Raw genomic sequence first — 456389 nt, 5'->3', positions numbered from 1 at the left:
CTGCTGCTCGACGAACCGACCAACCACCTGGACATCGGGGCCATCGCCTGGCTGGAAGAAGCCCTCAAGGATTTCCAGGGCGCCGTGCTGTTCATCACGCACGACCGTTCCTTCCTGCAGAACCTGGCCACGCGCATCCTTGAACTGGACCGCGGCGGCCTGATCGACTGGAACGGCGACTACGCCAGCTTCCTGGTACACAAGGAAGCCGCGCTGGCCGCCGAAGAAACCGCCAACGCGCTGTTCGACAAGAAACTGGCCCAGGAAGAAGTCTGGATCCGCCAGGGCATCAAGGCCCGCCGCACCCGTAACGAAGGCCGCGTACGTGCGCTGAAAGCCTTGCGCGTTGAGCGCAGCGAACGTCGCGAGCGCACCGGCAAGGCCAATATCCAGCTGGATACCGCCGACAAGTCGGGCAAGCAGGTGATGGTGCTGGAGAACGTCAGCTTCCACCACCCGGACGGCCCGTTCCTGATCAAGGACTTCTCCATGGTCCTGCAGCGCGGCGACCGTATCGGCCTGTTGGGCGCCAACGGTACCGGCAAGACCACCTTGCTCAAGTTGATGCTCAGTGGCTTGCAACCGACCAGCGGCACCGTGGAGGAAGGTACGCGCATCGACGTGGCCTACTTCGACCAGTTGCGTCATCAACTGGACCTGGAAAAAACCGTGATCGATAACGTGGCCGAGGGTCGCGACTTCATCGATATCGACGGCCAGAGCCGCCACGTGTTGAGTTACCTGGGCGACTTCCTGTTCAGCCCGCAGCGTGCACGTACGCCGGTCAAGGCCTTGTCCGGTGGCGAGCGTGCGCGTTTGCTGCTGGCCAAGCTGTTCAGCAAACCGGCAAACCTGCTGGTGCTCGACGAACCGACCAACGACCTCGATGTGGAAACCCTCGAACTGCTGGAAGAAGTGCTGTTGACCTTCAACGGTACCGTGCTGATGGTCAGTCACGACCGGGCATTCCTCGATAACGTGGTTACCAGCACGCTGGTCTTCGAAGGTGAAGGCAAGGTGCGCGAGTACGTCGGTGGTTACCAGGACTGGCTGCGCCAGGGTGGTTCGCCGCGTTTGCTGGGCGTGACTGAAAGTAAGTCGGGCAAAGCCGACCTGACGTCGGCCGTGGTCGCCCCTGTGGCAGCTGCGCCGGTTCCGGAGGCAGCGCCGACGGCCAATAAGAAGAAGCTCAGCTATAAGCTGCAGCGCGAACTGGAAGCCTTGCCGGGCGATATCGACGCCAAGGAACAGCAGATCGCCGCCGTAGAAGCAGAAATGGCTGACGCGGGTTTCTACCAGCGCCCTGCGGCGGAAACCGCCAAGGTCATCGCTTCCCTGGAGACGCTGAACCAGGAGCTGGAAGTGTTGGTGGAGCGTTGGGCTGAGTTGGATGGCTGAGTGATGGCGGTCTGATAAAAAGCCCGGCGCTCGTTTGATTGAGCGTCGGGCTTTTTTATATGAAATGCAGTTCAAATGTGGGAGGAAGCCCCCTCCCACGTTGGATCTTCATCGGTCTTACTTGTCTTTGACCAGTTTGACGGCCAACACATCGCACGGCGCGCCGTGCAGTACATCATTGGCAGTAGAACCCAGCAACAACGCCAAACCGTGACGACCATGGCTACCCACCACGATCAAGTCGCAAGCCTTTTCCTTGGCCAAGTGATGGATTTCCTGGCGCGGTTGGCCGTATGTCAGGTGGCAGTCTTCCTTTTTCAGGTGCGGGTATTTGAGAATCAAACGGTCCAGGCGCTCCTTGGCCTGGTCGAATTGTTGTTGCTGCAACTGGGAAAGGTCCATCGGCACGTCACCGCCAAAGGCCATGGCCATGGGCTCGACGATATGCACCAGCGACAGTATGGCGCCATTGGCCAATGCAGATTCCTGTGCGCGCTTGATCACTGGATCGCACTCTTCGGTCAGGTCGACAGCGACCAGAATATGTTCGTAGGGCATGAGGCGTTCCTCCAGGGGGACTGCAATAAATTCAGTATGGCTGCTTTCAAGCGGATCGGCTTGCGTCAGGTCAAATCCGCTCATCAGAAAAATCGGGAGTACACATATGACGGTCTGGATAGTGGTGTCAATCCTTGTCGTGGTTTTGAGCCCTCTGGCATGGCTGCGCCCTTCGCGCCATCAGAGCGGGCGCATGGCCTTGCGCATGGAGGCGCGCCGCATTGGCCTGGCCATGCAACTGGCGCCTCAGGAGTGGCCCCACTGGCTCAAGCATGAGCCGCCAAGCCCGTGCGCGCAGTACTGCCGGCCACGGCGCGGCGGTACGCCGGCGATCTGGAGTTATTGGCAGTTGGAGCCAGGTGTGTGGGTCAATCAGTGGCGCGAAGTGTGTGTGGATGAAAGGTTGTTGCCGCATTTTGCGACGTTGCCGGCCAACGTCTACAAAGTCGACGCCGACAAACAAATGATCGCCCTGTATTGGGGCGAGAAGGGTCAGGCAAGTGACTTGCTGGTCATCGATGCACTGCTCAAGGCATTGGCTTGATAGCACTTGGTTAAAATAAGCAGGCAATAAAAAGCCCGACATCATCATCGGGCTGGAGTTGGCCAGGCAGGCCGGTAAATCAGGGTTTGGCGCGTCGGATGTTGATCCGCGCGCGGTACGGTTGCCGCAAGCCTAGCGGCATATCGCGTTCTGTACAGTCTTTCGTAAAATTTTTGAATTATTGATTTCGTGAATAGTTAGATATTGGCGAGGCGCACGCCTGGGGCGAGGTTCTGAAAATGACTGGAAAGTCGCCTTTTTCCTAGCCTTTCGGGCGATTGACAATTGCCCTGAATTGGATGAAGGTGGCGTACCCAAATCAAACGGGCGTATGAATTGAGCGTTTGTCTGTCAGACCGTTCATACAGAATCCCGACTATCGCATTGGCGGGTGTGCCTGGCGGATTGGCGTGAGCATTGATGCAACTGTCAGTGTCAAACCAGAGGCCAGCGTCCAATGTGTACTGTTCAGCTTCCATATCGTGGAGATCAGTTGATGATTTACGAAGGTAAAGCCATCACGGTTAAGGCTCTTGAAAGTGGCATCGTCGAATTGAAATTCGACCTCAAGGGTGAGTCCGTCAACAAATTCAATCGTCTAACCCTGAACGAACTGCGTCAGGCCGTAGACGCCATCAAAGCAGATGCTTCGGTCAAGGGTGTGATCGTTTCCAGCGGCAAGGACGTGTTCATCGTCGGCGCTGACATCACCGAATTCGTCGACAACTTCAAGCTGCCCGATGCCGAGCTGGTGGCTGGCAACCTCGAAGCCAACAAGATTTTCAGCGATTTCGAAGACCTCAATGTGCCGACCGTTGCCGCCATCAATGGCATCGCACTGGGCGGCGGCCTCGAAATGTGCCTGGCGGCGGATTTTCGCGTCATGGCGGCCACTGCCAAAATCGGCCTGCCTGAAGTCAAGCTGGGCATCTACCCAGGTTTTGGCGGCACCGTGCGCCTGCCACGCCTGATTGGCGCGGACAACGCGATCGAGTGGATTGCCGCCGGCAAGGAAAACAAAGCGGAAGACGCGCTGAAAGTCGGTGCCGTCGACGCTGTGGTTGCCCCGGACAAACTGGCCGAAGCCGCGCTTAACCTGATCAAGGGCGCCATCAGCGGCGAATTTGACTATAAGGCCAAGCGTCAGCCGAAGCTGGAAAAACTCAAGCTCAACGCCATCGAACAAATGATGTCGTTCGAGACCGCCAAAGGTTTCGTGGCTGGCCAGGCCGGCCCGAACTACCCGGCGCCGGTTGAAGCGATCAAGACCATCCAGAAAGCCGCGAACTTCGGTCGCGACAAAGCCCTGGAAGTAGAAGCGGCAGGCTTCGTCAAACTGGCGAAAACCTCGGCTGCCCAAAGCCTGATCGGCCTGTTCCTGAACGATCAGGAACTGAAGAAAAAAGCCAAGGCCTACGACGAAATCGCCAAAGACGTGAAACAGGCCGCCGTGCTCGGCGCCGGGATCATGGGCGGCGGTATCGCCTATCAGTCGGCGTCCAAAGGCACGCCGATCCTGATGAAGGACATCAACGAGCACGGCATCGAGCAGGGCCTGGCGGAAGCCGCCAAACTGCTGGTGGGCCGCGTTGATAAAGGTCGCATGACTGCTGCGAAAATGGCCGAAGTGCTTAACGGTATTCGTCCTACGCTGTCCTACGGCGATTTCGGTCATGTCGACCTGGTGGTCGAAGCGGTTGTCGAGAACCCGAAGGTCAAGCAGGCCGTGCTGGCTGAAGTGGAAGCCCAGGTCAAAGACGACACCATCCTGGCCTCCAACACCTCGACCATTTCCATCTCGCTGCTGGCCAAGGCTCTCAAGCGTCCGGAAAACTTCGTCGGCATGCACTTCTTCAACCCGGTGCACATGATGCCGCTGGTGGAAGTGATCCGTGGCGAGAAGTCCAGCGAGCTGGCCGTTGCCACTACCGTTGCCTACGCCAAGAAAATGGGCAAGAACCCGATCGTGGTCAACGACTGCCCGGGCTTTCTGGTCAACCGCGTACTGTTCCCGTACTTCGGCGGTTTCGCCAAGCTGGTCAGTGCCGGCGTGGACTTTGTGCGTATCGACAAGGTCATGGAAAAATTCGGCTGGCCAATGGGCCCGGCGTACCTGATGGACGTGGTCGGCATCGACACCGGTCATCACGGTCGTGACGTGATGGCTGAAGGTTTCCCGGGCCGCATGAAGGACGACCGTCGCTCGGCTGTCGACGCACTTTACGACGCCAAGCGCCTGGGCCAGAAGAACGGCAAGGGGTTCTACGCCTACGAGGCCGACAAGAAGGGCAAGCAGAAGAAAGTTGCTGACCCGTCGGTGCACGAAGTACTGGCGCCGGTTATCTATGAGCAGCGTGAGGTGTCCGACGAGGACATCATCAACTGGATGATGATCGCGCTGTGCCTGGAAACCGTGCGTTGCCTGGAAGACGGTATCGTCGAGACCGCCGCCGAAGCCGATATGGGCCTGGTGTACGGTATTGGTTTCCCTCCATTCCGTGGCGGTGCGCTGCGTTACATCGACTCGATCGGTGTGGCTGAATTCGTTGCCCTGGCTGATCAATACGCTGATTTGGGCCCGCTGTACCACCCGACCGCGAAGCTGCGTGAAATGGCCAAGAACGGCCAGAGCTTCTTCGGTTAAGCGCCCAAACGACTAGAGCGAGAATATTTATGAGCTTGAATCCAAGAGACGTGGTGATTGTCGACTTCGGTCGCACACCGATGGGCCGCTCCAAGGGCGGCATGCACCGCAACACCCGTGCCGAAGACATGTCGGCGCACTTGATCAGCAAACTGCTGGAACGCAACGTCAAGGTCGACCCGAATGAAGTCGAGGACGTGATCTGGGGTTGCGTCAACCAGACCCTGGAGCAGGGCTGGAACATTGCGCGCATGGCTTCCTTGATGACTCAGATCCCGCACACTGCGGCGGGTCAGACCGTGAGCCGCCTGTGCGGTTCGTCGATGAGCGCGTTGCACACTGCCGCCCAGGCGATCATGACCGGCAATGGTGATGTGTTCGTGGTCGGCGGCGTGGAGCACATGGGCCACGTCAGCATGATGCACGGCGTCGACCCTAACCCGCACATGTCGCTGTACGCGGCAAAAGCCTCGGGCATGATGGGCCTGACCGCGGAAATGCTCGGCAAAATGCATGGCATTACCCGCGAAGCCCAGGACGCGTTCGGCGTGCGCTCTCACCAGCTCGCCCACAAGGCCACCGTGGAAGGCAAGTTCAAGGATGAAATCATCCCGATGAACGGCTACGACGAAAACGGTTTCCTGAAACTGTTTGACTATGACGAAACCATTCGTCCGGACACCACCCTGGAAAGCCTGGCGGCACTTAAACCTGCCTTCAATCCAAAGGGCGGCACCGTGACTGCCGGTACTTCGTCGCAAATCACCGACGGCGCTTCGTGCATGATCGTGATGTCGGCGCAGCGTGCCCAGGACCTGGGTATACAGCCGCTGGCGGTGATCCGCTCGATGGCGGTGGCGGGGGTGGACCCTGCGATCATGGGTTATGGTCCTGTACCGGCCACGCAAAAAGCCTTGAAGCGTGCGGGCCTTTCCATCTCCGATATCGACTTCTTCGAGCTCAACGAAGCTTTCGCCGCACAGGCCCTGCCGGTGCTGAAAGATTTGAAAGTACTCGACAAGATGAACGAGAAGGTTAACCTGCACGGCGGTGCGATCGCCCTGGGCCACCCATTCGGTTGCTCTGGTGCGCGGATTTCTGGCACTTTGCTCAATGTGATGAAGCAGAATGGCGGCAACCTCGGGGTAGCTACCATGTGCATTGGCCTCGGCCAAGGCATTTCCACCGTCTTCGAACGCGTCTGAGCGTTGGGTTGACGGAAGCCGGGGCCCAGTGCCCCGGTTTTTGTTTTTGGGCAGTTTTGTATTTTTTTTTAAACAAATTTTGTAAGAGGGCCGGAGCATGAAAGTCGAACCAGGGCTCTACCAACATTATAAGGGGCCGCAGTACCGTGTTTTCAGTGTGGCGCGGCACTCCGAAACCGAAGAGGAAGTGGTGTTCTACCAAGCTCTGTATGGTGATTACGGCTTTTGGGTGCGCCCCTTGAGCATGTTCCTGGAGTCCGTCGAAGTTGACGGCGAGCAGGTCCCGCGCTTTGCTTTGGTCCAGGCCGAACCCAGTGTTTTTTCAGGGCAATAACGGCAGGTCGCGCAGAATGCTGCGCTTGACCTCACCCGGTTGCCACTATATATAGCGTTGCCGCGTCAGGCGCCAACTGCCTTTCACTTCTCGAATTCAGGAATTTTCCGATCCATGGGCAAATCGCTGGTCATTGTGGAATCCCCGGCTAAGGCCAAGACCATCAACAAGTACTTGGGCAACGAGTACGTGGTGAAGTCGAGTATCGGCCATATCCGAGACCTGCCCACCAGCGGTTCGGCTAGCGCCAGCAAGGAGCCTGCCGCCAAGCGCGGCAAGGCGGCTGCGGGTGAAGGCCCGGTACTCACGCCAAAAGAGAAAGCGCGCAAGCAACTGGTCTCGCGCATGGGTGTGGACCCGGATCATGGCTGGAAGGCCAAGTACGAAATCCTTCCGGGCAAGGAAAAGGTCATCGAAGAGCTGCGCCGGCTCGCCAAAGATGCCGACACCATCTATCTCGCAACGGACTTGGACCGCGAAGGGGAAGCCATTGCCTGGCACCTGCGCGAAGCCATCGGCGGGGATGACAGCCGCTATAAACGCGTGGTGTTTAACGAAATCACCAAAAAAGCCATCCAGGAAGCCTTCTCCAAGCCGGGCGAGTTGGATATCGACCGCGTCAACGCCCAGCAGGCGCGACGTTTTCTCGACCGCGTCGTGGGCTACATGGTCTCGCCGCTGCTGTGGGCCAAGATCGCTCGTGGCCTGTCCGCCGGTCGTGTGCAATCGGTAGCAGTCAAGCTGGTGGTGGAGCGCGAACGTGAGATTCGTGCGTTCAACCCCGAAGAGTACTGGGAAGTCCACGCTGACCTCGGCACCGCCAAGGGCGCCAACGTGCGCTTTGAAGTGGCCCGCGAGAAAGGCGAGGCCTTCAAGCCGCTGAACGAAGCCCAGGCCATGGCCGCGCTGGAAAAGCTCAAGGCATCCAGTTACAGCATCGTCAAGCGTGAAGACAAACCGACCAGCAGCAAGCCGTCGGCGCCGTTCATCACCTCCACCCTGCAACAGGCCGCGAGTAACCGCCTGGGCTTCGGTGTGAAGAAAACCATGATGATGGCCCAGCGTCTGTACGAAGCCGGCTACATCACGTACATGCGTACCGACTCCACCAACCTGTCGCAAGACGCGGTGGCGATGGCGCGCACCTATATTGAAAGCGAATTCGGCAAGAAGTACCTGCCGGAGAAGCCAAACGTCTACAGCAGCAAGGAAGGCGCCCAGGAGGCTCACGAAGCGATTCGTCCTTCCGACGCCAACACCACGCCGGCCAAGCTGAGCGGCATGGAGCGTGATGCTGAGCGCCTCTATGAGCTGATCTGGCGCCAGTTCCTGGCTTGCCAGATGCTGCCGGCGCAATACCTGTCCACCACCGTGAGCGTGGGCGCCGGCGACTTCGAGCTGCGTGCCAAGGGCCGTATCCTCAAGTTCGACGGCTATACCCGTGTGATGCCGCAAATCGCCAAACCGGGCGATGACGATGTGCTACCGGACATGGCCCAGGGCGACACGTTGAAGCTGATCAAGCTCGATCCGTCGCAGCACTTCACCAAGCCGCCGGCGCGTTACTCGGAAGCCAGCCTGGTCAAGGAAATGGAAAAACGCGGTATCGGTCGTCCTTCGACCTACGCGGCCATCATTTCCACCATCCAGGACCGTGGCTACGTGGCGCTGCACAACCGTCGGTTCTATTCGGAAAAGATGGGTGACATCGTCACCGAGCGTCTGTCCGAGAGTTTCTCCAACCTGATGGACTACGGCTTCACCGCCGGCATGGAAGAGAACCTCGATGACGTGGCCCAGGGCGAGCGTGACTGGAAAAACGTGCTGGACGAGTTCTACGGCGACTTCAAAAAGAAACTCGAAGTGGCCGAAAGCCCTGACAGCGGCATGCGTGCCAACCAGCCGGTGATGACCGACATCCCGTGCCAGACCTGCGGCCGCCCGATGCAGATTCGTACCGCATCCACCGGTGTGTTCCTCGGTTGCTCGGGCTACAGCCTGCCGCCAAAAGAGCGCTGCAAGGCCACGGTCAACCTGGTGCCGGGTGATGAAATCGCTGCCGATGACGAAGGTGAATCCGAGTCGCTGGTATTGCGTGGCAAGCACCGTTGCCCAATCTGCAGCACGGCGATGGATGCCTACCTGCTCGACGAGAAGCACAAGTTGCATATCTGCGGTAACAACCCGGATTGCAACGGCTACGAGATTGAAGAGGGCACTTATCGCATCAAGGGCTACGAAGGTCCGAGCCTGGAATGCGACAAGTGCGGCAGCGAGATGCAGCTCAAGACCGGTCGTTTCGGCAAGTTCTTCGGCTGCACCAACCCGACCTGCAAGAACACCCGCAAACTGCTCAAAAGCGGTGACGCAGCGCCGCCGAAGATGGACCCGGTGAAGATGCCTGAACTCAAGTGCGAGAAGGTCAACGACACCTACATCCTGCGTGACGGTGCCTCGGGGTTGTTCCTGGCTGCCAGCCAGTTCCCGAAAAACCGCGAGACCCGTGCACCGCTGGTGTTGGAGATCGTGCCGCACAAGGATGAGATCGATCCGAAGTACCACTTCCTGTGTGAAGCGCCGAAGAAGGATCCGGATGGTCGTCCAGCCGTGATCCGCTACAGCCGTAAAACCAAGGAGCAGTACGTGCAGACCGAAGTGGACGGTAAGCCTACCGGCTGGAAAGCGTTCTACGACGGTGGCAAGTGGAAAGTCGAGGACAAGCGCCAGGGCGCTTGATCCGCCGGAGACGCCGACGCTTGAGTGTGGGGGCTTGCTCCCGATAGCGGTGCATCAGTCTATATACACGTCGACTGGTATACCGCTATCGGGAGCAAGCCCCTTTTGCATCTGCGTGGTTCTGTAAGTGAAGTTTCTTCTCACGTAAGCGGCCGTTCATGGCACTTGCAGTGGGCTCGGCTGATCCGTGACACTGTTCAGCCAGCATCCTGCCTCATTCGTTGTGGAGATTGCCGTATGGCCAACGAACTCTATACCCGTACCAATCAGAAAATTTACTTCGCGGGTTTGTCTCTGGAGGCCCTTGGCCGTGCGGAGGAAGGCAAGGAGATGAATGCTATCGCGCTGGTCCAGGCAGGGCGCGAGGCGGCGTTGTTCCACTTGTACGGCGCCTTGCTCGGGCTGTGCCATGAGATCGCAGGGTTCTACCGTTTGCCCCAGGCCGGTTCGCCTCGTGCGGAAATGATCATGAACCATGAAGTGCTGGAGTCCATGGCCATCCCCGAATTGGCCGAGCTGGTAGAGATGGCTCAGAGCCCCGACAGCTGGGTGGCGCGTTTGCTCAAGGCCCATGCTGATATGTTCCAGCCGCCGCGTGTTCCCCATGTGCCTAAGGGTGACGTCACTCAACCGCTGATCGTAGCGGTAGCCTTGGACGAGGAGGAGCCCCAGCCACTGAGTCGGGCGGAGCTGGAAGGTTGGCGGCAAGAGCTGAAGAAGATGGCACTGCGCTTTCGTGAAGGTCTTAACGAGTGCTAATAGCGGCTCGGACTCAAAAAGCACCGTTCATCAAGCTGTAAAGAAACCTGTTCAGATCCTCAGCGAGGCTGGGTGTATGACTGATATAATCCCGGCCTTTCGTGGAGAACAGACTTTTATGCCGACGTCCTTTCTGGAAATTGTTGAACTGCCTGACGGTCGAATCGAACTGCGCCGGGCCGAGGACGAAGGTTCTCTGGTTACTCTGGATTTTTCCGAAGACGCCAAAGTGTTTCTGCAAGGCCAGCACGTGGAAGTGGCAAAAGCCATGTTGAGCGTGGGTGTGCAGATGGCCGGTCGGTTGGCGGAAGGCGAACCGGAAAAAGACGACGGACCGCGGATTCTTCACTGAGTCTCGTGGTGAACGGGCTTTAGTGGCGAGCCCGATCACTACAGGCCAAGCCTGTGATTTTATCCCAATCGAATATTCAAACTCTGCGCATCCCCTGTGCGCGCAGCACTGATCAACTGCTGTTTGGCCGTCGCGTTCAACGGGTTCAACCAGCTCACCACCGTGTGGCTACGCCCCAGGCGCAGCGCTTCACAAGTCAACTGCTGGGCGCTTTGCGTACCGCGTGGTTGCAGTAGCAGGATGCGCTCGCGGTTCAGGCCGGCATCCCGCAGCCAGGCCTGGGTGAGGCTGGCGGGCGGGGCGATCAACGTTAGCCAGCGGGCATCCTGCTCTTCGCTCAACTCACGCAGTATCGGTGCCAGCAGGCTCAGGCAGCTTCCGGCAGCGCCGCGCAACGACAGTTCACTGAACGCCTCAGGTTCGGCGCTCCAGGGCGCCTCGACTGTTTCCTTGAGAGTAGGCACAAGGGGTTGGGCCATAAAGGCTTCGAACAGCGACAGTTGCGTGTGTTGTGGGGTGTGCACGAGCTGCATGATGCCTCCTTTAGCGGCGAATAACGCCGACGCTCAGGCCTTCGATCACCAGGTCCTGGTCTTTCAGATTCACTTCAATCGGGGCGAATTCAGGGTTCTCGGCCAGCAGCCAGACCTTGCTGCCTTCACGCTTGAAGCGTTTGACCGTGACTTCATCACCGATACGCGCGACGACGATCTGGCCATTGCGGGCCTCGCGGGTGGTGTGAACGGCCAGCAGGTCGCCATCGAAGATACCCACGTCCTTCATGCTCATGCCATGTACCCGCAACAGATAGTCGGCGCGCGGGTGGAAGAAGGTCGGGTTGATGTTGCAGGATTCCTCGACGTGCTGCTGCGCCAGGATCGGCGCACCGGCGGCGACGCGGCCAATGATCGGCAGTGTCGATTCGTCGGCCTTGGCTTCGAAACCAGGGATGCGAATACCTCGCGAGGCACCGGGGGTCATTTCGATCGCACCTTTGCGAGCGAGGGCCTTGAGGTGTTCTTCGGCGGCATTGGGGGACTTGAACCCCAGTTCCAGCGCAATCTCGGCTCGTGTCGGCGGATAACCGTTGTCATCGAGGCAGCGCTTGATAAAAGCCAGAATCTCAGCTTGGCGTGGCGTCAGTTTTAGCATGTTGATCGCTCTGTCTTTTTATACAGTGACTGGGATTATATACAGTGAACTGCGCTTGGCAATCATCCTTTTACATGACTCCGCTGGACGGTCATTGGTCCGCCGTCCTACGCCGTTGAGATAGCGCTGCCTACAGACCTGAAAGGATGTGATTAAATAGCGCTCAAATAGATGACTGCCCGGCCGCAAAACGAACCTGCAGGCTTGACAAGACACACCCTGAAACGTATGTTTCAAACAAGTGTTTGTCAGGCGGAGTAGCCATGGCCCAGTCGGAAACCGTTGAACGCATTCTCGATGCTGCCGAGCAATTGTTCGCGGAAAAAGGATTTGCCGAAACTTCATTGCGGCTTATCACCAGCAAGGCCGGGGTCAACCTTGCCGCAGTGAACTACCATTTCGGCTCGAAAAAGGCCCTGATCCAGGCGGTGTTCTCGCGCTTTTTGGGCCCGTTCTGCGCCAGTCTCGACCGCGAACTGGAGCGTCGCCAAGCCAAGGCCGACAACAAGCCCAGCCTGGAAGAACTGCTGGAAATCCTCGTCGAGCAGGCCTTGGTGGTTCAGCCTCGCAGCGGCAATGACCTGTCGATCTTCATGCGTTTGTTGGGCTTGGCGTTCAGCCAGAGCCAGGGTCACTTGCGTCGTTATTTGGAAGACATGTACGGCAAGGTGTTCCGTCGCTATATGCTGCTGGTCAACGACGCCGCGCCGCGTATTCCGCCGATCGAATTGTTCTGGCGCGTGCACTTCATGCTCGGTGCGGCCGCGTTCAGCATGTCCGGGATCAAGGCGTTGCGCGCGATTGCCGAGACCGATTTTGGCGTCAACACGTCCATCGAGCAGGTGATGCGCCTGATGGTGCCGTTCCTCGCCGCCGGCATGCGCGCCGAAACCGGTGTGACCGACCCGACCATGGCCGCCGCACAGTTGCGCCCACGCAGCAAAACCGTGCCGGTTCCCGCCAAGGTTTGACCGCTCCGGGTGTGCGCGGCCGCTTGCATCCGCTAAGCTAGCCGCCATGCCGATTTCAGCTATTTACTCGCAACCCGTTGTACCTCGCTGTGCTTATTGCGCCGCTTGAGGGCAACGGGTTGTGCGCGTTATTTAAGGAAGGTTTATGACTGCTGCCCTGCAAGGTTCTTTGATGGTCGACGTTGCCGGTACCTGGCTGACGGCCGAGGATCGCCACCTGTTGCGCCAGCCGGAAGTGGGTGGCGTGATCATTTTTGCGCGCAATATCGAACACCCGCGCCAAGTGCGGGAGCTGAGTGCGGCGGTTCGCGCGGTGCGCCCGGACCTGCTGCTGGCTGTCGACCAAGAGGGCGGTCGGGTACAGCGCCTGCGCCAGGGCTTTGTGCGTCTGCCGGCCATGCGCGCGTTGGCGGACAACCCCAACGCTGAGTACCTGGCCGAACAGTGCGGCTGGGTCATGGCCACCGAAGTGCTGGCCGTCGGCCTGGACCTGAGCTTCGCCCCGGTGCTGGACCTGGACTACCAGCGCAGCGCCGTGGTGGGCACGCGTTCTTTCGAGGGCGATCCCGAGCGCGCCGCCGTGCTTGCCGGGGCGTTTATTCGTGGCATGAACAGCGCGGGTATGGCCGCTACCGGCAAGCATTTCCCTGGCCACGGTTGGGCTGAGGCCGATTCCCACGTCGCCATTCCCAATGACGAACGCAGCCTGGAACAGATTCGCGCGAATGACCTGATACCTTTCGCACGTTTGAGCAAGCAACTGGCGGCGGTGATGCCGGCGCATGTGATCTACCCGCAGGTCGACGCCCAGCCCGCCGGCTTTTCGCGCCGCTGGCTGCAGGAGATTCTGCGTGGCGAGCTGCAATTTGACGGGGTGATTTTCAGCGATGATCTGTCCATGGCCGGTGCCCATGTGGTTGGTGACGCAGCCAGTCGCATAGAAGCGGCGCTGACCGCCGGTTGCGACATGGGGTTGGTGTGCAATGATCGCGCGGCTGCCGAGCTGGCACTCACCGCAGCGCAGCGCATGAATGTCAAGCCGTCGGCACGGATCGCGCGCATGCGCGGCCAGGGGATCGCTTCACCGGACTACAAGCAGGATCCGCGTTGGTTGGCGGCGCTGACTGCTCTGAGGGCCGCCCAACTCATCGAATGATTGGGCATCCGGCGCACTCTAACCGCGCTTCTCTTGTTTAGTGGGCAACGGCGCAAACAGCGCTTCGATATCTTCGTTGCCCAACTGCCAGTCCCCGGTGGTACGTCCATCCAGCACGCCCGCTGCCAAGTCGGATTTTTCTTTCTGCAGGTGCTGGATTTTCTCCTCCACCGTGCCGCGGGCAATCATCTTGTAGACGAATACCGGCTTCTCTTGCCCGATGCGATACGCACGGTCGGTGGCCTGGTTTTCCGTGGCCGGGTTCCACCAAGGGTCGTAGTGGATCACGGTATCGGCTTCGGTCAGGTTCAGGCCGACACCGCCTGCCTTCAGGCTGATCAGAAAAATCTGCAGCTTGCCGCTTTGGAAATCCTTCACCGGCGTGCGTCGATCACGGGTCTGGCCGGTCAGCAGGGCGTAGGCAATCCCGCGTTTTTTCAGTTCTGCTTCGATCAGGCTCAGCATCGAGGTGAACTGGGAAAACAACAGGATGCGCCGGCCTTCGGCAAACAGCTCCTCAAGCATTTCCAGCAGGCTGTCGAGTTTGCCCGAGGTGCTGCCACGGGCGGGCAGGGTAGCGTCGTTGATCAGGCGCAAATCGCAACACACCTGGCGCAGCTTGAGCAGCGCCTCAAGAATGATGATCTGGCTGCGCGCCACGCCCTTGCGGGTGATCTCGTCGCGGACTTTTTTGTCCATGGCCAGGCGCATGGTTTCGTACACGTCGCGCTGCGCTTCGTTGAGGTCCACCCAGTGGATGATCTCGGTCTTGGGCGGCAATTCCGTGGCCACCTGTTCCTTGGTACGCCGCAGCAGGAACGGCTTGATCCGACCATTGAGGTGCTGCAATCGCACCTCGCTGCCGCGTTTTTCGATGGGCACGCGGTAATCGCGGTTGAAGCTTTTTACGTCGCCCAGCCAGCCCGGCAACAGGAAGTGGAACAGCGACCACAGCTCACCCAAGTGGTTTTCCAGTGGCGTGCCACTCAGGCACAGGCGTTGCCGCGCGTTCAGCTCGCTTGCGGCCTGGGCGGCCTTGCTGGAGGGGTTCTTGATGTACTGGGCTTCATCGAGAATCAGCACATGCAAGGGCAGGGCGGCCAGCCGTTCGATGTCCTTGGGCAGCAGCGCATAGGTGGTCAGCAGCAGGTCGTAATCCTGCAGGTTGTCGAAATGCTTCTTGCGCCCGGCACCGTACAGCGCCAGCACTTTCAATTGTGGAGTGAAGTGCGCCGCCTCATCGAGCCAATTGGGGATCAGGCTCGTGGGCATGACCACCATGCACGGCCGATCCAGGCGCCCGGCGATCTTTTCGCTCAGCATATGTGCCAAGGTCTGCAGGGTTTTGCCCAGGCCCATGTCATCCGCGAGAATGCCACCGACGTCGAGCTGGCGCAGCGACTGCATCCAGCTCAAGCCTTCCAGCTGATAGGGGCGCAGCGTCGCATTCAAGCCTTCGGGCGCCACACACGTGAAGTCCTTGATATCCCGCAGGCGCTGGGCGAAGTGGCGGATCTTCTCGCCACCCTCCCACTGCAGGGGCAGGTCTTGCAGAGGGTTCAAGCGAATCGCATCGGCCTTGGCCAGGCGCAGGGTGGTGGTGCCGGGCTCTTGCAGGTAGAACTCGCCCAATGTGGCCAGCACCGGTTTCAGGCGGCCGTAGGGCAGTGCCACTTGCAGGGGGCCGTGGCCGCCGTTGGGCAAGCCGGGAATGTTCACCAGGATCAGTTCGTCATCGCGGCGGCGCGCGACTTTTTCCGGGTTGAGGATCTCGATGTGGGAGCGCATCAGGTTCAGCAGGATCGGTAGCAGGCTCAGGCGTTCACCGTTGACGATGATCCCCAGCTCCAGGTCGAACCAGTCACGCTCGGGCCCTTCATCGACGGTGGCGTACCAGTCATCGACCGGGCTCAGGTCGAAGCCGAAATCCTCATCGATCTGCAACTCCCACCCCGCGCTGCGCAAGGTGGGCGATGCATTGAGGGTGAAGTTCAGCCAGGCGCTGTCATTGACCATCTCGAACAGCTCGCCGGCGCTTTCAGGCAAGGCCTTGCTTTGGCGCGTGGCGATTTTGAAGCCCAGCAGGCGCAGTTGCTCGCGATAGCGCTGCTCCAGCTCGGGATGCCGCTTGATGCGCAGGCTCTGGGTTTCCTGGCGCACAATAATGTCGGCGTTCTTCTGCCCGCTGACATAGTTGCCCAAATAGTTGAACGACAGCGCCGCGCGGTGCTGGATATAGCGCTGCATCTTGCCGTTGCGCGGCTCAAACGCACTGAATTCGACACTGGCCAGCCACAGGCGCGGGATCGGTAGCACATCGTCCATCACCACTTGCGGCAGCACCACGCGGTTATCCAGCACGGCCTGGAGTTTTTGCAACAACTCGGCATCCTGGGCCGCTGCCGGGTAGGCCAGGGTTTCCTGGACTTTGAGCAGCACGGCCGCGATGTGTTTGCAGTTGGTGTGCACCGGGCAGGTACAGCGGCTGTCCACCAGGATCAACGTGCCCTTGGCTGACTCGCGCAGTGAAATGGTCTGCCGATAAACGTTGCCGCCCGAGCCTTCGCAATTGGCGATGATGGTGCTGTCGCCGGATTCGACGATGCGCACGCGGTTCTCCAAGGCATACCGCCGCCCGCGCTCCAGGCTTTGCTCTTTGAAGCGATTGGCCCACGAAGGGGCCAGGGGCTTGGTCAACGACGACGTCAGGGGCATGGCGCTGGATCAGTCCTGGATGTCGGGCGGTGGTGCGCTGGGTGGCTTGGCGGTCAGCGAGGTAATCTTGATCAGCAGCGCCAGGTGGCCGCCATCCAGGTAATTGAGCTGATTGTTCTTGGTGCGCACGTCGGTCTGGCTCAGGTGTTCGCTGGCGATCACGCTGGCGTTGCTGTCGAACTGGTTGACCCAGAACTGCGCATCGATATCGGTGAAGCGGCCCAGTTGCAGGCTCAATGTGCCCTCAATGGGAAACTGGCCGAACTGCTCCTGACCGTCGGTGATCGCGATTTTCACCGGCTGCTCGCCCAGGTTCTGCTCCCAGGTTTTATGCGCCAGCACGGTGTAGCTGCTATCGGCATTGAGCTTGTCGACGATGTTGTTCAGGCGCGGCGGGCTCATTTTATCGCCCAGGCGCACGGCCCCGGCATCCCAGTTTTCCGGCGCGGCGCGGCTGTTGATCACGGGCTCCGCGTTCTGGCGTACCAAAATCATTTCTACCAGGTACGGGCTGTCGGCGAAGGCCGAAGGCGCCACGACTACCAACAACAAGCTCAGCATGCGGAACAAGCGCATTGGGGCGTCCTTCAAACAGATTTCGGAATGAGGCGCTCAAACAACGCCTCCAGGGTATTGAAGCGTTCTTCGGCACGTTCCATCGGCACCATGAATTTGAACAGCGTAGCCCCTTCGAACTTGTAGCGGTTGGGCTGGCCCTGGATCAACTTGATCAGCACCAAGGGATCTACCGGCGTCTGCGCTTCGAACTCGATACGCCCGCCCTGAGGCCCGGCGTCGACTTTCTTTATTCCCAACTGCTCGGCCTGCAGTTTGAGCAGCGTCAGGCGCACAAGGTTCTTGGTCGGTTCCGGCAGCAGGCCGAAGCGGTCGATCATCTCGACCTGCAAATCCTTGAGGCCTTCTTCGTCGGTGGCCGAGGCGATGCGCTTGTACAGGATCAGCCGCGCGTGCACGTCGGGCAGGTAGTCTTCGGGAATCAAGGCCGGTAGGCGCAGGTTGATTTCCGGGCCACCGCCCAGGGGTTGGTCGAGGTTCGGTTGTTCACCCTTGCGGATGGCTTTCACGGCGCGCTCGAGCATTTCCATATAAAGGGTGAAACCCACCGCCTGGATCTGCCCGCTCTGGCCGTCGCCCAGCAGTTCGCCGGCGCCACGGATTTCGAGGTCGTTGGTGGCCAGCACAAACCCTGCGCCCAGGTCCTGGGTGTTGGCGATAGCTTCCAGGCGCTTTTCTGCGTCGGAGGTGATCTGTTGGCGCGGCGGCGTCAGCAGGTAGGCATAAGCCTGGTGGTGACTGCGCCCAACGCGGCCGCGCAGCTGATGCAGTTGCGCCAGGCCGAACTTGTCGGCGCGCTCGATGATGATGGTATTGGCGCTCGGCACGTCGATGCCGGTCTCGATGATGGTCGAGGCGATCAGCACGTTGAAGCGCTTGTGGTAGAAGTCGCTCATCACCTGTTCGAGTTCGCGCTCGCGCATCTGCCCGTGGCCGATGGCGATGCGTGCTTCGGGCACCAGTTCGGCGAGGTCGGCGGCGCATTTCTCGATGGTCTTCACGTCGTTGTGCAGGTAGTACACCTGGCCGCCGCGCAGCAGTTCGCGCAGCAGGGCTTCTTTGACCGTGCTTTTGTTCTGTTCCATGACGAAGGTGCGCACCGACAGGCGTCGCGCCGGCGGCGTGGCGATGATCGACAGGTCGCGCATGCCCGACACGGCCATGTTCAGGGTGCGTGGGATTGGCGTTGCAGTGAGCGTAAGAATGTCGACTTCACTGCGCAGGGCCTTGAGCTGTTCTTTTTGCCGTACGCCAAAGCGGTGTTCTTCGTCGATGATCACTAGGCCCAGGTTCTTGATCTTCACATCGTCCGACAGCAGCTTGTGGGTGCCGATCACGATGTCGATCTTGCCTTCGGCCAAATCGGCGACGGCCGCGTTCACTTCCTTGGCCGACTTGAAGCGGCTCATCACTTCGACGGTTACCGGCCAGTCGGCAAAGCGATCGCGGAAGCTGTTGTAGTGCTGCTGGGCGAGCAGGGTGGTCGGTACCAGGATCGCCACTTGGCGGCCGCCGTGCACGGCAATAAAGGCGGCGCGCATGGCCACTTCGGTTTTGCCGAAGCCTACGTCGCCGCAGACAAGGCGGTCCATCGGCTTGGGCGCGAGCATGTCGGCGCGCACCGCTTCGATGGTGGTTTGCTGGTCTGGGGTTTCTTCGAAGGCGAAGCCGGCGCTGAAGGTGGCGTAGTCGGCTTTCGGGTCGGCGAACGCATACCCTTCGCGGGCCGCGCGGCGCGCATAAATGTCGAGCAGTTCGGCGGCCACGTCGCGCACCTGTTCGGCGGCCTTGCGCTTGGCTTTCTGCCAAGTCTCGGAGCCCAGGCGGTGCAGCGGTGCCAGGGCGTCGTCGCTGCCGGTGTAGCGGGCGATCAGGTGCAGGTTGGCCACTGGCACGTAGAGTTTGGCGCCCTCGGCGTATTCCATGGTGAGGAATTCGGCTGCCTGGTTATCGATCTCCAGGGTCTGCAAACCGAGGTAGCGACCGACGCCGTGGTCGATATGCACCACCGGCGCGCCTTCGCGCAACTCTGTGAGGTTCTTGATCACCGCGTCGTTGTTGGCGTCGGCGCGTTTTTCACGGCGACGACGCTGCATCACGCGCTGGCCGAACAGTGGGCTCTCGGCGATCAGGGCCAGGGCCGGGTCGTCCAGCAACAAGCCTTCATCCAGGGGGGCGATGGTGATCGCCAGGCGCTCTTTGCTGCTGATGAAGTCCGGCCAGCTGTCGACGGTTTTCGGCCGCAGCTTCAGGCGCTCCAGCAGCTCCAGCAGCACTTCACGGCGCCCGGCGGATTCGGCGGTAAACAGCACGCGGCCGGGGAAGCCACCCAGGAAGTTCGACAGCGCTTCCAGCGGCTGGTTGGCCTTGGCTTCAATCGCCAGGTTTGGCAACGCTTGCGCCGGGAAACGTTCGCGGCCACCGCCTGCGTCCACGTCCTGTTGGCTGGCGACCACGCGCGGCCAGTTTTTGAGGCGTGCGAAGCAGTCTTCCACCGGCAGGAACAGTTCGGCGGGCGGCAGTAAAGGCCGGGAGGGGTCGACGCGGCGTTCTTCGTAGCGGTTGCGCACGTCGTTCCAGAAGTTCTCGGCCGCTTGCTCAATGCCTGGCAGCGAGAACACTTGGGTGTCCTGGGGCAGGTAATCGAACAGGGTCGAGGTTTCGTCGAAGAACAACGGCAGGTAGTACTCGATACCGGCCGGCGTAATCCCGCTGCTCAAGTCCTGGAAGATCGGGCAGCGGCGGAAGTCCACGTCGAAGCGCTCGCGAAAGCGCGCCTTGAAACGGGTGACCGCATCTTTTTGCAGTGGAAATTCCCGCGCCGGCAACAGCTTGACCGATTCCACCTTGTCGATGGAACGCTGGTTTTCCGGATCGAAGGTGCGCAGGGTCTCGATTTCGTCATCGAACAGGTCGATGCGGTACGGTAACTTGCTGCCCATCGGGAACAGGTCGATCAGGGCGCCGCGCACCGCGAACTCGCCGTGCTCGTACACCGTGTCGACGCAACGGTAACCGCTGGCTTCCAGGCGTGTGCGCATCTGTTCCACATCGAGCTTCTGGCCGATATCCAGCACCAGGCTGCTGCCCAGCAGGAACTTGGTCGGCGCCAGGCGATGCAGCGCCGTGGTGATCGGCACCACCAGCACGCCGTGGGCCAGTTCCGGCAAGCGGTACAGGCTGGCGATGCGCTGGGAGATGATGTCCTGGTGCGGCGAGAACAGGTCGTAGGGCAGGGTTTCCCAGTCGGGAAAATGCAGCACCGGCAAATCGGGGGCGAAGAAGCTCAGCTCCTGCTCCAACCGTTCGGCACTTTGGCTGTCGGCGGTGAGCAGCAGGGTAAAGCGCTTGGCTGCGCTGGCAGCCTCGGCGATGGCCAGGCTCAGGGCGGCACCGGGCAGGTTGCCCCAATGCTGTTTACCTGCCGCGGCAGGGAGTAGCGGTAGACGCAGAACGGGCACGGAAGGTTGAGCTCCAAGCGTTGCGACAAAGTCGGTAATTGTAGCGGCCCGAGGTGCCGCCTGTCAGTTGCTGACTGTGTGTAATGCGGTTTGTAGGAAATGTAGTGGTTAAGACAAACAATGCAGCCTTTTGACTCAATATGTAGTGCCAAACGGCGCGGATATTTCGGAGGGTTACGGACAAGTCGGCAGGCTTGTGCCAATGGTGGCCTTCTGAAACCCGCGTATTTCCTGGCCTGTAGCGGGGTGGTATTTTTTTGCAAGGGCTTTTTGTTGCCCGTCGCGCATTGCTCAACGCGCAGTCGGGCGACATAATGTAGCCCCTTTTTTCAGCCCCTACATGTGGAAGGTTCCCGTGACTCAGAAGCCCGACCAGTGTCTTGGTGAATGGATCGACCGTGAAGCACTCGCAGAAGCGATGATCCCGCTTATCGGTCAGCTGTACCGCAATAACAATGTGGTGAGCTCGATCTATGGCCGCAGCCTGATCAACCAGTCTGTCATCGCGATTCTCAAGGCGCACCGCTTTGCGCGCCATCGCTCCGCCGACGACAGCGAACTCTCCGTCCACGAAACATTCCCACTGCTCAAGGCCATGAGTGAGCTCAAGCTCGGCGCGGCCTCGGTAGACCTGGGCAAGTTGGCGTACAAATTCCGCAACGAAGGCAATGGCCGCAGCGCCGAGCAGTTCGTGCGTGAAGAAATGGCCGATGTGGTTGGCCAGCAAAACGCGGCGGCCCGCAAAGGCACCGACGTTGTGCTGTACGGCTTCGGTCGTATCGGCCGCCTGCTGGCGCGCATCCTGATCGAAAAAACCGGCGGCGGCGACGGCCTGCGCCTGCGTGCGATCGTGGTGCGCAAAGGCGCCGAAAACGACCTGACCAAACGCGCCAGCCTGTTGCGTCGCGATTCGGTACACGGCTCGTTCAACGGCACCATCACCATTGACGAAGAAAACAACACCATCACCGCCAACGGTAACCTGATCCAGGTGATCTACGCGAAAAACCCGACTGAGGTGGATTACACCCAGTACGGCATCCAGAACGCCCTGCTGGTGGACAACACCGGCGTATGGCGTGATGCCGAGGGCCTGGGCCAGCACCTCGCATGCCCGGGTGTTGACCGTGTTGTGCTGACCGCGCCTGGCAAGGGCAAGCTCAAGAACATCGTGCACGGTATCAACCACGCCGAAATCACCGCTGACGACAAGATCGTGTCCGCCGCTTCCTGCACCACCAACGCCATCGTGCCGGTGCTCAAGGCAGTGAACGACAAGTTCGGCATCGTTAACGGTCACGTTGAAACCGTTCACTCGTACACCAACGACCAGAACCTGATCGACAACTTCCACAAAGGCGATCGCCGTGGTCGCAGCGCCGCGTTGAACATGGTGATCACCGAGACCGGTGCCGCCACCGCTGCTGCCAAGGCCCTGCCTGAGCTGGCCGGCAAGCTGACCGGTAACGCGATCCGCGTGCCGACGCCGAACGTGTCGATGGCCATTCTCAACCTGAACCTTGAGAAAGCCGCCACCCGTGAAGAGATGAACGAGTACCTGCGCTACATGGCGCTGCACTCCGACCTGCACAAGCAGATCGACTTCGTCAACTCGCAGGAAGTGGTGTCCACCGACTTCGTGGGCTCGCGCCACGCCGGTGTGGTGGACGCGGAAGCGACCATCACCCAGGACAACCGCGTTGTGCTGTACGTGTGGTACGACAACGAGTTCGGCTACAGCTGCCAGGTGGTTCGCGTGATGGAAGACATGGCCGGGGTCAACCCGCCTGCGTTTCCGCGCTAAGCCTGAGTGCTGAATGAAAAAGCCCCGACTGGTTCGGGGCTTTTTTATGGCTGGTGGTTTGTGGTGTGGGTATGGGCCTCATCGGGAGCAAGCCCCCTCTCACAGTTTGATTTGTGAATATATTCAAATGTGGGAAGAGGCTTGGTAGCTCAGCCGACGCATCAATTGAGCAACTGCCCACGCAAACTGTCCGACAACCCCTTCGGTGCCAGCCAGATACCCATATAGGCTTTCGCCAATTCAGTATCCCGACTGCTGAACACCACCTGGCCATTGATCTCCAGGTTCAAACCGCGCCCCGACCGAAAATCCAGGGCGTAACGATCCCCGCTGCGGATATTGCGAAAGCGCGCATGCAGTTGATCCAGCTCAGGCTTCAAACGAGCACTGGCTTGCTGGCGCTCCAACGTCGCGGTGGCGGCTTTGATCACATCCTTTCGGTCGATGTCGCGAAAGTAATACAACACAAGGCGCAGGTCCTGTTGTTGGGCCCAGGCCTGTCTGGCGCTCACATCCGCAGAGGCATACAACGCGGCTGCGTATACATCGGCCCACAGATACGTGAGCACCGCCTGGTTTTTGCGGGCCAGGCCCTCGAACTGTGCGGGGAAATCAGCATGCTTGAGTCGATTCGCATCGTTGGCGTGAGCCGTGATCGACATCATCAGCATCAAACAGATAAAGAGTTGTCGCATAATGGCTCATCCTGAAATTGGCGCTGATTTGCGTCATGTAGTATGGCAATACTGGCCTACGACGCGACCAAGGGTTAATGTGCGCGGCGTTGAGCCTTATATAGACTGTGCCCCGGTTCACACACTTGAGCCAAATTGTCCTTCATGCCCGCTGGCCGCGGCATGATTTAGCCCGGCGTCCAACCGTACGCCTGGCCTGTTCTGAGGAGTACGCATGGCTGTCTACAACTACGACGTGGTGGTACTGGGTTCCGGCCCGGCTGGAGAAGGTGCGGCGATGAATGCCGCCAAAGCTGGGCGCAAGGTCGCGATGGTCGATAGCCGTCGCCAGGTCGGCGGTAACTGCACCCACCTGGGCACCATCCCGTCCAAGGCCTTGCGTCACTCGGTCCGCCAGATCATGCAGTTCAACACCAACCCGATGTTCCGGGCCATTGGTGAGCCGCGCTGGTTCTCGTTCCCGGACGTATTGAAAAGCGCCGAAAAAGTCATTTCCAAGCAAGTCGCTTCGCGCACCGGCTACTACGCCCGTAACCGTGTCGACCTGTTCTTCGGCACCGGCAGCTTCGCCGACGAGCAAACCATTGAAGTGGTGTGCTCCAACGGCGTGGTCGAGAAACTGGTGGCCAAGCACATCATCATCGCCACCGGTTCGCGCCCGTATCGCCCGGCGGACATCGATTTCCACCACCCGCGCATCTACGATAGCGACACCATCCTGAGCCTGGGCCACACCCCGCGCAAACTGATTATCTACGGCGCCGGCGTGATCGGCTGTGAATATGCCTCGATCTTCAGCGGCCTGGGTGTGCTGGTGGAGCTGGTGGACAACCGCGACCAGTTGCTGAGCTTCCTCGACTCGGAAATTTCCCAGGCGTTGAGCTACCACTTCAGCAACAACAACATCACCGTGCGCCACAACGAAGAGTACGAGCGCGTCGAAGGCCTGGACAACGGTGTGATCCTGCACCTCAAGTCCGGCAAGAAGATCAAGGCCGACGCCTTGCTGTGGTGCAACGGCCGTACCGGCAACACCGACAAGCTGGGCATGGAAAACATCGGGGTCAAGGTCAACAGCCGTGGCCAAATCGAGGTGGATGAGAACTATCGCACCTGCGTGCCGAACATCTACGGCGCCGGTGATGTGATCGGTTGGCCGAGCCTGGCCAGTGCGGCGCATGACCAGGGCCGTTCGGCGGCCGGCAGCATTGTCGATAATGGCAGCTGGCGTTACGTCAACGATGTGCCGACCGGGATCTACACGATTCCCGAGATCAGCTCGATCGGCAAGAACGAGCACGAGTTGACCAAGGCCAAGGTGCCTTACGAAGTAGGCAAGGCGTTCTTCAAGAGCATGGCGCGTGCGCAGATCGCCGGCGAGCCGCAAGGCATGCTGAAGATCCTGTTCCACCGCGAGACCCTGGAAGTGCTCGGCGTGCATTGCTTTGGCTATCAGGCTTCAGAAATCGTGCACATCGGCCAGGCGATCATGAACCAGCCGGGTGAGCAAAATACCCTCAAGTATTTTGTGAACACCACGTTCAACTACCCGACCATGGCCGAAGCCTATCGGGTCGCCGCCTACGACGGCCTCAACCGGCTTTTTTGAGCGGCTCCGGCCGGTGGCCTGAGCCGGCCGGGGAGACCGATTTCAGTAATTCCCGAGGGTGGCAGTGGCCAAACCGGGAAAGTCTGTAATCAGGCTATCTACGCCGAAGTCCGCGAGCCTGCGCATCAGTGCAGGTTCGTTGACCGTCCACACGGACACGTGCAAACCCTGGCGCTGGGCTTTTTCCAGGCGCTCAGGGGTGCACAGCGTCCAGTTCAACGCCAGGTACTCACACCCATAGTTCTGCGCGACCTTTAACGGGTCGAGCCAGGCGTATTCGGCCACCAGGCCGCGCGACAGGTCCGGTGTGAGTTCAACCGCCGCCTTGAGTACTTCCCGCGAGCTCGAGGTCACGGTGACCTTATCCATCAGGCCGAAACGTACCGCCATTTCACGGATCGCCAGCACGGTGGTCGCGGCGCGGGTGCGCGAAGCGCTTTTGACTTCCAGTTGCCAGTGATCGAAATCGCACTGTTCGAACAGTTCTTCCAAGCGTGGAATCGGGCACGGCGTGACCCAGCCCGGGCCGCCTTTACGGGCGTCCATCTTTACCAGGTCGGCCGCCGAGTATTCGACGACCTTGCCACGCCGGTCGGTCGTGCGCTTGAGGGTCGGGTCGTGGATGACCATCAACTCGCCGTCCATGGACAGGTGCAAATCCAGTTCGCAACGGCGTACACCGTGCTTGAGGCATTCCTGAAAGCTGCTCAGGGTGTTTTCCGGTGCTTCGCCTTTGGCACCGCGATGGCCGTAAATCAGGGTCACAGTTGCTCCTCAATGCCAGGTCTTCTGGCCAGGTCAATACGAAATCAGGTGTCTTGGGCGTCGCTCTTTTCCCGCGCCAGTCGGCGTTGCTGGGCTTGTTTCTGCAGAATGTAGCGCGCCAGCAGTTGGCGTTGGGCATCGGTCATGGCTTCGAATTCAGTGCCGACATCAAACCCGTCGCCCTTGGGATCGCAGTGGGTCACCTTTGCGCGCAGCAGCAGGCCGAGTGCCTGGGGCATCAGCACCAGCTTGACGGCCAGGTGGGTGTCGGTGGCGAGTGGGGCAGGGTGTTGAAAGTCGATACCGCCTTCGGAAATGATCACCGGCTGCGGGGCCCCGACCTCGTCCAGCAGGCCGCGGGCCATGATCTGGCTGAGCAAATCCAGGCGTTTGTTCTGTACGCGCAGGAAGGCCGCGAGGGTGCGATCCTTCTCGCTGAGCTGGCGCAACAGGTGTTGGGCTTCGAATTCACTGAGGTGCAGCTCGCTGAGCAGGTTGAACAGCGGCGAATCATCCAGCAACACTTCCTTGCTCGCCGCTTCGGGGGCAGACAGGCTTTTGATTTGGAGTGCGATCATGTCATCGATACGGTAGTATTCGCGGCGCTCTTCTTCATCTAATGTCGACATGGCGAACCCCAGGTAACGGTAATGGTCTGAGTGTAAAGCTGCTTATCAGACCCCGCCACCGGGACGTCTTCTTTTCCTCCGAACAAGCCCCGACATGTTCAGACCTCTCTTCGTATTTATTGGCACGCGTTATACCCGTGCAAAGCGTCGCAATCATTTTGTGTCGTTCATTTCCTTGACCTCGATGATCGGTCTCGCCCTGGGCGTGGTCGTGATGATCGTGGTGCTGTCGGTGATGAATGGCTTCGATCATGAGATGCGCACCCGCGTGCTGGGCATGGTGCCCCACGCAACCATCGAGGGCGATGCGCCCATCAGCGACTGGCAAAGCCTGGCCGCCAAGGTCAAGCAGAACCCCAAGGTGGTGGCCGTCGCGCCGTTCACCCAGATGCAGGGGCTGCTGACCAACGACGGCAAGGTGCAGAAGATCCTGCTCAATGCCATCGACCCGGCCCAGGAGCGCAACGTCTCGATCATCGACAAGTTCATGCTGCAGGGCAAACTCGATGACCTGGCGCCCGGCAGTTTCGGCATCGTGATTGGCGACAAGGCCGCGGCCAAGCTCGGCGTGGGCCTGGGCGACAAGTTGACGTTCGTCGCGCCGGAAGTCACCGTGACCCCGGCCGGCATGTTCCCGCGCATGAAGCGCTTTACCGTGGTCGGTACCTTCCACGTTGGCGCCGGCGAAATCGATGGCTACCTGGGCCTGACCAACCTCACCGACCTGGCGCGCCTGCATCGCTGGCAGCCGGACCAGGTGCAGGGCCTGCGCTTGAAGTTCTCCGACCTGTTCGACGCCCCGCGCGGTGCCTGGGAAATCGCCCAGCACCTGGGTGAAAGCCAATATTACGCTCGCGACTGGACCCGTACCCACGGCAACCTGTACCAGGCCATCCGTATGGAAAAAGCCATGATCGGCCTGCTGTTGCTGCTGATCGTCGCGGTTGCTGCCTTCAACATCATTTCCACGCTGGTGATGGTGGTGAACGACAAGAAGGGTGACATCGCCATCCTGCGCACCTTGGGCGCAACGCCGGGGCAGATCATGGCGATCTTCATGGTGCAAGGCACCGTGATTGGCGTGGTCGGAACGCTGATCGGCACGGCGGTCGGTATTCTGGCGGCGCTGAACGTCAGCGCCGCCATCGCCTTGCTGGAAAAAGTGATCGGCCACAAGTTTCTCAACGCCGATGTCTACTTCATCGACTATTTGCCGTCCCAGGTTCAGGCCCAGGACGTGTTGATGGTGGGCGGCGCCGCGTTGGTCTTGAGTTTCCTTGCCACCCTGTATCCAGCCTGGCGCGCGGCACGTACCCAGCCAGCACAGGCCTTACGTTATGAGTGAATCGGGCATGAGTGAAAAAGCAATCCTGAGCTGCCGCAACCTGGGCAAATCCTATGAGGAAGGTCCGGAGTCGGTGGTGGTGCTGTCCAATCTGCAGTTGGAGCTGCATCCGGGCGAGCGCGTGGCGATCGTCGGCAGTTCCGGTTCCGGCAAAAGTACCTTGCTGAACCTGCTGGGTGGCCTCGATACGCCGTCCCAGGGCAGCGTCTGGCTGGCCGGTGAAGAGCTGTCGGCCCTGGGCGAAAAGGCGCGTGGCCAATTGCGTAACCGCTCGTTGGGCTTTGTGTACCAGTTTCACCACCTGTTGCCGGAGTTCACCGCCCTGGAAAACGTGTGCATGCCGTTGTTGATCGGCAAGACCGCAATCCCCGAAGCGCGCCAGCGTGCCAAGGCCCTGCTGGAACGCGTCGGCCTGGGCCATCGCTTGGAGCATAAGCCGGCCGAGTTGTCCGGCGGTGAGCGTCAGCGTGTGGCGATTGCCCGTGCCCTGGTGAACAACCCAGGCTTGGTGATGCTCGACGAGCCGACCGGCAACCTCGACTCCCACACCGCTCAGGGCATCAAGGATTTGATGCTGGAACTGAGCACCCAGATGCGCACCGCGTTCCTGGTGGTGACCCATGACATGAGCATGGCCCGTCAGATGGACCGTGTGCTGCACCTGCAGGAAGGTCATCTGGTCGCCATCTGACCTGTTTCAAGCCCGGCGTTCGACGCCGGGTTTTCTATTTTTTCAACGGTGCCCGCGAATGTTCAGACCGTTATCGATTTTTATCGGCACGCGCTATACCCGCGCCAAGCGCCGCAACCGTTTTGTTTCGTTTATTTCGATGACCTCGATGATCGGCCTCGCCCTGGGCGTGCTGGCGATGATCGTGGTGCTGTCGGTGATGAACGGTTTCCAGCGCGAAATGAGCTCGCGCATCCTCGGCATGGTGCCGCACGCCACCATCGTCGGCGTGAACCCGATCGATGATTGGCAGCCGGTGGCCGCCGCCGCGATGAAGAACCCGCAAGTGACCGCCGCTGTTCCGTTCACACAAATGGACGGCATGTTCTCCTACAAAGGCGCGATGCAGCCCATCGAGATCAGCGGTATCGACCCGGCCCAGGAAGGCAAGGTGTCTATCGTGGCGCAGCACATCGTGCGGGGCAAACTGGATGACCTGAAGCCCGGCGAGTTCGGCGTGGTGGTGGGCGAAATCACGGCGCGGCGTTTTCGCCTGAACGTGGGTGACAAGCTCACGTTGATCGTGCCCGAAATCAGCAGCGCACCAGGGGGGATCACCCCGCGTATGCAGCGGTTGAACGTGGTCGGGATCTTCAAGGTCGGCGCCGAGCTGGATGGTTCCATGGCGTTGATTCATATGGCCGACGCGGCGCAAATCCAACATTGGCAGCCCAACCAGGTGCAGAGCGTGCGCCTGGCGGTGAAAGACCTGTATGCGGCGCCAAGCGTCTCGGCGGCTATCGCTACCGGCCTGGGCGCGGCTTACAAGGCCGATGACTGGACCCACACTCAGGGCAGCCTGTTCAGCGCGATGAAAATGGAAAAGACCATGATCGGCCTGTTGCTGCTGATGATCGTCGCCGTGGCCGCGTTCAACATCATCGCCACCTTGATCATGGTGGTGAACGACAAGGGCGCGGACATCGCGATTTTGCGCACCATCGGCGCCACGCCACGGCAGATCATGGCGATCTTCATGGTGCAGGGCACCGTGATCGGTATCGTCGGCACCCTGATAGGTGGGGTGCTGGGGGTGATTGCGGCGCTCAACGTCAGTGAGCTGGTGGGTTGGGTCGAGCGGGTGAGTGGGCAGCATATCTTCAGTTCGGACGTGTATTTCGTCAGCAACCTGCCTTCGGAGCTGCAAGGCGCGGATGTGCTGCTGATCTGCACGGCCGGGTTTGTGTTGAGCTTCCTGGCGACGCTGTACCCGGCGTATCGGGCGGCGAAGATTGAGCCGGCGCATGCGCTGAGGTATTCGTAAGCCTTTAGATTGCAATCGGGGGCAAGCCCCCTCCCACATTTGACGGTGTTAACGAATTAAGTGTGGAAGGGGCTTGCCCCCGATTGGGCCGGTACAGCTTGCCTCAATCTCCAGCCGGCAACTCAATCACAAACCGCGTCAACCCCGCCTCAGACTCACAAAAAATCCGCCCTCCGTGCGCCCGCACAATCGACTGGGTAATCGCCAGGCCCAGCCCCGCATGCTCGCTGCTACCTTCATAGCGCGCCGGATCGGCCCGGTAGAACCGATTGAACAGTTTGGGTAACAGCTGCGCCGGAATCCCGTCGCCGGTGTTCGCCACCGTCAGCGTTACGCCCTTTGCGTGTTCGCTCAGGCTCACGCGAACTTCGCCGCCCGCCGGGGTAAACCTGAGCGCGTTATCCAGTAGGTTCGACAGCGCCCGGCGCAGCATGCCGCGATCCCCAGCCGTATGGGCGCTACCTTCGCGTACCAGCGAAACCTGTGCGTCTTCCGCCAGCAATGCAAAAAATTCCAGCAGCGCCTCTGCCTCATCCGCCAGTGCCAAGGGTTCACGCTTGGGCATCAACAAGCCGTGGTCGGCCTTGGCCAGGTACAGCATGTCGTTGACCAGTTGGGCCATCCATTGCAGCTCTTCGAGGTTGCTGTGCAGCGCTTCACGGTAATCCTCCAGCGGGCGCGGCTGGGTAAGGATGACCTGGGTCTGGGTCAGCAGGTTCGACAACGGGGTGCGCAGTTCATGCGCGATATCGGCGGAGAACGCCGAAAGGCGCTGGAACGCATCGTCCAGGCGGCCAAGCATGGCGTTGAAGGCCTGGGCCAGTTCCGCCAGCTCCATCGGCATGTGCTGTTGAGGCAGGCGCTGGGTCAGGGAATGGGCGGACACACCGGCGGCCACTTCACCCATGCGCCGCAACGGGCGCAACCCGCTGCGTGCGGCCCAGGCACCCAACAGCGCGGTGGCCAGGGCGGACAGCCCGACGGTGAGCCAGATCAAATGCTGCATGCGCTGCAGGAAATGCTGGTGGTGGGTGATGTCGAGCATCAAGCTCAGTTGCGGCGAGCCGGGCTGGCCTGGCGTCAACGGCGCGTTGTATACACGGTAATCGGTGTCGGCCGTTTGCAGGCTGTACAGGCCGGGCGCCGTCGGCAGGTTGACGCTCGGCGCATCGTCCAGCCAGCGTCGACCGTCAGCGCTGATACGCAGCCTCAGGTCGGGCTGGCGCGTGAGTTCGGCGCGCAATTGCGCTTCACGTTGAGCGAAGGTTTCCAGTGAGTCGACGCCTTGCAAGGTGCTGCGCAGCGCCATGAGTTTGCTGTCGAGCTGTTGCTGGTCCAGCTCGATAAAATGCGCCTCGCTGGCATGGTTGAACAACACGCCGGCGACCAGCGAGACCATGGCTGTGCAAGCGGCAAACAGCAGCGCCAGGCGGCTGGCGAGGGACAGGCGCTTGATCACGGCAAGCGCTCCTCAAGCACGTACCCCATGCCGCGCACGGTGTGGATCAGCTTGTTGGGGAAGTTGTCGTCCACTTTCAGACGCAGGCGGCGGATCGCCACTTCGATGATGTTGGTATCGCTGTCGAAATTCATGTCCCACACCTGGGATGCGATCAAGGTCTTGGGCAGCACTTCGCCCTGGCGCCGCAGCAGCAGCTCCAGCAGGGAGAATTCCTTGGCGGTAAGGTCGATGCGTTGGCCGTCACGCTCAACGCGGCGGCGGATCAGGTCCAGGCGCAGGTCAGCCAGTTGCAGGGTAGTTTCCTGGGGTGTACTGCCGCCGCGGCGCAACAGGCTGCGCACGCGCGCGAGCAGTTCGGAAAAGGCAAAGGGCTTGACCAGGTAGTCATCGGCACCCAGCTCCAGACCGTGCACGCGGTCTTCCACGGCATCGCGCGCGGTGAGAAACAGCACCGGAATGTCCAGGCCGGCGCTGCGTACCGCTTGCAGGATTTGCCAGCCGTCGCGGCCGGGCAGCATCACATCGAGGATCAGCAAGTCATAGTCACCGGTCAGCGCCAGATGCTGGCCGTTGGTGCCGTCGGCCACCAGTTCGGTGGTAAAACCCGCCTCGGCCAGGCCCTGGCGCAGGTAGTGGCCGGTTTTTGGTTGGTCTTCGACGATCAGCAGTTTCATGGGCGGCTCTTGGCAACGGGTGACGAAGGGCTTTATACCGTGGGTGCCAGGCGAAGGGCGCAACCTGACAAAGTTGTAATCTAGCAGTCAGCTGGCTGGCAGCGGCGTCATCTTAGAGTGCAGCCCAAGATGCTTATAGATTTTTGGAGAAGAGCCATGACGTTGCGTACCCCCTTGCTGTTGGCTGGTTGCCTGTTGGCGTTGAGTGTCAACGCAATGGCCGATACGGCCCACGCCTACGCGTTTGGCCAGCCGGCAAAGGCGGATAAAGCCACGCGGACCGTGGAAGTCACGCTGCAGGATATTTCCTTTTCGCCTAAGTCCCTGGCTGTAAAAGCCGGTGAGACGGTGCGCTTTGTACTGGTCAATAAGGGCCGATTGCTGCATGAATTCAACCTTGGTGACGCGGCGATGCATGCCGAGCACCAGAAGGAAATGATGCAGATGCAGGCCAGTGGCATGCTTACGTCCACCGGGATGGGCAAGATGGACCACGGCGCGATGGGCCATGGTGATATGGGCGGCATGAAACATGATGACCCTAACAGCGTGCTGGTCGAGCCCGGTAAAACCGCTGAGCTGACCTGGACCTTCACCCAGGCGACTGGCCTTGAGTTCGCCTGCAACCTGCCCGGGCATTACCAGGCGGGTATGGTCGGCAAGTTGACCGTTGAGTGAGGCGCAGCTTAAGAGCGGGGGCAAAGGCTGGTAGACTGGCGCGGTTAATTTAGCCAGGTTTCCGCCATGCATCCCGCAGCCGAACATTCGCCGCTGGGCAAGTCCAGTGAATACATCTCCACTTACACCCCTTCGTTGCTGTTCCCGATCCCTCGTGCCGCCAAGTGGGCCGAGCTGGGCCTGAGTGCCGAGACCCTGCCTTACAAAGGTGTGGATTTCTGGAACTGCTTCGAATTGTCCTGGTTGCTGCCGTCGGGCAAGCCGGTGGTGGCGATCGGTGAGTTCAGCATTCCCGCCGACTCGCCGAATATCATCGAGTCCAAGTCGTTCAAGCTGTACCTCAATTCGTTGAACCAGACGGCGTTTACCGACACTAGCAGCCTGGAGGCGACCCTGCGCACTGACCTCAGTGCCGCCGCCGGCAAGCCGGTGAGCGTGCGTATCCGCAGCCTGGTCGAGGTCGAGGCCGAAGGTGTGATGGCGTTGCCGGGTGTGTGTATCGACGACCTGGACATCAACGTCAGCAGCTACGAACACCCCCGTCCGGAGTTGCTGCGCTGCGATGCCTCGCGTGTGGTGGAGGAGAGCGTGCACAGCCACCTGCTCAAATCCAACTGCCCGGTCACCAGCCAGCCTGATTGGGGCAGTGTGGTGGTGGAGTACCGTGGCCGCGCGCTGGATCACGCCAGCTTGCTGGAATACGTGGTGAGCTTTCGTCAGCACTCGGATTTTCATGAGCAGTGCGTGGAGCGCATCTTCCTCGACTTGCAGCGCCTGCTGAAACCGGAAAAATTGACGGTGTATGCGCGGTATGTGCGCCGCGGTGGGTTGGATATCAACCCGTATCGCAGTACCGAGGATGTGGCGTTCCAGAACGTGCGTCTGGCACGGCAATAAGCCTTCACGCAACACCTAATGTGGGAGGGGGCTTGTTCCCGATGGCGGGGTGTCAGTCACGGTATTTGTGCCTGACCCACTGCTATCGGGAGCAAGCCCCCTCCCACATTTTGCATCTGCGCTTGGCTGGCGGGCGGGTTAGATGCCCATGTTGCCCAGGCTGATCATGATATTGCGCAATGTCCCGGAAATGACTGGGTGCTCAGCGTCAAACTCTATAGCCGCTTGACTCACGTCGTCGGAAATACTGGGCGACTGGGTGGCCGGTTCCAGTTCAAGTTGCACTTCAAACTTGGCAATCAAGGCTTCCAGTGCTTCACGTTTTTCTTCCGGCAGTGGCGGGTCCTGTTCCAATTGCCCGCGCAGGATCTCGACCTGTTCTTCCAGTTTTTTGCGATCAGGCATGACGTTCTTTCCTTTTATCGATAGGCACTGGCATAGACCGCGGCACGCCGTGAAAGGTCTACGGGCTGACGTGTAGATTAATCCACCGGCGCCGACTGTGCATGATCTCGATCAGGGCTTCTCGCCTTTGAGCCGGCGCAGGCTGATGTCCGCCAGGCAGGTGCCCAGCTCGCCGAGGTGATCGATCACCGAGTGCACCCCCAGCCCATACAGCGCCACGGTAGCCTTGCCGCGCTTGTGTTCGCGTTCTTTGTCGCTCAGCGCTTGCCACTGCTCGGGCGCCAGGCCGCACAGTGAACCGCAGGAGGCCAGGCCGATAGTCCACAACCCTGCGTTCAGGCCCGATTGCAACAGGCGCGGCTCGCCGCTGACCAATACGCAGCCTTCCAGGCGTTCGATGTTCAATTCCATCAAGGCTTGCCAACAAGCATGGGGCGCAGGCCAGCGGATGGAGGAGGGCGAGGCGGCCTTGAGCCAGTCGGGTAGCGCGGCGGCCAGTGGGGTCGTTATCGACGGGGGTAGCTCATCCAGCCAGGCGCAGGGTATGCCTTGTTCCTTGAGGTGGCGCAGGACTTTCAGGGCACCAGGTGTGGCTTGGGAACTCAGGGTGGGAGAGTCGGTGCGCGCCTGGGAACCAAAGTCCACCAGGCAGCCACTCAGGCCAAACAACACAGCAGTCAAGGCGGGGGCGCTGGCGATGGCTATCTCGGCGTGAGGCATGTCGACATCCCTGAAATAGCTGTGACGCTATCGGGGCAGGATGACAGGCCGATGACAGTCCGGCTAATTGTAGGAATTTTGTCCATTTTAGTTAAGACGTTTCCTAGCGACTGCCTAAATGGGCGCTTCCGTCATATACTGACAGCCTTATTCAGGGCATAGCGCCCATGACAGACCATTCAAGGAGCTAAAGCTATGCGCTGGAGCCACTATTTCGCTCAGCTGTCGGTGTGTGCCACTGTCTTGCTGGCCCCGCTCGCCGTCCAGGCTGCGGAAGATGACCCATGGGAAAGCATCAACCGCCCGATCTTCACCTTCAACGACACTGTTGACACCTATGCCCTCAAGCCCCTGGCCCAAGGTTATCAGTGGGTCACCCCGCAATTTGTCGAAGACGGTATCCACAACTTCTTCCGCAACATCGGCGATGTCGGCAACCTGGCCAACAACGTGCTGCAGCTCAAGCCTCATAACGCTGGCGTCGACACCGCCCGTTTGCTGGTCAATACCACCTTTGGCGTGCTGGGCTTCATTGATGTAGGCACCAAAATGGGGCTGCAGCGCAGCGACGAAGACTTCGGCCAGACCCTGGGTTACTGGGGGGTCGGCAGCGGTCCGTACGTGATGCTTCCGTTGCTGGGCCCGAGCACATTGCGTGATGCGCCGTCCAAATACGTGGACAGCTACACCCAGCCGTACCGCTATATGGATGATGTGTCCGTGCGCAACAGCGTCATGGGCCTGAACATTGTCGACACTCGCGCCAGCCTGCTCGACAGCGAGCGGCTGATCACTGGTGACAAGTACACCTTCATCCGTAACGCTTACCTGCAGAACCGCGAGTTCAAGGTCAAGGATGGCAAGGTTGTCGACGACTTTTAAGCTGTGACGTTTTGAAACGAAAAAAGGCGATCCTGGGTGATCGCCTTTTTTATGCGCGCATTTCAGCGCATTTTCAGGATCTTGAGGCCGAGCTGCTGCTCATCACCCACCGTTTTAGCCCACACCACTTCAGTGTCCGCCTCCAGCCCCTTGAGCGCGGGGTGCTCCGATTCGATACGCACCGTCAGTGGGTCACCCACGTTGAACTGACGAGGCGCCTGCACCTGCATGCCCGAGCTTGAAAGGTCCACACAGACGCCTGCAATCTCCTGACCTGCGTGGATCAGCGCCACATCGGCATCCACTTTCATGCGGATGAAATCGCGTTTTTCAGCGTAGTCGCGCTCGTGTTCGCTCATGGGTTCCATCCTTACATTGTGTTGTGGTTGTGGCTGTTCTTATAACTCCCGGTGATTTGCGGTGTAAAGACGCCCGGCGACCATCGGCGTGAGCTTGAAACGCCTGTCGGATGGGAGTACCGTCTGCGCCTTAGAAGGGCACCTCTGCTTTACAGTTGTGCGTGGGCAAAACGCCTATGCTTTGTAGGACAGAGAGGCTAGAAAGCGAATCCAGTAGTGTGAGCCCGGCCATTGCCGAGCCGCCTACGCCAACCTAATTCTGGCGCCGTTTGCCCACATGCAAAAAACCAGTGCCACGCTGCTGATAATCGATGACGACGAAGTAGTGCGTGCGAGCCTCGCGGCCTATTTGGAAGACAGCGGCTTCAGCGTATTGCAGGCCAGCAATGGTCAACAGGGTCTCCAGGTATTCGAGCGCGACCAGCCCGACCTCGTGATCTGCGACCTGCGCATGCCCCAGATGGGCGGCCTCGAGCTGATCCGCCAGGTGACCGAGCTTGCCCCGCAGACGCCGGTAATTGTCGTGTCCGGTGCCGGGGTCATGAGCGATGCTGTCGAGGCTTTGCGCCTGGGTGCCGCCGACTATCTGATCAAACCCCTGGAAGACCTGGCGGTGCTGGAGCATTCGGTGCGCCGCGCCCTGGATCGTGCGCGTTTGCTATTGGAGAACCAGCGCTACCGCGAAAAGCTCGAGACCGCCAACCGCGAGCTCGAAGCCAGCCTGAACCTGCTTCAGGAAGACCAGAACGCCGGTCGCCAGGTGCAGATGAACATGCTGCCGGTGAGCCCTTGGACCATTGATGAGTTCCAGTTCGCACACCAGATCATCCCCTCGTTGTACCTCTCAGGGGACTTTGTCGACTATTTTCGCGTGGATGAGCGGCGCGTCGCGTTCTACCTGGCTGATGTGTCCGGCCACGGTGCGTCTTCTGCCTTTGTAACCGTGTTGTTGAAGTTCATGACCACACGGCTGTTGTTCGAATCCAAGCGCAATGGCACCTTGCCGGAGTTCACCCCTTCGCAAGTGCTGGGCCACATCAACCGAGGCCTGATCAGCTGCAAGCTGGGTAAGCACGTGACGATGGTCGGCGGCGTTATTGATGAAGAAACGGGTCTTTTGACCTACAGCATTGGCGGTCACCTGCCGATGCCTGTTTTATACACTCCCGACAGTGTGCGCTACCTGGAAGGGCGTGGTCTGCCCGTAGGCTTGTTCAATGAGGCTACGTACGAAGACCACATCCTGGAGCTGCCGCCGACCTTCAGCCTAACGCTGATGTCCGACGGTATCCTGGACCTTTTGCCAGAGCCTACACTCAAAGAGAAAGAAGCCGCCTTGCCCCAACGGGTCAAGTCGGCGGGCGGCAGCCTGGATGGCCTGCGGCAGGTTTTTGGATTGGCCACGCTAGGGGAGATGCCGGATGATATCGCCCTATTGGTGTTGAGCAGGAATCTTTGATGAGTACCGGAAGAATCCAATTCGCCGAGCAAGATGGGACTTTTGTCCTGAAGTTTGTCGGTGAAGTGCGCCTGACCTTGTGTTCGGCACTGGATGCGACGATTGAGCGGATCTTCACTGCGCTGAATTTCTCGGCGATCGTGATCGATCTGACCGAAACCCGTAGCATTGATAGCACCACGCTGGGCTTGTTGGCCAAGTTGTCCATTCTGTCGCGGCAGAAGGTCGGCTTGCTGCCGACCGTCGTCACTACCCACGAAGACATCACCCGGCTGCTGCAGTCCATGGGTTTCGACCAAGTGTTCAACATTGTTGACCGCCCGATCCCCTGCCCGGAATGCCTGACCGACCTGCCGTCGCAGGACCAGTCCGAAGAAGTGGTGCGGGTCAAAGTGCTGGAAGCGCACAAGATCCTGATGGGTCTCAACGAGTCCAATCGCGAAGCCTTCCACGACCTCGTCAACGCCCTCGAGCGTCACTGACGTCCTTCCTGAAACACGTCCCACAGTTGGAGTCTGCTCGGCTTGAGACCGGCGAAGACACAAAAAAGGGCGGCACCCTCACAGGTGCCGCCCTTTTTGCTGCTATCTGCCCTTACAGCTTGGCAGACAACAACGCCTCCAGCTTCTCCTGATCCCGAGCAAACTGACGAATACCCTCCGCCAGTTTCTCAGTCGCCATCGCATCCTCGTTGGACTCCCAACGGAACTGCGCTTCAGTCATATGCACTCGCGCTTCACCCGCGTGCCCTGGCGACAATTTGCGTTCCAGCTTGCCTTCATCCGCCGCCAGTTTTTCCAGCAGGTCCGGGCTGATGGTCAGGCGGTCACACCCGGCCAACTCCTCGATCTGGCTCAGGTTGCGGAAGCTCGCACCCATCACCACGGTCTTGTAGCCATTGGCCTTGTAGTAGTTGTAGATACGCGTCACCGACTGCACGCCCGGATCATCGGAACCGGTGTAGTCGTTGCCGTTGGCCTTCTTGTACCAGTCATAGATACGGCCCACGAACGGCGAAATCAGGAACACGCCGGCCTCTGCGCACGCAACCGCCTGGGCGAAGGAGAACAGCAGTGTCAGGTTGGTCTGGATGCCTTCTTTTTCCAGCTTCTCCGCCGCACGAATACCTTCCCAGGTGGAGGCGATCTTGATCAGCACGCGGTCACGGCCAACCCCGGCTTTTTCGTACAGGTCGATCAGACGGTGCGCACGCTTGAGAATAGCGCCCTCGTCGAACGACAAGCGCGCATCCACCTCGGTGGATATACGGCCCGGCACTACTTTGAGGATCTCTTGACCCACCGCCACCGCGAAACGGTCGCTGGCCAGGCCCACATCGCCATTGCAATCCTGCACGCACTCATCCAGCAGCTTGGCATAGCCCGGAATCGACGCAGCCTTGAGCAACAGCGAAGGGTTGGTGGTCGCATCCTGCGGCTTGAGCTTGGCGAGGGTAGAAAAATCGCCGGTATCGGCTACGACAGTCGTGAATTGCTTGAGTTGTTCCAGCTTGGAAGTCATGGGCGTGCTCTGTCCTATGGGTCTGGTGACATTACCCGAGCGCTGGCAGGCGCTCAAGGCGCAAATGCGTTCGATCGTTTGCGCGGGCAACAACCTGAAAACAGCCGTTTGAAAGCCCGGCCGTACTGCTCAATAGGAGGGCAAAATGCAGGGCAGGTTCAACCCAATGCCCGATGACACGTGGATAAAACTGTGCAGACCGGCTTGCCTGCCCCCGCACAAAATGTGCGAGGGGGCGTGCTCCCGATAGCAGTGTGTCAGTCAATCCACAACTAACTGACCCCCCTGCAAGCAATCGGGTTAACGCCCTTCCAGCAAAGCCCCAGCCTGATCCAGCAATGCCAACGGATCCGCCGCCTTATGAATATCCACCGACAACAACTGCCTGAACCTGCGCGCCCCTGGGAAACCGGTGCCCAGCCCCAGGACATGCCGAGTGATGTGATGCATCACGCCACCACTCGCCAGATGCTCAGCAATATAAGGCCGCAACTGCGCCAGTACCTGCGCCCGACCCACCACCGGCGCCTCACTCCCGAACAACCGCTGATCCACCTCCGCCAGCAGATACGGGTTGTGATAAGCCTCGCGCCCCAGCATCACGCCATCAAACGTCTGCAAATGCTCCTGGCACTGTTCCAGCGTCTTGATCCCGCCGTTAAGCACAATCTCTAACTCAGGAAAATCCCGCTTCAACTGCGCCGCCACGTCATAGCGCAACGGCGGAATGTCGCGATTCTCCTTGGGCGACAGCCCCTCCAGAATCGCAATCCGCGCATGCACGGTGAAACTCGTGCAACCGGCGTCCTTCACCTGCCCGACGAAATCACACAGCTCGGCATAACTGTCCCGGCCATTGATGCCGATGCGATGCTTCACCGTCACCGGAATCGACACCGCATCGCGCATCGCCTTCACGCAATCGGCCACTAACGCAGGATGCGCCATCAGGATCGCGCCGATCATATTGTTCTGCACCCGATCGCTGGGGCAGCCGACGTTCAGGTTCACTTCGTCATAGCCGGCGGCTTCAGCCATGCGCGCACACGCGGCCAGGTCGGCGGGCACACTGCCGCCCAACTGGAGCGCCAGAGGATGCTCGGCTTCGTTGTGGCGCAGGAAGCGGTCATGGTCGCCATGGAGAATCGCGCCGGTGGTGACCATCTCGGTGTAGAGCAAGGCGTGTTTGGAGAGCAGGCGCAGGAAGAACCGGCAGTGGCGGTCGGTCCAATCCATCATGGGTGCAACGGAGAAGCGGCGGGAGAGGGGAGCGGTTTGTAGGGGCATTGGAGATATAAGTCAGCGGGGCGAATGGGGAGCAGTTTATCAGGGATGGGTCTTGGATGTCGGGGAGGTGTGTGTTCCGCGCCTCACGCCACTTCGCACGTAATGATGCTTCGTGTGGAAATGCCCAGGGTTTGAAGGCGGCCATTGCGTCAGAATATCGTGGTCTAACCCCAACATCTTCAGAGTCAAGCTAGAGCGAACTCAATTGGCAGCTTTTACGTTTCCGTCTGACTCATATTTCCTTCTGAATCTGATTATTCCAATTTCCCTCTATATTTAGTGCGTAGGCTGGCGCTATGATGGCACTTCGAGGGCGCAGCGGGCTCTCCCCATCAGGGATGCATAAGCGTATGGATAACGTAACAATCAAAAGTATCGAGCTTGAAGGTATTCATCAGCGATATGATTTGAATATAAATTTTTTTGATAGTTTGAATGTTTTACATGGGCAAAATGGTACAGGGAAATCTACGTTAGTTCATATTTTGGCTAACTTGGCAAATTGCGATTTTTTACGGTTTATATATCTGGATTTTAAAAGCATTATTGTGGGTTACTCTAGTGGGTTGCGGTTGGGGATTTTCAAGTCTGAGGGTGAGAATACCTATAGAATCAGGAATCTAAACTCTTTATTTGATCCCGGATTTATCTTTTTTACCGAAGAAGCTTTAAAGTCTTTAGCTATGACTGAAGAAGATAAAGCTCCTTCTCGCGAATATGTTTCAGAGTTGACAGCGCGATTAGGAGTATTTGTTGAGAAAAATGGAATACCCCGGATAAAAACATCTTATTTTCCTGCGTTTAGAACTATGCTGGAAGCTTGGTCAAGTCAGTTTGAGGAGGATTTTAGGCGTTTCGGAAGAACATCTTCTTATTCGATTCCAACTCAAAAGGTTACGGCTTTCGCACGGAATTTATTTGGGAAGTTTCTTCCGGTGATTAACTATCCGTCGCCATTAAGTATTGAACATAATTTGCGGGAGGAGATTAGAGATGCTCACCTTAAAATAGCAAGATATGAAAGCTCGGTGTTTTCCGAGTCTTTTGTCAAGGTTTTTTCAGCGATTTTGAGTGATGAGGAAGGTACGGCTCAGGAAGCCGAAAGACTGCTGGAAGAAATCTCGGAACTGACTACCGAGACGGCATTGAACAAGTTGGCGAATTTGGAGGGGCCTTCGCACACCTATGGGCAATTGCAAAATTTGGTTGGAAAAAGTAGGGAGTCGAAAGAGCTCGCAAGTTCCGCGACAGGGGCGTTAAAAGTTTATCGTGACGCACTTAAGGAGCGACGAGATTTTCAAGCTAGTATCTTTGCGAAAATTGATAAGTATTTTGATGCAGTAAATGCTTTTCTTGAGCAAAAAGAGCTTCACTATGTACCCGACTCAAGTAGACGGGTGCCGAAAGTCGGGCTTAAGTTTAAGGATGGTGCGTGGAGCAGCATTAGGGTGATGTCCTCTGGTGAGCGGCAGTTGCTCACAATGTTATATGCTGTGACCAAAATGAGTTCTGATTCATTGGTTTTAATTGATGAGCCTGAATTATCCTTGCACATAGATTGGCAAGAAGAGCTCCTTTCGAAAATGATGGGGCAACTTGGTGGTCGACAAATAATTGTATGCACTCACTCCCCTTCCATAGCATCAGACTATAGGGAGTTTATGATAGAAGTCGTTCCGGTTTTGTCGAACTCTGCTAGCTCTCGCCTCGAGATTGCTGATGATGAGGAGGAGGTGAACTAATGGAGTTGAAATACGATATCTCTGAATACATAGCTATGGCGAGAATGAGTTCTAAAATTCGCGTTTTGGTTGAGGGCAAGGATGATAGGGGGCATGTTTTAAACTTGCTGAAAATACTTGCGCCAAGACTAAGGATTAAAGTTGATATTGCTGTTGATATTTTAGGGGAGTGTAATGCTACCAGGTCTAATAATCGCGCAAAGATTGAAGGTATTCATTTGCAGTGTAAGGCGGCAAGCACCCATCGTAAATTGTTTTTCTTATGTGATAGAGAGTTTCGAAATTTTACTATTGAGAATGAAATAAAGGATCTTAGTGTGGTGCATGAGGTAGATGGGAATTTATCATGGACTTTAGGTCACTCTATTGAGAATTATTTTTTAAGTCCTTACATGTTAAGTGAAGGATTTAGATTTTTAAGTGGTTCGGGGAGTAAGGATGCGGCTCTTCGTCTCTTTAATGATTGTTTTGATGATTCGATAAGGAAAATTGCTGCAGTAACATTAGCGGCGAAAGTGTTAAATTGTGCGAATTATCCGGCAAGTATTGTTAAGTGGCATAATGTTGCTTTTGAAGGTGGTGTAATAGATCTAGGGTTTCGAAATGAACCTGTGCAGGACGAGTTTATGGAAAAATTTGTCAATATTTATGAGGGTTTTTTGGTCGTGGTAGATAATACTGATATCGACATTTGTACTCGTTTATGTCGTGGGCACACTGCTGTCTTATTGCTCCAGCGATTGTATGCTGCTAGCTTGTACTTTGCAGGTAAAGAGGAAGACGATGATGCTGCTAGATATGATGCAAATCTATTTAGCAATGTCCCTGAGTCAAGCTTATCTGCTGCGCTGTCGGAAGCCTGGATCAGAAAGGTTTCTGAGGGTGGTAAGTTCTATCCCCTCCCTCTTGTCGACTCAGTTATTTCCGTAGCTTAGCTTTTTTGTAGGGCTGTTAGGGTTTAGTGAAGAGATCTTTATAATGTATAAAATTAGAGCTTTAGTAGTGACAGTGGTTTTGGGTGTGATTGGCAGTCTTATTGCTGCATATATTTTAGATGGGACTGTGTGGGGTTTCATTAAGTCTACATTTGGGTTCTTGTTTTTTTCCGTAACAGTACCGTTGTCTGTGTGGTTTTGTTCGCTGATGGTTACTGCTATCTTGTTCTTTTTGTTAGGTCGTAAAAGATCCATAAATTCTGCTGGTGTGGATTTCGTTGGGCAGAAGAGATCTGGCGATATATCGCATGGAGCCCCTGCTAAAGGTTTAGGTTTGGAGTCAGAAAGTGAAAAGAAGAATGATGATTACAAACTTGCTAAATTGATTATGGCTAAGATTTCCAGTGGGGCTTTTTTGCGTGATGATGATATTGTTCGTAAGTGTGAGGGGGTTCCTGCTTCGGAGGTCCTACAAGTTATTGCACATCTAGTTCATATTGAAGCTGTTCACTATGAGCGCGGTTATTTGCGCAAGTCATTAAAAGGCGATGAGCTTTTGAAGTCTGACTTTTTTGAGTCAATAAAAAATTAAGCTGATTCAATTGTTTATAAGAAATTTCCCACACTTTTCTCAGCTTGCCCCTCAGACTCCTGCTAGCTAACCTCCCCCAGCCGCTGCCAACCCAGCGGCCGGATGTGGAAGTCCGACCAAGCTGAAGGCGCTCAATCGCCCATAAACACCTACCGGCGTTTTTTTACGTCTGTATGATTGCTTATGGCGGCTGTGCGCGGGGCACTTCGGTGCGCCGGGTCCTTTAGCCCTGGTCTTCCACACCTGCGTACAGCTGCCACCTCTCATGTGGAAGTGAGATAGGCAGTTCCTTAAACGCTAAAGGAGCTTCGCCATGTACAAAGCCACACCTAACCCGCCTTATGCTTCAAGCGCCACATCCTCTGATCTCAATCTTCAAGCCGCAGCCCAGCGAGCAATCGAGCATCACTTGCCGCCATCTGACGACGGTACCGTTAGCGAACGCCCAAGCGGCACCCTCTTTCTGGTCAATCCAACCATCGACCCCGAAACCCTCCTAGCCAACGCCGCCGAAAACCTCGCATCCGCCAACCAAATGGCCGCAACCCTGGCTTTTGACCTCGAAGACCCGCACCGCGCCATCATCCTGGGCATCCACCAACTCATCGACCTAAGCGCTCTACTCATCGCCCGCGCCCAAGAGCAAGTCGCGCCTGCTGCCAACCCCGCCGCCTTACCCCAAGGCGGCAACCTGAACCCCTGCTGTCACCGCGCAAAGTTTCATAATTCCCTGCGTATTTGGGGACTACGCTACTGTTCAAGAGAGGCCCCCCGTACCTCCAGCCCATAGGGAACTGAAAACATGATCTCGAACCTGGTTAAAGTCGTGCTGATTGCTGGCACGTTGCTGTTGGGTGCTTGTTCGACGGGAACGTCGGGCGGGAGTGGTGACCCTTGTTTTACTGGCGGATGCCAGGCGTTTGGGGACCATAGCCCGAGCAAGGCGGCCAAGATGAATTTTGGCGGGAGTGGGCTGGGGAGCAGTTATGGGGAGTATGGGTCGGGGTTGTTGCATGATGATTGATGAATGGTGGGTCAGTCATTGGGGTAGTGACTGACCTATTGCTATCGGGGGCAAGCCCCCTACCACATTGGATCTATAATCGGCGCAAAACTAGCGTCGTTAGTGGCCGCCTTTCATGCGCCGGGCAATCAGGTAGAGGCCCAGGCCGATCAGCGCCGTCACTGCGCCGATGTACCCAGTGCTGGTCCAGCCCAACCCCGCCGTAATCGCCATCCCGCCAAACCACGGCCCCAGTGCATTCGCCAGGTTGAACGCCGCGTGGTTGGACGCGGCCGCCAGGCTCGGTGCCTCGTGCGCAATGTCCATCAGGCGGATCTGCAACGGCGCAGCCAAGGCCACCATGGTGCCGACCAGGCCCATGCTCAATAGCACGCCCCACAGTGACGACGCCGCAAAGGGGAAGAACAGCAACACCGCAATCGACCACACCAATATCAAACCCACCGCGCGAAATTGCAGGCGGTCAAACAGCTTGCCGCCAGCGATGTTGCCGATGATCCCACCCACGCCAAACGCGGCGAGGCCGAAGGGGATCCACTGCGGCGAGACTTTGGTCACTTCCAGCATGGTCGGCGCCAGGTAGCTGAATACGCAGAACATCCCGGCAAAACCAATCGCACCAATGGACAACGCCATCCACACCTGCGGTTTGGTGAAGGCGCGCATTTCCTTGCGTGGGTCACTGCGTTCTTCATCGTGGCGGTGCGGCACGAACTGCCAGACGAGGGCGATGGTGCACAGGGCAATCACGCTCACCAGCCCGAACGCCGAGCGCCAGCCCAGGTGTTGGCCGAGGAAGGTGGCGATGGGGTTGCCCAGCAGCATGGCCAGGGTCAGGCCCATCATTACCCGGGCCACGGCGCCGGCGCGTTTGTCGGTGGGCACCATGCTGGAGGCGACGACGGCGGCGATGCCGAAGTAGGCACCGTGGGGCAGGCCGCTGATAAAGCGGAAGGCCACCAATGAGCTGAAGCTCGGAGTAAACGCCGTGGCGAAGTTGCCCAGGGCATACAGGCCCATCAACAACAGCAGCATATGTTTGCGCAGTAGCTTGGCGCCGAGGATGGCCAGCAGCGGGGCACCGACCATGACGCCCAGCGCGTAGGCGCTGATGGCGTGGCCCACCTGGGGTTCGCTCAAGCCCAGGTTCTGGGCGATGTCGGGCATCAAACCCATGATGGCGAATTCGCCGGTACCGATTGCGAAAGCGCCCACGGCCATGGCCGCTTCCATTTTGGCGGCACTGCGCGCAGGCAGCACGTGCCCGAGTGTTTGGTGGGTAGACATGGATTGCTCTGTTGGATAGGGGCACGAAAGTCAGTCGCCGATGCTACGCACGCGACGGTGAAGGTGTCTAGAACCGCCGCACGCGCGAGAGTTCCGGGCCTGTGACGCCACGTCGCGCTCGATGCACTTGACACTGGCGCGGCGAAACCCGCGATTCAGAGCTGTCAATTGGCCAAACGGCGCATAAACGCTGTTTGCCGTGATATTCTGCGCGCCGTCTTGGGCTAGTCTTTCCTGGTGCGTACACCCGTATACGTCCCGGCGATTGGCTGTCGTCCAGGTAGCTGAAGCCAATAATGATAAGAAGTCAGCGCAGAAGGGACATAAAAGTGAGGTCGATACGTCGGCCTTGTGTGCCCACCCTACGGCCTGAAGAGTCAGGGGCGGTAGGGCGGATGGCGTTTTATCATAGGTGCTACTGATGTTTAAAAAAGTAAACACTGCCTTGCTGGGGCTGGCGTTGTCGATGGGGATCTCGACCGTCCACGCGCAAGAGGCAAAGAAAGTCGATGTGCTGCTGATCGGCGGCGGCATCATGAGTGCGACCCTGGGTGTCTGGCTCAACGAGCTGGAACCGGACTGGTCGATGGAAATGGTCGAACGCCTCGATGGCGTGGCCGAAGAAAGCTCCAACGGCTGGAACAACGCCGGTACCGGTCACTCGGCCCTGGCTGAGTTGAACTACACCCCGGAAGACAAGAACGGCAACGTTGAGATCCCCAAAGCGGTCGAGATCAACGAAGCGTTCCAGATCTCCCGTCAGTTCTGGTCCTGGCAGGTCCAGCAGGGCGTGCTGAAGAACCCGCGCTCGTTCATCAACTCCACACCGCACATGAGCTTTGTGTGGGGCGATGACAACATCAAGTTCCTCAAGAAGCGTTACGAAGCGCTGCAGGCCAGCCCGCTGTTCGCCGGCATGCAGTACTCCGAAGACCCGGCGCAGATCGCCAAGTGGGTGCCGCTGATGATGGAAGGGCGTGACCCGAACCAGAAAATCGCGGCCACCTGGAGCCCGCTGGGTACCGACATGAACTTCGGCGAGATCACCCGCCAGTTCGTTGCCCACCTGCAGACCACGCCCAAGTTCGACCTGAAACTGTCGAGCGAAGTGCAGGACATCACCAAGAACGATGACGGTTCGTGGCGTGTCAGCTACAAAAACCTGAAAGACGGCACCAAGACTGAAACCGACGCCAAGTTCGTGTTCATCGGCGCCGGCGGCGGTGCCCTGCACCTGCTGCAAAAGTCGGGCATTCCTGAAGCCAAGGAATACGCCGGCTTCCCGGTGGGTGGTTCGTTCCTGGTGACCGATAACCCAACCGTGGCCGAGCAACACCTGGCCAAGGCCTACGGTAAAGCTTCGGTCGGTTCGCCGCCGATGTCGGTTCCGCACCTGGACACCCGCGTGCTGGATGGCAAGCGCGTGATCCTGTTTGGCCCATTCGCAACCTTCTCCACCAAGTTCCTCAAAGAAGGCTCGTACCTGGACCTGCTGACCAGCACCACCACCCACAACATCTGGCCAATGACCAAAGTCGGTATTCGTGAATACCCACTGGTCGAGTACCTTGCCGGCCAACTGATGCTGTCGGACGACGACCGCTTCAAGGCGCTGCAAGAGTACTTCCCGAATGCCAAGAAAGAAGACTGGCGCCTGTGGCAAGCCGGTCAGCGCGTGCAGATCATCAAGCGTGACGAAGAGCAGGGCGGCGTCCTGAAACTCGGTACCGAAGTGGTCAGCTCCGCCGACAACACCATCGCGGGCCTGTTGGGTGCATCGCCAGGCGCGTCGACCGCGGCTCCGATCATGCTGACCGTGCTGCAGAAGGTGTTCAAGGACAAGGTCGCGACCCCTGAGTGGCAGGCAAAACTGCACCAGATCGTACCGAGCTACGGCACCAAGCTGAACGACAGCCCTGAAGCGGTTGCCAAGGAATGGGCCTACACCGCTGGCGTTCTGCAACTGCCAACACCGCCTGTGATTCCGGCCAGGACCGCTCCGGCGGCGACCGAGGCGGCCAAGCCTGCGGCCCAGCCGAGCAAGCCGGCGTCTGATCTGGCGCTGTAAACAAAGCTGTGCAAAAGCCCGCTGAACCGGTGACGGTCAGCGGGCTTTTTCATGGCGTGGTGTTTAGGGGCGAGGGCGCGAGCGCTCGACGGGAGGCAGTTCAACCGTGCGTTCAGCCGCCGTCAGCGCCGCCTTCAAGCCGGCTTGGTCCAGCGGCACGCAATACGCAGGCTTGGCCCGCTCAAACCGCCAGCTGTCATCCAGCCCACCCGCATCCACGGCATCAAAACCGAGTTCGTCGAGCAACTGGATCACGTGTGCCTTCGCGGCGGCGTCGTCCGCGGCCACCGGCAGGGCACGGCGGTCGGGCGCGCCGTGGGGGCGGGCATCCTGTGTCAGCTCGGGCGCGAAGATCGCATTGAATACCTTCACTACGTGCGAGTGGGGAAGGTGGTCAGCCAGCAGTCGGCTGGTGGTGGTTTCAAAGCGATCCAGCACCGGGATATGCCCGTCGCGGTCAGGGTAGTAGTTATTGGCGTCCATCACTGTTTTGCCTTCCAGCCATTGAGCCGGGACGCTGCGGTAATGCTCCAGGGGAATCGCCACGAGGGCGATATCGCCGAATCGAGCGGCGTCTTCGGCGCTGCCCACTTGCACGCCGAGTATCCCGCTTACCACGCTGCTCATGGTGTGGGGGCCGCGTGAGTTGCTCAACATCACCTCATGCCCGGCCGCCAGTGCCAGTTGAGCCACGGCGCGCCCGATAAAGCCTGCTCCAATAACGCCAATCTTCATGATTGTGCTCCTGTGAATGGGGGGAGCCGTTATGATGATTGGCAACCAATGGGTGATAAATCGTCATTCTGGTGTGGATGTTGTTACTGGGAGTGGGGAATGATGGATCGCCTATCAAGTATGAATGCGTTCGTGACGGCGGCTGAGCTGGGCTCCTACGCGCGTGCCGCTGAGCGCCTGGGCATGTCGCCGCAGATGGTGGCCAAACATGTCGCCGCGCTGGAATTGCGCCTGGGTGCACGGTTGCTCAACCGCACCACGCGCCGGCAAAGCCTGACGGAGTTGGGGAGCGCGTACTACGAACGCTGCAAACACATCCTCACAGAGGCCGAGGCCGCCGATTCCCTGGCGCAGATCATGAACGACACCCCGCGCGGCAAGTTGAAAATCACCGCGCCGGTCACGTTTGGCTCCCACAGCTTGATGCCGCTGATTACCGGGTTCCTGCGTGACCACCCGGATGTGGAAATCGACCTGCACCTGACGGATCGGTTTGTCGACCTGGTGGAGGAGGGGTACGAAGCGGCCTTTCGTATCGGGCCCCTGGCAACCACCGGCCTCACGGCCAGGCCGCTGGCGCCTTATCGCCTGGTGGTCTGCGCGGCGCCGGCCTACCTGGCGGCCCGCGGTACACCGGCGGTGCCGGCAGACCTTGAGCATCACGAATGCCTGGGATATGCCTTCTGGTCGCGCCCGGCCGATCGCGAGTGGGTGTTTTTCCAGGGGGCGACCGCGCACAGGGTGCAGGTTGCCAGCCGTTTGCAGATCAATGAAAGCCGGGCCCTGATGTCGGCCGCGCTGGATGGTTTCGGCATTGTCCTTGGCCCGGAGGATTTTCTGCGCGGGGCCCTGGCCAGGGGCGAGTTGGTGCGGGTACTGCCGGACTTTGACGCGCCGAGCCGGTCGATGCATTTGGTCTACACCGCCAACCGGCAGCGCACGGCCAAGCTGCGGCGATTTGTCGAGGCAGTGGTTCAGCGCTTCGGTCCCGCGTGATGCCCTTTGCTTGAGCGGCGACCGGCGGTTTCCCGCCGATCAGCGCCAACGACCGACTGTCGCTTGCACTTCTTGATGCCCTCGGGTTCAGCAATCTGACAGACACCGCCTGTTAAAAAAGTACCCAGGCCAAGCAGGAGCGCGGCTGAAACACAGGGGGATTTTTTACTGGTGCACGTGTTGGGCGTCAGCGCCCGAGGGGTTTTTATGTTGTTACGTTATGCGGCATTGGCGGCGGTCGTCGTCGCGGCATCCGGGTGTGTGCAAGAGCGCGTTGTGCATGAGCGTCGGCCGGTGCAACGTGAATATGTCGAGGTGGTGGCGCCGCAACCGCCGCCGGTGCAGGTGATTGAGGTCGAGCCACCGGTACGTGAAGGCTACTTGTGGTCACGCGGCTATTGGCGCTGGGAAGGCGGGCGCTATGTGGCGGTGCACGGCCATTGGGAGCCGGTGCGCGAAGGCTATCGCTATGTGCATCCGCACTGGGTGCAACGCAGCGATGGGTATCACTGGCAGGTAGGGGGCTGGGTTCGCTGAACCTACGCTGGTGGCAGAGCGGCCGCTCACGAAGCAGGTTGTTGGCAGGTCGGGCCAGGCAATGTGGCCAGGGCAGCAAGAAGAAGCGTGCGCACGTGGGCTTTCTCTCCATCGGAAGGTGAAGGCGATTTCTACCAAAGCCTGCCAATCGTCGCAACGCCTGCCAGATGACTTCGGCATGTTCGACGGTCAACTCACGGGTGCGCAAGAGCGTTTCCAGCACGGTGACGACTTCGCTCTTGGTCGATGGGCAGCTTTATAAAACCCACACCAGTTCCACCACGCACACCAGGCTGACAAAGCCTGGCGAAAGGGTGGCGAGGGATTCGATCAGGGCGGATGCCTTGGGGGACTGGACAGGATCATCCTGGGTGACATAGCGCACGAGTACGTTGGTATCCAGCCCGATCATCCAGCGTTAGCTCACTGCACCACGCGGTAGCACGGTACATACGCCGCGCCGCCCGGCAACTTCATGCGGTGCTGGGCGACGAATGCCTGAAGCAGTTCGTCCAGCGGCTGCATGATGGCCGGGTCGCCGTGGATCTCGTAAGGACCGTTCTGTTCGATCAGGCGGATACCCTTGTCTTTCACGTTCCCCGCCACGATCCCCGAGAACGCCCGGCGCAGGTTGGCCGCCAGCTCATGGGGCGGCAATGCATGGTTGAGTTGCAGGCCGGCCATGTTTTCGTGGGTGGGGTCGAACGGGCGCTGGAAGCCTTCATCGATCTTCAGCAGCCAGTTGAAGTGGAAGGCGTCGTTGCGCTCGCGGCGGAACTGTTTCACCGCCTTGAGACCTGCGGTCATCTGGCGCGCCACTTCGGCCGGGTCGTCGATGATGATCTGGTAGTGCGCCTGCGCCGCTTCACCGAGGGTGGCGCCGACGAACGCATGCAATTGTTGCAGGTACGGCGCGGCCTGTTTCGGCCCGGTGAGGACGACCGGGAACGGTACGTCGCGGTTGTCCGGGTGCATCAGGATGCCCAGCAGGTACAGGAACTCTTCCGCCGTACCGGCGCCGCCCGGGAAGATGATGATGCCGTGGCCGACCCGCACGAAGGCTTCCAGGCGCTTCTCGATGTCGGGCAGGATCACCAGTTCATTGACGATGGGGTTCGGGGCTTCGGCGGCGATGATGCCCGGCTCGGTCAGGCCCAGGTAGCGCCCGCTGGTAATACGTTGTTTGGCGTGGGAAATGGTCGCGCCCTTCATCGGGCCTTTCATTACGCCAGGGCCGCAACCGGTGCACACATCGAGACTGCGCAGGCCCAGTTCGTGGCCGACCTTCTTGGTGTATTTGTATTCTTCGGTATTGATCGAATGCCCGCCCCAGCACACCACGATCTTCGGCTCGACACCCGGGCGCAACGTACGGGCGTTGCGCAGCAGGTGAAACACATAGTCGGTGATGCCCTGGGAGTTGCTCAGGTCGATGCGCTGGCTGTCCAGTTCGTTCTCGGTGTAGACGATATCGCGCAGGGCGCTGAACAACATCTCACGGGTGCTGGCGATCATTTCGCCGTCGACAAAAGCGTCGGCCGGAGCATTCAGCAGCTCCAGGCGCACGCCACGGTCCTGCTGGTGGATGCGCACTTCAAAGTCTTTGTAGGCGTCGAGGATGGTCTTGGCGTTATCGATATGTGCGCCGGTGTTGAGGATTGCCAGGGCGCACTGGCGGAACAGGGTGTAGATGCTGCCGGTACCGGCTTCGCTCAGTTGCTGGACTTCGCGTTGGGAAAGGGTTTCGAGGCTGCCCTTGGGGCTGACGGAGGCGTTGATGACTTGACGTTGGGGCATTCTGATTCCTTGAAAGCACAGCCACCGCACCCGGTGAGGCGCGATGGCTTGAGAATGGTGGGCGCGGTTGAAGCGCACGAGCCGACTATTTACCTCAGGCACAAGGCCGAGCGCAAATACCGTCCAACACCATCATGCCGCAGAACTTACTGAATCAGCTTCCAGTTTTTGTAGAAAACCCGACGCAGGGTAAAGACCATCCCGGCAAACCCGGCAATCACAGCGTTAAGCACCGTCGGCACTGGAGTGGGCCGCACGATATCGATAAACAGGCAGTAGCGCTTGGCATCGTTCTTGTTGAAGGACGCGTGCATCAGCGTGTCATCAAAGATGAACAACGGGTCGTCATGCCAGTAATGCTTATGCTTGCCCACTTGGATGTACACGCCGTCGTGATGGGGCGCCGGCGCCATGTTGTAAAGCACGCGGAACATCATGCGCAGGGGGCCGAAGTGAAACGAGGTCGAGCGGTTTTCATTGAACACCGACACGCCGATGGTCTTCACGAACGGCAGTTTTTTGCGCAGTTCGGGAATATCCAGCGTGGTTTCAATTGACCGCCCGTACCATTGGAAAAACAACATGCCGCGCTTTTTCTCGGCCATGCGTTCATCCAGGTAACCGATGATTTCATCTTTATGGGCCATGGCGTCGTCGAGGACCTGTTGCAGGTCTTCACGCCAGGCGGGTGGCAGGTCGCTCATCGTGTAAACATGGCGGTTGCGCGAGCTCAACAGGTCGAACAAGGTGTTGAACGGCGCCAGTAGCCAGGTGTTGCGGCCGCTGCCGATAAAATACTTCTTGAACGTAGGGGCGTCATACAAACCGTTACGCAGGAAGTCGTAAATACCGCACACCAGCACCAGGCAGAGGAATACCAGGGTGGTTTCTGGGAACACATCAATGATCAACAGGACGGCGAGTACCCAGGCAACCGATACCATTTTTTTACGCAAGGCCAGCGTGTTCATGCAACTTCGCTCCAGCAGGACGCCATTCGACAGTTCCGGATCCGTGGCCGCGAGTGGTTGGGTTTTGAAACATATTGAAACAACTGCGTCATAATAAGCCGTTCCGCGCCGCAAAGGCGTTTTTTAATAGTGCGAAATTGTGAAAACCCTGCACATTTTTAAGCGCTGCTGGCCGTGTTTGGATTGGATTTTGTAAACAGAAGATTTGCGACTATCGTGACGCTTCGGTTTTTCGGGCGTCATAGACCGGTACGATTGAAGTTGAATGGCCACCACTGGCCTTCGGCACCTTGGAAGAGGCAGAAATTTTATGATCATCAAACCGCGGGTTCGTGGCTTTATCTGTGTGACCGCTCACCCTGTTGGCTGTGAGGCGAACGTCAAGGAACAGATCGACTACGTAACCAAACACGGCGCAATCAAAGGTGGCCCGAAGAAGGTGCTGGTTCTTGGCGCTTCCACCGGCTACGGCCTGGCCGCGCGCATCAGTGCTGCGTTTGGCTGCGGCGCCGACACCCTGGGCGTGTTTTTTGAGAAAGAAGGCGAAGAAGGCAAGCTGAGCACCGCCGGCTGGTACAACAGCGCCGCGTTCGAGAAGTTTGCCGTTGAAAAAGGCCTGTATGCCAAAAGCATCAACGGCGACGCCTTCTCCGACGAGATCAAGCGCCTGACCATCGAGACCATCAAAAAAGATCTGGGCAAGATCGACCTGGTGGTCTATAGCCTGGCCGCGCCACGCCGTACCGACCCGCAAGGCGTGGTGCACACCTCCACCCTCAAGCCGATCGGCAAGGCCGTGACCCTGCGCGGTATCAACACCGACAAGGGCGTTGTGGTCGACACCACCCTGGAGCCGGCCACCCAGGAAGAAATCGACGGCACCGTGAAGGTCATGGGCGGCGAAGACTGGCAGCTGTGGATCGACGCCCTGCGTGACGCCGACGTATTGGCCGAAGGCGCCAAGACCACCGCGTTCACCTACCTCGGCGAGAAGCTGACCCAGGACATCTACTGGAACGGCTCCATCGGCGAAGCCAAGAAAGACCTGGACAAGAAAGTCCTGACCCTGCGTGACAACCTCGCCGCGCTCAAGGGCGATGCCCGCGTGTCGGTACTCAAGGCCGTGGTCACCCAGGCCAGCTCGGCGATCCCGATCATGCCGCTGTACCTGTCGCTGCTGTTCAAGGTGATGAAAGAGCAGGGCACTCATGAAGGCTGCATCGAGCAGGTCTACGGCCTGTTCAAGGACAGCCTGTACGGCAGCCAGCCGAAACTCGACGCCGACGGCCGCCTGCGTGCCGACCTGGCCGAGCTGGAGCCGAAAGTCCAGGACGCCGTGGCAGCGCTGTGGAACCAGGTCACCGACGAGAACGTCAACGAGATCAGCGATTTTGCCGGCTACAAGGCAGAGTTCATGCGGTTGTTCGGCTTTGAAGTCAAGGGTGTGGACTACGATGCTGATGTGAACCCGACCGTCAAAATCAACGGTCTGGTCCAAGCCTAAACGCGGTTGAACATGTGAGAGGGGGCTTGCTCCCGATAGCGAGGGGTCAGCTAGCGATAAGCTGTCTGGCCCGACGCAATCGGGAGCAAGCCCCCTCCCACGTTTGGTTGTGTACGTTTCAGAAAATTCTTACGCTTCGGCGCGCAGTTCCCGCTTTTCAGATCTGCCAGACTCCTTCGGCTATCAAGCCGCGCCAACGGAGGATCTGATGACGATTCGTGCAGTAGTTTTTGATTTCGGCGGTGTTCTGTTCGACTGGAGCCCGCACCATCTGTACCGCAAGCTGATTGCCGACGACCACGAACGGCAATGGTTTCTCGACACCATTTGTACCCAGGCCTGGAACACCGAGCAGGACGCCGGGCGCACGCTCGCCGACGCAACGCGCACCCTCATCGACCAATACCCGTGCCATGAAACCTTGATCCAGGCTTATTACGAGCGTTGGCACGAGATGCTGCGCGGCCCGTTGCCGGAAGGGGTGGCGATTCTCAATGCGCTGCATGCTGCCCATATGCCCCTGTTCGGGCTCACCAACTGGTCTGCCGAAACCTTTCCCTATGCGCGGGCCCATTACCCATTCCTGCAGTGTTTTCGCAACATTGTGGTGTCCGGCGAATTGAAACTCATCAAGCCCGATCCGGCGATCTACCACGCCAGCCTGGCTCAGGTGCGTGCCTGCCTGCCGGATATCCGCCCCGCAGAAGTGGTGTTTATCGATGACGTGGCCGGCAATATCGACGCCGCCGTCGCGTTGGGTTGGCAGGGCATTCACCATGTGTCGGCCGAGCATACCGCCGCACGATTGCGTGAGCTGGGCGTGAGCTTTTAGCGCGCCCACTTTTCCATGACGAAATCGACAAACGCCCGCAGTTTCGGCAGGCGGTAACGGTCCTGGCCGTAGAGCAAATGCATGGGCCGGCTGGGCAGTTGATAGTCGGTCAGCAAGGCCACGAGCTTGCCGCTCTGCAGGTCGGGCTGCACCAGGGCATCGGGCAGCATGACGATGCCCATGCCTTGCACCGCCACTTGGCGCAGGGCCTGGGAGCTGTTGATGGTCAATGAGCCGGACACCGGAATCTCCACTTCGCCTTGCTCCCCGGTCATGCGCCATAGCTTGTCGGCATTGCGCCAATCGTCGGTGGAGGGGTAGGCGAACGCCAGGCAGTCGTGCTGTTGCAGGTCTTCAGGGCGAGCAGGCGTGCCGCGCTGCGCCAGGTAGTCCGGGGACGCGCAGAGGGTGATGGTGTAATCCTGCAGGGGCCGGGCGATCAGGCTTGAAGGTTCCAGTTCACCCAGGCGGATCGCTACGTCGAAGCCGCTGTCGACCAGGTCCATGCGTTCATTGCTGAGTACGACATAGAGCTTGAGCAGCGGGTAGCGCTGGGAGAACTCGCTCAAGGCCGGCGCCAGGCGCTCGGTGCCGAACGCCGGAGGGGCGGTGATGCGCAAGGTGCCTTTGGGCACGTCACTGTGCGCTTGTTCCGCCAATTGCTCGGAGTCGGCCACCAGCCCCAGTACTTCAAGGCAGCGCTGGTAATACTGGCCGCCGAATTCCGTGAGGCTTTGTTTGCGCGTGGTGCGCTTGAGCAGGCTGACACCCAGGCGTTGCTCCAAGGCGCGCAAGTGATTGCCGACCATCGTGGTCGACATCCCGCAGGCATGGGCGGCGGCGGTCATGCTGCCGGCCTCGACCACTTTTACGTACACCGACATCGCCTGGAACAGATCCATTATCAATCCCTGATTTAAAGTCATTGCAGAAAGGCGCAGTTTATCCAGTTGGGGTGGTTAACGATACTTCAGCTACCCCTACGATGCACTGGAGCTTGCCACCATGACCGCCACCTGCCTGATGACGACCTACCAACCCTTGGCCTTGAGCTTTACTCGCGGCCTGGGCACGCGCCTGTGGGATCAGCAGGGGCGCGAATACCTGGATGCGGTGGCAGGCGTGGCGGTGACCAATGTCGGGCACTCTCACCCGAAACTGGTGACGGCCATCAGCGAACAGGCCGGCTTGTTATTGCACACATCCAACCTCTACAGCATCGACTGGCAGCAACGCCTGGCCCGGCGCCTCACTCAGCTGTCGGGCCTGGACCGCGCCTTCTTCAACAACTCCGGCGCCGAAGCCAACGAGGCCGCACTGAAGCTGGCGCGGTTGCATGGCTGGAAAAAAGGCATCGAAGAGCCGCTGGTGGTGGTGATGGAAAACGCCTTCCATGGCCGCACCCTCGGCACCATGGCGGCCAGCGATGGGCCGTCGGTACGCCTTGGGTTTCAACGTTTGCCCGGCGATTTTCTCAAGGTCCGGTTCGGTGATCTGGCGGCCATTGAAGCGATCACCCAAACGTTTGGCTCGCGGATCGCGGCGGTCTTGCTGGAGCCGATCCAGGGCGAAAGCGGCGTCATGCCGGCGCCCGCGGGTTACCTGCGCGCCCTGCGCGATCACTGCACCCGGCATGGCTGGCTGATGATGCTCGATGAAATCCAGACCGGTATCGGCCGTACCGGTACCTGGTTTGCATTCCAGCACGAAGGTATCGTGCCGGACGTGATGACCCTGGCCAAAGGCCTGGGCAACGGGGTACCCATCGGCGCCTGCCTGGCTCGCACGGCGGTGGCCCAGTTGTTCACGCCGGGCAGTCACGGCAGCACGTTCGGTGGCAACCCGCTGGCCTGCCGAGTAGGCTGCACCGTGCTCGACATTATCGAAGAGCAAGGCCTGTTGCAGAACGCGGCGCAACAGGGGGAACGCTTGCTGGCGCGGTTGCGGGTGGAATTGGATGAACATCCGCAGGTACTGGCGATTCGGGGGCGGGGCCTGATGATCGGCATCGAACTGGCCAGCCCCAGTCGCGACCTGACGCAGCGCGCCGCCCACGAGCATGGGCTGTTGATCAATGTGACGCGGGGCAAAGTCATTCGCCTGTTGCCGCCCCTGACCCTGGAGGCCAAGGAGGTCGAGATGATCGTACGGGCCATCACCCGGCTATTGGATTGAAGTGCGCTGAAACTGCGGGCTTATAGGTCATGCCCATTCAGCCATTCCTGATTCATCGTCTCGGTGTCTCCCAGATACGCCAGCAACCACGCCATGGCCGGGGACAGCTTGTCCTGTGCCCAGGCCACGCACGACGGGCTGGCGGGGAAGGGCCGGGTCAGTTGCAGCGCCACCAGTTCGCCGCGTTCGATCCACGGCAATACCTGATGCGCCGGTGCCATGCCGACGCACAGGCCATCGCGCAGGCAATCGATGGCCGACGCCCAGTTCGGTACGACCAGGCGACGTTGGTTATCCAGGGTCCAGGTGTCGCGCTTGGGCAGGTTGCGCGACGTGTCGGTCATGCACAGCGAGGCGAACGGGCGCAGTTGGTCATCGCTGAGCAACCCTTCAATGTTGGCCAAGGGATGCGTTGCACTGACGACACACAGCCAGTTCAACAACCCCATGTCGCGAAAGCTAAAGCGGCTGGCCACCGGCACTGCGCTGGTGGCGCCGATCACAATGTCGGTACGCTCGTCGGCCAAGGCATCCCACACGCCGTTGTACACCTCGTACTCCAGCAGCAACTCCACCTCGGGGAACCGCCGATAGAAATCCAGCACCAACTGCCGGCAGCGCTGAGGTTTGACGATAGAGTCCACCGCCACCTTCAACTGGCCACTCCAGCCGTTGGCCACCTGCTGGCACAAACGCCGGGTGCCGAGCATTTTTTTCATCACGCCACGGGCTTCGTCGATAAACAGGCGGCCGGCGGGGGTCAGTTCGACGTCGCGATGGCGCCGCACAAACAATGGCACTGCCAGCCACTCCTCAATCTGACGTACCGTATAGCTGATGGCCGACGGCACGCGATGCAATTCCTGGGCGGCGGCGCTGAAACTGCCATGGCGCGCTACCGCGTCGACTACCTCCAGGGAGTATTCAGACCACATACGGGCTGCCTTCAAATTTTTTGATGATAGTGTCCAATTATTATCGCTTCACACAAAATATGTCAGCTTCATAATGGCTGCCAGTCAGCAAATGGTTTGATGGCAGATTCAACAAGGTTTCGATGAAAAATTCTTTTGGGTTCACTTGGTACCTGGCGGGGCTGAGCATGCTTGGTTATCTCGCCATGGACATGTACTTGCCGGCGTTCGGCGCCATGGGCGAGCAATTGCAGATCGGCGCTGGCGCGGTGGGCGCCAGCTTGAGCATCTTCCTCGCCGGCTTTGCGTTGGGGCAGTTGTTGTGGGGGCCGTTGTCCGACCGACTGGGGCGCAAGCCGATTCTGCTGGTGGGGTTGAGTCTGTTCGTACTGGGCTGCGCGGGTATGTTCTGGGTCGAGACGGCGCCGCAGCTCCTGGCCTTGCGCTTTCTGCAGGCGATTGGTGTGTGCTCGGCTGCCGTGAGCTGGCAAGCGTTGGTGATTGATCGTTACCCGGCCGACAAGGCGCACCGGGTGTTCGCCAGCATCATGCCGTTGATGTCACTGTCGCCCGCCCTGGCGCCGCTGTTGGGCGCGATGGTGCTGAATCACTTGGGGTGGCAGGCGATTTTCGGGGTGTTGCTGGGGGTGTCGCTGCTGTTGCTGCTGCCGACGGTGTGCCTGCGCCGTACGCCAAAAAATGTGACGCATACGCCGTCGCGCCTCGGTTATGCGCAGTTGTTCAGGTCTCGGGTGTTCAGCGGCAACGTGATGATCTTCGCCGCCTGCTCCGCCAGTTTCTTCGCCTGGCTGACGGCTTCGCCGTTCATCCTTGGCGACATGGGCTACAGCCCCAATGACATCGGCCTGAGCTATGTGCCGCCAACCCTGGCGTTTCTGGTAGGCGGCTACAGTTGTCGCAGTGCCTTGCAGCGTTTCCAGGGCAAGACATTACTGCCCTGGCTGCTGGTGGCTTACTGCATCAGCATGGTGGCGTTGTACATGGTCGCCACCTGGACTGTGCCGACCCTCACCACCTTACTGATTCCGTTCTGCCTGATGGCGCTGGTCAACGGCGCCAGTTACCCGATCGTGGTAGCGAATGCGCTGATGCCCTTTTCGGAAAATTCCGGCAAGGCCGCAGCACTGCAAAACACCTTGCAGTTGGGGCTGTGCTTCCTCAGCAGCCTGCTGGTGTCATCGATGATCGAACAACCGTTGTTGATCACGGTGATGGTGATGCTGGCGACTGCGCCGTTGGCGGTGTTGGGCTATTGGCTGGCGCGGCCGAAGGCGGACCCCGCCGAACTGGCCAATGCCTGAACTGAGAATGCGTAAAAATGTGGGAGGGGGTTGCTCCCTCCCACATGTGGATTGAGTGAATGAAGTGCATCGCTAGAACGTCACTTCCATGTTCAGCGTCGGCGTGGAGGTGCGGCTCCCCCGGCCACCGTCCACACCGAACTTGTTGTGCCAGTATTCATAACCTACCCCAAGGTACAGGTTCGGCTTCACGCTTTTGCCTGGCCGCACCGCCACCATCAGCGCCGTGCGCATCAGCGCTTCCGGCGCCGTGTCACGGCCATGATAGTCCTCGCCTTTTTCCCCGACGTAATTGATAAACCCCTGGAATTTAGCCGCGTGGTTGGCGATCTCGAACGGGCGCATCCAGGTCAGGTTGAGCAGGTAGGTGTCATCAAACGTGTGGTTCGATTCTTGCGCGCCGGAGATGCCGGTGTGGTTCTTTTCCTTGTAGTACATCAGGCTCAAATCCAGCACACCGACGCTGTTGAATTTCAGCGTGGGGCCAAACACCAGCGCGCGTTTTCTGGCCGAGGCGAAGTTGTTGTTGCGGTTGGCATCAAAACCCAGGGTCAACGCGTAATCCTTGATCAGCCCGGTGCCCGGCGGCATGTCGAAGACGCGTGAGGCATACAGCTGGTGCCGATACACCGCGTACACCTCGCTGCCGCCATGGTCGGTGCCCTTGCGCGGGTCGCGGCTGTCGGACAGGAACACATCCAGGTTGAGGAAATTGCTGCCGTAGCGGTAGCCGCTGGCGTGGGTGAAGCTGTAGATGCGCTTGCTGAAGTCGTCGGGGTTATTGGGATTGGTGAAATGCTGGCCGTAGCGAAAGCCGACGCTGTTGTTCATCCATTCCATGGCAACGGCCTCGCCGCCGCCGAGGAGGGTCAGTGCAACGGTGGCGCCCTGTAATGCCTTTTTCATTGTTCTAGGTCCTTTGGCGTTCTGGCTCATCGCGGCCGAGTGGTTTTTGTAACGCCGATGGAGGGTATCTTGTTCGGTTGATTGTATACAACTCTATGGACATCTAGTCCTCACATTGCATACAGTGGCCGCACAACAAAAACAGAGAACCCCTCACCATGACTATCCCGAAGGCGTCACCGCAGCGGCCGGAAGATGAGAATCTTGGCGTCGCCGCCAACATGGCTTACGGCCTGCAGCATGTGCTCACCATGTACGGCGGCATCGTCGCGGTACCCCTGATCGTTGGCCAGGCGGCTGGGTTATCCCCAGCGGATATTGGCTTGTTGATCGCCGCGTCGTTGTTTGCCGGTGGCCTGGCCACCCTGTTGCAAACCCTTGGCCTGCCGTTCTTTGGGTGTCAGTTGCCGCTGGTGCAGGGCGTGTCGTTTGCCGGTGTGGCCACCATGGTCGCGATTGTCGGCAGCGACGGTGCTGGCGGGGTGCCTGCGATTCTCGGGGCGGTGATGGCTGCGTCGTTCATCGGGCTGCTGATCACGCCGGTGTTCTCCAGGATCACCAAGTTCTTCCCACCCTTGGTCACGGGTATCGTGATCACCACCATCGGCCTGACCCTGATGCCCGTTGCGGCGCGCTGGGCCATGGGCGGCAACAGCCGCGCGGCGGATTTCGGCAGCATGCCCAATATCGGCCTGGCCGCCTTGACGCTGGTGTTGGTGCTGCTGCTAAGCAAGATCGGCAGCGCGACCATCTCACGCTTGTCCATCCTGTTGGCGATGGTGATCGGCACCCTGATTGCGGTGTTGCTCGGCATGGCAGACTTCTCCGGTGTGACCCAGGGGCCGATGTTCGGTTTTCCCACACCCTTCCATTTCGGCATGCCGACCTTCCACCTCGCCGCGATCATTTCCATGTGCATCGTGGTGATGGTGACTCTGGTGGAAACTTCTGCCGACATCCTGGCCGTGGGCGAAATCATCGACACCAAGGTCGACTCCAAACGCCTGGGTAACGGCCTTCGCGCCGATATGCTGTCGAGTATGTTTGCGCCGATCTTCGGTTCGTTCACCCAGAGCGCGTTCGCCCAGAACGTCGGCCTGGTGGCGGTGACCGGGGTGAAGAGTCGCTTTGTGGTCGCCACCGGTGGTCTGTTTCTGGTCATCCTCGGCCTGCTGCCGTTCATGGGCCGGGTGATCGCGGCAGTGCCGACGTCGGTGCTGGGCGGCGCCGGGATTGTGCTGTTCGGCACCGTGGCGGCCAGCGGTATTCGCACCTTGTCCAAGGTGGATTACCGCAACAACATGAATTTGATTATCGTCGCCACGTCCATTGGTTTCGGCATGATTCCTATCGCCGCGCCAAGTTTCTATGATCAGTTCCCCAGCTGGTTCGCGACCATTTTCCATTCGGGCATCAGTTCGTCGGCGATCATGGCGATAGCGTTGAACCTGGCGTTCAACCATTTCACGGCGGGCAACTCGGACCAGCAGTCGGTGTTTGTGGCGGGGACCGAGCGCAGCTTGTGCTTCCACGATGTGGCGGCGCTGCGTGATGGGGACTATTTCAGGGGCGGCAAGTTGTTCGATGCCGAGGGCAAGGAGATTCCGTTGATGGAGCAAGCCTCAAGGCACGCATCGAAACCTGAGACCTCCGAGGTCTGAATGTGTGGGAGGGGCACGCCCCTCCCACACATTGAACTCAGCCGGCCTTGCGCTCTGCGTGCGGCACCGGACACGCCTCATCCAGAAACTTCACCACTGTGCCCATGCACGCCTGGCGTTCTTCCACATGGGGCATGTGGCTGGAGTCTTCAAACAGCGCCCAGCGCACATCCGCAATTTCATCCAGGAACGGCTTGACCACCAGCGGTGTAGCCTCGTCATGCCGACCGGAAATCACCAGGGTTGGTACCTTGATCGCCGACAGGCGGCCAATGGATTTCCAATCCTTCAAACTGCCGATCACATGGAACTCGGTCGGGCCGCTCATCGCGTGGTACACCGTGGGGTCCGAGTCGACCTGGGCGAAAGTGCGCGCCACCTCTTCCGGCCACGGATTGACGCGGCACACATGCTGGTCATAGAACACTCGCGAGGCGGCGAGGTATTCCGGGTCCTGGTAGGTGCCGGCGGCTTCATGCTTGAGCAGGGTTTCATGCACGCCTTCTGGCAACAATTTGCGCAGGCGGTTGGCTTCGCTGACCCAGGTGCGCATACAGGTCGGTGAGTTGGCCGGGATAAACGCGCGCAGCCCCTTAGGTTGCAGAATCGCGTGTTCACTGCCGAGCATGCCGCCCCAGGACTGGCCGAGGATCGCGTAGTTGTCGCTGATTTGCAGATGATCCAGCAAGTTGTCCAGTTCTTTGAGGAACAGGTCGACGGTCCAGAAAGACGCGGCTTCATCGGGTAGGTGCGTGGAGCGGCCATTGCCCAGTTGGTCGTAGTGGATCACGGCGTGGCCGCTGGCGGCGACATCCTTGAAGGCGTCGACGTAATCATGGGTGCAACCGGGGCCGCCGTGGATGATGACCAACGGCGTGCGGCCGCTGGCCAGGTCGCCGGTGACGCGGTACCAGGTCTGGTAGGCGCCGAACGTTGCATACCCTTCGTGGATCTTTTCGATGAACTCCATTTCGTACCCTGCTCTGAAGAAAACGATCAGGGGCACGATAATCCGCCGGCAACATTTAAGTAACTAGCAAAACAGCTAGGTTTTGCCGAGGAGTCAGTCGTCGAGCAGGCGGTAATGGGTGGCGCGAACCACAGCCTGTACGCGGTTTTTGGCGCCCAGTTTGTGCATCGCCGAGGCCAGGTGCAGGGTGACCACGGCCAGTGACCGGCTCAACTGCGTGGCGATTTCAGCGGCGGTGAGGCCTTCGGCCGCCCATTTCAGGCATTCGCGTTCTCGTTTGGTCAGGTGGATATGTGGGTAGGTGCGCAGTTCCTTGCTGAATAACGGGTAGGCCGCTTCCTGCAAGGCGTGGGAAATCAGGCTGAAATCCGACAACGTGTGCTGCGCCTCTTGCAGCACGGTCTGGGCCTTGCCGGTGCGCAGGCCGGTCAACGAGGCAAAACCGCCGCGGGGCAGGTGGATGGGCACACTCACGCCGCAGGTCAGTTGCTGGTCGTGCAGGTAGGTTGAAACTGGCGCGTGGCAGGGGTCGATGATCTTCTGCAGCGGGGTATCGGCCTTGGCTTCGTAGGACCACACAAACGGTGACACCGTGCTCAGGGCCAGATGCTGCACCGGGTCTATCTGGTAAAAACCTTCGCTGCACCACAAGGTGTGCCAGCCTGGCGGTGTATTGCGCAGTTCCAGCACCGAGGGGGTGATCAATGCACCATCCTGATCGATCGGCACCGGGGTGTAGTCATACACCAAGGCATCGAAACCCAACTGCTGGGCGAGGATAAAAGCGTTGTCCATCTGCTCGTCCAGGCTCCTGCCCGGCATCAGACGATTATTGACGGCAGTTAGCTTGGCCAGCATCCGTTCTGCTCCCGAATTCATTTGAATCTCGACTTCCTGCAAGTAGAATGCCACGCCCCGGCGAAGGACAGCCAGGCCAAACCTATAAGAAATACTAGGTTATGGACGCACGGCATCCTCGGTAGTGTTGGCGTGGTAAACGGCCACTACCCACCAGGCCGATAACACAAGGAATGTATGCATGTGGCGTGAAATTGCCCCCGACCAGCGGTACACCGTGCAAGTCGACGGCCACAACCTCGCGGTCTACAGCTTTGGCGAAGGCGATGAGGTGCTCTTGTGCCTCAACGGCGGGCCGGGCTTGCCGTGTGACTACTTGCGCGACGCCCATGGCTGGCTCAAGGACCATAACCTACGAGTGGTTGCATTCGATCAGCTTGGCACGGGCGCATCAGCCAGACCGACCGATGTTTCCCTGTGGGAAATCCGCCGTTATGTCGAAGAAGTCGAAACCGTGCGCCAGGCCCTCGGTCTGGGCCGCGTGCATTTGCTTGGGCATTCATGGGGTGGCTGGTTGGGCATCGAATACGCCATTTATTACCCCGCCGCACTCAAAAGCCTGATCCTCGAGAACACCGTCGGCGACATTCCGCACCTGTCCCAGGAGCTCGAACGCCTGCGCGGCGCGCTGGGCAGCGAAACCGTGGCCATGATGCAACGCCACGAAGCCATGGGTACCCTCGACCACCCGCAGTACCAGGCCGCAATCACCTTGCTCAACTACCGCCACGTGTGCCGCCTGGATGAGTGGCCCGAGCCGGTCAAACGCTCCCTCGGCGACTGGAACATGGGGCCGTACGAAACCATGCAGGGCCCCAACGAGTTTCTCTACGTCGGCAACCTCAAGGACTGGAACCGCCTCAAGGAGATGGCCGATTTCACCATGCCCATACTGATCACCACCGGCCAGCACGACGAACTCACCCCCGCCTGCGCCATGCGCATGAAAATGGCCGCCAGACACGCCCAATTGCACGTCTTTCCCAACAGCAGCCATATGCCGTTTTATGAAGAACCCCAGGCGTATTTCCCGGTGCTGCTCGACTTTCTCGCTCGTCATCGAGGCTGACCGATGAACCTGGCGCGCTACCGTTTTGTGCTGTCCCGGCCGCTGCAATTGCTGCCGGTGCTGTTTGGCATCAGCCTGATCACCTTTGTGCTGGTGCGCTCGATCCCCGGCGATCCGGCGCGCGCCTTGCTCGGTTCACGCAGCACGCCGGATGCCTTGCTGAAAATCCGCGCCCAGTACGGCCTTGATCAGCCGTTGTGGCTGCAATATTTCTACTTCCTGAAGAACCTGCTCAAGGGCGACCTCGGGCAATCGCTGCTGTACAAGGTCGACGCCTTGAAACTGATCGTCACCCGCATCGAACCGACCTTGGTGCTGGTGCTCGGCAGTGTCCTGCTGGCACTGCTGATTGCGCTGCCATTGGCGACGTTGGCCGCGCGCAACCAAGGCCGCTGGGCGGATAACCTGATCCGCGTGTTCACCACCGTTGGCCTGGGTATGCCGGCCTTTTGGCTGGGCTTGATGCTGATTTTGCTGCTCAGTGTCCAATGGGGGCTGTTCCCTGTGTCGGGCTACGGGCGCACCTGGCTGGACAAGGCGCACCACATGGTGTTGCCGTGCCTGACTATCGCGCTGGCGCTGTCGGCGGTGCTGGTACGCAACCTGCGGGCGGGCATGTTGATGGAGTTGCAGGCCGATCACGTCACTGCGGCCAGGGCGCGCGGGTTGTCGGAGGCAGCGGTGTTTCGCCGGCATGTGTTGCCCAACTCCCTGGTGCCGGCGGTCAACCTGCTGGCGGTGAATATCGGCTGGCTGATCAGCGGCACGGTGGTGATTGAAAGCCTGTTTGCCATTCCCGGTATTGGCCAGCTATTGGTCCGCGGCATCTTTACCCGCGATTACATGGTGGTGCAGGGCGTGGCCATGGTGCTGGCCTGCGCGACGGTGGTGGTCAACTTCCTCGCGGACGTGGCGACCGTGGCCCTCGACCCGCGGGTGAATATGCGATGAGCAGCCGCCCACTGATTGCCCCTTGGCGCTTGCGTCTGCGTTTTGGTTTTCGCAATGGTCGGCTGACGGCGGCGTGGGGGCTGTCGATCCTGCTGGCGTGGTTTGGCCTCGCGCTGTTTGCGCCGTGGATCGCGCCGTATGACCCGATTGCGCAGAACACCGATATCAGTTTGCTCGGCCCTCACCTGGCCCATCCATTCGGCACCGATAACTACGGCCGAGACATTCTGTCGCGGGTGATCTGGGGCGCGCGCATCGACCTGCAACTGGCGATTATCGGGGTGATCTTCCCGTTCATGATCGGCACCTTTATCGGCGCGGTGTCGGGCTATATCGGCGGGCGTTTCGACAGCCTCTGCATGCGTGTGATCGATGTGGTCCTGGCGTTCCCGTTCCTGGTGCTGATGCTGGCGATCATGGCCATCCTCGGCCCGGGCTTGAAGAGTTTCTATATCGCCATGGCGCTGGTGGGATGGGTCTCGTATGCACGGCTGATCCGTTCGCAGATCCTGGTGCTCAAGGAAAGCGACTTCGCCCTGGCCGCCAAGAGCCTGGGTTTTGGCCATGGGCGCATCCTGTTCCGGCACTTGCTGCCCAATGCCCTGTTTGGCTCGATTGTGTTTTCCATGTCGGATGCGGTGTTGGTGCTGCTGAATGGCGCGGCCGTGAGTTATCTGGGCCTCGGCGTGCAGCCGCCCACCGCCGAGTGGGGCACCATGGTCGCCGAAGGGCAGGCGTTTATTACCACTGCGTGGTGGATCTGCACTTTTCCGGGGCTGGCCATCGTGACCCTGGCCATGGGCTTCAGCCTGCTGGCCGATGGCGTGGCGCAAGTGTTGGGGGAGCGCTCATGAGCCTGTTACAGGTGCGCGACCTGAGTGTGATCGCCAACAATGCCGGGCGCGATGTGACCCTGGTCGACCGCGTGTCGTTTGACCTGGCCGAAGGCGAAATCCTTGGTTTGGTGGGCGAGAGCGGCTCGGGCAAGACCATGGCCTGTCGTGGCCTGATGCGCCTGCTGCCGTCGCCCGGTTTGCGGGTACAAGGCGCGGCGGTGCGCCTGGCCGGCCAGGACCTTCTGCAATTGGACGAGGCCGGCATGCGCGCGGTGCGTGGCGGGCAACTGGGCATGATTTTCCAGAACCCCAGCAGCCACCTGGACCCGCTGATGCGCATCGGCGAACAAATCGCCGAAGGTATTCGCCTGCATCAAGGCGCGTCGAAAAAAGACGCACGCCTGGCGGCCATCGACGTGCTGCGCCAAGTGGGCATTCCCGACCCCCAGGCGCGGGTCGACAACTACCCTCACGAGTTTTCCGGCGGCATGCGCCAACGCGCAATGATCGCAGTGGCCCTGGGCTGCAAGCCGAAGGTATTGATCGCCGACGAGCCGACCACGGCGCTTGATGTGACCGTGCAGGCGCAAATCCTGCGGTTGTTGCTGGCGCTGCGTGACCGGCACGGGTTGTCGATCATCATGATCACCCACGACCTCGGCGTGGTGGCGCAAACCTGTGATTCCATCGCGGTGATGTACGCCGGGCGCCTGTGCGAGCACGGCAACAAGTACGACGTACTGGCGCATCCGCAACATCCCTACACCGCTGGCCTGATCGACTGCCAGCCGGCCCACAGCAGCGGCCACGCCCTGTTGCGCACCATCGCCGGCCAACCGCCCTTGCTCGATGCATTACCCGCCGGCTGCCGCTTCAACCCGCGCTGCCCGCAGGTCGGCGCCTTGTGTACCGAACGCTTGCCTGAAGGCGTGCGGGTGGCTTGTCACTATCCGTTGGGAGCGCGCCCATGAGCCTGTTGCAGATCAAGGACCTGGAGGTACGTTTTGCCGCGTCCGGCACTGGCCTGTTGGGCCTGAACAAACAGTGGGTGAGGGCGGTGAACGGGGTTTCGCTGAACCTCGCCGCAGGCCAAACCCTCGGCTTGGTGGGCGAGTCCGGCAGCGGCAAAAGCACCCTCGGCCGCGCGATTTTGCACCTCAACCCGATCAGCGCCGGGCAGGTGCTGTTCGACGGGGTCGACATGGCCCATGGCAGCGCGATCGACATCACGCGCCTGCGCCAGGAAACGGCAATGATCTTCCAGGACCCCTACGCCGCGCTGAACCCGCGCCATACCATTGGCGAAACCATCGCCGAAGTTTTGCGCGTGCAGCGCAAAGTGACCGCAGAGCACATTCCCGCCCGCGTCAATGAACTGCTGGAGTTGGTGGGGCTGCGCCCTGAGTTGGCCGGCCGCAAACCCGGCTCCCTCAGCGGCGGGCAATGCCAGCGCGTCGGTATCGCCCGGGCCCTGGCGGTAGAACCCCGCCTGATCATCGCCGATGAGTGCGTGGCGGCGCTGGATGTGTCGATCCAGGGCCAGATCATCAACCTGCTGTTGGAACTGCAACAGCGTATGAACCTGGCGATCCTGTTCATCGCCCATGACCTGGCCATTGTGCGGCGCCTGTGCGACCGCGTGGCGGTGATGTACCTGGGCAAGATCGTCGAGGAAGGCCCGGTGGAGGCGGTGTTCACCACACCGCGTCATCCGTACACGGCGGCGTTGATCCAGGCGATTCCGCAGATCGATCCGCATCGGCCATTGCCTGCCGAGCCCTTGCCGGGCGAGCCGCCCAGCCCACTGAACTTACCCACCGGTTGTGCCTTTCACCCGCGTTGCGGCTATGCGCGCGCCATGTGTTCCGTGGTGTTGCCGCCGACCCATTTTCTGCACGAGCATCGGTACAGTTGCGTGCTTGAAGAGCCATTGACCCTTTCTGCCGTCCATAAACAAGGAGTTATGACATGCAATCGCGCCACTTGAAGTTGCTCGCCGCCGCCACGCTGACCGCTTGGTCCCTCACTGCCGGCCTGGCCCAGGCCGCTGGCGTTTTGACCATCGGCTGCCGTGAAGACAGCACCACGTTTGACCCGATCAAAAGCGCGCAGAACCGCGATACCTGGGTGTTCGCCAACGTCTACGACACCCTGGTCCGCGTGGATAACCTGGGCACCAAGATGGTGCCGGGCCTGGCGCAAAGCTGGGAGATTTCCAAGGACGGCCTGACCTACACCTTCAAACTGCGCGACGCGAAGTTCTCCGACGGCACCTCGATCACTGCTGATGACGCGGCATTCAGCCTGTTGCGCATCCGCGATAACAAAGCCTCGCTGTGGGCAGACCCTTTCAACCTGATCGATACGGCCAAGGCCGCAGACGCGAAAACCCTGGTGGTGACCCTCAAGACCCCGGCGGTCGCCTTTCTCTCGCAATTGGCGTCGCCGACCGTGTCGATCCTGTCGGAAAAAGCCATGACCAAAATGGGCGAAGACGCCTACTCGGAAAACCCGGTGACCTCCGGGGCGTTTACCGTGGATGAGTGGCGCAAGGGCGATCGGGTAATCCTCAAGAAAAACCCGAACTTCTGGCAGGCCACGAACGTCAGCCTCGACGGCGTGGAATGGGTCTCGGTGACCGATGACAACACGCGCATGCGCATGGTGCAGAACAACGAACTCGACACGGCGATCTTCGTACCGTTCTCGCGGGTTGACGAATTGAAGAAAGACAAGAACGTGGTGATCCATGCCGACCCGTCCACCCGTGAAGATCACCTGCTGATCAACCACGCCCACGGCCTGCTGGCCAAACCCGAAGTGCGTCAGGCGCTGGACATGGCCATCGACAAACAATCGCTGGTCAAGACCGCCACTTATGGTCAAGGCACCGTGGCCTATTCCTACATTCCCAAAGGCTCGCTGTACCACTACGCCAACAACCTGCAACGCCCATACGACCCGGCCGAGGCCAAGAAATTGCTGGCCGCTGCCGGCGCCGAGGGTTTGAAGCTGAACTACGTGGTCAACGCCGGCAACGAAGCCGACGAGCAGATTGCGGTGATCATCAAGGATCAGCTGGCCAAGGTCGGCGTCACCGCCAACCTGCAAAAGGTCGACCCAACCCAAAGCTGGCAGATGCTGGTGGACGGTGAATACGATATTTCGGTGATGTACTGGACCAACGACATCCTCGACCCGGACCAGAAAACCACCTTCGTGCTGGGCCACGACACCAACCAGAACTACATGACCCGCTACAAGAACGACAAGGTCAAGGACCTGGTCGCGGCAGCGCGCATCGAGGCCGACCCGGTCAAGCGCGAGCAGATGTATGTGGAGTTGCAGAAACTGGCCAAACAGGATGTGAACTGGATCGATCTGTACTACAGCCCGTACATCAATATCTCACGCAAGAATGTGAGTCACTTCCTGCAGAACCCGCTCGGCCGTTTCACGCTTGAAGAAGTGGTAAAAAACTAGGAAGCACCGCTGTAAAAAAATGTGAGAGGGGGCTTGCTCCCGATAGCAGGGTGTCAGTCACCGCATCTGTGACTGGCTCACCGCTATCGAGAGCAAGCCCCCTCCCACCTGTTGTTCCGGTGGTGTCAGGGTTTACTGCGCATCAAACGCCTGCCCATTGATGCCGCTACTGTCCGGCCCCATCAGGTAAAGGTATACCGGCATGATCTCTTGCGGTGCCGGCCTTTCCATCGGGTTTTCTCCCGGATACGCCTGGGCCCGCATGCTGGTGCGCGTACCGCCTGGGTTGATGCTGTTGGCGCGCACCGCCGCCACGTCCTCAAGCTCGTCGGCCAGGGTTTGCATCAAGCCTTCAGTGGCGAACTTCGATACGCCGTAAGCCCCCCAATACGCCCGACCCTTACGCCCGACGCTGCTGGAAGTGAATACCACCGACGCATCCTGTGACAGCTTGAGTAGCGGCAGCAGGGTGCTGGTGAGCATGAACATCGCGTTGACGTTGATGTGCATCACACGCATGAAGTTCTCGCCGGACAGCTGCTCGATGGGCGTGCGTGGGCCGATGATCGAGGCGTTGTGCAGCAGGCCGTCGAGGTGGCCGAACGCCTTTTCGATCATCGCCGCCAACTCATCGTATTGATGGGGCAGGGCGGTCTCCAGGTTGAACGGAATCACCACTGGTTGCGGGTGGCCGGCTGCTTCGATCTCGTCATACACCTGGGCCAGGTTGGCTTCGGTCTTGCCCAGCAACAGCACGGTGGCGCCATGGGCGGCATAGGTTTTCGCCGCCGCCGCGCCAATCCCGCGACCGGCGCCGGTCACCAGGATGACCCGGCCTTTGAGCAGTTCTGGGGGGGCAGAATAATCAAACATAAATAGCCTCGAATTTGAAAACACTGAAGATCCCCTGTGGGAGGAGGCAAGCCCCTTCCCACATTTTTTAATCTTCATCGGTCATTAGCGTGTGGGCGCTATCAGCAACTGCACAGCGCGTTGTCCAGCACCTTGCGCAGTTCCAGCGGGTGGTCCACCACCACATCCGCGCCCCAATGACGCGGATTGTCGTCCGGGTGGATATAGCCGTAGGTGACCGCCGCCGTGCGGGTGCCGGCGTCACGGCCGGATTCGATATCGCGCAGGTCATCGCCCACGAACAGCACGCTGGCCGGGTCGAGGCCGAGCATTTTGCACGCGAGAATCATCGGCTCCGGGTCCGGCTTGCTGTTTTTAACGTGGTCCGGACAGATCAGCACGGCCGAACGCTCGGCCAGGCCCAATTGCTGCATGATCGGTTCGGCGAAGCGCACGGGTTTGTTGGTGACCACGCCCCAGATCAGGTGGGCCTTTTCGATGTCTTCCAGCAGCTCGGCCATGCCGTCGAACAAGCGGCTGTGAACCGCGCAGCCCTTCAGGTAGCGCTCCAGAAATTCCAGGCGCAGTTCCTCGAAACCTGGCGACTCCGGGTCCATCGAGAAGGTCACGGCGACCATCGCACGGGCGCCACCGGAAATTTCATCGCGGATGTGTTCGGGGTTGATCGGCGCCAGGCCACGGTCGGCGCGCATGGCCTGGCAGATGGCGATAAAGTCCGGCGCGGTGTCCAGCAGCGTACCGTCCATGTCGAAGAGAACCGCTCGCAACTTCACTGGCTTACTCCTCGCGCAGGGTCTGGATCATGTAGTTGACGTCGACGTCGCTGGCCAGCTTGTAGTGCTTGGTCAGCGGGTTGTAGGTCAGGCCGATGATGTCCTTGACGGTCAGGCCGGCCTGGCGGCTCCAGGCGCCGAGTTCGGACGGGCGGATAAATTTCTTGAAGTCATGGGTGCCGCGCGGCAGCAGCTTCATGATGTATTCGGCGCCGATGATCGCGAACAGGTAGGCCTTGGGGTTGCGGTTGATGGTGGAGAAGAACACCTGGCCGCCGGGCTTGACCATACGGAAGCAGGCGCGGATCACCGAAGACGGGTCCGGTACATGTTCGAGCATCTCGAGGCACGTCACCACGTCGAACTGCTCGGGCATTTCCTCGGCCAGGGCTTCGGCGGTGATCTGGCGATATTCCACGCTCACGCCGGATTCCAGTTGGTGCAGTTGGGCCACGGCCAGAGGCGCTTCGCCCATGTCGATGCCCATCACCGTGGCACCGCGCTGGGCCATGGCTTCGCTCAGGATGCCGCCGCCGCACCCGACATCCAGGACCTTCTTGCCGGCCAGGTTGACGCGCTCGTCGATCCAGTTGACCCGCAGTGGGTTGATGTCGTGCAGGGGCTTGAATTCGCTTTCACGGTCCCACCAGCGGTGAGCCAGGGCTTCGAATTTGGCGATTTCGGCGTGGTCGACGTTGCTCATGGTGGTTCCTCTGAAGCTGATAATCGGTTTGTCGGCGTTGAACGCGGGTTCAACGCCGACGTTATTCGCGGTGGCCGCTGATGCGTTGGCCCCAGGCAATGGCCGTGGCGGTCAACTGTTGTTCATCCATGCGGGTCAGTTGCCGGTCGTCGAGCAACTGCTTGCCGGCGACCCAAAGGTGTTTCACGCAATCGCGTCCGGTGGCGTAGATAAGCTGTGAGACCGGATCGTAGATCGGTTGTTGCGCCAGCCCCGACAGGTCGAACGCGACAATGTCCGCGGCCTTGCCGATTTCCAGCGAGCCAATCTGGCTTTCCAGGCCCATGGCGCGGGCACCGTTGAGCGTTGCCATGCGCAGGGCGCGGTGGGCGTCCAGGGCGGTGGCCGACCCGGCGACGGCCTTGGCCAGCATCGCCGCGGTGCGGGTTTCGCCCAGCAGGTCCAGGTCATTATTGCTGGCGGCGCCGTCGGTGCCGATGGCCACATTGACCCCAGCCTGCCACAGACGCTCCACCGGGCAGAAGCCGCTGGCCAGTTTGAGGTTCGATTCCGGGCAATGGATGACGCTGGTGTTGCTTTCTACCAGTAAAGCCAGGTCGTCTTCGCTGATTTGGGTCATGTGAACGGCCTGGAAACGTGGGCCCAACAGGCCGAGGCGGCTCAGGCGCGCCAGTGGCCGCTCGCCGGTGCTCTCGATCGCTTGCTGCACTTCAACGGCGGTTTCATGCACATGCATGTGGATTGCGGCGTCGAGTTCTTCGGCGATGACCCGGATCTTTTCCAGGTTGTCGTCGCACACGGTGTAGGGCGCGTGTGGGCCGAAGGTAATCTTGATGCGGGGATGATGCTTGAGGTCGCTGAACAGCTCGATGCCCTGGCGAATCGCCTCATCGGCACTGCTGGCGCCGGGAATCGGGAAATCGAGGATCGGAATGGCAATTTGCGCGCGCATGCCGCTGTTGTGCACGCAGTCACTGGCGACCTTGGGGTAGAAGTACATGTCGCTGAAGCAGGTGATGCCGCCCTTGAGTTGCTCGGCAATGGCCAGATCGGTGCCGTCACGCACGAAGGCTTCATCGACCCATTTGGCTTCGGCGGGCCAGATGTGTTTTTCCAGCCAGGTCATCAGTGGCAGGTCGTCGGCCAGCCCGCGAAACAGGCTCATTGCCGCATGCCCGTGAGCGTTGATCAGGCCGGGGCTGAGCAGCATGCCCGGTAGCTCGCGCACCTCGGTGGCCGCCAGTTTCAGCGCCGCCGCGCGTGGCCCGATGAATGCAATGCGCCCATCTCGAATGCCCAGGCCATGCTCCTTGAGCACCACGCCGGCGGGTTCGACCGGTACCAGCCAGGTTGGCAGCAACAGCAAGTCGAGCGGGGCGGCAGTGGCGGTCATCGCAGGCTTCTTCCTGGGCAGCTATATAAAGAAGGGCGAAGTATACCCGAGCGTCCTGGCTGGCGGATCGCTATAATCGGCGGCTTTTGTTCATGAGTGCGGAGTAAGGGATGCGCGATCGACTGTTGGCTGCGGAGAAAGTGAAGGCCATCGATTGGCGCGACGGCACGCTGTACCTGCTCGATCAGCGCGCCTTGCCGTCCCGGGAAAGCTGGGTGGCCTGCTCCACGGCTGACGAAGTGGCTGCAGCCATTCGTTCGATGGTCGTGCGTGGTGCGCCGGCCATTGGGATCAGCGCGGCTTATGGCCTGGTGCTTGCCGCCCGTGAACGCATCGCAGAGGGCGGTGACTGGCAGGCTGCGTGGGAAGAAGACTACGCACTCCTGGCCGATAGCCGTCCGACGGCATCCAACCTGTTCTGGGCCCTCAAGCGCATGCGCGACCGCCTGGACCGCATCACAAAACACGCCGACCCGCTGGCGCTGCTCGAAGCCGAAGCGATTGCGATCCACCAAACCGACCGCGAAGCCAACCTGACCATGGCTCAACTTGGCGTTGAGCTGATCCGCAAGCACCAGGGCAATGCCCAGGCGATCCTCACTCACGGCAATGCCGGCGCCTTGGCCTGCGGTGGCGTGGGCACGGCTCTGGGGGTGATCCGCGCCGCGTTCCTGGAAGGCATGGTCGAGCAGGTTTACGCCAACGAAACCCGGCCGTGGTTGCAAGGTTCACGGCTGACCGCCTGGGAGCTGGTGGGAGAGGGTATCCCAGTCATGATCAATGCCGACTCGGCCGGTGCGCATATTCTCAAGTCCAAGGGCGTGACCTGGGTGATCGTCGGCGCGGATTGCATCGCGGCCAATGGCGACGTCATCAGCAAGATCGGCACGTATCAACTGGCCGTGTGTGCGATGCACCACGGTGTGCGCTTTATGGTGGTGGCCGCGAGTTCGACCCTCGACTTGATGATGGCGACCGGCGATGACGTTGCCCTTGAAGAGCGTGATGCGGGCGAGCTGCTGGAAGTGGCCGGCCAGCGTTTCGCTGCCGATGTGAGCGCCTACAACCCGGTGTTTGACGTGACCCCCGCCGACCTCATTGACGTGATCGTGACCGAAAAAGGCATCGTTGAACGGCCCGACACTGCCAAGCTGGCCCAACTGATGTGCCGTAAACGCCTGCATTGAGGGCCGTGGTGTCTGTGAAATGACTATCGGGAGCAAGCTCCCTCCCACATTTTGACTGTGTTCACCCTTCAAGTGTGGGAGGGGCTTGCCCCCGATTGGCCCTTAAAGTCAATAAAACTCCCGGATCCACCCTCAAAAAACAGCACCACCCCACCTCTGAGCCTCTCTCGTCCCCCTCAAGCCTGTCATCCGTCAACTTACTATGCTCCATGCGCATCAGGGGGATAGGTGCGTGGCGGCGATTGTGATAACATCCGGCGGTTTCCAGGGCTGCCCCAAGGGGTGGCCTATAACGCGCAGATCCGTGTCATAACTCGTTGATTTGTCGTAAGTCGTTGCCAGGCACTCTGTCGGCAGCGGCGAGCTTCGTTCGTCCCATATGGATGTGACGAGGTTTCACCCGAAAAAGGAATCAGGCTTCTCATGGGCGAACTGGCCAAAGAAATCCTCCCGGTCAATATCGAAGACGAGCTGAAACAGTCCTACCTCGACTACGCGATGAGCGTAATTGTCGGTCGGGCACTGCCTGATGCGCGCGATGGCTTGAAGCCCGTGCACCGGCGTGTGCTGTTCGCGATGAGCGAGCTGGGTAACGACTGGAACAAGCCGTACAAGAAATCTGCCCGTGTTGTCGGTGACGTGATCGGTAAGTATCACCCTCACGGCGACACTGCGGTGTACGACACCATCGTTCGGATGGCCCAGCCGTTTTCCCTGCGCTACCTGCTGGTAGACGGCCAGGGTAACTTCGGTTCGGTCGACGGCGACAACGCCGCGGCCATGCGATACACCGAAGTGCGCATGACCAAGCTGGCGCACGAGCTGCTGGCCGACCTGCATAAAGAAACCGTGGACTGGGTGCCGAACTACGACGGCACCGAAATGATCCCGGCTGTAATGCCCACCAAGATCCCCAACCTGCTGGTCAACGGTTCCAGCGGTATCGCCGTGGGCATGGCCACCAACATCCCGCCGCACAACCTCGGTGAAGTCATCGACGGTTGCCTGGCCCTCATCGACAACCCCGAGCTGACCGTCGATGAGCTGATGCAGTACATCCCTGGCCCGGACTTCCCGACCGCCGCGATCATCAACGGTCGCGCCGGCATCATCGAAGCCTACCGCACCGGCCGTGGCCGCATTTACATGCGCGCCCGCTCGATCATCGAAGACATCGACAAGGTCGGTGGTCGCCAGCAGATCGTCATCACCGAACTGCCGTACCAGTTGAACAAGGCGCGCCTGATCGAGAAGATCGCCGAGCTGGTTAAAGAGAAGAAGCTCGAAGGCATCACCGAGCTGCGCGACGAGTCCGACAAAGACGGTATGCGCGTGGTGATCGAGCTGCGTCGTGGCGAAGTGCCGGAGGTGATCCTCAACAACCTCTACGCCCAGACCCAGCTGCAAAGCGTGTTTGGTATCAACGTCGTCGCGCTGATCGACGGTCGCCCGCGCATCCTGAACCTCAAGGATCTGCTGGAAGCCTTCGTGCGTCACCGTCGCGAAGTGGTCACCCGCCGTACCGTGTTCGAACTGCGCAAGGCTCGCGAACGCGGCCACATCCTGGAAGGCCAGGCGGTTGCGCTGTCGAACATCGACCCGGTGATCGCCCTGATCAAAGCTTCGCCGACGCCGTCGGAAGCCAAGGAAGCGCTGATCAAGATGCCATGGGAATCCAGCGCCGTAGTGGCGATGGTTGAACGTGCCGGCGCCGATTCCTGCCGTCCGGAGACCCTGGATCCGCAATACGGCCTGCGTGACGGCAAGTACTTCCTGTCGCCGGAACAGGCCCAGGCCATCCTGGAACTGCGTCTGCACCGCTTGACCGGCCTGGAACACGAGAAACTGCTGGCCGAGTACCAGGAGATTCTCAACCAGATCGGCGAGCTGATCCGCATCCTCAACAGCGCCGTGCGCCTGATGGAAGTGATCCGCGAAGAACTGGAAGTGATCCGCGCCGAATACGGCGACGTGCGCCGCACCGAAATCCTCGATGCGCGCCTCGACCTGACCCTGGGTGACATGATCCCGGAAGAAGAGCGCGTGGTGACCATCTCCCACGGTGGCTACGCCAAGACCCAGCCGCTGGCCGCGTACCAGGCTCAGCGTCGTGGTGGTAAGGGTAAATCGGCTACTGGCGTGAAGGATGAGGACTACATCGCTCACCTGCTGGTCGCCAACAGCCACACCACGCTGCTGCTGTTCTCCAGCAAGGGCAAGGTGTACTGGCTCAAGACCTACGAAATCCCGGAGGCCTCCCGTGCCGCCCGTGGTCGTCCGTTGGTCAACCTGCTGCCGCTGGACAGCGATGAATACATCACCACCATGCTGCCGGTCGAGGAGTACACCGAAGGTCACTTCATCTTCATGGCGACCGCCAAAGGCACCGTGAAGAAGACCCCGCTGGAGTCCTTCAGCCGCCAGCGCAGCGTGGGCTTGATCGCCCTGGAGCTGGATGAAGGCGACGTGCTGATCTCCGCAGCCATCACTGACGGCGAGCGCGAAGTCATGCTGTTCTCCGACGGCGGCAAAGTCACGCGCTTCAAGGAATCCGACGTTCGCGCCATGGGCCGTACTGCCCGCGGTGTGCGTGGCATGCGCCTGCCGGAAGGGCAGAAGCTGATTTCGATGCTGATTCCGGAAGAAGGCAGCCAGATCCTCACCGCTTCGGCGCGCGGTTATGGCAAGCGCACCGCTATCAGCGAGTTCCCGGAGTACAAGCGTGGCGGCCAGGGCGTTATCGCCATGGTCAGCAACGACCGCAACGGTCGTCTGGTCGGCGCGGTGCAGGTGCTCGATGGCGAGGAGATCATGCTGATTTCCGACCAGGGCACCCTCGTACGTACTCGTGTGGCCGAAGTGTCGAGCCTGGGCCGTAACACCCAGGGCGTGACGCTGATCAAGCTGGCTAGCGACGAAACACTGGTAGGCCTGGAGCGCGTCCAGGAACCATCGGAAGTCGAAGGCGAAGAGCTGGAAGGGGACGCGTTTGAAGGCGAGGTGATCGCAGCAGGCGATGACAACGTCGACGAGCCGACCCTCGACGCTGCCGCAGACGAAGAAGAACCGCAGGAATAAGCGGGCACACAGGGGGGCGGATGAAGATTCGCCCCCTTGTTGTTTGTCCCTTATGAAAGTATTGAATACCCGTTTATTGCACCACCCCACCAGATCAGAGTGAGATTGGATGTGAGCAAGAGAGCCTATAACTTCTGTGCCGGTCCCGCGGCGCTTCCTGAAGCAGTCCTGCAGCGTGCGCAGGGTGAACTCCTCGACTGGCATGGAAAAGGCCTCTCCGTGATGGAAATGAGCCATCGCAGCGATGAGTTCGTGTCCATTGCCACCAAGGCCGAGCAGGATCTGCGCGACTTGCTGGACATCCCATCGAACTACAAAGTGCTGTTCCTGCAAGGCGGCGCCAGCCAGCAGTTCGCGCAAATCCCGCTGAATCTGTTGCCGGAAGGCGGCACCGCCGACTATATCGACACCGGTATCTGGGGCCAGAAGGCCATCGAAGAAGCTTCGCGCTACGGGCATGTCAACGTGGCAGGCACCGCCAAGCCCTACGACTACTTCGCCATTCCCGGTCAGAACGAGTGGAAGCTATCGAAGGACGCGGCCTACGTGCACTACGTTGCGAACGAAACCATCGGTGGCCTGGAGTTCGACTGGGTGCCGCAAGTGGGGGACGTGCCGCTGGTGTGCGACATGTCCTCGGACATCCTTTCGCGCCCGATCGACGTCTCCAAGTACGGCATGATCTATGCCGGCGCGCAGAAGAACATCGGCCCTAGCGGCATCCTGGTCAATATCATCCGCGAAGACCTGCTGGGCCGCGCGCGCTCGCTGTGCCCGACCATGCTCAACTACAAGGTCGCGGCCGATAACGGCTCGATGTACAACACGCCGCCGGCGTTCGCCTGGTACCTGTCGGGCCTGGTGTTCGAATGGCTCAAGGAGCAGGGCGGCGTGGCGGCCATGGGCAAGCTCAACGAAGAGAAAAAGCGCGTCCTGTACGACTTTATCGACGCCAGCGGCCTGTACAGCAACCCGATCAACCTCACCGACCGCTCATGGATGAACGTACCGTTCCGCCTGGCGGACGACCGCCTGGACAAGCCGTTCCTGGCCGGCGCCGACGAGCGCGGCCTGCTGAACCTCAAGGGCCACCGCTCGGTGGGCGGCATGCGTGCCTCCATCTATAACGCCGTCGACATTCACGCGATCAACGCGCTGGTTGCCTACATGGCAGAGTTCGAAAAGGAACACGGCTAATGTCTGAACAAGAGCTCAAGGCCCTGCGCGTGCGCATTGACAGCCTGGACGAGAAAGTCCTGGAACTGATCAGTGAGCGCGCGCGCTGCGCCCAGGAAGTGGCGCGGGTGAAGATGGCGTCCCTGGCGGAAGGTGAGGTGCCGGTGTTCTACCGTCCCGAGCGTGAAGCCCAGGTACTCAAGCGGGTGATGGAGCGCAACAAGGGGCCGTTGGGCAACGAAGAAATGGCGCGGTTGTTCCGTGAAATCATGTCTTCGTGCCTGGCCCTGGAACAGCCGCTCAAGGTCGCCTACCTCGGGCCCGAGGGCACATTCACCCAGGCGGCGGCCATGAAGCACTTCGGCCACGCGGTGATCAGCAAGCCGATGGCAGCCATCGACGAAGTGTTCCGTGAAGTGGCGGCCGGCGCGGTGAATTTTGGCGTAGTGCCGGTGGAAAACTCCACCGAAGGCGCGGTCAACCACACGCTGGACAGCCTCCTCGAGCACGACATGGTGATCTGTGGCGAAGTCGAGTTGCGTATCCACCATCACTTGTTGGTGGGGGAGAACACCAAGACCGACAGCATCAGTCGTATCTATTCCCATGCCCAATCCCTGGCTCAGTGCCGCAAGTGGCTGGACGCCCATTATCCGAATGTCGAGCGGGTGGCGGTGTCCAGCAATGCCGAAGCGGCCAAGCGGGTCAAGGGTGAGTGGAATTCGGCGGCGATCGCCGGTGATATGGCGGCGGGCCTTTACGGGCTGACGCGCCTGGCCGAGAAAATCGAGGACCGCCCGGACAACTCCACGCGTTTCCTGATGATCGGCAGCCAGGAAGTGCCGCCGACCGGCGATGACAAGACGTCGATCATTGTCTCCATGAGCAACAAGCCCGGCGCGTTGCATGAGTTGCTGGTGCCATTCCACGACAACGGGATTGACCTGACACGCATCGAGACGCGGCCTTCGCGCAGCGGTAAATGGACCTACGTGTTCTTTATTGATTTCATCGGCCATCACCGCGACCCGCTGGTCAAGGGCGTGCTGGAGAAAATAAGTCAGGAAGCCGTGGCGCTCAAGGTGCTCGGTTCTTACCCGAAAGCGGTTTTGTGAGGCGTTAACATGAGTGGCAACTTCCTCGCCCTGGCTCAGCCGGGCGTGCAACAACTGTCGCCTTACGTACCGGGCAAGCCTGTGGACGAGCTGGCGCGTGAGTTGAACCTGGATCCTTCAAAGATCGTCAAGCTAGCCAGCAATGAGAACCCGCTCGGCCCGAGCCCCAAGGTGTTGGTGGCGATTCGTGAAGAGCTGGCCGAGCTGACCCGCTACCCGGACGGCAATGGTTTTGCTCTTAAATCGCTGCTGGCGCAAAAGTGTCGTGTCGAGCTGAACCAGGTGACCCTGGGTAACGGCTCCAACGACATCCTCGAGCTGGTCGGCCGTGCCTACCTGGCGCCGGGCCTGAATGCGGTGTTCAGCGAGCACGCGTTTGCGGTTTATCCGATCGTCACCCAGGCCGTTGGCGCTCAAGCCCGCGTGATTCCTGCCAAAGACTGGGGCCACGATCTGCCCGCGATGCTGGCGGCCATCGATGCCCAGACGCGCGTAGTGTTTATCGCCAACCCGAACAACCCGACCGGTACCTGGTTTGATGCAGCGGCGCTGAATGAATTCCTGCAAGACGTGCCGGAGCATGTGCTGGTGGTGCTGGATGAGGCCTACATCGAGTACGCCGAAGGCAGCGACCTGCCGGATGGGCTGGACTTCCTGGCGGCCTACCCGAACCTGCTGGTGTCGCGCACCTTCTCCAAGGCCTATGGCCTGGCGTCGTTGCGCGTTGGTTATGGTTTGTCCACGGCGGTGGTGGCTGATGTGCTGAACCGCGTGCGCCAACCGTTCAACGTCAACAGCCTGGCCCTGACGGCGGCGTGTGCGGCGTTGAAAGATGCCGAGTACCTGGCAGAAGGTCGACGCATTAATGAAAGCGGCATGTTGCAGTTGCAGGATGGCTTCCGTGATTTGGGCCTGGGCTGGATTCCGTCCAAGGGCAACTTCATTTGCGTCGACCTCGGCCAGGTGGCGGCCCCGGTGTTCCAGGGGCTGTTGCGTGAAGGCGTGATCGTGCGTCCGGTGGCCAACTACGGTATGCCGAACCACCTGCGCATCACCATCGGTTTGCCGGCTGAAAACAGCCGCTTCCTGGAGGCGCTGGCCAAGGTTCTGGCTCGTGGTTGATGTCACTGCATTGCAACCTGTTGTGCCTATGATCGGTCGCCTGGTGGTGGTCGGCCTGGGGTTGATCGGCGGCTCCTTCGCCAAAGGCCTACGCGAAAGCGGGCTATGCGGCGAAGTGGTCGGTGTGGACCTGGACCCGCAATCGCGCAAGCTGGCCGTTGAGTTGGGGGTGGTGGATCGGTGTGAGGCTGACCTGGCGTTCGCATGCCAGGGCGCCGACGTGATCCAGCTCGCCGTGCCGATCCTGGCCATGGAAAAACTGTTGGCGTTGCTGGCCGGCATGGAGTTGGGCGGCGCGATTCTCACGGATGTCGGCAGTGCCAAGGGCAATGTGGTGCGCGCCGCGCAACTGGCCTTTGGCGGCATGCCTGCGCGCTTTGTGCCGGGCCATCCGATTGCAGGCTCCGAGCAGAGCGGGGTGGAGGCGTCCAATGCGCAGTTGTTCCGTCGGCATAAAGTGATCCTCACGCCGTTGGCGCAAACCGATCCGGCCGCGTTGGCGGTGGTAGATCGTCTCTGGCGTGAGCTGGGAGCGGATGTCGAGCATATGCAGGTCGAGCGTCATGACGAGGTCTTGGCTGCGACCAGCCATCTGCCGCATTTGCTGGCGTTCGGCCTGGTGGATTCTTTGGCCAAGCGCAACGAGAACCTGGATATTTTCCGTTACGCCGCCGGTGGCTTTCGCGACTTTACGCGGATTGCCGGCAGTGATCCGGTGATGTGGCACGACATCTTCCTCGCCAATCGCGAAGCGGTGTTGCGCACTCTGGACACTTTTCGCAGTGACCTCGACGCTTTGCGCGACGCGGTCGATGCGGGGGACGGCCATCAATTATTGGGCGTGTTTACGCGTGCACGAGTGGCGCGAGAGCACTTCAGCAAGATCCTGGCGCGCCGGGCCTATATGGAAACAGCTGTGAATGCCGATGAGCTGATCTTCATCGCCAACCCGGGCGGTCGCTTGAGCGGGCGTATCCGCGTGCCGGGCGACAAGTCGATCTCCCATCGGTCGATCATGCTGGGTTCGTTGGCTGAAGGCGTGACCGAAGTCGAAGGTTTCCTTGAAGGTGAAGATGCCTTGGCCACCTTGCAGGCGTTTCGCGACATGGGGGTGGTCATCGAGGGCCCGCACCATGGGCGCGTGACCATTCATGGCGTGGGTTTGCATGGTTTGAAGGCTGCACCGGGGCCGATTTATCTGGGGAACTCCGGTACGTCCATGCGCTTGTTGGCCGGGTTGCTGGCGGCGCAAAGTTTCGACAGCGTGTTGACGGGCGACGCGTCGCTGTCCAAGCGCCCGATGAATCGCGTGGCCAAGCCCTTGCGGGAAATGGGGGCGCTGATCGAGACAGGCCCGCAAGGATGTCCGCCGCTGACCATCCGTGGTGGGCAATCGTTGAAAGGCATGAATTATGCGCTGCCGATGGCCAGTGCTCAGGTCAAGTCCTGTCTGTTGCTTGCCGGGTTGTACGCCAAAGGCGTCACCGCGGTGACGGAGCCTGCGCCGACCCGCGACCATACTGAGCGCATGTTGCGCGGGTTTGGTTATCCGGTGGCAGTGCAGGGCGCTACCGTATCGCTGGAATCGGGCCATGTACTGACAGCGACCCACATTGAAGTGCCGGGGGATATTTCTTCAGCGGCGTTCTTCCTGGTGGCCGCTTCGATTGCCGAAGGCTCCGAGTTGTTGCTGGAGCACGTGGGAATCAATCCGACCCGAACCGGTGTGATCGATATTCTGCGGTTGATGGGCGCCGATATCACCTTGGAAAACCCACGCGAAGTGGGTGGCGAGCCGGTTGCTGACCTGCGTGTACGTGCGGCTGCGCTGAAGGGTATCGAGATTCCTCAAGCGCTGGTGCCGTTGGCTATCGATGAGTTTCCAGTGCTGTTTGTGGCGGCGGCCTGCGCTGAGGGCCGGACCGTTTTGTGTGGCGCTGAAGAGTTGCGCGTGAAGGAGTCCGACCGAATCCAGGTGATGGCCGACGGTCTGCTGGCGCTGGGGGTGAAGTGTGAACCGACCCCTGATGGGATTATCATTGACGGCGGCCCGATAGGCGGCGGTGATGTACATGCCCACGGCGATCACCGCATTGCCATGGCGTTCAGCGTCGCTTCCCTGCGGGCAACGGCGCCGATTCGTATCCATGACTGCGCCAATGTTGCTACGTCTTTTCCGAACTTTCTTACACTGTGTGCCCATGTCGGCATGCGTGTTGCCCAAGAGGCTCAATTGTGAATATCAAAGCTCCGGTGATTACCATCGACGGGCCAAGCGGCTCGGGCAAAGGCACGATCGCCGGCATCCTGGCCAAGCGCCTGGGCTGGTGCCTGCTGGATTCCGGCGCGCTCTATCGCCTGCTGGCATTTGCCGCACGCAACCATGGCGTCGACCTGACCAACGAAGAGTCTCTGAAGCTACTGGCGGCGCACCTTGATGTGCAGTTCGTCGGGGCGACGGAAGGCCATCCCCAGCGCATCATCCTCGAAGGTGATGATGTGACCGATGATCTGCGCAACGAGCAGGTCGGCTCCTGGGCGTCCCAGGTTGCCGCGCTGCCGGCGGTGCGTGATGCGCTGCTGCAGCGTCAGCGGGCTTTTCAGGAACCTCCGGGCCTGGTGGCCGACGGTCGCGACATGGGCACGGTGGTATTTCCCGAGGCGCCGCTGAAGATTTTCCTGACAGCCAGCGCCGAGGAACGGGCTCGCCGCCGCTACTTGCAGTTGAAGGGCAAAGTCGATGGTGTTAGTCTGTCGAGTCTGCTAGATGAGATCCGTGCACGCGATGAGCGTGATACCCAGCGCGCAGTAGCCCCGCTAAAGCCGGCGGCTGATGCCATCCAGCTGGATTCCACGGAGCTGTCCATCGAGCAGGTACTGGAACGCATCTTGAGCGAAATCGCCATTCGCGATATCGCCGGGTGATCAAGAAGGCCGCAGGGGACCAGTCATAGTCCTGCGGTGGCTTCTTTTAACTGAAACTGACCCACACCGTCTGGGGTGTGGAGATGGGCGTATTCTTCGCCCTTATCAACAGGAATTAAAATGAGCGAAAGCTTTGCGGAACTCTTTGAAGAAAGCCTAAAAACCCTGAACCTTCAGGCAGGCTCCATCATCACCGGTGTTATCGTTGATATCGATTACCAAGCTCGCTGGGTAACCGTTCACGCTGGTCTGAAGTCTGAAGCTCTGATCCCGCTGGAACAGTTCTACAACGATGCTGGCGATCTGACAATCAATGTCGGTGACGAAGTTCACGTTGCTCTGGACTCGGTTGAAGACGGTTTCGGTGAAACCAAGCTGTCCCGTGAAAAAGCCAAGCGCGCTGAATGCTGGATTGTTCTCGAAGCAGCCTTCGCAGCTGAAGAAGTGGTCAAGGGCGTTATCAACGGTAAGGTTAAAGGCGGCTTCACTGTCGACGTTAACGGCATCCGTGCGTTCCTGCCAGGTTCTTTGGTCGATGTTCGTCCAGTGCGCGACACCACGCACCTGGAAGGCAAGGAACTCGAATTCAAGGTCATCAAACTCGACCAGAAGCGCAACAACGTTGTCGTTTCCCGTCGCAGCGTCCTGGAAGCAGAAAACTCCGCCGAGCGTGAAGCTCTGCTGGAATCCCTGCAGGAAGGCCAACAAGTCAAAGGTATCGTCAAGAACCTCACCGATTACGGCGCATTCGTCGATCTGGGTGGCGTCGATGGCCTGCTGCACATTACCGACATGGCTTGGAAGCGGATCAAGCATCCTTCCGAAATCGTCAACGTTGGCGACGAGATCGATGTCAAGGTTCTGAAATACGATCGCGAACGCAACCGTGTTTCCCTGGGCCTGAAGCAACTGGGTGAAGATCCATGGGTTGCTATCAAAGCCCGTTATCCAGAAAGCACTCGCGTTACCGCGCGTGTAACCAACCTGACCGACTACGGCTGCTTCGCTGAGCTGGAAGAAGGCGTGGAAGGCCTGGTACACGTTTCCGAAATGGACTGGACCAACAAGAACATCCACCCTTCGAAAGTCGTACAAGTCGGCGACGAAGTGGAAGTTATGGTTCTGGACATCGACGAAGAGCGTCGTCGTATCTCCCTGGGCATCAAGCAGTGCAAATCTAACCCATGGGAAGATTTCTCTGGCCAGTTCAACAAGGGCGATAAAATCTCCGGCACCATCAAGTCGATCACCGATTTCGGTATCTTCATTGGTCTGGACGGCGGCATCGACGGCCTGGTTCACCTGTCCGACATCTCCTGGAACGAAGTTGGCGAAGAAGCTGTTCGTCGTTTCAAGAAGGGCGACGAGCTGGACACCGTTATCCTGTCGGTTGACCCAGAGCGCGAGCGCATCTCCCTGGGCATCAAGCAACTGGAAAGCGATCCGTTCTCCGAGTACGTTCAAGAGAACGACAAGGGCGCCATCGTTAAAGGCACTGTGAAAGAAGTTGACGCTAAAGGCGCCATCATCGTTCTGGCCGACGATATCGAAGCGACTCTGAAAGCCTCCGAAATCAGCCGTGATCGCGTTGAAGACGCGCGCAACGTTCTGAAAGAAGGTCAGGAAGTAGAAGCCAAGATCATCAGCGTTGACCGCAAGAGCCGTGTAATCCAGCTCTCCATCAAGTCCAAAGACGAAGTGGAAGAGAAAGAAGCAATCCAGAGCCTGAAATCGGCTCCGGAAGCTGCACAAGGCGAGACCACTATGGCCTCCCTGCTGCGCGAAGCTATGGCTAAGCAGAACTAAGTTCTGTAAGGCTGTAAAAAGGGCGACTTCGGTCGCCCTTTTTTGTGCCTGCAATTTGTTGAATCAACAAGCGAGAACCAAGGCATTTAGCTCGGGGTCAGAACTGACTATAGTCTTGGTAAAAGCGTTACCCGTTTTGTTGTTGTTTTAATAAGGATTTCAATGAACAAGCTTATCGTAATATTCGCAGTGGTAATGCTTGCAGGCTGCTCAGTCACCAGCGCCAAAACTCACGCCAGGCGCGGCGTCAGCGGCATAGAGGTCGACTGCTCCGGTCTTGGCAACGGCTGGGATAAGTGCGAGAGGCGCGCCGCTCGTGAATGCAAGATGCAGGGCTATAAGGTCATCACTCGATCCAGCGACGCCAAGGATGAGGAGGGCGACTACCTGTTCGGCTGGAACCCCGCCGGCGCGGTTACTCGCAAGATGCTCGTCATATGCAATTGAGAGGTTTTGTGTTCTATTCAGGTGTTTATTTAACCAGCAGATAAGTTTATGCATGGGCTGTTCAAATTCATCAAGTCATGCTAAAACCTTCGAAGCGCTTTTCCTAGCTGCTTGAAAAAGAAGGGAAAAATATGACGAAGTCGGAGTTGATCGAACGAATTGTCACCCATCAAGGGCTGCTCTCATCCAAGGATGTGGAGTTGGCTATTAAGACCATGCTTGAGCAAATGTCCCAGTGCCTGGCTACCGGGGATCGGATTGAGATCCGTGGATTTGGGAGTTTTTCGCTGCACTATCGTGCGCCACGGGTAGGGCGCAATCCTAAGACTGGGCAGTCGGTAAGTCTGGATGGGAAATTTGTGCCTCATTTCAAGCCGGGGAAGGAACTGCGGGATCGGGTGAATGAAGATGAGGAAGAAGGCGTCTGAGTGGCGTTAGGGTGGGAGTAAGTCATGCGTGGGATTAAACGTGTTTTTCTGATGTTGGTAGTGCTAGCTGTTGCACTGATGGTTGCAGCTTTTGTGTTGGAGAACCAACAAGGCGTCTCTCTTTCGTTCCTGGGGTGGGCCACCATGCAACTGCCAGTGGCCGTTTATGTCGTCGCTGCGCTAATCGTCGGGTTGTTGATAGGTCCCTTTTTTTGCGTATTGGCAGCCAGTGTCCGCCGTAATAAGCGAGCGTCGGCTGCGCGCGGATAAAGTTCCTCCTCGCGACCGCTTCTCCCTATGGGTTGTGTAGGGGGCTATTTTCCTTCCGGGTAATCGTCAAGTGAGGCCCGCATTATTTGGAGGGGCTCTACTGAAAGCGCGCCCTTCCTCTTGCTCAGTCGAGTTAATCGATACCTTGAACTTAGGATTTTCTTCATAAAAATCAGTCAGTTGCGGATAGATTGCCTAGGGTTGGCGTTATAAAAGCGCCACGTCAAGGTTCAAAGCGCACCGGTTATCGGGTAAAATGCAGCCCATCAACGATAGCTGGCGTCTTGCGTTTTCAGTGCTAGTAGTTAGGCGGGATTCGGCCGGCGATCTGCTACTGTGAATACCCTCATATCTGTGTGAAAACTCCTCCAGTTTTGTGTTCGAACAAATGCCGAGGCAGCAATTAATCGGCTCGCGATCAATTCTATTTGCGGGTCTTGTCTTTAAGCAATATTTGGCTTAAGCCCAGTAAGCAAAAGAATTTTACGGTGAGCGCGATGCAGATTCCATTTAATAAACCACCCTATACGGGTAACGAAGATCAATATGTAATACGTGCCATGCGCAGTGCCAAGATGTCTGGTGACGGTGAGTTTACCATTGGTTGTCAGCGTTGGTTTGAGAAAACATTCTCTTGTGAAAAAGCGTTATTGACACCTTCGTGCACTCAAGCGCTCGAAATGGCTGCTATCTTGATAGATATACAGCCGGGTGACGAAGTCATCATGCCAAGCTATACCTTTGTAAGTACTGCTAACGCATTTGTACTTCGAGGCGCGAAGATTGTTTTTGTAGATATTCGGCCAGACACAATGAATATTGATGAAACGCTTATCGAAGCGGCGATCACTACAAAAACTAAGGCGATTGTGCCCGTTCATTATGCCGGTGTTGCCTGTGACATGGATGTGATCATGGATATTGCGCAGCGACATGACTTGTTTGTCGTGGAAGATGCTGCTCAGGGCATGATGTCGACTTATAAAGGGCGTTGGCTAGGGACCATCGGGCATTTGGCTGCTTATAGTTTTCATGAAACAAAAAACTACACCAGTGGCGGTGAAGGTGGTTTGTTGTTAATCAATGATAAGCGCTTTATTGGTCGCGCCGAAATCATTAGGGAAAAGGGTACTAATCGCAGCCAGTTCTTTAGAGGTATGATTGATAAATATACATGGGTTGATATTGGTAGTAGTTATTTGCCGGGGGAATTGCAGGCCGCTTATTTATTTGGGCAATTAGAATACGCGACGCTCATTAATGATTCTAGACTCAGTATTTGGCAGCACTACCGTACGGCCTTCGCAGAGTTGGCGGCGACGGAACTGATTGAAGTTCCGACCATTCCAAATGGCTGTGTGGCCAATGCGCATATGTTTTATATCAAAGTAAAAGATATCGCTGCACGCGGGGCAGTTCTCAGCCATTTGAAGGATGCCAGCGTGGGGGCGGTTTTTCATTATGTTCCACTTCACAGCGCGCCTGCAGGTGTTTTGCTCGGTCGATTCAACGGTGAAGACCGTTTTACTACCAGGGAAAGCGAGCGTCTTATTCGTTTGCCTGTCTGGCATGGTATGACAGAGGCTGAGATCCAGCATGTTATCAATTCCGTGATAGGTGCAGTTAATGCCCTCGGCCGGTAAGTTGGATGGCTCAAACCGAGGTATGCTGATCGGCGCTTTTTTTACAAGCGCTGCTCAAGCGTCAAAGATATTGGTTGGCTTCTGTTTACTAAAATTAATCGCCGTGTACATGGGGGCGGATGGCCTCGGCAAGCTGGGTCATTTCATGAGCTTGGTATCTATCGCTGTGTTGCTGGCAGGGGGCGGTATAAGCCACGGCGTAATCAAGTACGTCGCGGAGTTTAAAGAAAGTCATTTTAAAATGTACAAATTGTTCTCGACGTCAATATTCTACGCCTTGGGTTTTTGCCTTGTGGCGTTTGTTTTTCTGCTTGTTTTTTCAGAAAAAATTTCGACGCTAATATTCGGGCGGCGTGAAGACTTCTGGATTGTTATAGTGCTGGCCTTTGCTCAATTTGTATTTGCGTTCAATATTTTGTTCTCCGGTTTTTTTAACGGTCTAGGGAAACTGAAGGTAAACGCCAGCGTTCAGGTTATTTCCAATATTCTTGTGCTCCCCATAATCTGGTGGTTAATTTCCGCATGGGGTGTGTCTGGTGCAGCGATGGCAATGGTGTCATTGTTTACCATGCCCGCGCTCATTTCTTTGTTTTTTCTGAGGAGGATGTCGATTTTCAGAATGGTCAAGTGGCAGAAGTTTGATATAACACTTGGCAGGAATTTTTCCCGATTCGGATTGATGCTGCTTGTCAGCGCCTTAATGTTTCCAGTGGTCGAAATAATCATCAGGGAATCGCTAATAACGCAGGTGGGCTATGCCCAGGCGGGAATTTGGCAAGGGAGTATCAAGCTCTCGAGCGCGTATATTGGTTTTTTCAGCGTTTTTTTAGCATCATATTACATGCCGCTGGTGTCATCGACTCAAGATAAAGCAGCGGTTAAAGCCCAGGTAGTGAAATTTCTTCTATTGGTAATGGCGGCTTTCTTAGCTGGCGGTAGTGTTCTTTATTTTGGGCGTAGTTTTTTTATCCCAGCATTATTATCTTCCGAATTTCATGAATTGGAAGGCTATATAATTTATCAGTTGATTGGCGATTTTTTTAAAGTCTCTGCTTATGTTGTTGGTTTCGTCGCGGTGGCGAAGGCGGCAACGAAACTATATATCTTGGCTGAAGTGCTGCAGGCGCTACTTTTTATCGGCTTGACATTTACTGTAGGGCGCGAAGTGGGTGGGGTGCACGGTGTCATGTATGCTTACATGCTAGCATATATCATATACTTTATGATTTCGATGGCCGGTTTTATTTATTGGGCACGTAACTGATGGGCATGCAGTTTTTTCTCCCGCTGTATCTCGTATTCGGATTTCTGGTCATCGTCGCCGCGTGGGACATACTGGGTGAACAGAAACTGCCGCAAGCGGTTGTTTCTGCTCTGATGGGGGTGCCGCTTTTCCTATTGGCAACCTTCAGGGTGGCCGGTGTGGGCAATGACGATCTTGCTTACCTGACAATGCTGCATGAAATTCCTTCAATTTTGGAATGCAGCAATATTTATTGTGATTACAGCTATACAACATTTAATATCGAATTCGGTTTCTTTATGCTTCTCTCAACGCTCGCGGCGTTAGCGAGAAACTCTTATATGTTATTTGGGGTCAGTTCACTGGCGGCGATAAGTTTCAATGTTAGGAGTATTCGGTATTTCTCTCCTTACTTTGCCTTGGGTATGCTGATTTACTTTACGCATTTTTATCTTGCGAAGGACTTGAACGCGATACGTCTGGGGATAGCCTCTGGCATAGTATTTTTAGCCGCGACGTATCTTCATAAAAAACAATATATGCTGTTGGCGTTTTATCTTGCGCTGGCGATGACTGTACACGTGTCGTCGGCTTTTTTTATAGTTCCTGTCGTGTTGTATATGCTCAGGCCAACACGCGTGATGTATCTGTTGCTCACGGTAGTTCTTGTTTTGATGACATCCTTTGTTGACTCGAAATGGTTGTTGCGGCAAATGGCGTTCATCAGTTTTATCAGTGAAAAAATTGACTCATATCTAACCACTGAAAAGTACGGCTACGCATTGCCACTTTTTGATATGGTCAATATTAAGAATTTACTTCTGATTATAGCTGGGTGGGTGTGGTGGAAAAAGCTGGAGGTAAGCTATCCCACTTTCAATCTCGTTTTCTGCGTTTTTTATTGCGCGACGTTCTTGCGAATTGTCTTGGGCGACTTTGCAATTCTTGCAGGTCGCGGGTACGCGAGTATATCAATGTTTGAATATATACTGTTGCCTATGATTGCAGTGCATCTTTTTGGCAAGAGAAATGGCTTTTTGATTGTCGCTGTCTACGCCCTCGGTGCACTTTATTTGAATCTGAGCAGCAATTTAAGGTGGACGGGCGGTTCTGAAATTTTTTTTGATTTTTTATAATTTTTCTCGGTGAGTGTATGAAGAATATTTTGCTTGTATTGGGTGGCTTGGCCATTGGTGGCGTTGAGACCTATGTTGTCAGGTTGTCTAAATACCTCAGTCAGTCCGGGTGTAATGTAACAGTTACATTACTTTCGAATAAGTATGACGCAGGCCTGTTCAATGAGTTGTCTAATTACGCTACAGTCAATATCGTAGAACATCTGCCATTTTTTCCTGCGTCCAGTTGGATAAATGCGCTGTTGCCCGTGCCAAAGGATCCGGTTATATACGATGTCGTTCATGTGGTGGACGTGTTAACGTTGGCTTATGTTTTTTTGAATAAGGCGCGGTTGAAGTTCACTTTCCTTAGTATTGGTATCTATCACTCTATGGAAATCAGTTGGTGGCGGGGTCGAAATATATATTTCAGAAAGAAAATGCTCGAATTGTATGATAAAAACGTCCACTTGACGCTGTTTCCTAATGAGCGAACCGCGGAGATGGCAGCGGCGCTTTCTAATGTCGATGTGGCGACGCTGGATGTATTGCCGCTGGGGGTATCCTTTGAAAGCTATAGTACTCGTCAACCACTTCAATCGTCTCTGCGCATCGTTTCCATAGGCCGTTTAGTCGATTTTAAAGTTTATAATAAGCATGTCATCGCACAGCTGTCAGAGCTTCGTAAACGTGCAAATTTTGAGTATTTTATCTACGGCGCCGGTCCAGAGCACGCTGCGCTTATCTCGCTGGCTGAGACATGCGGTGTCAGTGATTATGTGCACTTTATGGGCGAAGTGGAGTATGCCGAGCTCCCCAGCATTTTCGACGGCGCGTTTTGTTTCGTGGGCTCTGGTACGACGATCATTGAAGCATCTGCAGCCGGTATTCCTTCGGTGGTGGGCATTGAATCCATAGAGTTACCGCTGACGTGTGGTCTATTTTCGGATGTCTCAGGGTATTCCTACAACGAAGTGTCAGCGACTACAGTGAGAGTAGGGATTCGGGAAACAATCGAGATGTTACATAGTATGAGTCCTGAGGGATACAGCGAAGTTTCTGATAAACATCGGCAAAAAGCCAAATCGTTTGATATCGTTGAAACATCAAAGCGGTTTGTTGAGCTGTCTAATCGGACCCCTGTATTTGATATTTCAATTAATCGCTGGGTTGCCATGTTGTCATTTGTCAAGTCAGTTATTCTTCAGGGGCCTAAAGCGCTTAAGTCCCGATTTTATAGTGTGGGATGATATGTCTTTGAATATAGCGATTGTCACTCAGTATTTTTATCCTGAGAGCTTCATTATCAATGATGTTGCCGAGGAGTTGGCGTGCTTCGGGCACACTGTTGAAGTCTTTACAGGACAACCTAATTATCCCGAAGGCGATACCTACAAAGGTTATGACTCCACTGCTTGTAGTGAGCAGATCTACAAGGACAGAGTAAAAGTTCATAGGGTTCCGTTGAGGCCCAGAAAGTCAGGTGGCGCTAAAAACTTGCTTCTCAACTACCTTTCCTTTGTGGCAAATGGCGTTAGGTACTTCCCGAAACAAAACGCTGGTAAGCAATTTGACGCAATCATCGTTTTTGCGGTTTCGCCGATTACAGCAGCTATTCCTGCCATCGTGTTAAAACGTTCCAGCAAGGCTCACTTGATGGTTTGGGTGCAGGATTTGTGGCCGGAAACGCTCAAGGCAACAGGGTTTATCAAAAATCCAATGCTGTTGAAGGCAATAGGTGTCTTGGTGCGTTTTATCTACGCACGGGCGGACACGGTCTTGGTTCAATCTGAAGCGTTCATTTCCTCTGCGTCCAAGTACGTGGCGAAAGACAAGCTCGTCTACTACCCCAACTCTTACCGCGTTGCAGCCACGCAAGCGAATGCTGTTGATGGCGTGCCGCTTGAGGTCCGCCAGTTATTGCTGTCGAATTTTTGCGTGGTCTTTGCCGGGAACCTTGGGTTTGCACAGTCCTTGGAGACTATTGTCGATGCCGCCAAGGCTCTGGTGCACCTGGATTGCAAGATTGTCGTGGTGGGCAGTGGTAGCCGTTTGGATTGGATGCAGGAACAAAAACGCCAGCACCATCTGCACAATCTGGAACTCGTAGGCCGTTTGCCCTCCTCAGCTATGCCCGAATTGTTCGCAAAAAGTGGGGCGTTACTGGTGACACTCAAGCGAGAAGAGATATTCGCATTGACCATACCCAGTAAGATCCAAGCCTATATGGCAGCAGGCAAGCCTATTCTGGCTGCTCTGGATGGCGAAGGGGCCAGGATTTTGGCCCAGGCGGGGGCTGGCTTATGTTCGCAAGCAGAGGATGCCGCAGCGCTGGCCAAGAACATTGAGGCGCTCTACGAGGCTACGCCGGAAAAAAGAGCCGCCTACGGAGCGGCGGCATTCAGGTTTTTCTGTGACAATTACGAAATGAAGACGCAATGCCATCGATTGGTACAAATTATTGAAAACCGTATTGCCAACTCTTAGAGATCAATCATGAAAATATTAGTGCTGGGCGTGACGGGAATGCTTGGAAGTACCGTGTTCAAGTACATTTCCAATCACACTTCACATAGCGTTTTCGGTACTATGCGTGGCAAAGGCGGGGCCAATTACTTCGAAGAGAAGCATGCGTGCTGCTTTTATTCGGATGTTGATGTTTTGGATTACGAGTCTTTGGTAGCGGTGTTTGAAAAAAACCGTCCTGACGTGGTGATCAACTGTGTCGGCCTGATCAAGCAATTAGCCCAAGCCAAAGATCCCCTGTCGACGCTGCCGCTCAATTCAATGCTGCCGCATCGCCTGTCCAAGTTATGCCAATTGATTAACGCACGGCTGATTCATATCAGTACCGACTGCGTATTTACTGGAACGAAGGGCATGTACCTCGAATCCGATACGTCGGATGCAGTGGACCTTTACGGTAAATCCAAATTCATTGGTGAGGTGAATGATCAGCCTCATGCGATAACGTTGCGCACTTCGATTATTGGCCATGAGTTAGCAAGTAGTGCATCTCTGGTCGACTGGTTTCTGTCCCAGGAAGGTTCGGTAAAGGGCTTCACGAAAGCTATTTTTTCCGGTGTGCCTACCGTAGAGCTGGCTCGTATCATCGCTGAGTTTGTACTGCCAAAACCAGAGTTATCCGGTCTTTATCACGTCTCTGCCAAACCAATTGATAAATTTACGCTGCTGACCGAAATCGCTAAGGTCTACCAGAAAAATATCGATATTATTCCCGATAACCAATTAGCGATCGATCGTTCCCTTGACTCGACGCGCTTTCGGGAGGCCGTGGGTTATAATCCGCCGTCATGGCCGGAGCTGATTCAGTTTATGCGCGCACAGCGATAAATTAGGAGGTTTTATGTTTGATAACAAAATTTTGATGATTACCGGTGGCACTGGTTCTTTCGGTAATACCGTTTTAAAGCGCTTTCTCGACACCCAAGTAAAAGAAATTCGGGTATTCAGTCGCGACGAGAAAAAACAGGAAGATATGCGCATTGCGTTGGGCAATGACAAAGTCAAGTTCTATATTGGTGATGTGCGTGACTACGCGAGCATTTCCCAAGCCATGGTGGGCGTCAATTATATCTTTCACGCGGCGGCACTCAAGCAGGTTCCGTCCTGTGAGTTTTACCCAATGGAGGCTGTCAAAACCAACGTTCTGGGTACAGAGAACGTGCTCAACGCGGCCATTGCGAACAATGTAGAACGTGTCGTGGTGTTGAGCACTGACAAAGCGGTGTACCCGATCAACGCCATGGGTATTTCCAAGGCTATGGCGGAAAAGCTGGTGGTTGCCAAGTCCAGAATGATCCCACAAGGCGGCCCGGTTATTTGCTCCACGCGTTACGGCAATGTCATGGCCTCGCGGGGTTCGGTCATCCCGTTGTTCGTCAATCAGCTGAAACAAGGCGGCGAATTGACGGTTACCGATCCCAATATGACCCGCTTCTTGATGTCGCTGGAAGACTCCGTGGACTTGGTGTTGCATGCTTTCGAGTTTGCCGAGCAAGGCGATATTTTCGTGCAAAAGGCTCCGGCCTCTACGGTAGAGGATTTGGCGCAAGCGCTGAAAGAACTGTTCAAGCGTTTAAATGCGATTAAAGTTATTGGCACTCGACACGGTGAGAAACTTTATGAGTCGCTGATTTCGCGGGAGGAAATGGCCAAGGCCGAGGACATGGGGCGCTACTATCGGATTCCGGCGGATAATCGCGACTTGAATTATGAGAAGTACTTTGTCGAAGGCGAAACGCATATTTCCGAGTTGGATGATTACACCTCCCATAATACAGAACGTTTGGACGTCGAAGGTGTTAAAACGCTGTTGTTGAAGTTGGAGTTTATTCAGGAGCAGCTCAATGCTTAAGGTCATGACGCTAGTCGGTACTCGCCCGGAACTTATTAAGATGAGTCGGGTGATCGCAGAACTCGATAAACAGACTCAGCATATTTTGGTTCACTCGGGCCAGAATTATGACTATGAGCTTAATCAAGTGTTTTTTGACGAGCTGGACATTCGCAAGCCCGACCACTTTTTAGGCGCCGTTGGCGAAACTGCGGCTCAGACAATTGCAGAGGTGATCGCCAAATCAGACGCGCTTTTTGAGTTGGAAAAACCCGACGCCCTGTTGCTCTACGGGGATACGAATACGTGTCTGGCGGTTATATCCGCCAAACGTCGAAAAATCCCGGTATTCCACATGGAGGCGGGGAATCGCTGTTTCGACCAGCGTGTACCCGAGGAACTCAACCGCAAAGTGCTGGACCATTTGAGTGATATCAATATGGTACTCACCGAGCATGCACGTCGTTATTTACTGGATGAAGGTGTGCGTCCCGAGACCATTATCAAGACCGGGTCGCATATGGCGGAAGTCTTGCAGCATTACATGCCCAAAATTGAAGCATCGGATGTTCTGGTTCGAGAAGGGCTGGTCGCGGGGCAATATTTTATTGTCAGCGCGCACCGTGAGGAAAACGTTGATACCCCAGACAATTTGAAGGATTTGCTCGGTTCACTGAAGGCACTGGCAGACGAATACCACTATCAGGTCATCGTCTCTACTCACCCTCGCACCCGCAAGCGCCTTGAGGCACTGGGCGAGTCTCTGGATCATCCACTGATTCGCTTCGTAAAGCCGTTTGGCCTGCTCGACTACATCAAATTGCAGATGGAGGCGTTTTGCGTGGTGTCCGACAGCGGTACTATCACCGAAGAAGCCTCGTTGCTGAACTTGCCGGCAGTCACCATCCGCAATGCTCATGAGCGACCAGAGGGCATGGATGCAGGCACGCTGATAATGTGTGGGTTGAGAGCCGAGCGCGTTCTTGATTCGGTGCGTATCGTCACCACGCAACATGTTCGTGGCGAGCGGGCGCTTGCGGTGGTCGATGATTATCTTGGCGGTGCTGTATCCAAGAAAGTCGTGCGTATTGTGCACAGTTATACTGATTATATTAATCGCACTGTTTGGTCTAAGTCGTAGGCAAGGAGCTTTACGTGCACATTTTCGTCACTGGAGCTTCGGGATTTGTCGGCAGCCGGTTGGTTCAAGTGTTAGCCGCTCGTGCTGACACTCGTGTCACTGTTGCCGCAAGGGGCCGTCATCTTACCTGCGCAACGGCCGAGCGGGTGGTTCGATTCGAGGACCTTGCAACGGCGAGTTTCTCGGCGGAACTGTCTGGGGTGGACGCAGTGGTCCATTGCGCCGCTCGTGTTCACGTCATGAACGACTTGGAAGCTAACCCCCTTCACGCATTCCGCGTGGTCAATGTCGAAGGCACGCTTAACGTGGCGCGTCAGGCTGCGGAGGCTGGGGTACGTCGCTTTGTGTTTCTCAGCTCGATCAAGGTCAACGGCGAAGGCACCGAGCCCGGTGTGCCGTTTACTGCTGATCAGCCAGGCAACCCGGTAGACCCTTACGGGGTTTCAAAGATGGAAGCCGAGCAGCGCCTTCGGGAGTTGGCCCTAACGACGGGTATGGAGGTGGTGATCATTCGCCCCGTACTGGTTTATGGGCCAGGTGTGAAAGCTAATTTTCTGAGCATGATGCGTTGGCTGCATAAGGGGTTACCTTTGCCTTTTGGCGCCATTCATAACGCTCGCAGCCTTGTAGCGTTGGATAACCTGGTTGATCTGACCGTTCTGTGTCTGAGTCATCCGGCGGCTGCCAACCAGACCTTTATGGTCAGCGATGGCGAAGATTTGTCCACCACCGCCCTGTTACGCAAGATGGCATCAGCGTTGGAAAGGCCGGCGCGTCTGCTTCCCGTCCCTGCCGTTTTACTGAATGCCGCTGCCCGCATGCTAGGCAAGCGCAGCTTGTCTCAACGGTTGTGTGGTTCATTGCAGGTTGATATCGCCAAAACGCGTGCCGTTCTGGGGTGGACGCCGCCATTGTCAGTGGAACAGGCGTTGAGGCTCACTGCCTCGGATTACATGGAAAATGAAAAGAAATGAGTGAAGGGTGGATTGTTCTTGTTGTTGCATTAACCTCATTTTTGATGACTGCTGTACTTAGGCGTTATGCGCTTTCGCGAAGCATTATGGATATCCCGAATGCGCGCAGTTCGCATTCGATTCCCACGCCACGCGGTGGTGGTGTTGCAATCGTGCTGGCGTTTCTGGCGGTGACTCCTGTTTTGGGGTGGCTGGATTTGGTTTCGGCCCATACGTTGATCGCAATGGGAGGAGCCGGCGCGCTGGTAGCCGTACTGGGTTTTATGGATGATCATGGCCATATCGCTGCCCGCTGGCGCCTGACTGGCCATTTCGCATCAGCGATCTGGGCGTTGTTCTGGATGGACGGACTTGGCCCGCTGACGGTGTTCGGCTGGGAACTGCATCTGGGGCTGATCGGGAATATTCTGGCCGCTGTGTTTCTGGTCTGGATGCTCAACCTCTATAATTTTATGGATGGTATAGATGGGATTGCCAGTGTTGAAGCCATCTGCGCGTGCCTTGGTGGCTGTTTGCTCTTTGCGTTGAGTGGTCATCAGGACATGATTTGGTTACCGCTGCTCTTAGCTGCTGCGGTGAGCGCGTTCCTGGTTTGGAATTTCCCACCTGCCAAAATTTTCATGGGGGATGCCGGAAGCGGATTTCTGGGCATTATCTTGGGTTGTTTTGCGATTCAGGCCGGTTGGGTTCAATCATCGTTTTTCTGGGCCTGGTTGATTTTGTTGGGTGTGTTTGTGGTTGATGCAACGTTCACTCTGGTGCGCCGCCTGCTACGGGGCGATAAGGTCTACGAAGCGCATCGCAGTCATGCCTATCAGTTTGCTTCACGCAAGTTCGGTAGACACCTGCCAGTGACGTTGGCGGTGGCGGCCATTAATATCGTTTGGTTGTTGCCCATTGCACTCGGTGTTGTTCTATATGGATGGGATGGAACGTGGGCTCTGGTTGTCGCTTATCTACCGCTGATCTTCCTGGCGATCAAGTTTCATGCTGGAGAACTTGAGCGATCAGACGTTATTGACTGAGCCGCACGTGCAGCCGGGCAGAACGCCTCGAAGGGCTCATGGATGGCTTTACCAAGGCAAAGCATTAGGATGTTAAGAGGTGTTTGAAAACGCTATGGATAAGTTAAGGGCCTACTTGGTCGCTTTGCCTAGACGAAAAAAACGACTGATTCAGGTCGGCACGGATGTGTTTGTCGTTTGGGCTGCCTTATGGCTTGCTTTCGTTGTACGCCTGGGCATCGATGAATTGGCCAACCCGGTTCGTCTTCACCTCTGGTTGTTCATTGCCGCTCCAGTGATTTCAATTCCGCTGTTCATTCGCTTTGGTATGTACCGTGCTGTGATGCGCTACTTCGGCAACGACGCATTGATCGCGATTATCAAGGCGGTCAGCTTGTCTTCGCTCATTCTTGGCGTGGTGGTTTACTGGTACAGCAACCATCAAAATGTGGTTCCGCGCTCCATTATTTTCAACTACTGGTGGCTCAGTCTGATCATGGTAGGCGGCGTGCGACTTGGCATGCGCCAATACTTCTTGGGTGATTGGTTTTCCGCTGCGCAACATGTGCCGTTTACTAATCGTGAGGATGGGCTGCCGCGCGTCGCCATCTACGGCGCAGGCGCTGCCGGCAATCAATTGGTAGCCGCCTTGCGAATGGGGCGTGTTATGCGGCCGGTGGCTTTTATTGATGATGATTCTAGTATTTCCGAGCGCGTTATTTCCGGGCTGCAAGTGTATAAGCCCAAGCACATTCAACGCATGATCGATGCCACGGGGGCGCAGGAAATACTGCTGGCTATTCCATCCTCCAACCGCGGTCGCCGCCGTGAAATCCTCGGGTTTCTTGAAGGTTTCCCTCTGCATGTGCGCAGTGTTCCCGGCTTCATGGACTTGGCCAGTGGCAGGGTGAAGGTCGACGATATCCAGGAAGTCGATATTGCAGACCTTTTGGGTCGGGACACGGTGCCAGCCCAGCACGAATTGCTCGAACGCTGTATCAAAGGGCAGAACGTGATGGTAACGGGGGCGGGTGGGTCAATTGGTTCAGAACTGTGCCGGCAGATTCTTCCACTGCGCCCTAAATCGCTGCTGCTGTTCGAACACAGTGAGTTCAATTTATACAGCATCCTTTGCGAACTCGAAGAGCGTATTAACCGCGAGTCGCTACCGGTCAAAATTTTACCCATCCTGGGTTCGGTGCGTAACCAATCCAAGTTGCTCGATGTCATGAAAGCCTGGCACATCAGCACTGTTTATCACGCTGCCGCGTACAAACATGTGCCGATGGTGGAGCACAACATCGCCGAAGGCGTGTTGAATAATGTCATGGGCACACTGAATACGGCGCAAGCCGCATTGCAGACGGGCGTCGCCAATTTCGTGCTGATCTCTACCGATAAGGCGGTCCGCCCGACCAATGTGATGGGCAGTACGAAGCGCCTCGCCGAACTGACGCTGCAAGCCCTTAGTCGAGAGGTAGCCCCCGTATTGTTTGGCGACAATTCAAACGTCTCGCGCGTTAACAAGACCCGATTCACCATGGTGCGTTTCGGCAATGTCCTTGGCTCCTCTGGCTCGGTGATTCCGCTGTTCCACAGGCAAATCAAGTCGGGTGGCCCGGTGACCGTCACTCACCCGAAAATCACCCGCTACTTCATGACTATTCCGGAAGCTGCGCAGTTGGTAATTCAGGCCGGTTCCATGGGCTTGGGCGGCGACGTATTCGTGCTAGACATGGGCGAGCCGGTGAAGATTGTCGAGCTCGCTGAGAAGATGATTCATTTGTCGGGCCTCAGTGTGCGCTCTGATAAAAACCCTCATGGCGATATCGCCATCGAGTTTTCAGGACTGCGCCCCGGTGAAAAGCTTTACGAAGAATTACTTATCGGCGACAACGTAGTTGCAACTCAGCACCCGATGATCATGAGCGCCAATGAAGATCATCTGGCTTGGGATCTTCTCAAAGGTAAGTTGAACGAACTGTTGGGGGCCTTGGATCAGGACGATTACTCCCGTGTTCGACAGCTGCTGCGCGACACGGTAAGTGGCTATTCGCCGGATGGTGAAATCGTCGATCTTATTTTTCAACAGCGCCGTTTGGAGCCTTAAGCTCACACTCTGTAACGCCTGGGTTTTTGACTCCTTCCAGACATCGCCTAAGTTTGAAAAGCAGCTTCGGAAAGCTGCTTCTCTTCTACCGATGTCATGGAGCGTCACCAATGCAAAATACCTACATCTCTTCCCTGATCTTTGCCGTCGTCACCGCGTTTTCGGTTGCGACCACCGCAGCCCCTTCCATCAAACCCGAAGCCCCAGCCCCTGTCTCGGCGCAGATGAGCCAGGCCGAGCAATCCGCCAAAGTCAATCTCAACGCCGCTGATGCCGAAACCCTGCGTCGCGACCTGTTCGGTATTGGTGCCGCCAAAGCCAAGGCAATCATCGCTTACCGCGAAAGTAACGGCCCGTTTACGGCGGTGGACGAGTTACTGGAAGTAAAAGGCATCGGTAAAGCGTTGCTGGAAAAGAACCGCGAAAGGCTTGTTGTCAATTAAGTAAAGGGGGCCGGTCGTTGGCCGGCCTTTTTGCCATTTCGAAACCTGTGCCTTAGCTCTTCCCCGCAGCCTGTTCATGACGCGGTTCGCCAATTTTGCGTTTTCCACTTCTCGCCAACCCCAATGCGACCATCAGGGTCGACATTGTCGCCAAGCGCTTTTGCTCACATCCATTCCCTGATGCCGTTTTACATAGCCGTTAGAAAAAAACATAGCGCAGCCTCGGTTACAGACTCGCAAGTTAACCACTCTGTATTTCCCCTCGTGCGCCGGCCTTGGCATGAAAAGTGATTACATCTACCCGAAAGATTGTTCAACAATCCCGAGGTAGCCATGACGCTCAGTTTGTCTTTAGCCGACCAGATAGCTCTGGAGTTGCGCGCCGATATCATCGGTGGGCGGCTGTTGCCGGGTATGGCGTTGGTGGAGGTGGAATTGGTCAAGGCCTATAACGCGTCGCGCAATACCATCCGGGAAGCCTTGCATCGCCTGGGGCAGGAAGGGCTGACCCGCTATGTGCGCAATAAGGGGGTGGTGGTCCGACGATTGGAGCGCGCAGAGGTGCGGGATTTATTCGTCGTCCGTCGCACCCTTGAATTGCAGGCCATAGCCCTGAGCGGTGCGCTCACCCTGCAGCAATCGGAGTGCATGCAAAACGCGATTGACGCCACCACCCTGGCTCGCGAACGTGAAGATTGGCGAGCCGTGGCGACTCACAGTTTGCTGTTCCATCAGCAGATTGTGGGGTTGATGCGCAGCCCGTTGTTCGATGAGTTTTTCGCCCAAGTCATCGCGCAACTGCGCCTGGTGTTTTGCGCGGCGCCTGATGAGCAGCGTTTTCAATCGCCCTGGCTGGAGCGTGACCGTGAGATTTATCAATTATTGGTCCAGCAAGACAAGCCGGCGGCAGGGGAGGCGATGAGCTTGTACCTGGATGATTCGGAACGCCTGTCATTGGCCCTGTTTTCCTATCCCTGATCGAGGACTTGCACCATGTACAAAGACTATCCGGCCGCTTATCAGGTCAGTAAGGGTTCAGCGCTGCAGGTCGACACTGCGTTTTATGAGCGTATTCGTGATCGGGCGGATAAACGTACGTTGATCGAGCAGTTCGAGGTACCGATTCGAACGGGCAAAGCGTGGAAGGTGCCGGCAGGGCATGTGTTTCGTGTGACCACGCCGGTGGGGCCGCAGGTGGGGGATTTTAACGTGTGGAATGCCCATGATCCGCGCGAGCGTCTGTGGGCGGCGCGTACTCGCCAGTTGCAGGGGGCGCATGTCAGCACCCATGATCGGCTGTGGTCGAACCTGCCATTTTTGCGGCCTCTGGTAACCATCACCGATGACAGCCTGGCCAGTTACGGCATCGATGAACACGGCGGGCGCCTGCACGATTTGCTGGGCACGCGTTGCGATCCCTATGTGAACCGCATGTTGACCGGTGAGGACTTCCATCACCATTGCCATTCGAACCTGACCCGTGCGGTATTACCCCACGGTCTGACAGAGTTTGATGTGCATGACGTGCTGAATATCTTCCAATGTACGGGCCTGAATCACGACGACATGTATTTCATGAAGGCGTGCCCGGCGCAGAAGGGCGATTACCTGGAGTTTTTTGCCGAGATAGATGTGTTGTGCGCGCTGTCGACGTGCCCGGGTGGGGATTTGTCGCTGCCCATGTGGGGGCCGGATGCACAGGACCCGCTGACGGTCTGCCGTCCGCTTGGGGTTGAGATCTATAAGCTGGAGGATGAACTATTGAGCGGCTGGAGCCAGCCGGAGCGTGCTGCCTATAAGGGGCAGCACGGGTTGCATATCGCCAAGGCGGACTGGGAGTAAGCAGCCCTAGCGATCCTGCGCATCCTTGGCATCCGCCTGGGCGTTGCGCTCGGCTACGCGTTTGCGTTGTTCGTCGGTGAGCTCCACCTTGTTGGCGCTGTCACGCAGCATCATCAGCCCACCGACGATCGACCCGATCGCAACCACCATAATCAACCACGCATACCACGGCATAAGGCTCTCCTTGAGGCAGCTTGCCGTGGGAGAATTTTCCCACGGCAATAGCTGCTTTGAGTAACGGGCTTTCTGAGTAGTTCAGTGTAGTCCCGTTCTGCCTCGAAACCTTAGAGCCCGGTCAACATTGCGTCCACCGGTGCATCGGCACGGTCCTGCGCGGTCAGTTGGAAATAGATAAAACCCACCGCCATAAAGCCCAGGAAGATCAGGCCGATCAGCGTGTTGAACCAGGCCATCGCCACCAGGCACACCACCGCCAGTACCAGCGCAATGCCGGGCACGATTGGATAACCCGGTGCGCGGAAGGTGCGTTCCAGCAGCGGTTCGGTCTTACGCAGTTTGAACAGGCTGAGCATGCTCATGATGTACATCACGATGGCGCCGAAGACGGCCATGGTGATCATCGCCGCGGTCAGGGTCATGCCGCCCAGGTTGATCAGGCCGTCGCTGTAGATGGCGGCAATACCGACGACACCACCGGCGATGATGGCGCGATGGGGCGTCTGAAAACGCGACAGTTTGGCGAGGAAAGACGGTAGATAACCGGCGCGAGCCAGGGCAAAGAACTGGCGCGAGTAGCCAAGGATAATCCCGTGGAAGCTGGCCACCAGGCCAAACAGGCCGATCCACACCAGCATGTGCAACCAGCCGGAGCTGTCGCCCACCACGGTTTTCATCGCCTGTGGCAGCGGGTCGTTGATGTTCGACAGGGTGCGCCAGTCACCCACGCCGCCGGCGAAGAACATCACGCCCATGGCCAGGATCACCAGGGTGAGGATGCCGCTGATGTAGGCCTTTGGAATGGTGCGCTTCGGATCTTTCGCTTCCTCGGCGGCCATGGCCGCGCCTTCGATGGCGAGGAAGAACCAGATGGCAAACGGAATTGCCGCAAACATCCCGGCAATCGCCGGGGCGCCAAACGTGTCGGAACCGGCCCAGCCGTTCAGTGCGAAATTGCTGAAGCTGAAGGCTGGCGCGACTACACCCATGAACACCAACAGCTCGGCCACGGCGAGCACGCACACCACCAGTTCGAAGGTGGCGGCGAGTTTCACGCCGAGGATGTTCAGGCCCATGAACACGATGTAGGCGCCGACGGCCGCGTGTTTCGGGTCCAGCGCCGGAAACTGCACGTTCAGATAAGCGCCGATGGCCAACGCGATAGCGGGTGGGGCGAAGACGAATTCGATTAAAGTGGCGAGCCCCGCAATCAAGCCGCCTTTCTCACCAAAGGCGCGGCGGCTGTAGGCAAACGGGCCGCCTGCATGGGGAATTGCGGTGGTCAGCTCGGTGAAACTGAAGATAAAGCAGGTGTACATCGCGGCGACCATCAACGAGGTCACCAGAAAGCCCAAGGTCCCGGCCACGCCCCAGCCGTAGCTCCAGCCGAAATACTCCCCGGAAATCACCAGCCCGACGGCAATGCCCCATAAGTGCAGGGTGCCCAAGGTGGGTTTGAGTTGTGTGTTCATTGTGCTGCGCTCCCGGAACGGTTTGGAATGATTCAAGGTGTTGCAGCGGCCATGCCAGCCTGAGAATCATTGTCGTAAAGCGACGCAACTGTCGCCTGGGGGACGGTTTGGCGTTTGAAATTTCTCGGCGTTGCACCAGAGGGGTGCGGCGGTGACTGTGCCGGCGCTATCGGGAGCAAGCTCCCTCCCACATGTTGACCGGATACATCCTTGGAATACGGTTCAATGTGGGAAGGGGCTTGCTCCCGATAACGCCCGCCCAAACGCCGAATACCCCGGCGTAAACCCCGCATAAACCCACTCTTTACGCCATCTTTACGCCCCGCCTACCCTCATGCTCTCGTTCCTTTACGCCACTCCTGCGGACAATTGCCCCACACGCGGCACTCGCCGCTAAACGGAGAGACTTCCATGAGCGTTCTGGACGGGGTGTCACTGCTATTGGCCGTGGCGCTGTTCATTTATCTGCTGGTTGCGCTGTTACGCGCGGATCGGAACTAGGAGCGGGCTATGCACAGTTATGACTATTGGCTGATCATCGCCTTCTTTGCCGTGGTGCTGGTGCCGGCGCCGTTCCTGGGGCGGTTCTATTACAAGGTGATGGAAGGCCAGCGCACGTGGCTCAGCCCGCTGCTGGGGCCTGTCGAGCGGGCCTGTTATCGCCTGGCCGGCGTGGACGCGCAGCAGGAACAAAGCTGGCGCAAATACATGTTGGCGTTGCTCGCGTTCAACCTTGCGGGCTTTTTGCTGCTGTTCGCGATTTTGCTGTTCCAGGGATCTCTCCCACTGAACCCGCAGAAATTGCCGGGCCAGGAATGGACGCTGGCCTTCAACACCGCAGTCAGTTTCATGACCAACACTAACTGGCAGAACTACAGCGGCGAAGCGTCCCTGAGTTACCTCAGCCAGATGGCCGGCCTGACCGTGCAGAACTTCGTCAGTGCAGCCACTGGTCTGGCAGTCCTGGTCGCGTTATGCCGTGGGATTGGTCGCAAATCTTCTCAGACTCTCGGTAACTTCTGGGTCGATATGACCCGCGCCACCCTCTACGGGCTGTTGCCGTTGTGCCTGGTGCTGGCACTGTTCCTGGTGTGGCAGGGCGTACCGCAGACCTTCGCCCATTACGTCGATGCCGTGACGATGCAAGGCGTGGATCAGGTGATCCCGCTGGGCCCGGCGGCCAGTCAGATCGCGATCAAGCAACTGGGTACCAACGGTGGTGGCTTCTTCGGCGTCAACTCGGCGCACCCGTTTGAAGACCCTACCGCCTGGGCCAATCTGTTTGAAGTGGCGTCGATCATCCTGATCCCGGTGGCATTGGTGTTCACCTTCGGCCACTACGTCAAAGACTTGCGCCAGAGCCGCGCCATTCTGGGCTGCATGCTCGCGCTGTTCCTGATCGGCGGCGCGACGTCACTGTGGGCTGAGTACCAGCCCAACCCGAGCCTGAACAACCCGGCCGTGGAGCAAACCGCGCCGCTGGAAGGCAAGGAAGCGCGCTTCGGCACCACCGGCACGGTGCTCTGGTCGGTGACCACCACGGCGGCGTCCAACGGTTCGGTCAACGGCATGCAAGACAGCCTCAGCCCTCTGAGTGGGATGGTGGCGCTGGTCAACATGATGGTCGGCGAAGTGATCTTCGGCGGCGTCGGCGCGGGTATGTACGGCATGTTGCTCAACGTGTTGATTGCGGTGTTCCTGGCCGGCCTGATGATCGGTCGAACCCCGGAATACCTCGGCAAAAAACTCCAGGCCAAAGAAGTGCAGTTACTCGTCGTGACGCTGTTGGTGATGCCGGTGGGCGTGCTTGTGCTCGGTGCTATTGCCGCCAGCCTGCCAGGCCCGGCCAGTGCCATCAGCAACCCTGGCCCCCATGGTTTCAGCCAGTTGCTGTACGCCTACACCTCGGCCAGCGCCAACAACGGGTCGGCGTTCGCGGGCTTCAGCGCCAATACGCCGTTTCACAACCTGATGCTTGGCCTGGGCATGTTGATCGGGCGCTTCGGCTACATCCTCCCGGTACTGGCCCTGGCCGGCAGCCTGGCGATGAAAAAGAGCGCACCGATTGGCCAGAACAGCTTCCCCACCCACGGACCGCTGTTCGTGACCCTGTTGACCGTGACCATTTTGCTGGTGGGCGGCCTGACTTTCCTGCCGACGCTGGCGTTGGGCCCTATTGCTGAACACCTGAGCATGGGCTTCTAAAAGGGGATATGAAGATGAATATGCCTGCAAAAAACGCGGCCCCGACCAATACTCAGGCGCCTGCCAAAACCGCCATTTCCGCGCTGTGGCGCCCGGCGCTGATCCAGGCGTTCGTCAAACTGGACCCGCGCCAGTTGCAACGCTCACCGGTGATGCTGGTGGTTGAGCTGACCGCGATCCTCACGACCGTGCTGTGCTTTGTGCCTGATACCGCCGTGCCCACGTTTGTCGCCGTACAAATCGCCGTGTGGCTGTGGTTCACCGTGCTGTTCGCCAACTTCGCCGAAGCCTTGGCCGAAGGCCGCGGCAAGGCCCGCGCCGACAGCCTCAAGGCCGGCAGCGAGGGCCTCAGTGCACGGCGCAAGGAGGCCGACGGCAGTTTCAAGGTGGTGCCGGCCACCAGCCTGCGCAAAGGCGATGTGGTGCGTGTTGCCGCTGGGGAGATGATCCCCGGTGACGGCGAGGTCATCGAAGGCATCGCGGCGGTCAACGAAGCGGCGATCACCGGCGAGTCCGCCCCGGTAATCCGCGAGTCCGGCGGTGACCGTTCGGCCGTCACCGGCAATACACGCCTGGTCTCGGACTGGCTGCTGATCCGCATCACCGCCAACCCGGGCGAGTCGACCCTGGACCGCATGATCGCGTTGGTGGAAGGCGCCAAACGCCAGAAAACCCCCAACGAAGTTGCGCTGGATATTCTGCTGATCGGTCTGACGCTGATCTTTTTGTTGGTGGTCGTCACCCTGCAGCCGTTCGCCCACTTCGCCAATGGCAGCTTGCCGCTGGTGTTCCTGGTCGCACTGCTGGTGACGCTGATTCCGACGACCATTGGCGGCTTGTTGTCGGCCATCGGCATCGCCGGTATGGACCGCCTGGTGCGCCTCAATGTGATCGCCAAATCCGGCCGCGCCGTGGAAGCTGCCGGCGACGTGCATGTGTTGCTGCTGGACAAAACCGGCACCATCACCTTTGGTAACCGGCGTTGCGCGGCGGTGGTCGCGGCGCCTGGCGTCAGCGGGCGTGAGGTGGCCGAAGGCGCGCTGTTCGCCTCCCTGGCGGACGACACGGCGGAAGGCAAATCCATTGTCGAGTACTTGCGCGCCCTGCATCCCCAGGCCGAGCCGTCCCTGGATGAGTTGACCGCCGTGCCGTTCAGTGCCGAAACCCGTTTGTCCGGTGTCGACTACCAGGGCCGCATATTCCGCAAAGGCGCGGTGGACTCGCTGCTCGCATTCATCGGCCAGCCACGCGGTGATTTGCCACCGGCGTTGTCGCGGGAAATCGACAAAATCGCCCAAAGCGGGGGCACGCCGTTGCTGGTCTGCGTCGATGGCAAACTGCTCGGTGCGATCCACCTGAAGGACGTGGTCAAGCCCGGCATCCGCGAACGTTTCGCCGAGTTGCGCAAACTGGGCATCCGCACCGTGATGGTGACCGGCGACAACCCCTTGACCGCCGCCGCGATTGCCGCAGAAGCAGGCGTGGATGACGTACTGGCCGAAGCCACCCCAGAGAAAAAACTCGCGCGTATTCGCCATGAGCAGAACGACGGTCGCCTGGTCGCCATGTGCGGTGACGGCGCCAACGACGCGCCGGCGCTGGCCCAGGCCGACGTGGGCATGGCGATGAACGATGGCACCCAGGCCGCCCGCGAAGCCGCCAACATGGTCGACCTCGACAGCGATCCCACCAAGCTCTTGGATGTGGTGCAGATCGGCAAGGAGTTGCTGGTGACCCGTGGCGCGCTGACCACGTTTTCCATCGCTAACGACGTGGCCAAATACTTCGCGATCCTGCCGGCGCTGTTTGCCGCGATCTACCCGCAGTTGGGCGTGCTCAACGTGATGCATCTGCAGAGCCCGCAAAGCGCGATCCTTTCGGCCATCGTGTTCAACGCGCTGATCATCGTGGTGCTGATTCCCCTGGCGCTGCGTGGCGTGCGGGTGCAGGCGGCGAGTGCGGCGGCGTTGCTGCGGCGCAACCTGCTGATCTACGGCCTGGGCGGGCTGCTGGTGCCGTTCGTGGGCATCAAGGCCATCGACATGCTGTTGACCGCGTTGCACCTGGTGTAACCCGAACGGTGCTTATGTGGCGAGGGAGCACACTCGCTCGCCACAGGGTTTCTCGACTCAATTGAGGATTTGAATATGTCCAACATCATCCGTCCGGCCCTGAGCCTGCTGGTGCTCATGACCCTGGTCACCGGCGTCGCCTACCCTCTGGTGGTGACCGGCGTCGCTCAGGTCGCTTTTCCCGACCAGGCCAATGGCAGCCTAGTGCGCGATGCCAGTGGCAAAGTGCGCGGCTCCAGCCTGATCGCCCAGGACTTTAGCGGTGACAGCTGGTTCCACCCGCGTCCTTCGGCCGGCGCCTTTGCGACGGTTTCCAGCAGCGCCAGTAACCTCGGCCCGAGCAACCCGGCGCTGGCCACCCGCGTGTTCGACGACGCCAACAAACAGCAGGTGCCCGGCCAGGGCCCGGTGCCTTTAGCCTCGCTGACTACCTCCGGCAGCGGTCTTGATCCACACTTGCCACCCGAGGCGATTGCCTATCAACTGGCGCGGGTGGCGGCGGCGCGGAATCTGCCGGTGTCGACCTTGCAACGGCTGTTGGATGAGCACACCGAAAGCCCGTTGGTGGGCCCGCCGGTGGTGAATGTACTGGCACTGAACATGGCCCTGGAAAAACTCTGAACCCTTGTGGGAGGGGCGGTGCGACGATTCGACTTGCTCCCACATTTTGATCGTGATTGAACTGACGATATCAACACCTGAAGGAACCCCACGCATGAGCGACTCCGGCCGCGCCGACGCCCTGTTAGCCGACTTACCCCGCAACGGCCGTGGCCGGCTCAAGGTCTTCCTCGGCGCCGCGCCCGGCGTGGGCAAGACCTACGCCATGCTTCAGGCCGCCCACACTCAACTGCGCCAGGGCGTGAAGCTGATCGCCGGCGTCGTCGAAACCCACGGCCGCGCCGAGACCGAGGCCCTGCTCAGCGGTCTGCCGCAACAACCGTTGCTGCGCAGCGAGTACCGTGGCGTGATGCTCGAAGAAATGGATCTCGACGGCCTGCTCGCCGCCAAGCCCAAGCTGGTACTGGTGGATGAACTGGCCCACAGCAATGCTCCCGGCAGCCGCCATGAAAAGCGCTGGCAAGACATTCAGGAACTGCTCGCCGCCGGTATCAACGTGTTCACCACGGTCAACGTCCAGCATCTGGAAAGCCTCAACGACCAGGTGCGCGGCATCACTGGCGTGCAAGTGCGTGAAACCTTGCCCGACTGGGTGCTGCAAGAGGCCGATGAACTGCTGCTGATCGACCTGCCTTCGCGCGAGCTGCTGGAGCGCCTGCGTGATGGCAAGGTGTATGTGCCGGAACAGGCGCGTGCCGCCATCGACGCGTTTTTCACCCAGACCAACCTGATGGCCTTGCGCGAGCTGGCGATGCAGACCGCCGCGGCCCATGTCGACGACGACTTGGCCCAGGGTTATCGCCAACTTGGCCAGGCCGCCCCGGCTGTGCGCGGCCGTTTACTGGTGGGCGTGGATGGCGACGCGCAGGCCGAACGCCTGGTGCGGCATGCCAGTCGTGTGGCGCAGCGTCGGCACCTGCCGTGGAGCCTGGTGCATATCGATAACGGCCGTGCGCGGGATGAGCAGTCGCGCCTGCGCTTGCAAAACGCTCAGCAACTGGCCGAGCGCCTGGGTGGGGAGGTGGTGTTGCTACGGGCGGGGGAGGTGGCCAAGACGCTTATCCAGCACGCCCTCGAACGTCGCGCCAGTCTGTTGTTGGTGGGGCAGTCGCGAATGCGTTGGCATCGTCGCCTGTTTGGTGGCGGCCTGGCGTCGCGCCTGCTGCGCAATGCCCGAAGCCTGGAAATCAACGTGCTCGACAGCGACGACACGCCGGCACCGCCACGCTTGCCGGAGGTGCGTGGACTGGTGTGGTTCGATTACGCCCTGGCGGTGGTTGCCACCGTCGTGGCCGCCGCGATGGCGTGGGCGGTGTCCAGTGTGTTGCCGCTGCCGAATATCTCGCTGGTGTTTCTCGCCGCCGTGCTGCTGGTCGCGGTGCGTAGCAGCCTGGGACCGTCCCTGGTGTGTGCGGCGTTGTCATTTCTCACATACGACTTTCTGTTTATCCCGCCGAATTTTTCCTTCGCCATCCAGCGCGAAGAAGACGTGCTGACCCTGCTGTTTTTCCTGCTGATGGCCGCGCTCACCGGCAACCTCGCCGCCCGCCAGCGCCGACAACTGCAAGCCTTGCGAGACACACAGGAAGAAACCAGCGAACTGCTCGACCTGTCGCGCAAACTCACCGCCGCCACCGATCGTCAGGCGGTGGTCAGCGCTGCGGCCCATCACCTGGAGGGCTGGAGCGACCTGGACCTGTGCCTGCTCAATCGCGATGGTCAGGGTGGCTGGAAAATTGAGACGGGCGGCCCGCTGACCCTCAGCGAATCTGAACGCGCTGCCGCCGACTGGGCCTGGCAGCATGATCAACCCGCCGGTATGGGCACTGGCACCTTGCCGTTTGGGCGCTGGTGGTGGTGGCCGTTGTCAGGTGAAGAAGGCCCGTTGGGCTTGCTCGGTGTCAGCGCCAAACCAGGGCTGGAACTGAGCGGCCAACGTCGGCGTTTGCTCACGGCTTTGAGCCAGCCGCTGGCTCAGGCGCTGGCCCGGGCTCAATTGGCGCAGGAACTGGAGTCAGCGCGCTTGCACGGCGAAACCGAGCAACTGCGCAGCGCCTTGCTCGCCTCTGTGTCCCATGATTTGCGCACGCCGTTGACCTCTATGCGCGGCAGCATCGACAGCCTGCTGGCGCTGGGAGAGGCCATCCCCTTGGAGGATCGCCGCGAGTTGCTCGAAGGCACCCGCGACGAGGCCGAGCGCCTCGACCGCTATATCCAGAACCTGCTGGACATGACCCGCCTGGGGCACGGCGCGCTGAAGCTGGCGCGCGATTGGGTGTCGCCCGGCGATATCGTCGGCAGCGCCCTCGGCCGCTTGCGCGCGGTGCTGGCGCCGTTGCAGGTAAGCACCGACGTGCCGCCCGAGTTGCCGTTGTTGTACGTGCATGCGGCGCTGATCGAGCAGGCCCTGGTGAATGTGCTGGAAAACGCCGCTCGTTTTTCGCCGCCCCAGGGCCGTTTGCAATTGAGCGCGGGGGTGTTGGATAACCAGCTGTTTTTCGCCGTGGCCGATGAGGGGCCTGGGATTCCCGAGGACGAGCGCGTGAAGATTTTCGATATGTTCTACACCGCTGCGCGTGGCGATCGAGGCGGGCAGGGCACGGGCCTGGGCCTGGCGATTTGCCAGGGCATGGTCGGCGCGCACGGTGGGCACATCAGCGTGGCCGATGGCATCGAAGGGCGCGGTACCTGCATCACGCTGTTCCTGCCGTTGCCGACACAGCCTGGCCTGGAGCGCGACTCGTGAGCTACCCTCTTTGCTCCTCGTATTTTGATTGGACACCATGAGCCAGACCGCGACGATTTTGGTCATTGATGACGAACCGCAGATCCGCAAATTCTTGCGCATCAGCCTGGCCTCCCAGGGCTACAAAGTGATCGAGGCCGGTACCGGTAACGAAGGCCTGGCCCAGGCAGCATTGAACAAACCGGACCTGCTGGTGCTCGACCTCGGGCTGCCGGACATGGACGGCCAGCAGGTGCTACGTGAGTTTCGCGAATGGTCGACGGTGCCGGTGCTGGTATTGTCGGTGCGCGCCAGCGAAGGGCAGAAAGTCGAAGCCCTCGACGGTGGCGCCAACGATTACGTGACCAAACCGTTTGGCATCCAGGAGTTCCTCGCTCGGGTGCGCGCATTGCTGCGCCAGGCGCCAGCGGGGGAGGCGCAGGAAGCGGCGTTGAATTTTGGCCCGTTGACGGTGGACCTGGCCTATCGCCGCGTGTTGCTGGACGGTGCCGAAGTGGCGCTGACCCGCAAGGAATATGCAGTGCTGGCGCAGCTGGCGCGGCATGCGGGACGGGTGATTACGCAGCAGCAACTGCTCAAGGATATCTGGGGCCCTACCCATACCGAAGACAGCCACTACTTGCGTATCGTGGTGGGCCATCTACGCCAGAAGCTGGCGGATGACCCCACTCAGCCACGGTTTATCGTGACCGAGGCGGGGGTGGGGTATCGGTTGCTCAGTGCTTGAGCCTGATGCATTTCGTTGTCTGAACCGCCGCTATCGCGTTCAAGGCTGCTCACTCTCATATCGATCCAATGTGTCACTGGCAATCTCCCGCCCCAGGGCGATCAATTCCGGCGCCTTGTAGAACTCGAAGAACCGGCACACCCGCTTCGGCACGTTGATCAACACATCGGGCGGGTAGCCCGCGATCTTGTACTGGGCCAGCGACGTTTGCATCACTTCGAAACTCTGGTTGATCAGGTCCAGCAGCGACGCCGGCCCCACGTTGTCGATGATGAACGACCCGGTGGCCGACTTCGGCGCGCCGGGTTTTTCCGGCGCGGCGGCGGGTTGCTGGGATTCGGGTTCGGCCGATTCCAGCCACGGGTTGATCTCGGCGGCCTGGGCGTGCAGGGCTTCCTGCTCGAGTTTCATCAACTGCTCGGCTTGCTTGCGACGAAACGGCAGGTGCGAACCCAATGACTTGGCCAGGCTGTTAAAGCGACTCTTGAACGCGGGCGGGCGTTGGATCACCGGCAACTGGTAGTGCTTCTGGTTAGTGGCGTTGAGGTTGACCGCAATGATCAAGTCGCAGTGGCTCGACACCACCGGCACGATCGGCAACGGGTTGAGCAGGCCGCCGTCCACCAGCATGCGGTTGCCCTGCATTACCGGGGTGAACAGGCTGGGGATCGCCGCCGAAGCGCGCATGGCCTGATGCAGGCAGCCTTCCTGGAACCAGATCTCCTGCTGGTTGGTGAGGTCGGTGGCCACGGCAGTGTAGGGAATGCGCAGCTCTTCGATATTGATATCGCCGACGATCTTGCGGATCTGCCCGAAGACTTTCTCGCCGCGAATTGCGCCCAGGCGAAAACTCACATCCACCAGGCGCAGTACGTCCAGGTAATCGAGGCTTTCAATCCAGCGGCGGTATTCATCCAGCTTGCCGGCGGCGTAAATCCCGCCTACCACGGCGCCCATGGAACAACCGGCGATACAGGCGATGTCGTAGCCACGCCGTTCGATCTCTTCGATCACTCCGATATGGGCGTAGCCCCGGGCGCCGCCGGAGCCCAGCACCAAGGCAACACGTTTCTTCATGGTCCATGTCCTTTATCGGCAGGTGCCCACAATGCACCTATTGAGGGGGCGGCTTCAATCTTCGCTGAGCTGCGCAATATTTTTCCAGAAAAACCACTAGGCTCGGGTATGCTCTGGCAATAGGTACTACCGATTTCAGGCTATGGACAAGGCACTTTTTGTCGTAGGTAACGTCTACACGCTACGACTGTTTTTCTATTTTTGAGGTGTCATCGATGAAAGCCTGGATGTGTGTGCCTGTGATCATGCTGGCCCTGGCCGGTTGTGCCGGGAAGACTGCCTACCGCGACAGCTGCGGCTCGCAATTGGACGCCGCCTGGAAAGAGCTCGACCTGGCCAAGGCAGAAGGGTTTGCCGGCACCGTCAGTTACTCCAAGGCTTTATCCCTGTTGACGGGCGCCAAGACCCAGCAACAGTTTGAAGCGTTTGAAGGTTGCTCCAACAAGGCTGAGAAGGCGCGGTTCTATATCCGTGAGTCGCGCGCCGGGCGTTGAGGTATAGCAAGTAGGATTTTTCATCGGAAAGTGAGGGCAGGATGTCAGCGTTGGTCGATCAGTTAGTCGCTCAGGTCATTGGCCTGGAAGTAGGGTTACTGAGCTGCCAGGCTCGCCTTGCTGCCGTCACCGACGATGAAGCCTTGCATGATTTGCGCACCACCGTGCGGCGCCTGCGCAGCCTGTTGCGCCCCTTGCGTGGGTTGCCAGGCGTCGAACAGCTTGAAATGGCCGCCGCCGCGGTCGGCCAATTGACCACGCCGCTGCGTGACCGTGAAGTGTTGGCGGCCTATCTGCATCAGCATGGTCATCACGCAGCGGCGGATCGGCGCTTGCGCCTGCAACCCGATGCGTATCGCCAGGTGGCGCAAAGTGCTCAACTTGCGCATTTGCTGCTGATCCTGGATGCCTTCCCGCGTTTTATTCGCGCCTCAGAACATCAGAAACTCCTCAAGGGCTTGCGTTCGCGCGTCGAGAAACGTCTGGCCAAGCAATGGCAGGCACTCGACGAGGCCCTGAAGGATCCCGACCATGATCGCCACCGCCTGCGCTTGTTGATCAAGCGTGTGCGCTACGCCGCCGAGGCCTATCCCGAACTGGACAGATTGCCTGCCAACGCCATGTCGCGCCTGAAGAAAGCCCAGGCAGCCCTGGGCGATTGGCACGACTGCTGGCAGTGGCTGGCCCAGGCCGAACAGCAAGCCGACCTGCAACCCTGCGTGGCGATATGGCATAAAACCATGGTCAAGGCCGAAGGGAAGGCGGATCGTGTGCTGGACAAACTCAGCGCCGAATGTTTCTGAATCGGTCCGGCTTTTGGCCGGAATGAGCGCTGTACCTCGCCGGCCCGATGGTTAAGATCCCCCATCTGTTCTTTTGACGTGAGGTCGCCATGCGCTTCAGTGATTTGCTCGACGCCGCCCGTAGCAACCCGTTGGATGTGACCATCCCCGCCGAATGGGCCCAGGGGCGCGCGACCTTTGGTGGCCTGGTCGCCGCTTTGCAATATGAAGCATTGCGCGCCCAGGTGCCTGCCGATCGTCCATTGCGCTCGCTGGCGGTGACCTTCGTCGGCCCGGTGGCGCCTGACGTGCCCGCCAGTTACCACGTCGAGGTGTTGCGCGAGGGCAAAGCGGTCAGCCAACTGCTCGGGCGCGTGGTGCAGAACGGTGAAACGGCGACGCTGGTGCAGGCCAGCTTCGGTGCGTCCCGTGAGTCAGAAATTGATGTGGCAAGTGAAGCGCCGCCAGTGTTCAAACATTGGGACGAGTGCCAGGAACTGCCCTATATCAAGGGCGTAACCCCTGAATTCATGCGGCATATGGCAATGCGTTGGAGTGTCGGCGGGCTGCCATTTACCGGCAATAAATCCCGCGATATGGGCGGCTGGGTACGCTTGCGTGGTGACGTAAAAGAAGAACCCCTGACCGAAGCGCATATCCTCGCCCTGGTCGATGCCTGGCCCCCGGCCTTGCTCCCGCACCTGAAAAAACCGGCGCCGGGCAGCACCCTGACCTGGACCATCGAGTTCATCCAGCCCTTACAAAACTTGACGACCCTCGATTGGTGCCAATACCACGTCAATATCGAACACGCCCGCGACGGCTACGGCCATGCCGCCGCCGCGCTGTGGAGCCCAACCGGCGAGTTGATCGCCCTCAGCCGCCAGACCGTGGTGGTCTTCGCCTGAACCTCAATGCCGATGGCGTTGCCGCCAGGCGCGCCACCAACCACCGCTCAACACAAACCGCGGGAACGTCACAAACTGCTCGACCACCAGGCGCTGCACCGCATCTTTACGATCACTGAACGGCTCACTCGCCTCGGCTTCCAGGCTATGGCCGTGACGCTGCAGCGCCAGGCCCGCGAGGAGACCGACGATGCCTACCGCGAAACTGGCCAGGCTCAGGCTGAACACACCCGACACGATCAACAGAAAACCAATGATGAACAGCGGCACGGCAATCATATGCAGCGCCAGATTGGTCGGGTGCTGGTGGTTCCGGGGGTAGTTACGCCATTGCCAGGCGGGGAGATTGGGATGACGTTTGCCCATGATGGTGAATCCTCTGTCCGTTGAAATGGCTTGGATGGAGTCTAGGTGGGAGAGGGCGGGGCGGCGAATTGGGGTTGGCTATGGGAGGCATAGAAAAAGCAAAGTCCGTAAGCTATAAAAGCTAATAACCAGCGGAATCTGGATCGCAGATATAAACGGAAGGTCCGCACAGAGAAACGTATTTGGCTTTTAATTCGATTGTAGATGTACCGGATTTAGCGTGGATTGCATAATGATCTTCAAGCTTGGTTATTTTCATTCTCAGAGGTTCGCGAGTAGGGATATTTTCGATTTTTACATCGCTTACCCCTCCGAAATCCAAGCCTATCCTGCAAGTGTTATATCCTTCTTTAATCCATTTTTCTGGTGGGGCGTCCGGTAACTCTTTGATGTCAAAACCCATTCCGATATTGGGTCTGTCATTATCGATGGTTAGTGAGTAGAGGGTGATTTCTCCAATTTCCACGGGGAAAGTAAATACTTTATTGAAAAAGATCGTGTCGTTTAACTCGTTCCAGTGCTTCATTTTTTATCCTTGAAGTAGTAATGGGTTTTGGCTTCATCTAGTTTGCCAGTTCGAGGTCTTTCTTTCGGTCGAAGATTGAAATGCGCGGTTTGATTTCCTTTACCGTCGGGATCTGAGTATTTGTGTCCGGCTCCGTGATCTTGAATCAAGACTGGAAAGCGGTCACCACGAGTGAATAGGTATTCCCGAGTCATTATCGGTTTGCCGTGTTCGTCCAAAACTTCATTTTTTTGTCTGTCTCTCATCGTGACCATTGAGTATTGCCTGGTTTTCCCCAATCTAGGATCAAACACCGGCTCCGGATGTTGTGTTCTCGGTATTCCGGCATCGGACTTTGCTTGCTTAAACGCCCCGTTCCTAGAAACTTCCGGTGCAGTTAGTTCCGCTTGTTTTTCACATTCGGCGCTTTTTCTGCCTGTTGCTGGACAATTTGCATTTAGCCCTAGCGGGTCAATCCATCCAGTCGGGTTGGGCACGTACTGGTAGGCGTTGATCCCACCCGCCAGCTTCACCGGATCCGGCGTCAGGTAACGACCAACATCCGGATTGTAGTAGCGATGGCGGTTGTAGTGCAGCCCGCTTTCTGGGTCGAAGTATTGGCCTTGGAAGCGCAGCGGGTTGTCGATTTTTCCGATGTCGAGTCGGCTGATTTGGCCGTAGGCGCGGTAGTGGGCGGACCAGACGATTTCTCCGTCTGGAGCGGTGAGTTCCTGGGGCGTGCCGAGGTGGTCGAGTTGGTAGTGGTAGGGCTTGGTTTCTTTGGGACCAAACCCTTCCAGTAAGGCCAACGGACGGAAGCTGTCCGGTTCGTAGAGGTAGCTGCGATGCCGATCCGCATGGTGCTCGGCGATCAGCTTTTCGCCTTGCCAGAAAAACTCGGTCGTTATGCCATCAACGGTTTTGCTGATGCGCCGCCCAAACGGGTCGTAGCGGTAACTCGCGGTCTGGCCGTTGGGTTGTGTAATACCGATCAAGCGATGCTGGCAGTCGTAGCGGTACTCGGTAACGAGTTGATGGCCTTTGCCACGCCGTTCACGGATCAGGTTGCCGAAGGCGTCGTAGTCATAGTGCCGGTCGCCCTGGATCATCAACCGATTGCCGGCGACGATGTCCGGGCCGGGGCGGTCGTGCATCAGTAGATTGCCCGCTGGGGTGTGGCCGAAGCGTTCGTGCAGGTCTTGCGAATGGTCGGCGCGGGTGAGGCGGGCTAGCGGGTCGTAGCGGTAGTGGTGTTCGCCCTTGCGGGTGTCGTTCAGGCGGGTGAGGTTGCCGGATTTGTCGTAATCGTAGTGGCGTTGGTAGAGGTGGTTTTCCTGTTGGGTGATGGTGTGGGCGTGCAGGCGGTGTTGGTCGTCGTAGTGGTAGTGGCTGAGCAGTTGACCTTGTTGGCGTTGGTGCTCTTGGCCGGCTTTGAAAAGGTGGGAAGTCAGCAGTGTGCCGTTCAACTCAACGGTGGCGAGATGGCCGCCTTTGGCATGGTTGAAGGTCAGTCGATTGTTGTCCGGCAAGCGCAGGTGTTGCAGTTGACCGCAGGCGTCGTAGCCATAACGCAAGGTGCCCCAGCCTTGATGCTCGGCGGTCAGGCGGTTTTGTGTGTCGTACTCGTAGGCCAGCGCCCAGTGGCCGTCGTCGACGCTGAGGAGGTTGCCTTGGCGGTCGTAGGCGTAATCAACGGTATTGCCGTCGGGCAGGGTTTTTCGTACGAGTCGGCCGGCGTGGTCGCGCTGGTAAAGGGTAACTAGCTGACGGCCATCGTCGCCGTGTTCGGTTTTTTCCTGCAGGTTGCCGTTGAGGTCGTAGACGTAGGCGGTGCGTTGGCCGTCGAAGCCGATTTCCTGCTGGATCAGGCCGTTGGGGTGGTAGTTGAGCCGGTAGGTTTCGCCGACCTCGTTTTCGATTTCGGTGAGCAACAGCCGAGCGTTGTCGTAGCGGTAGTTGACCTGGCTGCCATCGGCGTTGAGGCGGCGGCTGATCAGGTGCAGGCCGTCGGCGTATTCGTAGCGGGTGACGTGGCCGAGTTCGTCGCGTTCGGTAGTGATTTTGCCATAGGGGTTGTAGCTGTATTCGCGGGTTGCACCGCCCGGCAACACGATGCGAATCAACCGGCCAACGCTGTCCCACTGATACCCGGTCAGCCCGCCTTGTTCATCCTCGCGGGCAATCTGGCGGCCCAGATCGTCGTAGCGATAGCGCTTGGCGCCGCCATTGGGCAGTTGCTCTTCAATGAGCTGGCCGCGTTCATTCCATACCAGCCGATGACAGCTGTGATCGGGATACCAAACCCCCGTCAGTTGCCCGTATTTGTTGTAGCTGTAGTCCGTCACCTCACCATCGGGATCGGTCCTACGCGTCAGGTCGCCCTGGTCGTTACGCTCGTACTTCCAGACCGCTTCACCACGCCGCACAACCCGTACGAAGCCGTTGTCATGCTCGTAGGACGTCGGTTCATCATCTCCCGGAAACAACGCCACCAAGCGTCCGGCATCGTCGTACTGATACGCCGTCACCGCCCCGAGCGGATCCTGCTCGACCGTCAGTCGACCCTTGTCATCGTAGGATTTGAAGTGCTGAGCGCCGTCCGGGTCGATACGCTGCACCAACCGCGCCCGGTCATCGTGGACATACTCTTCCTGACTGCCATCGGCGTTATGCACGACAACACGGCCGTCCTCACCCCAGGCATACCGCGTGTCCATCTGCGAAAAACTGGCCCAATGCCGGACACACCGTGCCGCCTTGCCAGCTCTTTCCCATTCCCAGAAGAAACTCGCCCCGCCGGCCAAGCCCCGCTCCAGAATGACGTGCTGCTCGTCGTACCGATAAACCTCGCTTTCGCCGACGGCGTTGGTTGCCGAAAGCAGTCGTCCCGCGTCGTCATAGGCGTAGGAAACAACGTTCTGTTCCGTGATCCATTCGTAAGGCTCATACCCCTTGGCCCGCTGAACCTGGTAATCCACCGCCACCATGCGGCCCAGTTCATAGCGCAAACACAGCGAGCGACCCACGCCGTTATCCAACCGTGCAATACGCCCCAACACATCCCGCGAAATCCGCAGGCGGTTGTCATACGCATCGCTGATCGAGACCAGCACACCGTCGCGAAAGTGATAAAAGCGCGACGCCTGGGCCAGCACCAGTTCGTCCGGCAAAGCACCTAAATAGATCGCCGCTTCGGCCAGGCTATTGGTGATCGCCGGCCGAGCAGAAGTCGGCAGTGGAAACGAAACAGCGCGGTTTTCATGGTCGGTCCACACCACCGAATCGCCCGAAACAGAAAGCCGCTGCGCCAGCGAATGACTCCAGCCAAACCCCAGCCCAACATCCACTTCCACCGCGCTGGTGCGGTACAAACGGGTCCACTCAAACGGCAATATCCCGTCCAAAACACCATCGGTGAGGGTGAGCAATTCCTCCCCAGTGACCATCGACACCGGGCAGCCATTGGTCGCTGTTTTGTCCGCCGAAGTCGCCGCGTCACCCTTGGGATTCGTAGCCACGACCGGCACATCATCGACATGCTCCTGCCGAACCAACACCGTCTGCTGGGACTTGTTACGAACCAACGGAACAGGGTTCGAGACCACCTGATCCCCAGCCTTCAACGGCGCAACCGGAATCGTCTTGATCGGCGTTGGCGCACTGCCCAGCAGCAATGGTTTAGCCGTCTCGACATGCAGTTCCAATCTCGGCCCCACAAGGTGCTTGGCGAGCAACTCCAACAACCCTCGCACCCGTACGGACTTGATGGAACTCAGCGTTTGGGCGCCCAAGCGCAGTGCCACGCCGGTGCCCGCCGTCGCCCAAATCAGCAGCAGATTGATCAACACCTCACCGGTGATTTCTCCGAGTACTTCGTACATCTCAGGCGGCGGCAACAGGCGTATCCAACTGACCATCGCTGTCAGGTAGATGAAGAGCAGCGGCTCATCACTAAGCACCAGCAAACCGTTGGCAATCGCGTCGCTGCCGAGCGCCAGCAGCGCATCGAGTTCAGCCTGGGAGATGTACGCCAACAGCTTCTCGCTGTTGGCCTTGAGATCCGCCAGCAGCTCATACACCTGCGTAACGTTGTCCCACAGGTTGTAGAGCGCCTGAGCCAAACCGCTGGAAAACGCCATGCCCTGCATCGCGCTGCGTTGCAACGATGTAGCGTTGGCAAACTTGTCCCACTGGGGTTTGAAAGTCTTGGCCCATTCATCACGCAGGCGCGTTTCCAGCTCCGCGATCACCGACTGATAAGACGCATACAGCGCCTTGACGTGATCCTTGGAAACGTTGGGATAAAAGGTGATCTGGTATTTCTGGTCGCGGGTACATTCCTGGATTTCAAGAATGCCGCTGGGGCCGATGGTTCGATGGATGGACGGTCCCGTCGGGCTGCCATCCTGGTCGATGGCCTGCAGCACTACCGGCGTGTTGCCGATAGGCACCGACCGTGTGCTTTCGAACATGTGCAGCAGGGTGAGCGAGCCCTGGGCATCACACTTGGCGACGACAGCGCTGGGCTCTGTGGAAGAAACCGGCGCGATTAACGCAACCTCTTCGCCGACTTTGAAAACCTGCTCCACCTCAAGCGCCGAGCCACTCCAGACGCTTTCGGCCCAGTCGTCAAAGGTGTTGAGACATGCCCGCAAATCACGCAAGACGCCTTCAACGTCCGGCGCCTTGGCGTTCATGGGAGACAGGACAAGCTGACCTATGACCGGAATCAAGAGGCAGCCCCACCGAGCAGGGCATTAACGGGTAGGTGCATCGGCGGTCCCTCGCACTGAATGATCAGGCGAGAGACTTTGGAGAGGTTCGTCAGGTAAAGAAGTCGGCGCTATTCGCCAGGACGGTTAGGAGGTTTCGCCAAAACGGCGGGTAAATGCAGGGCCGATCGTAGGAGTCGGATTACAGGCTGGTCGGTCCTACAGTTTTAGCTGGCCAATCGCCTTGCTCAACTCACCCGCCAGGGTGGCCAGCTCCTGGCTGGTGGTGGCCGAGTCCACGGTTTGCCGCACCGTGTTCTCAGTCACATCGCGGATGCTCACCACCGCGCGGTTCATCTCTTCGGCCACATGGCTTTGTTGTTCGGCGGCGACGGCGATCTGGGTGTTGCTCTCGCGCATCTGCGCCACGGCACCGGTGATTTCGGCGAGAGCGGCGCCGGCTTCCTGAGCCTGCTGCACGCAATCGTCGGCCTTGAACGAGCTTTCCTGCATGAAGTCCACGGCGTCGCGGGTGCCGGCTTGCAGCGCCGAGACCATGTGAGTGATTTCATCGGTGGAGCTTTGTACGCGTTTGGCGAGGTTGCGTACTTCGTCGGCGACCACGGCAAAGCCACGGCCCATTTCCCCGGCGCGAGCGGCCTCGATGGCGGCGTTGAGGGCCAGCAGGTTGGTCTGTTCGGCGATGCTGTGGATCACACTGACCACGCCATTGATTTTCTGGCTGTCTTCGGCCAGTTTCTGGATCATTTCGGCGGTCTGTTGCACGCCGCTGGACAGGCCCGCGATAGAGTGTTGCACGCGGGTTACTACGGCCTGGCCGCTGCCGGCGAGGGTGTCGGCGGTCTGGGATAAATCGCGGGTGGCGCCGGCATGCTGGGCGATGTGGTGGACGGTAGTGGTCATCTCGTTGATGGCAGTGGCGGCCTGGTCGGTTTCGCTTTGCTGGCCGAGCATGCCGTGTTGCACCTCGTTCATGCTGCCGGCCAGGCGTGCGGCGCCCTCGTCCAGTTGCCGGGCGGTGCGCGCCACAGTGTTGACGACCCGCTGGTAACCGGCCTGCATGGCATTGAATGCGCTGGCCATCTGGCCGACTTCGTCCTTGCAGGCCAACGGCACGCGGGCCGACAGGTCGCCGGTTTTCTCCACGTGTAGCATCACGTCCTTGAGGGTGTTGAGTTGGCTGAGCAGGAAGCGGATCAGCAACTGCGAAGCGCCGAGCATGGCGAGCATCAGGATGAGGACCGCCACCGCATAGTTGGCGAAGCGTTCGCCGAAGACCTGGCTCAGGCTGGGGGCGTGAGCAAGCACGGCGATATATTGCCCGTCAGGACGGGCGACCACTTCAGCGCCCAGCAGCGGGTTTTCACCGAACAGCGGCATAGGGTTGAGTTCGACCCAGCCGGTGCTGCTGCTCAGGGCGGACAGATCCAGGTCGCCAAGCTGTGGGACTTGGCCGCGTGCAAAAGCCAGCCAATGCTCGCCCTTGGGCAACGGTTTGTCGGCCGGCCAGGCGCCGAGCAGTTGCCCTTGGGCCTGCGCCGAGGCCTGGGACGCTGTGCTGCGCGCTTGTTGTTCGAGCTGCACGGCGTACAGGACCAGCAGCAGGGTGGTGATAAAGGCGACCGCGTTCACGGCCCAGAATTTGTACTTCAGCGAGATATTGCTAAGCCAGGCACCCATGGAAGGTTTTCTCTGATAGCGGAAACAGCATTGGCAAGGTGCCATTATTGTGCCGCTACTCAGAAATCCGGTTTTGACATGGGTCAATGCGCCGCATCAATCCACGCTAGGCAACCCAAAAAACGCCCGGGAGCAGGCGGTGCTGTGGCGGGCCAGGTCTTCCATGCTTTCGTTACGGTGCAGGGCGACTTCGCGCAGTACTTCGGTCAGGTAGGCCGGTTCGTTGCGGCCGTTCTTTGGCTTGGGTCGCAGGGTGCGCGGCAGCAGGTAGGGCGCATCGCTCTCCAGCATCAGGCGGCCGCGGGGAATTTCCCTGACCAGTGGATGCAGGTGCGTCCCACGGCGCTCGTCGCAGATCCAGCCGGTGATGCCGATGTGCAAGTCGAGGTCGAGATAGCCGAACAACGCCTGCTGTTCGCCGGTGAAGCAATGCACCACGGCTGCGCTGAGGTGGTCGCGGTAGCCCTTGAGGATGTCCAGCAAGCGCTGGTTGGCGTCGCGCTCGTGAAGAAATACCGGCAGTTTCAGTTCCACGGCCAGGGCCAGGTGTTCTTCGAGGACCTTTTCCTGTTGCGGGCGCGGCGAGAAGTCCCGGTTGAAATCCAGGCCGCATTCGCCCACCGCCCGCACACGGCTTTCGCTGAGCAAACCGCGCAAGCGTTGGGCGCTGTCATCATTCCAGTCACTGGCGCAATGGGGGTGGATGCCGGCGGTGCTGAACAGGCGTTGGCCGCTTTCATCGAGGTTTACGCACAGCTCCAAAGCCTGTTCGCTGCCGTCGACGCTGGTGCCGGTGAGCACCAACTGGTGCACGCCGGCGGCATAGGCGCGGTCGAGAACGGCCTGGTGCTTGTCGTCGAAACTGGGGTTGGTCAGGTTGACGCCGATATCAATGAGTTGCATGGTGCTATCTCCGCCTGCGGCCGGAAAGCATATCAGAGCTGTAGATTTATAAGAAAATCGAAGAACTACAACGAGTTATAGCTGTCTTTGAACGTCGCAAGTGACATCGTGATTGGCTGGCTGCCTTGCACTGTGCCACCGTTGCGCGCAAAGCCTGCGCTTAAAGCGCTCTGTTTCTGACTCCCAGCGCCTCGTTTTCGCGAGGGCACTGGCCAGTATTCTTTCCGGAGAGCGGATGATCCGACCCTCGGCGTTGCTTGTGTTGTGCCTGACATTACTGCTGCCCATGGCGGCGGTCGCGCGTCTGGACGGGCCGTTGGAAGTGACCAAGCCCGGCAAGGTGCGCGACCTGGCGCAGATCCGCGCCAGCCGCACCTTGCGTGTTTTGGTCAACCAGAGTCGCAACAGTTCCGGCGAAGTACAGGGCCAGGCCATCGGTGTCGAGTACCATCGCCTGCGGGCCTTCGAGCAATACCTCAATGGCCACGCCCGTGATGGCCAGGAAATCAACCTCAAGATCATTCCCAAGGCCAAGGACCAGTTGCTCGGCGCGCTGGCACGTGGCGAAGGCGACCTCGTGGCACCCGGCGAGTTGCTTGATGTAACCGCCGCTCACAAGATCACCACCAGCGATCCGATTGCCAGCGGCATACCCTTGTGGCTGGTTGGCGTAAAAGGCGAAAAACGCTTTACCAAGCTGGAGCAGTTGTCTGGGCGCACGCTGGCGCTGACCACCGGCAGTGCGGCGGCGGACGCCATCAACCAGGTCAACCAGAAGTTGGCGTTGCACAAGCAGCCGCCGATCAAAGTGGAATGGGTCGACCCGACCCTGGCCGTGGAAGATGTGCTGGAGATGGTCCAGGCGGGCATCTTTCACCTGACCATTGTCGAAAAGCCGATTGCCGAGCGCTGGTCGAAGGTCCTGCCTAAACTGCGTTTCGACAAGCAGGTGGTGATCAGTGAGCCGGGCGATGAGTACTGGTTTGTGAGCCAGGACGCTTCGATGCTGCGAGCCAGTATTGATCGATTTCTCAAGACCTATCGAACGCCGTCCGATCAGGATGTGGCCTTTCAACGTATCTACCGTCGCCTCTACCAAGTCCGTAATCCACTGGCCCGTGTCGACCGCCAACGCCTGGAAAAACTGCGCCCGGTGTTGCAAAAGCACGCCCGGGAGCAGGGTATGGACTGGTTGAACCTTGCGGCACTGGCTTTCAAGGAGTCCGCTTTCGACCCCGGTGCACGCAACAGCGGTGGCCCCACCGGCCTGATGCAGATCACACCCTCGGCGGCGCAACGGGTGGGCGTCAATAACATTGAAAACCTCGACAGCAATGTGCAGGCGGGCGCACGTTACCTGGCGTTGATCCGGCGCAAATTTTTTGCCAGCCCCAAGCTTAACGAGCGCGAACGCATGGCGTTTGTGCTGGCGGCCTACAACATGGGGCCGGAGCGGGTGCAGGGCATGCGTACCGAGGCCAAGCGCCGGGGGCTTAATCCGAACCAGTGGTTCTTCCAGGTCGAACGCATCGCCATGGAGCAGGTGGGGATGGGCGGGGTCAGCTATGTTAATAGCGTCAACAAGTATTATTTGGCGTTTGACCGGGAGCGGGAGTCTCTGGAGCCCCCGGTGGCGAAAGTGGCATCACGCAAGTGATCAGGTTTATCGATATTAATTAAGCATTTTTTCGGCTTTTATCATTGCTTAAACTGATTAATATAGCGGCCAACCAACCCCTACTCCGAAAAGGATTCTCAGCATGAGCCCAATGATCAAAAGTCTTCTGTCCACCCGTGCCGGCTACGGCCTGACTATTTTGCGCATTGTTGTCGGCATCATCTTCGCCGCGCACGGGTCGCAAAAACTCTTTGGCTGGTTCGGCGGCTACGGTCTGGCGGGCACTGCCCAGTGGATGGAAAGCATTGGCCTGGCACCGGGTACCCTGATGGCGCTGCTGTCGGGTGGCACCGAGTTCTTTGCCGGCCTGGCGTTGATCATTGGCTTGCTGGTACGCCCGGCGGCGTTGGGCCTGACCATCCTGTCGCTGGTGGCGATCTTCTCGGTGCATATCCATAACGGTCTGTTCATGGCCAATAACGGTTACGAGTTCGCACTGGCCTTGTTGGGCGGCTCGCTGGCAGTGTTGCTGGAAGGTGCCGGCAAACTGTCTGCCGACCGGGCCATCGCCAACTGATTGCCTGCTGACACATCGAAAAGGCCCGCCATGCGGGCCTTTTCGTTGCCTGGGATTCTTGACACCGGCCCATCGGCTTCTCTAGGATGCCGTTCATGCGCCGATTTAAACAGCTAATTGCGGGGCGCCACTGGGACTCGATGCAGCCCGACAGAAGCTTGTTCTCGCCTGACGAGAGCACTTCGAAATACCGCTAAAGCGCTGGTTCGGTGTTGCCTCTCACCTGCCCGCAGACTTTTGAGGCAGAGACACGACACGATGAATGCACTACGCCCCCTGATACGCCTGGCCCCGATCACCGCGGACCTCACTCAACGCAATCCAAAGATTCTCCTGGGCGGCAAGCACCAGCCGACGCTATTGCGTTATCTGGACGGCTGGCCACGTCGCACCGGGCGCCCTTCAGCGTTCTTGATTCAATTCGTTGAGGATGGCGATTCTCTTGCGCGCTTTGCCAGTGACAGCTTTGACCTAGCGGTTATCCAGGCGCCATGTGCCGATGAAGCGGATGAAGTGATCCGTCAGTTGACCCGAATCGCCCGCCAGGGGTTGATTGCCCGTCGTTGATAGCGCGTCAGTATAGGACCGCTTCATGCCGCAGCCGGCGACGCTGGCGCAGGAAAATAAACCAGGCGAGCAGGCACCATGTCAGTGGCATCGCCAAGCTCAACACCCCCTTTATCGTCTGCTCCATGCGATGCACGGGGGCATACGTCTTTACCTTCAAAGCATGCAATTCGATAGGCAAGCGCAGGCGCTCTTTATTGAGCGCCTGTAAGGTTGAGTTCGTATCCACAGCCTGGGACCCGGGAGCCAGCGCTTGTGGGCTCAGCCGTTGCCATTCCCGTTCTGTTCGCTGTAGACGCTGCTCCAACTCAAGCGCCTGTTGATGATAGGCGCGTGCGGCATCATCACGCAGTCGCCCCAGCTTACTTGTCGACCCCTGCGCCGCTGCGCGTGGGCGGATATTGGCGAGCGTATCGGGGGCCGCCAAGTTATCCAGTGTATTGAGTACAAACAGCGCATTGCTGTCGGATGCCCAGTTGCTGACTTGATCCGTGAGCAGGTCTGTGTCGGCGACTACCACCACATGGATGTTCGCCGCTTGCTGCAAACCGGGCGGCTGTCCCGCCATGCCGTCGAGAAAGGCTGAGTAAGCCGGCCCTTCAATACGGGCCGCGATCACATGGCGTTGCGCTGCAGTGGAGGCTTCTTCGAATACCGAACTGAACGTGGTTGCTGAAGCGAAACGCTCGGTTTCCAGCAGTGCGGAGTGCCTTGAGCTTTGTAGGAGAGGGGTGAAGGTTGTGCGCGCTTTTTTGCGCTGAAAAAGGGCGCCGCTGCTCGATACCGTCACGGTATTCACTTTCCGGGTGCTGATATCGTGTGTATTCATTGCTTGTCGGGGCAGATTCAACCTGGCCGGATGCTGCACGGTGGGCTTGCCGGCACCCTGTGTCTGCGACATTGCATAGTGGTTATCGATGAGCAATTTGTCCGCTGGCAATTGTATGCCCCATGCGGCGAGCAGTTCATCCAGCTTGGGATTGACCACCGATGGGGTTGAGTCCTGTTCGTTTATCGGGTCGATAAACATCATGAGCCTGCCGCCCTTCAGTACAAACTGCTCAATGGCATACAACGTCCGTTCGGACAGCGCTTGCGGATACACAACCATCAGCGTTTGGACATTCTCCGGCACGCGATCGGTGGTCGTTCCCAAGTTGACCACCTTGAAGTGCTGCTGGAGTTCCCCCAATAGCCGGCCCGATGTTTCGTCGAGGGTCAGCCCTGGCAGCAGCCCTACGGTAGGAGGTTGCGGGTGCTGCAACCGGGAGATCAACTGGCTGATCTCATATTCAAGCAACGGCTCCCTATCCAGACTGAATGACTCTATCCGTTGTGCTCCGCGATTCGCACGCGTGCCAATCAGCCCCATGAAACCCGTCTCGCCGTTGAGGCCGAACAACCCGGCTTTGTAGGCGTCTTCTGAAAAAGGCTCGGGGTCGATAACGTGCAGGTTGATCATGCCTTTCGCTGCCTTTTCGTATTCCCGAAGCCGATCTTCAATGCGCTTGCCGTAGCGTTTCAAGGCATCGCTGCGTGTTGGGGTGTTGTGTGCGTTGAAGTAATACAAGTCCAGAGGGCTATTCAGGGATACCAATAACGAGTGGACCGAAGGGGATAGGGTATGGATTTTTTTTTCAGAAAAGTCCCACCGGATATCAGGGATTTTTGCTACCCAAACCAGATTAAAAGCGAGGAACAGCAGCAATATGACAGTAAGTGTCATGCCCGTACGCAAAGTGGATCGCATGGTGATCTGTCCTCCTCAGCGGTGTTTATGGTTGAGAATGACAGTTGTCGCAGTGAGAAAGGCGACAATAATGCTGATGAAGTAAGCCGCGTCATGAAGTGTCAGCTTGCCGTTGTCGATAGTGCTGAAGCGTGATAGTGGGTTGAGAACAGTTAAACTGTCGATCAACCACACAGGTGCCTGATGTTCAAGATTATCGATGGCCGTAGACAAGCCACTGGCGATCAACAGCAAACATAACGTGAATATGAAAATAATTATATGCTGGCGTGTAAAGGAACATATAAAACAGCCTACCGCCAAATAACTGCCCGCTAACAGCCAGCTCGCTATAAATTGAGACGCGATAAGCCCGTTATCTGCGGTGCCGAGATAGTTAGCCACGATGACGAGAGGGAACGTTGAGATCAAGGCCGCCGATGCCACGGCCCAGGCGGCCAGGAATTTGCCAATAGCCAGTTCTGACGCAGTGATGGGAAGTATTTTGACCACGTCGAGAAAACCGGCATTGGATTCCTCTGCCCAGAGTTGCGTCGTCAGGGTAGGCATCAGCACCAAATAGAGCCAGGGATGCAGTTGGAAGAAAATCTGCAGATCAAGCGTGTCTTGCTCCAGCCAGCGGTGTGCATAAAGCCCCAGCGTGACGGACATGAGCAAAAACAGAGCAATGCTCAAGTAGGTCGCAGGCGTTGAGGCATAACTGGTGAGTTGATGCTTGAAAATAACGGGCAACAGTCTCACAGGCGCCTCTCCTGGCTCGGATATGGAACCACCTCGTTCACGCGACCGGGCTCCAGATCCAATGTGTTGATTTTCCAGCCACGGTTGGCAATGAGTGTGTGAATGTGGGTGTAGATGGTGTGCCCGGGCATGGCCAGAACGGTGACGGTGCCCGGTGCATGTTGATGTTCTTCAATACCCGCGACTCCAGGCAGCACAGCGAGGGCCAGCAAGTCCAAGGGGGTATCGGCGGTGAGGGTGACCGCCTGGAAATGACGGGAATCACGTTGCAGTTTCTGCAAGGGGGCGTCCGTCACCAGGCGGCCGTCGGCGATAACCAGCGCACGCGTGCAGAACTGCGACAGTTCATCAGGGTTACGCGAAGCGATGACCAGCGTCATGTCCTGCTTCAACGACTGGATCAGCCCGGTGAATGCATGTTTCTGATCAGGCGCGAGGCCTTCCGTTGGTTCGTCCATCAGCAACACAAGGGGCGTGTGCAAAATGGCCTGGGCGATCCCGACTTTGCGCTTCAACCCGATGGACAAGGCGTCGAGGGGGGCATTGAGCGCCGTCAGCAATTCCAGGCGCGTGGCGGCTTGTTCCACGCGTGCACGCTGTTCGGCGCCTTTAAATCCATACGTCGCTGCGATGTAGTAAAGGAATTCTTTTACGGTCAGAGTGGCATGGCTAACGTGTCGGTAAAGTTGATAACCAACCAGTCTTTTGACTTCGCGCGTTTGAGTACGTGTATCCAAGCCTTGAATATTTATATTTCCACTGGAGGGAAATATTGAAGCCGACATTAAATTCAAAAGTGTCGTTTTGGCAATGGGGTCATCCCCAAATAATCCCAAGCATTCGCGGGGCTTTGCGTTGAATGAAATATCGCTAAGTCTATTCTTTTTGTTCAGGTATTTTGTCAGGTTGCTTATTTCGATCACGGGTTTTACCGAATAAGTGTGTATGACGCAGGTGCTGAGATTTGAAAAAGAGTACGGTTAATGGTCTCGTTTGGGAATGTCCATTGGTATTAATAAGAAAAATCCTACGTGCGTGTCGGGCGCGTCACTGAAACAATTGGTGTGTATTTTTAAATGTCTCAGTGAGGCCTGATTATCATGATGCTTCTACGTACGTTAGTTCTTGAACGCAATGGCCAAGATGCTCCTGTCAACGGCGCGTTGCTGTGTGGTTTTGCTGTCGGTCAGATTGCCTCTAACTTTATTGCCTACAGCCTGGATGAGGAGGTTGAGCCTGGTAGTTCACGGGTGTATATCGCGACCTTGCGCAAAAAAGCCGAACGGTATTTTTTGGGCGGTGTTGAGTCCAAGGAAGACCTGCAAATAGCCATGCATGTGTTCAAGCAGATCCTGATACTGGCGGCCGCACTGGAGACCAAGGCTGGCGGTACCAATGAAACCCAGGTGCCGTACCATTTTGTTGATCTGAAGGGCAGTAAGTTGCCGCCTGCCAGGCCAGAGGATCATCACTCGCTGATCATCAAGAAAGCGCTGGTGATGAAAGTGATCACCTTGGGCATATCCGCGCCCACTTTGCCGGCCATTGAAAGCGCTACGTTGATCGTGCCGTCCATTCGCTTCTCATCGCAAATGGTCTCGCCGCCCAGAGCGCCAAGCCGACCTGAACCTGCCCCGCAGGCACTGCCCGAGCGAAGGCTTGAAGAGCCAGTACCGGCCCTCGTCGAGACGCCATCCGTGGTGCCATCGCAAATAGCGTCCATTTCCACGGCTGAGCCCGACTTGTCAATGCAGCCAGGGCTGGCGGCGCCACTGGACCAGAGCGCTTTGTTCCAGGTGGACAGCACGCTCACCAACCTTGCTCGTGTTGCGCAGGAGTTGACCCAGCAGAAACTCGCTGCGGTCGAGCAGGAGACAGTATTGGCTCAATGGAAGGCTCGGCTGCAGCGCGAGCAGGATCAAGTGGACGACACCGCGCGAGCCCAAGAGCAGCGCAACCTTGAACTGCAGGAGCAGGCGTCGGCAGTCAACCGGAAGGCCGAAGCATTGAATGTGATGACGTCGCAGTTATTAAGCTTGCGCCAGAGTCTGCAAGGCGTGCTGCATGAACTGGATCAGGCTTTGGATCGTTAGAACTGCCCTGGCTACTTTTCTCGGTTCATTTATTATCAATGCCAGCCAGTCGACGCCGGAGCGTGAGCCCTGGCGTATCGGCACCGATGGACATTGCCTGGGGATGCAAGCGTTTGAGTACCAAGCTGATTACCAAAGAAGGTCATGAAGCGCTGAAGAAGGAACTGGATTACCTGTGGCGAGAGAAGCGCCCGGATACCACGCGAAAGGTAACGTGGGCTGCGTCTCTGGGGGATCGCAGCGAGAACGCCGACTACCAGTACAACAAGAAACTGCTGCGTGAGATCGACCGCCGTGTGCGCTACTTGCGCAAACGCCTGGAAGACATGCGCGTGGTGGAGTACGTGCCCGAGCAGGAAGGGAAGGTGTTTTTCGGTGCCTGGGTGGAAATCGAAAACGAGCAGGGCGAGACCAAGCGTTTTCGTATCGTCGGTTATGACGAAATTTATGATCGCATGGACTACATCTCCATCGATTCGCCGATGGCGCGCGCGCTGTTACGCAAAGAGGTTGACGATGAGGCCATCGTGCAGACCCCAGGTGGCGAAGTCTGTTGGTGGATTACGGCCATTGAGTACGTGAAGTAAACAGCATTGGCCCGCGCCCCTTGGGGGCGCGGGCAATCAACTTTTCAGCCTTCGCGCAATACCGTCAGTGGGCTGGCATTCAGCGCGCGACGTGTGCCGAATACCCCGGCGGCGCCGATCAGTACGGCGCCGATCACCGGCAGCAGCAACAGCCACGGGTGCGGGTGCCAGGCCAGGTCGAAGGCGTAGCGGTAGAGCACCCAGGTCACCAGCTCGGTGCCCAATGCCGCCAGCAAACCACTTACCGCGCCCAGCAAGCCGAACTCGATGCGTCGGGCCTTCACCAGTAGCGCGCGTTCCGCGCCCAGCGCTCGCAGCAGCGCGCCCTGGCGGATGCGTTCATCCAGTGTGGCCTGCAAGCCTGAGAACAACACCGCCATCCCGGCTGCCAGTACGAACAACAGCACATATTCCACCGCCAAGGTTACTTGGGCGAGGATGCTGCGCAATTGCTCCAGCAGGGCTTCGACCTGCAGGATGGTCACTGCGGGGAAGGCCCGCGACAGGTCGACGATCTGCTGGTCATGACCCGGCGCCAGGTAAAAACTGGTCAGGTAGGTGGCGGGCAGATTCTTCAAGGTGCCCGGCTGAAAAATCATAAAGAAGTTGGGCTGGAAGTTATCCCAGTTGATGGTGCGAAGGCTGGTCACCCGAGCTTCGCGGTTTTCCCCCGCCACCGTGAACACCAAGTGGTCGTTGAGCTTGAGCTTGAGGCTTTGCGCGACCTTGGCCTCCACCGAGACGCCGGGAATGTCATCGGTGGGTTGCTGCGACCACCACGAGCCCGCGGTCAGGGCGTTGCCGGGCGGTAGGTCGGCGGCCCAGGTCAGGTTCAGGTCGCGTTGTACCGCGCGGTCACCGCTGGAGTCCTTGCTGACAATCTCTTGCACCGGTTCGCCATTGATGCTGATCAGTCGCCCTGGTACTACGGGGTACAACGGCGCGGATTGCGCCTGGACTTCAAGCAGGCGGGCGCCAAAGGCGTCCTTGTCGGCCGGCAGGATATTCAGGGCGAAATAGTTGGGTGCGTCCTTGGGCAACTGGTTTTGCCAGGTGTCGAGTAATTCGCCACGCAGCAGGGCGATCAGGCCCATGGATAGCAGGATCAAGCCAAACGCCAGGGACTGGCCTGCCGCCGCGAGGGGGTGGCGCAGCAACTGGCCCAGGCCCAGGCGCCAGGGCAGGGATGCTCGAGCCAACAGGCGCCGCAGGCTTTGCAACAACAGCAGGAGCAAGCCGCCCAGCACCAATGCAGACACCACGCCACCGCCCAGCAGGGCGAAGGTCAACACCAAGTCGAGACTCAGGCGCCACATGATCAGGCCCAGGGCAAACAGCGCGGCGCCGTAGACCATCCACGTGCTGGACGGAATAGGCAGCAAGTCGCGTCGCAATACCCGCAGCGGTGGCACGCGACCCAGCGCGGCCAGCGGCGGCAGCGCGAAACCAGCGAGCGCGACCAGCCCGGTGCCGACCCCGGCAACGGCCGGTAACAGGCCGCCAGGTGGGACATCGGCTGGCAACAAGTCGTGCAGGAAGTAGAACAGGCCAAACTGCGCAAGCCAGCCGAGCAGGGCGCCGGCCAGGCTCGCCAACAGGCCCAGCACAGTCAGTTGCAGGCTGAACAGCATCATGGCTTCACGTCGCGACAAACCCAGGCAGCGCAACAGTGCGCTGGCGTCGAAGCGTCGGGTGGCGAAGCGGTTGGCGGACAAGGCCACAGCCACACCGGCCAACAGCACCGCCACCAAGCTGGCCATGTTCAGGTAGCGTTCGGCCTTGCCGAGGGCGCCGCCGATCTGCTGGTTGCCGTCCCGTGAATCCTGCAGGCGCTGGTTGGCCGCAAGGCCGGGTTTGATCAGGTCACGATAGGTTTGCAGTGCGGTGCTGTCTTGCGGCCCGCGCCATAACTCGCGATAACTGACGCGGCTGCCGGGCTGGACCACGCCCGTGGCGTCAAGGTCCGCCAGGTTGATCATTACCCGAGGCGTGAGGCTATAGAAATTGCCGGCGCGATCGGGTTCATAGGTCAGCACACGGGCCAGGCGCAGGGTTTTCATGCCCACATCGATACTGTCGCCCACCTTGAGTTCGAGCGCTGTCAGCAACCGAGCCTCCACCCAGGCTTCGCCGGGTTTCGGGCCGCCCCCCGCCGTTTCATCCGCGAAGGGGGCCGCGGCGCTCTTGAGCTCGCCACGCAGCGGATACTGCTCGTTGACGGCCTTGATGCTGGACAGCTGGATGCCGTTGTCGGTGGCAATGACGCTGGAAAACTCCACCACGCGAGCATGGTTCAGGCCCAGTTCGGTGCCGGATTTGATTTGTTCGTGGCGGGCCGGCGAGCTGCCTTCAAGCACCAGGTCGGCGCCCAGGAACTCGGTGGCGCGTAACAGCATGGCGCTATTGAGGCGCGCGCCGAAGTAACCGATGGCGGTACTGGCGGCTACCGCTACCAGCAGGGCGAAAAACAACACACGCAATTCGCCCGCGCGAGCGTCGCGCAGTAATTGGCGCATGGCAAGGCTGAACAGGCGCAACAGCGGCAAACGTGCCATCAAGGCTCCAGGGGTGCGACCATCAGGCCGGCTTCAAGGCGGATGAGACGTCGGCAGCGGTGGGCCAGGCGCTCGTCATGGGTGACCAGCACCAGGGTCGTGCCACTCTCTTTATTGAGTTCGAACAACAAGTCGCTGATGCGCTCTCCTGTGTGGCTGTCGAGGTTGCCGGTGGGTTCATCGGCAAACAGCACGTCCGGTTCGGCGGCAAACGCACGGGCAATCGCTACCCGCTGTTGTTCGCCACCAGACAATTGGCGCGGCGAATGGGTCAGGCGCTGGCCCAGGCCTACGCGTTCCAGCAGATGTTTGGCGCGCTCGCGGGCGTCTTTGCGGCCGTCCAGTTCCAGCGGCAGCATGACGTTTTCCAATGCATTGAGGCTGTCGAGCAACTGGAACGACTGGAACACAAAGCCTACGTGTTCGGCGCGGATGCGCGCCCGTTGGTCTTCGTCGAGTGTGCTGAGGGCTTGCCCGGCCAGGATGACCTCGCCGCTGCTTGGCAGGTCGAGGCCGGCCAGCAGGCCGAGGAGGGTGGATTTGCCTGAGCCGGAGCTGCCGACAATAGCCAGGCTATCGCCTGTGTTCAGTTCCAGGCTCAGTTCGTGCAGGATAGTCAGTTCACCTTCCGCGCTGGGAACCACTTTGCTAAGGTCCCGCGCGATGAGAATGCTTGCGCCCATGGAGAATCCGATGCGAATGTGGTTTTTGAGTGCTGGCCTGGCCTTGATGTGCATGGCCCAGAACGCAGCGGCGGGTACAGTCCTGATCGTTGGCGATAGTATCAGTGCCGGTTTCGGCCTGGATACCAGCAAAGGTTGGGTTGCCTTGCTGGAGCAACGGCTCAAGAAGGAGGGTTTCGACGATAAAGTGGTCAACGCCTCCATCAGCGGTGATACCAGCGCCGGAGGCCTGGCACGGCTGCCCGCGGCGCTTGCAGAGCATAAGCCGGACGTGGTGGTTATCGAGTTGGGTGGCAACGATGGCCTGCGCGGACAGCCGCCGGCGCAATTGCAACAAAATCTTGCTTCGATGATCCAGAAGTCCCAGGACAGCGGCGCGAAGGTGTTGCTGCTGGGCATGCAGATTCCGCCCAATTACGGTAAACGTTATGTCGATTCTTTCGCCAAGGTATTCAGTGACGTGGCGGAGCAGAAAAAGGTGCCGTTGGTGCCGTTTTTCCTTGAAGGCATTGGTGGCCATCCGGAGCTGATGCAGGCTGATGGGCTGCACCCGGCGGTCGCCGCGCAAGGCAAGTTGCTGGAAAATGTCTGGCCGACGCTAAAACCCCTGCTGTGACGCTTTTCTACCGGCAGGCTTTCGGCTAAGGTGGCGCCCCCCGATCTGGAGCCCCTGATGTCGCGTCCTGCCTGGTCCTTGTTTAACTACCAACTGATCGAGCCTGACGAGCAGCTGGATCTGTTCGCCTGCCAGGAAGTGCGGGTGCATTTGGTGACGCGACAGTTGGAATTGGGCGGCTCCATTGATCGCACGCTGTGCGGCACGTTATTGCCGGCGCAACCACGCTGGTCGGTGGTCGACCGTTCGATCTTTCAGGACCAGCGCCTGTGCCCCTTGTGCCGCGCGATCCTGGAGTCCCAAAAGCGTGGCACGCCGCCAATCTGGCCGGAGCTGCGTTTCGAACTCTAGTAGCTTCTACACGCTTGCAGCTACAAGCTCGCTTCACGTATACAATCGATTTTTACCTACCCGTCGTTCTGCGAAGGATTTTCCGGATGTTGTCGCGCCTTTCCGTCGTTACCTGCTGCCTGTCTCTTGCTGCACTTTGTGCGGCCGGTTCTGCATCCGCTTTGCAGTTGCCTTTGCCGCCGCCGGGTGAAGACATCGTCGGGCAAGTGCAGGTGATCAAGGCCAAGTACGAAGACACCTTTGCCGACCTGGGCACCACTTACGACTTGGGGTATTCGGAGATGGTTGCCGCCAACCCGGGGGTCGATGCCTGGTTGCCGGGGGCGGGCACCGAGGTCGTGTTGCCGACACGCTTCATCCTGCCACCGGGGCCGCGTGAGGGCATCGTGATCAACCTGGCGGAATATCGGCTCTATTATTTCCCCAAGGGCCAGAACGTGGTCTACACCTTCCCGCTGGGGATTGGTCGTGAGGGCTGGGGGTCGCCGATTGCCCATACCAGCATCATCGCCAAGACGCCGAACCCGACCTGGACGCCGCCCGCCTCGATCAAGGCAGAACACGCCGCCAACGGCGACCCGCTGCCCAATGTGGTACCGGCCGGCCCGGACAACCCCTTGGGGCCGTTCAAGTTCACCCTGGGCACGCCGGGTTACCTGATTCACGGTTCCAACATGAAGTTCGGCATCGGCACGCGTACCAGCCATGGTTGCTTCCGCATGTTCAACAACAACGTGCTGGAGATGGCCGGCATGGTGCCGGTGGGCACTTCGGTGCGCATCATCAACGATGCGTACAAGTTCGGCAGCAGCGGCGGCAAGGTCTATCTGGAGGCGCATACGCCGTTGAACGACGATGGCACGCCGTCGGTGGTCGACAAGCACACGGCGGTGATCAACGCTTTGCTCAAGCGTGAAGACCTGGCCAATAACCTGCGGGTCAATTGGGACCAAGTGCGTGATGTGGTGGCGGCGGAAGATGGTTTGCCCACCGAAATCGGGGTGCCGGGTGCAGCGCCTATAGCCTCGAGCATGCCGATCGATCTGCAGCAATAAACCCGAGCGAACAACCATGTTTGAGGGGGCTTGCTCCCGATAGCGGTCGGTCAGTACCTGATGTGCTGGCGGCTACACTGCTATCGGGAGCAAGCCCTTCATGCATTCAGGCAATAAAAAAGCCGACCCATAAATGGATCGGCTTGATAACAACCCCGAGGGATTATTACTTGCGGCTAGCTTTTTCAAGCATGCGCAGAGCGCGCTCGTTAGCTTCGTCAGCAGTCTGTTGTGCTTTTTGAGCAGCAGCCAGAGCTTCATCAGCTTTACGATAGGCTTCGTCTGCACGGGCCTGGGAGCGAGCTGCTGCGTCTTCAGTTGCAGTCAGACGAGCTTCGGTTTCTTTGGAGACGCTGCTGCAACCGGTAGCCAGAACTGCGGCCAGAGCCAGAGCAGAGAATTTCAGAACGTTGTTCATCGTGTTCCCCTTCAAGGACTTTCTATTAAATGGCTACTTTCTCAGAGTGAGCTAATAGCCGGCGTACATACTACCCATTACTTGTAGTAAGTAAACTGACGTAGCGCAAGAAGCAAAAAAAATTCTCGCGGCGAATCTATTTTGGCTAACCTTTTGGGGATTTGTATAAAAAGTGTCCAATTTTTTTCATTGGAGGCAAACGCTACCCAGGCTGAAAGGGCCGGCCCGCATGTGTTGAGCCGCGTGAATAGATGAAATTTTATATATCTGCGCCGACACTTTCGTTCAGTTGGGTGTTGCCGGGTCGCGTATCTTTCACGCATGTAGAGGTGACTTTAAGAGCGCCTGTTCGTCTCAAGGTTCAACTGCCGGCAATGTTCAGGCTTTCGATCACAGATGGGTCGGGGGCTCTTTCTTTATCCACCAGCGGCAGGGGATGACGAGTGCGCCTTGAGCAATCGCAGGATTGGTGCCTACTATTCCCTACGTGCTGGTTGTGAGCGCTAAAGGTTTTCTCGTTGTCGAAACCGGCACGGGGTGGCGTAGATGTTCCTTCGCCGGAAAAACATCGGTAAGGTAGGGGTCAGAAACCAAGACCCGCGAGGAGTAGTGATGAGCGAGGCGTTGTCCATCCACCATGACCAGGCTGGTCATCAGTTCGAGACCAATGTGGACGGTCATCGTGCCTATCTGACCTATATGGACCTCGGGAAGCAGACCCTGGATATCTATCGGACCTTCGTGCCCAACGCACTGCGGGGCCGTGGCATCGCGGCGGCATTGACCGAAGAGGCCTTGAAGTTTGCCGAAGAGGCAGGCTACACGGTGATTCCATCCTGTTCCTATGTCGAACGCTACATGGAGCGCCATCAGCGCCATGCCGCGAAGCTGTAAGGAATAAACTGCGCACACAAAAACGCCGGGCTTAGCCCGGCGTTTTTGTGTGCGCAATTCAGGTGCGTTTGCGTTTGGGCAATACGTCCTTGAGCTTGGCGTGCATGCTGCGCAGGGTGTTTTCGGTGGCGGCCCAATCGATGCAGGCATCGGTAATCGACACGCCGTACTGCAAGTCGGCCAAGTCCTTTGGAATGGCCTGGCAACCCCAGTTCAGGTGGCTCTCGACCATCAGGCCGATGATTGACTGGTTGCCTTCCAGGATCTGGTTGGCGACGTTTTCCATCACCAGTGGTTGCAGGGCCGGGTCCTTGTTGGAGTTGGCGTGACTGCAATCGACCATAATGTTTGGCTTGATCTTGGCCTTGTTCAGCGCCTGTTCGCACAGGGCAACGCTGACGGAGTCATAATTTGGCTTGCCGTTGCCGCCGCGCAGCACCACGTGACCATAGGCATTGCCCTTGGTGGTGACGATGGAGACGCCACCTTCCTGGTTGATACCCAGGAAACGGTGAGGGCTGGAGACCGATTGCAGCGCGTTGATCGCCACGGTCAGGCCGCCGTCGGTGCCGTTCTTGAAGCCGACGGCCGAGGACAGGCCGGACGCCATTTCGCGGTGGGTCTGGGATTCGGTGGTGCGCGCGCCGATGGCCGACCAACTGATCAGGTCCTGCAGGTATTGCGGAGAAATCGGGTCCAGCGCTTCGGTGGCGGTGGGGAGCCCCATCTCGGCCAGGTCCAGCAGCAATTTGCGACCGATGTGCAAACCGTCCTGGATCTTGAACGAGTCGTCCAGGTACGGGTCGTTGATCAAGCCTTTCCAACCGACAGTGGTACGCGGCTTCTCGAAATAGACGCGCATCACCAGGTACAGGGTGTCGGACACTTCCGCCGCCAGCACCTTGAGGCGCTCGGCGTATTCGTGGGCGGCCTTGAGGTCGTGGATCGAGCAAGGGCCGATGACGACGAAGAGGCGGTGGTCGGTGCCGTCAAGAATCTCACGGATGACTTCGCGGCCTTTGGTGACGGTCTGCAGGGCAGCCTCGCTCAAAGGAATTTCGCGCTTGAGCTGATCAGGTGTGATCAGGGTCTCGTTGGATTCGACGTTTAGGTCATTGATCGGTAAATCAGCCATCGTGTTACTCGTCAGGGTCACGGGTGCCGGCCGCCAGCCATCCCCGTGCGGCGGAGCACAGCATGATTTGGATGCAGGGGGGAGGAACCTTAGCGCGTAACACGGGGCCGCGACAATGGGCAAAGCCCGCTTTAATCCAGTGCCGGCCGCACAAATGCCTCATGGGAGAACTCGCCGGCATGGCGCGACACCCACTCGCGGGCCAAGGCTTCGACTTGCGCGGGGGTTGGCTCGGCATCTTCGTGCTGGCGGCAGTAGCGTTCCATCCGGCATGCTTGCTCACCCATTCGCGCACCGAACAACGCATGTTCATCGGTAAATGAAATACCGACGCGGTAGCCGCTTTCGACCTTGCGGCACCACGCCACGTAGCCCGGATAACGCGCAGTGGCGCCCAGGGACGGGATATGCAGATCCACCGCTGTGCCCTGGCGCCAGGCACGTGGGCAATTGCAGGCGATGCCGCCCAGGCCGATAGTGTGCAGGCGTTGGCGGGGAAGGGCGGGGGAAGGACGTTGGATCAACAGTGCGGCGACATCATCAGGGTGAGGTAAAAAACGACCCATGTACACGGACTCCGAGCACCGTCCAGTTGACGGCGGCAGCAGCAGTATAGTGAAGGAACAGGAATTGACCGACCTGGATATTGACCAGCAATTGCTGGGATTGCCAGGCATTTCGCTGGTGGTGTTCACCAGTGTGGGCTGTTCCAGTTGCCGTTGTGCGCGCCAGCAATTACCCGGCTGGCAACTGCCGGTAGACCGCGTGTGCTGGGTGGATGCCGGGCACAACGGCGGCGCGGTCGAGCGTTACCAAATCTTTCATTTGCCCGCGTTGTTCGTGGTGTGCGAGGGTCAATTCCTCGGACAGCTACAGGCCCGCCTTACGTCTGCCGACCTTACCGACGCGATCAATCAAGCGCTTACCCGCACACCAGAGGACTTGCCATGACCACTCAATCCCCGCGCATCGGCATCATCGGTACCGGCGCCATCGGTGGTTTCTACGGTGTGATGCTGGCGCGCGCCGGGTTCGATGTGCACTTCCTGTTGCGCAGCGAGTACGCCCAAGTCAACGAGCACGGCTTGCGCCTGAACAGCACGCTGCACGGCGAATTGCACCTGCACCCGGTGCAGGCCTACGCCCAGGCCGCCGACATGCCGCCGTGCGACTGGTTGCTGGTGGGCACCAAATCCACGGGCAATGTCGACCTGGCGCCGACCATTGCTCAGGTCGCGGCTCCCGACGCCAAAGTGATCTTGCTGCAGAACGGCCTGGATGTGGAAGACAGCCTGCGTGAGCACCTGCCGGCGTCGCTGCATCTGCTCGGTGGCCTGTGCTACATCGGTGTGCACCGCTCGGGCCCGGGTGTGGTCGAGCACCAGGCGCTGGGGCGCGTCAATCTGGGCTACCACAGCGGCACGGCGGCCAACGATGAGGCCCGCCAGAAGGCCATTGTCGAAGCCGGCGCTGCGTTGTTTCATACAGCCGGCATCGAATCCCAGGCCATGGCCAATGTGCATCAGGCGCGCTGGCACAAACTGGTGTGGAACGTGCCTTATAACGGTCTCTCGGTATTGTTGGGCAGCGGCACCACCGCGATGATGGCGGACGAGTCCAGCCGCGCGTTGATCCAGGCGCTGATGGCCGAAGTGGTGCAGGGCGCCCATGCCTGCGGCCATGATATTCCCCAGAGTTACGCCGAGCAGATGTTCACCATGACCGAGAGCATGGAGGATTACCTGCCGAGCATGTACCACGATCACGTGCACAAACGCCCGTTGGAGCTGGCGGCAATCTATGCTCGACCTCTGGCGGCCGCGAAGGCCGCCGGTTGCGAGTTGCCGCGCATACAGGCGCTGTACCAGGCCTTGAGTTTTATTGATCGGCACAACCGCTGAGTCGGGGGGAAGCGTCATGGCAACGGGATTGGGCGACAAACTGGTGCTGGCGATTTCGTCGCGGGCACTGTTCGACCTGAGCGACAGCCACAAGGTCTACCTGGCCCAAGGGGTGGAGGCGTACCGCAAATACCAGATCGAGCACGAGGAGGAAATCCTCGAACCCGGCGATGCCTTCCCGCTGGTCAAGAAACTGCTGAGCCTCAACGCCAGCCTGGGGCGCGCCCGGGTCGAGGTGGTGTTGGTGTCGCGTAACAGCGCAGACACCGGCCTGCGTGTGTTCAACTCGATCCAGCATTACGGCCTGGATATTTCCCGCGCCGCTTTCGTAGGCGGGCGTAGTCCTTATCCTTATTTGGCGGCATTTGGTTGCCACCTGTTTCTTTCGACTCATGCTGAAGATGTGCGCAGTGCCCTGGACGCCGGCTTCGCCGCCGCGACCATTTTGTCCGGCGGCGCGCGTCGTGCTTGCAGTGAAGAGTTGCGCATCGCCTTTGACGGTGACGCGGTGTTGTTTTCCGATGAGTCCGAGCGTGTCTACCAGGCCGGCGGCTTGGCGGCGTTCCAGGCCAGCGAGCGCGAATCGGCCCGACAGCCCTTGCATGGCGGCCCCTTCAAGGGGTTCCTGGCGGCGCTCAACTTGTTGCAGCGCGAGTTTCCAGACGATGCCTGCCCGATCCGCACGGCGCTGGTTACCGCCCGCTCGGCGCCGTCTCACGAGCGCGTGATTCGCACACTGCGTGAGTGGGATATCCGTTTGGACGAGTCGTTGTTTCTCGGTGGGCTGGAGAAATCCGCGTTTCTGGAAGCGTTTGCCGCCGATGTGTTTTTCGACGACCAGGCCGGTCACTGCGAAAAAGCCAGGGAAGTGGTGGCCACCGGGCATGTGCCCCATGGCATCAGTAACGAAGTGAGGATTCAGGCCGAGCCCTGAGGGCGCTGCTAAGCTCATTCAATCTCCTCCAGCCTGGCAGTCCAGGAGGTTTTATGATTCGTTCGATGCTGTATGCCACGGACCTCGGTCTGTATGCCCCGTATGTGATGCAGCATGCACTGGCGCTGGCGCGAACGTTCAAGGCGGACCTGTATGTGATCCACGTGGTCGAGCCAATCGGGCTGTTCGCTGAGTCGGTGTTGCAAAGTTACCTGGATGAAAAGGCCTTGATTGAGTGGCAGAGCCAGGGGATGACCACAGTATTGGCGACTATCGAGCAACGGGTGCTCGACAGTTTCCGCGAGGAATTGGGAGAGGGCGGGCAGGACCTGCAGTTGATCCGCTCGGTACGGGTGATCCAGGGGGACCCATGCGAGGTGATTCTCGACCAACTGCGCAAACTTTCCGTCGACTTGTTGATCGTAGGAAGTCACAGCGATGCAACGCCAGCCGCCACGCCCCTTGGGCGCACCGCTGCACGTGTGTTGCAGCTGTCTACGGTGCCGGTTTACCTGGTGCCGTCGTTACAACGTCGACGCAGTGATGACATGTGAAGGGTGAAAACGATAAAAAAGTTCTAGATTTATCTGTCTGACCTTTAATATAGTTATATACCGTCGCTGATACCCGTGGCGTCTATCTGCTTTGAGGGACACATATGAAGCTCCAACAACTGCGCTACATCTGGGAAGTGGCGCACCACGACCTCAACGTTTCCGCTACCGCTCAAAGCCTTTACACCTCGCAACCCGGTATCAGCAAGCAGATCCGCCTGCTCGAAGATGAGTTGGGCGTCGAAGTGTTCGCGCGCAGCGGCAAGCACCTGACCCGTGTCACCCCGGCCGGTGAGCGCATCATCACCACCGCCGGCGAGATCCTGCGTAAAGTCGAAAGCATCAAGCAGATCGCCCAGGAGTTCTCCAACGAGAAAAAGGGCACCCTGTCGATCGCCACCACGCACACCCAGGCACGGTATGCATTGCCGCCGGTGATCCGCGATTTCATCAAGCAATACCCCGACGTGGCCCTGCACATGCACCAGGGTTCGCCGATGCAGATTGCCGAGATGGCCGCTGATGGCACCGTGGATTTCGCCATCGCCACCGAAGCCCTCGAGCTGTTTGGCGACCTGGTCATGATGCCGTGCTACCGCTGGAACCGCTGCGTGGTCGTCCCTCAGGGCCACCCATTGGCCAAGCTGCCGAAGCTGACCCTGGAAGCCCTGGCTGAATACCCGATCGTCACCTACGTTTTTGGTTTTACCGGGCGTTCCAAGCTCGACGAAGCCTTCAGCCATCGCGGCCTTACGCCTAAAGTGGTGTTCACCGCCGCCGACGCCGATGTGATCAAGACTTACGTGCGCCTGGGCCTGGGCGTGGGGATCGTCGCCAAGATGGCGGTCGACACCAACCTCGACAAAGACCTGGTGGTGCTCGATGCCAGCGAGCTGTTCGAGTCCAGCGTGACCAAGATCGGCTTCCGTCGTGGCACCTTCCTGCGTGGCTTCATGTGCGATTTCATCGAAAAATTCGCGCCGCACCTGACCCGTGAAGTCATGGCCAAGGCGATTCAGTGCCATAACAAACAGGAACTGGAAGAGCTGTTTGACGGCGTAGAACTGCCTGTCCACTAACGGCGTCAGCGGGCCTCGGTGACAGTGAAGTGTTGCTGGGCGCCCGCCACCAGAATCTCCACCTCATCATCGATGCGCTTGCCCAGCAGGTTTTTGCCCAAGGGGGAGCGCGCCGTGATGACGGTTACCGGTTGCCCGACCACATCCACCTTCAACCCCGCTGCATCGGGTGCCAGGAACAGCCATTGCTGGCGCCCGTTCTCATCCTCCAGACCCACTAGCGCACCGAGTTCGATCCCGCGCTGATCATCGTATGCGCGCAACTGAAGGTTCTGGCACAGCGCCAGCGACTGCCGGATCTCTTCGACCCGCTTGGCCTGTCCGGCCGCCAGATAAGAAGCCTCCAACCCCAGGGTGTCGTATTTGTTTTCCGCGATGTTTTCTTCGTGGGTCGCGGTTTCGTAGGCGGTTTGGGCCGCACGTTGGGCGGTCTCCAGGTCGACGTTGAGTTTTTCCAGGATCAGTTGGAGAACGGCGTGTTTATTCATGGGGTAATGGGTCATCAATCGCAGAATTGCAGGACATTCGCCCGGCTTTTTTCATTCGGGGCGTTCTGGTCCTGTTGCAGCCAGAACTGGCATTTGGGGTTGGACAGGTTGCGCGCATTGTTACGTACCTGGTCCAGGGTTTGCTGCTGTTCCTGCTTTTGCAGGTTCTGTTGGTACTGCTCAAACATGCGGTTGGGCGGCTCCGGCGCAGCAGCGGCCGGTTTGCCCAACTGCTGAACCGCTTGGGCGACGGGGGCCAGGCTGTGTGGGAACAGGTAGCGCGATGCCAGCCAGGCGGTCAGCACAATAGCGATAAACCCCAGCCACAGGCCAAAAGCCACGGCAGCACTGAGCTTGAACAGCGACAACGGACGTTCGGACATGATGGCCTCCTGGCAGGCATTGACGGCGTGGCCGCGATTGTCGCACAGCCACTGTGCAGAATAATCGCGATCAAGCCTTCTGCATCAGCGCTTTTATGCGGACAATCGAGCCTTTGAGTGTTGGAGCCCGGAATGAAAGCCCGCTGGGATATTTTTTGCAGCGTTGTCGATAACTACGGCGACATCGGCGTGACCTGGCGCCTGGCCCGGCAATTGGTGGCGGAGCACGGCTGTGCCGTGTGCTTGTGGGTCGATGACCTGCGCGCCTTTGAGCGCATGTGCCCCGACATTGACGTGCAGTCGGCCCAACAATGGCAAGACGGCGTCGAAGTACGCCACTGGCCGGCCGAATGGTCGGCAACGCCGGCGGCCGACGTGGTGATTGCCGCGTTCGCCTGCCAGTTACCGCCTGACTATATGGAAGCCATGGCCGAGCGTGAGCGCACGCCGTTGTGGATGAATCTGGATTACCTGAGCGCCGAGGACTGGGTGGTGGGCTGTCATCGCCTGCCGTCGGTGAAGTTCAAGGGGGTGCAGAAGTACTTCTTTTTCCCTGGCTTCCGCGCCGGTACCGGTGGTCTGTTGCGTGAGGCGGGGTTGCTTGAGCAACGTCAGGCATTTCAGGCGGATGCCACAGCACAGCGACAATTCTTGCAGGGGTTGGGTGTATTTCCGGCAGCCGGTGCGCGGTTGTTTTCCCTGTTTGCCTACGAAAACGCCGGCCTGGCCGGTTGGCTGGACGTCTTGTCGACGGACGGGCATGCCACTCATCTATTGGTGCCGGAGGGGCGCATCCTCGGCGACGTACAACGTTGGCTCGGTGTAGAGCGGCTGGCGGCGGGGGATGTGCATCAACGCGACGGCCTGACCGTGCAGGTGCTGCCGTTCGTGCGCCAGGAGCAATATGACCGCTTGCTGTGGTGCTGCGACTTCAATGCCGTGCGCGGTGAAGACTCGTTCGTGCGCGCCCAGTGGGCCGGGCGGCCGTTGCTGTGGCATATCTATCGCCAGGACGAAGACATCCATCTCGACAAGCTCGATGCTTTTCTTGCGTTGTACACCGCGGCGTTATCGCCGGCCGCCAAGGCTGCACTGGTTGCGCTCTGGCAAGCCTGGAACACCGAAGGCGATATGGTGCAGCCGTGGAAAATGCTGCTGGAGCACTGGCCGCAAGTGAGTCGGCACGCCCAAACGTGGCCTCTGGAACAGGCCTTGCAGGCCGATCTTGCAACGGCGCTGGTACAGTTTTATGAAAGTTGGATATGATACGCCACCTTGAATTTTGTAAATCCCATCCAAATTTCGGATATATGCAATGAAAACTGGTAAAGAACTGAAACCCGGTACAGTGATCCGTCTTGAAAACGACCCTTGGCTGGTTCAGAAAGCTGAGTTCACCAAGTCTGGTCGTAACAGCGCAATCATGAAGACCAAGCTGAAGAACCTGCTGACCGGTTACAAAACCGAGATCGTCTACAGCGCCGATGACAAACTGGACGACGTGATCCTCGACCGTAAAGAAGCGACCCTGTCGTTCATCAGCGGCGACACCTACACGTTCATGGACACCACCGACTACACCATGTACGAGCTGAACGCTGAAGACATCGAAGCCGTTCTGCCGTTCGTGGAAGAAGGCATGACCGACGTCTGCGAAGCCATCTTCTTCGAAGAGCGCTTGGTTTCCGTAGAACTGCCGACCACTATCGTTCGTACCGTTGACTACACCGAAGGTTCCGCTCGCGGCGACACTTCTGGCAAGGTGATGAAACCAGCCAAACTGAAAAACGGTACCGAACTGCAAGTTGCAGATTTTATCGAAATCGGTGATGACATCGAGATCGACACCCGCGAAGGCGGTTCGTACAAAGGTCGCGCCAAGAAGTAATTCTGGCCCTGCCGTACGAAGCAAAAAACCCGACCATGAGTCGGGTTTTTTATGAGCGCAGGTTTTACTTCAGGTGTTGCTTGAGCTCATCCGAGGCTTGCAGCATTGCCGAACGCACCGCCGGCACCTGGCTGACCACGTTGAGCAAACCGTAGTCGTGGATCATGCCGTTGTAGCGCACCGCGGTCACCGGCACACCGGCCGCATCCAGCTGGCGGGCATAGGCTTCACCTTCATCACGCAGCACGTCGGCACCGGCGGTCTGCACCAGCGCGGGCGGCAGGCCCTTGAGTTGTTCAGTGGTGGCCCGCAGCGGCGAGGCATAGATCTCGGCGCGTTGCTTGGCATCGGTGGTGTAGTTGTCCCAGAACCACTTCATCATGTTCCTGGTGAGGAAGTGCCCTTCGGCGTATTGGTTGTAGGACCCCGTGTCGAAGTTGGCGTCGGTCACCGGCCATAGCAGCAGTTGGAACTTGATGGCCGGCGTGCCCTTGTTCTTGGCCATCAGGCTGACCACGGCTGCCATGTTGCCGCCGACGCTGTTGCCCGCTACCGCGAGGCGCTTGCCGTCTACGTTGATCTCTTTGCCATGCTCGGCCACCCATTTGGTTGCGCCGTAGGCCTGGTTGATCGCCACCGGGTAGTGCGCTTCAGGGGACGGTGTGTAATTGACAAACACCGCCACCGCCCCCGAACCCGCCACCAGATCTCGCACCAGACGCTCATGGGTCGGGTAATCCCCAAGCACCCAGCCGCCGCCGTGGAAGAACATGAACACTGGCAATGTGCCCTTGACCCCGGCCGGACGCACGATCGTCAGCTCCAGTGGCTTGCCATCGACCTGGATGGTCTTCTGGCTCACATCGGCCTTGGGCAGCGTCAGCTTTACGCCGGCCTGGGCGCCGGTCAGCACCGCGCGGGCGTCCTTGGGCGTCAGCTGCTCGATCGGCTTGCCCGTGCCGGCGTTCAACACATCCAGAAAAGCCTGGGTGTTGTGCTCGACATCGCCGCCGGCGGCGAAGGCGTTGCTGATGGACAGGGCGAGCAGGGTACCGGTGAGCGCTTTACCAATAGTGTTCATGTTCTTCTCCTGAGGGCGGTAGAGGTGATCAGACGGTCACGTGCAGGCGGACATCGACGTTGCCACGGGTGGCGTTGGAGTACGGGCACACCTGGTGAGCGGCGTCGACCAGGCTTTGCGCATCATCCTGGGCCAGGCCCGGCAGGCTGATGTGCAGGTCGATATCCAGGCCGAAACCGCCGGGGATCTGGCCGATGCCCACGTGGGCGGTGATCGAGGCGTCATCCGGGATTTTGCGTTTGGTCTGGCTGGCCACGAATTTCAGTGCGCCGATGAAGCAGGCCGAGTAACCGGCGGCGAACAGTTGTTCCGGGTTGGTGGCCTGGCCGCCGGCGCCGCCCAGTTCTTTCGGAGTGGAAAGCTTGACGTCGAGGATGTTATCGCTGGAAACAGCACGACCATCACGGCCGCCGGTGGCGGTGGCTACTGCGGTATAGAGCGTTTGCATGAGGTTTTCCTCTTGTGGTGTTTTGCGCTAAACATTTGCGCGCTAAGTAGTTGGTGAGGCGAATGTATAGCGCTAATGTTTAGTGCGCAAGATAAATCTACAAATATTTTTTCTGTGCCCCTGAAACCAGTGTGGGAGGGGGCTTGCTCCCGATAGCAGTGCGTCAGTCAATCCCTATGTCACTGACCCAGCGCTATCGGGAGCAAGCCCCCTCCCACATTTTTTGGCGTGCTTTATCGCCTGTCAGAGCGCGTTTTGCAGGTTGTTGCGCAGGGCAATCAATTCACCTTGCAGCTTGCGCAGTTGGTCCAACTCCAGCCCGCTGGCGCCGAGGATGCAGTGGGGAATGCCCATGGCCTTGTCCTGCAAGGCGCGCCCGGCGTCGGTCAATTCCACGACCACCACGCGTTCGTCTTCACGGCTGCGGGTGCGGCTGAGCAGGCCTTCGACCTCCAGGCGTTTAAGCAAAGGTGTCAGGGAGCCGGGATCGGTCAGCAGGCGGCTGCTGATTTCGCCGACGGTCAAACCGTCCTCTTCCCACAGCACCATCATGGCCAGGTACTGTGGGTAGGTCAGGCCGAGAGCCTGCAGCAGGGGCTTGTAGACCTTGGTCATCAACAGCGACGTGGAATGCAGGGCGAAACACAGCTGATTGTTCAGCATCAGGGATTCGCATGGGTCAGGGTTCTTGCTCATGGCGGGGCCTTTAAAAAACGTGTCTGGCCTGGAATCTAGCGGGCAAATGTTTAATGCGCCAGATAATTCTGGCCGAACGGTCAGGCCAGGCCGCTTTGCAGTGCCAGGTCCCAGGGCGGAACCGGGCTGAAACGGGATTTGAGGTACTCCAGCAATAAACGGCTGCGCGCATTGGGCTGTTGTTCCAGGCGCAGGGCATAGATCCCGGTGGTTTCCGGGCTGGGCAGGCCATTTTCGCAAAAGAGGGGCAGCAGTTCGCCACGCACCAGGTACTCGCTGGCCAGCCAGGTCGGCAAGTGGGCGATACCCAAACCGGCCAGCGCGCCGCAAAGCAGGGCCTCGGCGTTGTTGGCGCTCATGCGGATACGTTGCGGGCGGTACGTCGCACGGCGCCCGTCCAGCTCAAAGCGCCAGGCGAACATCGGCGCCAGGCCATCCCAGTCCAGGCCGTCGTGTTCATTCAGCTCGCGGGGATGGGTCGGCGTGCCACGGCTTTTCAGGTAGGCCGGGCTGGCGCAGGCGATGCGTACGATGCTGGCCAGGGGCGTGGCGATCAGTCGGGTATCGACGATATGCCCGGCGCGTAGCACCAGATCGACTTTGCCCAAATGCGCGCCTTGCATGTCCACAAAGCTGTCGATCAGATGCAGGTGCACATCCAGGCCGGGGTACACCTTCAGAAAGTCTGCAATCACCGGCGCCAGGTGCCGCCGACCAAATGCCGCCGGTGCGTCCACCCGGATCAACCCCTCGGGCGCATGGCTCAGGGAAACCGCTTCGGCGCGCGCCAGTTGTAACTCACTGACGATCCGCCGCGCGCGCTCGGCGAACGCCAAGCCGGCGGGCGTTGGCACCACGGCATGGGTGCTGCGTTGGAACAGGCGGCTGCCCACCGAGCTTTCCAGGCTGTCGATACGCCGCGCCACCGCCGAGGGCGTCAGCGGATGGCGGCGGGCGGCGGCGGAAAAACTGCCGGTCTCCAATACATCCAGAAACAGGCTCAACTGGTCGGTAAGGGTGTTGGGGTTCATGAGCAAACGCTTATGCGAGATTGGCACAGCCATTGTGCGTTGCTGTGCCTTTGCGCGCCAGAGCCGACTGCGTAGCATGCAAGGCCTGGGTTTATGGAGTGATGCGTGGTGTTGGATTTAGCGATGTACCTGGTATTGGGCGCGGCCTTGGGCACGGTGGGCGGGCTGTTTGGGATTGGCGGCGGGCTGATCGCCATCCCGGTGCTGGGCGTGCTGTTCGGCCTGGATCAGCAGATCGCCCAGGGCACCGCGCTGGTGATGGTGGTGCCGAACGTGATGCTTGCGCTGTGGCGGTATCACCAGCGCAACCGGATTGAATTGCGCCATGCGTTGCCGCTGGGGGTGATGGGTTTCACCTTTGCCTGGCTCGGGTCGATCTGGGCAGTAGGCCTGGATGCTGGTGCCATGCGTATCGGTTTTATTGCCTTTCTGGTGGCGCTGTCGGCCTACAACCTGGTGCGCATGTTCACCCGCAATGCGCCGCCGACAGCACAGATGCGTTACTCCTGGCCATGGCTTGGGGTGTTGGGCGCCGCTTCCGGCTCCATGGGCGGTTTGTTTGGGGTCGGCGGCGCGGTGGTTGCGACACCGGTGCTGACAAGTATTTTCGGCACCACCCAAGTCGTCGCCCAAGGCTTGTCCTTGGCCCTGGCGCTGCCCAGCACCGGTGTGACGCTGGTGACCTACGCCTGGCACCACGAAGTCGACTGGATGATCGGCATCCCCCTGGCCATCGGTGGCCTGCTCAGCATCAGTTGGGGGGTGAAGGTCGCCCATGCATTGCCGGAGCGTCTGCTGCGCGGCCTGTTCTGCGGCTTCCTGGTGCTCTGCGCGGTGATGCTCACCTTTAAAGTTTGAAGCCTTCGAGGATGTAATCGGCCAGGCATTCGGTGATGGGCGACGCCATCGCCGGGTTGCGTAGCAGGCGCAGGTTCATCGAAGGCAATGGCGGAAAGCCTTCGTTGCTGCCCAGTATCCGCAAGTCTTCGGTCACCAGGCTTTCCATGCTGGCCATGACCGCCAGCCCGGCGCCGACCACGCTCTGAATCGCCGCGCAATTGGAGCTGTGATAGGCCAGGCGGTAGTCGAGCCCGGCCGCATCCAATGCCGTTTGGATCCACTGGGTACCGAAGCAATCGGTCCCCGAAACGGCTAAAGGCACGACCTGGTGCTCATCCACGCAAAAACTCTGCGCCGCTGCCCATACCAGGCGCTCAGTGCGCAACAGTTCTCCAATGTCATCGCCGGGCTGGCGGCTGATCACGGTCAAGGCCAAATCCCTGCGTTGCATTAATACTTGCGACGACTCGCAGTGCATCTCGATCTGGATCAGCGGATAAGCCTTGGAAAACCGTTTGAGAATCCCAGGAAGAAAGCGCATCACATAATCATCCGGCGTGCCGATGCGCACCAGGCCCACCATGTGCGGTTCGCGCAGGGTGTTGAACACTTCGCTGTGCAGTTTGAGGATGCGCCGCGCATACCCGAGCAACACCTGGCCTTCGGGAGTCAGCCGCACCTGCCGGCCATCGCGCTCGAACAGCTTGCGTTGCAGCACGTCTTCTTCCAAGCGCTTCATCTGCATGCTCACGGCTGATTGCGTGCGGTTGACCTGCTCGCCGGCGCGGGTAAAACCGCCTTGGTCGGCGATGGCGACGAAGGTGCGCAGCACATCGGTGTCGATACTCGGGTAGCTGGACAATTGATCAAACTCTGAGATGTATTGCATTAAAAACATTCGTTGGATTGATCATAAGGCCGGGCACACACTTCCGTCATCCCCAAGGGAGGGCGAGAAGATGAAAGGTCAACAAGGTTTTGTATTGATGGCTAAACGGCCGCTAGTCGGGCTGTTCCACACCCTGGCGCGTTGGCAGGCCTTGCACCGCGAGCGCCAGATGCTGGCGAGCATGAGCGACGATGCGCTCAAGGACATCGGCCTCAACCGCGCCGATGTGGAGCACGAAAATCATCGGCATTTCTGGGAAGACCCGCTGCGAAAATGACGCGGGATGCAGTAGGGTAGGTCGCGCGCACTCAAGGAGATGTACATGCTCGCCGACCTGGCATTTTCCCTCAAGCAAGCTCGACGCATGGCTCTGGCGGCCCAGGGCTTTTCCGGGCGCCAGGCGCCTGCGCTGATCAAGGCTGCGCACCTTAACCGCCTGATCGAACGCCTGGGCGTGTTGCAGATCGATTCTGTCAACGCGGTGGTGCGCTCTCATTACCTGCCGCTGTTTTCCCGGCTGGGCAGTTATTCCCCGTTGATACTTGAACAGGCGGCCTGGAGCCAGGGACGACGGCGTTCGTTGTTCGAGTATTGGGGGCATGAGGCGTCATTGCTGCCCATGGCGCTGTACCCGTTGATGCGTTGGCGCATGGCGCGGGCGCAGCGCGGGCAAGGCATTTACTCGCAAATGGCGCGTTTTGGGCGCGAGCGGCAGGCGACTATCGAGCGTGTGTTGAAGACCGTCGAACAACAGGGCGCGCTGGGCGCGGGCAGTTTGTCCACCCGTGAAGAGCGCGCCGGCCCCTGGTGGGACTGGAGCGATGAAAAACATGCGCTGGAATGGCTGTTCGCCGCCGGCCTGGTCACCGTCGCGGGGCGACGCGGGTTCGAACGGCTCTACGATCTACCCGAACGTGTCATCCCCGCCGACATCCTGCAACGCGCGCCCCTGACCGAAGCCGAGGCCCAGCGCGGCCTGCTGTTGCACAGCGCGACAGCCCTGGGCGTGGGCACCGAAAAAGACCTGCGCGATTATTTTCGCCTGGACCCCGCCGATAGCCGCAGTCGCTTGGCTGAATTGGTCGAGGATGGCCAGTTGCTCGCGTGTCAGGTGCAGGGCTGGAAGCTAGCGGCGTACTGTCTCCCCGAGCCGAAGGTGCCACGCAAGGTGGCAGCCAGCGCCTTGCTGTCGCCCTTCGATTCGTTGATCTGGGAGCGCAGCCGCACCGAGCGTTTATTTGATTTCCGTTACCGGCTGGAGATCTACACCCCGCAACACAAGCGGGTGTATGGCTACTACGTGCTGCCGTTTTTGCATCACGAGCGGATTGCCGCGCGGATCGACCTGCGTGCCGAACGCGCCAACGGGCGCCTGGCGGTGCATGCGGTACACGAAGAAGAACCGGGGCTGGATGAGGAAGGCCTGCTGGCGCTTGCGCTGAACCTGCGGCAAATGGCGAGCTGGCTTGGGCTGGAGCAGGTCCAGCTCAATTGCCAAAGGCCGAGTGCCGCCCGGTTAAGGGCGGCGATGATCAGGCTGGAGATTGATTTCTAGGGGCTGATCGCGGGCTTGCCCGCGAGGGCGTCAGTTCAGTCGGCAAGTCTCTCAGCGCTTGACCTGCTTCAAGGTCTCGGCAATCAGAAACGCCAGCTCCAGCGACTGATCGGCGTTCATCCGTGGGTCGCAATGGGTGTGGTAGCGGTCGGACAAGCCGTCTTCGGTGATCGGTCGCGCGCCGCCGATGCACTCGGTGACGTTCTGCCCGGTCATCTCGATATGAATCCCGCCGGCATAGGTGCCCTCGGCCTGGTGTACCTGGAAGAACTCCTTCACTTCACCGAGGATCTGCGCAAAGTCGCGGGTCTTGTAGCCGCTGCTGGCCTTGATGGTGTTGCCGTGCATCGGGTCCGAACTCCACAGCACCTGTTTGCCCTCGCGCTGCACGGCGCGGATCAGGTCTGGCAAATGATCGCCGACCTTGCCGGCGCCCATGCGCGCGATCAAGTTGAGGCGGCCGGGGTCGTTGTCCGGGTTGAGGATATCGATCAGGCGGATCAGGTCATCGGGGTTCATGCTCGGGCCGACCTTGACGCCGATCGGGTTGTTCACCCCGCGCAGGAATTCCACGTGAGCGCCATCCAACTGACGGGTGCGGTCGCCGATCCACAGCATGTGGGCCGAGCAGTCGTAGTAGTCATTGGTCAGGCTGTCGCGGCGCACGAAGGCTTGTTCATAGTTGAGCAGCAACGCTTCGTGGGCGGTGAAAAAGCTGGTTTCGCGCAGTTGCGGCGAGCTGTCCATGCCGCAGGCGCGCATGAACGCCAGGGTTTCATCGATGCGGTCGGCCAGTTGGCTGTATTTCTCGGCCAGGGCAGAGTTGGCGATAAAGTCCAGGTTCCACTTGTGCACCTGATGCAAGTCGGCAAAGCCGCCCTGGGCAAAGGCACGCAGCAAGTTGAGGGTGGCGGTGGACTGATGGTAGGACTGCAGCAGGCGGTCCGGGTCCGGCACGCGGCTTTTTTCGTCGAAGCCGATGCCGTTGACGATATCGCCACGGTAGGCGGGCAGGGTGATGCCGTCGATGGTCTCATCGTTGGCCGAGCGCGGCTTGGCGAACTGGCCGGCCATGCGCCCGACTTTCACCACCGGGCAGCCGGCGGCGAAAGTCATGACGATCGCCATCTGCAGCAGCACCTTGAAGGTGTCGCGGATTTTCGCGGCGGAGAACTCGACGAAACTCTCGGCGCAATCGCCGCCTTGCAGCAGGAAGGCGCGGCCCTGGGTTACCTCGGAAAACTGACGGCGCAACTCGCGCGCTTCCCCGGCAAACACCAATGGCGGGTAGCTGGCCAGGCTCTGCTCTACCTGCAACAGGTGTGCGGCGTCCGGGTACTGGGGTTGTTGCTGGATCGGCAGGGCGCGCCAGCTGTCGGGGCTCCAGGGTTGGCTCATCATGAACTCGATTGGGTGATTGACGGTCGGGCGCCAATGTTATCAGCAATTAGTGCGTGACCTGCTGCTGCCGGTTGGCCGACAATCGCGCCTTTGCCGTGCGGTAAACCCTTTAGGAGTAGTGATGACCGAGGAGCGTGTCGAGCGCCTGCTGGCTGAAGTCCATGATGATTTCGGCATGATCCGCGTGCTCGAAGTGGCCGATTACCGTTTTCTCGAGTTCGGCGATGCCATCGAGCAAAGCTGCGTGTTCACCGCCGATCCGAGTTGGCTGGAGTACGACTACACCCGCGCGATGCTGATCGGCGCGTTGTGCCATGAACAGCCGGAGAGTGCATTGTTCCTCGGTTTGGGCGCCGGTACGTTGACCCAGGCCTGCCTCAAGTTCCTGCCGCTGGAGGACGTCGAAGCCATCGAACTGCGCCCCGATGTGCCGCGCCTGGCCATTGAATTCATGGGGTTGGATGACGATCCGCGGTTGTACATCCGCATCGGCGACGCCCTGGATTTGTTGGAGACCGCTGAATCGGCTGACCTGATTTTCGTCGACCTGTATACCGATGTCGGCCCCGGAGTCGGGCACCTGGCCTGGACTTTCCTGGAAAACTGTCAGAAAAAACTCAACCCCGGCGGCTGGCTGGTGATCAACCAGTGGGCCACCGACGATGGCAAGCCCCTGGGGGCGGCCTTGTTGCGTGGGTTGTATCACCGGCATTACTGGGAACTGCCGGTGAAGGAGGGCAATGTGATTCTGTTGGTGCCTTCGGAGCTTGATCAGGAACTCGACCTTGGCGCGCTCACGGCCCGCGCCGAGGCGCTGGCGCCGCGTTTGGGGTATTCGTTGCAGGCGTTGATCAAGGCGATTCGGCCGGCGACCTAGTTGTCTGTCCTGACGCCATCGGGGGCTTGCTCCCGATGGCGGCCGTACAGCCAACTCAAATCCCCTTGAACACTCCCGGCCGCTTCTCGACCATTGCCCGCACCCCTTCCCTGGCATCTTCGCTGTTAAACAATTTGTCCACCATCGGCGGCAAGGCTGCGGCGGCCACCGTCTCGCCTTCCATGCGCGCCAACCGTGCCGACATCAACGTAGCCTGCACGCCCAGCGGTGCCTGGCGGGCGATGCGGCTGGCCAGTTCGATGGCACGCGGTAGCAGGTCCTCGCTGGCCATCACTTCCTGCACCAGCCCCAGGCGCAGCGCTTCATGGGCATCGAATTCATCGCCGGTAAGCAGCCAACGCATGGCGTTACCCCAGCCGGCGATCTGATGAAAGCGCAATGTCGCGCCGCCAAACGGAAAGATCCCACGCTGTACTTCCATCTGCGCAAAGCGCGTATTGCTCGCGCACAGGTTGATATCAGCCGCCAGCATCAACTCGATACCGAGCGTCAGGCAGTAACCCTGGGCGGCGACAATCACCGGCTTGCTCACGCGTGGGCCGGCAAATACGCCCCATGGGTCACAGCCTCCCAGTGGCGGCTGCCAGCCCCCGGCCATCACGGCGCTGACATTGGCCAGGTCCAGGCCGGCGGTGAAGTGGTCGCCGTGAGCAAATACCACCGCGACGCGTGCAGCCTCGTTTCGATCAAATTCGCCATACGCCAGGCTCAATTGGTTGAGTAACTCCAGGTCAAAGGCGTTGCGCTTGGCCACCCGGTCCAGGCCCAACAGCAGGACATGGCCCTGGAGTTCACGACTGACACGGCTGCTGCTGGCTAGATTCATCGGGGGTGCCCTCGGGTGCGGGGGAAGGGTTTCGGACCAAAGGTCTTCAGGGTTGGGTGAACCGTTTAAGCGTTATGACCAACAGCGCCGGGCCTGTAAAAAATAGACCCTGGCGGTGTTATCTGCAAAGACTGTGATTCAGCGCGGTTTATCGGCGCTTGCTGATAAAAAAAGCTCCCTTTTTCAGGTATTTCCGGTATAGTGCGCGCCGGCCTTTAACCGGGCCGCGTTTAGGTAGCGCAATTCCCCGAAGTCAGCTTCGGCTGCACGTCCGCACAGCGGACTCTTCCTTGACGAATCTTTTTCATTCATTCGTTTTCGCAAATCCCCGCCGACAAAGCAGCCAGGGCGACTCTTGAGTCTCAACACGGCATGCGCAGCTTTGGAGCATGGGTCTTTGCGGATGCACTTAGAGGCAGACCCATGACCCAGGAAACCGGCGGCTTCGCCGCTTTTAATCTTAACCCGAACATTCTTGCTGCCGTCATTGCGACCGGCTACGAAGAACCTTCGGCTATTCAGCAGCAATCGATCCCGATCATCATGGCCGGCCAGGACATGATTGGCCAGGCGCAAACCGGTACCGGTAAAACCGCCGCGTTCGCCCTGCCTATCCTGCACTGCATCGATCCTGCAAAGCGCGAACCGCAAGCCCTGATCCTGGCGCCAACCCGTGAGTTGGCGCTGCAAGTAGCAACCGCTTTCGAAACCTACGCCAAGCAAATGCCAGGCGTAACCGTTGTGGCCGTTTACGGCGGCGCGCCTATGGGCCCACAACTGAAAGCCATCCGTAACGGCGCACAGATCGTCGTCGCCACCCCGGGCCGTCTGTGCGACCACCTGCGTCGCGACGAAAAAGTCCTGTCGACCGTGAATCACCTGGTGCTCGACGAAGCTGACGAAATGCTCAAGCTGGGCTTCATGGATGACTTGGAAGTCATCTTCAAGGCTCTGCCACCGACCCGTCAGACCGTACTGTTCTCGGCTACCCTGCCACAGTCGATCCGTGCCATTGCCGAACGCCACCTGCGCGATCCGCAACACGTGAAGATCCAGACCAAGACCCAGACCGTTACCGCGATCGAACAGGCTCACCTGTTGGTTCACGCTGACCAGAAGACCTCGGCTGTATTGAGCCTGCTGGAAGTCGAAGACTTCGATGCCCTGATCATGTTCGTGCGCACCAAGCAAGCGACCCTGGACCTGGCCAGTGCCCTGGAAGCCAAAGGCTATAAAGCCGCTGCGCTGAACGGTGACATTGCCCAGAACCAGCGTGAGCGCGTCATCGATTCCCTCAAGGATGGCCGCCTGGACATCGTTGTGGCAACCGACGTAGCCGCTCGTGGTCTAGACGTTCCACGTATCACCCACGTGTTCAACGTTGACATGCCTTACGATCCGGAGTCCTACGTTCACCGTATCGGCCGTACCGGCCGTGCGGGTCGCGAAGGTCGCGCACTGCTGCTGGTGACTCCACGTGAGCGCCGCATGCTGCAAGTGATCGAGCGCGTAACCGGTCAGAAAGTCGCCGAAGTCCGCCTGCCGGATGCCCAGGCCGTTCTTGATGCCCGCATCAAGAAACTGACCAACAGCCTGGCACCGCTGGTGGCTGACGCCGAATCGACCCACGGCGATCTGCTGGACCGCCTGACCGCCGATATCGGGTGCACCCCGCGTGCCCTGGCCGCAGCCCTGCTGCGCAAAGCTACCAACGGTCAGGCCCTGACCCTGGCCGCCATCGAGAAAGAACGCCCGCTGGTACCGAACAACGCGCCACGCGGTGATCGTCCAGAGCGTACCGGCGACCGCCCGGACCGTGGTGATCGTGAGCGTCGTGCTCCGGTTCCATTGGCTGAAGGTCGTGCTCGTTGCCGTACCGCGCTGGGCGCGCGTGACGGTATCGCCGCCAAGAACCTGCTGGGCGCTATCCTCAATGAGGGTGGCCTGGCACGTGAAGCCATCGGTCGCATCCAGGTTCGTGACAGCTTCTCGTTGGTAGAGCTGCCGGAAGACGGTCTGGAAAAACTGCTGACCAAGCTGAAAGACACTCGCGTGGCCGGTAAGCAGTTGAAGCTGCGTCGCTACCGCGAAGATTGATCCGCCTCTTGGCTGATTGATCGCAGATAAAAAATCCCCGACTGGTTCGGGGATTTTTTTTGTCTGGAAATTCGGGATCTGCGTCAGCCGAAGCGATAGATGTCCATTCCCAGGGCGCCCATGGTGAAGCCTTGGTGCGCGATGTTGAACTGACCGCCGGCACCGCGCGCAAAGTACAGCGGCAACAGATGCTCATCGCTGGGGTGGCTGCGCACGGCATGTGGGGCCTGGCGCCGGTAATCGTGCAGCGCGGCTTCATCATCGGCAGTCAGCTTGTCTACCATCCAATCGCGAAAGTCGCGTGCCCAGGGCTCGATGCTTTCAGGCCCGGCATGCCAGTCCAGCTCTCCCAGGTTATGGGTGATGCTGCCGGAACCGATCAGCAGCATGTCTTGTTCACGCAGCCCCGCCAAGGCGTGTCCGACTCGGGTTTGCAGGGCAGGGCCCATTCGGCTGGGCAGGGAAACCTGGACCACCGGGATATCCGCCTCGGGGTACATCAGCGACAGCGGCACCCAGGCGCCGTGGTCGAAAGGGCGTTTGTCATCGATTCGAGCTGCCAGGCCATCGGCGTGCAAGCGTTCGACGATCTCGCCCGCCAGCTGCGGGTCGCCCGGTGCCGGGTATTGCACGGCAAACAGCTCGCGAGGGAAGCCGCCGAAGTCGTGCCAGGTTTCGGGCGCCGCACTGCCGCTGACCAGCAGTTCATGGCTTTCCCAGTGTGCCGACACCACCACAATCGCCTTCGGGCGGGTTATTTGCGCCGCCAAACGTTGCAGCGCCGGGCCACTGGCGCCGGGTTGCAGGGCGAGCATCGGCGAACCGTGAGAGATAAACAGGCTAGGGAGCATAAGAGGGGTCCTGAGCGTTAACATGAGCCCATCTTCAATCAGATCATTGATCTAAATCTAATATAAGTTTTAGCGCTATTTGATCGATTTTTCAGAGGTGACCCCATGGAGCCCACATTTTGGCAAGAGCGCTGGGCGCGCAATCAGATCGGCTTTCACTTGTCCGAGGTCAACCCTTACCTACTCCAGTATTGGCCGCAGCTGGACTTGGCTGAAGGCGCCAAGGTGCTGGTGCCATTGTGTGGCAAAAGCCTGGACCTGATCTGGCTGGCCAGTCATGGGCACCCTGTGCTCGGTATAGAACTGTCGGAGCTGGCGGTTGAAGCGTTCTTTGACGAGCAGAATCTGACGCCTCGCATCACTCGACGGGGCGAATTCAAGGTGTACCAGGCGGGTTCGATTGAACTGTGGTGCGGTGACTTCTTCGCCCTGGCTGCGGACGCAGTGGCCGATTGCACCGCGCTCTACGACCGTGCCGCGTTGATTGCCTTGCCGCCATTGATGCGCGCGCGGTACGCCGAGCATCTAAGCGGCCTGTTGCAGCAGGGCTGCCAAGGGTTGCTGGTCACCCTCGACTACGACCAGACGCAAAAGGCCGGCCCACCCTTTGCAGTAACGGATGACGAAGTGAGGGTTCTGTTCGGGTCGCACTGGACCCAGCGGAAGCTTGCAGAGCAAGACATCCTGAGCGAGAGCTGGAAGTTCGTGCAGGACGGCGTCACGCACCTCGACGAGCGGGTCTACAGGCTCGTGCTGGAATAAACCGGGGCTCACAAAAAAGGAGCGATCCAGTCGCTCCTTTTGTGTTTGCCGATGCTATCAGCCGCGACGACGCAGTGCGTCGATGCGTTCTTCCAGCGGCGGGTGGCTCATGAACATGCGAGCCAGGCCTTGCTTGATGCCGCCGTTGATGCCGAAGGCGGTCAGGCTGTCGGGCATATGCACCGGCAGGCCCTGTTCGGAGCGCAGGCGTTGCAGTGCGCCGATCATTGCGCTGGTGCCCGCCAGGCGTGCGCCGGCTTCGTCTGCGCGGAACTCGCGTTTGCGCGAGAACCACATCACGATGGCGCTGGCCAGGAAGCCCAGTATCACTTCAGCGAAGATGGTCGCCACGAAGTAGGCGATGCCGCGACCGCCTTCATTCTTGAAGATCACCTTGTCGACAAAGTTACCGATGATCCGCGCGAAGAACATGACAAAGGTGTTCACCACGCCCTGCACCAATGCCAGGGTGACCATGTCGCCATTGGCCACGTGACCGATTTCATGGGCCAGCACCGCTTTTACTTCATCGGGCGAAAAACGCTCCAGAAGCCCCTGGCTCACGGCCACAAGGGCGTCGTTCTTATTCCAGCCCGTGGCGAAGGCGTTGGCTTCATAAGCAGGGAAAATCCCCACCTCGGGCATTTTGATACCTGCTTCTTGAGACAACTGCTCCACGGTTTGCATCAGCCATTGTTCATGGCGAGTGCGTGGTTGAGTGATGATCTGGGTGCTGGTGCTCATCTTCGCCATCCACTTGGAGATGAACAGCGAGAAAAGCGAGCCGGCAAAACCAAAGACCGCACAGAAGATCAGCAGCTGATTGAGGTTCAGATCAACCCCGTTGGCCGCCATGAACCCGTTGAACCCGAAAAGGCTCAGGGTGACACTGGCAATCAGCACGACCGCCAGGTTAGTGGCCAAGAACAGCAGGATGCGCATCATGGTTGTAGAGTTCTCCTCATGCTTAATATGTCGCTTACTGCGGGGTATATAAGGTGCAGCCTGGGGTGATTCAACCGGGCGACTATTTCAAACTGTGTCCTACAGCCTGGATGTAGAGCCCTGAAGGGATTTTCCGACCCGGAATATAACCCCTGATTAGCCTCCGGTTGCCTCACAGCCCTGCAATTATAGGGGGCCGGCGGCTGAAGAGGGGCAACTCAAGGGCTTCGAACGGCCACGCACAGAGAAGTGTTGCCAGATAATCGCTGTACGACCGGATGTCGCTCGTACAGCGCGATTTTCGCTACTGGCGATAGGACTTGAGGAAATGGCCGATACGACCAATGGCCATTTCCAGGTCGTCCACACGCGGCAAGGTCACCACGCGGAAGTGATCCGGCCATGGCCAGTTGAACGCGGTGCCCTGGACCACCAGCAGTTTTTCCGACAGCAGCAGGTCGAGCACGAACTTCTCATCATTGAGGATCGGGCAGACTTTCGGGTCGATCCGGGGAAAGGCGTACAACGCGCCCATGGGTTTTACGCAGCTCACGCCCGGGATTGCGTTGAGCAGCTCCCAGGTACGGTTGCGTTGTTCCAGCAGGCGGCCCTGGGGCAGTATCAGGTCGTTGATGCTCTGGTAACCGCCCAGGGCGGTCTGGATCGCGTGCTGGCTCGGCACATTGGCGCACAGGCGCATATTGGCCAGCATATCGATGCCCTCGATGTAGCTCTGGGCATTGTGTTTCGGGCCGGAGATGGCGATCCAGCCGGAGCGGAACCCCGCCACGCGGTAGGACTTGGACAACCCGTTGAACGTCAGGCACAACAGGTCCGGTGCCAGGGAGGCGGTGCAGATGTGCACGGCGTCATCGTAGAGGATCTTGTCGTAGATCTCGTCGGAAAACACCACCAGGTTGTGCTGGCGCGCCAGTTCGAGCATGCCCAGCAGCACTTCCTTGGAATACACCGCGCCGGTAGGGTTGTTCGGGTTGATGATCACCAGGGCCTTGGTGTTAGGGGTGATCTTGGCCTTGATGTCGGCCAGGTCCGGGAACCAGTCGGCGCCCTCATCGCACAGGTAGTGCACCGGGTGGCCGCCGGCCAGGGTCACGGCAGCGGTCCACAGCGGGTAGTCAGGTGCGGGCACCAGCACTTCGTCGCCGTTGTTGAGCAGTGCCTGCATGGACATCACGATCAGCTCGGACACGCCATTGCCCAGGTAGATGTCTTCGATGCCGACACCTTCCACCTGCTTTTGCTGGTAGTACTGCATCACCGCCTTGCGCGCGCTGAACAGGCCCTTGGAGTCGCTGTAGCCCTGGGCGGTAGGCAGGTTGCGGATCACGTCCTGCAGGATCTCGTCGGGCGCTTCGAAACCAAAGGGCGCCGGGTTGCCGATGTTCAGCTTGAGGATGCGATGGCCTTCCTCTTCCAGGCGTTTGGCGTGCTTGAGCACTGGGCCGCGAATGTCATAGCAGACGTTGGCGAGCTTGTTCGATTTGCTGACCTGCATGGCGATGTGATCCTGAAAATGAACGATCCAGACGGCGTGGACACTACCGTACTGTGAAATCCCGCGAGGCGCGCACCCATAAATACGTTTGAATGCCGATAGCGCGGGTGCCAGACTGGCGTTTTGAAGAGGCGCAATCATACGTGCCGCCTGATCCATGGAAAAGACACAGATCAGGCTTTTTCAGTTGCCGAGGTGTACCGATGGAAAAGTTGCAGAAGACCGTTGAAGAATGGAAGGCCATGCTCGATCCGGAGCAGTACAACGTGTGCCGCCTCAAGGGCACCGAGCGACCTTTCAGCGGCAAGTACAACGCCACCAAGACCGACGGCGTGTACCACTGCATTTGCTGCAATGAGCCGCTGTTCGATTCCAAGGCCAAGTTTGACTCCGGCTGCGGCTGGCCCAGCTTCTATGAGCCGATCGCCGACAGCGCGATGGTCGAGATCCGTGACGTCAGCCACGGCATGATTCGCACCGAAGTCACCTGTGCCAAATGCGACGCGCACCTGGGCCATGTGTTCCCGGATGGCCCGCCGCCGACAGGCTTGCGTTACTGCATCAACTCGGTGTGCCTGGACCTGGTGCCGCGCTAAGCCATGATCGCCCCCAGCCTTTGCATTTGCGTGCGGGGGCGATCTATAACGGGTTATAAGTGTGGTCAATTAAATTGCACACAATTGAATTGCTCGCTATTTTTATCGCCTTTCTCTGACGTCGAGGCACTGCCATGAGCGACAACCTGCTGAGCATCCCCTGCACCACCATCAAGGGCGAGCAAAAGACCTTGGCCGACTTCTCGGGCAAGGCTGTGCTGGTGGTCAACACTGCCAGCAAATGTGGCTTCACCCCGCAGTACAAGGGCCTTGAACAGCTCTGGCAGCAATACAAGGATCAGGGCCTGGTGGTGCTGGGGTTCCCCTGCAACCAGTTCGGCAAGCAGGAGCCGGGTGACGAAGGCGCTATTTCCGAGTTCTGCGAGCTGAACTTCGGTGTCAGTTTCCCGTTGTTCAAAAAGATCGACGTCAATGGCAGCGACGCCCACCCGCTGTTCGTCCAACTGAAGAAACGCGCGCCGGGCTTGCTCGGCTCCAAGGGTATCAAGTGGAACTTCACCAAGTTCCTCGTCGGCCATGACGGCCAGGTGGTCAAGCGCTTCGGCCCGACTACCAAGCCCCAGGACCTGACTCAAGAGATCGAAGCGCTGCTCAAATGACCGATTTGCCCGCTGTATCCCTGGCGCTGGACAACCAGCTGTGCTTCAAGCTCTACGCGGCTTCACGCGCGGTAACCCGCGCCTACAAGCCGATGCTCGATCAGTTGGGCCTGACGTACCCGCAATATTTGGCGATGTTGGTGTTGTGGGAGTGGCACGACGCTCCCCCGGCACAACCTACGGTCAAGGCCTTGGGTGAGCGTCTGATGCTCGACTCAGGCACGTTGACACCCTTGCTCAAGCGCCTGGAGCAACTGGCGTGGGTGCGACGCCGACGCAGTGCCCAGGATGAACGCGAAGTGCACCTGAGCCTGAGTGACACCGGCGCGCAACTGCGTGATCGGACCCTCGCCCTGAAGGCCCGGCTGTTGTGCGACAGCGGCGTCGACCTGAACCAGGCCGACGCCCTGCGCGACGGTCTGGATCAATTGCTGGCACAGGTCACAGCGCTGTCGTCGTCGGCACCCACAGGTCCAGCAGGGCGTTGAGTTCTTCGCGGCGGAACGGCTTGGCCAGGTAATCGTTCATTCCCGCCGCACGGCAGCGCTCGCGTTCTTCGGACATGGCGTTGGCCGTCAACGCGACAATCGGTAATTCCGGCCAGCGTCCGCTGTGGCGTATCTGCCGGCTGGCCTCGTAGCCGTCCATCACCGGCATGTTGCAGTCCATCAACACCATGTCGAAGCGTTGTTCTTCGAGAAATCTGAGCGCTTCGCCACCGTGGGCGGCCACGATCACTTCGCAACCCAGCTTGCTGAGCATGCCTTTGGCCACCAATTGGTTGACGGGGTTGTCCTCCACCAGCAGGATTCGCGCCCGATGTGCGAGCGGGGCGGCGTCCAGCTGGATCGGGTCAAGTACCAGGTGCGCGTCGGTGCGCAAGTTGCGTTGCAGGATCTGGTGCAACGCGCTGCGGCTCAAAGGGCGTGCCTGTTGCTGCAGCGGCGCCAGGGCGGCGACTTCTTCGCTGGGCATAAAGTTGCCGTAGGCCGTCACCAGCAAAATGGGCGCGGTAATACCCGGCCGTATGCGGAACAGGCATTCCGGGCAGTCGGTAATCAGCAGGTCGGGCGTTTGCCCGCTCAAGTCGTCATCCAGGGTTAAGCAACGCGGTGCCAGCCCCCAACTGGGCAGCAGGGTCGTGAGCAACTCCGCCAGGCCACTGCCGGTATTGGTGATGACGATCACTGCGCCTGTGAGCGGCGCGAGTTGGGCCGCCGGTAGGTGGGTGGGCAGTGGCAGGTCTGCGCAGAACTGGCTGCCAAAGCCCACTTCCGAGCTGATGCTCAAGCGTCCCTTCATCGCGTCACACAGGTTATGCGTCAACGCCAGGCCCAGGCCGGTACCGCCAAACTGGCGAGTGATCCCTGCGCCCGCCTGGGTGAACGGTTGGAAAATTTTCGCCTGGGCTTCCTGCGCAATGCCGATGCCGGTATCACACACTTCAACGCGCACTCCGCCGTCATGGGTGCGCAGGCGCACGTCCACCCGGCCGAAGCGTGTGAACTTCAACGCGTTGGACAGTAGGTTACTGACAATTTGCCGTACCCGGGTCGGATCGCCCAGTACCTGGGATGGAAACTGCGGGTCGATCAGGCACGTCAGCTCGACGCTTGGCGCGGCGTTCTGCGACAGCAGGTTGGCGGTGTCTTCCACCAGCGCCCCCAAGTCGAACGGGATGTGCTCCAGCTCCAGTTGGCCGGCGTCGAATTTGGACAGGTCGAGAATATCGTTGAGCAACTCCACCAGTACTTTGCCGGAGTCATGGGCGATGGACAGTTGCTGACGTTGTTCGGCGTTCAGCGGGCTGTCCAGCGACAGCGCGATCATACCCAACAGGCCATTGAGCGGCGTGCGAATCTCGTGGCTCATATTGGCCAGGAACGCCGCCCGGGCCTGAGCCATGCCTAATGCACTCATCTTTGCGGCTTCCAACTCATCGTTGGACTGGCTCAAGCGCTGGTTGCTGGCCTTGAGCTCCAGGGTGCGCGCGGAGACGATGTTCTCCAGTTGCCCCAGATATTCCGTCAACCGGTCTTCCGCATGGCGGCGCTGTTGGATCTCGGTTTCCAGCGTGTCGAATTGCTGGTTGGCGACGTTTACCAGCACGCCGATTTCATCGTGTTCATGCCCCGGCGGGCAGTCCAGGCGGGTCTGTTTGCGAGTGCTCAGCTCACCGATAATGCGCACCAGCGGTTGCGTCAGCATCACGTAGAACAAGCCCAGCAGGATGCCGGTCAGCAAAAGGCTGCGGGCAAAACCGTTGAGCAGGGTTATCTCGGCGCGACGCAGGAAGCGGCTGCCAAACGCGTAGGTGTCGACGTCCAGCCGCAGCACGCCAAGGGACTCGTTGGGCATGTGGCTCAGGAACAGCCGGTCTTCGAACTGGCGGTTGGCGCCGAACAAAAAGTCGCTGATGGGACGATAGGTGCTTTCTTTGCGCGGCCGGTCGACATCGGCCAGCACCACACCGTTGTTGTCGATCAACTGCACGTGCGTAATGGCGGGGGAGTACAACAAGCCCAACGTCAGTTCCTGGGCCAGTTCGGCATCGATGTTGTAGGCAATGCGTGACGCGGGGTTGTGGCTGATTTCAATCAACGAGCGAATTTCACGGTTGATGGATGCGTCTTCGCTGGCATAATCAATGCCGATTTGGATCAGGCTGAGCAAGGTTCCCAAGACGAAACCGACCAGCACAGTCAATCTGGCTTGTTTATAAGACAAGCGGTGGGCGAACTTGATATCCATCGAGTGTTGAACCACGTTACGTTTCCCTTCGCCCGGCAAGCATAGCTGAACATCCACAAGCGTTTGCTGCCCGGCATGAATCGTTCTTTACGCAGCCCTGTACGGCCTGTCGCAGGGTTGCCAATACGCCATCTTTTGCAGGAAGTTGCCAGAGGAATAATTGTGGATTCTCGATTGAATGCCTTTCTTGAGCGCGCTGACGCCGTGCTCGCCCGCCTGGAACCCTTATTGCCCGCGCCACGGCAAACCATCGACTGGAACCAGTGCCTCGCCGCCCGCTGGCAGCGCGAAGGCCGCAGCGGTTTTCTGTTGCCGCTGGAGGTGAGCCTGGATATGCGCTTGTCCGACTTGATCGGCGTGGACAAGCAACGTGAAACACTGGCGCGCAATACTCAACAATTCCTCGATGGCCTGCCCGCCAACCATGCGTTGCTGTGGGGTTCGCGTGGCACCGGCAAATCGTCGATGGTGCGCGCCTTGCTGGCCCAGCATGCCCAGGCCGGTTTGCGCCTGATCGAGATCGAGCGTGACCATCTGGCCGACCTGCCGCGGGTGGTCGAGCAACTGCTCAAGCTGCCGCAGCGGTTCATTCTGTTCTGTGACGACCTTTCGTTCGAGGCCGGTGAAGGCGACTACCGCGTACTCAAGAGTGTGCTGGACGGCTCCCTGGAGCAGGCGCCGGAAAACGTGCTGCTGTACGCCACGTCCAACCGCCGCCACCTGGTGCCGGAAAACCAGAGCGACAACGACAATTGGAAGCGTGTGGAGGGTGAACTGCACCCCAGCGAAGCGGTGGAAGACAAGATTGCCTTGTCTGACCGTTTTGGCTTGTGGCTGTCGTTCTATCCCTTTACTCAAGAGCACTTCCTGGAGGTGGTGGAGCACTGGGTGGGTGAGCTGGCCGGCAAGGCCGGTTTGCAATGGCAGCGGGATGAAGCACTCGACATTCTTGCCGTGCGCTGGGCGACCGGGCGCGGCAACCGCAATGGCCGTTGCGCGTATCAATTCGCCCGCTATTGGGTGGGCCTGAAACTGCTGGAGCGTCAACCATGATCGATTTACAGCAGGCCGGCACCGGCCTGGACGGCTACGCCATGCTCTGCGCACAGCTGGAGTCGCTGTTGGCCGATGAGCGTGATTTCATCGCCAATAGCGCGCAGTTTTCCGCCTTTCTGTTTAACCAGCTGGACGATCTGAACTGGGCCGGCTTTTATCTCAATCGTAATGATGAGCTGGTGCTGGGGCCGTTCCAGGGCCAGATCGCCTGTGTCCGTATTCCGTTCGGGCGAGGGGTGTGTGGGGCTGCGGCGGCGTCGCGGCAAACCCAACGGGTGGAGGATGTACACGCGTTCCCCGGGCATATCGCCTGTGACAGTGCATCCAACAGTGAGTTGGTAGTGCCGTTGGTGAAGGCCGGCCAACTGATCGGCGTTCTCGACCTGGACAGCCCTTCGCTGGCCCGCTTTACCCCGCAGGACCAAGTGGGTATTGAACAGCTGGCGGCGATTTTCCTGCGCCTGACCGATTGCTGATCCGGCAGGGGCGGTCTTGGGACCGCCCTCCGTTATTGGTCATTCAGTTCCCCGAGCTGGATGTGCAGCCTCTCTTCCAATTCCAACATCAGCTTTTCCAGGGTTTTCACGGCGGCTTCGATCGAGGGTGGGTCATCGCCGCGCGCACAGGCCTGCTCGATGACTTCGCATTGCGCGGCCAATGAGCGGGCTTGAACGATGCGGGCGGCGCCCTTGATCTTGTGGGCCTGCTCGATAATCTCCTGGGGCTTGGCCGGCGGCGCCATCAGCGTGAGCAATTGCTGTCGGTCATGCCGGCTGCTGTTCAACAGCTCCTCCAGCAAGCGTCGGCGCATGTCTGGGTCGCCGCCGGTCAGGGCATCGAAGTTGCCGAGGTCGAGCATCGGGCCAGCCGGTTTAGGGTGGATATGGGCCAATTGCCGCTCCAATGCCGTGAGGCTGATGGGCTTGAACAGGCAATCGTTCATGCCCGCCTGGGCGCAGCGCTGCTTCTCTTCGGGCTGGGCATTGGCGGTAAAGCCCAACACCACGCAAGGTGTGAGTTGTTCGCGCTGCTCGTATTCGCGGATAGAACGGCTCAACTCGTAGCCATTCATGATCGGCATGTTGCAGTCGGCGATTACCAGATCGAAGTGCGCCTGGCGCCAGGCCTGGAAGCCCATCGCACCGTTCTGGGCCGCGGTGAACTGGTGGCCCAGGAAACCGAGCTGCTGGCACATCAGCAAGCGGTTCGCCGGGTGATCGTCCACCACCAGCACACTGAGCACCGGTGCGGTCGCCGTCGCCTCGGGCTTGGGTTCGGTGCTCGCCAGCTCAGGTTGAAGGCGCGTCATCTTCAGGCTGACGTGCACTTGGGTGCCCACCATCGGCACGCTGCTCAGGCTCAATTGGCCGCCCATCATTTCGCACAGGCTGCGACAGATCACCAGCCCCAGGCCCGCACCGCTCCTGGCCAGTTGCCCGGAGTTGTCGGCCTGGGCAAAGGGTTCGAACAGGCGCGCCTGATCGTCCCGGCTGATGCCGATGCCGGTGTCTTCCACCACCAATTTCATTTCGACCTGTTGCGGCAGTTGGGTGGGCAATACCTCCACCTTGATTTTCACCTGGCCACGCTCGGTGAACTTGATGGCATTGCTCACCAGGTTCGACAGCACCTGCTTGAAGCGCAGTGGATCGATCAGCACTTCGGTATGGACCAGGTCGGGCTTGAACTCCAGCAACAAACTGAGGGTTTTCTGGCGGGCCAGGCCGTCGAAGACGCGCACCACCGACTCGATCACCTCGCGCAGGTTGACGCGTTCCGGCGCCAGGCTCAGGCGGCCGGACTCGATACGCGCGATGTCGAGGATATCGCCGATCAGTTCCAGCAGATCCTTGGCTGAGTTGTAGGCCACTTCGATGGCCGGCCGATCCAGGTGGCCCTGGTCGGCTCGCTTGAGAGTCAGCTCGAGCATGCCGATCACCGCGTTCATCGGCGTGCGTATTTCATGGCTCATAGTGGCGAGGAACGTACTCTTGGCGCGATTGGCTTCATCGGCTTGCTCCTTGGCGGCGCGCAGTTCATCGAATAGTTGGCGTCGTTCGCTGATGTCTATCCAGCCCCCGATGATGCCTTGGACTTCACCGACGGAATCGCGGTACGGCAGGATCCAGTGGTAGATCGTCAGCTTCTTGCCATGAATGTGCAGGGTTCGGTCCAGGATCAGCGGGTTGCCCTCGGCGACCACGCGCTGGTAGTCGGCGTGATATTGCGCCGCCTCCGCCGCCTGGGCGGTGCCGATCTGGGTCACGGTTTTACCGATCACGTCTTCACGCTTGACGTCGAACACTTGCAGGTAGCTGTCATTGCAGGTCTGCAGCAAGCCCTGTCGGTCACGCACATAGATCGGGTGCGGGGTTTCATTGACGAGGGCGCGCATGAACTCGAACTGATCATTGAGCGCGCGTTCGGCCATCTTCCGATGCTTGATCTGGCGGCGCATGTAAGCGTTCCAGATCAGGGACGTCAGCAGCAGCAGCCCGGTCCCGATGATGATGCGCGCGATCAATTGGTGGTAATCGCGCCAGTAGCTGTCGGAGTCGACGCTGTAGCCTCGCCAGCGACTATTGATCACCCCCAGTTCATCCGGCGCGATGCTGAGCAGGGCCTTGTCGAGAATCGAGCTGAGTTCGTTAGCGCTGCGTGAGGTCGCCAGCGCAAAAGTGGCGGGCATCGTCCCGATGCTGAAGCTGATTTGAGTTTTGTCCTGGAACACCCGCGATGACAGGAAATAGTTGGCGACCACCAGGGTATTGACCGCACCCTCCACCTCGCCTTTTACCAGTAGTTCGGTCGACTTGAAGGAGTCACCTGTTTCAACCAGATGAATCTTCGGAAAATTCTCGCGCAGGAATTTTTCCAACGGGCTGCCTACGGTGATCGCCAGCCGTTTGCCTTCCATTTCTTCCAGGCCAGTGGGAGCTTGGTTCTCCTTGCGCGTCAACATCACGTAGGAGTTTTCCAGATAGGGGCGACTGAAGTTCAGCTGGGTTTCTCGTTCGGTGCTGGGAACGATGGCGCCGATGATGTCCGCTTTGCCGGCCTCGATTTGGTTGATCATCGCGTCCACATCCCGGCCGCGCTGGATGTCGAAGCGCAACCCGGTGCGCAGGCGAATCAGCTCCAGGAGGTCGGCGGTGATGCCGCGAAAATTGCCTTCGGCATCGAAGAACGTCAACGGCGCATAGGCTTCGTTGACGATCACCCTGACCACCGGGTTGTCCTTCAGCCAACGCTCTTCGCGAAGGGTCAGTTGCAGCTTGTGGTCAGTCAGCAAGATATCGCTGCCGGCACTCCAGCGCTTGGCAATCGCTTCCCGTTCATTGATGGGCACGGCCATTAATACCGCGTTGACGATGCTCAACAGGGTGCGCTGGTGCTGGGGCACGGCAAAACTGAAACCGTAGGCTTCATGCTTGCTGAAGTTGGCCATGCGGATGTTTTTCAGGTAGCCCTTGTTGATCAGGTAATGGGTGGAAATGGTATCGCCCAGGAACACGTCGGCCTGGTCGAATGCCACCGCATTCAGGGCGTTTTGATAGGAGGGGTAGGCGCGGATGATTGCCTCTGGGTACAGCTTCTCTACCTCGTCCAGCGGCAGGTAGTGATAGACCAGGGCTAGGCGCAGTTGCGCCAGGCCATCACTGAGGCTGCGGGTTTCGCCCTCGCGGGTGACCAGTACCGGCTGATCCACGGCATAGGGTTCTGACAAGGTCAGGTTGGGGTTCGCCGCTTCAAAACCGTTGGAGGAACCCAGCAAATCGATATCGCCTGTTTCCAGGGCGCGTATGGCGGCCTCACGGGACGGATATCGCAACACTTTCACCGGAAGGTCCAGTGCCTGAGCCAGCAGGCCAGCGTAGTCGGCGGTAAGGCCTTCATAGTCGCGACCGCTTGAGGTGAGGTCGAAGGGCGGATAGTCGGGTGATGCGGCCCCCAGCAGTAGTTCGCGTTTGTTCTGCAACCACAGGCGTTGCGCCTTGTCCAGATTGGGCTCCAGTTGTATGGCGCTTGCGCGACTCAACAAGTTGAAGTGTTCCGGGCTTGTTTGAGTGTTTGCAGGCACAGCGGTGCTGAAGCACAAACCGGCACTCAATATAATCAGATAGTCCTTTATACACCTGGGCATCCGCTTTCTCACACTAGCGCGTTTCGTTTTGCCATCTCGATAAGTTCTACCAAGGACTTGGCTTGAAGTTTCTGCATCAGCCGCTTTTTATAAGTACTTACTGTCTTGTTGCTCAAGAACATACCTTTTGCAATTTCCTTATTGGTGCGGCCTTGTGCAAAAAGTTGCAATACCATTAGTTCGCGATCGTTGACCGCTTTGAACAGTTCGAGTTCTTTGGAGTCGATGCCGGCGGCATTCAATGCCTGGCTGGGGAAGTAGTTGTAACCGGATAGCACGGCACGGATAGCGCTCAGCAGCTCGCTCAGGTCGCCTTCCTTGCACACATACCCATCGGCGCCCGACCGCATGCATCGCGTGGCGAAGAGTGTCGGCGACTGGGCCGTCAGCACCAGCGTTTTCATTGAGGCATTCATGGCGTTGAATCGGCAGAGCACTTCCAGCCCGTCCAGTTTTGGAATGCTGATATCGAGGATGATCAGGTCCGGCAGGCATTCGCGCACCATTTGTATGGCGTCGCATCCGTTATCCGTTTCACCCACTACTTTGTAGCCCTCATGTTCCAACAACATTCGGATGGCAAGCCTTATAACCGGATGGTCATCGATAATAAAAACGGTGTTCATAGTCACATTCCATGCTGGTGCAAATAAAGCGGGCACATTAGCTCAGAAGAGGGTGTGGAGCATGAGCACGAAGGGGGGCAGATATAAAACAGGAAAGGTCCTACATAAAAAAAGGTGAAGACTTACGAGTTGCTAAGGCTTTCTGAAGCGGCATTCCGGTGTTTTGCAACTAGCTGGCTGAATGCTGATGCGATGGATTAGGTGAAGATAAGCCGGAATGTTTTCGACGGGTTAATAGGTTTAACGTCCTACATTCAGGCCGGGCTCAATGCTCGGATCAAGCATGAAAGTTCATGTTTGTTTAAGGGTTTTGGCAAGTAGCCGAGCAGGGGAAGGCCTCGTTCCAAGGCTTGGGTTTGCAGCATGGAAAGTTCTGCCAAGGGCAAGCCACTGAGCAGGATCGCGGTGTTGATAAAGCGTTGGCGACTGGCGATGTCTATCAACTCAAGCCCAGGCAGGTCGGGCAGGCATTGGTCGCACAGGAGGATGTCGAAGGGCGCCTCGGCCAGCGTCATCAAGCGGATCGCTTGTTCGGCGTTTTCCGCCGGTGTCAGTTGCTCGAAGCCAAAACTTCTAAGCAGGCACTGGGTGGCCAACAGTTGAAAGGGATGGTCCTCCACCAACAGGATACGAAGGGGGTAACTGGGCATAGAAAGTACACGATGAGTCAAGCGTCGATGGGGACGCAGGGCAGTTATCCACGTTTGCCCGGAGCGTGCGCGATTATTCTCCGGGTGTTTGTGCGAATTCGATCAGGCCGCTCTGTTCCCTGTGTAGGGGGATTCTTTGAAGGCGGCAGACGGCTTGATCAATTCCGTTACTGAGGGCTGGAGCGCCCGGTCATCTCTCGCGCCATCTCGGTGGCATAGCTGTCGGTCATGCCGGCGATGAAGTCGATCATGCGTAGGAACGAGGTGTGCAATGGCCATGCAGGGTTGGGCGCATTGTTGCCAAGCAGGTCGAGAATGCGCCGGTTCTTGAAGGACGGCGTGCGTCCGCCATGTTGCTCCAGCGCCGCACCGCAAAAGGCGTTCAACAGAATCTCCAGCGTGGTGTAGGCGCCGATTTCATGCAGGGTCTTGCGCTTGTCCTGGAAGATTTTCTTGCGCGCCATGTCTTTGGCATCCAGTACACAGCGTTTGGCCGGGCCGTGCATATGCTCCACCAGGTCGCCGGGGAGGGTACCGGCCAGCAAGGCGTCCTGCTGCTCGACGAACGCGTGCGCGGCGGCGTTGGTCAGGTGCTCAATGGCTTTGCCGCGCAAAATCGCCAGCTTGCGGCGGCGTGAGTCCAGTGGGCCCAGTTGCCGATAAGTCTGCGGCAGGTCGTCGCCCACCAGGTTAAGCAGCAGCGACTCGACTTCGGCATAGTCCAACAGGTCCATTTCCAGGCCGTCTTCCAGGTCGATCAAGGCATAGCAGATGTCATCCGCGGCCTCCATCAGATACACCAGCGGGTGACGGGCCCAGCGTTGTTCTTCGAGTTGCGGCAGGCCGAGTTTGTGGGCGATCTGTTCGAGGATCGGCAGCTCGCTCTGATAACAGCCGAATTTGTGTTTTTTGTAGCCCAGGGAGTCGGCGTGGCGAGCGGTCCAGGGGTATTTCAGGTAAGTCCCCAGGGTGGCGTAGGTCAGCCGTGTGCCGCCATCGAACTGGTGATATTCAAGCTGCGTCAGCACCCGGAAGCCCTGGGCGTTCCCTTCGAAGTTGAGAAAGTCATTGCGCTCGGCACCGCTCATGTCGTCCAGCCAGCCGCGCCCCGCCGCCTGTTGAAACCAATGGCGGATGGCATCTTCGCCGGAATGCCCGAAGGGTGGGTTGCCGATGTCATGGGCCAGGCAAGCCGATTGCACCACCATGCCCAGGTCGCTCGGGTCGCACCAATCGGGCAAGACGCCGCGCAGGGTTTCGCCAACGCGCATGCCCAGGGAGCGGCCTACGCAACTGACTTCCAGCGAGTGGGTCAGGCGCGTGTGGATATGGTCGTTACTCGACACCGGATGCACTTGGGTCTTGCGGCCCAGGCGGCGGAACGCACCGGAGAAAATAATGCGGTCGTGGTCTTTGTGAAACGGGCTGCGGCCCAATTCTTCCGGGCTGTGGAGGGGTTTTCCAAGACGTTCGCGGGTAAGCAGGGTGGGCCAATCCAAGGCGAGTACTCTCCGGGCGGTAAATGACCCTCCCAGCTTCCCGGTTCCGCCTTGGCGGGGCAAGCGAAAATCTACAGGCCGGCGGCGTCAATATCGATTAACAGCAGGCGCTGACCATTATCGAAGAATTGTCCGGCGGTGAGGCAGTACTGGTTGGTGGTGGCGTCGCGGTAGGTCGAGGACAGGGTCAGGCGCCGTTCCTCCCAACCTTCGGCCAGCAAGTGATAGAAGTACGGGCGCCACGACCAGTTATGGCCCAGGTAGCGGCTGTCGGACTGCCAGGCGTCCTGGCGCCACTCGAAGTTGGGCGTCAACTGCGTTCCATGCCGGTCGCACTGATAAAAGCGCAGCAACCAGGGGAAGTCCGGTAGCTGCGGCAGCAGGGCCAGCGGCGCCTGGCCTTGGGCCCAGGTTTGCAGGATCTTCATCAGTTCGGTCAGTTGCTGGCGCAGGTGCATGAGGCGTCCGCGCTCCGCCAGTTTTTGCTGCACATACGCCGTGCGCAGTTGCGCAAAACGCGGTACGAAGGCGTCGGTGGCGAACCAGTCCAACTGCGCCTGGGCAAACAGATAGCCCTGCACATACCGCGAGCCGCATTCCAGGGCGAAGCTCAGTTGCGCCTCGGTCTCCACGCCTTCGGCGATGATCCAGCAACCGGTCTTTTCCGCCATCTGCGCCAGCGCCCGCACCACGTCGCTGCTCGGTCCGCCTCGGGCGGCGGCCTGGAACAGGCGCATGTCCAGCTTGAGAATGTCCGGTTGCAAGGCCAGTACCCGGTCGAGCTGGGAGTAGCCAGCGCCGAAATCGTCAATGGCAATACGTGCGCCCGCCGCGCGATAGCGCGCCACCACGTCGGCCAGGCGCTGTATATCGCCGCCCAACTCGGTGATCTCGAACACAATGCGCGCAGGGTCGACGCCATGCCTGTGTATCTGTTTCAGGCTCGGCAACGCCTGGCCCGGGCGCAGGCGGTTGATCCAGCGCGGCGACATATTCAGGCTCAGGAACCAATCGTCGGGGGCTTCATGCAGGCGGCTCAGCGCGTTGTCGCGTATCTGCCGGTCGAGGCGGCGCAACGCCACGCCCGGTGTGCGCGGGTCGTCGAACAGCGGGCCCACGGATTGCAAACGGCCGTCCGGCTGGCGCAGTCGGCCCAGGGCCTCGACGCCGGCAATGCGCCCGGTGGCGGTATCGATAAACGGCTGGAAGCAGGCGAGCGGTTGCCCGTCGATCACGGGGCCTCCTTAAGCGAGGTGGCGAAAAAAAGGCCCGGCCCTCATTCAAGAGGGCCGGGCCGATTCTGTTTGCAAGAATGCAGCCAGCAGGGCTCAAGCTTTACGCGAAGAGCTGGCCATCGCCAATTTGATCAACGGGATCAAACCGGCACCCAGGCGCACCAGGCGCGTAAGGCTGCTGAGGCTGCCGCCCTTGGCGCCCTTGCCGGTAAAGAAGCCCATCAGCGTCACCGCCGCCACGCCCCACAGCGGCGCGTGCTTGATGCCCAGGCTGTCCTGCCAGTTGTGGCGCATATCGCGGACTTTGTGCAGGGGCGCGAGCAATTGTTGCGACTCGTGACGGATTTCCTGGCGGTGCATTTCCATGCGCAGGCGGATCAACGCCTTGCGCATTTCCCGGCGGGAGGTGGTGTGGGGGATTTCAGTCAGGCTCATGGCAGCAGGCGCTCCCGATCATTGGCCAGCTCTTCGAGCGTGGCGTGGAAGGGCGTGGATTCATCGAACACCGCCGCCTTCAGGCGCACCCCGCAGAACGCGGCGGCGAGGGTATAAAACACGCATAGACAGATGATCCCGGTGAGGCGATAGCCGGTGTCCCATACCAGAATCATTACCAGCGTCGACAACCCCACCAGCAACAGCAGGGCAAACACCAGCGCCAGGCCTGCAAACAGCAGCAGGCTGACGGTACGCGCCTTTTGTTCCTGCAGTTCGATGCCAAACAATTCGACGTGGCTGTGCAGCAGCCCTAGAACGGCCGCGCCCAGGCGTCGTGAGGTAGAACGTGTGCCCGTGGACGAGCCGCTTTCGTCGATAGACATAGTGTTAGCGCCTTGTAGCCAGCAGGCCGATCAGAAACCCCACGCCAGCGGCAATGCCCACCGCCTGCCAAGGGTTGGCCTGCACGTAATCTTCAGTGGCGGTTACCGCTGCCTGGCCGCGTTCGCGCAGGGAGTCTTCGGTCAGTTGCAGGGTTTCGCGGGCTTTGAGCAGGCTTTCATGGATCTTGCTGCGCAGTTCGTCGGCCTGGTCACCGGCCAGGATCGCGGTGTCGTCCAGCAACTTTTCGGTGTCACTGACCAGGGTTTGAAAATCCGCCATCAATATTTCCTGCGCGGTCTGTGCTGTTTTTCTGGCCATGGTATCTCCGTGATGGGCTGATCTGTACGTGTGGTTTCGAGTCACCGGCATCGGTGAAGGTTCAGTGCAATTGTCTGGTACAGCTTTTGCTTTGCCTTGGTGCGCAGGCCCTGAAGGCTGCGCTGAATCTGGGCGGTAAGGCCTCAAGCCATCAAAAACCTTACCTTAAATAACTCAAACTCGCGGAAAAACCCTGTCGGCCACGGCTTTTCAGGTTGATCGCTGCGCTAAAGCGGTTCACGCCTTCTGCAGAGGGGCGGGGCCGTCGGTGCCAATTTAGTGCGCGCAACCCTGGCTCGAACCGCTTTGGTGCTTTTTGTGTTTAACACAGGCCTGCCAACCTCCATGGAAAATTTGCAAAGCGCGGTGGACACTCTGGTCCACAGCTCCAACACCCTGTTTATCCTGATCGGTGCGGTCATGGTACTGGCCATGCACGCCGGCTTCGCGTTCCTCGAAGTCGGCACGGTGCGCCAGAAAAACCAAGTCAACGCCCTGTCCAAGATCCTCAGCGACTTCGCCATCTCCACCCTGGCCTATTTCTTTATAGGCTATTGGATCTCGTACGGCGTGAGCTTCATGCAACCGGCGGCCGTGATCAGCGCCGACCACGGTTACGGTTTGGTGAAGTTCTTCTTCCTGCTGACGTTTGCCGCAGCGATCCCGGCGATTATTTCCGGAGGCATTGCCGAGCGTGCAAAATTCGCCCCGCAGCTGTGTGCCACTGCGTTGATCGTGGCGTTTATCTACCCGTTCTTTGAAGGCATGGTCTGGAACGGCAATTTCGGCCTGCAAGCCTGGTTGCTTGCCGCCTTTGGTGCCAGTTTCCATGACTTCGCAGGTTCCGTGGTGGTGCACGCCATGGGCGGCTGGCTGGCGCTGGCGGCGGTGTTGCTGCTCGGCCCGCGCAATGGGCGCTACCGCGAAGGGCGCCTGGTGGCCTTTGCACCGTCGAGTATTCCGTTCCTGGCGCTGGGGTCGTGGATCCTCATCGTCGGCTGGTTCGGCTTTAACGTGATGAGTGCGCAGACCCTGAGCGGCGTCAGCGGGCTGGTGGCGGTCAACTCGTTGATGGCCATGGTCGGTGGCACCGTCGCCGCGCTGGTGATCGGCCGCAATGACCCAGGCTTTCTACATAACGGTCCGCTGGCCGGGCTGGTGGCGATCTGCGCCGGTTCCGACTTGATGCATCCGGTGGGCGCGCTGGTGACCGGTGTGGTCGCCGGCGGCTTGTTTGTGTGGTGTTTTATTGCGGCCCAGGATCGCTGGAAGCTCGACGACGTGCTGGGCGTATGGCCGCTGCACGGTTTGTGCGGCGTATGGGGTGGCATCGCCTGCGGCATCTTTGGCCAGACGGCGCTGGGCGGGTTGGGCGGCGTGAGCCTGATCAGCCAGTTGATCGGCACCGGCCTGGGCGTAGCCGTGGCGTTTGGCGGCGGCCTGCTGGTGTACGGTGTGATCAAGCGCGCAAGCGGGCTGCGCCTGAGCCAGGAGCAGGAGTACTACGGCGCGGACCTGTCGATCCACAAGATCGGCGCGGTCAGTCAGGATTGATCGGCGCCTCGTCGTCATTGCCGGGGTGGGAGTAAAAACCGTGCAGCAGGCGGTAGCGGGTTTGCCGCACTTCATCGACCCGGGCCTGTACCTGTTGGTCCGGCAGGCCCAGCAGGATCAAGGCGTGGGAGGCGAGCATCAGGCTCGACTCCAACAACTCGGGCACCACTTCACTGGCGCCCGCGGCTTTCAGCTCAGCCAGTTGGCTGTCATCGCGGGTACGCACCAGGATCGGCACGTCGGGGTTGATTCGGCGTGCCTCCTTCAACACCAGCAGGGCGACATCGCTGTTGTCCACGGCGATCACCACCAACCGCGCGCGCTCCAGGCCCACCGCACTGAGCAGCGCGCCTCGGCGGCAGTCGCCGTAATGCACGCTGCTGTCTTCGGTGGCCGCCTCCTGCACCCGTTCCGGGTCGTCATCCAGGGCGATAAACGCCTGCCGCTCGCGGTGCAGAAAACGCCCGATGGACTGCCCGACACGGCCATAGCCGCAGATCACCGCATGCCCGTGCAACTGCGCGTTGAGCGCGGTGATTGCTTCCAGTTGCACCTGTTGGTTGGGTTTGCGGTGCAGGCGCAGGGCAATCGCCGGCGCGGCGCGCAACAACAGCGGAGTCAGCAGCATCGAGCAGAAGGTCGCGGCGAGCAGCACGCCATTGAACTGGTCCGGAATCAGTTGGCTCTGCTGCATCTGCGCCATCAGCGCAAAACAGAACTCACCACCCTGGGCCAGGGCCAGGCCGCTGCGCCAGGCGGTTTCACTGTCGCTGCCGCGCAGCTTGACCAGCACGGCGACCACGGCGCCCTTGATAAGCATCAAGGTGAGGGTCAGGCCGAGGATCAGCAGGCCGTGGCTGAGGAATAACTGCAGGTCGATGAGCATGCCGATACTGACGAAAAACAGCCCCAGGAGGATGTCGCGAAACGGTCGGATATCCGCTTCGATCTGGTGGCGATAATGGCTTTCGCCGAGCAGCATGCCGGCCAGGAACGCACCAAGGGCCGGAGACAGGCCGAGCAAGTGCGTGAGCCAGGCGGTCAACAACACAATCACCAGCGCCAACAGCACAAACAGCTCGGCCGAATGGGACGCGGCGACTTCGTGAAACAGGCGCGGTAACAACCAGCGACTGGCCAGCAGCAGGCCCACGAACAGCACCCCGGTTTTACCCAGGGTCAGCGGCAAGGCCCAGTACCAGGCGTGGTCACTGCTGCCGGCAAACACGGGCACCAGGGTCAGCAGCAACACGGCCACCACGTCCTGGAACAGCAGCACGCCGATCGCATTCTGGCCATGGCTGCTGAAGATTTCCCCGAGGCTGGTCAGCTCCTTGCTGACGATGGCCGTAGACGACAACGCCAGCCCCGCACCGAGCAGCAAGGCGATGCCTGGCGCCACGCCCAAGGCCATCAACATACCGCCCAGCAGCACCGCGCAACCCAGCACTTGCAAACTGCCCAGGCCGAATACGACGCGGCGCAGGGCCAGCATCTTGGTCAGGGAAAACTCCAAACCCAGGGAAAACAGCAGGAACACCACGCCCAACTCCGCGAGGTCGGGCAGCTCTTCGCTGTCATTCACCCAATCCAGAGCCGTCGGCCCCACGGCCAGGCCCACACACAGGTAGCCCAGCACGGGAGGCAGTTGCAGCCGGCGAAACAGCGCAATCACCACCAGGGAGGAGGCCAGAATGATCAGCAGGTTGGCAAACACGAGCATCTCCGTTGCAGGGTGAGCGGGCAAAAAGCCGCGAGAATCGCTGAATCAGTTATAGGCCATGCTGATCTGGGTCAATTTTTTTTGTGGGTCACAGCGCCAGGGCGGCTTTAGAATGCTCACTCGTCCCCTGCCAGGTCTATTCGCCATGCTTCCTGAATGCCAGCTGTTCGGCACCCTGGGTTGCCATCTGTGTGAGATTGCTGAAGCTGAAATCATGCCGCTCGTCGAACACGGACTGCTCGTTGAATTGGTCGACATCACCGACCCCGACGACCTGACCGAGGCCTATGGCCTAAGAATTCCGGTGCTTCGACGCAGGGACACGGGCGCGGAACTGGACTGGCCGTTCGACACTGAACAGGTTGTCGCCTTCCTTCGCTGAGGTTTATGCGATGGCGGGTTTCCAAATATTAAGTTACTGTATGTTTGTACAGCGATTGAATAGAGGGAACGCCCGTGGTGAATGTTGAACAACTGAAAAGCAGCGTCAATCGCATGTCTGCCGACGTCGTGCGCGATGCGGTGAACGAGCTGCGCCTCGATGGCTTGGTCACGGAAGGCAAGACGCCGTTTAACAAGGTGCATTTCAATACCTGCTTTGCCGAGATCGAAGCGTTGTTCCAGCGCGCCGGTTACCACAAGCAGTTGGACGTAGTGGGCTACCAGGGCTTGCTCTACGCCTTGTACGATCCGGGCCGCTGGGAAGCAGTGGACGTACTGCGCTGGCTCAAGGAGTTCACCGAGGCCGCCAGTGCGTCGCCGATCCTGCGGGCGCAATTGGCCAAGGCGTGATATCCGCCCTAGGCCGAATCCCGCTTCATGCGGGATAATGCCCGCCGGTTTTCTCAAGGCTTCGAGCATCGGCATGTCCACTTCCGGTTTTTCCGCGTCCCAGCATCAAGCCAGCACGTTGTACTTGCCTCCAGGCCGTTGGGCGACGGTGCTCGACTGCCTGTGCGAACACTTCCCGGCCGTCAGCCGCGCACACTGGCTGGACCGCATCGCCCGCGGTCGGGTGCTGGATATCAGCGGCAGCCCGATCCGCCAGGACCTCGCGTACAAAGAGGGGCTGTGCATCTACTACTTCCGCGAAGTGCCGAACGAAAAGGTAATACCGGTTCAGGAAACCATCCTGTACGCCGATGAACACCTGGTGGTGGCGGACAAACCACACTTCTTGCCGGTGACGCCTGCCGGTGAGTATGTCGAGCAAACCCTGTTGCGCCGCCTCATCCGCCGCCTGGACAACCCCTCGCTGGTGCCGCTGCATCGCATCGACCGGCACACCGCCGGGTTGGTGCTGTTCTCGGCCAATCCAGCCAGTCGTTCGGCCTATCAGCAGCTGTTTCCCACACGCCGGATCGATAAATTCTACGAAGCCATCGCCCCGGCGCTGCCTGGGCTGACGTTCCCGTTGGTGCACAAAAGCCGCCTGGTGGAGGGCGAACCCTTTTTCCGCATGCAGGAAGGCGAAGGTGCCAGCAACACCGAAACGGCGGTGCAGGTGCGGGAAAAACACGCCGGCCTGTGGCGCTACGGCCTGTTCCCCGTGACCGGCAAGAAGCACCAGTTGCGCGTGCACATGGCCGCGCTCGGCGCGAGCATCTGCAACGACCCGTTCTACCCGCAGGTGATCCAGGACGCCGTGGACGACTACGCCAACCCCCTCAAACTGCTGGCCCAGGGCGTGCGATTTGTCGACCCGGTGACCGGTCAAACGCGCAGTTTCCGCAGCCGGATCACGCTCGACTGGTAACCCCGGAAACGACAAGGCCCGCGCGAGGCGGGCCTTGATGGCAAACGTTAAGACTTACAGGTCTTTAACGGTACGCACCTGATCCTTGTTGATACGGGTACGCTTGCCGTCCAGTTGTTCGAATTCATAGAAACCCGAATCTTCGTTGTATTTCGGGGTGTCGACGGCCTGGATTTCGCGACCGTCATTCAGGGTGATCACTGTTGGCGAGGCGCAACCGGCGAGGGTAGCGAGGCCCAGTGCAAGCATGAAAGCGGCGATGGTCCGTTGAGTCATGGGTGTTGTCTCCAAGAGAATACTTTTAAGTGCTGACCTTGAGACGTGTAAGACGTCATCAAAGTTCCTTGTGCGAAGGTTCATTCTGACACGTCGGACCTTGGGTGCAACAGCTCAGGCGTATTCAGGTTGGCCAAGCGTGGGTCATCCGCCGCGCATTCCACGCCGATGCCACCCAGTTGCAGGAAGATCTGGCGCGGGCTGCGCTCACCGGCGTGCCAAGCCTGTTCTATCTCGGCGCGCAGGTAGGTCGGGATGATGCAGATCAACGGTTCCCAGAATTCGCCGTGACGCACCATGACCGGCCACAGCGGGTTGCGCTCCAGCGTGTCACGCAGGGCGTTGAGTAAGTCAGCGTCAATAGTCGGCACATCACACGGCAGTACCAGCAGACGCGAGTGGCGTGCCGCCGCCAAACCGGCGCGGATGCCCGCGAGGGGGCCAAGGAAGTCCGGGCTGTCGTCGCTCACCAGTTGATCGGCATAGGGGGCGTAGCGGTCGTGATTGCGGTTGCACGAGATAATCAGGTCGTCTGTCAGCGGGCGCGTCAGGCGCTGCAAGTGGGCGATCAGGGGTTGGCCGCGCCACTTCACCAGGCCCTTATCCTGGCCCCCCATGCGTTGGCCACGGCCACCGGCCAATAGCAGAATCGAACAGGGCAGGCGCGAAGAATCAAGAGACATGGCGGTTCCGCTGCGGCAGGTAAATGGGGGCCTGTGATATAACACCGGGCTGTTCCTTCGACAACCGGACCGTGCCATGAAAGCCAAGGCTGATGCGCCCTTCGTACCCCTGAATATTGCTGTACTGACTGTCAGCGACACCCGCACCCTGGACACCGATACCTCGGGCCAGGTCTTCGTCGACCGCCTGAGCGCCGCCGGCCACCACCTGGCCGAGCGCGTACTGCTCAAGGACGACCTCTACAAAATCCGCGCCCAAGTAGCCCACTGGATCGCCGAAGACGTGGTGCAAGTGGTGCTGATCACCGGCGGCACCGGTTTCACCGGCCGCGACAGCACCCCCGAAGCCGTGAGCTGCCTGCTGGACAAACAGGTCGATGGCTTTGGCGAACTGTTCCGCCAGATCTCCGTGGCCGATATCGGCACCTCCACCGTGCAATCGCGCGCCCTGGCCGGCCTGGCCAACGGTACGCTGGTGTGCTGTCTGCCGGGCTCCACCAATGCGGTGCGCACCGGCTGGGACGGCATCCTTGCCGAGCAACTGGATAACCGCCATCGCCCGTGCAACTTCGTGCCGCATCTGAAACAGGCCGAGCCTTGTGAATCCCGTGGGTAAGCCCGGCAAGACCGGCACTCTGATGCCGGTGGAAACCGCACTGCAGCAGCTGCTGGCGCTGGCCGAAGCCGCGCCGATCCGTGAGTCGCACGCTTTGTCGCTGGCTGAATGCGATGGTCGGGTCTTGGCGCAGGACCTGGTCTCCACCCTCGACCTGCCGCCCTGGCCCAACAGCGCCATGGACGGTTACGCACTGCGCCTGGCCGACTGGACCGGCGAGCCGCTGGTGGTGAGCCAGCGCATTTTCGCCGGCACTGCGCCTGAGCCCTTGGCGCCCGGCACCTGCGCGCGCATCTTCACCGGCGCGCCGGTGCCGGCGGGCGCCGACTGCGTCGAAATGCAGGAAAACGCTGTGCTCCACGCCGACGCGCGCGTGAGCTTTACCGAACCCCTGCATCTTCATCAGAACATTCGTCCCCAGGGCCAGGAAACCACGGTCGGCGAATGCGTGTTGTCGGCCGGTACACGCCTGGGCCCGATCGAACTGGGCCTGGCCGCCTCCCTGGGCCGTGACAGCTTGGCGGTGGTGCGCTGCGTGCGCGTGGCGGTGTTGTCCACGGGCGATGAGCTGATCGAACCCGGTTTGCCGCTGAGCCCGGGCCAGATCTACAACAGCAACCGCCGCGTGCTGTGCAGTTGGTTGGCACGCATGGGCTGCGAAGTGCTCGACGCCGGGATCCTGCCGGATGACCTCGAACAGACCCGTACACGGTTGGCGAGCCTGGGCAGCGTCGACCTGATCCTGTCCACTGGCGGCGTGTCGGTGGGCGAAGCGGATTTCCTCGGTGTCGCCCTGCGCGAAGAGGGCGAGTTGGCGCTGTGGAAGCTGGCGATCAAACCGGGCAAGCCGCTGACCGTCGGCCATTTCCGTGGTGTGCCGGTGATCGGCCTGCCGGGTAATCCGGCCTCGACCCTGGTGACCTTCGCATTGCTGGCGCGGCCTTACATCCTGCGGCGCCAAGGCGTGGCCGACGTGGAACCGTTGCGCTTGGAGGTGCCGGTGGGCTTTGAGTGGCCCAAGCCGGGCAATCGCCGCGAGTATCTGCGCGGGCGTATCGAGCAGGGCCAGGCGATCATCTACCGCAACCAAAGCTCCGGCGTGCTGCGCAGCGCGGCGTGGGCCGAGGGGTTTGTGGAAGTGGTGGAAGGGACGACGCTCAAGGTCGGCGATCGAGTCAATTTCATTCCCCTGAGTGAAGTCCTGAACTGAACACAAATCCAACTGTGGGAGGGGGCTTGCTCCCGATAGCAGGGGCTCAGCCATACATCCGTAGCTGACCCACCGCTATCGGGAGCCAGCCCCCTCCGACATTTTGGACGTGTGCGTGCCTATGGCTATTCAGTAATCGTCGCCGCGCTCCGTCACATCCCGCTCCACCGGCCCCGCATCCGGGTCATACCCTACCGGGAACTTGCCCTTTAACGTCCAGGCAAACGCGATGATCTCGGCAATCGTGCGGTACAGCTCCTCGGGAATGCTGTCGCCCAGTTCCATGCGCGCCAGCAGTTTTACCAGCTCGGCGTTTTCATAGATCGGCACTTCATTTTCCCGCGCCAGCTTGAGGATCGCTTCGGCCAGGGCATCGTCGCCTTTGGCGGTGAGGGTGGGGGCCTGCTGGCCGTCGTATTTGAGGGCAATCGCCTGGCGTGGTGATTCGGTGTTCTTCATGCGGTTTCATCCACCCAGCGTTGCTCCAGTCCGGTCTTCGGCCCGCGTGGCGGGGTACCCAGGTGGCAATCCAGGTCGCCGACGTTGATGCCCGATGTCACCAGGCGCTCGCGCAGGCTGCCCAAATGGCTTTCGATCAAACTCGCCGTGAACGGCCGCGTTGCCCAGAGCTGGCTGGACAGCTTGCCCTGGCTCAGTTGCGCCTGCACCTGCAACGGCCCCAGCGGCTCCATGTCGAAGGCCAGTTCGACGCGCCAGAGCATCTGCTTGGCCTCTTTATTCGCCTTGCGTTCCGGCTGTTCCTTCTCCTGCGCCGGTTCTTCGCGCTGGAATTTGACCTGCAGCGGCACGATGTCCTGCAGGGTGCGCATGGGGATTTCCAACTGCCAGGTGGTCTGCAGGCGGCCATCGGCGGTGGTGCCGGTTTGTTCCAGGCTCGACAGTTGATGGCTTTGCAGGCGGGAAATCGCGCCGGCGGCCAGGCGCAGCAGGTTTTCCAGGTCGCCTTCGCCTTCCAGTTTGGCCATGAGCCGCTCCGGCAGCGGGAAGCCCATCGGTGCCTGCCGGGCGCTGACCTGGCCGAGGGTGTTGAGCGGGCTGCGCACGAAATTCGGCATGACCTGGGCCAGGGTGTTGGCGGCGAGGATGGCGTTCAGGTTGGTGGCGGTGGGCAGGGCGGGCAGCAGATCGGCGACCAGGCGCAGCAGCGCGCCTTTCATATCCAGCGGCGGTACCTGGGGGTTTTGCCCGGCGAGTAACTTGGCTTCCAGAAACGCGCCGCTGTTCTGGATCACCTGGGCCAGCACCTTGGGGTTGCTCACCTGTGCCAGGTCGGGCAGGGCGGCGAGCAAACGATCCGCCGCGGCGCGCAGGTCGGCCGAGGTGCTGTCGCCGCGCGGCAGGTTCTGCAAGGCCGTGAACACTGCATCCAGCGAGCCTTGGCGACTCTGCTGGGTAGCCAGCTGTTGCGCGACGGCCAATTGATCCTTGAGCCCGCTCAGCGGCACAAAGCTCAAGGTTTGCGCGTCCTGCACCACGGCGCTGAGCAGGCTACCCACGCGCAAGGGCTGGGGGCTTTCCACGGTCAGCGTCGCACCCGCCAGGGCGTTGTTGAGCACGGTCACCAGCGAGCGGTAGATCGCCGGCTGCGTGGTGCCCTGGGGCAGCATCTGAGTGGTCAGCACCTTGGCTTGCAACAACGTGCCCATCGGCATCCGGTCGATGTCGATGCGGGTCAGGGCCGCCACATTGGCGCTTAAGGCCTGCTGCAAACTGAGGGTCAGGTTGCCCGCTGGCGTCTGGCTCACGGCCACATTGCTGCCCAGCGGCAACGGTTGGGCACTGCTGGCCTGTACCAGGGTCTGGCGGCCGCCCTCAAGGGTCAATTTGAGCAATAACTGAAAGGCTTCGCCGCCTTGTTTAAGGGCGATGACTTCGGCGTTCGCGGTTTTCCCCGGATCGATCAAACCGATCTGCGGCTCCAGCAGTTTGAGCAAGGCTCCCGGTGCAGGCGCGGGGCTTTGCCCGGCGGCGGGAGGGGGAGCAAGCGTAGGAAGGTTGATCTCGCCGGTCATCGTGCGCATCGTCTCTGGGAAATAGCCCTCTTTAGCGTAGGGCATCGCATGTATAATGCCGCCCGTCTGTAAAGAGAGCGGTAAAAACCTCACAACTATTTGATCCAGCTCTCTAAAATCGGTCGCCAAAGCCGTTATTGTGCATCTCTCTTTAACGGCCGCTGCACCGCCGACTTGAACCGTAAAGGCCCGCGATCTCTTGACCAGCCCTCTTCTTGAAGCCGTAGCGCTCTCCTGTGAACGCGACCTGCGCCTGTTGTTCGAGCACCTCGAACTGCGACTGGCGGGCAGTGACATGGTGCAGGTCAGCGGGCCCAACGGCAGCGGCAAGACCAGTTTGTTACGTTTGCTGGCCGGGTTGATGCAGCCTACGGCCGGTGTTGTACGCCTCAACGGCAAACCGCTCAATGAGCAACGTACTACGCTGGCGCGCAACCTGATCTGGATCGGCCACGCCGCCGGTATCAAAGACGTGCTCACCGCCGAAGAAAACCTCAGTTGGCTCAGCGCCCTGCATCACCCCGCCTCGCGTGACGCCATCTGGCAGGCACTCGCGGCCGTGGGCCTCAAGGGCTTCGAAGACGTTCCCTGTCACACCCTGTCCGCCGGCCAACAGCGCCGCGTGGCCCTGGCCCGCTTGTACCTGCCGGGCCCGCCGCTGTGGATTCTCGACGAACCCTTCACCGCCCTGGATAAACAAGGCGTCGCCCAGCTTGAAGAACACTTGGCGCGCCATTGCGAGCAGGGCGGCACGGTACTGCTCACCACTCATCACACCCTCACCCGTATGCCTGCCGGTTACCGCGATCTGGACCTGGGGCGGTGGTCGGCATGAGCGTATTCGCCTTGTTGGTCGCTCGCGAAGCGCGCCTGCTGTGCCGTCGTCCGGCCGAACTGGCCAACCCGCTGGTGTTCTTCGCCATCGTCATCGCGCTGTTCCCGTTGGCGGTCGGCCCTGAGACTAAACTGTTGCAAACCTTGTCTCCGGGGCTGGTGTGGGTGGCGGCGCTTTTATCGGTCCTGCTCTCGCTGGACGGGCTGTTTCGCAGTGATTTCGAAGACGGTTCCCTGGAGCAGTGGGTCCTTTCGTCGCACCCCTTGCCACTTCTGGTACTGGCCAAGGTACTGGCACACTGGGCTTTTTCCGGTTTGGCGCTAGTCTTGCTTTCGCCGCTGCTGGCCATGATGCTCGGCTTGCCCTTGGAGTGCCTGCCGGTATTGCTGCTGTCGTTGTTGCTCGGTACGCCGGTGCTCAGCCTGTTGGGGGCGGTGGGCGCAGCGTTGACCGTGGGTTTGAAGCGCGGCGGCCTGTTGCTGGCCTTGTTGATTCTGCCTTTGTACATCCCGGTACTGATCCTCGGCAGCGGCGCTTTGCAAGCCGCGCTCATGGGCATGCCGGCGACCGGTTACCTCCTGTGGCTTGGCAGCCTGACCGCCCTGGCGGTAACCCTGACACCCTTTGCCATAGCCGCCGGCCTGAAGATCAGCGTCGGCGAATAATGAGGTCTGGTCAGGCTTTGCACGCCTGGCCAGTAAAGACCCTACGCTTCTTGCAACGACAAGAAGCAACCGTGAGAAACAGCAATGAACTGGACCTGGTTTCACAAGCTCGGCTCGCCCAAATGGTTTTACGGCATCAGCGGCAAGCTGCTGCCATGGTTGAGCGTCGCCGCCGTGTTGCTGATCGGCATCGGCCTGGTCTGGGGCCTGGCCTTTGCGCCGCCGGACTACCAGCAAGGCAATAGCTTTCGCATCATCTATATCCACGTGCCCGCCGCGATGCTGGCCCAGTCCTGCTACGTGATGCTGGCGGTGTGCGGCATCGTCGGCCTGGTGTGGAAGATGAAACTGGCCGACGTGGCCCTGCAATGCGCGGCGCCTATCGGTGCGTGGATGACGGCCGTGGCGCTGGTCACCGGCGCTATCTGGGGCAAACCTACCTGGGGTTCATGGTGGGTGTGGGATGCGCGACTAACGTCCATGTTGATCCTGCTGTTCCTGTACTTCGGTCTGATTGCCCTGGGCAACGCGATCAGCAATCGTGACAGCGCCGCCAAGGCCTGCGCGGTGCTGGCGATTGTTGGCGTGATCAACATCCCGATCATCAAATACTCTGTGGAGTGGTGGAACACCCTGCACCAGGGCGCCACGTTCACCCTCACCGAAAAACCGGCGATGCCCGTGGAGATGTGGGCACCGCTGCTGCTGATGGTGCTGGGGTTCTACTGCTTCTTCGGGGCGGTGCTGCTGATGCGCATGCGCCTCGAAGTGCTCAAGCGTGAAGCCCGCACCAGTTGGGTCAAGGCCCACGTGCAAAGCAGCCTGGGAGTGCGCGGATGAGTTTTGCTTCTTTCAGTGATTTTCTCGCCATGGGCCACCATGGCCTGTATGTCTGGACGGCCTATGGCATCTGCCTGGCGGTGCTGGCCCTCAACGTCGCCGCGCCGATCCTGGCCCGCAAGCGCTACCTGCAACAAGAGGCGCGTCGTCTGCGCCGGGAGACCGAAAAGTGAATCCGCTGCGTAGAAAGCGTCTGTTGATCATCCTCGCCATCATGGCCGGCGTCGGCATTGCCGTGGCCCTGGCCCTGAGCGCCCTGCAGCAGAACATCAATCTGTTCTACACCCCGACCCAGATCGCGAATGGCGAAGCGCCTGTCGATACCCGCATCCGCGCCGGCGGCATGGTCGAGAAGGGCTCGCTCAAGCGCTCCGGCGACTCCCTGGACGTGACCTTCGTGGTCACCGACTTCAATAAGGCCGTGACCATCACCTACCGGGGCATCCTCCCGGACCTGTTCCGCGAAGGCCAGGGCATCGTCGCCCTGGGCAAGCTCAACGCCGACGGCGTGGTGGTGGCCGATGAAGTGCTGGCCAAGCACGATGAAAAATACATGCCGCCGGAGGTCACCAAGGCGCTCAAGGACAGCGGCCAATCCGCGCCAACACCCGCGAAGGAGGGCTGAGTGATGATGCCCGCATTGTTTATTCCCGAATTGGGCCAGTTGGCGATGATCCTCGCGCTGTGCTTCGCCATCGTACAGGCCGTGGTGCCGTTGCTCGGCGCCTGGCGTGGCGACCGCCTGTGGATGAGCCTGGCGCAGCCGGCCGCCTGGGGCCAGTTCGCCTTCCTGCTGTTCGCGTTTGGCTGCCTGACCTACGCTTTCATGACCGACGACTTTTCCGTCGCCTATGTCGCCAATAACTCCAACAGCGCGCTGCCGTGGTACTACAAGTTCAGCGCCGTGTGGGGCGCCCACGAAGGCTCGTTGCTGCTGTGGGCGCTGATCCTCGGCGGCTGGACCTTCGCCGTGTCGGTGTTCTCGCGCCAACTGCCGCAGGTGATGCTGGCGCGGGTACTGGCGGTGATGGGCATGATCAGCATCGGTTTCCTGCTGTTCCTGATCATGACCTCCAACCCCTTCAGCCGCATCCTGCCGCAGATCCCGGCCAACGGGCATGACCTCAACCCCTTGCTGCAAGACATCGGCCTGATCGTGCACCCGCCGATGCTCTACATGGGTTACGTGGGGTTCTCGGTGGCCTTCGCGTTTGCCATCGCCGCCTTGCTCGGTGGGCGCCTGGATGCGGCCTGGGCGCGCTGGTCGCGGCCATGGACCATCGTCGCCTGGGCCTTCCTCGGCATCGGTATCACCCTGGGCTCGTGGTGGGCCTACTACGAACTCGGCTGGGGCGGTTGGTGGTTCTGGGACCCGGTGGAAAACGCCTCGTTCATGCCCTGGCTGGTGGGCACGGCGCTGATTCACTCGCTGGCCGTCACCGAAAAACGCGGCGTGTTCAAAAGCTGGACCGTGTTGCTCGCCATCGCGGCGTTTTCCCTCAGCCTGCTCGGCACCTTCCTCGTGCGTTCGGGCGTGTTGACCTCGGTCCATGCGTTTGCCTCCGACCCCGCGCGCGGCGTGTTTATCCTGATATTCCTGCTGTTTGTGGTGGGCGGTTCGCTGACCCTGTTCGCACTGCGCGCGCCGGTGGTCAAGAGTCAGGTGGGCTTCAACCTGTGGTCGCGGGAAACCCTGTTGCTGGGCAATAACCTGGTGCTGGTGGTGGCCGCGTCGATGATTTTGCTTGGCACCTTGTACCCGCTGGTGCTGGATGCCTTGAGCGGCGCCAAGTTGTCCGTCGGCCCGCCGTATTTCAACGCGTTGTTTATTCCGTTGATGGGCCTGTTGATGGTGGTGATGGCGGTGGGCGTGCTGGTGCGCTGGAAAGACACCCCGGTGAAATGGCTGGCCGGCATGCTGATGCCGGTGCTGTTGGGCAGTGTTGCCCTGGCGGTGATCGCCGGCGTGGCCTATGGCGATTTCAACTGGGCGGTACTGGCCACGTTCCTGCTGGCGGCCTGGGTGTTGCTGGCCGGCGTGCGTGATATCGCCGACAAGACCCGCCACAAAGGCCTGATCAAAGGGCTGCCGACGCTGACCCGCAGTTACTGGGGCATGCAAATCGCCCACCTCGGCATCGCCGTATGCGCCCTGGGCGTGGTGCTCTCCAGCCAGAACAGTGCCGAGCGCGACCTGCGCCTGGCGCCGGGCGAGTCCATGGACCTGGCCGGCTATCAGTTCATCTTCGAAGGCGCCAAGCACTTCGAGGGGCCTAACTTCACGTCAGACAAAGGCACCGTGCGCGTAGTACGCAACGGTAAGGAAATCGCCGTGCTGCACCCGGAAAAACGCCTGTACACCGTGCAGAGTTCGATGATGACCGAGGCGGGTATCGACGCCGGTTTCACCCGTGACCTGTATGTGGCATTGGGCGAGCCGCTGGGCGAGGGTGCCTGGGCGGTGCGCGTACATGTAAAACCGTTTGTGCGCTGGATCTGGTTCGGCGGCTTGCTTACCGGGTTTGGTGGGTTGCTCGCGGCGCTGGACCGGCGTTATCGGGTCAAGGTCAAGAGCCGGGTGCGTGACGCCCTCGGCATGGGAGCGGCGGTATGAAGCGTTGGTTGATGGTGTTGCCGCTGGCGGCGTTTCTGGTGGTGGCGGTGTTCCTCTATCGCGGCTTGTACCTGGACCCGGCCGAGTTGCCGTCGGCAATGATCGGCAAGCCGTTCCCCGAGTTTTCGCTGCCCAACGTGCAGGGCGACAAAACCCTGACCCGTGCTGACCTCTTGGGCAAACCGGCGCTGGTCAACGTGTGGGGCACCTGGTGCATCTCCTGCCGCGTCGAGCACCCCGTGCTGAACAAACTGGCCGACAAAGGCGTGGTGATCTACGGCATCAACTACAAGGACGACAACGCGGCGGCCCTGAAATGGCTGGCGGAGTTCCACAACCCGTACCAGTTGGATATCCGCGATGAAGACGGCAACCTCGGTTTGAACCTGGGCGTGTACGGCGCGCCGGAAACCTTCTTTATTGATGCCAAGGGCGTGATCCGCGACAAATACGTGGGCGTGATCGACGAAGTGGTGTGGCGCGAGCAACTGGCCGCCAAGTACCAGGCGCTGGTCGATGAGGCCAAGCCATGAAGCGTCTGTTAGCCGCTGCTGTCCTGGCCCTGGGGCTGGTCGGTGTGGCCCACGCCGCCATCGACACCTATGAATTCGCCAACGACGCCGAGCGTGAGCGCTTTCGCGACCTGACCAAGGAACTGCGCTGCCCCAAGTGCCAGAACCAGGACATTGCCGACTCCAACGCCCCCATCGCCGCCGACCTGCGCAAAGAGATCTTCCGCATGCTGGGGGAGGGCAAGAACAACCAGCAGATCATCGACTTCATGGTCGACCGCTACGGTGATTTCGTGCGTTACAAACCGGCGCTTACCGGCAAGACCGCGCTGCTCTGGTTTGGCCCCGCCGGGCTGCTGCTGGCCGGTGTGGTGGTGATGGCCGTGATCGTCCGCCGCCGCCGCGCCGCGCCTGCCGATGGCAGTGACGCGCTGTCCCCTGAAGAACGCAAACGTCTCGACCAATTGCTGGACACCAAGACTGATGATTGATTTCTGGCTCGCAGCCGGCTTGCTGCTTCTGATTGCCCTGAGTTTCCTGTTGATCCCTGTGTTGCGCGGCCGTCGTGCCCAGCGTGAAGAGGATCGTACCGCGCTGAACGTGGCGCTGTATCAAGAGCGCGTCGCCGAATTACAAATGCAGCAGGACGAAGGCGTATTGAACGCCGCGCAACTCGACACCGGCCGCGCCGAAGCCGCCCGCGAATTGCTCGCCGATACCGAAGGCGTGGAAAAAACCCGCGAATCGCGCCTGGGCAAACCGCTGCCGCTGCTCGCCGCCGTGCTGGTGCCCGTGTTGGGCCTGGGGCTCTACCTGCACTTCGGCGCCAGCGACAAGGTCGAACTGACTCGCGAATTCTCCCAGCCGCCGGTGTCCCTGCAAGACATGACCCAGCGCCTGGAGCGCGCCGCCGCCGCCCAGCCGGACTCGGCCGAAGGCCTGTACTTCCTCGGCCGCGCGTATATGGCCCAGGACCGTGCCGCCGATGCCGCCAAGGTCTTCGAACGCACCGTGGCCCTGGCCGGTCGCCAGCCGGAACTGCTCGGCCAATGGGCCCAGGCGCAGTACTTTGCCGACAACAAACAGTGGTCGCCCAACGTGCAGGCGCTGACCGATGAAGCGTTGAAGCTTGACCCGAACGAAGTCACCAGCTTGGGTCTACTGGGCATTGCCGCCTTTGAAGGCCAGCGTTATCAGGACGCGATTGATTACTGGGGCCGCCTGCTGGCGCAGTTACCCGCGCAGGATAATTCCCGCGCTGCGCTGCAAGGCGGCATCGACCGGGCGACGGAAAAACTCAAAGAGAGCGGCGGCACCGTCGCACAAAAGGCGCGGCTTAAAGTGCGCGTGGACCTGGCCGCCAACGTGAAGGCCAACGCCCTGCCGACCGACAGCGTATTCATCTTCGCCCGCGCCGTCAGCGGCCCGCCGGCGCCGTTGGCGGCTAAACGCGTCACCGTTGCCGAGTTGCCCATCACCGTCGAACTGGGCGATGCCGACGCAATGATGCCGCAGTTGAAACTGTCCAACTTCCCTGAAGTCCAACTGGTTGCGCGCATCTCCCGGGCCGGTCAGCCGACCAAGGGCGAGTGGATCGGCCGCAGCCAACCCCTGGCCAGCAGCACCACTGCGCAGCAGCAACTGACCATCGACAGTCCGGACCAGTAATTCGAGGAAACACCATGACCGCATTCGCACGCATTACCCTGCTCAGCCTCGTATTAGGCCTGAGTGCCTGTGCGGTCCACCGGCCACCTCCGAGCCCCACCGGCCCCACCATCCCGCCGTCGGGCCCGTCCAGCCAGCCGAGCAAACAACCTTCCGGCCCAGTCACTCCGGCGCCAAAACCGCTACCGACCAAATCGCCGACATTCGCCCCACCGCCCGGCGCCGCCAGCCATTGGGACGGCAAGATGCAGGTCTACGTGCTCGACGACCAGCCGGACACCTTCTACCGCCAGCGCACCTATTACCGCTGGAGCAACGGCTGGAGCCGCTCCATCAGCCCGAACGGCCCGTGGGAAGACACCGACGTGCAGGGCGTACCGCCGGGGTTGAGCAAGCAGTACGCGCAATGACAAAAGGCGACCTCCACGAGGTCGCCTTTTTAATATCTGTGAAATGCATCCTTCCAAACACCGGGGTCAAAATGCGGCATTGCTCAGGCCTGTTTCGGTGCCGAGACCGGGGCGGACGCCGAAGATGACGTCGGCTGGGGGTTGCGGGGTGTCATCCGAGGCGGATGGTGGGGGACTCGAAGTAACTTTTTCATGGCGAAGCTCCTATGAATGAGCACCTCCATTTCGCTACCACACGATGTAAGGAGGCGACTGTACACGGGGTGGTAGACCGGTCATAGAAACCCGGCAGGCCGAAGCCTCCCATGCACAGCCGCCACAAAGCAGCCCGCGCAAAAAAACGCCCTTGAGCGTTTTGGGGATCTATGAAGGAACCGGGCTACCACACCGATATCGGGAGCAAGTGGCACCGCCCCTCCGTCAGGGAACATCCAAGCTCCATCGTTACGGCGCAAGCACCCCTTTGCGTATACGCAGAACGTGATGCACGGCATGTCGCACTCCGGTAATGTGGCCGCCGCGGGCCTGGCTTCCGAGCGCGTGCTGGGTGAACTTTCCCGTGCCGACTACCCAGCGCCGTGGTCCAAGAAGTCTGAAAACAAGCAAAGAGAGTGTGGTGATGTCAGGCAGGTTGATCTATCTCATCGGGCCTTCGGGTTCGGGCAAGGACAGCCTGCTGGACGCGGCACGCCCACGGTTGGCCGAGCGTGGCTGCCGCATTGCGCGCCGGGTGATCACGCGTTCGCCGGAGGCGGTAGGCGAAGCCGCCCAGGGCGTGAGCCCGACGCAGTTTGCGGTGATGGAGGCCGAGGGCGCATTTGCCCTCAGCTGGCAGGCCAACGGCCTGTGCTACGGCATTCCCAAGGCGATTGACGAATGGCTGGCGGCGGGGGAGGACGTGTTGGTCAATGGCTCCCGCGCGCACCTGGCGCAAACCCGCGAGCGTTACCCGACGTTGCTGGTGCTGTTGCTGACGGTGGATCAAACCGTATTGCGCCAGCGCTTGCTCGCACGCGGGCGTGAGTCGCTGGCGGATATCGAGGAACGCCTGGCGCGCAACACACGGTTCACCGAGGAACTGATCGCCGCCAATGGCGCGGGGTTGTGCGTGCTGGATAACTCCGGCCCGCTGGAGCACACGGTCGAGCGTTTGCTCTGCTGCCTGGGCTAGGGGCGTAGCCTGACGGAGCTTGGATCAACTGTCGGACGTGATGAAGTCTCAGCCAACAGTTGGTCCGCTCCTGATGCGAGCTCGGTGGGAGTTGCGATCAGGCCACTGCCGTAACCGTCTGCCGTGACGCACTGAAGAACCGCCACAACGCCACCAGCGGCAACGCACTGCCCACCACCACTACCCCCAGCCAGCCGCCGTGTTCATACACACTGCTGGCAATCGCCGAACCGAAGGCGCCGCCGATGAAGATGCTGGTCATGTACAGCGCGTTCAGGCGGCTGCGGCTGTGGGCGTCAAGGGCGTAGACGGCGCGTTGGCCGATGACCATGTTCATCTGCACGCAGAAGTCCAGCACCACGCCGGTCACCGCCAGGCCGATCACACTGAACAGCGGGTGTATGAAGGCCGGCAGGAAGCTCAGCGCCGCAAACAGCATGGCCAGCAGCGAAGCACGGTGAGTGTGGCCGGCATCGGCCAGGCGCCCGGCGATGGGCGCAGCGACAGCGCCCAGGGCACCGACCAGGGCAAACAGGGCGATCTCGCTTTGGCTCAGGCCATGATTGCGCGCCAGTTCCAGCGGGGCTGCGGTCCAGAACAGGCTGAAGGCGGCAAACATGCAGCCTTGGTAAAACGCGCGCTGGCGCAATACCGGCTGGCGACGCAACAGGGTGCCCAGCGAGCCCAGCAACTGGCCGTAGCTGGCGCTGTGGTCGGGTTGGCGCTTGGGAATGGTCAGCATCAGCACCACGCTGATGAACGCCATCAACGCTGCGGCGGCCATGAACATTGCACGCCAACCGAAGTGATCCGCCACCACGCTGGACACCGGGCGTGCCAGCAGGATACCGAGCAGCAGGCCGCCCATGATGCTACCGACCACCCGGCCACGGGATTCGGCGGGTGCCAGGTGCGCGGCCAGCGGGATCAGGATCTGTACCGACACCGAACTGAAGCCGATCAGTAATGACACCAGCAAAAACAGGTTCGGCTGCTCGGTAAATGCAGCGCCCAACAGGCTGGCAATCGCCACGACGGTAGTGAGGATCATCAGCTTGCGGTTTTCCAGCAGGTCGCCCAACGGCACCAGGAAGAACAAGCCCAACGCATAGCCGATCTGCGTCAGCGACACGATCAGGCTGGCCATTGCCGGCGTGAGGCCGATGTCCGGGGCAATCAATTCGATGATCGGCTGCGCGTAGTAAATGTTGGCGACAATCGCGCCGCAGCAAAACGCAAACAGCATCACCATGCCTCGGGTCATGGTGGTTGTAGCGTGGGAAGTTGCGTTCATGGTGTTCTCATAAAAGCGAAGGAAGATGGCGAGCGAGAGTAAAGACAAGGCTCCATGCTGAGTAGGCCGTTTGTGGTGATATCACTTATGCAGGGCGATGATACATTCAGAAACAACTACACAAAAACCAAATGTGGGAGGGGGCTTGCTCCCGATAGCGGAGTATCAGTCAACGCAGTATTGACTGATCCACCGCTATCGGGAGCAAGCCCCCTCCCACAGGTTTACCGCGTTTTGTCAGTTATTGACCGGAGTAAATCTGGTCAAACACCCCGCCGTCATTGAAGTGGGTCTTCTGCACGGTGCGCCAGTCACCAAAGGTCTTCTCCACCGACAGGAAGTCGACTTTGGGGAAACGGTCGGTGTACTTGGCCAGCACCTTCGGGTCACGTGGGCGCAGGTAGTTGTTGGCGGCGATTTCCTGGCCCTGTGGCGACCACAGGTACTTCAGGTAGTCTTCGGCGGCGGCGCGGGTGCCTTTCTTATCGACCACTTTGTCGACCACCGACACCGGTGGCTCGGCTTCGGCGGAGACGCTTGGGTAGATCACTTCGAACTGATCACGGCCGAACTCCCGGGCGATCATTTCGGCCTCGTTCTCGAACGTCACCAGTACGTCGCCGATCTGGTTGGTCATGAACGTGGTGGTGGCGGCGCGGCCGCCGGTGTCGAGCACAGGCGCCTGCTTGAACAGTTTGCCCACGAAGGCCTTGGCCTTTTCTTCATCGCCGCCGTTCTTGAGCACATAGCCCCAGGCCGACAGGTAGGTGTAGCGGCCGTTACCCGAAGTCTTCGGGTTGGGCACGATCACCTGCACGCCATCCTTGAGCAGGTCCGGCCAGTCTTTCAGGGCTTTTGGGTTGCCCTTGCGCACGATAAACACAGTGGCCGAGGTGAACGGCGCGCTGTTGTCCGGCAGGCGCGTGACCCAGTTGTCCGGCACCTGTTTGCCGTTATCGGCCAGGGCGTTGATGTCGGTGGCCATGTTCATGGTGATCACGTCAGCCGGCAGGCCGTCGATCACTGAGCGCGCTTGTTTGCTGGAGCCGCCGAAGGACATCTGCACCGTCAGCTTGTCGCCCGAGTGCTCGGCTTCCCAGTGCTTTTGGAAGGCGGCGTTGTAGTCCTTGTAGAAATCGCGCATCACGTCGTAGGAGACGTTGAGCAGGGTGGTCGCTGCCTGGGCGGAGCCCGCCAGGGCCAGGCCGGCGGCCAATAGAGAGGCGCTGAGGATTTTTTTCACTGCTCATTCCTTGTTGTTCGAGAGAAGGGTAAGGCCATTTGCCAGCGACTATAGCCGGGGCGCCATAGTCGCTTAAAGATTAAAAAGAACTTTGCTTATTCCACTTTCTTAAACAGATTGCTGCCGCAGCGTGAACAGAATGCCGCGCTGGGCTCATGGCTGTTTTTTTTGCACACCGGGCAATCGGTTTGCAACTGCTCGCCGCGCATGGCACTGGCCAGTTCGGCGGTAAAAATCCCGGTGGGTACCGCGATGATCGAGTAACCGGTGATCATCACCAGCGACGAAATCACCTGGCCCAGCGGGGTTTTGGGCACGATATCGCCAAAGCCCACGGTGGTCAGGGTGACGATGGCCCAGTAGATGCCCTTGGGGATGCTGGTAAACCCGTGTTGCGGGCCTTCGATTACATACATCAAGGTGCCGAACACCGTGACCAGGGTGCACACGCTGACCAGGAACACCACGATCTTCTGCTTGCTGCCGCGCAGCGCCGCCATCAGGTAATTGGCCTGCTTGAGGTACGGGCTGAGCTTGAGCACGCGGAAGATACGCAGCATGCGGATGATGCGGATGATCAGCAGGTATTGAGCGTCGCTGTAATACAGGGCGAGGATGCCGGGCACGATGGCCAGCAAATCCACCAGCCCGTAAAAGCTGAAGGCATAGCGCAACGGCTTGGGCGAGCAATACAGGCGCAGCCCGTACTCGATCAGGAAAATCACGGTGAAGCCCCACTCGATATACGCCAGCACATCCGCGTAGTTCTGGTGGATCTGGTCGATGCTGTCGAGCATCACGATCACAAGGCTGGCCAGGATGATCAGCAGCAGGATGCCGTCAAAGCGCCGCCCAGCCGGCGTATCGCTCTGAAAAACCATGACGTAGAGGCGCTGGCGCCAGTCGTTGTTGCTGTCCATAAGTCCCGCCCGAATCGAATATCGAGCAAGCCTAGGGCGATTCGAAGGGGCTGTCCATGCGCGGTTGCGCAAGCACTCGGCGGCCGGCGCGCACCAGCCAGCAGGCGAGGATAAACGGCGCGGTGAGCGCCGGCACGGGCAGGCTGGCAAAGCCCGGCGTAAGCAGAATCGCCAGCAGGATGCCGAGCAGTGGCAACCAGGGTTGGCGGCGTGCCGGGCTCAAGGCCAGGGCCGCGAGGGCCGGGTTGTAGCTGTGCAGGCCCAACAGGGTAGCGGTGTTATCGCCCAGCAGCAGGCCGGCCGACACGCCGCTGATCGCACCGGCCAGCGCCCACGCGGCGGCGCGCCGGTCGGCCAGCCACAGGCCGATGGCAATCAAGGCGCCGGCCAGGGGCTGGTCCAGCAGCATGACTTGCGCCAGGCCGGTGAGAGGCGCAGCGAGCAGGGTCAAGACCTCGGGTTCGCTGAAGGCGACCGGGGGTGGCGGGATGCTGCCCAACAGCAGCCACCCCAGCAGGACAAACGGCGCGGTGTAGGCGGGCAGGTTCTCGGGATGTGGCGCGCGTTTTAGCCACTGTCGTGTGAGGATCGCACTCAGGCCGCCGCACGCCAGGATCAACGGCGGCACCAAGGCTGACCAGGTAAAGTGCTGGCTGATCAATACGCCCAGCAATACGCCGTTGTAGCTATATAGACCCGCCTGGCGTTCAGCCTTGGGATAGCCCCGGCGCTGAGCGGTGAGCAGCCCCGCCAGCCCACCCAGCAGCGCACCGCCAAGCACGGCCGGGGCGCCGATCAGGATCGCCAGCAGGCACAGCAGGCCACACAGCGGGTGGCGCTGCAGGAAAATCTGGCTGAAACCGTTGAGCAGGGCTTCGGCCCAGTCGGGGCAGGTTGGGTTGTGCATGATGGGTTGTCAGTGAGACCGAGTTGCCCTCATCGGGAGCAAGCCCCCTCCCACACTTGATTGGGTTCACATTCATAGGTGTGAAAACAGTCCAGTGTGGGAGGGGGCTTGCTCCCGATAAGGCCCTTACCGGCGCTAAATCAGCGTCTCGATACGCAGCGAGTTGGTCGACCCCAACTGCCCGAACGGCACCCCGGCGGTAATCACCAACGTATCCCCGCGCTGCGCCATGCCCTGGGCCTGGGCGATTTCCAGCGCGGTGGAACACACTTCATCCACCTGGCGCAGCCGGTCATTGACCACCGAATGCACGCCCCACGCCACGCTCAAGCGGCGTGCCGTGGACAGGTTCGGCGTAAGGTTGAGGATCGGCGCCACCGGCCGCTCTCGCGCCGCGCGCAGGCTGGAGTTGCCCGACTCGCTGTAGTTCACCAGCACGGCTACCGGCAGGATGCTGCTGATGCGGCGGATCGCACAACTGATCGCGTCCGAGACTGTCGCATCGGCTTTTGGGCGGCTGACGTCCAGTTGAGCCTGGTAATCCGGCCCACGCTCCACTTGGCGAATGATCTTGCTCATCATCTGCACGGCTTCCAGCGGGTACTCGCCCGATGCGGTTTCCGCCGAGAGCATCACCGCGTCCGCGCCTTCGGCCACCGCGTTGGCCACATCGGTGACTTCGGCGCGGGTGGGCGCGGGTGAAAAGCGCATGGATTCGAGCATCTGCGTGGCCACCACCACCGGCTTACCCAGTTGGCGGCAGGTGCGGATGATGTCTTTCTGGATCTGCGGCACGCTCTCGGCCGGCACTTCCACGCCCAGGTCGCCTCTGGCCACCATGATCGCGTCGCTCAGTTCGGCGATTTCCCGCAGGCGCTGCACGGCCGAAGGTTTCTCGATCTTGGCCATCAGAAACGCCTTGTCACCGATCAACTCGCGGGCTTCGCGAATGTCTTCCGGGCGTTGCACGAACGACAGCGCTACCCAGTCCACACCCAGCTCCAGGCCGAAGCTCAGGTCACGTCGGTCCTTGGCGGTCAGTGGGCTCAGTTCCAACAACGCTTGTGGGACGTTCACGCCTTTGCGATCAGACAGTTCGCCGCCATTGAGCACCGTGGTGTCGATGGCATCGGCATGCTTGGTCATCACCCGCAGGCGCAACTTGCCATCGTCGAGCAGCAGGTCCATGCCCGGCTCCAGGGCCGCGATGATCTGCGGATGGGGCAGGTTGACCCGGCGCTGGTCGCCGGGGGTTTCATCCAGGTCCAGGCGCAACGCCTGGCCGCGCACCAGTTGCACCTTGCCCTTGGCGAAACGCCCGACCCGCAGTTTGGGCCCTTGCAGGTCCATGAGAATGCCCAGCGGGTAATTGAGCTGGCGCTCCACCTGGCGGATCCACTGATAACGCCGGGCATGGTCGGCGTGGTCGCCGTGGCTGAAGTTGAGGCGAAAGATATTCACCCCGGCTTCCACCAGTTCGCGGATGGCGTCGACCCCGTCGGTGGCCGGGCCCAGGGTGGCCAGGATTTTGACCTTCTTGTCAGGCGTCATGGTTGGCAGTCTCAAGGATCAGGATGGCGCGAAAATCGTTGACGTTGGTGCGGGTCGGCTCGGTGATGATCAAGCCGTCGAGCGCGGCGAAATAGCCGTAGCCGTTGTTGTTGTCCAGCTCATCAGCGGCGCTCAGGCCCAAGGCCTCGGCGCGCGAATAACTGCACGGGGTCATGATTGCGCCGGCGTTGTCTTCCGAGCCGTCGATGCCGTCGGTATCGCCGGCCAGGGCATACACGCCGGGCAAGCCCTTGAGGCTGTCGGTGAGGCTCAGCAGGAATTCGGCGTTGCGCCCGCCACGGCCGTTGCCGCGCACGGTCACCGTGGTTTCACCGCCGGAAAGGATCACGCACGGCGCCGCCAACGGCTGGCCGTGCTGCACGATTTGCCGGGCGATCCCGGCGTGCACTTTGGCCACGTCCCGCGCTTCGCCTTCCAGGTCGCCGAGGATCAGCGGGCTGAAGCCGGCCTGACGCACTTTGACCGCCACCGCTTCCAGGGATTGCTGAGGGCGGGCGATCAATTGGAAGTGGCTGCGGGCGAGCACCGGGTCACCGGGCTTGACGGTTTCCGAGGCCGGATTCTGCAACCAACTGCGCACTGACGCCGGAGCCTCAATGCCGTAGCGCGTGAGAATCGCCAGCGCCTGTTGCGAGGTGCTTGGGTCGCCGACGGTAGGGCCGGAGGCGATCACCGTGGCCTGGTCGCCCGGCACATCGGAGATCGCGTAGGTGTACACCGTCGCCGGCCACGCCGCTTTGGCCAACCGGCCGCCTTTGATCGCCGAGAGGTGCTTGCGCACGCAATTCATCTCGCCGATGGTGGCACCGGATTTGAGCAGGGCTTTGTTGAGGGTTTGTTTGTCGGCCAGGGTGATGCCTTCGGCGGGCAGCGCCAGCAGCGCCGAGCCGCCACCGGAGAGCAGGAAAATCACGCGGTCGTCTTCGCCAAGGTTACTGATCAACGCCAACACGCGGGTGGCCACGGCCAGGCCGGCGGCATCGGGAACCGGGTGCGCGGCTTCCACCACTTCAATTTTTTTGCACGGCGCGCCGTGGCCGTAGCGGGTCACCACCAGGCCCGAGACCTCGCCCTGCCAGCAGTTTTCCACGACGAGCGCCATGGCTGCCGCGGCTTTGCCGGCGCCGATCACGATGACGCGACCGCTGCGGTCGGCGGGCAGAAAGGGTTCAAGCACTTGCCGGGGGTGGGCAGCGTCGATGGCTGTGGCAAACAGCTCGCGAAGCAGGTGTTGCGGATCGGCCGACATAAGCGGGCTCCCGGGGGATTTTTGTTATTGGAGGTGCATCAAGTTTTGGATTGAAATGCGATCAACCTGTGGGAGGGGGCTTGCCCCCTCCCACAGGTTGATCGCATTTCACATCAGGAGTTATTCATCGCGAATCGAAAAATTCGCCATATGCTCCAGGCCCTTGATCAGCGCCGAGTGGTCCCAGTTACCGCCGCCAATTGCCGCGCAGGTGCTGAACACCTGCTGGGTGCCGGCGGTGTTCGGCAGGTTGATTCCCAACTCCTTGGCACCGGCCAGGGCCAGGTTCAGATCCTTCTGGTGCAGGTTGATGCGAAAGCCCGGATCGAACGTGCCTTTGATCATGCGTTCGCCATGCACTTCCAGGATCTTCGACGAGGCAAAGCCACCCATCAGCGCTTCACGCACCTTGGCCGGGTCGGCGCCGTTCTTGGCGGCGAACAGCAGCGCTTCGGCCACCGCCTGGATGTTCAGCGCGACGATGATCTGGTTGGCGACCTTGGCGGTCTGGCCGTCGCCATTGCCGCCGACCAGGGTGATGTTCTTGCCCATGCTCTGCAATAACGCGAGGGCGCGTTCGAAGGTCCGCGGCTCGCCACCGACCATAATGCTCAAGGTGCCGGCCTTGGCGCCGACTTCACCGCCGGACACCGGCGCATCGAGGTACTGCGCGCCGTGCTGGTTGATCTTCTCGGCGAAGGCCTTGGTGGCGGTGGGGGAGATCGAACTCATGTCGATCACCACCTTGTTTGGCGACAGGCCGGCAGCGACGCCATCGGCGCGGAAGAGCACGTCCTCCACCTGCGGAGTGTCGGGCACCATGACGATGATGAACTCGGCTTCCTGCGCGACATGTTGCGGGGTGGCGAGGGCCACGGCGCCGGCGTCGATCAGCGCTTGCGGAGCCTTGCCGTGATGTTCGGACAGAAACAGTTGGTGACCTGCTTTTTGCAGGTTCGCGGCCATGGGTTCGCCCATGATGCCGGTGCCGATAAAGCCGATTTTAGCCATGATGAAATCCTCTTGTAATGACACCGCAGGTCCCCTGTGGGAGGGGGCATGCTCCCGATAGCGGTGTACCAGCCGACACACCTGTTGAATCAGAGACCCCTCGGGGGCAAGCCCCCTGCCACATTGGGCTTTGTGTTGTGTTTGTTAGATGGCGTTATGGGTTTTGAGCCAACCCAGTCCCGCTTCGGTGGTGGTCAACGGCTTGTACTCGCAGCCGACCCAGCCGGTGTAGCCAATGCGGTCCAAATGCTCGAACAGGAAGCGGTAGTTGATCTCCCCGGTCCCCGGCTCGTTGCGGCCGGGGTTGTCGGCCAGTTGGACGTGATTGATCTCACCCAGGTGCGCGGACAGGGTGCGGGCCAGGTCACCTTCCATGATTTGCATGTGATAGAGGTCGTATTGCAGGAACAGGTTGTCACTGCCCACCTGCTCGCGAATCGACAGGGCCTGCGCCGTGTTATTCAGGTAAAAGCCTGGAATGTCGCGGGTGTTGATCGCCTCCATCACCAGCTTGATACCCGCCGCTTGCAGTTTGTCGGCGGCGTATTTGAGGTTGGCGACGAAGGTCTTTTGCAGCATTTGATCATCCACCCCCTCTGGCCGAATGCCCGCCAGGCAGTTGATCTGGGTGTTACCCAAAACCTGGGCGTAGGCGATGGCCAGCTTGACCCCGGCGCGGAACTCCTCGACCCGGTCCGGATGGCACGCCAGGCCGCGCTCGCCTTTGGCCCAGTCCCCGGCCGGCAGGTTGAACAGCACCTGGGTCAGGCCATTGGCATCGAGTTGCGCCTTGATCTCGGCGGAGCTGAACTCATACGGGAACAGGTATTCCACACCCTCGAACCCGGCCTCGGCGGCCGCTTTGAAGCGGGCGAGGAAGTCCTGCTCGGTAAACAGCATGGACAGGTTGGCGGCAAAACGTGGCATAGGGTTCTCCTTAATCGAGCAGGGATATGGCAGTGGGCGCATCGTTGCCGACCAGTGCCAGGTCTTCAAATTCGTTGACGGCGTTGATTTCGGTGCCCATCGAAATATTGGTCACGCGCTCCAGGATGATCTCCACGATCACCGGCACCTTGAACTCTTCGATCATCGCCTGGGCTTTGCGTAACGCCGGCTGGATCTGGCCCGGTTCGAACACGCGCAGGGCCTTGCAACCCAGACCTTCGGCGACGGCGACGTGGTCGACGCCATAACCGTTGAGTTCCGGCGCGTTGAGGTTGTCGAAAGACAGCTGCACGCAGTAGTCCATTTCAAACCCGCGCTGGGCCTGGCGGATCAGCCCCAGGTAGGAGTTGTTCACCACCACGTGGATGTACGGCAGCTTGAACTGTGCGCCCACGGCCAGTTCTTCGATCATGAACTGGAAATCGTAGTCGCCGGACAACGCCACTACCTTGCGGCTCGGGTCGGCCTTGACCACGCCGAGCGCGGCGGGGATGGTCCAGCCCAAGGGACCTGCCTGGCCGCAGTTGATCCAGTGGCGCGGCTTGTAGACATGCAGGAATTGCGCGCCGGCAATCTGCGACAAGCCGATGGTGCTGACGTAGCAGGTGTCTTTTCCGAACACCTGGTTCATCTCTTCGTACACGCGTTGCGGTTTGACGGGGACGTTGTCGAAGTGGGTCTTGCGGTGCAGGGTGGCCTTGCGCTGTTGGCACTCATGCAGCCAGGCGCTGCGGTCCTTGAGCTTGCCGGCGGCTTTCCACTCGCGGGCGACTTCGATAAACATCGTCAGCGCGGAACCGGCGTCGGAAACGATGCCCAGGTCCGGGGTGAATACCCGGCCGATCTGCGTCGGTTCGATGTCGACGTGAATGAATTTACGCCCCTCGGTGTAGACCTCCACCGAACCCGTGTGGCGGTTGGCCCAGCGGTTACCGATACCCAGCACCATGTCCGACTTGAGCATCGTCGCGTTGCCATACCGGTGGGAGGTCTGGAGGCCGACCATGCCTACCATTAACGGGTGGTCGTCAGGGAGGGTGCCCCAGCCCATCAGGGTCGGAATCACCGGGATACCGGTGAGTTCGGCAAATTCAACCAGCAACTCGCTGGCGTTGGCATTGATCACGCCGCCGCCGCTGACCAGCAGCGGGCGCTCGGCGGTGTCGAGCAGGGCCAGGGCTTTTTCCACCTGGACGCGGGTGGCCAGCGGTTTGGCCAATGGCAGCGGTTGGTAGGCGTCGATGTCGAATTCGATCTCGGCCATCTGCACGTCGAACGGCAGGTCGATCAGCACCGGGCCCGGACGGCCGGAGCGCATCTCATAGAAGGCTTTCTGGAACGCGTAGGGCACTTGGCCAGGTTCGAGGACGGTGGTCGCCCACTTGGTCACCGGCTTGACGATGCTGGTGATGTCCACGGCCTGGAAGTCTTCCTTATGCAGGCGGGCACGCGGCGCCTGGCCGGTGATGCACAGGATCGGGATCGAGTCGGCCGAGGCGCTGTACAGGCCGGTGACCATGTCGGTGCCCGCCGGGCCCGAGGTGCCGATGCACACGCCGATATTGCCGGCCTTGGTGCGGGTGTAACCCTCGGCCATGTGCGAGGCGCCTTCAACGTGGCGAGCAAGGACGTGATCGATGCCACCCACCTTCTGCAAGGCTGAGTACAGGGGGTTGATCGCGGCGCCAGGGATACCGAAGGCGGTGTCCACGCCTTCGCGGCGCATGACAAGGACGGCGGCTTCGATTGCTCTCATTTTGCTCATGTTTTGGTGCCTCTTGCGTTTTGTAATTGTATACAAGTGGTGTTGGGTCGAAGTGTATTCACGACAAGCGACGCAGGTCAATTCATTTTATTGATGGGTGTTTACGCGTGGTGGAAGGCGTTTTTTCGACAGATGGAAGGCGTTGGAGAAAATATTGTATACAAAAATATAAATCATTGTGTTCTATTTGTTGTGCCGAGCATCTGATCAAACAGACCTCCACCCGTATTCTCAATAACAAAAGAAGGACGGCACCATGAGCGCTTTAACCTTGAAACTCGCCAGCCAATTGGCCAGCGATGCCCTCAACGCCGGGCGCACCATCGCGGCCGCGCCGCTGACCATCGCCGTGCTCGACAGCGGCGGCCACTTGATCACGCTGCAACGCGAAGACGGCGCCAGCCTGCTGCGCCCGCACATTGCCATCGGCAAGGCCTGGGGCGCGATTGCCCTGGGCAAGGGCTCGCGCTTGCTGGCGCTGGACGCACAGCAACGCCCGGCGTTTATCGCTGCGCTGAACAGCCTGGGGCAGGGCAGCGTCGTGCCGGCGCCGGGTGGCGTGCTGATTCGCGATCACGGCGGTGTGGTGCTGGGGGCTATCGGGATCAGCGGGGATACGTCGGATATTGACGAGCAGTGTGCGATTACGGCGATTGAGGGGGTGGGGTTGCGGGCGGATGCGGGGGTGTCAGCTTGAGTATTGAGTGACTGTCAGGACCTCATCGGGAGCAAGCCCCCTCCCACAGTTTTGACCGTGTTCACCGTTCAAATGGGGGAGGGGCTTGCTCCCGATGGGCAAAGGCCCTTCGGTGTATCAGTCCGGCTCGCAGCCCTTGAGCACCAACCGGATAATCGTCTGCGCCGCCGCTTCATAATCGGCTTCATCCAGCTTGGCCTTGCCGGTTACCGCGGAGATCTGCCAGTCGAAATCGGCGTAGGTCTGGGTCGCGGCCCAGATGCTGAACATCAGGTGATGAGGGTCAATGGCGGCTATCAAACCGCGATCCACCCAGCTCTGGATGCACTCGATATTGTGCCTGGCCTGGGCATTGAGCTGTTCGACCTGCTCGGCGCTCAGGTGAGGGGCGCCGTGCATGATTTCGCTGGCGAACACTTTTGAGGCAAACGGCAGGTCGCGGGAGATGCGGATTTTCGAGCGGATGTAGTTGCCGAGCACCACCGAAGGGGCGCCGTCTGGGTTGAACGGTGTGGAGGCCGCCAGGATCGGCTCGATAATACTTTCGAGCACCTCGCGGTAGAGGTTGTCCTTGGATTTGAAGTAGTAATAGACGTTGGGCTTGGGCAGCCCGGCCTTGGCGGCGATGTCGCTGGTTTTGGTCGCGGCGAAGCCCTTGTCGGCAAACTCCTCGCTGGCCGCCCGCAGGATTTTTTCTTTGTTGCGCTCGCGAATGCTGCTCATAAACCAGGAACTTCCTTGCCAAGACCGGCGGTTGCGCATGGTAGCACCGGCCATCCGCGAGCCTCAACAATGTGCCCGCAAAGCTTTGCGCCGCGTTATGCTCGCGCCATCTTTCTTTATACGGATGCCCGATTCATGGCAGGAAGCAGCTTGTTGGTGTTGATCGACGATATCGCCGCGGTACTCGATGACGTCGCCCTGATGACAAAAATGGCCGCGAAGAAGACGTCCGGCGTGCTGGGCGACGACCTTGCGCTTAACGCCCAGCAGGTCAGCGGCGTGCGTGCCGAGCGGGAAATCCCCGTGGTATGGGCGGTGGCCAAGGGCTCGTTCGTCAATAAGCTGATCCTGGTGCCCACGGCGCTGCTGATCAGCGCGTTTGCACCCTGGGCGGTCACACCGCTGTTGATGCTCGGCGGCGCGTATCTGTGTTTTGAGGGGTTCGAAAAACTCGCGCATAAATTCCTGCACAGCAAGGCAGAAGATCAAACCGAACATGCCCAATTGGTCGAAGCCGTGGCCGACCCGGCGACCGACCTGGTGGCCTTCGAAAAGGACAAGATCAAAGGCGCGATCCGCACCGACTTCATTCTCTCGGCGGAAATCATCGCCATCACTCTCGGCATCGTGGCCGATGCGCAACTGACGCAGCAGGTGATCGTGTTGTCCGGTATCGCCATTGTGATGACGGCGGGCGTGTATGGGCTGGTGGCCGGTATCGTCAAGCTGGATGACCTGGGCCTGTGGCTCACGCAGAAGCCCGGCCAGGTGGCGCGCAGTATCGGTGGCGGCATCCTGCGTGCGGCGCCGTACATGATGAAGAGCCTGTCGGTGATCGGCACGGCGGCGATGTTCATGGTCGGTGGCGGCATCCTGACCCACGGCGTGCCGGTGGTGCATCACTGGATCGAGACGGTGAGCCAAAGTGTCGGTGGCCTGGCGTGGTTGATGCCGACGTTGCTCAATGCGGTGGCGGGGATTATTGCCGGGGCGGTGGTGTTGGCGCTGGTCAGCATGGTCGGCAGGGCTTGGAAAGCCCTCAAGGGGTAAATCTCAGGTGTAAAAAAGGCCATTCGATCGAATGGCCTTTTTTTGTGTGCGCTGTTTACTCGGCAATCTGCAACTTGCGCGATTCGGTGTAGATATACCGCACCTTCTCGTACTCGAACGGCGAGTTCATCTGGCCGTAGCGAAAGCTGGTCTGGTAGCGCTTGTCCACGGCACGCAGGGCCCAGATTTCCGGATGGTTGGAGCTGACTTCGGAGACGTTGAGGAAGTTGATCTGGGACTCTGCGGTGTAGTCCACCAGCAAGCCGCCGGTGTCGCGCAGGTTCGATGGGCCGAAGATCGGCAGCACCAGGTACGCGCCGCCGGGTACGCCATAGAAGCCCAGGGTCTGGCCGAAGTCTTCGCTCTGGCGCGGCAGGCCCATGGCGGTGGCCGGGTCCCATAGCCCGGCGATGCCGACGGTGGTGTTGAGCAGCAGGCGGCCGGTGGTTTCCAGGGAGCGATGACCCTTGAGCTGCAGCAGGCTGTTCAACAGGTTGGGCACGTCGCCAAGGTTGTTGAAGAAGTTGCTGACACCGGTGCGCAGGAAGCTTGGGGTGACATAGCGGTAACCGTCGACCACGGGCAAAAATACCCATTGGTCGAAGCGGTAGTTGAAGTGGTACACGCGACGGTTCCACGATTCCAATGGGTCATACACGTTGAGCGCAGTGAGCGATGAACGCTCGAATTCGCGCTGGTCCAGGCCTGGGTTGAACTTGAGCTTGGTCAGCGGCTCCTTGAAACCATCGGCATCGACCGTCACCGGCTCGTGGGCCTTGCTGTTGTCGGCATTGGCGACGCCTGCGCACATCAGCGCGGCGAGCAGCAAAAGATATTTAGCCACGGAAGAACTCCAGCATGGCGTCGGCGTTGACGCGGTAATTGAGGTTGCCGCAATGGCCGCCCAGCGGGTAGACGGTCAGGCGATCGCCGAAGGTTTTACGCAGGAAGCCGAGGTCGCCTGGGCCCAGGATCACGTCGTCGGCGTTGTGCATCACGGCGATTTTCGGGCTGGTATGCAGGTAGTCCTTAAGGGCGTACAGGCTGACCTGGTCAACCAGTTGCAGCAGGCTGCCGCCGTCGGAGCGCGCGCGCCACATCGGGATCACCTGCTCGGTGAGGTAGCAGTCGAAGTCGCACTGCAGCGCACGCTTGAGGAATGGCGTAAGGCTGGTGCTTTCGGTGATCGGGTACTTCGGCGGGATGATCAGGCCGCGGCGGTTGATCAGGTCCGAGGTGAAGGCGATGTCGGCCGCCGAGAAGCGGAACGAGGTGCCGATCAGCATGGCCATCTGTTCGTTGGTCAGGTGTTGCTTGGATTGCTGGAAGTCGTAGAGCAGGGCGTCGTTGAGGTCGATGTAGCCCTTTTGCTGGAAGTAGCGGGTCAGCTTGTTCAGCACCAGCTCATAGAAGGTGGTGGTGTTGTTGATGCCCTTCACCTCGGTCTGCACCAGCTTGTCGAGGTTGGTGATCGAGGTATAGAGGTTGACCGGCGGGTTCAGCAGCAAGACTTTCTTGAAGTTGAAGCTGCGGCGGGTTTCGTCGAGCTTGCTGACGAATGCCGCATCCAGGGCGCCCAGGCTGTAGCCGGTGAGGTAGAAGTCGGTCACTGGCAGCGAGGCGTTCTGCGCGCGCACGGCTTGCATCACGCGGTACATGTCCTCGGCGTCTTCCTGGGTGATGCCCGGGGTGGCGAAGCGCGAAGCGGCGCTGATGAAGTCGAAGCTGGTGGGCGACGACAGCTGCACCACGTGGTAGCCGGCCTGGTAATACAGCTTTTTCAGGTATTCGTTGATGCTGCTGTCAAACCGCGCACCGGTGCCCGCGATCAGGAAGATCAGCGGTGCGGCGCGGTCTTGCTTGGCGATGCGATAGGTGAGTTTCTTCACTGCCCAGAAGTTGTCCGGCAGGCTGAACTCGCGCTCGGGGCGCATGGTCAGGGTGTAGTCGGACTGGTTGATCTCGTCGTCGGTCGGCAACGTGGGCCGAAGGTCAGGCGGGGTGGTGGCGATGGTCGCTTCGAACGGGTTGGTCAAAGGGTAGCCATAGCTGGCTTGGTCAATGTCGACCGCCAGTGCTGACGCACTCAAAAAAAGGCTGCCCAGTAAGGCAGCACAGCGCAAGGAACGGAGCATGACTTAATCCCTAAGAGGAAACGTGCTGAATGAAGTTCGCAGGCTATGACCACCGCGTAGCGTCCGAAGTGCCAGTACTCGGCACGAAAAGTCGGAAATAAACGTCAGAATCGGGGTAATAGTAGCCAGACGATACACTTTGCCACGCATGGGTGAACACTAATTGTGTGTATGTACCTTGCTAACGGCCGTCGGGGCATTAAGCTGAGCGCCGTTTTTGCCTATCGGAGTGCCTCATGTCCCGTCGTTTGCCGCTGATTTTGCTGCTTATTGCCCTGCCGCTCTGGCTGGCCGCCAGTTATGGCGCGCGCTACGGTTTTATGGAAGATGGCCGGTGGGTGGGCATTTGCGCGGATGAGGCCAGTCGCTGGGAATGCCAGTTGCGCTCGAACCTGGGGTTGATGATCCACTTCCAGGTGCTGGGCTGGGCGGCATTGATCACCTCGGTACTCGCGTTTTTTGTGCCGGGGCGCGCGGGGTGGGGGTTGGCGGTGTTGGGCTTGGTGTTCGGGGTGCCGGCGCTGGCGTTGTACAACACCACATTTGCCGTGTTTGCGGTGGTGATTGCGGGGTTGCGGCTGGTCAGGAAGCCTCGCGGCGCCTGATAAGGCCAATCGGGGGGCAAGGCGAATCGTCGTGCCGCCCCTCCCACCTGAGCACGCACTCCAAAGGTGAGAGGGTGGCTTGCCGATATCGCTCTTAAGCCTTGCGCACCCGCAGGCAACGCCACAAGGCTGCAACCATCAACAGACTGACTGCCGCCCAACCCCATGCCTGTTGGTTCAACAGACCTTCCCGATACAGCTGCGGCGCAATGCCGGCCCCGATAATGAAGGTCAGCAACGCAATCTCCCGACGCGGCCCGGTCACCGGGCGCACCAGGTAAATCAACGCCGGTAGCACCAGTGCCGCACTCGGGAAGCTGCGGTAGCGCGGGTCGAACACCAGCGCCAGCATCATCACCGCGCCTGCGAACCCTGCGATCGCGACCAGCCAGCCCGCACGATGCTCCAGCCAGTTGAAGGCACGCTGGCGCCATCCTTCGCGGGCGCCCAAGGCCAAGGCGGCGTGAGCCAGCACCAGCAGGTTCAACAGCACCAGCAAGCCTGCCCATACCCACTCATCATTAAAACGGGCCGTGATACGGGTGAGTTCAGCAAAGGTGCCGATGGAACACGCAGCAACGGCGCCGAGCAGCGGCAGCGCGAGTGCGTTGCGCGCGCTGCGCACGCGACCACCGAGTGCCAACGTAGCCAACAGGATGGCGCCGCCCACGCCCAGCCATAGCGGCCAATAAGGCACATTGGTCACCGGCCCGGCGAGGATACCCTTGTCCTGGCGGTCGGCGTCGAACAGGCCCCAATACCCGCCCACGGCCCCTTCACTGGCACGCTTCCACGGCTGGTCGAAGGCTTCGATCAGGTTGTAGCGCCAGCCATTGGCTTCGGCCATGGCCACGAAGCCGCGCATGAATTTGGCTTCATTGACCCGGCTCGGCACCGCCGTTTCGCGCTGGCGACCTTCGCTGGGCCAGCCGGTTTCGCCGATCAGCACATCCTTGGGCGCGAATTTGTTGCCGAAGGTCTGGCGCACTTCGCCCACATGCTTAAGGGCCTGGTCGATGCCGGACGGGTCATCTTCCCAGTACGGCAACAGGTGGATGGTGAGGAAATCCACCGCCGGGGCGATTTCCGGGTGTTGCAGCCAGAACTCCCAGACATCCGCATAGGTCACCGGTTGCTTGATTTGGCCTTTGACTTTTTGGATCAGTCGCACCAGTTGCGTGGCGGTGACCTCTTTGCGCAGCAAGGCTTCATTGCCGACGATCACCGAAGTCACGACATCGGGGTTGGCGTTGGCCGAGGCAATCAACTGATCGACTTCCTTTTCGGTCGCCACCGGGTCGCTGCTGACCCAGGCGCCGATCATCAGCTTCAACCCATGTTTGCGCGCCAGGCCAGGCAAGGCTTCCAGCCCGGTCATGGAGTACGTGCGGATGCATTCGAAGCGCGTGGCCAGCAGCGCCAGGTCGGCGTCCATGCGTGCAGGGCGCAGTGTGAAAGGCTGGTCGAACGGCGATTGGTCCTTGTCGAACGGCGTGTAGGACGCACATTGCAGCTTGTGGCTGGCACTGGCCACGTCCGGCAGCACCACCGGCCGGCCGAGGCCGTACCAGTAGCCGGCAATGGCCAGCAGGCCAAGGATCAGAGCGAAGCAATAGGGCAGGGCAGGGAAGCGGGCAGTCGCGGGCATGGTCGGCTTATCTGGGGGAGCAAAGGCGCGCATCTTACCCGGATTTGGCCCTCGCCAGTGGCAGCAGCATGTTTTTGACATGCAAACTTCGGGCGGGATTTTGACGCCATGTCCTCATAATCGTCCTGCTGGCGATGTGATGTCGTTTCTTGCTTACCTGAGGTCGCTGACAGAGCAGGTCGATGAACCCGGCAGGTTGATGATCAGGCTGTCAGCACTCCACTGATACCGCAGCCACCGGATCGATGCGCGTGAAGGGGGCGTGGTGCACCACATAACAACAGGTTGACGTCGCTCGGCATCCGTCGGGCGCAGCACTTTCGGGGAAGTACGATGAAGATGCGACGACTCTTGGGCGCGGCTGCCACTCTGGTAGTTGCGATGAGCTCCACACTGGCCAGTGCCGACAGCAAAACCCTGAGCATCGGCTACGTGGATGGCTGGTCGGACAGCGTTGCCACCACCCACGTGGCGGCAGAAGTGATCAAACAAAAGCTCGGTTATGACGTGAAACTGCAAGCGGTCGCCACCGGGATCATGTGGCAGGGCGTTGCCACCGGCAAACTCGACGCCATGCTCTCCGCCTGGCTGCCGGTGACCCACGGTGAGTACTGGACCAAGAACAAGGACAAGGTGGTCGACTACGGCCCCAACTTCAAAGATGCCAAGATCGGCTTGATCGTGCCGGAGTACGTCAAGGCCAAGTCCATCGAAGACCTCAAGACCGACACCACCTTCAAGAACAAGATCGTCGGTATCGACGCCGGTTCAGGCGTAATGCTCAAGACCGACGAAGCCATCAAGCAGTACGGTCTCGATTACAAACTGCAAGCCAGTTCGGGTGCGGCGATGATCGCTGAACTGACGCGTGCCGAAGATAAGCAGGAATCCATTGCCGTCACCGGTTGGGTGCCACACTGGATGTTCGCCAAGTGGAAACTGCGTTTCCTGGACGACCCAAAAGGGATTTATGGTGCTGCTGAGACCGTCAACAGCATCGGCAGCAAGGGCCTGGAGAAGAAAGCGCCGGAAGTCGCGGCCTTCCTGAAAAAATTCCAGTGGGCCTCCAAGGATGAAATCGGTGAAGTCATGCTCGCCATCCAGGAGGGCGCCAAGCCTGAAGCAGCGGCCAAGGATTGGGTCGCCAAGCACCCTGAGCGTGTGGCCGAGTGGACCGCTAAGTAATTCACTACCTTGATGCAATCCCTTGTGGGAGGGGGGTTGCTGCCGATTGCGGTGTGCCAGTTAAGCAATATTGACTGACATGCCGCAGTCGGGAGCAAGCCCCCTCCCACATTGGTTTCACCCTCCCGCAAATGTTTCTGCGCCCTCCCAATCCCTCGCTACACTCGATCTACTACTAAGGTCGTCTGGAACCTGTTCGGCAGCCGCATACAGTGGCCATGTTCCAATAATAAAAAAGCTGTGCTGCGAGGATAAAAACAATGAACGACAGCATTTACCTCTCGATTCAAAACAGCCCGCGTTTCAAGGAGCTGGTGAGAAAAAGGGAAAGGTTCGCCTGGATTCTCTCGGCGATCATGCTAGGGCTTTACTCCGCTTTCATCCTGTTGATCGCTTACGGGCCACAAGTACTGGGGGCCAAGCTCAGCCCTGGTTCGTCGATTACCTGGGGCATTCCCCTGGGCGTCGGGCTGATTGTGTCCGCTTTCATTTTGACCGGCATTTACGTGCGTCGGGCCAATGGCGAGTTTGACGACCTGAACAATGCGATTCTCAAGGAGGCTGCGCAATGATCCGTCGTCTACTGGCAGTATTCGGCGCTTCGCTTTTTGCTCCTGCCGTTTGGGCGGCGGACGCATTGACCGGTGAAGTGCACAAGCAGCCGCTGAACATCTCGGCCATCGTGATGTTCATCGCATTCGTCGGTGCCACCCTGTGCATCACTTACTGGGCTTCCAAGCGTAACAAGTCGGCGGCCGACTACTATGCGGCCGGCGGCAAGATCACCGGTTTCCAGAACGGCCTGGCGATTGCCGGTGACTACATGTCGGCGGCATCCTTCCTGGGGATTTCCGCGCTGGTGTATACCTCTGGCTATGACGGCTTGATCTACTCGATCGGCTTCCTGGTGGGCTGGCCGATCATTCTGTTCCTGATCGCCGAGCGCTTGCGTAACCTGGGTAAATACACCTTTGCCGACGTGGCGTCCTACCGCCTCGGGCAAACCCAGATCCGCAGCCTGTCGGCCTGTGGTTCGCTGGTGGTGGTGGCGTTCTACCTGATCGCGCAGATGGTCGGCGCGGGCAAGCTGATCCAACTGCTGTTCGGCCTGGACTACCATGTAGCGGTGATCCTGGTCGGCATCCTGATGTGCATGTACGTGCTGTTCGGCGGCATGCTGGCCACCACGTGGGTGCAGATCATCAAGGCAGTGTTGCTGCTGTCCGGTGCTTCGTTCATGGCGCTGATGGTGATGAAGCACGTCAACTTCGACTTCAACATGCTGTTTTCCGAGGCGATCAAGGTTCACCCTAAAGGTGAAGCGATCATGAGCCCTGGCGGCCTGGTGAAAGACCCGATCTCGGCATTCTCCCTGGGCCTGGCACTGATGTTCGGTACCGCCGGCCTGCCGCACATCCTGATGCGCTTCTTCACTGTAAGCGACGCCAAGGAAGCGCGTAAGAGCGTGCTGTACGCCACCGGTTTCATCGGCTACTTCTATATCCTGACCTTTATCATCGGCTTTGGCGCGATCCTGCTGGTGAGCACCAACCCGGCGTTCAAGGATGCTGCCGGCGCACTGTTGGGCGGTAACAACATGGCGGCGGTGCACCTGGCCAACGCAGTGGGCGGCAGTATCTTCCTGGGCTTCATCTCGGCCGTGGCCTTCGCCACCATCCTGGCGGTGGTTGCCGGTTTGACCCTGGCCGGTGCTTCGGCGGTGTCCCATGACCTGTATGCCAGTGTGATCAAGAAGGGCAAGGCCAACGATAAGGACGAGATTCGTGTGTCGAAGATCACCACCGTGGCCTTGGGCGTGCTGGCCATCGGTCTGGGTATCCTGTTCGAAAGCCAGAACATCGCATTCATGGTGGGCCTGGCGTTCTCGATTGCCGCCAGCTGTAACTTCCCGGTGTTGCTGCTTTCCATGTACTGGAAAAACCTCACCACCCGTGGCGCGATGATCGGCGGCTGGCTGGGCCTGATCAGTGCCGTGGGCCTGATGGTGCTGGGTCCGACCATCTGGGTGTCGATCCTGCACCATGAAAAAGCGATCTTCCCGTACGAATACCCGGCGCTGTTCTCGATGATCATCGCGTTCGTGGGTATCTGGTTCTTCTCCATCACCGACAAGTCGGCGGCGGCAGAGAAAGAGCGTGCACTGTACTTCCCGCAGTTTGTGCGTTCGCAGACTGGCTTGGGGGCGAGTGGGGCGGTTAACCACTAAGGTTGTCGCTGGATAAGAAGTGCCCCGGTCGCAAGGCCGGGGTATTTTTTTATCTGGGGTTCTGGGGTGTCTGGGCTATGGCTTGCTCCCGATAGCGGTAGATCAGGAGACACAAATAAGAACGGCCTCCACTAAGGGAGGCCGTTTTCAGTACAACTTAAGCTGATTGCTTACTTGCGATCTTCCAGCTTGGTAATGTCGCGCGACTCGTAGCCGGTGTACAGCTGGCGCGGGCGGCCAATCTTGTACGGGCTGGAGAGCATTTCTTTCCAGTGGGAGATCCAGCCCACGGTCCGCGCCAGGGCGAAGATCACGGTGAACATGCTGGTTGGAATGCCGATCGCCTTGAGGATGATCCCCGAGTAGAAATCGACGTTCGGGTACAGCGAGCGCTCGATGAAGTACGGGTCGGTCAAGGCGATCTCTTCCAGGCGCATGGCCAGTTCGAGTTGCGGATCGTTCTTGATGCCCAGTTCCTTCAACACTTCGTCGCAGGTCTGCTTCATCACGGTGGCGCGCGGGTCGCGGTTCTTGTAGACCCGGTGACCGAAGCCCATCAACTTGAACGGATCGTTCTTGTCCTTGGCCTTGGCGATGAAGGTGTCGATGTTGGAGACATCGCCGATTTCATCGAGCATGGTCAATACGGCTTCGTTCGCGCCGCCGTGGGCAGGGCCCCACAGCGCGGCGATGCCGGCGGCGATGCAGGCGAACGGGTTGGCACCCGAAGAGCCCGCCAGGCGCACGGTGGACGTCGAGGCGTTCTGCTCGTGGTCGGCATGGAGGATGAAGATCCGGTCCATGGCCTTGGCGAGTACCGGGCTGATCGGTTTGATCTCGCACGGGGTGTTGAACATCATGTGCAGGAAGTTTTCCGCGTACGTCAGGTCGTTGCGCGGGTACATCATGGGTTGACCCATGGAGTACTTGTAAACCATTGCGGCCAGGGTCGGCATCTTGGCAACCAGGCGGATCGCGGAGATTTCGCGATGCTGCGGGTTATTGATGTCGAGGGAGTCGTGATAGAAGGCCGACAGGGCGCCGACCACGCCGCACATGACGGCCATCGGGTGGGCGTCGCGACGGAAGCCGTTGAAAAAGGTCTTCAACTGCTCGTGAACCATGGTGTGGTTCTTCACGGTGCTGACGAACTGGGCTTTTTGCTCGGCTGTTGGCAATTCGCCATTTAGCAGCAGGTAGCAGGTTTCCAGGTAGTCCGACTTTTCAGCCAGTTGCTCGATCGGGTAGCCCCGGTGCAGCAGAATGCCATTGTCGCCGTCGATATAGGTGATCTTCGACTCGCAAGAGGCGGTCGACATGAAGCCTGGGTCGAAAGTGAAACGGCCCGTGGCCGTCAGGCCCCGTACGTCGATTACATCGGGACCAACGGTGCCGGTTAAAATGGGCAGCTCGACGGGGGCTGCGCCCTCGATGATCAACTGCGCTTTTTTGTCAGCCATGTGGCCTCCTATTTATGCTTCAAATCATCAGACAGACCCCCCACGCAGGGCCCGCACCACTATAGTGAGATAAATTCAGATGTCAATTTGCCTAAAGTCTTGCTCCAGAAGGCTTTAACCGTACTTTTTCGTCGAAATTAACTGCCATTTACGCCTTTTATCCCGCCAGCGCAATCCGCTATTAGGGTGAGGTGCGCGCGTTGTCATTAGTAACCTAACTGTCTATACTCGGCCACCGACCGCCAAGGGCTTTTGGGCTTGCTTTCATTGGGGGTCGCACTCCCTGGGTGGTGCTTACCTGACCAGTCGCACTCCCCAACAACTTTGCCCTGATTGTTAGGGGCTCTTCAGTGTGAAAAAAAGCCGTGAATAGCCAACGACCTGTAAACCTAGACCTAAGGACCATCAAACTCCCCATCACCGGCGTTACGTCGTTCCTGCACCGTGTTTCCGGCATCATCCTGTTCCTGGGCTTGGGCATCATGCTTTATGCATTGAGCAAATCCCTGGGTTCCGAGGAAGGTTACGCCGAGGTGAAGGCATGCTTGACCAGCCCGCTGGCCAAGTTCGTAGCATGGGGCCTCCTGTCCGCTCTGCTGTATCACCTGGTAGCCGGTGTGCGCCACTTGATCATGGATATGGGCATCGGTGAGACGCTGGAAGGCGGCCGCCTGGGCTCGAAAATCATCATCGCCATTTCCGTGGTGCTGATCGTTCTGGCAGGAGTTTGGATATGGTAACCAGCGTAACGAATCTGTCGCGTTCGGGCCTCTATGACTGGATGGCACAGCGTGTGTCTGCGGTCGTTCTCGCGGCTTATTTCATTTTCCTGATCGGATACCTCGTCGCAAATCCGGGCATCGGCTATGAGCAATGGCACGGCCTGTTTTCCCACAATGCGATGCGAATCTTCAGTCTGCTGGCCCTTGTAGCCCTGGGCGCTCACGCCTGGGTCGGCATGTGGACCATCGCGACCGACTACCTCACGCCGATGGCGCTGGGCAAGTCTGCGACCGCAGTCCGTTTCCTCTTCCAGGCTGTATGCGGCGTCGCGATGTTCGCTTACTTCGTCTGGGGTGTGCAGATTCTTTGGGGTATCTGATTCATGGCTAACATTCCTACTATTTCCTTCGACGCCATCATTATTGGTGGCGGCGGTGCCGGCATGCGCGCAGCGCTGCAGCTGGCCCAGGGTGGTCACAAGACTGCCGTGATCACCAAGGTGTTCCCGACGCGGTCCCACACCGTTTCGGCCCAGGGTGGCATCACTTGCGCCATCGCCTCCGCCGACCCGAACGATGACTGGCGCTGGCACATGTACGACACCGTCAAGGGCTCCGACTACATCGGTGACCAGGACGCTATCGAATACATGTGTCAGGAAGGCCCTGCCGCGGTGTTCGAGCTGGACCACATGGGTCTGCCGTTCTCCCGTACCGAGCAAGGTCGTATCTACCAGCGTCCATTCGGCGGCCAGTCGAAGGATTACGGTAAAGGCGGCCAGGCTGCCCGTACCTGCGCGGCTTCCGACCGTACCGGTCACGCGCTGTTGCACACCCTTTATCAAGGCAACCTGAAAGCCGGTACTACGTTCCTGAACGAGTACTACGCGGTCGACCTGGTAAAGAACGCCGACGGCGCATTTGTTGGCGTGATCGCCATCTGCATCGAAACCGGTGAAACCACCTACATCCGCGCCAAGGCTACCGTGCTGGCGACCGGCGGTGCAGGCCGTATCTACGCCTCGACCACCAACGCCCTGATCAACACCGGTGACGGCGTCGGCATGGCTCTGCGTGCAGGCGTGCCGGTACAAGACATCGAAATGTGGCAGTTCCACCCAACCGGCATCGCCGGCGCCGGTGTACTGGTAACCGAAGGTTGCCGTGGCGAAGGTGGCTACCTGATCAACAAGCACGGCGAGCGTTTCATGGAGCGTTATGCTCCGAACGCCAAGGACCTTGCCGGTCGTGACGTGGTTGCCCGTTCGATGGTTAAAGAAATCATCGCCGGCAACGGCTGTGGCCCTAACGGCGATCACGTACTGCTGAAACTCGATCACCTGGGTGAAGAAGTACTGCACAGCCGCCTGCCAGGTATCTGCGAGCTGTCCAAGACCTTTGCCCACGTTGACCCAGTGGTTGCTCCGGTTCCGGTTGTTCCAACCTGCCACTACATGATGGGCGGCGTGCCGACCAACATTCATGGCCAGGCGATCACCCAGAACGCCGAAGGCGTGGACGAGATCATTCATGGCCTGTTCGCCGTAGGCGAAGTGGCGTGCGTATCGGTTCACGGTGCCAACCGCCTGGGCGGCAACTCGCTGCTCGACCTGGTGGTATTCGGTCGCGCTGCCGGCCTGCACTTGGAAAAAGCCCTGACCGACGGCATCGAATACGATGACGCCACCGACGCCAACATCGAGACCGCCCTCGCGCGCCTGAACGCTCTGAACGAGCGTACCGATGGTGAAGACGTGGCGACCCTGCGTCGTGAACTGCAAAGCTGCATGCAGAACTACTTCGGTGTGTTCCGTACCGGCGAATACATGCAGAAGGGTATCGCCCAGTTGGCTGACCTGCGCAAGCGCATCGCCAACGTCAAGATCAACGATAAGAGCCAGGCGTTCAACACTGCTCGTATCGAAGCCCTTGAACTGCAAAACCTGCTGGAAGTGGCTGAAGCGACTGCGATCGCCGCCGAGGTTCGTAAAGAATCTCGTGGTGCTCACGCTCGTGAAGACTTTGAAGATCGCGACGACGAAAACTGGTTGTGCCACACCCTGTATTTCCCGGGTGACAAGCGCGTAACCAAGCGTGCCGTGAACTTCTCGCCGAAGACGGTGCCGACGTTTGAACCGAAGATTCGGACTTACTAAGGGTGGCTGCCATGTTGAAAGTCAGTGTTTATCGCTACAACCCTGATCAGGACGCCGCGCCGTTCATGCAGGAATTCCAGGTCGATACCGGTGGTAAAGACCTGATGGTGCTGGATGTATTGGCACTGATCAAAGAGCAGGACGAAGGTTTCTCCTATCGTCGCTCTTGCCGTGAAGGTGTGTGCGGTTCCGACGGCATGAACATCAACGGCAAAAACGGCCTGGCGTGCATCACGCCGCTGTCGGCCGTGGTCAAAGGCAACAAGCTGATCGTTCGTCCTCTGCCAGGTTTGCCGGTTATCCGTGACCTGGTCGTCGATATGAGCATCTTCTACAAGCAATACGAGAAAGTTAAGCCGTTCCTGCAGAACGATACGCCGGCTCCGGCCATCGAACGTCTGCAGTCCCCTGAAGAACGTGAAAAGCTCGACGGTCTGTACGAGTGCATCCTGTGCGCCTGCTGCTCGACTTCGTGCCCGTCCTTCTGGTGGAACCCGGACAAGTTCCTGGGCCCAGCTGCACTGCTGCAAGCGTACCGCTTCCTGGCAGACAGCCGTGACACCAAGACGTCCGAGCGTCTGGCTTCGCTGGATGACCCGTTCAGCGTATTCCGCTGCCGCGGGATCATGAACTGCGTCAACGTATGTCCTAAAGGCCTGAACCCGACTAAGGCCATTGGTCACATCCGTAACATGTTGCTGCAAAGCGGCGTGTAACTGACGTTGCAATAGAGCAGGACCGTTGTGCCCGTAAATGCTGCGGCGCAGGCTTCAACCGGCGCCGTAGTTTTAACTTGAGCAGCGACTTACAAAGCCGCAGCTCTTATTTTGAAGAAATGAGACAAGCAGGGGCATTCGGGTTGGTACCCGAACTATCAGCGTGATCCTAAGTGGCTTGTTTTGGTCGCTGCACTTGGCCTTTTGCAAGCAAACTCGGTGTTTTCGCCGGTGGTGTCCCCAAATCGAGGGTGACCAAGCATGCAAGAAAGCGTGATGCAGCGCATGTGGAACAGCGGCTATCTTTCAGGTGGTAACGCTGCCTATGTGGAAGAGCTTTATGAGCTCTACCTGCACGACCCTAACGCTGTGCCAGAAGAATGGCGCACCAAATTTCAGACGTTGTCTTCAGACGGCAACGCTGCCACCGATGTATCGCACGCAACAATTCGCGATCAATTTGTGCTGCTGGCAAAGAACCAGCGCCGCGCCCAACCGGTTTCCGCCGGCAGCGTGAGCAGTGAGCATGAGAAGAAGCAAGTTGAAGTACTGCGACTGATCCAGGCCTACCGCATGCGCGGCCACCAGGCGGCCCAGCTTGACCCGCTGGGGCTCTGGCAGCGTCCTGCACCGGCTGACCTGTCGATCAATCATTACGGCTTGACCAATGCCGATCTTGATACGACCTTCCGTGCCGGCGACCTGTTCATCGGCAAAGAGGAAGCGAGCCTACGCGAAATTCACGAAGCGTTGCAGCAGACATATTGCCGCACCATTGGCGCTGAATTCACGCACATCACCGATTCCGAGCAACGCCACTGGTTCCAGCATCGTCTGGAAGGCGTGCGTGGCCGTCCGGTGCTGTCCGCCGACGTGCGCAGCCACCTGCTTGAGCGCGTCACCGCAGCCGAAGGCCTGGAAAAATACCTGGGTACCAAATACCCGGGTACCAAGCGTTTTGGTCTGGAAGGCGGCGAAAGCCTGATCCCGATGCTCGACGAGCTGATCCAGCGTTCCGGTTCCTACGGTACCAAGGAAATCGTGATCGGCATGGCTCACCGTGGTCGCTTGAACGTGTTGGTCAACACCTTCGGCAAGAACCCGCGCGAGCTGTTCGACGAGTTCGAAGGCAAGAAGAAGGTCGAGTTGGGTTCCGGTGACGTTAAATACCACCAGGGCTTCTCGTCCAACGTGATGACCACCGGCGGTGAAGTTCACCTGGCCATGGCCTTCAACCCATCCCACCTGGAAATCGTTTCTCCGGTGGTCGAGGGTTCGGTCCGTGCTCGTCAGGACCGTCGCAACGACACCACCGGTGAAAAGGTTCTGCCGATTTCCATCCACGGCGACGCGGCGTTCGCCGGTCAAGGCGTGGTTCTGGAAACGTTCCAGATGTCGCAGACCCGCGGTTTCAAGACCGGCGGTACTGTTCACATCGTCATCAACAACCAGGTTGGCTTCACCATCAGCAACCCGCTGGATGCGCGCTCCACCGAGTACGCCACCGACGTTGCCAAGATGATCCAGGCGCCGATCCTCCATGTGAATGGTGATGATCCGGAAGCCGTGCTGTTCGTGACCCAACTGGCTGTCGACTACCGCATGCAGTTCAAGCGTGACGTGGTGATCGACCTCGTGTGCTACCGCCGTCGCGGTCACAACGAAGCCGACGAACCGAGCGGCACCCAGCCGTTGATGTACCAGCAGATCACCAAGCAGCGCACCACCCGTGAGCTGTACGCCGAAAGCCTGACCAAGGCCGGTGTGATGGATGAGGCGCGTGTTCAGGCGAAGATCGATGAATACCGCAACGCCCTGGATAACGGCCTGCATGTAGTAAAAAGCCTGGTCAAAGAGCCGAACAAAGAGTTGTTCGTGGACTGGCGTCCGTACCTGGGTCACACCTGGACCGCGCGTCACGACACCTCGTTCGACCTCAAGACCCTGCAGGAACTGTCCGCCAAGCTGCTGGAAATCCCAGAAGGCTTCGTGGTGCAGCGCCAGGTTGCGAAGATCTACGAAGACCGTCAGAAGATGCAAGCCGGTGGCCTGCCGATCAACTGGGGCTACGCCGAAACCATGGCGTACGCGACCCTGGCGTTCGAAGGTCACCCGATCCGCATGACCGGTCAGGACATCGGCCGCGGTACGTTCTCGCACCGTCATGCGGTGCTGCACAACCAGAAAGACGCGGGCACCTACATCCCGTTGCAGAACCTGTACGAAGGCCAGCCACGTTTCGACCTGTACGATTCGTTCCTGTCCGAAGAAGCCGTGCTGGCGTTCGAATACGGTTACTCCACCACCACGCCTAACGCGCTGGTGATCTGGGAAGCCCAGTTCGGCGACTTCGCCAACGGTGCCCAGGTGGTTATCGACCAGTTCATCACCAGCGGCGAGCACAAGTGGGGCCGCCTGTGCGGTCTGACCATGCTGCTGCCGCACGGTTATGAAGGTCAGGGGCCTGAGCACTCCTCGGCCCGTCTGGAGCGTTACCTGCAACTGTGCGCCGAGCACAATATCCAGGTGTGCGTGCCGACGACCCCGGCCCAGATCTACCACTTGCTGCGTCGCCAGGTGATCCGCCCGCTGCGCAAGCCGCTGGTCGTGCTGACGCCCAAGTCGCTGTTGCGTCACAAATTGGCCATCTCGACCCTGGAAGATCTGGCCGAAGGTTCGTTCCAGACCGTTATTCCGGAAATCGACACGCTGGACGCCGCCAAGGTCACTCGCTTGATCCTGTGCAGCGGCAAGGTCTACTACGATTTGCTGGAAAAACGCCGTGCCGAAGGCCGCGAAGACATCGCCATTGTGCGTATCGAGCAGCTTTACCCGTTCCCGGAAGATGACCTCATGGAGATCATCGCGCCTTATACCAACCTCACGAACGTGGTCTGGTGTCAGGAAGAACCGATGAACCAGGGCGCCTGGTACAGCAGCCAGCATCACTTGCGTCGCAGCATCGGCAATCACAACAAGGCCCTGGGCCTGGAGTATGCCGGTCGTGATGCTTCTGCTGCGCCTGCGTGTGGCTATGCGTCGATGCACGCCGAGCAGCAGGAAAAACTGCTGCAAGATGCTTTCACTGTTTAACGCCTTCGCGCTGACTGAAACCGAATTTTAAGGACCCACAGATAATGGCTATCGAAATCAAAGCCCCGTCATTCCCGGAATCGGTTGCCGATGGCACCGTTGCCACCTGGCACAAGAAACCAGGTGAGGCCGTCAAACGTGACGACCTGATCGTCGACATCGAGACCGATAAAGTCGTTCTGGAAGTGTTGGCCGAAGCTGACGGCGTGCTGGGCGCAATCGTTGCCGAAGAAGGCGCTACCGTTCTGTCGAACCAGGTACTGGGTTCGATCGAAGAGGGCAGCGCCGCAGCAGCACCTGCCGCCGCTGCAGCCCCGGCTGCCTCGGCACCGGCTGCCGCTCCGGCCGCTGGCGGTGAAGATCCAATCGCCGCACCGGCTGCTCGTCAGCTGGCTGAAGAAAACGGCATCAACCTGGCGTCCATCAAAGGCACCGGCAAAGACGGCCGCGTGACCAAGGAAGACGTGGTTGCCGCTGTTGAAGCCAAGAAAAACGCGCCAGCCGCCGCACCTGCCAAGGCTGCCGCACCGGCTGCCGCCGCGCCTGTGTTCGCCGCTGGCGATCGCACCGAGAAGCGCGTGCCGATGACCCGCGTACGTGCCACCGTGGCCAAGCGCCTGGTTGAAGCACAATCGAACATGGCGATGCTGACCACGTTCAACGAAGTCGACATGACCGAAGTCATGGCGCTGCGTTCGAAGTACAAGGACCTGTTCGAGAAGTCCCACAACGGCGTGCGCCTGGGCTTCATGTCGTTCTTCGTGAAAGCGGCTACCGAAGCGCTGAAACGCTACCCGGCCGTCAACGCTTCCATCGATGGCACCGACATCGTTTACCATGGCTACGCGGATATCGGCGTTGCCGTATCCAGCGACCGTGGCCTGGTGGTTCCGGTTCTGCGTAACGCCGAGCTGATGAGCCTGGCCGAAATCGAAGGCGGCATCGCCGGCTTCGGCAAGAAAGCCCGTGACGGCAAGCTGACCATCGATGAGATGACCGGTGGTACCTTCACCATCACCAACGGTGGTACCTTCGGTTCGATGATGTCGACGCCGATCGTCAACCCGCCACAAGCCGCGATCCTGGGCATGCACAACATCATCCAGCGTCCGATGGCCATCAATGGCCAAGTCGTGATCCGCCCAATGATGTACCTGGCACTGTCTTACGATCACCGCCTGATCGATGGTAAAGAAGCCGTGACTTTCCTGGTGACCATCAAGAACCTGCTGGAAGACCCGGCTCGTCTGCTGCTGGATATCTGATAGAAGCAGCTGCAGGCTCCGTGGCGGGTCGCCCATGAGGCGGCCTTGCCCGGAGCTTGCGGCTTGAAAGCTTGCTGCTAAATAGAGGAACTATTTTCATGTCGCAGAAATTTGACGTTGTAGTGATTGGTGCAGGCCCTGGCGGCTATGTTGCCGCCATCAAGGCCGCACAACTGGGCCTCTCGACTGCTTGCATCGAAAAATACACCGACAAGGAAGGCAAACTGGCATTGGGCGGTACTTGCCTGAACGTTGGTTGCATTCCTTCCAAGGCGCTGCTGGACAGCTCCTGGAAATTCCACGAAGCGCAAGACGGTTTTGCCATCCACGGCATCAACCACGCTGGCGTGACCATGGACGTGCCAGCGATGGTCGGCCGTAAAGCCAACATCGTCAAAGGCCTGACTTCCGGCGTTGCAACCCTGTTCAAGGCCAACGGCGTAACGTCCCTGCAAGGCCACGGCAAACTGCTGGCCGGCAAGAAAGTTGAAATCACCAAGCCAGACGGTTCGGTAGAAGTCATCGAAGCCGAAAACGTGATCCTGGCGCCAGGTTCGCGTCCAATCGACATTCCACCGGCCCCGGTTGACCAGAACGTGATCGTCGATTCGACCGGCGCCCTGGAATTCCAGGCTGTGCCTAAGCGTCTGGGCGTAATCGGCGCCGGCGTGATCGGCCTGGAGCTGGGTTCGGTCTGGTCCCGCCTGGGTTCCGAAGTGACCGTGCTGGAAGCCCTGGACACGTTCCTGCTGGCTGCCGACACCGCAGTGTCCAAAGAAGCGCTGAAAACCCTGACCAAACAAGGTCTGGACATCAAGCTGGGCGCTCGCGTGACCGGTTCGAAGGTCAACGGCGAAGAAGTGGTCGTGACCTACACCGACAAGGATGGCGAACAAACCATCACGTTCGACAAGCTGATCGTAGCCGTTGGTCGCCGTCCAGTGACCACCGACCTGCTGGCGGCTGACAGCGGCGTGAACATCGACGAGCGTGGCTTCATCCACGTTGACGATCACTGCGCAACCACCGTGCCTGGCGTGTACGCCATTGGCGACGTGGTTCGCGGCATGATGCTGGCGCACAAGGCGTCCGAAGAAGGCATCATGGTTGTCGAGCGCATCAAGGGCCACAAAACCCAGATGAACTACGACCTGATCCCATCGGTCATCTATACCCACCCGGAAATTGCATGGGTCGGCAAGAACGAACAGCAGTTGAAAGCTGAAGGCGTTGAAGTTAACGTCGGCACCTTCCCGTTTGCCGCTTCTGGCCGTGCCATGGCAGCCAACGACACCGGTGGTTTTGTCAAAGTCATCGCTGATGCCAAGACTGACCGCGTATTGGGCGTCCACGTGATTGGCCCGAGCGCTGCAGAACTGGTTCAGCAAGGCGCAATCGGTATGGAATTCGGCACCAGTGCCGAGGACCTGGGCATGATGGTCTTCTCCCATCCGACCCTGTCCGAAGCGTTGCACGAAGCTGCGTTGGCAGTGAATGGCGGCGCCATCCACATCGCCAACCGCAAGAAGCGCTAAGCGAGATAATAAGAAACCACGGCGGAGTTGCCCGTCGTGAGCCTTGCGCGCAAGACTCACCGCGGAATATCCGCTGGACGCAGCCTTGCGCAGCTTTACGGGCCATAAGCCCCGCAAGTTGCGCAAGCAGCAGTCACAGGTGGCGCGGCACTCATAATGAGCGCAGCGCCGAATGCGCAGTACCTAACGAAGACGGTAAAAAGCATGAATCTTCACGAGTATCAGGGTAAGCAGCTGTTCGCTGAATACGGCCTGCCAGTTTCCAAGGGCTACGCAGTAGACACCCCGGAAGCAGCAGCAGAAGCTTGCGACAAAATCGGTGGCACCGAGTGGGTTGTCAAAGCCCAGGTCCACGCAGGTGGTCGCGGTAAAGCGGGCGGCGTTAAGCTGGTTCGCAGCAAAGAAGACGCCAAGGCCTTCGCACAGCAGTGGCTGGGCAAGCGTCTGGTGACTTACCAGACTGATGCCAATGGCCAGCCAGTCACCAAGATCCTGGTTGAATCGTGCACTGATATCGCTAAAGAGCTGTACCTGGGCGCTGTCGTTGACCGTTCGAGCCGTCGCATCGTGTTCATGGCTTCCACCGAAGGTGGCGTGGACATCGAGAAGATCGCTCACGAAACCCCAGAAAAAATTCTGAAAGCCACTATCGATCCACTGGTTGGCGCTCAGCCATTCCAAGGTCGCGAGCTGGCTTTCCAGCTGGGCCTGGAAGGCAAGCAAGTTGCCCAGTTCGCCAAGATCTTCGTAGGTCTGGCCAAACTGTTCCAGGATCACGATCTGGCCCTGCTGGAAGTGAACCCGCTGGTGATCAAGGCTGACGGCGATCTGCACTGCCTGGACGCCAAGATCAACATCGACGCCAACGCCATGTACCGTCAGCCTAAGCTGAAGACTTTCCACGATCCGTCGCAAGACGATCCGCGCGAAGCGCACGCTGCCAAGTTCGAACTGAACTACGTAGCCCTGGAAGGCAACATCGGTTGCATGGTCAACGGTGCCGGCCTGGCCATGGGTACCATGGACATCGTCAACCTGCATGGCGGCAAACCAGCCAACTTCCTCGACGTGGGCGGTGGTGCTACCAAGGAACGCGTTACCGAAGCGTTCAAGATCATCCTGTCCGACTCCAACGTCGCTGCAGTATTGGTCAACATCTTCGGCGGCATCGTTCGTTGCGACATGATTGCCGAAGGCATCATCGGTGCAGTGAAAGAAGTCGGCGTTAAAATCCCGGTTGTTGTTCGCCTTGAAGGCAACAACGCTGAACTGGGCGCTAAAGTACTGGCAGAAAGCGGTTTGAACATCATCGCGGCTACCAGCCTGACCGACGCTGCTCAACAAGTTGTCAAAGCTGCGGAGGGCAAATAATGAGCGTCCTGATCAATAAAGACACCAAAGTTATCTGCCAGGGTATTACCGGTTCGCAAGGTAGTTTCCACACCCAGCAAGCCATCGAATACGGCACCAAGATGGTTGGCGGCGTAACTCCGGGCAAAGGCGGCACCGAGCACCTGGGCCTGCCAGTGTTCAACACCGTGAAAGACGCTGTAGCTGCCACTGGCGCCACCGCCAGCGTGATCTACGTTCCAGCTCCTTTCTGCAAGGACTCCATCCTGGAAGCGGCATTCGGCGGCATCAAGCTGATCGTCTGCATCACCGAAGGCATTCCTACCCTGGACATGCTGGACGCTAAAGTTAAGTGCGACGAGCTGGGCGTAGTCCTGATCGGCCCTAACTGCCCAGGCGTGATCACTCCAGGCGAATGCAAGATCGGCATCATGCCAGGTCACATCCACTTGCCAGGCAAAGTCGGTATCGTTTCGCGCTCCGGCACCCTGACCTACGAAGCTGTGAAGCAGACCACTGACGCCGGTTTCGGTCAGTCGACTTGCGTCGGCATCGGCGGTGACCCGATCCCAGGCTCCAACTTCATCGACATCCTGAAGCTGTTCCAGGAAGACCCGAAGACCGAAGCGATCGTCATGATCGGTGAAATCGGCGGTTCGGCTGAAGAAGAAGCGGCAGCCTACATCAAGGCTCACGTGACCAAGCCGGTTGTTTCCTACATCGCTGGTGTGACTGCCCCTGCGGGCAAGCGCATGGGCCATGCTGGCGCAATCATCTCCGGCGGCAAAGGCACTGCAGACGAGAAATTCGCTGCACTGCAAGACGCAGGTGTAAAAACCGTGCGTTCGCTGGCAGACATCGGCAAGGCCCTGGCCGAGCTGACCGGTTGGGCTGTCAAGTAAGCCTCTCGCTTAACTGACGCTTCACCACACAAAGGCCACCTTCGGGTGGCCTTTGTGCGTTTTGGGTTGAAATGTACTCAATCCAATGTGGGGGCTTGCTCCCGATAGCGGTGAGCCAGCCACTGATGATGTGACTGAACCACCGCTATCGGGAGCAAGCCCCCTCCCGCATTGGATCGTATTGCCGAATTAAGTACGAAAACGCGACATCGAGCTGTCGCTTATCGGACAGTGCGCCCCGCAACAGTGCGTTTGTCAGCCCAATTCTGTACCCTAGCCGCCTCTTTATGCGCCCGCATCCCAAAAGGCCGCTGCGCGCCAGACCGGTCGGTCCCCACAAGGGCCGGCAGTATTTCCCTCATCCATAGGGAATCCCTCTCTAAATTCCGATTCAGTAGTGTGGTATTTCCTCAAATGAAAGTGTTGAAAAGCCAGGACATCCTGGCGTTGGGTTTTATGACCTTTGCCCTGTTCGTGGGCGCCGGCAACATCATCTTCCCGCCTATCGTGGGTTTGCAGGCAGGGCCTGACGTCTGGATGGCGGCGCTGGGCTTTCTGATCACCGCAGTAGGCTTGCCGGTGGTTACCGTAATCGCCCTGGCCAAGGTCGGCGGTGGCATGGACGCGTTGAGCAGCCCGATCGGCAAGATCGCCGGTGGCCTGCTCGCGGCGGCGGCGTACCTGGCGGTAGGGCCGCTGTTCGCCACCCCGCGTACCGCGACCGTGTCCTTTGAAGTCGGCCTGGCGCCGTTGACGGGTGAAAGCCCGCTGGCGCTGTTCCTTTACAGCTCGGTCTACTTCCTGGTCGTGTTCTTCGTTTCGCTGTACCCGGGTCGACTGCTGGACACCGTGGGTCGTTTTCTTGCGCCGTTGAAGATCATTGCGCTGGCCATCCTCGGCATCGCCGCGTTTGCCTTGCCGGCCGGTGACGTGGGTGTCGCCACTCCGGAATACGTCGCCGCGCCGTTCTCCCAGGGCTTTATCAATGGCTACCTGACCATGGATACCCTGGGCGCGCTGGTATTCGGCATTGTGATCGTCAACGCCATTCGCTCCCGTGGCGTCGAATCGCCCAAGCTGATCACCCGCTACGCGATCATCGCCGGCCTGATTGCCGGCATGGGCCTGGCCCTCGTCTATGTGAGCCTGTTTCGCCTGGGTTCGGGCAGCCATGAAGTGGCCGCCGGCGCTGCGAATGGCGCCGCTGTGCTGCACGCCTACGTGCAACACACCTTTGGCTCCCTGGGTAGCGGCTTCCTCGCCGTACTGATCTCTCTGGCGTGCCTGGTGACCGCCGTCGGCCTGACCTGCGCCTGCGCCGAGTATTTCAGCCGTGTGCTGCCACTGTCCTACAAGACACTGGTGGTGATCCTGGCGTTGTTCTCGTTGTTTGTATCCAACCTGGGCCTGACCAAGCTTATTGCCTTCTCGATCCCGGTACTGACCGCCATCTACCCGCCGTGCATCGTGCTGGTGGCCTTGAGTTTCTGCAAAGACTTCTGGCAGGAGCAGGGCCGTATCGTTGGCCCGGTGATGCTGGTGTCGTTCATCTTGGGCTGCATCGACGCGCTCAAGGGGGCAGGGCTGGCGGGCTGGATGCCGGCGCAGTTGGCGAACTTGCCACTGAGCGAGCAAGGCCTGGCCTGGCTGATACCGTCGGTGATGGTGTTGGTGGTAGCGGTGGGGATTGACCGTATGCTCGGCAAGCGCAGCGAAGCGATCGCGTAACGACCGGTTTCGCGCAGTACTGAAATGCCCCGTATCAATCGATACGGGGCATTTTATGTTTGAGAGGCGACAACCTTCTAGAGTTGGCACGCTTTCAACAGGTGGAAGGGGGCTTGCCCGATGAGGGTGTGTCAGTGGATAAACCTGTAACTGTCCCACCGCCATCGGGGCAAACTCCCTTCCACATTCGTACTGCATTCCGCCAGCCAACACCGTGTAAAAAGGACCCGCATGTCATTCGTCGAAACCAATCAGATCAATCTGCTTGCCGCCCTCTGGTTTGTGCTGTGCTGGGGCGGCTATACCCGTTATGCCACTTGGAAGGCCCGCGACACGGCATGCCTGGCCAGTGTGTTGCATCTGTACCGTGAAGACTGGATGCGTCGCATGCTGCTGCGGGACAACCGTATCGCCGATGCCAGTGTGATCGGTAACCTGGAGCGCAATGCCTCGTTCTTTGCCTCCAGTACCCTGATCATCCTCGCTGGCATTCTCACCGTGCTCGGTGCATCCGAGCGGGCCGTGTCGTTGCTGGCGGACATTCCCATGGTGCAACAGGCGTCCCAGGGCATGTCGGAAATCAAGCTATTGTGCCTGGCGCTGGTGTTTGTCTACGCGTTCTTCACGTTCAGTTGGTGCATGCGCCAATACAACTTTGCGGCAGTGCTGGTGGGGTCGGCGCCGATGATCGGTGAACGGCTGGTGTCGGAGCAGGAGCGCAGGGCGTTTGCGTTGCGCGCGGCACGGGTGATTTCCATGGCGGCCAACCAGTTCAACTTTGGCCTGCGCGCCTATTACTTCGGCATGACCATGCTGGCGTGGTTCGTCAGCCCTTGGTTGTTCATGTTGATGAGCGCGGGGGTGGTGTTCGTGCTGTATCGCCGCGAGTTTCATTCCGACGTCTTGCAAGTGATGGTGTATACGCAAACGGATACGACGGCGCCTGATACCGTCAAAGAGACGGCCTAGTCCACTTGCGCGTATTAACGCTGCGAATAAAAACGGCAGACAAAGTAAAGCCCGCTATCTAAGCGGGCTTTCTTTTTGCAGCCAAGCTATTTCAAGCCGCGGTATCAAGAACCGGTGGCAGGGGTAGCAGGTGCTGCTTCTTTCGCGGCGGCTTCGTTCGATTCAGCCTGAGCTTTGGCAGCATCGGCGTTTTCTTTCGCAGCGTCGTTCACTTTATCCTGAGCCTTGGCCATGTCTTTCTGAGCTTGCTCAGAATGTGCCGCAGCGTCTTGGGCTTTGTCTTCGGATTTTTTGTCGCAGGCAGCGAGACCGAGGGCAGCGGCCAACATCATGGAAATAGCTAAAGTCTTGCGCATGGGGTGTTTCTCCTTATTGAAGATATCTACTGGCCTTTCGAGCCCGAGGGCTCAGTTTTAGTTCCTTTTATGACGCAGATATATAAACCGCGTTGTTCAAGGAACTTTCTCGCGCACCGCCTACTGCGCGAATCAACACTAATAAGAGTCTGGATCGAATGACCGAAAACCTATTGTTAGAGCGTGCGACGCGATTTGTATCGGCCCTGCGCCATTGCCAGGTACTGGGTATTAACGTGCACGAAGCTGGCGAGGAGGGCATGACGCTGGTGTTGCCTTACACCCCGGCGATCGTGGGTGACCCCACCACCGGCGTCATCCACGGCGGCGCCCTGACCTCGTTGATGGATACCGCCTGCGGCATGGCCACCTTGTGCGTGCTGCCGGAATTCGAGGTGTGCCCGACCCTCGACCTGCGCATCGACTACATGCATCCCGCTGAACCGCACAAACCGGTCTACGGTTTCGCTCAGTGCTACCGGGTGACCACCGACGTGATCTTCACTCGTGGTGTCGCCTACCAGGACGACCCGCAGCAACCCATCGCCCATGTGGTCGGCACGTTCATACGCATGGGTAAGCGTCTCAGCGGCACCCAAGGCTTTCGCAGCACGATCAAGGGAGAGCAGGCATGACGCACCGATTCAAGACCCGCCTCGAACAAGCCCATGAACGCGCAGATTATGAGGCGCTGCTCAACCTGATCCCCTATGCCAAGCTGATCGGCATCGAATGCACGCGCCTGGGCGACGAATTGCTGTTTCGTCTGCCCGCCAACAAGGACAACATCGGTAACCCCATATTGCCGGCGCTGCACGGTGGCGTGATTGCAGGCTTCATGGAGCTGTCGGCCGCGCTGCACCTGCTGGTGTTTACCGGCGCCCCCGGCCTGCCGAAGATCATCGATTTCTCCCTGGATTACCTGCGTGCGGGCCAGTTCCGCGACACCTACGCCAAGTGCCAGGTTTGGCGCCAAGGCCGCCGGGTGGCGAATGTGGCGATCACCGCCTGGCAAAGCACGCCGGCGGAACCCATTGCCACCGCCCGTGCGCATTTCAAGATTGAGGAAACGAGCCGCCCTTGAAATCCTGGTCTTAGGCCCCAACTCTGATGACAACCCGCCGCTAACCCTTTCGGGGGCGGCCACTGCCATCCAATTGGAGTTTGATGACCATGAGTGTGGAAACTCAAAAGGAAACCCTGGGCTTCCAGACCGAGGTGAAGCAACTGCTGCACCTCATGATCCATTCGCTGTATTCCAACAAGGAAATCTTCCTTCGCGAATTGATCTCGAACGCTTCTGACGCTGTCGACAAATTACGTTTCGAAGCCCTGTCCAAGCCCGAGTGGCTGGAAGGTGGCGCCGAACTGAAAATCCGTGTGAGCTTCGACAAAGACGCCAAGACCGTCACGCTCGAAGACAACGGTATCGGCATGAGCCGTGACGATGCGATTACCCACCTGGGCACCATCGCTAAATCCGGCACCGCCGATTTCATGAAAAACCTGTCGGGCGACCAGAAGAAAGACTCGCACCTGATCGGCCAGTTCGGCGTGGGCTTCTACTCGGCCTTCATCGTGGCCGACAAGGTTGAAGTATTCAGCCGTCGTGCCGGCCTTGATGCCAGCGAAGGTGTGCATTGGGCCTCTAAGGGCGAGGGCGAGTTTGAAATCGCCACCATCGATAAGGCCGACCGCGGTACGCGTATCGTGTTGCACCTCAAAGACGGTGAAGACGAATTCGCCGACGGCTGGCGCCTGCGCAACATCATCAAAAAGTACTCCGACCACATCGCGCTGCCGATTGAACTGCCCAAAGAACAAGCGGCCGCCGAAGGCGAAGAGGCCCCTGCCCAGGAATGGGAAGTGGTCAACCGCGCCAGCGCCCTGTGGACCCGTCCTCGCACTGAAGTGAAGGATGAGGAATACCAGGAGTTCTACAAGCACATCGCCCACGATTACGAGAACCCGCTGAGCTGGAGCCATAACAAGGTCGAAGGCAAGCTCGAGTACAGCTCGCTGCTGTACGTGCCGGCTCGTGCGCCGTTCGACCTGTACCAGCGTGAAGCGCCCAAAGGCCTCAAGCTCTATGTCCAGCGCGTGTTCGTGATGGATCAGGCGGAATCGTTCCTGCCGCTGTACCTGCGCTTTATCAAAGGCGTGGTCGACTCCAATGACCTGTCGCTGAACGTGTCGCGGGAAATCCTGCAGAAAGACCCTATCATCGACTCCATGAAGTCGGCGTTGACCAAGCGCGTCCTCGACATGCTGGAAAAACTGGCGAAGAACGAGCCTGAGCAATACAAAGGCTTCTGGAAAAACTTCGGCCAGGTCATGAAAGAAGGCCCGGCGGAAGATTTCGCCAACAAAGAGAAAATCGCCGGCCTGCTGCGTTTTGCCTCCACTCAGGGCGAAGAGGGCGAGCAGATTGTGTCGCTGGCCGAGTACCTGGCGCGCGCCAAGGAAGGTCAGGACAAGATCTACTACCTGACCGGCGAAACCTACGCCCAGGTCAAGAACAGCCCGCACCTTGAAGTCTTCCGCAAAAAAGGCATTGAAGTGTTGCTGCTGACCGACCGTATCGATGAGTGGCTGATGAGCTATCTCAGCGAGTTCGACGGTAAAACCTTCGTCGACGTGGCCCGTGGTGACCTGGACCTGGGTAACCTGGACTCCGAAGAAGAGAAGAAAGAAGCCGAAGAAGTCGCCAAGGCCAAAGAAGGCCTGGTTGAGCGGATCAAGACTGCCCTGGGCGATGCCGTCAGCGAAGTGCGGGTTTCCCACCGTCTGACCGATTCCCCGGCGATCCTGGCCATCGGCGAGCAGGACCTGGGCATGCAGATGCGTCAGATCCTCGAAGCCAGCGGGCAGAAGGTTCCGGATTCCAAGCCGATCTTCGAGTTCAACCCGGCTCACCCGCTGATCGAGAAACTCGACGGCGAGCAGAGCGAAGAGCGGTTTGGCGACCTGTCGCACATCCTCTTCGACCAGGCGGCCCTGGCCGCTGGCGACAGCCTCAAAGACCCTGCCGCTTATGTGCGCCGACTGAACAAGCTGTTGGTTGAACTGTCGGTTTAACACCGTTGTAGAAAAACCCGCTTCGGCGGGTTTTTTCGTTCTAGTGCACCTCAACTGGAGAGAATGATGAGCCAAGTCACTGTGCGTTCCGTGGTCTATGAGATTGATGGCCAGTCTTACGAGAGCCGCCTGGCGTTCGATGCGAGCCAAAAAGGGCCGTTGCCGGGCTTGCTGATGGCGCCGAACTGGATGGGCGTGAGTGCCGGCGCGGAAGAAATCGCCAAGACCGTCGCGAGCAAGGGCTACGTGGTGCTGATTGCCGATCTGTACGGGCAAACCGTGCGTCCATCGAATGGCGATGAGGCCGGTGCGGCGATGATGCCGTTGAAAAATGACCGCCCATTGTTGAACAAGCGCATGCAGGCGGCCCTTGAGCAACTGCAAAGCCAGACTGAAGCGGCTGTTGATACGTCCAGGCTGGCGACCTTCGGCTTCTGCTTTGGCGGTTGCTGCTCCCTGGAGCTGGCCCGCACGGGCGCGCCATTGAAGGCAGCGGTATCGTTCCACGGCACCCTCGACACGCCAAACCCGGCAGATGCCAATAACATCAAGGGTTCGGTGCTGGTGCTGCATGGCGCCTCCGACCCGTTGGTGCCCAAAGAGCAACTGCCGGCCTTTGAAGACGAAATGAACGCCGCCGGTGTGGATTGGCAACTGCTGAGCTACGGTGGCGCGGTGCATTCCTTCACCGACCCGCACGCCAATGTGCCGGGCAAGATGATGTACGACGCGAAGACTGCTGCACGGGCGTTCCGCTCGATGCATAACTTGTTGGATGAAGTGTTCAAGGGTTGATTCTCTAGCGCCTGTTCCGACCCCATCGGGAGCAAGCCCCCTCCCACACTTGATTGGTATACACCTTCAAATGTGGAAGGGGGCTTGCTTCCGATGGCTATCTCGCAGGCAACTCAATTCTTTCGGATTCCCCCGGCACCGTCGGCCAATCCCCAGCCGCCCAACGCTGCCTGGCTTGCTCGATCACTGCGGGATCACTCGCGACAAAATTCCAGTTGATCCGCCTCGGTCCATCCAATGGCGCGCCGCCAAACACCACCAGGTGGCAATCGGACTCGGCAAACAACGTCATCGCCTGGCCGCTCGGCAATATCACCAGGCTATGTGCCTGCAACAGTTCGCCGTCGAGCTGCGCTTCTCCCTCCAGCACATACACCGCGCGTTCCTGATGCTCGTCCGGGATCGGCAGGGTGGTGGCCGTCTGCATGCGCACCTCGGCATACAGCGTGGGCGACAGCACCGGCACCGGTGATTCGAGGCAGAACCCGTTGCCCGCGATCATGCGAGTCCACACGCCCAGGTTGTCGCTCACCGGCAGGCTGTTGGCGGGGTGATGGCTGTAATGGCCTGGTCCGGTTTCGTGGTCCCTGGGCGAGGCCAGCCATACTTGCAACCCATGCAGGCTGAAACCACTGGCCTTGAGGGCTTCTGGTGTGCGCTCGACGTGGGCAATTGCGCTGCCGGCAGTCATCCAGCTCACATCGCCGGCCTGCACCACTTGGTCGGAGCCCAGGCTATCCTTGTGCTGCAACGCGCCTTCAAACAGGTAGGTGAGGGTGGACAGGCCGATATGCGGGTGCTGGCGGATATTCATGCCGCTGCCCGGTGCGTAGCGGGTGGACAGCATATGGTCGAAAAATACAAAAGGTCCGACGCTACGGCATTCGCGCGAGGGCAGCGGGCGCAGGATCGGCTGGCCTTCAACCTCTTCCTGGCGAGGGCGGATCACGGTGAGGAGGGTCATGGTGCGTCCCAATCTGAGCGGGTTAGTTGGCCGTGAGCATAACCCGCTCGACGAGAGGTTGCTGCTATTGGCTGAACGCACCTTCCGATAGCGTGGTCTCGATGCTGATCTCGGCGGTGGTCATCAGCTTGTGCACCGGGCATTTGTCGGCAACGCGGTGCAACTCGTCGCGCTGTGCGTCGGTGAGCACACCCTTGAGGGTCAGCTTGACGCCGAGTTTGTATTTGCCCTTTTGTTCCTCGGCGGCGTCGTGGGTCACTTCCACGGTGACGCCGGTGAGCGGGATGTTTTTCTTCTGCGCATACAGCCTGACGGTCAGGGCTTTACAGGACGCCAATGCCGCGTCGAAGTAATCGTGGGGGGAGGGCGCGGAGTCGTCGCCGCCCAGGCTTTTGGGCAGGTCGGTAAACAACTCGTGGTTATTGATGTTGACGCTGTGGCGAAAATTTTCAGCGTTCAGTGTATTCACGGTAACAGGCATGGCAAACCTCACAGGGTGGCAGGATGTAGGTCATGCAGTTATAGAGCATGCGGGCCTTGGGGTGTTCCACGTTTTTGCATGATGAACCTCGGCGCGCAAGGCAAGGTCTACTCGTACTCGCCCTGATCGAGGTTGTATCGTGCTCTGGACCCGCCTGAGTGTTGCCCTGTTGTTCGCCGCCAGCAGCCTTGCCGTGCAGGCCCGCGACTATGCCTACAGCGACGCGCACCTGCATTACGTGGATTTTTTCCAGGAAACGGCGGGCATGGAAAAATTGCTCAAGGCCATGCACGAAAATCGCATTGAGCACGTGATGATTTCCGGCATCCCCGTGGCGAAAAAGTGGCACGAAGACGAACCCAAGCGCCCGCGCTACTACGCGGGCGATGACGCAGATGCCTATTGGTACAGCGCCACCGACGTTATTGTCGCCGCGGCCGTGAATAAGCTGACGCCTGAACAGCGCCAGCACTTTCATCCGTTTCTAAGCGGTTTCAACCCCAACGACAAGAATTCCGACGCGCATATCCAGCGCATGCTCGACCTTAACCCAGGCCTGTGGCAGGGCATCGGTGAGGTGTTTACCCGCCACGATGACCTCACGGCCCTGACGTCCGGCGACACCCCTCGCGCCAACAACGAAGCCATGACGCGCATTTACCACCTGGCCGCCGAAAACGACTTGCCGGTGATGCTGCACTCCAACATCACCTCCAAGCGCGAGCGCAACCCGTTGTACCTGGCCGAAATCGAAGAGCCACTGCGCAACCACCCGCACACACGGTTTATCTGGGCGCACGCGGGTACCAGCAAAGAGATCCATCGACATCAGGTGCAGATGGATTTTTTGCTGCCCACCTTGAGTCGCCTGCTGGAGGCTTACCCCAATCTGTACATCGACCTGTCCTGGAGCATGCTCACGCCGTATTTGCTTGATGACGCAGGCGTGCCTCGTGCGGAGTGGGTCGAGCTGGTGGAGCGCTTTCCGGAGCGGTTTATGTTGGGCTCGGACGTAGTGGGGCGTTTCAACAAATTGGGTAAGGAAATGCGCCGCTTTGAGCCTTTCCTGGACGCCTTGCCTGAGGACATCGCCCGCAAGGTGGCCCGCGATAACTTCCTGGCCATCCTGCCCAAGCGCTGAATGCAATGAAGGTGCGGTAAAGGCGAGGCGGTTCCACATGGGCTCACCCATAAAAAAGCCCCGAACCAGTCGGGGCTTTTTCATGGGGCTACAGGGCTTACTGACCCTGCCAGCGTTTCAGCACCAGGGTGGCGTTAGTGCCACCGAAGCCGAAGCTGTTGCTCATCACGGTGTCGATTTTCGCGTTTTCAACGGTCTTGGTCAGGATCGGCATATCGGCGACGACCGGGTCGATCTCGTCGATGTTGGCCGAGCCGGCCATGAAGTTGCCTTCCATCATCAACAGGCAGTAGATCGCTTCATGAACACCGGCGGCGCCCAGGGAGTGACCGGACAGGCTCTTGGTGGAACTGATTTTCGGAGCCTTGTCGCCAAATACCGCACGCACGCCTTCCATTTCCTTGGCGTCGCCGACCGGAGTCGAAGTGCCGTGGGTGTTCAGGTAGTCGATTGGGGTGTCGACGGTGGACATCGCCATCTGCATGCAACGGATGGCGCCTTCACCGCTTGGCGCAACCATGTCGTAGCCGTCGGACGTTGCGCCGTAGCCAACGATTTCCGCGTAGATCTTGGCACCACGGGCCAGAGCGTGTTCCAGCTCTTCAACCACCACCATGCCGCCGCCGCCGGCGATGACGAAACCGTCACGCTTGGCATCGTAGGCACGGGAGGCTTTTTCCGGGGTTTCGTTGTACTGGGTGGACAGTGCGCCCATGGCGTCGAACAGGAACGACTGGCTCCAATGCTCTTCTTCACCGCCGCCGGCGAATACGATGTCCTGCTTGCCCAACTGGATCTGCTCTACGGCGGTACCGATGCAGTGAGCACTGGTGGCGCAGGCGGAGGAGATCGAGTAGTTCACGCCCTTGATCTGGAACGGCGTGGCCAGGCAGGCCGAAACGGTGCTGCCCATGGTCCGCGTTACACGGTAGGGGCCAACGCGCTTCACGCCTTTTTCGCGCAGGATGTCCAGCGCTTCCATCTGGTTGAGGGTTGATGCGCCGCCGGAGCCGGCGATCAGGCCGGTGCGTACGTTCGATACCTGGTCTTCGCTCAGGCCTGAGTCGGCGATGGCGTCTTTCATGGCCAGGTAGGCGTAGGCGGCAGCGTGGCCGACGAAGCGATAGATCTTGCGATCGATCAGCTCTTCGAGGGGCAGGTCGATGGAGCCGGAAACCTGGCTACGCAGACCCATTTCGGCATATTCCGGGTTGAAGCGGATGCCAGGGCGACTTGCACGCAGGTTAGCGGTGACGGTCTCTTTGTCATTGCCCAGGCAAGAAACGATGCCCAGACCAGTGATAACGACGCGGCGCATGCGGATAACCCTTAAAAGTTGTCAGTGGAAGTGAATACGCCGACCCGAAGGCCTTCGGCAGTATAGATCTCGCGACCGTCGACAGTCACCGAACCGTCGGCGATGGCCAGGTTCAGCTTGCCCTTGAGGACGCGCTTGATTTGAATGTTGTAGGTGACTTTCTTGGCGGTCGGCAAGACCTGGCCAAAGAACTTCACTTCGCCCGAACCCAGGGCGCGACCGCGGCCCGGCAGGCCTTGCCAGCCCAGGTAGAAGCCGACCAGTTGCCACATGGCGTCGAGGCCCAGGCAGCCTGGCATCACGGGGTCACCTTCGAAGTGGCAGGCGAAGAACCACAGGTCCGGGTTGATATCCAGCTCGGCGACCAATTCACCTTTGCCGTACTTGCCACCCTCTTCGCTGATATGGGTGATGCGATCCACCATCAGCATGTTCGGGGCGGGCAATTGCGCGTTACCTGGGCCGAACAGCTCACCGCGACTGCAGCGCAGCAGGTCTTCCCGAGTAAAGGCGTTTTGTTTGGTCATGCGAGCTCCTCAATAATCCCATGCGGCAGGGTAGGGCAAATCTTCCCGAACCGAATGAAGCGTTCATGCCTCATGTCGGCAGCCTACACATAGACTATTGCGTTGTAGTGAAAGTCACAGCTTCAAGGCACTGAATGTACACTTGTTCACTGAAATTTTAAACCGGGTCTGTTTATAGGCCCGTTCGGGTGCCTAAGACTGCCGCACTTTCGTCTTTCACGCCAGTCGCAGTTGGCTGATGGCGCGGCGCTACTGTACCCAGCGCTGCAGGATTTGCTGCAACTCGGTGCGTTTGAACGGCTTGGCCAGGTAATCGTTCATTCCCGCTGCCAGGCAGGCTTCGCGGTCGCCCTGCAAGGCATTGGCGGTCAACGCGATGATCGGCAGGTCGGCGCAGCCCGGCAACTGGCGAATCTGCCGAGTGGCTTCATAGCCGTCGATCAATGGTAGGCGGCAGTCCATCAGGATGGCCGTGAAAATCAGGCTTTCGGCACTGCGGATCGCTTCGGCGCCGTCGGTAGCCAAACTCACTTCAAAACCCAGGCTGCGTAGCATGGCTTCGACCACCGCGCGGTTGACCGGGTTGTCCTCTACCAGCAGCACATGGCGGCCATCACCGGCACTGGTTTTGCCCTCGGCATCCGAGGCAATGGCGGGCAGGCTGTGCTGGTCGATGGCCAGAGGGATTTCCAGGGTAAACACTGACCCACGGCCTTCTTCACTCTGGGCGCGCAGGGTGCCGCCCATGCGTTCGGCCAGGGTGCGGGCGATGGGCAGGCCCAGGCCGGTACCCCCGTAACGTCTTGAAATGGAACTGTCGGCCTGCTGGAACGCATCGAACATCAACTCCAGGCGTTCGGTGGAAATACCAATGCCACTGTCGCGCACGGTACAGGTGAACCACACCAGCTCATGATCCAGGGGCTGACAGTGCGGCTCGACGCTGACGCTGCCGTGCTCGGTGAATTTCAGCGCATTGCCGATCAGGTTCACCAGGATCTGGCGGATGCGCGTCGGATCGCCCTGCACCCGCAAGGTCTCCATGCCCGGCGGAATCGGTAGCTTCAGCTCCAGCCCGCGCTGCTGTGCGCTGTGCTGGAAGGCCTGGGCGCAACTGTTGATCAGGTCGGCCAGGTTGAACGGAATGTGTTCCAGCTCCAGCGCCGCACGCTCGATGCGCGAAAAGTCGAGGATGTCGTTGATGACCTTGAGCAAGTGTTCGGTGGACTCGGAGGCCAGCGCCGCATATTCGGCCTGTTCCTCGGTCATTTCGGTGGTTTCCAGCAACTGCAGCATGCCCAGCACGCCGTTCATCGGCGTGCGCAGTTCGTGGCTCATCATTGCCAGGAAGTCCGACTTGGCATTGTTGGCGCGCTCGGCTTCTTCGCGGGTCTGGATCAACTGGGCCATGGCCTGCTGCTGTTCGCGGCTGGCCTGGTTGAGGCCTTCGGCGAGGTTATTGATATGTCGAGACAGGTCGCCCAGCTCGGAGTCATCCACAATCGGCAGCGGCGTCTTGTAGTCGCCTTGTTGGATGGCCTTGACCGCATGGCCCATGGCGCTGATCGGTTGCGACAGGCTGGCGGCAAGGCGCCGGGCCAGCAGGAAGGTAAACAGCAGGGCGAACAGCGCGAGGATGCCGGCCTTGAACAGGATCTCCTGTTGGCGCTGGCTGAAGGCATCGTTGGACATGCCGACGATCACCCGGCCCAGGTAATCGGCGCGCGGCGCCTTGGGTTCGTTGAGGTTGTCCTGGAAAAAGTCATTGCCCAACTGGATATGCTGCAGGCGAATCGGCGCCTGGAACACTTTTACCGACAGCGAGCGGTCGTGTTTTTCCGACGGTTGCTCCACGTACACCAGGATGTTTTCGGTGCTGTCCTGAATCTCCAGGAAACGCACGTGCGGTGTGGCCAGGGTGGCGCGCAGCAAACTTTCGAGCACCTCGTTGTTGCCGGAAATCACCCCATACTCGGTGGCGGGGGCCAACTGGTTGGCGATCAATTGACCGGTGTGGTCCAGTTCCTGGCGCAGGTCCTGGATACGCACGAAGGTAAAGAAGCTGATCAACAGCAGTGTCAGCAACAGCGCCGGGCCCAGGGTGATGAGCTGGGTGCGGGTATTGATGTCCCAACGACGGCGCAAGGTCATGGGCGTTTTTCTCCTTCGGCCAGGCGGGCGGCGACGCCGGCTTCGTCTATCTGTTCGATGCCCAGTGAGCGCGCGACTTGTGGGTTGGCCACGACTTTGAAGTGTTCCGGGTACAGCGTGCGTGGCCAATTGGCCGGCGGGTGATCCAACAGGCGGTCGAGCACAGCCAGCCAGTCGGTCTGGTCGCTGTAGGTGCTGGCCAGGCTGCCGGCCCGTACAAACCCTGCATTGGGCCCCACCAGGGGCAATTGCTGGGCGTAGCTGCTCAGCAACAGATTTTTCGCGGTTTTCGGGTTGTATAACTGCGGGTCGTCCAGGCCCAGCAGTACGTCGCTGTTCCTGAACAGCGTTTGCAGCGGGCGACTGTCGCTGGTGTTGTCCCAGCGCTGGGGCACTATCTCCAGCTCCAGTGCCGACGCCCGGTGGCGCAGCTCGGGCAGCAGGAATTCGCTTTCGGCACCATAGAGCACACCGATGCGCCGCGCCTGGGGCAGGATGCTGGTGATTAGCTGCAACTGACGTTCCAGCGGTGGATCGCTCCATAACAGGCTGATGCGCGCGTGCTGCGCGACACCTGGCCGCTGATGGGCTTGCAGCCGGCTGATACGCAGCACCAGGGTCGGTGGCCCTTGGGGGTCTTGCAGGCGCCAGTCGAGGCCGGGCAGGTCCAGCAGGATCAGGCGCGTGCCGGCAGGCAGCCGGTTGGGTGCCGGCAAGTCTTTGAGGGCGGTAAAGGTGATGCGGTCTTCAGGGCGCTGCGCGGCCAGGGCGTGGGTAAAGGCCTGCACGCCGGCAGCGTCGTCGGCGGCGGTCAGCAGGATGTCGGCGCTCCACGCGGGCGTGGCCAGCAGCAGGCAGGCGAGCAGCACGGCGCGTCGCCACAGCGTATGGATAAAGAAGAAGGTCATCCGTGACGAGTCGCCCATGTCAGAACTCTAACTCCGCGCTGAAGTAGAGCACATGGCGATGGTCGTAATGGTTGTCGGCCCAGGTGGTGGGCTGGTTATCGAGGCGTTGTTGCAACATGCCGGCCAGCTCCACATTGGCTTTGCCCAGGGCAATGCGCTTGGCCACCCGCAGGTCGACCCGTTCGAAGCGATATTGGTTGAGTGCGTCGTCGCCATAGTAGAACAGCGCGCTGGACCAACCCTGGCCCCACTCGCGCAACCAGCCGGCCGAGCCACTGTTACGCGCGGTTTGCGCTTTGTCCAGCGGGTTGCTGGTCGTGGCGTCCACGTAAGCGTAGGTCAGCCGCAGGCGGTCGGCGTTGCTCAGGCGCCAGTCGAACTGCGACTCCGCCCCGGTGAACCGCGAACGGTTGGCGTTGCTGGCGATGTACTGGTTGTTGCGCAGGGGCGAGCTGATCATGTTGGTGATTTCGTCGTAGAACAGCTTCACGTCCATGTTCAGCCCGATGTCGGCAAAAAAACCGTTGTAGCCCAGTTCCCGCGAGCGCATCAGTTCTTTGTCGAGGTTGCCCGGGCCGCGGGTCTTCACGAAGTACTGCCCGGTGTTCTGCCCATAGGTGGGGGAGCTGAGGTTGGTGACGCGGTAGCTCCAGTTGACGTTGTTCTCGAACATGTCCGGCGAGCGGATCGCTTCGGAATACACCGCGCGCAGGCCGTGGCGCGGGTTGATCAGGTAGTTGACGGCCACTCGGGGCGTCAAGGAATGACCGCTCAGGTGCGTGTCTTCATACATGGCGCCGCCTTGTAGCAACCAATGCTCGCTGGCACGCCATTCCAACTGGCCGAACAGGCGCCAGGTGGTGTCGTCCAGGGTGCCGTTGAAGTAAGTGTCGGAGTCGGCGCGGTCGTAGCGGTAGTTGATGCCGCTGACCAGGCGCAGGCTGTCGGACAGGCTGAGGGTGTCCTGGATCTCCAGGTCGTATCGGCTTTCGCGGGTGCTTTGGTCGATGTCACCGCACACGCTCTGGTTGGCGCCGTTGCGCCATTGATCGAGCACCTGGTTGGCCAAGGCCTGCTCGGCGGCGCTGCCGGGTGGGGCGCTGCTGAAGGTATCCATATGCCGGGCCAGAAGCTCGGCGTAGTTGGGGTTGAGCTGCCACAACTGGGTCAGCTCGGGGCTGAACGAGACCTTGGCGTCGCAGGCTTTCCAGATTTGCCGGCGGTCCCACTGCTGGGCCGAGCCTTGCACATACAGGCTGTGTTCGGGGTTGAAGTCGACGTTCCAGCGCAGGGAGCCTGCGTAGTCCTTGGCGCTGACGTCGGAGTTGTCGCCACCTTCGTTAATCCCCGCAAATACCGGTGTGTAGGTGTACGGGCGTTGGTTGGTGCCTTCCTTGGCGTCCAGCTGCCAGTCGATGCTCTGCTGCGCATTCAACGTCTGGCTCACTGCCAGGCTGAAGCGGTTGAGGCGGCGGCCGTCGCGGCGGTCGGCGCCGGCGGCATCGCTGTCAAAGCCCTCGTCCTGTTGCCCTGACAAGGTCAGGCGCAAATCACCGGTTTCCCAACCCACGCCCTGGCTGGCGTAAAAGTCGTTGATTCCGCGTTCGCCGCGAATGACTTTTACCCGCGAGCCATGGCTGTTGGCCGGCGAGCGCGTAAGAATATTCACCACTGCCATCAGCGCATTGGCGCCGTAGCTGACGGTGTTGGGGCCACGGAATACCTCGATGCGCTCGATATCCTCCATGGCCACCGGAATGTCGCTCCAGTCCACCGTGGCCAGGCCCGCGCGATACACCGAGCGGCCGTCGATCAACACTTGCATGCGTCGCGCATCGCTGGCGCTGGTGCCGTGGTAGTTCACCGCCGCTTGGTTGCCGGTGGTGTAGCCGACCATCATCCCCGGCACCAGGCGCAGCAGTTCGCTGACGTCCCGCGCGCCGCTGGCCTTGATCAATTCGCTGTCGATCACGGTCATGCTGCCGGGCACGGCGGCGGCCGACTGCTTGAGGCGGGTGGCGGTCAAGACCTGCGGCAGCGGCTGGCTGTCGAGGAACAGGTCGTCGGCCAGCACGGCGCCACTGCAGAGCAGCATCAGCAATACAGATGAACGGGGAGGAGGGCCCAGAGACACGACACGGCCTTGATAATGACGGGTAGCCGCCCATGTTAACCGAGGCGGGGCCATTTGCCAGTCGTCGCCCTTGCAATTACTTCACACAGACATGGCATTTTCCGACAGGCGCACGAATTGACACGGGGGCTGGCCGCAAACGGGCCGCTCCGTATAATGCCGCCATCGCCACTGGTATGGATTAACGGATTGCATATGACTGAACAGCGCCCTATTGCGGTCCTGGGAGGCGGAAGTTTTGGTACCGCCGTGGCTAACCTGCTGGCCGAGAACGGCCACGCGGTGCGCCAGTGGATGCGTGATCCCGAGCAAGCCGAGGCCATTCGCGTGCATCGCGAAAACCCTCGTTACCTTAAAGGCATCAAGATTCATCCGGCGGTCGAACCGGTTACCGACCTGCTGGCCACCCTGACCGACTGCGAGCTGTGTTTTGTCGCGCTGCCGTCCAGCGCGTTGCGCTCAGTGCTGGCGCCTCACGCCGAACGCCTGGCGGGCAAAATGCTGGTCAGCCTGACCAAGGGCATCGAGGCGCAGACCTTCAAGCTGATGAGCGAAATCCTTGAAGACATCGCCCCCCAGGCGCGCATTGGTGTGCTGTCGGGGCCGAACCTGGCACGGGAAGTGGCCGAGCATGCGCTGACCGCCACCGTGGTCGCCAGTGAAGATGAGGCCTTGTGCGAGCGCGTCCAGGCGGTGTTGCACGGGCGTACGTTCCGGGTGTATGCCAGCGGCGATCGCTTCGGCGTCGAACTGGGGGGCGCGCTCAAGAACGTCTACGCGATCATCGCCGGCATGGCGGTGGCCCTGGGCATGGGCGAAAACACCAAGAGCATGCTGATCACCCGGGCGCTGGCGGAGATGACCCGCTTCGCGGTGAACCAGGGGGCCAACCCGATGACTTTCCTGGGGCTGGCGGGCGTGGGCGACTTGATCGTCACCTGCTCGTCGCCGAAAAGCCGCAACTACCAGGTGGGGTTCGCCCTGGGCCAGGGCTTGAGCCTGGACGACGCGGTGACGCGTCTTGGCGAAGTGGCCGAAGGGGTCAACACGCTCAAGGTGCTCAAGGCCAAGGCTCAGGAAGTGGGCGTGTATATGCCGCTGGTCGCCGGGCTGCACGCGATCCTGTTCGAAGGGCGCACCTTGAATCAGGTCATCGAGTTGCTGATGCGCGCCGAGCCGAAAACCGATGTCGACTTTATTTCCACCAGTGGTTTCAACTGAGGAACGCGTCATGAACGATCCGAAAGCAGCCCCCCAATACGAATCCATTGTTCTGCGCATTCTCTGGATGCTGGTGTTTGCCCTGGTGTGGCAAGTGGCGCAGTTCCTCCTTGGCGCGCTGGTCGTGGTGCAATTGATCTACCGCCTGGTGTACGGCGCGCCGAGCCTGGGCCTGATGAACTTCGGCGACAGCCTCAGCCAGTTCCTGGCGCAGATCGGCCGCTTCGGCAGCTTTCACAGCGAACAAAAGCCTTGGCCTTTCGCCGATTGGCCCACCCCGCGCGCACCGGAGGGCGAGGCCGCCCACAGCGTGCCGCCGGCGCCGCACCCGGTGCGTGATGAAGAGCCGAAACTGTGAAGCTGTGGATTTTGCGCCACGGTGAGGCCGAGGGGCATGCCCCTAGCGACGCTGAACGCAACCTCACCGAGCATGGCCGCGCCGAAGTGCTGCGCAGCGCCGCGCACCTGATCGGCCAGCCGATCACGGCGATCATCGCCAGCCCCTACGTACGGGCGCAGCAGACCGCGCAACTGGTGCGCGAAGCCCTTGGTTTTGAACCTCAGGTCCGCACCGTGCCGTGGCTGACCCCGGAGGGCAACCCACTGGAGGTGCTGCAAAAACTCGAGACCGATGACACTGTGCTGCTGGTCAGCCATCAGCCATTGGTCGGCAGCCTGATCAGCTTTTTGCAGCATGGCCATCAACGCCAGCCGCAGCCGATGTACACCGCCAGCCTGGCGGAATTGGAGGGCGACTTCCCGCTGGCGGGGCTGATGAGCCTGGTGAGCGTGAAGAACCCCTAGGCGCTGGCGCTGCTTTGTGTGTGCTATACCGTAGACCAAGCAAGTGCTTGGTTGGCTATGGTCGGATCACAAAGGAGCGCGTCCCATGCCCGTCGCTGTTCGTTTGCCGTTGCACGTCTTCTTCGAACGTGAGGCGCGCCATCCGCGCCAGCGCTTTCTGGTTCAGCCCCTTCGCGGGGGCAAGGTGCAGACGCTCACCTGGAGTGAAGTAGGCCACCAGGCCCGTTGCGCTGCGCGCTGGCTGCGCGAGCGGGAATTGCCGGCGGGTTCGCACATTGCCCTGATCTCGAAAAACTGTGCGCACTGGGTCATCGCCGACCTGGCGATCTGGATGGCCGGGCATGTCTCGGTGCCGCTTTACCCCAACCTCACGGCTGACTCGGTTGCCCATGTGCTCAGGCATTCCGAAGCGGCGCTGGTGTTTGTCGGCAAGCTCGACGATTGGCCCGCCATGGCCCCTGGCGTACCTGGCGGCTTGCCGACCATCAGCCTGCCGCTGTGCCCGGGTGGCGCGTTCGACTTCAGCTGGGCCGACCTCCAAGCCTGCCCGCCGATCCAGGACAACCCCGCGCCTGCGGCCGCCGACCTGGCAACCATCATCTATACCTCCGGCACCACCGGCCTGCCTAAAGGCGTGATGCACAGTTTCGGTGCCCTGGGCTTCGCCGCTACCCGCGGCGCCGAATTGTTTGGCCTGGGGGAGGGTGACCGCTTGCTGTCGTACTTGCCGCTGTGCCACGTGGCGGAGCGTATGTTCGTGGAGATGGCCGCGATCTATACCGGGCAAACCGTGTTTTTCGCCGAGAGCCTGGACACGTTTCTGGCGGACTTGCGCAGGGCACGCCCGACCGCGCTGTTTGGCGTGCCGCGTATCTGGACCAAATTCCAGATGGGGGTGTACGCCAAGATCCCGCAGAAGCGCCTCGACACCTTGCTGCGCCTGCCGTTTATCGGCAAGTACGTTGGCCATAAGGTGCTTGCCGGCTTGGGCCTGGATGCGTTGCGTATTGCGCTGTCCGGCGCGGCGCCGGTGCCGCAAGCCCTGCTGCGCTGGTATTGGCGGCTGGGCCTGGACGTGCTTGAGGTGTATGGCATGACCGAGAGCTGCGGTTATTCCCATGTGTGCCGCCCGGGCGCGCAGAAAATCGGTTGGATCGGCCCGCCGTGCCCGAGCGTCGAGGTGCGGATCGAACCGTCGGGAGAAGTGCAGGTGCGCAGCGACGCGACCATGCTCGGCTATTTCAAAGACCCGCAAAAAACCGCTGAGACACTCACTGCCGATGGTTTCCTGCGCACGGGCGACAAAGGCGAGCAGGATGCCGACGGCCGCCTGCGCCTGACCGGGCGGCTCAAGGAGATCTTCAAAACCAGCAAAGGCAAATATGTGGCCCCGGCGCCGATCGAAAACCGCCTGGCCGAACATGCGAGCATCGAGCAGGTGTGCGTGGTGGGTGATGGCCTCGCGGCGCCGATAGGGCTGTGCGTGCTGTCGGCGGCAGGCCATGACCGACAAGCGTTGCGCGCTAGCCTTGAGCGCTGGCTGGAACACGTCAACCAGGCGCTGGATAAGCACGAGCGCCTGCGTCAGTTGGTGTTGGTCAACGACAATTGGGGCGTGGAAAACGGCTTCCTGACGCCAACCTTGAAGATCAAGCGCAACGTCATCGAGTCGACCTACGGCGCGCAATTGCAGCGTTGGAGCGAGCGTTCCGAGACCGTTGTGTGGCAGGATTAGGCCCATCATAAAACCAACAAGGACTACCCCCATGAGCCTGTGGCGCACCCAACCGAATATCGAACAGCTCAATGCCGCGCAGAAAAACACCATCGGTGAACTGCTGGATATTCGCTTTGAAAGCTTCGACGACGACTCCCTGACCGCCAGCATGGTGGTCGATCACCGCACCCATCAGCCCTACGGCCTGCTGCACGGTGGCGCCTCGGTGGTGCTGGCCGAGAGCGTCGGTTCCATGGCCGCCTACTTGTGCATCGACCCCAGCAAGTTCTACTGCGTGGGCCTGGAGGTGAACGCCAACCACTTGCGCGGCGTGCGCAGCGGGCGCGTGACGGCGGTGGCCAAGGCGATCCATATCGGCCGCACCACCCAGGTGTGGGACATTCGCCTGACCACCGAGGATGGCAAGGCCAACTGCGTTTCGCGCCTGACCATGGCCGTGGTGCCCCTGGGCGAGAACCCGCCGGCGCGATAGGCGTGGCGTGAGTGTCATCATTCCTGGCAGTTACAGTCATTGCTGTGCCGACCTGGCGTTGTGACAATCCACTTTTGTTTTGGAGAGGGGGCCGGTATGTCGCAGCACGTGTTTTTTGCCCACGCCAATGGCTTCCCATCGGCCACCTACGGCAAGCTGTTTGCCGCCCTGGCCCCGCAATACAGCGTGGCTCACTTGCCGCAGCACGGCCACGACCCCAGGTTTCCCGTGGACGATAACTGGCAGAACCTGGTGGATGAATTGATCCACCATCTGGAACAACAGCCGGAACCAGTATGGGGCGTGGGCCACTCCTTGGGGGGCGTGTTGCATTTGCACGCGGCCCTGCGCCGGCCGCAACTGTATCGCGGGGTGGTAATGCTCGACTCGCCGGTACTGACCCGTGCGGACCGCTGGGTGATACGCGCGGCCAAGCGTTTCGGCTTTATCGACCGCCTGACCCCGGCGGGGCGCACCCTGGGCCGGCGTGAGGAGTTCAGCGACCTGGACGCCGCGCGCAGTTACTTCGCCGGCAAGACACTGTTTCGTGGCTTCGACCCGGATTGCTTCGAGGCTTACCTGCAACATGGCCTGTACCAGGCGGGTGATCGCCTGCGTTTGCGTTTCGACCCGGCCACTGAAATCAGCATTTACCGTGGTGTGCCCCACACCAGCCCCGGCCAGGTACGCCAGTTGAAGGTGCCCTTGGCGGTGGTGCGCGGCCGCCAGAGCCGCGTGGTGATGCGTCACCATGCCAGCGGCGTAGACCGCCTGCCGATGGGAGAGATGCTCACCATGCCGGGCGGACATATGTTCCCGCTTGAACGTCCGCAAGACACGGCGACCTTGATCAAGACCCTGTTCGCCCGCTGGCAGGCCCGCGAGCGCAGTTGCGCATGAGCACGCCGGTCGAAGAAGTCCGCCTGAGCCTGGCGCATATCGAATTGGCCGCGCATTTGTCTGGCCCGGAGGATGGCGTGCCGGTGATCGCCCTGCATGGCTGGCTGGACAACGCCAACAGCTTTGCGCGCCTGGCGCCCAAGCTCGAAGGCTTGCGCATCGTGGCGCTGGACATGGCGGGCCATGGGCATTCGGCGCACCGTCCAACCGGCGCCGGTTATGCATTGTGGGATTACGTCTTCGATGTGTTGCAAGTGGCCGAGCAACTGGGTTGGAAACGTTTTGCATTACTTGGCCATTCCCTCGGCGCCATCGTTTCTCTGGTGCTGGCCGGTGCCTTGCCGGAACGGGTCACGCACTTGGGGTTGATCGACGGTGTGATCCCTCCGACGGCCAGTGGCGAGAACGCGGCCGAGCGCCTGGGCATGGCGTTGCAGGCGCAATTGAACCTGCAAGGCAAGCGCAAGCCGGTGTACACCACCCTGGATCGCGCCGTCGAGGCGAGGATGAAAGGCTTGGTGGCCGTCAGCCGTGAAGCCGCCGAACTGCTGGCCCAGCGTGGTTTGATGCCGGTGCCGGGCGGTTATACCTGGCGCACCGATAGCCGCTTGACCCTGGCTTCGCCGATGCGTCTGACCGACGAACAGGCCATGGCTTTCGTGCGTCGTGTCGCTTGCCCTGCGCAGTTGGTGGTGGCAGCCGACGGCATGCTGGCGAAACATCCGGAATTGCTTTCCCAGCTCCCCTTTAGCGTGACGACGCTGCCAGGTGGCCATCATTTGCACCTGAATGATGAGCCCGGTGCGGTTCTTGTTGCAGACTGTTTCAATCGGTTCTTCTCCGCGCCTTGACTTGGCGCGGTCAACTGCCGAGGCTGGGCGGATTGAAAGGGAGTCAACCATGAACAATCTCAACACCGCTGCGACCTACGATGGCCAAGGCGCGTTGATCTTATGAGCGTGCGTAACGGATGTATCCGTATCTTCGGGTTGAGCCTTCTCAGCCCCTGGGTGTTTGCCGCCGACGTACCGGGTAGCCAGGACCTGCCTGCCGTGGCCCGTCAGGTCGATGCGCAAATCGTCGATTACCGCCCCGCCGAAGAAAAAGAACGTATCTACCCCATGGGCGCGATCCGCAAGATCAGCGGCCAATTGCGTTATGAAGGCCAGGCCACCGCGCGCGGCCAAACCACCGCCATTACCTATGAAATGCCCGCCGAACACAGCTCCAGCGCTGCGTTTACCGCCACCCGCGAGGCATTGCAGGCCAACGGCGCGCAACTGTTGTTCTGGTGCCAGGCCCGCGATTGCGGCGAAAGCAGCCTGTGGGCCAACGAGGTTTTCGGCAACGCCAAGTTGGTGGGTGCCGATGGCCAGCAGGAATACCTGCTGCTGCGTCTGGCCGCACCGCAGGACAATGCCTTGGTAGCGTTGTACGGCATCACCCGCGGTAACCGCCGCGCCTATCTGCATGTAGAGCAAATGAACGCGAGCGCGCCGCTGGGGGCTCTGTTGCCCACCTCGGCGACGTTGTTGCGCGAGTTGAAAAGCACCGGCGAGCTGGACTTTCCCGCACTCGGCGCAGAGCCGGACGCCACCTGGCTGACCTTGATCTCCCGTGGCTTGAACCTCGACACCACGTTGCGCGTCAGCCTGGCCGGCCCGCATGCCGAGGCCTGGCGCCAGGCCTTGGTCGACACAGGCGTGCGCGCCGCCCGTTTGGAAACCGGTACCGCTGAAACCAAAGGCCTGCACCTGCATCTGATACGCTGACCGCTACCAGGCGAACGGACCCGCGCCGTTCGCCTAAGCTCTCTTCCTACAGTCTTCTTCTCGAGATACCCATGCTCAATAACGATCGCCTGCTGGTGCAAATCCTGCTGCTGGTGTTGTTTGGTGCCAGCTTCTGGGTGATGGCGCCATTTTGGTCGGCGCTGTTCTGGGGCGCGGTACTGGCATTTGCCAGTTGGCCGCTGATGGTGCTGCTGACGCGCTGGCTGGGCGGCCGCGAATCGTTGGCGGCCGGCATCCTGACCCTGGGTTGGATGCTGCTGGTGGCGGTGCCGCTGGTGTGGCTGGGGTTCAACCTGGCGGACCATGTGCGCGACGCCGTGGCATTGATCAAGGATATTCAGGTCGACGGCCTGCCCGAGGCGCCGACCTGGCTGGGTTCGATCCCTTTTGTGGGGGAGCGCCTGGTCGGGATGTGGAACAGCATCGATCAGCAGGGCGCGGCGTTGATGGTCAGCCTCAAGCCTTACCTGGGCCAGGTGGGCAACTGGTTGCTGGCGCGCAGTGCGCAGATCGGCGGCGGCATCCTTGAACTGACCTTGAGTCTGGTGTTCGTGTTCTTTTTCTATCGCGATGGCCCACGGTTGGCGATGTTCGTGCACCGCCTGTTGGAGCGCCTGATCGGTGACCGCGCGGGGTACTACATCGAACTGGTGGCCGGTACGGTGCAACGGGTGGTCAACGGCGTGATCGGCACCGCCGCCGCCCAAGCCGTGCTGGCGCTGATCGGCTTCCTGATCGCCGGTGTGCCGGGCGCGCTGGTGCTGGGGATCGTCACGTTCCTGCTCAGCCTGATCCCCATGGGCCCGCCGCTGGTGTGGATCCCGGCCACGGCCTGGCTGGCATGGAAGGGCGACTACACCTACGCGGTGTTCCTGGGCGTGTGGGGCACGTTCATCATCAGCGGCGTGGACAACGTGCTCAAGCCGTACCTGATCAGCCGTGGCGGCAACCTGCCGCTGGTGATCGTGTTGCTCGGGGTATTCGGCGGTTTGATCGCCTTTGGCTTTATCGGCCTGTTTATCGGCCCCACCCTGTTGGCCGTGGCGTACAGCCTGCTGACGGATTGGAGCGCCACCCAGGCGCAGGGGCGCCGCGAAGACAAACCGTCGTAGTGGCTACCGGGTCAGGTGCGGGGTAACCACATCACCGCCGTCAAGCCGCCGCCTGGGGTCTCCTCCAGGCTCAGGCGGCCGCCGAGGCGTTCCACGGCGTCTTTGGCAATCGTCATGCCCAAACCCACGCCGCCGGAATTGCGATTGCGGGAGCCTTCGAGCCGATAGAACGGCTCGAACACCGCCTCGCGCTTGTCGGCGGCAATGCCCGGGCCCTGGTCGATCACCCGAATTACCAAGGCTTCGCTGCTGTCCGCCAGCTCGATACGTGCCGTGCCGGCATAGCGCAACGCATTGTCGATCAGGTTGTTCAAGCAGGAGCGCAAGGCCATGGGCTGCACCTGCAGTGGGGCGCAGGTGCCGGTGAATTGCACATCCGACCCCTGGTCCTGGGCGTTTTCACTCGTCGACTCCACCAGGGCTTGCACGTCCAGCCAGTGTCGGGTTTCGCTGGTGCGCTGTTCGTGCAGGTAGCTCAGGGTGGCGTCGAGCATACCGATCATGTCGTCCAGGTCCTGGCGCATCTGGCCCTGCAATTTTGTATCGTCGATCTGCTCCAGGCGCAGCTTGAGGCGTGACAGCGGAGTGCGCAGGTCGTGGGAGACAGCGCCGAGCATGCGCCCGCGCTGGCTGACCTGTTCGCGAATGCGCTTTTGCATCAGGTTGAAGGTCGAGGCTGCCTGGCGCGCTTCCCGTGGGCCGGATTCGTCGAGGGGCGGGCTGTCGAGGTCCAGGCTCAAGCGTTCTGCCGCTTCGCTCAGGCGCTGGATCGGTCGGCTCAACAATTTGGCACCGTACCAGGCCGCAATAATCAGCGAGAAAAATTGAAAGGTCAGGGGCACGACCGGGCCGCCGAACCAAGGGCGGGGGGCTTTTCGCGCAGCGGCATGCTGCTCGCGCCCGGCTGCTCGATAAAACGCTCCGGCGGCGGAGGCGGTTGCCCGTAGTGGTGAAACCAGAAGAACGCCAGCGCATGGGCCAGCACAATCGCCACCAGCAACACGCCGAACAACCGACCAAACAGTGTGTTGAAGGGCGCACGCATCAACCGATATCCCGTGCGTCGAACAGATAGCCTTCGCCGCGCACGGTCTTGATCAACTGCGGGGCCTTGGGGTCGTCCCCCAGTTTCTGGCGCAGGCGCGAGACGAGCAGGTCGATGCTGCGATCAAATGCTTCGATGGAACGCCCACGGGCCGCATCCAGCAATTGCTCGCGGCTCAGCACCCGGCGCGGGCGCTCGATAAACACCCACAACAGACGGAACTCGGCGTTGGACAGCGGCACCACCAGGCCGTTGTCGGCCACCAACTGGCGCAGCACGCTGTTGAGGCGCCAGTTGTCGAAGCGGATATTGGCGCGTTGCTCGGTACGGTCATCCCGCACCCGGCGCAGGATGGTCTGGATACGCGCCACCAGCTCGCGCGGCTCGAACGGCTTGGACATGTAGTCGTCGGCGCCCAGCTCCAGGCCGATGATGCGATCGGTGGGCTCGCAGCGGGCGGTGAGCATCAGGATCGGGATATCCGACTCCGCGCGCAGCCAGCGGCACAGCGACAGGCCGTCTTCGCCTGGCAGCATCAGGTCGAGCACCACCACGTCAAAGGTTTCGGCCTGCATGGCCAGGCGCATCGCGGTGCCGTCAGTGACGCCGGTGGCGAAGATATTGAAGCGGGCCAGGTAGTCGATCAGCAATTCGCGGATCGGCACATCGTCATCGACGATCAGCGCGCGGGTGTTCCAACGTTTTTCATCGGCGATTACCGCGCCTTTCTGTTCGCCGTTCACTGGGACAAAGGGGGTCTGCATAGTGCGATCGTCTGCCTGGTTGTTGCGGTCAGCATAGGCGCCCAGCCCCATGGCTGGAAGTGCTGGTCGGTAGGTCGTGCGAGCGAGGCTAGCGGCGGGGCGTGTTGGGGGCATGTCGTGAATGTATCGGCTTTGACATAATGCCCGCCAATGCCCGCCGGGTAGCGCTTGGTCAGTATTTACCGATCATCGGATCCCGCAACGGCGCCGCTTGCGCTACAATCCGCGCCGATTTCGACTTGCCTGAGAGCCCATCCCAATGTCCGTCTGCCAGACTCCTATCATCGTCGCCCTGGATTACCCCACCCGTGACGCCGCACTGAAGCTGGCTGACCAGTTGGACCCCGCGCTTTGCCGGGTCAAGGTCGGCAAGGAACTGTTCACCAGTTGCGCCGCGGAAATCGTCGGCACCCTGCGTGACAAAGGCTTTGAAGTGTTCCTCGACCTGAAATTCCACGATATCCCCAACACCACCGCGATGGCGGTCAAGGCTGCCGCCGAAATGGGCGTGTGGATGGTCAACGTGCACTGCTCAGGCGGCCTGCGCATGATGAGTGCCTGCCGCGAAGTGCTGGAACAGCGCAGCGGCCCCAAGCCCCTGCTGATCGGTGTGACCGTGCTGACCAGCATGGAACGCGAAGACCTGGCGGCGATCGGCCTGGACATCGAGCCCCAGGAGCAGGTACTGCGCCTGGCCGCCCTGGCACAGAAAGCCGGCCTTGATGGCCTGGTGTGCTCGGCCCTGGAAGCCCAGGCGCTGAAGACCGCTCACCCGTCGTTGCAATTGGTGACGCCGGGTATCCGTCCCGCAGGCAGCGCCCACGACGATCAGCGCCGTATCCTGACCCCGCGCCAGGCGCTGGACGCGGGTTCCGACTATCTGGTGATCGGTCGTCCGATCAGCCAGGCGGCCGATCCGGCCAAGGCGTTGGCGGCGGTAGTGGCCGAGATCGCCTGACCTTGGGGCATACGCGGTAAAAAAACAGGGGAGCGAGCCAAGCCCGCTCCCCTGTTGAGAGGTTCCAGGGTGGTTCAGTTGACCTTGAGTACCAACTTGCCGAAGTTCTCGCCGTTGAATAGCTTCATCAGCGTCTCCGGGAAGGTCTCCAGCCCGTCTACGATGTCTTCTTTGCTCTTGAGCTTGCCCTGGGCCATCCAACCGGCCATCTCCTGCCCGGCAGCGGCAAAGTTCGCCGCATGATCCATCACCACAAAGCCTTCCATGCGCGCGCGATTGACCAGCAGTGCCAAGTAATTGGCCGGGCCTTTCACGGCTTCCTTGTTGTTGTACTGGCTGATGGCGCCGCAAATCACCACCCGTGCCTTCAGCGCCAGGCGGCTGAGCACCGCGTCGAGAATGTCGCCGCCGACGTTATCGAAATACACATCCACGCCTTTGGGGCATTCACGTTTGAGGGCGGCGGGTACGTCTTCGTTCTTGTAGTCGATGGCGGCGTCGAAGCCCAGTTCATCCACCAGGAACTTGCACTTGTCGGCACCGCCGGCAATGCCGATCACGCGGCAGCCCTTGAGTTTGGCGATTTGCCCGGCAATGCTGCCCACCGCGCCGGCCGCGCCGGAGATCACCACGGTTTCGCCGGCTTTGGGCGCGCCGGTGTCCAGCAGGGCAAAGTAGGCGGTCATGCCAGTCATGCCCAACGCGGACAGGTAGCGGGGCAGAGGCGCCAGTGACGGATCAACCTTATAGAAACCCCGCGGTTCGCCGACGAAGTAATCCTGCACGCCCAGGGCACCGTTCACGTAGTCCCCGACGGCGAAGTTGGGGTGGTTCGACGCAATTACTTTACCCACGCCCAACGCGCGCATGACTTCGCCGATACCGACGGGCGGAATGTAGGACTTGCCCTCATTCATCCAGCCGCGCATGGCCGGGTCGAGGGACAGGTATTCGTTGTGTACCAACACTTGCCCGTCCGCCGGCGTGCCCACCGGCACTTCCTGGTAGGTGAAGGTGTCCCGGGTGGCTGCGCCGACCGGGCGTTTGGCGAGCAGGAATTGGCGATTGGTCTGGGCGGTCATGGCAGCGGCTCTTTAGAAATGAAGCATGAGTGATAGACCTTCCAGGGCCTGCGGGCAAGGTTCGTGCTGGGGGCGAATGCTTGTCGATAGGTGTCATTGATAGTCGGCCCTGGAGGCTTATCACCCGCACTCATGCAGCGCTAACCGGCCGTTTGATAGTGCTGACGTGCAAGTCCCGGCGTTGGCTAGACTCGCGCCACCGCTATTTCTTCCACAGGACATTCCCATGAGCATGACGTTTTCCGGCCAGGTCGCCCTGGTGACCGGCGCCGCCGCCGGTATTGGCCGCGCCACCGCGCTGGCGTTCGCCGCAGAAGGTTTGAAGGTCGTGGTTGCCGACCTGGATGTGGCGGGCGGCGAGGGCACTGTGGCGTTGATCCGGCAAGCTGGCGGTGAGGCGCTGTTCGTGCGCTGCAACGTCACGCTGGAGGCGGACGTGCAACAACTGATGGCGCAAACCGTCAACGCCTATGGCCGTCTTGACTACGCCTTCAATAACGCCGGGATCGAGATCGAGAAAGGCAAGCTGGCGGACGGCAGCCTGGATGAGTTCGACGCCATCATGGGCGTCAACGTCAAGGGGGTGTGGCTGTGCATGAAGTATCAGTTGCCGTTGCTGCTGGCCCAGGGCGGCGGTGCCATCGTCAATACCGCATCGGTGGCGGGCTTGGGCGCGGCGCCGAAAATGAGCATTTATGCGGCTTCCAAACACGCCGTGATCGGCCTGACCAAGTCGGCGGCCATCGAGTATGCGAAGAAGAAAGTCCGCGTCAACGCGGTGTGCCCGGCGGTGATCGACACCGATATGTTCCGCCGCGCCTATGAGGCCGACCCCCGCAAGGCCGAATTCGCTGCGGCCATGCACCCGGTTGGGCGGATCGGCAAAGTCGAGGAAATCGCCAGCGCCGTGTTGTACCTGTGCAGCGATGGCGCTGCGTTCACCACCGGCCACGCCCTGGCGGTCGACGGTGGCGCGACGGCGATCTAGGACCTTGCGCCGCACCCTATTCGAAAAAGTCTGGGGTGCTGTGGGGCTTTTCCAAAGCTGGCAAAACGCTGTGATCGAATGTGTATCATTAGGTAAATAAGCTAATAAAATCAATAATTTAATAGATTTTTGCCGCCGGCCACTACGGGCTTCTGTGCTTAACTCTTCGGGTTGAAATCAGACAGTTGAAGTGAGTGGCTCATGGATTTAGGGATCGATCGACAAGCCCTTGTACCGGTGGTGCAGCAAATCGTCAGCGCGGTGGCGCAATGGATCCGCAAGGACGGGGTGAGTCCCGGCACGCGCCTGCCGTCCATCCGGCAGGTGGCCCTGGATAACCTGCTTAGCCAATCCAGCGTCATCGAGGCCTTCGAGCGGATGGTCGCTCAAGGGTTGCTGGCACCGAGGCAGGGCTCGGGGTTTGTGGTGGCCCAGCCGCCTGTCTCGCACGAGGGCCACTGGTATGAGGGCGCGGAGCGCGATTGGGGGGCGTTTGCCGATAACCCCGTGGGCGAGCTTAAACTCGGCTGCGGCTGGCTGCCGGATACCTGGCATGAAAGCGATGACATCAGTTATGCCATTCGTGAAGTCACCCGCTCCGACACGGCGGGCCTGTTCAACTACAGCACCCCGTTGGGTTTGCCCGTGCTGCGCGAGCAACTGCTCAAGCACCTTACCCGGGTTCACATCGCCACCAGCCTTGATCGCATCCTCACGACCGCAGGCGCCAGCCATGCCCAGGACCTGTTGATACGCACGTTACTTCGGGCCGGTGACAGCGTGGTGGTGGAAACGCCGGGGTATGGCAACCTCTATCGGCAATTGGCGTTCCAGGGCGTGCACCTGCTGGAAGTGCCGCGCACCCGAGGCGGCCCGGACCTGCCGGCGCTGGAAACGCTGTTGCAGCAGCATCGCCCCAAATGCCTGTTCATTCACAGCCTGTATCACAACCCCACCGGGACCAGCCTCGGTCGGGCGGTGGCCGAGCGCTTGCTGGAGCTGGCCCATCGCGACAACTTCCTGATCATTGAAGAAGACGTCTACGGGGATCTGCAGCACGCCAGCTGCACACGGCTTTCGGCGCTGCCCCATGGCGATCGCGTGATCTACATCGCAAGTTTTTCCAAGACCCTGAGCAGCGCGTTGCGCGTGGGCTACCTCTGTGCCAGCGCGGCGATCATCGCGCAGTTGGTCAGCCTCAAGACGTTGACCGGTTTCGGCACTTCGCGGTTTGCCGAAGCAGTGGTCGCCGCGCTGCTGGCCAATGGTACGTACCGCAAGTGGGTGCAGCGCTTGCGCAAGCGGCTGCGCACGGAAATGACCGCCACGTTGCAAGTGCTGGAGGACGAAGAATGGGAGGTGTTCGCCGTGCCCGCCGGCGGCATGTTGTTATGGGCGCGACCGGCCGAGAGTGAGCTGTCGCGGCTACAAGCCTGTGCCCGACGGCTGGGGGTGCTGCTGTCGCCTGGGGCGCTGTTCAGCCCGACCGGTGAACACAGTGAGTGGCTGCGTATAAATGTGGCCTATGCTGCTGATCAGCGGGCCTTGGCCTTGTTCCGTGCCATGGCACCTGCCAGATCGACCTCGACCATCCTGAAAACGACGATCGTGTAGCTTTTTGCCATTATTGTGGCGCCGACGCCTTGTGTTGATGGCCTGGTCGTTGCGAATCTCGTGTCTTGTCAATCGGGCTTGATGGCATCTGCCATTGCAAGAGGATCACGTGCAATGATTTCGGGCGTGCAACGACGTTTCGCCAACCTCGGTATGGCGAAAAAACTGGCTCTTGGATTCACTCTGGTGCTGCTGCTGACGGCCTTGGTAGCGGCTATCGGCGTGTGGTCATTGCAAACCGTTGGTCAGCGTTTCGAAGACCTCAAGGCCATGTCGTCGCTCAACAGCGGTTTGTTCAAGGTGCGCTTGATCGAGCAGGACTATGCATTGCATGCCGACCCCAAGGCGGTCGATGCCTTGCATGAAAGTATCGATGCCCTGGCCGCGCAGGCGGCCAGCCTCAAGGCCCAGTCTGCGGCGAATGTGCCGGTGATGACGGATGTAGAGCAGGCTCTGGCCGCCTACCGCAAGGCGTTCGACGAGTTTGTCGAACTGACCCAGACCAAGGACCTGGCCCTGGAAATGGCCAGTTGGTCGGTGTCCAGTGTGGCCAATAACCTCGACGTGTTGCAGGCCGGGCTGGCGGACGACGGCGCCTATGGTCTCAAGGAAAGCCAAGGCAAGGAGGGCGCCGAGTTTATCGAGCAGGCCGGCCAGGTCAGTCAGGTCTCGCGTTTGATGCTGCAGGCCATGAACGAAGCCCACGTGCGCCTGGACCAGAGCCGCAGGGTCGATGCGGATGACGCCGAGCAAGGCAAGATCGAGCAGGCCGATCAAGCCCTGGCTCAGGTGGAACAGCTGAAAACCGCGGTCAAGGACCCTGGCTACCAGACGGTACTCGGCGAAGTCTCGGGGCATATCGCCGCCTTCAGCGAGAAACTGGGCGAATACACCGGCCTGCTGGCGCAGGAAAAGGTCGTCTACAAACAGTTGCATGATCGGGCCGACCAAGTGGTCAGCCGGGTCAACCAGGCCTATGACGCTGAAGATGTGTCGATGCGGGCACAACTGAAGAAAAGCGCGATGTTGATCATCGGGTCGTCGGCGTTGGCGTTGCTGGTGGGGTTGATTGCGGCCTGGGTGATTACGCGCCTGATCGTCGCGCCGCTGCGCAGTGTGATCGCGGTGGCGCAGCAAATCGCAGCCGGTGATCTGAGTGGGCGCATGGAGGTCAGCCGCCGGGATGAAATCGGGCAGTTGATGCAGGCGATGCAACAGATGGGGAACGGCTTGAGCGATATGGTCAGTGGGCTGCAAGCTGGCATTGAGCAATTGGCCAGCTCGGCGCATTCGTTGTCCAGCGTCACCGAGCAGACCAATGTCGAGGTCAGCAGCCAGAAGGAAGAAACCGAGCAAGTGGCCACGGCGATGAACCAGATGACCGCTACCGTGCACGACGTGGCGCGCAATGCCGAAGAGGCCGCGCAAGCCGCGCAGACGGCGGACGACAAGGTTGACAGCGGCCAACAAGTGGTCCGCCAGAGTTTGCAGCGCATCGAGTTGTTGGCCAATTCGAGCACCAGTGCCAGTGCCAGCATCCAAAGCCTCAGCGCCGAAATCCAGAACATCGGCACGGTGTTGAGCGTCATCAAGAGCGTGGCCGAGCAGACTAACCTGCTGGCCTTGAACGCAGCCATCGAGGCCGCCCGTGCAGGTGAGCAAGGCCGTGGCTTTGCCGTGGTCGCCGATGAGGTCCGGGCGCTGGCCAAGCGGACTCAGCAATCGACCGAAGAAATCGAGAGGCTGGTCAGCACCTTGCGCAGCGCGGCGCAGTCGTCGGTGCAACAGATCCAGCAAAGTGGCGAACTGGTGAAGTTGGCGGTCAGTGATGCCCTGGAAACAGAAAGTGCCTTGGGCAGCATCGCGGCGGCGGTGTCATTGATTCAACAGATGAACCAGCAGATCGCCGCCGCGGCCGAAGAGCAAAGCTCGGTGGCCGAAGAGATCAACCGCAGTGTCACCAGTATCCGTGCCAGCGCCGATCAGTCGGCGTTGAGCATGCAGGGTAACGCCGCGTCCAGCATCCAACTGGCGCAGTTGGGGGCGCAGCTCAAGGGGATGGTGGGGCACTTCCGCCTCTGATCGCCGCCGGGGAGCGGTGAGCAAAGGCGAGGGTGGTCAGGCGTGGTTGGCGAGGAAGGTCAGCAGGGCTTCGTTGACGAAGTCCGGGTTTTCCCGTGCGCTGATATGCCCGGCGTCTGGAATCAATGTCAGGGTACAGCCGATCAGTTCGGCCATTTCCTCGGACTCGTGCGGGGGGCGCGGCTTGTCCTGCTCGCCGCACATCACCAATGTGGTGTCGCGGTCCAGGCTCGGCAGTTGCTTGAGTACATCCTCGCGACTGAAGATCAGGCGGCCCAATGGCACGATACTGTCCAGCAGGCGTTGCCGTGGGAAGCCTTGCAGCGACGAGCGAAAATCCTGATACAGCGCCGACTCGCGGTCTATACCCGGGCGAAAGAAGATGGGGGCAATCACATCCAGCAACGGCTCAGGAATGGCGCCGGCGTCTTCGATCATCTTGAACAGCGAGAAGTAGTATTGGCGCGTGGCTTCGGGTTCGGCCCCGAGGTGGGTGTCCATCAGCACCAGGCTGTTGATGCGCTCGGGCGCCAAGAATGCGAGACGCGCGCCCCACATGCCCCCCACCGAAAGGCCAACCAGGTTGATTTGCGCGATGTCCAACTGATCCAGCAGCGCCAGGGCCTGGCGCGCAAGGTCGTCGAGGGAGTGGGTGTGCGTGGGCAGCGGGCCCGATTCGCCATGCCCCCACAGCTCGGGAACGATGACGCGGTACTGTTGCGACAGGGCCTCGATCTGCGGTGCCCACATATGGCGGTCCCACAGGTAGCTTGACCCCAGCAGGACCACGGGGCCTGTGCCCTGGTCGATATAGTGCAGCGGTTGTCCATCAATCACGGCGAAAGGCATGGCACGACCTCTAACTTCACGGAGTGAGGGGCATGTTTTTACGCGAGTCTTGGGCAAGGGGATAGGTGCAAAGTGATGGCATCTCGTGGTGAGCAGGGCTCACCACGAGGGGAGGCTTGGTCAGTCGTAGATGACTTTCTTTTTCCACTCGGCGTCGGCCTCGACCTCTTTCATGCCCTCGGTCAATTCGCTGGCTTCTTCTATCGTCTGTTGGCTGTTGGCCAGCACGGTAGCGTTGGTACGCGCCAGTTGGGCTTCCAGCTGCTGCAGCTGCGCGCTATAGAGCACAGGCTCCGGTTGCTTGCGCAGGTATTGCGCGCCGCGCTCGAAGGCCAGGCGCGCCTGGCCCGGCTGACCCTGCTGCAAGGCGTGCTGGCCGAGGTTATTGAAGAACTCGATGTGCAGCAGCACCAGGATATGGCGAATTTCCTTGATCCAGTGCTTGGCTTCGTTTGCCGGCAGGAAACCGTCCTGGGCGGCGCGAGTGACCTGGCCATGCAGGGCTTCGAGCAAAAAGCGTACGTCCTTGGCCTTGGCTTCGGTCTGGATCGGCGTGGGTGGGTTGTTTACCGGAATGGACTCGCCCTGGGCCACCAGCGCGCTCAACTCGGTGATGCGCGCCTTGTGAGCTGCGCTGGTCTTGTTGAGGTTTAACAGGCGCTGGTTGACGTTGAGCTCCAGGCGGGTCAACAACAGTTTGAGCGCCGGGGTCATGAATTGGCCAGGGAACGTCTCGGTGATTTCACCGCAACGACGCATGCGATCGTTGAGCTCGATCACGGTGCGTTGTTTTTCCAGCTTGTTGTTTTCCACCACGTGGTTCATGTAGCCAATGGCGATCAGTATTGCGATCCCGGCTATTACCAGCAGGGTGATCATGAGTGGTGTCACCGGTGTGACCTCTTTATAGGGTTTACAGTGGAGTGTAGTGACTGGGCCAGCTATCGGATAGGACTGATCGACCAATTGCCCAGGTAGTTTCTTCTATATAGGTACGCGCTCCCTGCATGGATGCACATTGCCATCATTTGCTTGAGCGAACTATAACGTCTTGTCGTGCGCCAGAATATAGGCGCCAAGGCCTGGACGGGCAGAATGCCCATGAAAGCCTGCAAGCGCAGGCGAAGTCATTGATTTTAATAAATTTATCCTTGGGGGTTGACGATCTACCAATCCATCCATAGAATGCGCGCCACTTAAAGCGTAAAGCACACAGCAAAACGCGTTGAGTAGTGAATGTTGTACGTGTGTCCCCTTCGTCTAGTGGCCTAGGACACCGCCCTTTCACGGCGGTAACAGGGGTTCGAGTCCCCTAGGGGACGCCATATGCGGGAATAGCTCAGTTGGTAGAGCACGACCTTGCCAAGGTCGGGGTCGCGAGTTCGAGTCTCGTTTCCCGCTCCAATTTTTAAGCAGTGTTGCCTTTGGGCGGCATTGAGTGAAACCAGGGCCACGTCTTCGGGCGAAGCCTCTGGGCACTGAGATACACACCATGTGTTTCAGTAGCGTGTCCCCTTCGTCTAGTGGCCTAGGACACCGCCCTTTCACGGCGGTAACAGGGGTTCGAGTCCCCTAGGGGACGCCATTTGCGGGAATAGCTCAGTTGGTAGAGCACGACCTTGCCAAGGTCGGGGTCGCGAGTTCGAGTCTCGTTTCCCGCTCCAAATTTTAAGCAGTGTTGCCTTTGGGCGACATTGAGTGAAACCAGGGCCGCGTCTTCGGGCGAGGCCTCTGGGCACTGAGATACACACCATGTGTTTCAGTAGCGTGTCCCCTTCGTCTAGTGGCCTAGGACACCGCCCTTTCACGGCGGTAACAGGGGTTCGAGTCCCCTAGGGGACGCCATTTGCGGGAATAGCTCAGTTGGTAGAGCACGACCTTGCCAAGGTCGGGGTCGCGAGTTCGAGTCTCGTTTCCCGCTCCATATTCAACAAAAACGCCGATCAGTGATGATCGGCGTTTTTGTTTGTGCTTGATTTATAAAGACCTCGTCGTCAGAGCTTGGGCATTTGCCCGATTCGCCCCATCATCTCGGTCACGTTCTGCAAATCCAGGAGGAACTGGTCGACTGTCTTGAATTCACCGTTGGTGTGGCCGGTATATTTGGTATCGAGTCTGGCAAGGCCGAATTGCACGCCGTTGGGCAGGTCATGGACCGATGTAGCGGCTGCGGACGCGCCGAACTTGGGCTCCATGCCAAGGTTCTCGGTGGCCACGGCCAGCAATGCTTTGACCCATTCACCCTCGGGGTTGCGGTGCATCGGCTCGGCAATCGAGCAATCGATGGTCATCGCCACCCCGGTCTGTTGGCTCCAGGCTTGCAGCTTTTCATCGATATCGGTTTTGAGTACTTCTGTGGCCCTGCCCTTCGGCACTCGCAGATTGACCGTCACGGTGAAAGCTCTTTCGTCCATACCGATATAGGTCAAGGAGGTGGTCAGTGGCCCCATGAATGCATCGGTAAAGCCAATCCCCAGTTTGTTGCCCAGATAATCCAGGCCCCAGTTGTCGGTGGCGTAGCGCGCTGCGTCAGTGATGTGGTTGCGCTTGAGGGCGATTTTTCCCGCCAACTCGTGGATCAGGCCCAATATCCTGGCGACGGGGTTTACACCTGACTCGGGTTCCGAGGAATGGGCCGCAACCCCCGTAACCGTTAGCTTGACGTCCTTGCCGACGACCTCGGCGGTCACCTCGAAGTCGCCGCCATTGCCCTTGGCATAGTCGGCGCCAGTCTTTTGCAGGACGGCCGCCAATTGTGCCGGGTTGTCATCGGCAAAAGTCGCGACGGCCGTCCGCGGGATCTGGTTCGCGGCAAGTCCTCCCGTCACGGAGGTGATTTCGGCGCCCTTGCCCTGTGCGTCGCGCCGGGGGAAATGGGTAACTAGCGTGCCGTAGCCCTTCTCGGCGATCACCACGGGATAGCCGCCATCGAGTGCGATGTTGTAGTTGGGGGTTGGGTTGCGTGAAAAGTAGTAGGCGATCGCATCGCCGGCGATCTCCTCGGTGGTATCCACCAGTAGTTTGAAACTGCGTACCTGCGGCAGTTGTTCTTCCTTGATGACTTTCATTGCATATAGCGCCACGACGATCCCGTTTTTGTCATCCTCCGTGCCTCGGCCATACAGGCGGTTACCTACCTGAGTAACCTGGAATGGATCGAGGCGTGTGCCGTCTTCAAGCACCCAGTCCTCTGGATTGGCTGGTACCACGTCGGCATGCGCATGGATTCCCACGACCTCGTTGCCGCTATCGCCCAAGGATATTTCATATACGCGGTTGTCGACGTTGCGAAATGTCAGGTTGAACGATCGGGCAATGCGTTCGAGGGTGTAGGCGAACCGAAGGAACTCGGGATTTTCATGCTGAGCGACGCCTTCCACGCGGAAGGTTGGGATGGCCACCAGTTCACCCAGGGTATCGATGGCTGCATCACGGTATTTGAGTCGTGCATACAAGCCAAGCAGTCGATGAAGCTGGTTTTGCTGCTCGTTGGTAAGGTCCTTGGCATCGAGGAAGGCATTGATTGCCGGTGCGAGTGTTTGGCTGACGGCGAGGCTGCTGGTGCCCAGGCGTCTCAGGAACTCACGAAAATCGGTGAACGATGTCTCACTGAAAGTCGAGAGAATGACTGAACTCTGCTGCTGGGTAATGTTGGCGTATGTGGGCAGGGAGAATGTTGAAAGGCTGCCGGCGAGCGCAGTGGCGGCGAGCAGTGCTTTGAGTGGGTTGTTCATTATTATGGCACTCCTATCTGCGTAGGTAGTTGGAGAGGCCTGTCGAAACTAGCACCCAATGCCATGGAAAGTGGTGTCGAACAGCAGCCTGAAAGACTCATAGGGGCTGAGGTCGAGCAAAACAGGAGGTTTCCTACGCATGTTCTGCCCAGACAAGAACGCCGCTCTGAGGGGGAGCGGCGTTTTCATATGGGTGAGAGCAGAGGTTTCAGAGTTTCGGCAACTGCCCCACACGCCCCATCATTTCCGTGACGATCTGCAGGTCCAGCAAGAACTGCTCGACCGTCTTGAACTCATTGTCGGTATGCCCGGTGTACTTCACCTCCGGCCGCGCCAGGCCGAATTGCACGCCGTTCGGCAGCTCATGCACCGAGGTTGCGCCGGCCGAGGTGCCGAACCTGTGTTCCATGCCCAGGTTTTCACTGGCTACCGCGAGCAAGGCCTTCACCCATTCACCTTCCGGGTTGCGGAACATCGGCTCGGCGACCGAGTAAGTGAAGTTCACGTTGACCTTGGTCTGCTTGTCCCAGGCGCTCAGCTTCTCGGCGATCTGGGCCTTGAGTTTCTCCGGGGACTTGCCCTTCGGCACCCGCAGGTTCACCGCCAGCTTGAAAGTGTTGTCATCCAGGCCGACAAAGGTCAGTGAGGTGGTCAATGGCCCCATGAATTCATCGGAGAAACCCACGCCCAATTTACCGCCCAGATAATCCAGGCCCCAGTTATCGGACGCATACCGCGCAGCGTCGGTGATGTGGTTGTGCTTGAGGGCGATCTTGCCGTCGACGCTGTGGATCAGCTCCAGCATGCGCGCCACCGGGTTGATACCGGATTCCGGCTCGGAGGAGTGGGCCGACACACCGGTGACGGTCAGTTTGACGTCCTTGCCATCGACCTTGGCGGTGACCTCGAAGTCGCCCCCGTTGCGCTTGGCGTATTCGGTGCCGGCCGTTTGCAGGCTGGCCGCCAATTGCGCAGGCGTGTCGCTGATAAAGGTGGCGACCGAGGCCGACGGAATCTGGTTGGTCGCCATGCCGCCCGTCATTGCGACGATTTCTGCACCTTTGCCTTCGCCCGTGCGACGCGGGAACGTGGCCATGACGGTGCCATACCCCTTCTCGGCAATCACCACCGGGTAGCCGCCATCCAGCGCCAGGTTGTATTGCGGTGTGGGGTTGTGTTCAAAGTAATAAGGGATCGCGTCGCCGGAGGTCTCCTCGGTGGTGTCCACCAGCAGCTTGAAGTGGCGCGCCAGCGGCAGCTTTTCTTCTTTGATCACCTTCATCGCGTACATCGCTACCACGATGCCGTTCTTGTCGTCCTCGGTGCCGCGACCGTACATGCGGTCGCCGATCAACGTGACCTTGAACGGGTCGAGTTTGGTGCCGTCCTTGAGCACCCAGTTTTCCGGCGTCACCGGCACTACGTCGGCGTGTGCGTGAATGCCGACCACTTCGTCGCCGCTGCCTCCCAGCGAGATTTCGTACACGCGGTTATCGACGTTGCGGAAGTCCAGGTTGAAGGTCTTGGCCAGGGCCTGGATCTTGTCGGCGATCTTGAGGAACTCCGGGTTTTGGTATTGCGGCACGCCGTCCACATTGAACGTCGGAATTTCCACCAGCTCGCGCAGGGTTTCCAGGGCTGCCTTGCCGTATTTCACCCGCGTATAAATGCCCAGCAGGCGGTTGATCTCGTTTTGCTGGTCGGCGCTCAAGGTTTGGTTATCGAGGAAGGCGCCGATCGCCGGGCCCACGTCATCGGTTTTGCCCAGGTCGCCCTTGGCCAGGGTGCCGAGGAAACCACGAAAATCGGTGACGGACGTTTCGTTGAACTGTTTGAGAATCGCCGTACTTTGTGACGGCGTGATATTAGCGAAGGCGGGCGAGGTCACTAACGAAAGGCCAGCCGCGAACAGGGTGGCCGCCGCCAATTGCTTGAGTGGAAAGTGCATTGTTGAAAGCATTCCTTTGCAAGGTGGGAGTAGGGCGTTTCTGATCGATCTGTCAGAAACATTTCTACACACTACCACTACTCGGGTGGCCATGGTCAAGGCTGGCCAGGGTATGGCCACACCCCTCAATCGAGGGTGTAACGCACCGACAGTGCGCCCTTTTTCTCTGATAAGGCCAGGATCGTCACTTGGCCCAATTCGCTGAGCGTTTGCACGTGGGTACCGCCGCAGGCATAGACGGGCAATTCACCGAAGCCCACTTCACGGGTGCCGTCTTCCAGGGCCGTATGGCGTGGGAAGTCCGCCGCGATCCATTGGTTGACTTGCTGTTGAATCACTTCGGCATTCATCGCTTGAGCGGCCTCGCCGCGGATAAAGGTGATTTTGCCTTCACCTGGCCAGTGGTGCGCCTTGATCGGCTTCCAGCCCAGGGTTTCACCAGCGTTGCCGATCAAGTGCCCGGCCGAATGCAGGCGGCTATGCAGGGCGCGGCGTTGTGCATCGACGCGCACGGTGATTGGCCCGGGCGCCACGGGTTGGTCGAGGTAATGCACCACGCAATCGGCCTCAAGGGCCACGCGCAGTACGTTGCTTTCGCCGAGCTGGCCGGTGTCGAAGGGCTGGCCGCCGCCCTGCGGGTGAAAAATCGTCGACCGCAGGATCACCGCAAACTGGCCCTCGCGGGGTATGCAACTGATCACTTCAAGTTCGGCGGTCAGGTGGTCATGGGTGAAAAACAGGCGCTCGGTCATTTCTACATCCGCATCAGGGTTCTGTGGGCAGTATAAATAGTGCGCCGATGAGTGATAATCCGCGCAATTATCAATGGACCTATGCGTCATGAGCATCAATCTTCCTTTGCCGCTACTGGGCGAAATGGCAATTTTCGTCAAAGTGGTGGAAACCGGCAGCTTCTCCGAAGCGGCGCGACAGTTGAGCGTTTCGCCGTCGGCGGTGAGCCGCAGTATTTCGCGCCTGGAGAAGGCCCTGGCCACGCGCTTGCTGCAACGCACCACGCGCAAATTGCGCCTGAGCGAAGGCGGTGAAGAAGTCTTCAAGCGCTGCAAGGAGATGGTCAGTGCGGCGCGCTCGGTAATGGAGGTCAGTGGCCAGTTCACTCATGAAGCCGAGGGCCTGGTGCGGGTCAGCGTGCCCAAGGCGGTGGGGCGGTTTGTGGTGCATCCGCATATGCCGGCGTTCCTGCGGCGCTATCCCAAGGTGGATGTGCAGTTAATCCTAGAAGACCGGCATGTGGACCTGATCGACGATAACGTCGACCTGAGCATCCGCATTACCGACAGCCCGCCGCCGGGGCTGGTGGGGCGACAGTTGTTGCCGATCGAGCATTTGCTCTGCGCGACGCCGCACTATCTGGCCGAACACGGCACGCCGGCGCATCCCCATGATTTGCTGCAGCACAGTTGCATTTACCTTGGCGAAACCCCGGCTGACTCACGCTGGAAATTTCGTCAGGGCGGCAAGGCCGTCACCGTCGGCGTGCGCGGGCGCTATGTGGCGAATCACACCGGCGTGCGGCTGGATGCGGTGTTGCAGCATGTGGGTATCGCTAGCCTGCCGTACTTTACGGCGCGTCATGCGCTGGAGGAGGGGCGATTGGTCCAGGTGTTGCCAGGGTGGGATTTTATTGCGTCCTACCATGGCGACGCATGGTTGCTGCATTCGCCCACGCGCTACCTGCCGCCGAAGTTGCGGGTGTTTATCGACTATCTGGTGGAGTGCATGGCGAAGGAGCCGACATTGCGTCGACGGTAGAAACGCAATGGAAATGTGTGCGGGCGTGCTCGCACACAGACTGGAATTCAGCATTCTCCAGATCAGTGCTTGCTCTGATCCTGGGGCATCGCCATCAACTGCTTTTCCTGGTTCCAATCGAACGGTTCGTCGTTCTGTTCGGCTTCATAGCGACGCTCTTCCAGGGCCTGGTACAGGTCCAGTTCTTCGTCGGGCATAAAGTGCAGGCAATCGCCGCCAAAGAACCACAGCAGGTCGCGCGGCACCAGGTGGGCAATTTGCGGGTAGCGCAGGATGACCTGGCTCATCAGGTCTTGGCCCAGGTACTGGCTCTCGATCGGGTCGATGGGCAGCAGAGCGCGCAATTCGTCAAAGCGCTCCAGGAACAGGGTGTGGCTTTCCTCGGGCACCTGTTCGGCTTCGCCGACGGCAACCAGGATGCTGCGCAGGTGGTCGAGCAAGACGAGATGATCGGCAACGACGTTGGACACGAGATAAGTCCTCTAAAGCAAAAACGGGCGCGAGAGTATATAGCTCAAGCGCCCGTATTTATATGACCGCTCGACTCAGCGGGTTTTGCCCTCTGCCTGGCTCAGTTCTTCCTTGCTGAAATCATCCACGTCGATCACCTTGCGTCGCGCCGCTTCGGCGTCACGCAGGGCCTGCGCTTCGGCCGGTTGCAGCACGCCGGCGTGCAGCGCGGCGTCAATGGCATGCTCGCCGGCGGCCGGTTTGACCTGGCCGCTTTTCAGCGCGGTGTGGAGTTTTTTCTGCAGCGGATGGCTGGCGCCGAGCAGATCGTAAGCCTGTTGCAGCGCGCCTACCGGATCGTCCGCCGATTGCGGGCGGTAGCAGCCGGCCAGCAATTCTTCCAGGGTCGGGTCGCCTTTGGCGCGGCCGATCACCGCAGCCACTTGGGCATCCAGTGCATCCGACGGCCCGGTGTGGCGACGGCCGAACGGGAACACGATCACCCGCAGCAGGCAGCCGAGCACCTTGTTCGGGAAGTTGCTCAGCAGTTCATCCAGTGCGCGTTCCGATTCGCCAAGGCTTTCTTCCATGGCCCAGGCAAACAGCGGTTCCAGATGGTCGGGCGAATCCAGGTCGTAATAACGCTTGAGCGCCGCCGACGCCAGGTACATGTGGCTCAGCACATCGCCCAAGCGTGCCGACAGGCGTTCGCGGCGTTTCAGCTCGCCGCCCAGCAGCATCATGCTCAAGTCGGCGAGCAGGGCGAACGCGGCGGCCTGGCGATTGAGTGCACGGAAATAGCCTTGGCTCAAGCGGTTGCCGGGGGCTTTCTCGAAATGCCCAACGCCGAGATTCAGTACCAGGGTGCTGGCAGCGTTGCCCACGGCAAAACCAATATGCTGCATCAGCAGGCCATCGAACTCTTTCAGCGCCTGGTCGTGGTCTTCACGACCGGCCAGGGCCATTTCCTTGAGCACGAACGGATGGCAGCGGATGGCGCCCTGGCCGAAGATCATCAGGTTGCGCGAGAGGATATTCGCGCCTTCCACCGTGATGAAAATGGGCGCGCCTTGCCAGCTGCGGCCCAGGTAGTTGTTCGGGCCCATGATGATGCCCTTGCCGCCGTGCACGTCCATGGCGTGGCTGATGCACTCGCGGCCGCGCTCGGTGAGGTGGTATTTGAGGATCGCCGACAGCACTGAGGGTTTCTCGCCCAGGTCGACGGCGTTGGCGGTGAGCATGCGGGCGCTGTCCATCAGCCAGGCGTTACCGCCGATACGCGCCAGGGCTTCCTGGATTCCTTCGAAAGCCGACAGCGGCACATTGAACTGCTCGCGCACCTGAGCATATTGGCCGGTCACCAGGCTGGTGAACTTGGCCGCGCCGGTGCCGACCGCCGGCAGGGAAATTGAACGGCCTACCGACAGGCAATTCATCAGCATCATCCAGCCCTTGCCGAGCATTTCCTGGCCGCCGATGAGGTAGTCCAGGGGGATGAACACATCCTTGCCGGAGTTGGGGCCGTTCATGAAGGCGGCGCCGAGCGGCAGGTGGCGACGGCCGATTTCCACGCCAGGGGTATCGGTAGGAATCAACGCGAGGCTGATGCCCAGGTCTTCTTCTTCACCCAGCAGGTGGTCCGGGTCATAGGCCTTGAAGGCGAGCCCGAGCAAGGTCGCGACCGGGCCGAGGGTGATGTAGCGTTTTTCCCAGTTCAGGCGCAGGCCCAGGGTTTCCTGGCCTTCCCATTCACCTTTGCAGATCACGCCGGTGTCGGGCATGGCGCCTGCGTCGGAGCCCGCCAGCGGGCCGGTGAGGGCGAAACACGGGATGTCGTCGCCACGCGCAAGGCGCGGCAGGTAGTGGTTGCGTTGCTCATCGGTGCCGTAATGCAGCAACAGTTCGGCCGGGCCGAGGGAGTTGGGCACCATCACAGTGGACGCCAGGTCGCCGCTGCGTGTGGCCAGCTTCATCGCGACCTGGGAGTGGGCGTAGGCGGAGAAGCCCTTGCCGCCGTATTCCTTGGGGATGATCAGGGCAAAGAAACCGTGGGTCTTGATGTGCTCCCAGGCGGCGGGCGGCAGGTCCATGGCCTGGCCGATTTCCCAGTCGCTGACCATGGCGCAGAGTTCTTCGGTGGGGCCGTCGATGAAGGCCTGTTCTTCTTCGGTCAATCGGGCCTTGGGGTAGGCCAGCAATTTGTCCCAGTCGGGGCGACCGCTGAACAGCTCGCCGTCCCACCACACGGTGCCGGCGTCGATGGCGTCGCGCTCGGTTTCGGACATCGGCGGCAGGACTTTCTGAAACCAACTGAACAGTGGTTTGGTGAAGTATTGGCGGCGCAGGTCGGGCAGCAACAAGGGCGCGGCGACGATGGCGATCAACACCCAGAAGATCAGCAGCAGCCAATCCGGTGCATGGCTCCAGGCCCCCATCGCCAACAAGTAAACGGCAACCACGCCCAAGGCGGGCAGGGGCGCCGTGCGGCGGTGCGCCAGGTAAGCAACGCCGACCACCAGAACCAGTATCCACAACAACAGCATATTCAATCCTCCGTGAACCAGGGCGAAACCACCAAGGAGCTTAGTCGGCATCCTAGAAAGCGCGGTGGTCGGGGTGTAACGAGTTGTACGGGAGGCAACGATCAGCAGGCGCCGACATTTGGCCGAATCGTCGTTATCTCTGCGGCAGGCCGGTCGTTAGACTTCAGGCTTCCTTTGGAGATAAAGCTCATGGAAACGTACCTGAGTCCCAGCCGCTTCATCGATAGTGACCACCCTGCGGTGGTGGAGTTCGCCGAAAAAAACCGCGGAACCCATGCGAATTTACGTGACCAGGCAGTCAGTCTCTATCTCGCCGTACGCGAGGCTGTGCGCTACAACCCCTACACCTTCAGCCGCGACCCCGGCACGTTGAACGCCAGCTTCGCCCTGGCTACCCGCGAGAGCTACTGTGTGCCCAAGGCCACCTTGCTCGCCGCCTGCGCCCGCCATTGCGGTATCCCCGCGCGCATCGGCCTGGCGGATGTGCGTAATCACCTGTCGACCCCGCGTCTGCTCGCGTTGCTCAAGAGTGATGTGTTCGCCATGCACGGTTACACCGAGCTGTACCTGGACGGTGGCTGGGTCAAGGCCACGCCGGCGTTCAATCAGCAATTGTGTGAGCTATTCGATGTGCCGCCGCTGGAATTCGATGGGGTTAACGACAGCGTGTTCCATGCGTTCAATCGCCAAGGCCAGCGTTCGATGGAGTACGTGCTGGACCATGGGCAATTTGCCGATGTGCCCGAAGAAATGTTCTTCGCTCATATTCAGAAATGTTACCCGCACCTGTTTGCCGAACACATGCCGAGCCTGCTGGGCGACTTGCAGAGCGATTTAAGCCGTGGGTGAACCGGCGTATGCTGCTGCGTTCATCAAGCCATGTTCACCACAATAAGGCGCGGTCATGCTGAAGATCTGGGGTCGTAAAAATTCATCCAATGTCAGGAAAGCACTGTGGTGCGCCGAGGAGCTCGGCCTGGACTATGAGGCAATTGATGCGGGCGGGGCTTTTGGTGTGGTCGATACCCCGCAGTACCGGGCGCTGAACCCCAATGGCCGGGTGCCGATGATTCAGGACGGCGACTTTGCGTTGTGGGAGTCCAACACCATTGTGCGTTACCTCTGCGCCAAGCACGCGTCGGCGTTTTACCCAAGCGACCTGCAAGCCCGTGCCAATGCCGAAAAGTGGATGGACTGGACCACCTCGACCCTGGCCGAGCCCTTCAAGATCGTGTTCTGGGGGGTATTGCGTACCCCCGCAGAAAAACAGGACTGGCACGCCATCCACGCAGGACGCCAAGCCTGCATTGATGCGCTCCAGACGGTCGAGCAGGCCCTCGCCGGGCAGCCTTACCTGTCCGGCGACGCTTTCGGCATGGGGGACATCCCCTTGGGCTGTTTCATTTACGCCTGGTTCGAAATGCCCATCGAACGTCCTGCAATGCCCCATCTAGAGGCCTGGTACCAACGCCTGCAGCAGCGGCCGGCGTATCGCAAAGCGGTCATGACCGTGTTGACTTAATACTGACTATTAATACAGGTGACTGTACTTGTGCGACGCGGGCACGCACCATGCTCGCCATGCGCCGCGGGTTGAACTACCTGCGGTGCGCCCTCATCTATTCTTTCTATTCCCTTCTTTGGTGCGTATTCCGATATGAGTTCCGCTCTGTCCATCCGGCAGCTAACCAAAACCTACGGCAACGGTTTCCAGGCCCTGAGTGGTATCGATCTGGACGTCGCCGAAGGTGACTTCTTCGCCTTGCTCGGCCCCAACGGCGCAGGTAAATCCACCACCATCGGTATCCTCTCGACCCTGGTGAACAAGACCAGCGGCACGGTGAATATTTTCGGTCATGACCTGGATAAATCCCCGGCGGCGCTCAAGCGCTCTATCGGCGTGGTGCCCCAGGAATTCAACTTCAACCAGTTCGAAAAGACCTTCGACATCGTCGTGACCCAGGCCGGTTACTACGGCATTCCGATGAAAGTCGCCAAGGAGCGCGCCGAGCAATACCTGACCCAACTGGGCCTGTGGGACAAGCGCGATGTGCCTTCGCGCTCGCTGTCCGGTGGTATGAAACGCCGCTTGATGATCGCCCGCGCACTGGTGCACGAACCGCGCCTGCTGATCCTCGATGAGCCCACCGCCGGCGTGGACATCGAGCTGCGTCGCTCGATGTGGACCTTCCTCACCGAGCTGAACGAGAAGGGCATCACCATCATCCTCACCACCCATTACCTGGAAGAGGCTGAGCAGCTGTGCCGCAATATCGGCATCATCGACCACGGCACCATCGTCGAGAACACCAGCATGCGTAACCTGCTGGGCCAGTTGCATGTGGAAACCTTCCTGCTCGACCTGAAGAACAATCTGTCGGTGCCGCCGCAACTGCTCGGCTACCCGAGCCGCCTGGTGGACAGCCACACCCTGGAAGTCCAGGTCGACAAAGCCATGGGCATTACCGCGCTGTTCACGCAGTTGGCAACCCAGAACATCGAAGTGCTGAGCCTGCGTAACAAAACCAATCGCCTTGAGGAGTTGTTCGTGTCCCTGGTGGAGAAAAATCTGACGAAGGTGGCGGTATGAGTTCCGAACTGCAACCTAACCTCGTTGCGCTGCAAACCATCGTCTACCGCGAAGTGAAGCGCTTTACCCGGATCTGGCCGCAGACGTTGCTGCCGCCGGCGATCACCATGGTCCTGTATTTCGTGATCTTCGGTAACCTGATCGGTCGGCAGATCGGCGACATGGGTGGTTTCACCTACATGGAGTACATCGTGCCGGGCCTGATCATGATGTCAGTGATCACCAACTCCTACGGCAACGTGGTGTCGAGTTTCTTCGGCAGCAAGTTCCAGCGCTCCATCGAAGAATTGATGGTGTCGCCGGTGTCGCCGCACACCATTCTGATCGGCTACACCTTGGGTGGCGTGCTGCGCGGTTTGATGGTCGGGGTGATCGTGACGCTGTTGTCACTGTTCTTCACGCAGCTGCAAGTGCATCACCTCGGGGTGACGATTCTGGTGGTGGTGCTCACGGCGACGATCTTCTCGCTGCTGGGGTTTATCAACGCCGTGTTTGCACGCAACTTCGATGATATTTCGATCATCCCAACCTTCGTGCTGACGCCGCTGACCTACCTGGGCGGCGTGTTCTATTCCATCACCTTGCTGCCACCGTTCTGGCAGACCGTGTCACTGGCCAACCCGGTGCTGCACATGGTCAACGCCTTCCGCTACGGCATCCTGGGTGTGTCGGATATCAAGATCAGCGTGGCGATCACCTTCATGATCGTGGCCACCGTGGTGTTGTATATCGGTTGCGCGCGGTTGTTGGTGAGTGGGCGTGGGATGCGTACGTAAGTACTGATCTGAACGCGGTAAAAAATGTGGGAGGGGGCTTACATCCCGATAGCGGTGGCGCAGTCAAAACTATGTGGACTGTTACACCGCCATCGGGGGCAAGCCCCCTCCCACATTTGGTTTTGTATGAGGCCTTATGACTTCAGCGCCAGCTCGATCAGCTCGTGCAGTTGTTCAACTTCCAACGGTGCGCTTGAAAACAGAATGCGAAACACCGTCGGCGCCGCCAGCAGGTTGATCAAACGGTCCACGCTCGGTGGCGCCTGGTCCGGGTAGCGGTCGACAATCGCCTGCAACTGCCCACTCAAGATGCTCACGCAATATCCTGGCGTCACGCTGCACTGCACGTCACGCATCATGTTGCGCCCCGGCGCCGAACTCATTTCATCCAGATATTGCTCGGCCCAGGCTTGCAGGTCACCGCGCAGGCTGCCGGTGTTGGCCGGTTCGCTGTCGGGGCGCATGCGCGCCAGGGCCACGTCGGCGAGCAGCACCGACAGGTCGCCCCAGCGTCGGTAGATGGTCGACGGGGTGACGCCTGCGCGCGCGGCTATCATCGGCACGGTCACGCTCGTGCGTTCATGGGTCTCCAGCAGTTCGCGCATTGCCGAATGAACGGATTCTTGTACCCGGGCACTACGGCCTCCCGGGCGGAGGCCTTCTTTAATCACCATGTTTGTGACCTTAACACAAAGAATTTGCTTTAAGTGCTGGCCGGTCGCACACTCCACAAAAGCAAAATATTAGCTTTAGCGGAGCGTGCCCATGCCCAACCTGACGTCTCATCGTTCCAGTCTGGTGTTCCTCGCGATCACCTTGCTCACATTCCTGGCCGCCTCCAGCGCGCCGACGCCGTTGTACCCTCTGTATCAGGAAGGCCTGCATTTCTCGGCAGGCATGCTCACGCTGATCTTTGGCGTGTACGCCTTGAGCCTGCTGGCGGCGCTGCTGACCGTGGGGTCGTTGTCGGACCATCTGGGGCGCAGGCCGGTGATTTTTGCCGCGCTGGTCCTGAACATGCTGGCGATGCTGCTATTTATCAATGAAAGCAGCGTGGCCTGGCTGATTGCCGCGCGTACATTGCAGGGCTTTGCCACCGGCATGGCCACGGCGGTGCTGGGGGCGGCGTTGCTCGATACCGATCGCCAGCGAGGGCCGCTGATCAACAGTGTGGCGCCGATGTTGGGGATGGCGTGCGGGGCGATGGGATGCAGCCTGCTGGTGGAGTTTGCACCGTTCCCGACCACCTTGATTTACGCGGTGCTGTTCAGCCTGATGCTGTTACAAGCCTTGTATGTAGTGCGCTTGCCGGAAACCGTCAGCCGGATACCGGGAGCGCTGGCCTCGCTGTGGCCCACCTTGCACGTGCCGGCCCAGGCTCGCCGCGCGTTATGGGTGGCGTTGCCGGTAGACGTCGCGGTATGGGCCATGGGAGGTTTTTATCTGTCCCTCGCGCCGTCGCTGGTGCGGGCGGCGACCGGCTCCACATCCCATCTGATCGGTGGCGGGTTGGTGGCCGTGCTGACATTGAGCGCAGCGCTGATGATCTACAGCCTGCGCAATCGCTCGGCCGACAGGCTCCTGCGCCTGGGGGCTGTATTGCTGGCGGTGGGTGTGGCGTTGATCCTGAGCGCTGTGCACGCCGGCAGCTTGCCGTTATTTTTTGTCGCCACGCTGATCGCCGGCAGTGGCTTCGGAACCGGGTTCCTTGGGGCTGTGCGCAGCGTCGTACCGCTGGCCTTGCCCCACGAGCGGGCGGGTTTGATGTCGGCGTTCTATGTGCTGAGTTACCTGGCGTTCTGCGTGCCATCACTGTTGGCGGGTAATCTGATCCGCAGCGTTGGTTTAATTGCCACTACGGATGCGTATGGGGCGCTGTTGATCGGGCTGACACTCAGTGCCTTGGTCGCGCTGCTCATGCAGGATTCTTCCAGGCGCAAGGCGACATCCAGCCCTTGATCCGGTAATAATCGCCGATTCAAAAAGCCGTGAGATTCAAGCATGAAGATCATTCGCAGCAAGGACTTCACCGGCAGCCGTGCCTGGGAAGCATTGGATATTGCCAACATGAACGGCATCACCACCCGTTTGCACTGGACCGACCAGCCGTATCGCTGGCACACCAACGACGGTGAAGAAGTGTTTGTGGTGCTGGATGGGCGGGTAAACATGTACTACCGCGACCATGGGTTGGAGCAGGTGGCGGAGCTGGCGGTGGGGGATATTTTCTACGCCAGCGTCGGCACCGAGCACGTGGCTCATCCCCAGGGCCCTGCGCGAATTCTGGTGATAGAAAGCGAGGGCAGTGTTTAGCGCTTATCGGCAAAATAGATAACAGTTAGAGATATTACCCGTTATATAGATATTCGATCAGGTTCTACCATGGTCCCACCCTCATGCGAGGAAGAGGATTGCCATCATGACCTGCTCGACTACTGCCCGCTTCAAACCCTTCAGCCACCTGACCCGCCCTCGGGAAGTGATTCGCCAGTTCACCCCCAACTGGTTTGCCGCGACCATGGGCACCGGGGTGCTGGCGCTGGCCTTGGCGCAGTTGCCCGTCACTCTGCCAGGTGTGCAGGCGCTCGCCGAAGGGCTTTGGCTGTTGACCATTGGCCTGTTCCTGCTGTTCAGCGTTTTGTATGCGGCGCGGTGGGTGATGTTTTTTCACGAGGCGCGCCGGATCTTCGGGCATTCCACGGTTTCGATGTTTTTCGGCACCATTCCCATGGGCCTGGCAACCATTCTTAACGGCTTGTTGCTGTTCGGCCTGCCGCGCTGGGGTGCCGATGTGATTCCGCTGGCCGAAGCGCTGTGGTGGCTGGACGTGGCCATGGCGCTGGCCTGCGGTGTGCTGATCCCGTTCATGATGTTTACCCGTCAGGAACACAGCATCGACCAGATGACCGCCGTGTGGCTGCTGCCTGTAGTCGCCGCTGAAGTCGCCGCAGCCAGCGGTGGCTTGCTCGCGCCACACCTGGCAGATGCCCATGGGCAATTGGTGATGCTGGTGACCAGCTACGTGCTATGGGCGTTTTCCCTGCCGGTGGCGTTCAGCATCCTGACTATCCTGATGCTGCGCATGGCCCTGCATAAATTGCCCCACGCCAATATGGCCGCGTCGAGTTGGCTGGCGCTCGGTCCCATCGGCACCGGGGCCCTTGGGATGTTGTTGCTGGGCGGCGATGCTCCCGTCATCTTTGCCGCCAATGGCTTGCCCGGCGTCGGTGAAATTGCCGGCGGCCTTGGCCTGATCGCGGGTATCACCCTGTGGGGCTTCGGCCTGTGGTGGATGCTGATCGCAGTGCTGATCACCCTGCGTTACTTGCGCGCCGGTATCCCGTTCAACCTCGGTTGGTGGGGGTTTACCTTCCCATTGGGGGTGTATGCCCTGGCCACGCTGAAACTGGCAGCCGTGCTGCACCTGGGCTTCTTCGGCGTAATGGGCTGCGTGTTGGTAGCGGCCTTGGCGCTGATGTGGTGGGTTGTCGCCAAGCGCACCGTGCAAGGCGCCTACAAAGGTGAGCTTTTTGTTTCACCCTGCATTGCAGGATTAGGGAATAAGTAAGCGCGATTAGGTAAAGTCGTGGCCTGATAAATAAAGGCCACGCAGGAACACGGACGATGAGCCACCCCTCGCAATTTACCTTGCTGCGCACACGGCGCTTTTTGCCGTTCTTCGTTACCCAGTTGCTGGGCGCTTTCAACGACAACATCTTCAAGCAGTCGTTGATCCTGGCCATTCTCTACAAGCTCACCATCGACGGTGACCGCTCTATCTGGGTCAACCTGTGCGCGCTGCTGTTTATCCTGCCGTTTTTCCTGTTCTCGGCGTTGGCCGGGCAGTTTGGCGAGAAATTCAACAAGGATGCGCTGATCCGCGCGATCAAGATCGGCGAGATCGTGATCATGGCCGTGGGCGCCACAGGCTTCCTGACCAACCATCTGGAGCTGATGCTGCTGGCGCTGTTTGCCATGGGCACGCACTCGGCGCTGTTCGGCCCGGTCAAGTATTCGATCATGCCCCAGGCCCTGCACGACGACGAGTTGGTGGGCGGCAACGGCTTGGTGGAAATGGGCACCTTCCTGGCTATTCTGGCCGGCACTATCGGTGCGGGAGTGATGATGTCGTCCGCCCACTATGCGCCTGTGGTGTCCGTGGCGATTGTTGGCGTCGCGGTGCTGGGTTACCTGGCCAGTCGCAGCATTCCCCGTGCGGCGGCGTCGACCCCGCAGCTGCGCCTGGACTGGAACATCTTCACCCAGTCCTGGGCCACCTTGCGCATGGGCCTGGGCCAGACGCCGGCGGTGTCGCGCTCGATCGTCGGCAACTCATGGTTCTGGTTCGTCGGGGCGATCTACCTGACGCAGATCCCCGCGTACGCCAAAGAGTGGTTGTATGGCGACGAAACCGTGGTGACGTTGATCCTCACCGTGTTTTCGGTGGGTATCGCCCTCGGTTCGATGCTCTGCGAGAAACTTTCCGGGCGTAAGGTGGAAATCGGCCTGGTGCCCTTTGGCTCATTCGGCCTGACGGTGTTCGGCCTGTTGCTGTGGTGGCATTCCGGCGGCTTCGTGCAGAACATCCAGGCCAACGACTGGCTGGCGGTGCTCAGTGTCGGTCAGGCGTGGTGGGTGTTGTTCGATATCCTCGGCCTGGGGGTGTTCGGCGGTTTCTATATCGTGCCGCTGTATGCGCTGATCCAGTCGCGTACCGCCGAGCACGAGCGCGCACGGGTGATTGCCGCCAACAACATCCTCAACGCGCTGTTCATGGTGGTGTCGGCGATTGTGTCGATCGTGCTGCTGAGCGTGGCCAAGCTGTCGATCCCCGAACTGTTCCTGGTGGTGTCGCTGCTCAACGTCGCGGTCAACACCTACATCTTCAAGATCGTCCCCGAGTTCACCATGCGTTTCATGATCTGGCTGCTCAGCCATTCCATGTACCGGGTGGAACATCGCAACCTGCAGGCCATTCCTGATGAAGGCGCGGCGTTGCTGGTGTGCAATCACGTGTCGTTTGTCGATGCATTGTTGATTGGCGGCGCAGTGCGTCGGCCGATTCGTTTTGTCATGTACTACAAGATCTACCGCCTGCCGGTACTCAATTTTATCTTCCGCACCGCCGGCGCGATTCCGATTGCCGGGCGCAATGAAGACATCCAGATCTACGAAAAGGCCTTCACACGGATTGCGCAGTACCTGAAGGACGGCGAACTGGTGTGCATCTTCCCGGAAGGCAAGCTGACCGCCGATGGCGAGATGAATGAGTTTCGTGGCGGGGTGACACGCATTCTGGAAGAGACGGCGGTGCCGGTGATCCCGATGGCGTTGCAGGGGCTGTGGGGAAGTTTCTTCAGTCGCGATCCAAACAAGGGGTTTTTCCACCGGATTTGGTCGCGGGTGGTGTTGGTGGCCGGGGAGCCGATTGCCGCGCAGGCTGCAACGCCTGTGCAGTTGCAGGCTGTGGTGGGCGGTTTGCGGGGGAGTGTCCGGTAGCCCTGCATGGGTTGGGTCGGCCTCATCGGGAGCAAGCCCCACATTCACACATCAAAATGTGGGGCTCGCTCTGGGAAGCGGCAGTGGCCTAAGTGCTGATCTTGAGACCAATGAGCCCGCAAATGATCAAGGCCACACTGGCCAACCGAAACAACGCCATGGATTCACCAAACAGGACAATGCCCGCAATCACCGTACCCACGGCGCCTACGCCAGTCCATACGGCATAGGCGGTACCCAGTGGCAGCTCTTTGACTGCCAGCCCCAGCAGGCCGAGGCTGATGGCCATGGCGACAATCGTGAGGGCAGTGGGCAGCGGCTTGCTGAAACCGTCGGTGTACTTAAGGCCCACGGCCCAGCCGACTTCGAACAACCCGGCAAAAAACAGAATGATCCAGGACATGATGACCTCGCTTCTTCAGGCGGGGTCGTCCCCGGATTCAACGCTCGTTGGCGTCGCGAGGTCGTCCCCGCGAAGCCCGTAGAGTGCCGAAAACGGATCGGGCGATCAAGTTTGCGGAGTGTTCTCCACCATGCGCCGGTCTTCCTTTTCGCTCATGCCACGGAAGTAGGTCGACAGCAATGCCCCGGAAATATTGTGCCAGACGCTGAACAGTGCACTCGGCACCGCCGCCAGTGGCGAGAAGTGCGCGCTGGCCAGCGCAGCGCCCAGCCCGGAGTTCTGCATGCCCACCTCCAGCGCCAGCGACTTGCGTTGCGCCAATGGCAACCTGAACACGCGGCCTGTGAAGTAACCCAGCAAGAAACCGAAGCTGTTGTGCAACATCACCACGGCCATGATCAACAGGCCCGACTCGGCGATCTTCGCCTGGCTGGCGGCAACCACCGCCGCAACGATGATCACGATGCTGATCACCGACACCAGCGGCAACACCTCCACGGCATGACGCACCCGCTCGCCGAGCAGGCGTTGTGCAACCACGCCGAGCACGATCGGCAGCAGCACCACTTGCAGGATCGACCAGAACAGTTCCATGAACGACACGGGCAACCAGGCCGAGGCCAGCAGCCAGATCAGCGCCGGCGTGAGCAGTGGGGCGAGGAGGGTGGTGACGGCCGCGATGGCCACCGACAGCGCCAAATCGCCGCGTGCCAGCCACGTCATTACATTGGACGAGGTGCCGCTTGGGCAGCACCCGACGAGGATCACGCCGACGGCTATTTCCGGCGGCAGGTGGAACACTTGGCACAACAACCAGGCCACGCCCGGCATGATCACAAAGTGCGCAACCACGCCGAGCGCCACTCGCCATGGGTGGCGCGCGACTTCGGCGAAGTCATCGAGTTTGAGGGTCAGCCCCATGCCGAACATCACCAGGCCCAGCAGCGGGACGATGGCGCTTTTCAGGCCGATGAACCAACCGGGTTCAAGGAAGGCCAGCACGGCAAAAATCAGCACCCAGTAGGCGAAGGTATTGCCGACGAAGCGGCTCAGGGCGGCGAGTGCGCGCATGGGGATGTCCTTGTTATCAGATTCTTGAAGTTGAACACCTATCAAATGTGGCAGGGAGCAAGCCCCCTCCCACAGTTTGATTCACATGGCTTTAAATGCCCTGTGGGGTCTCTTCGCCGCCCAACGCTTCAACCAACGCCGGCAGGAATTCGCCGAAGGTCAGCATCATCAGGGTAAAGCTGGCATCCAATTGGCCCAGGGCCTCGTCGCCGCCATCCTGTTCCGCCTGGTCTTGCAACAGGTCTTCGAACTTCAGGCGTTTGACGGTCATTTTGTCGTCGAGCATGAAGGACAGCTTGTCCTGCCACGCCAGGGACAGTTGCGTCACGACCTTGCCGGTGGTCAGGTGCAGTTGGATCTCTTCGCCGGTCAGGTCCTGGCGCTTGCAGCGCACGATGCCGCCGTCTTCATGAGTGTCGCGCAGTTCGCACTCGTCGAGGACAAAAAAGTCATCGGCAGGTTTTTGGGTGGTCACCCAGTCGGTCATGATCGCCGTCGGTGCGGTTTTTACGGTGAGTGGGCGTACCGGCAGGGTGCCGATCACTTCACGCAGGGTCGACAGCAAGTCTTCGGCGCGTTTGGGGCTGGCCGAGTTCACCAGGATCAAGCCTTGTTTCGGCGCGATGGCGGCGAAGGTCGACGAGCGACGGATAAACGCGCGCGGCAGGAAGGCCTGGATGATTTCATCCTTGAGCTGGTCGCGTTCCTTCTTATAGACCTTGCGCATCTGCTCGGCCTCGATCTCTTCGACTTTCTCTTTGAGCGCGTCACGTACCACGCTACCCGGCAAAATGCGTTCTTCCTTGCGTGCGGCGATCAGCAAGAAATCTCCGCTGACGTGTACCAGGGGAGCGTCTTCGCCTTTACCAAAAGGCGCGACGAAACCGTAAGTGGTCAACTCCTGGCTTGCACAAGGGCGCGCCAGTTTGGTGGCCATTGCAGTCTCCAACGCCTCGGCATCAACAGGCAGATCTTGGGTCAGGCGATAGATAAGCAGGTTCTTGAACCACATGGGGTGAGTCTCTCCTTTATACAAAGGGGGGCATTATTCTCTTGATAACGCCCCAGGCCAACCCTGCCTAAGCCATTGGAAGGCCTCAAAAAAAAGATTTAAGAAAGTGCTTGCCAGACCCAGGGTCGCTCCGTAGAATGCGCGCCACACCGAGACGAAGGGTGATTAGCTCAGCTGGGAGAGCATCTGCCTTACAAGCAGAGGGTCGGCGGTTCGATCCCGTCATCACCCACCATTCGCTTCATGTGTTACGCGCAGCGGTAGTTCAGTCGGTTAGAATACCGGCCTGTCACGCCGGGGGTCGCGGGTTCGAGTCCCGTCCGCTGCGCCATATTCGGTAACCTGGAACGCTGAACGCCAGGTCACCACAGAAAGCCCGCTCATTGAGCGGGCTTTTTTTTCGTCTGCAGCATTGTGCATTTCATCCTTGATGCAAAAGGCCAACCTGGGGCGGCGTAGACGTTCAACGGTGAACATTGCTGCAAGCAGATCAGTGTGAAACAGCCATCCAGCCCGCACAGCCAGTCATTACGCCGGCGGATGTTCTGTTCAGACGCTTCATTGCCTTGGGTGACTGGAGGGCGCACTTGATTCGCGATGCGGTAACCAGGTAAGCCAATTGGATGGTCAGATCAATCCCAATGCCGAGTGCGGTGATAAAGAGGACTTCGGGCCAGGACAGAGCCGTCAGATCAAATGCATGAGGCAACACCGCGCCGAAAAATACCACCGCCTTTGGATTGCTCAGGGTCAGCACAGCGCCTGCAAGAAGGCCTCGGCCCACTGAGCGCTTGGGAGGTGCTTGAGGTTGTTCGGTGCTCTTGCACCATAGGCTCCATGCGATGAACAGAATAAAGGCAACACCCAGCCATTTCACCGCGATGAACACATGCTCGAACTGCAGTGCCAGCGCCGCAAGACCGAGGGTGGCAACCACCAGCCAGGCCGCATTTCCCAGCACCATACCGCCGATGAAGGGTATCGTAGACCTTGCGCCGCGCGACACCACTTGGCCGAGCAGGGCTCCCTGAGCAGGGCCGGGGATTGCGGCTGCAATGGCGAATGGCACGACAAATAACCAGATTGAAGCAGTAGCGCTCACGTTCGAAGCCTCCCTATTGCCTGGTACATAAAGCGAAATATTCGCACCGGGTGAGCAGCGAAACAACACGGTCGTTTGCTCCCTGTGCCCCGATCAAGACCTCGATCCGAAAACAGACCTGATCATCGAGGCATCGTTGCGCCCCGATGATCCATCACAAACCTGCGAGCAAGGGCATGTTGGCTACCGATCGATGTTGGCCTTACACCTGCTGCCCTGCCTCACACTCAAGACATCTCGCCCACCCCCTGGGCACGCTTGCCGAGTTTCATCAGCCAGTAGTAACTCAGGGCGGGTACCAGCAACCCGACCATCCACGCCAGGTCTACGCCATCCAGGGCGTTGGCCACCGGGCCGACATACAACGTGGTGTTCATGAAGGGGATTTCCAGCGCGATCGCCAGCACGAAACTGCCGCAAGCGATCCAGTTGATGCGCCCGTAGATCCCGTCCTTGTCGAAGATGTCATCGATCCGGTACTGCCCTTTGCGCAGGCAGTAGTAATCCACCAGATTGATTGCCGTCCAAGGGATCAGGAAGTAGCTCATGAAGAAAATGAAATTGAGGAAAAAGTTGATGAAGTCGTCCTGACTGATGGTGCACAAGGCTGTGGCCACCAGGCTGATCAGCAGCATGAACAGGCCGCGTACACGAGGTGTCACCTTGAGCTGGGCAAAGGGTTCGATCACGGTGATGGTCGACATAAAGGCGCCGTACAGGTTGAACACATTGATCGACACCTGGCCATAGACGATGAAGGCGAACAGCAGCAGCGCGCCGCTCCCAAACAGGCCGGCGATATGGCTGCCGACGTTACTGGAAAAGCCCGTGATACCGACGCTGAGAATCGCCCCTAAAATCATCATCCAGGCACCGCCGCTGACCGTGCCGACGTAGCTGTACCAGAACACTTTTGAGGTTGGCGTGCTACTCGGCAAGTAACGCGAGTAGTCAGCCACGTACGGCGCGTAGGACAGTTGCCAGGTCACGGCGATGCTCACCGCCACCAGGAACTTCGACAACGAGAAGTCGGTTGGCAGCCATTGCTCCGCAGGAATTGGCAACTGGAGCGCTGACACGGTCGCGCCGATAAACACCAGCAGCGAAAGGATCGACAGCAGCTTCTGCAAGCGGTGAATCAGGCGATAACCGTAGAGCGCGACGACAAAGCACAATGCCCCGATCAGGTAGATGTTGCCGGTGGCCGGCAACGGGCTGACGGACTCCAATGCCTGGGCGGCGAGCAAGGTGTTGCTGACGAAAAACCCCAGGTAGATCAGCATCACGAACAGCAGCGGCAATACCGCCCCCAGCACGCCGAATTGCGCCCGGCTCTGGATCATTTGCGGGATGCCCAGTTTCGGTCCCTGGGCAGAATGGGAGGCCATGAAAATGGCCCCCAGCAGCGAACCGATGATGATCGCCAGCGCGCTCCAGAACAGATTGAGCCCCATCACGACCGGCAACACGCCGGACGCAATGGTCGTGATGTTCATGTTGGCGCCAAACCAGATGAAGAACAGCGAGCCGGGTTGGCCATGGCGTTCAGCCTCAGGGATGAAATCGATGCTTCTTTTTTCAACTTGCATGGCGATTACTCCTGAGTCCGGGCGAGGTGGGTTTGCAAGCGGGCGATGGTGCGTTCCAGCTCATGGGGCTGGTGGGCGAACAGGTCTGGGCGCTCGGGGATCAGGCTTAGATAATCGCGGTTCTCCAGGGCTCGCAGGCATTCGGCGCCGGTGAGGATTTCCATGGCGTAGATCCAGTTGGCCATCATCAGCAGCGCCGAGTAATGCCCCGCCAGTGTGGTCGTGGTGCAGGCATCGCTGACCAGCCGAATCTGATAACCCAGGGCGAAGGCGTCGAACACCGTGCTGAGCACGCAAACATCGGTCAACACGCCGCAGACGATCAGGGTATCGACCCCGAGCGCCTTGAGCCGGCCATCCAGGTCGGTGCGGTGGAAGGCGCTGTAACGGCTCTTGTCGATAACGAGCTCATCAGGCTGCGGCGCCAAAAGTTCGAGGATTTCCACTTGGCGGGTGCCCGCGCGATAGCTGCTGGGGCCGCCGTCGGCCGCCCGCGGTTCGCCGCGCGGCAGGTTACTGCCGTCGGCCTGGTTGATGTGACGGGTATAGATGACAGGCACCCGCTGGCGGCGGGCGGTCTTGAGCAGGGCGACGGTGTTGGCCGCCACGGTGTCGAAGTGTTCCAGGACGAATCCGTCCTCCTGCCGCATGTCGATGATCAACAGCGCGTTTTTATTATTCATTGAGCAAACCTGATCATGGGCCGAAGCACAAAGCACCGGGCACGCCTCGTTTTGAAGAGACGCGGGTGCGTGAATTCCAGTTCGGGTCAGCTCAATAAACGGGTTGCCAGAAACCGTTCTGCTTGGCAGTCACGCTGGCGCGCAGGCGCTTGAAATGCAGATGTGAAACGGTCGATTCGCCGCGCAGGTAAGCCTGCTCGGCGCCGGAGGGAAGGGCGAGTGATGGGCGGCGATCATTGATCATTGGAATCGACCCTACACGTCAGGCGGCCCCTGGCTTTGCGTCCGAGGGGCCGGGGTGGTGGACTTTCAGCGGAACGCCGGGACCACGTGTTTGATGAACAGCTCCAGGGATTTTTTCTTTTCCGCGTGAGGCAGGCTGTTATCGCACCAGAAGCTGAATTCGTCGACACCCAATTGCTGGTAGTACTTGATGCGCGGGATGATTTCTTCCGGGGTGCCGATCATGGCGGTCTTGTGCAGGCTCTCCAGTTGGAACTCCGGGCGCTCGGCGAACTTCTCTTCCGGGCTCGGTTCCAGGAAGCCGTTGACCGGCGTTACCTTGTTGCCGAACCAGGCATCGAAGGTGCGATAGAAACGCGAGATCGCCTTGGCCCCGACTTTCCAGCCCTCGGGGTTGTCGGCCGCGTGAACGTGGGTGTGACGCAGCACCATCAGTTGCGGGCGTGGCACGTCCGGGTTGTTATCCAGCGCGGCCTGGAATTTGTTCTTCAGATCGAGGACTTCTTCGTCGCCCTTCATCAGCGGCGTGACCATGACGTTGCAGCCGTTGGCCACGGCGAAGTTATGCGAGTCCGGATCGCGAGCGGCGATCCACATAGGCGGATTAGGCTTCTGGATCGGCTTGGGCACGCTGGTGGAGGTCGGGAATTTCCAGATATCGCCATCGTGGGCGTAATCGCCTTGCCACAGGGCGCGCACCACCGGAACCATCTCGCGCAGCGCCTGGCCGCCGGAGGAGGCGGGCATGCCACCGGCCATTCGGTCGAACTCCACCTGATAAGCGCCACGGGCCAGACCGACTTCCATGCGACCGTTACTGATCACGTCCAGCAAGGCGCATTCGCCCGCGACCCGCAACGGGTGCCAGAACGGCGCGATGATGGTGCCGGCGCCGAGGTGAATGGTGGTGGTCTTGGCGGCCAGGTAGGCCAACAGCGGCATAGGGCTCGGCGAGATGGTGTATTCCATGGCGTGGTGTTCGCCGATCCAGACGGTGCTGAAACCACCCGCTTCGGCCATCAGGGTCAGTTCGGTCAAGTCGTCGAACAGCTGACGGTGGCTGACACTTTCGTCCCAACGTTCCATGTGCACGAACAGGGAAAACTTCATGACGCTTACCTCGGATCTTTTGTTGTTGGCCTGTCGATCGGGAGTCGGCTGGCGGCTTATTGAATAATCGAAATTCGCACTATGCGCAAAATACGTCTGGATCAGGCGACGGCAGGCAGGGCGCCCATTTTGCCGTGGCAATACACCAGTGGCCCGGCGTTGTGCTGGGGCACGATCAGGTTCTTCACCGCGCCGACCATGATTGCGTGGTCGCCCCCTTCATATTCGCGCCACAGCTCGCATTCGATCACCGCCGTGGCGTTAGCCAGAATCGGGTTGCCCAGTTCGCTCAATGTCCATTCGATGCCTTGCGCCTTGTCTTTGCCTTTGCGCGCGAAGGCATAGGCTTCGCTCTGCTGGCCGCCGGACAGGACGTGAATGGCAAAGCGTTTGTTCTTGATGAGTACTGGATAGGAATCGGAGCTGTAGTTGGGGCAGAACAGCACCAGGGCCGGGTCCATGGACAGAGAGCTGAAGGCGCTGGCGGTCAGGCCGACGATTTGGCCATCGTCATCCAGCGTGGTGATCACCGTCACCCCGGAAGGAAACGAACCCATCACTTGTTTGTAGATGGCGGCATCGATCATGGGAGGGTCCTCTGGCGGTTTTTATGTGTTTGTAGGTCTTATGGTATACCGTAATACATGCTTTGCAAGGGCTTTTTTTTGGACCCAATAAACGTACGCCTTTGGTCTTTTACCTAATGTTTACTGGGCTTTTAGCCCGATTGAACACGTGCTGTCGCTTTAAGGTTGCGGCTCAGATGGGTTCTAAAACACCGGGTCAGCCTTGTTAAAAGTTTGGAGTACCATAATATGGTTTGCATCTGAGGGGTGGCCCAAGAGCTCCCCCGGTTTGGCTTCGTACAACTATAAGATCAGACAAACTAGAGTTCATACACATGTCCCAGATGTCCCGGCAAGCCCCCCTCATCGAGAATCACACGGTCGATTACGTTCAACTCGCGGAACGCCACGGGAAGGCCCGCGACCTTTTCACTTTATGGTTCAGTACCAACATCGCGCCGTTGCCCATCGTGACCGGTGCCATGGTGGTTCAGGTGTTCCACCTCGACCTGTTCTGGGGGCTGCTGGCGATCGCGCTCGGGCATATGGTCGGCGGTCTGGTGATTGCCCTGGCGTCGGCGCAAGGTCCGCGCATGGGGATTGCGCAGATGGTCCAGAGCCGCGGCCAGTTCGGCCGTTATGGTGCGCTGCTGATCGTGTGCTTTGCGGCGATTATCTACATCGGCTTTTTCATCTCCAATATCGTGCTGGCCGGCAAGTCCATTGTCGGTATCGTGCCTTCGGTTCCGGTGCCGGCGAGCATCCTCATCGGCGCCTTGAGCGCCACCGCGATCGGGGTGATCGGTTACCGCTTCATTCACACCCTCAATCGCATTGGCAGCTGGGTCATGGGCAGTGCCTTGCTCGCCGGTTTCCTATACATCTTCGCTCATGACTTGCCCGCGGACTTCTTTACCCGCGGCGGTTTCAACCTGCATGCGATCGTTGCGTATTTCATCGGGATTATTGTGCAGTTGCCGTTTGCCAATACGTGTTGTATGTCGGGCCGTATGCCAATTGGGTGCAAGGGGCTGATCTGTCGTGGCTGGTGGGGTTGGTGGTGACTTGCCCGTTGTATTACTGCCTGGCTACCCGCAGCCAAGTGCACGCGCGCAAAGCTTCCAGATTCGGTTATGCCGATTAATCAAACTCGTGTTCTGTATGTGTGAAATGCCCGGCCTGTGCCGGGCATTTTCGTTTGGATGGCAAACAGAGGGGGAGTTGAAGGCGCACAGTTGATTGGTACCGAGTTCGAGTGCTGTGTTCGTGGCGATCCGGGACCTTTGTTCTTAAAAGCAAAGAGTCAGGCAGAGGGGAGAGTGAGATAAAAAAAGGCCGCTGCAACCCGACGTTGCAGCGGCCCAAGGGTGACCGATAACGCGCGGCCCACTGGCATGGGCCGCTTGAGGATCAATGAGCGCCAGCAGCCTTGTTCAGATCGCTCTCGGCCCATTCGGTATAAACGCATGCATCGGCGGTGGCCCAACGTACCAACACCGGATCGCCGGCCTTGAGCGGCATGCCCGCAGCGGAGAGTGCCTTGACCGTCATCGACGTGCCACCGCCAGTGACCACGCTGCAAGTCTGGCTTTCACCCAGAAACAGCACCTCCACGACCTTGGCCGACACTTCATTCCAGCCCGCCGCCAACGGTTCCTGCGTGGCCTGCTCGGCACTCAAGGCCAACGCTTTCTCCGGTCGTACCATCAGCAAAACATCTTGATCGGTCTGCAGCCCTGCGCTCAGGCGAATCGACAGAGACTGACCTTCAAACGAAGCGACCGCATTGCCCTGGGCTTTGAGTTTGAGAAAGTTCGAGTTGCCGAGGAACGAGGCAACGAAGGCATTTGGCGGATTTTGGTAAAGGTCATAGCCACTGCCCAAGCCAACGATTTTGCCGTGACTGAAGATCGCGATGCGCTGGGACAAACGCATGGCTTCTTCCTGGTCGTGGGTCACGTAGACGATGGTGATGCCCAGGCGCCGATGCAGCTGGCGCAGTTCATCTTGCAGGTCTTCGCGCAGTTTCTTGTCCAGGGCACCGAGCGGTTCGTCCATCAGCAGGATGCGTGGTTCGTAAACCAGCGCACGGGCAATGGCGACCCGTTGCTGCTGGCCACCGGACAGTTGCGAAGGGCGGCGATGGGCGAACTGCTCGAGCTGCACCAGTTTAAGCATTGCATCCACCCGGCGCTCGCGTTCGGCGGCGGCCAGTTTGCGGATGGCCAACGGGAACGCGATGTTGTCGCGTACCGACAGGTGCGGGAATAGCGAGTAGCGCTGGAACACCATACCGATGTCGCGCTTGTGCGGCGGCACGTTCACCAGCGACTGGCTGTTGACCAGGATTTCGCCGCTGCTCGGGGTTTCGAAGCCGGCGAGCATCGACAGCGTGGTGCTTTTGCCCGAGCCGCTGGAGCCGAGGAAAGTCAGGAATTCACCGTCCTTGATGTCCAGCGAGATGTCGTCCACGGCGGCAAAGTCGCCGTAGTACTTGTTCAGGTTGCGCAGGCTGACCAGCGGTGTGTCGTGGTGCTGGGCGGAATTTTTGATCACTGCACTCATGTCGTACTCCTGGCGCTCAGGCGCTGATTTCGTTGCGCCGGCGCAGAGCGGCGGCGATCACCATGACCAATACCGAGAGGCCGATCAGCAGCGTCGAGGCGACGGCGATCACGGGCGTCAGGTCCTGGCGCAGGGTGGTCCACATTTTCACGGGAAGGGTTTGCAGGGTCGGGCTGGCCATCATCACGCTCAGCACCACTTCGTCCCACGAGACGAGAAAGGCGAAGAGGGCGCCGGCCACCATGCCCGGACGGATCGCCGCAAAGGTCACCTTGAACACCGCTTGCAGGCGCGAGGCGCCGCAGATCACCGCCGCATCCTCGATCGACTGATCGAACAGCTTCAGCGAATTGATAATCGAGATGATGGTGAACGGCAGCGCGACGATGACGTGGCTGACCACGAACGCGAACAGGGTGCCGGTGTAACCCAGTTTCAGGAACAGCGCGTACACCGCCACCGCAATGATCACAAGCGGCACGATCATCGGCAGGGTGAACAGGCCGTAGAGCATTTCGCGGCCGGGGAAGCGGCCACGCACCAGGGCGAACGCTGTCGGCAGGCCCAGGGCCACGGCGAAAAAGGTGGTCAACACCGCGACCTTGAGGCTGGCCATTGCCGCGTTCATCCAGTCGGCATTGGAGAAGAACTGGCCGTACCATTTCAACGTCCAGCCCGGCGGCGGGAACACCAGCCATTGCGACGATCCGAACGACAGCAGCACGATGAACACAATCGGCAGCAGCAGGAACAGACCAATCAGCCCGGTAGTCGCATACAGGCCGAAGCGCATGCGCCGGCTCATGGCATTGGGGGTCAGGAGCATGACGACTTACCTCGCATTGCTGGCGCCAACCGGGGATTCCGGCTGGAGCTTCAGGTAGAAGTAGAACAGCACCAGCGTGATCGCGATCAGCAACGCGGCGCCGGCACTGGCCAGGCCCCAGTTGAGGAACGACTGCACCTGCTGAATGATGAACTCGGGCAGCATCATGTTCTGCGCACCGCCGAGCAACGCCGGGGTGACGTAGTAACCGAGCGACATCACGAACACCATCAACCCGCCGGACGCCAGGCCCGGCCGGCACAGCGGCAGGAACACCCGGAAGAAGTTGGTCCACGGGCTGGCGCCGCAGATGGAGCCGGCCTGCAGGATCATCGGGTCGATGGCCTGCATGGTCGCCTGCAACGGCAGCACGATGAACGGGATCATGATGTAGCTCATGCCGATCACCACGCCGGTGAGGTTATGCACCATCTCCAGCGGCTGATCGATGATGCCTAGCGCCATCAAGGTCTTGTTGATCACCCCCGAGGCTTGCAGCAGCACCAGCCACGAATAGGTGCGGGCGAGCAGGCTGGTCCACATCGACAACAGCACGATGTTGAGGATCCAGCGTCCCCAGCCGCGTGGCACCAGCGTGATCGCCCAGGCCAGCGGAAAGCCCAGCAACAGACTGAAGATCGTCACCAACCCAGCCACCGAAAAGGTGTTGAGCAGCACCCTTGCGTACGCCGAGTTGGCGAACAATTGTTCATAGTTGCCAAAGCCCGGGGTCGGTTCCAGCACGCCGCGCAACAACAGGCCAATCAACGGCGCGAGAAAGAACAGGCCGAGGAACAGCAGCGCCGGCAACAGATTGCCGGCGCCACGCCAGCGTTGTTTGAAGGACGGGGCTTGCGCTATTGCGCTGGCCTTGCCGTGGGCCGAACCGGCAGCGCTGGTCGCGCTCCCGGTGGCAGTGGAGGGACGGGACGCAGTGGCCGTCATTTTCATTTGACCAGCCATTCGTTCCACCGTGTCGCGATGGCCGGACCGTTCTTGGCCCAGTACGCGAAATCAAGCGTGATCTGATCCTTTGCGTAAGCGGTCGGCAGGTTAGGCGCCAGCACCGAGTCCAGGCGCTGCACGCTGTCGACGTTGACCGGAGCGTAGGCGGTCAGGTTGGAGAAGTCCGCCTGGCCCTTGGCGCTGCTGGCGTTGGCCAGGAACTTCATCGCCGCGTCCTTGTTTTTCGAACCCTTGGGAATGACCAGGATGTCGGCCATGACCAGGTTCTGCTTCCAGCTTACGCCGACCGGGGCGCCGTCTTCTTGCAGGGCATGAATCCGGCCGTTCCAGAACTGGCCCATGCTTGCTTCACCGGAGGCCAGCAGTTGCTGCGACTGCGCGCCGCCGCCCCACCAGACGATGTCTTTCTTGATGGTGTCGAGTTTCTTAAAGGCGCGGTCCAGGTCCAGCGGATACAGCTTGTCGGCAGGCACGCCGTCGGCCAGCAGTGCGAGTTCGAGCACGCCGGGGCTTGGCCATTTATAGAGGGCGCGTTTGCCGGGGTAGGTCTTGGTGTCGAACAGCGCGGACCAATCCTGAGGCTTGCCGGCGCCGAGCTTACCTTCGTTGTAGCCGAGGACGAAGGAGAAGAAAAACGAGCCGACGCCGTGATCGCTGACGAAGCGCGGGTCGATCTTGTCGCGCTGAATGACTTTGAAATCGAGGGGCTCGAGCAAGCCTTCGGCGGCAGCGCGCAGGGCGAAGTCGGCTTCGACATCGACCACGTCCCATTGCACGTTGCCACTTTCAACCATGGCCTTGAGTTTGCCGTAGTCGGTCGGGCCGTCCTGCACCACGGTGATGCCGCTGGCCTTGCTGAACGGGTCGGCCCAGGCCTGTTTCTGCGCATCCTGGGTGCTGCCGCCCCAACTCACGAAGTTGACGCTTTCAGCCGCCAGCAATGCCTGGCTGGTCACACTCAGCAGTCCCGCCAAAAGAACTGCGGTCGCACGTTTGTTCAACACCATTTTCACGCCCTCATTGTTGTGTTTATGAGCGGGGCTTCGAGTGCCCGCCTATCGGGAGCAGTAGGTCCATCTGGTCAATGACGAGCAGCTGGCCTATGGAATATCATATTATGGTATTCCAAACTTTGTGCAAGCACTTTGCCGTGCCGGCTATCAGCGCAAAAGCGGTTTTTTTGCCGTCAGGCCCTTTATGAGTGACTTGCGTAGAACGGGGCCAACCCCGGACTCATTCGGTGAAAGGGATGCTCTCGACCACTTCCAGGTCGTAGCCGGTCAAACCTGCGTATTTCAACGGTGGGCCGAGATGACGCAATTTGCCCACGCCAAGCTCCTGAAGAATTTGCGCCCCAGTCCCTACTTCAGAATAGATGCGCGATTGTGAGCGGCTGAATTGTTTTGGCGGTTGGGTGAGTTGAGGGACGCGTTCGAGCAGCGCCTGGGATGATTCGTGATTGGCTAAGACGACCACCACGCCACGACCCTCTTCGGCCACCCGTTGCAGTGCGGCCCACAGCGTCCAGTTGGACGGGCCGCTGTACTGCGCACCGACCAGATCGCGCAGCGGATCGATCACATGCACCCGCACCAGGGTGGGTTCTGTTCGACGAATGTCACCCATGACCATCGCCATGTGCACGCCACCTTCGATGCGGTCCTCGAAGGTGATCAGGCGGAAGGTGCCATGCACCGTCGGCAGCTCGCGTTCGCCGATGCGCACCACGGTGTGTTCGGTGCTGAGGCGATAGTGGATCAGGTCGGCGATGGTGCCGATCTTGATGGCATGTTTGCGGGCGAACACTTCCAGATCCGGGCGGCGGGCCATGGTGCCGTCGTCGTTCATCACTTCAACGATCACCGAGGCGGGCGTGAAACCGGCCAGGCGAGCGAGGTCGCAACCCGCTTCGGTGTGGCCGGCGCGGGTCAGCACGCCGCCTTCCTTGGCGCGTAGCGGGAAGACATGGCCGGGCTGCACAATGTCCGTTGGGCCTGCATTGGCCGCTACGGCGGCGGCCACGGTACGCGCCCGATCGGCGGCGGAAATACCGGTGGTCACGCCCACGGCGGCCTCGATGGAAACCGTGAACGCGGTGCTGAACACGCTGCCATTGCTCGGCACCATTTGCTCCAGGCCAAGGCGCTGGCAGTGCGCATCGGTCAGGGTCAGGCAAATCAATCCCCGCGCTTCACGAGCCATGAAGCTGATGGCCTCGGCGGTGCAGCGGTCGGCGGCGAGCAGCAGATCGCCTTCGTTTTCCCGGTCCTCGTCATCGACCAGTAGCACCATCTTGCCTTGCCGGTAATCTTCGATGATTTCTTCGATGCTGTTGAAGGCCATGCTGGAACTCTCAGTGATTGGTGGGTATATTTGTTGGTATACCATAATACAAAATAAACCAAGAGGTCACTATGAAGGCGTACTGGATTGCTCACGTGGATGTCACCGACCCCGATCACTACAGCCAATACACCCAGCGCGCTCCGGCGGCGTTCGCTTTATATGGCGGGCGGATGTTGGCTCGCGGTGGGCGCAGTGAAGCGATGGAAGGCCGGTCGACACCGCAACGCAGCGTGGTCATCGAGTTCGATTCCTACGAGCAGGCGCTGGCCTGTTACCACAGCGAGCCCTATCAGGAGGCGAAACGTCACCGTGAGGGCGTGGCCCGGGCTGAGGTGATCATTGTCGAGGGCGTGACGCCCCAGTAGATGTCAGCGAATGAAGTGGATCTTGCCGGTATCGTCGTTGCCGATGTAGATGCCGTAGACCCCGGCCTGGCGCTCCTCGATATAGCGTTCGAGGATCTGCCGGATTGCCGGGTAATAGATGCTGTCCCAAGGAATGTCCTCGGGCGCGAAGAATTGGTAGTCGAGGGTTTCCGGCCCGTACTGGCCGGTGATTTCCAGCGCGATGGCGCGGAAGATGATGTACACCTCGCTGATCTTCGGCACGCTGAAGATCGAGTAGGGCGAGAGAATTTCCGCGCGCACGCCGCTCTCTTCCCAGACTTCACGCAGTGCTGCCTGCTCGGTGGTCTCGCCACCTTCCATGAAGCCCGCCGGCAGCGTCCAGGTGCCCGGACGCGGCGGGATCGCGCGTTGGCACAACAGGTACTTGCCGTCCTGCTCGATGATGCAGCCGGCGATGATTTTCGGATTGACGTAATGGATGTAGTCGCAGCCGCGGCACATCAGACGCTCGTGCGTATCGCCCGGTGGTAGCTGGTAACCGAGGTCACCGCCGCCGCACTTTGGACAAAAGCTCGGGCTGAACATGCTTAGCGACCTATGCGAGGTTCTTTGAGCGCGATGGGCAGGGTGATCTCGGGGATTTTTCCGGTCTCTTCCTGTTTGCGCTTGAGGTAATCGAGCGCGACAGTCGCGGCGGCGCGCACGTGGTCGACACAAGCCTGGTGGGCGGCCAGGGGATCGCCGCTCTTGATCGCTTCGACCATGCGTTCCATTTCCTGATTGCTCGCGCCACGGCGGTTTTGCTGGGACACCGATGTCGCCCGCAAGTAACTGATCCGTGCCTGCAACTGACGCAGTTGAGTGGCCGCGACATGATTGCCGGAGCCTTCGAGCAGGACGTCGTAGAAACCTTGAACCGAATCGATCACCTGTTGCAGTTCACCTTCCTTGAGGGCCTTGCGGTTTTCCTCGAGGGCTTTTTCCAGGGCCTTGATGTCCTTGGCCTTGGCACGCAGGGTGAACAGCTGGACGATCAGGCCTTCGAGCACGCAACGCAGCTCATAGATATCCACGGCATCGGCCAGGGTAATGATCGCCACCCGTGGGCCCTTGGCGTCGGCAAATTCCACCAGACCTTCGGATTCCAGATGACGCAAGGCTTCTCGTACGGACGTGCGGCTGACGCCCAGGCGATCGCACAGATCGCGTTCAACCAGACGATCTCCCGGCAAGAGCTGGAAGTTCATGATGGCGCTTCGCAGTTTATCCAGCACGATTTCGCGCAGGGTAACGGGGTTGCGATTGACCTTGAAGCTGTCGTCGAGTGGCAGGCGTTTCATGGGGTCCGCTCTGAGTGTGGCTGTCCATGCAAAAAGAGCACGTCGATCCAGGATCATCGTGCTCAGGTCATCACAACAGCCAAGGGTTAACTGGAGGCCTCGGCATCGGCTTCGGCGAACGCTTCACGGGCGAGCCGGAAACTGTCTACGGCAGCGGGAACGCCGCAATAAATACCGACCTGAAGCAGAATTTCGCGTATTTGTTCACGACTCAGCCCGTTACGCAAGGCGCCGCGTACATGCAGCTTGAGTTCGTGAGGCCGATTGAGGGCCGAAATCATTGCCAAGTTTATCATGCTGCGCTCTTTAAGCGACAAACCCTCACGCCCCCAGACGTGGCCCCAGCAGTACTCGGTGACCATCTCCTGAAGCGGCCGGGTGAAGTCGTCGGCTTGCTCGATGGAGCGGTTCACGTAAGCCTCACCCAGCACCTGAGTGCGAATTTTCAGGCCTTTTTCATATTTTTCGTTGTTCATTGCTGTGTGCTCCCAAAGTCATCGAGCCCGCCCATCCAGGTGTATTTGAGCGGGTAGACGCAGCCCCCATGTCATCGTCAGGCCAGCGTGGGTAGCGGGCCCAGCTTGCCTTTGTGATAGATCATCGGCGTGACCGGTTGCTGGGGCAGAATCAGGTTCTTCACCGCGCCGACGATGATCGCGTGATCGCCGCCGTCGTATTCACGCCACAGTTCGCACTCGATGATCGCCGTGGCGTTGTGCAGCAGCGGGTTGCCCAGATCGCTCAAGTGCCACTCGATGCCTTTGGCCTTGTCCTTGCCTTTGCCCGCAAACGCATAGGCTTCGGCAGTCTGGTCGGCCGATAGCAGATGAATCGCGAACTGCTTGCTGTCACGCAGAATCGGGTACGTGTCCGAGGCATAGTTGGGGCAGAACAGCACCAGTGCCGGATCGATCGACAGCGCACTGAAGGCGCTGGCGGTGATGCCGACGATCTCACCGTCCTGGTTCAGGGTGGTCACCACCGTGACCCCGGATGGGAACGAGCTCATGACGTCTTTGTAAATGCCGGGTTCGATCATTTTTCAGGGCTCCTAGCGCATCACGAAGGGATCAGGCATGGGGGCCTGAGAGAGGTTGATCCACACCGTTTTCAGCTCGGTGTAGGCCAGCACCGAATCGATGCCGCTCTCGCGTCCATAGCCGCTGTTCTTGAAACCGCCGATCGGCGCCATGGCCGAGACGGCGCGGTAGGTGTTGACCCAGATAATCCCCGAACGAACGTCCCGGGCCAGGCGATGGGCACGCCCCAGGTCGCGGGTCCAGATACCGGCGGCGAGGCCGAACTGCGAGTCGTTGGCAATGGCCAGCGCTTGGGCTTCATCCTTGAAGCGGATGACTGAGGCCACCGGGCCGAAGACTTCTTCCTGCATGATCTTCATCGAATTGCGGTCGCACTCGAACAAGGTCGGCTCGTAGAACCAGCCTTCGCCGAGGTTCTGCGGGCGTTTGCCGCCGGTGCGCAGGCGCGCGCCTTCGGCGATGGCCACCGCTACCAGGCCTTCGACCACGGCCAGTTGCTGCGCGGTGGCCATGGGGCCCATCTCGCTGGCGTCGTCTTGAGGGTTACCGATGCGAATGCGTTGGGCGCGCTCCACCAGGCGCTCGACGAATTCGTCGTAGATTTCATCCTGAACCAGCAAGCGCGAGCCCGAGACGCAGCTCTGCCCGGAGGCGGCATAGATCCCGGCAATCGCGCCGTTGATGGCGCTGTCGAGGTCGGCGTCGGCAAAGATGATGTTCGGTGATTTACCGCCCAGTTCCAGGGACAACTTGGCGAAGTTCTCGGCGCTGCTGCGCACCACATGCCGTGCCGTGGCGGCGCCGCCGGTAAAGGCGATCTTGCGCACCAGCGGGTGGCGGGTGAGGGCGGCGCCGGTGCTCGGGCCGTAGCCGGTCACTACGTTGACGACGCCCGGTGGGATGCCGGCTTGCAGCGCCAGGCGCGCCAGTTCAAGGATGGTCGCCGAGGCGTGTTCCGACGGCTTGATCACGATCGTATTGCCCGCCGCGAGGGCCGGGGCGAGTTTGATCGCGGTCAGGTACAGCGGGCTGTTCCACGGAATGATTGCGGCGACCACACCCATGGCTTCGTGCACGGTGTAGGCAAACAGGTCCGGCTTGTCCAGCGGCAGAGTGCCGCCTTCGAGCTTGTCCGCCAGGCCTGCGGTGTAGTGGAAGAACTCCGGCAGATAGCTGACCTGGCCACGGGTTTCGCGAATCAGCTTGCCGTTGTCGCGGCTTTCCAGCTGCGCCAGTTGTTCTTTGTTTTCGGCGATCAGGTCGCCCAGGCGTCGCAGCAATTTGCCACGAGCGGTGGCGGTCAAGCCACGCCATGCCGAGCTGTCGAAAGCGGTTTGCGCGGCCTGCACGGCGCGCTCGACATCGGCTTCGTCGGCGTCGGGCAATTCGGCCCAAGGCTGGGCCAGCGCCGGGTTGAGGCTTTCAAAGGTCTTGCCGGACAGGGCATCGACCCATTCACCGCCGATGCACATCTGGAAGCGTGCGAGTGTCATGCAACGATCCCCTTTATTTGGTTTTGTCGGGAGTGCGCGGTGTCGAGAAACTCCAGCAGCAGCTGGTTGACCAGGCGCGGTGATTCTACGGGCATCATATGCCGCTGCTCGGCGAGCACGGCAACGGTCGCGCCGGGAATGCGTGCGGCCAATTGCTCGGCCATTTGCGCTGTCGAACCCGGGTCCAACTCACCGGTGGCGATCAGTGTCGGCACCTGAATGCTGCCTAGATCGTCGGCGCGGTACATGTCCTGGGTCGCGAACAGCTTATAGGTGGTCAGGTAACCCTGAGGGTCGTTGTTTGCCAGGGTTTGGCGCAAGGCCGCAATCTGCGCCGGATTGGCCGCCTGATATTCACGGCTGAACCAGCGCGACAGGGCGGCTTCGGCGTTGGCATCCGGTCCGTGCTCGGCCGCTTGAGCGGTGCGTGCGATGACGCCGGCACGCTGTTCGGGGCTGCGATTGAACACGCTGTTGAGCACCACCAGGCCTTGCAGGCGTTGCGCGTAATGCAAGGCAAAAGCCCGCGCGACCAACCCGCCCATGGAAAAGCCGATCACGGTCGCCTGGGGCAATTGCAGGTGGTCGAGCAGCTCCAGCAACTGATCGGCATAGCCGAGCAGAGGCGTGCCGCTTTCCGGGCGCGGGCTGGCGCCATGGCCAAGCATATCGTAGGCAATCACACGGTACTTCGTGGCTAGGCCGACAACCTGGCCGCCCCACATTTCTTTGTTCAGGCCCACGCCGTGGATCAAAACCACGGGCTGGCCTTGGCCGGTCGCCAGGTAACTGGTGCCAGCCGGGGTGCGTTCAGCGGTGAGCCGAATCATGGAGCGCTCCTGCATGCCTTTCTTGTTTTGGTGACTAACCTGGATTACTGAGCGTTCTCGGCCGCCAGCTCTTCCAGATCGATATAACGGTTGCCGATGCGTGGGTGCAGGCGGCCGCCATCGGCGCAGCCCAGAACCACCACGATTTCGTCGGCACGCGGGGCATCTTCAATCTGCATTTCCAGCGTGATGTAGTGCGAACGCAGGCCTTCATCGTCCTTGTGCATCATCGGGATCTGGATCGAAGTGCCCGGGCCGCCGCGCTTGTTAGTGAAGCTCAGGTAGCTTTTGGCTTTAACGGCTTCGCGGTAGTGATTACCGAAGCGCAGGGTGTGGATCACCGCCGAAGCATGCTCGATTTCGCCGTCGGCACCGACTACCGCGGCCTTGCCGTAGGCTTCGATCTTTTCGGCACCGCCGATGATGTTCACCAGGCGTTCGACCATCAGCGCACCGAGGTCGGAACAGTTGGCGCGGATTTCCGGTTTCAGGTCTTCAACGAACCCGCGGCCCAGCCAAGGGTTTTTCATCACTACGGCCAGCCCGACCATAGTCACAGGCTTGTCAGTAGCCTTGCCGCCTTCGATAAAGGTTTCTTCGACATAGCTGACGATCTTGCGGATTTCGAAACTCATGAGCTGCTCCGTAGAGGGGTTTGGGTGTCTATGCGTCTGATGGTATACCATAATACCGGCAGTGCAAGTCCCGGAAACGGGTTTATGCTCCAAAGACGACAAAAGGGAGGGCGGGCAGTTGTCCCGTGGCTTGAAGCCAATCGCTGCGGCCGGGCCGGTTCTGTCTACCTCGGCTTCGTTCAGCACGTAGACGGCATCTACATTCGGCGCAAAGCGCCAGGATTGAGGGCAAACACCCGTATTTACGGGGGCTGTGGTGCTATCCAGAAAATATTTAAAATAAATTGCATTTAAATCAAGACATTGCAGATTTTTGCTGTATTATGCCGCCCACACCGAAACGAAGGGTGATTAGCTCAGCTGGGAGAGCATCTGCCTTACAAGCAGAGGGTCGGCGGTTCGATCCCGTCATCACCCACCATTCGCTTCATGTGTTACGCGCAGCGGTAGTTCAGTCGGTTAGAATACCGGCCTGTCACGCCGGGGGTCGCGGGTTCGAGTCCCGTCCGCTGCGCCATATTCGGTAACCTGGAACGCTGAACGCCCGGTCACCACAGAAAGCCCGCTCATTGAGCGGGCTTTTTTTCGTCTGCAGCATTGCGCTGCGATCCATCTCCAGCCACGGGTTTTAAGTACACATTTAAGTACGTTATTTCAGTGACCTCTACGCCAGCACCGTCAGCCAGGCCGACACCAGCAGCAAAAAAGCCAGTGCATAGTTCGCGCGCTTGAACGCCTGTGGCGAACCAAAAAGCCGCGCGCTCGCCACCCCGAGCAATGCCCACAGGGTCATGCACGGCAAGGAGACCAACAGGAACACCAGCGACAACACCACCAGCCGCGTGGTCTTGTCGCCGCCACCGACAAACACGCTCGCCACCGCCACTGCCATCATCCAGACTTTTGGGTTGAGCAATTGCAGGGTCGCGGCACCGAACACGCTCAGGCCCTCGTCGCGTGGGGTAGTCGGGTTCAGCGACGGCGGCGCGCTTTGAAAAATCTGCCAGGCCAGCCAAGTCAACCACAGCACCCCGGCCCAGGCCATCGCCTGCTGCACGCGCGGAAACCGCAGCAGTGTCTCGCCCACGCCGAACCCGACGACAAACACAATCAGCGCCGCCGCGATGCATGCGCCAAAAATGATCGGCAGTGTGGCGCCCAGCCCCCACCTCGAACTGTGGCTCAGCACCAGAATATTGGTCGGCCCCGGGGTGATCGAGGCAACGATCGCAAACAGCAGGAACGGCAACAACGATTCCATGGCTCAGGCTCCCAGTGGACGCGTCGAAGGGGCAGAAAAGAACAGCGAAAAAAACATGGCATGGACTCCTTGATCAGATGGGAGGCCATGGTCGCGGGTCAGCTGGATTCAGTCTGGAAGGTTTGAGCAGCGCTTGCGGTAGTCCGCTGGTGTGAGCTGGTAAGCACGGCGGAACCAGCGCCCCAGATGGCTTTGATCGGAGAACCCGAGCGCACTGGCCACCTGCGCCGGTGACTCGCCCCGCGCCAGTAGCTGCCGCGCCTTGGCCAGGCGCAACTGGATCAGATAAGCATGAGGCGCCAGCCCAAAGGCGGCCTTGAAGGCCCGCGTCAGGCGAAAGCGATCAACCCCACAGGCTTGCGCCAGATCATCCAGCCCGATGTCCTCGTAGACATGGGCATGCAGATAGTCACGCGCCACCTGGGCCACCAACGGCAGGCGCGGATCAAACACCCGCCGCTTGCGCCAATCAAGGTGGCAAGTGAGCGACCCTAACAAGGTATCGATGGCGTTCTGGCGCACGATGCGCAAATCACCCCCGTGAAGCACGTGGAAGGCTTGATAAACGGCAGCGGCCAGGCCCGGTTCCTGGCTCAGGGTGTCGGCAAAGCCCGGCTGACTATTGGCCGGCGCGTGCTCGAACAACGCATGCAGCTCCCGTTCAAGCCAGTGCGGGTCAAGGTACAGCATGGAATAGGTAAACCCTTCCTCGGTCGGCGCATGTCCGTCGTGGATTTCCCCCGGCTCCAGCATGAATACCTTGCCCGGTGTACTGAGATGGCGAACGCGTCGGCAATTGAACTGCTGTACCCCCTGTTCGGTGACCCCAATCAGAAAACTGTCATGCCAGTGCGGATCGTAGGCATGCCCCTGAAAATGGGCGCGAATCGATTCAATCCCGGTATCGGCATCCTGGGACAGCTCAATCCAGTTGCGTTTATCCACGGAAGGCTCCAGAGGTAGGGGTCAGTTTTGAACGGTGCGGGCGGCTAAATTACCGCGCTTTTGAACAGGAAGTTTAGAAGATTTGTGCGGGTTGAGGCTGAGCCAAAGCTGCCTATGCGCAAAGGCAGAAAAAGGATCGATTGACGTCATTGGTGAATGGCACACATCGGCCAACTCCGTCGGACTAAACCCACATTAAAAAAGCCCGCAGAGTGCGGGCAAGACAGGAGTTTTAGAGACTGCGTGAGTGCACAGACTCAGTAGTGAGAAACATAAAACGCTTCGCAAGTTTATTTTCTTTTGTGCGATGCCGACCAACGGCGTAATAAGCCGGCAAGGGGAAAACTTGTACGAAACGGTATGATTTGTACAGGAAAAAAATCTGAACCTTCCTTCTGACGAGATAACAAAAAAATTCAGAAGGAGCAAACATGACAAGCTATTTATATATCATCGAGTATGAACTTCATCACACACCCCGGTCCTTCATTATAAGAAGCGAAGTTATGAATAATGCAGAGGCTTGGCACTGGGCTTGTTGCGATGCGGGGATAGGCATCATTCCGAGGTCACGTAATGACAAGCTCAAACGCATCAGCAAACCGATGGCAGAGCGCTATGGGCTTGAAAACGTGAGGTGGCGGCCGTCTGGCACTGTGCCATTTAACCCGAAGCCCTACATTCCCCCTCCACCCGAATGAATGCACTACCGCAAAAAGTCCATACGTTCGTGTATAAATCAGGTCAACCGTTTCTCTTGTTCGCTAACATGCATAACTTTTCCACATTAACGCGTAATGCACTGCTGACATACTCTAGTGAGTACTGTTGTTTGCACTTAGGGCATAACCGTTCCGAAAAAGTAGACACCCTATATGCGGGCTCCGCTTCCGTAGCAGGCTCGTAGATTTTATTGAATTTTTCGCAACTACGGTTCGCTTGTTTGGCTGGCATGACGGCTTCATCCATGAATGAGCAGGCCTATAAGATTGACCAAGGACGAGAGGATTTCAAGAAATCACATACGAAAATTCAAACAAGCGCTTACTTGATATTTTAATGCCATCATTGATGCCGCAAGCATTCATGCCGGCATGCTCATTACTGAGCAAGCCTGCGTTTATGGCGACCGGTTAAACATGCCCCCGAGCCCGTAAGTACGGTGGCGTGGGAGGAGGGCGGCTATAGAGCCGCCTCCTGCTTGATTCCACCTTTATCCTTTACGGCGCGTTGCGGCTATGGCGGTAGTCGCTGACAGCCTCGTAAACGGCCTTGCGCAAACGGTTGATGCCGCCGATCGGGCGGTGCTCTTCTACACCAAACCACGGATTGAACGATTGATTGTCGCAGGCCAGGTTCAGTTGCGGGGTATCAAAGTCTTGTGCCGGGATCTTCACCTTGGCCACGGTTTCATAGGGCGCGTCGCTTTCCTTCCATTCGATGCTGGTGTCTTCGATCGGCATGAATTTCTGCGGGTTCTGCCGCTGGATCTGCAACACGAAGCACGCCGGTACGCGGTCGGTGGAAAGCTGCTGGCTCAGGGCTCTGCGCAAGAAGTTCGGCAGGTCCTGATTCTGTTTAGGCAATACATATTCAGGGCAGCTTTGCGGGTCGGGGGCGACGCGGAACTTGGCGTTGGCCGCGCCGAACTTGTAGGGCGAGACCGAGAAATAAGTGGTCTGCGTGGGGCTGGCCGGAGCGGGTGCCAGGGTCGCCAGCGCGATAAACAGGTGGCGCACCTGCCAACTGCGCGGGTCGACGTTGGGGAAGAATGCCAGGACTTTCTTGCCATCGGCCTGGGCACCAATGTTTTGCGCATATTCCGCCACATCGCTGACAAAAAAGTTCGGATGGCTGAACATCACGAAGTCCTGTTCGGCACGGGTTTGCTGGTCGGCGAGCAGCTGTTTGCCCGGCACGTCGAGCAGCTTGATCGCCATGCCGCGGGCGTCGCGAATGCTGTCGAATTGCGGGTAGGCGTTGCCGTTGGACAGCCGCATCATCGCCTGCCAGGTTTTGCCAGGCTCGGCGAACACGCCCTGGCGCAGTGCCGGGTCAAGGTCGGCCAGCACGCTGACCTCGGCCTTCACGCAACCATGCGCCTTGGCGTGTGCATCGCGCAGGTAGCGGGTGCCTTCGCGGTGTTGGTCGACGATGCGCACCGCGGTCTGAATGATGCCCTGGGTCATCGCTGCTTCACCCGCCGGGACCTGTTCATCCGGCGACACTGGCCCGCTGTGTTGCCAGGCGTACCAGGCGGTGGCCGCCAGCCAGCCAAGCAGGCCCAGGCCCACCAGCCACAACAGGGTCTTGCCGAGAAACGCACCCAGGCGCAGCCACAGGCGGGCGAGCAGGGACGGTTGGTCATATCGAGATCGGATCATCATGGCAATTGTTGCTCCAGCGGGCCGCCCAGCACTTTGAGGTATTCCAGCAGCGCCCAGCGTTCCTGCGGCAGCAAGCCGCGGCCGATCACGCCTTTGCCACGCTCGCCAGCCCGGAATTCGTGGCCGCTGTTGTGGTTGCCGGTAATTTTGGTATCGAACAGGAAGGCATTCTTGAACGCGCCGGTCTCAAAGCCCAGGTGACGCGGGTCGTAATTGAAGGTGCCTTTATAGAAGGTGGTGCTGCGCTCGTCCTGGGGCGAAAGCAACTGGTAGATCGTTGGCACCGAGCCGTTATGCAGGAACGGCGGGGTGGCCCACACGCCGGCCAGCGGGCGGGCTTTGTAGGCACGCAACTCGCGCACGCCGATGGGCAGGCCATAGCCGTCCAGGCGTGGGCGTTCGGCGGGGGTTACGCCGGCGGCGCGGTAGGCATGGTCTTCAACGAAGGCGGTGACGTAGGCCAGGCCCTTGGCGACCGACATTTTTTTCAGGTCCAGCGGCTCGGTCGGTGTCGGGTGCAGTTGGACATTGAGCTTGGCCAGCTCCGCCGGGTCCCATTGCAGGGCGCTGAGGTCGTAGCGTTGGTCGGCAATATTACTGGCGGTGCCGGGGTCGGTGCCGATGTAATCCACGGGCAGCATCTTCAGGTGCTGCACCGGGCGGCCACCTTCTTGGGTGACGCTGGGTACGTGGCAGCTGGCGCAGTTCTCGGTGAACAGCGCACGGCCTTGGGCGGCGAGAGGCTTGTCGACAGCGCCGAACACGTCCTCGGGCCAAGTCGGTGGCTTGAGGCGTTGCAGGGTTTCTTCGATCAGGTTGAGGTCGCGCACGCGCACGCTCGATGGGTAGCGGGCATCCCCTTGTAGCGGCTGGCCGGCGCTGTCGAAAAAGGTCAGGGTGGCGCCCACGCCCAGGGCTTCGCCGATATTGCGGGCCATGGGTTGCTGGGCCGAACCGTTCCATTGCACCCAGTCGAAGGTCCAGATATCCCACAACTGCGGGTAGTCTACTGGCGCATTGGCGACGCGGTAGTTGTCCGGCGTAATGGCGTCGCCAAAGCTGGCGTTGGCGATGCGGCCGAAGGCGTCGGTACGGCCAGGGCCTTCTTCGGTGGGGTAGAGGCCGCGGTGCGTGTCGTTCCAGGCGACTTTGATGAACGAGTTCAACGACTGCTTGAAGTCCTGGCGCAGTTGACTGTGCTCGGCGTCGTAACGGTCACCCAAGACCTGGCGGGCGAAACGCTCGAATTTCCATGGGTTGTAATACGTGGCGGCGAGGCTGGCGACCAAGGCCTGGCCGAAGCTGCCACCGCGCAAGGTCGGCACGCTGGAAGGCAGCACATGTTGCGCCGAACCGCCGTCGATACGCACTGCCTGACCTTTGAAATGCAGCTCGCCGGTGTGGCAGGCGGCGCAGGTGATATCCAGGTATTCAACGTTGCTGCCGGCATTTTTGTGCCGGGCGAAACCTACCGGCAGGTTGCCGGGGTTTTGCGCGGAGGGCACTTGTTTGGGGTCGACCAGGAAGCCGAAACGCGCCAGGTAGTCGGGCGTGGCAAAACGTCGCTCGGAGAACGGCAGTTCCAGGGCGGTGAACCAGTCGTAATGCAGGCCCTTGACCTGGGTGCCCTGAGGCGTGAAGTAATACGTCTGACGGTCGGCGGCACTCCATTGATCCTGGTAGTGCACCTGTTCCACGGGCACATAGTCCGGCAGCCTGGGGTTGACGGTGTAATAGAGCACCACGGCCAGGATCAGGCCCAGCGCGGCAAGTAACAGGAGTAATACACGGCGAAAAATGCGCAAGATGGCTATCCTTGTCTCGGTCTTGTCGAGGAGTCGTGTTGTTATGCCACTACGCCACACATGCGGCAAGTGACCCTGAGCCCGGTAGTAGGCGATCCCACGATCCTTCGCGGGGCCCCATCATGAATGAAAATGCTTTTAAACACGTGAACTTATCGGAAGTTTCCTGCTCACATGCCGGTAGCCATTGGTCGTGGCCGCCTGATAAGCTCGCGACTTTATTCGAATGCCCTATTGGCGCATGAACAAGGAAATAGCATGAAACAGCATCGGTTGGCGGCGGCGGTGGCCCTGGTTAGCCTGGTACTTGCGGGTTGTGATTCGCAGACCAGCGTAGAGCTGAAAACCCCGGCGCAGAAAGCTTCCTACGGCATCGGCCTGAACATGGGCAAAAGCCTTGCCCAAGAAGGCATGGATGACCTGGACTCCAAAGCAGTAGCCCAGGGCATCGAAGATGCTGTCGGCAAGAAAGAGCAGAAGCTCAAGGACGACGAACTGGTTGAAGCGTTTGCCGCACTGCAAAAACGTGCTGAAGAACGCATGACCAAGATGAGCGAAGAGTCGGCAGCCGCCGGCAAGAAATTCCTCGAAGACAATGCCAAGAAAGACGGCGTAGTCACTACCGCTTCCGGTCTGCAGTACAAGATCATCAAGAAGGCCGACGGCGCACAGCCTAAGCCGACTGACGTGGTGACTGTTCACTACACCGGCAAGCTCACCAACGGCACCACGTTCGACAGCTCCGTGGATCGCGGCAGCCCGATTGACCTGCCGGTCAGCGGCGTGATCCCGGGTTGGGTTGAAGGCCTGCAACTGATGCACGTGGGCGAAAAGGTCGAGTTGTACATCCCGTCCGACCTGGCTTATGGCGCCCAGAGCCCGAGCCCGGCGATTCCAGCCAACTCCGTGCTGGTATTCGACTTGGAGCTGCTGGCCATCAAGGACCCAGCCAAGGCTGACGCACCTGCTGCACCTGCCGCCAAGAAGTAATCGGCGCCTGAACACACAACGCCCCGTCTCGACGGGGCGTTGTTGTTTCTGCGGCATGCATCGATCCACATGGGTGAGGGCGCTTGCTCCCACATGGGGCGCCGCTGCAAATCCGAACGAACGTCCGTAGTGGGTAACAGTCTGATATAAGACTCAAGTGCGGCTAGCCGCACGCCTTCGCCAAGTCAATGAAATCTTGGGTTTTTTTCATGTGCGCAAAAAACGCCCGATCTGACTGGAAGCCTTGTAGTCCGTGGCTTTCAGGCATTTAAAAAGGCTCTGTTCACAAGGTTATCCACAATTTGTGTGGATAACCTTTCTGTTTGATGGAACTGGAGTGACAGATGAAACCACCCTTCAATTTCACCCGTTTCCTGCCCATGGCCGCACGCTTGCTGGGCCGTGGGCGCTTGCCGACCCTGTTGTTCGCCGTGGCCGCCAAGAGTTCGAACCAGGGCAATCGCCTGGGCAAGCTCAAGGATGATTTCAAATTGCTGCAGTCCCTCTGCCTGGCATACTGGCGGGGCGAGTACCGGGCGATCAGCCCCAAGGCGCTGATCTCGGTGGTGGCGGGGCTGATGTACTTCCTGAGCCCGATTGATGCGATCCCGGACTTCATCCCCATGTTCGGCATGCTCGATGACATTGCTGTACTGGCCTGGATCATGAAAACTCTGGAGGGCGAACTCAGTGCTTTTCGTGCCTGGCGCGACGCCCTGCGCCCGGAAAAGCTTGCTGTTGTAGAGCGGCTGCCTGCCACGCCAGCCTTGCTGGCCAAGGAAAACTCGCAAAAAAACTGACGACTCGGCTATCCCCCTGCGACCTTTGTGGCTGTTAGGATTACACTCCTAAGGAAAGGGCTTACTTGGTAAGTGTTGTTATCCTACGGGGCAGTCATGGATATTCAGATAATTTCACGCAATGGCGAGCCCGAATACGCGGTGCTGCCATGGGATCAGTACCAGGCGCTGCTAAAAGCTGCCGGTCAGCAACAACCGACGCACACTCCTTCTCCTCCTGTACACGCCGCACCCGACCGGGACCTGCGCCCGCTGGCGGACCTGCGCCAATTGCGTGAAGCCAAGGGCCTGGCTATCGAAACCCTGGCTCGCACCGTGGGCATCAGCCCTTCGTATCTCGGATTGATCGAAAGTGGTGAACGTCAGCCGGATGCAGCGATCCGCCGCAGCCTGGCCTGGGAATTGGGCGTTGCAGGTTGGAGGGATGAATCTTGAGCCTACGTATCAGCCGTCAACATTGGGATGGTTTACTCAATGAACTGGATCAGGCGCGCCGCCAGCGGCATCTGCTGACGTACCGCGCGCTGCTTGAACGCCTGCAATTTCCGACGCCGGCGATGCAAACCCTGGCCGCGGCCCTGGAACACTTGGCGGCGCTGGACGCCAAGGCCGAGCAGCCGTTGCGCAGCTCTCTGGTGATCAGCCAGGGCGCCAGCCGCCTGCCGCGCACCGGGTTCTTCGAATGCGTGGAGCGCCTGGGGCGCTTCAGTGGGCCGTCCGATGGCGTCGCCGCCGCCTCCTGGCACGCTTCGGAAGTGGTGCGGGTGTTTGAGTACCAATACCCGGAGTCTGCCGAGGCTTAAAGGGCTTGGGGCAGCGTGTCCATGCTGTCGATCACATGGATGCTGTAACCGGCCACATCCTTGGCGTGATGCTTGGCCTGCGACGCCAGCTCTGCCAACTGGCTGGCATCGAGTTGTCCACAGGCCTGTGGATACAAATGCACCACCCCAATCGACAGCGACAGCAATGCAAACTCCTGGCGCACGCCTTGACGGTTCAACGCGACAAAACAGCCGGCGTCGAGGTGCTCGGCGCGATAGAAGCGCCGGCATTGGGTGTGGAAGTCGTCCAGCAGTTGATTGAGTCGCTTGCGCCAGTCCTGCGGCCCCAGCACCAGCAAAAAGTCATCGCCGCCGATGTGCCCGACGAAATCGCGGCTGGGGTCCACCCGGTCATTCAGGCATTGGGCCAGGCACAGCAACACCTCATCCCCTCGCCCGTAGCCATAGATGTCGTTGAACGGCTTGAAGCTGTCGATATCCACGTAGCAGATCACCGACTCCCGTTGCTGTTGCAACAGCCGTGTGAGGCATTGCTGGATCGGTACATTGCCGGGCAGCAGAGTCAGCGGGTTGGCATAGCGTGCCTGCTGGATCTTCAACTCGGTGATCAGCTTGAGTACATCGATCACCCGCCCCAGACCCAAGTAGTCGCCATTGAGCGTGATGATGAAGTCTTCTTCGATGCGTTGCCGCGCGCGGCTGGTGAGCAGGCGGCTGACCTGTTGCAGCGACTGGCTCAGTTCTACCGCCAAAAAGTCGGTGCTCATTAAACGGCTGATGGGCTTGCGCGCAAACAGGTCGGTGGCGAACGGCTTGAGCAGTGCGTCGGACAGCGAATGCCGATGGACGATGCCCACCGGGTGGCCGCGCCCATCCAGCACCGCCAGCGAGTTGAGGTTGGCCTGGCGGCGGAACGCTTCCAGCACTTGCGCCGTGGCGGTGTCCTGGTCCACCGCCGGTTGTTCATTGAGCAGAGCGCTGAGGTCGCTGCCTTCCTCGCTGAGGGTTGCGATATTTTGGTCTGGCTTGGGCAGCATCAGGCGCGCTTCCTGCGGCGGCTGTTCCTGCGGACGACAGAGCAGGTAACCCTGGACCAGGTCCACGCCCATTTCCGTCAACACCGCCAGTTCTTCAGCTAACTCGATGCCCTCGGCAATCACCTGGGCACGGGACGCCTTGGCGATTTGCAAGATCGAACCGACAAACTCGCGCTTGAGTGCATCCTGATGAATGCCATCGATAAAGTGTCGGTCGATTTTCACGTAATCCGGGCGCAACTCCGACCATAACCGCAGGCTCGAATAGCCAGCGCCCAGGTCATCCAGGGCAATCGAAAAGCCCATGTTGCGGTAATGATGCAGGGCGGTTTGCAGCAGGTCGAAATCGTCGGTGGGGGTTTGCTCGGTGAGTTCGATCACTACCTGACTCGGCGGGATGCCGAAGTCGCGCAGCAGTTGCAGGGTGCGCCCCGGTTGGTGCGCCGTTTCCATCAGGGATTGCGGGGAGATATTCAGGAACAGCTTGCCTGGTAACTTTTGTTCGCTGAAACGTCGGCATGCACTCAGGCGACAGGCCATTTCCAGTTCACTGAGACGCCCGGCCTGGCTGGCCACCGAGAACAAGGCGACAGGGGAGTGCAGCGGGCTGTTGGAGGGGCCACGGCTGAGGGCTTCGTAGCCAAGAACGCGCCGTTCGGACAGGCAGATGATCGGTTGGAACAGGCTGTGCAAACTGCCTTGAGCCAGGATAGAGCCCAGTGCATTCAGCTGTTCGTTCATGGTCATGGCGATCTCGATCGAAAAAAAGGACCCCAGGCGTTGCGCCTGGGGTCCTTCATTTCACGACAGAATGATGTCTATTTGATGACACTCCGCAGAGCGGTCACATTAAATTGCCATCATTTACTGCTTGGCCACCTGTTTACTGATCTTCAGGTAATCCAGCAGGATCCGGCCTGTCTCGGCCAGGTAAGCGTCGTCTTCCGGCTTGGTTTTATCCGCCTCGGTTGGCAGCGCGTCTTCGTCTTCTTTCTTCAGTTCCTTGAGTGGGTCTTCACCCTTGGCCTTGCGGCGGATGTTCTCCAGCACAAGCTGCTGATTCTCGATGTCGGTGTGCTGCTTACGACGGTCCACTTCGTTGAGGCTGACGGTTTTTTCTTCCATCAGCTTCTTGGCCAGGGCCAGCTTGTCGCGGATGAACACAAACTCGGCATCCTTGGCGGAGCGGGTGTCGTGGTCAGCCTTCAACTGCGCCAGGAACGGCTTGAACGGGTCCGAAGCAGGCTTGATCGCAGGACGGATGGTGTCCCAAGGCATGGCTTCCGGCAGGGCGCTTTCGCCGATTTCCTTGGTGTCGATAATCGACGGGAAATCGATGTCCGGCAGTACGCCCTGATGCTGGGTGCTCTGCCCGGAAACCCGGTAGAACTTGGCCAGTGTCAGCTTGAGCTCGCCATGGTTGAGCGGCTGGATGGTCTGCACGGTACCTTTGCCGAAGGTCTGGCCGCCGATGATCATTGCGCGGTGATAGTCCTGCATGGCACCGGCGAAAATCTCCGACGCCGAGGCCGAGAGACGGTTGACCAGCAACGCCATCGGCCCTTTGTAGAAGGCTCCCGGGTTCTCGTCTTCGAGCACGTCGACACGGCCGTCTGCATTGCGTACCAACACGGTCGGGCCCTTGTCGATAAACAGGCTGGTCAGCTCGGTGGCTTCCTGCAGGGAACCGCCGCCGTTGTTACGCAGGTCGATGACCACGCCGTCGACTTTTTCCTTCTGCAACTCTGTGAGGATTTTCTTAACGTCACGGGTGGTGGACTTGTAGTCCGGATCGCCGGCACGGAAGGCCTTGAAGTCCAGGTAGAACGCCGGAATCTCAATGACGCCCAGCTTGTAGTCCTTGCCATCCTGCTTGAGGTTGAGGACTTTCTTCTGCACGGCCTGGTCTTCGAGCTTCACCGCTTCACGGGTGATGGATACGATCTTGCTCGTCTGGTCGTTCGGCGCGTTGGTGTGCGGGATAACCTCCAGACGCACCACGCTGCCTTTTGGCCCACGGATCAGCTTGACCACTTCGTCGAGGCGCCAGCCGACCACATCGACCATCTCTTTGTCGGCCTGGGCCACGCCGATGATCTTGTCGGCAGGGGCGACCTGCTTGGTCTTGTCGGCTGGACCTGCCGGCACCAGACGCACGATTTTCACCTGGTCATTGTCGCTTTGCAGGACGGCACCAATACCTTCCAGCGACAGGCTCATGTTGATATCGAAATTTTCCGCGTTATCTGGCGACAGATAATTAGTGTGCGGGTCGTAGGACATCGCAAAGGTGTTGATGTAGGCCTGGAAGATATCTTCGGCGCGGGTCTGGTCCAGACGCGCGAGCTGATTCTTGTAGCGCTTGGTCAACAACTCCTGGATGGCCTTGGGCTCTTTGCCGGCGATCTTCAGGCGCAGCACTTCGTCCTTGACGCGTTTGCGCCATAAGTCGTCGAGTGCGGCGGTGCTGGTGAGCCAAGGGGCGTCCTTGCGGTCCACCAGAAGGGATTCCTTCTGGGTGAAGTCGAGCTTGTCGACGCCTTTGTTCAGCTCAGCCAGGGCGAAGTCCAGACGCGCTTTGACACGGTCCAGGTAACGCTTGTAGATGGTAAAGCCGGGCTGCAGGTCGCCGCTCTTGAGGAAGTCGTCGAACTGGGTTTTCCACTTGTCGAACTCAGCGATATCGCTGGCCAGGAAGTAGCTGCGCGACGGGTCCAGCAACTTGAGGTAGCTGTCGTAGATGATCACCGAGCGAGCGTCATCCAGTGGCGGCTTGCTGTAGTGATGACGCTTGAGCAACTCGACGACGTTGAGGCTGGCAATCACCTCATCGCGATCCGGCTGAAGGTTGTCCCAGCTGTTGGCTGCGAACGTATTGGTCGACATCGACGCGAAGCCGAGACCAATGAAAAAAGCGAGGGCGGTGCTGGGGAACAGATGCTTCATGCTGATTCGACGCGGGGGCAATTGATAACGCATATTAGGCCGTCTTTGAAGTTGCCGGTTCCATAGGGGCCGGTCGCATAATGCAAAAAGCCCGGCGCTACTGCTACGGGCTCAGTCCAGACTCACTATGGAGGCACTGTGAAAGCATTGCAAGGCGTTGAAGGTCATGTGGAGTGGTTGGACGAACCAAGTCCTACATGTGATGTAGGCCAAGTTCGCATTCGTGTAGCGGCGGCCGGCCTTAATCGCGCCGATTTATTGCAACGTGCGGGGTTCTATCCGCCGCCACCCGGCGCCAGCCAAGTGTTGGGCCTGGAGTGTTCCGGAGTGATCAGCGAAGTGGGGGCGGGCTCGTCCTGGCAAGTGGGCGATCGCGTGTGTGCGCTGCTCGCCGGTGGCGGTATGGCCGAAGAAGTGGTGGTGGATGCACGGCATGTGTTGCCGGTACCGGAAGGCTTGTCGCTGATCGAAGCGGCGGGATTGCCTGAGGTGTACAGCACCGCGTGGCTGAATTTGTTCCAATTGGCGGGGCTCAAGCCCGGGGAGAAGGCGCTGCTGCATGCTGGCGCCAGCGGCGTGGGCTCGGCGGCGATCCAGCTGTGCAAGGCGTTTGGCAGCCCATGCTGGGTCAGTGTGGGGTCGGCGGAACGTCTGGCGTACTGTGAGAAGCTGGGCGCCCAGGGCGGCGTGGTGCGCACCGACGGGATCGAAGGGCTGCGCGACTTCGGGCCGTTCGATGTGATTCTCGACCCGGTGGGCGGCGACTATGCGGCGCTGGACCTCAAGCTGCTGGCCCTGGATGGGCGTTGGGTGTTGATTGGTTTGATGGGGGGCCGTGAGGCGCAGTTGGACCTGGCGCAGGTGCTGGGCAAGCGCATTCAGTTGCTGGGCTCGACCCTGCGCAGCCGCGATGACCAGTTCAAGGCCGACCTGTTCAGTGACCTGAGCCAGCACGTGTGGCCGTTGTTCGCCGAAGGGCGCCTGAGCCCGCAACTGGCCAGGACCTTTGCGATCAAGGATGCCGAGGCGGCGTTTGCCGAACTGGCGACCAACCGGGTTGCCGGGAAGTTGGTGTTGGTGATTGACGAAAGCTTCACCTGATTCCGGATTGGAATAGGGTCAATGTGGGAGGGGCTTGCCCCCGATGGCGGTGTGTCAGATGAAACATTTTTCACTGATCCACCGCCATCGGGGGCAAGTCGAATCGTCGCACCGCCCCTCCCACATTTGGATCTCTGTTGAATCAGGTCCAGTGATAGATTGGCCAATCGGCCTTCTCGGCATGTTCGCGCAACACCGGGTCTGGGTTCACTACGTGCGGGTAATCGACCTTCAATAACAACGGCAGATCATTGCGCGAATCCGAGTAGAAATACGCACCCTCCAACGTCTCACCTTCCTGTTCCAGCCAGTCCAGCAAACGCGTGATCTTGCCTTCGCGGTAGGTCAGTACACCCACCGTACGGCCGCTGTACACGCCATGGCTGATCTCCAGTTCAATCCCCAGCACCTCATCGATGCCGATGCGCGCCGCAATCGGTTTCACCAGGTGCGTGCCCGAGGCGGAGATCACCAGAATACGGTCACCGTTGGCGCGATGGCGGGCGATGGTTTTGGTCGCGTCGCTGTAGATCAGCGGTTCGATGATGTCCTCGACCCATGGCTCCACCAGGTGTTCGATTTCCTCCGGCGTACGGCCGATCATTGGCTCCAGGCTGAAATCCATGAAGTCTTCCATCGCCAACTCGCCCCGGCTGTAGGCGTCCATCAGTTCGTTGTTCCTGCGCATGAACGACTCAGGGTCGACCCAGCCCAGGCGGCCCATCTGCTCGCTCCACAGGGTGGCGCAGTCGCCGTGGATCAGGGTGTCGTCCAGATCAAAAATTACCAATGCCATCCTTTACGCTCTCTCAATCAATCGTTGCATCAGGCTACTTCACACAGCGCACTGGGGTCGATGGAAAGTGCCAGGCGCTGGCCGTCCGGGTGCAGGTCATCGGCCGAGCGGTTGAGCACGTCCACCACCAGCTCCACGCCACGCGCTTCGATGCGGTAGCGGATCACATTGCCCAAAAGGCTATGACTGCGCACCAGCGCATCCAGCTCGCCGCTGCGGCTCAACTCGATAGCTTCGGGGCGAATCGCGATGCGCCCACTGATTGGGCGTTGCAGCAACCGGCTGGCCTTGTCGGCATCGAGCAGGTTGTAGTTGCCGATGAACCCGGCGGCGAACACATCGACCGGCGCGGTGTAGAGTGTTTCGGCATCGCCGCTCTGTACGATCTTGCCCTGGTTCATCAGGAAGATGCGGTCGGACATGGTCAGGGCTTCTTCCTGGTCATGGGTCACGAAAATCGTGGTCAAGCCCAGTTCGCGCTGAATCTGGCGGATCTGTTCGCGCAGGTGCTTGCGAATGCGCGCGTCAAGCGCCGACAGCGGTTCATCCAGCAGCAACAGGCGAGGGCGGGTTACCAGGGAGCGGGCCAGGGCCACGCGCTGGCACTGGCCGCCGGACATCTGGTGCGGATAGCGCCCGGCCAGATCCTTGAGTTCCACCAGTTGCAGCACTTGCTGTACGCGTTGGTGGCTGTCGTCGGCGTTGACCTTTTGCATGCGCAGGCCGAAGGCGACGTTTTGTTCCACGGTCATGTTGGGGAACAGCGCGTAGCTCTGGAACACCATGCCGATATGTCGTTTTTGCGGGCTCAGCGGCACGATGTCCTGGCCGTCCAGCAGGATGCTGCCGCTATCCACCGAGGTCAGCCCGGCGATGCAGCGCAGCAGGGTCGATTTGCCGCAACCGGACGGGCCGAGCAGGGTGACGAACTCGCCCTTGGCGATCTCGCAGTTGATATCGCTGAACACCGGCGTACCGGCGTAGCTCTTTTGCAAATGTTGGACGCTGACGAAGCTCATTGGCTTTTGTCCTTGTTCAAGGTATTGGCGGCCCAGGTCAGCACCAGCACAAAGAAGAAATAGGAAATGACCACGGCACTGGTGAAGTGGCCGCTGCTGTTGCGCATATTGTTGAGGTACACCTGCAGGGTCTCGTAGCGGGTACCCACCAAAATGTTGGCGAACACGAACTCACCGAACAGGAACGAGAACGACAGCAGCAGCGCCACCATCAGGCCTTTGCGCAGGTTGGGCAGCACGACGAAGATCGCCGCTTGCCAGGTGCTCGCGCCCAGCAGTTGCGAGGCGTCCATCAGGTCGCGCAGGTTGATCGCTTGCAGGTTGTTGGTGATCGCCCGGTACATGAACGGCAGCGCCACGGTGAAGTAGCAACCGATCAGGATCCACGGCGTGCCCACCATCGCCAAGGGGCCTGAACCGTAGAGTTGCAGCAGGCCCACCGACGACACCACCGGCGGCACCGCGAAGGGCAGCAGGATCAGAATGTTCATCAGCGCGTCGAGCTTGGGGAAGTGGTAATGCACCACGAACAACAGCGGCAGAATCAGCACCACCGACAGGATCAGCGCGCCCACGCACACCAACAATGACTGACCGAAGGCCATCAAGAAGCGCGGGTCGCTCCACAGTTGCACATACCATTTCAGGGTAAAGCCCGCCGGTAGAATGGTCGCCGACCAACTGCTGGCGATGGAGTAGACAAAGGTGCCTACCAGCGGCAACACCAGGATCACAAACAACAGCGTCACCACCACCCGGTGGTAGAGGGAGGCCGGGCCGGCTTCAGCGCGAGACATGGTAGCTCCTCTTGAGCAGCAGTTGATGAACCACCGTGACCACCGTCATCAGCGCCACCAGCACCACGGCCAGCGCGCTGGCCATGTTCGGGTCCAGCGATACATCGCCGGAAACCAGCCCCGCAATACGAATCGGCAGCACGTTGAAGTTGCCGGTGGTCAATGCATACACGGTGGCGTAGGCGCCCAGGGCGTTGGCCAGCAGAATCACGAAAGTACCCAGCAGCGCGGGCGTCAGCACCGGTAAGCCGATATGCCGCCAGAACTGCCAGCCATTGGCGCCGAGCAGGGACGCCGACTCACGCCAGTCTTCGCGCAATGCATCGAACGCCGGATACAGCAGCAGTACGCCGAGGGGGATCTGGAAGTAGGTGTAGAGAATGATCAGGCCCGTCTTGGAGTACAGGTTGAAATCCTGAATGATCCCCGCCTGTTTGAGCATGATGGTGATGCTGCCGTTGAATCCCAGCAAAATGATGAACGCGAAGGCCAGGGGTACGCCGGCGAAATTGCTGGTCATGTTGGCGAAGGCGGTGACGAAGTTGCGCAGCGGCGAATCCACACGGCGCAACGAATAACTGCCGAGGGTGGCGATGATGATGCCGAAGATGCTGGAGTAAAAGCTGATCTCCAGGCTGAACTGGATCGCTTGCAGGTAGAACTTCGAGCTGAAGATGCGCGTGAAGTTTTCCAGGCTCCAGCCGGCCTCTTCGGTTTGCAGGCTGTTGATCAGCACCCATACCAGCGGTGCGATTTCGAACACGATAAAGAACAGCGCGAAAGGCACCAGGCAGAGCAGCGCCAGCCATTTGCCGCGAGTCATGGCATTCACTTCAATAGCTCCCGGCACACAGCTTTGTCGTGGGGCACGCCCAATAGTTGGCAGATGGTGCCGCACAGATCGGTCTGTTTGGGTGCGGCCTTGGTATCCAGGCTGAAAGCATCGCCGAGCACAAACAGCGGCACTTCGCGCTCCTCCGGCAACAGGCCGTTGTGGGAGCGGTCGTTGTTCATGCCGTGGTCTGCGGTCACCAGCACTTGGTAGCCGACGTCGAGCCAGCCTTGCAGGTAATCGGCCAGGATGATGTCGGCCGAGCGGGCACTGTTGCGGTATTGCGCGGTGTCGAGGCCGTGCTTGTGGCCGGCGTCGTCGATGTTCATCGGGTGCACCACCAGCAAGTCCGGCGCGTGCTTGAGCCGCAGGCTTTCGGCGTCGGCGAACAGGTGGGAATCCGGGTAGTGGTCATTCCAGTAGAAATGTCCGTGCTGGATCGCCAGCGCCTTGTCGTCGGTATGACGATCACGGGCGGCGAGAAAGGGCGTGCGGTTGTACAACTCGCTGACCCAATGGTAAGCCGCTGCCGCCGTGGTAAGACCCGCGTCGGTGGCGTAATGGAAAATACTGCGCTGGTTGGACAGGCGCGAGACGTTGTTATGCACGATGCCGCTCTGGATCGGTGGCACGCCGGTCAGGATGCATTCGTATAGCGGGCGCGACAGCGAGGGCAATTCACATTCCAGTGTGTAGAGGGCTGCGCGTCCTGCGCCGACATAGGCCTGCAAGTGCCCCATGGTATGCCTGGCAACCTCGAAGTTAAGGCCGTCGAGCACGACAAGGATGACTGGGTGTTTCATGGGCGGCGACGCTCCGCAACGATTGACTTGGCTCAATGCCTCTGGAGGAACGGGGGGGCAAAAATGTGGGAGGGGGCTTGCCCCTCCCACATTGGACCGCCACTGGCGTTCCAATGTGGGATGGATCCCTTACTTCATCTCTACGATGACCTGCTCGTTCCACAATTGAGGCAGTTTTTTGGACGTCGCTTCCCAGGCATCGGCATCCTTGATCGGCTGCGGGTTGGCCTTGGTGTACTGCTCGCCCGGGATCAGGTTCTTGGCGATTTCGGCCGGCAGTTTCAGGTCGGTTTCGGCACGTATCGGACGCGCATTGCCCTTGGCCAGGTTGAGCTGGCCGGCATCGCTGAAGATGTACTCGCGGGTCAGCTTGGCCGCGTTCGGGTGCTTGGCGTGTTTGTTGATGATGGTGGTGTAGCCGGATTTCACCGAGCCGTCAGACGGGATCAACACCACGTAGTCATCCGGGTTGGCCATCTTGGCTTTGTAGCTCAGGCCGTTGAAGTCCCAGACAATGCCCACTTCGACTTCGCCTTTTTCCATGGTGGCGATGGTGGGGTTGGACAGGCCGAGGCGACCTTGCTGAGCGATCTTGGTAAAAAACTGCAGGCCGGGGGCGATGTTTTTCTCGTCGCCTTTGTTGGCAATGGCGGCAGCCAGTACAGCGTTGGACGCCTGGGCCGCGGTGCTTACGTCACCCACGGATACTTTGTACTTGCCGGTTTGCAGGTCCGCCCAACTGGTTGGTACGTCGGAACCATGCAGCAGTTTCTTGTTGACGATAAACGCGATGGTGCCGGTGTAGGCCAGGGCCCAGTGGCCGTCTTTGTCTTTTGCCCAATCCGGTACCGAAGCCCAAGTGGAAGGCTTGTACGGCTGGGTGACTTCCTGCTTTACCGCAATCGGGCCGAAGGCTGCGCCGACGTCGCCGATATCAGCGCTGGCGTTGTCTTTCTCGGCTTTGAACTTGGCGATTTCCTGGGCCGAGCTCATGTCGGTATCCATATGCTTGAGGCCGTAGTTCTTGGCCAGGTCTTCCCAGGTGCCTTTCCAATTGGCCCAGTCATCGGGCATGCCGACGCTGTTGACGGCGCCTTCCGCTTTCGCGGCGGCTTCCAAGGTTTTTAGATCGGTATCAGCAGCCATGGCGGCGGTGCACATGGCAATGGTCGAGCCTAACAGTGATGCCAGGAAAAGCTGTTTCATCCGAAGCTCCTTTGGGCGTTTTCAACGCGGCGTTTTTATGAACGTTTGCGGTGGTGTTGGTCTAGGTCAGCAATACCTGAGCCAATTTAGGCTCGATGGATGACAGTTTCATGTCGATGTCGTTTTTATCGTGCGGGTGTCGCTCGACGCAGGTTCAGCGTAGACCATGCTCAAGCGCCCGCAGGCGCTGGACTTGGCCGATGTATTGCAAGACGTGCGACATGTACTTGCGGTGGGCTGTCATCTGTCGGTCATCTGTAATGCCTACGCTTGCACGCAGCCACAAGAGCCCGATTGCGGAGCGTTTTATGCACCTGAACGGTGCTGGTCTAGTCCAGATAGGTAACGTTGATGCGCGATGAGGCAATCAAGGCGGTAACCTCCATCGGCCTGGCGCTGCAAGAGCAGATCGACCACGGCCTGTTGCCGCCTGCAAGCAAATTGCCCGCCGAGCGCAAGCTCAGCGAGTTGTTTGGTACCACTCGAATCACCGTGCGTGAAGCCTTGTTACAACTGGAGGCCCAAGGCCAGATTTATCGCGAGGAGCGCCGTGGCTGGTTCGTTTCGCCGCCCCGGCTGGCCTACAACCTGATGCAGCGCAGCCACTTTCACGCCATGGTCAATGACCAGGGGCGCGTGGCCTCGACCGAAGTGATTTCTGCGCGGTTGCAACCTGCGTCGGCGGCGGTGTGTGCGTGGTTGCAACTGCCGGCGCTGTCCAGTGTGATCCAGATCTGCCGGGGCCGGCGGATAGACGGGCGTTTGGTGTTGTACGTGGAGCACTATCTGAACCCGCAGTATTTTCCGGGGATTCTTGAGTGCGACCTTAATCAGTCGATGACCGAGTTGTACGCCCGCAAGTACAACTTGCATTACGGGCGGGTGCGTTTCGAGATTGTTCCGACTTCACTGCCGGTGGAAGCCGCCGCCGCATTACGCGTGTCGGTGGGCAGCCCGGGCTTGCGTATCGCCCGGGTCAATTACGACCAGCATCAGCGGTTGATCGATTGCGACCTGGAGTTCTGGCGGCATGATGCGATCCATGTGGGCGTGGATGTCATGGGGTCAGCGCCTTGATCACCTGATCCACATTGGTTTCCAGCTCTGATACCGGATCGGCGCCGTCGACATTCAGTACCAACAATGTCGAGCCGCCTTCGGTGATGGCGGTTTTCACTGCCTCACTGGGCTGGCGATGATGCAGCACGACCGCGACGTCGTTGGCCTTCAGCTCGGCGCTGAGTTTTTGCAGCGCTTGAGGCGTCCAATCGGCATCCGGCCGTGCGTCGGTGCTGACCAGCTCCAGGTTCAGGCTGCTGAGCAGGTATGCGAAGTGATCGCTCAAGCTGACCACGCTCAGGTTGTCCGCCTTGGCCAGTCGCGCTTCGCTGTCGGCGGTGAGCTTGAGCAGGCGTTGCTTGAGTACGGCCAGGTTGGCGTCGATTTTCGCCTTGGCACCCGGTGCCAGGCGGCTCAGGTCGGCAGCCATGACGTCGGCCATGCGCCCCAGGTTGTTGCTCGATTGCCAGGGCTGGCTGTTCAAACCGTCGGCAACGCCGGGCTGCACCGCGATCCCAGGCAAGCCGCCATCCACCGGGCGCGCGGCGTCGACTTCGACGATGCGGATGTTGCTGCGCCGAGCCACCGGGTACAGCGGGTCATCCGCCCACAGCGAGCGCAGGCCGATGGCGGCGTCGGCATCCTGGGCCAGCGCGTTCAATGCCGGCGCGCCACGCCCGGTGAAGTACGACACCTGGCGTGAGCCAGGCAGGTTGGCCGGTGCCGCGCGCTCCAGTTGCACGTCGGTGCCCTTGAGCAGTACCTCGGCCAGGCCATAGGTGATTGGCAGCGAGGCCAGCACTTTGACGGGTTTAGCGGCGTGCGCAGCCGGTTTGGCGGGCAGGGCGGCCATCAATGGCGTAGTGGCTAAACAGGCGATGGCGAGGGCCAGAGGCTGAAGAACAGAGCGCATTATCCAAGGTTCCCTTTAAGGCTGGGCACGGTACCGCGCGCAATGGCGGCGAGGGCGAAAGCGATACCGGCCATCAGAATGATCGCCGCGCCGGAGGGGATGGGCAGGTCGAAGATGATCGGTAACAGGATCCCGCATAGGGTGCTGACGGTGGCGATCACCACCGAGACCCAGAAGAAGCCTTTGAGCGACTGGCTCAACAGCCGCGCCGCCGCCGCGGGAATCACCAGCAGGGCGCCCACCAGGATCGCGCCGATGACCTTGACCGCAGCCACGGTGATCAGTGTCACCAGGATCACGAACAGGTAATCGAGTGTCTTCACCGCCACGCCGCGCACCGCCGCCAGCTGCGGGTTGAAGCTGGCCAGCATGATGCGGTTGTACAGCGGCAGCGCCAGGGCCATCACCAGTGAACCGACAATGGCCAGCACCAGCAGGTCATTGCCGTTGACGGTCAACACTGAGCCGAACAACACGTTTTCCAGGATATGCACGTTGATCTTGCCCGCCAGGATCAGCAGTAGGCTCGCGCCCAACGCCAGGGAAACCGACAGGAACACGCCGATCAAGGTGTCCGGCGCCAGGCCGGTGCGGTTGCGCAGGTAGTTGAGCAGGATGCCGAACAGCAGGCAGTAGCCGAACAGGCTGCCGTAGGGGCCGGTATAGGGCTCGCCGAGCAGAATGCCCACGGCCACGCCGGTCAGTGCGGCATGGCCGACCGCTTCGGAGAAGAACGCAAAGCGCTTGACTACCACCAACGTGCCCAGGCCGCCCAACACCGGGCCGATCAGCAGGCCGGCGAGCAGGGCGTTGACCACAAAGCCGTAGGCCAGCGCCTCCGGCAGGTAGCCGGAGGAAGCCCAGCCCTGGACTATCAGGCGAAATGCTTCATAACTCATTGCGCCGGGCTCCGAGGGTGGGTGGAAAACAGGCTCAGCAGGCGCTCCGGGGTCAGTGCCTGTTTGGGGGTGGCGTCGAACAGCACGCGGCGGTTGAGGCCGGTGACACGGTCAGCCAGGCGGCCGACGGCTTCCAGGTCGTGTTCGATCCACAGTACGGTGATCCCGGCCAGGCGCCAGTCATTGAGCAGCCGCTCGAAGACCTGGATGCCCGCCTCATCGAGGGCCGACATCGGTTCATCCAGTACCAGCAAGTGCGGTGCGGGGATAAGGCCTTGGGCCAGTAATACACGCTGTCGCTCGCCGCCGGACAACGCGCCCATGCGCCGCTTGCGTTTGTCCTGCATGCCGACCCGTTCCAGGGCTTCGCCAATCGCGGCGGCGTAATGTTTGGACAAACCCAGAAACGCCGGACGCCGCTGGCACATGGCAGCCATGAAGTCGTCCACGGTCATCGGCAAGCCACGGTCAAATTCCAGTGCCTGGGGCACATAACCGATGGTGCCGGGCGTGGTCGGCCATTCCAGGCTCAAACGCCCCTGGTGCGGCGTTTGCCCCAACAGGGTCTTGATCAGCGAGCTTTTACCGCCGCCGTTGGGGCCGACCAGGGCGTGGATGCTGCCCGGCTGCACCTGGAAACACACACTATCGAGAATTACGGTGCGGCCCAGCGTCAGGGATACCTTGTCGAACTCAACGGTCGGGCCGACGCAGGCCATCTTGAGTTGCTCAGCCGCCGTCATGCGCCCGACTCCTGAATCGCGCGGACCACCGTGTTGAGGTTGCCGGTCATCTCCACTTCGTACTTTTCAGCGCTGTATTCGCCGTAGGAAATATGCGACAGCGGGTACAGCTTGACCCCGGATTCGCGCTGGATGGTGTCGACGTAAGTGGACGGGAAATCCATCTCCGAAAAGATCACCTTTACGTCCAGGGCGCGCAGTTCGTCGATCGTCTTTTTCAACTGGCTGGGGCTCGGCTCGATACCGTGCGCCGGTTCGACCACAGCTGTGACTTCCAGGCCGAACTCACGCAGCAGGTAGTCGTAGGCCGCATGTACGGTGGCCACGCGCAGGTCCGGGTTGGGCGCGCTGGTGAGCTTGGCCAGGGCATCGGCGCGCATCTGGCGCAGGCGCTTGCCGTAGGCGCGCGCGTTCTGGGTGTAGGTCTTGGCGTTGTCCGGGTCGAGTTTGCCCAACTCGCGGGCAATGTTGTTGACCTGGGCAATCGATGCACTGATCGACAGGAAGGTGTGCGGGTTGACCACCTTGCCCGCACCGCGCGCGGCATTACCGGTAGCGGCCAGCAGTGGCACGTTGGCGTTGGCTTCGATCACCGGGATGTCCGGGCGCTCGCTGGTGGCGATCATGCGGTCGGCGAAGTCGTCATGGCCAACGCCGTTGAGCACGATCACGTCCAGGGTGCCGATGCGCTTGATGTCTTCGGCGCGCGGCTCGTAGGCATGGGGGTTGAAACCGGCCGGAATCAGCGGCACCACGTCGGCCTTGTCGCCAACGATATTGGTCACATAGCTGTAGTAAGGGTGCAGGGTGATGCCGATACGCAGGCGTTTGGCGGCCTCGGCATTAGCCAGGGGAGCAAGCATCAGGCTGAACAGGCTGACCAGCAACAGACGCAACAAGGGAGATGAAATAGACATGGGCAATCGGTCTTCTCGTTCAGTGACGGTGCTGGCGGGTAACGCCGGCATCGAATTGCGCGACCACTTGCTGCCAGCCCGCCGCGATCAGCGCCTGGTCAGTGAGGTCGGAAGGGGCGGGGAGGTCCTGGCGGCGGTTGAGCCAGATATCCGGCTCGGTGCCCTGCACGCGCATCAGCAGTGAACCGCTGGTGCTCGGCGCCTGGCTCAAGCCCACATACGCCGAAGGCGCCAGCAACCGCCAGCGATGGTCGCCACGGCTGACCGAACTGGCATCCTGAGCGAAGGGCGCGAAGCCTTCTTCGGCCAGTTGTTCAGGCGTCGGCAGCGCGCTTTGCTCTTCTTGCAGCAGATGGATTTCGTCCAGGGTTACCCGCAGGTCTGCGTAGATTCCTTGTTCAGCGGCGTTCAGGTCACGGCGTGCGTCCAACTGGTGGCTGGGTAGCGCGGCGACTTCCCGGGGCTCACCGTGCATCGCCACCACGGTGCCGGCCACCGCGAGGATGATCAGGCACAGCAGCAGGACGTAGAGGGTTTCGTGGCCGGCCCCGGCGGGTCGTACAACCTGTGTGGTACTCATTGTGGCTGGATATCCGCTTGGTCGATTTCCACGACGTGGCCGGGGCCGGCATCAAACAGCACATAGAATTCGGCCGACGGTTTCTTGAATGTCAGGGTGGAATCCTCGCCGAGCTTGCCGGGCACCAGGATCGTTTCGTCGTAGCCGATCACATCCAGGGTCACCCCCGGTGCGCCGCTGCCATCGGAGAAGCCGCCTTTGCACTGGATCTGTTCGCCGGGGATTTCCTTGCACTCGCACATCGGGTTGTGGGCCAGGGCGGTGTTGCTCAAACCGGCACACAGCAATAGCGCGGCACCGGCACGTGTCAGGCGCTTGAATGTCATGGTTTAACTCCTTGCTTGTTCAGCCAGGCGATGGTGGCAGGCGAGGCCTGGCTCAGCGGGATGGAACCCTGGTGCATGCTGCCGTCCCAGCCTTCCATGGTGACCCACAGTTCGGCGTCGGCGGGGGTGCGTTCCGGTATCGGCAAGGCGGCACCCATGCGGTACGGCGTGCCGAAGAAGATCACGCCGGCGGCGCGCAGGCTGCGCGGTTTGCCGATGCGCAGGTACGTGGCCTTGACCTGATCGGCGCAGGTGCCGCACAAGGCGGCGTTGAAGGCCTTCATGGGACCGGCAGGGTCCGGGCGCGGGCCTTCATTGCGGAACTCGGCGAGGGTCAGGCTCCAGGGACCGACCTGCACGTCACCGGCCACGCGCTCGCCAATGCCGGTGTCGCCGCGAAACAGTGCGGCATCGGCGAAGTACTTGGGCATGAAGCCCAAAGGGACCAGCAGCAGCAATATATTGATGTGGAAGCGCCACTTGAGCCAAAAGGTGCGCAGCGGTGAGGACGGTTTAGCGACGGCGACCTTGCTCATGGCTTGGCCTCCGACGTTTCAGCCTGCATCGCTGGAATGGACAGGGGCTTGCGCTGTTGCTTGGTTTCGCGCTTGAGGGCGTTGAGCGTGGCCAGGGCCGTGCGCTTGGTCCAGATCAGCAGGCCGCTCAAGACCATCATGCTCAGCACGAGGCCGAAGAATGCCCAGATGAGCTTGACCCACAGCCCGCCGAAGTCGCCGGTGTGCAGCGGGCGCATGGATTCGGTGACGAACTCGAGCGCGGTGCGGTCGGACAGCAGGTGCGAGACAGCGATTTCGCCGTTATAGGGGTTGAGTTGGGCGGTCTGGTACATCAGCGGGTACCAGCCCCGCCCGCCGATCTGCAGGTGGCTGTAGGCGTTGAGGGGAAGGCTGACGAAACTCGCTTCCAGGCCTGGGATGCGCTGGGTCGCGATCTTGATGGCGTCATCCAGGGGAATCATGGGGGCCGGCACGCCGGGCGCCGAACCAGGTACGTTCTCCCGCGCGATCACGGGGACAATGGGTTCGCTGGAGATTGATATCTGGTTATCGCCCAACATCGCCTGGATCAAAAACCAGGTACCGGTGATGGAGATCACCGCGATAAACCAAATGGACCAGATACCACTGAGGCGGTGAAAATCCCCCCAGAAGATCCGCGCCCCGTGCCGGATGCGCAGGGTCGGCTTGAGAAACCCTTTCCAGAAGCGCTTGTACACCACCAGCCCGGTAACCAGCGACGCCAGCATCGGCAAGCCGAGCAGTGACACCAGGTACCAGCCCCAACTGTAGCCATTGGTGAACGGTACCAGCCACCAGCCGTGGAGCGCGCGGGTGAACTGCCGGAAATCGAACGAGGGGCTGATGCCCTGGATCGCCCCGGTGTACGGGTTGACGTAGACCTCTACCGAGCGACCGTCGGGGTAGCTGAGGTCGACACTCAGGGCAAAGTGCGACTCGTCCGGACGGCTGAGAGACTGCACGATCACTTCAGGCTCGGCGCGCTTGATGGCGCGGATGACCTGGTCGTAGCTCAGCGGTTCGGCATCATCCGAAGGCTTGCTTGCGCGGATGTCCGGGTTGGCCAGCCAGACGATTTCCTGGCTGACCACCGCCAGGGTCCCGGTGACGCAGACGATCAGTACAAAGAACCAGATGGGCAACGCCAGCCAGCTATGTACCAGAAACCAGAGTTTTGAGCGTGACTTCTTCGACATGTGAATGAGGGTCTTGATCGGAGGGGGGCGATGGAGGCCCGGAAAAGGCCAGTCGTAGCTTTTGCTTACGCGACAGGCTGTATCTAAGTTAAGACGGATGAGAATGAGAAATCCCTAAGCCTTAAATGAAATAAAATGTTTCAGCGGCTGGGATCAAGGAGATGGGGGGCTTTCGCGAAGATGGCGGCCCTCTAGAAAGGGAGCCTGCTGCGCAGAAAGGGCGGGGCCCTCGCCGCAGCAAGCTCCCATGTGGGTGGTCAGCTCTGCTGGAACATCTTTTTGGCACGCTCGTGAATCTGCTGCTCGGTAAGGTCTTCCTTATGGGTGGCCAGGAACCAGAGATGGCCGTAAGGATCCGTTACACTCGCGGAGCGGTCGCCATAGAACTGGTCCTTGGGTTCGGACACCACCGTGGCACCGGCAGCGACAGCTTTTTTGAACTGCGCGTCGACGTCTTCCACATACAGATGCAAGCCGACACTGGTGTGTTCTGCCGGATTGCGCAGGGCCATTTCATCGCAAGGCGAACCCAGCATGATCGGCGAGCCGCCAATGCGCAGCTCGGCGTGGCCGACCTTGCCGTCGGGCATGTCCAGGCGCATGACTTGGGTGGCGTCAAAGGCCTTTTTGTAAAACTCGATGGCATCGGAGGCTTTGTCGATGCCCAGGTAGGGCGTGATGCCGTGATAGCCCTCGGGGATAGGTTTAACGTTCATAGCGTTCTCCTTGATTGGCTTTGCGAAGGGGTGGCTTTTTCACTATAGGCCACGCCAATCAAGGGCTCCGTGGCTCCCGACAAGAAGACTTAGCTGGGCTCGAGCAATTGCGCTCCCGGCCCACGTTCACCCAGTTGATCGTCCTGGTTGCGCAGCGGGCAGGCCTCCAGCGACAAACACCCGCAACCGATGCAGCCGTTGAGCTTGTCGCGTAGCAGCAACAGCTTGTTGATGCGCTCATCCAAGTCTTCGCGCCACTGCGCCGACAGACGCTCCCAGTCTTTGGCGGTGGGCGTGCGGCCATCGGGCAGCGCCTGCAGCGCTTCGCCGATGGTGGCGAGCGGAATGCCCAAGCGCTGCGCGATCTTGATCACCACGACGCGGCGCAATACATCCCGCGGATAGCGCCGTTGATTACCGGCGTTGCGCCGACTGGTGATCAGCCCCTTGGTTTCGTAAAAGTGCAGGGCCGTGACCGCTACGCCGCTGCGTGCAGCCAATTGGCCAACGGTGAGTTCCTTGGCGACCATAAAGCTCCGATTAAACGCTTGACCTTGACTTAACTGGAGGTTTTACCCTGCGTGGCATCGAATCGCAAGATTCTGCCTACAGCAAGAGGGGAGTTTTCATGCAGGTATTGGAGAGGAATTGCAGTTTCACTCAACTGATCGAGTTTCATATCGAACCCCAGCAACAAGGCGCGTTGGTGGCGGCCTTATCCACCCAGAGCGAGCGCCTGGCCCAGGGCCATGTCGGATTCTTGAGTGCGAGTGTGCAGGTCAGCGACGACGGGCGGCGGGTGCTCAACTATTTGCAATGGCAGTCCCGCGCGGACGGTGAGGCGGCGTTCAAGCGTTTTGAGCAGGGCGACGAAGATTTCTGGACGCTGATACGCGCCCATCAGGCCACGGCCGTGACCTTTGGTTCGTTCCAGGTGCTGCGCAGCTTTGAGCGCAGTCATGACAACGCCTTGCACTGCCGCCTATATGGATAGGTGCAGCATCCGCTCACCCTGGATATTTTCCCCGGGGCGGCGTTTGTTCACCGCCAGTTCGCCAATTTTGATCAGGCGCGTACGCGTGACATTACGGCTCAGGCCCAGCAGGTTGGCGGTGTGCACCTGGTTGTAATGACTGAAGCGATAGGCCGCGCGCAGCAGCGCGTCCTCGACCTTTTCATGCAGCGCGCCGGCCTGTTCTTCGAAGAGTTTTTTGAAGGCGCGCTCCAATAAGGCCTCGGCGCTATTGTCGGCAGTGTGCTGGCCGTCATCCTGGCGCTCGATGCGCATGTTCGACAGGCGCAAGTCGTCGCGTTCGATCACGCCGTTGCGGCAGATCAGCAAGGTGTGGTGAATCACGTTCTCCAGCTCGCGGATATTGCCCGGCCAACTGTAGCTTTTGAGCTTGTGCTCGGCCTCGCGGCTGATGGTGATCGGGCCATAGCCCAGGCGCTGGCTGTAGGCTTCGATAAAGTGCCGGGTCAGCGGCAGGATATCGCCGGGGCGGTCGCGCAACGGGCTGAGTTCCAGGCTGACGACATCGAGACGGTAATAGAGGTCCTCGCGAAAGTGCCCGGCATTGATGGCTTTTTCCAGTTGCACGTTGGTCGCGGCCAGTACGCGCACATCAATAGGAATGCTCTTGCGCGAACCCAGGCGCACCACTTCGCGTTCCTGTAATACGCGCAACAATTTGACCTGGATCGCCATCGGTAAATCACCGATTTCGTCCAGGAACAGGGTGCCGCCGTCGGCCTCTTCGAACCAGCCGGCCTTGGCGCTGAGGGCGCCGGTGAAGGCGCCTTTTTCATGGCCGAACAGTTCGGCTTCCACCAGTGATTCAGAGAACGCGCCGCAGTTCACTGCCACGAACGGCCGGTTACGCCGCGCGCTGAGGTTATGAATGTGGCGCGCCACCAGCTCTTTACCGGTGCCGGTTTCGCCGATGATCAGCACGCTGGCTTCGCTGGGCGCCACTTGCTGGATATGGTCGAGCAGCGCCTGGGATTTCGGGTCTTCGAAAACCTGGGCGGTGGCGCGGATCGACGTCGCGAGGGCGGGCGAGGGCGGTAAGGTTAAAAGCTGCATGGGCACCTCTTCTTATGAGTAGAACGTTGGAGTCGGCAGGGCCTGGTTTAACGCCCAGTCCCCGAGTTCGTGGAGTTTGTAGTCCACCGGGTCGTGCAGGGTTTGTGTCCGCAGGTTGCGCCAGTGACGGTCCAGGCGCAGGGAGGCATGGGTGGAGCGCGCGCCGGTGACTTCAAACAGGCGGCTGCACAGGTCCAGGCCCTGGCGTGTGGCGGCGACCTTGGCGGTAGCGATGGCAATCGCCAGTTGGCCGCGTTCGTGTTCGCTTAGAGTTGGGCCTTTGGCCCACGCTTGGTCCAGCAACCCGGCGGCACGTTCCACCAAAAGGCGCACGCCTTCCAATGCGACCCAGAACTCGCCGTAGTGTTGCAGCACGTAAGGGTCCTGGCGCACGTCTTCGGCTGATGATTTGTGCCAGGCCCGGGTTTCGGTGAGGGTGTAATTGCGTGCTTCGTCAAAAGCACCTTCGGCAATGCCGAGAAACATATGTGTGAACGTCAGTTGGGCGATCAACGGACGCAAGCAGGCGAAGGGTGTGCTCAGTGGGCCTGGGTCGAGCAGTAACTCCGACTCTTCGACGCGTACCCGCTCAAAGCTGGCGCTGCCGCTGTCGGTCTGGCGCTGGCCGATATTGTTCCAGTCATTGTGTAAGGTGATGCCGCTGCGCCCGCTGGGGATGGCGGCGATGAGCAGCTTGCCGCCGGCGTTTTCGTCGACCGCCGAGGCGATCAGCATTTCCGAGTCGCTGGCGCCGGAGCAGAAACTCTTCTTGCCCGAGAATTCGCGCCAGCCACCGAAGTCTTTGACCACGGTGCGCGTATCCAAGGGGTTGAGGGCGTTGCCCCAGAACCAGTTTTTGCGTGCGGTTTGTTCGAACCAGGGTTGCCATTGGTCGGGGCGCGAAAACAGGCGCACGGTGGCGAGCATCAGGTGGTGGAAGCCGAAGACATGGGCGATGGAACTGTCGACCTTGGCTAATTCGCGCACGATGCCCAGGGTTTCGCTCCAGCGCGCGCCGAGGCCGCCATATTGGGTGGGAATGCTCAGGGCCAGCAGGCCGCTGTGGCGCAGGGCATCGCGTTCGGCCTTGGGGGTGCCACCGCGCTCGTCGCGTTCGACGGCGCTGAGGGCGAACTCGGCGGCCAGCAGTTTGGCGGTCTGCATCGGGGATGGCAGGACGCTGTGAGGTTTGGCTGTCACGCGGTGTTCCTCAAATGTCTATGTGGCAATGAGGCTGAATGTGGAGCGGGCTTGTTCGCCCCACTTAGAGCCGATCTCACTGAACTCAGGCCTTGGTCGTCGGCAACACATCGTTGGCAATCATTTCGCCGAACGGGCCAGTGAGGTTGGTGATGCCACGCCCGGCGAGGCTGGCGTAAGGTTCCGGCAGCAGCGGGAACACCAGCTCGGCAAAGCGGTAGGCCTCTTCCAGATGCGGGTAGCCGGAGAAGATGAAGCTCTCGATGCCCAGGTCGGCGTATTCCTTGATGCGCGCGGCCACTTGTTGCGGGCTGCCCACCAGCGCGGTGCCCGCGCCGCCGCGCACCAACCCGACCCCGGCCCACAGGTTGGGGGCGATTTCCAGGTTGTCGCGGCGCCCATCATGCAGGGCCGCCATGCGGCGCTGGCCTTCGGAATCAAAACGCGAGAAGGATTTTTGCGCGGCGGCGATGGTTTCGTCGCTGATGTGCTCTATCAGTTTTTCGGCGGCTTTCCATGCGTCCTCTTCGGTTTCGCGCACGATTACATGCAGGCGAATGCCGAACTTCACCGTACGCCCGTGACGAGCGGCGCGTTCACGCACATCCGCGAGTTTTTCCGCGACGGCGGCGGGGGGCTCGCCCCAGGTCAGGTAGACGTCCACCTGTTCGGCGGCGAGGTCATGGGCGGCGTCGGACGAACCGCCGAAGTACAGCGGTGGGTAAGGTTTTTGCACCGGAGGGTAAAGCGCCTTGGCGTTCTGTACGCGCAGGTGTTTGCCTTCGAAATCCACCGATTCGCCCTGCAAAACGCGGCGCCAGATCTTCAGGAACTCGTCGGAGACTTCGTAGCGTTCGCTATGGTCGAGGAAGCTGCCGTCGCCACGGTTCTCGTCGGGGTCACCGCCGGTGACGACATTGATCAGCAAGCGGCCGTTGGACAGGCGATCCAGAGTGGCGGCCATGCGCGCGGAAACCGTGGGCGAGATGATGCCTGGACGAATCGCCACCAGGTAGCGCAGGCGTTCTGTCAGTGGTACCAGCGCCGAGGCGATGACCCAGGAGTCTTCGCACGAGCGTCCGGTAGGAATCAACACGCCGTGATAACCCAGGCTGTCAGCCGCCTGGGCGACTTGTTTCAGGTAATTGAGGGTAACGGGCCGTGCACCTTGGGTGGTGCCCAAGTAATGGCCGTCGCCATGTGTCGGTAAAAACCAGAAAACATCCATGACCAATCCTTAAGCGATTTTCAGCAGAGAGGATGAGTGCGCTGCAAATAATGGCGCTGCGCGTTCTGCCGCAAGGCGTATCCGGCCCTTCAGGGGCTCGCTGGTTATTTGGTAGTCGGTGAAGTCGGCCTCGGTGGCGTACACGCCGATCGGCAAGGTCAGCGCCTGGAAGAAACTGAACAACGGCCTTAGCTGGTGATCGAGAACCAGGGCGTGGCGTTCGCTGCCGCCTGTGGCTGCGAGCAATACCGGTGTGTTGATCAGTGCGTTGAGACCGATCAGGTCGAACAAGTGCTTGAGCAGGCCGGGGTAGGACCCGCGATAGACCGGCGCGGCGACGATCAGCAGGTCGGCCTGTTCGATGGCCAGCAGTTGCGCTTCGACGTCGGCGGGCAGTTCGTCTCGGGACAGCGCACCGCCCAATGGTCGGGCAATGTCGCCCAGCTCGATCAGCGTGGTCTGGATCGGCAACAGATTGGCCAGTTCGACCAGCACGGCCTGGGTCAGTACCAGGGTGCGGGACGGACGCCAGGTTCCGCCGGAGAGGGCAACGACATTCAGGGGACGCGTCATGAACAGTTCCTTTTCAACAGTGGTTCAAAGCAGGTGAGGTGCGAGGTGTTGAGCAAGAGCTGTACCAACGAGTGCAGGCCTTGATTGGCGGGGGCTGCGGGCTCACTGCTGAAAAATGCTGCTGTTGTCTGCCTGCTGATTTGTTGAAGGGCTGTTGCCTGGGCAACAGTTGCTCGGCGAACAGTGCCGCTGTGCTGTGAAGCTATTTATAGAGGCTTATTGTTATTCCGTAAATTAATGTATTTACATATTTATAGATCATAAAGATATAAATGCGGCGGACTATTGAAGGTGCCTTGGCGGTTGATAGCGACTATCACGTGAGGTGATTTTTCACCGGGACGGGCCGCGAGTAGCCTGTGTTCATTGACTCGAAACCTCCTTTGCAGGCCAACGCCATGAACCGATTTCTCGCCGTTTCCTTATTGTTTGTCACCGCTGTCCTCGCCGGGTGTGCGACCCATCCTTCGCCCGAGTTGCGTCCTTACACGGCTGAAGAAACCAGGCAACTGGCTCTCGAAGCACTGAGCCGTCGCGGCTTATCGTTTGATGAATATCAACAGCAGCGCGCTGCACTGACTGGCCAGCCACAGAAGCCCTTTGGTTTTGATCGCCAGGGTGAAATGAACGCCGAACGTAGCGTGACATTGCATGGTCGTCCCAGTTGAGCCGGTGCTCAGCGGCAAAAAGCCCGAGGTTTCCCCTAAGGAACCTCGGGCTTTTTGTTTGCCCTGGCGTTACTTCAGCCTGTTAAGCTGAATTTCAGGAGCGTTCCTACGCACATTTACATAAAGTGGTCCTTCTTTAACGGCATTCGATCGGGTAAACCTGACGACCTCTGTTTCTGGTCGATGCCCCTGAGACGCTGCTCTCGGGAACCTGCTCTGCGAGTCTTTACGTCATGAATAAACGTCCGTTGTATTTCGACTATGCCGCCACCACCCCGGTGGATGAGCGGGTCATCCAGGTAATGGTCGAGTGCCTGGGCTTCAACGCCAATTTTGGTAACCCCGCGTCCAGTTCCCATGCGTTTGGCCAGGCGGCCCGGCAAACGGTTGAACTGGCACGGCTGCAGGTGGCCGAGTTGGTGGGCGCCCAGCCTGAACAGATTGTGTGGACTTCTGGCGCGACTGAATCCAACAACCTCGCTATCAAGGGTGTCGCCCAGGCGCGCGGCGTTGCGGGCGGGCACATCATCACCAGCCAGATTGAACACAAGGCCACCCTGGACACCGCGCGACAGTTGCAGGAGAGCGGCGTGGCCGTGACCTACCTGGTGCCGGACGCCGATGGGCTGATCAGTGCCGAAGCCGTCAGTGAAGCGTTGCGTGACGACACTTTCCTGGTCTCCTTGATGCTGGTGAATAACGAACTGGGCACCCTGAACGACATCCCCGCCATTGGCGCGCGCGTACGTGAGCACGGCGCACTGTTGCATGTGGATGCGGCGCAAGGGGCGGGCAAAGTGGCTATCGACCTGGCGCAATGGCCAGTGGATTTGATGTCGTTTTCGGCGCACAAGCTGTATGGCCCCAAGGGGATCGGTGCGTTGTATGTCGGGGCGCGGGCGCAGCAGAAAGTGTTGGCGCAGATTCATGGCGGTGGTCACGAGGGCGGTCTGCGCTCCGGCACTTTGGCGACCCATCAGATTGCCGGTATGGGCAAGGCGTTTGCATTGGCGGCGCAGTCGTTTGCCGAGGAGAAAGCACTGATTGTCGGGTTGCGTCAGCGCCTGTTGGATCAGTTGGCGTCGGTTGCCGGTGTGCGCCTTAATGGCAGCGCCACGCAGCGTATCCCCCATACCCTGAGCCTGACCTTCAGCGAAGGTGAATTCAATTCTGCGGCATTGAGCGTGGGTATGGCGTTTTCCGCGACATCGGCGTGCAACTCCGCGAGCAATGCGCCATCCCACGTGCTGCTTGCCCTGGGCCACGACGCGCGCAGCGCTGGCCGGACCATTCGCTTGAGCCTGGGCCGGTTTACCACCGAGCAGGACATCGATCAGGCCGTGCAACTGATCAAGGCCGCGCTCGCCAGTGCACCGGCGTTCTGGGCCGTCTGATTTCTACAATAATTATGAGTGTTTACAGGAGACACAATGAGTACGCAGCCTTTGACCCATGGAACGGTTCCCCAGCGCTTGGCGCGCATCCGTGAACTGATGAGTCGCGAGGGCATTCATGCCTTGCTGGTGCCATCGGCTGATCCCCACCTGTCCGAGTATTTACCGGGTTACTGGCAAGGGCGCCAATGGTTGTCGGGTTTCCATGGCTCGGTGGGGACGTTGATTGTCACTGCGGATTTCGCCGGTGTGTGGGCCGATAGCCGTTACTGGGAGCAGGCAACCAAGGAACTCAAGGGCAGTGGCATCGAGTTGGTGAAGCTGCAACCGGGCCAGCCTGGGCCACTGGAGTGGCTGGCCGAGCACACCCCGGAAGGCGGCGTGGTGGCGGTGGACGGCGCCGTAATGGCGGTGGCTTCGGCGCGCACCTTGAGCGGTAAGCTGGCGGAGCGCGGCGCGCGACTGCGCACCGATATCGATTTGCTCGATGAAGTCTGGCAAGGCCGCCCGGCGCTGCCGAACCAACCGATCTATGAGCATCTGCCGCCGCAGGCAACCGTCAGCCGTGGTGAAAAACTCGCCGCACTGCGCGCCAGTTTGCAAGAGAAGGGGGCCGACTGGCATTTCATCGCCACCCTGGATGACATCGCCTGGCTGTTCAACCTGCGTGGCGGCGATGTTTCGTTTAACCCGGTGTTTGTGTCGTTCGCGCTGATCAATCAGCAGCAGGCGACGTTGTTTGTGGCACTAGACAAGGTCAATGCCGAGTTGCGCGCTGTGCTTGAACAGGACGGCGTAACGCTATGTGACTACAGCAAAGTGGCGGCTGCCTTGCGCGAGGTCCCATCGGGTGCAAGCTTGCAGGTTGACCCGGCCCGTGTCACCGCGGGCTTGCTGGAAAACCTGGTGGGCGGCGTCAAGCTGATCGAAGGGCTTAACCCGACCACGCTGGCCAAATCCCGCAAGAGTTTGGCGGATGCGGAACATATCCGACAGGCCATGGAACAGGACGGCGCGGCCTTGTGCGAATTCTTCGCCTGGCTGGACAGCGCGCTGGGGCGTGAGCGCATCACTGAACTGACCATTGACGAACATCTCACGGCTGCGCGTACTCGCCGCCCTGGTTATGTATCACTGAGTTTCAACACCATTGCAGCGTTCAACGCCAATGGGGCAATGCCGCATTACCATGCAACCGAAGAAGAACACGCCGTGATCGAAGGCGACGGGTTGCTGCTGATTGACTCGGGTGGCCAGTATCTGGGCGGTACGACGGATATCACGCGGATGGTGCCCGTCGGTACGCCGAGTGAAGAACAGAAGCGTGACTGCACACGTGTGTTGAAGGGCGTCATAGCACTGTCCCGGGCCCATTTTCCCAAAGGGATTCTGTCGCCGCTGCTGGACTCCATTGCTCGCGCGCCAATCTGGGCCGAAGGCGTGGATTACGGCCACGGTACTGGGCACGGCGTAGGTTATTTCCTTAATGTGCACGAGGGTCCGCAGGTGATTGCCTATCAGGCCGTCGCTGCCCCGCAAACCGCGATGCAGCCGGGGATGATTACGTCGATCGAGCCCGGTACTTACCGTCCTGGTCGTTGGGGGGTACGTATCGAGAACCTGGTATTGAACCGCGAAGCGGGCAAGACCGAATTTGGTGAGTTCCTTAAGTTTGAAACCTTGACGTTGTGCCCGATCGACACCCGTTGCCTGGAAACTTCGTTGCTCACACAGGATGAGCGTGAGTGGTTCAATGCCTACCATGCCGAAGTGCGTGAACGGCTGAGTCCATTGCTTAATGGTGCTGGGTTGCAATGGTTGCAGACGCGTACGGCGGCTATTTGATCGGTTGCAGTTCAGGCACGACAGCAAACGCCCAGCGCTGGAAACGGCGCTATGCGATTAAGTAGACGGGTTTGCGCGGTGGGGCGACGGAGCAGTCGCGAGTGGACTGCTCGGTCGATTATCTGCAAATGACGATCATGCTGCGGCTGGTATAGCCCGCTGGGTTGAGGCCGAAGGGGTAGTCCCCTGGCTCCTCTGAATTGTCACCGGACTTAGCGATAACTCGGTAGCCCTTGGCGCCGCAAGAGTTGGTTGCACTCGTGTAGCACTGGTCCCAGGAGGAAGACAGGCCGGAACAGTTGATATGCAGTCCTTTTTTGCCCCGCTTTACTTCTGTCTTGGTCGTCGCGGCGCAACCTGCAATGGCCACGACGATTAACAGCATCAAAATTCGCTTCATTCCTATCCTTAATAGCCGCTTCGCATTGCTTGAAGCAGGCTTTACTCGCTCTCGAGTGTAGCGTTCGCGCTGTCCTTGTCGAAAATCTCCATGAATGACATTCGTTTGCAGGCTAAACATGGCCTAAATGGGCGGCAAATACTAGAGCGACCTTCAAAGATGATTCAGTCCACCGGTACCAGCGGCTTTGTCTCATTGCGCATCGTCAGCGTCGCACCTACCGAGGCCATGATGATGCACGTTATAGCCAGCCATTGCGCCAGGGACAGGTGTTCCTGCAGGAAGAGCAGGCCAGAGAGTGCGCCGAATGCCGGCTCAATGCTCATAAGGGTGCCGAAAGTACGCGCGGGCAAGCGCGTCAGTGCCACCATCTCCAAGGTGTAGGGCAGGGCGGTGGACAGTATGGCGACGCCGATGGCGACCGGGATCAACGCGGGCGTCAGCAACGCACTGCCGGCGTGCACAATACCGATAGGTGCCACAAACAGTGCGGCGATCATTACGCCGAGGGCGGCGGTCTGGACGCCGTTGTCGTTACCGGCCTTCTGTCCGAACAGAATGTAGAGGGCCCAGCAAACGCCTGCGCTTAAGGCATAGGCCGCTCCGAGCAAGTCGATGCCGCTGCTGGCTTCCCCTAGGGGAATCAACAGGAGCAGGCCGATGATCGCGAGGCCAATCCACAAGAAGTCTATTGCTCGTCGCGACGCGTAGATGGCTACCGCGAGTGGCCCAGTGAATTCAAGGGCGACTGCGATACCTAGTGGGACGCTGCGCAAGGACATATAGAAGAGGAAGTTCATGCCGCCCAATGCCATCCCGTAAATGATCACGGTGCGCAGGGACTTGGCTGTCAGGCTGGCGCGCCATGGGCGCAAGATGAGCAGCATGATCACACTGGCAAAAATCAAACGCAGGGTTGTAGTGCCTTGTGCGCCGACAATAGGGAACATGCTCTTGGCCAGCGAGGCGCCGGACTGAATGGAGGCCATGGCGATCAGCAGCAGTCCGACTGGGAACAATGCCGAAGCCAGGCTGCGGGGGGAGGTGGTCATTGGGGGAGATCCGGATCATGAGTGAGTAGCAGAGGGCGTTATGATGCTTAACTGTTTTAAATTGAGCAATATATTGCTCAATATTAGGGTTGGGTTTTTTATATAGATAGAACGTTCTTAGGATTTAAGGCTGTCTGATAGAAAAACAAAATTAACGCTTGACCGCAGATTCTGGAAGCCTATAATTCGCCCCACTTCCGGCGCAGTCGAAACGGAAAACTCCTTGGTAAACAATGAGTTACGCAGTTTTCGGCAGCAAGTTGCTTCAGTTCATCGAAGCCAAAAGGAAGTTGAAAAAGAGGTGTTGACAGCAGCGTGTAACGCTGTAGAATTCGCCTCCCGCTGACGAGAGATCGGAAGCGCAAGTGGTTGAAGTTGTTGAAGAAATCTTCGAAAGCTTCTGAAAATAACCGCTTGACAGCAAATGAGGCTGCTGTAGAATGCGCGCCTCGGTTGAGACGAAAGCTCTTAACCAACCGCTCTTTAACAACTGAATCAAGCAATTCGTGTGGGTGCTTGTGGAGTCAGACTGATAGTCAACAAGATTATCAGCATCATAAGTTACTCCGCGAGAAATCAAAGATGTAACCAACGATTGCTGAGCCAAGTTTAGGGTTTCTTAAAAACCCAAAGATGTTTGAACTGAAGAGTTTGATCATGGCTCAGATTGAACGCTGGCGGCAGGCCTAACACATGCAAGTCGAGCGGTAGAGAGAAGCTTGCTTCTCTTGAGAGCGGCGGACGGGTGAGTAATGCCTAGGAATCTGCCTGGTAGTGGGGGATAACGTTCGGAAACGGACGCTAATACCGCATACGTCCTACGGGAGAAAGCAGGGGACCTTCGGGCCTTGCGCTATCAGATGAGCCTAGGTCGGATTAGCTAGTTGGTGAGGTAATGGCTCACCAAGGCGACGATCCGTAACTGGTCTGAGAGGATGATCAGTCACACTGGAACTGAGACACGGTCCAGACTCCTACGGGAGGCAGCAGTGGGGAATATTGGACAATGGGCGAAAGCCTGATCCAGCCATGCCGCGTGTGTGAAGAAGGTCTTCGGATTGTAAAGCACTTTAAGTTGGGAGGAAGGGCAGTTACCTAATACGTGATTGTTTTGACGTTACCGACAGAATAAGCACCGGCTAACTCTGTGCCAGCAGCCGCGGTAATACAGAGGGTGCAAGCGTTAATCGGAATTACTGGGCGTAAAGCGCGCGTAGGTGGTTTGTTAAGTTGGATGTGAAATCCCCGGGCTCAACCTGGGAACTGCATTCAAAACTGACTGACTAGAGTATGGTAGAGGGTGGTGGAATTTCCTGTGTAGCGGTGAAATGCGTAGATATAGGAAGGAACACCAGTGGCGAAGGCGACCACCTGGACTGATACTGACACTGAGGTGCGAAAGCGTGGGGAGCAAACAGGATTAGATACCCTGGTAGTCCACGCCGTAAACGATGTCAACTAGCCGTTGGGAGCCTTGAGCTCTTAGTGGCGCAGCTAACGCATTAAGTTGACCGCCTGGGGAGTACGGCCGCAAGGTTAAAACTCAAATGAATTGACGGGGGCCCGCACAAGCGGTGGAGCATGTGGTTTAATTCGAAGCAACGCGAAGAACCTTACCAGGCCTTGACATCCAATGAACTTTCTAGAGATAGATTGGTGCCTTCGGGAACATTGAGACAGGTGCTGCATGGCTGTCGTCAGCTCGTGTCGTGAGATGTTGGGTTAAGTCCCGTAACGAGCGCAACCCTTGTCCTTAGTTACCAGCACGTCATGGTGGGCACTCTAAGGAGACTGCCGGTGACAAACCGGAGGAAGGTGGGGATGACGTCAAGTCATCATGGCCCTTACGGCCTGGGCTACACACGTGCTACAATGGTCGGTACAGAGGGTTGCCAAGCCGCGAGGTGGAGCTAATCCCATAAAACCGATCGTAGTCCGGATCGCAGTCTGCAACTCGACTGCGTGAAGTCGGAATCGCTAGTAATCGCGAATCAGAATGTCGCGGTGAATACGTTCCCGGGCCTTGTACACACCGCCCGTCACACCATGGGAGTGGGTTGCACCAGAAGTAGCTAGTCTAACCTTCGGGAGGACGGTTACCACGGTGTGATTCATGACTGGGGTGAAGTCGTAACAAGGTAGCCGTAGGGGAACCTGCGGCTGGATCACCTCCTTAATCGACGACATCAGCTGCTCCATAAGTTCCCACACGAATTGCTTGATTCATTGAAGAAGACGATAAGAAGCAGCCCGAAATTGGGTCTGTAGCTCAGTTGGTTAGAGCGCACCCCTGATAAGGGTGAGGTCGGCAGTTCGAATCTGCCCAGACCCACCAATTTTGTGTGGGAAACGCCTGTAGAAATATGGGGCCATAGCTCAGCTGGGAGAGCGCCTGCCTTGCACGCAGGAGGTCAACGGTTCGATCCCGTTTGGCTCCACCACTACTGCTTCTGACGTATGAAAGCTTAGAAATGAGCATTCCATCCTGGCGATGGTGAATGTTGATTTCTAGTCTTTGATTAGATCGTTCTTTAAAAATTTGGGTATGTGATAGAAAGATAGACTGAACGTTACTTTCACTGGTAACGGATCAGGCTAAGGTAAAATTTGTGAGTGATTACAGATTTTCGGCGAATGTCGTCTTCACAGTATAACCAGATTGCTTGGGGTTATATGGTCAAGTGAAGAAGCGCATACGGTGGATGCCTTGGCAGTCAGAGGCGATGAAAGACGTGGTAGCCTGCGAAAAGCTTCGGGGAGTCGGCAAACAGACTTTGATCCGGAGATGTCTGAATGGGGGAACCCAGCCATCATAAGATGGTTATCTTGTACTGAATACATAGGTGCAAGAGGCGAACCAGGGGAACTGAAACATCTAAGTACCCTGAGGAAAAGAAATCAACCGAGATTCCCTTAGTAGTGGCGAGCGAACGGGGACTAGCCCTTAAGTGGCTTTGAGATTAGCGGAACGCTCTGGAAAGTGCGGCCATAGTGGGTGATAGCCCTGTACGCGAAAATCTCTTAGTCATGAAATCGAGTAGGACGGAGCACGAGAAACTTTGTCTGAATATGGGGGGACCATCCTCCAAGGCTAAATACTACTGACTGACCGATAGTGAACTAGTACCGTGAGGGAAAGGCGAAAAGAACCCCGGAGAGGGGAGTGAAATAGATCCTGAAACCGTATGCGTACAAGCAGTGGGAGCCCACTTTGTTGGGTGACTGCGTACCTTTTGTATAATGGGTCAGCGACTTATTTTCAGTGGCGAGCTTAACCGAATAGGGGAGGCGTAGCGAAAGCGAGTCTTAATAGGGCGTCTAGTCGCTGGGAATAGACCCGAAACCGGGCGATCTATCCATGGGCAGGTTGAAGGTTGGGTAACACTAACTGGAGGACCGAACCGACTACCGTTGAAAAGTTAGCGGATGACCTGTGGATCGGAGTGAAAGGCTAATCAAGCTCGGAGATAGCTGGTTCTCCTCGAAAGCTATTTAGGTAGCGCCTCATGTATCACTGTAGGGGGTAGAGCACTGTTTCGGCTAGGGGGTCATCCCGACTTACCAAACCGATGCAAACTCCGAATACCTACAAGTGCCGAGCATGGGAGACACACGGCGGGTGCTAACGTCCGTCGTGAAAAGGGAAACAACCCAGACCGTCAGCTAAGGTCCCAAAGTTATGGTTAAGTGGGAAACGATGTGGGAAGGCTTAGACAGCTAGGAGGTTGGCTTAGAAGCAGCCACCCTTTAAAGAAAGCGTAATAGCTCACTAGTCGAGTCGGCCTGCGCGGAAGATGTAACGGGGCTCAAACCATACACCGAAGCTACGGGTATCACGTAAGTGATGCGGTAGAGGAGCGTTCTGTAAGCCTGTGAAGGTGAGTTGAGAAGCTTGCTGGAGGTATCAGAAGTGCGAATGCTGACATGAGTAACGACAATGGGTGTGAAAAACACCCACGCCGAAAGACCAAGGTTTCCTGCGCAACGTTAATCGACGCAGGGTTAGTCGGTCCCTAAGGCGAGGCTGAAAAGCGTAGTCGATGGAAAACAGGTTAATATTCCTGTACTTCTGGTTATTGCGATGGAGGGACGGAGAAGGCTAGGCCAGCTTGGCGTTGGTTGTCCAAGTTTAAGGTGGTAGGCTGGAATCTTAGGTAAATCCGGGATTCTAAGGCCGAGAGCTGATGACGAGCTAACTTTCAGTTAGCGAAGTGGTTGATGCCATGCTTCCAAGAAAAGCTTCTAAGCTTCAGGTAACCAGGAACCGTACCCCAAACCGACACAGGTGGTTGGGTAGAGAATACCAAGGCGCTTGAGAGAACTCGGGTGAAGGAACTAGGCAAAATGGCACCGTAACTTCGGGAGAAGGTGCGCCGGTGAGGGTGAAGGACTTGCTCCGTAAGCTCATGCCGGTCGAAGATACCAGGCCGCTGCGACTGTTTATTAAAAACACAGCACTCTGCAAACACGAAAGTGGACGTATAGGGTGTGACGCCTGCCCGGTGCCGGAAGGTTAATTGATGGGGTTAGCTAACGCGAAGCTCTTGATCGAAGCCCCGGTAAACGGCGGCCGTAACTATAACGGTCCTAAGGTAGCGAAATTCCTTGTCGGGTAAGTTCCGACCTGCACGAATGGCGTAACGATGGCGGCGCTGTCTCCACCCGAGACTCAGTGAAATTGAAATCGCTGTGAAGATGCAGTGTATCCGCGGCTAGACGGAAAGACCCCGTGAACCTTTACTATAGCTTTGCACTGGACTTTGAATTTGCTTGTGTAGGATAGGTGGGAGGCTTTGAAGCGTGGACGCCAGTCTGCGTGGAGCCAACCTTGAAATACCACCCTGGCAACTTTGAGGTTCTAACTCAGGTCCGTTATCCGGATCGAGGACAGTGTATGGTGGGTAGTTTGACTGGGGCGGTCTCCTCCTAAAGAGTAACGGAGGAGTACGAAGGTGCGCTCAGACCGGTCGGAAATCGGTCGTAGAGTATAAAGGCAAAAGCGCGCTTGACTGCGAGACAGACACGTCGAGCAGGTACGAAAGTAGGTCTTAGTGATCCGGTGGTTCTGTATGGAAGGGCCATCGCTCAACGGATAAAAGGTACTCCGGGGATAACAGGCTGATACCGCCCAAGAGTTCATATCGACGGCGGTGTTTGGCACCTCGATGTCGGCTCATCACATCCTGGGGCTGAAGCCGGTCCCAAGGGTATGGCTGTTCGCCATTTAAAGTGGTACGCGAGCTGGGTTTAGAACGTCGTGAGACAGTTCGGTCCCTATCTGCCGTGGACGTTTGAGATTTGAGAGGGGCTGCTCCTAGTACGAGAGGACCGGAGTGGACGAACCTCTGGTGTTCCGGTTGTCACGCCAGTGGCATTGCCGGGTAGCTATGTTCGGAATAGATAACCGCTGAAAGCATCTAAGCGGGAAACTAGCCTCAAGATGAGATCTCACTGGAACCTTGAGTTCCCTGAAGGGCCGTCGAAGACTACGACGTTGATAGGTTGGGTGTGTAAGCGCTGTGAGGCGTTGAGCTAACCAATACTAATTGCCCGTGAGGCTTGACCATATAACACCCAAGCAATTTGACTACTCGAAAGAGCATCAGATTGCGGTGTGTGAAGACGAAACGAACCGAAAGTTTGTAACTCACAAAACACCGACTGCTGCCACATACCCAATTTGCTGAAGCGAGGCCATTTGGTCACGAGTCAGTACCCGAATTTCTTGACGACCATAGAGCATTGGAACCACCTGATCCCATCCCGAACTCAGCAGTGAAACGATGCATCGCCGATGGTAGTGTGGGGTTTCCCCATGTGAGAGTAGGTCATCGTCAAGATTAAATTCCGAAACCCCATTTGCGAAAGCAGATGGGGTTTTGTTTTGGGCGCTCGGAAAGTGCAAGAAGCTCGTGCAACCATCCTGACAAAAAAGATTTTTCAACATGCCATTGGGGGAAAACGATGCAAAGTGTTTCTGCATTTTTGGTATGGTGCAGCACATTTTCACAAGGACTGATTTTTATCCGCAGGATGCGGCGTCGACCTTCTTCAAAGAGATGCTGTAGAAATGCCTGAGCCGATACCGATCAAAGATCACGAAAAAGAGAACCGCCTGGTCAATAAGCGCCTTCTTGCCTGCGCGCTGTTGGTGGTCAGCATCACTTGCGCGTTGGTAGGGCGCATGTATTTTCTGCAAGTGGTGCAGTTCGATTATCACTCCACGATTTCCGAAAACAACCGTGTACACGTGTTGCCCATCACGCCGACGCGTGGGCTGATCTACGACCGCAACGGCGTAGTACTGGCCGACAACCGCCCTAGTTACAATCTGACCATCACCCGGGAGCGCACCACCGATCTCAAAGGTGAGCTCGACGCCATCGTCAACTTGCTGCACCTGCCCGTCGAAGACCGCGCCATATTTGACAAGGCCTTGAAGCAGGCACGCCATCCCTTCGTCCCAGTGACGTTATTTTATGAGTTGACCGAGGAGCAAATCGCATTGCTGGCGGTGAACGAATTCCGTCTACCAGGCGTGGATGTCGAACCGCAATTCGTCCGTCACTACCCACTGGGCGCTCACTTTGCTCACTCGATCGGCTATGTAGGACGGATCAATGAGAAAGAATCCAAGGCTCTCGATTCAGTGGAGTATCGTGGCACGCAATCCATCGGCAAGACCGGCATCGAGCGTTTCTACGAGTCCGAGTTGCACGGCCATGTGGGTTATGAAGAGGTCGAAACCAATGCCCAAGGTCGGGTACTGCGGGTGCTCAAACACACAGACCCGACCCCTGGTAAAAACATTGTCTTGAGTCTTGACGTAAAACTTCAGGAAGCGGCCGAGCAAGCCCTTGGTGATCGCCGTGGCTCGGTGGTCGCCCTCGACCCACAGACCGGCGAAGTGCTGGCCATGGTCAGCAAGCCGAGTTTCGACCCCAACCTCTTCGTCACTGGCATCAGCTTCAAGGAATATGCTGCATTGCATGACTCCATTGACCGACCGCTGTTCAATCGTGTCCTTAGAGGCCTGTACGCACCGGGCTCGACCATCAAGCCAGAGGTGGCCATTGCCGGGCTCGACAGCGGTGTAGTCACCGCTCAGACACGCGTGTTCGACCCCGGATACTATCAACTGCCCGACTTTGACCATAAATACCGCAATTGGAATCACAGCGGCGACGGTTGGGTGGATATGGACGCCGCCATCATGCGTTCCAACGATACCTACTTTTATGACCTAGCCCACAAACTGGGCATTGATCGCTTGCACGACTACTTGGCCGAATTCGGTCTTGGCCAGAAAGTGTCCCTGGATATGTTCGAGGAATCGGCTGGTTTGATGCCATCCCAGGCCTGGAAACGTGCCACGCGTCGTCAGCCCTGGTTCCCGGGCGAAACGGTGATCCTTGGCATCGGCCAGGGCTACATGCAGGTTACGCCGTTGCAACTGGCCCAGGCCACCGCACTGATCGCCAATAAAGGCGTGTGGAACCGACCGCATCTGGCGAAGACCATCAACGGCGAGCCACCGGTGGACGAAAACCCCATGCCGAACGTTGTCCTGAAGGACCCGCATGACTGGGAGCAGGTCAACCACGGTATGCAATTGGTCATGCATGACCCCCGTGGAATTGCACGGGCGGCAGCGCAAGGTGCGCAATACCGCATCGCCGGCAAGAGCGGTACCGCGCAGGTGGTGGCGATCAAGCAGGGCGAGCGCTACAACCGTGAGAAGACGCTGGAACGCCATCGCGATAATGCCCTGTTCGTGGGTTTCGCACCCGCTGAGCATCCGAAGATCGTGATCTCGGTGATGATCGAAAACGGCGAAGCCGGTGGTCGTGTCGCCGGGCCCGTGGTACGGCAGATCATGGACGCCTGGTTACTTGACCAGGAAGGCCACCTGAAGCCGCAATACGCGACGCCGGCAAAAGCCCCAGGGGATCCGCACGTTTAAGTCATACCTGCCCCTCGCCCCAGTGCTCGATGCCTTCATGGGCAAGCCATGGCACATCGTGTGCCGTCCAGATGTGCGAGGTAGGCTTGACGCCTGGATCATCATCCAGCGTCGCCACCCGCACAATCACATGGGGCTGATGCCCACGTTCCGCCATCAGATGTGAGCCGCAACGCGAGCAGAAATGCCTGAATTTTCCAGGGGAAGATTCAAATGACGACAACAACTCCTCCCCCTGCGTCCAGCGAAAATGTTCACGCATCACCCCGGCGGTTGCGACAAATGGCGCCGCATGTACTTTGCGGCAAGTGGAACAGTGGCAGTGGCTGATGAGCATATCCAGGCGGCTTATCTGGTAGTGCACGCCTTTGCAGAAGCAACTTCCATTCAATGGGTCAGTCATAACGTATTGCCGGTTCAAGGACGGGGCATCATCATTGCTTACAACCTCAGGTTGCGCATTATTTGATGTCGCCTACTGTCAATGAAGGAGGTGACTTATGCACGTATTAGATCGCATAGAGCGAAAAGTCCTGCTCAAGGCTTCACGTAAACAAGTATGGGAAGCACTGACCAACGCCGAGCAATTCGGCACCTGGTTCGGCATTGCTCTCAAGGGCAAAACCTTTGTCGCGGGAGATACCATTGAGGCGCCGATTACTTACCCCGGTTACGAGCACGTAATCTGGAAGGTCAAAATCGAACGCATCCTGCCGCAAACACTGTTCTCTTTCCGGTGGCATCCCTTCGCGGTGGAGGAGGGCGTCGACTACGACATCGAAACCCCGACCTTGGTTGAGTTCACAATTGAGGACCGCGCGCCGGGCATTCTGCTACGGGTGATGGAGTCGGGTTTCGACAGGGTGCCTGAAGCTCGTCGGAAAAAGGCATTCAAGATGAACTCACGTGGCTGGGATGAACAAATGGGCAATATCGAAAACTATCTGAACGAAGCCCCAAGGCGCGACCCACAAAGTGGGCATCATCACTGATGCCCATCCGTGTTATCCCCAACGCTCAAGCACGCTTCTTTTTTGAAGGCGGTACGCACCAGAGCTGACCGCTTTGGACGTACAACGACATGCAACAAATTTTGCAGTTTGCGGTTTACCCGCCGCGTTTGGGCAGATGCCGCGTAGAATCACTGCCTGAAAGCGATTCTTGAGGTGCGGCACGGTGGATTTACAGCAGGGGTTTGTCCTGACCCGGCATTGGCGCGACACCCCGGCGGGCACGGAGGTCAGTTTCTGGCTGGCCACCGACCAGGGGCCACGGTACATCCGCCTACCTGTGCAGACCTCGGTGATGTTTATCCCCGAGGCTCATCGCAAACCGCTCGATTGGCTGCTCAAGGGCGAGCGCGATATCGAGTTGCGCCCGCTGCAGTTGTGCGATTTCCATCACCGTCCGGTTCTGGGCCTGTACACCCGCCAGCACCGTCAGTTGATGGATGTGGAAAAGCGCCTGCGTGCCGCCGGTGTCGACGTTTACGAAGCTGACGTGCGCCCGCCGGAGCGCTACATGATGGAGCGCTTCATCACCGCTCCGGTTTGGTTTGGTGGTACGCCTGATGCGGCGGGCACCCTATGCGATGCGCAGATGAAACCCGCCCCCGAATACCGCCCTCCGCTCAAACTGGTCTCCCTGGACATTGAAACCACTGCCCAGGGCGACCTGTATTCCATTGCGCTCGAAGGCTGCGGTGAGCGCCAGGTCTACATGCTCGGCCCACCCAACCAAACCACCGCGGTAGATTTCAAGCTCGACTACTGCGATACCCGCGCCCAATTGCTCGAACGCCTCAACCAATGGCTCGCCACCTTTGACCCCGATGCGATCATCGGCTGGAACGTGGTGCAATTTGACCTGCGGGTGCTGCATGAACATGCCCAACGTCTCAAGGTGCCGCTCATGCTCGGGCGTGGTGACGAGCCGATGGCCTGGCGCGAGCATGGCAGCCGCAACCATTATTTCGCGGCAGCGGCGGGGCGTTTGATCATTGACGGTATCGAGGCGCTGCGTTCGGCCACTTGGAGCTTCGAATCCTTCAGCCTGGAAAACGTCGCGCAGACTCTACTCGGTGAAGGCAAGGACATCTCCACACCGTATCAGCGCATGGATGAAATCAACCGCATGTTCGCCGAGGACAAGCCCGCCCTGGCGCGTTACAACCTCAAGGACTGCGAGCTGGTCACGCGCATTTTCGAAAAGACCGACCTGCTCAAGTTCCTGTTGGAGCGGGCCAGCGTCACCGGCCTGCCGGCCGACCGCAACGGTGGCTCGGTTGCTGCGTTCACCCACTTGTACATGCCGCTGATGCACCGCCAGGGCTTCGTCGCCCCCAACCTGGGCGACAAACCTCCCGAGGCCAGCCCAGGCGGGTTTGTCATGGACTCACGCCCCGGCCTCTACGAATCTGTGCTGGTGCTCGATTACAAAAGCCTTTACCCGTCGATCATCCGCAGCTTCCTGATCGACCCGGTTGGCCTGATCGAAGGCCTCAAGCACCCCGATGACAGCGACTCGGTGGAAGGCTTTCGTGGTGCACGCTTTTCCCGCACGCGACACTGCCTGCCGTCCATCGTCGCGGGGGTGTCCGAAGGCCGTGAAGTGGCCAAGCGCGAACACAACGCGCCGCTGTCCCAAGCCCTGAAAATCATCATGAACGCCTTCTACGGCGTACTCGGTTCCAGCGGTTGCCGGTTTTTCGATACACGTCTGGCATCGTCGATCACGATGCGCGGCCACCAGATCATGCGCCAGACTCGCCAATTGGTTGAAGCCCAGGGCCATGAAGTGATCTACGGTGATACCGACTCCACTTTCGTCTGGCTCGGCAGCGCCCATTCCCAGGAAGACGCCAGCCGCATCGGCCAGGCGTTGGTCAAGCACGTCAACGACTGGTGGCGTGAGCACCTGCAAACGGCGTTCGGCCTGCAAAGTGCCCTGGAACTTCAATACGAAACCCACTTCACACGCTTTCTCATGCCCACCATTCGTGGCGCGGAGGAGGGCAGCAAAAAACGCTACGCCGGGCTGGTCACCCGTGCCGATGGCAGCGAAGAAATGATCTACAAAGGCCTGGAAGCCGTGCGCAGTGACTGGTCGCCCCTGGCCCGGCGATTCCAGCAGGAACTCTACCAGCGCATCTTCCACCGCCAGCCCCACCAGGACTACATCCGCGACTATGTGCGTCGAACCCTGAGCGGTGAATTCGACGAGCTGCTGATCTACCGCAAGCGCCTGCGCCGCCAATTAAACGACTACGAACGCAACGTGCCGCCTCATGTGCGCGCTGCACGCCTGGCCGATGAATATAACGATCGACTGGGGCGCCCGCGCCAGTACCAACGTGGTGGCTGGATCAGCTATGTGATCAGCGTCAACGGCCCCGAACCCCTGGAAGTGCGCCAAGCACCCATCGACTACGACCACTACGTCACCCGTCAATTGCAGCCGGTGGCCGATGCGATCCTGCCGTTCGTGAATGACGACTTTGGCACGCTGGTCGGGGGGCAAATGGGCTTGTTCTAGAACGCTTGCGTCGTGATGCCAAGGCGCAGCATTGTTGTCATTGGTGATGATTATCCGGAGGAACGCCCATGTACACGCTCGATGGCACGGACAAGTCTGGCTCTTGCATGAAGGCGCGGTTGGCCTCGGGCACGCGCCGTTACCTGCACCAAGCCAGGGTGGTATTTGCCGATCAGTTCGCCGGGCAATTGTTTGCCGCCAGCGGTCAGCCGAATGCCTTGGGCATCATGGCGGCAGCGGTGTCGCGCTGGGATGAGGCGCGGGAGGCGTTGAGCGCCGTGGCGCCAGCCTTTGCCAAAACCCTGTCGCAGGTGGATGCCGACCCTATCGTGGCGCCCGTATTTGCACGGCATTGGCCGCAGTGGGAGGTCTTGTAATGTTTCCGCAATCAGAGGAAACAATCACCGCCGTGCCCCGCGCCCCTTGCGTAGTGGGCGCCCTGACCTACGCTTTCTTAAAGTTGTGTAGGAATCATCCTTGAATTTGGCTGTCGCAGACATGAAACTCAAGAACCCTGCATGGAATTCAAAGGAGGTGCGCATGCTCATCCGGTCGCTGACCCTGGCTACCTTGATGGCTTTTACGGGGCCGCTGTTGGCTGCTGATGATAATCCGCTGAAGCAGGACATGGGCAAGGCCCGCCCGCTGGTGGTAGTGGAACTCGATGCGGGTAACCCCACGTTGACGACGCTGAAAAAACAGCTGGAAGAACCTGCGACCAAACAGTCCTTTGAAGAGCGCAGCATGGTGTTCTACACCGTGAAGTTCGGCAGCATCGGTGCCGAAGGTGAGAAGTTCGCCAAGGACCCCAAGGACAGCAAAAAGCTGACACCGCCGGAAACCAATGCGCTGATTCGCGCCCTCAAACTCGGTGTCGGCAGTGGTACCAAGGTGATCCTGATCGGCAAGGACGGCGAGAAAAAACTCGAGAAGACCGTGCCACCGGATACCCTCGAGCTCAAGGAGTTCTTCAGCGCGATTGATCAGATGCCTATGGCGGAGAAAGAAGCCGCTGCCGCTGCTGAACCCGCGCCGGTCGAGCCCGCTCCGGCCAAGGGTGCAAAACCCGTCAAGCCGGCCAAGCCGGGCGGCAAAGCTGCGCCGCAACCACTGGATGACTGATAGCGCTGACAGGCGAGCAGGGCGCATTGCGCGCCCTGCCACAGGTTTTCGCTGGATCAGAAGTTGCCTTTCAAACTCACCGTAAAGTTACGTGGTTCTCCATAAAAGTTGCCCCAGGAGGCGGTGCCGACGGTGTTGTAATAGGTTTTATCGAACAGGTTGTTGCCGTTGAGCGCCACGGTCCAGGTGTCGTCCATGCGGTAGGCCAGGCGCGCGTTCCACGTTGCGTAACCGGCCTGTTCGAGCTTGATGGTCTGCACGCGGTAGTTGCTGCTCTGGGCATTTACGCCGGTGCCCACGCTCCATTTCGACAGCGCGCCGTCGAGCTGGTAATCGCCCCACAGGCGTAGCATGTGGCGCGGCACATACGTGTTGGAAACACCGCCTTCTTTCGCCACGTCGATGGTATTCAGCGCCTTGGTCTGCGTGTAGGTGTAGCCGCCGAACAGTTGCAGGCGCTCAAGTACCTCACCGCTGATTTCGGCCTCCACGCCTTGGGCGCGCACTTTGCCTTTATCGGTGTAGCAAAAGCCATCGACGGATGTCGCGCATTGGGCGATGTAGTCCGATTCGGCGCCGTTTTTTTCCACGGCACGGAATAGCGCCAGGGAGCCGTTGAGGCGCCCGTCGTACCATTCGCCCTTGATGCCCAGCTCATAGTTATCGCCGATTTTCGGCTTGAGCGCGGCGCCGTCGACGGTAGCGTAGGAGCTTTGCGGTTGGAAGATATCGGCATAGCTGGCGTACACCGACAGGTGTTCGTCAAGGTCGTAGATCAGCGCTGCGAACGGCGTGACTTCGCCGGTTTCCCGAGTACGCGCATCCTGTACCGCCCATTCTCCCCAGGCCAGGTTGTTGGACGTGCGCCGATTCTCGTACCAGCTTACGCGGCTACCCACGATCAGCATCAACGGTTCGGCCAGGCGCAGGCGCAAGGTGGCGTAGGTGCCGTATTGGGTGGCGGTTTCCTTCACCGTACCGCCGCGATACATGTTTGGCCAGAAGGTACTGTCGGCCGGTTCCGTGAAGTGATGGTCAGGTTGGTAGATGCTCTGGCGCGAAGGCAGGCTCTGGATCGCATACATGTCGTCCTGCGTACCCCGGCTGCCGTTGGCGCCAAGGATCAGTTCGTGCTCCAGGCCGAAGGCTTCGAACTTGCCGTCAAGGTAGGCGTCAAGGCCGAAGTCTTTGTGATCGTAGTCCATCAGCGCGGCATAGGAGCCGGCCGTGGGCGCCGGGTTGCCATAGTTGATGGTGCCTTCGCTGGCGGCATATTTGGTGTCTTGCAGGTTGCGGCTGTGGACTGCCGATACCTTGAGTTTCCAGTCGTCGTTGACCGCGTGGGTCAGGTCGGCAAAAAACGTGGTGCGCTGACTCTGCCAATCGTTCCAGGCTTGGCCCAGGCACGTGGAGCGACTGAGCTTGGCGCTTTTGCCGTCGGCGTAGCGCGGCAGGCCGCCCCAGCAGGGGGTGGCATCGACGTCTTCGTAGCTGGCGCCGACGCCCAGCGTGGTGTCGGGGCTCAGGTCGATATCCAGCGCGCCGTAGAATGCCCGGTCCTGGCGCTTGGCAATATCCATGTAAGAGCCGCGAGTCTGCTGGCTGACGGCCGCACGGCCACGCACGGTGCCGCTGTCATTCAACGGGCCGCCGGTGTCGACCTCGGTGCGGTAGTTGTCCCAGGTGCCGGCGGACAGCGACAGGCTGGTAGTGGGCTTGGCCTGGGGCCGCTTGCGCACGAAGTTCACCGCGCCGCTGGCGGTACCCGCGCCCTTGAGCATCCCGGCCGCGCCTTTGAGCACTTCCACGCGGTCGTAGATCGCCATGTTGGCGCTGAAGCTATCGGCCTGTACGAAGTCCTTGCCCATGTCCAGCGGTACGCCGTCGTACTGGTACTGGCCGAGCATCTTGAAACCACGGGAATAGAAATATTTGCCGCCCATAGGCGATTCATAAGTGGTGATCCCCGGCGTGCGTTCCATGATGTCGTCGATGGTGGTGAGGTGCTGGTCGTCCATCAATTGGCGGGTCAACACACTGACCGATTGCGGTGTTTCCCGCAGGCTATGCTGGCCTTTGCCGATGGTCACTGCGCCCGTGGTGTAGGAACCGGTGCCATCGGTGGTGGCGCCGAGACGCTCGCCAGTGACCATTGTGGCGCCCAGGTTGAGGGCGCCGCTGTCCGCCACCTGCGGCAACAGCAACCAGGTGCTGTTGCTCTGGCGCTGGGCTTGCAGCCCTTGGCCGCGTAACAATTGGCCGAGTGCCTGCTCGCGGTCGAAGCTGCCGCGCAGGCCTGGGCTGGTCTTGCCGGCGATGCTGGTGGCGTCGTACGACAGGCTGATGCCCGCCTGGCGCGCGAACTGGTCCAGCGCACCGGCGAGCGAGCCGGCGGCGATGCTCCAGTCGCGGGCCTGGGTATCACTGCTCGCGGTGTCGGCCATCACGGCCAACGGCGCGGCGCCGCCGCCCAGGCAGGCGCCGAGCAAGGCGGCCTGCACCGCGCGCTTGAGGGAGGAACGTTGGGAGGGGAACGCTTGCATGACCGCGGGATGCTCCTGAAGGAAGTGAACAGAACCGGCCTGTTGATCGGCCTTTCCTTACAGGTCGAGTGGAGATGCGAATTCACCTCATTTATTTTTAGCGTTTTATACGCGGGCCGAAACGGTCACCCAATATCGGCTGCGGAAGGTGACATCGACCTTGAGCGATTGCGCCACCAGGATCAGCACTTGATCGGTGTCGTCCAATTGGTATGTACCCGATACGCGCAGGCCGGCCACTGCTTCACTGCAGCGCAGCAAGCCATTTCGATAACGGCCCAGCTCAGCAAGAAAGTCATCCAGGCGCATATTCTGGGCGCTGATCACGCCATCGCTCCAGGCCCAGGGGTCAAGGCCGTTGGCGATGGGAGGGCGGATGCCGTGGCGGTCGAACACCACTTGTTCGCCAGGGTTGATCACCTGCCGCGCGCTGGCGCCATGGCTGTCGGCAAACAGCGTCACGCTGCCCTGTTGCACGGCGAGCAGCGTGCCCTGGTCGTCTTCGCGCACCAGCAAACGCGTGTCGAGGGCGCGCAGGTGGCCATCGCGGGTGCTGACCCAGAACGGCCGGCTGTCGGCGGCGGTGTCCACGCGTATTTCCCCCTGACGCAACTGCACCAGGCGCCGCTCTTGATTGAACGCTGTATCAATGGCGCTCGCGCTGTTGAGCTGGACACTGCTGCCATCGTCCAATGCCACCCAGCGTCGTTCGCCGGTAGCGGTGCGGTAATCGGCCATCAAGGCCGGCAACGGTGTGTAGTCGCGACCGAGCCAGGTCAACCCCGCCGCACCGGCCACCAGCCCCAGCAGTTTCAAGCCTTCACGGCGGCTGATGCGTTGGCGCGCACCACGCAGGGCGTGGCGCCCGACCTGCGCCGGCAGTTGCTTGAAATCATCATTCATCGTCGCCACACGTTGCCACACCTGCTGGTGTTCGGCGCTGGTGTGCAGCCAACGCTCGAACGCAGCGGTGCTGGCGTCGTCGGCGACGTTGAAGCGCAGCCTGATCATCCACTCGATAGCCTGGTCGAGCAGGCGCGGGTCACAGTTCGGCATAGCGCAACCGATAGCAGGCGTGCAACGCCTTGGACAGGTCGCGCTCCACGGTGGCCTTGGACACGCCCAGCCGCGCGGCGATCTGTGCGCAGGTCAAACCGTCCAGTTGCGCCAGCAGGAACGCCTCGCGCGCACGTGGCTTGAGCTGGTCGAGCAGGCGGTCGATACGTTCCAGGCTGTCGAGAATCAGCCACCGGGTTTCTTCCGACGGCACGTCGACTTCAGGGAAATGCGCGAGGCTTTCAAGGTAGGCGCGCTCCAGTTCACGGCGCCGGTAGTGGTCGATCATCAAGCTGCGCGCGATGCTGCTCAGGTACGCACGTGGCTGCTGCAAGGTCTGCTGCTTGCGCGCCTTGAGCAGGCGCACGAAGGTTTCCTGAGCCAGGTCGGCGGCATGTTCCCGGCAACCGGTGCGGCGGTTCAGCCAGCCGCGCAGCCAGGAATGATGGGCATGGTACAGCTGACCGATGGCGGCATGGTCCAGTGGGTGATCGCTCGACATGGGCATCCTGGCGCAGCAGTTTTAATTGATAATGTTTCGCATTCTATGCGCGGTGGATGGCAATGGGCAATCGCTGGCGCAGGCATTTGCGGTGGGCAATGTATCCAGCACAATTTTTTGTTTGATGCCTGCCCGCGCAGTAATCTGCGGGTTTTCCCGGACGAGTGTTTGAGCATGATCGACCTTGCGACCCTGGCGGTTTTTTCCGGTGCGGTGTTTCTGCTGTTGTTATCGCCGGGGCCGAATATGGCCTTTGTGATCAGCCATGGTGTGACCCACGGCTGGCGAGGCGGGGTGGCGTCGGCCTTGGGTATCGGTGTGGCGGACCTGCTGCTGACGGCATTGACTGCCACCGGGGTAACGGCGCTGGTCGCCAGTTGGCCACCCTCGTTTGATGTCATCCGGTATGCCGGGGTGATCTACCTGCTGTGGCTGGTGTTCAAGACGTTGCAGAAAAGCCCGGGCCTGGACACGGCTCGCGTCAGCCTCATACCGCTGGGCCGGGTATGCTGGCAGGCCATGTTCAACAGTTTGCTCAACCCCAAGGCGTTACTGTTTTTTGTGGTGTTCCTGCCACAGTTTGTCAGGCCCGAGGCAGGCCCCATCGCCACGCAACTGATGCTGCTTGGCGGCGTGTTGACCTTGATCGCCGTTGTGTTTCATGCACTGTTGGGGGTTTTTGGCGGGGCGCTCAGCCGGCTTTTTGCGCGGCGTTCAAAGAGCGCACGGCTTCAGCAATGGGGCCTGGCGACCGTGCTGATGCTACTGGCCGTGCGCTTGGCCGTGATGTCCCGTCCCAATTGATATAGGCGAGCAGGCGTGCTCGCCATCAGTCTTGAGATCGCCAGGGAGTGGGCTCACCCTAACCGCGCAGCCGCCCGCGCCGTGATCTCACCGCGCACCCTGCGCGATTCCACCGTGCGTTTCTTCGCTTCTTCCAGCACATGCGCCGGTGCCGTGTGCGGGCTGCCGGCATCGAACGGCGGCGCCGGCGCATATTCGATCTGCAACTGCACCAATTGCGCCGCCGCTTCGCTGTACAACTCTGCCGCCAGGACCAGCGCAAAATCGATACCTGCGGTGATGCCGCCACCGGTAAACAGGTTACCGTCGCGCACCACGCGCTCCTGCACCGGGATGGCGCCGAGCGGGGCGAGCATGTCGTGGTAGGCCCAGTGGGTGGTGGCCTTGCGACCGCGCAGCAAACCCGCCGCGCCGAGGACCAGCGAACCGGTGCACACCGACGTCACGTAGCGCGCGGTCTGCGCCTGTGCCTTGAGGAAGTCTAGCGTGTGCGGGTCTTCCATCAACGCGCCGACGCCTGCGCCGCCTGGCACGCAGAGCACATCCAGACCCGGGCATTCGGCATACGTCGTGGTCGGGGTGAACGCCAACCCGGTGCTGGAAACGACCGGCGCGAGGTCTTTCCACACCAAGTGAAGTTTCACATCCGGCAGCGAGCCCAGTACGTCATAGGGGCCGGTCAGGTCCAGTTGCTGGATGCCGGGAAACACTACAAAGCCGATCTGCAAGGTCATCAATGCTGCTCCGATAAAGGGGTGGACGGCTTCACTCTAGAGGCCTAGGCTTTGGCGAATACGCCATTGGGCCCACAAATCACGCCAATCATGCCCAGAATCGTCCATGTCCTCGCTTTTGATAACGCCCAAGTGCTTGATGTGACCGGGCCGTTGCAGGTCTTCGCCTGCGCCAACGACTTGGCCCGGCAGCGCAACTTGCCGTTGCCGTACGCCGTCTCGGTGATTGCCGCGCAAACCGAACCGGTGATGACTTCCGCCGGGCTGGCGTTGGTCGCCGAGCCGCTGCCCGCCGCCGAGGCGCCTTGCGACACGCTGGTGATCGCTGGCGGCTGGGGGGTATACGGCGCCGCCGAAGACCTCGCGCTGGTCGACTGGGTACGCGAAAAAGCCCGGCACACCCGGCGCATGACGTCGGTGTGTACGGGCGCGTTTCTGCTGGCCGCCAGCGGCGTGCTCGACGGTTGCCGCGTGGCCACCCACTGGACGCGCTGCGAAGAGTTGGCGCGCAAGTTTCCCGCGCTGACGGTCGAGCCCAACCCGATCTTTATCCGGCAGGGCGCCGTGTGGACCTCCGCCGGTGTGACCGCCGGCATCGACCTGTGCCTGGCCCTGGTGGAAGAAGACCTCGGCGGCGCGGTCGCGCTGGAGGTGGCGCGGCACCTGGTAGTGTTTCTCAAGCGCCCTGGCGGGCAGTCGCAGTTCAGCGTCACGCTGTCCCTGCAAAAAAGCGACAGCCGCTTTGCCGAACTCCATGCATGGATGGCCGAAAACCTCACCCTGGACCTGAACATCGCAACCCTGGCCGCCCAGGTCGGCATGAGTGAGCGCAGTTTTGTGCGCCATTACCGCGCCGAGACCGGTCAGACCCCGGCGCGTGCCGTCGAGCTGATCCGCGTCGAAACGGCTCGTCGACAACTGGCCGACAGCAACGCGTCAATCAAGCGCATCGCCGTGCAATGCGGTTTTGGCTGCGAAGAAACACTGCGCCGCAGTTTCCTGCGGGCCTTGTCGGTGACGCCCCAGGCTTATCGCGAACGCTTTTCGCCGGTGTCGTAGGCAAGCAGCTCCAGCAGCGCGTCGAGGGTGGCTTGCGGCGCTTCCTGCGGGATATTGTGGCCCACGCCGGGCAGCACCCGGCGCCGGTAAAAGCCGCTGAAAAGCCCTACATCCTCGTCCTGTTGCGACGGCGGGCCCACGCCGTCATCTGCGCCGAACAAGGCAATGCTCGGCACCGAAATCGGCGGTTGTTCTGCGAGTTTCTCTTCGATGAACGCCAGCGCCGGGTCGCCGGGTGCGTACATGAAACGGTGGCGGTAAGAGTGAATCACCACCTCGACAAAATCCGGGTTGTCGAACGAAGGCGCGGTCTGGTCATACAGCAGCGGTCCCTCGGCCCAGGAGGGCGACCACAACGACCACAACAGCTTGCACAGCGCGCGCCGGTTGGCGGTCAAACCGTCCACGCCACGCGGGGTGTGGAAGTAGTATTGGTACCACAACCGATGTTCCGTCTCCGGCGGCCGCGGCTTGAGCGACTTGGCAATGTCCTGAATGTTGTAGCCATCCCCCGTCACCAAGCCGCGCACGCGTTCCGGCCATAGCGCGGCAACGATACACGCGGCGCGCCCGCCCCAGTCGTAGCCGGCCAACGTCGCTTGCGTGATGGCCAACTCATCCATGAAGTCCAGCAGATCCTTGGCCAGCGCCGCCTGTTGTCCGGAGCGCATCACCCGGTCATCGATAAACCGCGTGGGTCCATACCCGCGCAGGTAGGGCACCAGCACCCGGTAGCCGCGCTCGCCAAGCACGGGCGCGATCGCGTCGTAGCTGCGAGGGTCGTAGGGAAAACCATGCAGCAGGATCACCGGTTCACCGTCGTCAGGCCCGTGGGTCTCGTAGGCGATGTCGAGCATGCGGGTTCGTACGTTTTTCAGGGTTGCCACACGGTTTTCTCCCCACTCAATTTGCGATCCAGAAACGTTGCCGCACTGATCAACGCCAGATGACTCAACGCTTGCGGCGTATTGCCCAAATGCCGCGCCTGGCTGTCGAACTCTTCGGCATACAACCCCAATGGGTTGGCATAGCGCAACAGCTGCTCGAACTCCAGATGAGCTTTCTCCACCTGCCCGGCGCGGGCCAGGCATTCGACGTACCAGAACGAGCACGCGGCGAATGCACCTTCGGTGCCTTGCAGGCCGTCGATCTGGCTGTCGTCGTTACGGTATCGGTACACCATGCCGTCGCGCACCAGGCTTTTCTGAATCGCCTCCAGCGTGCTCAACCAGCGCGGGTCGGTGGCCGCGACGAAGCGCACCAGCGGCATCAGCAACATCGAACCGTCGAGTGCGGTGCCGCCGATATGCTGCACAAAATGCCCGCGTTCTTCGTTCCAGAAGTTGCTCCAGATGTCAGCGTAGATCGCTTGACGGGTCTGGTCCCACCGCGCGAACGGCGCCGGCAGTGAGCGCTTGGACGCCAGGCGGATCGCGCGGTCAAGTGCCACCCAGCACATCAGCCGCGAGTGCAGGAAGTGATGCTGCTCGCCCCGCATTTCCCAGATGCCCACGTCCTGCTGGTTCCAGATTTCGCAGACCTGGTCGACGACTTCCACCACGTGCTTCCAGCCCTCATGGGAAATGGCCTCGCCGTACTTGTTGACCAAGTACACCGCGTCCATCAACTCGCCATAAATATCCAGCTGGATCTGGTCGACCGCCTCGTTGCCGATGCGCACCGGCCTGGCGCCCCCGTGACCGCTGAGGTGCTCCAGGTGTATTTCGGGCAGCTCCCGACGGCCGTCGATACCGTAGAGGATGTTGATCTTGAGCGGTTGGCCGCGGCAGTCGCTGACCCGGCCCCTGAGCCAGCGCATATACGCATTGGCCTCGTCGACAAAGCCCAGGCGCATAAAGGCGTAGACGGTAAACGAGGCGTCGCGGATCCAGGTATAGCGGTAGTCCCAGTTGCGTTCGCCGCCGGGTGATTCGGGCAGGCTGAACGTCGCCGCAGCGATGATCGCGCCGTGCTTGCGCGAGGTCAGCAGCTTGAGCGCCAGGGCCGAACGGTTGACCATTTCACGCCAGCGCCCGCGGTAGTTCGATTGGGCGATCCAGGCGCGCCAGAACTTCAATGTGTGGGCCAGCGCCAGGTCGGTGCAGCGGCTGTCGACCCGGCCATCGTCCTGGCCGCCGAGAACAAACGCGGCGTCTTCTTCCTGGCCCAGGGTAAAGCGGGCCACGGCGGCGTTATCCTCGATCCGCAGCGGCTGGCTGCTGGACAAGCGCAAGCCGGGCTGGCCCTCGGCGTTGAAGCACACCGCGGCGTGATCGAGGCTGGCGTGGGTGGCCGCGCGTGCATAGTCATGGCACACGGCGCAGCGCAGGTGAAAATGGGCCGTGCCGCTGACCACGCGCACCCGCCGAATCAGCAGGGGCAGGTCGTCGACGTCTTCGCTGATGGCCAACAGGTCGGTGATTTCCACCACGGCCTCATCGCTCAGCCAGCGGGTTTGCAGCACGTTGGTGTCGGGTAGGTAGATTTGCTCGCGGCGGGCGTTGGGCAGGTCCGGAGTCAGCTGGAAAATGCCCGCGTCCGGGGTGTCGAGCAGCGCGCAAAAGATCGACGGGCTGTCGAATTCCGGCCAGCAGAAAAAGTCGATGCTGCCTGTATCGTTGACCAGCGCGGCGCTGCGCATGTCGCCGATGATGCCGTGAGCGTCGATGGCACTTTGGGGTTCGTTCTTCAACTCAACCATTGTCACGAAACTCCGGATAAAGGCTCATGCCGCCATCGATGAACAGGGTGCTGCCGACCACATAATCGGACGCATCGCTGGCCAGCCACACCACCGCATTGGCCACGTCTTGCACATCGCCGACGCGGCCATAGGGAATCAGCTTCAGCAGTTCTTGCTGCGCGGCACCCTCGGTGGCTACCCGGTTGATCGCCGTGCGAATGGCCCCGGGCGCGATACCGTTGATGCGGATGCGCTGTGCGCTGACTTCCTGAGCGAGGGTGCGCATCAGCATGTCCACACCGCCTTTGGACGCGGCGTAATTCACATGCCCGGCCCATGGGATCAGTTGATGCACCGAGCTCATGTGGATGATCTTGCCGGCGGCCCGTGACACGCCTTCGCGGATGCCCTGGCGCTTGAAAATGCGCACGGCGGCCCGGGCGCAGAGGAACTGACCGGTGAGGTTGACGCCGATCACGCTGTTCCAGTCGTCAAGGGTCATGTCGACCACGGCGGCGTCCTTTTGCATGCCGGAGTTGGCCACCAGGATGTCCAGGTGGCCAAAGGCCTCAAGCGTCTTGGCAAACAGCCGCTCTACATCGGCTTCCTGGGACACGTCGGCGCCGATTGCAATCGCCCGGCCGCCATTGGCGTTGATCTGCGCCGCGAGGGCTTCAGCCGGCGCTGCCTGGCGGTTGTAATTGAGCACCACGGCCGCGCCGGCCTGAGCCAGGGCCTTGGCCGCGCCGGCGCCGATGCCTGAACTGGCGCCCGTCACCAAGGCCACTTGTTGCTCCAGCGAGATATGCATTGCCACCCAGCCTTTTAATTCGTGAGTTCAATCAGCTGACTGGCGCTGCGCAATGGAAGTTCAGCGCTGTGATTTTGACGACTACAACCATGGTGGTAAATGGAATAAAAGAACTATAAAAAATAACCATAAGATACTAAAAAACCGCTCAAAAGCGTTTGACAGGATTTTTACCCGCGTGTCTTATAGGCACACCTCAACCCGCTCCGCTGGTAGTTCGGAAGTCATGCGGAGTCACCTATAAGAGATGCCTATGTGTTTATCGGCAGTTATAGGGGAACTACCAGAGCAGGGGGCAACACGGTTGCCTAAGTTAGTGATCTTCGATTGCGACGGCGTACTCGTTCAAAGTGAAGAAATCACCCTGTCTGTATTGATCTCCCTGCTTAATGCTCACGTGCATGACGGCAAGACACTGGAAAGTGCGTATTTTATTGAACACTTCCGTGGGCGCAGGATTGCCGAGTGTTTACGTGAAGCCGAGCAGTTATTGAATATTGGTTTGAGTCGTGAGTTCGAAGAAGATTTTCGGGCGCAGGCATTGGCCGCTTTGACGCTTGAGTTGAAAGCGACCGATGGCATCCTGGAGGTATTGGAGCAACTGACGATTCCCTACTGTGTCGCCTCCAGCGCGCCGCGCAAGAAGATAGAACATTGTTTGCAACTGGTGGGGCTGCTTCCTTATTTCGAAGGGCGAATATTCAGTTGTTATGAATTGGGACGTTGGAAGCCCGACCCGTTAGTGTTTTTAACCGCCTGTGCAACTTACAACGTGGCGGTCGCCGATGCGCGGGTGATTGAAGACAGTGTGACCGGTATTCAAGCCGCGCGCGCGGCCAATATAAAAGTCCTGGGTTTTGGCCCGGTGCATCGGCATGCGAAGTTGGCCGAGGCGGGGGCGTTACCGTTTGCCGATATGCGTGAACTACTGACTATTATTTGATCCACCCACTCAAGGAGCACGCATTGTGGGCACACAGGGTTATCTGGAACGGCTTAAACATAACGATCAATGTTCCGAGGTGTGGTGGGATTCATCGCCGGTGATCTACGCGCCTTATAAAAAACATTTGTTGGATAAATACCCGGCCGCACTGGCGCATATCGAGCAATTGATGCCGGATGATATTTCGCAGCCCAGAGGGTTCAGCAGCGTCACCACCAACCCTCGGTTGGTGACGGCGGCGCTCCTGGATAAGCGCGAATACTGGTCCTCGCGCTTCAGCCTGGCCAGCCTGACGCCTGCCGAGTTGCGCAAAAAGCTCTACAACGAGGTGATCCTCGAAGGGGCTGCGGCACTCACACCGCTGTGGGTGCATTCAGCTCAGGCCGACGGCTGGATCAGTGCGCAGGTCGACCCCTCGGACGTGCGCTGCAGCGAGCGCATGACCACCCGTGGCTTGGAACTGCATCGCCTGGCCGCGAATGTCATGGTCAAAGTACCCGGCAGCCTGGAGGGAGTCGCGACGGTCGAGCAACTGGTGGCCCAGGGCGTTTCTGTCAACGTCACGTTCTGCTTTACCGTCTCGCAGTTCCAGGCCGGTCTCCAGGCGATAGAACGGGGCATCGCCATGGCGCATAGCCAGGGTATCGACACCCGCCGTTGCAAGTACGTGATCACCTTTATGATCGGGCGTTTCGCCTGTCAGCCTGAGTTCACGTTGCAGGCCGCGGAACGCGGCCTGGTGCTGGGGCCGGAGGAGCTGCGGTGGGCCGAACTGTTGATTTACCAGCAGATACAAACCTTGGTGGCTGCGTCGAAAGTGCCGGTCAAGACCCTGCTTTCCAGCATCAAGGTCGATGTCGACGCGCGTGGTCACAAGCACTGCTGGCACCTGGAAAAAACCGGGCTGACAGCCACCTGCTACACGCTGACCCCGGATGTGGTGGAGTTTCTGATCGAACGTGAAAGCCACGGCAAACCCGTGGTCCCCGCCAGCGAACCCTGGCAGGCGCCGCCCGAGACGTTGGCAAAACTCATCCGTATTCCGTACTTCTGCGAAGCCTATTGGCGCGACGGCATCGACCCCTACGACTTCGGCAACCACGAAGCGTTTATCAACGCCTGCAACGAAGCCAACAGCGCGCACCGGCGTCTGATCGATTACTGCGTGCGCCTGTGCCCCGTGGCAAAGCCGTTCAGCCGCTCGCTCAATGCCGTCCTGGCCGCCGAATACGGGGTGTTGGCATGAACAAAATGGTCGGGTTATGGGCACACCCGCGCTCACGCTCCACGGTATTGGAGCGGGTGTTTATTGAGCGCGGGGATTTCGAAGTGTTTCACGAACCCTTCGCGCACATGGCGTTTTCCGAGGCGTCGGCGATCCCGTCGGATGAGTGGGACCACAGCGCGCCCACCACATATCAGGGCATCAAAGCGCAACTGCTTGAGGCTAAAGGGCGTGGCAATGTGTTCCACAAAGACATGTGCTACCACTGCCTGGATGATCTGAAAGTTGATCGCGAGTTCCTGGCGCAACAACACAATATTTTTATTATCCGTGAACCGGCCAGCAGCATTGTTTCCCATTATCGGGTTCACCCCGATATGCCGTTGCAAGCCATTGGGCATAAAGCCTTATACGAGATCTTTTGTGTCGTGACCGAACTCACGGGCAACGTGCCTTATGTGATTAACGCCGATGATCTTGCCGCCGAGCCCGAGCGAATAATTCGCTCATTGTGCGACTACTTGCACATAGAGTTCCTGCCCCATGCCATGACGTGGAAGCGTGAGTGCCCGCCACAATGGAAAACCTGGAGGCGTTGGCATGTGGCGGCGGAAAACAGCGAGCGCATTGTTTGCTCGGATCCACAACAGGTGGATATGGATATGCTCGAACGCTCTCCCAAACTTAAAGACCTGTACGAATACCATCGCCCCTTTTACGCGCGCATGAATGCATTTTGTCGATAAGGATTGTTTTATGAAAAAGTTGATTATTACCGGGGCGGCCAATGGAATTGGGCGGGCGACCTTGGAAAAGGCCATTCAACAAGGTTATTTCGTCATTGGCGTCGACAAGGACGGCGAAGGGCTAAATGCCTTGCAACGTATTCACGGCTCGCAAGTATTAGAGACACACGTCGCCGACTTTTCGGATAGCGCGGTGATCAAAGGTTTTATTCCAGCGCTGTACGAACGCCACGACACTATTTATGGCTTGGTCAATAATGCCGGGATTTATCACGGCAAAAGTGTCTATCACTACTCTGATGACGAAGTTGACGAGATCCTCAATGTAAACCTCAAGGCGCTGGTCTATCTCTCCAAAGACTTTGCCGAGCGGGAAATGCGCCACGAAGCGGCGCGCAGTATCGTCAATATCGCCTCGGTCGCCGGCGAAGTGGGCAGTTGCGATGCGTTGTACGGGGCCACCAAGGCGGCGGTGATCGGCCTGACCAAAGCCAATGCCTGGAATTTTGCGCCGTTCGTGCGGGTGAACGCGGTGTCGCCCGCGCTGATCCACGACACCGCCATCTACGACACCATCCCCGCCTACCGGCGCAACGAATATGCGCGCCAGGAGATTCTCAAGGACCCCATCCTGCCGGGCGGCGTCGCCGAGGTGATTTTGTTGTTGGTGGGCGATGCCATGCGCCATATCAGCGGCAGGGTTATCCCGGTGGACAACGGAGCCTACCCACGATGAACCCGCAGACCCCCAAGAAAAAACTGCTGCTGGTGGGCGCGGGCAACCTGTGCCTGCAAATCCTGAAGATCCTCGGGCCCAAAAATGCCTTCGAATTCGTGGTGCTGGGGCGCAACGAGGAATCGACCCTGCGCCTGTGCAACCTGGTGGCGCTGTCGTGTGCGCAATTGGGGCACGACATTGCGATCAAACCGGTGATCGCCGACCTGACGGATGTGAACAAGGTGACGCGGATCCTGCGTGAAGAGGCGCCGGATATGCTGGTCAACTGCGCGTCATTGCAGTCCTGGCGGGTCATCACCGGCTTGCCCAAGCGCGTGTTCGAGCAGCTCGATCAGGCCCAGTTCGGCCCTTGGCTGCCCATGCACCTCACGTTGATGCAGTACGTGATGCAGGCAGTGAAAGCCTCCGGCATCGTGACCACGACAATCAACGCGGCATTCCCGGATGCGGTCAATCCGATTCTGGCCAGGCTCGGCCTGGCGCCGGATATCGGCGTGGGCAACGTGGCTAACCTGATTCCTGCAGTACGTTTTGCCATTGCACGGCGATTGGAGTGTGCGCCTGCCGATGTGCAGGTGCAGCTGTATGCCCAGCACTATTTCAGCCATTACGTACCGCGCGGTGGTTTGCCGCCGCGTGCCAGTTATCGCTTGTTGTATGAGCAGCGAGGCCGCCCGGAGGCGGCACGCCTGCCGGCCGAGGCGATTTTCTCCACGGTCAAAACCGACTTCCGCCGCTTGGGTGGGGTCGATGGGCAGTTCCTCACCGCGTGCTCGGCCGTCACGGTGATCGAAGGGTTGTGCTCAGCCACGCCTGTGCTGGTGCATGCGCCCGGCCCGCTGGGGCTTCCGGGCGGCTATCCGGTGTGGCTGCACAACGGGCAGATCAAGGTGCAGTTCTCTGACGCCTGCCCGCAGGATGAGGCCGTGCGCATCAATAGCATCTGCCAGAGCCACGATGGCATCGACGAGATCCATTGCGATGGTTCGGTCACGTTCAACCCGCACTGCATGGCGGTGATGCAGGCGATGCTCGGGTACTCCAAAAAAACCATGTCCATCGAGCAGTCAGCCGAGTTCGCCCACGAGTTGGCGAGCAAGTACCAGTCTTTTCAGCATTCAACCTGGTAGGTGTGTAATGAGTCAGTTATCTCGCCACAAGCACAACGCAGTCGCCAGTTACTCCGCGCAATATTCCAAGAGTTTCGTGGAGCGCTGGGATGATTTGATCGACTGGGAAAAAAGAAAGGCCGGGGAGAACGGTTTCTTTGAGGACTTGCTCAAGGGGCACGGCGTGAAGTCGGTGATCGACGTCTCCACGGGCAGTGGTTTTCATGCGGTGCAGCTTAAACGGGCGGGCTTGGATGTGGTCGCCACGGATGGCAGCAGCACGATGCTGACCAAGGCTCGGGCGAATTTCAGAATGCATGGGTTGCAGATCCAATCCCATTACCGAGACTGGCTTTCCCTGGATCCGCAAGAACTGGGGCAGTTCGATGCGGTGGTTTGCCTGGGCAGCTCGCTGTGCCATGTGTTTGAGGCCCAAGCCCGGCGCAATGTGCTGGAAAAGTTCAGGGCATTGCTCAAGCCGGGTGGCTTGTTGGTTGTCGACCAACGCAACTTCTTCGCCATACGGGCCGGTCAATTCAAATCCAGCGGTAATTACTATTATTGCGGCACGCATGCGTCGGTCAGTTTGGGCGAGGTGCATGCCGATCTGTGTGAGTTCATCTACTCCTTTGATAACGCAGAAGAATACCGGCTGCAGGTGTATCCGCTGTTGCCGGGCGAGTTAAAGACCGAGGTGCTTGCGTCGGGGTTTTCGGAGCATCGCAGTTACGGTGATTTTCAGCCTGACTACGACATGATGCAGTGTGATTTTGTCATCCACACGGCGAGGAAAACGGCATGACCACTCTGCCCCAGAGCAGCGCCCGCCCAGTGGACAGTGTGGTGCTGGCGGTGGTGTTGACCGGTTTCGTGGCCAGCACCTACGGCTTTGGCGTTTACCTGTTCGCCAATCTCGTGGTGGATATGCGCCGCGACATCGGTTTTGGCTACACCACCGTAGGCCTGATCACCGGTGGCGCGCAGATCGGCTTCCTGTTGTTTTCATCGGTGACCAGCGTGATCAGCCGTTATGTCGAGGGCTGGAAAATCAGCCTGGTGTCGACGCTGATCACGTCCCTCGCGCTGCTGGGTCTGAGCGTCAGCAATAATGTCTGGCTGTCCGGTGCGCTGTTGATTTTGCTCGGGGGCTGTTCTGCCTCGGTGTACATCCCGCTGGCGGAGATCGTGGCCAAGGGCTTCAGCCCCGGTAATCGCTCGCGTGTCATGGGGCTGATTTCCAGTGGCACCAGCTACGGCGTGTTTATTAACGGCTTGCTTGTGTCGTTCCTGACCTTGCAGGGCGGCTGGCGTTCTATCTGGCTGACGGCGGGCCTGATATCGCTGGGCCTGTGTGCGCTGGCCTGGTACTTGTTGCGCACGATGGGAACGGGCGGTCCGTCGCGGGAGGGCTCGGTAACCTTGGACAACCGCACGCCCTGGCTGAGCCGCTCGTTGTACCTGACCTGGGCCATCGCCTTTCTCAATGGCATGGCGTTGTTGCCATTCCAGACCTACCTGGCGCCGTACCTGCGTGATGAATTGGGGGTGTCGGTGCAGGACGCCGGTTTTATCTGGACCACCATTGGCGCGGTGGGCATGGCCTCGGGCTTTCTGGTGGGGTGGATTGCCGACAAGGTCGGGGTGCGGGCGTCGCTGGCGATGTGTTTTTTAAGCGCCGGCCTGGCCGCCGCAGTGGTGTTCGGTTGCAACAGCCTCCCTTTGTTCTACGTGGCAGCGTTTTTGTTTGCCCTGGCGTTCTATCCCATCTTCGGGCTGGTCCCCAGCTATATCGGCCAGATCGTACCGGTCAGCCGTCTGACCCAGGCCTTTGGTATCGCCAACGTATTGATTGGCTTGGGCGGGGTGTGCGGCAACTTTCTGGGTGGGCTCTCCAAGGACCTGACCGGTTCGTTCTCCAGCGTGTACTGGGTGGTTGCCCTGTTGCTGTTCGTGCAATGCATGATGGTGTTCATGTTGGGTAGGCCGCCAGTGTCTGCACGTGCGTAAAACAAGGTAATGTGCGTCATCGCAGCATTACCGCGTTTTTCAGGAGCAGGCATGACGCATTTCACCGGCACTGCAAAATCGATTCGTTTGGTTGGCGGGGCCCGGGTATTGGACTTTATCAATACCACCAATGGCCGGCGCCCTGGCACTGCACTCAAGGTGATGGAAGAACGCCTCACCAGCTTTCAGTTCTTCTTTGAATGGGCCCAGCATGCCTCGCTGGTCTCTGCCCAGGAGTTCGATGCCTACAGCTCAATGGTGTTTGACTCGCCCATCTCGTACCAGCCGGACCTGGATGCCGTGATTGCGTTCAGGGAATGCCTGTACGCGGTGTTTCATCCGTTGTCCCTGGGCCAGGCCGCGCCCGCTGAGGTCTTGCAGCAGATCAACCTGACCTTCCAGCAAGGCGTCACCTGGCGCGTGCTGCACTCGGTGAACGGCATGCCGGCCTGGGCATGGAAACCTTGTACCAATGCCCAGGAACTGACGGCCCTGCTGATCGGGCGCCTGGCAATCGATGCGACGCAATTGCTGGTGTCGGGCGACCTTCGCGAACTCAAGATCTGCACCGCCACCGACTGCGATTGGATCTTCCTCGATAGCTCCAAGAACAAGCTGCGCAAATGGTGCCAGATGAGTGTGTGTGGTAGCCGGGAGAAGTTGAGTCGCCTTAAACAGGCGTTGTAGTTACATCACCGGGTCGGGCTCGACGGGTAGCAATTGCCCCACTTAATAGGAAGCATTACTATTCACGCCCGCCTCCCCGGTGCCTCCCGCAATGATCCCCCAGCCGCCCCGCAGAACAGGCTTTTTCGAGCACTACGAAGAGTTGATCGGGACCTGGACGCGCCGCCTGAAAAACCGCCAGCAGGCCGAAGACATTGCCCATGACACCTTCGTGCGGGTGCTCGAGTCCGCCTCCACCGAAGTGGTGCAACCGCGCGCCTATCTGCACCAGACCGCGCGAAATATCGCGGTGGACGCCTACCGCCGCGAAGACCGGCGCGAGGCAATTGCGCTGGAGGCCCTTGACCAGAGCCCGCTTAATAGTGGCGACCCCGAGCAGTTCATGCATGCGATCCAACTGGCAGACTCCGTTGAAAGGGCGTTGGCCGAGTTGCCGCTCACCTGTCGCAAGGTGTTTATCTGGCAGAAAATCGAGGGCCTCACTCAGCAGGAAATCGCCGAACGCCTGGGTTTGTCCAAGAATATGGTGGAAAAGTATATGATCCGCACCCTGCGGCATCTGCGTGATCGCTTGGACGCGATGGCCCCATGACCCAAGCTCGCTCTGAAACAGGACCTTCCATGATGGATAGCCGTGCCCGCGACGAAGCCGCGCAGTGGTTTGTACGCCTGCAAGAGGGCGAGCTGAGCCCCGACGAGCGCCAGCGCTTCGACGCCTGGCGTGCGGAGCAGCCCCAGAACCAATACGAGTTCGACGTGTTGCAAGGCATGTGGCGTGCCGCTGACCTGCTGCCTAAGGCCCGTTTGCAGGCGTTGTGCGAAGCCCCGGCCGAGCGCCCCAAACGCCGTGCGGCGTTGCGTTATGCCGTCGCGGCCAGCTTAGTTGCCGTGGCGCTGGGGTTGGGCCTGTTCAGCGGGCTCGAACACCCCAAGCCGTACAGCGCCGAATTCAGCACGCGCCTGGGCGAGCATCGCCAGGTGGCGTTGCCCGATGGCTCGGTGATGGATTTGAACAGTCGCAGCGTGGTCACGGTGCATTACGAAAAAGCCCGGCGCACTGTGGAACTCAAACAGGGCGAAGCGCTGTTCAGCGTCGAACATGACACCAGCCGACCTTTTGTGGTCGCCGCCGGGACCGGACAGGTAACCGTGACCGGCACACGCTTCGATGTGCGCCGCGATGAAGACCAGACCCGCGTGGCGGTCGAAACGGGTACGGTGAAGGTACAGGGCCGTTCGCCAAACGACGTGGTCACACTGACGGCGGGCCTGGGCACGCAAGTGGACGCAAAAGGCTTGGTGGCGGGGGCCTACACGGTAAATACCGAGGAACTGACAGCCTGGCGTAGCGGCAAGCTGGTGTTCACCAACGCAAGGCTGGCGGACGTGGTGCGTGAGGTGTCGCGTTATCGCGAGCAACCCCTGCGGGTCAGTACGCCTGGCGTGGGCAACCTGCGGTTAACCAGCGTATTCAAGGCCAACGACACCGACGCCTTGCTCAAGGCCTTGCCGCACATCCTGCCTGTCGCGGTGCGAGCACTGCCGGATGGCAGCCAGGAAATAATTTCACGCTGACATTCAGGTTTTTTCCGAGCTCTTCGTCTTCTCCTGCAACTGCAACTGGTTTGCATTAACAGCCGCTTACTTTTGCGCTCACAGGACTAGGCTCAACGTGAAAAAAACTGCCGTTCACAACAATAAAATCGCTTGCTGGGTCCCGCTGGCCCTGGCCCTTGCGGTCAGTGCCGCGATGCCTTGCGCCTTTGCTGGCGACGTTATCCATATCCAGGCCCAACCCCTCGGCGCGGCACTGAGCCAACTGGGCCAACAGACATCCCTGCAAGTGTTCTTCAGCCCGGACATGGTTGCGGGCAAACAGGCGCCTGCGGTAGACGGCAATCTTTCACCCGAACAAGCCTTGCACCAATTGCTGCAAGGCAGTGGCCTGGACTACCAGATCGACGCCGGCTCCGTGACCTTGCGCCCACTGAGCAGTGGCAGCGGTGACGTCGGCTCGCCCCTGGAGTTGGGGGCCACCGATATCAAAGTGGTGGGCGACTGGCTCGGCGATGCCAACGCCGAGCTGGTGCAGAACCACCCCGGCGCACGCACGGTGATCCGCCGCGAAGCCATGGTGGAGCAGGGCGCGATGAACGTCGGCGACGTGCTGCGCCGCGTGCCTGGCGTGCAGGTGCAAGAGTCCAACGGTACCGGTGGCAGCGATATTTCGCTCAATGTCGGTGTACGCGGGCTGACGTCTCGCTTGTCGCCACGCTCAACCGTATTGATCGACGGCGTGCCGGCTGCGTTTGCGCCGTATGGCCAACCGCAACTGTCGATGGCGCCGATTTCCGCGGGCAACCTGGACAGCATCGACGTGGTGCGTGGAGCCGGTTCCGTGCGTTACGGGCCACAAAACGTCGGGGGTGTGATCAACTTCGTCACTCGCGCGATCCCCGAGAAATTTTCCGGTGAAGTCGGCACCACGCTGCAAACCTCCGCCCACGGTGGCTGGAAGCATGTCGACAACGCCTTTATCGGTGGCACCGCAGACAACGGCATCGGCGTGGCGCTGCTGTACTCCGGGGTCAATGGCAATGGCTACCGCAACAGCAACAACGCCAACGATATAGACGACGTGATCTTCAAGACCCACTGGGCGCCGACCGATCAAGACGATTTTTCGCTGAACGTGCACTACTACGACGCCAGCGCCGACATGCCGGGTGGCTTGACACAGCGGCAGTTCGACGCCAACCCGTACCAATCGGTGCGCGACTGGGACAACTTCAGCGGCCGCCGCAAAGACGTGTCCTTCAAGTACATCCGCCAGATCGACGACCGGACCCAGGCTGAAGTGCTGACCTATTACTCCGACAGCTTCCGTGGCAGCAACATCGCCAACCGCGACGGCAAAACCCTCGGCTCCTACCCGCGTACCTATTACACCTTCGGCATCGAGCCGCGCGTGTCCCATGTATTTGACGTAGGCCCCAGCACCCAGGAAGTCAGCGTCGGTTATCGCTACCTCAAAGAAGGCATGCACGAGCAGGCCACCAGCCTGAACCTGGTCAACAACGTGCCGACACCAGGCGGTCAGAGCGACGGCCATGTGTATCAGGATCGCACGGGCGGCACCGAGGCCAACGCGTTCTATATCGATAACAAAGTGGACATCGGCAAGTGGACCATCACCCCCGGCATCCGCTTCGAAGATATTCGCACCGAATGGCACGACCGCCCCGTGGTCGCCTTGAACGGCACCCGTACCCAGGAAAAACACCGCGAGATTCACAACAACGAACCGTTGCCGGCCTTGAGCGTCATGTATCACCTGTCCGACGCCTGGAAACTGTTCGCCAACTACGAGACCTCGTTTGGCAGCCTGCAATACTTCCAGTTGGGGCAGGGCGGCACCGGCGACCAGACCGCCAACGGCCTGAACCCGGAAAAAGCCAAGACCTACGAGGTCGGCACCCGCTATAACGACAGCGTGTGGGGCGGTGAACTGACCTTCTTCTACATCGACTTCTCGGATGAGCTGCAATACGTCAGCAACGACGTGGGCTGGACCAACCTCGGTGCCACCAAGCACACCGGTATCGAAGCGTCGGCACACTATGATTTGTCGAACCTGGACCCACGCCTCGACGGCCTGACCACCAATGCCGGCTTCACCTATACCAAGGCCACGGCCGAAGGCGATGTGCCATTTAAAGGCCGCGACCTGCCGCTGTATTCCCGTGAAGTGGCGACCCTGGGCGTGCGCTACCACGTCAATCATTGGACCCATAACCTGGATGTATACGCCCAATCCGGCCAGCGGGCGCCGGGCACCACCAGCACCTACGTCACCCAAGGCACGGCGGACGGCCAGTTCGGTGATATCCAGGGGTATGTCTCCGTCAACGTGCGCAGTGGCTATGACTTTGGCCAGCAGCTATCGAATCTGAAGGTTGGGGTAGGGGTGAAAAACCTATTTGACCAGCAGCACTACACCCGTTCCAGCGACAACAACGCCGGGTTGTACCTGGGCGAGCCTCGTACGTTCTTTGTACAGGCCAGCGTAGGCTTCTGACCTATAACCCTTGGGAAAATCGCAGCGCCACAACGGGCTGCGATTTTTTTTGCCTGTTTCCTACAGCCCCACACCGCGTATCAGCGTGGGATCAGGAACCGATTCCGACACAAACGCCACACAGGGGTAGCTGAAAATCGCGCCCACTGTAATGGAGAAAGCCATGTCGGTATCGTCTCTCGATACACCTGTATCCAACCCCTTGCCCCCTGAGCGTGTGCAGGCCAACGCCACTGCACAGCCCGAGGCCAAAGCCAGCCGTCCTGGGTTGTCCACGTTGTCCTTCAATGGTCAACACGCCGCAAACGTCAACTTCTCCCCCCTGGCAAATCCGAGCGGCCCGGTATTCGGCAGGCATCCAGCGCCGGCACTGCATCACGGCCATGCCGGTCACAGCGCACATCCCCACGGCACTCCTGCGCCGACGAGCGTTATGCATCAATTCAGCCATTGGATGAGCCAATGGTGGGGTGGGCAGCGCCCGCCTGTGCATCCGGGTTGCGGCAGTGCGCCACCCAGGCCGATGCCGGGTGATTGCGCCCCCGCCAGGCCACATCCGGTTGGCGGCAGGCCTTACCCGTCGCCCTCGTACGGCATTGATCCTGGGTACGCAAACAAGAGCAGAGAGCAGTTGGCCCAGCAGTTGCTGGACAACTTCGACGCCTTCAAGGATCGCGGGAACGCCGGTTATGTCAGCGTCAACAGCATTCGCGAAATGGCCAAAAAAGGCTGGTCACATGACCCCGTCATGAATCAGAACATCCGCTTGGCCAAAGAGTTGCTGCGGCGCCCGGAGCTGGTGGATGCCATCGACCGGCATCGCTCCACGGGGGCGTTGGATGGCCTGATCAACCGGCAAAAACTGGGCATGGTCATCAGCGACACGAACTTCTTCAAATACAACTCAGACAAGCAACTGGCCCAGGAGATGCTTGAACATTTCGATGCCTTGAAGGGCAGGGGGTGGGGGCGAGACCTGAAACTCAGCGATCTGCGAGCGCTGGCGGGCCAGAGCCTGACGGGCGACTCGCCCAAGAGTCACCTGATCCAGTTGGCCCGGGAAATCCTCAGACGCGGTGATGTCTTGAAAACCATGGACAACCTCGCGGGGCGTGATAATGACGGTCGAATCAGCCGCAAAGCGCTTCTGTTGCTGTCTCGCTGACCGCAACCCAGGCGCCGCAACCCCAGGGCGGCGCCTGCCTTTGTTGTGTCAGGAACTGCTTACGCCGGTTCGCCACATAGGTGATATCCATCGGCTTTGATCAGTCGGTCGCGTTCCAGATCCCGAGTGAGGGCCAAGCAATGACTTCAACCTCGTTTCATTCCCAGCACGGCTGCCATGAATGCTTTCGCGGTGCCCACATTGCCGAACCGGTTGTGTCCACCATTGACCGTGCTGAACAGGAGCTACCGATCGTGTCGAATGTGCATGCCGTCGAAGCCCGACGAATGAAGACCTTCGAGGGCCAACGCAAATTCCAGGCACCTGTCGCGGATGACTTTTCCCGGGCCATGCTCGCCATTGAACACATGGCAAGTGACGATGGGCGGCCACCCAAACACACCGGGCTGATCAGCAGCCTCACGGCCTGGTGGCGTCGCTGACAGTGGCAGCCACCTGACCTGCTCGCCACGTTTTTACATGCTGTCATGGGTATCCGTCGATCATCTGGAACCGGCGTCCCCACCCAACCACTTATGAGGGGCTTGCCTGGGTGGAGTCCATTCGATTTTTTTGGCCGCCGCGGTGGCGATCATCGGGCAGGTATGTATCGGAAAAGTTGGAGAGAAACCCATGACAATCGAGGGTGCATTACCTCACGTTCGACCCCTGGCCCTCGACGGGCCAGCGTTACGACCCACGGCGCCAGCACCGGTCACCGCCACTGAAACCTGGCTCGACGACGGCCCTGAGCGCCCGGCCTTCGAACCACGCAGGCCGCGGCTGCTGCGCGGGACCTTGTCGGTGCTGCACCACCGGGCGTTGCAGAACTTGCCTGCTGAGCGGGCCAATCTTTCCCCGCCGGGTGCAACGTCCACCGACAACCAATTGACCACGGCCCTTGAAAAAGCCTTTGGCCTGCTGCACCCGTTCCTGAACGACGGGCGTTTGACCCAGTCGTCATTACAACGGATTACCGCCGCACCTACGGGTGAAAGTGAAGCGCTGGGTCGAACGATCCAAGTGGTCTGCGAAATTCTCAAGCGTCCGCGGCTCAACGATGCAATCGTGAGCCGCGACGGTGATATCACACGGGACAGTCTCAGGGCCGCGGCCCGAGCCCTGCAGGGCAACAGCTCGCCAAACGTTTTCAGCCAGGATCCGTTTCATGCCAGCAGCAACGCCCAGGTGGTCCACGCGCTGCAAGGTCAGTTTGAGCAATTGAGAGACAAGGCACACGATCGGACGTTTCTCTTCGAGCATCATCAGTACGTCGAAATTGCCGCGCTCAAGGCCGTCATGCAGGACCCTTATGCTGTTGACCGAGAGGGCGCCCCGGTGCTGGACCCGTCCACCGGTATGCCCAGGCCCAAATACAGCGAGTTCTGCGTCTACACGGCAAAGAACATTCTTGAGCGCCCCGGTTTACTCCCCGCACTGGAGCGTGCAAATGCGGGTCGATTGTTTGGTCCACCGCAAAAGGACGGCTGGCTCAGCAACAAAAGCCTCGACCGCTGGCTGGAGCAGGACGAGGCTCACAAGGCGCGCTGATGGCCAGGCTTACACCCTGAGGATTTTGCCACTGATGGCCACACCCGCCAGCAACACTGCGATCAGTACGAAGGCCGTGCTCAGGCTGCTACCGTGGGCGACAAAGCCGATCACCGCGGGGCCTGCGAGAATTCCGGCATACCCCAAGGTGGTGATGGCGGGCACTGCAATATGTTCCGGCATGACGGTTTGCTTGCCGACGGCGGTGTAGAGCACCGGCACGATATTCGAGCAGCCGGCGCCAACCAGTGCATAACCCAGCAGCGCGGTTTCCCACGCTGGTAACAAGGTCGCCAGTAACAAGCCGGCAGTTGCCAGTGCACCGCCGATCACGATCACCCGAGTCGCGCCAAGGCGCCGCACGATGGCGTCACCGGTCAGCCTTCCTGCGGTCATGGTCAGTGCAAAAGCCGCATAACCGAGGCCTGCGTAGGCCTCATCAAGCCCGCGTTCGGCACTGAGGAACACCGCGCTCCAGTCCAACACCGCCCCTTCGGCCAAAAACACGATGAAACACAGGCACCCTATAAACAGCACCACGCCATGGGGAATCGCAAACGCCGGGCCCGAACTTTCACTGCCGTAGGGCAGCAAATGCGGCCCGGCCTTGAGCAGCGCAACGGCCATGACGATGATCACGACGAAGGTTGCCTGCAACGGTGACATGCCCAGCCCCAGCAACCCGGCAACCCCTGCCGCGCCGACAATACCGCCCAGGCTGAACAACCCGTGGAAGCCCGACATCATGGTCTTGCCGCTGGCCCGTTCAACGATCACCGCCTGCAAGTTCACTGTGGAGTCCACCGTGCCCAGGCCCGCGCCGAACAGGAACAAGCTGGCGATCAGCAACGGAACCGAACTGACCGTCGCCAGCATCGGCAAGGCCAGGCAGATCATGATCGTACCGGCGGTCAGTACACGCCGGCAGCCGTAACGTGAGGCCAATGCGCCTGCCGCGGGCATCGCGATGATCGAACCTACACCCAGGCACAACAGCAGCAGGCCCAGCGTGCCCTCATTCAGTTGCGCACGCGCTTTGGCATACGGCACCAGCGGGGCCCAGGCAGCAATGCCGAAGCCGGCGATGAAAAATGCGATACGCGTCGACATTTGCTCCAGCCGCCCGGGAACCACAGGCGCTGAGGTGGGAATGGCAGTCATGAAAAGTCCTTGGTTTTGCGTTCTACGAACGATGTCCGGCGCGACATCCTTGCACATCAGGCCTTGGCGAGCGAGCCAGGGTTCCCTTGGGATGACTGTCGATGAATTTTATTTGTACAAACCGGGAACGCGATTGGCCTTGAGCATCACATAGAGGTGGTCGAGTTCGCAGGAGGCGTTCTGGAAGGTGCGTAATCCCCGCGAGAGTCGGTGAACCCCGGGGGTCTTACGGTGGATTGCCACCTTCCAGGCCGCTTCACAAAAAAACCGCGTTGTGTAATACGCTGCTTGGCCAGCATGTAGGCAACCGAACGGACGAACCGATGAAAGTTTTCAGGCGGGCAGCGCCATGACCCTGTTCTATGACGCACGAGGCAACATTTATGGGGTGGTCAGCCCAGTCTTTCTAAGGAGCCGAGGCATCAAGGTGCCCGAAAGTGCTTCTCTGGCCGCAGCTGCCCGCAGCGTGTGGGCCGAGTCGGCCATTGCCTCCGAATGCGGTTGGGGGGTGCGCCCGGTCGGCGCCAAGGTGCATCGCTGTGATGGTTTGTTGGTCGGGCCTTTTCAGACCGAGCCGCCGTTTGACCTGTTGATCGTCAACACCGACGGCACCCTGGCCGAGCGCAGCGGTAACGGTTTGACGATTTTTGCCCAGGCGCTCACCGACCAGGGTTTGATGACTGCAGCCTGTGAACTGCGGGTCCATCATGACAAGGCCGACGCGGCATCGCCGGTGGCGACTCGGGTTGAACCGGCGGTATATGAGCAGGTCGACGGGTTCTGGCTGGACCTGGGTTTGCCCGCGTTCGGGCCGTCTGCCGTGGGCGCGCAAGGGGTTGATCCAGCCTTTCTGGGCGGCACCGAACTGAACCGTGTGAATGCGCTGGCGGCGATCAATCCGCACTGGGCTCACAGCCAGTTTGTGCGGGTGGGTAATCCTCACTGTGTCACCTTGGTCGAACAGCTTTCAGCATTGCCGGAGAACCTGCAGATGCACCAGCCAACCCTGTTCGAACCACTGCGGGCGATTGCCTTTGCGCCTCCGGCGGGAGCCGGCCAACCTTGTGCAGCCGGGATCAATTTGCAGTGGGCCGCCAGGCAATCCGGTAACCGGGTTGTCGCACGCGTGTTCGAACGGGGAGAGGGGCCTACCGCGTCTTCCGGAACCAGCGCCAGCGCAGTGGCTGTTGCAGCGTGGCGTGCGGGCTGGGTCGAGGGCGGCGAAGTTGCGGTGGTGATGCCAGGTGGCACCGCGCCGGTGCGCTTGCATACGCAGGCCGGCACATTGCTAAACGTCAGTCTGTTCGGGACTGCCCGCCGTCAGGCATGAGGTTTTATGTGCGGCTGATACCTTGGCTGGGTGTCAGCTGTTTCGTAATGAGTTAGATATTTAGTTGTAAGTTTTTGTAGGGTATTTCTTATATTTAAAAATTAGTTAATGCCTCGTTTTATTATTTTGTAAAAGATACTTCTATCTCCGTTGTACGAAACTTCTTTTTTATTTTTAAGCGGCCGATTTTTACCTGAAATCGCTAAGCTTCAGTGCGCTCAGGTGCTTTTTCTCGGTCATTCATTCGCTGTATGGCCGAGGGGAAGTATTTCAATTCAGCAATAAAAAAGATGGCGGGTAACAACGGATGGTTAACGCGTTTGTTTCGTCACGTTTCAACTTTATCGTTCCAGGAATAGAGACAGACTTTCAGGTGCTTGCGTTTAAAGGCCACGAGGTCATCGATCAACCGTTTTTCATTCAGGTGCAGGTGCTCAGTGAGAACCCCAGCCTGGACCTGGAAGCACTGCTTCATCAACCCGCCTATCTCGATTTTGGCGAAGGGGCAGAGGGGCTGCACGGGCAGGTTTACGCGATCGGCCGCGATGACCCCGGGCGCCGACTCACCCGGTATCGCCTGACGCTGGCACCGCGCCTGGCCAACCTGGCTCATCGGCGTGACCAGCGGATTTTCCAGCAACGCAGCGTGCCCCAGATCATCGCGGCAGTCCTTGAACACCACGGCATCCTGGCCGACGCCTACGTGTTCGAACTAGGCCCGGTGGTTTATCCGCCGCGTACGTTTTGCGTGCAATACGCGGAAACCGATCTGCATTTCATCCAACGGCTGTGCGCGGAGGAGGGTATTCATTACCACTTCCGCCACAGCGACGACGCGCATGTACTGGTGTTTGGCGATGACCAGACCGTATTTCGCCGCTTGCCCTTGCAGCGTTACTCACCTGTCGGAGGGCCGGCGGCCGAAACGCAGGTTATCCAGCGTTTCGATGTGCGCCTGGCCACGCGCAGCCGGCAAACGGTGCGACGCGATCATGATTTCGAGCATCCTTCCCTGCGCTTGCAGGACACGGCAGGCGACGCTTCGATACAGCCTCTTGAAGACTACCACTACCCCGCAGGTTTCAAGGGCCGTGCAAGGGGCGGGCGCCTGGCTCGCAGGGGGCTCGAGCGCCATCAGAGCGACCGCCATCGAGCATTGGGCAGAAGCGATCTCCCGGCGCTGCGCAGCGGGCATTTCCTGGAATTGCGCGATCACCCGGACCCATCCTGCAATGACCTGTGGTTGATTACCTCGGTACGTCACGAGGGGTATCAGCCCCAGGTGCTGGAGGAGGCGACAGGTGAGGTTGAAGGGTTCCAGGGGTATCGCAATCGCTTCAAGGCGACACCCTGGCGCGCGACCTATCGACCGCCCCTCAACCACCCCAAGCCGACCATCAATGGCAGCCAGACCGCAACGGTAACCGGGCCTGCCGGTGAAGAGGTGCATTGCGACGCGTATGGCCGGGTCAAGGTGCGCTTTCACTGGGACCGGCTGGACAAGTCCGATGACAAAAGCAGTTGCTGGATACGGGTGGCGTCCAGTTGGGCTGGTGACGGGTTTGGCGCAACGGTGATCCCGCGGGTGGGCATGGAAGTGTTGGTGACATTCCTGGAAGGCGACCCGGACCAACCGTTGATCAACGGATGCCTACCCAATGCCTCGCATCTTCCCACCTACCCCTTGCCGCAGCACAAGACCCGCAGCGTCCTGCGTAGCCGCAGCACCTTGGGCGGCGATGGTTGCAATGAGTTGTACCTGGAAGACCGCCACGGTGAAGAGCTCATCTACTTGAGGGCCCAACGAGACTTGGAACAACAGGTGGGCCATGACAGCCGCCTGGAGGTGGCGGGGGCGCGGCGGGAAATCATTCGCGGCTTGAGCACGGTTCACCTGGAAAACGACGAGCATCGCCATGTCAGCGGAGATCGCACGGTGGTTCTGCGGGCTAACGATCACCTGGATGTGCAGGGCGACAGCCGTACGTATGTGGGGCAGACCGTGGAAGTTGAAGCCGGCCAGCAGATTCACCTCAAGGCCGGTGCCCGGCTGGTGATCGACGCAGGCGCACAACTGAGCTTCATGGCCGGTGGAGAGCACCTGGTTATCCAGGCGGGGGGTATTTTTTGCAGTCGCCCTATCACCCTCGGCGGTGCGCCGTGTGCAACCTCATCAACAAGTGTTCCATCGGCGGTCGAGGGGCCGAAAGTCGCCGCCGCACAAGGCGCCATCATGACCTTGGCCAGGCAACTGGGCGCGGACTTCTGCCCTGTTTGTGAGCGCTGCCGCGAAGGGCTGTGCGAGCTCAGTGAAAGGGTAGCCTGATGAACAACCTTCCAAACCAATGGATGGCCCAACAACAACAGGCGGGACGCTGGCTGTGCCTGGTGCTTGAGGGCGATAACGCGGCACGCCAACCCATGATGGCCACCCGCGAGTTATCAGGGTATTGCAACGTTTACGCGCAAACGCCGCTGGCGGAAATGGTCATGGCGGGCCCGGTGATCCTGCTGCTGGATCAGGTGAACGAAGCGGCGCTGCGTGATCTGTTAACGCAGCCGGAAACGAATTGGGGCTGGCTGGGCAGCCTGCCAACCGCTGACTTGACGGCCGTGACTCGCCACTGGCGTAACCGGATGCTGCTCGGGTCGCCAGGTAACCAGTCGCTGTACCGCTTTCACGACAATCGCACGCTGGCACGTGCAGTGGCTTATTTGCCATTGGAGCATCGGCCGGCCTTCCTCGGCCCATTGCTCAGCGTGTGCTACTGGCACGAAGACCGCTGGCACACTGCCGATAATCCCGCTCCAGACGAGTACCCGGTGCCCGATCCCGCCCCTTGGCTGAACACGCCCAACCCAAACGCCGGCGCCATTCTGCACGCCAATATCCTGCGCTACCTGCTGGCTGAACACAGTGAAGACCTGGTTGTGCTGGTCGAGTCTCAAGACCCCAAAGTCTGGTTGACCCACGTGTTGGAACAGGCTCGCGCCTGGCAATGGACCCGGCCCGAACAATTGGAATTTTTAGTCGTACGCAGGTTGGAAGAGGCTACGCGCAGCAGTGTGATTTGCTGGCAGCCAAAGGTTGGCGAAACCCCCGAAGATCATTTCGAACGAGTGGTGCGGCAGTGGTGTTTGATGGAGAACAAGGATGAATAGACAAGTTTTAGGCGTGCTGTTTGCACTGGGTATCACCGGGCTTTTTGGGTGCGTGGGGCGGCCGGTTGACAGCTTCACGCTGGAGGTGGATTTGCCGGCGAATTTTAAACTCAAAACTGCCGCCAATTACCGACCAGCGACCGGGGAAACGTGCACCTTGCCACAGCGTCGAGGCAAGAGGCCTGAGCGCAAGGTATTTTTTACCGATTACACACCAGTGGCCCATCGGCTGAGTTATCAACTGCCGCTGACGGAAACTGTCAATGGATGCCCGTTGGTATTGCGAGGGGTGGAGTTCGATGTATATGCGAAGTGGGGGAGTCGCGATTCAGATCTTGACGGGGATCTGGGCAGTATCGCAATTTTGGATCGCTCCGATATCCATTCATCGGAAATGCCAGATTCAGGTGTTCAGCAGTTGCCTGGGCAGTGTCAGTGGTTATTTCGGACGGTGGGGCCCAAGCAGGCAATCATAAAACTTCTTAAATGCAATTCGCTGGACGCCTTGGGCCAACTGCAAAAAACACCCATTGGTGGTTTGGCGCAACGAGATCAGCTAGCGGGGAAAACCCTCAGGATGGCGCTGAGGGTAATTGATGAGGAGGCGCCCGCTATCGACGATAACTGGGTAGCCGTTCCGGATGGTTGGAAGCGCTGCAAAGGGAAAAGCTTCGAAGACCCGTACGCTTTCTGCAACGGTAATGTCACCGACTTTAAACCTATAAAAATGCCGGATGGTCGCACCTGCGAGGTTTATCCATCCTGCAAGTAAAAAGGAGAAATTCATGAAGCTTGACGCACGGAAGCAACCTTTTTTCAGTGATATAAAACCTGCCTGCTCGTTGCGAGGGCATTGGATCAGTTTTTGTTTGGTTGATGAGTTCGGAGCAGGCTCTTCATATGGGGGGCTGCCGTACACCCTCTACGACAGTGTTGGGCAACACTATAAAGGACGCTTGAATGGGGACGGCTTTGCCAAACTAACGGATAGTTACTGTGGCCCGGTGGTTCTGGTTTTTGACGATCTTTATTCAGGGACGGCGCAACCCTATGAGTACTTAATGACGCGCTCCACTTATAAGCTTCCTATTACAGAACTTCAGTATCGCGCAGAAAGAACTCGATTTGCTGCGGCGGATGGTCGGCGCGTTGAAAGTAATCCCGCTCGACAGCAGGCCAATCGGTTCTATCAGGTCGAAGTACGCGATCTGGTCAGGCATGTCGCACACTTGCCTCCCATCGCGCCCCGGACTCACCAGCCCCCACGGCATGCCCTGAAAATGCTGGCCGACCTGGGCTTCGGCCCACCCCAGTCAACGTTATCGGGCATCGTCTTATTCCCCAACAACCACACCGCTCTGGAAGTACGGCCGCTGCGTTCGTTACGTCCGCTACTTTCCACTGAAGACAAATTCTGCGCCTTGAACTTGTATCATTTGGCATTATTCGCAGCATTGAGTTACTGCAATTTCGGCCAGGAGCCACCAGAGAAGCCTTTGGATAAAGTTCATTTTCCACTGGGCCCGAGCGTTGGAAATCTCTTTGCCGAACAGCTTTCGGGGTACGACGAGGCCTGGCGGATTGATCCTGAACAAACTCAGCGTTTTTATCCGCTCTACGAAGACGTTCCTTACTCCAGGCGTTTTGAAATTTTGCCCTTCGATCCCGAGTTGTATCCACAAAATCGTCCAGAGCTTGAGGAACAACAGGAATACCCTTCGCGCCTGCACTTCTTTGATGACGAAAAAGACGGTACCGACACCCAGGCGTTCATTACTCACCACGATGAGGTCATCCTGATAGCCGTGCGTGGTACTGCCAGCCCAAGCGACGGATTGCGCGATGCCAACGCTCATCAGACACCTTTTACCGAAGGCGTCGGTAAGGCTCACGAGGGGTTCTATCAGGCTTATCGGGCGATGCGTGATTTTGTGCTGCGATACCTCAACCAATTTTACACAGCCCAACGAATAGTCATCTGTGGCCACAGCCTCGGCGGTGCCATTGCGTTGCTGTTGGCAGAAGGTCTGCGCAGAATACCGGAGGCCAACTACAACATCCTCCTCTACACCTACGGCGCCCCGCGTGCCGCCGACTCCGAATTCACTGTCGGCGCATCCGCTCTGGTCCACCACCGTATCGTCAACCACAACGACCCCGTTCCCAGCGTCCCGGCGCCCTGGATGAACACCACCGCCAAGCTCTGGATCCCTGGCGCCGTCACGTTATTCAGCGCTCCCGCCGCCGGAGGCCTGTTGTTCGCCGCCGGCCTGGTGCGTTTCGGCGGCAACCCCTACCAACACCATGGTGAACAACAGCATTTCATGCCGATCATGCTGCCGGATGGCACGCATTCATCGGTGTTGTGGAGGCCCGGATGTGAGTCCATTGAAGAGGCCGGTCGTAATCGGGCGTTGCATGCGCGCGGCGATATGCCTGAGCGCGACGGGTTGATCAGGCAGTTGGTGCAATACAAGCAGCACTTCATGACCGCCAGCTACATCCCGGCTGCCTGGGCCACATTGCGGCGCTGGCAACAGACCCTGGACAGCAACGTCCCGCTGGTGACCGAAAGAGAGTTTGAGTTGCTCGACCATGCCCTCGCGACCATGCGCAAGCAACTGCAAGACAAGCGGCGAGAATTGACTCGGCATCGACCGGCCAATGACCGGGCTTATGAACATCATGAGCCGTTGAATGCCGAAATCGAACGCCTGCACCTCAGTCGCCAGCGCCTGCAAAGCCTGCGGTGGCGTCGTCTTGGGGCGCGCGATGTCTACGGCAGCCATGCTCACGCCGCGCACTTGCAACCGAGCCTCATGCGTTGGTTCAGCCATCGTGAAAACCGAGCACTGTCCCCAATCGCCAGCATTCCGCCCGTGACGGATAGCGATCGGGGCAGGGCACAAACGTTGGATATCGACTCCATCGTCTGATCACGGTGGTTACATAAACTCAACCTGGGCCGGCTGGCGTTTCATCAGTACTTTGCCGTTGCGAATCGAGTATAGCGGCAGGCCCTGGCTGCGAATCACCTCGTAGTCGCTGTGCGCCGAGAGGATCAGCAAATTGGCTGGCCGTCCGGGTTCCAGGCCATAACGATCACCCAGGGCCATCGCCTTGGCGCTGTTATCGGTCACCAGGTCGAGGGCGCTTTGCAGGTTGCGGTAGCCGAGCATATGGCAAATGTGTAAACCGGCTTCGAGCACCCGCAGGATGTTGCCGTTGCCCAGGGGGTACCAGGGATCGACGATGGAGTCCTGGCCGAAGCAAACATTCATGCCGGCTTCGAGCAGCTCGTTGACGCGGGTCACGCCACGGCGTTTCGGGAAGCTGTCGAAACGGCCTTGCAGGTGGATGCTTTCGGTCGGGCACGACACGAAGCTGATGCCGGAATGTCCCAGCAGGCGGAACAGTTTGGCGCAATAAGCATTGTCGTAAGAACCCATGGCCGTGGTGTGGCTGGCGGTGACAAGGGCGCCCATGTCGCGGCTTCGGGCCTCTTCGGCCAGCACCTCGAGGAAGCGCGAGTGCGGGTCGTCGGTTTCGTCGCAATGCACGTCCACCAAGCAACCGGTGCGTTCGGCCAGGTCCATCAGGAACTTCACCGAACTCACGCCTTGGTCGCGAGTGTATTCAAAGTGAGGGATGCCACCAATCACGTCGGCGCCCAGGCGAATGGCTTCTTCCATCAGTTCGCGGCCATGGTGGAACGACTCGATGCCTTCCTGGGGAAACGCGACGATTTGCAGGTCGATCAGGTGCGTGCTTTCTTCACGCACTTGCAGCATGGCTTTGAGCGCCGTAAGGTCCGGGTCGGTGACGTCGACATGCGTGCGTACATGTTGGATGCCGTGGGCGGCAAGCGCCTGGATGGTCTGCTTGGCGCGGGTCTTGGTGTCTTGCTGGGTGATGGTGGCTTTGCGTTCGCCCCAGCACTCGATCCCTTCGAACAGTGTGCCGCTCATGTTCCAGCGCGGTTCGCCGGCGGTGAGCGTGGCATCGAGGTGGATATGCGGTTCGACGAATGGCGGGATCACCAGATTGCCGGCCGCGTCCACATCATCGGCGGTTAAAATCGGCGCCCTGGTTTGTGGCGTGATGCTGGCGATCCGGCCGTTTTCCAGGTGCAGATCATGCAGGCCTTCATGGTTGCGCAGGCGGGCGTTGATGATGTGCATGGGCAAGTTCCTCTTGGCTAAAAACAATCAGGCAGACAGCCGCCAGATCATCAGGGCGATGCCGATGTCCAGGCGGTCATAGGCGTTATCCAGCGTCAGCCCGCACAGGGCTTCGATGCGCTGGACGCGGTGCGTCACAGTGTTGCGGTGCAGGGCCAGGCGCTGGGCGGCGGCCATCAGGTTACCATTCTCGTGAAACCAGGCTTCCAGAGTCGGCATCAGGCTGGGGCCATGGTGCAAGTCGTGGCGCAATAACGGGCCCAAGCGTTCATTGAGAAAGTGGTCGAGCAGGGCGCGATCACGCACGCCGCTGAGTAACTTGAGCACGCCCAGTTCGTCGTACACGCACAGCCCGGCGCGTTCGCTGAAACGCCGCGCGGCGGCCAACGCCTGGCGCGCTTCATCCTGGGCCTGGGCCAGGCGCGCAGGTGGGTGCGCGGCGGCGCTGAGGCCGGTAAACAATTTAAGCGGCGCCAGGCGCAGGTTCAGCGGCTTCAACCAGGTGGCCAATTGTTGGCGGTTAGCCAGGGCCGCAACCGCGTCGGGGGCCGGCAGCAGCAGTGTCCAATTCCCGGCCCGGCCCAATAACGGCAACCCCGCCGACCACTGACGTAGGCGGCGACTGATGCCGTCGTGTTGCTGAGCCAGGTGCGCTTCGACCTGTTGTGTATCGTTCTGGGCAAACAGCGACTCGCTGCCCTCCAATTGCAATTGCACCACCTGCCAATGCCCGTTGAGGGACATACCCAGTTGCGCGGCCCTGTGCAGCAGCACTTCCAGGGATTGAAAGTCACCGGTCAGCAAGCGTTCCAACACATCATGGCGCGAACGCCCCAACTGCTCGAACTGGATCAGCGCCGAGCCGATGGCTTGGGTTACCAGCACCATTTTCAACGAGTAGGGTTGCTCGATCAGCGGCATGCCCGCTGCGTGCGCGGCATCCAGCAGCCGCTGGGGTATCGCCTGGATATACGCCGGCCCGGTGAGAATCACCAGCCCGGCCACCTTGCGCTGACAGGCTTCTTGCAGCAATTGCAGCAAGTTCGCTTCATCCCGTGGGTGATTGATGCCGGTGACAAACACCAGCTCGCTGCCCAGCACCCACTCGGCGATCCCGCTGTTTTCCGCCACGTAGGGCCAGCGCACAGGGTTGTCCAGGCCTGCCTCGCCGGCGCGCAGGCGCATGGATTCAAGGCCAGGCAGGGCCAGCACATCGGCGACGGTCAGGCTCATGCTTGAGCGTCAGCCAATGGCGCACGCACACGTAGTACGGCCGTCAGCACGATGTAGGTAAGCGACGCGGCTGCGATCCCTACCAGCGGCGCGACCCAGGGCGAGTTGAATGCCAGCACGGTGCCGACGGCATAGGCCGCCAGCCCCGGCCAGTTGAACGCCGGCAGGCGAGCCTCGGCCAGGCGCGGGTATTGGCCACGATAGCGGTAGAAAAAGTCGGCCATGATCACCCCGCCAATCGGTGGTATCACCGTGCCCAGCAGGATCAGGTACGGCACCAGCATGTCGTACATGCCAAGCAGCGCCAGCAGGGTGCCGATCACCGCGCCGGCCAGGGTCACGGTCTTGCGGCGTTGGGTGCGCAACAGGTTGCAGCCGGCCACGGCGAAGTTGTAGATGGTGTTGTCCTGGGTACTCCAGATATTGAGCAGCAACATGGCCATCGCCGCCAGCGCAAAGCCTTGCAGCAGCAACACCTCGACCACATCCGGTTGTTGATAGACGATGGCGCCGTAGGCCCCGATCAGCACCATCAGGCCGTTGCCGATAAAGAAACCGATCAGGCTGGCCAGCACCGCGACCCTGGCCGAGCGCGAAAACCGCGTCCAGTTGGTGGCCTGGGTCGCGCCGCTGACGAAGGTGCCGAACACCAGGGTGATCGCCGTAGACAAATCCAATTCAGCGGTTGGCGTCACCGCCAGCAGGCCGTCCCAACCGCCGACTTTGGCCGTGGCGACCCACATCGACAGAAACAGCAGCAGCCCCATGGCTGGCACCGCGATGTAGGAAAGAATCTCCAGCCCGCGATAGCCCACGTAAGCCGTGGCGCAAAATACCAGGCCAAACACCAGCATCAACACCAGCACGTTGCCCTGGCTCAGTTCGAAGTACTTACCCAGCACCACGGCAGCCGTGGCGGTGCCCCAGGCGTACCAGCCGATCTGGGTGAAGCCGAGGATCAAGTCACTGAGCTTGCTGCCGACTTCGCCAAAGCACAAGCGCCCCATCAATACGGAGTTCAAGCCGCTCTTGAACGCGATATAACCCAGGCCCGCCGCGTAAATACCCAACAGCAGGTTGCCCAAGGCCACCACGCCGAGCATGTCGATAAAGCTGAACGCCACCCCCAGCTTGCCGCCGGCAAACATGGTCGCGGTAAAAAACGTAAAGCCCAGCAGCACCATGGCGGTGGATGCCAGGCCTTTGCGCGCATGCATGGGGACTTCGCTTAAAGGGTAATCGTTGCCCGGTTCTTGCTGCGTCATGTGCCGTGCTCCCTGAATGAGTGACGCAGGCCTATTGCACCGCCCGTGCCAAATCAGCAGCAGTGACGGGCGCACGGTGTGAGTTGTGCAGCGTGCACAGTATTTATAGCCAAACAGGCAAGAAATGCCGGAGGGAGTGTTCGCGCTGCCCAGTCGGGCACGAAAGCGGTGCAGGGGTGATACAAAATGGATCAGTCAAACGGTGGCTGCGTGGTAAATCATCTAGGCCGAAAAAAACCACCGCAAGGGTGGTTTTTTACACACATCGCAGGCTTATTCGCCGCGATAAATACAGCCACTGGTGCAGGTCTCGTGGATGCGAATTGCGCTGAGTTCCGGCAACAGGGGTTTGAGTTCGTTCCAGATCCACTTGGCCAGCACTTCGCTGGTCGGGTTTTCCAGGCCGGGGATGTCATTGAGGTAGTTGTGGTCGAGGCGTTCATAGAGCGGCTTGAAAATCGCCTTGATCTCCGAGAAGTCGCGAATCCAGCCGGTATAGGGATCCAGGTCGCCGCTCAGGTGGATAGCCACCTTGAACGAATGCCCATGCAGGCGCCCGCATTTATGGCCGTCCGGCACGTGCGGCAGGCGGTGGGCGGATTCGAATGTAAATTCCTTGAAGATTTCCACAGTATTTTCAGCTCGGTCAGGTATCTGGCAGCCGGCGAGTTTAACAGCTTGATCCCTCGCCGCGCATACCGCTCGGTCAAAGCGCCTGCAAGCGCTCGCCCAGCCCGCCGTTATCGGCCAACTGTAGGAACTCATCCCCCAGCCGCCGGCTCTCGCTCATCGCGGTTTGCCAGTATGTGTTGCGGCTCGCGTCATCGCCCACGAAGCGCTTGAAGTCGCTGCGGTCCGGCAGTTTGCCGTGGGGCAGGCGGGCCAAGTAGTCCCTGGACGGCGCCAGCAGCAACACATCCTGCAAGCCCTGTTGATTGCTGCGTCGCCACGGCAGGCCCTTGTCGAACCAGCCGGGGACGACCCGGTCGGTGAAGTGCGGGTACAGCACAATATCGTCGCCGTGGTAGGGCAGGTCGAGGTGGTAGTCCAGCAGGCCGCCGTCGCGGTAAGTGCCGCTGCCGGCGCCAGGCAGGTCGCGTACGCCTTGCATCACCATGGGGATCGAGCCGGAGGCCAGCAATGCCTGGCGCAGGTTGCCTGCATCCAATTCGACAAAGCGCGACGGAAAATCCTGCAGCGGATGCACCGGTGGCGGCTGGCGCGGGTCATGGATGATCAGCCGTTCGAAATGCCGCGACAGCCGCGCGCGGCCACGCAGGTTATCGGCGATCACCGAGGACAGGCCCAGGCCCAGGCGCCCGCGATGGTCATCGGCGAGCAGGCCGTGGCTTTTGACTACCATGATGTTCAGGCGATAGTCGGGGTTGTCCAGCACCCGCGCATCGCGGCCGGCCAGCAGGTCGTCGAGCATGCGCCGGCAGCTCTGGCTGACGTCGGCCATGGTCACGCCTTTGGCAAAGCGCTGCTCGTTGTACAGCCGGCCGAGGTCCAACAGGCCTTGTACCGGGTCGGGCAGGCAGGCACTGGCAAAGCGCCAGGAGCCGATGGACGCACCGATCAGCGCCCGTTCCCGTGGCGCGCGCGGCAGCCAGTCGCCGAACAGCGCCAGGTCCAGACCCTGGATACCCAGCGCCTTGGGGCCACCGGCCGCACCGGGCAGAATGCCGACGTCGGCAGGCGCAAGGCCCTGTTCGCGGATGCGCGCGAGGGCGCGTTTGCCGGCCTTGAGGGTCAGGGCGGGAAACTTGATGTGGATGGCTGTCATACCGGTCTCGATTGAAGCGAGGGGGCAGTATAGAAAATCTCGCGGGTTGTGGGAAAAGGCCTACGCGCAATTGCCATGGTGGCAATTCAGTTTCAGTTAAGTTGCAGCCGTTACCGTGGCGTGTGTAGGAATAACATCGCGTAACGGAGATTTATCATGAAACGCCTCACCGCTCTGGTCGCCGCCGTTATCATCGCCTGTGCGGCGCCCCAGGCCGGAGCCGTGGACCCGGACAAACCACTGGTCGTACCCGGCACTGTTACAATTGTCGCCTTTGACCAACTGGAAGCCACGGCCCTGGCCCTGCACCCCGGTTCTACGCTGCTGGACACCGACCTGGATGAGGCCTACGGCAAGTACGTTTATGAGGTCGAGCTGCAAGATCGCAACGGTATCGAATGGGACGTTGAATTGGACGCGCTCACCGGGCAGGTTCTCAAGAATCATCAGGATACGTAATGAAGGTAAATTTACGCACCGGCAGTCGGGTGGCACTGGTGCTTGTGGTGTTCTGCTCAAGTTTGCAGGCCCGCGACCTCAACCAGGACGAAGCCCTCGCGTTGCGCCAGCAGGGCGTGATCCTGCCGCTGGAGCAGCTGTTGCAGCAGGCCATGGCGCGCTATCCGGGCTCCCGTATGCTAGAGGCCGAGCTTGAGAAAAAACACGGCCAATATGCTTATGAAGTGGAGCTGGTGACCACCGAGGGTGTGGTGCGCGAGATCAAACTTGACGCTACCACCGGTGCGCTGATTAAAGATGAGGAAGACTGATGCGCCTGCTGCTGGTAGAAGACAATGTACCCCTGGCCGATGAACTGCTGGCCGGCTTGCAGCGCCAGGGCTATGCCGTGGACTGGCTGGCTGACGGGCGCGACGCCGCTTACCAGGGCCGCAGCGAACCCTATGATCTGATCATCCTCGACCTTGGCCTGCCCGGTTTGCCTGGCCTCGAAGTGCTGGCGCAATGGCGCGCCGCCGCGCTCGCCACTCCGGTGCTCGTGCTCACCGCCCGCGACTCCTGGGCCGAGCGTATCGAAGGGCTCAAGGCCGGTGCCGACGATTACCTGAGCAAACCCTTTCACCCTGAAGAGCTGCACCTGCGCATCCAGGCGCTGTTGCGCCGGTCCCACGGCCAGGCCAACCAACCCACCCTGCAAGCCGCCGGCCTGCACTTGGATGAAGGCCGCCAATGCGTGTTGCGCGGCGGCGAAGAGATCCAGCTCACCGCCGCGGAATTTCGCCTGCTGCGCTATTTCATGCTGCACCCCGAGCAGATCCTGTCGAAAAGCCACCTGGCCGAGCATTTGTATGATGGCGAGACCGAACGCGATTCCAATGTGCTGGAAGTCCACGTCAACCACCTGCGCCGCAAGTTGGGCCGCAGCGTGATCGAAACCCGGCGTGGCCAGGGTTACCGGTTTGGCGCCAACCCCGCATGAGGTCGATTCAGCGACGCCTGAGCCTGGGCCTGATCAGCGTGATGGTGGTCGTCGGTGTGGTGCTGGCGCAAACCAGCCTGTGGTTGTTCGAGGCCGGTTTGCAGCGTTACCTGGAAGCCGGGCTGCGTAACGACGCGGAAAACCTGTTGGTGGCGCTGGTGCGTGGGCCCAACGGCGTGCAGCTGGATGAGCAGCGTCTGTCGCCGGCCTATCAACGGCCGTTTTCCGGGCATTACTTTCGTATCGACTTTGCCGATGTGCACTGGCGTTCTCGTTCGCTGTGGGACCAGGAATTGCCCCAACTGCCCGAAGCCGGGCTCAAGGGCAACCTGCAACTGGGCCCCGAAGGCCAACAACTGCTGGTGCTGCGTTCGGACTACAAGCGCTTTGGCCACTCGATTTCCATCAGCGTGGCTCAGGACTACACACCGGTGCGGGAAAGTTTCCAGCTGATGCGTCAGATCGGCCTGGTGCTGGGCCTGGCGGCGCTGCTGTTGGTGTTGATCCTGCAACGGCTCACGGTGCGTCGCGCCCTGCGCCCGCTGGAAAACGCACGCAACCAGATCGCTCAGTTGCAACAGGGCCAACGCTCGCAACTCGACACCCAGGTGCCACAGGAGCTGGAGCCGCTGGTCGCGCAGATCAACCACCTGCTGGCCCACACCGAAGACAGCCTCAAGCGCTCCCGCAATGCCCTGGGTAACCTGGGGCATGCGCTGAAAACCCCGTTGGCCGTGTTATTGAGCGCAGCGTCAAGCGAGGCGCTCAAGGACCGCCCCGAACTGAGCCAACTGCTGCGCGACCAACTGGAACAAGTGCAGCAACGCCTCAACCGTGAACTCAACCGCGCACGGCTGGCCGGCGAAACCCTGCCGGGGGCGTTGTTCGACTGCGAAAAAGAACTGCCTGGCTTGCTCGCCACCCTGAACATGATCCACGGCGAACACCTGGACCTCAGCTACCACGCCGCCCCTGGCCTGTATCTGCCTTGGGACCGCGAAGACCTGCTGGAGCTGCTCGGCAACCTGCTGGACAACGCCTGTAAGTGGGCGGACGCCGAAATTCGCCTGAGCGTCAGCGATACCGCGCACGTTTACCTGCTGACGGTGGAAGACGACGGCCCCGGCATCCCCGAAGCCCAACGGGACCAGGTGTTCAGTCGTGGCGCGCGGCTGGACGAGCAGACTGAGGGCCACGGGCTTGGGTTGGGCATCGTGCGGGATATCGTCGAGGTGTGGGGTGGCGTGTTGCAATTGCAGGACAGTGAATTGGGTGGGCTCAAGGTGCTGATCGAACTGCCCAAGCGCCACGCCTGACATGCCCCCATCAAGCTGTGGGAAAAGTCTTCGTTCCCACGATGTGTAAAGGCATTCAATCCAAAATTGCTCCCTCAAGCCCTGCGGCGGATTTGCCAGACGGTTCAACGCCTGGCTCAGCCGTGGCGATCGACAGTTTTGTTTATTCAAGCGATCAATCCAAACCCGAAAGCGGCGCCGCTTTTTGACATGCGCGCCCGCCTGCTGCAAAGTGCGCGCCCTCTAATAAGACCTCCTTAAAGTCTGCGAGCGGGTTGCCAGTCAATGGCCATCTGGGCGCGGGCATGCCTGTCTTTTATGTTTCTGCTTGAGGTAACCATGATTAACGCAGTCATCGCCGCGGTCGGCACCATGCTGGTGCTCAGCCTGTCCCGCGTGCATGTAGTCATTGCCATTATTGTCGGCGCCCTGGTGGGTGGTCTGGCCGGTGGCCTGGGCATCGAGGCCACGCTCAAGGCCTTCAATGGCGGCTTGGGTGGGGGCGCGACCGTGGCGTTGTCCTACGCACTGCTCGGCGCTTTCGCGGTGGCTATTGCCAAGTCCGGCCTGGCTCATGCGCTGGCGGACAAGGCCCTGTTGCTGGTCGACCGCCAGGACGCCACGGGTGGCAGCCACGTCAAATGGCTGTTGATCGGCCTGTTGTGGGTGGTTGCGATTGCCTCGCAGAACATTCTGCCGATCCACATCGCGTTTATTCCGCTGTTGGTGCCGCCGCTGCTGTACGTGCTGACCAAACTGCAACTGGACCGCCGCCTGATCGCCTGCGTAATGACCTTCGGCCTGATCACCCCCTATATGTTCCTGCCGGTGGGCTTCGGCAATATCTTCCTCAACCAGATCCTGCTGGCCAACGTCGCCGGCAGCGGCGTGGACATCAGCCAGGTCAACGTGACCCACGCCATGAGCCTGCCGGCCTTGGGCATGGTGGCCGGCCTGCTGGTGGCGGTGTTTATCAGCTACCGCAAAAAACGCGTGTACGACCTGGAGAAAATCGAGCGGGTCGAGCAAGTGGCGGTGCAGTACAACCCGCTGACCCTCCTGGTGGCCGGTCTGGCGATTGCTTCGGCATTCATCATTCAACTGTGGCTGGACTCGATGATCATCGGCGCCCTTGCCGGGTTCCTGATCTTCTCGGTGTCGGGCATCGTGCGCTGGCGCGATACCGACGACCTGTTCACCGAAGGCATGAAGATGATGGCCATGATCGGCTTCATCATGATCGCCGCCTCAGGGTTTGCCGAAGTGCTCAAGGCCACCGGTGACGTGCGTTCGCTGGTGCAAGCCTCGGCGGCGTTTATCGGCCATAGCCGTGGTGTCGGCGCCTTGCTGATGCTGTTGGTGGGCCTGTTGGTGACCATGGGGATCGGCTCGTCGTTTTCCACGGTGCCGATCCTCGCCGCGATTTTTGTGCCGCTGTGCGTGCAACTGGGCTTCAGCCCGATGGCCATCGTGTGCATCGTCGGTACGGCCGGTGCGCTGGGCGATGCGGGCTCGCCGGCGTCGGACTCCACCCTCGGCCCTACCTCCGGGCTGAATATTGACGGCCAGCACCACCATATCTGGGACACCGTGGTGCCGACCTTCCTGCACTACAACCTGCCGTTGCTGGCATTTGGCTGGTTGGCCGCCATGACCCTGTAACCTCATTGCTCGCCCATGACCACAAATGCGTGTTGTCCTACAGAATCAGGGTAATTGGCCGATAACCTCTCAAGCCGCTTAATAAGAGAGAAAAGTCATGCGTCTGAGTCTGAAGGCCAAAGTCCTGTCCCTCGCCGTCGTCCCGGTGTTGCTGTTTGCCCTGGTGATCAGCCTGACCACCGTGTGGATTCTCCAGGGCCAGGCACGCAACGAGGTGGCTGAAACCCGCGAGCGCCTGCTCAACAACGCCAAGGCCACCCTGCAAAGTTATGTGGAAGTGGCCATGAGCACTGTCAAACCGCTCTACGACGCCGCCGCTCCCGGTGATACGGCGGCGCGGGCAGAGGTGGTGAAGTTGCTCTCCAACACCAGCTACGGCAAGGACGGTTACTTCTTCGGCTACGACTCCGAGACCATTCGCCTGTTCAAGGGCAACAGCCCGGACGGCGTGGGCAAGAGCTTCAAGGACAATCGCGACCCCAACGGTGTGTACGTCAACCGCGACCTGGTCAAGGTCGGCAAGGACGGCACTCACTACCTGCAATACAGCTCGACCCAGCCTGGCCAGACCGAACTGGTGCCCAAGATGGGCTACACCGAATACCTGCCTAAATGGGACATGGTCATCGGTACCTCGGTGAACCTCGATGGCATCGAAGCCCAGGTGGCGGTGGTCGAAGCCAAGGTGGAAAAACGCATGGAGGGTGTGTTGCTGAGCATCCTCGGCGTGGCCGTGGTGGTGTTGCTGGTGATTGCCGCCGTGGGCATGGTGCTGGCCAATACCATCCTGCGTCCGTTGCACTTGATGAAAGCCAACCTGGATGACATCGCCGCCGGTGAGGGCGATTTGACCCGCCGCCTGGCGATCACCAGCCAGGATGAGTTGGGCGACCTCGCGGGGGCGTTCAACCGGTTTGTCGACAAGATCCACGGCCTGGTACGCCAGATCACTGACATGACCGCGCAACTGACCGGGCTGGTCAGCCAGGTGTCCGACCAGGCCCAGCGTTCCGAACAGGCCATGGAGCGCCAGCGCCACGAAACCGACCAAGTGGCCACCGCCATTAACCAGATGTCGTCTGCGGCCCAGGAAGTTGCGCGCAGTGCGCAAGGCGCCTCCGTGGCGGCACAACAGACCGACGCCGAAGGCCAGGCCGCCAAGCGCGTGGTGGACGGCAGCATTGCGCAGATCCATGCGCTGGTGAATGACATCCGCAGCAGCGGCGTGTCCCTCGACAGCTTGCAGCAGGATGTGTCATCGATTGTCAGTGTGCTCAGCGTGATCCGTTCGATTGCCGAACAGACCAACCTGTTGGCCCTCAACGCGGCGATCGAGGCCGCGCGGGCAGGGGAGGCCGGCCGTGGTTTTGCGGTGGTCGCCGACGAAGTGCGCGCCCTGGCCAGCCGCACGCAGACCAGCACCCAGGAAATCCAGGGCATGATCGACCGCCTGCAAACCGGCACGGTGGCCGCCGTGGACGCGATGCGCCGCTCCAGTGATGCCGGCGACGGCACCTCCGCCCAGGCCAACCAAGCTGGGGCGTCGCTGGACACCATGGCCCAGTTGATCGGCACCATCAACTCGATGAACGCGCAAATTGCCAGCGCCGCCGAAGAGCAGACCGCCGTCGCCGAAGAGATCAACCGCAGCGTGCATCAGATTGCCGTGGCGGTGGACAACGTGGCCGATGAGACGCAGTTGAGCGCGCAGACCTCGCGCAGCCTGGCCGACCTTGGCCAGCGGCTCGGACAACTGGTGGGGCAATTCAAGATCTGACCCTGTGGCGAGGAAGCTTGCTCGCCCCAACAGTGTTTACACGTCACGCATCAGCAGGCCAAAACGCAGGTCCATCTGCGCCGGAACGTGCACGTACACCGTGTGCCCGTCCCCCGGCGCCACGTCAATGGCTTGGCCCTTGCTGTTGTGCAAGGTGTCCAGGTCAAAGTGGAGGTTGCCGGCGGGCGTCATCAATTCCAAGTGATCCCCCACGGCAAAACGGTTCTTCACCTTGACCTCGGCCAATTCGCCCCGGCGCTCGCCGGTTAACTCGCCGACAAACTGCTGGCGCTCGGACACCGAGCTGCCGTTCTGGTAGTTCTGGTACTCGTCGTGCACATGGCGGCGCAGGAAGCCTTCGGTGTAGCCGCGTTGGGCCAGGGATTCGAGGTCTGTCATCAAGTTGCGGTCGAACGCGCGACCGGCCACGGCGTCATCGATGGCCCGGCGATACACCTGGGTGGTGCGCGCGCAATAGAAGTGCGACTTGGTGCGACCTTCGATCTTCAGCGAATGCACGCCCATGTGGGTCAAACGCTCAACATGCTGCACCGCGCGCAAATCCTTGGCGTTCATGATGTAGGTGCCGTGCTCGTCTTCGAAGGCGGGCATGTGCTCGTCGGGGCGGTTGGCTTCCTGCAGCACAAACACCTGGTCGGTCGGCGTGCCAATCCCCAGGGTCGGCTGATACGCCTGGACGATCTCCCCCGTGGTGTTTTCCACCGCCGGCGTGGCCTGGTATTTCCAGCGGCAGGCGTTGGTGCAACTGCCTTGGTTGGCGTCGCGCTTGTTCATATACCCCGACAGCAGGCAGCGGCCGGAATAGGCCATGCACAAGGCGCCATGCACAAACACCTCCAGCTCCATGGCCGGCACCTGCTGGCGGATTTCGCCGATCTCTTCCAGGGACAGCTCCCGCGACAGGATCACCCGGCAAATCCCTTGCTGCTGCCAGAACTCGACGCTGGCCCAGTTCACGGTATTGGCCTGTACCGACAAGTGAATCGGCATCTGTGGGAAGTGTCGGCGCACCAGCATGATCAGCCCCGGGTCGGACATGATCAGCGCATCCGGGCCCATGGCGATCACCGGGGCCAGGTCTTTGAGAAAGGTCTTGAGCTTGGCATTGTGCGGCGCGATGTTCACCACCACGTAAAAGCGCTTGCCTTGCGCATGGGCTTCGTCGATGCCGAGGGCCAGGTTGGCGTGGTCGAACTCGTTATTGCGCACGCGCAAGCTGTAGCGCGGCTGGCCGGCGTATACCGCATCGGCACCGTAGGCGAAGGCGTAGCGCATGTTTTTCAGGGTGCCGGCGGGGGCCAACAGTTCAGGGCTAAGGAGCAGAGGCATGGCAAATCGGACCGCAAAAGGGCGCGAGGGTACCGGGCGGCGCCGAAGGGGTTATTGATCTGGGTCTACGCTTACCGCAACAAAGATGGCACTCACAGGATTTGCAACGGACTAAGCAGCAGGGCGCACGCGCGCCGAGCTTTCTGACATGGACCGGACATGAATCAAACCACTCTGCAATTCAAGACCCTGCTGTTGTTGCTGGTCCTGGTGACTATCGCGTTTATCTGGATATTGCTGCCGTTTTACGGCGCGGTGTTCTGGGCGGTGATCCTGGGCATCATCTTTGCGCCGATGCAGCGCCGCCTGCAGCAACGCCTCGGCTGGAACCGCAACCTGTTGTCCCTGACCACCTTGATGGTGTGCCTGGTGATTGCGATTCTGCCGGTGATCATCACCAGCGCCTTGCTGGTGCAAGAGGGCGCGGCGCTCTACAAGAACATCGAGAGCGGCAAGCTCGACGTGGCCGGTTATATCGAGCAGTTCAAGCACTTTCTGCCGCCGTACTTCCAGCATCTGCTGGACCGCTTTGGCATGGGCAACCTGGAAGGGCTGCGTGAGAAGATCGTCAAGAGCGCGATGCAGGGCAGCCAGTTCTTTGCCACCCAGGCGTTCAGCTTCGGCCAGGGGACGTTTGATTTCCTGGTGAGCTTTTTCATCATGCTGTATTTGCTGTTCTTCCTGCTGCGCGACGGCCCGGAACTGGTGCGCAAAGTGCGCACGGCGGTACCGCTGGCCGAACCACAGAAGCGTCGTCTACAGCTCAAGTTCAACCGGGTAGTGCGCGCCACGGTCAAGGGCAACGTGCTGGTAGCCGTGACCCAGGGCGCGCTGGGCGGTTTGATCTTCTGGTTCCTGGACATTCCCAGCGCGTTGCTCTGGGCGGTGTTGATGGCGTTTCTGTCGCTGCTGCCGGCGGTGGGGGCTGGGCTGGTGTGGGGGCCGGTGGCCGCGTACTTCCTGCTCAGCGGTTCGATCTGGCAGGGCGTGGTGCTGGGCCTGTTTGGCGTGTTTGTGATCGGGCTGGTGGATAGCGTGCTGCGTCCGATCCTGGTGGGCAAAGACACCAAGATGCCGGACTACTTGATCCTTATCTCGACCCTGGGCGGTTTATCGGTGTTCGGCCTCAACGGGTTCGTGATCGGGCCGCTGGTGGCGGCGCTGTTCATGTCCAGTTGGGCGCTGTTTGTCGAAAGCAAGCCGCGGGTCAAGCTGCCACTGCCTTGAGTCTCAGGCGTCAAGCCTGAAGCTCGACGCTTGCTGCAGCTGTTTTTCGGCGGCGGACAGCGACGTGAGGGGGCCACTGATGGCCTCGCCGTCGCTTACCAGGTACCAGCAGGCAAGCACTCCCAACGCGCGAAGCGGGGCGGGGACGGCGCTGCCGATGACAGACATGATTTGAACAGTGGGCATAGATACCTCCAATCGCTATGGAGGTCACCTTACGAGGCCAGGCGGCCAAGGAAAAATCACCTGGCTCGATAGTCGACATCAACGCAACGTGTCAGTCGACCACCTGATCGAGCATGCTCACCACTTCCTGCTCGTTGAGCAGGCCCTTGCGCACCAGGTTTTCTGCCAGCAACGCCAGGAATTTCGCGCTGCGGTGGCCTTCCAAGTGCTTGAGTTCGGTGAGTGCGCTGTAAACCTTGCTGGACGTGCAGAGGCCAGCGGTGCGGTGCGGGTTTTGTGTGGGCATGGTCAGTCGTCCTTGTTGTTATTGAGTGGACAGGATCGATAGTGGGAGTGCGGCGTGACACAAACATGACAGCGCTGGCCCCTGTCGAGCAAGTAGACTTTGGGCCTTATCCTGTGGGATTGGCGTCGGCACCATTGTCCTTATAGCGACCTTGACGCGATAAATCCGGACTTTGCGCGCAAAAAAAGGCCTCGCACGGGGGCGAGGCCTGTTTCGCACGTGACACCAGGGGTTTACCAGCCGCGACGGTAGTAGCCGTGAGGAGGGCCATAGTAGTAGCCATGTGGCGGGCCGTAATAAACCGGCGCCGGGCGGTAATAGACCTGCTGTTGTACATACACCGGTGGTGGCGGGGCGTAGTACACCGGCGGTGGCGCGGCGTACACCGGCTGCGGTTGTACATACACGGGCTGTTGCACGTACACCTCACGAGGTTGGCTGGCAACCACGGAGCCCACCACGGCGGCGCCGACCAACGCACCCAAGGCGGCCGGACCCGCCCATCCACCGCCGTGGGCGGAGGCTTGGCCTGCCATGGCGAGTGCACCGATAAGCAAGGCGATCTTGGGGATTTTACGATTCATGGTCATTCCTCGATTAGCCCCTGCGCTTGTGGTCTGCAGTCAATAGACTCAAGTAACGTCGCGGGGATACTTTTAAGACAACGTATTTCTGAAAAACAGCACAGCCGCTAAGTAAAGGTTGTGTAAGGTCTGTACCGATTTGCTTACTCAAAGGAGTTTTCCATGCAGATGCACCCCAACAAGGACACCCAACTGTGCATGTCGCTGTCCGCCCGCCCTGGCAATTTCGGCCTGCGATTTCATAACCACCTGTATGAACAGCTGGGTCTGAATTTTTACTATAAGGCCTTCAGCAGCCAGGATTTGCCCGGCGCGATCGGCGGTATCCGGGCTTTGGGGGTTCGGGGTTGCGGGGTGTCCATGCCGTTCAAAGAGGCTGCCATTGCCTTAGTGGACGAACTCGACGCTTCGGTTCAAGCGATTGACTCACTGAACACCATCGTCAACACCAACGGCCACCTCAAGGCCTATAACACGGACTACATTGCGGTCGAGCAACTGCTCAAGACGCATGCGGTGCCCAAGGACTCGACCTTCGCCCTGCGCGGCAGCGGCGGCATGGCCAAGGCCGTGGCCAGTGCCTTGCGTGACGGCGGTTATGCCAACGGTGTGATCGTGGCGCGCAACGAGGCGGCGGGGCGCCGATTGGCGCAGAACCTGGGGTATGAATGGCAGGCCGACCTTGGCGGGTTGCGCCCACGGATGTTGGTCAACGTGACACCGATTGGCATGACCGGTGGGCCTGAGGCCGATGCGTTGGCGTTCGAGGCCGATGCTATCGATAAAGCCGAAACAGTGTTCGATGTGGTGGCAATCCCCGCCGAAACACCGTTGATTGTGCGGGGGCGGGCCAAGGGCAAGCGGGTGATTACCGGGCTGGAAGTGATTGCGATCCAGGCGCTGGAGCAGTTTGTGCTTTACACCGGTGTGCGACCAACCCAGGCACAGTTCGAAAAAGCCGTGGCATTTGCCCGAAGCTGAAGGGCACTGGTGATCAAATGTGGGAGGGGGCTTGCTCCCGATAGCAGAGGGTCAGTCAATGCTCATATGTCTGAAACACCGCTATCGGAGCAATTCGAATCGTCGCACCGCCCATTTTGCCTGTATTACGCCTGTTCCAACTGCGCCAGGCGTTCTTCCAGCGCCGCAATGCGTGCTTCCAGTTCTTCAATCCGGTCCACAGACACTCCAGCCCCGCGCTCCACCGGGCTTGCTCGCGCCGCGATAATCGCCTCGATATCCGCCGGGTCGCCCAGCGCATGGGTGTAGCGGTCTTCCCGCTGCCCCGCCTGGCGCGGTACCAGCAGCGCCAGCCCGCGCGCGATCAGGCGTTCGAGCTGATGAACCACTTGCTCGGCATCTTCGAAATCATGCATGCGCCCGCTGCGGGTCAGCAGCTCGTTGACGGTCTGCGGGCCGCGCAAAAACAGCAGCCCAATCAGGATGACCTGCGCCGGCACCAGCTCCAGTGCCTTGTCCACGCGATGTTCCCAGCGATCGGCGCGGCTGCCCATCACCAGGCGGGTAAAGCCTTGGCCTTCGAGTACACGCAGGCTTTGGCCAACCTGGCCTTGGCTGAGGTTCATCACCGGCTCGCGGCTGGTTTTCTGGTTGCAGGCCAGTACCAGCGCGTTAAGGGTCAGGGGGTAGGTTTCCGGATGGGTCGCCTGTTTTTCGATCAGGCAGCCCAGGACGCGGATTTCCGTGCTGTTCAGGCGCGGCTCAGGGGTGTCGGTGTCGTGCTCGGCGGTCATCGCGCGTTCCCTATGCTGTGAAGCCCACTAGCCTAATCCTGAAAAAATAAAAGACAAGCGGCAGGCATGGCTATAATCGCCGCTGGTTCCTACCCTGCCATTACCGATGAGACTGTCATGACTATTTCCCTGTACGCCGCCTCCGTCCCAGTCTTCAAGCAGATGCTCAACGCCCTGAGCGATGTGCTGAACAAAGCCGAAGCCCACGCGGGCGCCAAAAACATCGAGCCTAATGCCTTGCTGCAGGCGCGCCTGTTCCCCGACATGTTCCCGCTGGTGCGCCAGGTGCAGATCGCCGTCGACTTCGCCAAGGGCGTATCCGCCCGCCTGGCTGAAATCGAAGTGCCGAAATACGAAGACAACGAAGTGACCTTCGCCGAGCTGCAAGCGCTGATCGCCAAGGTCCTGGCATTCGTCGATACCATCACGCCAGCACAGATCGACGGCAAGGAAGGCATCGAGATCATCACCCGCCAGGGCACGCCTAAAGAGAAGCGCTTCAGCGGCCAATCCTACCTGCTGACCTACGGCCTGCCGCAGTTCTTCTTCCATGTCACTACCACCTACGCCTTGCTGCGTCACAATGGCGTGGAAGTGGGCAAGCGTGATTACATGGGCGCTTTCTAAACCCAGGCGCTGAAAAAGCCCGGAACCGCCCTTGAATGGGCGATTCCGGGCTTTTTTGTGTGCGGGTGTTTGACCTGCTGCTGTTCGCAGGGCGTTACACAATTGCGGGCAACCGATGCGTCAGCGGACACACTCAAGGGAGGTACCCACTTCACTCATCTAACGCTTTAGAGGCGAAAGGCTTAATGATAAATACCCTCCAGTCGGCGCCCGCTGCCGCACCTTCGCAAGCTTGTGTCCTACCGCAACCAGCCCCGAATAACCCACTTGAGCCAAAGACGCGCAGCCGGCGCGAGGTGGCGCAAGACGGCTCATCGACGCAGGCGGGCGCCCATCGGTCCTCATTACGCGATCAGGGCAACAGTGAATTGGCGGCCAAATACGCAAAGGCCCTCGAAGAAAGCACACTGCCTCCTTGGCGCGCTGGGGACATCACGGACATTGCGCTTAACTCCAGCTTCGGCCAGTGGCGCGCGCAATTACGTGCGGCGTTAGAAGACAAAGACTTTTTGACATGGTTTAACGCGAACGGACTTCACCTATCCTTGGTGACGCTCCGTCCCTCAACCGGGGGAGCTGCAGGCGTGGAATAAAAACGGCGAGCAATGCAGGTTCTCTCTCGATGACGACTCGGGGTGGGCGCAGGTATCCCAAGCGATTCTGACTGCCGCTCACGCTTTGGCGCCCAACGGGATTACGCGCAAGGCCGTGTATGCCGACAGTGTGCCGGTTTCCATGGTGGCGCAGTTCTATGGCGAAACGTTCCACGACGACCCGCTCAAAGATGGTCAGCGTGCTCAGCAACTGCAACAGCACGGCGGATTTGCGACCGCGGGTGCGGGAGAAGCGAGGTCCGAACAGGCACTCAACGCCCATAAAAGCCTTATTGCCGATAAACGCGACCTGCTCAGGTTCAGGGATGCGTTGGTGGCGGCGATAGTCAAGGCACCGGCCTATCTCGATGAGCAGGCGATTATTCACTCGCGCCGAAGCCGCGCGCCCTACGACCATGCAGAGGGGTTGGCGACTTTTTTGCGAAATCAACCGTTCAAGCTGGACCCGCGTTCCGGGTTTCACGTGGATAACCAGCCGAAGGCGGGGCAGTCCGTGAGCCTTTTACAATTCATGGAGGGGCAAGGTTGGGATCGCCCCGTCGATCTGGCCGAACTTAAAAACATGGGCCAAGTGCTGTTCCGTCGTCAGGTCTCCCGACCGCCGCACGGTGATCTGGGCGGCGGGTTGTCGTGGCCCATTCCGCTTGATCGGGCACAACAGCAGCGAATTTACGACGCGGTTAACTACAACACATTTGAATTGCCCGAGTTCAAGTCGCTGAAGTTGAGCCAAACGGCGTTCGGGTTTCTGAGTCAAACCGTCAACTGGTCCGAGGCGGATCTGCAAAATCCGCGCGATGCGATAACGAAACTGTTGAAAACCCCCGCCGCACAGGCGCTGGGTGAAGCGCTGCGAGCCCAGTTTCAGGGGGCTGGCAGCGCGCAGGAGTGGGCGCTCTCCGCTTTGCAGATCGGCTTGAATCCGCAGGCGTTCTGGCACCCGGAAGAAAAGAACAGGCTGGCTGGGTTCGACCTGTCGCAACGTGAGCATTGGGGTAAGCCACTGTCTGTGGTCGCTCATGGTCTGACTGAACATCTGCGTCGGTCTTACGGCAAAAATGCTCCGGTTGCCGCCTACCTGCTGTTGTCACACCATGCGCCCGAATTACTGGTCAAGGATATTCCGGATGACGTGTCTTATGGCTCGCCTGCCTGGGTCAGCCTGAAGTCTATTGTCGCCAAGGCCGAATACCGTGCCCCCGGCTCCACGGCAGGTAAATCCTACGAGCAATTGCTCAAGGACGACCTTGGTCCGATTTCTGCCGAAGAAAAAAACGTCGAGGCATTGGCTGGGCGGGAGGGGTTGATCCATTGGGCGGTGGCGGACGGTGCCATCGAGAAGCGGCCTGACAATAATTACTCGGCCGAAGAGATCGAACGTGCCAGTGCCCTGGCCGGTGAGCGCTTCGATACGTTGAAAAAAGCCTCGCAAGCGTCCCGTAAGCAGTTAGCCACCCGAAAAGAGTTGGCGCTCGCAACTCTAAAGGCGCACTTCAAGGCCTACGGCGACATAGACTTCGAAAAAAAAGTACTGATGCCTGCTGAGAGGGAACGGGATTTGCTCGGACCTTATTCGATGCTGGACCTCTATCTCGACAGGCCCAAACACACACGCTGGTATTCGCAGGACTCAACCGTCCCTTTTGAGCAAATTTCAGAGGCGTTCTACCGTCTTGCGCCGATTAACGAAGTGTTCGAAAAAAACGTCACGGATTACTACGCCGGGCTTAAGGGGGGCGCGGACGTTGCGATCAAACATTTAATGTCGCTACTGCCTGAGGATGATAAGAAAGCCTTGGAATACGGTGAATTGAGTGTCTATGCCGAAGAAGATGTGACGCGTACCAGCCACTTTGCAAACCGGGTCGAACAGTTTTCCTACGAGAGTCGGCAGCCCGACGACAACCGCTCGCTCCTGTTCGTGACAACCTACCAAGGGCGTAAAACCGTGTACGAGGTGAATCCCCAGCAAGGGTTTGTGCGTAAGCGAACGGATCTGTCGCCCGATCTTAAGCCAGGCCGACAAGGTGAGTGGGTGCATTTGGGGCGCAACAAGTCGATACGGGAAATCAAGGCGCAGGGGGCTGAGGCTGAGCAACGCAAAGCGCGGGACGAATCTCCAGCGCTCGTGCAGACCTTCAACTCTGCAAGGACCCAATATATTGCTGATACGGTCCTCAATAACCTCTTCAAACCAGGCGAGCGCAATGAGCTGGTCAAGGCGGCGAGGGGCTTTACCACCTTTGACAGTGAAGTGACGGAGTTTGAAAAAATCCAGGCAGTCACCCGAGCCTTGGTGCCTTTTGCATCGGCCATCGATCGTTTCCAAAAAGGCGACGTCAGCGGCGGGCTCGCATTTTTGGGCTTCGACGTTTTTGGCTTTGCGTTAGGTGGCTATTTCGCCGCCGGTAAAATTGCAGGCCTGGGGGGCCAGGTGAAAAAGGCCGGCGGCATACTGGCACGCGCAGCCGTCAGTGCGGCCAATCCGTTTGCGGGAGGCAAGGCAATTGTCAGCAGGGGGTTGCCACTGCATCAGTCATTGCTGGGCAAAGGCACTTTTTCTTGGAAGGCAGTCTCCACCAACCGCGGTGTAAATCGGGCTTATCAGGATAAACAGGAGGGTATTGCGGTAGGCACCTACACCCTCGGCGATACATCAAAAATCACCGCAAAATTTGACGAGGTGCTGGGTAAGTGGTTCGCATACGATCCTAAAAGCAAGAAAAGGTATGGCGTGCCGCTTGAGGGGTTTCGCGTTGAAAGTTCCAGTGCCTGACGGCCCGTAAAACCAAAACGCCCGGTCGTTTCTTGGCGGGAACGTACCGGGCTTTTATCGGGGGATTATTCAGGCCGGTTGTTCTTCCTTGCCCAGGCACGCGGCAGCGGTGAACAGCACGTCGGTGGAGGAGTTGAGTGCGGTTTCCGCAGAATCCTGCAACACACCGATGATGAAACCGACAGCCACGACCTGCATGGCGATTTCACTTGGAATACCGAACAGGCTGCAGGCCAGGGGGATCAGCAGCAGCGAGCCGCCGGCCACGCCCGAGGCGCCGCAGGCACAAACGGCGGCGACCACACTCAGCAGCACGGCGGTGGGCAGGTCAACGTTGATGCCCAGGGTGTGCACGGCCGCCAGCGTCAATACCGTGATGGTGATCGCGGCCCCGGCCATGTTGATGGTGGCCCCCAGTGGAATCGACACTGAATAAGTGTCTTCATGCAGGCCCAGGCGCTTGCTCAAGGCCAGGTTCACCGGGATGTTCGCCGCCGAACTGCGGGTGAAGAACGCGGTAATACCGCTTTCACGCAGGCACATCAGCACCAGTGGGTAGGGATTGCGACGCAGCTTCCAGAACACGATCGCCGGGTTGACCACCAGTGCCACGAACAGCATGCAACCGATCAGTACCACCAGCAGGTGCGCGTAGCCGAGCAGCGCGCCGAAGCCGGAGGTGGCCAGGGTCGACGCGACCAGGCCGAAGATACCCAGCGGCGCAAAGCGGATCACCACACGTACGATCAGGGTCACGCCGTTGGACAAATCGTCCAGCACGGTGCGGGTGGCAGCGCCCGCATGGCGAATGGCGATGCCCATACCGATGGCCCAGGCCAGGATGCCGATGAAGTTGGCGTTCATCAGTGCGCTCACCGGGTTGTCCACCACGCTCAGCAGCAGGCTTTGCAGCACCTCGCCGATGCCGCCCGGCGCGCTGACGGTGACGTCATGGCTGGCGAGTACCAGCGACGACGGAAACCACATGCTGGCAACCACCGCCACGACGGCTGCGGCAAAGGTGCCTAGCAAGTACAGGAACAGAATCGGTTTGATATGGGTTTCCTGGCCGTGCTTATGGTTGGCAATCGACGCCATCACCAACACAAACACCAGGATCGGCGCCACAGCTTTCAACGCCGTAACAAACACCTTGCCAATAAAACCGGTAGCCCTGGCGGCCTCGGGCAGGAGCAGGGCCAGCAGAATCCCGGCGATCAGGCCGATGACGATTTGGGTGACCAGGCTGACGCGCATCAGTCGTTGTAACAGGGTGGGGGCAGCAGTCATAAACAGTTGTCTCTAGTTTTTTTAATAGGACGCAGCAGTACGGGCGGAATGTTCTGTAAGAAACAGGGCGCGGAGTCTAGCATGCCGCTGCTAACGGCCCGACCTGTGCGGCATTCGGTCACCCGCGCCCAGGCCGGGCTGCGTCCATGGTGTTCTGCGGGTTCATGATCGCGGGCATGGTGGCGCTGGTGCCGGCGATTCACTCCAGCGCCGGCCTGGCGGCGGCAATGGCCGTGTGGGGCGTGACCCAGGCCGCGATGTTTCTGGTCAGCCATGTGCGACTGATGAAGGCCGCGCCCCATGCCCCGGCCTTTGCCGCGTCGCTGAGCATTGCCGGGGGCAACCTGGGCATTGGTCTGGGGGCGTTGGTCGGCGGGCATGTGATCGACACTTTTGGCCTGGGCAGCCTGGGGTTTGCCGCATCCGGGTTTATCCTGGTGTCGATCCTGCTGGCGCTATGGTTGATGACTGCCAGACAACCGGTCGCGTCCAGCGCCTGACCGGTCAGGGCAGGGCGGTAAACAACTCGCGCCGTGCGCCCTCGGTAATCGCCACAATGCCGGGATGCTTGACCTTGCGCTCCACCGAGATCGCGTAGAACGACTCGGTGACTGCATCGGTCTGGCCGATCAACGCCACGCCGTACTGGCGCACAACCTCATCGGCGATCACGCTGGGGGCGATAAAAATCCCGCTGCCGGATTGGCCAAACGCTTGCATCAGGGCGCTGTCGTCGAATTCACCGATGATTTTCGGTTGGATCTGCTGCTCGGCGAACCAGCGCTGCAAACGGCTGCGTACCACGGTCTCTGCGCCAGGGATCAGCAACGGCGCGCCTTGCAGGCATTGTGGGAAATCGCCGCGATGGCGGTCAGCCAGTGCCTGGGTGGCGAAAAAACTGATGCCGCATTCGCCCAGCTTCTGGCTGTAGCCCTTGATGTCCAGGTGCGTTGGCATGGGGCTGTCGGAAATCACCAGGTCCAGGCGCTGGATCGCCAGGTCGGCCAATAACCGTTCGAGTTTGTCTTCGCGACAGGTGATACGGATCGGCTCGCTCAACTCCATGGTCGGTGCGATCAGCCGGTAAACGATGGACTTGGGCACCACATCCGCGACGCCGACGCGAAACACAATCTGCTGTTCATTGGGTTGCGCGCGCAGCATGGCTTCCAACTCATTGCCGGTCTGGAACATCTGCTCGGCGTAGGGCAGGGCCTGGCGCCCGGCTTCGGTGAGTTCAAGCTGGCGGCCGACCCGTTGAAACAGCGCGATACCGAAGGTTTGCTCCAGCAGGCTGATTTGCCCGCTGATGGTCTGGGGTGTGAGGTTCAGTTGCTCACAGGCGCGCACGATGCTGCCGGTCTTGGCCACAACCCAGAAGTAATGCAACTGTCGGTAATTGAGCATGGGTGCGGTCACTTCGTAAAAACCGAAGTATAAGCGAAAAAAATACGAATTTTCCTGAAGTGTTCGCCTGCATAGAATGCCTCGCTATCGCGGGGCCACTATTTGGACCCAATGGTTCTAACGAGGAATACAACATGACACTCAATTCCCTGGGCGCGGCGTCGTTGCTTGCGCTTTCATTGGTGATGACCAGCGGTTGCGACCAGGTCGAGAAAAGTGCGCAACAGGTGCTGGGCAAAGCCACTGAGTCGGCCAAGCAAGCCATCGATGACACCCACAAGGCCGCCGAGCAGGCATTGAGTGAAGCGACGCAAGGCTTGATCACGCCGCAAAAAAAGGACGATCAGCAAGAACAAGCGTCTGAATCGAACAGCAAAGAAGCCTAATTTCCCAGCACAACGTCAGGACTGAACCATGGATTACCTTTTACAACTGGCCGCCAGCCCGACCGCCTGGGTTGCACTGGCTACCTTGATCGTCATGGAAATCGTGCTGGGCATCGATAACCTGATCTTTATCTCGATTCTCACCAACAAATTGCCCGAGCAGCACCGGGCCAAGGCACGGCGCATCGGTATCAGCATGGCGTTGATATTGCGCCTGGGTCTGTTGAGCACCATCGCGTTTATCGTGCAACTGACGGCGCCGGTGTTTGAAGTGTTCGGCCAAGCGTTCTCGTGGAAGGACATGATCCTGATCGCCGGCGGCTTGTTCCTGGTATGGAAGGCCACCACCGAAATCCATCACAGCATGGACCCGGAGCCCGAAGAGAAAGCCACAGTGGGTAACACCGTGGCCATCGGTTTCGCGGCGGCCATCGGGCAGATCCTGCTGCTCGACCTGGTGTTCTCCATCGACAGCATCATCACGGCGGTAGGCATGACCGAACACTTGCCGATCATGATCATTGCCGTGGTGACCTCGGTGATCGTGATGCTGGTGGCGGCTGAACCGTTGGCCAAGTTCATCAACGACAACCCGACCGTGGTGATGCTGGCCCTGGGCTTCCTGATCATGATCGGCATGACGCTGATCGCCGAAGGCTTCGGAGCCCATGTGCCTAAAGGCTATGTGTATGCGGCCATGGCCTTCTCGGCGGCCATCGAGTGCTTGAACATTGCACGGCGCAACCGCCACAAGCGTTTGCTCGCTGCCCGCCAGTAACCGCTGAAACAAACAGGCCGGCTGTGCTCACAAGAGCCCAGCCGGCTTTTTGCTGTCTGGTAGAATCGGCGCACTTGATAGCTTGAGGTCCACCATGAACGAGCCGATTCGCCTTACCCAGTACAGCCACGGCGCGGGATGTGGCTGCAAGATTTCGCCACAGGTCCTGGAAGTGATCCTCGCCGGCAGCGGCGCCCAGAACCTTGATCCCAACCTGTGGGTCGGCAACGCTTCGCGCGACGATGCAGCGGTATACGCCATCGACGACGAGCGCGGCGTGGTCTCCACCACCGACTTTTTCATGCCGATTGTCGATGATCCCTTCGATTTCGGCCGTATCGCCGCCACCAACGCCATCAGCGACATCTATGCCATGGGCGGTGACCCCTTGATGGCCATCGCCATTCTTGGCTGGCCAGTGAACGTACTGGCGCCGCAAATCGCCCGGGAAGTGATCCGTGGCGGTCGCGCGGTGTGCGACGCCGCCGGTATCCCCCTGGCGGGCGGGCATTCGATCGACACGCCGGAGCCGATCTTCGGCCTGGCCGTGACCGGCATCGTGCAAAAGCGCCATATGAAGCGCAACGACACCGCCACTGCAGGCTGCAAGCTTTACCTGACCAAGCCCTTGGGCATCGGCATCCTCACCACCGCCGAAAAGAAGGGCAAGTTGCGCGAGGCGGATATCGGCCTGGCGCGTGACTGGATGTGCACCCTCAACACCCCGGGCAGCCGCTTCGGCAAACTGCCTGGCGTGACCGCGATGACCGACGTCACCGGCTTCGGCCTGTTGGGCCACCTGGTAGAAATGGCTGACGGCAGCGGCCTGACTGCGCGTATCGAGTATGAAAGAGTCCCACGCCTGCCAGGGGTCGAGTACTACCTGGAACAAGGCTGCGTACCCGGTGGCACCTTGCGCAACTTCGACAGCTACGCCAGCAAACTGGGGCGTTTGCAGGAGTTGCACAAACGTGTGCTGTGCGACCCTCAGACCAGCGGCGGCCTGTTGATCGCCGTCACCCCGGAGGGCGACGCGCAATTCCAGGCGGTGGCCGCCGAACTGGGCCTGAGCCTGGAGCCGATTGGCGTACTGGTTGAGCGACAGAGCAACGCGGTAGAGGTGGCTTGATGGCTGACATCACCGATTACCGCGACATCTTCCTCAACGACCGGCCGATGATGGATACCCGCGCGCCGGTCGAGTTCACCAAGGGCGCGTTCCCCGGCGTGGTCAACCTGCCGCTGATGACCGATGACGAGCGTCGGCGGGTCGGCACCTGCTACAAGCAACAGGGCCAGCAAGCGGCCATCGTGCTTGGGCATCAGTTGGTATCCGGTGCCACTAAGGCTGAACGTATCGAGCAGTGGGCGCAGTTTGCCCAGGCCAACCCCAACGGGTACCTGTATTGCTTTCGCGGCGGGCTGCGTTCGCAGATCGTGCAGCAATGGCTGAAAACCGAAGCCGGCATCGACTACCCGCGCGTCGGCGGTGGCTACAAGGCCATGCGTACGTTCCTGGTGGAGACCATCGAGCAGGCTACGGCCCAGTGTGACTTCGTATTGCTGGGCGGTTTGACCGGCACCGGCAAGACCGAGGTGCTCACCCAGTTGAACAACGCCTTGGACCTGGAAGGCCACGCCAACCATCGCGGTTCCAGCTTCGGCAAGCGTGCCACGACGCAGCCGTCCAACATCGACTTCGAAAACCGCCTGGCAGTGGACCTGCTGAAAAAACGCGCGGCGGGTATCGAACGCTTCGTGGTCGAGGACGAGAGCCGCATGATCGGCAGCTGCGCTCTGCCATTGCCACTGCACAAGGGCATGCAGGGCTTTGCGATGGTATGGCTGGAAGACAGCGTTGAAGGGCGCGTCGAGCGCATCCTGCGCGATTATGTGATCAACCTGTGCGCCGAGTTTATCGCGGTGTTTGGCGAAAACGGCTACGCGTTGTTTGCCGAACGCCTGACCCAGAGCTTGGCCAATATCCACAAGCGTTTGGGCGGCGAACGCTTCCAGCGGTTGCACGCGATCATGCAGGACGCCCTGGCGGAACAGGCGCGCAGCGGCGCCGTGGAGCTGCATCGCGGCTGGATCGAAGGGTTATTGCGCGAGTACTACGACCCGATGTACGCCTTCCAGCGCGAAAGCAAAGGCGCACGTATCGAGTTTGCGGGAGAGCAGGGCGCCGTGATTGCTTACCTGCGCGAGCGCGCCTTGATTAAAGGATAGCGGCGCCGATCAGCCCACATACCACCCCCACCAGCATGGTCAACCCGGCCACCGTCACCAGTACCCGCGCATCGAAATCCTTGCGCAGCATCAGCAGTGACGGCAGGCTCACGCTCGGCAGGGTCATCAGCAAGGCCACGGCCGGGCCGGCGCCCATGCCCAGGGTCATCATGGTTTGTACGATAGGGATCTCGGCTGCTGTAGGAATCACAAACAGCGTGCCGACAATCGCCAGCGGCACCAGCCATACCAGGCTGTTGGCCATGGCCCCGTCCACGTGGGGGAACAACCACACCCGCGCCGCGCCCAGCACCAGCACCGCGAGGATGTAGATAGGGATGGTGCTCCAGAACAGTTGCCACAGCGTGCGCAACCAGCGGGTCAGGAACGGTTTGGACTCTGCGGCGCTGACTTCGGCCACAGCATCCAGCGCCGCTTCCGGCACTTGGTCCGGGCGTGCGATGCGCTGCGCCACCAGCGAAACGCCCACCACCAGCACGATGCCCGCCACCAGCCGCAACGCGGTAAAGCCCCAGCCCAGCACAAAGCCCATGAACACCAGGGTGGCCGGATTGAGCACCGGGTTGGCGATCCAGAACGCCAGCGCCGCACCCACCGAGACCTGTTGGCGCCGCATGCCCGCCGCCACCGGTGCCGCGCAGCAACTGCACATCATGCCCGGCAAGGCGAACAGCCCGCCACGCACGGTCGAGCCCAGCCCGGCACGGCCGAACAGGCGCAGCAGCCAGTCGCGGGGGATCAGCACTTGCAGCAAGGAACCGAGGATTACCGCCAGCACAGCCGCTTTCCAGATCGCCAGGAAGTAAACCTGGGCGTAGGCCAGCGCCGCCGCCAGGGGCGAACTTTGCTGATCATTGAGAATCGAGGCGCCGATGCTGTGGTTATCCGCCGCCACAAACGCTTTGAAGTAGTAGGGCGACCATTTCACGTAGTAGAGGCCGACGCAGGCGACCAGCAGGAACAGCGCGGGTTTGCACCAGAATGACCAGCCCCGGGCGGGCTGGATGGAGGCAGGGTTGGACATGGTGATGATCCGTAGATGAGTCAATAGCGGCGCATCATACGCTCTCAGCTGTCAGCACTCACCTGTGTAGGTTCCGGGCAGGTCTGTTCGCCGTCGTTCAAGCCTTGTTTGTAGTTGCGGCTCAGCAGCGAGGCCTTGCCGTTGTGCCAGGTCAGTGTCAGTACATACAAGGTGTCGTAGTCGCTGCCGGACCAGTCGTCGGTGATGGTGTGTTTTTCACCGGAGGCTTCACTTGCCACTTTGTTGATCAACTCCGGCAGATAGCCGTGTGACCAGGCCGTGTAGATGGTGGCATTGTGATATTTGTCTTCGACCAGTTCATCAGCCAGGTCGCTGGTGTCGTTTGCCGAGAACTTGATATTCACCGGCAGGCCCAACTTGATGGCGCTGGGGCTGATGGTCATCAAGGGGCGAATGTAGCTGTAGGAGTTGTCCAGCTCACCTTCCTCGACATTGCGCGTCGGGTTGGCGGCGAAAACGAAATCGGCCTTGCCGAATTTTTCCGGCAATACCGTCGCCAGGTTCATTGCGCGGTTCAGGCCCTGGCAATTGAGCTGGCCCAGGCCGCCGGCGGGTTTTTCACCGTGGCGCAGGAATACCAGGGTTTGCACGCCGTCCACGGGCTGGGCGCGGCTTTCACGGGCGTCGAGGGCGGCGACCATGGCGCCGCTGACCAGCAGCAGCGGCAGCATGATGTAGGCGTAGTGGCTAAGGCGTTGCACAAGGCGCAGAGGCTTGATCTTCATGGTCGGTTCGAGTCTTCGTGCGTCACGTTAAGGCGGACAAGCCTGGCCCCGATGACGCCGGGGGCGTCTTGCGGTGTTCCCTGTCGAAATAGCGAGGTGCCTCCATTCACCGTGAGCGCTCTTAAGAGTGCGCGAGGGCGTATTGGTTCGCCCTCGCGGGATAATAGCCAGCGGATATTGCGTATTGATGACCCATGCAGGACAGCGTCCAGATGACTATGATGGGTACTTTCTGCCCCAGGGACCGCCCGATGAACTCACTCGCTGACTTTCCGATCCACAGCAAATGGCCTGCCCAACACCCTGAGCGCCTGCAGCTGTACTCGCTGCCCACGCCCAACGGCGTCAAGGTTTCGATCATGCTTGAAGAATTGGGCCTGCCTTATGAGGCGCACAAGGTCAGCTTCGACACGCAGGACCAGTTGTCCCCCGAGTTTCTGTCCCTGAACCCCAACAACAAAATTCCCGCGATCATCGACCCCAATGGCCCGTCCGGCCGGCCGCTGGCGCTGTTTGAGTCCGGCGCGATCCTGATCTACCTGGCCGAGAAAACCAGCCAGTTGCTCTCCGAAGATCCGGCGACACGTTATGAAACGATTCAGTGGCTGATGTTCCAGATGGGCGGCATCGGTCCGATGTTTGGCCAACTGGGGTTCTTCAACAAATTTGCCGGCAAAGCCTACGAAGACAAACGCCCGCGCGACCGCTACGCCGCCGAATCGCGCCGCCTGCTGCAAGTGCTGGAAAAACGTCTGCTGGGGCGCACCTGGATCATGGGCGATGACTACAGCATCGCCGATATCGCCACTTTCCCCTGGATCCGCAACCTGATCGGCTTCTACGAATCGGGCGATCTGGTGGGCATCGCCGACTTCCCCAATGTACTGCGCGCGCTGGATGGGTTTATCGCTCGACCGGCGGTGATCCGTGGCCTGAATATTCCGAGCTGAAGCATGCCGACCTTCGATTTCAAGCAACTGGATGTCTTCAGCAGCGTACCGCTCAAAGGCAACCCGCTGGCGGTGGTGCTTGGGGCGGACAGCCTCAGCGACCAGCAGATGGCCGACTTCGCCAATTGGACCAACCTCAGCGAAACCACGTTTTTGCTGACACCGCGCGATCCAAGGGCTGACTATCGGGTAAGAATTTTCACCACTGTGCAGGAACTGCCCTTCGCCGGGCATCCGACACTGGGCAGTTGCCACGCGTGGCTGAAAGCGGGCGGCGTGCCCAAAGGCGAAGTCATCATCCAGGAGTGCGAAGTCGGCCTGGTGCATATCCGCCGTCAAGGCGACGAGCTGGCGTTTATTGCGCCGCCCTTGTTGCGCTCAGGCCCGGTGCAAGACGACGTGCTGGAGCGCGTGCGCCAGGGGCTGAACCTTGCGCCGCAGGCAATCGTGCGCAGCCAATGGGTGGACAACGGCGCTGGTTGGCTGGCGGTGATGCTGGCCGATCGCCAGGCGGTACTCGACGTGCAACCTGACTACGCCCGATTGCTCGGCCTTGCGGTAGGCGTGATCGGCCCTTGCAACCCGGCGCACGACGACGTGGACGCGCAATTTGAAGTGCGCGGGTTTATCGCCGGTGACGGCGCTCCGGAAGACCCCGCCACCGGTAGCCTGAATGCCGGCGTTGCGCAATGGCTGCTGGGTGAGGAACTGGCGCCTGAGCACTATGTGGTCAGCCAAGGCACGGTATTGGGGCGCGCGGGGCGTATTCGCATTGAACGCCAAGGCGAAAATATCTGGGTCGGTGGTGCCGTCGCGGTGTGTATTGAAGGGCGTCTACAGCTCTAGATCAATGAATTATTACGGGCCGCGCAATACACTGTTGGCCCCTGGGCGTTTGTGCTACGGGGGGCTGGGGCATAAGCTTTTGCCCACAGTTTTTTGTCTTGCCCAGGAAAACCATGACCAGCCAGTTCCCCCAAGCCCGCCCACGCCGCCTGCGCCGCTCTCCGGAGCTGCGTGGTTTGTTCCAGGAAACCGAGTTCACCCTCAACGACCTGGTGCTGCCGATTTTCGTCGAAGAAGAAATCGACGACTTCGTGCCGATCACCAGCATGCCGGGCGTGCAGCGCATCCCTGAGAAAAAACTGGCCGGCGAGATCGAGCGCTATGCCCGCGCCGGCATCAAGTCGGTGATGACCTTTGGCGTGTCCCACCACCTGGACGCCAACGGCAGCGACACCTGGAAAGAACGCGGGCTGGTGTCGCGCATGTCCTCGATCATCAAGGACTCCGTGCCGGAAATGATCGTGATGTCCGATACCTGTTTTTGCGAATACACCGACCACGGCCACTGCGGCGTCATGCACGGCGCCCATGTCGACAACGATTTGACCCTGATCAACCTCGGCAAACAAGCCGTGGCCGCCGCCCGTGCCGGTGCCGACGTGATCGCACCGTCTGCCGCCATGGACGGCCAGGTCCAGGCCATCCGCCGCGCCTTGGACGACGCCGGTTTCACCCACATCCCGATCATGGCCTACTCGACCAAATTCGCGTCGGCCCTCTACGGCCCCTTCCGCGAAGCCGGCGGCAGCGCACTCAAGGGCGACCGCAAAAGCTACCAGATGAACCCGATGAACCGCCGCGAAGCCGTGCGCGAATCGCTGCTCGACGAACAGGAAGGCGCGGACGCCCTGATGGTCAAACCGGCCGGTGCCTATCTGGACATCATCCGCGACATCCGCGAAGCCTCACGCCTGCCGGTGGCGGCATATCAGGTAAGCGGTGAATACGCGATGATCAAGTTCGGCGCCCAGGCGGGGGCGATTGATGAGGACCGCGTGGTTCGCGAGACCCTGGGCTCGATCAAACGGGCGGGTGCGGATTTGATTTTTACCTACTTTGCGCTGGATTTGGCGTTGGCGGGGATCTAAAGCCTTTGCGAAACCCTGTGGTTCAGCGAGCGAGCTTTTGTGGTGAGCGAGCTTGCTCGCGTTGGGCTGCGTAGCAGCCCCACTACTGACCGCCGGTCTATCTGAAGAATCGCTTTGCCCTGACTGGCGCCGTGGTTTTATTCGCCGTGGTGTCTGGTGTTGGAGGGAGGTGGGGATAAGTGATTGGCGACCTGTCCCTGGGACAGACCAAGCAGTCAAGGTTGCATGAAGTACAAGTTGGACAGGGATCCAGTAATTTTTTTGGCTTTGCCTTTTTTCAGGTACTCGCTGAACTCAAGTTCTAGAGACTCTTTATGAGTGTATTTCTTATACTTGCTCGGCACTTCGCAAGCGTACATATATAACCTCCAAGAGTCGAAACCATCGATCCGTTCATCTGGGCCGTAATCAAAGTTGACACATATTTCAGATAGATAAACACTGCAACCAATCCCATGCAGCTCGTAAGTTACGTCGTCCGTGACTGAGCCTCGTTGCGGGATCTTCTTTGAGCGCCATAGCCTGAGAATGTTTTTTGTTCCAAATGATTGCTCAAGTAAATCTGTCGCTTTTTTACTTGCGCTAAATACTCGGTTATCAAGTTTTCTAGGGTCTGGGTTTTCATCGTCTTGGTAGGTGGTGGGCTGGGTATATTTTTCTGTCGCTTTGTTTGTTATTTTCAATTCGCACGGTTCTGTTGGAAAGGGCTCTCTTATTGATACTTTGCCTATTAACGGTTTTCATAGAGGTTTCAGTGTTAATTTATTTAATCTGTTTTTGTCTAGCTGTGGAGATAGTCGTACACATCTTTTTTTGATTCTCTCTATATTTAAAGAGTTTTTCGATGATGTTGTTTGCATGTTCGCCATGACATATGAGCTGTGCGATTATGTGGGGAAGTCATCGCCAATTGTGAGTGGCGATTTTTTGTCATCGACGATTGCTTTGGTATTGAAGTGTGGGCCGTGATTGCCTTTTTTATGACCTAAGGAATGTTCGCGAATTTCAACTATTTTACCGTTTGACTAGGGGGTGCTTACCTTATTTGCAAGAATATCTTTATCCGATGTTGACGCTGAATGTTTGGGTGAGGTTAGCTGTGAATGTATTCGTACACCCCTGTATGGGAGATTTCCTCAATGTTTAAGGTGCTGATCGCATGTTCTAGTCTGGGTGCATGTATAGAGTGACATATGACTTGAGCGACGCCATGTGTTTCAGTGTCATAAAACCTGAATGCCAAATTTTCTTCATCTGCCAATATTAATTTCAAGTCGTCAGTAGTGGAGATGTATTTTAAATGACTTAGTCGCTGCCACAATAGCTCTACTTGGTAGTCTTGTTTTGCCATTAAGGTTACATGGCTACGATATGTCTTTAACTTTTTTGGATCTATATGTTCTGGATTGGTGTTTAGATGCTCAACTCCTGAATAAATTGAGGTTTCTTCATTTTTTCTGAATATGTCTTTGAGTGCTGAGCTTTTCGCAAAGCGCTTTAACGCTAGGTACTCCTGTGTCTTGCTGTATTTGGGAGCTCTTGTGGTGTACCAAGTGAGTATTACTGGCCACTCATGTTTCAATACTAGTGCGAGGGCGAGCCAAGTTTTCCATACGCTTTCAAAGTCTTGATTGAGAAATGTGATCGTGACATACCCTTGGTCTTCTGTTGGATGTGGGTAGGCCCAGGGGTGTATACCGGTTTTGTGTATGAAGACTGTGTCCATTGATCACCTTTTAAAATACGTATGAGAGTCAGTGCCGATGTCTAACGGAACTTTTACACCCTCTACGGTTACCTCGGTATTGAAGTGTGGAGCATGATTGCCTTTTTCATGACCTAACGAATGTTCACGAATTTCTACATCTCTATAAAGTAATTTGAATTCGTAAACCCTTCCTTGAATGTAGCGATCTTGGTCAGTGATGATCTCTCGGTAAACACGTTCGGGATGCTGAGTCTTAGGTACACCTCCAATTTTTTTTGCCCTTTTAAGAGCTCCATTTCTAGAAAGATTGGTATCAAAGCCTTTGGGTATCTCAGCGTCACCCTCATTGACTTTAACGTTTTCCGCCGGATTTTCTGAGCGTTTTTTGGGTTTACATCCATCCTCCCCCGGACACCTGCTCAACCCTAGCGGGTCCACCCACCCCGTAGGATTGGGCACGTACTGGTAGGCGTTGATCCCACCCGCCAGCTTCACCGGATCTGGCGTCAGGTAGCGACCAATGTCCGGACTGTAGTAGCGATGGCGGTTGTAGTGCAGTCCGCTTTCCGAATCGAAGTATTGGCCTTGGAAACGCAGCGGGTTGTCGACTTTTTTTACGTCGAGACGGCTGATTTGGCCGTAGGCGCGGTAGTGGGCGGACCAGACGATTTCGCCGTCTGGAGTGGTGAGTTCCTGGGGCGTGCCGAGGTGGTCGAGTTGGTAGTGGTAGGGCTGGGTTTCGTCTGGGCCGAAGCCTTCCAGCAGCGCCAGCGGCCGAAAGCTGTCCGGTTCATAGATAAAACTGCGATGCCGATCCGCATGGTGTTCGGCGATCAGTTTGTCGCCTTGCCAGAAAAACTCGGTCGTTATGCCATCGACGGTTTTGCTGATGCGCCGCCCAAACGGGTCATAGCGGTAGCTGGCGGTTTGGCCGTTGGGCTGGGTAATGCCGATCAGCCGGTGCTGGCAGTCGTAGCGGTACTCGGTGACTAACGCATGCCCGCGGCCGCGCCGTTCGCGGATGAGGTTGCCGAAGGCGTCATAGTCGTAATGCCGGTCGCCCTGGATCATCAGGCGGTTGCCCGCCACGATGTCCGGGCCGGGACGGTCGTGCATCAGCAGGTTGCCGGCCGGGTTGTGGCCGAAACGTTCCTGCAGGTCCTGCGAGTGGTCGGCGCGGGTGAGGCGGCCTAGTGGGTCGTAGCGGTAGTGGTGTTCGCCTTTGCGGGTGTCGTTCAGGCGAGTGAGGTTGCCGGCTTTGTCGTAGTCGTAGTGGCGTTGGTAGAGGTGGTTTTCCTGCTGCGTGACGCTGTGGGCGTGCAGGCGGTGCTGGTCGTCGTAGTGGTAGTGGCTGAGCAGTTGACCTTGTTGGCGTTGGTGCTCTTGGCCGGCTTTGAAAAGGTGGGAAGTCAGCAGTGTGCCGTTCAACTCAACGGTGGCGAGTTGGCCGCCTTTGGCATGGTTGAAGGTCAGTCGATTGTTGTCCGGCAAGCGCAGGTGTTGCAGTTGACCGCAGACGTCGTAGCCATAACGCAAGGTGCCCCAGCCTTGATGCTCGGCGGTCAGGCGGTTTTGTGTGTCGTACTCGTAGGCCAGCGCCCAGTGGCCGTCGTCGACGCTGAGGAGGTTGCCTTGGCGGTCGTAGGCGTAATCAACGGTATTGCCGTCGGGCAGGGTTTTTCGTACAAGGCGGCCGGCGTGATCGCGCTGGTAAACGGTAACTAGCTGACTGCTATCGTCGCCGTGTTCGGTTTTTTCCTGAAGGTTGCCGTTAAGGTCGTAGACGTAGGCGGTGCGCTGGCCGTCGAAGCCGATTTCCTGCTGGATCAGGCCGTTGGGGTGGTAGTTGAGCCGGTAGGTTTCGCCGACTTCGTTTTCGATTTCGGTGAGCAGCAGTCGGGCGTTGTCGTAGCGGTAGTTGACCTGGCTGCCATCGGCGTTGAGGCGGCGGCTGATCAGGTGCAGGCCATCGGCGTATTCGTAGCGGGTGACGTGGCCGCGTTCGTCGCGTTCGGCGGTGATTTTTCCGTAGGGGTTGTAGCTGTATTCGCGGGTTGCGCCGCCCGGCAGTACAACACGCGTTAACCGACCAACGCTGTCCCATTGATACCCGGTCAGCGCGCCCTGTTCATCCTCGCGGGCAATCTGGCGGCCCAGATCATCGTAGCGATAGCGCTTGGTGTCGCCATTGGGCAGTTGCTCTTCAAGGAGCTGACCGCGTTCATTCCACACCAGGCGATGACAACTGTGGTCGGGATACCAAACCCCCGTCAGTTGCCCGTATTTGTTGTAGCTGTAGTCCGTCACCTCACCATCGGGATCGGTCCTACGCGTTACGTCGCCCTGATCGTTACGCTCGTACTTCCAAACCGCCTCACCACGCCGCACCACCCGTACGAAGCCGTTGTCATGCTCGTAGGACGTCGGCGCGTCATCCCCCGGAAACACCGCCACCAAGCGTCCGGCATCGTCGTACTGATACGCCGTCACCGCCCCGAGCGGATCCTGCTCGACCGTCAGTCGACCCTTGTCATCGTAGGATTTGAAGTGCTGAGCGCCGTCCGGATCAATGCGCTGCACCAGCCGTGCGCGGTCATCGTGGACGTACACTTCCTGACTGCCATCGGCGTTCTGCACGACCACGCGGCCGTCCTCACCCCAGGCATACCGCGTGTCCATCTGCGAAAAACTGGCCCAGTGCCGGACACAGCGTGCCGCCTTGCCGGAGCGTTCCCACTCCCAAAAGAAGCTCGCCCCACCGGCCAGTCCACGCTCCAGAATGACGTGCTGCTCGTCGTACCGATAAACCTCGCTTTCGCCGACGGCGTTGGTCGCCGAAACCAGTCGTCCGGCGTCGTCATAGGCGTAGGAAACAACGCTCTGTTCCGTGATCCATTCGTAAGGCTCGTACCCCTTGGCCCGCTGAACCTGGTAATCCACCGCCACCATGCGGCCCAGTTCATAGCGCAAACACAGCGAGCGCCCCACGCCGTTATCCAACCGTGCAATACGCCCCACCACATCCCGCGAAATCCGCAGGCGGTTGTCATACGCATCGCTGATCGAGACCAGCACCCCGTCACGAAAGTGATAAAACCGCGAGGCCTGGGCCAGCACTAACTCATCCGGCGAAGCCCCCAAATAGATCGCCGCTTCAGCCAGGCTGTTGGTGATCGCCGGTCGCGCCTCGGTCGGCAGTGGAAACGAAACAGTACGGTTTTCATGGTCGGTCCACACCACCGAATCGCCCGAAACAGAAAGCCGCTGCGCCAGCGAATGACTCCAGCCAAACCCCAGCCCAACATCCACTTCCACCGCGCTGGTGCGGTACAAACGGGTCCACTCAAACGGCAATATCCCGTCCAAAACACCATCGGTGAGGGTGAGCAATTCCTCCCCAGTGACCATCGACACCGGGCAGCCATTGGTCGCTGTTTTGTCCGCCGAAGTCGCCGCGTCACCCTTGGGATTCGTAGCCACGACCGGCACATCATCGACAGACTCCTGCCGAACCAATACCGTCCGCTGGGACTTGTTACGAACCAACGGAACAGGGTTCGAAACCACGTGTTCCCCAGCCTTCAACGACGCCACCGGAATCGTCTTGATCGGCGTCGCCGCACTGCCCAGCAGTAATGGCCTGGCCGCTGCGACATGCGGTTCCAACCCTGGCCTCACAAGGTGCCTGGCCAGCAGCTCCAACAACCCCCGCACCCGTGCGGACTTGATGGCCCCCAGCGCCTGAGCACCCAGGCGCAGCGTCACGCCCGTGCCTGCCGTCGCCCACATCAGCAGTAGATTGATCAAGACCTCGCCGGTGATCTCGCCGAGCAATTCGAACATCTGCGGCGGCGGCAGCAGGCGTATCCAGCTGACCATCGCCGAGATAAAAATGAACAACAGCGGCTCATCACTCAGCACCAGCAACGCGTGGGCAATGGCGTCGCTGCCGAGCGTCAGCAGTTCATCGAGGTCGGCCTGAGAGATGTACGCCAACAACTTTTCGCTGTTGGCCTGTAGATCCGATAACAGCTCATACACCTGCGTGATGTTGTCCCACAGGTTGTAGAGCGCCTGAGCCAAACCGCTGGAAAACGCCGCGCCTTGCATTGCGCTGCGTTGCAAAGACGGGGCGTCGGCAAACTCGTCCCACTGGGGCTTGAAGGTCTTCGCCCACTCATCGCGCAGGCCCGTTTCCAGCCCGGCGATCACCGATTGATAGGAGGCATACAGCGCCTTGACGTGATCCGTGGAAACGTCGGGATAAAACGTAATTTGGTATTGTTGGTCGCGGGTACATTCCTGGATTTCAAGCGTGCCGCCGGGGCCGATGGTTCGATGGATGGGCGGTCCCGTCGGGCTGCCATCCCGGGCGATGGCCTGCAGCATTACCGGCGTGTTGCCGATAGGCACGAAGCGCGTGCTTTCAAACAGATGCACCAGGGTCATCGACCCCTGAGCATCACACGTGGCGACCACTGTGCTGGGTTTTCTGGAAGAGACCGGCGCGATCAACGCAACCTCTTCGCCGACTTTGAAAACCTGCTCCACCTCAAGCGCCGAGCCACTCCAGACGCTTTCGGTCCAGTCGTCGAAGGTGTTCAGGCAATTACGCAAGTCACGCAGGACGCGTTCAACATCCGGCGCGTCGGCATCCATGGGCGCCAGAACGAAGCTGGCAATAACCGGAATCAAGAGGCAGCCCTGGTGGGCAGGGCATTAACGGATAGGTACATGGCGGTCCCTCGCACTGAATGATCAGGCGAGAGACTTTGGAGAGGTTTATCAGGTAAAGAAGTCGGCGCTGTTCGCCAGGACGGCTAGGAGGTTTCGCCAAAACTTCGGGTAAATGCGGGGGCCGTCGTAGGAGCTGGATTACAGGTTAAGCAGTCCTACAGCTTCAAGTTACCGGTAGGGTCAATCACAGTATCTGTGCGACCGGAGGAAAAGCGTGTCCGCGCGGGATGGCGCAGGCCGAACGTTCCCGGCAACCTGGCGAACCCACGCCAGACTTACCGGTCCATATCGCAACGCCCGGCCCATCGCCTTCAAGGAAGCCCAATGTCCCTACGCCGCCTGATCCTGTGCCTCACCCCCTGGCTGGTGTTGGCCGGTTGTTCCACTTCACGCGGCCCGCAGCAGCCGGAGCGCAGCGAGGCCGAGGTGAAGGCGCAGATCGTGCGCTTGCTGCCGGCCAAGGTAGCGGATCGCAATGGCTGGGCCCAGGACATCTACACTGCCTTCGATACCCAGAAGATCTACCCCAGCACCGAGAACATCTGCGCCGTGCTGGCGGTAACCGAGCAGGAGTCGACGTTTCAGGTCGACCCACCCGTGCCGAACATGGGCAAGATTGCCCAGGACGAAATCCTGCGCCGGGCCGGCAAGGTGCATGTGCCGGCCTTTGTGGTGCGCAGCGCGCTGCAGCTGAAGTCGCCCAGCGGCAAGTCCTACGCCGACCGTTTGAACGCGGCGCGCACCGAGAAAGATCTCAGCGGTATCTTCGATGATTTCATCAGCATGGTGCCACTGGGCAACACCCTGTTTGGCGGCTTCAACCCGGTGCATACCGCCGGCCCGATGCAGGTCAGCATCGACTTTGCGCAGCAACAGGCGCGGGGTTATCCCTACACGGTGGACGGCACGATTCGTCGGGAGGTTTTCACCCGGCGTGGCGGCATGTACTTCGGCATCGCCCACTTGCTGGGTTATCCGGTGAACTACGACCAGCCGCTGTACCGCTTCGCCGACTTCAATGCCGGCTGGTACGCGAGTCGCAATGCCGCGTTCCAGGCGGCGGTCAGCCGGGCTTCGGGCACTGAGCTGGCGCTGGATGGCGACTTGATCCGTTATGGCTCATTGCTGCCCGGCACCACCGAACTGGCGGTACGTTCCCTGGGCGCCAGGCTGGACGTGCGTAACCCCAGCATTCGCAGCCAACTGGAGCAGGGCGAGCGGTTGGATTTTGAAGACACCACCCTCTACAAACGCGTGTTTGCCCTGGCCGACAAGGCCAACGGCGCGCCGATGCCACGGGCGATCCTGCCGGGCATCGTGCTCAAGAGCCCGAAGATCACCCGCAACCTCACCACGGCCTGGTTTGCCAAGCGCGTCGATGAGCGCTATCAGCGCTGTATGAAGCGCTGACTACGTGCGGCGGCGCACAAACTTGCGCCACAGCCACACCCACAACCAGACCACCGGGAACGCCAGGATCACGAAGGGCAGCACGTAACTGGCGCGTTCCAGGGCGTCAGCGGTGCCTTCCAGCATATTCGTACCCAGGTTGCTGAACATCCGGCTCAAGCGTGACGATTGGTTCGCGCCGTCCGCGGAGCGGAAGTTCAAGGTGACACGGTTGGTGTCGAGACGACGTTGCTGGCCGGCCGCGACCTGGGCCAGCGCTTGCAGATCATTTTCGATGGCGGCCTCTTCCTTGCTCAAGGCGATCAGGTCGCTGACGGTGATGTCCTTGCGCTTGGCCAGTTCGTCGAGGCGTTGTTGCTGGGCTAGCAGGCGGTCCTGGCGGCGGCGCACATCGTCGACGGCGTCGGCCAGATCCTCGGCGGTCGTGATGCGCTGGCCGAGCTTACCGCCTTCAGCGGCCAGGGCGACCATTGGTTCTACGCCGTTGGGGGCGATGCGCAGGATGATCTCGCCGCCGTTGCTGTCTTCGGTGATGCCCAGGATATTGCAGGCGCCGAACCGCGCCGTTTCGCAGGCCTCACGGGTGGCCTGCATGCGCGGCGCGAGCAGGGCGCCGGGCAGGGCCAAGGTCAGTTCGTGTTCGTAGGCCAGTTGTGCGCCGGCCCGGCCTTGTTCGCCACTGATGGCGGCGGCGCGGGAGTGCTCCTTGGGCGAGCAGCCGCCCAGCGCCAGGCCGGTCAGCAAGATCAATAGCGGGACGCGAAGCGGGTTGCCGTCCAGATGGCGCATTGCGGATCCTTAAGATGTGCGGGGGAAATTGGCGGCGATTAAAGCGGGTCCGGCGGATTAACGCAAAGTATCGCGCAAGATTTGCACGCCTGATGGTGGTGGCCGGGGTTCGGGAGCAGGCGTACATCTTGAGCCTGACATCAAGGAAGAACGCATCATGATCACTCACACTGTGCCCGAAGGGTTTGTTTCGTTGCCCCGCAGCAGCCCACTGCTGGATCTGCTTGGCCCGGCATACTGCCGGGGCGAAGGCCTGGGATTAGAAATCGGCCTGCGCGCCGACAATCGCCATGCCAACGGGCGCGGCACCGTGCATGGCGGGGTGTTGGCGACGCTGGCGGATATCGGCATGGGCTACGCCATGGCGTTTTCCAGCGAGCCGCCGTTGCCATTGATTACAGCGAGCATGACCGTGGATTACCTGGGGGCGGTGCAGGTGGGGGAGTGGGTCGTGGTGCGGTTGGAGCATCACAAGCGCGGGCGCCAAATGGCGTTTGCCACGGTGAGCCTGCAGATAGGGGAGAAGGTGGTGGCACGGGCGAATGCGGTGTTTGCGGTGCCTCAATCTCACAGGTAACGAAGATCGGGTGTGGGAGGGGGCTTGCTCCCACATTTGAACGGCGTTTTTTCAGGTCTACCGGATAAAGGAAAGGCCCGGTTTTCGTGGAACCGGGCCTTTCCAGTGTTGCTCTTTGAATCAGCTGCGTTCAAGGGCCAGGGCGACGCCTTGGCCGCCACCGATGCACAACGTTGCCAAGCCTTTCTTGGCATCGCGCTTGATCATTTCATGCAGCAGGGTCACCAGCACGCGGCAGCCCGAGGCACCGATCGGGTGGCCGATGGCGATGGCGCCGCCATTGACGTTGACCTTGTCGGCATCCCACTCCAGCTCTTTGCCCACCGCCAGTGATTGCGCGGCGAAGGCTTCGTTGGCTTCGATCAGGTCCAGGTCGCTGAGCTTCCAGCCGGCCTTGTCCAGGCATCGACGGGTGGCCGAAACCGGGCCGATGCCCATGATGGCCGGGTCGACGCCTGCGTTGGCATAGCTGGCGATGCGGGCCAGGACGGGCAGCCCCAGGGACTTGGCTTTGTCGGCGCTCATCAGCAACACGGCGGCCGCGCCGTCATTGAGGCTGGAGGCGTTGCCGGCGGTTACGCTGCCGTCTTTCTTGAATGCCGGCTTGAGCTTGCCCAGCGATTCGGCGGTGGTACCGGCGCGAGGTTGTTCGTCCACCGCGAAAGCTACGGGGTCGCCCTTGCGCTGCGGGATCAGGATCGGCGTGATTTCGTCGACAAAGCGTCCGGCTTCGATTGCCGCGCTGGCCTTTTGCTGAGAAGCGGCGGCAAAGGCATCCTGGGCTTCGCGGCTGATGCCGTACTTGTCCACCAGGTTTTCGGCGGTGATGCCCATGTGATAGTCGTTGAACGCATCCCACAGGCCATCGCTGATCATGCTGTCGACCATCTTGGCGTGGCCCATGCGCAAACCGGTGCGCGCAGCGGGCAGTACGTACGGTGCCAGGCTCATGTTCTCCATGCCGCCGGCGATGATCACGTCGGCGTCGCCGCAACGGATCGCCTGGGCACCGAGGTGCAGCGCCTTGAGGCCCGAACCGCAGACTTTGTTCAGGGTCAGGCTCGGCACGGCGTGGGGCAGGCCGGCGAGGATCGAGGCCTGGCGCGCCGGGTTCTGGCCGCTGCCTGCGGTGAGCACCTGGCCGAGGATCACTTCGTCGACCTGGGCCGGGTCCAGACCGGTCTGTTCCAGCAGGCGACGGATGACGGCGGCGCCCAGTTCCGGTGCCGGAATATTCGCCAGCGAACCCTGGAAGCTGCCCACGGCGGTGCGGGTGGCAGCAACAATCACGACGTCTTGCATGGAATCTGTCCTCACTGGAAGTGCATTTCTGGAACGTGGTCCGGGACGATCAGTTTACCGGCGGTCTTGCTCACAATCTCTTCAACGCTGACGCCAGGTGCGCGTTCCTTGAGGACAAAAGCGCCATTTTCGATTTCAAGGTACGCAAGGTCCGTCAGTACCCGCTTGATGCAGTTGGCACCGGTCAGCGGCAGGCTGCATTGGCTGAGCAACTTGGATTCACCGTCCTTGGAGGCATGGGTCATGATCACGATGATATTTTCCGCGCCGGCCACCAGGTCCATGGCGCCGCCCATGCCCTTCACCAGCTTGCCGGGGATCATCCACGAGGCGATGTTGCCGTGCACGTCCACTTCAAACGCACCGAGCACGGTGAGGTCGACATGGCCGCCGCGAATCATTGCGAAGGACTCGGCGGAGGAGAAGATCGACGCGCCGATACGCGCGGTCACGGTTTGTTTGCCGGCGTTGATCATGTCGGCGTCAATGGTTTCTTCGGTCGGAAACGGACCCATGCCGAGCAGGCCATTTTCCGATTGCAGCATCACTTCCATGCCTTCGGGGATGTAGTTGGCCACCAGGGTCGGAATGCCGATGCCGAGGTTCACGTAAAAGCCGTCCTGCATTTCGCGGGCGACGCGTTGAGCCATTTGTTCGCGGGTAAGAGCCATTTTATGAGTCCTTATTGTTCGGGCTGGGGCAGATTATTTGCGCACGGTGCGCTGTTCGATGCGCTTTTCGAATGTGCCGCAGATGATCCGGTCGACGTAGATGCCAGGGGTATGGATCTGCGCCGGGTCCAGCTCGCCCGGTTCGACGATTTCCTCGACTTCGACCACGGTGATCTTGCCGGCGGTGGCGGCCAGTGGGTTGAAGTTCTGGGCGGTGTGGCGGTAGATGACGTTGCCGAAGTGGTCGGCTTTCCAGCCTTTGACGATGGCGAAGTCGCCCATAATGGACTCTTCCATCAGGTAGGGGCGGCCGTTGAATTCGCGGGTTTCCTTACCTTCGGCGACGGGGGTGCCGACGCCGGTGGCGGTGAAGAAGGCCGGAATGCCGGCACCGCCTGCGCGCATTTTTTCCGCCAGGGTGCCTTGGGGGGTGAGGACTACTTCGATTTCGCCGCTGAGCAATTGCTTCTCGAACAGGGCGTTTTCACCCACGTAGGAGGCAATCACTTTGCTGATCTGCTTTTGCTCCAGCAGCACGCCCAGGCCAAAACCGTCGACGCCGCAGTTGTTGGAAACCACCGTCAGGTCGCGAGTGCCTTTGCGCTTGATCTCATTGATGAGGTTTTCCGGAATGCCGCATAGGCCAAAACCGCCGGCAAGCACGGTCATGCCGTCTTCCAGGCCTGCCAGTGCTTCCTCGTAGGACGCCACGCGTTTGTCGAAACCTGCCATGTGCATGCACCTCTATTTATTATGTGTGGGCCAGCCAATGAGCCGAGTGTTGCGCCGACGCATTGATTTGTTAAGTTGTTTTTTTAGGTCGATTGATTTAGAAAACAGCATAGTCCATCCCTTTCGGAGCAGCGCCATGACGGTTAAACAAATGCGTGCCTTCCTGGCCGTGGCCCAGAGCCTGAGTTTTGCCGCTGCCTGCGAGCGCCTGCACCTGTCCCAGTCGGCGCTGAGCCTGACCATCAAGGGGCTGGAGGAAGGGCTGGGCGGTCGCCTGTTTAGCCGTAACACCCGCAACGTGGCGCTGACTCCCGAAGGTGAATCCTTGTTGCCGTTGGCGCGTCGATTGATTGCCGACTGGGACAATGCCGAAGATGAGCTGCGCCAGCGCTTTACCTTGCAGCGTGGGCGCGTCACGGTGGCGGCGATGCCGTCGTTCGCAGGCAATTTACTGCCGCCGATCCTGAAGATATTCCGTGCGCGTTACCCTCAGGTGAATGTGACGGTGCATGACCTGATCAACGAGCAGGTGCTGGAGATGGTCCGCGACCGCCAGGTGGAGCTGGGCGTTGCGTTTGAGCCGGCAGAGGGGTCTTCATTAGCGTTTACGCCGCTGTACCTGGACCGTTTCATCGCTGTGGTGCCGGGTGACTCGCCGTTGGCGCAATGTGACGAGATCGCCTGGAAAACCTTGCTGGAACAGCCTTTCATCACCTTGCAGCGGCCGTCCACCGTGCGGGTCATGCTGGAGGAGCACTTGGGTGCCTTGCAGATGAAACTGCCCGTGGCCCTGGAAAGCCATCAATTGGCAACGGTGGGTAAGATGGTTGCCAGCGGCCTGGGCGTAAGTGCCGTGCCGGCGTTATGCGCGCAGCAGATGGAGGAGGCGGGGGCCCATTGCATTACATTGAATGGCCCGGTGATCGAACGACCGATTGGCGTGTTGACCAAGCCGGGGCATGAACTGTCGGCGGCGGCGCAGGTGTTATTCGATATTTTTCGCAGTGAGGCGGAACAACGCAGGTTTCCAACTTTTTGAAAAGTGCCAACAAACACAAGTGGGAGTTGGCAAGCCAACTCCCACTTGAGGTCGAGATTTAGTTAGTAGTAACGATCGATCACTTTAACTTGCGAGCTGTCTTTGAAAGAGTCCCAAGCATGGTTAAGTGTGTCGAATACCTGCTCGATAAAGTTGCGATCGGCTGCGGCCTTCTTGCCGACATAACCCTGGCCGCGGCGGTACATCTTCAGGCGCGCCGCCAGCTCACGGTGATTGCGGTCAAACTCGGCTTCTTCGGTATGGGGCGCCAGGCAGTCAATTTGCACTTCGCCCGATTTTCCTACCCACAGAATATGATCGTCGAGTGTATCTTTCTGCGCTGCGAACATCTCAGCCAATTCATCGATAGTAGGTTGATTGTTCAGATTCATGTGTAAGCCCCTTGACCAGTTGGCGATCTATCAGTTGATTCCGTTAAAACTGCTTAGTTGTCTCCGGCGTTAAACGCCGGGCGTCAGTGACGGTCTGCCGAATACGGGCAGGGTCTTGAACCTGATGCATGTAGTTTTGCTGATGAACTGCTACGCAATGCATTCATAACGAAGACAAGCAGCCTTTGAGCTTCTTGTACCCGTTCCTTTCGGAACCGGTCAGCTTCATCAATCTGCCTTGTGGGCAGTGCACATCCGGAAAAAACAGCTCGGCGGTCAGACGAGCGCTTTCAAAACATCTGTTACCAACGCTCCCGATGCGGGAGACGTCTAGATCATGCAAGGACAAAAAGGTTACGTCAACGGTTATGTAGTGATTATTTTTGCGCACTACATAAACTTCAGGCGGGGCGGTGGGATGCGTGGAAACGTGACCTTGGCGTCATTTTTTGGAACGGTTGGTCGCTTGAACGAGGGGGAAACTCCACGCAAGCCCCTCATTGCCGTGTGTTGTTTGCCCTATCCGAGTCGCTCTGCAAGCAGCGGCAACAGCGCCTCGCAAGAGGCTTGGATTTTCACCTGCAACAGTTCATCCCCACGGGTCTTGCCCAGGTTGATAGCGATCACCGGCTTGCCTTGCTCGACCATGGCCTTGCACAGGCGAAACGCCGAATAAGCCATCAGCGACGAGCCCACCACCAGCAGTCCTTCTGCACACTCCACTGCAGCCATTGCCTTCGCCGCCGTCGGTGGGGCGACGTTCTCGCCGAAAAACACCACATCCGGCTTCAAGCGTTGGCCGCCGCAGTGGGGGCAGTGTGGGACCTGGAAGCGCTCTTCAAACGCCGGGTCGAGCAGGGTATCGCCATCGGGTGCCTGCACGGCATCGACGCCGGCCAGGTAGGGGTTATCAAGCTCCATCATTCGCTGGATCACATCGCGCTGGCTGCACTGCCCGCAATCCAGGCAAAGCACGCGGTGCAGGCTACCGTGCAACTCGATCACATCATGGCTGCCGGCTTGATCATGCAGGGTGTCGACGTTCTGGGTAACAAGGCCGGTGATGCGCTGGCGCTGTTGCAGGTTCGCGAGCGCCCTATGGGCATTGTTCGGCTGGGCGATGCGTACTCGCGGCCAGCCGAGCATCGCCCGCGCCCAGTAACGGCGTCGTGCTTGCGCGGTGGCCAGGAATTCCTGGTACATCATCGGCGCCTTGCCTCGACGCACCCCTTCGCTGTCGCGGTAGTCGGGGATTCCCGATGATGTGCTGATGCCTGCCCCCGTCAACACCAGAAAGCGTCGATCGGCCATGGCTCGGTACAAGGTATCGAGATGGTCTTCCTGATGTGCCAGGGTATCGAGCATGGTTTCTCCTATTCGCCGCGGATGTACTGCTCCAGTTGCTTGATCAGGTCAGCCTGTTCCGCGATGGCTTCCTTGACCAGGTCACCGATGGAGAGCAGGCCCAGCAGTTTGCCGTCTTCGACCACGGGCAGGTGGCGCAGGTGACTGTCGGTCATGATGTTCATGCACTCTTCGACACTTTTATGGGTATCGACGGTGATCACTGGCGAACTCATCACTTCGTGGACCTTGGTGGTGACCGACGACAGGCCCTTGAGCATGATTTTGCGCGCGTAGTCACGTTCGCTGATGATGCCCACCACCACGTCATCCTTGACCACCGGCAAGGCACCGACGTTTTTCTCCGACATGCGCACCAGCGCTTCAAACACGGTGTGATCCCATTTGATGGTGTGGACGTCCTGGTTTTTTTGGTCCTTGGCTTTGAGCAATTGTGCGACGGTTTTCATGGCAGCCACTCCGGAGTTGTTATTGGGACGTCAGCGGGTCACCTACAGAATCCTAGACCGCCTGCGTCGGGGCAAGATCTAAAGCGGCGTTAAACCCGTCGAAAAACGTCATTTACCGGTTTTTTTGTACGTTTACCCTGCAATAACCGGTTTTTTACCGCGCTTGGGGCTGGCCGCTGCTTTGCGTGATGCGGTTTTGCGCTTGTTTTTCCATGGCGTGGCGCCTTTGCCCGCCGGACTGGCGGGGCCGGTGATGGTCATGCGCATGCCATTGCAGCGCGCTACCTGTTTGCTCATCCAGGCAGCCTGCTTGGCGACGAATTCTTCCAGGCTCATCTCGCCGCTTTGCACCATGTCCAGCGCCTGCTCCCAGATGGCGGTGGTGCCAGGATCTGCGATGGCACGGGGTACCGCGTCGATTAGGCTGAACGCCGCCGGGGTGGCCGATAGCGCCTTGCCGTTTTTGACCAGGTAGCCTCGGTCCAGCAGCCCTTGGATAATCCCGGCACGGGTGGCTTCGGTGCCGATGCCGGTGGTGTCCTTGAGCTTTTGCTTGAGCAGCGGGTCCTCCACCAGTTTGGCGACGTTTTTCATCGCCTTGATCAGGTCGCCTTCGGTGTAGGGCTTGGGCGGTTGGGTCCACAGGTCCTTGAGGTTGACCTTGGCCACGGCATAGTCCTGGCCCTGCATCAGCGCCGGCAGGGCTTGCGGTGCGGGGGCCTCACGGCCCTTGGCTGGCGCCAGGGCTTCTGGCAGGGCGCGCTTCCAGCCCGGTTCGATGATGACTTTGCCCACCGCGCGCAACGCAAACCCGGCACAGTCGAAATCCGCCTGGGTGCGATCGTACTCATGGTTGGGCAGGAACTGCGCCAGGTACCGCGCGCGAATCAGCGTGTATACCGCGCGATGCTTGCCACTGAGTTGCCCCACCTCCTTGCCGGCCCCGGTGGGGATGATGCCGTGGTGGGCGCTGACCTTGGCGTCGTTCCAGGCCCGTGAGCGACGCTGCGGATCGACATGGGGCATCAGCTCGGCCACCGCCGGGTCGGCGCGGCCCAGCGCGGCAAGAATCTTCGGGGCCTCGCTGTGCTGGCTCAATGGCAGGTAGCCGCAGTCACTGCGCGGGTAGGTGATGGCTTTGTGGGTTTCGTAGAGCGACTGGGCGATATCCAGGGTTTCCTGGGCGCCGAGGCCGAGCTTCTTGGAGCAGATCTCCTGCAGCGTGCCGAGATCGAAGGGCAGGGGCGCCACCTCGCGCATGCGCTCGGTGCGCAGTTTCAGCAGCCGGGCGCTGGCGGCATTGCTCATTGCATCGGCGGCTTCGCGGGCCAGTCGCGGGTTGAGGCAGCGACCTTGATCGTCGCAGGCGTCCTCGGCTGCGCGCCATTGCGCGGTGAAGGTCATGCGCGCGTGGCGCAGGTCCACATCGATGGCCCAGTAAGCCACCGGTACGAAATCGGCGATGCTGCGGTCGCGGTCCACCACCAGGCGTAAGGTCGGCGTTTGCACCCGGCCCACCGGCAACACACCTTGATAGCCGGATTGACGTCCAAGCAGGGTAAACAGGCGGCTCATGTTCATGCCGATCAGCCAGTCGGCGCGCGAGCGGCCCAGGGCCGAGTGATACAGGCTGAACGTTTGCGCGCCGGGCTTGAGCGCCGCCAGGGCCTTGCGAATGGAGGCATCGTCCAGCGCCGACAGCCACAGGCGCTGAATCGGCCCGCGATAGCGGCAATGCTCCACCAGCTCGCGGGCGATCATCTCGCCCTCGCGGTCGGCGTCCGTGGCGATCACCAGTTCCTGGGCCTCCCCCAGCAAGCGCTTGACGGCCTTGAACTGGCTGGCGGTCTTGGGCTTGACCTGCATTTTCCATTTTTCCGGGACGATCGGCAGGTCGGCCAGCACCCAGCGTTTGTACTTGGCGTCGTAGGCATCGGGCGGGGCGGTTTCCAGCAGGTGGCCGATGCACCAGGTGACGGTGACCCCATTGCCCAGCCAGCAGCCGTCGCCGCGTCGGCTGGCACCGAGCACGGCCGCGATGTCCTTGGCCTGGGAGGGTTTTTCACAGAGGTACAGCCGCATGGTCGTCACATCAGATCGGGTTGATGCTGTGCAGGATGCGCAGTCAAGGCCGATTCGGCAACTATTATCTGTATGGATGTACAGCAATGTGTGTGGCTGGTTGAACTTTTAATGTGAGAGGGGGCTTGCTCCCCTCCCACAGAGGTCGCGGTGTGTGTCGAATCAGTTCTTATCGATATCCACATGCCGGGTTTCTTTGAGGCAGAACAACCCCACAATCAGGCTCACCCCGGTAATCACCACCGGGTACCACAAGCCGTAGAAGATATCCCCGGTATACACCACCAGCGCAAACGACACGGTCGGCAGGAACCCGCCAAACCAGCCGTTACCGATGTGGTAGGGCAGCGACATCGAGGTGTAGCGGATACGCGTCGGGAACAGCTCCACCATCAACGCCGCGAGCGGGCCGTAGCACATGGCCGCAATCAGGATCAGTGCGACGATCAGCACCACCACCATCACTTTGTTGACCTGCGCCACATCCGCCGAACTCGGGTAGCCGGCCAGGGTCACGGCGCCACGCAGTGCTTGTTCGTCAAAGCCGTCGATGCGCACCTCACCGATGCTCACCTGCACCGGGCTGCCGGCAGGTGCGGCGACGCTGCTGTACGGCAGGCCTTGTTTGACCAGGAAGGTCTTGACCTTGTCGCATGGGCTGTCAAAACGCGCCTTGCCCACCGGGTCGAACTGGAAGGTGCAGGTGGCGGGGTCGGCGAGCACGGTGATCGGTGCCTGGCGGCTGGCCTGGTCCATCGCCGGGTTGGTGTAGTGCGCCAGGCTTTTGAAGATCGGGAAGTACAGCACGGTTGCCAGCAGCAGGCCGAGCATCAGCACCGGCTTGCGCCCGACTTTGTCCGACAGCCAGCCAAACAAGATGAAGAACGGTGCACCAATCACCACGCTGATGATCAGCAGCATGTTGGCCAGCGCCGGGTCCATCTTCAGGAACTGTGTGAGGAAGAACAGCACATAAAACTGCGCCGCGTAGAAGGTCACGGCTTGCCCGCCGTTGATGCTGAACAGCGCGATCAGCACCACCTTGAGGTTTTCCCATTTGCCGAACGACTCACGGATCGGCGCCTTGCTGGCCTTGCCTTCCTCTTTCATTTTCAGGAACGCAGGCGACTCATGCAGGCTCATGCGGATCCAGGTGGAAATGCCCAGCAGCACGATGGAGAACAGGAACGGAATCCGCCAGCCCCACACCTCGAACTGGTCACCGGTGAAGTAACGGCAGGCCAGCACCACCAGCAGCGACAGCAGCAGGCCGATGGTCGCGGTGGATTGAATCCAGCTGGTGTGCAAGCCGCGCTTGCCGGCCGGCGCGTGTTCCGCCACATAGGTGGCCGCGCCGCCGTACTCGCCGCCCAGCGCCAGGCCTTGCAGCATGCGCAGCACGATCAGGATGATCGGGGCTGCGATGCCGATGCTCGCGTAATTGGGCAACAGTCCGACACAGAAGGTCGCCACGCCCATCAGGATGATGGTGACGAGGAAGGTGTACTTGCGCCCGATCATGTCGCCCAGGCGGCCGAACACCAACGCGCCGAATGGGCGCACCACAAAGCCGGCCGCAAAGGCCATCAAGGCAAAGATAAACGCTGTGGTGTCGTTGACCCCGGCGAAGAATTGCTTGCTGATCACCGCCGCCAGGGCGCCGTAGAGGAAAAAGTCATACCACTCGAACACCGTCCCCAGGGACGAGGCGAAGATGACTTTCTTGGAGTCGTTGCTGGTGCTCGCGTCGCGCGTCGAGCCCAGGGTTTGAGCGTGTTCTGACATCGGGTAGCCCTCACAGTGATTATTTATTGTTGTTCCACTGTCGGCGCCGGGTACGGCGCCGCTATTCAGATTGCATGAATCAGTTCTTTCTCCGGGGCGAGGCTCCTTGTAGGCGGCGAAAGGATCAGTTGCGCGGCTTTCTCCGCGATCATCAGCGTCGGTGAACAGGTGTTGCCGGAGGTGATACGCGGCATGATCGAGGCATCGGCGATGCGCAGGCCGGGTACGCCATGCACGCGCAATTGCGCATCGACCACCGCGTCTTTGTCGCTGCCCATGCGGCAGGTGCCCACCGGGTGAAAGATTGTCGTGCCGATACGCGCCGCGGCTTCGTGCAGTTGGGCTTCGGTCTGCAGTGAATCGCCCGGTAGATATTCGACCGGGTTGAACTGGCCCAGGGCCGGGGCGGCGACGATGCGTCGGGTCAGGCGAATCGCATCGGCGGCCACGCGCAGGTCTTCGGGATGGCTGAGGTAGTTGGGCCGGATCAGCGGCGCATCCGCCGGGTTGGCCGAACGGATATCGATACGTCCACGGCTCTGCGGGCGCAGGTCACACACCGAGGCGGTGAACGCCGGGAACCCGTGCAACGGCTCGCCAAAACGCTCCAGGGACAGGGGTTGCACATGGTATTCAAGGTTGGCCGAGGTCTGCTCCGGGCCGGAACGGGCAAATGCACCGAGCTGGCTGGGCGCCATCGACAGCGGGCCGCTGCGGTCATACAGGTAGCGCAGGCCCATGCCCATCTTGCCCCATACGGAGCCGGCGATCTGGTTCAGGGTGCGGGCGTTTTCCAGCTTGTAGATCAGGCGCAGTTGCAGGTGGTCCTGCAGGTTACCGCCGACGCCGGGCAGGTCGTGCAGCACCTCGATGCCCAGCGGCTTGAGCACGCCGGCGGGGCCGATGCCCGAGCGTTGCAGAATGCCTGGCGAACCGACGGCGCCGGCGCAGAGTACGATTTCCTTGCGCGCCTTCCACTGCACCTGCTGGCCGTGCTGGCGCCCGACCACGGCTGAGGCGCAGCCGTTTTCCAGCAGTACGCGGTCTACTTCCACGCCAGTCAGCACGGTGAGGTTGGGCCGTTGGCGGATCGGCTTGAGAAACGCCTTGGCCGCGTTCCAGCGCACCCCGGCTTTCTGGTTGACCTGGAAGTAGCCGCAGCCCTCGTTGTCGCCCTGGTTGAAGTCATTGATAGGCGCGATACCGCTCTGCGCCGCCGCTTCACGGAAGGCATCAAGGATCGGCCACGATAATCGCTGTTGCTCGACCCGCCATTCACCGCCGTCGCTGTGGAACTCCGAGCTGCCGGCAAAGTGGTTTTCGCTTTGCTTGAACAGCGGCAACACGTCTTTCCAGGCCCAGCCGGAGTTGCCTTCGGCCGCCCAGCCGTCGTAGTCCCGGGCCTGGCCGCGCATATAAATCATGCCGTTGATGGACGAGCAGCCGCCCAGCACTTTGCCCCGTGGGTAACTCAGCGCACGCCCTTGCAGGCCTTCCTGGGCTTCGGTCTTGAAGCACCAGTCGGTGCGCGGGTTACCGATGCAGAACAGGTAGCCGACGGGGATATGGATCCAGGGGTAATTGTCGCGACCACCGGCTTCGAGCAGCAGCACGCGGTGGGCGGGGTTGGCGGACAGTCGATTGGCCAGCAGGCAGCCTGCGGGGCCGGCGCCTACTACCACGTAATCATATTCAGCAGCTGCAATGGGCATCTGAGGTCTCGCTTGTTTTTCTTATTGGCCCCATCCTAGTTGTTAGTTTTCGTCTTAAAAATGTTAGTTTTTACCCAGCTGCTGTGCGTTTTTAAACAGCGCTGCCCAGGCTGATGGAATGGAGGCGACATGTTCGACTGGAATGACCTGCGGTTCTTTCTTGAGTTGCAGCGCAGCGGCCGCCTGCTCACCGCCGCGCAACGTTTGAAGACCACCCATGCCACCGTGGCGCGGCATATCGAGGCCATTGAAAAAAGCCTCGGCACGGCGTTGTTCGTGCAGCACGCCCAAGGCTACGAATTGACCCCCTCCGGCGAAGCCCTGCTCAAACACGCCGAAGCCATGGAAAACGTCGCGCTGTTGGCCGAAGACGAACTCACCCATTGCGCCGCGCCCTTGGGCAAGATCCGCCTCGGCGTGGCCGAAGGCCTGGGTGTGATGTTTCTGGCCGGGCGCATGAGTGGGCTGTTCGAACGCTACCCGGGGTTGGAAGTGGAGCTGGTAGCGGTGCCGCGCTTTGTGAGCATCCTCAACCGCGAAGCGGAAATCAGCATCCACCTCGAACGCCCCAGCGTCGATCAACTGGTCACGCGCAAGCTTACCGATTACCGCCTCTCCCTTTACGCCAGCCGTGCCTACCTGGAGCGCAATCCGCCGATTGAAAAGCGCGAAGATCTCGCGGCTCATTCGTGGATTGATTATGTGGACGACCTGCTCTTCAGCCAGGAATTGAAGTTCCTCAGCAGTTTCTGCCGCAACCCCAAAGTGGTGTTCCACAGCACCAGCGTCATCGCCCAGCAACAGGCGGCACGCTCGGGGTTGGGCATCGCGGTGCTGCCCTGCTTCATGGCCGCCGGCGACCCGGACCTGGTGGCATTGCTGCCCGAGGAGGGCATCCAGCGCAGCTACTGGATCAGTTCGCGCCGGGAGCTGCACAAGTCGGTGCGCCTGCGCGTGTTGTGGGATTACGTGGTGGAGTTGTGCGCGCGCGAGCAAAAGCTGTTGCTGGGCGAGGCCTGACCGATAAAACCGGCTGGGAAAGTGGCACGCCGTTAACGACTTCCTTGAGAGCCGGGGCGCTGTGGGCGGTCATGGGAGTGCCATCGTCAGAGAAACCAGCGGTATTCGCGCGCATTGATTTCTTGTTGAAAGGCCAGGTGATCCTGGCGTTTGTTCTCGCAGTACACGTCGACAAATTCGGCGCCAAGCTTATCGCGCAACACAGGTTGATGTTGCATGGCGCGCACGGCGTCGAGCATTTCCACGGGGAAGTCGGCGCCGCTGGTGCGGTCCTCGTTCAGGGGCGCGATGGGTTCCTGCCTGGCTTCAAGGCCATGTTCCAGGCCAACAAGGATCGCCGCCAGCACCAGGTACGGGTTCGCGTCGGCACTGGCCAGGCGATGTTCGATACGCAAGTTACGCGGGTCGGACTCGGGGATGCGAACGCACGCATCACGGTCTTCAAACCCCCAGCAGGCGCGGGTGGCGGCGTTCACGGTGCCGCCCAGGCGGCGGAAGGCGTTGTGGTTGGGCGCGAAGATCGGCATGCAGTGCGGCAGCAATTCCAGGCATCCGGCCACGGCATGGCGCAGCGGTTGCTGTTGGTGGGCCGCCAGCAGGTTATTGCCCGCACCGTCATAGAGACTCACATGCACGTGCATGCCACTGCCCGGAAATTGCAGGTACGGCTTGGCCATGAAACTGGCTCGGTAACCCTGCTTGAGCGCCACGCCACGGGTGCTGCGGCAGAACAGTGCGGCCCAGTCGGCGGCGCGCAGGCTGTCGTCCTGGTGGCCGAAGTTGATCTCGAACTGGCCCGGGCCGAGTTCGGCGGTGATCACCGTGATGTCGATGCCCTGGTCCCTGGCTGTCTGCGCCATGTCATTGAGCACCTCGCTGAAACGCGACAGCCGTTCGATATGCAGGTTGGGCTGGTCATCGGCATCGTCGCTCAGTGGGTCGCGGGCGAACTGCGGCAGGCCGTGGTCGAGTTTTTTGTCGAACAGGTAGAACTCCAGCTCAAACGCGACCACCGGATGAATACCTTTGTGGCGCAGGCGCTCGAGCACCTTGGCCAGCACTTCCCGAGGTTCGAATTCGATAGGCGCTTCGGTGCCGTCGGAGGTGATCAACATTTGCCCCAAGGGTTGCGATTCCCAGCTCACTGGCTTGAGCGTTCCCGGCACCAGGCGGCGGTTGGCGTCGGGGTCACCGTCGTTGAAGCAGTAATCGCCGATGTTGAACAAGCCACCCTGAGCCCCGAGCAGCACTGCGTTCTGCGGCAGTTTCAACGGGCTGCCGGCGGCGACCTTTTCCAGCATCTCGATGGGGTAACGCTTGCCGTAGAAGTGTCCGGGTATATCCAGGGCGATCAGGTCGACATAACGCACGTCGGGATGCTGCTGGCGAAAGGTCCGTACTTCGGCGAGCAACGCGGGGGAATGGCTTTTCACGGGTGTTGCTCCTAGTTGTAGACCCACAGCACGCGGGCGGGCAGGTCGGTCAGGTTGGCATAGCGGCAATGCGCAAAACTGGCCAGGTGAAAACTGTCGCCAGGGCCGAGGGTGACCGCATCGGCCTCATCCTCCACCCACAGCGTCAACTCGCCCTCCAGCACAAAACCGGCTTGCTCGGCGCGGTCGCTCATGGGCTGTTCACCGCTGTTGGCGCCGGGTGCCAGCAGGCTGTCGAGCATGGAAAAGGCACCGTTCATGCTGGGGGAGACCAGGATGTCGGTGATGCCGTTGGCGTAATACAGCGTGCGCCGCTCGTTGGGGCGGGTGATCCAGTCGACCGCCTTGGGTTTGGGCTGGCTGTAGAAATACGTGGTGGGCACATCAAGGGCGTGGCTGATGGCGGTGAGATCGGCCACGGTGGGGCGCGACAGGCCACGTTCGACCTGGGACACAAAGCCCACCGAACGTTCGATTTTTTCGGCAAGTTGGGCCAGGGTCAGCTTCTTGTGCTTGCGCAGATCGTGGATCAAGGCCGCGAGGGTAGCGAGTTCTTCTTGTGGTGTCATGAAATTTACGTCTAAAAATTTCATGAAAAAATACAGGATTAATTTCATGCTGGCAATGGCGAGCCAGGTCGTTGACTCCGGGTGGCGAGGGAGCTTGCTCCCTCACCGCAGCGGTGGTTACTCGCGTTCGTAGCTGTCCACCTGCTCCCCGTCGGCATTGAACACATTCACCCGGTTTTCGTTTTTCGCGTCCCAGATGCTGTAAGTCGCGTCGTTGCTGTTGGTGGGTAGGCTGTAGGTGGTGTACGAGCCAAGCTTTTTCACCAGGGTGTTGTTTTTGTCGATCAGTACCAGGCCCCTGAAACCATCCATTTCCGCCGAGGCGAGGTTTTTCTGGAAGGGGTTGAGTCGGGTGTATTTGAGGGGCACGCGCAGCTTGCCGGTGAGATCGAGCGCGCCGTAGTGTTCACCCTTTTTGACCACGGCCATGCCGTTGGAGAACGGTTCGACTTCGTCATAGGGCAGGCTGATGGGCACGCTTTTGCCTTCTGGGTTGATGAAGCGGTACTTCCCGCTCTTGCGGTCTTGCAGCAGTTGCGGCTGGCCTTGGATAAACGCCCCGATGGCCGTGCTGCCGGGTGGGTTGAGCTTTTGCAATTGCAGGGTGTAGATGTCTTTCTGGCGACCGTCATCGGAGGTGCTGTAGAGGAAGTCACCGATGACTTCGATGTTGGAGAACCGCGGCGCCAGCAGTTCCTTGCCGGCCAGGTTCCACACGCCATAGGACGAATCGCCCCCGTAGGTCTTCAGCCCGGGCCGGCCAATGAACAGGTCGCCGACTACCTCGACATTGACGTATTTCATCGGCACCACCACCTGCTGTTTCTTCACGTCGTACACGCCATAAGGGCCGTTGGTTTCGCGTTCGACGATCATCAGGTCCGCGTTGATAGGTTTCTCGATAATCTCGAACGGCAATTCCTTCAACGTATGCCCGCCGGGCACGAACGCAAAGTATTTGAACAGCAACTGGCTCCAACCATCTTTCTGCGGTGTGCGGCCCACCTGCATGTTGAACACACCAGGCATCGGGCTGTACTCGATGCGCTCAAAGCGCGGCTTGACCACCCATTGCCCGTGGTTGTCGATAAAGCCGCTTTTTTGCGTGGCGTTGTCGTAAGCGATATAGCGAGCCTGGGCTGGCACGCTGTTGTGCATCTCCAGCGCCAGGGTTTGCGGTTGGGCGGGGTCCAGCAGGTAGATGACGATGCTCGCCGGGGTGTCTTCGAACTGGTAGGTGGCGTGCACGTTGGTCAGGGCGCCGGCGCTATCCGGCAGGCCTTTGACGAATTGCTCCAGGTGTTCCTGCAGCGCGGCGCTGGTGGTATAGCGCGAGAAATTGTCCTGCATGCGCAGCAGTTCGTCATAGTACGCGCGCAGGTTGGCCTTTTGCTCGGCGGTAGGTGAGGAGTTGCTGCTGTTACCGCCGCTGTAGAGCGTCTTGCCGTCGGCGCTGAGACCCTCGATCACGTAGCTCTTGTTCTTGGGGGTGGCCAGCAGCAGGGACGCGCGATCGTCAGCCAGGGCAGTCAACTGGTAGACCTCACCGTCGTCGCCGGTGACTTTCGGATGTTTCGCGTCCAGCACGATTTTTTTGACGCCGGGGTAGCTCGGGTACGTGAGAGTGACACTGACGCGCTCCACCGGCTTATTGACCTTGAGTTCGACTTTGGACGTGTCCTGCTCCTCTGCGTTGTCGACCCCAACAGCGGCAAAGTGTTGTTGCGTCCCGTCGCGAAAGTACACGGTTTGTACCGCATAACGTTCTTCCTCGCGCTGGTCGGGCAGGGCGCCACGCTTGAGCACCTCGCGGATCGGCTCCACATTCAGTTTCAGCCCCGACTGGTTGTCGAAGAACAACTGCTCGAACGCAGGCATCTTCTGCGCGAGCGCTTCCAGCGCCGTTTTCAGCTCGGCAGCGGGGAAGGGCACGAAAGGCTCGTCATAGCGCAGCTGTTTTTTCTCGCCGGACGACGCGGCGGTGTCGGCTACCGGCGAAATCTCCAGGCGCATGCTCTCGATCATTGCGATCTGGTTGATGCTGTCGCGTGCATCCATCACCAGGTAGTTCAGGCGTTTTTTCGCTTGCTCCAGTGTCAGGCTATGTAGGTCGTCCACCGCCCCTTCATTGAGCTGTTCTTCACTGTAGTCGGGGCCGCTGACCAAGCCTGTGACAACGTGACGGTCAACCAGGTAATAGGTCGCGCCACCGAGTATGGCGATAACCACCAAGGAACTGGCGAGGAGTTTGGTTCGGGTCAGGGCGGTTTTCATTATTGTCAGACTCGAGAATAGGGCTGGCGCAAGGTTAGCAGGTGAACGGTGGCGGACGTGCCGGGCGCACGCAGTTTGTTCGAGCTGACCTTAATAGAGCCAATTGTTCTATTCGCGCCATGGAGAAACGAGAGGTTATTCGCTAGTTTTCATACACATCCTTCACGCAGTCGGGTCAGCAGTACTGCCCAGTCGCAAAGATAAAGGCATATTGCTATGAACGAGTGTTCTGCTGACCCAACGTCGGTTATTCCGCCCTTTACGGTGCGGGCGCTTCATTGCCCCTCTCCCATCCGCATCGACGAAGCATTGGGGCGGGAGGTGAATGAGCGGCTTATGAAATGGATCGAACATATCGGTATTTTTCCCGGCAAACGGGACAAAATTCGCGCCTCGGATTTTGGTCGCTACGCCATGTTGTGCCATGTGGATACCGATGATCCCGACCGGCTGCTGCTCCAGGGCCAATGCCTGGCGGCATTGTTTGCCGTCGACGACCATTATTGCGACGACCGTTCACTTGGCTGCGATCCCCGCCAAGTCGCGCCGCGCTTATCGTTTGCGATTGCCGCCATGGACCCCGCTTACCTGCCTGCGCCTTTTGATGCTCAACTGGACATTCAGCTCAACTGCGATCCGGTGCTGATTGGCCTGCGCGCGTATATGCGGCGCGTCAGCCAGTTTTGCACACCGTCCCAAGTTGCCAGGGTGCGCCAAATCAGTATTGCAATGTTTGTAGCGATGGCCGCCGAGGGAGCCTGGCGTGTGTATGGCACCCGGCCGACTGTCGCCGAGTACCTTGCCAGTCGGCATATCAACAGCTTCTGGCCGTGCCTGGTCTTGATCGACCCCGTCGGCGGTTATGAAGTCCCGGCCAATCTGTATTCGCAACCGCAGGTGCACCGTGTCACGGCCCTGGCGTCCCTTGCTACTACCTTGGTCAACGATTTGTACTCGGCCTACAAGGAGCACCTGAACGAGGTTGGCACGTTCAAACTGCCGTATCTGCTGGCGGCACAACACCACTGCTCCCTTCAGGAAGCGATCAACAGGATTGCCGATATCCATGACGACGTGATGCATCAATACGAAGCAGTTGAGCGTGCGCTATTGACGGACGCAACCCCGCTGCTGCAACGCTACCTCATGGGGCTTAAGGCATGGGTGGCAGGGAATCTGGAGTGGCACAAACATAGCGCGCGATACCAGGCCGATTTCATTCGGTGAATGATTGCGCGCGCCTGCGGTCGGAACCTGGGTACGCGCCATTCATTGAAGGAGTACCCATGACGTCCAAATCCCTGCTTGCCTGCGTTTTAGTCGCTGCCAGCCTGTCCACCGCCAGCTTTGTGGTGCAGGCCGGTGATACTCCCCAGGAAACCGTGCAGCCTTCCAACATCAACGCCCGTGATTTAAGAGAGGGCGACCGTGCTCCGGATATTCTGATGCGCAAGGAGTCGGCCATCAGCGACTGGAAAAAACGCGGCCTCAAACAGCCGGAAGAAGAAAGCCAGTGGGCCCGCGTGGGCGATAAATACGTGCTGCTCAAAACCACCAACGGCACCATTCTGGAGATCACGCCTGTTAAAAAGTGACCTCCTTTTTGGCTGTTCTTGCGTTAAGGTAACCGGCCTCTATGGTCGCGTTACCTCTGGAAGAATGAGAGCAGGATGCTTGCCACCCTTAGAAATTACCCTCGCACCGTAAACCTGTTGCTGTGTGCCACGTTGCTGCTGACGCTGGCCAAAGCGATCACGTTTCCGTACCTGGTGATCTACCTCACCCGTCACTTTGCCTTGGATATCAGCCAGGTCGGCCTGGTGATCGGCAGTTCGCTGATCGTCGGTTCGTTGTTGAGTGTCTATGGTGGTTTTCTTGTTGACCGCATCAACAACTATCGTTTGCTGCTCGGCATGAGCCTGCTGTTTGTGCTGGGGTTTATCGGCACGCTGCTGGCGCAGACCATCTGGGCGTTTTATAGCTGCCTGATTCTGATCAACCTGGCCTACGCGGTCATCGACATCGCGGTAAAGGCCGGGTTTGCCAGCCTGTTGCCTGAAGACGCACGCAGCGAAGTGTTTTCCATCAAATACACCCTGACCAATATCGGTTATGCGGTAGGGCCGTTTTTCGGGGCGATGGTGGCCAAGCTGGATATCAGCTTGCCATTTATGCTGTCGGCGCTGTTGGGGGCGGGGTTCTTCCTGCTGTACTGGCATTGGGGCGACCGCACGCTGACCCGTGTGGATGTCGCACAAAAACCGGTGTCATTCCTGGCGGTGGGCGGTGTGCTGCTCAAGGACCACCGTCTGGTGTGCTTCACCCTCGGCGGCCTGCTCAGTGCGGTGGTGTTCGGACAGTTCACGGCATACCTGTCGCAATACCTGGTGACCACCACCACCGCCGAATACACCTACACCGTGATCAGTGCCGTGCTCACCACCAACGCCGTGCTGGTGATCGCCCTGCAATACCTGATTGGCAAGCGTATCTCCCATCGTTATCTGAGCCAGTGGCTGATTGTCGGCTTGAGCATGTTCATGCTGGGGTTGATTGGTTTTGCGTTGTCCACCAGCGTGCTGTGGTGGGTGCTGGCGATGGCGGTGTTCACGGTAGGGGAGATTATCGTGTTCCCGGCCGAGTACATGTTTATCGACCGAATCGCCCCGGACCACCTGCGGGGCATGTACTACGGGGCGCAGAATCTGTCCAACCTTGGCGCGGCATTGGGGCCGGTGTTGTGTGGGCTGGTATTGGCCAGCCTGCCGGCGCACTCCATGTTCTACATGCTGGGTGCCTTTATCATCGGCGGTGGGGTGTTCTATTTCATCGGGGCGTCGTTGAAGGCCAATCCTCCAGCGTGAGTTTGCCTACGTTGTTGCTGTGCAGTTCGTAGCGCAACTCTTCAACCATCTTTTCCACTTCCTGCGGCGTCTGCAGCCGGTTGGTGCTGATCCCGGTGACCACCAGGTCCACCCGGCCGGTTTCGGCGTCGTAGACCTTGAGGGTCAAGGACGCATCCCGGCACAGCGTAAATTCGCAGGTCAGGGGCGACAAACCTTCTTCGATGCAATTTCGCAGTTGGGCGAGGGTAAACATGCGGGTTCCTTCAAAGCATAGGTTCATGCTTTAAAGGTTATTGATTGCCCGCAAGCACCATAAGGCGAATTCGCACTAGCCCTACTAGTGCATTTGCACTGTCAACGCTGGTTTTTTAACCGTAATTCCCCCGCAAACAGCCCGCGTTCCCGGGCCCATACGATGGCTGCACTACGGCTGTGCACCCCCAGCTTCGAGTACACCGTGGCCACATGGTTACGCACGGTGTTGGGCGCCAGTTTCAGGCGCGAGGCGATCTCCTTGTCGGCCAGCCCCTCGCAGATCAGGCCCAGCACGTCACGCTCACGGGCAGTGAGGTCGGTGTAGCTGACGTTCGGCGCGTTGGGGCTGTTGACGCTCTTGGCGTTGGCCAGTTTTTCGATCAGGGTCTGGCTGAACCAGGAGGCGTCCTGCATCACTTCCTCGATCGCCGCCACCAGCTCCAGTTCCGAGCGTTTGCGCTCGGTAATATTCATCAGCACCAACAGGTAGCACGGTACGTCCTGGATGATCACCGTGTCGGCCGACACCACGCAGTCGATCACCTCATGGCCCTTCTTACGCACCTTGAGGTCCTGGCCGTCGAGGTTGCCGGCTTTTTCCAGGGTGGCGAACAGCTGCGAACCCACTGCGGCGTTGTCGATAAAGTCGATGTCTTCGATGGATTTGCCGATCAGTTCTTCGCTGATATAGCCGGTGATGCTCATGAACGCTTCGTTGACGTCCACCACCTGGCGGTTGGCGGCGTTGCACACCAGGGTGGGAACCGGCGTGAGGCGGAACGACTTGGCGAAGCGCTCCTCGCTCTGGCGCAGGGCAATCTCTGCCTTGCGGCGCGGCTCCAGGTCCATGAATGAAAACAGCATGCAGTCTTCTTCGTTCATGTCCAACGGCTGGCCGGCCACGATCACCAGTTTGCTGCCGCCTTCGGGCAGTCTGAGTTCCGCCTGCATCTGCGGGATGGTCGAGCCTTCGCCCAGGCGCTGGATGGCCAGGTCCTTGCGCTCGGCCTGTTCCAATACGTCCAGCTCATAGACCGATTTGCCGATGACCTGGTCGCGGTTGTAGCCGGTCATTTCCAGAAAGCCCTGATTCACCTTGATATAACGCAGGTCGCTCAAGCGGCAGATCACCGCGGGCGCCGGGTTGGCGTTGAAGGTTTTCTCGAAACGCTGCTCGGCGCTGGCCCATTCGGTGGCGTCGCTGAGGATCAGCACCAGCAACTCCGGCTCGCCGCGAGAATCATTGATCACCAGGCTGCGCAGACGATGCACCCAGGTTTTGTCCGGGTCGGCGGTGGGGGTGACTTCCACCACCACGTCGCTGAACTCGTCACCCGCCGCTGCGCGGGCCAACGGGTAATTGTCCGGTTGCACGGGATGGTTGTTGCGATAGCGCAGGGCGAAACGCTCGACATATTGCTGCCCGCTGGCGCCCAGGCCCATCACGTCACCCACCCCATGCATGTTCAACGCGGCTTCGTTGGCCCAGAGGATGGTCTGGTCAACCTCCGCCAGAATCACCCCGTCGGACAACCCGGAAATGATCTGCTGCAGTTGGCGGCGGTTGGTTTCTTTGGCGAGCACATCCTGAGTCATGGGTTCTCCTTGGGGTTGGGCGCATGGGAATACGACATCCGTGCTTCAGGATAGTGCAGAGAAACTGCCCCTGATCGCGCTATGCAAGCACCCGGCAGGCCGTTGCCTCTGCGCCGGACGTTCTTGTGCGCTGTACTTGCCAAACCCCACCGATTCTGGGAAAACCCCAGCCTTTACGCCTTCAACGAGAACCCCATGAGCCACGACGAACTGCAGATCATTGACACCCGCCTGGGCACCGGCAAAGCCGTGGTCAAAGGCGCGCTGATCACCACCCAATACACCGGGAGGCTGGAAGACGGCACGGTGTTCGACTCGTCCTGGGCGCGTGGCAAGCCGTTCCAATGTGTGATCGGCACCGGGCGCGTCATTAAAGGCTGGGACCAGGGCTTGATGGGCATGCAGGTCGGCGGGGTGCGCACGTTGTTCGTGCCGGCGCATTTGGCCTATGGCGAGCGGTCGATGGGCGCGCATATCACGCCCAACAGCAATCTGCATTTTGAAATCGAGTTGCTGGAAGTGCTGACGCGGGATGATTGAGAGAGACGCCAGATATGGATATCACGTGCTCTGTTGAGGGGCTTCGGGTGGATGAGCTGACTGCCGGCGACGCAGCCGAGCTACAGCATTTTTTCGAGCAGGCGCCGGCATACTTCGTCGCGGTCAACGGCGAACCTGCCACGCCGACCGAAGCGCATGACGAATTGCAGGGGCAGTTACCGGCGGGCTGGCATTGCAGCCGGATGTACTGGCTGGGCTATCGCGACGCTGACAATCGTTTGGTCGCCGTGGTGAATATCGCGGCGGATCTGCTCGCGCAGGGGGTATGGCATATCGGGTTGTTGCTGGTGGAGTCGCGCCGGCACGGCACTGGCCTTGCGCAGCGGCTGCATGCGGACCTTGAGCGTTGGGCGGCAAAAAGCGGCGCCCAATGGCTGCGGTTGACGGTGGTGGTGGGTAACACCAGGGCCGAGCGCTTCTGGCCCAGGCTTGGGTATGTGCCAGTGCGCATGCGTGACGGGGTTAGGATGGGGCGGCAGGTGAACAGGGTGTCGATTCAGGTCAAGGCGTTGGCGGGTGGGAAGGTTGAGGACTACCTGGCGTTGGTTGAGCGGGATCGACCAGGCACACCCTAGGGGCATAGGTCTGTGCACCATTGCCGGTGAGCGAAGAATCTGTGGCGAATGGGCTGTGGTGGTGAGCGGGACAAGCCCGCACGTTTGATCTTCTGCATGTGCAGAAGCCGGTTCCTGAACCCATCCTGAAGAATCTTCTTATTCACCATTGGGAAACTTTCCTACGGTTTACTCTCCTGAAGTCGGGGCGTAAGCTTCGCGCGTTTTCATCAATAGCGGAGACCCTCAGTGGGTACTTGTTCGAGTGACAGTAGTCGGCCGGTTTCGTTAACCGGCACAGGCTTGGCAAGGTAACGCGCATTTATTCGATGCCGTTGTCTCGCCAAAAAAGCGAGAAGCGGCATCCCGGCAGCGGCCAGTCCTGGCACCTGCCTGATCCCCTCTCATCGACGCTGACCAGCACCCCGATAACCTCGGGATGTTACGGACGCGCCTGCCTTTTTACGGTGGGCGGGCCGAGCCGGCTGTGCCTGTGTGACAGGCGTGGCGCGGCGTGGCGGTACCTGCACGACGGTTTTTTCCTCGCGCAGGAGTTACACCATGAACCTCACCCTGTTGAAAGAGTTCTTTGCCGGTTTTCTGCGGACCCGGCACATCGCCCGGCACTTCCGCCGCCTGGCCATGCTCGACACCGTGGCCGACGCCAGCGTCAGCCGCGAAGTGCCGCCGACCTTGGCGCAAACCCTGGTGGCCGCGGCCAACCACAACACCGTGCAGTTGCTCGGTACGTTGGGCAGCCATGTCGAGGGCCTGAGTGCTCCAGAGGCCGACGCCCTGCGCGTGCAATACGGTCTCAATGAAGTCGAGCACGAGCAGCCGCTGCCATGGTGGGCGCACCTGTGGCATTGCTATAAAAACCCGTTCAACCTGCTGTTGACCTTGTTGGCGGTGATCTCCTGGCTGACCGAAGACATGAAGGCCGCCACCGTGATCTTCTCCATGGTGGTGCTCTCGACGCTGCTGCGTTTCTGGCAGGAAGCCAAGTCCAACAAAGCGGCCGATGCGCTCAAAGCCATGGTCAGCAATACGGCCACCGTGCTACGCCGCGATGGCGCCAAGCGCATAGAGCTGCCGATCAAACAGTTGGTACCGGGCGACCTGATCGTGCTGTCGGCCGGCGACATGATCCCCGCCGATTGCCGCGTGCTCAGCGCCAAGGACCTGTTTGTCAGCCAGGCCGCAATGACGGGCGAATCGATGCCGGTGGAAAAATTTGCCCAGCAGCAGGACGCCAACACCCGTAACCCATTGGACCTGGAAAACATCCTGTTCATGGGCACCAACGTGGTGTCCGGTGCGGCGACGGCGGTGATTCTGACCACCGGCAACAGCACCTATTTCGGCGCACTGGCCCAGCGTGTGACAGCCACCGACCGCGCCACCACGTCGTTCCAGCATGGCGTGAACAAGGTCAGCTGGCTGCTGATTCGCTTTATGTTTGTGATGGCGCCGCTGGTGCTGTTCATCAACGGTTTCACCAAGGGCGACTGGACCGAAGCGCTGTTGTTCGCGCTATCGATCGCCGTGGGCCTGACCCCGGAAATGCTGCCGATGATTGTGACCTCGACGCTGGCCAAGGGCGCGGTGTTTCTGTCGCGCAAAAAGGTCATCGTCAAGCGCCTGGACGCGATCCAGAACTTCGGCGCGATGGACGTGCTGTGCACCGACAAGACCGGCACCCTGACCCAGGACAAGATTTTCCTGGCACGCCATGTGGACGTGTGGGGTGAAGAGTCCGACGACGTATTGGAAATGGCCTACCTGAACAGCTACTACCAGACCGGCCTGAAAAACTTGCTGGACGTGGCGGTGCTGGAGCATGTGGAGGTACATCGGGAGCTGAAGGTCGGTACCGCCTTCCATAAGGTCGATGAGATCCCGTTCGACTTCAATCGCCGGCGCATGTCGGTGGTAGTGGCCGAGCAAGGCCTGCCGCATCTGTTGATCTGCAAGGGCGCCGTGGAAGAAGTCCTGTCGGTGTGCAACACCGTGCGCCATGGCGACACCAGCGAGGCGCTGACCGAGCCATTGCTGGCGCGTATTCGCCAAGTGACCGCGGCGTTCAACGAAGAAGGCCTGCGCGTGGTGGCCGTGGCCGCACAACCGATGCCGCCGGGGCGCGATACCTACAGCCTGGCGGATGAAAACAACCTGACGCTGATCGGCTACGTGGCCTTTCTTGATCCGCCCAAGGAAAGCACCGCGCCGGCGCTCAAAGCCCTCAAAGCCCATGGCGTAGCGGTGAAGGTACTGACCGGCGACAACGAACTGGTGACCGCCAAGATCTGCCGCGAAGTGGGCCTGGAGCAACAGGGCCTGTTGATGGGCAACGACATCGAGGACATGACCGACGCTGAACTGGCCAAGGCCGTCGAGACCACCAATGTGTTCGCCAAGCTGACGCCCAGCCACAAGGAACGCATCGTGCGCCTGCTCAAGGCCAACGGGCATGTGGTGGGTTTTATGGGCGACGGGATCAACGATGCGCCGGCATTGCGCACGGCTGATATCGGTATTTCGGTGGACAGCGCGGTGGACATCGCCAAGGAGGCGGCCGACATCATCCTGCTGGAAAAGAGCCTGATGATCCTGGAAGAGGGCGTGCTGGAAGGCCGGCGCACCTTCGCCAATATGCTCAAGTACATCAAGATGACCGCCAGTTCCAACTTCGGCAACGTGTTCTCGGTGTTGGTGGCCAGTGCGTTTATCCCGTTTTTGCCGATGCTGCCGATGCACCTGCTGGTGCAAAACCTGTTGTATGACATTTCCCAGATCGCGATTCCGTTCGATAACGTCGACGACGAAATGCTGGCCAAGCCGCAACGCTGGCAGCCTGGGGATGTGGGCCGTTTCATGCTGTTTTTCGGGCCGATCAGTTCGATCTTTGACATCACTACGTTCGCACTCATGTGGTACGTGTTCGATGCCAACACACCAGACCATCAGACGCTGTTCCAGTCGGGCTGGTTCGTGGTGGGGCTGCTGACCCAGACGCTGATCGTGCACATGATCCGTACCCCGAAAATCCCGTTCCTGCAAAGCCGTGCGGCGATGCCGTTGATGGTGATGACCGGCGTGATCATGGCCGTAGGGATTTTCCTGCCGATGGGGCCGCTGGCGCATTACTTCAAACTGCAGGCGTTGCCGTCGCTGTACTTCGTGTTCCTGCCGGTGATTTTGCTGGCGTACATGGCGCTTACCCAGGCCGTGAAGGGCTACTACATCCGCACATTCGGCTGGCAGTAACAACCTCAGCTCAAATGCCCCCGGCCCCCGCAGGGGTCGGCGGCGGCATACAGGGAAAGTGCTTATGCAAGCAATCAACAACATTAACCTCGACTCCCTCATCGACACCCTGGTCAGCCTGACCGCCGCGTTTATCCTTGGCGGGCTGATCGGGTTCGAACGCCAGTACCGCCAGCGCACGGCGGGCTTGCGCACCAATGTGCTGGTGGCGGTGGGCGCGGCGATTTTTGTCGACATGGCCAGCCGCCTCGGTGGCGCGGAAGGCGCGGTGCGCGTGGTCGCCTACGTGGTGTCGGGCATCGGTTTTCTGGGGGCCGGCGTGATCATGCGTGAAGAAGGCAATGTGCGCGGGCTCAACACCGCCGCCACGCTCTGGGCGTCGGCGGCGGTAGGGGCATGCGCCGGTGCCGATCTGGTGCTTGAAGCGCTGCTGGGCACGCTGTTTGTGCTGGCGGCCAACACCCTGCTGCGGCCCATCGTCAATAACATCAACCGCCAACCGCTGGATGTGGTGTCGGCGGAGGTCACCAACATCCTCTATGTGATTGCGCGACGGACCCAGCAAACCGCAGTGTTGGCATTGCTGGAAGCCGAGTTGGCGCGTTGTAACTACCCGGCCAGCGATGTCGATGTGCGGCCCTTCGGTACCGAGGAAGTGGAGATCGAAGCCACATTGGCGGTGACCTCAGTAGATGGTGACGAGCTGGATGCGCTGGTGGCGCGGATCTCCAGATCAACCTTGGTGGTACAGGCCTTCTGGAGCCCCAGTACCACCGAATAGCTGCCTGGGCGCAGGCTGACTGTGCCGAGGAAAAGTCCTACTACTACGCGAGACTATCCCTTCATCCAAAACGGCATGCCGTTGTTAAGGTTTGCGCGCTTGCGCCTGCTCAGCAGTCAAGGTGCGGCGTTACGTGGTGACTGTGATTTCAAGATGAGGGGCTTTTACTGCCTGAGGCGTTGCGCAGCGTAATCAGTGCCGTTTATCGGAACTGTTACTTTTCACAGGTAGTTGGGCCTCGCGTGATATGTAAGCGTACTGATCTTCCTAGGGGAGTCTTATGAGCAATAAAGCTTTAATTGTGGACGATCATCCTTTTATACGCGCCACCGTGAAGCATCTGTTGAAGCAGGAAGGCTTCGATACGATTTTCGAGGCGGGTAACGGTGCCGACGCCATGCAGGTTGCACGCGAAGAGCGGCCGGATCTGGTCATCCTCGACCTGGCAATGCCCAAGCTCGGCGGGTTGGAGGTGATCAGTCGGATCAAGGCGCTGGAACTGCCCTGTAAGATCCTGGTGCTGACCTCGTACTTGGCGGTGTTTTTTTCCACCCGCTGCATGCGCGCCGGAGCGATGGGGTTTGTCGCCAAGACTGGAGAACTCGATGAGTTGCAAAAGGCAATCCGGGCGATCCGCTCCGGCTACAGTTGCTTCCCCAGCCTGCCTACCAGTTCGGTGCGCCGCGATGATCTGCAATCTACCGAGCAGGAGTTGGTGGACGCGTTGTCCGACCGCGAATTGACTGTGCTGCAAAAACTGGCTTTGGGCCTGGGTAACAAGGATATCGCCGAGGACATGCTGTTGAGCCACAAGACCATCAGTACCTACAAGACGCGGCTTAAGGAGAAGTTACGCATGTCGTCGGTGGTACACCTGTCCAAGTTTGCCCAGCGTAATCATTTGATCTGAAATGGCCACTTCGCGGCGGCTGAAATGCATGGCCATCGTGCTGCTGGGGCTGTTGCCCGGTGCGGCGGTGGCCCTTGATGAACCACAGAGCCTGCGCCTGCTGGGGCATTCCACCCTGGCAAACCCTTCATTGACGCTGGACGAAGCTGACTGGCGTTGGCTACGCCAGCGCCGCACGCTGTCGATGGGCGTGTCGGCGCCCGATTATGCGCCCTTTGACCTGAGCAACAGCAACGAGCTGGA

At 59.8% G+C, this 456389-nt stretch carries 421 protein-coding genes, 12 tRNA genes, 3 rRNA genes and 8 pseudogenes (2 of these 444 only partly in view); 248 read left to right on the top strand and 196 right to left on the bottom strand.

The features are described 5' to 3' along the window. Positions 1 to 1398 carry the 3' portion of an ATP-binding cassette domain-containing protein gene (locus tag AB4N98_RS05260; RefSeq protein ID WP_017526660.1) on the top strand. Its footprint begins 522 nt before the window's first position, so 1398 of the gene's 1920 nt are visible here — the last part of the coding sequence; its start codon lies off the left edge, out of view; the stop codon is at positions 1396 to 1398. A gap of 117 nt (positions 1399 to 1515) precedes the next feature. Here the strand turns inward: AB4N98_RS05260 and AB4N98_RS05255 are convergent, their stop codons facing one another. Next, the gene (locus tag AB4N98_RS05255; RefSeq protein WP_026067164.1) at positions 1516 to 1956 is read right to left on the bottom strand and encodes a universal stress protein; all 441 of its coding nucleotides are present in this window, start codon (positions 1954 to 1956) and stop codon (positions 1516 to 1518) included. A gap of 106 nt (positions 1957 to 2062) precedes the next feature. Between AB4N98_RS05255 and AB4N98_RS05250 the strand changes: the two genes are divergently transcribed. The 7 genes from AB4N98_RS05250 to AB4N98_RS05220 all read left to right on the top strand — a co-directional run bounded on the left by AB4N98_RS05250 (position 2063) and on the right by AB4N98_RS05220 (position 10530). Then, entirely contained in the window at positions 2063 to 2500 is a 438-nt protein-coding gene (locus tag AB4N98_RS05250) for a hypothetical protein (protein ID WP_460149295.1), read from the top strand. A gap of 496 nt (positions 2501 to 2996) precedes the next feature. Then, the gene (fadB, locus tag AB4N98_RS05245; RefSeq protein WP_460149294.1) at positions 2997 to 5144 is read left to right on the top strand and encodes a fatty acid oxidation complex subunit alpha FadB; all 2148 of its coding nucleotides are present in this window, start codon (positions 2997 to 2999) and stop codon (positions 5142 to 5144) included. 29 nt (positions 5145 to 5173) lie between these two features. Next, positions 5174 to 6349, top strand: coding sequence for an acetyl-CoA C-acyltransferase FadA (gene fadA, locus AB4N98_RS05240; protein WP_003172567.1), 1176 nt, complete (start codon positions 5174 to 5176; stop codon positions 6347 to 6349). 97 nt (positions 6350 to 6446) lie between these two features. Continuing rightward, positions 6447 to 6683, top strand: a complete 237-nt coding sequence (locus tag AB4N98_RS05235) for a DUF1653 domain-containing protein (protein ID WP_017526656.1) — start codon at positions 6447 to 6449, stop codon at positions 6681 to 6683. A 114-nt stretch (positions 6684 to 6797) separates the two neighbouring features. Continuing rightward, entirely contained in the window at positions 6798 to 9419 is a 2622-nt protein-coding gene (gene topA / locus AB4N98_RS05230) for a type I DNA topoisomerase (RefSeq protein WP_017526655.1), read from the top strand. 237 nt (positions 9420 to 9656) lie between these two features. Further along, positions 9657 to 10178 carry a DUF6586 family protein gene (locus AB4N98_RS05225; RefSeq protein WP_017526654.1) on the top strand — a complete coding sequence of 174 codons (522 nt, stop codon included), beginning with the start codon at positions 9657 to 9659 and terminating at the stop codon, positions 10176 to 10178. Between the two features lie 118 nt (positions 10179 to 10296). Then, entirely contained in the window at positions 10297 to 10530 is a 234-nt protein-coding gene (locus tag AB4N98_RS05220; RefSeq protein ID WP_017526653.1) for a hypothetical protein, read from the top strand. Between the two features lie 59 nt (positions 10531 to 10589). Here AB4N98_RS05220 and sulA read toward each other — a convergent pair whose 3' ends face one another. Beyond that, on the bottom strand, positions 10590 to 11063 hold the full coding sequence (sulA, locus tag AB4N98_RS05215; protein WP_017526652.1) for an SOS-induced cell division inhibitor SulA: 474 nt from the start codon (positions 11061 to 11063) through the stop codon (positions 10590 to 10592). A 10-nt stretch (positions 11064 to 11073) separates the two neighbouring features. Next, positions 11074 to 11682, bottom strand: a complete 609-nt coding sequence (lexA, locus tag AB4N98_RS05210; protein ID WP_003172575.1) for a transcriptional repressor LexA — start codon at positions 11680 to 11682, stop codon at positions 11074 to 11076. A gap of 263 nt (positions 11683 to 11945) precedes the next feature. On the opposite strand from lexA, the gene AB4N98_RS05205 reads away from it, so the two are divergent. Beyond that, complete coding sequence (locus tag AB4N98_RS05205; RefSeq protein WP_065877050.1) at positions 11946 to 12653, top strand: TetR/AcrR family transcriptional regulator; 708 nt, start codon at positions 11946 to 11948, stop codon at positions 12651 to 12653. A 145-nt stretch (positions 12654 to 12798) separates the two neighbouring features. Beyond that, a complete protein-coding gene (nagZ, locus tag AB4N98_RS05200) occupies positions 12799 to 13809 on the top strand; it encodes a beta-N-acetylhexosaminidase (protein ID WP_017526650.1) in 1011 nt (336 codons plus the stop codon). A gap of 18 nt (positions 13810 to 13827) precedes the next feature. On the opposite strand, the gene AB4N98_RS05195 is transcribed toward nagZ, so the two are convergent. The 3 genes from AB4N98_RS05195 to mfd are packed head-to-tail and all read right to left on the bottom strand — an operon-like array spanning position 13828 to position 20561. Continuing rightward, positions 13828 to 16524: a DEAD/DEAH box helicase gene (locus tag AB4N98_RS05195; protein WP_068937304.1), complete on the bottom strand. Its 2697-nt coding sequence runs from the start codon at positions 16522 to 16524 to the stop codon at positions 13828 to 13830. A 9-nt stretch (positions 16525 to 16533) separates the two neighbouring features. Further along, a complete protein-coding gene (locus tag AB4N98_RS05190) occupies positions 16534 to 17100 on the bottom strand; it encodes a CsiV family protein (RefSeq protein WP_017526648.1) in 567 nt (188 codons plus the stop codon). Positions 17101 to 17111: 11 nt separating this feature from the next. Beyond that, positions 17112 to 20561 carry a transcription-repair coupling factor gene (gene mfd, locus AB4N98_RS05185; RefSeq protein ID WP_017526647.1) on the bottom strand — a complete coding sequence of 1150 codons (3450 nt, stop codon included), beginning with the start codon at positions 20559 to 20561 and terminating at the stop codon, positions 17112 to 17114. A gap of 340 nt (positions 20562 to 20901) precedes the next feature. Between mfd and AB4N98_RS05180 the strand changes: the two genes are divergently transcribed. Next, entirely contained in the window at positions 20902 to 22365 is a 1464-nt protein-coding gene (locus AB4N98_RS05180) for a glyceraldehyde-3-phosphate dehydrogenase (protein WP_017526646.1), read from the top strand. A gap of 161 nt (positions 22366 to 22526) precedes the next feature. On the opposite strand, the gene AB4N98_RS05175 is transcribed toward AB4N98_RS05180, so the two are convergent. Beyond that, positions 22527 to 23060: a chalcone isomerase family protein gene (locus AB4N98_RS05175; protein ID WP_460149293.1), complete on the bottom strand. Its 534-nt coding sequence runs from the start codon at positions 23058 to 23060 to the stop codon at positions 22527 to 22529. A gap of 214 nt (positions 23061 to 23274) precedes the next feature. On the opposite strand from AB4N98_RS05175, the gene sthA reads away from it, so the two are divergent. Further along, positions 23275 to 24669: a Si-specific NAD(P)(+) transhydrogenase gene (gene sthA / locus AB4N98_RS05170; protein ID WP_017526644.1), complete on the top strand. Its 1395-nt coding sequence runs from the start codon at positions 23275 to 23277 to the stop codon at positions 24667 to 24669. A 42-nt stretch (positions 24670 to 24711) separates the two neighbouring features. Here sthA and AB4N98_RS05165 read toward each other — a convergent pair whose 3' ends face one another. Together AB4N98_RS05165 and AB4N98_RS05160 are read right to left on the bottom strand one after the other, a co-directional pair. Beyond that, on the bottom strand, positions 24712 to 25434 hold the full coding sequence (locus AB4N98_RS05165) for a glycerophosphodiester phosphodiesterase (protein ID WP_017526643.1): 723 nt from the start codon (positions 25432 to 25434) through the stop codon (positions 24712 to 24714). Between the two features lie 44 nt (positions 25435 to 25478). Then, positions 25479 to 26063, bottom strand: a complete 585-nt coding sequence (locus AB4N98_RS05160; protein ID WP_017526642.1) for a PilZ domain-containing protein — start codon at positions 26061 to 26063, stop codon at positions 25479 to 25481. A 94-nt stretch (positions 26064 to 26157) separates the two neighbouring features. On the opposite strand from AB4N98_RS05160, the gene AB4N98_RS05155 reads away from it, so the two are divergent. The 3 genes from AB4N98_RS05155 to AB4N98_RS05145 are packed head-to-tail and all read left to right on the top strand — an operon-like array spanning position 26158 to position 29402. Then, positions 26158 to 27408 carry a lipoprotein-releasing ABC transporter permease subunit gene (locus tag AB4N98_RS05155; protein ID WP_017526641.1) on the top strand — a complete coding sequence of 417 codons (1251 nt, stop codon included), beginning with the start codon at positions 26158 to 26160 and terminating at the stop codon, positions 27406 to 27408. A gap of 7 nt (positions 27409 to 27415) precedes the next feature. Then, positions 27416 to 28099 carry a lipoprotein-releasing ABC transporter ATP-binding protein LolD gene (gene lolD / locus AB4N98_RS05150; protein ID WP_017477213.1) on the top strand — a complete coding sequence of 228 codons (684 nt, stop codon included), beginning with the start codon at positions 27416 to 27418 and terminating at the stop codon, positions 28097 to 28099. A 58-nt stretch (positions 28100 to 28157) separates the two neighbouring features. Continuing rightward, entirely contained in the window at positions 28158 to 29402 is a 1245-nt protein-coding gene (locus tag AB4N98_RS05145) for a lipoprotein-releasing ABC transporter permease subunit (protein WP_017526640.1), read from the top strand. Between the two features lie 103 nt (positions 29403 to 29505). Here AB4N98_RS05145 and AB4N98_RS05140 read toward each other — a convergent pair whose 3' ends face one another. Together AB4N98_RS05140 and AB4N98_RS05135 are read right to left on the bottom strand one after the other, a co-directional pair. Further along, positions 29506 to 30861, bottom strand: a complete 1356-nt coding sequence (locus AB4N98_RS05140; RefSeq protein WP_017526639.1) for a heavy metal sensor histidine kinase — start codon at positions 30859 to 30861, stop codon at positions 29506 to 29508. Next, complete coding sequence (locus tag AB4N98_RS05135) at positions 30858 to 31538, bottom strand: heavy metal response regulator transcription factor (protein WP_017526638.1); 681 nt, start codon at positions 31536 to 31538, stop codon at positions 30858 to 30860. Before AB4N98_RS05135 ends, AB4N98_RS05140 begins: the two co-directional genes overlap by 4 nt. 156 nt (positions 31539 to 31694) lie before the next feature. On the opposite strand from AB4N98_RS05135, the gene copI reads away from it, so the two are divergent. Together copI and queF are read left to right on the top strand one after the other, a co-directional pair. Beyond that, positions 31695 to 32216, top strand: a complete 522-nt coding sequence (gene copI, locus AB4N98_RS05130; protein ID WP_217855992.1) for a copper-resistant cuproprotein CopI — start codon at positions 31695 to 31697, stop codon at positions 32214 to 32216. Positions 32217 to 32282: 66 nt separating this feature from the next. After that, positions 32283 to 33113, top strand: coding sequence for an NADPH-dependent 7-cyano-7-deazaguanine reductase QueF (gene queF, locus AB4N98_RS05125; RefSeq protein WP_017526636.1), 831 nt, complete (start codon positions 32283 to 32285; stop codon positions 33111 to 33113). Between the two features lie 138 nt (positions 33114 to 33251). On the opposite strand, the gene AB4N98_RS05120 is transcribed toward queF, so the two are convergent. Next, positions 33252 to 33518 (bottom strand): DUF4404 family protein, encoded by a 267-nt coding sequence (locus AB4N98_RS05120; RefSeq protein WP_017526635.1) that lies wholly within the window; start codon positions 33516 to 33518, stop codon positions 33252 to 33254. Positions 33519 to 33629: 111 nt separating this feature from the next. After that, positions 33630 to 34238, bottom strand: a complete 609-nt coding sequence (locus AB4N98_RS05115) for an HAD family phosphatase (protein WP_135196700.1) — start codon at positions 34236 to 34238, stop codon at positions 33630 to 33632. Positions 34239 to 34433: 195 nt separating this feature from the next. On the opposite strand from AB4N98_RS05115, the gene AB4N98_RS05110 reads away from it, so the two are divergent. Continuing rightward, on the top strand, positions 34434 to 35120 hold the full coding sequence (locus tag AB4N98_RS05110; RefSeq protein WP_217855994.1) for an MlaA family lipoprotein: 687 nt from the start codon (positions 34434 to 34436) through the stop codon (positions 35118 to 35120). Positions 35121 to 35182: 62 nt separating this feature from the next. Here the strand turns inward: AB4N98_RS05110 and AB4N98_RS05105 are convergent, their stop codons facing one another. After that, positions 35183 to 35479 (bottom strand): PilZ domain-containing protein, encoded by a 297-nt coding sequence (locus AB4N98_RS05105; protein WP_017526632.1) that lies wholly within the window; start codon positions 35477 to 35479, stop codon positions 35183 to 35185. A 277-nt stretch (positions 35480 to 35756) separates the two neighbouring features. On the opposite strand from AB4N98_RS05105, the gene rssB reads away from it, so the two are divergent. Both rssB and rssC read left to right on the top strand, forming a co-directional pair. After that, positions 35757 to 36938: a two-component system response regulator RssB gene (gene rssB / locus AB4N98_RS05100; protein ID WP_017526631.1), complete on the top strand. Its 1182-nt coding sequence runs from the start codon at positions 35757 to 35759 to the stop codon at positions 36936 to 36938. Then, entirely contained in the window at positions 36938 to 37420 is a 483-nt protein-coding gene (rssC, locus tag AB4N98_RS05095) for an anti-sigma factor antagonist RssC (RefSeq protein ID WP_003172602.1), read from the top strand. Before rssB ends, rssC begins: the two co-directional genes overlap by 1 nt. Before the next feature lie 112 nt (positions 37421 to 37532). Here rssC and tal read toward each other — a convergent pair whose 3' ends face one another. Next, positions 37533 to 38459 carry a transaldolase gene (tal, locus tag AB4N98_RS05090; protein WP_017526630.1) on the bottom strand — a complete coding sequence of 309 codons (927 nt, stop codon included), beginning with the start codon at positions 38457 to 38459 and terminating at the stop codon, positions 37533 to 37535. A gap of 300 nt (positions 38460 to 38759) precedes the next feature. Continuing rightward, positions 38760 to 39746 (bottom strand): tRNA dihydrouridine(20/20a) synthase DusA, encoded by a 987-nt coding sequence (dusA, locus tag AB4N98_RS05085; RefSeq protein ID WP_026067161.1) that lies wholly within the window; start codon positions 39744 to 39746, stop codon positions 38760 to 38762. A 350-nt stretch (positions 39747 to 40096) separates the two neighbouring features. Between dusA and AB4N98_RS05080 the strand changes: the two genes are divergently transcribed. From AB4N98_RS05080 to AB4N98_RS05060, 5 genes and pseudogenes are all read left to right on the top strand, one after another. Further along, the gene (locus tag AB4N98_RS05080) at positions 40097 to 41488 is read left to right on the top strand and encodes an AAA family ATPase (RefSeq protein WP_068931584.1); all 1392 of its coding nucleotides are present in this window, start codon (positions 40097 to 40099) and stop codon (positions 41486 to 41488) included. After that, complete coding sequence (locus AB4N98_RS05075) at positions 41488 to 42423, top strand: DUF4435 domain-containing protein (RefSeq protein ID WP_068931585.1); 936 nt, start codon at positions 41488 to 41490, stop codon at positions 42421 to 42423. The genes AB4N98_RS05080 and AB4N98_RS05075 overlap by 1 nt, the downstream gene beginning before the upstream one ends. 43 nt (positions 42424 to 42466) lie before the next feature. Continuing rightward, on the top strand, positions 42467 to 43015 hold the full coding sequence (locus tag AB4N98_RS05070; protein ID WP_068931586.1) for a hypothetical protein: 549 nt from the start codon (positions 42467 to 42469) through the stop codon (positions 43013 to 43015). A 313-nt stretch (positions 43016 to 43328) separates the two neighbouring features. Beyond that, a pseudogene (locus AB4N98_RS05065) lies at positions 43329 to 43682 on the top strand (DUF6124 family protein); the annotation flags it as partial. 135 nt (positions 43683 to 43817) lie between these two features. After that, entirely contained in the window at positions 43818 to 44039 is a 222-nt protein-coding gene (locus AB4N98_RS05060) for a hypothetical protein (protein WP_026067160.1), read from the top strand. 99 nt (positions 44040 to 44138) lie between these two features. Here AB4N98_RS05060 and AB4N98_RS05055 read toward each other — a convergent pair whose 3' ends face one another. Next, positions 44139 to 45326: an MFS transporter gene (locus AB4N98_RS05055; protein ID WP_065877027.1), complete on the bottom strand. Its 1188-nt coding sequence runs from the start codon at positions 45324 to 45326 to the stop codon at positions 44139 to 44141. Between the two features lie 421 nt (positions 45327 to 45747). On the opposite strand from AB4N98_RS05055, the gene mqo reads away from it, so the two are divergent. Then, complete coding sequence (mqo, locus tag AB4N98_RS05050; protein ID WP_065877026.1) at positions 45748 to 47394, top strand: malate dehydrogenase (quinone); 1647 nt, start codon at positions 45748 to 45750, stop codon at positions 47392 to 47394. A gap of 63 nt (positions 47395 to 47457) precedes the next feature. Here mqo and AB4N98_RS05045 read toward each other — a convergent pair whose 3' ends face one another. Continuing rightward, positions 47458 to 48129 carry an NADPH-dependent F420 reductase gene (locus AB4N98_RS05045; RefSeq protein ID WP_460149290.1) on the bottom strand — a complete coding sequence of 224 codons (672 nt, stop codon included), beginning with the start codon at positions 48127 to 48129 and terminating at the stop codon, positions 47458 to 47460. 99 nt (positions 48130 to 48228) lie between these two features. Here AB4N98_RS05045 and AB4N98_RS05040 point away from each other — a divergent pair, with 99 nt between their 5' ends. Both AB4N98_RS05040 and AB4N98_RS05035 read left to right on the top strand, forming a co-directional pair. Continuing rightward, on the top strand, positions 48229 to 49125 hold the full coding sequence (locus AB4N98_RS05040) for a LysR family transcriptional regulator (protein WP_032883369.1): 897 nt from the start codon (positions 48229 to 48231) through the stop codon (positions 49123 to 49125). A 207-nt stretch (positions 49126 to 49332) separates the two neighbouring features. Continuing rightward, on the top strand, positions 49333 to 49662 hold the full coding sequence (locus AB4N98_RS05035; protein ID WP_050553981.1) for a YXWGXW repeat-containing protein: 330 nt from the start codon (positions 49333 to 49335) through the stop codon (positions 49660 to 49662). A 148-nt stretch (positions 49663 to 49810) separates the two neighbouring features. On the opposite strand, the pseudogene AB4N98_RS05030 reads toward AB4N98_RS05035, so the two are convergent. From AB4N98_RS05030 to AB4N98_RS05020, 3 genes and pseudogenes are all read right to left on the bottom strand, one after another. Then, a pseudogene (locus AB4N98_RS05030) lies at positions 49811 to 50074 on the bottom strand (PIN domain-containing protein); the annotation flags it as partial. Between the two features lie 11 nt (positions 50075 to 50085). Next, positions 50086 to 51459, bottom strand: a complete 1374-nt coding sequence (gene ppnN, locus AB4N98_RS05025; RefSeq protein WP_017526621.1) for a nucleotide 5'-monophosphate nucleosidase PpnN — start codon at positions 51457 to 51459, stop codon at positions 50086 to 50088. A 146-nt stretch (positions 51460 to 51605) separates the two neighbouring features. Further along, positions 51606 to 52430: an aspartyl/asparaginyl beta-hydroxylase domain-containing protein gene (locus AB4N98_RS05020; protein WP_017526620.1), complete on the bottom strand. Its 825-nt coding sequence runs from the start codon at positions 52428 to 52430 to the stop codon at positions 51606 to 51608. Between the two features lie 310 nt (positions 52431 to 52740). Between AB4N98_RS05020 and fabV the strand changes: the two genes are divergently transcribed. Beyond that, positions 52741 to 53934 carry an enoyl-ACP reductase FabV gene (gene fabV / locus AB4N98_RS05015; protein WP_460061017.1) on the top strand — a complete coding sequence of 398 codons (1194 nt, stop codon included), beginning with the start codon at positions 52741 to 52743 and terminating at the stop codon, positions 53932 to 53934. 208 nt (positions 53935 to 54142) lie between these two features. Continuing rightward, complete coding sequence (locus AB4N98_RS05010; RefSeq protein WP_017526618.1) at positions 54143 to 54766, top strand: HAD family hydrolase; 624 nt, start codon at positions 54143 to 54145, stop codon at positions 54764 to 54766. On the opposite strand, the gene AB4N98_RS05005 is transcribed toward AB4N98_RS05010, so the two are convergent. After that, entirely contained in the window at positions 54763 to 55668 is a 906-nt protein-coding gene (locus AB4N98_RS05005) for a LysR family transcriptional regulator (protein WP_017526617.1), read from the bottom strand. The two genes, AB4N98_RS05010 and AB4N98_RS05005, sit on opposite strands and share 4 nt — an antisense overlap. 103 nt (positions 55669 to 55771) lie before the next feature. Here AB4N98_RS05005 and AB4N98_RS05000 point away from each other — a divergent pair, with 103 nt between their 5' ends. Continuing rightward, positions 55772 to 56941 (top strand): aspartate aminotransferase family protein, encoded by a 1170-nt coding sequence (locus tag AB4N98_RS05000; RefSeq protein ID WP_065877023.1) that lies wholly within the window; start codon positions 55772 to 55774, stop codon positions 56939 to 56941. Positions 56942 to 56961: 20 nt separating this feature from the next. Here AB4N98_RS05000 and punR read toward each other — a convergent pair whose 3' ends face one another. Then, positions 56962 to 57876, bottom strand: a complete 915-nt coding sequence (gene punR, locus AB4N98_RS04995; RefSeq protein ID WP_017526615.1) for a DNA-binding transcriptional activator PunR — start codon at positions 57874 to 57876, stop codon at positions 56962 to 56964. A 122-nt stretch (positions 57877 to 57998) separates the two neighbouring features. Between punR and punC the strand changes: the two genes are divergently transcribed. After that, the gene (punC, locus tag AB4N98_RS04990) at positions 57999 to 59177 is read left to right on the top strand and encodes a purine nucleoside transporter PunC (protein ID WP_017526614.1); all 1179 of its coding nucleotides are present in this window, start codon (positions 57999 to 58001) and stop codon (positions 59175 to 59177) included. A gap of 72 nt (positions 59178 to 59249) precedes the next feature. Here punC and AB4N98_RS04985 read toward each other — a convergent pair whose 3' ends face one another. Next, a complete protein-coding gene (locus AB4N98_RS04985; RefSeq protein WP_068931590.1) occupies positions 59250 to 60083 on the bottom strand; it encodes a nucleoside-binding protein in 834 nt (277 codons plus the stop codon). Between the two features lie 158 nt (positions 60084 to 60241). Here AB4N98_RS04985 and AB4N98_RS04980 point away from each other — a divergent pair, with 158 nt between their 5' ends. Beyond that, positions 60242 to 61744, top strand: coding sequence for a nucleobase:cation symporter-2 family protein (locus AB4N98_RS04980; RefSeq protein WP_017526612.1), 1503 nt, complete (start codon positions 60242 to 60244; stop codon positions 61742 to 61744). 37 nt (positions 61745 to 61781) lie between these two features. On the opposite strand, the gene AB4N98_RS04975 is transcribed toward AB4N98_RS04980, so the two are convergent. Both AB4N98_RS04975 and AB4N98_RS04970 read right to left on the bottom strand, forming a co-directional pair. Further along, entirely contained in the window at positions 61782 to 62714 is a 933-nt protein-coding gene (locus tag AB4N98_RS04975; protein WP_017526611.1) for a proline iminopeptidase-family hydrolase, read from the bottom strand. 93 nt (positions 62715 to 62807) lie between these two features. Then, positions 62808 to 63572 (bottom strand): LuxR family transcriptional regulator, encoded by a 765-nt coding sequence (locus AB4N98_RS04970; RefSeq protein WP_017526610.1) that lies wholly within the window; start codon positions 63570 to 63572, stop codon positions 62808 to 62810. 181 nt (positions 63573 to 63753) lie between these two features. On the opposite strand from AB4N98_RS04970, the gene AB4N98_RS04965 reads away from it, so the two are divergent. The 6 genes from AB4N98_RS04965 to AB4N98_RS04940 are packed head-to-tail and all read left to right on the top strand — an operon-like array spanning position 63754 to position 69911. Beyond that, positions 63754 to 64641, top strand: coding sequence for a proline iminopeptidase-family hydrolase (locus AB4N98_RS04965; RefSeq protein WP_017526609.1), 888 nt, complete (start codon positions 63754 to 63756; stop codon positions 64639 to 64641). Between the two features lie 3 nt (positions 64642 to 64644). After that, on the top strand, positions 64645 to 65592 hold the full coding sequence (locus AB4N98_RS04960; protein WP_217856004.1) for an ABC transporter permease: 948 nt from the start codon (positions 64645 to 64647) through the stop codon (positions 65590 to 65592). Beyond that, a complete protein-coding gene (locus AB4N98_RS04955; RefSeq protein ID WP_017526607.1) occupies positions 65589 to 66446 on the top strand; it encodes an ABC transporter permease in 858 nt (285 codons plus the stop codon). The genes AB4N98_RS04960 and AB4N98_RS04955 overlap by 4 nt, the downstream gene beginning before the upstream one ends. Then, positions 66443 to 67399: an ABC transporter ATP-binding protein gene (locus tag AB4N98_RS04950; RefSeq protein ID WP_026067158.1), complete on the top strand. Its 957-nt coding sequence runs from the start codon at positions 66443 to 66445 to the stop codon at positions 67397 to 67399. The genes AB4N98_RS04955 and AB4N98_RS04950 overlap by 4 nt, the downstream gene beginning before the upstream one ends. Then, positions 67396 to 68415 carry an ABC transporter ATP-binding protein gene (locus AB4N98_RS04945; protein WP_065877019.1) on the top strand — a complete coding sequence of 340 codons (1020 nt, stop codon included), beginning with the start codon at positions 67396 to 67398 and terminating at the stop codon, positions 68413 to 68415. The genes AB4N98_RS04950 and AB4N98_RS04945 overlap by 4 nt, the downstream gene beginning before the upstream one ends. Beyond that, positions 68397 to 69911: an ABC transporter substrate-binding protein gene (locus tag AB4N98_RS04940; RefSeq protein ID WP_065877018.1), complete on the top strand. Its 1515-nt coding sequence runs from the start codon at positions 68397 to 68399 to the stop codon at positions 69909 to 69911. Before AB4N98_RS04945 ends, AB4N98_RS04940 begins: the two co-directional genes overlap by 19 nt. Before the next feature lie 132 nt (positions 69912 to 70043). Here the strand turns inward: AB4N98_RS04940 and AB4N98_RS04935 are convergent, their stop codons facing one another. The 4 genes from AB4N98_RS04935 to AB4N98_RS04920 all read right to left on the bottom strand — a co-directional run bounded on the left by AB4N98_RS04935 (position 70044) and on the right by AB4N98_RS04920 (position 73653). Then, a complete protein-coding gene (locus tag AB4N98_RS04935; protein WP_135196695.1) occupies positions 70044 to 70784 on the bottom strand; it encodes a YciK family oxidoreductase in 741 nt (246 codons plus the stop codon). A gap of 101 nt (positions 70785 to 70885) precedes the next feature. Beyond that, on the bottom strand, positions 70886 to 71557 hold the full coding sequence (gene mupP, locus AB4N98_RS04930; RefSeq protein WP_137219856.1) for an N-acetylmuramic acid 6-phosphate phosphatase MupP: 672 nt from the start codon (positions 71555 to 71557) through the stop codon (positions 70886 to 70888). A 4-nt stretch (positions 71558 to 71561) separates the two neighbouring features. Further along, positions 71562 to 72260, bottom strand: coding sequence for a bifunctional 2-polyprenyl-6-hydroxyphenol methylase/3-demethylubiquinol 3-O-methyltransferase UbiG (ubiG, locus tag AB4N98_RS04925; RefSeq protein ID WP_003172645.1), 699 nt, complete (start codon positions 72258 to 72260; stop codon positions 71562 to 71564). Positions 72261 to 72321: 61 nt separating this feature from the next. After that, positions 72322 to 73653 (bottom strand): TRZ/ATZ family hydrolase, encoded by a 1332-nt coding sequence (locus AB4N98_RS04920; protein WP_116079485.1) that lies wholly within the window; start codon positions 73651 to 73653, stop codon positions 72322 to 72324. 110 nt (positions 73654 to 73763) lie between these two features. Here AB4N98_RS04920 and mtnA point away from each other — a divergent pair, with 110 nt between their 5' ends. The 25 genes from mtnA to AB4N98_RS04795 all read left to right on the top strand — a co-directional run bounded on the left by mtnA (position 73764) and on the right by AB4N98_RS04795 (position 103079). After that, entirely contained in the window at positions 73764 to 74840 is a 1077-nt protein-coding gene (mtnA, locus tag AB4N98_RS04915; protein ID WP_017526602.1) for an S-methyl-5-thioribose-1-phosphate isomerase, read from the top strand. A 423-nt stretch (positions 74841 to 75263) separates the two neighbouring features. Continuing rightward, a complete protein-coding gene (gene gyrA / locus AB4N98_RS04910; RefSeq protein WP_065877014.1) occupies positions 75264 to 77918 on the top strand; it encodes a DNA gyrase subunit A in 2655 nt (884 codons plus the stop codon). Between the two features lie 111 nt (positions 77919 to 78029). Beyond that, positions 78030 to 79115, top strand: a complete 1086-nt coding sequence (gene serC, locus AB4N98_RS04905) for a 3-phosphoserine/phosphohydroxythreonine transaminase (RefSeq protein WP_017526600.1) — start codon at positions 78030 to 78032, stop codon at positions 79113 to 79115. Continuing rightward, positions 79115 to 80209 (top strand): prephenate dehydratase, encoded by a 1095-nt coding sequence (pheA, locus tag AB4N98_RS04900; protein ID WP_065877013.1) that lies wholly within the window; start codon positions 79115 to 79117, stop codon positions 80207 to 80209. The genes serC and pheA overlap by 1 nt, the downstream gene beginning before the upstream one ends. 9 nt (positions 80210 to 80218) lie before the next feature. After that, complete coding sequence (gene hisC / locus AB4N98_RS04895; protein WP_017526599.1) at positions 80219 to 81331, top strand: histidinol-phosphate transaminase; 1113 nt, start codon at positions 80219 to 80221, stop codon at positions 81329 to 81331. A gap of 28 nt (positions 81332 to 81359) precedes the next feature. After that, positions 81360 to 83570 (top strand): bifunctional prephenate dehydrogenase/3-phosphoshikimate 1-carboxyvinyltransferase, encoded by a 2211-nt coding sequence (locus AB4N98_RS04890; protein WP_460149287.1) that lies wholly within the window; start codon positions 81360 to 81362, stop codon positions 83568 to 83570. Next, a complete protein-coding gene (gene cmk / locus AB4N98_RS04885) occupies positions 83567 to 84256 on the top strand; it encodes a (d)CMP kinase (RefSeq protein WP_003172653.1) in 690 nt (229 codons plus the stop codon). Before AB4N98_RS04890 ends, cmk begins: the two co-directional genes overlap by 4 nt. A 120-nt stretch (positions 84257 to 84376) precedes the next feature. Continuing rightward, positions 84377 to 86062: a 30S ribosomal protein S1 gene (rpsA, locus tag AB4N98_RS04880; protein ID WP_016975322.1), complete on the top strand. Its 1686-nt coding sequence runs from the start codon at positions 84377 to 84379 to the stop codon at positions 86060 to 86062. A 162-nt stretch (positions 86063 to 86224) separates the two neighbouring features. Then, positions 86225 to 86509, top strand: a complete 285-nt coding sequence (locus tag AB4N98_RS04875; protein ID WP_017526597.1) for a hypothetical protein — start codon at positions 86225 to 86227, stop codon at positions 86507 to 86509. A 131-nt stretch (positions 86510 to 86640) separates the two neighbouring features. Continuing rightward, complete coding sequence (ihfB, locus tag AB4N98_RS04870; protein WP_003218804.1) at positions 86641 to 86937, top strand: integration host factor subunit beta; 297 nt, start codon at positions 86641 to 86643, stop codon at positions 86935 to 86937. A 24-nt stretch (positions 86938 to 86961) separates the two neighbouring features. Beyond that, on the top strand, positions 86962 to 87207 hold the full coding sequence (locus AB4N98_RS04865) for a lipopolysaccharide assembly protein LapA domain-containing protein (RefSeq protein WP_017526596.1): 246 nt from the start codon (positions 86962 to 86964) through the stop codon (positions 87205 to 87207). Positions 87208 to 87704: 497 nt separating this feature from the next. Continuing rightward, positions 87705 to 88850, top strand: coding sequence for a dTDP-4-amino-4,6-dideoxygalactose transaminase (rffA, locus tag AB4N98_RS04860; RefSeq protein WP_460149535.1), 1146 nt, complete (start codon positions 87705 to 87707; stop codon positions 88848 to 88850). Next, positions 88834 to 90114: an O-antigen translocase gene (locus tag AB4N98_RS04855; protein ID WP_135196692.1), complete on the top strand. Its 1281-nt coding sequence runs from the start codon at positions 88834 to 88836 to the stop codon at positions 90112 to 90114. Before rffA ends, AB4N98_RS04855 begins: the two co-directional genes overlap by 17 nt. Then, positions 90114 to 91229 (top strand): EpsG family protein, encoded by a 1116-nt coding sequence (locus AB4N98_RS04850; protein WP_460149286.1) that lies wholly within the window; start codon positions 90114 to 90116, stop codon positions 91227 to 91229. The genes AB4N98_RS04855 and AB4N98_RS04850 overlap by 1 nt, the downstream gene beginning before the upstream one ends. Before the next feature lie 17 nt (positions 91230 to 91246). Next, positions 91247 to 92458 carry a glycosyltransferase family 4 protein gene (locus AB4N98_RS04845; protein ID WP_460149285.1) on the top strand — a complete coding sequence of 404 codons (1212 nt, stop codon included), beginning with the start codon at positions 91247 to 91249 and terminating at the stop codon, positions 92456 to 92458. A gap of 1 nt (position 92459) precedes the next feature. After that, positions 92460 to 93695, top strand: a complete 1236-nt coding sequence (locus AB4N98_RS04840; RefSeq protein WP_017526591.1) for a glycosyltransferase family 4 protein — start codon at positions 92460 to 92462, stop codon at positions 93693 to 93695. 9 nt (positions 93696 to 93704) lie between these two features. Continuing rightward, positions 93705 to 94562 (top strand): dTDP-4-dehydrorhamnose reductase family protein, encoded by an 858-nt coding sequence (locus AB4N98_RS04835; protein WP_017526590.1) that lies wholly within the window; start codon positions 93705 to 93707, stop codon positions 94560 to 94562. A 13-nt stretch (positions 94563 to 94575) separates the two neighbouring features. Then, positions 94576 to 95586 carry a polysaccharide biosynthesis protein gene (locus tag AB4N98_RS04830; RefSeq protein WP_017526589.1) on the top strand — a complete coding sequence of 337 codons (1011 nt, stop codon included), beginning with the start codon at positions 94576 to 94578 and terminating at the stop codon, positions 95584 to 95586. Continuing rightward, the gene (gene wecB, locus AB4N98_RS04825; protein ID WP_017526588.1) at positions 95579 to 96706 is read left to right on the top strand and encodes a non-hydrolyzing UDP-N-acetylglucosamine 2-epimerase; all 1128 of its coding nucleotides are present in this window, start codon (positions 95579 to 95581) and stop codon (positions 96704 to 96706) included. The genes AB4N98_RS04830 and wecB overlap by 8 nt, the downstream gene beginning before the upstream one ends. 14 nt (positions 96707 to 96720) lie before the next feature. Further along, complete coding sequence (locus AB4N98_RS04820) at positions 96721 to 97680, top strand: UDP-glucose 4-epimerase family protein (RefSeq protein WP_135196689.1); 960 nt, start codon at positions 96721 to 96723, stop codon at positions 97678 to 97680. Continuing rightward, complete coding sequence (locus AB4N98_RS04815) at positions 97677 to 98705, top strand: MraY family glycosyltransferase (protein WP_116079478.1); 1029 nt, start codon at positions 97677 to 97679, stop codon at positions 98703 to 98705. The genes AB4N98_RS04820 and AB4N98_RS04815 overlap by 4 nt, the downstream gene beginning before the upstream one ends. 94 nt (positions 98706 to 98799) lie before the next feature. Next, positions 98800 to 100794, top strand: a complete 1995-nt coding sequence (locus tag AB4N98_RS04810) for a polysaccharide biosynthesis protein (protein WP_017526585.1) — start codon at positions 98800 to 98802, stop codon at positions 100792 to 100794. A 110-nt stretch (positions 100795 to 100904) separates the two neighbouring features. Beyond that, on the top strand, positions 100905 to 101237 hold the full coding sequence (locus tag AB4N98_RS04805; RefSeq protein WP_017526584.1) for a ComEA family DNA-binding protein: 333 nt from the start codon (positions 100905 to 100907) through the stop codon (positions 101235 to 101237). Positions 101238 to 101570: 333 nt separating this feature from the next. Then, on the top strand, positions 101571 to 102215 hold the full coding sequence (locus AB4N98_RS04800) for a GntR family transcriptional regulator (protein WP_026067151.1): 645 nt from the start codon (positions 101571 to 101573) through the stop codon (positions 102213 to 102215). Positions 102216 to 102230: 15 nt separating this feature from the next. Beyond that, a complete protein-coding gene (locus tag AB4N98_RS04795) occupies positions 102231 to 103079 on the top strand; it encodes an urea carboxylase-associated family protein (RefSeq protein WP_017526582.1) in 849 nt (282 codons plus the stop codon). A 6-nt stretch (positions 103080 to 103085) separates the two neighbouring features. Here AB4N98_RS04795 and AB4N98_RS04790 read toward each other — a convergent pair whose 3' ends face one another. Both AB4N98_RS04790 and eat read right to left on the bottom strand, forming a co-directional pair. Then, a complete protein-coding gene (locus AB4N98_RS04790; protein ID WP_003172675.1) occupies positions 103086 to 103253 on the bottom strand; it encodes a DUF2897 family protein in 168 nt (55 codons plus the stop codon). Between the two features lie 110 nt (positions 103254 to 103363). Beyond that, entirely contained in the window at positions 103364 to 104728 is a 1365-nt protein-coding gene (gene eat / locus AB4N98_RS04785) for an ethanolamine permease (protein ID WP_017526581.1), read from the bottom strand. Positions 104729 to 105139: 411 nt separating this feature from the next. On the opposite strand from eat, the gene kdpF reads away from it, so the two are divergent. The 6 genes from kdpF (at position 105140) to AB4N98_RS04755 (ending at position 113099) form a co-directional block, all read left to right on the top strand. After that, entirely contained in the window at positions 105140 to 105229 is a 90-nt protein-coding gene (kdpF, locus tag AB4N98_RS04780; RefSeq protein ID WP_003218754.1) for a K(+)-transporting ATPase subunit F, read from the top strand. 9 nt (positions 105230 to 105238) lie between these two features. Next, positions 105239 to 106933 (top strand): potassium-transporting ATPase subunit KdpA, encoded by a 1695-nt coding sequence (gene kdpA, locus AB4N98_RS04775; protein WP_460149283.1) that lies wholly within the window; start codon positions 105239 to 105241, stop codon positions 106931 to 106933. Between the two features lie 14 nt (positions 106934 to 106947). Beyond that, a complete protein-coding gene (gene kdpB, locus AB4N98_RS04770) occupies positions 106948 to 109005 on the top strand; it encodes a potassium-transporting ATPase subunit KdpB (RefSeq protein WP_460149282.1) in 2058 nt (685 codons plus the stop codon). Between the two features lie 75 nt (positions 109006 to 109080). After that, complete coding sequence (gene kdpC, locus AB4N98_RS04765; protein ID WP_065876995.1) at positions 109081 to 109626, top strand: potassium-transporting ATPase subunit KdpC; 546 nt, start codon at positions 109081 to 109083, stop codon at positions 109624 to 109626. Between the two features lie 94 nt (positions 109627 to 109720). Further along, the gene (locus AB4N98_RS04760; RefSeq protein WP_460149281.1) at positions 109721 to 112372 is read left to right on the top strand and encodes a DUF4118 domain-containing protein; all 2652 of its coding nucleotides are present in this window, start codon (positions 109721 to 109723) and stop codon (positions 112370 to 112372) included. Positions 112373 to 112409: 37 nt separating this feature from the next. Then, positions 112410 to 113099: a response regulator gene (locus AB4N98_RS04755; RefSeq protein WP_017526576.1), complete on the top strand. Its 690-nt coding sequence runs from the start codon at positions 112410 to 112412 to the stop codon at positions 113097 to 113099. 39 nt (positions 113100 to 113138) lie between these two features. Here the strand turns inward: AB4N98_RS04755 and AB4N98_RS04750 are convergent, their stop codons facing one another. Beyond that, positions 113139 to 114176, bottom strand: coding sequence for a patatin-like phospholipase family protein (locus AB4N98_RS04750; protein ID WP_017526575.1), 1038 nt, complete (start codon positions 114174 to 114176; stop codon positions 113139 to 113141). A 215-nt stretch (positions 114177 to 114391) separates the two neighbouring features. Here AB4N98_RS04750 and AB4N98_RS04745 point away from each other — a divergent pair, with 215 nt between their 5' ends. From AB4N98_RS04745 to AB4N98_RS04735, 3 genes are all read left to right on the top strand, one after another. Continuing rightward, complete coding sequence (locus AB4N98_RS04745) at positions 114392 to 114670, top strand: hypothetical protein (protein ID WP_003172685.1); 279 nt, start codon at positions 114392 to 114394, stop codon at positions 114668 to 114670. 41 nt (positions 114671 to 114711) lie between these two features. Then, positions 114712 to 115473 (top strand): CHAD domain-containing protein, encoded by a 762-nt coding sequence (locus AB4N98_RS04740; protein WP_068933721.1) that lies wholly within the window; start codon positions 114712 to 114714, stop codon positions 115471 to 115473. Between the two features lie 89 nt (positions 115474 to 115562). Further along, the gene (locus AB4N98_RS04735) at positions 115563 to 116360 is read left to right on the top strand and encodes an acyl-CoA thioesterase (protein WP_068933719.1); all 798 of its coding nucleotides are present in this window, start codon (positions 115563 to 115565) and stop codon (positions 116358 to 116360) included. 3 nt (positions 116361 to 116363) lie between these two features. On the opposite strand, the gene AB4N98_RS04730 is transcribed toward AB4N98_RS04735, so the two are convergent. The 5 genes from AB4N98_RS04730 to AB4N98_RS04710 all read right to left on the bottom strand — a co-directional run bounded on the left by AB4N98_RS04730 (position 116364) and on the right by AB4N98_RS04710 (position 124547). Further along, positions 116364 to 116726 carry an Mpo1-like protein gene (locus AB4N98_RS04730; RefSeq protein ID WP_460149280.1) on the bottom strand — a complete coding sequence of 121 codons (363 nt, stop codon included), beginning with the start codon at positions 116724 to 116726 and terminating at the stop codon, positions 116364 to 116366. Between the two features lie 121 nt (positions 116727 to 116847). Then, positions 116848 to 117252: an Imm50 family immunity protein gene (locus tag AB4N98_RS04725; protein WP_065876990.1), complete on the bottom strand. Its 405-nt coding sequence runs from the start codon at positions 117250 to 117252 to the stop codon at positions 116848 to 116850. Then, positions 117249 to 121964: an RHS repeat-associated core domain-containing protein gene (locus tag AB4N98_RS04720; RefSeq protein WP_460149278.1), complete on the bottom strand. Its 4716-nt coding sequence runs from the start codon at positions 121962 to 121964 to the stop codon at positions 117249 to 117251. Before AB4N98_RS04720 ends, AB4N98_RS04725 begins: the two co-directional genes overlap by 4 nt. 198 nt (positions 121965 to 122162) lie before the next feature. Next, the gene (locus AB4N98_RS04715; RefSeq protein ID WP_068937870.1) at positions 122163 to 123644 is read right to left on the bottom strand and encodes a methyl-accepting chemotaxis protein; all 1482 of its coding nucleotides are present in this window, start codon (positions 123642 to 123644) and stop codon (positions 122163 to 122165) included. 96 nt (positions 123645 to 123740) lie between these two features. Then, the gene (locus AB4N98_RS04710) at positions 123741 to 124547 is read right to left on the bottom strand and encodes a TatD family hydrolase (protein WP_017529403.1); all 807 of its coding nucleotides are present in this window, start codon (positions 124545 to 124547) and stop codon (positions 123741 to 123743) included. 235 nt (positions 124548 to 124782) lie between these two features. Between AB4N98_RS04710 and AB4N98_RS04705 the strand changes: the two genes are divergently transcribed. From AB4N98_RS04705 to AB4N98_RS04695, 3 genes are all read left to right on the top strand, one after another. Continuing rightward, positions 124783 to 126204: an MltF family protein gene (locus AB4N98_RS04705; RefSeq protein WP_065876602.1), complete on the top strand. Its 1422-nt coding sequence runs from the start codon at positions 124783 to 124785 to the stop codon at positions 126202 to 126204. Between the two features lie 103 nt (positions 126205 to 126307). Beyond that, a complete protein-coding gene (locus tag AB4N98_RS04700) occupies positions 126308 to 126742 on the top strand; it encodes a DoxX family protein (protein ID WP_017529401.1) in 435 nt (144 codons plus the stop codon). A gap of 258 nt (positions 126743 to 127000) precedes the next feature. Further along, positions 127001 to 127309: a hypothetical protein gene (locus tag AB4N98_RS04695; RefSeq protein ID WP_017529400.1), complete on the top strand. Its 309-nt coding sequence runs from the start codon at positions 127001 to 127003 to the stop codon at positions 127307 to 127309. Positions 127310 to 127316: 7 nt separating this feature from the next. Here AB4N98_RS04695 and AB4N98_RS04690 read toward each other — a convergent pair whose 3' ends face one another. Genes AB4N98_RS04690 through AB4N98_RS04680 form a run of 3 tightly spaced genes read right to left on the bottom strand, consistent with a single transcriptional unit; the run spans position 127317 to position 130723 of the window. Further along, a complete protein-coding gene (locus AB4N98_RS04690; protein ID WP_460149276.1) occupies positions 127317 to 129059 on the bottom strand; it encodes a Gldg family protein in 1743 nt (580 codons plus the stop codon). Between the two features lie 15 nt (positions 129060 to 129074). Further along, a complete protein-coding gene (locus tag AB4N98_RS04685) occupies positions 129075 to 129800 on the bottom strand; it encodes an ABC transporter permease (RefSeq protein ID WP_068937872.1) in 726 nt (241 codons plus the stop codon). Then, entirely contained in the window at positions 129797 to 130723 is a 927-nt protein-coding gene (locus tag AB4N98_RS04680) for an ABC transporter ATP-binding protein (RefSeq protein ID WP_026067389.1), read from the bottom strand. The genes AB4N98_RS04685 and AB4N98_RS04680 overlap by 4 nt, the downstream gene beginning before the upstream one ends. Before the next feature lie 177 nt (positions 130724 to 130900). Here AB4N98_RS04680 and AB4N98_RS04675 point away from each other — a divergent pair, with 177 nt between their 5' ends. Together AB4N98_RS04675 and greB are read left to right on the top strand one after the other, a co-directional pair. Continuing rightward, positions 130901 to 131893: a hypothetical protein gene (locus AB4N98_RS04675; RefSeq protein ID WP_068937873.1), complete on the top strand. Its 993-nt coding sequence runs from the start codon at positions 130901 to 130903 to the stop codon at positions 131891 to 131893. A 113-nt stretch (positions 131894 to 132006) separates the two neighbouring features. Next, positions 132007 to 132480 carry a transcription elongation factor GreB gene (greB, locus tag AB4N98_RS04670; protein WP_026067388.1) on the top strand — a complete coding sequence of 158 codons (474 nt, stop codon included), beginning with the start codon at positions 132007 to 132009 and terminating at the stop codon, positions 132478 to 132480. A gap of 44 nt (positions 132481 to 132524) precedes the next feature. Here greB and AB4N98_RS04665 read toward each other — a convergent pair whose 3' ends face one another. Beyond that, positions 132525 to 135035, bottom strand: coding sequence for an ABC transporter permease (locus AB4N98_RS04665; RefSeq protein WP_460149274.1), 2511 nt, complete (start codon positions 135033 to 135035; stop codon positions 132525 to 132527). Further along, positions 135035 to 135718: an ABC transporter ATP-binding protein gene (locus AB4N98_RS04660; protein WP_017529393.1), complete on the bottom strand. Its 684-nt coding sequence runs from the start codon at positions 135716 to 135718 to the stop codon at positions 135035 to 135037. Before AB4N98_RS04660 ends, AB4N98_RS04665 begins: the two co-directional genes overlap by 1 nt. Before the next feature lie 10 nt (positions 135719 to 135728). Here AB4N98_RS04660 and AB4N98_RS04655 point away from each other — a divergent pair, with 10 nt between their 5' ends. The 3 genes from AB4N98_RS04655 (at position 135729) to AB4N98_RS04645 (ending at position 137740) form a co-directional block, all read left to right on the top strand. Further along, on the top strand, positions 135729 to 136334 hold the full coding sequence (locus tag AB4N98_RS04655) for an arylesterase (RefSeq protein WP_017529392.1): 606 nt from the start codon (positions 135729 to 135731) through the stop codon (positions 136332 to 136334). A 57-nt stretch (positions 136335 to 136391) separates the two neighbouring features. Next, positions 136392 to 136685 (top strand): hypothetical protein, encoded by a 294-nt coding sequence (locus AB4N98_RS04650; RefSeq protein ID WP_017529391.1) that lies wholly within the window; start codon positions 136392 to 136394, stop codon positions 136683 to 136685. Positions 136686 to 136771: 86 nt separating this feature from the next. Next, on the top strand, positions 136772 to 137740 hold the full coding sequence (locus AB4N98_RS04645) for a L,D-transpeptidase family protein (RefSeq protein ID WP_135196765.1): 969 nt from the start codon (positions 136772 to 136774) through the stop codon (positions 137738 to 137740). 166 nt (positions 137741 to 137906) lie between these two features. Here the strand turns inward: AB4N98_RS04645 and oprI are convergent, their stop codons facing one another. Then, positions 137907 to 138158: an outer membrane lipoprotei OprI gene (gene oprI, locus AB4N98_RS04640; RefSeq protein ID WP_003172710.1), complete on the bottom strand. Its 252-nt coding sequence runs from the start codon at positions 138156 to 138158 to the stop codon at positions 137907 to 137909. 612 nt (positions 138159 to 138770) lie between these two features. Between oprI and AB4N98_RS04635 the strand changes: the two genes are divergently transcribed. Beyond that, a complete protein-coding gene (locus AB4N98_RS04635; RefSeq protein ID WP_003189869.1) occupies positions 138771 to 139052 on the top strand; it encodes a GNAT family N-acetyltransferase in 282 nt (93 codons plus the stop codon). Between the two features lie 58 nt (positions 139053 to 139110). On the opposite strand, the gene AB4N98_RS04630 is transcribed toward AB4N98_RS04635, so the two are convergent. Beyond that, positions 139111 to 140187 (bottom strand): 3-deoxy-7-phosphoheptulonate synthase, encoded by a 1077-nt coding sequence (locus AB4N98_RS04630; RefSeq protein ID WP_065876597.1) that lies wholly within the window; start codon positions 140185 to 140187, stop codon positions 139111 to 139113. Positions 140188 to 140318: 131 nt separating this feature from the next. Further along, positions 140319 to 140753, bottom strand: a complete 435-nt coding sequence (locus AB4N98_RS04625) for a PilZ domain-containing protein (protein WP_065876596.1) — start codon at positions 140751 to 140753, stop codon at positions 140319 to 140321. On the opposite strand from AB4N98_RS04625, the gene AB4N98_RS04620 reads away from it, so the two are divergent. The 5 genes from AB4N98_RS04620 (at position 140752) to cysB (ending at position 144655) form a co-directional block, all read left to right on the top strand. Continuing rightward, positions 140752 to 141138, top strand: a complete 387-nt coding sequence (locus AB4N98_RS04620) for a YbbN family protein (protein WP_460149273.1) — start codon at positions 140752 to 140754, stop codon at positions 141136 to 141138. The two genes, AB4N98_RS04625 and AB4N98_RS04620, sit on opposite strands and share 2 nt — an antisense overlap. After that, the gene (locus tag AB4N98_RS04615) at positions 141135 to 142088 is read left to right on the top strand and encodes a putative 2-dehydropantoate 2-reductase (protein WP_017529386.1); all 954 of its coding nucleotides are present in this window, start codon (positions 141135 to 141137) and stop codon (positions 142086 to 142088) included. Before AB4N98_RS04620 ends, AB4N98_RS04615 begins: the two co-directional genes overlap by 4 nt. A 16-nt stretch (positions 142089 to 142104) precedes the next feature. Beyond that, positions 142105 to 143022 carry a 5'-nucleotidase gene (locus AB4N98_RS04610; protein WP_065876594.1) on the top strand — a complete coding sequence of 306 codons (918 nt, stop codon included), beginning with the start codon at positions 142105 to 142107 and terminating at the stop codon, positions 143020 to 143022. 53 nt (positions 143023 to 143075) lie between these two features. Next, on the top strand, positions 143076 to 143576 hold the full coding sequence (locus AB4N98_RS04605) for a universal stress protein (protein WP_065876593.1): 501 nt from the start codon (positions 143076 to 143078) through the stop codon (positions 143574 to 143576). A 104-nt stretch (positions 143577 to 143680) separates the two neighbouring features. After that, positions 143681 to 144655: an HTH-type transcriptional regulator CysB gene (cysB, locus tag AB4N98_RS04600; RefSeq protein WP_003189876.1), complete on the top strand. Its 975-nt coding sequence runs from the start codon at positions 143681 to 143683 to the stop codon at positions 144653 to 144655. Between the two features lie 5 nt (positions 144656 to 144660). Here the strand turns inward: cysB and AB4N98_RS04595 are convergent, their stop codons facing one another. Both AB4N98_RS04595 and AB4N98_RS04590 read right to left on the bottom strand, forming a co-directional pair. Then, on the bottom strand, positions 144661 to 145143 hold the full coding sequence (locus tag AB4N98_RS04595; protein WP_065876592.1) for a GreA/GreB family elongation factor: 483 nt from the start codon (positions 145141 to 145143) through the stop codon (positions 144661 to 144663). 14 nt (positions 145144 to 145157) lie between these two features. Continuing rightward, positions 145158 to 145526: a hypothetical protein gene (locus AB4N98_RS04590; protein WP_017529382.1), complete on the bottom strand. Its 369-nt coding sequence runs from the start codon at positions 145524 to 145526 to the stop codon at positions 145158 to 145160. Between the two features lie 132 nt (positions 145527 to 145658). On the opposite strand from AB4N98_RS04590, the gene earP reads away from it, so the two are divergent. Continuing rightward, positions 145659 to 146792 (top strand): elongation factor P maturation arginine rhamnosyltransferase EarP, encoded by a 1134-nt coding sequence (gene earP / locus AB4N98_RS04585; RefSeq protein ID WP_017529381.1) that lies wholly within the window; start codon positions 145659 to 145661, stop codon positions 146790 to 146792. Between the two features lie 49 nt (positions 146793 to 146841). After that, complete coding sequence (locus tag AB4N98_RS04580; protein ID WP_065876590.1) at positions 146842 to 147414, top strand: elongation factor P; 573 nt, start codon at positions 146842 to 146844, stop codon at positions 147412 to 147414. A gap of 64 nt (positions 147415 to 147478) precedes the next feature. On the opposite strand, the gene AB4N98_RS04575 is transcribed toward AB4N98_RS04580, so the two are convergent. The 4 genes from AB4N98_RS04575 to AB4N98_RS04560 all read right to left on the bottom strand — a co-directional run bounded on the left by AB4N98_RS04575 (position 147479) and on the right by AB4N98_RS04560 (position 150670). Continuing rightward, positions 147479 to 148495, bottom strand: coding sequence for an alpha/beta hydrolase (locus AB4N98_RS04575; RefSeq protein ID WP_065876589.1), 1017 nt, complete (start codon positions 148493 to 148495; stop codon positions 147479 to 147481). 28 nt (positions 148496 to 148523) lie between these two features. Further along, positions 148524 to 148943 carry an organic hydroperoxide resistance protein gene (locus AB4N98_RS04570; RefSeq protein WP_010176159.1) on the bottom strand — a complete coding sequence of 140 codons (420 nt, stop codon included), beginning with the start codon at positions 148941 to 148943 and terminating at the stop codon, positions 148524 to 148526. 243 nt (positions 148944 to 149186) lie between these two features. Then, positions 149187 to 149639: a MarR family winged helix-turn-helix transcriptional regulator gene (locus tag AB4N98_RS04565; RefSeq protein ID WP_017529378.1), complete on the bottom strand. Its 453-nt coding sequence runs from the start codon at positions 149637 to 149639 to the stop codon at positions 149187 to 149189. Between the two features lie 80 nt (positions 149640 to 149719). Continuing rightward, positions 149720 to 150670 carry a LysR family transcriptional regulator gene (locus AB4N98_RS04560; protein ID WP_026067387.1) on the bottom strand — a complete coding sequence of 317 codons (951 nt, stop codon included), beginning with the start codon at positions 150668 to 150670 and terminating at the stop codon, positions 149720 to 149722. A gap of 108 nt (positions 150671 to 150778) precedes the next feature. Here AB4N98_RS04560 and AB4N98_RS04555 point away from each other — a divergent pair, with 108 nt between their 5' ends. After that, the gene (locus tag AB4N98_RS04555; protein ID WP_026067386.1) at positions 150779 to 151528 is read left to right on the top strand and encodes a sulfite exporter TauE/SafE family protein; all 750 of its coding nucleotides are present in this window, start codon (positions 150779 to 150781) and stop codon (positions 151526 to 151528) included. On the opposite strand, the gene AB4N98_RS04550 is transcribed toward AB4N98_RS04555, so the two are convergent. Continuing rightward, positions 151518 to 152399, bottom strand: coding sequence for a LysR family transcriptional regulator (locus AB4N98_RS04550; RefSeq protein WP_017529375.1), 882 nt, complete (start codon positions 152397 to 152399; stop codon positions 151518 to 151520). The genes AB4N98_RS04555 and AB4N98_RS04550 overlap by 11 nt on opposite strands. 70 nt (positions 152400 to 152469) lie before the next feature. Between AB4N98_RS04550 and AB4N98_RS04545 the strand changes: the two genes are divergently transcribed. Next, on the top strand, positions 152470 to 152676 hold the full coding sequence (locus tag AB4N98_RS04545; RefSeq protein WP_026067384.1) for a DUF1127 domain-containing protein: 207 nt from the start codon (positions 152470 to 152472) through the stop codon (positions 152674 to 152676). Between the two features lie 45 nt (positions 152677 to 152721). After that, positions 152722 to 153954, top strand: coding sequence for a winged helix-turn-helix domain-containing protein (locus AB4N98_RS04540; protein ID WP_460149272.1), 1233 nt, complete (start codon positions 152722 to 152724; stop codon positions 153952 to 153954). 51 nt (positions 153955 to 154005) lie between these two features. Here AB4N98_RS04540 and AB4N98_RS04535 read toward each other — a convergent pair whose 3' ends face one another. After that, the gene (locus AB4N98_RS04535; protein ID WP_017529372.1) at positions 154006 to 155352 is read right to left on the bottom strand and encodes a class II 3-deoxy-7-phosphoheptulonate synthase; all 1347 of its coding nucleotides are present in this window, start codon (positions 155350 to 155352) and stop codon (positions 154006 to 154008) included. A 124-nt stretch (positions 155353 to 155476) separates the two neighbouring features. Between AB4N98_RS04535 and AB4N98_RS04530 the strand changes: the two genes are divergently transcribed. Next, the gene (locus AB4N98_RS04530) at positions 155477 to 156232 is read left to right on the top strand and encodes a spermidine synthase (RefSeq protein WP_017529371.1); all 756 of its coding nucleotides are present in this window, start codon (positions 155477 to 155479) and stop codon (positions 156230 to 156232) included. 55 nt (positions 156233 to 156287) lie between these two features. Here AB4N98_RS04530 and AB4N98_RS04525 read toward each other — a convergent pair whose 3' ends face one another. Beyond that, positions 156288 to 157079, bottom strand: coding sequence for a crotonase/enoyl-CoA hydratase family protein (locus AB4N98_RS04525; RefSeq protein WP_017529370.1), 792 nt, complete (start codon positions 157077 to 157079; stop codon positions 156288 to 156290). A 423-nt stretch (positions 157080 to 157502) separates the two neighbouring features. Here AB4N98_RS04525 and AB4N98_RS04520 point away from each other — a divergent pair, with 423 nt between their 5' ends. Continuing rightward, positions 157503 to 159176: a DEAD/DEAH box helicase gene (locus tag AB4N98_RS04520; protein WP_003233351.1), complete on the top strand. Its 1674-nt coding sequence runs from the start codon at positions 157503 to 157505 to the stop codon at positions 159174 to 159176. A gap of 83 nt (positions 159177 to 159259) precedes the next feature. Here AB4N98_RS04520 and AB4N98_RS04515 read toward each other — a convergent pair whose 3' ends face one another. Then, the gene (locus AB4N98_RS04515; RefSeq protein WP_068935767.1) at positions 159260 to 160027 is read right to left on the bottom strand and encodes a DODA-type extradiol aromatic ring-opening family dioxygenase; all 768 of its coding nucleotides are present in this window, start codon (positions 160025 to 160027) and stop codon (positions 159260 to 159262) included. Between the two features lie 105 nt (positions 160028 to 160132). Here AB4N98_RS04515 and AB4N98_RS04510 point away from each other — a divergent pair, with 105 nt between their 5' ends. Next, positions 160133 to 160789, top strand: coding sequence for a thiopurine S-methyltransferase (locus tag AB4N98_RS04510; RefSeq protein WP_065876588.1), 657 nt, complete (start codon positions 160133 to 160135; stop codon positions 160787 to 160789). Positions 160790 to 160846: 57 nt separating this feature from the next. Here the strand turns inward: AB4N98_RS04510 and htpX are convergent, their stop codons facing one another. Both htpX and AB4N98_RS04500 read right to left on the bottom strand, forming a co-directional pair. Then, on the bottom strand, positions 160847 to 161734 hold the full coding sequence (gene htpX / locus AB4N98_RS04505) for a protease HtpX (RefSeq protein WP_017529367.1): 888 nt from the start codon (positions 161732 to 161734) through the stop codon (positions 160847 to 160849). 304 nt (positions 161735 to 162038) lie between these two features. Then, positions 162039 to 163250: a pyridoxal phosphate-dependent aminotransferase gene (locus AB4N98_RS04500; protein WP_017529366.1), complete on the bottom strand. Its 1212-nt coding sequence runs from the start codon at positions 163248 to 163250 to the stop codon at positions 162039 to 162041. Between the two features lie 203 nt (positions 163251 to 163453). Between AB4N98_RS04500 and msrB the strand changes: the two genes are divergently transcribed. The 3 genes from msrB (at position 163454) to AB4N98_RS04485 (ending at position 164954) form a co-directional block, all read left to right on the top strand. Then, entirely contained in the window at positions 163454 to 163846 is a 393-nt protein-coding gene (gene msrB, locus AB4N98_RS04495; protein WP_017529365.1) for a peptide-methionine (R)-S-oxide reductase MsrB, read from the top strand. A 134-nt stretch (positions 163847 to 163980) separates the two neighbouring features. Then, entirely contained in the window at positions 163981 to 164466 is a 486-nt protein-coding gene (locus tag AB4N98_RS04490) for a glutathione peroxidase (RefSeq protein WP_017529364.1), read from the top strand. Further along, positions 164463 to 164954, top strand: a complete 492-nt coding sequence (locus tag AB4N98_RS04485; protein WP_017529363.1) for a MarR family winged helix-turn-helix transcriptional regulator — start codon at positions 164463 to 164465, stop codon at positions 164952 to 164954. Before AB4N98_RS04490 ends, AB4N98_RS04485 begins: the two co-directional genes overlap by 4 nt. On the opposite strand, the gene AB4N98_RS04480 is transcribed toward AB4N98_RS04485, so the two are convergent. After that, the gene (locus tag AB4N98_RS04480; RefSeq protein WP_026067383.1) at positions 164908 to 167217 is read right to left on the bottom strand and encodes a hybrid sensor histidine kinase/response regulator; all 2310 of its coding nucleotides are present in this window, start codon (positions 167215 to 167217) and stop codon (positions 164908 to 164910) included. The two genes, AB4N98_RS04485 and AB4N98_RS04480, sit on opposite strands and share 47 nt — an antisense overlap. 162 nt (positions 167218 to 167379) lie before the next feature. On the opposite strand from AB4N98_RS04480, the gene AB4N98_RS04475 reads away from it, so the two are divergent. Together AB4N98_RS04475 and AB4N98_RS04470 are read left to right on the top strand one after the other, a co-directional pair. Beyond that, positions 167380 to 168270 carry an ATP-binding protein gene (locus AB4N98_RS04475; protein WP_065876587.1) on the top strand — a complete coding sequence of 297 codons (891 nt, stop codon included), beginning with the start codon at positions 167380 to 167382 and terminating at the stop codon, positions 168268 to 168270. Continuing rightward, on the top strand, positions 168267 to 168749 hold the full coding sequence (locus AB4N98_RS04470) for a GAF domain-containing protein (RefSeq protein WP_017529360.1): 483 nt from the start codon (positions 168267 to 168269) through the stop codon (positions 168747 to 168749). The genes AB4N98_RS04475 and AB4N98_RS04470 overlap by 4 nt, the downstream gene beginning before the upstream one ends. Positions 168750 to 168781: 32 nt before the next feature. Here the strand turns inward: AB4N98_RS04470 and AB4N98_RS04465 are convergent, their stop codons facing one another. From AB4N98_RS04465 to AB4N98_RS04430, 8 genes are all read right to left on the bottom strand, one after another. Next, positions 168782 to 172417, bottom strand: a complete 3636-nt coding sequence (locus tag AB4N98_RS04465) for a transporter substrate-binding domain-containing protein (RefSeq protein ID WP_460069064.1) — start codon at positions 172415 to 172417, stop codon at positions 168782 to 168784. An 8-nt stretch (positions 172418 to 172425) separates the two neighbouring features. Further along, positions 172426 to 173043 carry a response regulator transcription factor gene (locus AB4N98_RS04460; RefSeq protein ID WP_017529358.1) on the bottom strand — a complete coding sequence of 206 codons (618 nt, stop codon included), beginning with the start codon at positions 173041 to 173043 and terminating at the stop codon, positions 172426 to 172428. 254 nt (positions 173044 to 173297) lie between these two features. After that, complete coding sequence (locus AB4N98_RS04455) at positions 173298 to 173693, bottom strand: response regulator (protein ID WP_065877946.1); 396 nt, start codon at positions 173691 to 173693, stop codon at positions 173298 to 173300. A 167-nt stretch (positions 173694 to 173860) separates the two neighbouring features. After that, on the bottom strand, positions 173861 to 175192 hold the full coding sequence (locus tag AB4N98_RS04450) for a deoxyguanosinetriphosphate triphosphohydrolase (RefSeq protein WP_460149270.1): 1332 nt from the start codon (positions 175190 to 175192) through the stop codon (positions 173861 to 173863). A 71-nt stretch (positions 175193 to 175263) separates the two neighbouring features. Further along, a complete protein-coding gene (locus tag AB4N98_RS04445) occupies positions 175264 to 176427 on the bottom strand; it encodes an EAL domain-containing protein (RefSeq protein ID WP_065877948.1) in 1164 nt (387 codons plus the stop codon). A 93-nt stretch (positions 176428 to 176520) separates the two neighbouring features. Continuing rightward, a complete protein-coding gene (locus tag AB4N98_RS04440; protein WP_017529354.1) occupies positions 176521 to 176862 on the bottom strand; it encodes a hypothetical protein in 342 nt (113 codons plus the stop codon). Further along, the gene (locus AB4N98_RS04435) at positions 176859 to 177248 is read right to left on the bottom strand and encodes a phage holin family protein (RefSeq protein ID WP_017529353.1); all 390 of its coding nucleotides are present in this window, start codon (positions 177246 to 177248) and stop codon (positions 176859 to 176861) included. The genes AB4N98_RS04440 and AB4N98_RS04435 overlap by 4 nt, the downstream gene beginning before the upstream one ends. Before the next feature lie 4 nt (positions 177249 to 177252). Next, on the bottom strand, positions 177253 to 177567 hold the full coding sequence (locus AB4N98_RS04430; RefSeq protein WP_017529352.1) for an ElaB/YgaM/YqjD family protein: 315 nt from the start codon (positions 177565 to 177567) through the stop codon (positions 177253 to 177255). A gap of 345 nt (positions 177568 to 177912) precedes the next feature. Here AB4N98_RS04430 and AB4N98_RS04425 point away from each other — a divergent pair, with 345 nt between their 5' ends. Continuing rightward, positions 177913 to 179121, top strand: a complete 1209-nt coding sequence (locus AB4N98_RS04425; RefSeq protein ID WP_017529351.1) for an ammonium transporter — start codon at positions 177913 to 177915, stop codon at positions 179119 to 179121. Here AB4N98_RS04425 and AB4N98_RS04420 read toward each other — a convergent pair. Beyond that, on the bottom strand, positions 179108 to 180844 hold the full coding sequence (locus tag AB4N98_RS04420; protein ID WP_065877951.1) for a cation:proton antiporter: 1737 nt from the start codon (positions 180842 to 180844) through the stop codon (positions 179108 to 179110). The genes AB4N98_RS04425 and AB4N98_RS04420 overlap by 14 nt on opposite strands. A 145-nt stretch (positions 180845 to 180989) precedes the next feature. Here AB4N98_RS04420 and AB4N98_RS04415 point away from each other — a divergent pair, with 145 nt between their 5' ends. From AB4N98_RS04415 to AB4N98_RS04405, 3 genes are all read left to right on the top strand, one after another. Further along, entirely contained in the window at positions 180990 to 181226 is a 237-nt protein-coding gene (locus tag AB4N98_RS04415; RefSeq protein WP_065877953.1) for a glutaredoxin family protein, read from the top strand. Positions 181227 to 181300: 74 nt separating this feature from the next. Beyond that, positions 181301 to 181636 (top strand): hypothetical protein, encoded by a 336-nt coding sequence (locus AB4N98_RS04410; RefSeq protein ID WP_017529348.1) that lies wholly within the window; start codon positions 181301 to 181303, stop codon positions 181634 to 181636. 73 nt (positions 181637 to 181709) lie between these two features. Continuing rightward, entirely contained in the window at positions 181710 to 182600 is an 891-nt protein-coding gene (locus AB4N98_RS04405) for a pseudouridine synthase (protein ID WP_065878058.1), read from the top strand. A gap of 54 nt (positions 182601 to 182654) precedes the next feature. On the opposite strand, the gene AB4N98_RS04400 is transcribed toward AB4N98_RS04405, so the two are convergent. Then, on the bottom strand, positions 182655 to 182876 hold the full coding sequence (locus AB4N98_RS04400) for a YgdI/YgdR family lipoprotein (RefSeq protein WP_065877956.1): 222 nt from the start codon (positions 182874 to 182876) through the stop codon (positions 182655 to 182657). An 80-nt stretch (positions 182877 to 182956) separates the two neighbouring features. Beyond that, the gene (gene mobA, locus AB4N98_RS04395) at positions 182957 to 183559 is read right to left on the bottom strand and encodes a molybdenum cofactor guanylyltransferase MobA (protein WP_017529346.1); all 603 of its coding nucleotides are present in this window, start codon (positions 183557 to 183559) and stop codon (positions 182957 to 182959) included. A 76-nt stretch (positions 183560 to 183635) separates the two neighbouring features. Between mobA and moaB the strand changes: the two genes are divergently transcribed. Continuing rightward, the gene (moaB, locus tag AB4N98_RS04390; protein WP_017529345.1) at positions 183636 to 184175 is read left to right on the top strand and encodes a molybdenum cofactor biosynthesis protein B; all 540 of its coding nucleotides are present in this window, start codon (positions 183636 to 183638) and stop codon (positions 184173 to 184175) included. Beyond that, complete coding sequence (locus AB4N98_RS04385) at positions 184159 to 185385, top strand: molybdopterin molybdotransferase MoeA (RefSeq protein ID WP_065877958.1); 1227 nt, start codon at positions 184159 to 184161, stop codon at positions 185383 to 185385. The genes moaB and AB4N98_RS04385 overlap by 17 nt, the downstream gene beginning before the upstream one ends. A gap of 129 nt (positions 185386 to 185514) precedes the next feature. Here AB4N98_RS04385 and AB4N98_RS04380 read toward each other — a convergent pair whose 3' ends face one another. Together AB4N98_RS04380 and fliK are read right to left on the bottom strand one after the other, a co-directional pair. Then, positions 185515 to 185844, bottom strand: coding sequence for an EscU/YscU/HrcU family type III secretion system export apparatus switch protein (locus tag AB4N98_RS04380; protein WP_017529343.1), 330 nt, complete (start codon positions 185842 to 185844; stop codon positions 185515 to 185517). After that, positions 185841 to 187418 (bottom strand): flagellar hook-length control protein FliK, encoded by a 1578-nt coding sequence (fliK, locus tag AB4N98_RS04375; protein ID WP_026067378.1) that lies wholly within the window; start codon positions 187416 to 187418, stop codon positions 185841 to 185843. Before fliK ends, AB4N98_RS04380 begins: the two co-directional genes overlap by 4 nt. A 199-nt stretch (positions 187419 to 187617) precedes the next feature. Between fliK and ccmA the strand changes: the two genes are divergently transcribed. From ccmA to phnN, 11 genes are all read left to right on the top strand, one after another. After that, positions 187618 to 188253 carry a cytochrome c biogenesis heme-transporting ATPase CcmA gene (ccmA, locus tag AB4N98_RS04370; RefSeq protein WP_017529341.1) on the top strand — a complete coding sequence of 212 codons (636 nt, stop codon included), beginning with the start codon at positions 187618 to 187620 and terminating at the stop codon, positions 188251 to 188253. After that, positions 188250 to 188918, top strand: coding sequence for a heme exporter protein CcmB (gene ccmB, locus AB4N98_RS04365; protein ID WP_460149269.1), 669 nt, complete (start codon positions 188250 to 188252; stop codon positions 188916 to 188918). Before ccmA ends, ccmB begins: the two co-directional genes overlap by 4 nt. A gap of 84 nt (positions 188919 to 189002) precedes the next feature. Next, a complete protein-coding gene (locus AB4N98_RS04360; protein WP_065877960.1) occupies positions 189003 to 189758 on the top strand; it encodes a heme ABC transporter permease in 756 nt (251 codons plus the stop codon). After that, positions 189755 to 189931, top strand: a complete 177-nt coding sequence (ccmD, locus tag AB4N98_RS04355) for a heme exporter protein CcmD (protein WP_003172771.1) — start codon at positions 189755 to 189757, stop codon at positions 189929 to 189931. Before AB4N98_RS04360 ends, ccmD begins: the two co-directional genes overlap by 4 nt. Then, on the top strand, positions 189928 to 190383 hold the full coding sequence (ccmE, locus tag AB4N98_RS04350) for a cytochrome c maturation protein CcmE (protein WP_017529338.1): 456 nt from the start codon (positions 189928 to 189930) through the stop codon (positions 190381 to 190383). Before ccmD ends, ccmE begins: the two co-directional genes overlap by 4 nt. 3 nt (positions 190384 to 190386) lie before the next feature. Continuing rightward, positions 190387 to 192372: a heme lyase CcmF/NrfE family subunit gene (locus AB4N98_RS04345; protein WP_017529337.1), complete on the top strand. Its 1986-nt coding sequence runs from the start codon at positions 190387 to 190389 to the stop codon at positions 192370 to 192372. Next, positions 192369 to 192905, top strand: a complete 537-nt coding sequence (locus AB4N98_RS04340; protein ID WP_017529336.1) for a DsbE family thiol:disulfide interchange protein — start codon at positions 192369 to 192371, stop codon at positions 192903 to 192905. Before AB4N98_RS04345 ends, AB4N98_RS04340 begins: the two co-directional genes overlap by 4 nt. Next, positions 192902 to 193375, top strand: a complete 474-nt coding sequence (locus tag AB4N98_RS04335; protein WP_017529335.1) for a cytochrome c-type biogenesis protein — start codon at positions 192902 to 192904, stop codon at positions 193373 to 193375. The genes AB4N98_RS04340 and AB4N98_RS04335 overlap by 4 nt, the downstream gene beginning before the upstream one ends. Continuing rightward, the gene (gene ccmI, locus AB4N98_RS04330) at positions 193368 to 194552 is read left to right on the top strand and encodes a c-type cytochrome biogenesis protein CcmI (RefSeq protein ID WP_135196757.1); all 1185 of its coding nucleotides are present in this window, start codon (positions 193368 to 193370) and stop codon (positions 194550 to 194552) included. The genes AB4N98_RS04335 and ccmI overlap by 8 nt, the downstream gene beginning before the upstream one ends. Before the next feature lie 14 nt (positions 194553 to 194566). Then, positions 194567 to 194962 (top strand): hypothetical protein, encoded by a 396-nt coding sequence (locus AB4N98_RS04325; protein WP_017529333.1) that lies wholly within the window; start codon positions 194567 to 194569, stop codon positions 194960 to 194962. Positions 194963 to 195581: 619 nt separating this feature from the next. Continuing rightward, positions 195582 to 196133, top strand: coding sequence for a phosphonate metabolism protein/1,5-bisphosphokinase (PRPP-forming) PhnN (gene phnN, locus AB4N98_RS04320; RefSeq protein WP_460149268.1), 552 nt, complete (start codon positions 195582 to 195584; stop codon positions 196131 to 196133). A 97-nt stretch (positions 196134 to 196230) separates the two neighbouring features. On the opposite strand, the gene AB4N98_RS04315 is transcribed toward phnN, so the two are convergent. The 9 genes from AB4N98_RS04315 to gcl all read right to left on the bottom strand — a co-directional run bounded on the left by AB4N98_RS04315 (position 196231) and on the right by gcl (position 207042). Then, positions 196231 to 197427: an MFS transporter gene (locus AB4N98_RS04315; RefSeq protein ID WP_223497331.1), complete on the bottom strand. Its 1197-nt coding sequence runs from the start codon at positions 197425 to 197427 to the stop codon at positions 196231 to 196233. 241 nt (positions 197428 to 197668) lie between these two features. Further along, positions 197669 to 198670: a sulfate ABC transporter substrate-binding protein gene (locus tag AB4N98_RS04310; RefSeq protein ID WP_065877971.1), complete on the bottom strand. Its 1002-nt coding sequence runs from the start codon at positions 198668 to 198670 to the stop codon at positions 197669 to 197671. 95 nt (positions 198671 to 198765) lie between these two features. Continuing rightward, complete coding sequence (locus tag AB4N98_RS04305) at positions 198766 to 199590, bottom strand: ion transporter (protein ID WP_017529329.1); 825 nt, start codon at positions 199588 to 199590, stop codon at positions 198766 to 198768. Positions 199591 to 199621: 31 nt separating this feature from the next. Next, positions 199622 to 200497, bottom strand: a complete 876-nt coding sequence (locus tag AB4N98_RS04300) for an urea transporter (RefSeq protein ID WP_065877973.1) — start codon at positions 200495 to 200497, stop codon at positions 199622 to 199624. Positions 200498 to 200632: 135 nt separating this feature from the next. Beyond that, the gene (gene pyk, locus AB4N98_RS04295; RefSeq protein ID WP_017529327.1) at positions 200633 to 202048 is read right to left on the bottom strand and encodes a pyruvate kinase; all 1416 of its coding nucleotides are present in this window, start codon (positions 202046 to 202048) and stop codon (positions 200633 to 200635) included. After that, positions 202038 to 203318: a glycerate kinase type-2 family protein gene (locus tag AB4N98_RS04290; RefSeq protein ID WP_460149266.1), complete on the bottom strand. Its 1281-nt coding sequence runs from the start codon at positions 203316 to 203318 to the stop codon at positions 202038 to 202040. The genes pyk and AB4N98_RS04290 overlap by 11 nt, the downstream gene beginning before the upstream one ends. Positions 203319 to 203438: 120 nt before the next feature. Next, positions 203439 to 204410: a 2-hydroxy-3-oxopropionate reductase gene (locus tag AB4N98_RS04285; RefSeq protein WP_324256280.1), complete on the bottom strand. Its 972-nt coding sequence runs from the start codon at positions 204408 to 204410 to the stop codon at positions 203439 to 203441. A gap of 63 nt (positions 204411 to 204473) precedes the next feature. Further along, positions 204474 to 205256, bottom strand: a complete 783-nt coding sequence (gene hyi / locus AB4N98_RS04280; RefSeq protein WP_068935758.1) for a hydroxypyruvate isomerase — start codon at positions 205254 to 205256, stop codon at positions 204474 to 204476. A 10-nt stretch (positions 205257 to 205266) separates the two neighbouring features. Continuing rightward, on the bottom strand, positions 205267 to 207042 hold the full coding sequence (gene gcl, locus AB4N98_RS04275) for a glyoxylate carboligase (protein WP_017529323.1): 1776 nt from the start codon (positions 207040 to 207042) through the stop codon (positions 205267 to 205269). A gap of 256 nt (positions 207043 to 207298) precedes the next feature. On the opposite strand from gcl, the gene AB4N98_RS04270 reads away from it, so the two are divergent. Further along, a complete protein-coding gene (locus AB4N98_RS04270; protein WP_065877977.1) occupies positions 207299 to 207739 on the top strand; it encodes a GlcG/HbpS family heme-binding protein in 441 nt (146 codons plus the stop codon). Positions 207740 to 207856: 117 nt separating this feature from the next. On the opposite strand, the gene AB4N98_RS04265 is transcribed toward AB4N98_RS04270, so the two are convergent. Further along, positions 207857 to 208462, bottom strand: a complete 606-nt coding sequence (locus tag AB4N98_RS04265; protein ID WP_017529321.1) for a TetR/AcrR family transcriptional regulator — start codon at positions 208460 to 208462, stop codon at positions 207857 to 207859. 135 nt (positions 208463 to 208597) lie between these two features. Between AB4N98_RS04265 and AB4N98_RS04260 the strand changes: the two genes are divergently transcribed. Beyond that, positions 208598 to 209512: a DUF808 domain-containing protein gene (locus tag AB4N98_RS04260; RefSeq protein WP_065877979.1), complete on the top strand. Its 915-nt coding sequence runs from the start codon at positions 208598 to 208600 to the stop codon at positions 209510 to 209512. Positions 209513 to 209567: 55 nt separating this feature from the next. Here the strand turns inward: AB4N98_RS04260 and AB4N98_RS04255 are convergent, their stop codons facing one another. After that, a complete protein-coding gene (locus AB4N98_RS04255) occupies positions 209568 to 210356 on the bottom strand; it encodes an MlaA family lipoprotein (RefSeq protein ID WP_017529319.1) in 789 nt (262 codons plus the stop codon). After that, a complete protein-coding gene (locus tag AB4N98_RS04250; RefSeq protein ID WP_065877982.1) occupies positions 210349 to 211647 on the bottom strand; it encodes a serine/threonine protein kinase in 1299 nt (432 codons plus the stop codon). Before AB4N98_RS04250 ends, AB4N98_RS04255 begins: the two co-directional genes overlap by 8 nt. Positions 211648 to 211883: 236 nt before the next feature. Here AB4N98_RS04250 and AB4N98_RS04245 point away from each other — a divergent pair, with 236 nt between their 5' ends. Next, positions 211884 to 212252, top strand: coding sequence for a hypothetical protein (locus AB4N98_RS04245; protein WP_017529317.1), 369 nt, complete (start codon positions 211884 to 211886; stop codon positions 212250 to 212252). Positions 212253 to 212346: 94 nt separating this feature from the next. Here AB4N98_RS04245 and AB4N98_RS04240 read toward each other — a convergent pair whose 3' ends face one another. After that, on the bottom strand, positions 212347 to 213900 hold the full coding sequence (locus AB4N98_RS04240; RefSeq protein WP_032883495.1) for a glycoside hydrolase family 17 protein: 1554 nt from the start codon (positions 213898 to 213900) through the stop codon (positions 212347 to 212349). A 333-nt stretch (positions 213901 to 214233) separates the two neighbouring features. Between AB4N98_RS04240 and AB4N98_RS04235 the strand changes: the two genes are divergently transcribed. The 3 genes from AB4N98_RS04235 to AB4N98_RS04225 all read left to right on the top strand — a co-directional run bounded on the left by AB4N98_RS04235 (position 214234) and on the right by AB4N98_RS04225 (position 217312). Then, positions 214234 to 215085 carry a glycine betaine ABC transporter substrate-binding protein gene (locus tag AB4N98_RS04235; protein WP_017529315.1) on the top strand — a complete coding sequence of 284 codons (852 nt, stop codon included), beginning with the start codon at positions 214234 to 214236 and terminating at the stop codon, positions 215083 to 215085. Between the two features lie 260 nt (positions 215086 to 215345). Continuing rightward, the gene (locus AB4N98_RS04230; RefSeq protein ID WP_016972153.1) at positions 215346 to 215657 is read left to right on the top strand and encodes a DUF485 domain-containing protein; all 312 of its coding nucleotides are present in this window, start codon (positions 215346 to 215348) and stop codon (positions 215655 to 215657) included. Then, positions 215654 to 217312, top strand: a complete 1659-nt coding sequence (locus AB4N98_RS04225) for a cation acetate symporter (RefSeq protein ID WP_017529314.1) — start codon at positions 215654 to 215656, stop codon at positions 217310 to 217312. Before AB4N98_RS04230 ends, AB4N98_RS04225 begins: the two co-directional genes overlap by 4 nt. 170 nt (positions 217313 to 217482) lie before the next feature. Here the strand turns inward: AB4N98_RS04225 and gltA are convergent, their stop codons facing one another. Continuing rightward, entirely contained in the window at positions 217483 to 218772 is a 1290-nt protein-coding gene (gene gltA / locus AB4N98_RS04220) for a citrate synthase (RefSeq protein ID WP_014717728.1), read from the bottom strand. 365 nt (positions 218773 to 219137) lie between these two features. On the opposite strand from gltA, the gene sdhC reads away from it, so the two are divergent. The 11 genes from sdhC (at position 219138) to AB4N98_RS04165 (ending at position 233208) form a co-directional block, all read left to right on the top strand. Next, the gene (sdhC, locus tag AB4N98_RS04215; protein ID WP_003172804.1) at positions 219138 to 219512 is read left to right on the top strand and encodes a succinate dehydrogenase, cytochrome b556 subunit; all 375 of its coding nucleotides are present in this window, start codon (positions 219138 to 219140) and stop codon (positions 219510 to 219512) included. Further along, positions 219506 to 219874, top strand: a complete 369-nt coding sequence (gene sdhD, locus AB4N98_RS04210; RefSeq protein ID WP_003172805.1) for a succinate dehydrogenase, hydrophobic membrane anchor protein — start codon at positions 219506 to 219508, stop codon at positions 219872 to 219874. The genes sdhC and sdhD overlap by 7 nt, the downstream gene beginning before the upstream one ends. A gap of 3 nt (positions 219875 to 219877) precedes the next feature. Then, positions 219878 to 221650 carry a succinate dehydrogenase flavoprotein subunit gene (gene sdhA, locus AB4N98_RS04205; protein ID WP_017529313.1) on the top strand — a complete coding sequence of 591 codons (1773 nt, stop codon included), beginning with the start codon at positions 219878 to 219880 and terminating at the stop codon, positions 221648 to 221650. Between the two features lie 11 nt (positions 221651 to 221661). Further along, positions 221662 to 222366: a succinate dehydrogenase iron-sulfur subunit gene (locus AB4N98_RS04200; RefSeq protein WP_003172807.1), complete on the top strand. Its 705-nt coding sequence runs from the start codon at positions 221662 to 221664 to the stop codon at positions 222364 to 222366. 261 nt (positions 222367 to 222627) lie between these two features. Beyond that, on the top strand, positions 222628 to 225459 hold the full coding sequence (locus tag AB4N98_RS04195; protein WP_065877984.1) for a 2-oxoglutarate dehydrogenase E1 component: 2832 nt from the start codon (positions 222628 to 222630) through the stop codon (positions 225457 to 225459). A gap of 44 nt (positions 225460 to 225503) precedes the next feature. Further along, a complete protein-coding gene (odhB, locus tag AB4N98_RS04190) occupies positions 225504 to 226724 on the top strand; it encodes a 2-oxoglutarate dehydrogenase complex dihydrolipoyllysine-residue succinyltransferase (RefSeq protein WP_065877986.1) in 1221 nt (406 codons plus the stop codon). 98 nt (positions 226725 to 226822) lie between these two features. Continuing rightward, complete coding sequence (lpdA, locus tag AB4N98_RS04185) at positions 226823 to 228259, top strand: dihydrolipoyl dehydrogenase (RefSeq protein ID WP_017529310.1); 1437 nt, start codon at positions 226823 to 226825, stop codon at positions 228257 to 228259. A 204-nt stretch (positions 228260 to 228463) separates the two neighbouring features. Further along, positions 228464 to 229630 carry an ADP-forming succinate--CoA ligase subunit beta gene (gene sucC, locus AB4N98_RS04180; RefSeq protein ID WP_003233235.1) on the top strand — a complete coding sequence of 389 codons (1167 nt, stop codon included), beginning with the start codon at positions 228464 to 228466 and terminating at the stop codon, positions 229628 to 229630. Further along, positions 229630 to 230511 carry a succinate--CoA ligase subunit alpha gene (gene sucD / locus AB4N98_RS04175; RefSeq protein ID WP_003172813.1) on the top strand — a complete coding sequence of 294 codons (882 nt, stop codon included), beginning with the start codon at positions 229630 to 229632 and terminating at the stop codon, positions 230509 to 230511. The genes sucC and sucD overlap by 1 nt, the downstream gene beginning before the upstream one ends. A gap of 414 nt (positions 230512 to 230925) precedes the next feature. Continuing rightward, positions 230926 to 232239, top strand: a complete 1314-nt coding sequence (gene brnQ, locus AB4N98_RS04170; RefSeq protein WP_065877988.1) for a branched-chain amino acid transport system II carrier protein — start codon at positions 230926 to 230928, stop codon at positions 232237 to 232239. A 231-nt stretch (positions 232240 to 232470) separates the two neighbouring features. Then, entirely contained in the window at positions 232471 to 233208 is a 738-nt protein-coding gene (locus AB4N98_RS04165; RefSeq protein WP_068936350.1) for a DUF599 domain-containing protein, read from the top strand. A gap of 104 nt (positions 233209 to 233312) precedes the next feature. On the opposite strand, the gene AB4N98_RS04160 is transcribed toward AB4N98_RS04165, so the two are convergent. Further along, positions 233313 to 233564: a hypothetical protein gene (locus AB4N98_RS04160; protein ID WP_010211724.1), complete on the bottom strand. Its 252-nt coding sequence runs from the start codon at positions 233562 to 233564 to the stop codon at positions 233313 to 233315. Positions 233565 to 233722: 158 nt separating this feature from the next. Here AB4N98_RS04160 and AB4N98_RS04155 point away from each other — a divergent pair, with 158 nt between their 5' ends. From AB4N98_RS04155 to AB4N98_RS04140, 4 genes are all read left to right on the top strand, one after another. After that, positions 233723 to 234199, top strand: coding sequence for a PaaI family thioesterase (locus AB4N98_RS04155; protein WP_065877990.1), 477 nt, complete (start codon positions 233723 to 233725; stop codon positions 234197 to 234199). Then, the gene (locus tag AB4N98_RS04150) at positions 234196 to 234648 is read left to right on the top strand and encodes a PaaI family thioesterase (protein WP_017529306.1); all 453 of its coding nucleotides are present in this window, start codon (positions 234196 to 234198) and stop codon (positions 234646 to 234648) included. Before AB4N98_RS04155 ends, AB4N98_RS04150 begins: the two co-directional genes overlap by 4 nt. Before the next feature lie 89 nt (positions 234649 to 234737). After that, positions 234738 to 236642, top strand: coding sequence for a molecular chaperone HtpG (htpG, locus tag AB4N98_RS04145; RefSeq protein ID WP_026067377.1), 1905 nt, complete (start codon positions 234738 to 234740; stop codon positions 236640 to 236642). A 66-nt stretch (positions 236643 to 236708) separates the two neighbouring features. Continuing rightward, positions 236709 to 237437, top strand: coding sequence for a dienelactone hydrolase family protein (locus tag AB4N98_RS04140; RefSeq protein ID WP_217856036.1), 729 nt, complete (start codon positions 236709 to 236711; stop codon positions 237435 to 237437). A gap of 97 nt (positions 237438 to 237534) precedes the next feature. On the opposite strand, the gene AB4N98_RS04135 is transcribed toward AB4N98_RS04140, so the two are convergent. Further along, positions 237535 to 238401 (bottom strand): pirin family protein, encoded by an 867-nt coding sequence (locus AB4N98_RS04135; protein ID WP_135196748.1) that lies wholly within the window; start codon positions 238399 to 238401, stop codon positions 237535 to 237537. A gap of 64 nt (positions 238402 to 238465) precedes the next feature. Further along, the gene (locus AB4N98_RS04130; protein ID WP_017529302.1) at positions 238466 to 238882 is read right to left on the bottom strand and encodes an OsmC family protein; all 417 of its coding nucleotides are present in this window, start codon (positions 238880 to 238882) and stop codon (positions 238466 to 238468) included. 139 nt (positions 238883 to 239021) lie between these two features. On the opposite strand from AB4N98_RS04130, the gene AB4N98_RS04125 reads away from it, so the two are divergent. Continuing rightward, entirely contained in the window at positions 239022 to 240023 is a 1002-nt protein-coding gene (locus AB4N98_RS04125) for an amidohydrolase family protein (protein ID WP_065877997.1), read from the top strand. A 97-nt stretch (positions 240024 to 240120) separates the two neighbouring features. On the opposite strand, the gene fabB is transcribed toward AB4N98_RS04125, so the two are convergent. From fabB to AB4N98_RS04100, 5 genes are all read right to left on the bottom strand, one after another. Then, positions 240121 to 241341 carry a beta-ketoacyl-ACP synthase I gene (gene fabB / locus AB4N98_RS04120; RefSeq protein WP_017529300.1) on the bottom strand — a complete coding sequence of 407 codons (1221 nt, stop codon included), beginning with the start codon at positions 241339 to 241341 and terminating at the stop codon, positions 240121 to 240123. A gap of 11 nt (positions 241342 to 241352) precedes the next feature. Further along, the gene (gene fabA / locus AB4N98_RS04115; protein ID WP_017529299.1) at positions 241353 to 241868 is read right to left on the bottom strand and encodes a 3-hydroxyacyl-[acyl-carrier-protein] dehydratase FabA; all 516 of its coding nucleotides are present in this window, start codon (positions 241866 to 241868) and stop codon (positions 241353 to 241355) included. A 249-nt stretch (positions 241869 to 242117) separates the two neighbouring features. Then, positions 242118 to 244019: an ATP-binding protein gene (locus AB4N98_RS04110; protein WP_223496478.1), complete on the bottom strand. Its 1902-nt coding sequence runs from the start codon at positions 244017 to 244019 to the stop codon at positions 242118 to 242120. Continuing rightward, the gene (locus tag AB4N98_RS04105; RefSeq protein ID WP_017529297.1) at positions 244016 to 244945 is read right to left on the bottom strand and encodes an ABC transporter substrate-binding protein; all 930 of its coding nucleotides are present in this window, start codon (positions 244943 to 244945) and stop codon (positions 244016 to 244018) included. Before AB4N98_RS04105 ends, AB4N98_RS04110 begins: the two co-directional genes overlap by 4 nt. Position 244946: 1 nt before the next feature. Continuing rightward, positions 244947 to 247061, bottom strand: coding sequence for a TonB-dependent receptor plug domain-containing protein (locus AB4N98_RS04100; protein WP_317617124.1), 2115 nt, complete (start codon positions 247059 to 247061; stop codon positions 244947 to 244949). A 195-nt stretch (positions 247062 to 247256) separates the two neighbouring features. Here AB4N98_RS04100 and AB4N98_RS04095 point away from each other — a divergent pair, with 195 nt between their 5' ends. The 9 genes from AB4N98_RS04095 (at position 247257) to AB4N98_RS04055 (ending at position 255101) form a co-directional block, all read left to right on the top strand. Next, a complete protein-coding gene (locus AB4N98_RS04095; protein WP_017529295.1) occupies positions 247257 to 248282 on the top strand; it encodes an NAD(P)H-dependent glycerol-3-phosphate dehydrogenase in 1026 nt (341 codons plus the stop codon). Between the two features lie 10 nt (positions 248283 to 248292). Beyond that, the gene (locus AB4N98_RS04090) at positions 248293 to 248640 is read left to right on the top strand and encodes a DUF4389 domain-containing protein (protein WP_017529294.1); all 348 of its coding nucleotides are present in this window, start codon (positions 248293 to 248295) and stop codon (positions 248638 to 248640) included. Continuing rightward, the gene (gene sixA, locus AB4N98_RS04085) at positions 248637 to 249086 is read left to right on the top strand and encodes a phosphohistidine phosphatase SixA (RefSeq protein WP_065878005.1); all 450 of its coding nucleotides are present in this window, start codon (positions 248637 to 248639) and stop codon (positions 249084 to 249086) included. The genes AB4N98_RS04090 and sixA overlap by 4 nt, the downstream gene beginning before the upstream one ends. A gap of 85 nt (positions 249087 to 249171) precedes the next feature. Next, positions 249172 to 250821, top strand: a complete 1650-nt coding sequence (locus tag AB4N98_RS04080; protein WP_116079445.1) for an AMP-binding protein — start codon at positions 249172 to 249174, stop codon at positions 250819 to 250821. Between the two features lie 31 nt (positions 250822 to 250852). Beyond that, positions 250853 to 251296 carry a hotdog fold thioesterase gene (locus AB4N98_RS04075; RefSeq protein WP_017529291.1) on the top strand — a complete coding sequence of 148 codons (444 nt, stop codon included), beginning with the start codon at positions 250853 to 250855 and terminating at the stop codon, positions 251294 to 251296. A gap of 96 nt (positions 251297 to 251392) precedes the next feature. Continuing rightward, positions 251393 to 252196, top strand: a complete 804-nt coding sequence (locus tag AB4N98_RS04070) for an alpha/beta fold hydrolase (RefSeq protein ID WP_017529290.1) — start codon at positions 251393 to 251395, stop codon at positions 252194 to 252196. Then, positions 252193 to 253047, top strand: a complete 855-nt coding sequence (locus AB4N98_RS04065) for an alpha/beta hydrolase (protein ID WP_017529289.1) — start codon at positions 252193 to 252195, stop codon at positions 253045 to 253047. The genes AB4N98_RS04070 and AB4N98_RS04065 overlap by 4 nt, the downstream gene beginning before the upstream one ends. Before the next feature lie 102 nt (positions 253048 to 253149). Next, complete coding sequence (locus AB4N98_RS04060) at positions 253150 to 253968, top strand: DUF4892 domain-containing protein (RefSeq protein WP_065878011.1); 819 nt, start codon at positions 253150 to 253152, stop codon at positions 253966 to 253968. A 71-nt stretch (positions 253969 to 254039) separates the two neighbouring features. Then, positions 254040 to 255101 (top strand): AI-2E family transporter, encoded by a 1062-nt coding sequence (locus AB4N98_RS04055; RefSeq protein WP_017529287.1) that lies wholly within the window; start codon positions 254040 to 254042, stop codon positions 255099 to 255101. An 11-nt stretch (positions 255102 to 255112) separates the two neighbouring features. Here the strand turns inward: AB4N98_RS04055 and AB4N98_RS04050 are convergent. Together AB4N98_RS04050 and AB4N98_RS04045 are read right to left on the bottom strand one after the other, a co-directional pair. Continuing rightward, a pseudogene (locus AB4N98_RS04050) lies at positions 255113 to 256146 on the bottom strand (sensor histidine kinase). Then, on the bottom strand, positions 256146 to 256910 hold the full coding sequence (locus tag AB4N98_RS04045; protein WP_065878062.1) for a response regulator: 765 nt from the start codon (positions 256908 to 256910) through the stop codon (positions 256146 to 256148). The pseudogene AB4N98_RS04050 and the gene AB4N98_RS04045 overlap by 1 nt, the downstream one beginning before the upstream one ends. 259 nt (positions 256911 to 257169) lie before the next feature. Between AB4N98_RS04045 and pyrF the strand changes: the two genes are divergently transcribed. Next, a complete protein-coding gene (gene pyrF, locus AB4N98_RS04040) occupies positions 257170 to 257868 on the top strand; it encodes an orotidine-5'-phosphate decarboxylase (protein ID WP_017530388.1) in 699 nt (232 codons plus the stop codon). Positions 257869 to 257942: 74 nt separating this feature from the next. Here pyrF and AB4N98_RS04035 read toward each other — a convergent pair whose 3' ends face one another. Continuing rightward, on the bottom strand, positions 257943 to 258950 hold the full coding sequence (locus AB4N98_RS04035; RefSeq protein ID WP_017530387.1) for an NADP-dependent oxidoreductase: 1008 nt from the start codon (positions 258948 to 258950) through the stop codon (positions 257943 to 257945). A gap of 226 nt (positions 258951 to 259176) precedes the next feature. Here AB4N98_RS04035 and AB4N98_RS04030 point away from each other — a divergent pair, with 226 nt between their 5' ends. From AB4N98_RS04030 to AB4N98_RS04015, 4 genes and pseudogenes are all read left to right on the top strand, one after another. After that, the gene (locus tag AB4N98_RS04030) at positions 259177 to 259938 is read left to right on the top strand and encodes an SDR family oxidoreductase (protein WP_017530386.1); all 762 of its coding nucleotides are present in this window, start codon (positions 259177 to 259179) and stop codon (positions 259936 to 259938) included. Between the two features lie 201 nt (positions 259939 to 260139). Beyond that, complete coding sequence (locus AB4N98_RS04025) at positions 260140 to 261552, top strand: aminotransferase-like domain-containing protein (RefSeq protein ID WP_017530385.1); 1413 nt, start codon at positions 260140 to 260142, stop codon at positions 261550 to 261552. Positions 261553 to 261633: 81 nt separating this feature from the next. After that, positions 261634 to 262728 (top strand): annotated as a pseudogene (locus AB4N98_RS04020) (HAMP domain-containing protein); the annotation flags it as partial. Continuing rightward, positions 262717 to 263634, top strand: a complete 918-nt coding sequence (locus AB4N98_RS04015; protein WP_460149534.1) for a methyl-accepting chemotaxis protein — start codon at positions 262717 to 262719, stop codon at positions 263632 to 263634. The pseudogene AB4N98_RS04020 and the gene AB4N98_RS04015, both read left to right, overlap by 12 nt. Positions 263635 to 263670: 36 nt before the next feature. On the opposite strand, the gene AB4N98_RS04010 is transcribed toward AB4N98_RS04015, so the two are convergent. Next, positions 263671 to 264483 (bottom strand): alpha/beta fold hydrolase, encoded by an 813-nt coding sequence (locus AB4N98_RS04010; RefSeq protein WP_017530383.1) that lies wholly within the window; start codon positions 264481 to 264483, stop codon positions 263671 to 263673. 120 nt (positions 264484 to 264603) lie between these two features. Continuing rightward, positions 264604 to 265374 (bottom strand): hypothetical protein, encoded by a 771-nt coding sequence (locus tag AB4N98_RS04005; RefSeq protein ID WP_026067464.1) that lies wholly within the window; start codon positions 265372 to 265374, stop codon positions 264604 to 264606. 358 nt (positions 265375 to 265732) lie between these two features. Between AB4N98_RS04005 and AB4N98_RS04000 the strand changes: the two genes are divergently transcribed. The 6 genes from AB4N98_RS04000 (at position 265733) to AB4N98_RS03975 (ending at position 266407) form a co-directional block, all read left to right on the top strand. Continuing rightward, positions 265733 to 265808 (top strand) — tRNA-Glu (locus tag AB4N98_RS04000). 3 nt (positions 265809 to 265811) lie between these two features. Further along, positions 265812 to 265887 (top strand) — tRNA-Gly (locus AB4N98_RS03995). A 105-nt stretch (positions 265888 to 265992) separates the two neighbouring features. Further along, positions 265993 to 266068, top strand: a tRNA-Glu gene (locus tag AB4N98_RS03990). A 3-nt stretch (positions 266069 to 266071) separates the two neighbouring features. Further along, a tRNA-Gly gene (locus tag AB4N98_RS03985) sits at positions 266072 to 266147 on the top strand. 105 nt (positions 266148 to 266252) lie between these two features. Next, a tRNA-Glu gene (locus AB4N98_RS03980) sits at positions 266253 to 266328 on the top strand. A 3-nt stretch (positions 266329 to 266331) separates the two neighbouring features. Next, positions 266332 to 266407 (top strand) — tRNA-Gly (locus AB4N98_RS03975). Positions 266408 to 266477: 70 nt separating this feature from the next. Here AB4N98_RS03975 and AB4N98_RS03970 read toward each other — a convergent pair. The 3 genes from AB4N98_RS03970 to AB4N98_RS03960 form a co-directional block, all read right to left on the bottom strand. Then, complete coding sequence (locus AB4N98_RS03970; RefSeq protein WP_460149264.1) at positions 266478 to 268217, bottom strand: dipeptidase; 1740 nt, start codon at positions 268215 to 268217, stop codon at positions 266478 to 266480. Positions 268218 to 268425: 208 nt separating this feature from the next. Further along, positions 268426 to 270165 (bottom strand): dipeptidase, encoded by a 1740-nt coding sequence (locus tag AB4N98_RS03965; RefSeq protein WP_135196745.1) that lies wholly within the window; start codon positions 270163 to 270165, stop codon positions 268426 to 268428. Between the two features lie 125 nt (positions 270166 to 270290). Continuing rightward, positions 270291 to 270917: an alanyl-tRNA editing protein gene (locus AB4N98_RS03960; protein ID WP_017529778.1), complete on the bottom strand. Its 627-nt coding sequence runs from the start codon at positions 270915 to 270917 to the stop codon at positions 270291 to 270293. Positions 270918 to 271005: 88 nt separating this feature from the next. On the opposite strand from AB4N98_RS03960, the gene AB4N98_RS03955 reads away from it, so the two are divergent. Continuing rightward, a complete protein-coding gene (locus tag AB4N98_RS03955; protein ID WP_065876923.1) occupies positions 271006 to 271938 on the top strand; it encodes a LysR family transcriptional regulator in 933 nt (310 codons plus the stop codon). Between the two features lie 62 nt (positions 271939 to 272000). On the opposite strand, the gene AB4N98_RS03950 is transcribed toward AB4N98_RS03955, so the two are convergent. Continuing rightward, the gene (locus AB4N98_RS03950; protein WP_065876924.1) at positions 272001 to 272408 is read right to left on the bottom strand and encodes a PA2817 family protein; all 408 of its coding nucleotides are present in this window, start codon (positions 272406 to 272408) and stop codon (positions 272001 to 272003) included. Between the two features lie 75 nt (positions 272409 to 272483). Next, the gene (locus AB4N98_RS03945; RefSeq protein ID WP_460149263.1) at positions 272484 to 274931 is read right to left on the bottom strand and encodes an acyl-CoA dehydrogenase; all 2448 of its coding nucleotides are present in this window, start codon (positions 274929 to 274931) and stop codon (positions 272484 to 272486) included. Between the two features lie 189 nt (positions 274932 to 275120). On the opposite strand from AB4N98_RS03945, the gene AB4N98_RS03940 reads away from it, so the two are divergent. From AB4N98_RS03940 to AB4N98_RS03925, 4 genes are all read left to right on the top strand, one after another. Further along, positions 275121 to 275780 carry a transglutaminase-like domain-containing protein gene (locus AB4N98_RS03940; protein ID WP_017529782.1) on the top strand — a complete coding sequence of 220 codons (660 nt, stop codon included), beginning with the start codon at positions 275121 to 275123 and terminating at the stop codon, positions 275778 to 275780. A 55-nt stretch (positions 275781 to 275835) separates the two neighbouring features. Further along, a complete protein-coding gene (locus AB4N98_RS03935; RefSeq protein WP_017529783.1) occupies positions 275836 to 276453 on the top strand; it encodes a glutathione S-transferase family protein in 618 nt (205 codons plus the stop codon). Between the two features lie 135 nt (positions 276454 to 276588). Further along, a complete protein-coding gene (locus AB4N98_RS03930; RefSeq protein ID WP_017529784.1) occupies positions 276589 to 277521 on the top strand; it encodes an ABC transporter ATP-binding protein in 933 nt (310 codons plus the stop codon). Next, positions 277518 to 278297, top strand: a complete 780-nt coding sequence (locus AB4N98_RS03925) for an ABC transporter permease (RefSeq protein ID WP_017529785.1) — start codon at positions 277518 to 277520, stop codon at positions 278295 to 278297. The genes AB4N98_RS03930 and AB4N98_RS03925 overlap by 4 nt, the downstream gene beginning before the upstream one ends. Positions 278298 to 278431: 134 nt before the next feature. Here the strand turns inward: AB4N98_RS03925 and AB4N98_RS03920 are convergent, their stop codons facing one another. Further along, a complete protein-coding gene (locus tag AB4N98_RS03920) occupies positions 278432 to 278971 on the bottom strand; it encodes a TetR/AcrR family transcriptional regulator (protein ID WP_460060816.1) in 540 nt (179 codons plus the stop codon). A gap of 91 nt (positions 278972 to 279062) precedes the next feature. Between AB4N98_RS03920 and AB4N98_RS03915 the strand changes: the two genes are divergently transcribed. The 4 genes from AB4N98_RS03915 (at position 279063) to AB4N98_RS03900 (ending at position 283796) form a co-directional block, all read left to right on the top strand. Then, positions 279063 to 280256 (top strand): MFS transporter, encoded by a 1194-nt coding sequence (locus AB4N98_RS03915; RefSeq protein ID WP_065876926.1) that lies wholly within the window; start codon positions 279063 to 279065, stop codon positions 280254 to 280256. A 42-nt stretch (positions 280257 to 280298) separates the two neighbouring features. Further along, a complete protein-coding gene (locus tag AB4N98_RS03910) occupies positions 280299 to 280610 on the top strand; it encodes a cupin domain-containing protein (RefSeq protein WP_068932413.1) in 312 nt (103 codons plus the stop codon). Positions 280611 to 280716: 106 nt separating this feature from the next. After that, entirely contained in the window at positions 280717 to 281865 is a 1149-nt protein-coding gene (locus AB4N98_RS03905; protein ID WP_135196744.1) for a TDT family transporter, read from the top strand. A gap of 56 nt (positions 281866 to 281921) precedes the next feature. Beyond that, positions 281922 to 283796 carry an MFS transporter gene (locus AB4N98_RS03900; RefSeq protein ID WP_017529790.1) on the top strand — a complete coding sequence of 625 codons (1875 nt, stop codon included), beginning with the start codon at positions 281922 to 281924 and terminating at the stop codon, positions 283794 to 283796. An 88-nt stretch (positions 283797 to 283884) separates the two neighbouring features. Here AB4N98_RS03900 and sugE read toward each other — a convergent pair whose 3' ends face one another. The 3 genes from sugE to rdgC all read right to left on the bottom strand — a co-directional run bounded on the left by sugE (position 283885) and on the right by rdgC (position 286282). Next, a complete protein-coding gene (gene sugE / locus AB4N98_RS03895) occupies positions 283885 to 284199 on the bottom strand; it encodes a quaternary ammonium compound efflux SMR transporter SugE (RefSeq protein ID WP_017529791.1) in 315 nt (104 codons plus the stop codon). A 105-nt stretch (positions 284200 to 284304) separates the two neighbouring features. Further along, the gene (locus tag AB4N98_RS03890) at positions 284305 to 285270 is read right to left on the bottom strand and encodes a bile acid:sodium symporter family protein (RefSeq protein ID WP_135196743.1); all 966 of its coding nucleotides are present in this window, start codon (positions 285268 to 285270) and stop codon (positions 284305 to 284307) included. 91 nt (positions 285271 to 285361) lie between these two features. Continuing rightward, the gene (gene rdgC, locus AB4N98_RS03885; RefSeq protein ID WP_017529793.1) at positions 285362 to 286282 is read right to left on the bottom strand and encodes a recombination-associated protein RdgC; all 921 of its coding nucleotides are present in this window, start codon (positions 286280 to 286282) and stop codon (positions 285362 to 285364) included. Between the two features lie 159 nt (positions 286283 to 286441). On the opposite strand from rdgC, the gene AB4N98_RS03880 reads away from it, so the two are divergent. Next, positions 286442 to 286517 (top strand) — tRNA-Val (locus AB4N98_RS03880). A gap of 19 nt (positions 286518 to 286536) precedes the next feature. Further along, a tRNA-Asp gene (locus AB4N98_RS03875) sits at positions 286537 to 286613 on the top strand. 159 nt (positions 286614 to 286772) lie between these two features. On the opposite strand, the gene AB4N98_RS03870 is transcribed toward AB4N98_RS03875, so the two are convergent. The 6 genes from AB4N98_RS03870 to AB4N98_RS03845 all read right to left on the bottom strand — a co-directional run bounded on the left by AB4N98_RS03870 (position 286773) and on the right by AB4N98_RS03845 (position 291596). After that, positions 286773 to 287384, bottom strand: coding sequence for a LysE family translocator (locus AB4N98_RS03870; protein ID WP_116079454.1), 612 nt, complete (start codon positions 287382 to 287384; stop codon positions 286773 to 286775). Between the two features lie 227 nt (positions 287385 to 287611). Next, positions 287612 to 288973, bottom strand: coding sequence for a purine-cytosine permease family protein (locus AB4N98_RS03865; protein WP_137220338.1), 1362 nt, complete (start codon positions 288971 to 288973; stop codon positions 287612 to 287614). A 5-nt stretch (positions 288974 to 288978) separates the two neighbouring features. Then, complete coding sequence (locus AB4N98_RS03860) at positions 288979 to 289656, bottom strand: cysteine hydrolase family protein (RefSeq protein WP_460149262.1); 678 nt, start codon at positions 289654 to 289656, stop codon at positions 288979 to 288981. A gap of 91 nt (positions 289657 to 289747) precedes the next feature. Beyond that, positions 289748 to 289900, bottom strand: a complete 153-nt coding sequence (locus AB4N98_RS03855; protein ID WP_017530573.1) for a hypothetical protein — start codon at positions 289898 to 289900, stop codon at positions 289748 to 289750. A 65-nt stretch (positions 289901 to 289965) separates the two neighbouring features. Further along, a complete protein-coding gene (locus AB4N98_RS03850; protein WP_017530572.1) occupies positions 289966 to 291009 on the bottom strand; it encodes an LLM class flavin-dependent oxidoreductase in 1044 nt (347 codons plus the stop codon). Between the two features lie 101 nt (positions 291010 to 291110). Next, complete coding sequence (locus AB4N98_RS03845; protein WP_017530571.1) at positions 291111 to 291596, bottom strand: flavin reductase family protein; 486 nt, start codon at positions 291594 to 291596, stop codon at positions 291111 to 291113. Positions 291597 to 291910: 314 nt separating this feature from the next. Between AB4N98_RS03845 and AB4N98_RS03840 the strand changes: the two are divergent. Beyond that, positions 291911 to 292719: pseudogene (locus AB4N98_RS03840) on the top strand (purine-cytosine permease family protein). A 266-nt stretch (positions 292720 to 292985) separates the two neighbouring features. On the opposite strand, the gene AB4N98_RS03835 reads toward AB4N98_RS03840, so the two are convergent. The 5 genes from AB4N98_RS03835 to ribBA form a co-directional block, all read right to left on the bottom strand. After that, a complete protein-coding gene (locus AB4N98_RS03835; protein ID WP_017530569.1) occupies positions 292986 to 294140 on the bottom strand; it encodes an ABC transporter ATP-binding protein in 1155 nt (384 codons plus the stop codon). Positions 294141 to 294156: 16 nt separating this feature from the next. Beyond that, entirely contained in the window at positions 294157 to 294966 is an 810-nt protein-coding gene (locus AB4N98_RS03830; protein WP_026067478.1) for an ABC transporter permease, read from the bottom strand. Between the two features lie 6 nt (positions 294967 to 294972). After that, positions 294973 to 295917 carry an ABC transporter permease gene (locus AB4N98_RS03825; RefSeq protein ID WP_017530567.1) on the bottom strand — a complete coding sequence of 315 codons (945 nt, stop codon included), beginning with the start codon at positions 295915 to 295917 and terminating at the stop codon, positions 294973 to 294975. Then, positions 295914 to 296939: an ABC transporter substrate-binding protein gene (locus AB4N98_RS03820; RefSeq protein WP_017530566.1), complete on the bottom strand. Its 1026-nt coding sequence runs from the start codon at positions 296937 to 296939 to the stop codon at positions 295914 to 295916. The genes AB4N98_RS03825 and AB4N98_RS03820 overlap by 4 nt, the downstream gene beginning before the upstream one ends. 226 nt (positions 296940 to 297165) lie before the next feature. Then, positions 297166 to 298275 carry a bifunctional 3,4-dihydroxy-2-butanone-4-phosphate synthase/GTP cyclohydrolase II gene (gene ribBA / locus AB4N98_RS03815; RefSeq protein ID WP_460149261.1) on the bottom strand — a complete coding sequence of 370 codons (1110 nt, stop codon included), beginning with the start codon at positions 298273 to 298275 and terminating at the stop codon, positions 297166 to 297168. Positions 298276 to 298346: 71 nt separating this feature from the next. On the opposite strand from ribBA, the gene AB4N98_RS03810 reads away from it, so the two are divergent. Next, on the top strand, positions 298347 to 298643 hold the full coding sequence (locus AB4N98_RS03810) for a DUF1330 domain-containing protein (protein ID WP_017530564.1): 297 nt from the start codon (positions 298347 to 298349) through the stop codon (positions 298641 to 298643). Positions 298644 to 298646: 3 nt separating this feature from the next. On the opposite strand, the gene AB4N98_RS03805 is transcribed toward AB4N98_RS03810, so the two are convergent. The 7 genes from AB4N98_RS03805 to AB4N98_RS03775 form a co-directional block, all read right to left on the bottom strand. Then, entirely contained in the window at positions 298647 to 299210 is a 564-nt protein-coding gene (locus tag AB4N98_RS03805; protein WP_017530563.1) for an NUDIX hydrolase, read from the bottom strand. A gap of 2 nt (positions 299211 to 299212) precedes the next feature. After that, positions 299213 to 299965 carry a GntR family transcriptional regulator gene (locus tag AB4N98_RS03800; RefSeq protein ID WP_017530562.1) on the bottom strand — a complete coding sequence of 251 codons (753 nt, stop codon included), beginning with the start codon at positions 299963 to 299965 and terminating at the stop codon, positions 299213 to 299215. An 86-nt stretch (positions 299966 to 300051) separates the two neighbouring features. Continuing rightward, complete coding sequence (locus AB4N98_RS03795; RefSeq protein ID WP_017530561.1) at positions 300052 to 300441, bottom strand: carboxymuconolactone decarboxylase family protein; 390 nt, start codon at positions 300439 to 300441, stop codon at positions 300052 to 300054. A 77-nt stretch (positions 300442 to 300518) separates the two neighbouring features. Then, complete coding sequence (locus AB4N98_RS03790) at positions 300519 to 301004, bottom strand: flavin reductase family protein (RefSeq protein WP_017530560.1); 486 nt, start codon at positions 301002 to 301004, stop codon at positions 300519 to 300521. A gap of 12 nt (positions 301005 to 301016) precedes the next feature. Then, positions 301017 to 302498 (bottom strand): aldehyde dehydrogenase, encoded by a 1482-nt coding sequence (locus AB4N98_RS03785; RefSeq protein WP_065876933.1) that lies wholly within the window; start codon positions 302496 to 302498, stop codon positions 301017 to 301019. Next, complete coding sequence (locus AB4N98_RS03780) at positions 302495 to 303328, bottom strand: alpha/beta fold hydrolase (RefSeq protein WP_017530558.1); 834 nt, start codon at positions 303326 to 303328, stop codon at positions 302495 to 302497. The genes AB4N98_RS03785 and AB4N98_RS03780 overlap by 4 nt, the downstream gene beginning before the upstream one ends. Before the next feature lie 44 nt (positions 303329 to 303372). Then, the gene (locus tag AB4N98_RS03775; RefSeq protein WP_065876934.1) at positions 303373 to 303963 is read right to left on the bottom strand and encodes an amino acid synthesis family protein; all 591 of its coding nucleotides are present in this window, start codon (positions 303961 to 303963) and stop codon (positions 303373 to 303375) included. Between the two features lie 345 nt (positions 303964 to 304308). Between AB4N98_RS03775 and AB4N98_RS03770 the strand changes: the two genes are divergently transcribed. Beyond that, positions 304309 to 304384 (top strand) — tRNA-Val (locus AB4N98_RS03770). A gap of 19 nt (positions 304385 to 304403) precedes the next feature. Then, positions 304404 to 304480 (top strand) — tRNA-Asp (locus AB4N98_RS03765). 147 nt (positions 304481 to 304627) lie between these two features. On the opposite strand, the gene AB4N98_RS03760 is transcribed toward AB4N98_RS03765, so the two are convergent. Beyond that, on the bottom strand, positions 304628 to 305224 hold the full coding sequence (locus AB4N98_RS03760) for a LysE family translocator (protein ID WP_065876935.1): 597 nt from the start codon (positions 305222 to 305224) through the stop codon (positions 304628 to 304630). A gap of 108 nt (positions 305225 to 305332) precedes the next feature. Further along, entirely contained in the window at positions 305333 to 306169 is an 837-nt protein-coding gene (locus AB4N98_RS03755) for an AraC family transcriptional regulator (protein WP_017530338.1), read from the bottom strand. Positions 306170 to 306600: 431 nt separating this feature from the next. Between AB4N98_RS03755 and AB4N98_RS03750 the strand changes: the two genes are divergently transcribed. Continuing rightward, the gene (locus AB4N98_RS03750) at positions 306601 to 306870 is read left to right on the top strand and encodes a DUF6555 family protein (protein ID WP_017530339.1); all 270 of its coding nucleotides are present in this window, start codon (positions 306601 to 306603) and stop codon (positions 306868 to 306870) included. A gap of 519 nt (positions 306871 to 307389) precedes the next feature. Here AB4N98_RS03750 and AB4N98_RS03745 read toward each other — a convergent pair. Both AB4N98_RS03745 and AB4N98_RS03740 read right to left on the bottom strand, forming a co-directional pair. After that, positions 307390 to 308556, bottom strand: coding sequence for a catalase family protein (locus AB4N98_RS03745; RefSeq protein ID WP_065876936.1), 1167 nt, complete (start codon positions 308554 to 308556; stop codon positions 307390 to 307392). After that, positions 308553 to 310361: a di-heme-cytochrome C peroxidase gene (locus AB4N98_RS03740; RefSeq protein WP_065876937.1), complete on the bottom strand. Its 1809-nt coding sequence runs from the start codon at positions 310359 to 310361 to the stop codon at positions 308553 to 308555. The genes AB4N98_RS03745 and AB4N98_RS03740 overlap by 4 nt, the downstream gene beginning before the upstream one ends. Positions 310362 to 310619: 258 nt before the next feature. Between AB4N98_RS03740 and AB4N98_RS03735 the strand changes: the two genes are divergently transcribed. From AB4N98_RS03735 to AB4N98_RS03720, 4 genes are all read left to right on the top strand, one after another. Continuing rightward, the gene (locus AB4N98_RS03735) at positions 310620 to 311351 is read left to right on the top strand and encodes an FKBP-type peptidyl-prolyl cis-trans isomerase (RefSeq protein WP_003172938.1); all 732 of its coding nucleotides are present in this window, start codon (positions 310620 to 310622) and stop codon (positions 311349 to 311351) included. 344 nt (positions 311352 to 311695) lie between these two features. Next, on the top strand, positions 311696 to 312151 hold the full coding sequence (locus AB4N98_RS03730; RefSeq protein ID WP_068932397.1) for a YkvA family protein: 456 nt from the start codon (positions 311696 to 311698) through the stop codon (positions 312149 to 312151). 96 nt (positions 312152 to 312247) lie between these two features. Continuing rightward, complete coding sequence (locus AB4N98_RS03725; protein WP_017530343.1) at positions 312248 to 312586, top strand: helix-turn-helix domain-containing protein; 339 nt, start codon at positions 312248 to 312250, stop codon at positions 312584 to 312586. Further along, the gene (locus AB4N98_RS03720; RefSeq protein ID WP_017530344.1) at positions 312583 to 312954 is read left to right on the top strand and encodes a hypothetical protein; all 372 of its coding nucleotides are present in this window, start codon (positions 312583 to 312585) and stop codon (positions 312952 to 312954) included. The genes AB4N98_RS03725 and AB4N98_RS03720 overlap by 4 nt, the downstream gene beginning before the upstream one ends. Here AB4N98_RS03720 and AB4N98_RS03715 read toward each other — a convergent pair. Together AB4N98_RS03715 and AB4N98_RS03710 are read right to left on the bottom strand one after the other, a co-directional pair. Then, a complete protein-coding gene (locus tag AB4N98_RS03715) occupies positions 312951 to 314720 on the bottom strand; it encodes a bifunctional diguanylate cyclase/phosphodiesterase (RefSeq protein WP_017530345.1) in 1770 nt (589 codons plus the stop codon). The genes AB4N98_RS03720 and AB4N98_RS03715 overlap by 4 nt on opposite strands. 117 nt (positions 314721 to 314837) lie before the next feature. Next, positions 314838 to 316919, bottom strand: coding sequence for a carboxy terminal-processing peptidase (locus AB4N98_RS03710; RefSeq protein ID WP_223271462.1), 2082 nt, complete (start codon positions 316917 to 316919; stop codon positions 314838 to 314840). Between the two features lie 138 nt (positions 316920 to 317057). On the opposite strand from AB4N98_RS03710, the gene AB4N98_RS03705 reads away from it, so the two are divergent. After that, the gene (locus tag AB4N98_RS03705; RefSeq protein ID WP_065876940.1) at positions 317058 to 318020 is read left to right on the top strand and encodes a zinc-binding dehydrogenase; all 963 of its coding nucleotides are present in this window, start codon (positions 317058 to 317060) and stop codon (positions 318018 to 318020) included. A 142-nt stretch (positions 318021 to 318162) separates the two neighbouring features. On the opposite strand, the gene AB4N98_RS03700 is transcribed toward AB4N98_RS03705, so the two are convergent. The 6 genes from AB4N98_RS03700 to AB4N98_RS03675 all read right to left on the bottom strand — a co-directional run bounded on the left by AB4N98_RS03700 (position 318163) and on the right by AB4N98_RS03675 (position 323473). Further along, positions 318163 to 318816, bottom strand: a complete 654-nt coding sequence (locus tag AB4N98_RS03700) for an HAD family hydrolase (RefSeq protein ID WP_065876941.1) — start codon at positions 318814 to 318816, stop codon at positions 318163 to 318165. 29 nt (positions 318817 to 318845) lie between these two features. Beyond that, positions 318846 to 319835, bottom strand: a complete 990-nt coding sequence (locus tag AB4N98_RS03695) for an ABC transporter ATP-binding protein (protein ID WP_017530348.1) — start codon at positions 319833 to 319835, stop codon at positions 318846 to 318848. After that, positions 319832 to 320632 carry an ABC transporter permease gene (locus AB4N98_RS03690; RefSeq protein ID WP_017530349.1) on the bottom strand — a complete coding sequence of 267 codons (801 nt, stop codon included), beginning with the start codon at positions 320630 to 320632 and terminating at the stop codon, positions 319832 to 319834. The genes AB4N98_RS03695 and AB4N98_RS03690 overlap by 4 nt, the downstream gene beginning before the upstream one ends. After that, positions 320619 to 321455: an ABC transporter permease gene (locus AB4N98_RS03685; protein WP_017530350.1), complete on the bottom strand. Its 837-nt coding sequence runs from the start codon at positions 321453 to 321455 to the stop codon at positions 320619 to 320621. The genes AB4N98_RS03690 and AB4N98_RS03685 overlap by 14 nt, the downstream gene beginning before the upstream one ends. A 5-nt stretch (positions 321456 to 321460) precedes the next feature. Further along, on the bottom strand, positions 321461 to 322267 hold the full coding sequence (locus AB4N98_RS03680; protein ID WP_068932395.1) for an alkaline phosphatase family protein: 807 nt from the start codon (positions 322265 to 322267) through the stop codon (positions 321461 to 321463). Positions 322268 to 322396: 129 nt separating this feature from the next. Then, the gene (locus AB4N98_RS03675) at positions 322397 to 323473 is read right to left on the bottom strand and encodes an ABC transporter substrate-binding protein (protein WP_017530352.1); all 1077 of its coding nucleotides are present in this window, start codon (positions 323471 to 323473) and stop codon (positions 322397 to 322399) included. Positions 323474 to 323824: 351 nt separating this feature from the next. Here AB4N98_RS03675 and AB4N98_RS03670 point away from each other — a divergent pair, with 351 nt between their 5' ends. After that, positions 323825 to 324550 (top strand): UTRA domain-containing protein, encoded by a 726-nt coding sequence (locus AB4N98_RS03670; RefSeq protein WP_017530353.1) that lies wholly within the window; start codon positions 323825 to 323827, stop codon positions 324548 to 324550. On the opposite strand, the gene AB4N98_RS03665 is transcribed toward AB4N98_RS03670, so the two are convergent. The 10 genes from AB4N98_RS03665 to soxR all read right to left on the bottom strand — a co-directional run bounded on the left by AB4N98_RS03665 (position 324531) and on the right by soxR (position 331891). Then, positions 324531 to 325445, bottom strand: a complete 915-nt coding sequence (locus tag AB4N98_RS03665; protein WP_217856056.1) for a metal ABC transporter solute-binding protein, Zn/Mn family — start codon at positions 325443 to 325445, stop codon at positions 324531 to 324533. The genes AB4N98_RS03670 and AB4N98_RS03665 overlap by 20 nt on opposite strands. Then, positions 325445 to 326344: a metal ABC transporter permease gene (locus AB4N98_RS03660; protein ID WP_460149259.1), complete on the bottom strand. Its 900-nt coding sequence runs from the start codon at positions 326342 to 326344 to the stop codon at positions 325445 to 325447. Before AB4N98_RS03660 ends, AB4N98_RS03665 begins: the two co-directional genes overlap by 1 nt. Continuing rightward, complete coding sequence (locus tag AB4N98_RS03655) at positions 326341 to 327087, bottom strand: metal ABC transporter ATP-binding protein (RefSeq protein ID WP_017530356.1); 747 nt, start codon at positions 327085 to 327087, stop codon at positions 326341 to 326343. The genes AB4N98_RS03660 and AB4N98_RS03655 overlap by 4 nt, the downstream gene beginning before the upstream one ends. Continuing rightward, positions 327084 to 328004: a metal ABC transporter substrate-binding protein gene (locus AB4N98_RS03650; RefSeq protein ID WP_017530357.1), complete on the bottom strand. Its 921-nt coding sequence runs from the start codon at positions 328002 to 328004 to the stop codon at positions 327084 to 327086. Before AB4N98_RS03650 ends, AB4N98_RS03655 begins: the two co-directional genes overlap by 4 nt. A gap of 19 nt (positions 328005 to 328023) precedes the next feature. Beyond that, entirely contained in the window at positions 328024 to 328584 is a 561-nt protein-coding gene (locus AB4N98_RS03645; RefSeq protein WP_017530358.1) for a DUF6162 family protein, read from the bottom strand. After that, complete coding sequence (locus AB4N98_RS03640) at positions 328581 to 328910, bottom strand: hypothetical protein (RefSeq protein ID WP_065876944.1); 330 nt, start codon at positions 328908 to 328910, stop codon at positions 328581 to 328583. Before AB4N98_RS03640 ends, AB4N98_RS03645 begins: the two co-directional genes overlap by 4 nt. Then, on the bottom strand, positions 328907 to 329446 hold the full coding sequence (locus tag AB4N98_RS03635; protein ID WP_017530360.1) for a hypothetical protein: 540 nt from the start codon (positions 329444 to 329446) through the stop codon (positions 328907 to 328909). The genes AB4N98_RS03640 and AB4N98_RS03635 overlap by 4 nt, the downstream gene beginning before the upstream one ends. After that, positions 329443 to 330645, bottom strand: coding sequence for a PepSY-associated TM helix domain-containing protein (locus AB4N98_RS03630; RefSeq protein WP_017530361.1), 1203 nt, complete (start codon positions 330643 to 330645; stop codon positions 329443 to 329445). Before AB4N98_RS03630 ends, AB4N98_RS03635 begins: the two co-directional genes overlap by 4 nt. Before the next feature lie 257 nt (positions 330646 to 330902). Next, positions 330903 to 331361 carry a VOC family protein gene (locus AB4N98_RS03625; protein ID WP_017530362.1) on the bottom strand — a complete coding sequence of 153 codons (459 nt, stop codon included), beginning with the start codon at positions 331359 to 331361 and terminating at the stop codon, positions 330903 to 330905. An 89-nt stretch (positions 331362 to 331450) separates the two neighbouring features. Then, complete coding sequence (gene soxR, locus AB4N98_RS03620) at positions 331451 to 331891, bottom strand: redox-sensitive transcriptional activator SoxR (protein ID WP_017530363.1); 441 nt, start codon at positions 331889 to 331891, stop codon at positions 331451 to 331453. Positions 331892 to 331989: 98 nt separating this feature from the next. On the opposite strand from soxR, the gene AB4N98_RS03615 reads away from it, so the two are divergent. Beyond that, entirely contained in the window at positions 331990 to 332355 is a 366-nt protein-coding gene (locus AB4N98_RS03615; RefSeq protein ID WP_017530364.1) for an antibiotic biosynthesis monooxygenase, read from the top strand. Here the strand turns inward: AB4N98_RS03615 and AB4N98_RS03610 are convergent. The 4 genes from AB4N98_RS03610 to msuE all read right to left on the bottom strand — a co-directional run bounded on the left by AB4N98_RS03610 (position 332344) and on the right by msuE (position 336448). Further along, a complete protein-coding gene (locus AB4N98_RS03610; protein WP_017530365.1) occupies positions 332344 to 333447 on the bottom strand; it encodes a sigma-54 interaction domain-containing protein in 1104 nt (367 codons plus the stop codon). The two genes, AB4N98_RS03615 and AB4N98_RS03610, sit on opposite strands and share 12 nt — an antisense overlap. A gap of 12 nt (positions 333448 to 333459) precedes the next feature. Further along, positions 333460 to 334611, bottom strand: coding sequence for an acyl-CoA dehydrogenase family protein (locus AB4N98_RS03605; protein ID WP_267864293.1), 1152 nt, complete (start codon positions 334609 to 334611; stop codon positions 333460 to 333462). Positions 334612 to 334732: 121 nt separating this feature from the next. Next, on the bottom strand, positions 334733 to 335875 hold the full coding sequence (gene ssuD, locus AB4N98_RS03600) for an FMNH2-dependent alkanesulfonate monooxygenase (RefSeq protein WP_017530367.1): 1143 nt from the start codon (positions 335873 to 335875) through the stop codon (positions 334733 to 334735). Between the two features lie 9 nt (positions 335876 to 335884). Further along, a complete protein-coding gene (gene msuE, locus AB4N98_RS03595) occupies positions 335885 to 336448 on the bottom strand; it encodes an FMN reductase (RefSeq protein WP_068932389.1) in 564 nt (187 codons plus the stop codon). A 398-nt stretch (positions 336449 to 336846) separates the two neighbouring features. Between msuE and AB4N98_RS03590 the strand changes: the two genes are divergently transcribed. The 3 genes from AB4N98_RS03590 to AB4N98_RS03580 all read left to right on the top strand — a co-directional run bounded on the left by AB4N98_RS03590 (position 336847) and on the right by AB4N98_RS03580 (position 340355). After that, on the top strand, positions 336847 to 337116 hold the full coding sequence (locus AB4N98_RS03590) for a hypothetical protein (RefSeq protein ID WP_026067463.1): 270 nt from the start codon (positions 336847 to 336849) through the stop codon (positions 337114 to 337116). 233 nt (positions 337117 to 337349) lie between these two features. Next, positions 337350 to 338510, top strand: a complete 1161-nt coding sequence (locus tag AB4N98_RS03585; protein WP_065876947.1) for a cysteine desulfurase family protein — start codon at positions 337350 to 337352, stop codon at positions 338508 to 338510. 36 nt (positions 338511 to 338546) lie between these two features. Beyond that, positions 338547 to 340355: an aminopeptidase P family protein gene (locus AB4N98_RS03580; protein WP_116079469.1), complete on the top strand. Its 1809-nt coding sequence runs from the start codon at positions 338547 to 338549 to the stop codon at positions 340353 to 340355. A gap of 118 nt (positions 340356 to 340473) precedes the next feature. On the opposite strand, the gene AB4N98_RS03575 is transcribed toward AB4N98_RS03580, so the two are convergent. Further along, the gene (locus AB4N98_RS03575; RefSeq protein ID WP_017530372.1) at positions 340474 to 340755 is read right to left on the bottom strand and encodes a hypothetical protein; all 282 of its coding nucleotides are present in this window, start codon (positions 340753 to 340755) and stop codon (positions 340474 to 340476) included. Between the two features lie 164 nt (positions 340756 to 340919). Continuing rightward, positions 340920 to 341807 carry a threonine/homoserine exporter RhtA gene (gene rhtA, locus AB4N98_RS03570; protein WP_017530373.1) on the bottom strand — a complete coding sequence of 296 codons (888 nt, stop codon included), beginning with the start codon at positions 341805 to 341807 and terminating at the stop codon, positions 340920 to 340922. Between the two features lie 639 nt (positions 341808 to 342446). On the opposite strand from rhtA, the gene AB4N98_RS03565 reads away from it, so the two are divergent. From AB4N98_RS03565 to mrdA, 6 genes are all read left to right on the top strand, one after another. Further along, positions 342447 to 343983, top strand: a 16S ribosomal RNA gene (locus tag AB4N98_RS03565). 82 nt (positions 343984 to 344065) lie between these two features. Further along, positions 344066 to 344142 (top strand) — tRNA-Ile (locus AB4N98_RS03560). A gap of 30 nt (positions 344143 to 344172) precedes the next feature. Further along, positions 344173 to 344248 (top strand) — tRNA-Ala (locus tag AB4N98_RS03555). Positions 344249 to 344482: 234 nt separating this feature from the next. After that, a 23S ribosomal RNA gene (locus AB4N98_RS03550) occupies positions 344483 to 347374 on the top strand. Between the two features lie 157 nt (positions 347375 to 347531). Continuing rightward, positions 347532 to 347647: ribosomal RNA gene (gene rrf / locus AB4N98_RS03545) — 5S ribosomal RNA — on the top strand. The 16S, 23S and 5S rRNA genes sit together here with 2 tRNA genes alongside, the layout of an rRNA operon. Positions 347648 to 347877: 230 nt before the next feature. After that, positions 347878 to 349770, top strand: coding sequence for a penicillin-binding protein 2 (mrdA, locus tag AB4N98_RS03540; RefSeq protein WP_065876517.1), 1893 nt, complete (start codon positions 347878 to 347880; stop codon positions 349768 to 349770). Between the two features lies 1 nt (position 349771). On the opposite strand, the gene AB4N98_RS03535 is transcribed toward mrdA, so the two are convergent. Continuing rightward, entirely contained in the window at positions 349772 to 350173 is a 402-nt protein-coding gene (locus AB4N98_RS03535; RefSeq protein ID WP_032883631.1) for a GFA family protein, read from the bottom strand. 97 nt (positions 350174 to 350270) lie between these two features. Here AB4N98_RS03535 and AB4N98_RS03530 point away from each other — a divergent pair, with 97 nt between their 5' ends. The 4 genes and pseudogenes from AB4N98_RS03530 to AB4N98_RS03515 all read left to right on the top strand — a co-directional run bounded on the left by AB4N98_RS03530 (position 350271) and on the right by AB4N98_RS03515 (position 354426). Next, positions 350271 to 350762, top strand: a complete 492-nt coding sequence (locus AB4N98_RS03530; protein WP_017530701.1) for an SRPBCC family protein — start codon at positions 350271 to 350273, stop codon at positions 350760 to 350762. Positions 350763 to 350946: 184 nt separating this feature from the next. Then, on the top strand, positions 350947 to 353304 hold the full coding sequence (locus tag AB4N98_RS03525; protein ID WP_068931620.1) for a DNA polymerase II: 2358 nt from the start codon (positions 350947 to 350949) through the stop codon (positions 353302 to 353304). A gap of 119 nt (positions 353305 to 353423) precedes the next feature. Further along, a pseudogene (locus tag AB4N98_RS03520) lies at positions 353424 to 353681 on the top strand (glutathione S-transferase); the annotation flags it as partial. A 163-nt stretch (positions 353682 to 353844) separates the two neighbouring features. Beyond that, entirely contained in the window at positions 353845 to 354426 is a 582-nt protein-coding gene (locus tag AB4N98_RS03515; RefSeq protein ID WP_017526714.1) for a DUF4174 domain-containing protein, read from the top strand. 56 nt (positions 354427 to 354482) lie between these two features. Here AB4N98_RS03515 and AB4N98_RS03510 read toward each other — a convergent pair whose 3' ends face one another. The 3 genes from AB4N98_RS03510 to AB4N98_RS03500 all read right to left on the bottom strand — a co-directional run bounded on the left by AB4N98_RS03510 (position 354483) and on the right by AB4N98_RS03500 (position 358527). Continuing rightward, positions 354483 to 356969 (bottom strand): TonB-dependent siderophore receptor, encoded by a 2487-nt coding sequence (locus AB4N98_RS03510; RefSeq protein ID WP_065876519.1) that lies wholly within the window; start codon positions 356967 to 356969, stop codon positions 354483 to 354485. A gap of 105 nt (positions 356970 to 357074) precedes the next feature. Further along, the gene (locus AB4N98_RS03505) at positions 357075 to 358025 is read right to left on the bottom strand and encodes a FecR domain-containing protein (protein WP_116079852.1); all 951 of its coding nucleotides are present in this window, start codon (positions 358023 to 358025) and stop codon (positions 357075 to 357077) included. Beyond that, positions 358012 to 358527 carry a sigma-70 family RNA polymerase sigma factor gene (locus AB4N98_RS03500; protein ID WP_017526717.1) on the bottom strand — a complete coding sequence of 172 codons (516 nt, stop codon included), beginning with the start codon at positions 358525 to 358527 and terminating at the stop codon, positions 358012 to 358014. The genes AB4N98_RS03505 and AB4N98_RS03500 overlap by 14 nt, the downstream gene beginning before the upstream one ends. Positions 358528 to 358701: 174 nt before the next feature. Between AB4N98_RS03500 and AB4N98_RS03495 the strand changes: the two genes are divergently transcribed. Then, positions 358702 to 359331 carry a LysE family translocator gene (locus tag AB4N98_RS03495; protein ID WP_017526718.1) on the top strand — a complete coding sequence of 210 codons (630 nt, stop codon included), beginning with the start codon at positions 358702 to 358704 and terminating at the stop codon, positions 359329 to 359331. A gap of 53 nt (positions 359332 to 359384) precedes the next feature. Here AB4N98_RS03495 and AB4N98_RS03490 read toward each other — a convergent pair whose 3' ends face one another. Further along, positions 359385 to 360065, bottom strand: a complete 681-nt coding sequence (locus tag AB4N98_RS03490; RefSeq protein WP_065876521.1) for a DJ-1/PfpI family protein — start codon at positions 360063 to 360065, stop codon at positions 359385 to 359387. Positions 360066 to 360155: 90 nt separating this feature from the next. Here AB4N98_RS03490 and AB4N98_RS03485 point away from each other — a divergent pair, with 90 nt between their 5' ends. Continuing rightward, complete coding sequence (locus tag AB4N98_RS03485) at positions 360156 to 361124, top strand: GlxA family transcriptional regulator (RefSeq protein ID WP_137220468.1); 969 nt, start codon at positions 360156 to 360158, stop codon at positions 361122 to 361124. Here AB4N98_RS03485 and AB4N98_RS03480 read toward each other — a convergent pair. From AB4N98_RS03480 to AB4N98_RS03470, 3 genes are read right to left on the bottom strand one after another with little or no spacing between them, the layout of a single operon-like run. Next, positions 361094 to 361981: an alpha/beta fold hydrolase gene (locus tag AB4N98_RS03480; RefSeq protein ID WP_050553982.1), complete on the bottom strand. Its 888-nt coding sequence runs from the start codon at positions 361979 to 361981 to the stop codon at positions 361094 to 361096. The genes AB4N98_RS03485 and AB4N98_RS03480 overlap by 31 nt on opposite strands. 17 nt (positions 361982 to 361998) lie before the next feature. Next, on the bottom strand, positions 361999 to 363825 hold the full coding sequence (locus AB4N98_RS03475; RefSeq protein WP_017526722.1) for a glycoside hydrolase family 15 protein: 1827 nt from the start codon (positions 363823 to 363825) through the stop codon (positions 361999 to 362001). Continuing rightward, positions 363818 to 364618 (bottom strand): glucose 1-dehydrogenase, encoded by an 801-nt coding sequence (locus AB4N98_RS03470; protein ID WP_065876522.1) that lies wholly within the window; start codon positions 364616 to 364618, stop codon positions 363818 to 363820. The genes AB4N98_RS03475 and AB4N98_RS03470 overlap by 8 nt, the downstream gene beginning before the upstream one ends. 253 nt (positions 364619 to 364871) lie before the next feature. On the opposite strand from AB4N98_RS03470, the gene AB4N98_RS03465 reads away from it, so the two are divergent. The 14 genes from AB4N98_RS03465 to AB4N98_RS03400 all read left to right on the top strand — a co-directional run bounded on the left by AB4N98_RS03465 (position 364872) and on the right by AB4N98_RS03400 (position 378871). After that, positions 364872 to 365561 (top strand): HAD family hydrolase, encoded by a 690-nt coding sequence (locus tag AB4N98_RS03465; protein WP_068931623.1) that lies wholly within the window; start codon positions 364872 to 364874, stop codon positions 365559 to 365561. A 25-nt stretch (positions 365562 to 365586) separates the two neighbouring features. Continuing rightward, positions 365587 to 366810, top strand: coding sequence for a transaldolase family protein (locus tag AB4N98_RS03460; protein WP_217856060.1), 1224 nt, complete (start codon positions 365587 to 365589; stop codon positions 366808 to 366810). Next, on the top strand, positions 366807 to 367535 hold the full coding sequence (locus AB4N98_RS03455) for a sulfotransferase-like domain-containing protein (RefSeq protein ID WP_026067171.1): 729 nt from the start codon (positions 366807 to 366809) through the stop codon (positions 367533 to 367535). Before AB4N98_RS03460 ends, AB4N98_RS03455 begins: the two co-directional genes overlap by 4 nt. A gap of 10 nt (positions 367536 to 367545) precedes the next feature. Next, complete coding sequence (locus AB4N98_RS03450; protein WP_017526727.1) at positions 367546 to 368271, top strand: SDR family NAD(P)-dependent oxidoreductase; 726 nt, start codon at positions 367546 to 367548, stop codon at positions 368269 to 368271. Then, a complete protein-coding gene (locus AB4N98_RS03445; RefSeq protein ID WP_065876524.1) occupies positions 368268 to 369404 on the top strand; it encodes a Rossmann-fold NAD(P)-binding domain-containing protein in 1137 nt (378 codons plus the stop codon). The genes AB4N98_RS03450 and AB4N98_RS03445 overlap by 4 nt, the downstream gene beginning before the upstream one ends. A gap of 7 nt (positions 369405 to 369411) precedes the next feature. Further along, a complete protein-coding gene (locus AB4N98_RS03440; protein WP_065876525.1) occupies positions 369412 to 370185 on the top strand; it encodes a class I SAM-dependent methyltransferase in 774 nt (257 codons plus the stop codon). Then, positions 370182 to 371390: an MFS transporter gene (locus AB4N98_RS03435; RefSeq protein WP_017526730.1), complete on the top strand. Its 1209-nt coding sequence runs from the start codon at positions 370182 to 370184 to the stop codon at positions 371388 to 371390. The genes AB4N98_RS03440 and AB4N98_RS03435 overlap by 4 nt, the downstream gene beginning before the upstream one ends. Before the next feature lie 51 nt (positions 371391 to 371441). Further along, the gene (locus AB4N98_RS03430) at positions 371442 to 372077 is read left to right on the top strand and encodes a CGNR zinc finger domain-containing protein (RefSeq protein WP_017526731.1); all 636 of its coding nucleotides are present in this window, start codon (positions 371442 to 371444) and stop codon (positions 372075 to 372077) included. A gap of 91 nt (positions 372078 to 372168) precedes the next feature. Next, positions 372169 to 372669, top strand: a complete 501-nt coding sequence (locus tag AB4N98_RS03425) for a sigma-70 family RNA polymerase sigma factor (RefSeq protein ID WP_065876526.1) — start codon at positions 372169 to 372171, stop codon at positions 372667 to 372669. Between the two features lie 29 nt (positions 372670 to 372698). Then, entirely contained in the window at positions 372699 to 373652 is a 954-nt protein-coding gene (locus AB4N98_RS03420; protein WP_460149257.1) for a FecR family protein, read from the top strand. 97 nt (positions 373653 to 373749) lie between these two features. Then, positions 373750 to 376155, top strand: coding sequence for a TonB-dependent siderophore receptor (locus AB4N98_RS03415; RefSeq protein WP_267864579.1), 2406 nt, complete (start codon positions 373750 to 373752; stop codon positions 376153 to 376155). Between the two features lie 163 nt (positions 376156 to 376318). Next, positions 376319 to 377320 carry a type III secretion effector protein gene (locus tag AB4N98_RS03410; RefSeq protein ID WP_116079848.1) on the top strand — a complete coding sequence of 334 codons (1002 nt, stop codon included), beginning with the start codon at positions 376319 to 376321 and terminating at the stop codon, positions 377318 to 377320. A gap of 140 nt (positions 377321 to 377460) precedes the next feature. Beyond that, complete coding sequence (locus AB4N98_RS03405; protein WP_065876529.1) at positions 377461 to 377763, top strand: hypothetical protein; 303 nt, start codon at positions 377461 to 377463, stop codon at positions 377761 to 377763. 190 nt (positions 377764 to 377953) lie between these two features. Then, entirely contained in the window at positions 377954 to 378871 is a 918-nt protein-coding gene (locus tag AB4N98_RS03400) for a type III secretion protein (RefSeq protein ID WP_460149256.1), read from the top strand. A gap of 9 nt (positions 378872 to 378880) precedes the next feature. On the opposite strand, the gene AB4N98_RS03395 is transcribed toward AB4N98_RS03400, so the two are convergent. Continuing rightward, positions 378881 to 380032, bottom strand: a complete 1152-nt coding sequence (locus tag AB4N98_RS03395) for an MFS transporter (protein WP_017526738.1) — start codon at positions 380030 to 380032, stop codon at positions 378881 to 378883. 349 nt (positions 380033 to 380381) lie between these two features. Here AB4N98_RS03395 and AB4N98_RS03390 point away from each other — a divergent pair, with 349 nt between their 5' ends. The 5 genes from AB4N98_RS03390 to AB4N98_RS03370 all read left to right on the top strand — a co-directional run bounded on the left by AB4N98_RS03390 (position 380382) and on the right by AB4N98_RS03370 (position 387460). After that, positions 380382 to 381362: a diaminopimelate epimerase gene (locus tag AB4N98_RS03390; RefSeq protein WP_137220465.1), complete on the top strand. Its 981-nt coding sequence runs from the start codon at positions 380382 to 380384 to the stop codon at positions 381360 to 381362. Between the two features lie 307 nt (positions 381363 to 381669). Next, a complete protein-coding gene (tssI, locus tag AB4N98_RS03385) occupies positions 381670 to 383688 on the top strand; it encodes a type VI secretion system tip protein TssI/VgrG (RefSeq protein WP_065876531.1) in 2019 nt (672 codons plus the stop codon). After that, complete coding sequence (locus AB4N98_RS03380) at positions 383688 to 384524, top strand: DUF4123 domain-containing protein (RefSeq protein ID WP_065876532.1); 837 nt, start codon at positions 383688 to 383690, stop codon at positions 384522 to 384524. The genes tssI and AB4N98_RS03380 overlap by 1 nt, the downstream gene beginning before the upstream one ends. After that, complete coding sequence (locus AB4N98_RS03375) at positions 384517 to 385296, top strand: hypothetical protein (protein WP_217856066.1); 780 nt, start codon at positions 384517 to 384519, stop codon at positions 385294 to 385296. Before AB4N98_RS03380 ends, AB4N98_RS03375 begins: the two co-directional genes overlap by 8 nt. A gap of 13 nt (positions 385297 to 385309) precedes the next feature. Then, a complete protein-coding gene (locus AB4N98_RS03370) occupies positions 385310 to 387460 on the top strand; it encodes a lipase family protein (protein ID WP_217856068.1) in 2151 nt (716 codons plus the stop codon). A 9-nt stretch (positions 387461 to 387469) separates the two neighbouring features. On the opposite strand, the gene codA is transcribed toward AB4N98_RS03370, so the two are convergent. The 5 genes from codA to AB4N98_RS03345 form a co-directional block, all read right to left on the bottom strand. Continuing rightward, a complete protein-coding gene (codA, locus tag AB4N98_RS03365; protein WP_017526744.1) occupies positions 387470 to 388705 on the bottom strand; it encodes a cytosine deaminase in 1236 nt (411 codons plus the stop codon). Between the two features lie 27 nt (positions 388706 to 388732). Next, entirely contained in the window at positions 388733 to 389938 is a 1206-nt protein-coding gene (locus AB4N98_RS03360; protein ID WP_017526745.1) for a PucR family transcriptional regulator, read from the bottom strand. Beyond that, positions 389935 to 391203: a cytosine permease gene (gene codB, locus AB4N98_RS03355; RefSeq protein ID WP_017526746.1), complete on the bottom strand. Its 1269-nt coding sequence runs from the start codon at positions 391201 to 391203 to the stop codon at positions 389935 to 389937. The genes AB4N98_RS03360 and codB overlap by 4 nt, the downstream gene beginning before the upstream one ends. Before the next feature lie 273 nt (positions 391204 to 391476). Then, complete coding sequence (gene queD / locus AB4N98_RS03350; RefSeq protein ID WP_017526747.1) at positions 391477 to 391833, bottom strand: 6-carboxytetrahydropterin synthase QueD; 357 nt, start codon at positions 391831 to 391833, stop codon at positions 391477 to 391479. Positions 391834 to 391909: 76 nt separating this feature from the next. Next, positions 391910 to 392989, bottom strand: coding sequence for a patatin-like phospholipase domain-containing protein (locus AB4N98_RS03345; RefSeq protein ID WP_065876535.1), 1080 nt, complete (start codon positions 392987 to 392989; stop codon positions 391910 to 391912). A 156-nt stretch (positions 392990 to 393145) separates the two neighbouring features. Between AB4N98_RS03345 and AB4N98_RS03340 the strand changes: the two genes are divergently transcribed. The 7 genes and pseudogenes from AB4N98_RS03340 to AB4N98_RS03310 all read left to right on the top strand — a co-directional run bounded on the left by AB4N98_RS03340 (position 393146) and on the right by AB4N98_RS03310 (position 399161). Further along, positions 393146 to 393448: a PepSY domain-containing protein gene (locus AB4N98_RS03340; RefSeq protein ID WP_017526749.1), complete on the top strand. Its 303-nt coding sequence runs from the start codon at positions 393146 to 393148 to the stop codon at positions 393446 to 393448. After that, on the top strand, positions 393448 to 393759 hold the full coding sequence (locus AB4N98_RS03335; RefSeq protein WP_017526750.1) for a PepSY domain-containing protein: 312 nt from the start codon (positions 393448 to 393450) through the stop codon (positions 393757 to 393759). The genes AB4N98_RS03340 and AB4N98_RS03335 overlap by 1 nt, the downstream gene beginning before the upstream one ends. Continuing rightward, entirely contained in the window at positions 393759 to 394427 is a 669-nt protein-coding gene (locus AB4N98_RS03330) for a response regulator transcription factor (RefSeq protein ID WP_017526751.1), read from the top strand. Before AB4N98_RS03335 ends, AB4N98_RS03330 begins: the two co-directional genes overlap by 1 nt. Then, positions 394424 to 395743 carry a sensor histidine kinase gene (locus AB4N98_RS03325; protein WP_460149255.1) on the top strand — a complete coding sequence of 440 codons (1320 nt, stop codon included), beginning with the start codon at positions 394424 to 394426 and terminating at the stop codon, positions 395741 to 395743. Before AB4N98_RS03330 ends, AB4N98_RS03325 begins: the two co-directional genes overlap by 4 nt. 321 nt (positions 395744 to 396064) lie before the next feature. Further along, on the top strand, positions 396065 to 397384 hold the full coding sequence (locus AB4N98_RS03320; RefSeq protein ID WP_161979905.1) for a Na+/H+ antiporter family protein: 1320 nt from the start codon (positions 396065 to 396067) through the stop codon (positions 397382 to 397384). A gap of 97 nt (positions 397385 to 397481) precedes the next feature. Next, a pseudogene (locus AB4N98_RS03315) lies at positions 397482 to 398255 on the top strand (cache domain-containing protein); the annotation flags it as partial. Positions 398256 to 398339: 84 nt separating this feature from the next. Further along, complete coding sequence (locus AB4N98_RS03310) at positions 398340 to 399161, top strand: methyl-accepting chemotaxis protein (protein ID WP_370737699.1); 822 nt, start codon at positions 398340 to 398342, stop codon at positions 399159 to 399161. 36 nt (positions 399162 to 399197) lie between these two features. On the opposite strand, the gene trhP is transcribed toward AB4N98_RS03310, so the two are convergent. Continuing rightward, a complete protein-coding gene (gene trhP / locus AB4N98_RS03305; RefSeq protein WP_017526755.1) occupies positions 399198 to 400511 on the bottom strand; it encodes a prephenate-dependent tRNA uridine(34) hydroxylase TrhP in 1314 nt (437 codons plus the stop codon). Positions 400512 to 400670: 159 nt separating this feature from the next. On the opposite strand from trhP, the gene AB4N98_RS03300 reads away from it, so the two are divergent. Then, on the top strand, positions 400671 to 401738 hold the full coding sequence (locus AB4N98_RS03300) for an AI-2E family transporter (protein WP_460149253.1): 1068 nt from the start codon (positions 400671 to 400673) through the stop codon (positions 401736 to 401738). Between the two features lie 3 nt (positions 401739 to 401741). Here the strand turns inward: AB4N98_RS03300 and AB4N98_RS03295 are convergent, their stop codons facing one another. The 3 genes from AB4N98_RS03295 to AB4N98_RS03285 form a co-directional block, all read right to left on the bottom strand. Further along, a complete protein-coding gene (locus AB4N98_RS03295) occupies positions 401742 to 401924 on the bottom strand; it encodes a hypothetical protein (protein ID WP_017526757.1) in 183 nt (60 codons plus the stop codon). Between the two features lie 91 nt (positions 401925 to 402015). Beyond that, positions 402016 to 402210 carry a hypothetical protein gene (locus tag AB4N98_RS03290; protein ID WP_003173044.1) on the bottom strand — a complete coding sequence of 65 codons (195 nt, stop codon included), beginning with the start codon at positions 402208 to 402210 and terminating at the stop codon, positions 402016 to 402018. A gap of 233 nt (positions 402211 to 402443) precedes the next feature. Further along, positions 402444 to 402800 carry a hypothetical protein gene (locus AB4N98_RS03285; RefSeq protein WP_017526758.1) on the bottom strand — a complete coding sequence of 119 codons (357 nt, stop codon included), beginning with the start codon at positions 402798 to 402800 and terminating at the stop codon, positions 402444 to 402446. Between the two features lie 156 nt (positions 402801 to 402956). On the opposite strand from AB4N98_RS03285, the gene AB4N98_RS03280 reads away from it, so the two are divergent. After that, positions 402957 to 403775 carry a shikimate 5-dehydrogenase gene (locus tag AB4N98_RS03280; protein WP_065876540.1) on the top strand — a complete coding sequence of 273 codons (819 nt, stop codon included), beginning with the start codon at positions 402957 to 402959 and terminating at the stop codon, positions 403773 to 403775. A gap of 125 nt (positions 403776 to 403900) precedes the next feature. Here the strand turns inward: AB4N98_RS03280 and AB4N98_RS03275 are convergent, their stop codons facing one another. Beyond that, complete coding sequence (locus AB4N98_RS03275; RefSeq protein WP_065876541.1) at positions 403901 to 404548, bottom strand: YceH family protein; 648 nt, start codon at positions 404546 to 404548, stop codon at positions 403901 to 403903. Positions 404549 to 404665: 117 nt separating this feature from the next. Here AB4N98_RS03275 and AB4N98_RS03270 point away from each other — a divergent pair, with 117 nt between their 5' ends. Beyond that, on the top strand, positions 404666 to 405175 hold the full coding sequence (locus AB4N98_RS03270) for a DUF1993 domain-containing protein (protein ID WP_065876542.1): 510 nt from the start codon (positions 404666 to 404668) through the stop codon (positions 405173 to 405175). A 708-nt stretch (positions 405176 to 405883) separates the two neighbouring features. Next, on the top strand, positions 405884 to 408565 hold the full coding sequence (locus AB4N98_RS03265) for a hypothetical protein (RefSeq protein ID WP_223271492.1): 2682 nt from the start codon (positions 405884 to 405886) through the stop codon (positions 408563 to 408565). A gap of 69 nt (positions 408566 to 408634) precedes the next feature. Here AB4N98_RS03265 and sstT read toward each other — a convergent pair whose 3' ends face one another. Further along, positions 408635 to 409855, bottom strand: coding sequence for a serine/threonine transporter SstT (sstT, locus tag AB4N98_RS03260; protein ID WP_065876544.1), 1221 nt, complete (start codon positions 409853 to 409855; stop codon positions 408635 to 408637). A gap of 140 nt (positions 409856 to 409995) precedes the next feature. Here sstT and AB4N98_RS03255 point away from each other — a divergent pair. Next, positions 409996 to 410355, top strand: a pseudogene (locus AB4N98_RS03255) (MFS transporter); the annotation flags it as partial. Between the two features lie 4 nt (positions 410356 to 410359). Here AB4N98_RS03255 and nhaR read toward each other — a convergent pair. After that, on the bottom strand, positions 410360 to 411262 hold the full coding sequence (gene nhaR, locus AB4N98_RS03250; protein ID WP_017526765.1) for a transcriptional activator NhaR: 903 nt from the start codon (positions 411260 to 411262) through the stop codon (positions 410360 to 410362). A gap of 134 nt (positions 411263 to 411396) precedes the next feature. Here nhaR and AB4N98_RS03245 point away from each other — a divergent pair, with 134 nt between their 5' ends. From AB4N98_RS03245 to mnmH, 4 genes are all read left to right on the top strand, one after another. Then, positions 411397 to 411648, top strand: coding sequence for a hypothetical protein (locus AB4N98_RS03245; protein ID WP_017526766.1), 252 nt, complete (start codon positions 411397 to 411399; stop codon positions 411646 to 411648). Positions 411649 to 411676: 28 nt separating this feature from the next. Beyond that, positions 411677 to 412426, top strand: coding sequence for a TerC family protein (locus AB4N98_RS03240; protein ID WP_017526767.1), 750 nt, complete (start codon positions 411677 to 411679; stop codon positions 412424 to 412426). A 94-nt stretch (positions 412427 to 412520) separates the two neighbouring features. Continuing rightward, complete coding sequence (gene selD / locus AB4N98_RS03235) at positions 412521 to 413555, top strand: selenide, water dikinase SelD (protein WP_017526768.1); 1035 nt, start codon at positions 412521 to 412523, stop codon at positions 413553 to 413555. Then, positions 413552 to 414655 carry a tRNA 2-selenouridine(34) synthase MnmH gene (gene mnmH, locus AB4N98_RS03230; RefSeq protein ID WP_460149248.1) on the top strand — a complete coding sequence of 368 codons (1104 nt, stop codon included), beginning with the start codon at positions 413552 to 413554 and terminating at the stop codon, positions 414653 to 414655. Before selD ends, mnmH begins: the two co-directional genes overlap by 4 nt. Here mnmH and AB4N98_RS03225 read toward each other — a convergent pair. Together AB4N98_RS03225 and AB4N98_RS03220 are read right to left on the bottom strand one after the other, a co-directional pair. Further along, on the bottom strand, positions 414645 to 415700 hold the full coding sequence (locus AB4N98_RS03225) for a permease (protein ID WP_068931631.1): 1056 nt from the start codon (positions 415698 to 415700) through the stop codon (positions 414645 to 414647). The two genes, mnmH and AB4N98_RS03225, sit on opposite strands and share 11 nt — an antisense overlap. Before the next feature lie 44 nt (positions 415701 to 415744). Continuing rightward, on the bottom strand, positions 415745 to 416446 hold the full coding sequence (locus tag AB4N98_RS03220; RefSeq protein WP_017526771.1) for a hypothetical protein: 702 nt from the start codon (positions 416444 to 416446) through the stop codon (positions 415745 to 415747). 251 nt (positions 416447 to 416697) lie between these two features. On the opposite strand from AB4N98_RS03220, the gene AB4N98_RS03215 reads away from it, so the two are divergent. From AB4N98_RS03215 to hemB, 3 genes are all read left to right on the top strand, one after another. After that, positions 416698 to 417396 carry a glutathione S-transferase N-terminal domain-containing protein gene (locus AB4N98_RS03215; RefSeq protein ID WP_017526772.1) on the top strand — a complete coding sequence of 233 codons (699 nt, stop codon included), beginning with the start codon at positions 416698 to 416700 and terminating at the stop codon, positions 417394 to 417396. Positions 417397 to 417399: 3 nt separating this feature from the next. Beyond that, positions 417400 to 418242, top strand: coding sequence for a PhzF family phenazine biosynthesis protein (locus AB4N98_RS03210; protein ID WP_068931632.1), 843 nt, complete (start codon positions 417400 to 417402; stop codon positions 418240 to 418242). Between the two features lie 113 nt (positions 418243 to 418355). Beyond that, positions 418356 to 419330 carry a porphobilinogen synthase gene (gene hemB / locus AB4N98_RS03205; RefSeq protein ID WP_460149245.1) on the top strand — a complete coding sequence of 325 codons (975 nt, stop codon included), beginning with the start codon at positions 418356 to 418358 and terminating at the stop codon, positions 419328 to 419330. Positions 419331 to 419545: 215 nt separating this feature from the next. On the opposite strand, the gene AB4N98_RS03200 is transcribed toward hemB, so the two are convergent. From AB4N98_RS03200 to AB4N98_RS03185, 4 genes are all read right to left on the bottom strand, one after another. Then, positions 419546 to 420013 (bottom strand): DUF6896 domain-containing protein, encoded by a 468-nt coding sequence (locus AB4N98_RS03200; RefSeq protein ID WP_175404163.1) that lies wholly within the window; start codon positions 420011 to 420013, stop codon positions 419546 to 419548. Between the two features lie 204 nt (positions 420014 to 420217). Then, entirely contained in the window at positions 420218 to 420334 is a 117-nt protein-coding gene (locus AB4N98_RS03195; RefSeq protein ID WP_460149561.1) for a hypothetical protein, read from the bottom strand. Between the two features lie 89 nt (positions 420335 to 420423). After that, positions 420424 to 421056: a hypothetical protein gene (locus tag AB4N98_RS03190; RefSeq protein ID WP_135196982.1), complete on the bottom strand. Its 633-nt coding sequence runs from the start codon at positions 421054 to 421056 to the stop codon at positions 420424 to 420426. 3 nt (positions 421057 to 421059) lie between these two features. After that, positions 421060 to 425733 carry an RHS repeat-associated core domain-containing protein gene (locus AB4N98_RS03185; protein ID WP_460149242.1) on the bottom strand — a complete coding sequence of 1558 codons (4674 nt, stop codon included), beginning with the start codon at positions 425731 to 425733 and terminating at the stop codon, positions 421060 to 421062. A gap of 366 nt (positions 425734 to 426099) precedes the next feature. Between AB4N98_RS03185 and AB4N98_RS03180 the strand changes: the two genes are divergently transcribed. After that, positions 426100 to 427185 (top strand): DUF1615 domain-containing protein, encoded by a 1086-nt coding sequence (locus tag AB4N98_RS03180; protein ID WP_065878678.1) that lies wholly within the window; start codon positions 426100 to 426102, stop codon positions 427183 to 427185. Here AB4N98_RS03180 and AB4N98_RS03175 read toward each other — a convergent pair whose 3' ends face one another. Further along, complete coding sequence (locus tag AB4N98_RS03175) at positions 427186 to 427974, bottom strand: DUF4349 domain-containing protein (protein ID WP_223496326.1); 789 nt, start codon at positions 427972 to 427974, stop codon at positions 427186 to 427188. 157 nt (positions 427975 to 428131) lie between these two features. Between AB4N98_RS03175 and AB4N98_RS03170 the strand changes: the two genes are divergently transcribed. Beyond that, the gene (locus AB4N98_RS03170; RefSeq protein WP_223496323.1) at positions 428132 to 428551 is read left to right on the top strand and encodes a PaaI family thioesterase; all 420 of its coding nucleotides are present in this window, start codon (positions 428132 to 428134) and stop codon (positions 428549 to 428551) included. Between the two features lie 120 nt (positions 428552 to 428671). On the opposite strand, the gene AB4N98_RS03165 is transcribed toward AB4N98_RS03170, so the two are convergent. From AB4N98_RS03165 to AB4N98_RS03155, 3 genes are read right to left on the bottom strand one after another with little or no spacing between them, the layout of a single operon-like run. Next, positions 428672 to 429853, bottom strand: a complete 1182-nt coding sequence (locus tag AB4N98_RS03165; RefSeq protein ID WP_460149240.1) for an acetyl-CoA C-acetyltransferase — start codon at positions 429851 to 429853, stop codon at positions 428672 to 428674. 11 nt (positions 429854 to 429864) lie between these two features. Continuing rightward, entirely contained in the window at positions 429865 to 430524 is a 660-nt protein-coding gene (locus tag AB4N98_RS03160; protein ID WP_032886654.1) for a CoA transferase subunit B, read from the bottom strand. A 33-nt stretch (positions 430525 to 430557) separates the two neighbouring features. Further along, positions 430558 to 431256 carry a CoA transferase subunit A gene (locus AB4N98_RS03155; protein ID WP_460149238.1) on the bottom strand — a complete coding sequence of 233 codons (699 nt, stop codon included), beginning with the start codon at positions 431254 to 431256 and terminating at the stop codon, positions 430558 to 430560. A gap of 136 nt (positions 431257 to 431392) precedes the next feature. Here AB4N98_RS03155 and AB4N98_RS03150 point away from each other — a divergent pair, with 136 nt between their 5' ends. Continuing rightward, positions 431393 to 432295, top strand: coding sequence for a LysR family transcriptional regulator (locus AB4N98_RS03150; protein WP_460149236.1), 903 nt, complete (start codon positions 431393 to 431395; stop codon positions 432293 to 432295). Positions 432296 to 432357: 62 nt separating this feature from the next. On the opposite strand, the gene AB4N98_RS03145 is transcribed toward AB4N98_RS03150, so the two are convergent. From AB4N98_RS03145 to AB4N98_RS03120, 6 genes are all read right to left on the bottom strand, one after another. Continuing rightward, positions 432358 to 432687, bottom strand: coding sequence for a hypothetical protein (locus AB4N98_RS03145; protein WP_017530495.1), 330 nt, complete (start codon positions 432685 to 432687; stop codon positions 432358 to 432360). 519 nt (positions 432688 to 433206) lie between these two features. Continuing rightward, complete coding sequence (locus AB4N98_RS03140; RefSeq protein ID WP_017530496.1) at positions 433207 to 434052, bottom strand: NAD-dependent protein deacetylase; 846 nt, start codon at positions 434050 to 434052, stop codon at positions 433207 to 433209. A gap of 8 nt (positions 434053 to 434060) precedes the next feature. Next, the gene (locus AB4N98_RS03135; protein ID WP_065878672.1) at positions 434061 to 434501 is read right to left on the bottom strand and encodes a CBS domain-containing protein; all 441 of its coding nucleotides are present in this window, start codon (positions 434499 to 434501) and stop codon (positions 434061 to 434063) included. A gap of 132 nt (positions 434502 to 434633) precedes the next feature. Continuing rightward, a complete protein-coding gene (locus AB4N98_RS03130; RefSeq protein WP_065878670.1) occupies positions 434634 to 436583 on the bottom strand; it encodes a DNA topoisomerase III in 1950 nt (649 codons plus the stop codon). A gap of 162 nt (positions 436584 to 436745) precedes the next feature. Next, positions 436746 to 438368: an MFS transporter gene (locus tag AB4N98_RS03125; RefSeq protein WP_017530499.1), complete on the bottom strand. Its 1623-nt coding sequence runs from the start codon at positions 438366 to 438368 to the stop codon at positions 436746 to 436748. Positions 438369 to 438433: 65 nt separating this feature from the next. Further along, complete coding sequence (locus tag AB4N98_RS03120) at positions 438434 to 440080, bottom strand: GMC family oxidoreductase (RefSeq protein ID WP_460149233.1); 1647 nt, start codon at positions 440078 to 440080, stop codon at positions 438434 to 438436. A gap of 129 nt (positions 440081 to 440209) precedes the next feature. Here AB4N98_RS03120 and AB4N98_RS03115 point away from each other — a divergent pair, with 129 nt between their 5' ends. Then, positions 440210 to 441100, top strand: coding sequence for a LysR family transcriptional regulator (locus tag AB4N98_RS03115; protein WP_017530501.1), 891 nt, complete (start codon positions 440210 to 440212; stop codon positions 441098 to 441100). An 86-nt stretch (positions 441101 to 441186) separates the two neighbouring features. On the opposite strand, the gene AB4N98_RS03110 is transcribed toward AB4N98_RS03115, so the two are convergent. The 3 genes from AB4N98_RS03110 to AB4N98_RS03100 all read right to left on the bottom strand — a co-directional run bounded on the left by AB4N98_RS03110 (position 441187) and on the right by AB4N98_RS03100 (position 445376). Next, entirely contained in the window at positions 441187 to 442533 is a 1347-nt protein-coding gene (locus AB4N98_RS03110; RefSeq protein WP_065878668.1) for a glutamine synthetase family protein, read from the bottom strand. 11 nt (positions 442534 to 442544) lie between these two features. After that, the gene (locus tag AB4N98_RS03105) at positions 442545 to 443102 is read right to left on the bottom strand and encodes a helix-turn-helix domain-containing protein (RefSeq protein ID WP_017530503.1); all 558 of its coding nucleotides are present in this window, start codon (positions 443100 to 443102) and stop codon (positions 442545 to 442547) included. 117 nt (positions 443103 to 443219) lie between these two features. Continuing rightward, positions 443220 to 445376 (bottom strand): WG repeat-containing protein, encoded by a 2157-nt coding sequence (locus tag AB4N98_RS03100; protein ID WP_068934565.1) that lies wholly within the window; start codon positions 445374 to 445376, stop codon positions 443220 to 443222. A 216-nt stretch (positions 445377 to 445592) separates the two neighbouring features. Between AB4N98_RS03100 and AB4N98_RS03095 the strand changes: the two genes are divergently transcribed. From AB4N98_RS03095 to AB4N98_RS03085, 3 genes are all read left to right on the top strand, one after another. Further along, the gene (locus AB4N98_RS03095; protein WP_065878661.1) at positions 445593 to 446603 is read left to right on the top strand and encodes a terpene synthase family protein; all 1011 of its coding nucleotides are present in this window, start codon (positions 445593 to 445595) and stop codon (positions 446601 to 446603) included. Positions 446604 to 446662: 59 nt separating this feature from the next. Continuing rightward, the gene (locus tag AB4N98_RS03090; RefSeq protein WP_065878658.1) at positions 446663 to 446971 is read left to right on the top strand and encodes an RcnB family protein; all 309 of its coding nucleotides are present in this window, start codon (positions 446663 to 446665) and stop codon (positions 446969 to 446971) included. A gap of 75 nt (positions 446972 to 447046) precedes the next feature. Beyond that, positions 447047 to 448240, top strand: a complete 1194-nt coding sequence (locus AB4N98_RS03085; protein ID WP_065878656.1) for an MFS transporter — start codon at positions 447047 to 447049, stop codon at positions 448238 to 448240. Here the strand turns inward: AB4N98_RS03085 and AB4N98_RS03080 are convergent. Further along, on the bottom strand, positions 448203 to 448475 hold the full coding sequence (locus AB4N98_RS03080) for a DUF1652 domain-containing protein (protein WP_017530507.1): 273 nt from the start codon (positions 448473 to 448475) through the stop codon (positions 448203 to 448205). The genes AB4N98_RS03085 and AB4N98_RS03080 overlap by 38 nt on opposite strands. Before the next feature lie 101 nt (positions 448476 to 448576). Further along, a complete protein-coding gene (locus tag AB4N98_RS03075; RefSeq protein WP_223496319.1) occupies positions 448577 to 450073 on the bottom strand; it encodes a PAS domain S-box protein in 1497 nt (498 codons plus the stop codon). A gap of 195 nt (positions 450074 to 450268) precedes the next feature. Here AB4N98_RS03075 and AB4N98_RS03070 point away from each other — a divergent pair, with 195 nt between their 5' ends. The 6 genes from AB4N98_RS03070 to AB4N98_RS03045 form a co-directional block, all read left to right on the top strand. After that, on the top strand, positions 450269 to 450613 hold the full coding sequence (locus AB4N98_RS03070) for an FKBP-type peptidyl-prolyl cis-trans isomerase (RefSeq protein ID WP_017530509.1): 345 nt from the start codon (positions 450269 to 450271) through the stop codon (positions 450611 to 450613). 14 nt (positions 450614 to 450627) lie between these two features. Beyond that, positions 450628 to 451209, top strand: a complete 582-nt coding sequence (locus AB4N98_RS03065) for a GNAT family N-acetyltransferase (protein ID WP_068934561.1) — start codon at positions 450628 to 450630, stop codon at positions 451207 to 451209. Between the two features lie 540 nt (positions 451210 to 451749). Further along, the gene (mgtA, locus tag AB4N98_RS03060) at positions 451750 to 454455 is read left to right on the top strand and encodes a magnesium-translocating P-type ATPase (protein WP_068934559.1); all 2706 of its coding nucleotides are present in this window, start codon (positions 451750 to 451752) and stop codon (positions 454453 to 454455) included. A gap of 64 nt (positions 454456 to 454519) precedes the next feature. Continuing rightward, positions 454520 to 455236, top strand: coding sequence for an MgtC/SapB family protein (locus tag AB4N98_RS03055; RefSeq protein ID WP_017530513.1), 717 nt, complete (start codon positions 454520 to 454522; stop codon positions 455234 to 455236). Positions 455237 to 455516: 280 nt separating this feature from the next. Beyond that, positions 455517 to 456146, top strand: coding sequence for a response regulator transcription factor (locus AB4N98_RS03050; RefSeq protein WP_017530514.1), 630 nt, complete (start codon positions 455517 to 455519; stop codon positions 456144 to 456146). 1 nt (position 456147) lies between these two features. After that, positions 456148 to 456389: the start of a transporter substrate-binding domain-containing protein gene (locus tag AB4N98_RS03045; RefSeq protein WP_135196840.1), read on the top strand. 3367 nt of this gene lie beyond the right edge of the window; only the first 242 of its 3609 coding nucleotides appear in the window; it begins with the start codon at positions 456148 to 456150; the stop codon falls past the right edge of the window.

The sequence above is a fragment of the Pseudomonas sp. S3_E10 genome (genome assembly GCF_054667615.1).
Note: the sequence above shows the minus strand (reverse complement) of the source record. Positions and strands in the feature narration are given on the sequence as shown.

Coding starts and splice junctions, on each gene's coding strand:
- AB4N98_RS04230 (WP_016972153.1), top strand. CDS start 215,346: ATGAACGACAGCATTTACCTCTCGATTCAAAACAGCCCGCGTTTCAAG.
- AB4N98_RS03760 (WP_065876935.1), bottom strand. CDS start 305,224: ATGGAATCGTTGTTGCCGTTCCTGCTGTTTGCGATCGTTGCCTCGATC.
- AB4N98_RS03790 (WP_017530560.1), bottom strand. CDS start 301,004: ATGATCGAACCCGGCATTTACAAAGACGTCATGAGCTCGTTCCCATCC.
- AB4N98_RS03615 (WP_017530364.1), top strand. CDS start 331,990: ATGCAGGTATTGGAGAGGAATTGCAGTTTCACTCAACTGATCGAGTTT.
- AB4N98_RS04850 (WP_460149286.1), top strand. CDS start 90,114: ATGGGCATGCAGTTTTTTCTCCCGCTGTATCTCGTATTCGGATTTCTG.
- punR (WP_017526615.1), bottom strand. CDS start 57,876: ATGTGGTCTGAATACTCCCTGGAGGTAGTCGACGCGGTAGCGCGCCAT.
- AB4N98_RS04920 (WP_116079485.1), bottom strand. CDS start 73,653: ATGACCGCCACTGCCGCCCCGCTCGACTTGCTGTTGCTGCCAACCTGG.
- AB4N98_RS03120 (WP_460149233.1), bottom strand. CDS start 440,080: ATGCCCATTGCAGCTGCTGAATATGATTACGTGGTAGTAGGCGCCGGC.
- AB4N98_RS04830 (WP_017526589.1), top strand. CDS start 94,576: ATGTTTGATAACAAAATTTTGATGATTACCGGTGGCACTGGTTCTTTC.
- AB4N98_RS03130 (WP_065878670.1), bottom strand. CDS start 436,583: ATGCGGCTGTACCTCTGTGAAAAACCCTCCCAGGCCAAGGACATCGCG.
- rhtA (WP_017530373.1), bottom strand. CDS start 341,807: ATGACCACCTCCCCCCGCAGCCTGGCTTCGGCATTGTTCCCAGTCGGA.
- sstT (WP_065876544.1), bottom strand. CDS start 409,855: ATGACTGCTGCCCCCACCCTGTTACAACGACTGATGCGCGTCAGCCTG.
- dusA (WP_026067161.1), bottom strand. CDS start 39,746: ATGCCCCTACAAACCGCTCCCCTCTCCCGCCGCTTCTCCGTTGCACCC.
- AB4N98_RS03960 (WP_017529778.1), bottom strand. CDS start 270,917: ATGACCGAGCGCCTGTTTTTCACCCATGACCACCTGACCGCCGAACTT.
- AB4N98_RS03535 (WP_032883631.1), bottom strand. CDS start 350,173: ATGACTGACCCATTGAATGGAAGTTGCTTCTGCAAAGGCGTGCACTAC.
- AB4N98_RS03800 (WP_017530562.1), bottom strand. CDS start 299,965: ATGAAACGCCTGCCACTCGACGACAGCTTCAAGGTCAATCGCAACCCC.
- AB4N98_RS03860 (WP_460149262.1), bottom strand. CDS start 289,656: ATGAATAATAAAAACGCGCTGTTGATCATCGACATGCGGCAGGAGGAC.
- sulA (WP_017526652.1), bottom strand. CDS start 11,063: ATGCAGCTCGTGCACACCCCACAACACACGCAACTGTCGCTGTTCGAA.
- sdhA (WP_017529313.1), top strand. CDS start 219,878: ATGGCTAACATTCCTACTATTTCCTTCGACGCCATCATTATTGGTGGC.
- AB4N98_RS04095 (WP_017529295.1), top strand. CDS start 247,257: ATGACTGAACAGCGCCCTATTGCGGTCCTGGGAGGCGGAAGTTTTGGT.
- queF (WP_017526636.1), top strand. CDS start 32,283: ATGCATCCCGCAGCCGAACATTCGCCGCTGGGCAAGTCCAGTGAATAC.
- AB4N98_RS03215 (WP_017526772.1), top strand. CDS start 416,698: ATGAACTCACTCGCTGACTTTCCGATCCACAGCAAATGGCCTGCCCAA.
- oprI (WP_003172710.1), bottom strand. CDS start 138,158: ATGAACAACGTTCTGAAATTCTCTGCTCTGGCTCTGGCCGCAGTTCTG.
- AB4N98_RS03085 (WP_065878656.1), top strand. CDS start 447,047: ATGCTTGCCACCCTTAGAAATTACCCTCGCACCGTAAACCTGTTGCTG.
- AB4N98_RS04080 (WP_116079445.1), top strand. CDS start 249,172: ATGCCCGTCGCTGTTCGTTTGCCGTTGCACGTCTTCTTCGAACGTGAG.
- lexA (WP_003172575.1), bottom strand. CDS start 11,682: ATGCTAAAACTGACGCCACGCCAAGCTGAGATTCTGGCTTTTATCAAG.
- AB4N98_RS05225 (WP_017526654.1), top strand. CDS start 9,657: ATGGCCAACGAACTCTATACCCGTACCAATCAGAAAATTTACTTCGCG.
- AB4N98_RS04580 (WP_065876590.1), top strand. CDS start 146,842: ATGAAAACTGGTAAAGAACTGAAACCCGGTACAGTGATCCGTCTTGAA.
- phnN (WP_460149268.1), top strand. CDS start 195,582: ATGTCAGGCAGGTTGATCTATCTCATCGGGCCTTCGGGTTCGGGCAAG.
- codA (WP_017526744.1), bottom strand. CDS start 388,705: ATGCACATCATCAACGCCCGCCTGCGCAACCATGAAGGCCTGCATGAT.
- fliK (WP_026067378.1), bottom strand. CDS start 187,418: ATGACCGGCGAGATCAACCTTCCTACGCTTGCTCCCCCTCCCGCCGCC.
- AB4N98_RS04060 (WP_065878011.1), top strand. CDS start 253,150: ATGAGCGTGCGTAACGGATGTATCCGTATCTTCGGGTTGAGCCTTCTC.
- AB4N98_RS03610 (WP_017530365.1), bottom strand. CDS start 333,447: ATGCAGCTTTTAACCTTACCGCCCTCGCCCGCCCTCGCGACGTCGATC.
- AB4N98_RS04935 (WP_135196695.1), bottom strand. CDS start 70,784: ATGTTTGATTATTCTGCCCCCCCAGAACTGCTCAAAGGCCGGGTCATC.
- AB4N98_RS04470 (WP_017529360.1), top strand. CDS start 168,267: ATGATCGATTTACAGCAGGCCGGCACCGGCCTGGACGGCTACGCCATG.
- AB4N98_RS03925 (WP_017529785.1), top strand. CDS start 277,518: ATGAGTTCCGAACTGCAACCTAACCTCGTTGCGCTGCAAACCATCGTC.
- AB4N98_RS03695 (WP_017530348.1), bottom strand. CDS start 319,835: ATGAGCTTCGTCAGCGTCCAACATTTGCAAAAGAGCTACGCCGGTACG.
- AB4N98_RS03700 (WP_065876941.1), bottom strand. CDS start 318,816: ATGGCATTGGTAATTTTTGATCTGGACGACACCCTGATCCACGGCGAC.
- AB4N98_RS04235 (WP_017529315.1), top strand. CDS start 214,234: ATGAAGATGCGACGACTCTTGGGCGCGGCTGCCACTCTGGTAGTTGCG.
- AB4N98_RS03910 (WP_068932413.1), top strand. CDS start 280,299: ATGAAGATCATTCGCAGCAAGGACTTCACCGGCAGCCGTGCCTGGGAA.
- AB4N98_RS03475 (WP_017526722.1), bottom strand. CDS start 363,825: ATGGTTGAGTTGAAGAACGAACCCCAAAGTGCCATCGACGCTCACGGC.
- rpsA (WP_016975322.1), top strand. CDS start 84,377: ATGAGCGAAAGCTTTGCGGAACTCTTTGAAGAAAGCCTAAAAACCCTG.
- AB4N98_RS04300 (WP_065877973.1), bottom strand. CDS start 200,497: ATGCACAACCCAACCTGCCCCGACTGGGCCGAAGCCCTGCTCAACGGT.
- AB4N98_RS03780 (WP_017530558.1), bottom strand. CDS start 303,328: ATGATTCGGCTCACCGCTGAACGCACCCCGGCTGGCACCAGTTACCTG.
- AB4N98_RS04745 (WP_003172685.1), top strand. CDS start 114,392: ATGAAAGCCTGGATGTGTGTGCCTGTGATCATGCTGGCCCTGGCCGGT.
- AB4N98_RS03340 (WP_017526749.1), top strand. CDS start 393,146: ATGAAACGCCTCACCGCTCTGGTCGCCGCCGTTATCATCGCCTGTGCG.
- AB4N98_RS03455 (WP_026067171.1), top strand. CDS start 366,807: ATGAACAAAATGGTCGGGTTATGGGCACACCCGCGCTCACGCTCCACG.
- AB4N98_RS05120 (WP_017526635.1), bottom strand. CDS start 33,518: ATGCCTGATCGCAAAAAACTGGAAGAACAGGTCGAGATCCTGCGCGGG.
- AB4N98_RS03745 (WP_065876936.1), bottom strand. CDS start 308,556: ATGATGATCCGATCTCGATATGACCAACCGTCCCTGCTCGCCCGCCTG.
- AB4N98_RS03410 (WP_116079848.1), top strand. CDS start 376,319: ATGTCGGTATCGTCTCTCGATACACCTGTATCCAACCCCTTGCCCCCT.
- AB4N98_RS04075 (WP_017529291.1), top strand. CDS start 250,853: ATGAGCCTGTGGCGCACCCAACCGAATATCGAACAGCTCAATGCCGCG.
- AB4N98_RS04965 (WP_017526609.1), top strand. CDS start 63,754: ATGTGGCGTGAAATTGCCCCCGACCAGCGGTACACCGTGCAAGTCGAC.
- AB4N98_RS03675 (WP_017530352.1), bottom strand. CDS start 323,473: ATGAAACAGCTTTTCCTGGCATCACTGTTAGGCTCGACCATTGCCATG.
- AB4N98_RS04225 (WP_017529314.1), top strand. CDS start 215,654: ATGATCCGTCGTCTACTGGCAGTATTCGGCGCTTCGCTTTTTGCTCCT.
- AB4N98_RS03920 (WP_460060816.1), bottom strand. CDS start 278,971: ATGGTGATTAAAGAAGGCCTCCGCCCGGGAGGCCGTAGTGCCCGGGTA.
- AB4N98_RS03835 (WP_017530569.1), bottom strand. CDS start 294,140: ATGAGTGCAGTGATCAAAAATTCCGCCCAGCACCACGACACACCGCTG.
- AB4N98_RS03485 (WP_137220468.1), top strand. CDS start 360,156: ATGCCCAGAATCGTCCATGTCCTCGCTTTTGATAACGCCCAAGTGCTT.
- AB4N98_RS03380 (WP_065876532.1), top strand. CDS start 383,688: ATGAACAACCTTCCAAACCAATGGATGGCCCAACAACAACAGGCGGGA.
- AB4N98_RS03775 (WP_065876934.1), bottom strand. CDS start 303,963: ATGAGTTTCGAAATCCGCAAGATCGTCAGCTATGTCGAAGAAACCTTT.
- AB4N98_RS03290 (WP_003173044.1), bottom strand. CDS start 402,210: ATGCCCACACAAAACCCGCACCGCACCGCTGGCCTCTGCACGTCCAGC.
- AB4N98_RS04810 (WP_017526585.1), top strand. CDS start 98,800: ATGGATAAGTTAAGGGCCTACTTGGTCGCTTTGCCTAGACGAAAAAAA.
- AB4N98_RS03640 (WP_065876944.1), bottom strand. CDS start 328,910: ATGACATTCAAGCGCCTGACACGTGCCGGTGCCGCGCTATTGCTGTGT.
- AB4N98_RS03690 (WP_017530349.1), bottom strand. CDS start 320,632: ATGTCTCGCGCTGAAGCCGGCCCGGCCTCCCTCTACCACCGGGTGGTG.
- AB4N98_RS04160 (WP_010211724.1), bottom strand. CDS start 233,564: ATGCGCAAGACTTTAGCTATTTCCATGATGTTGGCCGCTGCCCTCGGT.
- AB4N98_RS03180 (WP_065878678.1), top strand. CDS start 426,100: ATGTCCCTACGCCGCCTGATCCTGTGCCTCACCCCCTGGCTGGTGTTG.
- AB4N98_RS03095 (WP_065878661.1), top strand. CDS start 445,593: ATGAACGAGTGTTCTGCTGACCCAACGTCGGTTATTCCGCCCTTTACG.
- AB4N98_RS03225 (WP_068931631.1), bottom strand. CDS start 415,700: ATGTCCAACCCTGCCTCCATCCAGCCCGCCCGGGGCTGGTCATTCTGG.
- AB4N98_RS05105 (WP_017526632.1), bottom strand. CDS start 35,479: ATGAGCGAACACGAGCGCGACTACGCTGAAAAACGCGATTTCATCCGC.
- AB4N98_RS03665 (WP_217856056.1), bottom strand. CDS start 325,445: ATGCGCTCTGTTCTTCAGCCTCTGGCCCTCGCCATCGCCTGTTTAGCC.
- AB4N98_RS05115 (WP_135196700.1), bottom strand. CDS start 34,238: ATGCCTCACGCCGAGATAGCCATCGCCAGCGCCCCCGCCTTGACTGCT.
- AB4N98_RS03445 (WP_065876524.1), top strand. CDS start 368,268: ATGAACCCGCAGACCCCCAAGAAAAAACTGCTGCTGGTGGGCGCGGGC.
- lolD (WP_017477213.1), top strand. CDS start 27,416: ATGAGTGAAAAAGCAATCCTGAGCTGCCGCAACCTGGGCAAATCCTAT.
- AB4N98_RS03785 (WP_065876933.1), bottom strand. CDS start 302,498: ATGACACTCGCACGCTTCCAGATGTGCATCGGCGGTGAATGGGTCGAT.
- AB4N98_RS04260 (WP_065877979.1), top strand. CDS start 208,598: ATGGCAGGAAGCAGCTTGTTGGTGTTGATCGACGATATCGCCGCGGTA.
- tal (WP_017526630.1), bottom strand. CDS start 38,459: ATGACTTCCAAGCTGGAACAACTCAAGCAATTCACGACTGTCGTAGCC.
- AB4N98_RS04805 (WP_017526584.1), top strand. CDS start 100,905: ATGCAAAATACCTACATCTCTTCCCTGATCTTTGCCGTCGTCACCGCG.
- AB4N98_RS03285 (WP_017526758.1), bottom strand. CDS start 402,800: ATGACCATGAATCGTAAAATCCCCAAGATCGCCTTGCTTATCGGTGCA.
- AB4N98_RS03495 (WP_017526718.1), top strand. CDS start 358,702: ATGATCGACCTTGCGACCCTGGCGGTTTTTTCCGGTGCGGTGTTTCTG.
- hemB (WP_460149245.1), top strand. CDS start 418,356: ATGACCAGCCAGTTCCCCCAAGCCCGCCCACGCCGCCTGCGCCGCTCT.
- AB4N98_RS03795 (WP_017530561.1), bottom strand. CDS start 300,441: ATGAACAACGAAAAATATGAAAAAGGCCTGAAAATTCGCACTCAGGTG.
- AB4N98_RS04055 (WP_017529287.1), top strand. CDS start 254,040: ATGCTCAATAACGATCGCCTGCTGGTGCAAATCCTGCTGCTGGTGTTG.
- AB4N98_RS04620 (WP_460149273.1), top strand. CDS start 140,752: ATGTACACGGACTCCGAGCACCGTCCAGTTGACGGCGGCAGCAGCAGT.
- ccmI (WP_135196757.1), top strand. CDS start 193,368: ATGATTGATTTCTGGCTCGCAGCCGGCTTGCTGCTTCTGATTGCCCTG.
- AB4N98_RS03270 (WP_065876542.1), top strand. CDS start 404,666: ATGACTATTTCCCTGTACGCCGCCTCCGTCCCAGTCTTCAAGCAGATG.
- AB4N98_RS04625 (WP_065876596.1), bottom strand. CDS start 140,753: ATGGGTCGTTTTTTACCTCACCCTGATGATGTCGCCGCACTGTTGATC.
- AB4N98_RS05195 (WP_068937304.1), bottom strand. CDS start 16,524: ATGCCCCTGACGTCGTCGTTGACCAAGCCCCTGGCCCCTTCGTGGGCC.
- AB4N98_RS04660 (WP_017529393.1), bottom strand. CDS start 135,718: ATGGGCGCAAGCATTCTCATCGCGCGGGACCTTAGCAAAGTGGTTCCC.
- AB4N98_RS03325 (WP_460149255.1), top strand. CDS start 394,424: ATGAGGTCGATTCAGCGACGCCTGAGCCTGGGCCTGATCAGCGTGATG.
- AB4N98_RS04570 (WP_010176159.1), bottom strand. CDS start 148,943: ATGCAAACGCTCTATACCGCAGTAGCCACCGCCACCGGCGGCCGTGAT.
- AB4N98_RS03375 (WP_217856066.1), top strand. CDS start 384,517: ATGAATAGACAAGTTTTAGGCGTGCTGTTTGCACTGGGTATCACCGGG.
- AB4N98_RS03685 (WP_017530350.1), bottom strand. CDS start 321,455: ATGACTCGCGGCAAATGGCTGGCGCTGCTCTGCCTGGTGCCTTTCGCG.
- AB4N98_RS04835 (WP_017526590.1), top strand. CDS start 93,705: ATGAAAATATTAGTGCTGGGCGTGACGGGAATGCTTGGAAGTACCGTG.
- AB4N98_RS04485 (WP_017529363.1), top strand. CDS start 164,463: ATGACCGATTTGCCCGCTGTATCCCTGGCGCTGGACAACCAGCTGTGC.
- AB4N98_RS03050 (WP_017530514.1), top strand. CDS start 455,517: ATGAGCAATAAAGCTTTAATTGTGGACGATCATCCTTTTATACGCGCC.
- AB4N98_RS03450 (WP_017526727.1), top strand. CDS start 367,546: ATGAAAAAGTTGATTATTACCGGGGCGGCCAATGGAATTGGGCGGGCG.
- AB4N98_RS04655 (WP_017529392.1), top strand. CDS start 135,729: ATGCGAATGTGGTTTTTGAGTGCTGGCCTGGCCTTGATGTGCATGGCC.
- AB4N98_RS03310 (WP_370737699.1), top strand. CDS start 398,340: ATGACCGCGCAACTGACCGGGCTGGTCAGCCAGGTGTCCGACCAGGCC.
- AB4N98_RS03400 (WP_460149256.1), top strand. CDS start 377,954: ATGACAATCGAGGGTGCATTACCTCACGTTCGACCCCTGGCCCTCGAC.
- AB4N98_RS04335 (WP_017529335.1), top strand. CDS start 192,902: ATGAAGCGTCTGTTAGCCGCTGCTGTCCTGGCCCTGGGGCTGGTCGGT.
- AB4N98_RS05235 (WP_017526656.1), top strand. CDS start 6,447: ATGAAAGTCGAACCAGGGCTCTACCAACATTATAAGGGGCCGCAGTAC.
- fadB (WP_460149294.1), top strand. CDS start 2,997: ATGATTTACGAAGGTAAAGCCATCACGGTTAAGGCTCTTGAAAGTGGC.
- AB4N98_RS04305 (WP_017529329.1), bottom strand. CDS start 199,590: ATGGACAGCAACAACGACTGGCGCCAGCGCCTCTACGTCATGGTTTTT.
- AB4N98_RS03070 (WP_017530509.1), top strand. CDS start 450,269: ATGAGCCACGACGAACTGCAGATCATTGACACCCGCCTGGGCACCGGC.
- AB4N98_RS04135 (WP_135196748.1), bottom strand. CDS start 238,401: ATGACCCTCCTCACCGTGATCCGCCCTCGCCAGGAAGAGGTTGAAGGC.
- AB4N98_RS04855 (WP_135196692.1), top strand. CDS start 88,834: ATGCCCTCGGCCGGTAAGTTGGATGGCTCAAACCGAGGTATGCTGATC.
- AB4N98_RS05145 (WP_017526640.1), top strand. CDS start 28,158: ATGTTCAGACCGTTATCGATTTTTATCGGCACGCGCTATACCCGCGCC.
- AB4N98_RS03155 (WP_460149238.1), bottom strand. CDS start 431,256: ATGGCAGGTTTCGACAAACGCGTGGCGTCCTACGAGGAAGCACTGGCA.
- AB4N98_RS04865 (WP_017526596.1), top strand. CDS start 86,962: ATGCGTGGGATTAAACGTGTTTTTCTGATGTTGGTAGTGCTAGCTGTT.
- AB4N98_RS03585 (WP_065876947.1), top strand. CDS start 337,350: ATGAATAAACGTCCGTTGTATTTCGACTATGCCGCCACCACCCCGGTG.
- AB4N98_RS04790 (WP_003172675.1), bottom strand. CDS start 103,253: ATGCCGTGGTATGCGTGGTTGATTATGGTGGTTGCGATCGGGTCGATC.
- htpG (WP_026067377.1), top strand. CDS start 234,738: ATGAGTGTGGAAACTCAAAAGGAAACCCTGGGCTTCCAGACCGAGGTG.
- AB4N98_RS03165 (WP_460149240.1), bottom strand. CDS start 429,853: ATGCAAGACGTCGTGATTGTTGCTGCCACCCGCACCGCCGTGGGCAGC.
- AB4N98_RS04480 (WP_026067383.1), bottom strand. CDS start 167,217: ATGGATATCAAGTTCGCCCACCGCTTGTCTTATAAACAAGCCAGATTG.
- AB4N98_RS03490 (WP_065876521.1), bottom strand. CDS start 360,065: ATGACCTTGCAGATCGGCTTTGTAGTGTTTCCCGGCATCCAGCAACTG.
- AB4N98_RS04420 (WP_065877951.1), bottom strand. CDS start 180,844: ATGCTCGTGTTTGCCAACCTGCTGATCATTCTGGCCTCCTCCCTGGTG.
- AB4N98_RS03530 (WP_017530701.1), top strand. CDS start 350,271: ATGCACGTATTAGATCGCATAGAGCGAAAAGTCCTGCTCAAGGCTTCA.
- AB4N98_RS03650 (WP_017530357.1), bottom strand. CDS start 328,004: ATGTCTATTTCATCTCCCTTGTTGCGTCTGTTGCTGGTCAGCCTGTTC.
- AB4N98_RS03625 (WP_017530362.1), bottom strand. CDS start 331,361: ATGAACGTTAAACCTATCCCCGAGGGCTATCACGGCATCACGCCCTAC.
- AB4N98_RS04245 (WP_017529317.1), top strand. CDS start 211,884: ATGTCCCGTCGTTTGCCGCTGATTTTGCTGCTTATTGCCCTGCCGCTC.
- AB4N98_RS03660 (WP_460149259.1), bottom strand. CDS start 326,344: ATGAGTTATGAAGCATTTCGCCTGATAGTCCAGGGCTGGGCTTCCTCC.
- AB4N98_RS04945 (WP_065877019.1), top strand. CDS start 67,396: ATGAGCCTGTTGCAGATCAAGGACCTGGAGGTACGTTTTGCCGCGTCC.
- soxR (WP_017530363.1), bottom strand. CDS start 331,891: ATGGTCGCCAAGGAACTCACCGTTGGCCAATTGGCTGCACGCAGCGGC.
- selD (WP_017526768.1), top strand. CDS start 412,521: ATGAACGAGCCGATTCGCCTTACCCAGTACAGCCACGGCGCGGGATGT.
- AB4N98_RS03930 (WP_017529784.1), top strand. CDS start 276,589: ATGAGTTCCGCTCTGTCCATCCGGCAGCTAACCAAAACCTACGGCAAC.
- AB4N98_RS04130 (WP_017529302.1), bottom strand. CDS start 238,882: ATGCCTGTTACCGTGAATACACTGAACGCTGAAAATTTTCGCCACAGC.
- AB4N98_RS03905 (WP_135196744.1), top strand. CDS start 280,717: ATGACCTGCTCGACTACTGCCCGCTTCAAACCCTTCAGCCACCTGACC.
- AB4N98_RS04440 (WP_017529354.1), bottom strand. CDS start 176,862: ATGAGCCTGACTGAAATCCCCCACACCACCTCCCGCCGGGAAATGCGC.
- rssB (WP_017526631.1), top strand. CDS start 35,757: ATGCAAAAAACCAGTGCCACGCTGCTGATAATCGATGACGACGAAGTA.
- AB4N98_RS04675 (WP_068937873.1), top strand. CDS start 130,901: ATGATGCTTCTACGTACGTTAGTTCTTGAACGCAATGGCCAAGATGCT.
- kdpA (WP_460149283.1), top strand. CDS start 105,239: ATGCACAGTTATGACTATTGGCTGATCATCGCCTTCTTTGCCGTGGTG.
- AB4N98_RS05160 (WP_017526642.1), bottom strand. CDS start 26,063: ATGTCGACATTAGATGAAGAAGAGCGCCGCGAATACTACCGTATCGAT.
- AB4N98_RS04700 (WP_017529401.1), top strand. CDS start 126,308: ATGAGCCCAATGATCAAAAGTCTTCTGTCCACCCGTGCCGGCTACGGC.
- AB4N98_RS04155 (WP_065877990.1), top strand. CDS start 233,723: ATGACCGAAAACCTATTGTTAGAGCGTGCGACGCGATTTGTATCGGCC.
- AB4N98_RS03360 (WP_017526745.1), bottom strand. CDS start 389,938: ATGAGCCTGACCGTCGCCGATGTGCTGGCCCTGCCTGGCCTTGAATCC.
- AB4N98_RS04380 (WP_017529343.1), bottom strand. CDS start 185,844: ATGAAGAACACCGAATCACCACGCCAGGCGATTGCCCTCAAATACGAC.
- AB4N98_RS04535 (WP_017529372.1), bottom strand. CDS start 155,352: ATGAGCCAACCCTGGAGCCCCGACAGCTGGCGCGCCCTGCCGATCCAG.
- AB4N98_RS04030 (WP_017530386.1), top strand. CDS start 259,177: ATGAGCATGACGTTTTCCGGCCAGGTCGCCCTGGTGACCGGCGCCGCC.
- AB4N98_RS04465 (WP_460069064.1), bottom strand. CDS start 172,417: ATGCCCAGGTGTATAAAGGACTATCTGATTATATTGAGTGCCGGTTTG.
- AB4N98_RS03730 (WP_068932397.1), top strand. CDS start 311,696: ATGAAACCACCCTTCAATTTCACCCGTTTCCTGCCCATGGCCGCACGC.
- ccmD (WP_003172771.1), top strand. CDS start 189,755: ATGAGTTTTGCTTCTTTCAGTGATTTTCTCGCCATGGGCCACCATGGC.
- AB4N98_RS04510 (WP_065876588.1), top strand. CDS start 160,133: ATGGAGCCCACATTTTGGCAAGAGCGCTGGGCGCGCAATCAGATCGGC.
- AB4N98_RS04665 (WP_460149274.1), bottom strand. CDS start 135,035: ATGGCACGTTTGCCGCTGTTGCGCCTGTTCAGCCTTGCCATGCGCCAA.
- AB4N98_RS04425 (WP_017529351.1), top strand. CDS start 177,913: ATGGAAAATTTGCAAAGCGCGGTGGACACTCTGGTCCACAGCTCCAAC.
- AB4N98_RS04970 (WP_017526610.1), bottom strand. CDS start 63,572: ATGCTGGCCAAGCTAACTGCCGTCAATAATCGTCTGATGCCGGGCAGG.
- AB4N98_RS04955 (WP_017526607.1), top strand. CDS start 65,589: ATGAGCAGCCGCCCACTGATTGCCCCTTGGCGCTTGCGTCTGCGTTTT.
- AB4N98_RS03845 (WP_017530571.1), bottom strand. CDS start 291,596: ATGATCGATGCCGCCATCTACAAACAAGTGATGGGTTCGTTTCCTTCC.
- pyk (WP_017529327.1), bottom strand. CDS start 202,048: ATGACGCCTGACAAGAAGGTCAAAATCCTGGCCACCCTGGGCCCGGCC.
- AB4N98_RS03635 (WP_017530360.1), bottom strand. CDS start 329,446: ATGAGCAAGGTCGCCGTCGCTAAACCGTCCTCACCGCTGCGCACCTTT.
- AB4N98_RS03735 (WP_003172938.1), top strand. CDS start 310,620: ATGAAACAGCATCGGTTGGCGGCGGCGGTGGCCCTGGTTAGCCTGGTA.
- AB4N98_RS03825 (WP_017530567.1), bottom strand. CDS start 295,917: ATGAAAATGACGGCCACTGCGTCCCGTCCCTCCACTGCCACCGGGAGC.
- AB4N98_RS03505 (WP_116079852.1), bottom strand. CDS start 358,025: ATGCCGAACTGTGACCCGCGCCTGCTCGACCAGGCTATCGAGTGGATG.
- AB4N98_RS04240 (WP_032883495.1), bottom strand. CDS start 213,900: ATGCCCGCGACTGCCCGCTTCCCTGCCCTGCCCTATTGCTTCGCTCTG.
- AB4N98_RS03575 (WP_017530372.1), bottom strand. CDS start 340,755: ATGAAGCGAATTTTGATGCTGTTAATCGTCGTGGCCATTGCAGGTTGC.
- AB4N98_RS05180 (WP_017526646.1), top strand. CDS start 20,902: ATGTGGAAGGTTCCCGTGACTCAGAAGCCCGACCAGTGTCTTGGTGAA.
- sugE (WP_017529791.1), bottom strand. CDS start 284,199: ATGTCCTGGATCATTCTGTTTTTTGCCGGGTTGTTCGAAGTCGGCTGG.
- AB4N98_RS04345 (WP_017529337.1), top strand. CDS start 190,387: ATGATGCCCGCATTGTTTATTCCCGAATTGGGCCAGTTGGCGATGATC.
- AB4N98_RS04195 (WP_065877984.1), top strand. CDS start 222,628: ATGCAAGAAAGCGTGATGCAGCGCATGTGGAACAGCGGCTATCTTTCA.
- earP (WP_017529381.1), top strand. CDS start 145,659: ATGAAAGCCCGCTGGGATATTTTTTGCAGCGTTGTCGATAACTACGGC.
- AB4N98_RS04525 (WP_017529370.1), bottom strand. CDS start 157,079: ATGAATCTAGCCAGCAGCAGCCGTGTCAGTCGTGAACTCCAGGGCCAT.
- AB4N98_RS03075 (WP_223496319.1), bottom strand. CDS start 450,073: ATGACTCAGGATGTGCTCGCCAAAGAAACCAACCGCCGCCAACTGCAG.
- AB4N98_RS03830 (WP_026067478.1), bottom strand. CDS start 294,966: ATGCTCCTGACCCCCAATGCCATGAGCCGGCGCATGCGCTTCGGCCTG.
- AB4N98_RS04890 (WP_460149287.1), top strand. CDS start 81,360: ATGATCGGTCGCCTGGTGGTGGTCGGCCTGGGGTTGATCGGCGGCTCC.
- AB4N98_RS03280 (WP_065876540.1), top strand. CDS start 402,957: ATGCAGATGCACCCCAACAAGGACACCCAACTGTGCATGTCGCTGTCC.
- AB4N98_RS04755 (WP_017526576.1), top strand. CDS start 112,410: ATGAGCCAGACCGCGACGATTTTGGTCATTGATGACGAACCGCAGATC.
- eat (WP_017526581.1), bottom strand. CDS start 104,728: ATGAACACACAACTCAAACCCACCTTGGGCACCCTGCACTTATGGGGC.
- AB4N98_RS03970 (WP_460149264.1), bottom strand. CDS start 268,217: ATGAACAACCCACTCAAAGCACTGCTCGCCGCCACTGCGCTCGCCGGC.
- AB4N98_RS03240 (WP_017526767.1), top strand. CDS start 411,677: ATGGATTACCTTTTACAACTGGCCGCCAGCCCGACCGCCTGGGTTGCA.
- AB4N98_RS03245 (WP_017526766.1), top strand. CDS start 411,397: ATGACACTCAATTCCCTGGGCGCGGCGTCGTTGCTTGCGCTTTCATTG.
- AB4N98_RS03430 (WP_017526731.1), top strand. CDS start 371,442: ATGACGCATTTCACCGGCACTGCAAAATCGATTCGTTTGGTTGGCGGG.
- AB4N98_RS04515 (WP_068935767.1), bottom strand. CDS start 160,027: ATGCTCCCTAGCCTGTTTATCTCTCACGGTTCGCCGATGCTCGCCCTG.
- AB4N98_RS04740 (WP_068933721.1), top strand. CDS start 114,712: ATGTCAGCGTTGGTCGATCAGTTAGTCGCTCAGGTCATTGGCCTGGAA.
- AB4N98_RS03955 (WP_065876923.1), top strand. CDS start 271,006: ATGAGCATCAATCTTCCTTTGCCGCTACTGGGCGAAATGGCAATTTTC.
- AB4N98_RS03405 (WP_065876529.1), top strand. CDS start 377,461: ATGACTTCAACCTCGTTTCATTCCCAGCACGGCTGCCATGAATGCTTT.
- AB4N98_RS04250 (WP_065877982.1), bottom strand. CDS start 211,647: ATGCTCCGTTCCTTGCGCTGTGCTGCCTTACTGGGCAGCCTTTTTTTG.
- AB4N98_RS03135 (WP_065878672.1), bottom strand. CDS start 434,501: ATGAAAACCGTCGCACAATTGCTCAAAGCCAAGGACCAAAAAAACCAG.
- AB4N98_RS03100 (WP_068934565.1), bottom strand. CDS start 445,376: ATGAAAACCGCCCTGACCCGAACCAAACTCCTCGCCAGTTCCTTGGTG.
- mgtA (WP_068934559.1), top strand. CDS start 451,750: ATGAACCTCACCCTGTTGAAAGAGTTCTTTGCCGGTTTTCTGCGGACC.
- AB4N98_RS03175 (WP_223496326.1), bottom strand. CDS start 427,974: ATGCGCCATCTGGACGGCAACCCGCTTCGCGTCCCGCTATTGATCTTG.
- hisC (WP_017526599.1), top strand. CDS start 80,219: ATGAGTGGCAACTTCCTCGCCCTGGCTCAGCCGGGCGTGCAACAACTG.
- mqo (WP_065877026.1), top strand. CDS start 45,748: ATGTTTAAAAAAGTAAACACTGCCTTGCTGGGGCTGGCGTTGTCGATG.
- AB4N98_RS03855 (WP_017530573.1), bottom strand. CDS start 289,900: ATGATCAATGATCGCCGCCCATCACTCGCCCTTCCCTCCGGCGCCGAG.
- AB4N98_RS04565 (WP_017529378.1), bottom strand. CDS start 149,639: ATGAGCAAGAACCCTGACCCATGCGAATCCCTGATGCTGAACAATCAG.
- AB4N98_RS03750 (WP_017530339.1), top strand. CDS start 306,601: ATGACAAGCTATTTATATATCATCGAGTATGAACTTCATCACACACCC.
- pheA (WP_065877013.1), top strand. CDS start 79,115: ATGTCTGAACAAGAGCTCAAGGCCCTGCGCGTGCGCATTGACAGCCTG.
- AB4N98_RS03300 (WP_460149253.1), top strand. CDS start 400,671: ATGAATCAAACCACTCTGCAATTCAAGACCCTGCTGTTGTTGCTGGTC.
- topA (WP_017526655.1), top strand. CDS start 6,798: ATGGGCAAATCGCTGGTCATTGTGGAATCCCCGGCTAAGGCCAAGACC.
- AB4N98_RS04950 (WP_026067158.1), top strand. CDS start 66,443: ATGAGCCTGTTACAGGTGCGCGACCTGAGTGTGATCGCCAACAATGCC.
- AB4N98_RS03865 (WP_137220338.1), bottom strand. CDS start 288,973: ATGCAAGTTGAAAAAAGAAGCATCGATTTCATCCCTGAGGCTGAACGC.
- AB4N98_RS03125 (WP_017530499.1), bottom strand. CDS start 438,368: ATGTCAGAACACGCTCAAACCCTGGGCTCGACGCGCGACGCGAGCACC.
- AB4N98_RS05045 (WP_460149290.1), bottom strand. CDS start 48,129: ATGAAGATTGGCGTTATTGGAGCAGGCTTTATCGGGCGCGCCGTGGCT.
- lpdA (WP_017529310.1), top strand. CDS start 226,823: ATGTCGCAGAAATTTGACGTTGTAGTGATTGGTGCAGGCCCTGGCGGC.
- gltA (WP_014717728.1), bottom strand. CDS start 218,772: ATGGCTGACAAAAAAGCGCAGTTGATCATCGAGGGCGCAGCCCCCGTC.
- fabA (WP_017529299.1), bottom strand. CDS start 241,868: ATGACCAAACAAAACGCCTTTACTCGGGAAGACCTGCTGCGCTGCAGT.
- sucC (WP_003233235.1), top strand. CDS start 228,464: ATGAATCTTCACGAGTATCAGGGTAAGCAGCTGTTCGCTGAATACGGC.
- AB4N98_RS05110 (WP_217855994.1), top strand. CDS start 34,434: ATGCGCTGGAGCCACTATTTCGCTCAGCTGTCGGTGTGTGCCACTGTC.
- msrB (WP_017529365.1), top strand. CDS start 163,454: ATGGAAAAGTTGCAGAAGACCGTTGAAGAATGGAAGGCCATGCTCGAT.
- AB4N98_RS04015 (WP_460149534.1), top strand. CDS start 262,717: ATGGAGGTCAGCCGCCGGGATGAAATCGGGCAGTTGATGCAGGCGATG.
- AB4N98_RS04415 (WP_065877953.1), top strand. CDS start 180,990: ATGCTTCCTGAATGCCAGCTGTTCGGCACCCTGGGTTGCCATCTGTGT.
- AB4N98_RS04695 (WP_017529400.1), top strand. CDS start 127,001: ATGAATGCACTACGCCCCCTGATACGCCTGGCCCCGATCACCGCGGAC.
- cysB (WP_003189876.1), top strand. CDS start 143,681: ATGAAGCTCCAACAACTGCGCTACATCTGGGAAGTGGCGCACCACGAC.
- AB4N98_RS03655 (WP_017530356.1), bottom strand. CDS start 327,087: ATGACGGCGGCTGAGCAACTCAAGATGGCCTGCGTCGGCCCGACCGTT.
- AB4N98_RS04845 (WP_460149285.1), top strand. CDS start 91,247: ATGAAGAATATTTTGCTTGTATTGGGTGGCTTGGCCATTGGTGGCGTT.
- ccmB (WP_460149269.1), top strand. CDS start 188,250: ATGAGCGTATTCGCCTTGTTGGTCGCTCGCGAAGCGCGCCTGCTGTGC.
- AB4N98_RS04200 (WP_003172807.1), top strand. CDS start 221,662: ATGTTGAAAGTCAGTGTTTATCGCTACAACCCTGATCAGGACGCCGCG.
- AB4N98_RS03725 (WP_017530343.1), top strand. CDS start 312,248: ATGGATATTCAGATAATTTCACGCAATGGCGAGCCCGAATACGCGGTG.
- AB4N98_RS04265 (WP_017529321.1), bottom strand. CDS start 208,462: ATGAGCAGCATTCGCGAGCGCAACAAAGAAAAAATCCTGCGGGCGGCC.
- AB4N98_RS03425 (WP_065876526.1), top strand. CDS start 372,169: ATGATCCCCCAGCCGCCCCGCAGAACAGGCTTTTTCGAGCACTACGAA.
- AB4N98_RS05220 (WP_017526653.1), top strand. CDS start 10,297: ATGCCGACGTCCTTTCTGGAAATTGTTGAACTGCCTGACGGTCGAATC.
- AB4N98_RS05075 (WP_068931585.1), top strand. CDS start 41,488: ATGGAGTTGAAATACGATATCTCTGAATACATAGCTATGGCGAGAATG.
- AB4N98_RS04980 (WP_017526612.1), top strand. CDS start 60,242: ATGACTATCCCGAAGGCGTCACCGCAGCGGCCGGAAGATGAGAATCTT.
- AB4N98_RS04630 (WP_065876597.1), bottom strand. CDS start 140,187: ATGGCTGATTTACCGATCAATGACCTAAACGTCGAATCCAACGAGACC.
- AB4N98_RS04615 (WP_017529386.1), top strand. CDS start 141,135: ATGACCACTCAATCCCCGCGCATCGGCATCATCGGTACCGGCGCCATC.
- AB4N98_RS03080 (WP_017530507.1), bottom strand. CDS start 448,475: ATGTTTACCCTCGCCCAACTGCGAAATTGCATCGAAGAAGGTTTGTCG.
- sthA (WP_017526644.1), top strand. CDS start 23,275: ATGGCTGTCTACAACTACGACGTGGTGGTACTGGGTTCCGGCCCGGCT.
- AB4N98_RS04165 (WP_068936350.1), top strand. CDS start 232,471: ATGTCATTCGTCGAAACCAATCAGATCAATCTGCTTGCCGCCCTCTGG.
- AB4N98_RS03295 (WP_017526757.1), bottom strand. CDS start 401,924: ATGCCCACTGTTCAAATCATGTCTGTCATCGGCAGCGCCGTCCCCGCC.
- AB4N98_RS03395 (WP_017526738.1), bottom strand. CDS start 380,032: ATGACTGCCATTCCCACCTCAGCGCCTGTGGTTCCCGGGCGGCTGGAG.
- AB4N98_RS05020 (WP_017526620.1), bottom strand. CDS start 52,430: ATGAACACGCTGGCCTTGCGTAAAAAAATGGTATCGGTTGCCTGGGTA.
- AB4N98_RS03515 (WP_017526714.1), top strand. CDS start 353,845: ATGCTCATCCGGTCGCTGACCCTGGCTACCTTGATGGCTTTTACGGGG.
- AB4N98_RS05055 (WP_065877027.1), bottom strand. CDS start 45,326: ATGTCTACCCACCAAACACTCGGGCACGTGCTGCCTGCGCGCAGTGCC.
- AB4N98_RS03105 (WP_017530503.1), bottom strand. CDS start 443,102: ATGACACCACAAGAAGAACTCGCTACCCTCGCGGCCTTGATCCACGAT.
- AB4N98_RS03965 (WP_135196745.1), bottom strand. CDS start 270,165: ATGCACTTTCCACTCAAGCAATTGGCGGCGGCCACCCTGTTCGCGGCT.
- AB4N98_RS03820 (WP_017530566.1), bottom strand. CDS start 296,939: ATGGTGTTGAACAAACGTGCGACCGCAGTTCTTTTGGCGGGACTGCTG.
- nhaR (WP_017526765.1), bottom strand. CDS start 411,262: ATGCTCAATTACCGACAGTTGCATTACTTCTGGGTTGTGGCCAAGACC.
- AB4N98_RS04325 (WP_017529333.1), top strand. CDS start 194,567: ATGACCGCATTCGCACGCATTACCCTGCTCAGCCTCGTATTAGGCCTG.
- AB4N98_RS04035 (WP_017530387.1), bottom strand. CDS start 258,950: ATGACCGCCCAGACCAATCGCCAATTCCTGCTCGCCAAACGCCCGGTC.
- AB4N98_RS03680 (WP_068932395.1), bottom strand. CDS start 322,267: ATGAAACACCCAGTCATCCTTGTCGTGCTCGACGGCCTTAACTTCGAG.
- AB4N98_RS04605 (WP_065876593.1), top strand. CDS start 143,076: ATGATTCGTTCGATGCTGTATGCCACGGACCTCGGTCTGTATGCCCCG.
- AB4N98_RS04710 (WP_017529403.1), bottom strand. CDS start 124,547: ATGCAACTCATTGATATCGGCGTCAACCTGACCAACCCCAGTTTCGAC.
- AB4N98_RS03935 (WP_017529783.1), top strand. CDS start 275,836: ATGCTGAAGATCTGGGGTCGTAAAAATTCATCCAATGTCAGGAAAGCA.
- brnQ (WP_065877988.1), top strand. CDS start 230,926: ATGAAAGTGTTGAAAAGCCAGGACATCCTGGCGTTGGGTTTTATGACC.
- AB4N98_RS03370 (WP_217856068.1), top strand. CDS start 385,310: ATGAAGCTTGACGCACGGAAGCAACCTTTTTTCAGTGATATAAAACCT.
- tssI (WP_065876531.1), top strand. CDS start 381,670: ATGGTTAACGCGTTTGTTTCGTCACGTTTCAACTTTATCGTTCCAGGA.
- AB4N98_RS05000 (WP_065877023.1), top strand. CDS start 55,772: ATGACCGCCACCTGCCTGATGACGACCTACCAACCCTTGGCCTTGAGC.
- AB4N98_RS04455 (WP_065877946.1), bottom strand. CDS start 173,693: ATGCCCAGTTACCCCCTTCGTATCCTGTTGGTGGAGGACCATCCCTTT.
- AB4N98_RS04540 (WP_460149272.1), top strand. CDS start 152,722: ATGCTCGCCGACCTGGCATTTTCCCTCAAGCAAGCTCGACGCATGGCT.
- mtnA (WP_017526602.1), top strand. CDS start 73,764: ATGCGCGATCGACTGTTGGCTGCGGAGAAAGTGAAGGCCATCGATTGG.
- AB4N98_RS04975 (WP_017526611.1), bottom strand. CDS start 62,714: ATGGAGTTCATCGAAAAGATCCACGAAGGGTATGCAACGTTCGGCGCC.
- AB4N98_RS04725 (WP_065876990.1), bottom strand. CDS start 117,252: ATGAAGCACTGGAACGAGTTAAACGACACGATCTTTTTCAATAAAGTA.
- AB4N98_RS04550 (WP_017529375.1), bottom strand. CDS start 152,399: ATGCAATACATCTCAGAGTTTGATCAATTGTCCAGCTACCCGAGTATC.
- moaB (WP_017529345.1), top strand. CDS start 183,636: ATGAAAGCCAAGGCTGATGCGCCCTTCGTACCCCTGAATATTGCTGTA.
- AB4N98_RS05010 (WP_017526618.1), top strand. CDS start 54,143: ATGACGATTCGTGCAGTAGTTTTTGATTTCGGCGGTGTTCTGTTCGAC.
- AB4N98_RS03275 (WP_065876541.1), bottom strand. CDS start 404,548: ATGACCGCCGAGCACGACACCGACACCCCTGAGCCGCGCCTGAACAGC.
- AB4N98_RS04800 (WP_026067151.1), top strand. CDS start 101,571: ATGACGCTCAGTTTGTCTTTAGCCGACCAGATAGCTCTGGAGTTGCGC.
- AB4N98_RS04750 (WP_017526575.1), bottom strand. CDS start 114,176: ATGAAGAAACGTGTTGCCTTGGTGCTGGGCTCCGGCGGCGCCCGGGGC.
- AB4N98_RS04430 (WP_017529352.1), bottom strand. CDS start 177,567: ATGGCCAGAAAAACAGCACAGACCGCGCAGGAAATATTGATGGCGGAT.
- AB4N98_RS04715 (WP_068937870.1), bottom strand. CDS start 123,644: ATGGGTGCCTGGCTTAGCAATATCTCGCTGAAGTACAAATTCTGGGCC.
- AB4N98_RS03170 (WP_223496323.1), top strand. CDS start 428,132: ATGATCACTCACACTGTGCCCGAAGGGTTTGTTTCGTTGCCCCGCAGC.
- AB4N98_RS03510 (WP_065876519.1), bottom strand. CDS start 356,969: ATGCAAGCGTTCCCCTCCCAACGTTCCTCCCTCAAGCGCGCGGTGCAG.
- codB (WP_017526746.1), bottom strand. CDS start 391,203: ATGACGCAGCAAGAACCGGGCAACGATTACCCTTTAAGCGAAGTCCCC.
- AB4N98_RS04795 (WP_017526582.1), top strand. CDS start 102,231: ATGTACAAAGACTATCCGGCCGCTTATCAGGTCAGTAAGGGTTCAGCG.
- AB4N98_RS03420 (WP_460149257.1), top strand. CDS start 372,699: ATGATGGATAGCCGTGCCCGCGACGAAGCCGCGCAGTGGTTTGTACGC.
- AB4N98_RS04500 (WP_017529366.1), bottom strand. CDS start 163,250: ATGCAGGTCAGCAAATCGAACAAGCTCGCCAACGTCTGCTATGACATT.
- AB4N98_RS04290 (WP_460149266.1), bottom strand. CDS start 203,318: ATGTCGGCCGATCCGCAACACCTGCTTCGCGAGCTGTTTGCCACAGCC.
- ubiG (WP_003172645.1), bottom strand. CDS start 72,260: ATGAGCAACGTCGACCACGCCGAAATCGCCAAATTCGAAGCCCTGGCT.
- hyi (WP_068935758.1), bottom strand. CDS start 205,256: ATGCCACGTTTTGCCGCCAACCTGTCCATGCTGTTTACCGAGCAGGAC.
- fabV (WP_460061017.1), top strand. CDS start 52,741: ATGATCATCAAACCGCGGGTTCGTGGCTTTATCTGTGTGACCGCTCAC.
- sdhD (WP_003172805.1), top strand. CDS start 219,506: ATGGTAACCAGCGTAACGAATCTGTCGCGTTCGGGCCTCTATGACTGG.
- AB4N98_RS03850 (WP_017530572.1), bottom strand. CDS start 291,009: ATGAAGTTTTCCCTGTTCGTGCACATGGAACGTTGGGACGAAAGTGTC.
- AB4N98_RS04405 (WP_065878058.1), top strand. CDS start 181,710: ATGTCCACTTCCGGTTTTTCCGCGTCCCAGCATCAAGCCAGCACGTTG.
- copI (WP_217855992.1), top strand. CDS start 31,695: ATGACGTTGCGTACCCCCTTGCTGTTGGCTGGTTGCCTGTTGGCGTTG.
- AB4N98_RS04490 (WP_017529364.1), top strand. CDS start 163,981: ATGAGCGACAACCTGCTGAGCATCCCCTGCACCACCATCAAGGGCGAG.
- AB4N98_RS04595 (WP_065876592.1), bottom strand. CDS start 145,143: ATGAATAAACACGCCGTTCTCCAACTGATCCTGGAAAAACTCAACGTC.
- AB4N98_RS04815 (WP_116079478.1), top strand. CDS start 97,677: ATGAGTGAAGGGTGGATTGTTCTTGTTGTTGCATTAACCTCATTTTTG.
- AB4N98_RS03900 (WP_017529790.1), top strand. CDS start 281,922: ATGAGCCACCCCTCGCAATTTACCTTGCTGCGCACACGGCGCTTTTTG.
- AB4N98_RS04590 (WP_017529382.1), bottom strand. CDS start 145,526: ATGTCCGAACGTCCGTTGTCGCTGTTCAAGCTCAGTGCTGCCGTGGCT.
- AB4N98_RS04090 (WP_017529294.1), top strand. CDS start 248,293: ATGAACGATCCGAAAGCAGCCCCCCAATACGAATCCATTGTTCTGCGC.
- AB4N98_RS03160 (WP_032886654.1), bottom strand. CDS start 430,524: ATGGCTCTTACCCGCGAACAAATGGCTCAACGCGTCGCCCGCGAAATG.
- AB4N98_RS03210 (WP_068931632.1), top strand. CDS start 417,400: ATGCCGACCTTCGATTTCAAGCAACTGGATGTCTTCAGCAGCGTACCG.
- AB4N98_RS03140 (WP_017530496.1), bottom strand. CDS start 434,052: ATGCTCGATACCCTGGCACATCAGGAAGACCATCTCGATACCTTGTAC.
- AB4N98_RS03065 (WP_068934561.1), top strand. CDS start 450,628: ATGGATATCACGTGCTCTGTTGAGGGGCTTCGGGTGGATGAGCTGACT.
- AB4N98_RS03590 (WP_026067463.1), top strand. CDS start 336,847: ATGAACCGATTTCTCGCCGTTTCCTTATTGTTTGTCACCGCTGTCCTC.
- AB4N98_RS03945 (WP_460149263.1), bottom strand. CDS start 274,931: ATGCTGTTGTTGTGGATACTGGTTCTGGTGGTCGGCGTTGCTTACCTG.
- AB4N98_RS04460 (WP_017529358.1), bottom strand. CDS start 173,043: ATGAACACCGTTTTTATTATCGATGACCATCCGGTTATAAGGCTTGCC.
- AB4N98_RS04270 (WP_065877977.1), top strand. CDS start 207,299: ATGAGCGCTTTAACCTTGAAACTCGCCAGCCAATTGGCCAGCGATGCC.
- AB4N98_RS03335 (WP_017526750.1), top strand. CDS start 393,448: ATGAAGGTAAATTTACGCACCGGCAGTCGGGTGGCACTGGTGCTTGTG.
- ribBA (WP_460149261.1), bottom strand. CDS start 298,275: ATGGCCTTCAACAGCATCGAAGAAATCATCGAAGATTACCGGCAAGGC.
- punC (WP_017526614.1), top strand. CDS start 57,999: ATGAAAAATTCTTTTGGGTTCACTTGGTACCTGGCGGGGCTGAGCATG.
- AB4N98_RS03465 (WP_068931623.1), top strand. CDS start 364,872: ATGTGTTTATCGGCAGTTATAGGGGAACTACCAGAGCAGGGGGCAACA.
- AB4N98_RS04435 (WP_017529353.1), bottom strand. CDS start 177,248: ATGTCTATCGACGAAAGCGGCTCGTCCACGGGCACACGTTCTACCTCA.
- AB4N98_RS04110 (WP_223496478.1), bottom strand. CDS start 244,019: ATGACCTTGCGCCGTCGTTGGGACATCAATACCCGCACCCAGCTCATC.
- AB4N98_RS03055 (WP_017530513.1), top strand. CDS start 454,520: ATGCAAGCAATCAACAACATTAACCTCGACTCCCTCATCGACACCCTG.
- AB4N98_RS04105 (WP_017529297.1), bottom strand. CDS start 244,945: ATGGGCGACTCGTCACGGATGACCTTCTTCTTTATCCATACGCTGTGG.
- msuE (WP_068932389.1), bottom strand. CDS start 336,448: ATGACGCGTCCCCTGAATGTCGTTGCCCTCTCCGGCGGAACCTGGCGT.
- AB4N98_RS05155 (WP_017526641.1), top strand. CDS start 26,158: ATGTTCAGACCTCTCTTCGTATTTATTGGCACGCGTTATACCCGTGCA.
- kdpB (WP_460149282.1), top strand. CDS start 106,948: ATGAATATGCCTGCAAAAAACGCGGCCCCGACCAATACTCAGGCGCCT.
- AB4N98_RS03470 (WP_065876522.1), bottom strand. CDS start 364,618: ATGCATATCTCGCTGGAGCAACAAGTGGCCTTGGTGACGGGCGCCAGT.
- AB4N98_RS04150 (WP_017529306.1), top strand. CDS start 234,196: ATGACGCACCGATTCAAGACCCGCCTCGAACAAGCCCATGAACGCGCA.
- AB4N98_RS03805 (WP_017530563.1), bottom strand. CDS start 299,210: ATGTTCAGCCCGAGCTTTTGTCCAAAGTGCGGCGGCGGTGACCTCGGT.
- AB4N98_RS03810 (WP_017530564.1), top strand. CDS start 298,347: ATGAAGGCGTACTGGATTGCTCACGTGGATGTCACCGACCCCGATCAC.
- AB4N98_RS05190 (WP_017526648.1), bottom strand. CDS start 17,100: ATGCGCTTGTTCCGCATGCTGAGCTTGTTGTTGGTAGTCGTGGCGCCT.
- AB4N98_RS03630 (WP_017530361.1), bottom strand. CDS start 330,645: ATGTCGAAGAAGTCACGCTCAAAACTCTGGTTTCTGGTACATAGCTGG.
- AB4N98_RS04315 (WP_223497331.1), bottom strand. CDS start 197,427: ATGAACGCAACTTCCCACGCTACAACCACCATGACCCGAGGCATGGTG.
- AB4N98_RS04645 (WP_135196765.1), top strand. CDS start 136,772: ATGTTGTCGCGCCTTTCCGTCGTTACCTGCTGCCTGTCTCTTGCTGCA.
- mrdA (WP_065876517.1), top strand. CDS start 347,878: ATGCCTGAGCCGATACCGATCAAAGATCACGAAAAAGAGAACCGCCTG.
- gyrA (WP_065877014.1), top strand. CDS start 75,264: ATGGGCGAACTGGCCAAAGAAATCCTCCCGGTCAATATCGAAGACGAG.
- AB4N98_RS03190 (WP_135196982.1), bottom strand. CDS start 421,056: ATGGACACAGTCTTCATACACAAAACCGGTATACACCCCTGGGCCTAC.
- AB4N98_RS04875 (WP_017526597.1), top strand. CDS start 86,225: ATGAACAAGCTTATCGTAATATTCGCAGTGGTAATGCTTGCAGGCTGC.
- AB4N98_RS04560 (WP_026067387.1), bottom strand. CDS start 150,670: ATGAACCCCAACACCCTTACCGACCAGTTGAGCCTGTTTCTGGATGTA.
- sucD (WP_003172813.1), top strand. CDS start 229,630: ATGAGCGTCCTGATCAATAAAGACACCAAAGTTATCTGCCAGGGTATT.
- ihfB (WP_003218804.1), top strand. CDS start 86,641: ATGACGAAGTCGGAGTTGATCGAACGAATTGTCACCCATCAAGGGCTG.
- AB4N98_RS04960 (WP_217856004.1), top strand. CDS start 64,645: ATGAACCTGGCGCGCTACCGTTTTGTGCTGTCCCGGCCGCTGCAATTG.
- AB4N98_RS03710 (WP_223271462.1), bottom strand. CDS start 316,919: ATGAAGCATCTGTTCCCCAGCACCGCCCTCGCTTTTTTCATTGGTCTC.
- AB4N98_RS04010 (WP_017530383.1), bottom strand. CDS start 264,483: ATGCCTTTCGCCGTGATTGATGGACAACCGCTGCACTATATCGACCAG.
- kdpF (WP_003218754.1), top strand. CDS start 105,140: ATGAGCGTTCTGGACGGGGTGTCACTGCTATTGGCCGTGGCGCTGTTC.
- AB4N98_RS03220 (WP_017526771.1), bottom strand. CDS start 416,446: ATGAAGATCAAGCCTCTGCGCCTTGTGCAACGCCTTAGCCACTACGCC.
- AB4N98_RS03940 (WP_017529782.1), top strand. CDS start 275,121: ATGGAAACGTACCTGAGTCCCAGCCGCTTCATCGATAGTGACCACCCT.
- AB4N98_RS04760 (WP_460149281.1), top strand. CDS start 109,721: ATGAGCGACTCCGGCCGCGCCGACGCCCTGTTAGCCGACTTACCCCGC.
- AB4N98_RS03645 (WP_017530358.1), bottom strand. CDS start 328,584: ATGAGTACCACACAGGTTGTACGACCCGCCGGGGCCGGCCACGAAACC.
- AB4N98_RS03440 (WP_065876525.1), top strand. CDS start 369,412: ATGAGTCAGTTATCTCGCCACAAGCACAACGCAGTCGCCAGTTACTCC.
- AB4N98_RS03345 (WP_065876535.1), bottom strand. CDS start 392,989: ATGACAGCCATCCACATCAAGTTTCCCGCCCTGACCCTCAAGGCCGGC.
- AB4N98_RS03090 (WP_065878658.1), top strand. CDS start 446,663: ATGACGTCCAAATCCCTGCTTGCCTGCGTTTTAGTCGCTGCCAGCCTG.
- AB4N98_RS04045 (WP_065878062.1), bottom strand. CDS start 256,910: ATGCAGACCCCCTTTGTCCCAGTGAACGGCGAACAGAAAGGCGCGGTA.
- AB4N98_RS05080 (WP_068931584.1), top strand. CDS start 40,097: ATGGATAACGTAACAATCAAAAGTATCGAGCTTGAAGGTATTCATCAG.
- AB4N98_RS04635 (WP_003189869.1), top strand. CDS start 138,771: ATGAGCGAGGCGTTGTCCATCCACCATGACCAGGCTGGTCATCAGTTC.
- AB4N98_RS05250 (WP_460149295.1), top strand. CDS start 2,063: ATGACGGTCTGGATAGTGGTGTCAATCCTTGTCGTGGTTTTGAGCCCT.
- AB4N98_RS04690 (WP_460149276.1), bottom strand. CDS start 129,059: ATGCGATCCACTTTGCGTACGGGCATGACACTTACTGTCATATTGCTG.
- AB4N98_RS04065 (WP_017529289.1), top strand. CDS start 252,193: ATGAGCACGCCGGTCGAAGAAGTCCGCCTGAGCCTGGCGCATATCGAA.
- htpX (WP_017529367.1), bottom strand. CDS start 161,734: ATGATGCGCATCCTGCTGTTCTTGGCCACTAACCTGGCGGTCGTGCTG.
- AB4N98_RS03890 (WP_135196743.1), bottom strand. CDS start 285,270: ATGCGCGCACTCGCCGCCCTGAGCCGCTTCGTCGGCAATACCTTCGCC.
- AB4N98_RS05005 (WP_017526617.1), bottom strand. CDS start 55,668: ATGGATCTGTTCCAGGCGATGTCGGTGTACGTAAAAGTGGTCGAGGCC.
- mobA (WP_017529346.1), bottom strand. CDS start 183,559: ATGTCTCTTGATTCTTCGCGCCTGCCCTGTTCGATTCTGCTATTGGCC.
- AB4N98_RS04840 (WP_017526591.1), top strand. CDS start 92,460: ATGTCTTTGAATATAGCGATTGTCACTCAGTATTTTTATCCTGAGAGC.
- AB4N98_RS04400 (WP_065877956.1), bottom strand. CDS start 182,876: ATGACTCAACGGACCATCGCCGCTTTCATGCTTGCACTGGGCCTCGCT.
- AB4N98_RS04140 (WP_217856036.1), top strand. CDS start 236,709: ATGAGCCAAGTCACTGTGCGTTCCGTGGTCTATGAGATTGATGGCCAG.
- AB4N98_RS04610 (WP_065876594.1), top strand. CDS start 142,105: ATGGCAACGGGATTGGGCGACAAACTGGTGCTGGCGATTTCGTCGCGG.
- AB4N98_RS03145 (WP_017530495.1), bottom strand. CDS start 432,687: ATGAATCTGAACAATCAACCTACTATCGATGAATTGGCTGAGATGTTC.
- AB4N98_RS03435 (WP_017526730.1), top strand. CDS start 370,182: ATGACCACTCTGCCCCAGAGCAGCGCCCGCCCAGTGGACAGTGTGGTG.
- AB4N98_RS04360 (WP_065877960.1), top strand. CDS start 189,003: ATGAACTGGACCTGGTTTCACAAGCTCGGCTCGCCCAAATGGTTTTAC.
- AB4N98_RS03500 (WP_017526717.1), bottom strand. CDS start 358,527: ATGTCGAGCGATCACCCACTGGACCATGCCGCCATCGGTCAGCTGTAC.
- AB4N98_RS05205 (WP_065877050.1), top strand. CDS start 11,946: ATGGCCCAGTCGGAAACCGTTGAACGCATTCTCGATGCTGCCGAGCAA.
- AB4N98_RS03580 (WP_116079469.1), top strand. CDS start 338,547: ATGAGTACGCAGCCTTTGACCCATGGAACGGTTCCCCAGCGCTTGGCG.
- AB4N98_RS04730 (WP_460149280.1), bottom strand. CDS start 116,726: ATGGGCAAACGTCATCCCAATCTCCCCGCCTGGCAATGGCGTAACTAC.
- AB4N98_RS05255 (WP_026067164.1), bottom strand. CDS start 1,956: ATGCCCTACGAACATATTCTGGTCGCTGTCGACCTGACCGAAGAGTGC.
- nagZ (WP_017526650.1), top strand. CDS start 12,799: ATGACTGCTGCCCTGCAAGGTTCTTTGATGGTCGACGTTGCCGGTACC.
- kdpC (WP_065876995.1), top strand. CDS start 109,081: ATGTCCAACATCATCCGTCCGGCCCTGAGCCTGCTGGTGCTCATGACC.
- wecB (WP_017526588.1), top strand. CDS start 95,579: ATGCTTAAGGTCATGACGCTAGTCGGTACTCGCCCGGAACTTATTAAG.
- pyrF (WP_017530388.1), top strand. CDS start 257,170: ATGTCCGTCTGCCAGACTCCTATCATCGTCGCCCTGGATTACCCCACC.
- AB4N98_RS04070 (WP_017529290.1), top strand. CDS start 251,393: ATGTCGCAGCACGTGTTTTTTGCCCACGCCAATGGCTTCCCATCGGCC.
- AB4N98_RS03390 (WP_137220465.1), top strand. CDS start 380,382: ATGACCCTGTTCTATGACGCACGAGGCAACATTTATGGGGTGGTCAGC.
- AB4N98_RS03115 (WP_017530501.1), top strand. CDS start 440,210: ATGTTCGACTGGAATGACCTGCGGTTCTTTCTTGAGTTGCAGCGCAGC.
- rffA (WP_460149535.1), top strand. CDS start 87,705: ATGCAGATTCCATTTAATAAACCACCCTATACGGGTAACGAAGATCAA.
- odhB (WP_065877986.1), top strand. CDS start 225,504: ATGGCTATCGAAATCAAAGCCCCGTCATTCCCGGAATCGGTTGCCGAT.
- gcl (WP_017529323.1), bottom strand. CDS start 207,042: ATGAGCAAAATGAGAGCAATCGAAGCCGCCGTCCTTGTCATGCGCCGC.
- AB4N98_RS03605 (WP_267864293.1), bottom strand. CDS start 334,611: ATGCAGACCGCCAAACTGCTGGCCGCCGAGTTCGCCCTCAGCGCCGTC.
- fadA (WP_003172567.1), top strand. CDS start 5,174: ATGAGCTTGAATCCAAGAGACGTGGTGATTGTCGACTTCGGTCGCACA.
- AB4N98_RS03480 (WP_050553982.1), bottom strand. CDS start 361,981: ATGCTCGACATCGCCTACGAGACCCACGGGCCTGACGACGGTGAACCG.
- rdgC (WP_017529793.1), bottom strand. CDS start 286,282: ATGTGGTTCAAGAACCTGCTTATCTATCGCCTGACCCAAGATCTGCCT.
- fabB (WP_017529300.1), bottom strand. CDS start 241,341: ATGCGCCGCGTCGTTATCACTGGTCTGGGCATCGTTTCTTGCCTGGGC.
- AB4N98_RS03330 (WP_017526751.1), top strand. CDS start 393,759: ATGCGCCTGCTGCTGGTAGAAGACAATGTACCCCTGGCCGATGAACTG.
- AB4N98_RS03915 (WP_065876926.1), top strand. CDS start 279,063: ATGCCCAACCTGACGTCTCATCGTTCCAGTCTGGTGTTCCTCGCGATC.
- AB4N98_RS03715 (WP_017530345.1), bottom strand. CDS start 314,720: ATGACCATGAACGAACAGCTGAATGCACTGGGCTCTATCCTGGCTCAA.
- AB4N98_RS05175 (WP_460149293.1), bottom strand. CDS start 23,060: ATGCGACAACTCTTTATCTGTTTGATGCTGATGATGTCGATCACGGCT.
- AB4N98_RS04575 (WP_065876589.1), bottom strand. CDS start 148,495: ATGAACACTATTGGTAAAGCGCTCACCGGTACCCTGCTCGCCCTGTCC.
- ssuD (WP_017530367.1), bottom strand. CDS start 335,875: ATGGATGTTTTCTGGTTTTTACCGACACATGGCGACGGCCATTACTTG.
- AB4N98_RS04520 (WP_003233351.1), top strand. CDS start 157,503: ATGACCCAGGAAACCGGCGGCTTCGCCGCTTTTAATCTTAACCCGAAC.
- AB4N98_RS03670 (WP_017530353.1), top strand. CDS start 323,825: ATGCGCGATGAGGCAATCAAGGCGGTAACCTCCATCGGCCTGGCGCTG.
- AB4N98_RS05135 (WP_017526638.1), bottom strand. CDS start 31,538: ATGAAACTGCTGATCGTCGAAGACCAACCAAAAACCGGCCACTACCTG.
- trhP (WP_017526755.1), bottom strand. CDS start 400,511: ATGCCTCTGCTCCTTAGCCCTGAACTGTTGGCCCCCGCCGGCACCCTG.
- AB4N98_RS04940 (WP_065877018.1), top strand. CDS start 68,397: ATGCAATCGCGCCACTTGAAGTTGCTCGCCGCCGCCACGCTGACCGCT.
- AB4N98_RS04735 (WP_068933719.1), top strand. CDS start 115,563: ATGCGCTTCAGTGATTTGCTCGACGCCGCCCGTAGCAACCCGTTGGAT.
- AB4N98_RS04985 (WP_068931590.1), bottom strand. CDS start 60,083: ATGAAAAAGGCATTACAGGGCGCCACCGTTGCACTGACCCTCCTCGGC.
- AB4N98_RS04340 (WP_017529336.1), top strand. CDS start 192,369: ATGAAGCGTTGGTTGATGGTGTTGCCGCTGGCGGCGTTTCTGGTGGTG.
- ppnN (WP_017526621.1), bottom strand. CDS start 51,459: ATGCCCCAACGTCAAGTCATCAACGCCTCCGTCAGCCCCAAGGGCAGC.
- AB4N98_RS05035 (WP_050553981.1), top strand. CDS start 49,333: ATGTTGTTACGTTATGCGGCATTGGCGGCGGTCGTCGTCGCGGCATCC.
- AB4N98_RS05060 (WP_026067160.1), top strand. CDS start 43,818: ATGATCTCGAACCTGGTTAAAGTCGTGCTGATTGCTGGCACGTTGCTG.
- AB4N98_RS04545 (WP_026067384.1), top strand. CDS start 152,470: ATGAAAGGTCAACAAGGTTTTGTATTGATGGCTAAACGGCCGCTAGTC.
- rssC (WP_003172602.1), top strand. CDS start 36,938: ATGAGTACCGGAAGAATCCAATTCGCCGAGCAAGATGGGACTTTTGTC.
- AB4N98_RS04025 (WP_017530385.1), top strand. CDS start 260,140: ATGGATTTAGGGATCGATCGACAAGCCCTTGTACCGGTGGTGCAGCAA.
- AB4N98_RS05040 (WP_032883369.1), top strand. CDS start 48,229: ATGATGGATCGCCTATCAAGTATGAATGCGTTCGTGACGGCGGCTGAG.
- AB4N98_RS04650 (WP_017529391.1), top strand. CDS start 136,392: ATGTCGCGTCCTGCCTGGTCCTTGTTTAACTACCAACTGATCGAGCCT.
- AB4N98_RS05070 (WP_068931586.1), top strand. CDS start 42,467: ATGTATAAAATTAGAGCTTTAGTAGTGACAGTGGTTTTGGGTGTGATT.
- AB4N98_RS04530 (WP_017529371.1), top strand. CDS start 155,477: ATGACCGAGGAGCGTGTCGAGCGCCTGCTGGCTGAAGTCCATGATGAT.
- AB4N98_RS04705 (WP_065876602.1), top strand. CDS start 124,783: ATGATCCGACCCTCGGCGTTGCTTGTGTTGTGCCTGACATTACTGCTG.
- AB4N98_RS03150 (WP_460149236.1), top strand. CDS start 431,393: ATGACGGTTAAACAAATGCGTGCCTTCCTGGCCGTGGCCCAGAGCCTG.